A 447818-nucleotide genomic window follows, 5' to 3' on the forward strand; every position below is an offset into this window, starting at 1 on the left:
AAGAATGATATCTTTCCTTGATCGTTCGCAGTAACACGCGCGCACTGGGCGATAAAGTCGCCTCTTTTTTCCAAATCAAATGGACGTCCGAGACGACGGGAGGATCGAGGGGAAGAAAGATTAGATCGGAAGCGGTCGTATCGATGATGCCATCGATTGCTAGAGCGTGACCCACCCCTTGACGTACAAGTAAGGACGCATTGAACAACAAATTATATGTTCCGATGATCTGACAATCCTCAAGCGTTAAACCACTCTGTTCATGGAAATACGTGTCGAGCTGTGTCTGCTCGGATAGGAGCAAGGGAAGGGAGAGGAGCTGCTCCCGCGAAATCGTTTTAGACTGTGCGATCGAGGCATCACGACGTGTTAAGATCCCCCAACGGTCCTGACCGGGTAACGGTAAGGAATGAAATGTGGATAGATCGAACGGAGCAATGACAAGTCCGAAATCGAGCAATCCCTTTTCGAGCCGGTCGAGTACATCATTCCCATTGCCGCTGTACATACGAATCGTTACATCAGGATGAATGGTGTGTAAGTCTCTAAACGCTTGCAACACCGTCGTCAATTGTTGAGTTTCGCCACCACCGATATGAATTTCACCCGTCAATACTTCTTTTGTGTTCAAGTCGACCAATACCTTATCTGCTAGTGTAACCATCTCGCGTGCGCGCTCTTCAAAGAATCGTCCCTTTTCTGTTAAACGCAACCCCTGTTTCGAGCGTTCGAACAATTCGACCCCAATCGTCTCTTCTAGTTGTTGCAGCTGACGCGATAATGCCGGTTGCGACAAACGAAGGATCCGTGCCGCCTTTGTAATATTTTTTTCTTCGACTAAAGCTAAAAAATAGCGTAATTGTTGTAATTCCATCATTCCACCTCTATCCATGCAAAAAACGTATGGTTTATTACTTAAGATTAGCATTAGACATGAATGGTTGTCAGCCGTAAGATGAGACCAAGCGATCAAAAGAAAGGAGGATGTACAATGACTGAACTGCAAATCTATGTAAGAGAACATACGATTCTTCCAGCGGATCCGGTCCTTGAGCGCATTCATGCCATTCAAGATGAAATCGAACCGGAATTACAGCGATTGAATCAAGTGGTCTCACAAGAAGAGAGAAGACAGGCACTTGCCGTGATCACAGGGCAAGACATCGATTCGTCTGTTAGAGTCTTAACGCCTCTATTTACGGATTTTGGACGGCATCTATCCATCGGCAAGCACGTTTTTCTCAATCGAGGTGTCATGTTCACGGATCTTGGGTCGATTCGGTTAGACGATCATGTCTTGATTGGTCCATTCGCACGGTTGCTGACTGTCAACCATCCGGAAGCACCGACGAAAAGAGGCGGCGTTGAGACAGCACCGATTCATGTTGGTCGTAATGCTTGGATTGGCGCTGGGGCGACGATTTTGCCTGGCGTGACGATTGGTGAGGATGCGATCGTCGCAGCGAACGCGACGGTGACACGCGATGTTCCGCCCCGTACGATCGTTGCAGGCACTCCGGCGAGAATCATTCGAACGGTCGAGGTGTCGGATGAATAAATGGTACTGTTGTCTGCTTACATTTTTTCTGTTGAGTGGATGTACCGATACGAAAGAATCGTCACGACCGAGTGATTTAGAACAAAAGGAGCTGAAGTCCGTCTTGCTTCAAATCGATGAAACAACCGTCCCGATTCGTTTTGCGGACAATGAGACAGCGATGGCATTACAAAAAAGATTGCCGTTGACGATGCAGATGAAAGAGTTGAATGGAAATGAAAAGTATCATTACTTTCCGTTCTCGTTACCGACGAATCCAAAGAATATCGGAACGGTACAAGCGGGAGATCTCATGCTGTATGGATCAGATTGTCTCGTCCTGTTTTATGAGTCGTTTCAAACAGATATTCAATACACGCGAATTGGTTGGGTCGAACCGAATCGATTATCCGAACTATTATCAGCTGATACAGTACGTGTTCAATTGAGCACTGAACAATAAGAAAACAAGAGAGGAAGTCATCATCATGGCCATTCAAGGAAAAGTCATTATCATCACAGGAGCAAGTTCAGGTATTGGAGAAGCAACAGCACGCTTACTGGCAAGACAGGGAGCAAGGCTAGTGTTAGGATCACGTCGCAATGATCGACTGGCGAAACTCACGGAATCGATTCAAGCAGAAGGCGGGGAAGCAATATACCAAGAGACAGACGTCGTGAAACTGGAGGATAATCAACGTCTCATCGAAGCAGCATTGACGGCGTATGGTCGAATTGATGCGATATTCCTTAACGCGGGGCTGATGCCGAGTTCTCCACTATCTGCTTTACAAGTAGACGAGTGGAATCAAATGATCGACGTGAACCTAAAAGGTGTCTTGAACGGGATTGCAGCTGTCATGCCGACATTCACCTCCCAACGTGCGGGGCATATTCTGACGACCTCATCCGTAGCAGGTCTTAAGGCGTATCCGGGTGGAGCTGTATATGGCGCAACGAAATGGGCAGTACGTAACTTAATGGAAGTCTTACGGATGGAGTCGGCGCAAGAAGGAACGAACATCCGAACGGCAACGATTTATCCGGCAGCGATTCATACCGAATTGCTCGAGACGATCTCACACGGAGAGTCGCTTGAAGGAATGACGGCACTATATGACCAATACGGTATCTCACCAGAGAGTATCGCGCGGATCGTCGCCTTTGCGATCGATCAACCAGAGGATACGAACGTGAGCGAATTTACGGTCGGTCCAACGACTCAACCGTGGTAAAAAGGAGGAGTATTAATGTTTCCACGAGGCGAAAAGAACGAAGCGTATCAAGAGGTATTCACAGGTATCAGTTATTTAGCACCACTTGTCGACGAATCGTTACCCGTTTCCGTATCACATGTGACGTTCGAGCCGGAGACGCGGAATCATTGGCACATCCATGATGGGGGATATCAAATTCTACTCGTCACGGAAGGGGAAGGCTGGTATCAAGAAGAAGGGAGACCCGCTCGACATTTGCAAACAGGAGATGTCGTCGTCACGCATGATGGTGTGAAGCATTGGCACGGGGCAACACGGTCTTCCTGGTTTTCGCACATTGCGATCACTGCTGGGACACCACTCTGGCTCGAGGCAGTTTCGGACGAACAATATGAAGTAACGGAATGAATAGAAAGACCATCTGAACTTCGCTGTCAGATGGTCTTTTTGATCATAGTCCGTGCTCGCTTTTTAGTTGGTCGACGTATTGTTTTGCCTCGAGCAAAGACGATCCGAGAGTCTCTCGAACGCGTTTGACAGCTTCAACCGTCTTTCCTTCATGAAGCAACTGAACTAATTCGACTTGTAACGCTGCTTCTTCTAGTGACACCTCATTCAGACCGAGGTGCTCCTCGATCCGTTGTAGCTTCTTCAGAATCGTTTGTTGGCGGCGTTTCGCTTCGTCCGCTTTTTGTGATAAGGACATCCAGATGAAGAAAAAGACGATCAGTGGTGCGAACGTGACGACAGAATCCATAGTGAACACCTTCCTTTGTTTCACCGTACCATAGGATAGTCTCCATAACAAATAGTGGAAAATGAGGTGGAAATTGATTATGCTGATATAGTGGAAAATAAAGGGTTAATATGGAAAGGAGATAAATCTAGTGGACAATGTGTTAGTGACATTTTTACCATTCTTGATTCAAATCGGACTGATCATGGTGCTGTTCTTCTTCGGAACGTTTGGTCTGTTTTTCTTTGTAAAGCGCAGTTCGTATCACAGTAGTCGTTATTATCGTTTAACGCGCGAACCGTTTTTGCGGATCGTTCGTGATAAAGGAAAATGGGGTGAGTACTTGACGACACGTCAACTCGATCAAGTTTCCGGATACGGCACTTATGTCTTTAATACATACTTACCACGTGCGCGTGGAGAAGGAACGACGGAGATTGATGTGACGTTCATTCATGAAAGTGGCATCTATGTACTCGAATCGAAAAACTACAGCGGGTGGATTTTCGGACGCGAGCAAGACCGTCAGTGGACGCAGCAGTTCCAGAATCGCTTCAAACAACGGTTTTATAATCCGATCAAACAAAATGAAGGGCATCTCAAAAGCATGCAACGCTTCTTAGAAGGAACGGATCCCGCGCTCTTTCACTCCTTGATCGTTTTCAGCGAACGCTGTGAACTCAAAAAAATCACGGTCGATTCAGCGCATGTCCGTGTCTTGAAACGAAACGTCTTACGTAAGACGATCGAGAAACTCGCAACAGGAAAGCCATTGACACCAAGTCAAGTCGATACGATTGCAGGGAAACTCGGGGTTCATTCACAAGTCGATCGTGCCACGCAACAAGCGCATATCGATGGGATTCGTCAACGCCAGGCAAAATGAGACCGTTGACGGACTTGTTCTACTTCAGGTATAGTGAATAAATAATAAGTAGTGCAACTATATGGAGATGATGGGATGAAAGAATCGGAATGGTCGCTTGGAATGCAATTATCCCGTAGTTATTATGCGTTCAAACGTGCTGCTGCTAAACGGATGGAAGCGTTCGGTCTGACACCAGAGCAGTTTTCTGTCCTGAGCGAACTCGCTAAACAAGATGGTGTTTCGCAAAAGCAGCTGGCACTCGTGACAGAACGTGATCAAACGACGATTGGTAAGATTCTCGATAAGCTCGGTAAAAAAGAACTGATCGTTCGGACGCCGGACCCCCGGGACCGACGAGCGGTTCTGCTCTTGATGACACGAGAAGGACGTGATATCGTCGATCGCCTCGGACCAGAGCTCGATCAGCTACAACTCGAAGCGTTCCGTGGACTCTCGCGAGAGCAAATCGAGCAATTAAAGGAAACACTTGAGACCATTCACCGGAATGTGACGTGAATGGTTTTCCTTCGGGCATATAGTTGCACATGATATTATAAGTAATGCATATAAAAGGAGATTGTAATATGAAAGCATGGAAAGATGTCTGGTCAATGACACAAACGAAAGTGGGGCTCGTCTTCGCGATCGTCGTCCCGCTCTTGTTCCTCGTCGTCTGGATGACTGGTTACGAAGGAACGACGGAACGACTCGATCAATTGAACGTCGGTGTCGTTGGCGAAGTGAACGACCCGTTCGTCACATCACTAAAAGAAGCACCGTTCACGGTCCAAGCAGTTCCGACCGAAGCGAAAGGGTTGGAAGCACTCGATGCCAATGAAGTCGATCTCGTCCTACAAAAGGATGATGCCTCGCGTCAACTAACGGCGCACGTCAGCCAGACGAATGCCGAATTCGCGAATGCGATTCTCGAGCGGGCAACGGAAACGATCGGCAAACAGTTGAATGGTGAGCCAACGTTTACGACATCGATCGTCACGGAGCATGCCGTCTCGGATTTTGCATTATCGATGCTGCCACTCGTCCTCGGGTTCGTCATCTATATCGCGACGATGACGATGGGGATTCAATTCAATCTCGTCAGCACGATCTTAAGTAAGCGTCATTCAATCTGGTCACTATTTTGGAGTCGCCAACTATTACACGGAATCGTCCTTCTGGTCGTTCCATTGCTACTCGTTTCCGTGGCACATGTATTAACGGACATCACGACACCGTTCATCAAACTGTGGGCGTTCGAACTCCTTGTCGTCGCGACCTGTATCGCCGTCACGCAGATGAACTTTGCGATATTTGGACCGATTGCGCCACTCGTCAACGTCGCATTGATTCCGTTCCAGTTGATGACTGCCGGAAACATCGTGCCGGCGAAGATGCTGGCACCGTTTTATCAATCGCTTGGAACATTCCTGCCCGTTCCGAATGCAGTCCCCGGTTTCAGCCGTCTACTGTTCATGGATGGTTCAGTAGGTCCACATGTGCTTCATTTATCACTGATTGGCCTCGGTAGTTTTATCGTGACATGCTTAGTGGTGAGTTGGAGGGAGCAACGACAAGCACGACGTGTTGTTGCATGAAGAATATAAGAAGAATCGTCATCGAATGAGATGGCGATTTTTTTGTTTTAGATCGATTTATGAAAAAATCATTGCATAACAAAAACGTTATATAATAATATGGTTATGTGAAAAGCGAAATTGACATTTTAGCTCCTGTATCATGCATGGATTATACGTTTAAGAGAAAGGAGGACTCTTCATTGATCGAGACAGCAAAACGGGTAGAAGAGATGAGTCAGTTCTTAAAGCTACTGAGCGATGGAACACGTCTTGAAATTTTGCGAAGACTACACGTTCGGGAACATTGTGTCTGTGATTTCGTCGAGATGTTTGATATTTCGCAACCGGCAGTCAGTCGTCATCTAAAATTATTGCGTCAGTCCCAGCTCATCTTGGAACGACGGGAACGACAATGGATTTATTTTCGAATCAATCCAGATCACCCGCAATACAAGTTGTTATTGACGATTTTAGCAGAAATGGACACGCCGAACATCCCGGATAGAAGTTGCTAACACCATGGATGAAATGGATTAGCCCGAGTAAGGCAGGGGAATTAAAACGATATTCCATTCTGAATGACACGTTCAAGGATGACGAATCGTTAACAAAACCACTTGAAATTTAATACAGAAATGAAGTGAACGCATTGACCGGTACACATTTACTAGCGATCGGAATTTTTCTGATCACCTTATTCTTAATCATTAAACAACCGAAAGGACTCGGCATCGGTTACTCCGCGATGGGAATGGCACTCGTTGCGCTATTGACGGGAGTCGTCAATCTCGATGATGTTTCGACTGTCTGGGGCATCATCTGGAATGCGACCTTTACGTTCATCGCCCTGATCATCATCTCATTGATTCTTGATGAGATTGGGTTCTTCGAATGGGCGGCACTCCACATGGCACGCATCGCACGAGGTGGTGGTGTCAAACTATTCGTGTACATGACATTGCTCGGTGCTGTCGTTGCGGCTTTATTTGCGAACGATGGGGCAGCCTTGATTCTGACACCGATCGTCCTCGCGATGGTTCGTCACTTGAAACTTCCGGATTATGTCGTTCTAGCTTACGTCTTCGCTTCCGGATTCATTGCCGATACAGCCAGTTTACCGTTCGTCGTCTCGAACCTCGTCAACATCGTCTCAGCAGACTTCTTTAACATCGGGTTTACGGAGTATGCGTCACGAATGGTATTCGTCAATCTCTTTTCTGTCGTAGGCAGTCTGATCGTCTTGTATCTCTATTTCCGAAAAAGTATTCCGAAGAATTATGATGTCGCGCAACTCGTCGCACCCGCGACAGCGATCAAGGATCAACGGATGTTCAAGTTATCTTGGTTCGTGCTCCTCTTGCTTGTCGTCGGATACTTTACGAGTGACGTCATCGGCATTCCCGTCAGTCTTGTCGCTGGAATCATCGCCTTGTTCTTCTTATTGATGGCACGCCGTTCACCGAGCGTACCGACGAAAAAGGTCATCGGTGGTGCACCGTGGGCGATTGTCTTCTTCTCTCTTGGCATGTACATCGTCGTCTACGGACTGCAAAATGCCGGATTGACGCAAGTGCTCGCTGACATCATTGATGGCTTTGCGACGAATTTAGCAGCTGCAACATTTGGTATGGGCTTCTTGGCTGCCATCTTGTCGTCGATCATGAATAACATGCCGACCGTCATGATCGATGCCCTTGCGATCGACTTGAGCCAGGCAACTGGAACGATTCGAGAAGCGCTCATCTATGCGAATGTCATCGGATCTGATCTTGGACCGAAGATCACGCCGATTGGTAGTTTAGCGACGTTACTTTGGTTACACGTGCTTCGAACGAAGGGTGTAAAGATTGGTTGGGGACAATACGTTAAGATTGGAGCGATTCTAACGATCCCGACACTCGCGATCACATTGCTTGGCTTGTATATCAGCTTGATACTTTATTGATTTTCAAGGAGGAACGAGAGATGAAATTGATGATTATTGGTTCAGTTGCTGCGGGAACGTCCGTTGGAGCAAAAGCACGTCGTAACAGTGAAGAGTTGCAAATCACAATCTATGATCGGGATCAGGACATTTCGTATTCAGGTTGTGGAATTCCCTACTTCGTCGGTGGGGAGATCGCTGATATCGATGAGTTGACACCACGCGATGCCGCTTTCTTTAAAAAACGGTATAACATCGATATTCATACACAACACGAAGTTGAATCGATTGATCATGTGACAAAAACAGCTACCATTGTCAATCTCCTGACAGGGGATCGATTCACGGACACGTATGATACGTTAGTGCTGGCAACCGGTGCTTCTAGTATCGTTCCGCCGCTTTCAGGCGTTGAGCATGAGAATGTCTTTACGGTTCGAAATGTCCGCAATGCCGACGCGATTCGGTCCTACATCGACGCCCATGATCCGAAGACGGCAACGATCGTCGGTGGAGGATTCATCGGACTCGAGATGGCAGAGCAATTGACGTATCGGGGCATTCAAGTCACGCTCGTCGAACGTTTGCCCCAAGTCATGCCGCCACTTGATCGCGATATGGCAGAACGCGTAGCGGATCATTTGAAAGATAAAGGCGTATCGCTCTTGCTTGGCGAATCCGTGACAGCATTCAACGGAGAAGCACGTGTTTCTGAGGTCGCCCTTGAGAGCGGAAAAACGATCGAGACCGATCTCGTCATTTTATCGGTTGGCGTCAAGCCGAACACGGGTCTTGCGAAGCAGATCGGTGTAGAGCTTGGTAAAACAGGGGCGATTGCAGTCAACCGTCACATGCAGACGAATGTAGCCGATGTCTACGCAGTCGGTGACGTCGCGGAGAGTTTCTCCGTCATCACGGGTGAAGCACTTTATCGTCCGCTTGGTTCAACAGCGAACAAGATGGGACGGATTGCCGGCATGGTCATTACCGGAGAAGAAGCGGAGCACCGTGGTATTTTAGGGACAGGAATCTTTAAGGCGTTCGATTTGACTGTCGCTCAAACGGGGTTGACGGAAAAAGAAGCGCGTGAGTCAGGCTATGACATCGAAGTCTTGCATAACATCAAACCAGATCGTCCGGAATACATGGGCGGGAAAGAGATGACGATCAAAGCGATTGCCGATCGGGCAACAGGGCGAGTTCTCGGAGCCCAGATCGTAGGTCCGCAAGGTGTCGACAAACGGATTGATGTCCTGGCGACGGCGATCACCTTTAAAGCGAAGGCAGAGGATTTATTCCATCTCGACTTAGCTTACGCTCCACCGTTCGCGACGACGAAGGATCCCGTTCTCTATACGGGAATGGCACTCGATAATGCCATCAAAAAAACAGCGCGTTTGATGACGCCGAATGAATTGATCGACCAAGTCGCGGGTGGGAAGTCGTTCCAAATCATCGATACACGCTCAAAAGCACAATTCGAAAAAAATCATGTTGATGGAGCGATTCATATCCCGCTTGGTGAACTGCGAACACGCGCGAAGGAACTGGATCCGACGTTACCGACGATCGTCTACTGCAACAAAGGCGTGACGGGGAATGCTGCGCAAAACGTCTTGAAAAACCTTGGATTTACGGATGTATGCAACTTATCTGGTGGTAACAAGAACTATCAACATATTAAAAAATGCTTGTCATAAAATCGAACAATATAGCGTGATGATCCTATTCATTTAGGGATCGTCACGTTTTTTGTTGCCAAATCGTTAGAAATAGGATATATTTAGTATATCGGGAGACGATATAACGGAAGACGTAGTAAGGAAGTGGGAAAATGGCAAAAACAGTCCAGGAGACAGCATTAACAGAAGCTGTCTATTATATTTTACTGTCACTTCAACAACCCCGTCATGGTTATGGCATCATGCAATTCGTCCAGGAGTTGAGCAACGATCGTGTCAAATTAGCTGCTGGTACGTTGTACGGCGCACTCAGCAGTCTGGTCGATAAAGGATGGATTGAAGCGATCGAGCAAGAAACAGGGCGAAAGAAAGAGTACATCATAACGAATCAGGGGCGGGAGAGATTACAGGTAGAGCTGGATCGACTAAAAGAACTCGTGCGACATGGACAAGAAACGATGGGAGTGGATCAAGGTGAGCAGTAAAACGGTCTATCGCTTTTACGCTGATTATGCAAAAGAAGAAGTGTGGTTAAACGAGATGGCAAACAACGGCTGGTACTTACAGCAGTTTCGACTCGGACGTTATGTATTCATCAAAGGTGAACCTGGTATGTACACGTATCGAATCGAGTTATTAGAAAACATGCCAAAGCATCCGAAATCGCAGGACTACTTTGCGTTTTTGGAAGAGATGGACATCGAAGTCGTTGATACATCGTTCCGCTGGGTCTTCTTAAGAAAACGGACCTCGGACGAACCATTTCATTTGTACTCGGACTTTGATTCACAGATCCATCACGAACATCGGATTTTGCAACTCTATAAAGTCGTTTTTTTCGTGAACATCATTGCAGTACTCATTAATTTGTTTAATCCGATTACCGACACGATGATCTGGTTCAATCTCGCGATCGTGACGGGTCTCTCATTCGTGATGCAACGCCACGAACGTAAAATTCAAACGTTACGTGGATTGCGTGCCATTGCGGAGCAGGATTAAACATCGGAATCCGAGCTAGCGAGGAAACATTACGTGCTCTCATTCTCGACGATTGCTGAAACGATGTGAACGATGTATCTGCAACTTCACCAATGAGTGATTTCATCAAAAAAGCTCACGTCTCGGAAATGGAGACGTGAGCTTTTGTATTAAAATAACTCGTTGATCGGTGTGTCACCTTCGAGTAGTGTGACGACTTGCTTCGACGCCTTGTCGTGACCGATTGCAGCTAGAATGACGCGTGCGACATCCTCACGCGGAATTTTTTTAGTTGCTTGCTCGGACGGATCCGTCGTGACGTTTCCTGTGCCGACTTCATCGGATAGTCCGCCTGGGCGAAGAATCGTGTAGTTAAGTGACGATTCCTTCAGGACACGATCCGCGTAGCGTTTTGCAATGTAATACGGCTTCATGCTGTCAGACCATGTTTCCGGCGAATCGGCATTCAAGGCACTGACCATGATGAACTGTTTTGCATTGATTGCTTCCGCTGCTTCAATCGCTTTGACAGCACCGTCGAAATCGATCAGCATCGTCTTGTCCGCTCCTGTGTGACCGCCGGATCCTGCCGTAAAGATGACGACATCTGATCCTTGTAATGCATCCGTGATCGTCGCGACGTCCGCTTCCAGATCGAGATGGACCGGGGTATGACCTAATTTCTCAAAATCACTGAACTGGTCCTTGGAACGTAATCCTACTTTGACATCGTGTTCCGAATCCTGCAGTAAGCGAGCAGCGTGACGACCTACTTTACCATTTGCACCAATGATGAAAATCTGACTCATGTTCCATTCCTCCATTTCACGATTTGATGATTCTGTTTCAGTATGGAAAAGACGAAGGGATTCTGTAAAGAGAGACGACTTGTAGAACTGTAACCGTCATCAAAATATCTTTTTAACGCTTTTATGCATAAAATCATCAAATTATCTTGAAATCACGTGTAAGTGTGGTAGGATAATGACTATTACCCACACCGAAAATCATTTGGGTTAAATTGTAGCAATATTCGGTGAATGGGCAACGACGAAACAGAAAGGAGAGATACGATGAGAAAGAAACCATGGCTACTGGCAGGACTTGTTTTGACAGGCGTTGCCGCTTGGACGATTTGGAATCAACAGACGGATGCCAAAGCACATGACATCTTCGAAGACCACAAGCTGGTCGTCGGGACGACGGGGGATTATAAGCCCTTTACATACTGGAACGAGGAACGGAATCGTTATCAAGGCTTTGATATCGATGTCATCCAAGCGTTCGCCAAAGCAGCAAATCTTGATGTGACGTTCGTCAAGACGACATGGCCGACATTATCGGAGGATACGAAATCAGGAAAGTTTGATATCGCTGTCGGTGGCATCACGAAGAAAGTCGAGCGCGAGGTCGTCGGAGACTTTACATCGTCGTATTTCTCCTTTCAAAAAGCACCGCTCGTAAAGAAGAAAGATGTCGAACGCTTGAATTCGCTCGCTGCAATCAATGATCCAGCAGTCAAAATCGGTGTCAATCCGGGTGGCACGAACGAAGCGTTCGTGAAGAAGCATTTTTCGAAGGCAGATGTGACCGTCTTTGAGAACAACTTGGACATCCCGAAAGCCGTAAAAAGTGGACAAGTCGATGTCATGGTGACGGACGACATCGAGGCGTTGCATTACGCGACAGAACTCGATCTTGCGGTGCCGAAACTGACAGAGGCGTGGGAACCAGCCGAGATGGCGTATTTGATGAAACCGGATCAAAAACAGCTTGGAGACGTTTTCCGAGTCTGGATTGAAAGTGCAGAAGGGCAAAAACAGGTTGAACAACTAAAGAAAAAATGGAACATCGTCTCGACACGTGAGACGGTCGGAGCGAAAGGAGCGGGAGCACATGAGTAAATGGGGATGGATCGTCGTCGGAGGTGGCGTCCTGTTTGCGAGCTTATTGACGCTATGGCAAGCGGAGCAACCACGACGTGTACAAGCGAAGAATGTCTTTGCGACGAAAAAAATCGTCGTCGGAACGACTGGGGATTACAAACCATTCACGTACTTGAACCGGAAGACGAACGAGTACGAAGGATTCGATATCGAAGTGATCCGTTCTTTCGCGAAGACGACCGGTATCGATGTCGAGTTCGTTCCGACGACATGGCCGACGCTATCTGCTGATCTTGCTAGCGGGAAATTCGATATGGTCGTCGGGGGCGTAACGAAGAACATCGAGCGCGAGATCATCGGTGACTTCACGTCGAGTTATCTGTCGTTCCAAAAGACACCGCTCGTCCGTAAAGAAGATGCTAAACGCCTTGCTTCGATCGAACAAATCAATCGTCCGGACGTGACGATTGGTCTAAATCCAGGCGGAACGAATGAACAGTTCGTCCGTAAGACGTTTACGAAGGCGAATATCGTCATGTATGAACAAAACCTCGACATCCCGCATGCGGTTGCCTCAGGTGAAGTCGATGTCATGATCACCGATACGGTCGAGGCGATTCATTATGAAGCGCTCGACAAACGACTCGCGGCACCAAGAATTCAAGAAAAATGGATTCCAGCAGAGAAGAGCTATCTCGTTCGAGAGTCGGAAGGAGACGTTGTTGATGTCTTCAATCTCTGGATGCAATCGCACGAAGGTCAAGAAGAGATGGAGCAATTAAAAGAAAAATGGCAAGTGGCGTCTTAAGTGGATCGTGTCTCCTGACAGCAGGAGGCACGATTTTTTCGTAACAGGAATCTAGTGGGAAAGGACGAACAAGTATGTAGAAGCAAATTAGGAGGAATCAATATGTTAAAAAACGTGTCAACGAGACAATGGCTCATCATGACCGTTCTTTTTGCTGGTATCACTTACACATGGATTGTCATCGGAGAGTCATGGATTAATTCTACTTTGTTATTTAGAGGGGCGCTTATATTTACAAGTGGTGCAGTGCTCTCGTTTAGTCTCGCGTTGGCCCGAACTGTTCGATTAAAAGGAATCGGATTAACGATGATGCTGGTGTCAATCGTCACAACGCTCGTGGTATCTGCCAGCGTCTTGTATGGTGTGTATCAGATTGTTGCGTAATAGTTATAGAGTGAATCAAGGCACCGAATCAGGTGTCTTTTTTTTGATTCGAGAACAGAAAAAACGGGAAAATCTTGGACATGACTTTGAATTCAAGGAAAGAAGGAATGAAGATGATTCATGTCGAGAACTTGACGAAAACGTACGATGGGAAGGATGTCATCAAAGGTATCTCGTTCGACGTTCAGGCAGGGGAGATTTTTGCCTTTCTTGGACCGAACGGGGCAGGAAAGTCAACGACCGTCCAGATGCTGACGACGTTGATTCCGATTTCCGGTGGTCGGGCGACGATTCAAGAATTTGATGTCGTCAAACAGGAAAAACAGGTCCGTTTGCAAATCGGGGTCGCCTTGCAAGATACCGGCATCGATGAGGATTTAACCGGGCTTGAATTACTCGTCCTACAAGGAAAATTATTCGGATTAAGTCAGACGGAAGCAAAAATACGGGCAGAGGAATTACTACGACTCGTCGGACTCGATCAAGACGGCAAGCGTCGGTCAGGCACTTACTCCGGCGGGATGAAACGACGGCTTGACCTGGCTTTGACGCTCGTCCATCAACCGACTGTTTTGTTCCTTGACGAACCAACGACAGGACTCGACCCGGCGAGCCGTGTACAAATCTGGAACGAGGTCCGGCGACTGAACGAAGAGTTCGGAACGACGATCTTTTTGACGACACAGTACTTGGAAGAAGCCGATCAGCTAGCCGACCGGATCGCGATCATCAATGAAGGGCAACTGATTGCCGAAGGAACGGCAGCTGAGCTGAAAGCAGCAAACGGAGAAGAGCGGATCGAATTGACACTTGCGGAAAAAGAGAACGAACGAATCGTCTTAGAGATGTTTGCCGGTCGTCAGGAAAAGGATCGCCTCGTCATTCCTTCGCGGGGAACGGAGACACTGCGCGCGGTCGTCCGTTTTCTCGATGAACGGAAGATGGTTGCGACGTCACTGGTCGTCAAACAACCGTCACTTGATGATGTCTTCATTCGTTTGACCGGACAAGCTTATAAGGAGGAATCGTGACATGATACGGGAAACTTGGTTTTTGATGCGGCGGAGTCTACTCGTCACGTTACGTAATCCGTTTTCCTTCATTCCGAATTTGATCATCAGTGTCTTCTTCCTGCTCGTCTACACGAGTGGTTTGTCCGGAATCTCGAATTTACCGCAGTTCGACGGCGTCGATTATTTGAACTTCATTCTGCCGGTCTCAATCGTCTCGGGTGCTGTTGGTGGAGCCGGGGGAGCCGGTCAAGCACTCGTCAAGGATATCGAGAGTGGTTACTTCGCACGACTCTTATTGACACCCGTCTCGCGAACAGCGATCGTTCTCGGACCGATGCTTGCCGGGATGTTGCAATTATTCGTTCAAACGTTACTGATCTTCGGGATGGCCTTTTTGCTTGGTCTATCGATTCCAGTCGGTGTTAGTGGCTTTTTCTTGACAATCTTACTCGCGCTCGGTTTCGGTCTCGCATTTGCCGGTTACTCGGTCGGTGTCGCTTTGAAGACGCGTAACGCACAAGCTGCTCAAGCTGGAACGCTTCTGTTCTTCCCGTTGATTTTCCTGTCGACGACGTTTGTGCCGAAAGACTTGATTGAAGCCGAATGGCTCAAGATTGCTGCGACGATCAATCCGACGACCTATATCATGGAAGGGATGCGCAGTGTATTGACCCGTCCGGAAATCGATTGGTCGGTTTATTGGCAAGGTTTGATCGTCGCTGCTGTTCTTAGCATTGCGATGGTGATCTTTGCTGCGTTGAACGCACGTGGGGCATTGAAAAAATAGGATATTCTTATCCAATTTAAGGGTATATATTTGAGGATTCGACGATTAAAGAGGAGGGGTTCAATGAGGCGATATGCGTTGTCACTTTTATTATTAGTAGGTCTCTTGGCTACTGTTCTTGTCTTGTATCAGATGACGTTTGACATCACAACGTCGATCCTTCATTTCTTATTGGTTCCCGTATTGATCATTATGACGCTCTTGAATGGAAGAAAAAATTTCTTGATATTGATCAGCTATGTTCTTATCATGGGTTTTCTCTATCTCATTTTATCGTGGTATAACGAAGCATCAAACGAGCAACAGTTGTCCTACATCGGACAACATCTCTTATCCTCAGTCGGTGTCTTTTTATACTGGTTGTTCTTGCGGCAGTTACGGAGTGTATTCGAAGAGAATGCATCGCTTCAAAAGCGGGTTGCTTTGCTTGAGGGTTTCTCCGCTTCACCTCAATTGCTCTCTTACAGTGAATTTTTAGACCGAACGGATTTCTTGATTGCGGGTGCGAATCGTCGTCAAGAACAGAATATGTTGCTGCATATTCACATTCCATACGCTAGTTTAAACAAGAAAACAATCATGCAACAATTGACGGATGCTGGACTAAAGGTATTTCGCGCACATTATGACGTCATGTCGCAACGAAACCGTCAGGAATTCATCATCTTTCTGCAAAATACCGATCATGGTGGTGCGGAGATTGCGTGGCAACGTTATGAGGATGAACTCCGACAACGCTTTACGGTACTTGCGTTTCCGTTTCAGGTCGAAATTCTTCCTGTACGATCATCTGTGGAAGAGACGTTGAAGCAACGGAAGGTGGTAGATCAATGAACCTCGTCTTGAACGTCATCATGGCGATTTTTTGGTTACTATTACTGTATTATTCTTATCTGACGATTGCCGGCATTCTCGATCGATATGGGAAAAAACAACCGGTCACTTTAACGGAGTATCCATCTGTCGCTATTCTGATCCCCGCACATAATGAAGGTATCGTCATGCGTCAAACACTCGAGGCGATGATGGGGATCGAATATCCAGGAAAACTCGATGTATTTTTACTCGATGATCAGTCGCAAGATGAGACGCAAGAGATTGCTATGGAATTTACGACGATGTTCAGTCGAGTCCATTACATCCATGTCCCAAAAGGTGAACCAATCGGAAAATCACGTGTCCTGAACTATGGTCTATCGATCACGGATTCCGAATATTTCTTAATTTTTGACGCGGACAATCAACCGAAATCGGACACTGTGACACGACTCGTCGAACAAGCAATGACTCAAAAGAATGCTTGTGGAGCGGTTGGAATCGTCAAGACGATCAATGCAACGACGAACCTGCTAACGCGGATGATTGCGATCGAATTTCAAGTGTTTCAGCTGATCATGCAAAGCGGTCGTTGGAAAGCATTCAAGACGGGGTCATTAGCAGGGACGAACATGTTGTTGAAACGAGATGTCATCGAAGAATTAGGTGGATATGATCCGTATGCACTGGCAGAGGATGCGGAATTGACGATGCGGATCACGGCACTCGGTTACACACTTCCTGTCGTCTACGAGGCGGAGACATGGGAACAAGAGCCGGAAACGATGAAAGTATACATGAAGCAACGAACGCGTTGGATGCTTGGAAACATCTATTTATTAGAAAAATCACTACGTACACGAGATTTTTGGAAAGGAAGCACGCTCGTCCATTCCTTGCAGCATATCATGACGTACCTCCTCTTCATCTTCTTGTTGTTAATCTCTGATATCGTCTTGATTCTCGGATTGTTCGGTTATGCATTTGATGAGGCGACGACGCCACTCATCATGTTTTGGTTCATGACTTATCTTGTCTATACGATCCAAATCTTAGCGGCGCAAGAACTCGAAGGAACTGCTAGCCCGAAGAATGTCCTCGTCGGGTTGATCATGTATTTTACCTACGCCCAATTATTCGTCATTCTTTTATTCCGCGGAATGTATGCATATCTTAAAAGTAAGGTACGCAATGAGGTCATCGTCTGGGATAAGACGAAGCGCGTCAAGATTGAGTCATGAAAAAAGGACTAGGGATTGGTCTACTCATCATTTTGTTAGCAGGGGGAATTTGGTATTTCGTGCAAAAACAAGAGGATGATATTATTCAACAAGTAGAAGCGGACTATATGCAAGACGGTATCATTCGTGCTTATGATCGTTCGGATGCCCAACGTCTGTCTGAGAGTCTTGGTCAGTATATGCAATATGTATTATTGATTGATGATGAAGTGCGATTCAAAGAACAGGTACAGATACTAAAAGATCATTTTTTAGTTGAGCGCGGACCAGATGTATACATCAAATGGGAGTTGGGTGAGAATACGGCAACGAATGCATGGATTGACGACATTCGTATATCGGAAACGTTAATCCAAGCTAGCAAACAATTCAATGAACCGACCTATTCAAAGCTTGCGAGTCGAATCGAGACAACCTTACTCAAGCGGCAACGAATAAACGGTAAAATCGTTGACTTTTACGATTGGGATTTAAATCAGGCAACGGATGTACTCCACTTGAACTATTTAGAACCGCCGGCACTTAAGCGATTGAAGTTACTCGATTTTGCAAAAGAAAGAGTGGTTCAAGCGAAAAGAGAAGGTCCATTCACGGCAGAACTCTATTTTGCAAATCAAGACGAATCAAAGTGGGCAGATGACAAAGTCGTGAACATGATTGATCAAGTCTTGATTGAACGATTACGGGTAGGAGTGACGGATGAATCAGACGCGTCTTTTCGATCGTTCATCTCTAAAGAACTGAAGAACGGGAAAATATATGCGCGGTACGACCGTTCATCAGCGACACCGACGATGAAAGACGAATCAAGCTCCGTCTATGCTTTACTCGTACCTCTTTTGACTGGTAAAGAACGTTCTTTTGTACTCAATCGTCTGCAAGAGATTGAGACAACGAATGCTAAAGAGACGCACGTGTTTGACGTTCTAAATAAAGCAGTCATTTTAAAAGAATTTGAATAAGAAAAAGCTGGAACGGATTTTCCCGTTTCCAGCTTTTAGTTTGCTTGTGATTACTTGATTTCGCGTTTTTCTTGCTCTTCTTTCGACGATTTGCTTTTTGCGTCGAACTCTGAACGTGTCATGACATCTTCGACATGCATGTTGATTTCGACGACATCGAGTCCTGTCATATCATGGACTGATTTTTTGATTTTCGTTACAGCGTCTTGGAAGATGGACGGGATGTTTTTGCCGTACTCGACGATGACTTTTAAGTCGAGTGCGACTTGTCGTTCGCCGACTTCCGCGTCGATGCCTTTTGTGATATCTTCCGTGCTCCGGAAACGATCTGTCAATCCACTCATGAAGCCACCACTCATTGAGAGGATGCCTTTGACATCATTTGATGCGATACCGGCGATTTTTTTAATGACTTGATCTTCGAATGTGAGTTTGTTTTCGCGCACTACTTCGTTTTCGTTTTGTTTAGTGTTGATTTCGTTAGCCATGAGAAATCTCTCCTTTTAGTGTAAGTTGAATGATTTTTTATTCTCTGTATGCTCAATCCCGTTGAAAGAATTGAATCCATCCCTCGACATCTAGCGCATTATCCCGCCACTGACCAATCAAGTAACCGATTGTTGCGAATACGATGATCAACAACGTCGGTCCAAAACCGATCGTCAAGAACAAGGTGGCGAGGATCAGTCCGACTAGCCCGCCGAGTAGACGGTAGCGATACGGACGAAGTGCTTCGCTCGTTTTCATGATCTTCCTCCTCTCGTATCTTAGACGACGCGTTCAGACGTTTTCGTCTTCGTGTCACTAATCCGGACGCGTGTTTTTGTGACAGGTAGTTCGAGCAATGATTCGACCGCATTCTTGGCGCGTTCTTGAATGTCTTTTCCGATTGTCGGCAAGCCTTCTTGACCGAAGACGGAACAATCAACTTCAAGCGCGACGGTTTCTTTTTTCGAGTGAATGTCTGCGTTGACGCGTGGCGAACGTACGCCGTTGATACCGCGAATCGACTCGAGTGCCGTTCGTTCAATCGTTTGCTTAGAGATCGTGATATTCCCGTCACCCGTTTGAATCAGGAGACGTTGTCCTTTTGAACGACTGAGTAGTCCAGTGAATAATAGAATGACAAATACGAATGCTAGGAAGCCACCAAGTGATAAAATCGTGTAGCTATACCATTGTTGATCTTGCCACTGTTCAATCAAAGGACTGAGTCGTGGAACATCATAGACGCCAAGTACAAGAAGACCGACGCTGACTAAACCGAGAATGCCGATCAGGACGAGTAGGAAACGATTGAATCCGTTCATATTACATCTCTCCTTTCTGCCGTTAAATTGTTTTAACGTGATTGTTCTACACATGAAATATTATGTGTATGGTGAAAATATTCCCGCTCAAACGAACTCGAAACATGAAAATGCACTTAGAATAAAAAGACTATTTATTCTGAAAATTTATCTATTTATTAGAAAAATAGTAGATGAAATACGGCTTTACGCATTGAAATCAAGAATGTTACGACGTCTTAAGGGTTTAAGCGTTCGCGAAAAATATCTATCATGAATATTATTCAATGTCAATATAGAAAATCATCTCCATCAAAAAACTCCTCTCATGCGGTCATGAGAGGAGAGACAGACGTTTATTTTTCGATTTTCGGTACTTTTACGATGTAATAGACCGTACTTAAGATCAAGAAAGCGACTCCAATTAAGATCGAGACGCGTGTCTCATCGTTGAACAACATCCCGACGAGCACTGTCACCAGCGCAACGATCGACAGATAGTTCGTCACCGGCGCACCGGGCATCTTGAACGGATGTGAGGCTGTCCGTTCACTTTCAAGTTTACGATACCGAATATGACTGATTAAAATCGCAAACCACGGCACCATCCCTGGTAGTACCGAAGCACTGTAGACATACACGAAGATGTTCGTATCCTTCCCGAGAACGAGTGGCAAGGTGATATCGAGAATGACACCGAAGAAAATCCCGATTGAAATCGCGAAGACCGTGTAGAGTGGAATGCCGCGTTTGTTGACCTTTAAGAAGAAGGACGGCACTTGTCCTTTTTCAGCCAATGCATAAATCATCCGGCTTGCGCTGAAGATCCCGGAGTTACAACCGGATAAAGCGGCCGTGATGACGACGAAGTTGATGATCCCGGCAGCAATCGTGACACCAACCTTGGCGAATGTCGCAACGAACGGACTGCCGAGATCCGATAACTCATTCCACGGATACACCGTGACGATGATGAAGATCGATCCGACGTAGAAAATCAAAATGCGCCAGACGACACCATTGATTGCCTTCGTGATATTCTTCTCTGGATCTTTCGTTTCTCCAGCTGTCACGCCGATCAACTCGACACCGATGTAAGAGGCGAAGACGATCGAGAGCGCAAAGAAGAAGCCGGTGAAACCATTCGTGAAGAAGCCACCGTTCGCCCAAAGATTCGAGAAGCCGACCGGGTTTCCGTCATTCCCTAGACCAAAGAAGATGATGCCGAATCCGGCGACGATCATCAGAAGAATCGTTATTACCTTGATTGAGGCGAACCAAAATTCGAGCTCACCGAACATCTTGACGGAAGCAAGGTTCGCGAGCGTCAAGAGAATGATGACGACGACGCCTGGAATCCAAGTCGGTAGCTCCGGCCACCAAAAGCGCAAGTATGTCCCGACAGCGATGACTTCACTCATCCCGACGACGACCCAGTTGAAGATATTACTGCTTGCTGTCAAGAAACCAGCTGCTGGATGGATATAGTCGTTTGCGAACTTTGCGTACGAACCACTGTGAGGATGGGTGTAGACCATCTCACCAAGTGCCCGCATGATGAAAAAGATAAAGACTCCTGCTAGCATGTACGCGAGTAAGACGGATGGTCCCGTCCAAGCAATCGTACTCGATGCTCCAAGGAAAAGACCGACCCCGATCGTTCCTCCGAGTGCAATCATTTGTACCTGTCGTGCTGTTAAATCTCGTTTCAAATTCGAACTCATCATTTCCCCCAAAAAAATTCTGTGACGTCATAATGTTCAGACAATTTGTCCGAATAACTATAACGCTGAGTATACTATCCTCAGATAGAACTCGCTAGTCTTTTTGAAAATTTGGGCTAAAGGTTTTCAAAAGTAAAAAGATTATGAAACAACTGTGTAATGGCTTTCATTTGCCTGCTAAGAGAGAGACAAGTCGCTGACCGAGTCTCCCGAAATATAGGTGTTCCGAGGTCGCTAGTACGATCAAGTCATTACGCATTGTAAGGTCACCTGACAGGGTATTTCCCTGTTCTGTCATGAATCGAATCGAACGAACACTTTCAAAGAGCGTACCTTTCCGTTCGAGTAAATGTGATTCATCAGAATTTGCGGCAAGCAGAAAATCGTCGTACCGAGCGAACTGAGAAAAGGCGATCGTAGGTGCCTCACAGACGAGATCTTCCTCTTGATCGATACGAATGAAACGGTAATCAGAGTAGTAGAAGAACCAGATTTCTTTTGATGAACAGACGTTTAAGGCGTAACAATCATCAATCGGGTATTGACGGTTTTTATATTTTACTTCGCCCGTATCGTCAAAAGCGACGAGACCAAAGGCACCATTTGAACTGGTTACGGCGTCAGCATAGACACCTTCGTCAAAATAACTGACCCAAATCCACCCTCGTTCATCGATTTGCATGTTTTGAATCCCATCATCTAAACAAAATTGATTGACTAGATTTCCCTGAACATCATAAATAAAGGCATTCGGCAACCACGTTCCGTCTACGTCATCATCGCAACGGGAAGCGACGAGTAACAAACGTCCATCCGGAAATCGATCGACGAGCGAAAAATCAATTTCGCTTTTTTTAACGATCGTCGTCTTACGCCAATCATCCTTCAATTGATGAATGGAAAGGACGTGTTCATTGCGTGCTTCGTCGAGGGTTTCTTCGACGATTAAAATATGTCCGTCGACGGTGATCCCAGTCGCGACAGGATGACCCGACCGGTAGGATGCAGTCAAACGACGGAGTGGAAAATGGGCAAGCGGGGATGTGAGCATGGCAGGACCTCCTGTTTGTTTAAAAAAACAGTCCGTCGTCAGACAGACTGCTAGTTGTTCAAACCGTTCGTTGACGGCGTTTGTAGATGACATAGAAGATGATCAAGACGACGGCAGCGATTAGGACACCGTTCGTGTACGGTGCAGCCACTTCCTTGATCGAGCGCCAGTTCGTTCCGAGCGTTTCACCAAGATACAGGAACAAGATCGACCACGGAATGATCGCAAGCACCGTATAAAGAGAAAACTTCGTTTGATCCATCTTGGCAAGACCTGCCGGAATCGAGATGGCATGACGGACGACCGGGATGAAACGGGCTCCAAAGATGACGCCTTGTCCGTACTTTAAGAACCAACGCTCGGCTAGATCGAGATGATGTTCTGAAATCAAAACATACTTCCCGTATTTCAGGATAAGGGGACGACCGCCGTAGCGAGCGAACCAATATAAGAATAATTGCGAGAATAATCCACCGATGACGGCAGCGACGATAGCGAGCGGCCAGCCGATCGTTCCTTGGGAAATCATGAATCCTCCGTAAGAGAGGACGATTTCACTCGGTATGATTTCAATCATCAACCCGAGGGCGATGCCGAAATATCCGAGATCGGCAAGCGAAAGCAAAATCTGGTTGACGACTTGAGATAACACGTTAGACAACTCCTTTGTATCAGTTCATTCCTTTATTTTAGAGAACCGAGGACGAAATGAAAAGGAAAAAAACGGAGACAATTTAAAAGACGGATCCGCGATGACAGCGAATCCGTCTTGTTTTTATAATACGACCGCAGCGATCGTACCGAAGATGAGTAATGGAATATTGTAGTGCAGGAACGTCGGAATGACCGTTTCTCGCATGTGATCGTGCTGACCATCAGCATTCAAACCACTCGTTGGTCCGAGTGTCGAGTCAGACGCCGGGCTACCCGCGTCACCGAGAGCACCGGATGTACCGATGATGGCAATCGTCGCTTCTAAGCTGAATCCGTACTGGATACAAAGTGGAACGAAGATGGCAGCGATGATCGGAACCGTCGAGAAACTGGAGCCGATACCCATCGTGACGAGAAGACCAATCAAGAGCATGACGAAGGCGGCAACGAGTTGCGAATCGCCCATCAACGCTTTCGAGTTCTCGACGAGAGGCTCGATATCGCCCGTCTTACGCAAGACGTTTGAGAATCCGTTCGCTGAAATCATGACGAAACCGATGAATGACATCATGCGCATACCGCGTGTAATGACGTCATCTGCTTCACTGAAGCGAACAAGACGAAGCAACAAGAAGAGGATCAACCCCGTCGTCGCAGCGAGAATCATTGATCCGGTCTGTAGTTGTACGATCAAGGTCGCGATGACGACAACACCACTTAAGACAAGCTTTGTTTTCGTGATGACCGGAATTTCATAATCGTCTGGAGCGATGTCGCGAATCTCATACGTCCGCTCTTTCCGGTAGGTGTACAAACCGATCAAGAGACCAACGACCATTCCGAGTGCTGGAATCGCCATCGCTTCGATGACGGAAGCTCCAGCAGTATCGAGACCATTTGCCTTCAGGTTCTTCAGCAAAATCTGATTGAGGTAAATGTCTCCGAATCCAACCGGTAAGAACATGTACGGTGTCACAAGACCGAACGTCATGATGATTGCTATCCGGCGTCGATCGATCTTAAGCTGAGAAAAGAGACCAAGCAACGGCGGAATGATGATTGGAATGAATGCGATGTGGATCGGCAACACGTTTTGTGAACTGATCGCAAGCAAGAGAATCGCGAACAAGATGAATCCTTTTAATTTTTTGACGGATGCGGCACTTGCGTTACCACGCGAACGCGCAATCAAAGAGTGCGCAAGTGCATCCGGTAAACCTGTTTTCGAGAGGGCGACGGCAAATGCACCGAGCATCGCGTAGCTAAGGGCAATTTCTGCTCCGTCACCAAGACCACCGGAGAATGCTTTTGTCGTCGCAGTCAGGTCAAGACCACCGACGAGACCACCAGCAAACGAACTGATGACCATCGCGAGCACGATGTGGACGCGGAAGATCGCTAAAATAAATAGTAAAAAGACGGCAAACAATACGGCGTTTATCATTCAGTAAAACCACACTTTCTTTTGTTATCACTGTACTATACTAAAGTATCTTACAGCCATGTTGGAATGCTGTCAAGAGTAAAAGTCTGACCTCGTAATCGAAAGATGAATGATACGCTTTTTAGCTCTCCACAAGAAGTTACATTCTGTTATACCCCGAAGCATGAAGTGAGAAGCGTTTTGATCACTGAAAATGACTCATACGAAAAACGTGCCATCCTTCTCCGTTACGAGAAAATATGGCACGTTATTTTTAAATTAAGACGGAGTAGAATATCCGAATCTATTTGCGTTTCTTCTATAGAGAGTGATCAGCAATCGACGACGTCAAGTTTACCAGTTCCTGGATCGATGACGAGTCCGTGGACGTTCGTCCCAGGTGGTAGTAATGGGTGGTTCTTCACGAGGCTGACCGAGTGAGCGACGCTTTCTTGAACTGACGTGAAACCACGCAACCATTGATTCAAATCAACACCAGATACTTCGAGCGTGTGAAGAATCTGTTGGTCGATGCCCCGATCCTTCATTTCACTGATCATGTGTTTTGGATCAATCGTGCTCATGCCGCAGTCGTGGTGACCGATGACGACGACTTCTTCAGCACCAAGAGCATACAACGCGACGAGAATCGAGCGCATGACGGAACCAAATGGGTGCGATAGGATAGCACCGGCATTTTTGATGATCTTCGCATCCCCGTTCTTAAGACCAAGTGCGTGTGGGAGGAGTTCCGTCAAGCGGGCATCCATACACGTCAGGATGACGACCTTTTTGTCTGGGAACTTATCCGAGACGAACTGCTCATACTGTTTTTCGGCGACGAATCGCTCGTTGAAGGCTAGCATTTCCTGTACAACTGACATTCAAGTGTCCTCCTTTAGTGGTAGCTCTTAATATGTACCCCATATCAGAATACAAGATGATGAAACGGCTATCAAGTCACGAAAATGCGAGGTGTGACAAATCGCACACATCCATGTACATGAAGCAAAACGATAAAAAAGAGGATTTTACAACAGTTGTAAACGCTATCAAAGGTGTGAGGGAATTCACAGGATGGTCATGCACAAAACAGGAAAAAGGGGTTATGATTGATTTGTGAAGGAAAGCACAAACTATTGAAAAACAGCTTGGCATTCCTGACATAATGGTTGGCAAATCAAACTCAGATTCGTTCCACGACAGGGAGGAAACCACTCATGGCTGTGAAAGAAAAAACAAAATCGACGGCAACGCCGGTCGAACAAGCAGTTGGACAAATCGTTGAAAAAGGGCAACGTGCATTACAAGAATTACTGACATTCGATCAAGAAAAAATCGACACGATCGTCCGGGATATGGCACTTGCTGGACTCGAACGACACGTCGAACTCGCTCGTCTCGCAGCAGAAGAGACGGGACGCGGTGTCTTTGAAGATAAGATGATTAAAAATATGTTTGCGACAGAATACATCTACAACAGTCTACGTCATGAAAAAACAGTCGGGATTTTAGAAGAGGATGTCCAAAACGGCATCACCTATATCGCTGAACCGGTTGGTGTCGTCTGTGGTGTCACACCGGTCACGAACCCGACATCAACGACGATGTTCAAAGCATTGATTGCAATCAAGACACGCAACCCGATCGTCTTCGCGTTCCACCCATCGGCACAACGGTGTTCCGTCGAAGCAGCGAAAACACTCCGTGACGCAGCCATCAAAGCTGGGGCACCGAAAGACTGTATTCAATGGGTGGAAGAACCATCACTTGAAGCAACGAAAGTCTTGATGAACCATGAAAAAATCGCCATGGTCCTTGCGACAGGTGGAGCAGGAATGGTCAAATCAGCGTATTCAACAGGTAAACCGGCACTCGGTGTTGGACCAGGGAATGTTCCGTGTTACATCGAACAGTCTGCGAAAGTCAAACGGGCAGTCAGCGATCTGGTTCTCTCAAAAACGTTTGATAACGGGATGATTTGTGCGTCTGAGCAAGCCGTCATCGTCGACCAAGAGATTTATGCGACGGTTCGTGCGGAAATGGAAGCACTCGGTTGTTACTTCTGTACACCGGAAGAAAAACAACGCCTTGAATCACTCGTCATCAAAACCGATACGTGTGCCGTCAACGCGGACATCGTCGGGAAACCTGCGACATGGATCGCAGAAAAAGCCGGCATCGATGTTCCGGAAACGACGGTCATGCTCGTCGCAGAACTCGAGCACGTCGGAGCGGCAGAACCATTGTCTCATGAAAAACTCAGTCCCGTCCTCGGTGCGTATCGCGTGGCTTCGACCGAAGAAGCGTTCACGATTGCTGAACAAATGCTTGAAATCGGTGGTCTCGGTCATACAGCTGTCATTCATACGACGAACGATGACTTGATGACAGCGTTCGGACTCCGCATGAAAGCCTGCCGGATCCTCGTCAACAGCCCATCTGCTCATGGCGGAATTGGTGATCTGTACAACGAGTTGACACCATCTCTGACACTCGGTTGCGGATCATACGGGAAAAACTCTGTTTCTGAAAACGTGACAGCGAAACACTTACTCAACGTCAAAAAGGTGGCGAGACGACGCGTGAACATGCAATGGTTCAAGGTCCCTGAAAAAATCTACTTCGAAAAGAACTCTGTTCAGTACTTGCGGTCGATGACAGACGTCTCACGAGTTATGATCGTGACGGATCCAACGATGGTACAGTTCGGGTATGCCGATAAAGTAATTCAAAACTTGCCACAGTCCGTCAGTTACCGAATCTTTGACCAGGTTGAACCAGATCCATCGGTGACGACTGTTCAGACGGGTGCCCAAGCGATGCGTGACTTCAAACCTGACTTGATCATCGCTCTCGGTGGTGGTTCAGCGATGGATGCTGCAAAAGGAATGTGGCTCTTCTACGAACAACCGAACGAAACGTTCTCGAACTTACGTCAAAAATTCCTTGATATCCGCAAACGGGCGTATCAATTCCCGACACTTGGTCGTCAAGCGAAGTTCGTCGCGATTCCGACGACTTCTGGTACGGGTTCAGAAGTGACACCGTTCACCGTCATCACGGATAAAGAGAAAAACGTCAAATACCCGATTGCTGACTATGCATTGACGCCAGACGTCGCAATCGTTGATCCAGAATTCGTCATGACCGTCCCAGCTTCAATCACTGCTGATACCGGAATGGATGTCTTGACGCATGCGACAGAAGCATACGTCTCGGTGCTTGCGAACGACTACACGGATGGACTGGCACTCAAAGCAATCAAGATGATCTTCGACTACTTGCCACGAGCATATGCTAACGGATCAGACGCCGAAGCACGCGAAAAAGTGCATAATGCGTCAACGATGGCAGGGATGGCATTCGCGAACGCCTTCCTCGGCATCAACCACTCGATCGCACACAAAATCGGTGGCGAATTCCACACGCCACACGGACGGACGAACGCGATCCTGATGCCACACGTCATTCGCTATAACGCGTCACGTCCAACGAAACTAGCAGCATTCCCGAAATACGAATCATTCGTTGCGGATGAGCGGTATGCCGACATCGCACGCTACCTCGGTCTTCCGGCAGCAACGACGGAAGAAGGGGTCGAATCCCTCATCCAAGCCGTTGCTGATCTTGGACAACGTCTCAACATCAAAATGTCATTCAAGGCGCAAGGCATTCAAAAAGCAGACTTCGAGGCAAAACTCGATAAGATGGCAGTCGATGCCTTCGAGGATCAATGTACGACGGCGAATCCGAAGATGCCGCTTGTCGCTGAGTTACGGACGATCATGGAACAAGCATACGAAGGCATCTAATAGAGAAAAAATACCATGGCACCTGATCGTTCAACCGGCTTCTCACTGTGAGAAGCCGGTTTTTATTTTGGAAATCAGTGGAGACAGTCAGAGAAAAGGTGGGATATAATGGCTGTTGAATGAATTTGATGTTTTTGGTTTCGCTGTAGCAGGAATATTCAAACATCAGACATAAAAAGGAGGAAATGGGATGGAGTCAAGGCAAGAAAGGAAACAACGACGGTTTTCCGTCTGGGATGTCCTGTTTGGCGTCCTTATCGGTCTCATCTTTTTCGGTGTCATCTATGGCGTGATGGCATTTTTGACTTCACAAATCACTTCATCCTCAGACTATCAGGATCTCGTGACGCAGATGCAACAGGCGGATGTCTCCTGGAAAGATGCAGACATCACGGTATCATTGATGCTACTGTTCGTCGGTGGGCTGTCGATCACGATGCCGAGTGCGGTCCGGGAAGGGATCATCAATCAGGTACTCGACGCGAGTTCTGCTGGTGATGTCTTATCGTTGTTTGGGATCGACTTAAAACAGGTCCTCGCACCACTTACGTTCGATGTCTCTTACGGCACGTTACTTTATTCTGTCTTTGGCATCGGTTTAATCGTCCTGTTATTTTTAGTATTACGGATTAAGGCAAGTCGTCTTGGGTGGACGATTCGATCGGTTAGTTTCTTCTTAACCGTCGGGATCATCTGGTTCGTCCTTGCCGGACGCGGAAACGACGTGCCATTCCTCTCGTTACAAGACGGCTATGCGATGAGTGGCATCTTACCGCTTCTCGTCGTCAGTTTGCTTGGTTGGATGGCGTTCTTCCCGCAAAAGTTATCCGGTTTGACAGCTGCCGGTCGTGCCAGCTTGCTGATTTTAATGCTCGCAAGTACACTTCAACTCGTCTTTACGGTACAGGACGAAGCGGAATATGACGGCGATTCCTCACTACGGACGGCACTCACCGTCGCGAGTCTGAACGCCGGAAGTGGCGGGATGTACGACTGGATCCACGGCGGTCAGGTCTTGTATCAAGCAGACGTCCTTGGAGCGAATGCGGAAATCCCGGTCTCAATGTTGAACGGGGAGACCTCAACGGATCAGCTCAATGACTCGATCCAAAAAGTCGTCGATGGAATCGACACGGACCGGGTGACAGAACAATTGTTGACGTTACTCGGTGGAGAACGTCCGGATTTGTCAGCAACACAATTGAAGCTCGACCCTGTTGATTACGGCGTCGCGCGGCAGACGATCCAAGCGATTGATGCGGAATCGGCAGGAGCGACGCCACCGAATGTCTCCAGTGAGAGTGCTTACTGGGTGCTGTTGCTCGTAACGTTCGCGATCTACTTCGTCTGTAGTATCCGAAGCTTCAAGTCGATTATCGATCCGTTCGTCTTTGCGATCGCTATTGGTGTCATCAGCTTCATCGTCAGTCAAGCTTCATACGTTCAGTTCGCGATGAAATGGCGCAGTGACGTCTTATTCGAGTTCGCTCAACAGACGGCAGGCTGGACGGTACTATACGCCGCAGGACTTGCGTTGCTTGGTGGAATTCTTGGTTATGTCGTCCGACGGAAACCAGAGAAAACGGTGTAAGGGACGTGGAGTGATGAAGCTCCTCCACTAGGAGAGATACCCTGAATGGGGACGACGAACGTTACTGTCATCCTCGCTTTCCACAGACGAGAGGTAAGTCGCGTATCCTAAACTACGACCGGGTCTTACCAGGCCCTGACTTAAGCGAAAACCATGCTTTTTTTCCTGTAGGAGTCGAGAAGGAACAGTTACGTTCTACATCAAGCATAAACGATACGTTTTCAGGTTCATGACCTGAAATGTATCGTTTTTTTACGTGGTTTATCTCATTTGCATCATCTCCTTTTTTTACCATGTAAACTTGGTTTGTAAAGGGAAAATCAACAATGTTAAGCCAGTATTTGGAATTAGTTAAGTAGGTTAAATAAGACGGATGTCCGACCTATTTGAAAGGACTATTAGCTATAATCGAACCATGCTAAATTAATGAAGCAGTCAAAACATCCTGGGGGGAAAATCCATATGAAAAAAGCAACGAAACTCGTCATCGCGTCGACATTGATCGCACCGATGCTCGTACCAGTCGTTCAAGTCAAGACACTTGCTGCCGACAACAGTGTCGTCAAGTTACGCTTCTTAGAAACAACGGATTTACATACGAACTCAATGAACTACGATTACTTCAAGGATGCGCAGGACGAAACGATTGGTCTCGTCAAAGCGGCTACAGTCATCAAAAAGCAACAAGCTGAAGTGGGCGTTACGAATAGCTTCTTGTTCGATAACGGAGATACACTTCAAGGAACGCCATTCGGTGATTACGTCAAGAACCAGTACGACAAAGGAAACAAAGGCAAACATCCGATGTACGAATTGATGGAATACCTCGGTTATGATGCGGTCACGCTCGGAAACCATGAATTCAACTTCGGTCTTGATTTCCTTAAGTCAGCGATGAGTGCTTCGAGCGGTTCAATCAAGTTCGTCAACTCGAACGTATTGGATGCAGTCACGAAAAAGCCAATCGTCGCGGACTACAACAAAGATGGAAAAGACTATCAAATCATCGAACGTCAAGTCAAGGACCAGAACGGTGACATGAAAACAGTCAAGGTGGGTGTGTTCGGAGTCGTCACGCCACAAATCATGGCATGGGATGCGGGGAACCTGACGGGGAAAGTCACGGCTGAAGATATCATCCCGACTGCTAAAGCAACAGCGAAAAAATTAAAAGATGCTGGCGCAGACGTCGTCGTTGCACTCGCACACACAGGTATCGGGGATACTACGGATCAAAAAGATGGCGATGAGAACGTCGGCTACGCGTTGACGAAAGTCGCAGACATCGATGTCTTGATGACAGGTCATCAGCACGGGAAGTTCCCAGCAGCCGATTCAGCGTTCAACAAACTGCCGAACGTTGATGCAACGAACGGTCTGATCAATGGCAAGCCGGTCGTCATGGCAAACACACAAGGGAAAAACGTCGGTGTCATCGATCTTGAGTTGAAGCAAGTCGACGGGAAATGGGTCGTTGATACGTCAGGTGCGAAACTAGCGGACGTGACGAAAGACACGACAGCAGATGCCGGTGCTGTCAAATTGATCGAAAAAGCACATGAAGGAACGCTCGCTTACATTCGTCAAGAAGTCGGGACGATCAATGATGATATCCAGAGCTTCTTCGCTCTCGCGCAAGACGATGATTCAGTTCAGTTCGTAACGAACGCTCAGAAATGGTATGTCGAGAAACAACTCAAAGAAAATGCCGATCTTGCGAAATATAAAGATCTCCCGTTGTTGTCTGCTGGTGCACCATTCAAGACAGGTGGTCGTAACCAAGTCAACGCATCCGATTACACGTTGATCAAAAAAGGACCAATCGCACTCAAGAACGTCGCCGATCTCTATGTTTATCCGAATACACTCGAAGTCGTCAAAGTAACCGGTGCTGACGTCAAAGACTGGCTCGAAATGTCAGCTGGTCAGTTCAACCAAGTCGGCGGTGAGCAAACGAACTTGTTGAACAAAGAATTCCGTAGCTATAACTTTGATATCCTCGATGGATTGACGTATGAAATCGACATCACGAAACCAGCGAAGTTTGACTATAACGGTGTCGTTGTCAATAAAGACGCAAATCGCGTCCAAAATATCAAGTATCAAGGTAAAGCGATCGCAGACGATCAAGAATTCCTTGTCGCGACGAACAACTACCGCGCAGGCAGTGCGACGTTCCCAGGTCTTGGTGGCGGAAAGAATATCGTCTACAAATCAGCCTACGAAACACGTAATGTCATTTCGGACTTCATCAAAGCGAAACAACCGGTTGATTATAAAGCCGATGACAACTGGTCACTCGTCGCAAGTAAGCCGACGACGGTCAGCTTTGATTCAGCGGTTGCAGCTGCACCGTACGTCAAGCGGTATGAAGGCATCACGAACACAGGTGAAACACGTCCAGGTGAGACAGGTACGTTCCTTAAATTCAATATGAACGTTCCGATGAAAGACTTCACGGTCTCGGCAAAAGCAGTTAAACCGGGTGCAAAAGTCGTTACTGGTCAAGCCGTTCCAGGTGCGAAAGTCACAGTCAAACTTGGCGAAAAAGTCCTTGGAACAGCAACAGCAAACGAAGCGGGTCAATACGAAGTCGGAACACGTCCGCTCAAATTGCGTGACAAGTTGACGATCGTCTCTGAACTCAGCTTCATGAAGACAGAAACGAACGTCACAGTCGGCACAGGTGTCGTTGCGACACCAGCGATCGATAAAAAGTCAGCAGTCTACGGTTCAACGGTCCTCCGCGGTAAAGCAACGGAAGGTCTTGACGTGACGCTCTATAAAGGATCAACGAAGATCGCGAAAGCGAAAACGACGGCAAGCGGCTTCAAGATTGCTGTCAAGAACGGTCTAACGACAGGTACGTACACGGTCAAGTCGACAGACATCTCGAACAAGATCACGAAAAAGGCGTCGTTCACGATCAAGAACACGTATCCGGTCAAAAAATGGTCAGGCAAAAAGACGTTGACAGGTAAAGTCGAAAAAAGACAAATCGTCCGCCTCTACCAAAAAACAGAAACTGGTTATCAATTGATCGCTCAAGACGTGGCGGATCAGCACGGGAACTATGTCTTGAAGATGCGTAAGGCATTGACGAACGGCTCGTACAAACTCAACATCTATACAGCGAAAGATCATCTCGATCAGTCACGCTACTTCATCACGAAGTAATATGTCACACGGATGTCTGCATATGCAGGCATCCGTTTTCATGTGGTTAGATATGTGCGTTGTGAGAGCAGAAATCGTTTAATGCGTTCGTAGATGGTTGCTTGCTCGACTGTTAATTGATTCGTCGCGTGCGACATGTAGAGTCGTGACGTAATGGTAAACACATCGTCTGTGATGAAGGGAAGTCCCATCTCGCGACAGACGGAGACGGGAACGAAGCTGAAATACCGTTGCTGGCGTAAGGCGAGTTGCAGTGAGACGTCATCAATATAGTGCGAGGTATCGGCATAGATGTTTAGTTCCGCCATCTTCAATTGGATGAAGCGGTTGTAGTCCTTATTGTGGGAGGGAAACAAAAAGGCAGTTTCCGTTGCATCCGCATAGAGAGCCGTAATCGCTTCTTTCTCTGAATAGGAAGCAGGATAGGTGATGACAATCTCCTCTTCTACGATCGGTTCGCTCGTAATGAGCGGATGCTTGAGTTCCATAAAGCTAATCGAGAAATGGAATTCTTGATGAAGCAGACCGCTTAAAATGTCGCGGTTCGAGAGGATGTCCGAATTGAACAAGGGCGCCGTCTGCGGTAGGAGAAATTCTCGTAGAATCAATTGGATGAAGCGACCATGCGAACTGGCAAGACTAAGTGGCGTTTCGGTAGAGGCATCATTTCGCGCCATGCGTTCCTGGACCCGTGTTAGCTCGTGTTCGATTTTTTCGACCGACTGCAGCAGAAGTCGTCCATTGTCGGTCAAGCTGATCGTTCTGCCTTTTCGATGAAATAACGTCGTGTTCAATTCACGCTCCAGTTTTTTGATCGTCGTACTAAGGGCAGGCTGACTGATGAATAATCGTTCGGCAGCACGCGTCACGTTCAATTCCTCCGCGACGTGACGAAAATAATTCAAATGTAAGAGTTCCATGATATCCTCCCAACATAACCTATAGGTTATTAAAATATATAAATATATATATTTCTGTTTATGATAAAACCAGTATATCGTAAATACCAGAGGTGATAGATATGAAAATCGGAATTTACGGAGCAGGATCACTAGGAACCATCATGGGAGCTTATTTAAGTCAACAGTATGAGGATGTCGATTTGATTGATACGAATCGCGCACATATCGAAGCGCTGAACACAACAGGCGCGCATGTCATTGGACCAGATTTGACGCAAGCCGTCCAGGCGATGCATCCGGATGACATTACGGAGATGTACGATATCGTATTGTTGCTGACGAAACAGGTCTACAATGAACCGGTCCTAGCGAAAGTCCGGACGATCTTGAAGGAAGACGGTATTCTCGTCTCCTTGCAAAACGGTGTACCGGAAGAATTCATTCAACAACAGATTCCACGCGAACGTATCATCGCGGGATCCGTCGAGTTCGGAGCGACATACGTCGGACCAGGTGAGTCACGTCTGACATCGGATTACGAGCACTTTAAGACGTATGCGATGCAAATCGGTGAACTGGATGGCAAGAAAACGGACCGAATCGTCCAACTGAAGGGCATCCTTGATCACATCGGTGGGACGGAGATCTCTGATAATCTACCGGGAACGAAATGGTCAAAACTCGTCATCAATAGTACGTTCAGTGGATTATCCGCTGCGTGTAACGGTACGTATGGCGACGTTCTCGATCATCCGGTCTTGTTACGGGCAGCGATTCATACGATGCAGGAAGTCGTTGAAGTCGGTCACGCCCACGGCATCACATTCGCACCGATGAGTACGTTTGAGCCGGCAGCTTACGCAACACTAGACGATATCGATGAAAAACTGAGCACCGTACCACGATTGATGCACGGGTCGCGTGACTTAGAAGCGAGTATGTTGCAGGACTTACAAAAAGGGCAACCGACCGAAATTCGTTTCATTAATGGGATCGTCACGATGTATGGCAACACATACGATATCAAAACACCATTCAACTCACTCATTCAAGAAATCGTCGAAGAAGCGCAAGCAGCGAAGACGGTTCCAGATTTTGAAACAAGTGTCGCACGCTTTGCCGCATTGTTAAACGCATGAAGGAGGGATTCAGATGAGACAGGAAGATGTAAAAAATATCGTCGCGACGCCGATCAATGCACCGGTCTTTCCGGCGGTCGATATCTTCTTTCGAAATCGGGAATACTTGAACATCATCTATGAGACGGACATCGAAGCGTTACAAGCAGTCGTTCCGGAACCGCTCGAGGTGCTGAGTAATCAGATCAAGTTTGAGATTATTAATATGCCGGATAGCACAGGTCTTGGGAGTTATCTCGAGTGCGGGCAAGTCATTCCGGTTCGGTATCAAGAAGAGGTCGGTGAGTTTTATCTCTCGATGTATGTCAACAATCAGCCGGCGATCGCTTCTGGTCGTGAAGTGGCTGCGTTTCCGAAGAAGTATGGTTCACCCCGGCTTTATCTCGACAATGATGTACTCGTTGGAACGCTTGACTATCATTCGCTCCGCGTTGCCCAAGCGACGATGGGATACAAGTATGTTCCGATGGCGGTCGAAGAGGCACAATCGATTGTCGGTGCGCCGCAGTTCATGCTCAAACAGCATCGCGGTTATCAAGGCGAGTTGATCATCTCCGAACTGACGCGGAGTCAAATCACGGATCTTGAGATTAAAGAAGCATACCGTGGACCGGCGCGACTTCAGTTATTCGAACATGTCATGGCACCACTCGCTGACTTCCCTGTTCGGAAGATCGTCGATGCCCAGCATATCATCGCTGATCTTCGACTTGGTGGACCTGCGAAACTGTATGATTATTTAACGGATTAACGACTCTCTAACATTAACGACCTCCAAAATGGATGGTCGTTTTGTTTTACCCCAAAAACTGGCATACTGAATTGAGAGGGGGAAACGACCATGCGACAAGTCATTGTGTTACCGTATCAATCAGAATGGGCGAGTGAATACTCACGAGAAGCGGATCAGTTACGAGAGGTGTTCGGAGCACGTCTTAAGCAGATCCATCATATGGGAAGTACATCAGTTCCGGGACTCGCTGCAAAACCGATCATCGATATCTTACCCGTCGTCGATACACTCGAGGGAATTGAGCAGTTCGACGGACGGATGGAAGCGCTCGGTTACGAAGCGAAGGGTGAATTCGGGATGCCGGGGCGTCGGTACTATCGAAAAGGTGGAGACGAACGGACGCATCACATCCATCTCTATGCGGCAGGAAATCCAGAAATCATGCGTCATCTCGTCTTTCGGGATTACTTACGTACCCATCCAGAAGAAGCCGCTGCTTACGGAGCATTAAAGGAACAATTAGCAACGACATATCCGCTTGATATCGAAGCCTATATCGCCGGCAAGGATGCGTTCGTCAAGGAACTCGAACACCGCGCAATCGCTTGGAAGAATGCGCATGACTGACTGGGAACATGCCCTCATTCGCCATGTCGGTGTTGGTGTAAAGACGTCGAAAGCATTATTTGAGAAAATCGAGGTGCAGGATTGGGACGCGCGACCAATCCCCGGGAAACGGACCGTCGGTGAAGTCGCTGTCCATCTCGCTGTGTTACTTGAAGCCGATTTGATGCTAGCAGAAGGGGCGACGGCTGAAGCAATGCAGGCGTTTTATACGGAACCGGTCCCGCGCGATCAGTTAAATGAACGAATCAATCGTGCGTTTTCTATCTATCAGAAGAAAGTCACGACCGGATTTACGACGCGTCCGACGTACTGAGGCGTTACCGACTCGATGAACGGCTGGGTAATCGAAGCAGCCGTGCATCTCTATCATCATCGATCCCAGTTATTTGATTACTTGAACATCCTTGGGTACGAGCTAGAGATCTCGTTATTTGAATGAATGGAAGTAGGGGTAGTGTATGGAATATATCGTTGAAACATCAGCCGGTCGCTTTGATACCCGGCTGACAGGAAGTGGGGACGTCACATTCGTCCTCGACCACGGGATGATGTCGAACCGACACCAGTGGGGCTGGTTACGAACTGAATTATTGAAACGGGGGCGGGTCTTTGAATATTCGCGTCTCGGGTATGGTCGGTCGAGTCGTGGCAAAAACAAACGACTCTTTACGCATCAAGCGGATGAGCTCGCGGACGTCTTACGGATGCTTCGTGTCGAAGGACCGTACATCTTCATCGGGCACTCGCTCGGAGCCTATATCTCGCTCGCGAGTGGACGATTGTTTGCAGACGAGACACGCGGCATCGTCTTGCTCGATCCCTCGCATCCCGATGTCGACGAGGCATTACCGAACTGGTACGAACGAACACAAGAGGAGTGGAATCGATTCCTCTATTTCCTTAGTCACGTCCGACCGATCGCTTGGATGATTCCTGATCGTCTCGGCAAAAAGATGTTCAGTGTCTTACCGGAAGCCGATCAATTACCGATGTGGCGGCATTTTGCGGCACCCGGGCATTGGCGAGGGACGCTTGACGAATGGCAATCGGTCGAGGAGAACAATCAGCTGATTCTTTCGTTGCTTGAAGACGTGACACAGCCGGTCCTCGTCCTGTCCGCTTCGAACTGGGCGGGTGGTATGCCAGAAAGTTGGTTGAACCCGGCATTGACCGAACAAATCAATGCGGCTCACGCTGCGTTCGCCGATAGTTTACCGAACGGGATGTATCATGTGATTGCGGATACGAACCATTACACGATTGCCGGGTTTTCGCACGAGGCAGCAGAGCGGATCACGAATTTGATCGGGACAACATGGGATTTACCGATTCAAAGTCAGTAGTAAGGTTACGCTTTTTCGTTTCGCTCGAATCGTTTTCCTGGGACAAGCATCGCGCTGCTTTACTTCGTTGCAGGGTCGCTCATGCTTGTAGTTCCCTAAGAAGAGATTCCGAGCGAAAAAACGTTTTTTTCTTGTGCTTCGGAATATCTGACGGAGCTGACTCTAAAGCCAGTATCTACAAAAAATGACGCGTCACACGCCACTCCTACATGAAAAAGCGCATTATGCGCTGTCAGAGACAAACAAGACCCGCTTTCCTGCTTGAAGGAAGCAGGAAAGCTGGCTTGTGTCTCGCCTGAGGAAAGGGCGTGAGAAGATGCGTCATTTTTTTGGAGTCAGACCGGTCTACTCCTTGAGTCGATGCTTATCGGCTTTTTTTAGGGAACAAAATAAATCGAAATCATTACGATTGACGTCAGGTAAAAAGTCGGTTACTCTATAAAACGTAATGATTACGTTTTAGGAGATGAATGATGATGCAACCGATATCGATCACCGTTTTATCTGGATATCTTGGATCCGGTAAAACGACACTACTGAACCATTTACTACATAATCGCGAAGGGCGCCGCCTCGCGATCATCGTCAACGACATGAGTGAGGTCAACATTGACGCGGCATTGATTGAGCAAGGCGGGTTCTCGCGGACGGAAGAGTCGTTCGTCACACTTTCGAACGGGTGCATTTGCTGCACGTTACGTGACGATTTATTACTTGAAGTCAAACGCCTCGTCGACCGAGGCGATATTGACGGTATCGTCATCGAGTCGAGTGGTATCTCGGAACCGATTCCGGTCGCACAGACTTTTACGTACGAAGATCCGGACAGTGCCATCGACTTATCACAAGTCACGAAAATCAACGCGATGGTCACGGTCATCGATGGATATCGTTTTCTGAAGGACTTCGAGTCTGGTGAATCGTTGATTGAGCGGAAACAGGCAGTCGATGAAACAGACGTGCGCGAAGTCGTCGATCTACTCGTCGATCAAGTCGAGTTCGCGGACATCATCGTCTTGAATAAAGTCGATCGCCTGACACCGGAAGAGCGCCATACCGTCATCGGTTATCTAAAGGCATTAAATCCAGTTGCCCGTTTGATCGAGACGACGTATGGTCAAGTCGATCCGGCAGACATCTTAGATGTTGATCTATTTGATTTTGAACAAGCGGCAGCGAGTGCTGGTTGGATCCGTGAGTTGAATGCGGAAGAACATATTCCGGAAACGGAAGAGTATGGGATCAGCTCGTTCGTCTACAAGCGCGACGTGCCGTTCCATCCGGAGCGTTTGCTTGCCTTGATCGAAGACTGGCCGCAAGAAGTCGTCCGGGCGAAGGGATTCTTATTCCTTGCGACACGTCCCGAGATGGCATTGCTGTTCCATCAGGCAGGATATGCGTCGAACATGGAATACGCTGGTCGTTTTGCATCAGATGAGGATCGACGGACCGAACTCGTCTTGATCGGCATCGGACTAGAACAAGAGAAGCTCGAAGCGCTATTCGATGCGTGTCTCGTCCAAGCAGACGAAACGGACTGGGCGTCATTGAATGATCCAATTCCTGGTCGCGAGATGTACGAAGAAACATTTTTATAAGAGGTCAATCTTTCGAGAAACCGTATCTGCGGTTTCTCTTTTTTGTTATATTTTCATAGTGAATGGGGAAAGAATACTAGTGAAGGTATGTTAATTGAAGGAGGAAAATCTGTGCGCAACCGGATTTTACAATTCGCACTCGTATTTTTAGTCGCCGGTGGCATCATTTGGGGACTATATCAACTCGGCTATTTATTTTATGTCTTAACGATTTCAGCGACGGTCGTGCCGCTCGCCGTCATCATGATCATTTTCATCGAAAACCGGACAGCAGAATCAACGATCGCTTGGTTCCTCGTTCTGATTTTCTTACCAATTCTCGGAGTCATCATCTGGTTGATGTTCGGTCGGAATCCACGGCGTCGCCGTCGGAATCGTCGTTCGCATGACGAACGGAAATTGCTCAAGCAAGCGATTCGTCCAGTTCGGTCGCTTGCTGTCAGTGAGTTGCCACCGAATCACTTGAAGCTTGCGAACACGATTCGTAACTTCGGTGGCGGCGGGGTGGACGTTCATACAGCAAGTGAAATCCTGACGAACGGGGAAGAGACGTTCCCAGCGATTTTGGACGCGATTCGTCAAGCGCAGCATCATGTCCACATCCAGTACTACATTTATCGGAACGATGAGACAGGCAAGGCAATCCGTGAAGCGTTGATGGAACGACTCGAAGCCGGAGTAACGGTGCGGTTCATGTATGACGGACTCGGAAGCTATATGCTCGGTGAGAACTTCCTGCGCCCGCTACGCGACGCTGGAGCGCATATCGCAGCCTATGATCCAATCTCGAGTCCCTTGTTCATCTTCACGGCAAACTTCCGCAATCACCGAAAAATCGTCGTCGTTGATGGAAAAGTTGGCTTCACCGGCGGATTGAACGTAGGGGATGAGTACGACGGCAAGAGTAAGAAGTTCGGGTTTTGGCGTGATACGCATTTGCGGCTCGAAGGACGTGCCGTCAAAGAATTACAAGCGACGTTCCTCGACGACTGGATCTATGCCCAAATCGAATCGGATGACACATGGGAGACGTTTGCGGGGGGTGAGTCAATCCACCAGTACTTCCCGAAACATGATGTGGCGTCAGACGGGGCGATTCAAATCGTCACGAGCGGACCGACCTCAAAGGACCCCGCGATTCGCAATGCGTTGATTGCCGCGATCATCGCAGCGCAACGTTCGATCTGGATTGCGACACCGTACTTGATTCCGGACAATGAGACGATGACGCTACTCCGACTCGCGGCACGTGCCGGACTCGACGTCCGCATCCTGACGCCGGGGAAAGGCGACAGTTTTACGTCTTATTACGGGACCCGGTCCTACTTCGGACCACTTCTGAAGGACGGCGTCAAGATTTACACGTACAACCGTCACTTCATCCATGCCAAACTGTTTCTCGTCGACGGGAAAATCGGTGCCGTCGGGACGGCAAACATGGACATTCGCAGTTTTGTCCTCAATTATGAACTAATGGCGTTCCTGTATGACACAGAAAGTACGGAACAGCTCGAGCGTGACTTCATCGCTGATTTCGATGTCTCGATTCAGTTATCATCGAACGATTACGTCAAACGTCCGCTCCGCTTCCGCATTTTTGAGTCGCTCTCGCGCTTGATTTCACCCTTATTATGACGCAACGTTCTGCATCGATTTTCAGGTGCGGGACGTTTTTTTGGTTCATTCTTCCTTGAAGTGGGAACATGAACTCTTATACACTAGATGTGTAATCGGTTGCACACTACTTAGCCTGGAAGGAAGTGAAAGGGGCGTAAGTCCCGAACCCGTATGCGAACAATTGATGAATCCCATTTCTACACGCGCGACATGAAACCACAAGCACGACCAGACGCCATCATCCAAGGAGATGTCTACCGTTTCACGGTCTTGACGAGTCGCATGATTCGACTCGAGTACGCGGCGGATGGACAGTTCGAGGATCGACCGACCCAAACGGTCTTCAATCGTGATTTCCCGGTACCTGCTTACCGCATCGTCGAAAACGAGGAAGAATTGCAAATCATCACCGAGCACGTCCATCTGCATTATACGAAGGGACCGTTCGCTGCGAACACACTTTATATCGATGTCTTAGGGAACTTCAGTACCTACTACAGCCGCTATACGTTCGGCGGACCGCTCCGGACGTTAAAAGGAACGGCACGGACGCTTGATCATGCGGACGGCGTCATCCCACTTGAAGAAGGGATTCTTTCACGACAAGGTTACGCGGCGATCGACGACTCGAACGCCTTCGTCCTGACGGAAGACCACTTCGTCGAACCGCGACGCTCCGGTACGCATGACATCTATTACTTCGGATACGGTCACGACTACAAACAGGCACTGCGTGACTTCTACCACCTGACAGGACCGACGCCGATGTTACCACGTCAGGTACTCGGCAACTGGTGGAGTCGCTACTGGCGTTATAGTGAGAAGGAATACAAGGATTTGATGACGCGCTTCAAGACAGAAGACATTCCGTTCTCGGTCAGTGTCATCGATATGGACTGGCACGTCACCGATATCCCGGAACGGTACGGGAGCGGCTGGACGGGCTATACGTGGAACCGTGATCTATTCCCGGATCCACGCGGATTCTTACAATGGTTGAAGGATGACGACCGGATGGTAACGCTCAACTTGCACCCGGCGGACGGTGTGCGTGGGTTTGAAGAAGCCTACGAGGCGATGGCGGTCGCGATGGGCGTCGATCCCGAATCGGATGTCCGGATCCCATTTGATTTCTCGGACCGGACGTTCATCGAGAACTACTTCACGAAGCTTCATCACCCGCACGAGGCAGATGGCGTCGACTTCTGGTGGATCGACTGGCAGCAGGGCGCGAACTCGAAGATGAAAGGGCTTGATCCGCTCTGGATGCTCAATCATTATCACGCGCTCGATATCGCTCGCGATGGCAATCGACCGTTGATCTTCTCACGTTACGCGGGACCCGGAAGTCACCGCTATCCGGTTGGTTTCTCAGGCGATACGATCATCTCGTGGGCATCACTCCAATTCCAGCCGTACTTCACGGCGACAGCGTCGAACATCGGTTATGGATGGTGGAGCCATGATATCGGGGGACACCAGCGGGGAGAGAAAGATGACGAGTTATCGACACGTTGGCTCCAATACGGTGTCTTCAGTCCGATCATGCGCCTGCACAGTACGATGAGCATCTTCAACGGGAAAGAACCGTGGCGTTATTCGACCGATGCGGCGAACGTCATGAAGAAATATTTACGACTTCGGCACCAGCTCGTGCCGTACATCTACACGATGAATGCCCGTAATCACTTTGACGGCTTGCCACTCGTCTCACCGATGTATTATGAGCATCCGGAAGACGATCAAGCATACAACGTTCCGAATCAGTTCTACTTCGGAACGGAATTGATCGTCGCGCCGATGGTCACACCAATGCACCGGAAGCTGCACATGACGGCGACGACAGCGTGGTTGCCGGAAGGGGAATGGTTCGATTTCTTCAATGGGCACCGATACCGCGGCGGCAAGCAGATCCGTCTGTTCCGTTATCTCGAAGACCAAGGCGTACTCGCAAAAGCCGGTGCGATCGTTCCACTCGGTCGTCATCTCGAACAGTCGAATGCCCTGCATAATCCGGACGATCTCGAAGTCGTCGTCTTCCCGGGAGCATCGAACCGGTTTACGTTGTTCGAAGACGATAGCACAGGTGTCGCGCACCGCGACGGTGTCAACGTTGAGACGACGTTTGCGCTCGACTGGGAAGCACGTGAGTTGACGATCGCGGCACCAACCGGACACCGTGACTTGCTACCCGAAAACCGCTCGATTACGTTGATCTTACGTGGAGTCCGTGAAGGATACGTTCAGCGCGACGGAGAGAGTGTCACCGGCGTCTATGATCATGCGACGCAGTCCCTTCGCGTTGAACTGGGTGAAGTGACCGATACGATCACGTTGTCGCTCCAAGTCGAGATCTCGACGAACGAGAATAAGATGGACCGGTTGTATGCGTTCCTCGACCAAGCGGAAATCAGCTATGATTTGAAGGATCGTTTGTACCGTCTGCTGTCACAAAAGCTCGACCCGGTCAACATGATGCACCAGTTACAAGCACTCGAACTCGAGAAGGATCTCGTCGACTGTCTGCTTGAGTTGATGTTGTCTTAAACGATTGTATAGGCATGCGAAAAAGCCAGTATTCGTCATCCGTATGGACGAGGAATACTGGCTTTATGGTTTAGGTCATAACTCTTCGTCTATCTCTTCATCCATCCAAGATAGCAAGTCTTCTGCATCGAGATTGTCACCTTTACTGAGGATCAAGGTCGTGACGTCATCTCGTTTCTGTTCTAACAACTCCGGGTTGTTCGTCAAGACTTCCATGAGGTAATACGCATAAGAGTCGAGGAGATCAGGCTGGTCGTTTCGTTCGATCAGTGTCATGAACGCTTCGATGAGTTCTTCCTGTTCTTCATCGAGAATCATCCAGTGGGAGTAGGCGAGAAGTTTTTCGTTTTCGTCATCTCCACGGAGAATGTCCTTGATTTCAGGTAACGTCAGAAATACGACATCCGGCATGACGACTTCCGGAACATCGCTACTCAGCTTCGTTAACCACTCGTCATATGTCGCCGCGACGAAATGGGTCGTTTCATCCGAAATATCGAGGCACCAGACAGTCGGCTCAGCAGCCTCCATGAAGTGGAAGTACCAAAAATAGCTACCTTCTCCTTCCGCGAACATCATGACGTTTCCTTCGACATCCCATTCCCGGAGGATCGACAATTCGTCTAGATACCGTTCGAATGTCAATGACGACATGGAGCGGAGTGGGAGATGCAATCCAGTTTCTTCGTCCGACCATGTATTCTCGAATTCGACCATCACGGCCATGGCTTCCGGAGCACCGCCGTTTTGTTCCTGGATTTGTTCGAGGTAACGGACGGGGAGTCGACCGTTAACGGCTTGCTCGATTCGTTTAATGTCTGTTTCTTTGACTGAAATCATCGTTTCTTCCTGTAATTCTTCATCCCAAAATGGCATCGTATGACCTTCCTTGCTATGTAATATGTAGACCTTGATTATACGCGAAGTTGATGGAAAATGTTTCAAAAAAAGGACCCTTGCCGTTATGGAAGGGTCCATTGCGTCATTTACGACGCAATTTTTTCGCTTTTTGTTTCATGTCGTTATACGTGATCATCGGGCTATCGTCCATCGTCAAGCGTAGATGGTTCGGTTCGCCTTTGTTCGTGATGCCGGAGCAATAGAGGATGTCGGCATACTGCTCAAACAGTTCCTCATATGCCGGAAGGTGGTGCATCAGTCGACCAGGCGATCCCCAGCCACAGAGGACGACGCCATTTTTTGCTTTGACTTCAGCAAGTGTCTTCGCGACGAACTCATAGTTCGTCTCATCGAAGCTCGCTTGCGCGAACGGCAGATCCTCGCTGACGAGCAGGTCCGGCATCAAACTGATGATGTCATATTGTTTGACGGGGTCACTGACATACTTCTTCATCAAATTGTACGCACGTTGTGTCGTCGTTCCAGAGAGAAAGGCATCCGTCGTCCGTGGTGTGTAGATTAAAGCGGCGACGTGCGTCCCTTCTGCGATGTCGTCAAAGATGTAGCTTCGTAAATAGCGTTTCGTCTTGTCTCGATCAAACGTCGTCTGGACGCGGATCGACGATTCCTCAATCAAGAGTTCGGAAGAATCGGCTGGTGTCATGGGTGGTGCCTCCTTTTAATTGGTCAAACGTGAGCTGATGCGAAGGAAGAATGCGAGTGTTTTCTTCTTGAGGTCGAGGTCGTTCGCATCGATCGCCTCGACATGTTGCTGGTAACGATCATATTGGGCGAGCACGTCAGAAACATATTGTTCACTGCGATTGTATTCAAACAGTGCTGTCGCGAGCGTGTCTCGGTCTGATGTCTTCGTAACATCGTGTTGGTTCAGGTATTTCGCTGCCGTGTGGGCGCTGTCGACGAGACTCGTCGGATCGGCTTTCCCGTCGCCGTCCGCGTCCACTCCGAGACCACCATATTTCTCGATGGCTTCCGGATCCGTCACGTCGATGCCGTCATGCTCGATGTCACCGAGCGACGTGCCACCTTCGTATCCCCAACCGACCCATGTTTTCGGCATGAATTGGAACGGACCGATGGCGCCAACGGACGATTGCATCGCTGACGAGTTTGAGAAGATTGTCTCGACGCGATGGATGGAGGCGAGTAGCTTCCAGTCGATGCCGTAACGTGCCGCGGCTTGTTCGTAGATGTCGATGTTCTCGGCAGGTACGCCATGCTGTCCATAATACGTACGATACATTTCATTTTGAACACGTTCCCGATTTTGCCAGTAGATGAAACTACTGACGATGAGGGCGAACAGTACGAACAAGATGCTGATTCGAAAAACTTTTCGCATATTGTTCTCTCCTCTGTATAGGATTCCACTGAATGGTATCATATTTTAGTAGGGTCTAATAGCACTTTCTGTGACGGGAGTGTGGAATCAAAAAAGGAGTCGAAGTCATGTATCTCTTCGTAAATGGATTTTTACTCGGATTGCTCGTCGTCCTTTCAATCATCGCAGCGGTCCGACCGGTCGACTTGACGATCGTCCCACGCAAGGAATTCTACCCCTCGATGGTCCAGTCGAGCGGTATCTTATGTCTGTTGCTCGTCGGTGGAACGCTGGTCAGCGGTACGCTGTTACCGGAAATCGGCTTGACGTTTTTTGTCCCAAGTGGACCAATCTGGTACGCGACGATCGGACTGATCGTCTTTCTCTGTATCGTCTTGCTTTTGACAGCGACCGTTCCAGCGTTTCGCAAACGTTTGTTGCCGCTCTATCAAAGTGAGGCGGAACGACTGATTCTGCCGCGAACAAAAGAGGAGCGAACCGGGTTCCAAATGGTCGCGCTGATGGCAGGAGTGACGGAAGAGTTGATCTATCGCGGGTTTCTCTTTCATACGCTCGGATTATTTTTACCGTTTTCAGACGTTAGCTTTGTCTGGATCGGGGCCATCTTGTTCGGGGTCGCCCATCGTTATCAAGGGTGGTTCGCGATTCTCGTGACGGGGCTGATCGGGGCGGGGTTCGGCTACTTGTATCTAGCGCTCGAGACACTCTGGCCGCTGATCATCATCCATGTCTTGATTGATCTCGTTGCCGTCTACGTCTACAAGGACGATGTTAATTCCTGACATCGTCAAAAAGCGTTGAGTTTGATAGACTGAATGTCAAGCGAAGTTATCGTTTAAATTGGTCAAGTTGACGGTTGCAGAATAGGTCAAATGACAGGTAGAATGAGAAGGTAAACGCTTACACATCAAAAGGAGATGGATGAAACCATGCGAACGATCACTTCCACTGGCGAGCGAAAGAAGACGAGTTGGGCATTGAATATCGGCAATCAGCCACATTTGATGATGGATGGTGTGACAGAACAAACGCTTGATGCCGAGCAGCGTGTTGTCTATGACGAATTTTTAATTCCGACGACGGACACTTTGATTCATCGGTTCAAAGCCCGCTTCCCGAACCATCTCTGCGAGAACGGGTATGATGTGTATGGCGCTGCCGCTTTTGACGAACAGGTCGTCGAACTGATCTCGAATTGGTTTATCGAGCTGGTCACCGTCTTAACAGCGATGCAGCGGACGAAAGGCATTCAGCATGTCCAGATTGAAGGCGGTGTCGCAAAACGGACCGACTTCTTACCGACCGTGCGTCGGACATGCCGGGCACTGGAGTCGACGATTGATATTTATTGAAGTACCAGTCACGTGTTCAGAGGGGGTGTCCATCAGGGCGTCCTCTCTTTTTTGTTCATCTCGAATCGTTTTCCTAGAAAGCGTTTTTGAGTGAACAAAACGTCTCTTCTTTCATAAATTAAATAGCAAAAACGAAATCGAAATACTCGCAGAGTCGGACATGATTGTCCGGCTCTTTTTCATTTTCTGGATGATAGCAGGAAAAAACAGGTTGACGCTAGACTGTATGGCATGTACCATACAGTTAACAGATGTACTATTGTCTTAATACAATGGTCGTAATCAAGGAGGGAAGTCTAGTGCTTGAAGTGAAATGGCTACAAAAGCGATACGGACGAAAAAAGCACGTCTTACGTGACGTGACGTTCTCTGTCGGTCTAAACGAAGTGACATGTCTGATCGGCTTGAACGGGGAAGGGAAGTCAACGATCCTAAAAGCAATTCTCGGTTTGATTCCGGTGGATGCCGGGACGGTGACGGTCGACGGTAAAACGTCGCGTGACAAAATCGCATTCGTGCCTGATCTTCAGACGATGCCGAGCTACATGACGATCGGACAAGCGCTCACGTATATGGCGGATCATTATCCGGATTGGAATCAAGAGACAGCGGAACGGTTACTAGAGACGTTCCAGCTGTTTACGACGGATAAAATGGCGAACTTATCAAAAGGGAACAAGGCGAAGTTCAATCTCGTCTTAGGATTCGCGCTTGATCGACCGTACATATTACTCGACGAACCGCTCGCGGGAATCGATCTCTTCATGAAGGAACAGATTGCCTGGATTTTCTCAAGTGAGTTCATGGAAGGACGAAGCATCCTGATGACGACACACGAAATCGCTGAGGTCGAGCAGGTGATTGACCGAGTATTATTCTTACGGGACGGAAAGATCGTTGAAGTCAAAGAGACGGATGAGCTGCGCGGCCGTCATCATCAATCGGTCCAGGACCGGATGCGGGAGGTTTATCAAGGATGAAACGTTGGTTGTTATTAACGAATGAAGAACTGAAACGAAGTACGAAATTACTGGTTTTGTTGATTTCAGGATTGATTGTCGCAGAAATTGCGTCACTGCTCTATCAGATTTACGATTATCAGCACTCGGTTGAGGCAACGATGCGGATCGAACAGATATCAGAACTCGACGCCATCGAGCAGGGTGGTGGTCCGCTGTTATTTGCGCAAGCAACGAATTTTTACGATTCGATCATTGTATTAGCGATGGGGATGATTGTCCTGTTCGCGTTCTGGATTTGGTACCGCGACTGGATGGGCGAGACGAAGTACATCTACCGGCTACTATTGCTTCCTGGATCACGCCGGGCGATTGTTGCATCGAAGATGACGACACTCTTACTTGTCGTCGCTAGTCTGATCGGCATCCAGTGGGTCTTGTTGTTGCTTAGTCGCACTCTCTACTTATGGTTATTACCAGATGCTCAACAAGTCACAGCTAGCATCAACGAATACTCCTTCTACATGAAGTTGTTCTACACAATGTATCCGAGTGATATTTTATTCATCTTACTGATGACATTCATCGTCATCTCGTTCGTTTTCATGACAGTTTTACTTGAGCGATCGTTCCGAAAGAGCAAAGCGTTCTTCCTCGTCGGATTAACCGGGATTGCGCTGATTGCCGGGTGGATCGTGATAGGTGTGACGTTGTCAGCTATTTCGAACGATTTGAGTCAACTGCACATGCAATTTTATCTCGGGTACGTCGTGCTCTTGACGTTATATGTGTCGTACAAAAATCTGCGGTTAGTCCAGACGCGCCTATCCGTCTAAAGGAGAACTCTCATGAAACGATATCGTCAACTTTTGATCTATGGATTGATCATTCTCATGACAATTGGAAGCTACATCGGTTATACACTATCGATCCAAGGGGCGGACTTGTCGCTTGAGACCGTCAGTGGAAAGACTTCGCAAATCGAAAATTTTAATTTACGTCTTCAGACGAAAGGGATGCGCTCGACGATTTATGATGTCAACGCAAAGGGTGACATCGAAAAACAGTCAAACTCTTACGTCGGACAACTATTCCGTGAAGATAAAATGACGGATTTACCAGACAAATATTATGCATTCACGATGCAAATGGAAACAAATGTAAGTGGAGGTGAACAATCGGAGTATGCGATTCAGATTAAACACAATAAATTACGATTTAAGATGTTTACGTTCAAGACGGAGGAGATGTTTGAGAAAACATTTCAGTATGATACAAAACTTGAGACAGGGATTGACGTACAAGCCAGTGTCATCGATAAGCAGGCGATGAAAGTTTACATCCAACTTGATCGGATCGATCAGCCCACGAAAACGAAACTTCTTGTGCTCGATTTAACAGGCGACCGAGTCGAAGAAATCGTTCTTCAAAAACCAGTAGCGCCTAAAAACGCGCGTCAATTTTTAGCAATTCATCAAAATGAGATCGTCTACACGGAACAACCATTTGATGGCGACGAAGAGAACACGAAACATTCTTATTTCCTTGATGATGGGAAAAGCGTTCGGTCCATCGAGGAGTTAGATCAGCAACAAATCGGTTATACGCCTTATGCAAATGGTCGTTACCTGATTGGACTCCGTCTGCCAGAAGGAGAGACGAAACGCATCGAATGGTCGACGTTCGACTTGGAAACAAAACGATTATCCGAGCATAGTGTAAGTAGTCCGCTTGTTTTGAAAAAGATTGATTGGTTGGATTCTACGGACGAGATGCAGCTTTATCTCTCATCCGAGACGAACGCTGGCTTCCAAGTGTCCGTGATTGATTTGAAGCATGAGCAATTGATATATCAGGGAAAAATCAAGGATGCGAATCGCAAAAAAGGAACGAATATCTACGATTTTTCAGTTCAATGATCAACGAATACAAAAACGCTTCACACCGGAAAAGTTGTCCGGTGCGAAGCGTTATTTTTTCGTTTTGACTAGGAATCGATACGTGTTAAGGCGAAAGCATTAAGACGTGAAGTTTTTCTCTGCCGCTTTACAGGCACGCAATAAGGCATCCTTGAAGAAGCGATCTTCTTGCGAAGCAAGTTGTTGTGTCGCTTCTTCGTCACCACGCAGGGAGCGGGCGAGCATCTGGATGACCTTGACCCAGCGCCGGACGTGATCGAGCTGCGGGCGACCCATCGCGACGTAAACCGTGAACCAATCGTTCTGATCGCGACGGATCATCCGTTGGAACAGTGATTTTGCAAGGTCGACTTCTTCGGTCGTCGGGAGCTCGTTCGTCTCGAAATAGCGACGTAAAGCGGCGACGGCAGTCGCATACGCTGCCTTGACGTCTTCTGACGGCTGGTGTTTGCCGTAATCGGATGTCGACAAATGAAGTAAGGCAGGTTTCTTTTCGACACCCGTGATCCAGGCGGAAATCGTCTTGTTGCCTTTATAGGCTTGACGGTTCGCGACCGGGAGTTTCGCCGTGACGTTACCGACTTTTCCGATTAAGGTCACTTTGTTGTTGCGATCCTGAATTTCGGTCACTTTCATCTCGACTGTATCCCCCATTTCATGAGGAATGGCTTTTGGCTGGAGCTTTTCTCCTGCCGAGAGCGGTGAACGCTTGCGGATCATCCGCAGTGCTTCTTGTTCAATCCGGTCGTCAAGCGACCACAGATGTTCCGGTGGGACGTTGCGGAACCGGCGACGTCGGACCTTGATGTACTGGTCAAGCGCGTCAGCAGCTTGCTCCCGCGTCGATTCACCACGTGCGACGGGGCCGATGATGTCTCGGAGCGTAATGGATTCGAGACGTTCCATGATGCCTTCGAACGGGATGAGTTCCATTACGTAGAGACTACAGACGACGAGTTCGCATTCGCGAGGAGTGAGTGGGCGTTTGGCCATAAATTGACTTCCTTTCAGCTGGTTGATGTTTCTAGTATACCAAAAAAAAGCCATCGTCACGTAATCCCGTGACGATGGACTGAAAAAGCTTACAAGACGAATGCCGATTCCGAACTGTTTTGCAATTCGGCGGACGAGAGACGTGTGACACCGTTCATGAACGGGTCATGGGCGACGAACAAGTCACCGATTGCTTTGATCTCAGCCACGGTCGCATTCTCCTTTGCGCCAGCGATGCGTAAGCGATACGGCTTTTTCGTCACCGTATCGAACGTCAGGACGATCGTATGTTCCATCAATGGTCACTCCTTTCATGAAATGTAGAGGATGGGTTATGCCTTCAGTAAAGCGTAGTCACGGCTGATTTCCGTCAGCGCGTAGCGTCCGTCGAGTAAGCTGCCGATCGATTGCCCAATCGAAGCGACGACGTCTGCTGGAAGATTCGAACGTAAGCCGTTGTAGCGGCGGCGAGCGACGACGGCATCACCGTTTGCTGTCACCTTGTCCTTACGCTCGAAGACGATGACGAGACTCGTCTTGATCTCTTCTGCTTGTGTCATGTGTATCACCTCCTTCGCCCTTATTGACAGGGGAAGAGACCGGATTGTTCGAAAGGAATGAAAAAAACATGGTCTGGTTACGTTTTTTACGAAAAGTCTCGTTTCTACGGATGCGGACGCTCGGATATGCATCGTTGATCTTCGTCTTCGGTGTCGCGGGTATCATGTATGCGCTTGAGCCGGAGACGTTCGGGTCCTACTTCCGCGCTGTCTACTGGACGATGACGACCGTCGTCACGGTCGGATACGGTGACTTCTTCCCGAACTCGGATACCGGTCGCATTCTGACGATTTTCGTGTTCATCTTCGGGATCGGGATCGTCGGTGGATTGATCTCAAAACTGGTCGATGGTGTCCAGTTGATTCGTAATCAAAAGGAAAGAGGGTTGTTACAAGTGAAGGAAACAGGACATACGGTCGTCTTCGGATACAGTCGGCGTTCGAAGCACGTCATCGAGTCATTGCTCGAACATACGGATGTCGTCCTCGTCGACGACCTAGAGCGGGAGCCCTTCAGTCACCCTCGGTTCCATTACGTCTGTGGTGATCCGGCGCTGACGTCGACGCTCGAGCGAGCTCACATCGAAAAGGCGGTCCGTGCGATCGTTCTCGCGGATCATTCGATTCCCCCGGTCCATGCTGACGGACGGACACTGTTGATCGCTTCAAGCATCGAACGGGCGAATCCGAACATTTACACGATCGTCGAGATGATGCTCGAAGAACACCTCGACAGCTTTGAACAGGTCAAGGTCGATGAGGTGTTGCTTGGTGACGAGACGATTGCCCGGATGGCGATCCTCGCGTCCCATCATCCTGGCGTGACGAAGGTCGTGACGAATCTGTTGACGAAAGACGGTGAAGGGATGTTCTCGATTCCGACGCGACCGGAATGGGCGACATACCGCGATGCGTTTCATGCCTTGCTAGAAGAAGGGGTGACGATTCTGTCCGACGGGAAACGGCTTGATTTGAATCGGCGACTTGATGAAACGATTCCGAAAAACGGGACATTGATCGTCCTTTGCTCAGAAGAGACGGCGAATCGAATTGGAGCGATTTAGGGAAGAAAGGATTTAACTAATCTTTTTTCGGGTATAGTAAACAAATTTACTAGACGGAGGAAAAGGATTATGACACAACCACAACCAGAATGGATTCAAGAATTATTCGAGACGGTCGATCAAGGCGAAATTAAAAACGCACCAAAATTACTCTATATGGCATTAACGCTTGAACCAAATTATTTTACAAAAGCAGTTAGCCGTTTTAATCAGCGATTGGAAGTCGAACCATTAACGGACGTTTCGGAATTGCTGACGGTCTATCGTCAATTCTTCCTTTCAGCTAATCCATCGGAAGAATACTGGTCGCTTGCCTGGAACGAACTCATCCAGACCCTACAACATATGATCGATCGACCAGAAGCACAGCAATTACTTAAAGAACATGTCGATTTACTCGACTGGTGGTCAAGTGAATCGTTGCTGTCGCTCCCGAGTTGGTTAACGATTCTCGACGTTGCAGAACGCATCGATGCGCTTGATCAATTTAGCAGTTATCTTCCAGATATCTTCGAGAGCTACGCGCTCGAGACAGCAAAGGATGAGCCGTTCGCTCGACTTGCCTGGTACGCGCTCGCGAGCAATCAACAAGCGTTGCTTGCCCCGTACAGAGACCGGATTGAAGCCGGTTCGTCGAAGGAAATTCAGTCTCTTCGTCAAGCGGATCTCCTCGATCAAATTGAAACGACACGGGTCGTTATGTTAAAGTCGAAAGATAACGAGCCGATTGAATTAACATTTGATCGAAAATGGACATTATAAATTATCGAAGAAAAAATGACACCTAGAAGCCGCACGAATCCAATCCAAGGGGTGTAGGGATGATTCACGTCAATTTACCGAGTGGTGACTATGTCGTGTTAGTAGAAATAAATCGTGAAGTGCTGCTGTGTCATTCGATTGAAGAAGCGGAACAAGCACAACGCGACCGGTATGAACTGGTCGGACGGATGAGCGAACGCTTGCCGGCAGAAGTGATTGGACCCTCGATTGCGGACTTCGTCCGCTTTTCGACCGGGTTCATCGGCGAAGAAGTAACGTGGCATGAAGAAGAGGAAGCGTTCTTTTGCCAACAGTTCGAGACGTTCGACGGGTCCCCGTTAGGTGAAGATCTGACAGGCATCGATGCAACGCGTTGGCGTGCGGTCCTTGCACGCTATTATGCTTACGTGACGATCGGAAAAATCATTCCTTTTGAAGTCAGCGAAGAACCGGACGGTACGGTTCCGCTTTAGTCCAGACGATTCTTCGGTCGGCGCGTAAACAGAGAAGGGCAGGGTTCCCATGAAAAAGCAACTTGCACTACTCACGCTAGCGACAATCGTCGCCATGCCAACGTCTGCCTTTGCGCAGTCTCAATACGTACAATACGACCCAACTTTTACAGAACAACAAAAACAAAACTGGTTGGCGAATCAGGGGCTAAGCGAGATTCGTGCCTTGAAACAAAAAGGATTCTCTCTCGTCGAGCCACTTGCACATCTCGAAGAAGAGGATATCGATGCCGACTTGATTCCGATCACGGACGTCAAGAAAGCGACGGATTCTGCCCAGTTCCAGCAAACGTATCTCGATCAGTCACGGATCCCTACTTACTGGAAGTACAGCCGTGGTAAATCGGATATCCGCGTTGCAATCATTGATGACGCGATCGATACGAAACACCGCGAGTTCAAGGACGTCATTTATAAAACGACGACGATCTCGGGCATCCGTAAACCGGACGATCACGGAACGCACGTCGCTGGGATCGTCGGGGCACGGGAAGACGGGAAAGGGATCGTTGGTGTCGCATCCGGTGTTAAATTGATCGGAGCCGACGTATTCGATGGTGACTTTGCTGCGTCGATTGATATCGGTGACGGTATTTTGTATGCGATCGAGCAGGGAGCAGACGTCATCAACCTGTCGCTCGGACAATATGAATTCGATCCCTACATGGAAGAAGCAATCAAAAAAGCAGAAGCGAAGAACATCCTTGTCGTTGGAGCAGCGGGGAATGATGGACGCAATAAAGTGCTCTTCCCAGGTTCGATGAGTCAAGTCGTCGCCGTTGGAGCTGTTGGCACACTCGGTCGAGCGTCGACGTTCTCGAATTACGGCAAAGGACTTAACATCATGGCACCGGGTGAAGGGATTTATTCAACGATCGTTGGGAATAAGTATGGTTACTTAGACGGGACATCGATGGCAACACCGGTCGTCAGCGGGGTATTGGCGCTTGCGAAATCAAAGAATCCATTCGTCACGAATGAAGCGATGCGCAGTAAACTGTATGCTGCTGCGACCAAAAAAACAGGAGATACAAGTTCACATTACGGAGTCGGTCGCTTGAATGCCGGAATGTTAGCGGCGCTTCCAGCGCCAATTTCTAAAGTGTCGCTCCCTTCAACAGTCAAACCGAATCAACTATTCGCGTTTTACTTTGACGAATATTCGAATGCGAAAACGACGACCCGTCTTTATAAAGATGGGAAAGTCATTAAAACGTTCACCCAGTCGAAATTAAAAAATGGGACGCACAAGTTCACGTATCAATTGAAACAAAAAGGGTCCTATAAACTCGTATTCAAGACGAGTGGTGGACGCCATACGCGAACGGTTGAACGACTCCTGACCGTCAAATAAAAAAAGCGCCTCCCACCGAGTGGGAAACGCTGTACGAGACCTGAAGGTTACTTCGGGTCTTTTCCTTTTTTATAGACGGGCGTCGGAGGTGTTAATGCCTCTCCAGTCCACGTGATCATCGCTTCCATTTTGTATCCTGTGTCATCCTCATGGACGAACGACAGGCGACTGGAATCGATCAATTGGTATAAACCATAAGCGACCTGGTCGGCCCAAGAGCGTAACGTCATCGCATTATCATACAACGGGATTTGCTCAGGGAAACGTTCATTCATAAGCAAGATATCGTGTTGATCGAAATGATAGCTACGTTTTGAGAGTGCATCGGGCGCCTTGACGTTGAACGGCTCGAACGCGTGGATGAGCTCTCCTTGACGATAGAAGGCGAAGATGCCGTTTCGCAGATGAAGTGCCTTGATCTCATCGATCTCGATCAGGAACGTCAACTTGCGAACCGTTCGCCGGTTCGTACCAGAGCGTCGTTTTTTCATACTGCATGCCCCCTTCTGAACTCTTGTACTATACCGTGAAATGAGGCAGGGACGCAACTTTTTCGTTTATAAAACGAGAATTGCCTCTTGCAGGAAAGCGGCATCTACGCTACACTCATAAGCAGTGACTATGTTGGTTCGGACAATCGCGGGGCATTTCGGTGCTTTGAGGAAAGTCCATGCTCGCACAGCCTGCGATGGCTGTAGTGATCGTGCTACACAAAAAGATAAGTGTAGGCAGCGTCAAGCTGACGGCAGAAGGAACGCCTAAGTCTTCGGATAGGGCCGAAACTTCTTGAAGGTGCCACAGTGACGGAGCTTCATGGGAAACCATGAAGGTGGAACGAGGTAAACCCCACGAGCGAGAAACCCAAATTTGGTAGGGGAATTTCCGGAGCGGAATTGAACGCGAAGGAGAGCGTATGCAAATACGGAGATAGATGATTGTCGCCTGCGTGTGAGGGTCAAACCGTTTGAAACACTAAGGAACAGAACATGGCTTACAGGACCACATAGGCTGTTATTTTTAAGTTGAACGAGAGTCCAGGTCCACCCTGGGCTCTTTTTTTATTGCAATGAAACGATTCAGTGGAAGAAACAATAAAGGAGTGAACGCGATATGGCAAAACGCTTAGTCATCGCGACAGCGGCGATGGGAATCGAAGCGCTCGTCGCAAAAGAAGTCCGTGCGTTAGGATACGAATGTACGGTCGAGGACGGAAAGGTCTACATCGATTGTGAGATGGAGGACATTCCCCGTTTGAACATGTGGCTTCGGACAGCGGACCGGATCAAACTCGTCGTTGCTGAGTTCCGCGCGACGACATTCGAAAAATTGTTCGATCAAGTCAAGGCACTGCCGTGGCACGAATTGATGCCGTGGGATGCGAACTTCATCGTCAACGGTCGTTCGGTCAAGTCGAAGCTGTTCTCGATCCGTGACTGTCAGAAGATCACCGAGAAAGCAATCGTCTCGCACATGCAAGAACAGTACAACAAAGGAACGGAATGGTTGCCGAAGACAGGCGCAAGCTATCCGATTGAAGTTGCGTTGTTAAAAGATATCGCAACATTAACGATCGATACGTCAGGCGACGCATTACACAAACGCGGCTACCGTGAGTTCCACTCAGCAGCCCCACTCAAAGAAACGATGGCAGCAGCGATGCTGATGCTGACGAACTGGAAGCCGGATATGCCGCTCTACGACGTCTTCACCGGTTCAGGTACACTGGCGATCGAAGCAGCGATGATCGGGCGTAATATCGCACCAGGCATCAACCGCGAGTTCGTCTCACAGGAATGGAAATGCATTCCGAAGAAGGCATGGTTCGATGCGATCAACGAAGCGAACGAAAAAGCAGAGTGGGACAAACCGTTGAAGATCTACGCAAGCGATGTCGATCCAGAGATGGTCAAGCTCGCGAAAACGAACGCAGAACTCGCAGACGTCCGCGATGCGATCAACGTCATGCAACGCGACGCAGCAGACTTCAAACCAAAGGAAGACTTCGGTGTCATCATCGGGAACCCGCCTTACGGGGAGCGTTTGGAGGACGCACGTGAAGTCCATCAGCTCTACCGTAAGATTGGAACGGCGTACAAAGAATTCCCATACTACAGTGTCTATATGATCACGTCGTATGTTGAGTTCGAAAAAGCGTACGGTCGTCCAGCGACGAAGCGCCGGAAGCTCTATAACGGGAACATCGAAGTTCAGTTCTACCAATATTATGGTTTGCGTCGGAAAAGACCGCAGTCTTAAGCCATTTCTAGCACCTATAAAAATCTCATTGCACACTTATTGCACAGTTGATGTGAAAATCGGGATTTTTCTCACGAACCGCTCTGTTGAGCGGTTTTTTTGCGTTTCAAAAGCTGTTCGAATTGTTTCGCCGTATCCGATTGTAAAGTGTGCAATACGTGAGCATAGGTGTCCATTGTCAAAGTGGCGTCCGCATGACCCAGTCTTTCCTGGATTACCTTCGCGTGGACACCGATTTCCATCAAGAGTGAAGCATGCGTATGACGAAGACCGTGCAATGTGATCTTCGGGAGTGCAGCGGTCTTGAACGTCTCAATGTGACGCCGACGTAGCCCTGAATGCCATAGATAGGCGCCCGATACACCAAGGCAGACCAAGTCTTCTTCATTTCGCCAGCCCATACGCAAACTATCGTAGCGTTGTTCGACACGGATGCGACGAAGTTCTTCAGCGACATGCGGAGAGATGGTGACGACCCGGACCTTCTTACCTTTTGTGTTTGAGAATGAATAGCCTCCCTTGACCTCGATTGCCGTCCGTTTCACCATGATGACCATCCGTTCGAAGTCGACATCCGACCAGCGCAAAGCCGTCGCCTCACGAGCACGAAGACCGGTGTAGCTGATCAACATCACCGCAGCGTAGTTCCCCGTCGTCATCACATCACGTGCGGTGCGCAAGTAGCGGGAGAGTTGTTCTGCGGAATACGTCTGCATCTCCTTTAGCCCTTCGTTCAATTTCGTGACCGCTGAGAAGGGATTTGACCCTCTGTAATTGTTCATCCGAATCGCCCAACTGAACATGCCGACGAAGATGGCACGTCTAGAGTTGACCGTCGAAGCTTTGATTTGATCCCGGTGCCAATCCGCGAGCAGACGTTGCGCATGGATGGCTTCAACCCGATCGACCTTCAGCTTCATGAACCAATCTGGTATTTGTCGGACGATGGAGCGGTAGGAATGATAGGTGGTTGTGGCCTTGGTCAGTCGGACATGGTCCTCGAGCCACAGTTCGATGAGTTGTTCCATCGTTCTTACTTGAATGACTTTCTGGATCGTCCCATCTCTTCGCGCAGTCAGTTGCTCTGCGATCCAAAACTCAACCTCTTGTTTTCGTTTGTTGGAGTAGTAGTGCTGGATTCGTTTTCCTCGTTCATCTGTACCGAGTGAGAGTCGAACCCACCATAGTCCAGTCTTCGGATTCTTTTTGATATTTGCCATAGTCATGGCCCCCAGTTCATGCTTTTTAGAACGTACGTTCGATTTTGGAACTACAAAAAAGCACCAGAGAAGGTGCTTTGAGTATACTTGATTTTAAAAAAAGTGTCTTATTAAAATCAAGCGCTAATATGATTTTGTGAAAATCGAGTCCGGATTGTAGAATTGATTGAAGGTGTAGTTTTTACAAATTTAAACCGTCTCTTAAGTTCGCCAAATCCGATTTCTTCTTTTATTTTCACCAAAGAGCTATTGAGGAATGAAGATGAGATAGCATTCATATCCTCAAATGATAAATTAATAATGTCATGATCTTTCATGGCGGATTTAATGATGTCATATAGAAGGCCGCCATCATCATTGGTGAAACCTTCGGATACATGATCCTTAATTGTAATTGTCACCACTCGAAGTCCTCCTCTTCATCAGGGATATTTGGTATGTGCCTTGAATCAAGTATAACCTCGATATACGTTCCCGGATAGTGGTATTCTGCTTTAGAGAATTTTCTCTCGCCATTTTGGGTGCGCATTTCTGCATCGCCACTTTTGAATGCAACAACACCATTCAAGTTTGCTGTGCATTGCTGAATATGCGTGAGTCCAACTCCTCTATTTTTCGGAGTGCTACCACTTGAATTGTTCTTCTCAGAAGCCCACTTCAACGCTTGAGAATGAGTGAAAATATCTTTTTGGAATCTTCTAACGGTATGTCTAATACCTACCCCAAAATCTGCAATAACAATCCTTATTTTATTATCGTTAGGGAAGTACTGGGCAAAACCTCCAGCGACACCTTCGCATTGTGCATGATCATTGATGTTATTGAAAATTTCACTTATTGCTGATTCTAAATCATCGAAAGAACTTTTTGTGTTTCCAGTTTGTCTCTGTAACCAAGGAACCAATGTATTTGAAGACCATGATCGGAAATTAGACGCTTTAATTGACTGGATTTCTGTAGTTGTAGGACGTAGACGGGGTTTTAAGTCTAAATCGATTCCAAATTGTTTAAAGAATCCTGAATCGTCTAAGTATTTTACAGCTGGGCTACAATTATCTCTATTTATGCTGAGGTAAATTTTACACCCTCTAGAAATCAAGAATTGAAGTGTATTGTATAGAGTGACGAAGCCAGCGGGTTCTACGAAGTGAAGTCGAGAAAAATCAAAAATAATCTCTGGATATTTCATCTTTTTTTCACCTTCTAAAACTTCAATAGCAGAGTTAATAAAGCTAGAGACAGTAGCGCTGTTTAATTTTTTAGGAATGAAAATTCTTTCGGCAGTTTCCATGTTATGACCTCTTTCATATAAATAGTATGATTTTTAATTGCGTTCGCATGCAAAATTATCTTTGTCACGATCCATGTTTGAATCATATGCCGGATGTGAGCTAGGTACGCCATTCGGATATTCCGTTCTTAAATCATCACAGTTATCAAAACTAACTTGAGTCGTAGCAGCTTCATCTTCAGCTTGTTGAGCAGCTTCTTCTTGCGCCTTTCGTTCTGCTTCTTGTTGAGCTGCCAGTTTCGCGGCAGCCTTTTTCTTTGCCTTCTCTTGAGCGGCAATCTTCGCTTTCCTCTCAGCTTCCCGCTTTGCTTCAGCTTTTGCTTTTTCCTTAGCTAGTTGCTTTTTCTTTTCTTGTTCAGCCTTTTTCTTTTCTAAAGCAGCTTTCTTTTTCTCTTCAGCTTCTTTAGCTTTTTTAGCAGCAGCTAGTTCTTCAGCTTTCTTCTTCTTTGCGGCTTCAGAATCTGACTTCTTCGCTTCTTCTTCTGCCTCTGTCTGAACGACGGGTTGCTTCACGGCTTGTTTAGTATCATCTTCAACATCCTCTAAAGCACTGGCGAAAATCATTCCGAGGAAGAAGAAATAGAACATGGAAGCCATGACCATCTTCCAAGCGACCTGACTACGGTATCCAGGAATCTTTCGATACCAAGGGAACTTCATCCAAGGTAAAAGTTTCCGACGTCCCTCGATTAGTTCAGCTACCATTTTACCTTCTTTATCACCGACGAAAATCGTCAGTAATAATTCTTCTTTTGTACGATATGTCTTGTCTTTCTTATCCTTTCGGAGATATAGCGTATCCGGAACTTTTGCCCAAGGTAAGTGAAGATCCATGTCGAGCGATCCACGTCTGTTGACATAGAAGAAAAGCCCCTCTTTAGCAGTCGCAACGACGTAATAGGGAATACTGTAAGAATCACTTTGGTGCTGTCCGCTCGTTACGTACCCTTCAGGATGATTTGATTTCAGGATGCGGCGAATTTCTTTAGAATCCATAAATCTCATTCCTTTCACTGTTTTACTTCAGTATACATTTAATAGAAAAGATTCCCATAAATAAAAGAAATTATTAGATAATTAAGTAAAATAATGAAACTATTACAATACTAATCCGAATATATAAGGGAGAATAATGAATTGAAGGAGGATGAGCGAGATGAAGGATGAACAGGCGAAGAAAGTCGAAAAAACATCGATAGAACGTCTCAAAGAACAATATCCAGGTCTAAATATAGCGAGCGGACGTTATAAAAAGACAAGAATTGGTGTCGATTGGTATATCGTACAAGAAAGTGACGGACTTCGATTTGTCGAGGAGAAAGATGGTACATTCGTACTCGTTGAAAAGGTAAAATGGGATGCATTACCCGAGCAGATGTATTTAGATGAATTGTTCTTGAAGTCTTTTTATTACAGTGATGAAAAAGAAAAAGACATTGTTTTAACCATCGCGAGGGCATATGACGGTGATGAGATACGTAAGGAAATCCAGAAACAGAAGCAAATCATTCTTAAGAAGCGGAAGGCAATCCAAAAGGTGCTAGGTTTCCGCAGCGGATCCATCTGGAAGTCTGCGATTGCAATTAGTGTATATGCTCTTATGCTGTTATTCGTAGTCGGACTGTTCGTTGGGAATGAAGAGGAAGCAGTTGCGAAACCCGAAACGATTCAAAAAGAAAAAACAGAAATCAGTAACGACAAAGAAGTGTCGAAGCCTCAGAAACCAAAAAAGGAAGAGATGGAGATAAAGACACCGAAAAAGCAATCAATTACGTCATTCTATAAGAAAATCGGAAATGATTACATCTTCAAGACTCAAAAAGTAGAAAAGAACTTTTCTGCTCTAAATGAATCAAACCATACTATTATGTTGCGTGTTAAGCCTATTGGTGGATCTTTGGAACAAATCCATAGTCAATCCAAGCACTTAGCTGCTTCTGTTGTTAAAGAAGCGTTAGATAAAGATAAGAAACTAGATCAACTAGCTTTGTTTATCGATGATGAGAATGGAATCTTCATAGTAAAGTATGTATTTGATAAAAATTCTTTGATGGCGTTAAATGACTCCCGCACTTCAGATGGCTATATACTAAAGGACAACATCGAAAAATTAGCATCTTCGGTAACTCTCACAGAAGAATTGAGATGATTTGTAAAGGATGAGAAATCATCCTTTTTTTATTTCGACAAAAAACTGTACTATTTTTTATAATCTATTATGAAAAACAGAAAAAGAAAAATGCATGATTGTCGTTATGTGTCGAATTGATAACGTTGTAAAATACAGGGTATTGCTTGAAAATGGATTATGCGTCATGCATAATGATGGAAACGAATAGAACAAATGTTCTTGTTTAAAGGAGAGTTGTGATGGATTACTCTGGCAATGAAAAAATGATGTTGAAAACAAATGATGGTCTTATTCCGCTAAAAGGATGTTGGAGCGAGGAATTAGGCGCATACGTTCTCTTTGTGAATAGTGAGATTGAATCTGAGTTCTCTAAAACGAATTTATGGCACAGTTCACTAAAAAAACTGATTGACGCAGCTGAATAGTTGGCGTCAATCAGTTTTATTTTTTAGTCTTATCATTTATTCCGGTTGATATCGCTAAAGCGATTTGGTCTTTCATGTAACTTACAATCTTATCGATTTTTTCTTGATCAAGAGAGTTAAGTTCTTCTTCTGAAAAATGCATCCCGATCAGTTTGTTCGTTTTAGAGACATGTTCAATGTAGTTGTTCAAAGTATTTCTAGGATCTTCGACTCTGCCAAGTAAATAATCTACAGTGACATCAAATGTGTCCGCTAATAAAACCAAAGTCGATGGATCCGGTTGACGCTTCCCAGTCTCGAATCTTGATAACGTCGCAGGTGTTATACCTAACTTCAATGCAGTGTCATCCTGTGCCCATCCGCGATTCAGACGCAGTTCTTTAAGTCTATCCCCTCTAAAAGCTTTCTCCATTAGTATCAACTCCATATTAGTATCTCCTTTCAAATATATCATTTTTGCCAAAACGGAAAACTGTTTTTACCGAATTGGAAATAAAGTATTGACGATTACCTAAATGGTAATGTATATTGAGTTCATAAGTTACCGATATGGTAATAAGCAAGGAGGTGATTCATTTGCCGGAACCAAAAGTTGACCTTGAAAAATTAAGAAATGCTCGCAAGGAACGGAATCTTTCTTTAAAGGAAGTTGCTGATTTTACAGGTTACGAGTCAGCCGCAACGATTAGTAGGATTGAGGCTGGAAAGCGAGGAATCAAATCAACATTCTTGATGAAGCTCTCTAGATTGTATGGTAAGCCAATTGAATATTTTTTTGTTGACTAATTACCGAATCGGTAATTTATAACTGCAATAAAACTTTTCGTTTATTTTTACCCAATTTCTAAAAATGAAAATCATACGGAGGTTAATAATGAATCAGCTAACAAAAGTGTTCGAAGGAAACTCTATTCGCATGATCGGCGATAAAACAAATCCGCTATTTGTCGCTTCAGACGTAGCAAAGGCTCTTGGATATAAAGAACCGCATAAAGCTGTCAATCGGCATTGCAAAGGTGAGGGGATATTTCATCCCGTCATCGATAACTTAGGTAGATCACAGGAAACGAGAGTTATCCGAGAACCAGATGTCTATAGACTCGTCACGAACTCAAAGTTACCTGCAGCACAAAAATTCGAGAACTGGGTGATGGAAGACGTTCTTCCGTCGATCCGCCAGACCGGATCTTATGAAATGCCGAAGGGTATCCCGTTTGCAGAGTTGTTCGCCGCGACATCGCAAATGCTCGTCAAGCAAGAGGAGACGGAAGCAGCCATTACCGTGCTGACGGAGAAGATTGATGAGCGGATGACGCTCGACTATGGACAGCAACTTGCTATTGAACGAGCTAAGAAGAAACGTGCGGAGCATGTCTGGAAAGAGTTAGATGAGCGACCATCGGAACTGTATGACACGAAAGGGAAATTGTACGGTCGATTCGGTAGTGACATCAAGCGTGCGTTCGCCGTCGCCTCTTACCGCGACATTCGGCAGAACCAATTCGACGAAGCCTTGAAGTACGTCAGCAATTGGCGCCCGGCGCTTGTGTGAAGGAGGGAGTTCATTCATGGATGCGATAGAAATTATCACATTATCCAAGATTCAACTAGAACATCTACTGGAAGAGAGCGCAGACCGCGCAATCCGTAAGCTGAGTGACATACAACCTCAGTGGATGCAACGACAAGCAGCGGCGCATCATCTTGGGATTGATGCAGCGACCCTCGACAAATATACGATACGCGACGGTATTCCCTATCATACTCCGCAAAATTCGAAGCTCAAGCTTTACAACAGAGTGGATTTGGATGCATGGGGACGCGGAGAGGTCTGGAAATGATTTCACAAAGGGAGGAAGAAAAGACATGAAGCTCTATACCAATTTAGATGTATTAGCTAATACGCTCGTGGAGCGATTTTATGAGAATCCGACACTGTTGCCGCTCATCAATGTTGAGGACGTCGTATCGAACATTCTCGTCGATGTGACCCAGGAAATGGTAGAAGAAGGTCAGCCGGATGCGTTGGTCCAGTTCAAGCAGATGGTCAAGAATGACCCGATCATCGTGATCGACGCCGTGAACAAACAGTACGTCCTGCATCTGATGGAAGACACGTTCGACATGCATCTGCTTCAGATGGATCCTCCGAACAAACTGAAATGAACGCATACGTCATCTATGGATTCGGCTTGATCGCTTTCAGCATCGCCCTCGGTGGCGTCGGGTTCGACGTCCTGAAGAATCGCTTGGAAAGGAGGTGAACCAGTTGTCACCAGAGCTCATCTACATGGCGGGTGTCACTTGGCTCTTCGTCATGATCATCGCGCCACTTGCATTCGTCTTCCTCCGTTGGCTCGAACGTGAACCGGAAGACGCAAAAAATGCCATCACTCAAGAGAGCGATGACACACTTTAGCGTAGGAACTCTAGTGTATCACGCTCCGGACAGGAGGGAAACCATGAGAGTCATACAAGTTAGCCGCACACGAGCGGAGGATCCGCATGAGGTGATCCGACAGGAAGCAGAGACGATCCGTCATTTCATCGAACAACTAGACGTCCTCTTCCCGAACGCGGTACCGGAAGGGTCAGCCGCATGGAGCGCTTTGAACGCCATCCACACCGCGTCGACGCGGATCACGGAAGCAAATGAACGTACACGAAACGTGTCACAGAAAGCACTGGGGTGAATTACATGTCCATCATACGCATCAAGAAGGAAGACAACTATGTCGTTCTCGACAAGACGCTCTTGAACGAAAAGACATTGAGCTGGAAAGCAAAGGGACTGCACAGCTATCTCATGGGATTGCCGGACGACTGGAAGGTCCGGGAAACGGATCTTGTCAATCGTTCGAGTGACGGAAGAGCGAGCACTCGATCAGCCATCAAAGAACTGACGGACGCTGGTTACGTCAAGCGCGTCCCTGTCCGAGAGAAAGGCAAGTTCAAGGAATGGGAGTTCGTCGTCCATGAACGCCCGGTGTTCGCAAGCAATCCAGAAGAACCGGATACCGACGAGGGACGAAATGAAGAACCGGATGAACCGGAGGGAGAACCAAGCCCACCAGAATGCGAAAATCAGAAACTGGTCCCACCAGAATCCGATTTTCCAAAAGTGGAAAAACCAAAAGTGGAAAATCGAACACTACTAAGTATTGAAGGTACTAAAGAACCAAAAGAACTAAAAGATTTAGTAGTAGTAGACGCGGGCGCGGAAGACGCACTGACGAAACTGATCGACTTCTACCGAAAGAACATCGAACCACTCGCGCCACCGTTCACGATCGAGAAGATTGAGGACGACGTCAAGAGTTATGGCGCCGAGCTGGTCCAGTTCGCCATCGAGACGGCGACGCTCTCGAACGTCCGCAAGTACACCTATATCACCGGCATCCTGAAGACCTGGGCACAAGCAGGCGTCCAGACGGTCGAACAAGCGAAGGATCAAGCGAACCAGTTCCGTGAACGACAACGGACCCGTGGCGGAAGTCGACGTCATGCATCGTCCGGCATGAAGGAACCGGAATGGCTTGCGAAAGAGAAGGCGAAGCGGCAAGCGCACGAAGCGAAGCAGAAGGAGGCGTTCACATCAGACGTCCCTGACGACGAAGAGGTCGCGGCACTCCTTCGATCGCTCGAGACACCGGAAAGGAGTTGAGCATCCCGCACATCATCGAACGGCTGACGACTGAGCATCTTCGGAAGCTTCGATACGCGCTCGGTCTGAACAAACGGAAGAAGCCGTGGCGAAACTACTACGGATCGATTGGTGCGAACGCCGACTGGGAGCACCTTTGCACCCTCGGCATCGCCAGACGGTCTCCGAATGCTGAGAAGCACGTCATCTACACCGTGACTTTCGAAGCGGCGAAAGTGCTCTACGGCAAGCCGATGTCACGGAACTACTTCGACAATTGTCTAGACGAGACAGGAGGGAAAGGGCATGAACCTATTCGACGCCATGAAAGAAATCGTCGCCGGAAGCATCCGCTCAGCCGAACTGGATATCAAGGGCGGTACGATCCGGATCACACTTGAACCGGATGGATATCTGACGAAACACGTCCGTCATTACGGCAATGACAACTTCTATCGTGCAGCCTATCAAGGATTTTCACCGGAAGAATGCCAAGCAGATTGGAACGTCACTCGGAATTCATGATGTCTCGAGGAGGAACAGGATGCGAATCAAACTGACAGACACGGATGAAGCACGTCTGGACCGTCGCATCGCGGAGCATGAGAGCCGCGGTGCACGGTTCCTCGGTAAAGAACAGTATCTCCACAACAAGAAGGAGTTCGAGACCGAACACTACACCGGTCGCAAGCGATACGTCAGCAGTCACGGTAATACCCGACACACGGCATATATCGAGTTGCCGGACCGGAAGAAAAAAGGAGGGGTGACATGAAGACGCTCGTCTTCCGGAAACACACGCTCGAGCACGAGCAGATCCTGCTCATCTCGAACCAGATCCGTCGGCATACGCTGATCGACGGGAAGCTCGTCAAGGTCGAGGAAGGACTACGACCGATCACGACGGCGGTGATGCTATCGAACGAACGACGCGAGTGGACGCTCGAAGGGCATGCCCTCGAGGAACACGAGGTAACGGCACGATGGCCAAGCGTCGAGCACGCATAAAATACAGCGGATCAAGACCCCAATTGTTCGAGCGTCGCGAGAAGAGCCAGTACATAGTGCTGTACACCCCGGACGCACCACAACATGAGACGCAACGCTTGATCAAGGAAGGGTGGAGACCGCTGAGACTCTAACACGAAAGGGAAGGCGGCACAGGATGGAATTCATCGCACATAAGTTGACCAAAGCACAACGGACGTTGGTCGAGAACAAGCTGAGAAGCCTGTTCACGCTCCCGTCCCGCATCGAATCACTCAAGGCACGGAGCGCACCTTCCATCACGGCTGGGTATCAGGTAAGCGAAGTACAACGCAACACGAGACCGTCGAGCAACGTCGAGAAGGCGGTCATGCTACTCGAACAACTCCGGCAAGCAGAAGCAGAACACCGACTCTTGCTCCGGATTCGAGAGGAACTCGAGGAGACCGATCCAGACTTGAATCAAATCTGGGATCTCCGATTCCGTCCAAAGTTCAAGTACACGGATAACGTCGTCATCGAGATGATGCGCTACGGCAACCGCAACACCTACTACGAGGCGAAGGACAAGCTACTCGGAACCGTCGCCGACCATTTCGGTATCTGGGAGGACTGACATGATCATCGATTTCAAGCGTTATCGCTACGAACGACTGAAAGAGAAACGACCACGCAGCGTTTCCTTGTTCCTTGCGGACAAGACGCCGAACCCATTCTGGAAGGAGGATGCTAATGAGACACCATGCCAACCGCGGAAAACGGTTCGAGACAATGCTCGAGATGTCGAATCGTCACTACAGACTTAAGAAAGTCGCGCACGTCCGGAAGACCTTTCCGGAAGCGAAGGTCCAGCTCGACAAGGAAGGTAAGGTCCGCAAGTACTGGTTCGAAAAATCAGGCGGACTGGACTTCGCTGGGATGCATCAAGGGCGGTACCTCTCGTTCGACGCGAAATCGACGAAGAACGCGACCTCCTTCCCGCTCAAGAACATCGAGACGCATCAATTCGATGAACTCCGACGCATCGAGGATTTCGGTGGCATGGCATTCCTGCTGATCCACTTCGAGAAGCTAGGCAAGACGTTCTATCTCTCGAGCGGTGACGCACTGGACTGGGCGAACCAACGCGAACGCAAGTCGATCCCGTTGAGTTGGTTCGAGGAACAGACGAGCGAGGTCGTCTCGAGAGACGGCGTCCTGCTCGACTATCTGAGTATCGCAACGGAACACTACTAATCATGAAATGGGGCGAATGACATGGAACAAACAACACAACTAGCAGGGCAAGAAGAGAAGAAGGTGACGTTCAACACGCTCTACCGTCTCGTCGAGGACGAGTACCACATGCTCGGCACTGGCGGGAACGGACAACGCGTCATCCTGATCGACATGATGGGTAAGATGGACGCGCTTCGTCCAGAAGTCGAGACGGACGAGGAAGCGGTCGTCGGGATGATTCTAGAGGACTGGGAACGACGCTATGAGGAAATGCGCATCCCGCGCTTCCGTAGTGAGCAAGGCATGCTGTTGCGCTTGATCGATACCGCGAAGTCTGCGTCATGAAACGTAGACCACCGAAGTCACGGACCGGCTATTGTCCGGTCTGCGGACGTCGGCTCACGACGACGGAAAGTCAAAGGGAAGGCATCGGACCCGTCTGTAAGGAAAAATGGCTGCGGCGACAGACCGATACCGGCAACCAACTCCATCTGGAACTCGAAGGGAGCGATACACATGAATCCTGATCCAATGCTCGAACGCATCCTAGCCGACAAACGCTCGATGACGACGACACAAGTCGCGAAAGGATACGGCATGTCAGCAAGGAAGCTGAACGCTCTCCTCGAGCAAGCTGGTATCCAGCGGAAGGTCAACGGGAGCTGGGAACTCTGTACAGCACATTTGAAGCGCGGTCTCGTCACGATCAACGAATATCCGTTCATGCACCGTAACGGTAGCGCGGATTGCAAGACCACGATGACGTGGACGCCAATTGGTCGGCTCCAGATCCACGACATCATCCAATCACAATCAACCAATCGGAGGGAATCACATGCCACAACCTAAAATCAACCTCAACGAATTCGCGGAAGGCGCATTCGCAGAACGTGTCAACAATGCCTTAAGAGAAGTCTATGCGAATATCGCGGACCTCAACACGGATCCGACAAAGAAGCGGAAGGTGACGATCTCGATGACCTTGTCAGCGGATGAACAGCGTGACCTTGCGATGGTCGACATCAGCGTTAAGACGACGTTGACGCCAGCACGTGCTATCGGTTCGAAGATTATCATCGACGTCGATGGCGAAGGGAACGCAGTTGGTCAAGAACTCAAGTCGAGCATGCCAGGTCAAATGATGATCACGGAGAATGGCGATATCGCGAACGACGTCGGTGTCCCGATTGAAGAGAGTCCAGAATACCCGAACGAAGTCGTCATCGACTTGCGAGACGCACGTTCTTCACGCGCTTAATCCCAACACAACCCACCACAATCAAAGGAGCTGTTCATATGTCATTACTCAAAGACGCATTCAACTGGATCAAGGATCACGGTCAATTCCAAACTACTCAGGTACACGGTCGTATTGTCTCAGACCGCGAACTTTATGCTATCAAGGCACCAACTTCAAGCGCACTTCAGGTTCATACGCTGACGGCACTCGTCGAGTACATCCAAAGCGAGTTTGACACGAACGAACCGCTACTCATCCACATTAAAGATCCGGAGACGGTCACGGTCATGAGCAAACTCAACGATGATCAGAATCGGAATCACTACATCCAAGCTAGTGCCTACGTCCCGTCCTTCCGATTCGACTCGTACTATGATCCGGAAGACATCAATATCAAGCTGCAGTCGGTCTTCGTCCCGAACAAGGATCAAGCATTGATTCTGAAAATGGTCGGCAACCTCAAGGAAGACAATGTCCGAGGTGTTGGAGACGATGGCATCTCGCAAGCGGTGACAATGAAAACGGGCGTCGCGACTGTCGCAGACGTCAAGGTCGTCAATCCAGTGACACTCGCACCATACCGGACGTTCATCGAAGTCGATCAGCCGGAAAGCAAGTTCGTTCTCCGGATGCAAAACGGTCTGCGTGTCGCTCTATTCGAAGCAGATGGTGGTGCATGGAAGAACGAAGCCATTCGGAACATCGAAGATTACTTGATGGAAAAGCTATACGATCACAACGAAGCGGGTAAGCTTACGATTATCGCTTGAAAAATAATTAAAATAAAAAATGCCAAGCATATGCTTGGCATTTTTTATTTTAATTAAGATTGAATAATCATCATAATTATTTATCATTATAAATTTACTGTAGCCGCCAACAAAGAATAGAAAAAAATAAAAGGATTATAATGTAATTTATTCTATGATTTGTAGTATCCTTAAATAATTATCAAATTAAATTAAGGAGATTTATTAATGCAAATAACAGATTATTTCTCACTTATATTTTCATTCGTTGCAATAGTAGTGTCTGGTGTAACCCTTTACTATCAACACTTCAAAATTGAATTAGTTCCTTATGCTAAAAATGAAAACGGAATGTTTTTTTTGATTATAGAAAATAACAGTACAAATTTAGCAAAAGATTATACGATGAAAATTGAAGTCAAAGTTGCTAACGATGAGATAAAAGAATTCTTTACTACAATGCCATTAACTACTGGGCAGTCAAGATTTAATTTAGCTCCTAAAAAGAATTTAAAATTATTTGTTGATTCTCATATTGAAGCATATATGGATGACATTGAAAAATACCCAAGCTTTCTAATTACCTTTTATGACGCAAAAAGAAAAGAAAGAGGAAAATTTAATGTGGATTTTTCGATTATGATAAATAACCGATTTTTAGATAGTGAAAATGAGAAATTAATCAAAGCATTAAACAATCGATTAGGCGATCTTGATTCTACGATTAAAAATCTTAAAAATAATTGATTAAGGAAAACGAGGAGGCGTTTGAGGTTAACACAAAAACGAAATATTTTTTACTTACTTTACTAGCTTTAGGTGTTATTTTGGGTATTCCTTATTCTGTGGGGAGACTTATGGAGTGTTCTTTTTTAAATATAGGTTCATTGAAAGCAGATTCTTGGATGAGTTTTTGGGGTGGTTATTTAGGAGCCATACTAGGAATTATTGGTGCTATTACTATCACTACCATTCAGATAAGTAGTCAAACTAATCAAATCGTGTTGGCAGCTAAAGAGAATGATAAACTTGAAAGGAAGAGAATAAACTTAAATTTAAAAATAGAAAAAAATGTTGAGCTATTTAAGTATTTAGTTGAAATAAAAAGTACACTAATTAAATATGATCATTTGTTAAGCGTTATGTTAGATGAGCAAACGGAATTAATAGTTAACTATAGCGAGCATAATAAGATATCAAATAGGTATATTATTGGCAAATTCGAAAGAAATCCAAAATTAGACCAAAAAAATAACGAAGATTTAAAATGGATAGACCAAATTGTTAATAATCGAACTGAAAAAATAAATTTTTTAAAAAACGAATTAAACCAGTCAATTTCATCTTTACAAGCGCTATCGACTAACATATTAGCCAATAGAATTTTTATTAATAATAATAATTATTATTATAAGATTCTAGAAGTTTATATGGAAAAAATACAGAGAGAATTATTTTATATTAATATATACATTCAAATGGAGGAGATAAAGGATGTAGAGGTAAATATCGATATAAGAAAAAGTGAAACTAAAACTAATTTGAGTGAGATACATGAATTAGAACAACAAGCTGGAGTCGCTTATACAAAATATATGGAATTGTTAATTAGCCAAATAGAGAACTCAGAGAATAAAGATACTGATAAAATATGATACATTTTTAATACTCTTTTGATACAATCTTGATACAAAAACTTGCCAAATACGTGATATTCTTTCCATGTAGACGAAGCGGGTGCGACGACGGTTGCATTGTTCTACAGGACATAAGCATTACTCACATACCAAGCGTCTTGTAAAATACAGGGCGCTTTTTGTATGCAGAAATATCCGGATGAGTGAATTTGACCTCCCTTAGTCAGCCTATCGATCGGTTCCATGTCATTCCCCCAGATGCTTGCAATGATCGGTCTCATCCGGATGTTTGTACATATAAGGAGTGATTGCATGAAACGAAAACCATACGTGATTCATTGGAAAGTGAGTCCGCGTCGGAAGGATCGACGGACAGGCCCTGTCACGAAGATTCCTCAAAGTGACTGGTTGAAGTATCTCTGGAAACAGGAAATCAAACGCATGAAGTGATTCGCTTCTTGCCAACAACGTATGACGCAGCCAGAAAAAACGTGAAGCAAGCCATGAAGCGTGAGGGCGGAGTAGTCGTGCGTTGTTGATAGGATTTTTTGGATAGCGAAACAAATATCCCTTATAATGTAATTTAAGTAATTATAAGGAGTGGTTAAATGTCTGATAAAGATCCGTATAAAATGATTGCCTCTTTATCGATTGACCTTGATTCGCGTTACGCGGTGATGAGAAAGAGAGTTGATCAAGAGATGTACGATGCATTGAAGAATCAAGAGCAAGTGGCCAAGAATCTTATGGGTACGAGTACTAGAGCTACGTTTGACTTTGAGTCGATCCAACACTCGTTGAATGCCGGTAAACGTGAAGAATTAAGGCGACATAACGAGTTGGTGAGTGTAGGGAAAGAACAAGTCGAAACGTTAGAAGCATTGCTTCGAGATAGCCAAAATGCGATTGAACAAAGAAATGCATTGATTCGTTTTCTTGTTCAAGTGATGGTGGATATGGAAGCTTCTAATGGCGAGAAAAAAAGAACCTTAACAGAACTTTTAACGCGACTTTCCTCTATTGCGGCATTTGGCAACGACTTAAGTGATTTAGGCAAAATGATTACTGGAGCAATCGATGAATTAGCAAAAGAAAATTAATCACCAAGCATCCTTCGGGGTGCTTTTTTGTGCTTTGCAACGAGCGGACGGGAATCGACCTAGTCGGTTCGTTGGAAAGCATAAGAGAGGAGGTAGACATCATGACAGAGATGAATGTAGAAACGATTCGAGAGGCACTTAAAACAGTAGTGATAGATTTCGTCGAACGTGCATGGAACATGGTGAAAGAAATTCTACGAAGAGTCGGAGACAATCTCCGGAAGATGGTACGCACGACTCTAGTAGCGGATGCCCCTCAGCCTAGCTATACGGCACGTTACGAGCGGGACACGTCTTGGTATGTGAATCGCCTTATCGCATCAGGAACGAAGCGTCAGACGCATCGAATGATGAAAGAGCGGCATAAGCGAGGGCATCGGTCGTCCTGAAAAACAACACAATCCAGTAATTAGGAAGGCGGTGGGAGCGTGGCGAGACCAAGAGACCCCCGGCGGGATGAGGCTCGCGAGAAGTGGCGCATCGCCATCAAGCAGGATCCGACATATAAATTGGTCGACCTGGCGAAGGAGATGGATGTCTCCCCGAGCGCGATTCGCAAGTGGAAATCGACGGACCGCTGGGATGATGAAGAAACGGACGGCAAAGGGAGCGCTCCTAAACTGAAAGAGAGCGCTCCTAAACGACGCAAGAGTGGCGCACCGAAGGGGAACAAGAACGCCGCGGGTAACTGGGGCGGTGCTCCGGAAGGGAATAAGAACGCGCTGCTCCATGGTTTGTTCCGTCAGTACATACCGGAATCCATCCTCGAGATCATGCATGGCACGCAGGAACGGAATCCCGCTGATTTACTCTGGGACCAGATCCAGCTGATGCATGCGAACATCATCAATTCTCTGAATATCATGCATGTCAGCAATGCCGACGACATGTCGAAAGAATTGAGCGCAAGCGGGGAATCGAAGGACGAATGGGAAATCCGCTTCGCCTACGAGAAACAAGCGACGTTCATGTCTTCCCTTGCTACGGCGATGGGACGGCTCGACGCGATGATCCGCTCCTATGAGAAGTTGACCAAGGGAGACGAGGAACGCGTCCTGAAGCTAGAGAAGCTGAAACTCGAAGTCGAACAGCTGAAGAATACGGATACGGATGACGAGACGACAACCGATTGGAAAGACGGTATCCTTGCCGCTGCTGAACGACGTCGCAAGCGACAGGTGGAAGCGCCATGAAGCAGACGAAACCGTATAACGTACTCGCCAGTGTCATCGACGTCTACTGGGACGATCCCGCGGCATTCGCGGAAGACATCCTCGGTTTTTATCCGGACGAATGGCAGCGTGGCGTACTCGACGATCTATCGAAGAAGAACAAGGTCAGCGTCCGCTCCGGACAGGGTGTCGGGAAGACGGGGCTTGAAGCTGTCGTGACGCTCTGGTACCTGACATGCCGACCGAACCCGAAAGTCATCGCGACTGCTCCGACGAAGGATCAACTGTTCACCGTCCTCTGGGCAGAAATCGCCAAGTGGATGGAGAAATCCGAACTGTTGAAGCGGCTCCTGAAGTGGACGAAGACGAAAATCTACATGATCGGGAGTGAAGAACGGTGGTTCGCTACCGCTCGTACCGCGACGAAGCCGGAGAACATGCAGGGCTTTCACGAAGACTACATGCTGTTCATCGTCGATGAGGCATCCGGTGTCGCTGATCCGATCATGGAAGCCATCCTCGGGACATTGACCGGGGATGAGAATAAAATCTTGATGTGCGGAAACCCGACTCGAACGAGTGGGGTCTTTTTTGATTCCCATAACCGCGATAAGCATCTCTGGAGTACGCACAAGGTCAGCTCCCTCGATAGTCCGCGCACATCACGAGACACGATCGAGATGCTGAAGCAGAAGTATAACGAAGACTCGGACGTTTACCGTGTCCGCGTCCTAGGTGATTTCCCGAAAGCAGAGGCGGATGCCTATATCCCGCTCGAATTCACGGATCAAGCCATCAATGTCACCGTGACACCCGTCAAATACGCGGATATCCATATCGGGATCGACGTTGCCCGGTACGGGGATGATGAGACCGTCATGTATGCCCGTGTCGGGAACAAGGTCGTCGCACGACATACCCATAGCAAGAAAGGGACGACGGAGACGACGGGAGAAGCCATCCGCTTCGCTCGCAACACGCTCAATCGTTTCCCACAAGCACCTCGCGTCGTCTTCAAGGTCGATGATACCGGTGTCGGTGGTGGTGTCACGGATGGTATCGACGAATGGATCGATACCCATAACATGCAGAAGTTCGAAGTCCATGGCATCAACAATGGATCGAGAGCGGATGACCCAGATGTCTATGACAAGCTTGGCGATCAGTTGTGGGGTAACCTACGCGATCTGCTCGAGACGAACTTCAGACGCCGGATGCTAGGGGAGGAATCGACCCTCGAATTGCTTGAGGACGACAAGCTTGTCTCCCAGCTGACGACGCGGAAGTATCGGGTCCTCAGCAAAGGCGTCATCAAGGTCGAACCGAAGGACAAGATGAAGAAGCGCGGACTGGCATCTCCTGACCGCGCGGACGCCCTCGCCTTGTGCTTCTATGAGCCGGAGGGTGGCAAAGGCTTCAGCGCCTTCGAGCGGACATTTTAAGTGAGGTGAGAGACTATGTGGCGTTCATTCATCGAATGGCTACGTTCATTATTCAACAAGAAAGGAGGCGGTGGCGTGGAAGCGACGACGCTCACGCAAGAACTACAGAAGAACAAATGGGCAGGATTGAACCAATACATCGCACAACACGACATACTGCTAAAATCGATTGTCCTGCAGCAATCCTACTATGACGGAAAGCATGCCGTACTCGTCCGACAACCGAAACGAGCGGACGACCCGAACCATCGCCTCGTCATCAATTATGCGAAGTTGATCGTCAACCTCCCGACCGACTATATGGTCGGGAAGCCGGTCAGCGTCGAGGTACCGGATAGTGCAGCCAGTAAATACGGCGCGGATCTCGAACGACTGAAGGGATTCCGGCAGAAGCTCGAGGACGTCCGCGAGGATAACAGTGATCATCACATCGACTTCACGACCGTACGCAACGGATTGACGGCAGGTGGAGCAGGTGTCCTGTTCTACTTCGACCATCGTCTGGACATCCGCTATCGTGCCTACCCGCTGAACCGTCTCTTCCCGGTGACGAACGAATACGGCGACATCATCGGTGCGATTCATCGGTACACGAAAGAAGAGGTACGGAACGGGACGACAGAGACCGCTGAATACGTCGAGTGGTACGACGACACCCATGTCTATTACCTGAAGCGAGACGGTACCGATCTCGTCGAGGATCCACGAAAAGAAGTGAAAGTCGCCTATCACCAGTTCCCGATGGTGCCGATTGCGTGGTTCCGCGGGGATGAAGCACAGACACCACCGACGACGGATATTCCAATGGGTATGTCGGCCATCGACGACCCGAGCATCACGATCATCGATGAAATCAACCGGGCGCTGAGCGATAACGCGAACAAGATGGATGTCTTCAACGATCCATTCCTCAAGTTCATCGGCGAATTTCCAAAACCGGAAGAAATGGCGAAGATGCGGACTTCGCGTGCGGTCGGCTCCAAGAATCCGGAAGCCGTCATCGATTACCTCGCACCGCCTATTGACGAGAAACCAATCGTCGCGCACCTGAAGGAATTGACGGAGCGGCTCTTCGATGTCGCGCAACTCCCGAAAATCTTCAAGGATACGGCGAACGGTAATCTGTCGGGTGTCGCCATCCAACAGATGTATGCACCGCTCGAGATCGCGACGAATGCACGGGAGATTCATTTCGACGAGTATTACCGCCGGAAGAACATGCTCCTGACCTATGGCATCCAAGCGAAGGACTGGATGATTGAAGGGAAGGACACCATCACCGAGTGGCAGAACGTCGCGAAGTCGCAAGACACGTCGATGTTATACAACTGGCGCTGGATCTACTGGACCGTTCACCGGAACCTACCGATCAACGTTAGCGAATACGTCACGATGCTGACGGGCTTGAAGGACTTCATCTCGGATGAGACCATCCTGCAGTTGAATCCGCTCGTCGAGAATGCGACGGAAGAGAAGGAACGTCTTGAGCGACAAAAGGCAGACCGGAAACAAGTCGATCTCGAGAACATTGATGATTACATCGATGGTGCGGACAAGAAGATTAAGAACCGCTCGACGAAAGACGACGAGGAATAAGCCATGCTCTTGACAGCTGAACAACTCGATCAGATGGTCATCGACCAGCAGAAGCGACTGATCAAAATCAAGGACAAGGAAATCAAGGTCCTTCTCCGCGGCTACGCGGAACTCTTGCGTCAAATCAAAGGGGACATCGCTTCTCTTGCCATTGACGTATCGGGGGAAGACCAACTCGTTTGGGACTGGGGAAAGCTCAACAGTCAGCAAGCCCGTATTCAAACCTTGCTTGCGCAGACGAACGTCCACATCGAAGAACTCGCTCGTACGACTGTCGCGATGACAGACAGTATCCTACACGCCGTGGTGATGCAGGAGTATGCTTTCGCGGGTTACTTGTTGACGATGCAAGGAGAGGGCAGGTTCCCCGTCTTGCCATTGCTTGACAAGGAAAGCATCCAGTCGCTTGTCAATCGAGACTGGTCCGGAAAACGATTCTCGAATCGCATCTGGGACAATACGGCACGCCTAGGCAAGCAGCTCCAACAGGAATTGCTCTCGTCGATGATGCGCGGTGAATCGGTCGCGAAGACGACACGTCGTCTGAAAGAGATGCTCGAGACGGATGCCTATAAAGCAGAACGTCTGGTACGGTCTGAAATCATCGCTGCCGGAAACTCCGCGAAGAAGAAATCCGTTCAGGACTTCATACAGGATCATGGAGCGGACGGCATCGAAGGCATGCGTCGTCTCGAGACACTCGACCGGAAGACATGCGCGGTCTGTCGTGCTGCTGATGGTCGCATCTATAAGATGGACTCCATCGGTTCAGCGCCAGACATCGAGCATCCGAATTGCCGCGTCACCTATACGCCGGTCGTCAAAGGATTCAATCAAGTCAGCCGTCGGAATGTCCGGATCTATCTGAATGATGGCAGAACCTCGACCGGCATTGCACAAGACATCGACACCTTTGCTCAGTATCAACAGAAATTCAACATCCCGACGTACCAGGAGTATCGACGGATGTATGAAGCGGAACGTCAGGCACGTGCCGCGAACTAGGAGGACATTGCACATGGAAACAGCAAAACCGTTGAAACCAACCTATCGTCTGAAACTCCCGATTCAGTTCTTCGCGGATGACCCGCCAGCGGATCCGCCGAACGATCCACCAAATGATCCACCGGCTGACCCGCTAGTCGATCCGCCGAACAATCCACCAAATGATCCGCCACTCGATGAGAAGGATAAGTTGATTGAGAAACTTCGTCGGGAGAATGCACGACACCGTACCAATGCAAAGGAGAAGAGTGACGACAAAGATAAGTTAATCGCTGTTCTGAAGAAGGAACTCGGTATCGACGAGAACAGCGACGTCGCAGCGCAAATCAAGGCCGCGAACGACAAGGCGAACGAACGCATCATCAACGCGGAAGTCAAAGCCTTGGCAACGCAGATGAACTTCATCGATCCGGCAGATGCGAAAGCGTTCCTTGATCGCTCCGCTATCGAAGTGGACGACGAAGGGAACGTGAACGGACTCCAGGAAGCGCTCGAAGCCGTGAAGACCGCGAAGCCTCACCTCATCAAGTCCTCGACGACGCATCCACCGACGCCTCCAGGCGGTGGTAATCCGCCAGCACCGAAAGAGGGGTACGACCTCGGAAAGTCTCTAGCGGAGCGTTTGAACGGAAAGAATAAACAATAAGACTACGAAGCGAAAGGAAGATTCCTCATGAAACTAACACCCGTAACGAAGAATTACGCAGCCGGAAAAGAGATTCTAGCGGACACGGTCGGCTCAAAGACGATCAACGTGACGCTTGACTCAACGAAGTTCCCGGCAGGACGCCTAGAAGCAGGAGTGGCGTTGCTCGTCGTCACAGCGACGAAGAAAGCGGAGCCGTGGGATGACGCGAAAGCCGCTACTGGTAAAGCGGCCGTTCTTGGTCGTGAACTCGTCCTTGATGGAACGGACGTCGTCGGGATCGGCTACATCGGCGGATACCTCAACGAATCGAAGTGTACCGGCATCACGACAGGCTTCAAGACAGCCGCTAAGATGATTTCATTCCAGTAATCCATTTGAAAAATAGAAAGGGTTGAACTACATGCCAACATTCCTCACATTAGACGAATTCAAACCACAAGCCTTACTCGGACTAGTTGAGAACCGTAAAGTACCATTCACACCGATTCTCCGCTCGTTCTTGCCGCTCGAGGAATCCTTCTCGACGAACTTCATGTACGACATCATCGACCAGACGCGCGTTACTGCAGCGTCGCTCAGCGAGTTCGGTGCACCTGCGCCGTTCCGCGACAAAAAACAAGTGGCACGTGCCCTTGGTGAGGTCGCGAAGATCCAGCACCGTATCCGCTTCAGTGAGAAAGATCAGCTGGAGTACATGAACGGACGCAATGACCGGGAGAAGCAAGCGCTCATCGACCGTGCCTTGACGAACGTCGCGGATCTCCGGATCGGCATCGAGCACACGGAAGAGTTACTCCGAGCGGCAGCCGTCTATGAAGGGAAGCTTGTCTACGATCATGACGGCGTCAAACTCGACATCGACTTCGGTATCCCGCTCGCGAACAAGTTGAATGTGACAGGTGCCGATAAATGGGATCAAGCCGATACAGCGAATCCGCTCGAGGACTTGATCGAAGCGTCGCTCGTCTTCAAGGACAAGAACGCAGGTCAGATGCCGCTTGAGATCCACATGCCTTTCGCACAACTCCGCGAAATCATGAAGGCGAAGAGCACGATCAGCGCCATCAAGGGTGTAGCGGGCGGAAACGTCTTACCACGTGACATCGATGAGTACCTGCAGGCGAACATGTTGCCAGCGATTAAGGTCAATGACCAAGTCATCACGTTACCTGACGGTGCGACGACGAAACGCTACCTACCAGAGCGCCGGATCGTGTTGCTCGGAACGGCGATGGATCCACAACTCGGGTACACGGCACTCGGTCCGACGGTCGAACGCCAAGGGCAGCCAGGTATCTTCGTCAATCCATGGGAGAAGCTCGAGACGAAAGACGAGATCGTCGAAGTCGGTGAAGCGGCATTCCCGGCGCTCCAACGTCCGAACGCAGTCTTCCACATGAACGTCTGATGCATCGCAACTACCATCCATCGAAAGGAAGTGAATGATATGAAAGTCAAGGCTCTCACGCATATCAAGTACAAAGGAGCACTCCATAAGCCGGGTTCTCGCTTCGAAGTCACGAAAGCAGTCGCTGAACACTTGCTATCGCTTGGAGTGATCGAGCAGCTAGACGGAGGTGTCGAAGATGATTCAAATGACGACGACGGAAGCGGTGGAAAAGCTCCCGACCCTAAGTAACCTACCTGAAACAGAATTAGCCGCTGCTCTGACACGCTCGATCATCGAGGTCGAGCAGCGTTTTTTAGTGAAACAGATTCCTGTTCCATTACCAGTTCCGGAAGCGATAAAGCTAGCGGTCTGCTATCTCGTCATGGACGAGGCGGTCCCGAAGGTGAAGAGTGTCGAACGCTCGGATTACAAGGAGACGCTCGAGTCGACGAACCAATACCTGAACAAGGCATTGCTCTTCCTCGAACCGTATCTCAATCCACCACCTGAACCGGAACCAGAGTCGTCCGGCGTGGTATTCCTATGAACCCGTTCAATCCCTATGAGTCTCTCTTGTTCCAACGAGCGGATGTCTTCCGGATGGTCCAGTCGTCCGCGAAGTACAATGCGACCTCGACGCGGACGAAAGTCCTGCATGATGTCGCGGTCGGCTTAGCGGAGCAAGAGAACCGGCTCGGTGTGTCCTATCAGCAGAATGAACTGAATCGACGCTTCCTCGTCCATACGAAAGTACCGCTGTTAGCGGGTGACGAACTGCGGATCTACTCGAAAGACCGATCACATGCATACGGGACGTTCACATGCGGACGTCCTTATGCTGTCCATGATCGTCTAGGCATCCATCATTACGAGATTCCGGTCGAGGCAGTGGATAGCGCATGAGTGACTTCAAGTTCGAGTTGCATGATAACGGCATGTTCGACCGCTTCAATGCACAACGTGAACAACTCGATGAGGAGCTGGAGCGGATCGGGAAACTGACCGCTTTCGCGTTCTTAAATCGCGTCACGGCTGTCGCACCGGTCATGGATGGACGCTTGAGAAACTCGTTAGCAGCGGCATCAAGCGGAACGGATGGCGAAGACTCCATCTTCAAGATGCAGAAAATAAGAGGGATCAAACTGGTGTTCGGCACGAACGTCGAATATGCGGACTGGGTCGAGAATGGTCACCGGCAATCCCGGCGATTCGTACCCGGTGAATGGAAGAATGACAAGTTCGAATATCGTCCGGACCATGACGGCGGTATGTGGTTGAGACCGATGACCGTCATGGGAAAGCATTTCTTCAAGAACGCATGGCATTCATTCGAGAGCGACGGTCAGGATTTCATCAATCGTGAATTGGAGGCATTTTTCAATGAGCTACTTTGATAGTGATCAGTTAGGTGTCCAAGACGTACGATCCGTGCTTAAGTTCGTGCAGGACACCACCAACGTCCGCGGCTATGACCGCCCAGTCGAGCAAGGGGCAGAACGTCCCTTCTTCGTCTTGGCGCCACCGCGAGGTACACCTGAGATTTTCAGTGCCGGTTGGTACCGATACAAACCCATGATTCTCGGTACGCTTTTCGTAGATGAACCCGAGCAGATGCAAGAGTTCGTCTCGCGGATTGCGACCATGCTCATGGTGAACTGTCAAGAAATCCCGTTGATCAGCGTCACGGCTGAGGGAGACTGGGTTGAGACAGAAGGAAAACTGGATGAGTGCGAGTTTGCGAACAATCTCATCTCGGACGATGCGCTGAACTTCCAAGTCATCGGCCAACGGTACGTATCGGAACGAGAAGTCGAACTCCCGTCTCTCGATACGGCAGTATTTAACAAGGAGTTGAACACATATGGCACGTAAGCAAGTCAACGAAGCGGTCACGATCGTTTCAGATGAACCAGTCTACCCGGCGGAAGAACTGATCGCGGCGCATGCCTCCCTCGGTTATCCGCGGCATATCGTCGTCGGTGCCTTATTCGGGCAGGCGGAGATGTCACAAACGGATGCAATCGAACGCATCGAAGCATTCAAACAGAAAGAGGTGCAATGATCCATGGCAAAAGCAATGATTCCAGGTCGCCACGAGCGACAAGCGGACGTCTATGTCCGGTTCAACATCGCCACAACGTCAGGCGTCGAATCGTCAGCACGTGGCACGCTCCTGATGCCTGTCCGGGCAGACTGGGGTCCGATCAACCAGATCGTGACCGTCCGCTCGACGGATGAAGCGAAGACCGCGTTCGGAAGCGGACAATCCGCGTTCCTTTTACAGGATGCGTTCCTCAACAGCGCCTTCATCCGGGAAGACGGGACGAGCGTCGTATCCTTGAAGGAAATCAAGGTCTATCGTCTAGCAGCAAGTGCCGCGAAAGAAGCCTCGCTCGATTTGACGTCGATCAAGGTCAAGGCGCGGTACAAAGGTGCACGCGGGAACCAGTTCGCGGTGACGATCCGTCCGGTCATCGGCGACAACAACAAGAAGGAACTGCTCTTGACTGAGAATGCCCTGCAGCTCGAGAAGCTGACATTCGCATCGAACGACGATCTTGTCGCGCTTGCGGCGAACTCGAAGTACATCCGCGTCGAGAAGGTGACGGATGCCCTTCCAGCGAACGTCGTCGCGCAATTGTTGACGGCAGGACACTCAGGGGGAGCGGTGACGGCACTCGATTACGGGGAGTTCCTCGAAGTCGCGAAGACGGAATATGCGAATGCCATCATCCATGACGGTGTATCGGATAGCGCGATCCAAGCGATGTTCCTTGATTTCGTCCGGACGCAACGACCGAACGGTCAATTCGTCAAGACGGCACTCGGTGGACTCGCGTCAGCGGACGTCAATTACTATGGTGCCATCTCGACGATGCAGAAAGCGTATAAGGAGGGTGTCGAGTACTCCCCAGCGCAACAAGCCGTCCTCGCGTTAGCAGCGGCCATCTCGATTCCGGTCAACCGCTCACTCGCGGGTCATCTGACGATCTTCGACGATCTCGAGAAATTATCAGACGTCGATGCGAACCAGAAGATTGAAGAGGGTTACTTGTTGCTGAAGGCGGAAGGCAAGAACGTCGTCTACAACGCACCGGTCAACTCGATGACGGACTTCTCTCGACTCGATCCGCTCATCGGCATCGACGCGGATGCGGATCCGGATGCTGCCTTGCGTGACTTGCAACAAATCCAGACGATCAACGTCTTCGACTTGATCACGGAAGAGCAGGAGTTCGTCTTCAAGAAATACTTCCGCTCCCAGTCGAATAGTCCATCGAAGCGGGACGCTGTCGCGGAGAAGATCAAACAACTGGTCCTCGAACCCCTCGCGAGTTCGAACATCGAAGTCATCGAGCCGGTCTATGATTGTGTCCCAGATAGCCGCTATCATGGCGAGGGCGCGACGGAACAGGCGTACAAGACCGAAGCCTACTTCAAGACGGCGTTCACTGTCTACGGGACGGCTACGCAAATTTACGCAAACAATACGGCGTCCTAAGTCGCTGAAACGAAACAGGAGGGAATCAGATGCCACAATCCTATGATGATAAGTTACCGGTACTTGATCCGCGGAAAGTTCTCCGCGGGAAGTACGGGCAGGTCTATGACGAAACCGGACGTGCGATGGTCGAGGTCACTGAAGCAGAAGCAAAGGTCAAGTTCAATAAGAAGAAGGTCGAACGCGGGAATGCGAAAGCAGACGGCAACCGGACGATGGGTTCGGAGATCAGCGGGAAGATCAAGATGCACTGGACAGAAAAGATTGCGGAATTCCGTCGTAGTATCTTGGATGACCCGGATGCTCCGCGGACGCTCATCTTCGAATTACGTGATCCGGATCTTCGTGGAGAAAAGATTGCATTGATGGGCGTCACGTTCGACGAGGTCGATTTGGTCAACTTCAAGGTCAAAGATACGGGTGACACGGATCTAGCCTTCACGGCAGACGATTATAAATTCCTATAAGACGGACACAAAGGAGGCTTCGGTCTCCTTATTCATTTCAATTTCAGAGGAGGATACATATTCATGGAAACAGCAGACCGTTACGCACATGAAGTAGACGAAGCATCGCAGAACGAGGTGGTACAGGAGAAGCAATACGTCTCCTTTTCCGACCTGATGGACATCGACGTCTCGAATCGACGCGCAGGAAGCGTCAAGATGATGTCAATTGACGGAAAATGGTTCGAGATTCCGATTACTGCCCTCGACGCGGATGAAGAAAGCAAAATCCGGAAAGAAGCCATTAAAAAGAAGCATGGTCCACGTGGTCAGATTACGGAAGAACTCGATGAACTGAAATACAACAGCTTAATCGTAGACAAGGCACTCGATTCACGTCGGACGGAAATCTCATTCCGGAGTCCAGACCTTGCATCGAAGCTCGGTCTACCGGTTCCGCTGCCAGAATTGATCATCCCAAAACTGTTCGGAACAGTCAGTCTCGCGGATGCTTCACGGGAAGTCATCGCTTTGTCCGGACTCGATGAGCCAGACGGTGCGATGGGAAAGTAAAGGCGAGCATCCTCGAAGGTGAAGATGCAGAACTCCGCTGGGCGCATGTCCTTTGGCAACGGAAGCAAGTCAGACCGGAAGATTTCTGGAACGCACCCTACAACGTGAAGCTATTCTTAATGGCATCCGAACAGATCGTCATCGACGCGGAAGTGGAAGAACGGGAGGAATGATGAATGGCAAGTAATCAGACGTTAACGGCATCCATCATCCTGCGTGACATGTTCACGGAGGTCTCTGGACGCGTCAGCCGCTCGATGCGTAACATGCAAGAGGATGCGAGACAGACACAAACGACATTCGAACGCTTGCAAGGAGCATCCGGATCACTGACTGCAGTCGGTGGCGCCGCCTCACTCATGGGATTAAGCGTCGCCGCTGGATTAGGTATGGCAGTGAAGACTGGAGTCGATTTTGACGCACAGATGAGTCGTGTTGGTGCCATTGCGGGTGCATCGAGTGGTGAACTTGATCGTCTGAGACAATCCGCGCTTGATCTTGGTGCCGCTACTTCGAAGAGTGCGACAGAGGTAGCAGCTGGACAAGAATCGTTAGCCGCGCTCGGGATGACGACGAAAGAGATTCTTTCTGCGATGCCAGGAGTCATCAGTGCATCTGAAGCGGCGGGAGCAGATATGGCACAAACTGCTGAAGTTGTCGCATCCACACTTAACATTTGGGGGATGAAAGGAGCAGAAGCGAGTCGCGTATCTGATATCTTAGCAGAGACAGCTAATCGAACGGCTGCGGATATTACAGATATGCAGTACGCTCTAAAATATGCGGGTGTAACGGCTTCGAATTTAGGTATTAGTTTAGAGGAAACAGCGGCGGCTGTAGGTTTACTGACAAATTCAGGTATGAAAGGTGAGCAAGCCGGTACATCATTGAGAGCAGGTTTAGGTGCTCTCCTTAGCCCATCAAAAGAAGCAAGTAAAACAATAAATGAATTGGGCATTAATGTTTTGGATGCTTCAGGAAAATTTGTTGGAATCTCTGGTATGGTTAGTAACTTTAGAAGCTCGCTCCAAGGAATGACGAATGCTCAAAAACAATCTATTCTTCAGCAGTTAGTAGGAATAGACTCTGCGAATGCATTCCTATCACTAATTAAAGTGGGTCCGAGCGAAATCGATAAGATGACGAAGTCGTTAGAGAATAGTGCCGGCGCCTCGAAAGAAGCGGCAGACAAGATGAAGGATAACTTGAAAGGTGCGTTAGAAGAGATGACAGGTGCAGCGGAATCCGCTCAAATCGCGCTCGGGGATGGGCTGAAAGGTCCGATTCGATCCGCGGCGACGGTCATCACGAGTCTCGTCAATGCATTCAATCAACTGCCACAACCGATGAAGACGATGATTGCAACGAGTGCTGCCATTCTAGCGGGAGTCTTAGTACTCGGTGGAGGGATTGCGATCCTTGTCGGGTTACTCCCGATGATGGTCGAAGGATTCGCGCTCATGGCACCGTTCATTGCGCCAGTCGCCTTAGCAATTGGAGCGGTCGTCGGTACCATCGCACTACTAGTGGCCGGGTTTAAAGCGGCATGGACCTATTCCGACAAGTTTCGCGGTGGGATTCAAGGTCTGAAAGCCATGTTGTCAGGAGACTTCGTGAAGGCGCGGAAGATTATGATCAGCGCGCACTTCAATCATGAACAGATTGACTCCTTCCGGGATAAGATTTTGTTCTTGAAGGATGCAGCGAAGACCGTCGGTGAAAAATTCAAACAAGTCGGCACCTTGATCAAAGGTGTCTTTGCGTCGTTAGTCGGAAATGATGGAGCGGCAAAAAGTATCTTGAGTAGGCTAGGTCTTTCTAATGGCTCCATTGCACAAGTGCTTTCTATCACGGGCAAGATTCGTTCAGTACTCTCGAGCGCATTCACTGCCATCGTCAATCTAGTAAAGTCGGTCTTTACGAAAATCCGCGCCTTCTGGCAGAGTGACGGAGCACAACTGATGCAAGCGGTCAAAAACGTTTTCCAAGGCATCTGGAGTGTCATCCAGTTCATCATGCCGGCGGTACTCTTCATCATCAAAGGCATCTGGAGCAATATCAAAGGCGTCTTCCAAGGTGCATTGAACGTTATCCTCGGGGTCGTGAAGATTTTCTCCGGTCTCTTTACGGGCGACTTCAAGAAGATGTGGGAAGGTGTCAAACAAGCGTTCTTCGGCGCAATCCAGTTCATCTGGAACTATGTTAACTTACTGCTCGTCGGACGGGTTCTCGGTGGCTTCCGCTTGTTAGCGGCGAGTGGAAGAGGTATCATCTCCGGATTTTGGGGAGCGATTAAAGCGTTCTTCTCAGGCGGCATCGCCAGTATCAAAAACACGGTTTCTGGCGGATTTAATTTCGTGAAGACGAATATCTCTGGTGCTCTTTCGGCAGTTCGTGGCTTCATTTCGAATATGTGGAAAGGATATGTCTCCATCATCAAAGGCGCAATCAACTTAATCCTTGGTGCGGCACGCACTGGATTTAATGCAATCGGCAGCATCATTCGAACCATCATGAACGCGGCAAGTTCGTTGATCAGCAAGACATGGAGTGCCATCACGAGTACTTTCCGTACAGTGACGCAGACGATTTCCGGGATTGTCAAAGAAGTTTTCGGAAGCTTCGGGAAGACTGTTTCTTCTGCAATGAAAACTGTTAAGACGGCTATCGACGATGGCTGGAACGCTGCAGTCAAGTTCTTCAAGGACATTGACTTGAGTTCAATCGGGAAGGACATCATTCGTGGTCTCGTAGACGGACTCGCTAGCGGGTTCACATGGGTCTCGGACAAAGTATCTGAGTTAACGGACTTGATTCCATCCTGGTTCAGCAAAGGGCTCAAAATCAACTCGCCCGCTAGAACGATCATACCGATTGGTGCCTCTACCGTAGAAGGGCATGAGGTAGGGATGCAACAACGTATTCCCCTCCTCAAGAAAATGTCCGAAACGGTCATCGCTCAAGGTATCATGACGCCATTTAAGGCACAGTCTCGCCAGGCATTACCATCCGCGACAGGCAAACGCATCACGAATCAAGTCAACCAGTCGCAAAATACGCAAGCACAGAACGTCTTCCACCTCAACATCGGATCGGATGAACTCGGTGCATTGGGTGACGATGCCGTGAAGCTCGAGCAGACCGGCATGCGCTTGATGGCGTTCATCGCAGACAAGATGGAAGAACTGGACCGGAACCTACCGACACATAACTTGGAGGCGATGTTGTATTGATTACGATCAAGCATAGTAAAGGAACGCTCACGTTCCCTGTCACGCCTCCGGGTCTTGGATTATCCGGGGGAGACAAGAAGACAGAATCGCACGACGGGATTCGCGGAAAGACGTATTCCTTCATCACGGCGACCGGACTCCGGACGTTCTCTTTAGCGAGTCACTTTCCGGGAACGAAGCGAACGTATCAGACGGGCGCCTTCGTGCTACCACGAACGCTGGATGCATCCTTGCGTCGCATTAAAGGCAAACAAGAGGTCGTGACCCTCGCCATCACGGATACGAAGCAGACGATGCGCTGTCGCATCCTTTCCTATCGTTCCTGGCAGGATAAACCGAAGCTCGGACGATCGGCCAAACAAGCTGATCTCGAGTTCGAAATCAGCTTCGAGGAATACGCGTACCCGAAAGTCAGCAAGCTGAAGAAAAAAGGAAAAGGCTCGTCGAAGCGTGGTAAATCCACGAAGAAGAAAACGACGAAGAAGAGTTCGAAACCGAAGAAGTACGTCGTCAAGCGGAATGATTCACTGACGGTCATCGCTCAACGGCTGAAAATCAATTGGAGAACGCTCTACACCCGTAATAAGAAGACGATCGGCAAGAACCCGAACCGGCTCTATCCAGGGATGGTGTTGTACTATGGCTGATCTCCGCGTCTATATCGATTCCAAGTATGACGTCAGCGAATCCGTCATCATCCCGATCAAGCTCGAGGACAGCGTCTCGCAAGCGGCGGTCAAACTGTCCCTCGACTTGATGCGCGTGTCCGGGTTACCGGAACTGGATGGGGCACATATCTCCGTCCGGCAAGGAAAGCGACTCTGGTTCTTCGGTCACATCTTCGTCATCAAGCGGAAGGATCGCGTGATCAACATCACCGCGTACGATCCGCTGCTCTATCTCGTCAAGAACAAGGACGACTTCTATTTCAAGAAAGGCACGACGACGCGGAAGGCAATCGACACGATCTGCAGACGAGCCGGCATCAAACCAAAACTGCTGCCTGCAGGGAAGTATACGCATCGCCAGACACTCGACTACCGAGCGGACAAATACGACAGCTATTACTCCGTCCTTGCCTCGCTTCTGACGGAAGACAAGAAGAAGACGAAGAAGTCGTACTGGGTCCGCTACGATAAAGGACTGAAGATCTACGAGCGAAGTCGACCGAAGAACGTGCCTGTCCTCAGTGAAGGTATCACGGACGCGCAAGTCGAGAGTTCGAACGAGGACCGGAAGAACTATGTCCGGGCACGGAACCGTGAACGACGAGCGGACGGTATCGCCAAGAGCACGAAGAGCATCAAGAAATACGGACGACTCTCGACTTACATCAAGAGCGATGCGACGAACGATGCCGATGCACGGCGGGAAGCGAAGAAAACCCTCGATCGACAGGATCGGCCGAAAGTGACACGTACGATCCGTCATGTTGCGACGTCAGGGACGCAGCGTTTCTTCTCCGGTGATTACGCCTACATAAAGTCGAAGGATGACTTGATTGCACACGGCTACTACTTCGATAACGTGAAATACGAGATCTACCCGAATCATACTGTCATGGACGCGGACGCCGTCGTGAGCACGTCATTGCCGTCAATCAGCTATGAAAAGCCGGACGTCCAGAAGAAACAGGACGGTCTCGGCAATACCACAGAATCCATCAAAGGCATCCGCTTGAAGTTCAGCAAGGGCTGGGTCGCGACAGCATACAATCCCGCTCTAGGTGGCATCAATGGTACTGGGACGACCGCATCCGGCAACAAGTTCAAGACGAAGCGGAGTATCGCCGTTGATCCGAAGTTGATACCGATGGGTTCCGTCGTCTATATCAAGTGTCGGGCGAAACCGGAATACAGCGGTATCTATCTCGCGGAAGACGTTGGGGGTGCCATCAAAGGCAAACGGATTGACATGGGACTCCCGGCAAAGGAATGCATTCCATTCGGACGGCGGGACGTCGAGATCAGCATTCTCGAAAAAGGACTAGGTCGAGCGGATGCCCGGCAAAAAGCAGGCGAGTGGGATAAGATCCGTTCGCATTACAAGGTCCGGATTCAAAACGGGAAGACGACACCTTCGAAATCAAACAAGGCATTCGTCCGTCCGATGAGTGGTGGCTGGATGGGACGCAAGCAATTCAAGACACCAGCCGGTCATTTCGGGATCGACATCCTGATTGACCGCGCGAAGACCGGAAAGGTGCGTTTGCATCCGGTCGCGGACGGCACCGTGACACGGTCAGGTTGGTCGACATCGTATGGCTGGGTCGTCTACATCGTCCATTCGATCAACGGTCAGACATGGGAGAGTGTCTATGCCCATATCCACGCGAAGCCGAAGGTGAAGGTCGGACAAAAGGTGACGGTGAACACGACAATCGGCTATGTCGGGAACACCGGTTGGTCGGATTGGCCGCATCTTCATTTCGAACTCCACCGCGGTCGGTGGACTTATAGCAAGAGCCATGCGGTCAATCCGCATACGTACATCAATTTCTAGGAGGAACGAGCATGAAAGATCCAGCTACCCGTTTCAGTCAGCTGTTCCTGACACCAACGACATCACAAGAACATATCCTGATCGGAACGGTCGTCCAAGTCGAACCGCTCGTCGTCAACATTTCAGGTGTCGGCGAACGGGACGCGGATGCCTTCGTCATGGATGCGCACTTCTTCGTCAAAGGAGAGCTCGTCATTCTGCAGGCAATTAGCGATACCGGAGCAAGCGGCGCCCAGTGGGTGTTACAACCGGTGCGACAAGGTGGCTATGTCGGCGCTCGCTCTTCAACGGATTTCATGATCGATGAGAAGCGGGTGGCACGTGCAGACGTCTTCGATACGATGGTGACGGCAGCGGGAGACAACGTCTTGTTGATGCCAATCCGGAACCGGACAGAAAAATGGATGGTGGTGACAAAATGGCGGACGTAGAAGAACAAGAGGGACTATTACCGGAAGTCGACGTGGATGATGTCTATGCCGAAGAAGAGACGGAACAAGCGGGGGGCAAGTTGACCCCGCTATTTGATTTCGAGACAGGTGAGTTCGTGAAAGGATCAAATGATGAAATTCTTGTCGACGACGGCATCGAAGGACTCAAGAACGTCATCTCGAAGATGATCCTGACATCGCGGGATGCCTATCCGATCTATTCGGAGGATTACGGGTGCGAGGCGAAGGATGACATGCGTCTCGACGTCTCAGACGACGTCAAGCGCCTGTTCATCGCGGATAGCTTGATGGATACGATCGTTTATGACGATCGCATCGTCTCGGTCGACGAGGTCGATGTCATCAAAGTAGAACGGCGTTTCGAGGCGACGATCGATTTGAATACGATCGTCGGCGAAACGACGACGACAGAACAACTGAAGGAGGAAGGACCAGATGGCGAATCTATTGGATCTACCTGATCTCCCGGCACCACTGCAAGAGGACGAGGACGTCATCCTCGACCGGATGCTCAGCATGACCGACCCGAAGTGGGACCGGCGGGAAGGTTCATATATCTATGACGCCCAAGCGCCGGTAGCGAACCAACTCGCGATGCAGCGTCTCTACATGCAGAACATCATGCGGGCGTCCTTCGCGAGTACGGCAGAAGATGAGGACTTGGATCGTGTCGTCCTGAATCGGGTACCGACACTTTCTCGTATCGAGGCACAACCCGCTCGAGCAATCGTCGATATCGAAGGAGCACCGGGAAGCGTCATTCCAGCGGATACGACGTTCTCGACCGTCGTCCTTCGAGAGGACGAGGAGGCGATCGAGTTTGAAATCCTCGATCAGACTGAACGTATCATTCCGGAAAATGGTCGACTCTCGATCGAAGTCGTGGCGATCGAAGCGGGCGAAATCGGTCGGGTACCAGCTGGTGCGATTCAGCTCGCGTCAGACATCGGCATCAACACGGTGACGAATCCCGTCTCCGCTACGCTCGGTGCTGAGGAAGAGGACAACGACAGTTACCGTTCCCGTTACTTCGCATATGTCTCGGAAGAACGCGGCGGAGGGAATGACGGTGATTACGTGACGTGGGCACTTGGCGTCGACGGCGTCGGGAAGGTCAAGGTCATCCCGCTCTGGGCAGGACGCGGTACCGTGAAAGTCTTGATCACGACGATCACCTATGAGAAACCGACCGCTGACATCATTGCTGCCGTCAAAGAAAAGATTGACCCGGTAGCAGGAGAAGGACGCGGAAAAGGTGATGCGCCGATCGGTGCGACGGTCACGGTCGTCGGTTCAGAGGAATTACCGCTACAGGTGACAGCGACGTTGCAATTACAAGGCGTCTCGCTCGAATCCGTCCAGTCGCAGTTCGTAGAGAAGATGGCCGTGTACTTAGAAGAGTTGAACCAACGAGCATGGGAAACGAATGACGTGGTCGACTTCCGTGTCAACTATGCGAAGGTCGGTGCACTGTTGATCGATATCGATGGTGTGGTTGATTACACCGGATTGACGTTGAACGGTTCAGCGACGAACGTCGTCGTTCCGGGTGACCGCGTCGTGACACAAGGCGTGGTGAATCTCCATGAATGAAGAGGAATTGAAGGAACGCTTGTTTGAGCACGTCTATCCGGTCTATCGTCAATCGGCTGTCTGGCAATCCATCTATGGAGCGCAAGCGAAGGAATTGATGATCATCGAGACATTGCAAGAAGAGCTCGAAGCACAACTGGACCTCGAACGAGCAACCTGGGCGTTGTCTTTATGGGAGCGCGATTACCGAGTCAAGTCGTCAGACGGAACGGAAGAAGAGCGGCGGAAGCGTATCAAATCCAAGATAGGGCAGGGCGCGACACCGAATGAACGATTGATCGAAACAATTGTCGACAGCTATCTCGAAGCATTCATCTCGAGAGTCGAGCACATTCCGAACGAATACGCCTTCTGGATCAGCTTCCCGGTCGAAGCGATGAAGAACTTCGCCGACATGCGAGCCGCTATCCAGAAAGTAAAACCGTCACATCTCGAGATGGTCTTACGACTTTCCTCGGCGGAAAGTCTACGCATCGTGGACCTAGTCCGGATCACGGCGCGGACGTATCGGAAAGTAAACGAGTGGCGTGTCGGTCAGGCGGTACTCAAATCAGAGAACGAGGTGATTGTATGACCGTACAGACGACCTATCTATCACGAATCGCGGCAGACTTAGCAGAACGCATTCAGACAATCAAAATCAATGACGCCATCATCGTACAGAAGGATAGTATCGTAGCGGAAGGACCGTTTGTCACGGTCAAAGCACATAGCTTGAGCGGTATTTCACGGGTGACGTCCATCAAAGCGTATGACGAGAATCAGAATTTGATCAATGCGAAGTCGATTGATGTCATGATTGGCGCGGATCAGTTGATTGATTTCGTGTTCACTTGGGAGGTGAAGGCTTGAGTTACACAGCCAAAACAGATTGGAAAGGAAATGACCCTGTTACAGAAGGGGATATCAATCGGTGGGAAACTGGAATAGAGGTTGCTCATGAAGAACTGGAAAACAAAATAGACGATTCAGAATTAGGAGTTCCCGGTGGAGTTGCTACGTTAGGAACAGATGGAAAGGTAGATCCATCTCAACTAGAGGATGCAACTGTTGCGAAAAAAGGAAGAGTGCAACTCTCAAATGCGACAGATAGTACAAGTGAAGCTTTAGCAGCGACGCCAAAAGCGGTTAAAACTGTAGCGGATCAAGTTACGAAGAATACTTCACAGATAGGAACGTTGACTGATTTGACGGATGATTTGAAAGTCATCAAATCAAATAAAGACTCTAATGGAATTTTCACGACAGTTACGTACCGACGAAAAACGGATAATACATTGTTCGCGACATCCGTCCTCTCAGGCGGTACCAGTCCAAGTTATACGACGAGAACTATCACGTATTATGAGCCGAACGGCACGACAGTCCGCAAGACCGTCACCAACACGCTCTCGTATGATGCAGATGGTGCGCTCGTATCGGAGGTGTAAGCATGTTAGATATTCGAGATCATGGTGGGGATTATAGCGGAGGTTCGAAAGAACGGTGGATATATGACATGCCGAATCTAGGAACTATTCAATCAGATAACGTATTACTTAGTCCAGATTCCACTTTAGCAGCCGGTGTTCCTAGATTAGCTTACGCATTCCCGAGTTCCACACCACTGGCTTTTCTAGGGAATTATTATGGGGTGTTTGCTGATCAATCAAGCCCAACCAACTACTTCGTCGGGCGTTACACAAAGGCATTGCAACGAGTTCAAGAGATATATAGATATACTGCTACCATTCTTTTTGAGAAGGGTTTAAAAATTTTTAAGACACGAAATCGGATGGTGCTCGCAGGTATAAACGGGTCTAGTGCCAGTCTTCATATGTTTTCTATTGGAGCGGATGGAACCATCACGTCGATAGGAGCGGCATCGACATTTTCAGCCAATTCTAGTGGTGAATATGGATTGGCGTTTGATGAGGCACGAGATCGTATCTATCTTTACAAAGCTAGCACCAAACTACTATACGTGTATCCAATTAGCACTTTTCAGAACAACCAATCTCCATTGGCTGTGTTTACATTGACCAATTTCACCAACACGTCTTTTGGGATGTTCGATGTATTGGATGATGGGAAAATCCTACTCACGACAGGGACTCAGGCTTTTACGTACACTGTCTCACCTTCCTTGACGATGCATGGTTATGTGACAGTACCAACATTTCAAACTATGCTGCATTCAGACCTTACACACTATTATGTGGCAGATCAAGGCGTGAACATCCACAAGCTCGATAAAAACTTGAACCTGATTGGTTCTATTCCTTTATTCGGCGCTTATAGTTTCTTGACTATCCATGAATTAAAGGGAAAAGGATTCTTAATGATCAGGTATTATGACGCGTATATGCTTTATATGGTGAACACTAGAACGTTCACGTTAAGCACGATGATTTTTCCGAATGTACACACGGGAGCACTTTCATCGAACTTGCTTACCGCATACAGACACGATACTAATAAATCTTTCATCTTGGACGAAGACCGCAACAAATTGGTTTACGTAGGGAACTATCGAAGTATTCATAGCTCGCAGACGGTAATGTATTACAAAGTGTCCGAGTACAGTTTGAAATTTTAAGGAGGAACGAAGATGATTTATCTTAAACTGAACCAAAACGATGTTGAATCCATTCACTATATGCCATTCGATAAAGAATATGGTCTAGGTAAGACGAAAGAGGAACTGGAATCGGAAGGCGTTCTCATGAGTTCGATTCCAGAGCCAGAGAACCGGCAAGGCAAGTCAGCGATTCTCAAGTATTCTCAGGCTAGCGGACTGTATTACGAATATGCAGACCGTCCGTTAACAGCAGAGGAAGAACTTGACCAGTTAAAAAAGCAGCTGACGCTTATGCAATCTGCAATTGATGACATGTTGATGATGGGAGGAGGACTATAATGGGAGCGTATTTAGGACAGCGGATTATTGACAATGCATATACTTATGACTATGTCATTTCAAAACGACCAGACTTAAAAGTAAGCATTGATGCATATTTGATTCAGGAAAACCGTGGTGATTTAATTACAGGTTAAGTGCCAATTAATTTAATACTTAGTAGTTGATAGCGCCCAAACAAGGCGTTTTTTTTATCTGATAAAGGAGTTGATGGTATGAGAACGCATCATTTAATCGAAGGTGCATTTGCAGTACTAGGTACTGTAGTAACAGCATTATTTGGAGGATGGGACGCTGCATTGAAGATTCTAGTGTTTTTAATGATCGTGGACTATTTAACTGGATTCTTAGCAGCGTATAAACATAAGCGCGTGAATAGCGACGTCATGTTCTGGGGCGGTATCCGAAAGGGTATCGTCTTTATCGTTATTATTATCGCGGTTTTACTTGATGAGTTGATCAATGGCGGTTTACCAATCGTTCGGACGCTAGCACTTTATTATTACATCGCACGTGAAGGTTTATCCGTAACGGAGAACCTAGCGTTATTGAACGTACCAATGCCACAACAAATGGTTGATGCCTTAACGCAATTGCAAGGTGAAAAGGAACCAGGTGCCGTCGACTCGATCATCGAAACGGCAGCTACGCAAGAAGAACAAATAAAGCCGATTTCAAGCGAACTGAGTATCGCTGAGGTCAAGGATGATAAAGAACAAGACAAGGCATTATAAGGAGGACGTATACATGACATTGTCACTTCAATTTGTACAGGAAAAAGCAAACCGCAAACTCGACGACCCGGGACTCAACCCGGTCGTCCGCGAAATGGGGAAACAACTCGTCAAACTCGCATATGCCCAGGGCGTTCCCGTCTGTATCACGCAAGCGTACCGTTCGAAAGCAGAACAGGACGCCTTGTATGCACAAGGACGTACGAAAGCTGGGAAGGTTGTTACGAATGCACCAGGTGGTTACTCGAACCACAACTACGGACTTGCAATCGACTTCGCGCTCTATACGCCGAGCGGACTAGAAGTCACGTGGTCGGAATCTGCGGACTATGACCGGGACGGGGAAGCTGATTGGAAAGAAATCGTCCGGATTGCAAAGAAACTCGGATTCGAGTGGGGTGGGGATTGGCGGGGATTCCGCGATGCGCCGCACCTCGAGTACACATTTGGGCTGACTATCGCACAATTACGGGCAGGTAAAAAGCCAGCGAATACCAAAAATGGTACCGAAAAACCAGTAACAAGTGTTCCTGTTACTGGAAAGGCGTCCACGCATAAAATCGTCACCGGTGACACGTTGATCGGCATCGCGAAGAAATACGATGTCTCGGTCGATGAACTGCAAAAATGGAATAAGCTAAACGGTACGACGATCATCAAAGGAAATGAACTGATCGTCAAAAAACGGGCAGCTAAACCGGCAACTAAATCCGATACGAAAGAAGCGATCGTCGATTACCCAGGTGCTGCACTCTATCAAGGTGCGAAAGGGATGGAGACGAAAGACATCACACGGATTCAGAACGCGGTCAAGGTACCGGTCACTGGTCAATTCGATGCCGCTACGACGAAAGCCGTCCGTAACTATCAAAAGCGAAAAGGATTAGAAGTTGATGGAGTAGTTGGGCTCACAACATGGAACACCCTATTCTAATTTATGTAGTCGAAGAGCCCTCACTATTAAGGTGAGGGCTCATGAAGTAAATGAAATCTCGTTTAGAAAGAATTTATTGTTCATTTTTTTTAAAAGTTACTCCATATAAAGAAAGCAATGAATTGAAGAGATATACTAATTTCACATAGTCAAAACTTTCTAGCCGACTATAATCATGGCTACCATGGACTATAGAATTACGAGAAACTCTATTTTTTTTAGAACCATCATAAAATTTTATTACTCCATCCATAGCTTTCATCTCGAAGTAATGTTTGATTGTCAAACTTTTATTACCACTATCAGGGTGATCTTTTAATAGAGCTTCTAAATCTTTCTTATTCATTTGACTTCTTGAAGGATTCTTTAAATCAAACTCTCCATTGTGTTTATCATTGATCATCCAGTTTCCTACAAAGAATTCTAACGCTGGAATCATACCCAGAATTGCTAATTCATAGTCACCATTTTCATAGGCTGTATATGATTGATTTATTAATTTTTTATGTCTTGCCAAAAATTCTTTTTCTGAAAGATACTTAATTGTATCTTTAATATGATCATTCATCCATTTTATAGCCACCTCTCGATCTAGAAGTATGTGGATTTTATCAAATGAAATTGATTCAAAGTAATAAAAATTTAGATAGATTCGCTCTTCATTCAATTTATCAGAAAACTCAAGAATGTCTTTTTCAATCTGAGACATCCCTTCAAAAATTTCCGTCCAATTAATAGACGCGAAGAAACTTTCTACATCACTATATTTTTGTACAAAAGACTCGCTAAGACTTTGATATTCTCTTAGTTTTTGATCTGAGAATACTTTTTTTAACTGCTCTGTTGTTTTAACCATTGCTTCTCTTAGTGGTTCAGAATATTTATTGTAGTCATCTAACATTTTTCTTATCTGTTTTAAATCTTCATCAATGCTCATAATTAGCCTCCTTGAGTAGTTACGTCAACTTTAGATCATGCATTTATAGAGTTACGGACTATAGAAAACCTTTTAATATTAAAGGTTTGATTTATTTTTTAATTTTTTTTGTTCGATATATGTAAAATCAATCCACGCTTCAAACCTCGGATGATATGAGGCGCTCTCAAATTGCTTAGTGCTCAGTTCCATTAAATACTCATCTTGATGCCTTTTGTAGTATTGATCGTTGTATTTTATTACTAACTTAATTCTAGGTTTCTTCATTTTTAAAGGTTTTTCAGACAATGAATTAGCATAAAATTCTTTTAAATAAATATTACAAAGTACGACAAAGTAGCTTGGTACAAATATTTCTTCAATTTTATTACTCTCGATTAATGAAATATGTCTGAAGTGTGGAGCGATAACAAATGCTTCAGTGTTAGAATTAGTAAATTCTTTTTCATGATCGTAATCTGTGACAACGAAACTAAACATTTTAGGATTATAATCTTTTAGATTAGGAGAGACTAGTTTTAATTGAGAGAATGCCGAATGGAATTCATCTATTGATTTAATTCCGTCAACTAATTCAAGAGAATACGTAACATCAATCGCAAAAGATTTACCTGCATTAAGCATAGGAATTTTTACATTGCTAAAACGGGTAGGTAACTCTACAAATCTTAAATCTACTAATTCACCATCTTTTTTTTCCACTAGTCCATCCGCTGATTTTGGTTGTTTCCAGTCGCTTAATACCGAGATAGGATGTGGGATTACCAATTTGTTTAATGGAACTAATCGTGGCTTTTCAATACGTTCTTGTTCTTTCTTTTGTTCTTTTAGTTGTCTAGAACTTAAAGTGGCAGAGCGCCATGCAGCACCAGCTGCTATAGCGGAAAATACTATACCACCTGAGGATATCAATAAAGTAATTATATCCATCGTTTCTTTTTTCATTTCTTCACCTCATTAAAATTAATCCATGCTTAACATTAATTCAATATCCATTAAAATACAATTTTTATTCAAATGGGTATATAAGGTAAAAGGGTGTTATACTTAAATCTCCCACAAGGGATTCCAGGGGAAGGTCGGGCGAAGTCGCGAGGGTGTGGTGACTGGAATTCGCGAAAGGGGACCTCCCCTTTCCCATTTTAATCGAATACAAAAGTAACTTGTTCATTCGTGGTTGCTTCCTTTTTATTCGGAAGGACTACGTTTATTTTTTTCATGCATGCTGTTTTGAGCAATAGATCGACCTGGCTCCCTACAGTCAACGTTTCGATGACTCGATTGATTTCAGAGACTTCTCCCGTGATTGCTAATTGATTCTCTCCGAGTAGTAATATCTTCATCTGTAGATGACCTCCCGTTCCCATGACGAGCCGATACACACTATAAGATTATTGAGTATTTACCTCGTATTCATAGGAGAGAAACGCTTTATATTGCACAGTAAGGGATAAGAAAGCTCATTGCACACCCGATTGCACAGTTTCTTACAGACACTAGCCGAAGTGATAATTCATAAAGTCCTTCTCTGGTGACATATGAAAACATCTATCGACATAGTAAAAAAGTTTAATAGTTCTACCAATACTATGGTTTGCGTCGAAAACGTCCGCAGGCTTAAGCCATTTCTAGCACCTATAAAAATCTCATTGCACAGTTGATGTGAAAATCGGGATTTTTCTCACGAACCGCTCTGTTGAGCGGTTTTTTATTTTGAATTTCTACTTTCTTTTATGACTAAGGTACAAAGTTCCTGAATAAACATTTCATCTGACCTGTTTTCTTAGTTCTTTAAAACTATTTCGATAAATAAGTAGGGAAATTAGACTAGTCTATCGAAAGTTATCCTTAGAAAAAATCTAAGAGGATTAACTTCTTTAATGAAGACTTTGAAGTGGAGGGAACATGTTGGATAATTTTTTAATGATATCGTCAACGATTTCAGCTCCAATCGAGACCGTATGGCGTCTGTGGACAGAACCGCAGCACATGATGCAATGGTATCGATCGTCGAATGGCTGGTACACGACACATGTCGAGAACGAATTAATGGAACAGGGACATTTTAAAAGTCGAATGCAACGCGAAGGAAGTCCGACATATGTCGAATATTTGGGTACGTATCAGGAGGTCTCACCCTTAGAGCATTTGCGCTATCAATTAGAAGATGGACGACTTGTCGAAGTCATGTTCATTCCGTTGCGCCATCGAACGAAAGTGATTGAAATTTTTGAAGACGATCAAGTGAATGATCCGGATGCACAACGTGCTTCATGGCAAAGTATTCTGGATCGTTTTACGACTTATGTCGAAGCAGGTAACTATACTCTTGTTGATCAGTTAAATCCATAACACTCTAAAAAAAGAGAAATGTATCGTTTTGCATATTAAATCCCTTCTTACATGGACTTTAGTCTAAGAAGGGATTTTTTGTGAGTAAGGTATAGAAAGTAATGCTATTTAGTTTATAAAAAGATAAAAAATAAAAATATAAAATTTTTAATAATTGTTAAATGATGTTATTTAAAGTATAATATAAACATTTTATTTAGAGAGAATGATATGATGGAAGAAAGGAGGTCAAATTATGCTTAGAAAAGTATTGCTCGTGTTTTTAACAATGTGCTCCGCAGTGGCATTATTATTCATCGCATCAAAAAATGCAGTAGGAGATCACGTCATTTCGTTAGAGGAGCCGGTAGCCTTTCGTATTTCGGTGATCATGACCATCGTATTGTTCTTACCACCGCTCATTTTTTCGTTCTTTAACCGTCCACTAATCAATATCATCAATGTAGTCTATCAATCCTTTATTGTTCTAACATTTATCGGATTGATGCCAATTGGCTTCATGATTCCAAATGGGATGATAACCACATTATTTTCGTTCATTGGAACGATTTTAAGTGTTTTCAGCATCTGGAGTATTTATAAATACCGCTCAACACACGCTTGAAAAACGCGTCTTATTAAAGTAGATGAATGATACCAAAATTTTATGAGTGAAGTAGCATGATGCATACATAGTCTTGAAAAGCGTTCAAAACGAACGGTATTACACAACTAATTATCTTTGGAGGAAATGAAAGATGTGGATCATACTGGGTTTACTGGCGATTGGATTTACGGCACTGAATATCATCTTTTATTTGATCGGTAAGAACTATCGTTTCCTGATGGTGCTCGGACTGAGTTTTACGGCACTGACGCTGTGCGCCGAATACCGACTCGTCGCAGAATTCGTGGCGCGGGAGGACTGGGCAGCGTTACAAGATGTCGTAACGGGCATGGAGCGGGCACTGTGGGTATTGACGTTCATTTCGATCGGATTAAACGTATTGCCAATACTGTTAGACTACCGAAAGAATCGATCTCGTTGAGGAATCCAAGAGGAGCTGAATCTTGATGAGCTATACATTTTCACCGCTGACGCAACGACAGGCGGAACAGATCGCCTACGAGTGGCAATATGACGGGACGTTTGCATTTTATGATATGCCGAATGACGAAGAAGATTTAGCAGAATTTCTCGATCCAGCAAAGCGGACGGAACATTATTTTGCTGTGTTAGATCGGGAAGAATTGATTGGCTATTATGTATTTGAACCAAACGCAGACGTCGTTGACGTCGGGCTTGGCATGCGACCAGACTTGACGGGACGAGGAAATGGAGTGGCATTTTTAGAAGCAGGTCTTGCGTTCATCATGGACCGGTATGCACCTAAACAAATTGAATTAGCTGTCGCGACATTCAACGAGCGGGCGATTCGCTTGTATACGAAAAGTGGCTTCCTTCCAGTCGAACGCTTCCAACAGGCGACGAATGGTGGAAGTTATGAATTTTTGAAGATGCGTTTACAACCCGTCCACTCGACGGAACCTTTTCCAAACTCTATAAGTAGATAATAGAAAAGGAGATGATGTTATGGCACGCTGTATGAATTGTCAGTATAAGTTCAACACAAAAGAACTACTCGCTGTCAGTGTTGCAATACATGGGAAAGGCAAACCATGTCCGAACTGTGGCGTGAATCAATACATGTCCCGAAAGTCGCAATTTTATCTTTCACTCGGGAATATCAGTCTCTTGTTCGTCCTGTTCTTGCCGTTTCTGATTCGGTTGAGCGACCAGGAAGAATCGATGAGGTAAGATGTCGGTTACCTTCGATTTCATGAAACTTTTTCCTGAATCCACCAGTAGATAAGGAAGAAGGAGATGGTCAGATGGTACATTGTACGAATTGCCAGTATACGTTCAAAACAAAAGAAGTGCTTACTGTCGGATTTTCGAAACATGGGAAAGCATGTCCGAACTGTGGCGTGAAGCAATACATTTCGAAAGACTCGCAACATTACTTATCGCTCGGATATGTCAGTCTCTTGTTCGTTTTGATCCTACCGTTCGTCATCAAACTGAGCGACAAAGAAGAGACGATTTGGTAAAGCATTACGCGCATGCCTGAAAACGACAGGTTGCGCGTTTTGTCTTATACTCGGGGCAAAGGAGCTGGGAAACATGCAAACCGTATACGATGCAACCGTACAAAACGCAGCGGGCGAGACTGTTTCATTAGATGACTATGCGGGGCGTGTCCTCGTGATCGTCAACACGGCAAGCAAATGTGGGCTTGTTAAACAACTTGGCGAACTACAGGCATTGTACGATAAATATGACGAGCAAGGAGTCACGGTGCTTGGCTTTCCGTGCGATCAATTCAATCAGCAGGAGTTCGCGAGTCAGGAAGAGACGATGCAGTTCTGTCAGCTGAACTATGGCGTGACGTTTCCGATATTTCAGAAGATCGACGTCAATGGACCAAATGAGCATCCGCTTTATACATTCCTAAAACGCGAACGCTCCGGTCTGCTGTCGTCGAAGATTAAATGGAACTATACGAAGTTTTTAATCGATCGCCAAGGTCGTGTCGTACAGCGGTTCAGTCCGGTCGATTCCGTCCAGTCAGTTGAAAGAACGCTATCTTTGTATTTATAAACCAAATAACCGTCCGGCGCGAGTCGTTGGGCGGGACGAACGAATACCCTACCTTTGGCAAGGTAGGGCTTTTTTTATGTCATTCAACAATGAACGAATCAAAGGAATGCTTGACGATCGCATCGCTGCGCTTATGTCCGAGATCGGTCAGAACCGGTGGACGGGGAGACAAGACATGAAAATCCTGCTCGAACGCACGAAGCCAGTAATGAACCCAGTCTTTTGTAGGATCGAGTCCCATCATTTCACGTGCGAATGTCAGTAGCTTTGAATCGGTCAGCGTCAGAAGTGGAATCGAGTTGATCTCGACATCTTCTTTTAGTTCATAGAGGTCCGGTGAACGAAGCAGAATCGCATCCGCCTCGAAGGTCAATCGGAAGTAATTGCAGCTGTAGTGGCCGACGATGACCATCGTCTCCTCCGTATGCCCACGAAAATGAAAGATCAATCGGTTACCATTTGCGACATCCATCAAGAACTGATTAAGTCCGATGTGATAATCTTCGCGAAATTGTAGTTTCTCAAGCGTGATTTCTTGCATGATTTAGCCTCCAGTCCGAGTTTGCCGTTCTTCTGTCAAAACGGTTTGGCGCGCTGCTAGGTGAGACGAACCAATCAATAAGGCGATTCCGAGTAATAATAACGAGATTCCGAACCAAGCCGTACCACTTAATTCTTCACCGAGGACGAACACACCAAGCAAGGCGGCAGTCAGCGGCTCACCGAGCGAGAGCGTGACGGCAGTCGACGATGGTACGTTCGATAGTCCTTTCGCGAATAACCAGTAAGCGATTCCGGTCGCAACGACGCCGAGATGGAGGCTGATTCCGGCACCACGTGACGTGAACAACCAGGAGAGGTCGAATAAGAAGAGCAGAGGTGACAACAGTAAGGCGCTCGTCGTGAAAATGACGGCAACGACTGACAGCGGTGCGTGTGTCTTGACGAGGTTTCGACTGACGAACGTATACCCGGCAAACGATAGTCCGGCACCGAGTGCAAGGACGATTCCGATTGGATCAATCGCAACCGTTCCTTGATTGTTCAATAGCAACAGACAGCCGGTGATCGATAGTCCGGTCGATGCCCACCACAGCAGCGCTGGACGTTTCTTTAGGAACAGCCACTCGATACACCCGGAAAAAATTGGTGCGCTACCGATTGCGACGACGGTACCGACGGCGACACCGGTCATCAATACAGCGGAGAAGAACAGCGGTTGGTAAGCCGCCATGCTGACGGCAGCGAGTAAAATCGTCCGTGCCGGCCAGTCGCGTAACGTCAACGTTCCTTTGAAGAGAACGAGACAGAGTAAGAACAGTCCACCGACAGCCAGACGAACGGCACCAATTGCAATCGGGTGTGCATCTTCTGGCGCAAAGGCTTGTGAGGTCCCCGTCGTGCCCCAAAAGATCGCAGCGAGTAATATGAGCAACATCGATGATGATTTAGACATGAGTCACCTCTTCGAATGCAATTTTTTAAAATGATATTAGAACGAGAATACCACAGAACGCGTAAGATAGAATACACCAAATAATTGAAAAAATGGTATGATGTATAGGGTGAAGTCGTATCATTCACGAATACGAAAATGAAAAGGATGGGACCCATGAAAGAAATGAACCAAATCGAAGCGGTACTTGACGTCTTATCACAAAAAATCAGTCACGGGTCGACCTTCATTCAGCGGCGATACGATACAGGAGTCGCTCAATTCAATTTAAATGATCCGGTGACGGAACAGGCGATTCAGTCATTTGAAAAACAGTTCAAACTAACGTTACCAAGTGAATATAAGACATTCCTTCGTTTACATGACGGAGCGGAGTTGTTCATGATCCAAGGTCTTGGTATCGAACTCTATCCACTTGAAAAAGTCATTGAAATGACAATCCAGGCTAAAGAGGACGACCTGATCCATGAAGACTATGATCACTTCTTGATGATTGGCGAAATGAACGAAGGATATGTATTGATCCAGACGGAAGATGCAAAGACGGATGAGACACCGTATATGCACTGGATGTTTCATGAGTTATCGACAGAGGAGACTGACCCGATTGGACAGAACTTCGGCACGTTCCTCGAGTATGCAATCATTGCGCAAGGCGATATGTTCTGGGAGTTCAAGGACTTCTCGATTGCAACAGATGCTTATTATGTAGAGAATCACAATTCTGAAGAGGAAGTGAACAAACCACGACCGATTCGCTTCGTCGACTCGGTTCGCGTTGAAATCGAGTATCCGATTGCGAAAAGGGATGCGTATTTCTCGGTTAAGATTTTCGAAGGGAAACAAGAAAAAGAACGTCTTGGCAGTAGCTACGACTCGGATTCGCGCTTTGAACAAGTGATGCAATCGGTTCGAGAATATCTAATGGCAGAGCGATTCCAGTATTCGTCGATCATGGTTTTTCAAACGGAACATCGGTTTTGGCAGAACGAGGACGAGACAGGTGATCCGTTGATTCGTAACCATAATCCGCAGCGTCAAGGACTGAGCTTCGATGGATATCGTGCCTTCGTTGAAGAGCAACCACGACCACTTCCAGGGTGGGAATGATACAATCACTGTTTGAATTCGATGATTTTCACCATCGAAACTCAAAATAAAGTTTTATCTTGTATCCCCTCATCTTTCAAAAAAGAATTGACAATGAACTGGATGAATCTGTATGCTAATCAAAATTACATAATCAAGGCAATGACGAGAAGAGTAGGAAGAAATTGACGGTGCCAAGCGAGTCCGAGATGGTGAGAGCGGATGACCGGTTTTCTCTCTGAAAAAAGCCTCCGAGCTTCGTACGGATTCCGATATGGATGATGCTACGATGGGTTCTCCCATTATCGAGAGCATGTATGATTGTACATGTGAAGGTTCGTCTGGTGACAGGCGGACGAACAAAGGTGGTACCACGGGAAGCTGATTCTCGTCCTTTAGGCAACTAACGGGCGAAAATCAGCTTTTTGTCTACTACTGGAGGAATCATCATGCATTGGGCAGAACACACTGCAAGAACCATTATCGAGTGTCAGCCAGATAAAGAGACATACGTCTGTGCTGCCGGGATCAGTCCATCGGGTCCCGTTCATATCGGCAATTTCCGGGAAGTCGTCACGACGTACTTCGTTGCGCGTGCGCTGCAAGACCTCGGCAAAGACGTCCGCTTTTTGTTTTCATGGGACGATTACGATCGTTTTCGAAAAGTACCAGCGGATGTCGATCAAGCATTTACTCGATACATCGGGATGCCTTATAGCGCCGTTCCGGCACCGGATCGATCCGACATGAGTTACGCGACGTACTTTGAACAGCAATTCGAAACGATGCTGACAGCATTCGAGATCACACCAGACTACCGTTATCAACACGAAGCCTATACGTCTGGCATTTATGCTGAACAAATCATCCACGCGTTTCGCCATCGTCACGCGATTTATGACATCTTGATCGACCATAAGACAGCAGCAGGATCCGATGATGAGCGAGCAGCGTTTTACCCGGCGACCGTCTATTGTGCTGCTTGTGGAACCGACGCCACTACCATCGATTCGTTCGATGAAGCTGAAGCCACGTACCATTACAGCTGTCGATGTGGTCATATGGCAATGGTCGATATGCGGACGGAACATCGGATGAAATTGAACTGGAAAGTCGACTGGGCGATGCGCTGGGCACATGAAGGCGTCGATTTCGAGCCGGGTGGAAAGGATCATTCAGCAGCAAACGGAAGTTACACGGTTTCGTCCCGGATTGCGCAAGAAATTTTCCAACAGCCGGCACCGCTCTATCTCCCGTATGAATTCATTCGTCTAAAAGGGGAGTCGAAAAAAATGTCGAGTTCATGCGGTGGTGTCTTGACTCCGCAAGATCTACTCGCCGTCTATCCACCGAGCATTCTTCTGTTCTTATTTGCGAAACATCGTCCGAATCACGCCTTTCATATCGGGCTAGATGAAGATGTGTTACGCAATTACAGTGAGTTCGAGCGTTTTGTCGCACACTCATCGCGTCAATCCGAAGACATTCAGCAAAGTCTGCGTTGGAGTCATCGTGGAACTGCTCATCTCGTTTCGTTTACGCAGTTGACGATGATTGGTCCGATGGTTGGTTTTGAACCTGATTTGATTGAAAATGTGTTTTGCGCGAGCGTTCCGCCTGAACAGATTGACCGTGCTCGTACTTTCGTTACGCAATGGTGTCCGGAGCGGGAACTTCATATCAGTTCTGTTCCGAATTATGAACTACATGCGCAACTGACGGGAACGGAACAGGACTGGATCCAACAATTCGTCGTTGCTCTTCGAACGGATGAAGACATCCTCTCTGCCTTCTACCGTTTGACACGGCAAGCTGAAAAAAAGGAGACGCTTCGCCTGCAGAAACACTATGCGACGCTACTCTATCAACTGACGATCAATCAATCCTACGGACCACGCATCCCATTACTCGTCGCGACGATTGGACGGGAGCGAATGTCTGCGTTATTGGACTTTGCGAATAAGGAAATTACGACAAGCAGGAAATCAAGAGACCGAGCCTGAAAAAGAAGGACAAAACCTTATTTTTATATATCGAAATTTAATTTCAAAATTAAATAAATAATATTGAATTAAAATTTCTTAATTGTATAATAAAGGGAGGGAAGAGAAAGGGTGAAGCAGATGTTAGATCAATTAGCAACGGAACGTCGAAATGAACGGACGATGCAACTCGATGAGATGACAGTCGAAGATGTCTTACGGGTGATGAACGCTGAGGATCAAACGGTCGCGACGGTCATTCGGGAACAAATCCCCGTCATCGCGGAAGTCGTCAAACACGTCATTGCATCATTCAAAAACGGAGGACGCTTGATTTACATCGGTGCCGGTACGAGCGGACGGCTTGGGATTCTCGACGCGGCAGAATGTGTGCCGACGTTCGGGGTCTCACCAGACATGGTCGTCGGTTTGATTGCTGGCGGCGAACGCGCGTTGATCAAAGCGGTCGAGGGAGCAGAGGATAGTCGGACGCTTGCCGTCGACGATTTGAAAGGGCTCCAGCTAGAAGCTCGTGATACGGTCATCGGGATTGCAGCAAGCGGTCGGACGCCGTATGTCATCGGCGGGCTTGATTACGCGAAGGAAGTCGGAGCGGTGACGGCAGCGATTTCTTGCAACACGGATGCGGTCATCAGTGGGCACGCGCGTTATGCGATCGAAGTCGAAACAGGTCCGGAAGTCTTGACGGGGTCAACAAGACTAAAGGCTGGAACGGCACAAAAGCTCGTCTTGAACATGGTTTCGACAGCGGCGATGATCGGTGTCGGCAAGGTCTATCAAAACCTGATGGTCGACGTCCAGTCAACGAACGAAAAACTGGAGATTCGGGCGAAGCGGATGATCCGTGAGGCCACAGGAGTCGATGCCGTAACGGCGGAGCGTGTCTTCCATGAAGCACACGGGCACGTCAAGACGGCGATCGTCATGATTCTCGCGAATGTTCCGCATGCGGAAGCCGTCGAACGATTACAGCAAGCGAACGGATTTGTCCGAGACGCACTCTAAGGGGGAAACACGATGAAGAAGGAAGAAGTGCTGGCACACGCGATTCTCGAGCACGTCGGTGGAAAAGATAATCTCCGGCAGCTTGCGCACTGTATGACGCGGGTTCGTTTATCGCTAAAGGATCCGACGCAAGCCAATATCGATGCGTTAAAGCGGATTGATGGGGTCATGGGGGTCATCGATGACGAGACGTTACAAATCGTCGTCGGTCCGGGAACGGTCAATCGGGTAGCAGAACACTTAAGTCGCGAAACAGGACTCGCGATCGGGGAAGAGTCCGTTGATCCGAACTTGACGCCAGAAGAACGAGCTGCCGTCGAACGGCAAAAAGTAAAAGCAAAACAACAGTCACCGTTCAAACGCTTCTTGCGCCGAATCGGGAACATCTTCATTCCGCTCATTCCGGGTCTTGTTGCTTCCGGTATCATTAACGGTGGTGCGAACTTCGCAAAAAATGCGGGTGTCGATGAAACACAGACATGGATGCAGATTTTACTACTGATCGGTGGGACGGTCTTTTTATATCTCGCAATTCTCGTCGGGTGGAACACGGCGAAGGAGTTCGGCGGCACGCCGGTGCTCGGGGCAATCGCCGGTGGGATTCTATTCAACCCCGTGCTTGCGGACATCACGATTTACGGGGAACCGCTCGTTGCGGGCAGAGGCGGATTGTTTGGTGTCATCTTCGCCGCTTGGCTGATGACCTATCTTGAGAAACACATCCGTCGCTTCATGCTCGCATCGATTGATATCATCTTCACGCCATTGTTGACGGTGCTGATCGTTGGATTCGCCTCGCTCTATGCGATCATGCCGGTTGCTGGACTCTTGTCAGACGGTATCATGAAAGCAATCAATGCCGTACTTGAGGTCGGTGGACCACTCGCCGGGGCAGTACTGGCCGGCTTCTTCCTACCACTTGTCATGGTCGGTCTCCACCATGGACTGACACCAATCCATCTCGAGTTCTTGAACACGATTGGCAACACGCCACTCTTACCGATTCTTGCAATGGCAGGAGCGGGTCAAGTCGGGGCGGCAATGGCGATTTTCGTCAAGACGCGCAATCCGCGCCTGCGTAACATCATTAAAGGTGCGATTCCGGTCGGTTTCCTTGGAATCGGTGAACCGCTGTTATACGGTGTTACGTTGCCGCTCGGTCGTCCGTTCGTAACGGCATGTCTCGGCGCAGCAGTCGGTGGTGCCTTCCAAGCAACGATGAAGACGACGGCGCTTGGTGTCGGCGTATCCGGTTTATCATTGACTCCGTTGATCGACAACGGAATGTACTTGACGTACATCGGTGGTCTCGTCATCTCGTACGCGGCAGGATTCCTGTTCACGTACTGGTTCGGTTTCAAAGAAGAGATGGCAGACGGGATTTAAGGTGTGGACCAGCAGTTGAATCCTTCCCAAAAGAAGGAATCAGCTGCTTTTTCTCTAAGTAGAGAAGAGAAGGAGTGAGTCGATGAAAGGATTATCAATCTATTTAAGTGAACCGATCACAGACGAGACGAGCGAGTGGCTACAGCGGATGCGTGTTGTTGGCTTTACGTCGCTCTTTACATCGCTACATATTCCCGAGGACGATTCTTCACTGTACGTCGAACGCTTGCAAGCGCTCGGTCGTTTAGCACGTGAGCTCGGATTCGAACTCGTGGCGGACATCGCACCAGCGTCGCTCGCGACGCTCGGCAAGACATGGGAGACAGCAGCGACGTTAACGGACTGGGGCGTCACTGGACTGCGTCTTGATTACGGCATCAGCCCGCAGCAAATCGCGACGTTATCGAACCAAATGATGGTCGCGCTGAACGCTAGTACGTTAACAGCAGATGAATTAACGGAGATGAAGGCACAGGGTCTGCGAATCGATCACACGGAAGCGTGGCATAATTTTTATCCGCGACCGGAAACAGGACTCGACCGGACGTGGTTTGATGCAAAGAATGCTTGGTTGCAGGCGCAAGGATTACGGGTTCAAGCATTCATACCGGGTGACGAGACACTCCGTGGACCGTTGTTTGAGACGTTACCGACACTTGAAGAACACCGGCATGCGTCACCGTTCGCCAGTTATATCGATTTACAATCGACCGTCGATCGAATCCTCGTCGGAGATCCACGATTGACGGAGGCGACGATTCGGCAATTCGAAGCAGAGCAAGACGGAATCATCCTCCTCCGAGCCGTGGCGAACGGACGACAGATACAACGAGAGACGGAAACGAATCGGTTTGATCCGGCGCGGGATGTAATTCGGTCCGTCGAGTCGCGGATGAAGCCGTCGACGATCGATCTAACACCGCAAGATCCGTCTGCCCGTCCGCTTGGAACGATTACGATCGATAATGAAAAATACGGACGATACGCGGGCGAGGTTCAAATCACGAAACGTAATTTGTCGGCAGATGAGCGAGTCAACGTCCTCGGACGCGTCATTGAAGCCGATCAACCATTGATTGCACAGCTTGGTCCAGGAAGTAAGTTCCGGATCGAATGGGTGACGCCATGAAGCAGCTCGTTGCGGAACGACTCGCCTATCTGTACCGAGGAGAATTGTTCACGGTCGTCACGATTTTACCACTCAGCTGGTTTGGCAATCGTGTCTTTCCACGACTGCAGTTATTTGAACTCAGTGCCTTTTGGATGTCACTGTTTTTGTTTGAGCTGTTGTTGATTCAAGGAGCTTGGTATTGGTACAGCAAGTCAAGGCGTCTGAAGAAGGAAGGAACGTCGATCACCCCGGAACCCGTCGTCCGACGATTACGTCACTGTCGTGTCTTCAATCTGGCTTTGATCGTCCTGACAGCATATGCATTCGGACTCGATTGGATTCGCTCTCAATCCGATTTTCCAGTGTACGGGTTACGAATCACGTTGTTTTTGTATGTCTTTGCGATTCTTGAATACATTAATTATTTCCATATCCAACTGATGTACGATAACCGGTCGGATGTGCAATACTTAATACAGAATAGACGTTTGAAACGATCGGCTTTATATAAGGATATGCAACGACTTCGTCAAGTAGTCTAAGGGTTCATCGAAAATAGGAGGGATTGTATGCTCGATATGCTCATTCGTGGCTATCGAAAGTTACGGAAGTTAAGAGGGCGATAAAAAGGAGGGTGTTATGAATGAAATGGCTCAATCGACCGACACGGATCAAGGAGGAAACCCCATTACGCTTCGTGACGGATCCGGATACGGATTTTTGGCGCAATACCCATTATCAGTTTAACCGTCTGACAGGTCATGCGTTGTTACAGCATTCTCCGGACGGGGAATTCAAGTGCCGAATCGAATTAAAATTAAACCCGAATGCGACATATGATCAAGCGGGGATTTTGCTTTATGTGAACGACGATCACTGGGTGAAAGTGTCGGCTGAATTCATTCCGGATGGTCCGTCACATCTCGGTGCCGTCGTGACGAGCTTCGGTTACTCGGATTGGTCGTGTCGGGACGTCGATAATACGCTGTTTGATGCACCGCTGGTCTTTGAACTCCATTACCTCAATCAAGACGTCACGTTGTATCACGTAACAGGAGAGCACAAAGAGCAGCTTCGCATCGCACACTTACATGACGTGACGGATTTGAAGATTGGACCGTATGCGTGTAGTCCGGATGTAGAAGCGGCAGGGTGTGAAGTGGAAGTACTAGATTTCTCATTAGAGACAATCGTTAAATAAAACGCCATAGCAAATGGACCGATGTCAGGCATCGGTCCATTTTTTGATCGTATCTAGAGACTGATTAAAACTTAGCTGCTTGTTCCGGCATCTGTCCTGTATAGGACGATTGTGGTCTGAAGATCCGGTTATCTTGCGATTGTTCGAGGATGTGTGCCGTCCAGCCGATGATACGGCTAGAGGTGAACGTCGGTGTGAACAGTTCTTTCGGAATGTCGAGTCCTTTTAGGACGGCTGCCGCGAAGAATTCAACATTTGTATACAGTTTTCTACCCGGTTTGTATTCTTCGAGTAAATCGATCGCCGTTTGCTCCATTTGTGTAATCAGGTTGAACCAATCGCTCTCTTGCGCGAGATCTTTTGAGACGACTTTTAAGGCTTCTGAACGCGGATCGCGTGTTTTGTAGACCCGGTGACCAAAGCCCATCAGTTTTTCGCCTTTTTCTAACTTGTTTCGGATCCACGGTTCGATGTTGTCGATCGTTCCGATCTCATCAATCATCTCAATGACTTCTGACGGAGCGCCACCATGAAGCGGTCCTTTCATGGAACCAATCGCGGCACAGACGCCAGAAATCATTTCCGATTCCGTCGAGACGACGACACGGGAAGCGAATGTCGAAGCATTCATACCGTGTTCAATCGTTAGGATCAGATACGCCGTCAGCGCTTTAATCTCAACTTCACTCGGCAATTGTCCTTTAATCATATAGATGTAATTCGCGACGTGATCGAGTTCCGGATTCGGTTCGATGAAGTCAGCGCCTTGATTTTTTTGATATTTATAGGCGATGATCGATGGTAAGAGTGCTGTTACGTGCATCGCTTGATCAATTGTCGGTGGCCAAGCGAAAGCGGGTGTACCGAGTGCCGAGATCGCTGTTCGCATCGTACTCATGACATCCATCTCGTTCGGCAATGTATCGAGAATCGTCTTAATATAAGAAGGAAGTTCACGATAGCTCGTCATCTGTTCCTTGAATGTGACCAGTTCCGCTTCAGTCGGGAATTCACCATTCCAGATGAAATACGCGACTTCTTCAAACGAATAAGATAATGCGAGTTCCTTTGCCCAGTGTCCGCGATAAATAAGGTGACCTAACGTTCCATCGACTAAACCGATTTGTGTTTCAGCGGCAATGACGCCTTCGAGTCCTTTTTTGTATTCCATCTTTAACACTCCTTTTCTATTACCTACAGTCAGTATGACGTACGTTACCACTAAATCACCAGTAATTTGAATGCGTTTACAAAATTATTCTGAGGAGTGGTATAAACTAAGGTATGTGGGAGTCATCAGTTTATGCCGAATGTTCCATCTTTTTTCAATAAATCTAATATTTCTTAAGACACTTGGATTTTCTATAGTTTCTCATACCTTAACGTAACTATATGTGTATATACTATCTTTTATCAAAATGCATATCGCAATCCAAGGTATGTTTTAGATGTACTCATTAAAAAAGACTAGGACATCTACACAGTCCCAGTCTTTTTATATTAAATGTGAAGAGATCATCCTCCTAATTCATTATGCATGATCTCTTCGTTTAAATAGATAGATCAGTTGTAATCCATCGCTTGGAAATCCACTAAATAAACGAAGTGGTAATAGATTGAAAATGACGAATATAGCGGACATTCGTACGAAAGCTTGTAGAATGTAATGCATTGTTTCATTATGCAATAGAAAAAGGATCAGACTCCCGATCACAACACAAATGAAGTTAAACAATACACCACCTAGATAATAAAAAGATTTTTGCGTGCGATTTAACGTACTAATAGGGCCGTCCGGAGTATATAACCCTTCCCAAATGTACTTTCTAGAAATAAAGAAATGTCCCAGTTGAAAAAATGGTTTTCCTTTTCCTAATGCAATGGATTTAATCGGAATACCATAACATCGTGCAGCGAACGCATGACCATACTCATGAATAATCAAACAAGGGAAATAGAAGAGAAACATGATGAAGTTGTAGAGTAAAACATCCATATTCAGTCATCCTTTCATAAACTCATGTTACAAAATATGGATGATGGTTTCAAGAGGAGAGTATATACGAAAATGAGCAAAAGACACCACTGTGTGACGTTTGCTCATTGATTAAAAAGATATTAGGTACTCGCTATCAGCATCAATAGACGGCAATCGGACCGTATGGACCTTCGATGATCTCAAGTCGTGTCTCGAAAATCTCGGATAATAGCGCTTCATCCATGACTTCGGCGACCGTTCCGAAGGCGGCGATTTGTCCGTCCTTCATCGCACAAATGTGGTCGGCGTATTTCGCAGCAAAATTGATATCGTGCAAGACGGTGATGATCGTCCGTCCGAACGTATCAGCGACGTGTCGTAGATAACCCATCATCTGGACCGAGCGGGCGATATCAAGATTATTGAGGGGTTCGTCGAGTAGAATGTATTCCGTTTCCTGACAGAGTACCATCGCGACATATGCCCGTTGCCGCTGTCCGCCCGATAATTCGTCGAGGTAGCGGTTCTCAAGCGACGTCAACTCGAGAAAATCGATGTATTTCGAGATGATCGTCTCATCGTCAGCTGTCAAGCGACCTTTTGAGTAGGGGAAACGTCCGAAGCCGACGAGCTGGCGGACCGTCAGCCGGGTCACGAAATGATTTTCCTGTCGCAGGATGGTGATGATCTTCGCTAAGTCTTTCGATTTGCTACTCGTCACATCCATACCAGCGACTTCGATCTGTCCGTCATCGAGATCAAGCAAACGACCAATCATCATCAACGTCGTCGACTTACCGGCACCGTTTGGACCGATCAACGCCGTGAATCCGCCTTTAGGAATCGTTAAGTCGATTGGACCGATTCGGACCTCATCCGTATACGATTTTTTAACTTGTTCAAGTGATATCATAGGGACCTCTTTCTAAGCAACACGACAAGGAAAATCAGTCCGCCGAACAGTTCGATGATGACGGAGACGACGCTTGGCGTGTTGAAAATGTGATACATGAAGAAATAGGCAGTCGTCAAAACGAAGAAACCAATCGCGAATGCCATCGGGAAGACGTATTTATGATCGTACGTCGCAGCGACCTGATAACTGAGTGTCGCCACTAAAAAGCCGAAGAACGTCAACGGTCCAATCAATGCCGTCGACATCGACATCAGGAGTGAAATCAGAATCAAGAAGTAGATGACACTGCCACGATGGTTGACGCCGAACGATGTCGCGACCTCTTTACCGAGTGCGACGACGTTGAGTCGTCTTGACGAGAAGTAGAGCAACAGACCAACGATGAGGACGACTGGAATGACAATCGGGAAGTAGGACGCGTCGGCATTCGTGACCGAACCGAATAATCGTGCTTGTAAGATATCGAATTCGGACGGTGCAAGCATCTTTCGCATGAATGACGACAGCGAGTTCAGACCCGTACCGAGAATGATTCCGACGAGCAACATCAGCTGCAGGTTCGCGTACTTTCCGGACAACAACCATCCGTATAATAAGAGGCTCATCGCGAGCATGATTGCGACCTGTGTCAAAAAAGCGCTCGTGCCGGTAAAGCCGACGAGTGCTCCCGCACCGAAGAAGAAAATCATCGATGTCTGGATCGTCGAGTAGAGAGCATCAAAACCAAGCAGGGATGGTGTGATGATCCGGTTGCTCGTGACCGAATGAAAGGCGACGGTCGCGAGACTTTGGCAAATTGCCGCAATCGCCATCGTGATGACGGCCGTGATCCGGCGTTCGACGACCGGCCAAAAGGACGGAGAATCAAACGGGACCGGATTATTGTAGAGCAAGAGACCGATCGTACTGAGCACTCCGCCGCTGAGGAACAGAATGAGGAGAATCCAGTAGCGGCGCTCGAGTCGTTTCGACTGAAACGCAGATGCTCGGCGATTGGTTTCACGTGTAACGCTCGGTTGAATTCGTGTATGTTCTTGTTGTCTAATCGCGGTACTCATCTGACACCTCCAGTCTTCCGTCGACGTAACAGAATGATGATGAAGACGGCTGCCCCGACCGTTCCGAGAATCAAGGAGACCGGTAGCTCAAACGGACGGATGATCGTGCGTGAAATCAAATCACTGATTAAAATCGTCGCCATCCCAATCAGACAGACCCACGGCAGATTACTACGGAGATCGTCACCGCGAAACATCGAGACGATGTTCGGAACGATCAAGCCGAGGAAGGGCAGATTGCCGATGACGGTCGCGACGACACCGACGGATAGGGCAATCAGCCCGGTCGCGATCAGCATCAGTCGATTGTAGTTGACGCCAAGACTCGTCGCAATGTCTTCGCCGAGTCCGACGAGCGTCAAGCGACTCGCGAGAAAGAAGATACAGACCGTGACACCGATGATGATCCAGAGGTATTCGTAGCGACCGATCTGGACGGACGCGAACGAGCCGACGAACCAGCCTTCGATCGCTTGGCTGGCACGGAAGAACAACCCGAGAAACGTCGATATCGCGGAGATGACGGCTCCGAGCATCAGTCCGATGATTGGAACGATCAACGATGACCGCAATCGGACCGAACGGAGAAACCAGAAGAAGACCATCGTCCCGATGAACGCAAACACGATGGCTCCGCTCATCCGCATCATCAATGACGGTGCCGGAACGAGTAAGTAAACGGCTAACAATCCGAGTCCAGCCCATTCGATTGTTCCTGTCGTCGTCGGTTCAACGAGGCGGTTTTGCGTGATCAGTTGCATGACGAGTCCAGCCATCGCCATCGCAGCACCGGTCAGCATCAAGGCAAGTGTCCGTGGAACACGTGTGATCCAGAACATATCGAAATCGTTCGCGGCACTCCGTAGTTCGTAGACACCCGTGAAGAGAGACGCGGTTGCGAGCGCTAAGACGAGACATAAGGTCAAGACGAACGGCTTCGTCCAAACGACAGAAAAGGAAGGTCGAGCGGGTGGCTCAACTCTTCCATTCATTTGTTGCTGTGCGTGTGCCATTACTTCTCGAGCGCTTTCGCGATGTCAGTGAAGAATTCCGAGTACGTCTGAATCGATTCATTCAAGTACGTATCTTTCGGTGCGTAGACGATGTTGTCGTCTTTGATTGCTTTTGTTTTCTGCAGGGCAGGCGCACGGTCGATGACATCTTGCGCCGGTACGGCACCTTCTGCGTTTCCAAGTGGTGCGTCACGATCAAGGACGAGTAACCAGTCCGGGTTACTTTGAGCGATCGCTTCGACCGAGACTTCATCCCCTTGGTCGTTACCTGATTTTTGTTTGACTTCGAGGGCTGGTTTCCAGTCGAACAAATCATACATCGGTCCGAAGACACGTCCACTCATCGGAGCCGAGAAACCGATATCGCCACCTGAGACGATGACCGACATGATGCTGTCCTGTCCGTTATACGATTTTTTAACGTCTTTGATCGATTGCTCGAGCGTCGTCACGAGCTGGTCCGCTTCTTGTTTTTTATCGAAGATTTGTCCGAGTGTCTCAGTCGTATCTTCAAGTCCTTTGACGAGTAACTCACCTGGTGTACCGGAGTCTTCCGGTAAAGTGATGTCAAGGTCGATGACAGCAGCGTTCGGAACGAGTTTTTTGATGTCTTCATAATGATCAGCGAAACGTTGTCCGACGATGACGACGTCCGGATTAACACCAGCGATCGCTTCGAGATTCGGTTCGAAGTGCATGCCGACATCTACGATATCTTTATCTTTTGCATATGGTGATTCAGCCGGGAGCAGTCCGACTGGTGCTGCTGCGAGTTCGACGTTCCATGCGGCAAGCGTCTCGAATGTCCGGTTGTCGAGTGCGACGACCTTCTTCGGATCAACCGGGACGTTGACCGTTCCATGTGCGTCCTTGACTTTGACCGTTTTCGGTGCTTCCGCGTCCTTCTTTGTGTCTGCTTCTCCTGCGTTCCCGCATGCCGCCAGTAAAACAGCAAGCGAACTCACGACGAGTGGTGTTTTCCATTTCCCCATGATGATTCAGCTCCTCTTGTTTAATTTGATAACGCATGAATCACGGATTAAGTAGCAGATGGATTATGTAGTTCTATCTGAGTCATCTGTTCTCAATAAGTGATAATGATTATCATTGTCATGTTCACCGAGAATGATAGCAGACGATTTTAGAAGACGCAACGCTCATTTCCAGCCAAATGGCTGTCCGAATTTTTACCTTCTATAAACTATACGAAAATAAAAAAATGATAATCTTTCTCATTTAGGACTAGAATTAGGACCATCGAACGCTTTTTACAAAAACAGGTTTAAACGATAGTCAAAAGAGAAAGTGGTAATAAATGTAACCTTTTCGTTTTTCAAATCAGAGACGCTGCAGAAGATGACTTCGAAATGAGGTGCTGTATGAATCAACCATTTGAAGACTTGAAGATGTATCAAAATTTTGATGAATTGGCAGATGATGTCCTCGATTTTGCGAAAGAAATTCTACCCGAGCAGATGCTGTATTTATCAGCGATCGAAGCAGGACAACAACGGATGTTGAAGATTGCGAACGACAAAGCAGATATCCCGATGGTGGAAGGCATGCAGATTGAATTGAACCAATCGTTATGTAAGCTGATTGATTTTGAGACGAGACAGCCGGTCGTGCTCGAAGATATTCCGAACGCGGAACAACTCGGCGACTGGCGAAAGGGTTTGGAGGACGCTCACGTCCGGTCCTACTTAGGTATTCCAATCGTCTTGACGAGCGGAGAGACGTTCGGCACATTATGTGCGATCAATAATCGGGTCAGCTTGTATGAACAGAAGAATGTTCAGCTGTTGCAACGAATCGTTCGACTCTTCTTGTACTATTTGGAGCTTGAGCGCCATGCTTGGAAGGATGCGTTGACAGGACTTCACAATCGGCGGTACTTAACGAAGCAGTTCGAGGAGCATCCCGGGCAGACAGGAGCTGTCTTCTTCCTTGATCTCGATGGCTTTAAGCAGGTCAATGACGTCTATGGACACGAGACGGGGGACATCGTCCTGCAAGAGGTCGCACAACGCTTGCGACAGTTCGTCCGCGAACAAGACGACGCGATGGCCGTACGACTAGGCGGTGATGAATTCATCCTCCATTTCGGTCATTCGGATTCAAAGGCAGGGTGGGAACGACTCGCAGAGCGGATCGTCACTGCGTTAAGTGAGTGGGAAACGGACTACCGCGTGTCGACGAGTATCGGGATCGTGATGTATGACACTGCGTTTCGTCCAGAGTTGCAGGCCTTATTACAACAGGCGGATGTTGCGCTATATGCCGCTAAGTCGTCTGGGAAGAATACGTATCAGTTTTATGAGTTAGTAAAAGAGTGAAGACTATCAATCTGAAGAATATTTATTCGGTATAGAACAGGTTGTTTGGCTTATTATGGTAAAATACAAATAAAAATTAAATCGCTTGTAAAACACTCATGTGACGAATGAGTGTTTTTTTTGTTCTCAAGAATTAGAGACAGTTTTTTGTTAATAGCAAGAACAAACATCAATCGTAAACGCTTACAAAAAGATGGTGTTTTCGTTTTATACTGAATGCGTAGGAGGCCTCCACTTATGTTATTGAACGAAAAAAGTAAACGAATCCTTCATGTGATGCTTCATGAAGAAATCGTACAAATTCCATTTTTATTAACAATCTTACCGTATTCTAAACGAACTTTAGAGTATGAAATCGAACGTATTCAAGAATGGCTTGGATATCATCAATTACCGTTGATTGATGTGAATGGACCGATTTTGACGATTCCATCTGATAAGGGGATTGGAGAGAAATTAGAGAAAGCTGAATTAATCTTTTCGGAAGAAGAACGTGAGTTGTTGATCACATTCTATACGATGGTGGAAAAAGATTTTGTATCTTCCGTTCATTATCAGCAGTTGTTAAATGTATCGAAGTTTACAGTGCAAGAAAGTTTAAACGCTGTGAAAAAAGACGCGGTTCAATTTGGGATTACACTCAATTATTCTCGAAAAGATGGATATCACTTCTATGGGCATCTACAAACGATTTATTTGTATATGTACCGAGCGATTGAGCGATTAATTCGACTTTCTACGAAAAACGATTTGATGTCTATGATCATTGATGATTGGTCAGAGCGTTTAATTAAAGCGAAACAACACATTGAATCATATGAAGCAGAACAACAATTCCAATTTGTAGAAGAGCATCGAGAGAAACTATCTTATTTTTTGATGTTAGGTCGATCAATAGCTATCAAGGAAGTTGTACCCAGTGAAGAACCGCTGTTCGTGAAGAACATTGATTCAACTCTCATTTCTTATTTCGAAGAACGGACATTATTTGTTGATACGTTAGATCTCCTTATCCAAAGTGGTCCGAAGGTGGAAGAGGAAATTCAAAAAGATCTTCATGCTCGTCTTTTCAAAATCATGCATGAGGTGATTACTCATTTTGAGACGATTTCTTGCACTTTCATTATCGAAAAAGAGGCTCTTTGTGAAAAGTTAGTACTTCACTCGAAAGCTACGATGCAGCGCCTCTATTCAGGTTTGGAATCATCATCGGAATTAAAGCGGTATGTCATGGAAGAACACCAAGTATTACATGTTCTTGTATCGAAAGCGTTAGAACCATTCCGCAAGTTGATGAATCAAGACATACCAGATGTCGAAATCATGTATTATACGCTTCACTTTGCCACACATCTAAATCAGCAAGGAGAGCAATTGGATAAAAAGTTAAAAGCAATTGTTGTCTGTCCAAGTGGGATTAGTGTATCGCATATGCTTGATTACATTCTAAAAAATCAATTTCCTGAGATTGTATTTTTACCACCGGTATCACAACGTGAAGTGGGTCAATTCGTGGAAATTATCGATGTGATTTTTACGACAGTTCCGTTAGAAGAGAGTATTCATTTGCAGGCAGATGTCATGCTTGTACCTACCTTGCCGACACGTTTTGAGCAAATTACATTAAGACGGTCGGTGGAGCAGCGTTTTCTAAAACGAAACCAATCAGATGAAATTCAATTGGAGGATTTGATTGCTGTCATCAAACAACATGCAACAATCCAAAGTGAATCAGCGTTACGACAGGAATTAAATCAGCTGTTATATCCAAGACAACCAAAACTGCTACAAGGAGGGCAACCGGTGCTAAATGATTTAATCACAACAAACCAAATACAGATACACCAACGGGTAGAATCATGGATGGATGCCATTCGAGTGGCAGCAAGTCCTTTACTACTCGAGAAAAAGATTCAACCAGCGTATATCGAAACGATGATTCAAAACGTTGAGTCTCATGGTCCATATATTGTCTTAATGCCAGATGTGGCGATTCCACACGCACGACCGGAAGACGGTGTACTGCAACTAGGAATGAGTATTTTGAAATTAGAAGAACCTGTTTTATTTCCACAAGATAAAGAAGTACGTCTATTTTTTGTTCTTGCCGCCATTGATCAAACAACACATTTAAAAGCGCTAAGCCAACTGACGAATCTTTTAGGAAATCAAGCGGATGTCACACGTTTACTAGAGGCAAGCTCTGTAACAGAAATCGAAACAATCATCGAACCATATTCTGAGGAGGACTAAATCATGAAGAAAATTTTAGTAGTATGTGGAAACGGACTTGGATCAAGTTTCATTATGGAACTTAACGTTAAAAAGGCACTTGAACAAATGGGGAAAGAAGCAGATGTTTCTCATACAGATCTGTCGACTGCACAAACGGAACCGGCTGATATTTATTTAGGTGCAAAAGATATCATTATTTCGCTCGACAACGGTACTCGTGACATTGTTGCTCTTGAAAATGTCATGAATATCGAAGACATTAAGGCACAACTTAGTACGAGACTTTAAGTAACAACACATAACAGAAGGGGGACTGACCTTGCTTGATTTACTTATGCGAGATATTTTAGGAACGCCAGCAATCCTGCTCGGTATATTTGCTCTTGTTGGATTACTGTTGCAAAAGAAGGATATTGCAACAGTTGTTTCGGGGACACTGAAGACAATTATGGGCTTTATCATTATCGGAGCAGGAGCCGGTGTCATTATCGCAGCACTTGAAATCTTTAGTAAAATGTTCGATCAAGCATTCAGCATTCGGGGAATCATTCCAAATAACGAAGCAATCGTAGCAGTTGCTCAAGATGCATTTGGTGTAGAGACTGCAATGATCATGGTGTTTGGAATGGTCATGAACATTGTTTTGGCACGTTTTACACCATTCAAGTACATCTTCTTGACTGGACATCATACGTTATTCATGGCGAGTTTACTTGCAGCAATTCTCTCGGTATCTGGATTGAGTGGTGTTCTATTAGTTGTTGTAGGATCAGTTCTACTAGGATTATGTATGGTTCTTTTCCCGGCACTCTTGCAACCATTTGTTCGACAAATCACTGGTTCTGATGACTTTGCAGTCGGGCACTTCGGTTCTCTCGGATACTTCATCTCTGGAACGATTGGAAAATATGCGGGAAATAAAGAACACTCAACAGAGCAAATCAAGGTACCCAAACAATTAGGATTCCTAAGAGATACATCTGTTGCCGTCTCTTTGACGATGACGTTACTCTTTGTTGTTGTTGCTCTCTTTGCTGGACCGGGATTCATTGAAAAAGAATTATCGAGTGGGTCGAACTATATCGTTTTCTCTATCATTCAAGCTATTACGTTCGCGGCAGGAGTATACATCGTACTTGCCGGTGTTCGGATGTTAATTTCAGAAATCGTACCAGCGTTCAAAGGAATCGCGGATAAACTTGTACCGAATGCAAAACCTGCACTAGATTGTCCGACAGTATTTCCATTCGCACCAAACGCGGTCATCATCGGCTTCCTTTCCAGTTTTGTCGCTGGATTGATTTCAATGTTCTTCTTGCCTTTACTCGGATTATCAATCATCGTGCCTGGATTAGTACCACACTTCTTCACAGGTGCTGCTGCTGGCGTATTCGGTAATGCGACGGGTGGAAGACGAGGTGCAATACTTGGCTCATTTGCAAATGGTATTCTGATTAGCTTTTTACCGGCATTCCTCTTACCACTGCTCGGCAATCTCGGATTCGAAGGGACGACATTCGGGGATTCTGACTTTGCGTTCGTCGGTATTTTGATCAGTTGGATTGTTTCTCTATTCAGCTAAACGGGTTCCATTGCATCTTATTTCGTTATAAAAAGTTGTGCGTTTCATTTCTAGTTACACTAAAAGACCTGACGCTTCTGAATCTCCTCAGAAACGATCAGGTCTTTTTAGTTGCCATGAAGTCGATAGACGATCCGAATGATATCCTTTTTCGGAAGATCAGGGTACTTGAGACATAACGTCTCGACGCATGTCACGGGATCGACATCTTCTAATAAGCGGATGGCTTCCTTTACGACTGGATCATGTGGTTCGGTGACTTCGGAAGCTTTAACAGTTGAATCACTCGATTGATGAATTAGGTAAAACAATACCGTATGTACAGACACCAGCACGACTTTCGTCGCAAGCGAGATCGTGATGGACTCCACGTAGAGATCCATCCAAAGTAAGACGCTCAAACTGACGGAACCGTTCACGACAGCAAACAGTATGTTCGAGAAACGACGCTTAAACAGTCCGCCAAGCGCACGCATCATCCCGTCGAAGACGACGCTGACGACCAGGCTAGCGAGATAGAAACATACGAGAAACACTAGACAACCAACGAACGAATCGTAGGACACATCTCCGACGTATAAAATCAGTCCATCGATCATCAGTAAAGGGAGCACTAAGAGCAGACTGAGCAACACAAGCGAGACGGAGGAAACCAGTCGTGACATCCTATCATCCTTTCCGTGCAATTGATTTCGTTAGACAAGAAATGCAGCATACAAACTAGGATACCGTTTAACACAGTTGATTACAATTATTTACAAACAAGAGGCGTACACAGAATGTTACTCAGTTAAGCGTGGAAATCCTGTCAAAAAGCGCCTGTACGTCCAGTTAACATCTAGATTATCCATTGACAATCCTTCCCTTTCCCTCATACAATTGAAAATGATTATCAATACAAGTTGGGAGTTCTGCCTACCATGAACGTTAACCGTAAAAAATTACTGATTTCTACCGTCTCGATCCTGTCTTTGACATCTTTATTGATCGGCTGCTCGAACCCGGGCGAGTCGACAGGAGAGCGAAAAGATAAAGATACATTGACGCTCGCGTGGCCACGCGACGTCGGAACGATGAACCCGCACGTTTATAACCCATCACAACTGTTCGCACAGTCAATGATCTATGAACCACTCGTCCACTACGGAGAAGGTGGAAAGCTCGAGCCATACTTAGCCTCGTCTTGGAAGATTTCTGAAGACGGAAAAACGTATACGTTCACGCTCCGTGACGGTGTCAAGTTTTCGGACGGTTCGACATTCGACGCAGCGATCGTCAAAAAGAACTTTGACGCGATCCTCAAACAAAAAGCCTTACATAGCTGGCTTGGCTTCATCACGAAAATCGAGAAGACGGAAGCCGTCGATGCGAAGACGTTTCGCTTAACATTATCTGAAGCCTATTACCCGACGATTCAAGAGCTCGCGGTCGTCCGCCCGGTCCGTTTCCTCGGAGAAGCGGGATTCCCGGAAAACGGCGATACGTCGAAGGGTGTCAAAAAAGAAGTCGGAACAGGTCCATGGATGCTCGACGAATACAAACCGGATCAGTATGCGACGTTTAAGGTCAACAAGAACTACTGGGGTCCGAAACCGAACATCGATCACATCAAGGTCGACATCATCCCGGATGCAGAGACACGTGTCTTAGCACTCGAAAAAGGACAAGTTGATCTGATTTACGGTGAAGGGGCGATCAGCATCGATGCCTTCAATCAGTTGAAGACGGATAAATCCTACAAAACAGAGATGTCCGAACCAGTCGCGACGCGTCTCCTCGTCTTGAATACGAAAAATAAGCGTCTGTCTGACGAACGCGTCCGCCAGGCGCTCCAGCACGGGTTTGATAAAGCCGCTCTCGTCGAAGGGATCACATCGGGAATAGAAGCACCGGCTGACTACCTGTTGCCACCGAACATGCCGTACACGTCGAACCTGAAAGTGAAGCAACGGGATTATGACGTCAAGGAAGCAAATCGTCTCCTTGATGAAGCCGGTTGGAAACTGCCGAAGGGTGAAACGATCCGCGTCCAGGATGGTCAACCGCTGCAAATCGGGATGATGTATGATGCGGCCGAGCAGGTCCAAAAGGCGATGGCCGAAACACTCCAGTCGGAATGGTCGAAAATCGGCGTCGAGCTGAAGACGGAAGCCGTCGAACTGCCGGATCAAGTTCAGCGCTTCAAAGACAACCGATTTGACATCAACTTCTATAGTAACTTCGGTGCACCGTATGATCCGCATACGTTCGTGAACCTGATTGATACGGATGGCTTCGGCTTCAAGGAAGCGATTTCGGCTTATCCGAATAAAGAACAACTGTTGCAAGAAATCAAAGATGTTTTGAAGACGACGGACGAGACGAAACGTCAGAAGATGTACGCCGATATTCTGCCATCACTCCAAGATCAAGGGGCATTGATTCCGATTTCGTACTTGAAGAAGATGGCAATTTATCAGTCGGACGTGACGAACTTCCAGTTCCCGGCGAACCGGGATGAGAGTCCATTTGCTCGGATCGGCATTAAGTAAAGGAGGGATGACATGGGGGTCTTCCTCGTCAAACGCATATTATCCGTCATCCCGATCTTGTTACTGGCGGTCTTGATTCTGACAGGGTTGATTCATTTGTCACCGGTTGATCCGGCACAGGCCTATCTGTCCGCTGCCCATATCCAACCGACGGATGAACTGCTCGCTGCAAAACGAGCAGAATTCGGACTCGATCAACCGTTCTACAAACAATACTTCGATGCTGTCATCCGCTTGGCGCAGCTCGATTTCGGCACATCGTATCTTTCCGGCAAACCGGTCTTAGAAGATGTCTTGCTCCGCTTACCACCGACGGTCGAGCTGGCAGTGACGAGTCTGCTGCTCGCACTCGTCGTCAGTATCCCGCTCGGGTTCCTTGCTGGGATCAAGAAGAATGGCTTCTTTGACCATCTCAGTCGGGGGATCGCCTTCATCGGGGCTTCGATTCCGTCGTTTTGGCTCGGGTATCTGTTTATCTTCTTCTTTGCTGTCCAGCTGGATTGGTTTCCGGTCGGTGGGACGGGAAGTGTGATGCACTTGATCTTACCGGCATTGACACTCGCCTTTCCGTTGATTGCCTTGTATACACGATTGCTCCGTGGCAGTGTGATTGAAGCATTGAACGAACCGTACGTCTTGTTTGCTCGGACACGTGGCTTAAAGGAAGGACGGATTCTTGGGAAACACGTTCTTCGGATGGCGATTCCGCCGATGATCACGGGTCTTGGGATGAACCTTGGGAAGTTGCTGACGGGAACGATCATCGTCGAGACCGTCTTCTCGTGGCCAGGATTCGGTCGCTACTTCATTGAAGCAATCTTTGATCGGGATATGCCGGTCATCCAAGGCTACGTCTTTCTCGCGGCCCTCGTCTTCATCGGTAGCAGTTTGCTCGTCGACATCATTCAAGCCGTGCTCGATCCACGCCTAGCGAAAAAAGGAGGGACGGTATGAATACTCCACTTCCAGCAACGATGATCCGGTCGCGGTATACGCCGCTTCTTTATCTCTGTGCCCTCGTCTTAATCGGTATGGCAGGCATTGCGTTATTCGCGCCATGGATCGCGCCGAATGATCCGAACCTCGTCGACTTGACGCAAAAGCTCCATGGTCCGTCGTCAGCCTATCCGCTCGGAACCGACCAGCTCGGACGCTGTCTCTTATCGCGCTTGATTTACGGCGCGCGGATTTCACTCGGCTGTGCCGTGTTGATTTTCATCGCCTCGCTCGCAATCGGACTGTTCAACGGAACACTTGCCGGTTACCGTGGCGGCTGGGTCGACCAACTCTTGATGCGACTGTGTGACGGTGTGATGGCATTTCCGAGTTTGATTCTCGTCCTCGGGCTCGTCGGTATCTTCGGTCCAGGTCTTAAGCAAGTCATCATCGCCTTGATGCTCGTCCAGTGGGTCTACTACGCGCGGATGTTCCGCGGAATGGTCATGACGCTGAAGACGGAAGCGTTCATCGCTGCTGCTCGCGTCAACGGTTCGTCTTCGTGGAAAATCATCCGGACGCACATCCTGCCGAACATCTTACCACCGCTGCTCGTCATCGGAACGCTTGAGATGGGCTGGGCGATCATGGATATCTCGGCGATGTCGTTCCTCGGGCTTGGTGTTCAGTCACCAACTGCCGAGTGGGGAGCGATGATTCACGAAGGAAAATCGTACATCCGGACGAATCCGGAATTGATGATTTATCCGGGACTTGCGATCATGCTCGTCATCATCAGCTTTAACCTAGTAGGAGAACAGTTAGCAGAACGATTCGGTGTATCAAAAACGATGAAATGAGAGGAGGTACCCGTATCGAACCGATCTTAGCTGTCGACGGTCTGACCGTCCGTACGAAACAACAAGTAACATTGATCGAAGGGGTGACATTCTCAATTCAAGCTGGACAGATTCTTGGTCTTGTCGGAGAGAGTGGCTGTGGGAAAACGGTGACGAGTCTCGCTTTAATGCGTCTGATCAATCCACAGACAACAGACGTCACCGGCGATATTCGACTGAACGGAACATCAATTCAATCCTTATCAGAACGCGCTGTGCGAACGATTCGGGGCGGTGAGATTGCGTTCATCATGCAAAATCCGATGAGTGCCTTCACACCGGTCTACTCGATCGGGCACCAGATGATCGAGACGATTCAAACCCATACACGTTGCTCAAAACGTGAAGCAAAACAACAAGCGATGACGGCACTCGAAGAAGTCAATCTGACGGACGCCGCCCGGTTGCTCAAAGCTTATCCGTTCGAGCTGAGTGGAGGGATGTTGCAACGGATCATGATTGCCTTAGCCGTTGCCTTGCGCCCGAGCGTCTTGATTGCCGACGAACCGACGACGGCACTCGATGTTTTTAATCAAAAGACGGTTCTTGAATTACTCGAACGGATGCGGGCGACTTACGGAACGGCGATCTTACTCATTTCACACGATCTCGGTGTGATCGCCGAACTCGCAGACGATGTCCTCGTCATGCAGCAAGGACGAATCGTTGAGCAAGCAGATGTCTTTGATTTGTTTGATCGACCGCAACATCCGTATACACAGTCCCTTCTCGCACAGCATCTAGGAAGGGAGGCATTCGGATGAGTTTACTACAAATCGATCAAGTCTCACACGTCTACAAACGCCGGTTTCGACCAGCTCAGACCGTCTTACATGATGTGTCGTTGACGCTTGAAGCGGGACGCTGTCTCGGATTGCTCGGGTCGAGTGGTGCTGGGAAAAGTACGCTCGGACGATTGTTGCTCGGACTCGAACGCCCAACGACCGGAACGATTTGGTTCAATGGTGTCGATCGCCACGCGACAAAACGACCATTTCAAGGTGACGTCCAAGTCGTCTTCCAGGACTCGTTTGCTGCGGTCAATCCGAAGCTGACGGCTGCCGATATCATCGCCGAACCGCTTGATAATTTCATTCGTTTAAAGGGTGAAGCACGGCAACAGCGTCTCGTCACGCTAATTGAACAAGTCGGGCTCAAGGCGACGGATCTGACGAAATATCCGGCGCAGTTCAGTGGCGGGCAACTCCAGCGGATCGCGATTGCGCGAGCGATTGCTGCTGAACCACGTCTGATCGTTTTAGACGAAGCAGTCAGTAGCCTCGACATGGTCAACAAACGATTGATTCTTGCATTGTTAGCTGACTTGAAACGGCTACACGGTCTAACATATGTCTTCATCACCCATGACATTAAAGCTGCCGAACAACTGTGTGACAGCTTTGCGATTTTGGAGCAGGGACGTCTCGTCGGGCATTACCCGAGTTTAGCAGCGTTCGATGCTGCGACGGATCCTGCCGTTGAACGGATGCGCCAAGCAAAGCTTGCCGTGCATCCAAGGCAACGAACGATTCGAAAGACACAAGCAAACAAAGGATAACGGACGGCTGAACGGCTCCGTTATCCTTTTTGTGTTGTAGCGGTGGATCAATAAGCCGTTTTTCGGAATCGAAGTGCTGACCAGCCGAGTGTGAGAAGAATCCAAATGAGACAAGAAATGATTCCGATTAGATGGGACGAAGAAAAAAACGACGTGTGCGATGGGAGCGACAGTAGCGCGCCAGGCATAAAGAATAGAATGTCTGGCATTAATGAAGGAAGTGCAACAAGTAGTAAGGAAACGACGAGCGACAGGATACCAATCGGAACAGCACGTTGCAAGAAAGTGCTGATCAGTAGCGTCAGACTGACGACGAACAACGTCCAGAGACTAAAATCGAGAATGATGCGTAGCGCAAGCAGCGGCGAAAGGGATCCGAACCAATAGACGGTCAAACAGTAGGACGTGAGGGCGCCGATCAGCATCCCGAAGAGACTGATCATCCCGTGACTGAACCATTTCGACAGGAGATAGACATTCCGAGAGACAGGGCGCGTCAAAATGAAATCCTGCATGCCGGTTTGTCGGTCTGAAGCGAGCAGTCCCATGAAGCTCATGATCAGGACGATCAAGCCAAGCTGATTGAATTGCCCATGGATCGTTACGCTGAAGACGTCAAGCGGTTGCGGGGCAGGACGATTCGGATCAACGATGATTCCGTCCGCGTTTCCGACGTGTGCGAGCAAAACATCCATGTACATCAACAGCAATGGTTGGGTCGCGCCGAGGGCAATGAAGAACAGCGGTAGCCAGACGATCTTCCATTCTTTCCATGCTTCTAACCACTCGGTCAGCGTCAACGTATAAAACGTCCTCATACGTCTGCCACCATGTCGAGAAACCGTTCCTCGAGTCCGATCGGTTGATAGGCAATCGAGGAAATCGACCATCCCTGTTGAATCAGAGTGGTCGTTAACTGTGAGAGGTCAAGCGGCTGCTGTGCGGAGAACTGATAGCAGCATGGGTTGATTCGATCAATTTCGACTCGTGGAAATCGTGTCGCAGAAAACGACGGGGCAGCTGTAAGCGTCTCGACTTGAATCCGGTATTGATCCACGTTGCGCTGATTATCGAGCGGTCCCAGCAATTTTCCGTGTTTAATGACGAGGAAGCGGTCGCAACACGTCTTTGCGTCTTCTAACAGGTGCGTTGAGACGATGATCGTCATCCGTTTCTTTAAGCGGAGAATCAATTGATTGATATCATGTCGACCACTCGGATCTAGGGCGGAAGCCGGTTCATCTAGAATCAAAAATGTCGGTTCATGTAAGGTGGCTTGGGCGATTCCGAGACGTTGGCGCATGCCGCCGGACAGGCGTTCGATGACTTCTGTTTGTTGGTCGTGGAGTCCAACTTCATGTAGAACGGCTGGAATCCGCTTATTTAACGTTGCGCGATCAAGCCCCGACAAGCGTCCGAAGAAACGTAGTGATTGTTCGCACGTCATCCAAGACTTAAAGTCGGTCTGTTGTGATAAGTAGCCGATCGATTGCTGCTGTTGACGGATGGAGCGCGAAGACATCGTGATCGAACCACGGTCACTCTCGATCATGCCGCTCAGACATTTCAGGAGTGTCGTCTTTCCAGCACCATTCGGACCAATCAGTCCAAGACATTCATGTTCGTGAATCGTAAAGGAAATATCGTCTAAGATAAGACGTCGTTGAAGTGAAAGCTGGAGATGAGAAATCTGAATCATGCTGTCATCCTCCTTCCGAGGACGAAGTAGAGAATCGAGCCGATCGGCTGGACGAGGAGAATGATCAATAACCAAGTAGTCGGTGTCGCGATCCGGTCCTTCCGTCTAAACCAATCGATACAGGCGCAGCTGAGTAGAATCAGGTTGATGAAGATGTAAATCAATAATAGGGGCAGAAGTCGTTCCCAGTCGATTTGTGATAAGGCAGAGAAATCTGTGTTCATGAAAAACCCTCCTTTTCTATTACCATTATCAATAATGAAAATAGAAAAGTCAATGCCATAGACGAATCATCATTAGTTCTCAATCAGTTAGAGCTATGATAAACTTCTCTTATCAAAATTTTCCAAATGCGATTTGAATCAAATCGTTTAGATGAAAGGCGAACTATCAAACGAATCATGATGTCGAGGAGGATTATATGCAGATTTATCAATTCAAAAAAGAGGTGGGCAAGAAAATTACGAAATTCGATTCGAACTTTGTGATGTCACGGATCATGCAGACGGAAAAAGTGACACACATCGGATGCATCCATTTAGAAAAGGATGGCGTGGTCGGTTATCACCAGGCGATCGTGCCGCAACTCTTGTTAATTGTAGAGGGTGAAGGATGGGTAAGAGGGGAAACGGATGACTACATAAATGTTCAGCGTGGAGAAGCCGTGTTTTGGAATCAAGGAGAATGGCACGAAACGAAGACCGATACGGGGTTAACAGCGATTGTGATTGAAAGTGAAGAACTCGATACATCATCTCTCGTTTCCGTATGACGAAACTAAGCTTGATACATAAAGAGGCTGACTCAAAAAAAGAATGATTCGCTTCCTCATGCCCTTTTCTCAGGCGAGACACTAGCCAGTTTTCCTGCTTCATTCAATCAGGAAAGCGGGTCTTGTTTGTCTCTGACAGCGCAAAAATGCGCTTTTCCTGTAGGAGTGGCGTGTAAAGCATCATTCTTTTTATCTTTGTAGAGACTAAAGTTTACGTCAGCCTCTACTCTGATTCCGTACACCATTTTTCTAATTCTTCGAGGCATAGATGTAACCGAGCAGTGATCATTTCTCGATTTCCCATCTGTTGCGTTGTTTTATGAGTGAGATGAGGCTGATGTAGAATGTCGAAGTGCTCATACGCTTCTTGCAATATCCATAGTGTATACTCATCCAGTAATCGTCGAGTTTGCGTGGTGCGTTCGTCTCCAACCACGTTAAAGCAATATCCGCTTATAAATCCATCAGCTATGTTATTTAGAATATTACTTTTTTCTTGATACGCTTGATTTATGTATCGTGGAGCATTTGAGAAGGCTGGTAACAAAAATTTGTAACAAAAAACGAAGTAAGCCGCATATTTCAAATCAAAATCCAATCTTGGAAACGGATCAATGATTGCAATGTGTTCATCACTTAAAATTAAATTTTCTGGTGTTACATCTTGATTCACGAGCGAGATGTTTTGAACCTGAGTTCGTCTATTTTCAATTAAAGCATGAATATGCTGACTGACTTTTTCTTTATCAAAGCAAAGATTAGAGTGAATGAGAGCATTTAAGGCGGTTAAGACGTGTTCATTTTCTTCCAGCCATAATTCATCCTCGTTCCTTAAATCACTACCTTGTAAAGTTTCCCCTTGCCAGTGCAGTTCCCCGAAACCAACAATAGAGGTTTTCTGGTTGTGTATACGATGAAAAATTTGTCCTAATTTCGTACCGTAAGAATGGGCTTTATTCTGATCGAGTAACAATAAATCTGTTCCACGACCCATGAACGTTTCTACTGTAAATACTGTGTCATCTCTAATAAAATACTGATAAAAGTCAGGACAGACATTTTGGTCACTTGTATTGGCATGTAAATAGTAAGCTTTCGTTGACTCATACTCAGTAGTCAGCTCTTGTTTATCAATCTTTTGCAACTCCCCATAAGCCTCATTCTTTTTTAGTCGGATCACAAGGTCTTGATCCTCTGACCTAGTTACTCTATAAACAGAGTGCCAAGCTCCTTCACCAATCTTTAGAATCTGTTCTGCTTTTATATTCAACGTATCCAGTACAATTGCATCAAGATTTTCTTTGATCCGTTTCATGGGGTCTATTTTTTCTCCTTCGCAATGTTGTCTCGTTTCAGTTTGCTGAAAATAAGCTTTTGAAACGGAGCGTGTTTACGGCAAGATGACGAGTGAGACGGTCCGTTCAGTTGCCTGGTCTTCTGTCTCTAGGTGATGATATTTTTCGAGCAGTGCCCGCATGTCCTGTTGAAAATCATTGAAGGTTTCATCCGTCAGGTGCAATTTCGCGATCGAGAACGTCGAGTGGTCCTGACCTTGCGTTTGAACGGTCTGTTCGAAGTACATCTGGTACTGCTGCAAGACGTACATGAAGTAGAACGAGACGAAGTTCACTTTTTCATCGTACGTCGCACTGTTCCAGTCTGCTTCGCTGATTTGATAGCCGCTTGTGTTCAAGGCATAGATCTTCTCTTCGACTTTTCCAACACGCTGGACTGCGACGACCTTCAACAACTGATCGTCCATCATCGCATTGACTTGCCGGTATAAGGTCGACTGCGGTACATCCGTTAAGCGTTGATTCAGTTGCATGATTGATAAACCGTCTTCGCGATCAATTAATTCAAGTGCAATCTTAAACCGGACATGATTTTTGAATAAGTTAAAGTTCACGACGTGTTTCACTCCTTCGTTCAATCGATTCTAAAACTATCTTATCATGCTTTTGGAAACATTCTTAAAAATGATAATGTAAAAAGAGGGAATTTGATGTATTCCTTGAATGATTTAGATTAGAGTATGTGTTAGAAAGGAGTCGTCATATGAAAAATACAAGTTATCGCTATGGTACATATGCACTCATTACAAGCTTTTTCTTATTCTTCATCGTTCAGATGTTTCGTGCGTATGTTGAGTTATCACCAGAGTTTCTAGGAGAAAATCTTGGCGAATACTACTTAACATACTTCCCAATCGGTGCATTGATCCTTGGACTCGTATTACTGATCCACGGCTGGTGGACTGAAGATGAGAAAAAACAGCGTGAAAAGCTAGCTGCAAAAAATCAGCAAGAATCGAATGAATCGGTGTGACATCATACCGTTGATACAGAAGACCGACAACGCATTTTCGTTGCCGGTCTTTATCGTTTCATGTGTTCAATTGTTTAAATCGCTTAATCGCGAACGGTCCGATCGGTTCAGTCGTCGAACGTTCCATAATCAATTCACTAAGTACTTTTCCGACTAAGCTGCTGAACTTGAATCCGTGACCGGAAAAACCGGCGGCGATTGCGATATGCGGATAGTCCGGATGCAAATCGATGATGAAATCTTCGTCTGGCGTCATCGTATAGAGACACGCTTTGCCGTGAGCTAAAGTATCGATTGAGGGCATGAACGTATTCGTGAACTGTCGTAAATCAGCCAGATCACCCGTCTCTTGACCGAAAGGACGGCGTGGTTGATTCGGATCAACCGGGATGCCGCCGTCGTGGCGTCCGATTTTCAGACCGGCTTGAGCGATACTTGGAAAACCGTAATAATAACCGGCGGGTGTATCAAAGGCGAAGGCAGGGAACACCGCGTCATTGAATACCTCTTCCGCTGCTTCGAACCAGGCGAACGTCTTACGGACCGGGCGAAGCGGTAAGGAGAGACCAGTCTGTTCTAGCAACGGACCAGACCAGGCACCGACTGCGACAATCAATGCATCAGCTGAATAGGTGTCTGTTCCGACGGTCACGTCAACGCCATTGGCGTGGGCAGTAAGCGTCGTCACTTTCGCATTAGTCCGGATGTCGACACCGTTCGCGACAGCAAGATCACGGTATGCTTCAATACAATCCTCGCACTTCAACACACCGGACGTCGGTTCAAAACAACCGATATACTCGTCGGGCATCGTTAAGCCGGACCAGCGCGTTCTCATTTCTTCAGCCGTCAGGATCTCAAGCGGTAATTCATACTGCGCTGCACTCCTGATGATCGTCTGCATCGAACGGGACGAGCGGTGACCGGCATTCAAAACTCCGGTGTTCAGGAACAGACTCCGACCGCTGATCTGTTCCAACTCGTACCATAAGCGTTGCGCGGCTAACGCCAGCGGCACATAAGCTTCACCTTCTCCGTAGGCATGGCGAATGATCCGTGTCTCGCCATGATGGCTCGCTTGATCATGCGGTGGATTATGGGCGTCTAGTAGTAAGATGTTTTGATCGGTTCGTGAGAGATAGTAGCCGGCTGCCATCCCCATGGAACCGGCACCGACGATGATGACATCATAATGGGACATCTGGTTCGACTCCTTCATATGTAAGTTCACACCAGTATAGAGTGAGAACTAGAAAAGAACAAATGAAAGATTAAATCTCGAAGCGACGGGCTTCTTGTTCTAAGTGTTCTGTTCGTGCGTTTAAATCACCGACGAGCGTATGCAGCGTCGTGATCGTCGCGATCATTTGTTCAGACGCAGCGGCAACTTCCTCGTTACTCGCCGTATGTTCTTCCGCGACAGCGGCAATTTCCGTCAAGGCATTGCGAATGAATCGTTCTGCCTGCAAGACGTCTTCCATCTGTTGCGTCATCTGTTTTGTTGCCGTTGAGACGTGCGTGACTTGATCCGTTAATCGTTCGAACGTCGTATCTGTATCGAGAACGATCTGTTCACCGGCTGCTGTTGCCTCGACCGTCGTCTTAAAGCTATGTTGCATCTGCTGTGCACTGGCTTCGATTGACGTTACAATCGTTGCGATCTCACTGACACTGCTAGCGACATGGCTCGAAAGATTCTTGACCTCGGTCGCAACGACAGCGAATCCTTTGCCTTGTTCCCCCGCCCGTGCCGCTTCAATCGCGGCATTAAGGGCGAGTAGATTCGTCTGTTCGGAAATTCCGCGGATGATACCGACGAGCGTTTGGATATCTGATGATTGCTGTTTCAGTAGATCAATCTGTTCAGCAGATTGTGTGACGTGCTGATGAATGTGACGCATTTGTTCAACAGAAGTAGACATTTGCTCCCGTCCGACTCGTGTCAGTGTTGCCATCTGCTCCGTCGTTCCTTGAATTTCGACACCAGATTGATTCGTCGTCTCGATCAATGTTGCGAACCGATTCATCTCATCATTCAATGAAAGCGTGACTTGGGTCTGACTTTCGGTTCCGGTCGCGATTTCCGACATCGTATGAGCGATTTGCTCAGAACCGTCGAGTACTTCCGACGTACTTTGGTCGATCGATTGACTCGTCGTCGAGACGAGGGTAGCCGTCTGTTTGATGTCGACAATCATCGTCCGCAGCATCTCGTTCATATCACGAATCGAGATCGCAAGCGCATAGATTTCGTCTTTCGAAGAAATCGTCAAATTGGTCAACGTCTGTTTCGCCTGATCCAGTCGTCCCTCAGCAATCAAGGCAGCGACTTTCTGTAACGTTTCGAGCGGACGTAATTTACGACCGAGGGCGATGTAAAGCAAGATGAGTGTGGCCGTTAACAGAAGAAGTAAAAGTCCAATGAAAATCGGAGCATTTTGTTGCAGTAGATCCGTCGTCAGGGCATCGACTTCCTTCGCCGCGATATCGGTTCCAAGGATGCCGATGACGTTCCCAGTCGAATCTTTCAAGGGGACATAGACACTGATGTACTGTCCATAAATTGGATCATCAATCACGTCCGTCGTATGTGTTTTGCCCTTTAGGACGTCCTGCATATCGGCGATGGTTGCACCACTTGCCGGGGCATTGATTTTCGCAGCCTTATCTTTTGGTAAACCATCGATCAACAAGCGGACCTTGTTTTGATCGATCCGTGCTGTGTATGTATATAAGAGTCCGTTTTGTTTACGTAAGGTATCGAGTTCTGTTCGTAACGTTTCGTATTGTTCGGACGCGACAGGCGATTGTAGGAATTCAGTGTAAGCCACCGTATCGAATGTCTTGCTGATGCGTAAGGCATCTTTTTCAGCAGTCGCTTTCAATGTTGAGACAGCGGTTTGTTTCGTATTGAAATATAAAGCCAGACTATTAAAAACAAAAAAGGCAATCAAAATCAAACTGATCATTACTAAAAGACGTGTTCGGATGGAATGGTTCTTGGTTGTGTTTTTCACATGCAACCGTCCTTTCAACTCATATTTTCTATCTGTAATTCATTTATCGGTCGTTACAATACATATTAAACAGGACCTTTTAACGATTTTTTTATAAAAGGTCGTAAGAAAAACCGTTTTTTCTAAAAAAAGGATTTATCAAGAATAATTCAGGGCACATAATAGTTAGAAAAAAATATAAGTTGAGGGAAGAGGGATTGAGATGGAAAGTGAAGTCGACCATCGAATCAAGGCAAGACATGTATATGAGAATGAATTACGAAGACACGCGGTCAGCACGAAAAAAGCAACCTTTCGATTGATGACATGTCTACGTTGCCAATCGAAGATACTGTTGAAACAGGGACATCAAGATAGTCACCAATGTGACGTGAACGTATCTAGCTGACACGTATGAGAGGAGGAGTTGGATGAAACGAGAGCAACATGTCACGCCACATCCTAAAGGTGGCTATCAAGTGAAAGCTACTGGTGCGACTCGAGCAACTAAACGATTTGCTACACAAAAAGAAGCGATTGCAGAAGGGCGTCGGATTGCGAAAAAACAGAAGACAGAGCTTGTCATTCATAACAAAGAAGGGCAGATTCGCGAAAAAGATTCCTACGGACACGATCCATTTCCACCACGAGGTTGAGCCATCATATACGACACGTTCTGATGTGAACGTGTCTTTTTAATGATTTTCGTGTCAAATGTTTTTGACATGAGGATGGAATTTCATTACAGTAGAGATGTAAAAAGAATTTGACACGTCGTGGAGGAATGGACATGAGAAACCACATCAAAGAGCGACGTCTAGCGGCAAAATTATCGCAACAAGAACTGGCTGACCGTTGTCAGGTCAGTCGGCAGACGATCAATGCGATTGAAAACAACAAGTATGATCCGACTTTACAATTAGCGTTTAATATCGCCAAAGTATTGCAGACACAAGTCGATCATCTGTTCATTTCAGAACAGGAGGAATGGGATGTCTAAGAAAAAAACGGGTTTATTTTTAGTAACGCTCGTGATAGTGGCGAGTCTTACCATCATTAGTATGATCATCGAAAACAACGTAACGTTCTTCTCGATTGTTCAATTGGCGATTTTGTTGATCATGTTCTTCTCGTACTTTACGTGGGCACGATCAGGAGAAGACGAGCGTCCTGTACCAGAAGATGAACTCGGCAAAAAGATTACGACGGAAAGCGGTCTCGTTAGCTACAAAATCCTGATCGTCCTGATTTTTGGATTCATCTGTCTCGATTACTTTTTACATGAATCAGCGAATCTGTTATTGATTGTCTTGTTCGCGATCGGACTGACACTGTTGCCGATCATAGAATTTTTAAAAGCAAGATCTTATCGATAAAACGGTATAAAAGTCGTTTAGACGGATTTACCCATCTAAACGACTTTTGATATTTCACAGATTATCTTTTTAAGACGACCTATCACTCCGCAAGATTGAGTACATATACAGATCGTCGAACTGACCACGTGTTTTCTCATATTGACGAAGCAACCCTTCCCGCTGGAATCCGAGCCGTTCAAGCAATTGGTGTGATGCAGTATTTGCTGGTAAGACAAGTGCTTCGATACGATTTAAAGAGAGCTCCTCAAACCCATATGTGATGACTGCAAGTGCTGCTTCTTTCGCGATGCCTTGTCCCTGATAAGCTGGACTCAACTCAAAACCAAGTTCTGCCCGCTGATGGCGTGCCGACTGATTCAAGAATCCGCAACTGCCGATGATGACATCGTCTTCTTGTAACGCGATCCCGAACCGGATGCCCGTGCCATCGCGACGAATCGAAGCGTACCAGTCAATCTCTTCAAGCGCGTCTGCTTCTGATTGAAAGGGGTCGAGCCCCATCTGTTTGACGACTTGTTCGTCTGATAAATAGGCGAGGACACTCGTAGCATCTTCGGGTAACACTTCGCGTAAGACGAGACGGTTCGTTTTAAGCGTTGGGAAAGTATGTAACATTCAAAAAAACTCCTTTGCAAGAAAATGTATAAAGCTGTTGTGCAGTCTTTAAGTCATATGGTAAGATTCTCCACAACAAGAGCATATCATTTCGTTGACGAGAAAGAGTAATGATTGTCCCTCTGCCTTACAGAAAACCGGGATTGCTGAGAGCCGGTAGCCAGATCAATCATGAAGATCCTCTCTGAGAAGTCACGCTGAACCATTCAGTAAGCGTGACCGGGTGTCCACCGTTACATGGAATGCGCATGATAGTGTGCAACTAAGTGCTGTCGAGAACGAGTATTCTCGACGGAATATGGGTGGTATCGCGGTGAAGTCCGTCCCTGTCAAAGGGGGCGGACTTTTTTGTATTCTCTTAGTTACCGAAAAAGGAGCGAACAAGAGATGACGTCACAAAATCAAGCAGAAACCGTACAACAACGTGAAGCGCGTGTCCGCAACAGATGGAAACAAGACCAAGTCTTCGCACGATCGATTGAACAACGCACGGAAGCGGAATTCGTATTCTACGAAGGACCGCCGACCGCGAACGGCTTACCCCACGTCGGTCATGCATTCGGACGAACCGTCAAGGATACCGTCGCCCGCTATAAGACGATGCAAGGATTCCGGGTCGAACGAAAAGCAGGCTGGGATACACATGGACTGCCGGTCGAACTCGGGGTCGAGAAACAACTCGGCATCTCCGGCAAACAAGCGATCGAAGACCATGGTGTCGAAGCATTCATCGCACGCTGTAAGGAAAGTGTCTTCTCCTATGAAACACAGTGGCGCTCCTTCACGGAAAAACTCGGCTACTGGGTCGACATGGATGACCCTTACGTGACGATGGAGGACGAGTATATCGAAAGCGTCTGGCACATCCTCGGGACGATCCATGACAAGGGCTGGTTGACGAAGGGACATCGTGTATCACCGTATTGTCCGAGCTGTCAGACGTCACTCAGTTCCCATGAAGTCGCGCAAGGCTATCAGGACGTGACGGACTTATCGGCGACGGTCAAACTCCCGATCGTCGGCATGGAGCAGACGTTTCTACTTGCATGGACGACGACACCGTGGACGTTACCGGCAAACGTCGCGGTGGCGGTTCATCCGGAATTGACGTATGTCACAGTAGCGTTTAAAGGAGAGCGATTCATTGTCGCAAAAGCGTTAGTCGCTGAACTGTTCTCAGAATCCGTCGAGGTCGTATCCGAACAGCTCGGTGCGGAACTCGTCGGCTTGCGTTATGAACCACCGTTTGATTTCGTGACGCCAGAGAACGGCCACACGGTCGTCGAGGCGTCCTTCGTCCAAGCGACGAGCGGAACCGGACTTGTCCATCTTGCTCCAGCGTACGGGGAAGAAGATTACCGGGTCGTCCGGGAAAACGGACTGTCATTCGTTAATGTCGTCGATGCTGCTGGGTGTTACACGGATGCCGTTCCACCACTCATTGGTCGATTCGTCAAGGAGTCAGACGTCGTGATCATCCAGCTGCTCGCTGAACGGGGACGCTTGTTTGCGAAAAAACGCTATACGCACAGCTATCCGCATTGTTGGCGATGTGACTCACCACTGCTCTATTACGCACAAGACAACTGGTTCATCGAGACGACGACCGTCAAGGAACAACTCCTTGCGAACAATGCTTCTGTGACGTGGTACCCCGATCACGTCAAGGAAGGGCGGTTCGGAAAGTTCCTCGAGCAACTCGTCGACTGGAACATCAGTCGTAATCGCTACTGGGGTACACCACTGAACGTCTGGGAGTGTGAAGCGTGTGACACGACGTTCGTTCCAAAAAACAAGGCTGACTTGTTGCACCGGACGACGACATCGACGGAATCCGTCGAGTTGCATAAACCATACGTTGATGCGTTATCGCTCTCGTGTCCGACGTGTCAGGGAGTGATGCACCGGACACCCGAAGTCATCGATGTCTGGTTTGATAGCGGAGCGATGCCGTTCGCGCAACAGCATTACCCGTCACGGACGCAGACGCTTAACCGCTATCCAGCCGATGTCGTCATCGAAGGCATCGATCAGACGCGGGGCTGGTTCTACAGCTTGCAAGCGATCTCGACACTCTTCACGGGACAGTCTGCCTATAAGCGTGTCCTCGCACTCGGGCACGTCCTCGATGAGAACGGGCAGAAGATGTCGAAGAGTCGTGGAAATGCCCTCGATCCGGTGGCGTTAATCGAAGCATATGGTGCTGATAGCTTACGCTGGGCGCTACTCGTCGACAGCAGTCCGTGGAGTGCGAAACGGTTTGCTGAGCGGATCGTCCAAGAAGCAAAATCAAAACTAGTCGATACGCTAGATCATGCCGTCCAGTTTTATCTGACGTATGCCGAACTGGATGGATTTGATGGCTCACGTCCGCAAAAACGGACGCGTCTCGACGAATGGTTGCTCTCGCGTGTCCATCAGACGACGCAAGACGTGACGGATGCGATGGACGATTATCAATTGACTCAAGCAGCGCGGAGTCTTGCGCAACTCGTCGATGAGATCAGTAACTGGTACATCCGCCGTTCTCGGGAACGTTTCTGGCAAGCTGACTGGTCGCAAGAAAAACAAGCCGCGTATACGACACTCCACTTCGCACTTTCGACGACGGCACGACTACTCGCTCCGTTCACGCCGTACCTTGCCGATGATGTCTATCAACGATTGACAGGAATGAGCGTGCATGTAGCGGATTATCCGGTTGCCGATCGATCGATGCTCCGACCTGATCTGGAATACGAAATGGCACAGGTTGTCTCTGTCGTCGAGTTAGGACGACAGGTGCGTAATACGCACGCCTTAAAAGTCAAACAACCGCTTGCTAGCTTAAGCGTCCAATCGAGTGAAACCTTTTCGTGGTCGGACTATACGGCAATCATCCAAGAGGAACTGAATGTAAAAGACGTCCAAATCGTCCCGACGACGCAAGCGACGACACAGTTCCGTCTTAAACTGAACTTCCGCGTAGCCGGAGCGAAATTCGCACAGCAAGCGAACGCGATCCATCAATGGCTACAACAATTGTCTGCACAGGAGACTTCCGACTTGCTTGAGACAGGAAGATTAATCTATCAGACCGCTTCAGGCGATGAAGTCGAGGTGCGTCAAGCGGACGTCATCGTCGAACCAATCGTCCAGACGGGTTTTGCTGCTGCGACGAATGGTGGACTCACCGTGACGCTCGATACGCGGATCACGGAAGCACTGGAGCAGGAACGCTGGATGCGGGAGCTCGTCCGCTATATCCAGTCGGAACGAAAGGCACAAGCGTTATCGTGGGACGCCCGAATCGATCTCGTCTTGTCGGTCGATGCGACGTTCCAACCAATCGTCGAGACGTTTGAGCCTTTGTTATTCAAACACCTTTCCTTATCCTCCGTGCGAACTGAACCGCTACAAGGAGCAGGGGATGTTCAGCTAGGGGGACACGATGTCGGTGTCTCGTTCACACCAACGAAAGAATATTGTTAAGGAGAAGAGCATGATTGCATTAGAAGCATTAAAAGGTCGACTCGTCGACGGTTTGTTAGAGGTTCAAAAAGAAGAAGGATATGTTGCCCGAGAACGTTTCATCTTTAACCGAGGAGCGACGGTCGAACAGCTCGCGCTGTTACCTGCGTGGACGGCAGACGACTATCAGACGTTCTTACGTCAACATAACGGGGCGAAGCTGTTTCAGCAAGAATCGTTATCGCATAACGATGGATTCGAACTCTTTTCGATCGAGGATTGCCTGACGTATAGCGAGATTTGGGAATGTCCCGAAGACTTCTTAGCGATCGGCGCAGGACCAGACGGGGAGTGGATCGTCTATGAGATGAATCGACCGGCAGGAAATCGGATCTGGAGTGGGGAATTTCTTAATTTCGAGGAATGGGAAGAAGACGCAATGCCGTTCGGCTTCGAGCGATGGCTCGACTACTTGATCGTCGCGCAAGGCACACAATTTTGGGAGTGGTTCCGGTAAGAGAGGAAGAGGTTCAGTGGACATTCAATTAAAGACAGCGTCTCTTGCAGACGCTGCGAAGCTTCATACGCTTCAACTCGAGGCGTTTTCAGAGACGCTCGAGCGGTATCAAGATTTTGCAACGAATCCGGCGAACGAATCGATCGATCGTGTCATTCACCGGATCACGCATCCGAGCAGTACGTTTCATCAAATCATCGTCGACGATGTCGTCGTCGGCGGGATTTGTGTCGTTGCGAAAGCACCGAGTCGCTACGCGATCAGTCCGATGTTCTTAGATCCAGCCCGTCAAGGTGAAGGAATCGCCCAACGCGCATTACAGCTCGTTGAAGCAGCGTATCCGGCTGCAACGACATGGGAACTGCGGACGATTCGCGAAGAGACACGTAACTGTTATTTCTATGAGAAGATGGGTTACCGATTGACGGGTGTCAGTCAACCGCTCAATGAACGGGCGACACTCGTTTCCTATCAAAAATCAGTTTCGGAATGAGCGGGTTTTGTCGGAAGGAAGCACCACCACAGATTCGTCAAAAGAGCGGCAAGGACGGCAAAATTAAACAGATAAAGGCAAAAGAAGAAGAAGAACTCGCCGATGTCCTCAAGGTTAGCTAACGGATTATCGACCAGGTATGATTCGTGACTAACGCCGAAGAGGAACAAAGGAAAGAAGACATAGAAGTATCGTTTCCAAAAGAATGTCGCACGACCTGTTTGAGACATAAGAGCACCTCCTGAAGGAATGGCACGCTTCTTCTGACCGGAAGAAGCGTGTGTTCGTTTACGATAGAGAGGGTGTACCGACGACTTCGACGTGACGCGTGACCGTATCAAACAGACGTGTCCGCGTATCGTTATGAGACAACAGCAACGGTTCACCGGTCTCGTCATAGATGAAGGCAATCGGAATAGAAAAACCACAGTTGCGGTACGAACCATCAGCATGACTCGTTCCGATCATGAGCGCTTGTTGCGCCTGACTGATACTACGTGCTTCACCGGACCACTCAACGTACTGTTCCTCGCTGAACATGCCGACGCCTATCGGGTTGAAAATGAGATCAAGTCCGGATTCCTCGCGTAGTCCGTCTTTTCCTAAGAAGATTTCGCGACAGAGGACGTATCCATAGCGGAATGACCCGTCATTTGCTGTTGATGGTGTATAAAGTGGTCCAGCTTCTGGTGTTTTTGCGCGATCAAGGAGAATCGTCCCGGTCGCATCGATGATGACAGCGCGATCGAGATTCGCTTCATCTTTGTAACCGAGGACGATTGCTGTTTCGAACTGCTTGGCAAGATGTTTCGCGCGATCGAGTTCCGTGACCTTACAATAGCCTTCTGGGTAGACAATCAGATCGACTTCAGGATAAGCGGCGATTTCACGTTCGAATTGTTCGAGTCCGGTCTCGCGTTTTGGTTGAGCGATTAATAATTTCATCAAAACATCCTCTCAGGTATAAATATATCTGAAAAATCAGACTTTCCATTCGTCATGATTTTACCATTAGTGGTAAAATAAAGCATATCGCTTTTTGATAAATTTTACTGCAAATGAAGGAAGGTCATCAGCATGAACATTTCAAAAACCATTCTTGTGACACGTCATCTACAAGCAATGAAAGATTTTTACATAAATCAGATCGGATTCCCGCTCGTCTCGGAAACGAACGATTCGTTTACGATGCAAATCGGTACCGATCAGCTGACATATCGACAGACGGACGATGTTGATACGCAATACCATATGGCGTTCAACATTCCGGAAAACGTCTTCCAACAAGGAAAAGCGTGGCTCGTAGAACGGACATCACTCTTGATCGAAGACGGACAGGACGAGATTTATTTTGACTTCACGGATTCGCATTCCTGCTATTTTTATGATCCAGATGAAAATGTCTTGGAACTGATCGCGCGGCATCAAATCAATCCATCTAAAGCAGAACTGACGTTTGATGTATCCGACATCCTCGGGATTGGTGAGATGAGTCTGACGGTGAAAGATGTGCTTGAAGTGGGTGAGCAGTTAGCGGAGATCGGCGTTCTCGAACGACGGGAACGTCCGCTCAATGGCGCGTCTCTCAACTTCCTCGGACCAGTCGCGGATGGAACGCATATCTTGCTCGTCCCAGAAGGTCGGACATGGTTGTTCTCACCGAAGACGGCGAAGGTCAGTCCGATCGAGATGGAACTCGACGGCAGACATCGGGTCCGGCTTGATGCAGCGGGCGTATGGCATCAAAGTGCCGTTTCTTCATAATTCATTATTCTAAAAAGTGAGGGAAGTAAGATGAATAAAGCGGTGAATGCGAGTATCGCGTTCGGATTATTGTTGTTCGTATGTGGTTTCTTTTTTCTGTTTGGCTATTTGGCCCGGTCGATGCCGATTCAGCAAGGCGGTGACCCGGTCATCTTACCGGTCGCAGCACTCCTCGTTCTCCTACCGTTCGTCATCCGAGAAGGCATGCGCGTTTTGACGTATGTTACGTTGACACGACGACAGGTCGGCGTACTCATCTTATTTGCAATCAGTGGAATCATACTAAGTAGTTGGATTGAGGTGCAACAGAATGTTGCCGTAATCAATTTCCGTGCCCTCTTTACGATTCATACGTACGTACTGTTCGTTTCAGGCATCATCTTGTTGTGTCTCCTATTGACGGGACTCAAACGGATGCGCGTCCGAACGAGAGTGATTTAAATGGAAAAGGACTGAATGACATGGGATACATCACAGAATTACGCAAACTCGTCGGCACACGACCGCTCGTCATGGCAGGGGCATGCGTCATCGTCGTCAACGATAAACAAGAAGTCTTATTACAACTTCGGCAAGATAACGGATGCTGGGGACTCGCTGGTGGAGCGCTTGAGATCGGGGAGACGCTCGTAGAGACAGCAAAACGAGAATTAAGGGAAGAGACCGGTCTTGAAGCAGAGCATCTCGAATTATTGAACGTCTATTCGGGTGATGCGTTTTACTATAAGTATCCGCATGGGGATGAAGTCTATAATGTGATCTCGGCATTTCTGTGTACGGCGTATACCGGTGAAATCGTTCGGGATCCGTCAGAAGTCGCGGAATTACGCTTTTTCGCTATCGATCAGCTACCAGAAAACCTCAATCCACCGGAACGACCGATCTTGATGGAGTATGTTCAAAAACAACAGACAGCGCATCACGTCTCCATTTGAAGCAAAGGATAAAAAAACAAAAAATCTTGAATGAACTGTTCATTCAAGATTTTTTGTTGCACTGGGACGCGTTTCAGCCTGTAGCATCAAGAGGACACGAAAAGGGGGAAACGCGATGCGATGCTTTGCGATTGATTTAGATGGAACGTTATTGAATAAGGAACACAGAATTTCGGCGGGAAATCAGACAGCCATCAAGAAACGGCAGGATAAAGGAGATATCGTCATTATCGTCACCGGGCGAGCTGCCTTTGATGCGCGACGGATTCTAGCGCAACACGGACTGGATTGTCCGGTCATTGGTGCGAACGGGGCAGAAGTCGAGGTAGGACAAGGTAGACGGTATTTTTTGAACCGTTCCAGTAGTCGAACGATTTGGGAGATCGTACGATTTACAAACGTATTCATACATATTTATCTACAAGACAACATCCTGTTACCGCAGTTTTCGCTTGCTGCTCTTCAAGGCGGAGATCGTGCGTTTCAAGAAGCGATTCAGGCTCAATTAACGCAATACGGTGTTGAGGAAGTTGACGAAATCGCAATCGATCAACTGGACGTCATCAAATTCATGTTCGTCTCACCTGACAGATGGCAGCTCGAACACCTCGAGCAACAACTCCTTCAGCTGAAGATCTGTTCCGTGACGCGGTCAGGTGCCTATAACCTAGAAGTTATGGCAAACGGAGTGACAAAAGGGACTGCCCTTCAAGACATTGCGAGAGCGTACGGGATGACACCCGAGGACATCATTGCGATCGGTGACAATCAAAACGATCTACCGATGTTCGAAGTGGCGGGAACATCGATTGCCATGGGAAACGCTGAAACGTCTATCAAAGGAAGAGCGACATATCTCACCAGTGATCATGACGAGGACGGTGTAGCGGAGGCATTAAACGGCTTAGAACGATGGGAACAAACGAAGGAGGAACAGCATGGCGAACATCTCGGACATCGCTAAACAAGCGGGCGTCTCGAAGTCGACGGTATCCCGTGTCTTAAACGGTCATAAGCATGTATCAAAAGAAAAGCGACGGACCATCTTAGACGTGATGGAGCGACTGGAATATAGTCCGAACGGAAATGCGATCAACCTCTCACGCGGTAAGACGAATACGATTGGTGTCCTCGTGCCGCGTGTCGGTCATCCGTTTTTTCATCAATTAATCGAGGGGATCGGTCAAGTGTGCATGGAACGAAACCACACACTCCTTGTCATCCAGACGGAACATGATCCAGCAAAAGAAGAAGCGAGTACGCAATACCTTCGCGATAAGCGGATTGACGGATTGATCATTGGCGCCATCAGTCAGTCGCAATTACTTGAGACGATGCGTACGGTTGGACCAGTCGTTGCCTGCGAAGACCATCAGGATATCGTGCCGTCGCTCTCTTTTAATCATGAAAAAGCGATCACGATGTTACTGCAACATGTTGAAGAACGAGGAGCACAAACAGTCGGTCTCTGTCTTGGAAATCCAGATAGCGGAGTCGGAAGAGTCAGACGAGAGGCGTTCGACCAATATCTCAAGATGTCTACGCTCCGTCATAGCTATCAGTGGTACGCGGATCGGTGCTATTCTTTCAAGGACGGACAAGCACTGGCAGGCCAACTTCTAACGATAGACTTGCCAGACGCCATCATCGTCGGCAATGACGAAGTCGCAGCGGGTCTTATCGATCAATTTCGCAAGGATGGCATTCGGGTGCCAGAGGATATCGCCATTACGGGATTTGATGATGTACCAATTGCCAGAGCGCTTGAAATAACAACGATCCGACAACCGGTTGTAATGCTTGGCAGACTGGCAGCAGAACAATTATTGAGTGACGCGCTGAATCAGAGTGAAAGCGCTAGTTCTTTACTGGAACCTTCTTTGATGATTCGACAAACGACATAAGAGACTGGGGGTTATACAGATGAATAAGGAAAAAACCGGTGCGACCGCTACCGTGATGACGATCTCTGACGAACGAGTCCGTAAGTACTTTCAAGCATCGATTGAAATACAACGAATCATACAGGAATTTCGTATGCTCGAAGAACTTGAGCGGACGGTTGTCCCGACACCAGACGTATATGCCGTTGAATTAAAAGATTCGCCTTTCATTGAGATGCAGCGGGTCGACGGTAGCGAAATGTTAGAGTTGTTTGAACCGGAGCGAATAACAGATTTTCTGAACACGTTCGCGACATTACATCAACGGATTCATCAGCAACAATCGCGTGTAGCTCCAGAATGGTACGATGTCACCGAGCACAAAATACGTCATCTATCACTAGAGTTACGCTTGAAGGCGGAACGATTGCTAGAGAAGCTTCACATTCCCCAACAGCAAGGATTGCTCCACGGGGACTTTCATTTTCAGCACATCCTCGTAACAACGGATGAAACGTTCGTCGTCATTGATTGGCATGATGCGACGACAGGTCCACCGATCGCGGATGTCGCGCGGACGTTGCTCTTGTTGCGGACAGCAGGTGAAACAACAGTACCGGACGAGGTGCGACGATACGTCTGTCGCGAATATCTTGACCGTTATCAAGCTGTTTCGTCAATCCAGCTATCGAATCTTTCAGACTGGTTACGACTCATGGCCATTCTTAGGACGCTTGAGCAAATCCCGAGTGCAGAACAAAGGCAGTTAAAGGAATTGATCAGTCATCCAGACCTAGGCACTTATTTTTTTAATACTTAAAGTATATACAAGTAGGAGGAACACCATTCATGAGAACCATCCTCTCGATCCAAGGCGGCATGGCATCAGGGAAGACGACATTAGCGCGAGCACTTGAAGACGCTTACCCGGAGTTGCATGTCTATTATGAAAATCCATATCCGATCGTTCAAAAACGAAAAGAGCTCGGTTTAGACATCCGTACCGAAGACGGATTCGTTGAGAATCAGCGCTTGTTCATTAAAGCGGAAACCGAACGATTTCGCCATTTTCCCGATGGACACATCATATTAGATCGTGGTCCGGAAGATCTTGAATTCTACACGCTTCATTATCCACAGATACATGGGCATGACTGGGATATGGAATTTCGTTTAAAGACGGAACTAGAGGCATTAAGGACGTGTCGGTCCGACCAGATTCTTTATTTACAGGCACCAGACCATCTCTTACAAGAGCGGCGCGACGCTGATCAAGAAAGAACTCGTCAATCTTTTGAACAACATCAACCGCTTTGGGCGCTCGAAGAGAAATGGTATGAACAATTTTCGGTATATCCGATTGATACGACAGCAAAAACGTCGGAACAAGTCCGACAAGCAGCGATGCAGTTACTTGCGTTTGGAAAATTCATATAAAAAAATTTGTTCACTAGGTAAAATCATCTTGGCGCTGCTCAAGATGGTTTTTTCGCTTTCCTGAAGCCGGTTGTTGTAAAATGAACTAACGACAGAGTTGATAAAGGGGCGAACCGACATGGGGAAGCGATCCATTCAAGATGCAGCCTTTCTAGGGAAGAAGAAGCAGGTCATGCGCTGTATCGAACGAGGGGATGATCTGAATGAGTGGGATGAAGAAGGATTCGCGGCACTACACTGGGCAATCCAGGAAGGACACATCGCGATCGTCGCATTGTTGCTCGACCACGGAGCAGACATCAATCTACCCAATCAAGATGGAATGACGCCGCTACACATCGCATTGTATGACCGGAAATCTGAGATTGCTTTGTTATTAATGAAGCGCGGCGCATATTTAGATTTAACAGGTGATGGATTTACAGCACTACATCTAATATCAGGTCGGTCTGGCAATAAAAAAATCCTGCGTCAATTGGCTCAGGATATGGAATTATTACACGAACGAACTGAAGAGGGTGAGGGAATGACGCCTCTACACATTGCCGCTCAGGCAGGGAAAGCAAAAAAAGTCACCTTATTGCTTGAAGCGGGAGCGGAAATCGAGGCAGAGGGTCCAGAGGGCATCACACCACTGTATGTAGCAGTTGAAAATAATCATCCGAAAGCCGTTAAGGCGTTACTCAAAGCAGGAGCAGATCATGAGATGAGTCCATCAGAGGACGGGGAGACGGTATTGACGCTAGCTAGCGCGAAGGGATACGAACGCATCGTCCGAATATTACTTTCTTATGGAGCAAATCCGCTTCACCGCGACGCTGCAGGGAGTTCCGCACGCGATCTAGCTCTTGCGAACGAGCATCATCAAATTGCGGAGATTTTACGCCAAAAAGAGATCGATGCGTTGTCTGAGGAAAAGAATAAGTGAACGATGGACGATTAAACAGGAAACATCTGAGGATGCTTCCTGTTTTTATTTTTAAAGGATTTTCAAATTGCTTTGTCAAAATAGAGATTAAGAGAACACTTATTCGTCATTGAAAGGAAGGATGTATCATGAACACAATCGATTGGACAGTATGGAATTTAAACGAAGTGAGAAGAAGAAGCGTCAAAGTCTGGCAGTCGATTCCTGAAGATAAACTGAACTGGAAACCGGATGAGAATGCCATGACGTGTTTCGAGATGATCCGTCATGTGTTAGATAGCGAGTATTATTATTACTTAGCGTTACAGAATCGAGGCAGTTTATCGTCGTATGAGTCCCCGTATGAAGCACGCGACTTCGTATCCGTGCAAGCGGAATTAGACTTTGCGGCGGTCTATCGTGAGGAATTCATGACATATGTCGAGCAACTACCGGAATCAGATTTAGCGACGGTTCAGATCAACCGTTCCGAATCGGGATATGTGCGTTCGCTTGGAGATATGTTGCTACGAATTGCTTATCATGAAGCGGTACATACGGGACAGTTACTCGATTACCTGAGAACAGCAGATATCGAGCGTGTACGAGTATGGGATTGATATGGATGGATACGAAAATAATGTTTCTGATAAAAAATAGAGGAGAACAATGAAATGATTGGAATCAGTATCGCAACCAAATGGGAGTTCGACGCAACACTTGCGTATTTTCGTGTCTCGCCCGAAGAAAGAATTGCCTATCCGTATGGTGAATATTTCACGCGAGAGATGAATGGAAAAACGCTCTTATTTTATAGCACAGGCGTTCGAAAAGTAAACGGTATCGGTGCGAATCAATATATGATCCTCCGCTTTCCATTGACGAAGGTCATCGTTGCTGGAACGTGTGCCGGGATTGATCCGAGGTACGACGTACTTGATATCATCGTTCCAGATCGTGCTGTTCAATATGATTGCACGGTTAAAGAGATTGAACCACTGATCAAACCCTCGTTCGTCGTCAATCTCGATGTATCGAAGTATGGTAACGACTTTTATCTCGGAACGATCGGAACGGCAGATCGGGCTGTCGTCATGTGGCGCGACTATATCGAACTGCGGGATAACGGATTGACGATTGCCGATACGGAAGCGGGGGCAATCGCGTACATCTGTCAGAAAAACGGAATCGAATGTATCATCATCAAAGGGATCTCCGATTTTCCGACCGAAGAGAAGGAAGAAAATGCTGTTGAGGCAAACGTTGAACAGATGCGGATTTACATCGCGAATACGCCGAAAGTCATGACAAAAATTTTTTCCGATTATATGGCACGATTCATCTAAAAAAACGCAGATTATCTGTTCGATGACGAACGAATAATCTGCGTTTTCACATGTAATGCTTTCGTTTGTACAGCTTATGTTTGATCCAAGTCCAAATACGAGTTGCTAAATAGAGATCAGCAATTGCACCGATTACCATTGTGATCAACGTGAGGATGCCACTCGTATCAAAAGTAAGTAAGGGTTCGAAATGCGTAAAGATGACAACTAACACAAGTGGGATCGTGATACCGATTCAGATGGAAGAAAATAAGAGTCCCTACCACATCCGAATGATCCTTTCTTACAATGATTTGTTTAAGTATATTAAATAATGAGTAGGAAAAATGGAGATATAGAATAGAAAATGGAATGGATTGATGGGATTCGGAACAAAACGACGTTCATAAATCCGGATATACAGCTAATCGACTATTTTTTTCCGCCACCTAATCCAATAAAGGTAATAAACAAACCAACTGTGAGAGCGATAGCAAGTACGATGTTTTGATATAGACCAGCTGGAAAAAAATCAACGATGAAGAGTAGTAAAAATAGTGATGCAACAATCAGTCGCGCATCGCGCACGGAAGAATCTAACGTACGCCATTTGATGAAAAGTAAGATGTACGCTAAAGGTGCAAATAAGTAAGAAATAATAAAGAAGGGGATTCTTCTTAGATAATAAGGTGATTTTTCTTCCTTACCTTCCATTTTTATCACTCCAAAAACGTATTTTTTTGACTTAACTATATAATAGATCAATTAAAAGTCATGCAACGGAACGCTGCAGACTACTTGCATCGGTTTCTAACGTAATCTTTCATCGGCGTACTTCTTTTCCATATTTTCTAATCTTCTTGTGACAGTGTAGTTCGATGACATCGTATTTTTGAAAAAGGGTCGATGATTCTCTTCTTTGAGGAGAGTCATCGACTCTTTTTGATATAAACAATTAAAAATTGGGCTAGTCTGATGAAAGTTACTTGATTCCAATGTTCTCAAGGTATTTTTTTTCAGAGTCATCGATTTTACGGCTGATTTGTTTCGTGTATGTCTTCCGCGCGTAAGTTGATCCGTCTTTCTGATAAATGGCTCTTTCTCCTCCCGCTGATTGGTCGTAATAGATTTCAATGAGGCCTTGATCCTCATAAACGATGACACCCGTGTCACCGGTGTTTCGCTTTAGTTGTCGATCAACCTGTTGCTTCTTCAAGTACTGATTTTCAGATTTGAAGACTTGATTGATAGCTGCATCATATTTCTGTTTTGCTTTCTCGCTAGTCGTATTACCGTCTTGATCGTAATCACTACATCCTGCTAGGAAGACGATCGAAAAAAGGAGGAAAGCTAAACGTTTCATTTTCAAGTGCGAACACCTCCGAAGTACACGTTTTTGTATTACCGATAGTGTACATCAAGGAAACACTTCATATGTAGCGCACTTGAGAAATAGGGAAGTGCCTTAGGACGGGCACATTATAGTTCGATCGCTTCGATGATTTCTTCAGGATACGCCTAGACGTTTCCTTCGATGATCCATTAATGGTGGTAGTTCGAGCAAGCGACTTCCAAAGAGAAGTCATACTACATTTTAACGCCTAAGCGCCGCTCCTCAAACGATATACTATGTAAATCTTCGATGAGAATCTCATCCTTGAATCTCGAATCACCCATAAAGAAAGAATAAGTACCGAATAGAGCGTAATAACGCTGACATAAAAGATCTTGAATTTTGAATTGTAATCAAAATAGAATATATCAACTGCATTTGATTTAAATTAATAGCGATTACGCTGATAAGAATTAATTAGAAAGAAGAGGAGTTTAATGATAAATAAAAATTCCCATAAATGGTTATGACTTTTATAATGAAGTAGAGAAATTGATTTTTAAGAAAACAGCTATTTAGGAGAAATTATAAATTTCATCGACTTATTACATAAAGGATTATGTGACAATATGCAACTCATCAAACAAATGAACGGTCAGAATCATTTTTGGCTGTTTGAAAAGGATGGACGGACACTCTACACGTTTCACGGCATCATGGGAGAGAGATTGAAAGAACCAATGAGCGAGCAGAAGTTCTCGCGCTTTTTTAATCTGGATGCCTATATCCGAGAACTTGTTGCAGAGAAAGAAAAAGACGGATATTCTGTCGTTCAAGAATCGGATTACCACGAAGTTGTCGTCGAGATCTTTTGTCAGGATTCAGAGTATGACTTTATCTTTGAGCATCGTTCGAGCATTGAAGAAGACCTCAATGTATTTCTTTTTGAAATCGGCAACGGGTATTTTGTTGAAGATGAATATGGTCCAGAAGCGATTGAATTCGTCCTTCATATCTTGGAGCCGTCTTATATCGTTGAACCCGTCATTGATTATTTCAAGGACCAGTTTAATCTGAAGAAAATCCGAATGGGGCAGGCAAAAGTTCATTATGGCAGACAATTGACCGGGCTTTATCCCACAGGCAAGAACTTTAACCGAAAAAATTAAACACAAAATGTATAAGGAGGAGTCATATAGATGGCATATCAAATCGGTTTACCAGGCGTCACAGAAGAGAGATTACAAGAGGTAGAAGCAGAACTCGGCTTCGAGCTTCCGAAAGAACTACGAAGTAGGTACAAGCGCGAAAACAAGTTCAATGTCGGTGAATGGGAGTTTCATCCGATCAAGGACGAGCAGTACATTAAGCGAACATGGGACGACCTTGTTCGTGTCAATTTGACAGATGCAGAAGAGTATCCAGAAGGGTTCTTGCGGATTGCGGCGGACGGAACAGGTGACGAACTCGGATATCAGTTACCGGACACAGAGACGATCGTCTTGTGGGACCACGAAGAACAAGAGCTGTTTCCGATAGCACCGACGTTGAATGCGTTCGTTGAAAAGGAACAACAAATGGAACAGAGTGCGGAACAAGCAGAACTTTTCTTAGAGACGGTTCTTGAAACGGGAGCTGTCTATGGTCTATCAAAATTTGAACAGTCGGGCTGGGCCTATTGTCCGTCGAATCAAGACGAGACAGACGTGCTGTTATTCTTTTCGACGGAAGCAGCGGCGAAGGCGTTACAGACGAAGGAATGGACGAATTATCATCTAATTCGATTGGATTTAGACTTGTTTATTAACGGTTGGTTACCGAACATGATTAACGACGATCTGTATTGTGGCTTGGATTGGGGACCGGAGCTCGTCGGACTTGAGCTGGATCCAGAAGATGTCCTAGCAGATCTGGAGGGTTAACATGATTCGGACGCTTCGTAAACAAGTCGATGGAATGACAGCCGTTTGGCTCATCTATCGCGATGGACGAAAATTGTATACGTATCACGGTGTCATGAACGAAATTCATCAGGACGATATGAAACAAGCGATGGAAGAGCGCTACTTGTTCCGATATCAAGCGAAACGTCGGATGGATACGTGGATTTCGGAAAAACAGGCAGAAGGATACATATTCGAGGACGTATTCGGACTGACACCGAACCGCAAGAAAAGACAGACGTTCAAGCGTCGAATGATAGGACTCGCGTCTCTGCTGATTAGTGTCGGTTTGTTTCTGGTAGTGATGCCTTTTCTCGTCTCTCCAATTATCATCGCAGTGCTTGCGCTACTTCAAATGGGAATGGTCGTTTTCAGTAAAGACTATTTACCGGGCTGGCTACGCACGGTTTGTTTCATCAGTTGCTGTGTCATGAACGTTGAATACCGAGAGGGGTTATACGCCGGTTTCGCGATTGGAACGGGTACAATCCTGTTGTTTTATGTCCAAAACAGATACAATCAAACGGATTTTCTGGCGGAACAGCCGAACCATGCTTCTATTTAAAAACTGCTACAGAAGACCAATTCAATTGATAAGGATGATAATTAAATGATTGTCACGCTCAGTAAACAAGTGGATGGCATCATCTATTTCTGGTTCATGTACCGGGATGGTCGAACAATCCAGATGTATCACGGTGTCACCGAACAATGGAAACTCGATCAGGATGTCAGTGATTCAATTGAAGAACGATATACATTTCGGCGTCAAGCTAAACGACGACTGAAGGAATTGATTGCTGAGAAACAGGCTGAAGGATACAGGCAGGATGATATTTACGGGATGCAACCCGGACGTAAAGAGCGTGAGAAATTTCACCGCCGGACGTCCTGGCTCGCTTATCTTCTTCTGGGTCTCGGTCTGTTCCAGTTCGTGACACCGTTCACTATATTACCGTTTGTTGTATTAGGTATCGGTATCACTCTGATGTTCTTAGCGTTTCTTAGTAAAGATCAGTTTCCGATGTGGCTACGTGTCATCTGTTTCGTCGATTATTTCTTAATGCATGTCAGTTTTCGGCAAGAGCAGTATATCCCGCATCTATTTCCGGTTCTGTCGATTGGAACGGGTTTACTCCTCAGGTTTCATCTTCGAAAAACGAGACAACAAATGAAAGTGGAGCAATGACATTTTAGAAGGAAATGAAAGATGTCGCTTCTAGATAAGTTACTACAAGAACCTGCCGTTTCTGAGGTACCACGTTTACATAGTGCTCTTCTTGCGAAAGAACGAGGCTTGCGCAAAGCGTGGTTGTTACATATGGAGGGGTTCATTGAAGAAGCGGATACATGATACTTCGAACGACAGCGGACGTTTGTGAGTTGGTTATTGACTACCTGTGAAGGAGAGACAGACGCTTCGGTCATCTTGATTCATCCGCTAAAAGAACGCTTCCTAAAACCAATCTTGAATCAATGGATGAAAGAGTTGCCGGATGACGTCCGAGCGGATTGCTGGTATGGTCTTTTCTTTGATGAAGATGACCGTTTCATCTACTTACAAGAGGCGATTACACGTGGAGGAAGACGGGAGCAGTTAGTGATCGAGACGATGATTGATCATCACTTGTATGGACTTTGGTATTCTTTCCACCATCTCGATGAAGATTTGTATTTGGGAGAAATAGAAGAGGATGCAGCAACCTTAACAGAGGCTTGGTTACTAATCGAGCAACTCGAAGATGCGGTTTTGAAATCGGAATGTATTAACGAATGGTAGAAGATGAATCTAACCTTAACGTATTGGACTCGTTTCCGACAAGAGGAAACCACCGGATTCATGGATTGGCGGATGCAACAAGAATCAAAGGGTTAAGTTTGATTAATCCAATGGCATTAGCAAGTTGGAAATGTCCTCTCCGTTATATTTAAGAAAGAGGTATACACCATGAAAAAACTAGGCACGTTTACAAGTCACAAAGGGAATCTGATTGTCTCGGATCCGGCTTTCCTTGAGCCGGATTTAGAATACAACGTGACAATTCCAGTTGAACAAGGTTCGATTTGGACGGTGTTCTATGACGAAGATGAGTTCGAATCAATCAATTTGCTTTACCTAACAATGAATGAAGAAACGAAGATGGATCCATCCGATTTCGAGCCGTTATCCGATCTAGTCGTCGTCGATTCAGCGCAGCTCGTCGTCATGAACACAGCGGATTACGGGAGACGGGAAGCCATCGATTGGGAGATTCGAAATACGCTAGAGTTCGACGACGAGATCGACCCGTTCTATATCGCAATCTCAGACGAAATGATGGAAGACGAGATCTTCCTGTTTCCGTTCGGTGTCGCCGTTCAGTTAATGGGGGACGGACACTATGAAGTCCTCGTCCGACGAGAAGACGGTAACGCGACAGGTATCGCAATCGTCCTCGGGGAACATGAGGCTTTTGAAGAACACGATGACGAGGAAGACGTGTCACTAGAAGACGTTGAAGTTCCACGACTGAATCATTAGAACACTGCTTTACCAGACGATGTCTTTCTTACGAATATCCTTCAGGCGATGCGACTATTTTATGTGAACGATCAAAAATCCTTGAAATACAGTATTCCAATCGAAGGTGAGAAGGTGGAGCACAAGCTGTATTTGTATGATTATTCATCCTCCATCCAAAACTATCAAGTGTCCGTGGAGAGTCCTTGTCCAGAAGCCCGCATCCAAGCATTCGAGATCGATCATTTTGCGATTCCGGAGTGGTATAAAGGTATTTTGAAGGTATGTAACGGTGTACGTTTTACCGAAGAGTTGAACTTATACGGTATACCGCTAACGAGCTGGAACGGGTTATCGCATGAGATCCAAGACAATCTCTCGGTTAGTCTTGATGAATACGCGTTAACCGAGTTCGATGCGATCCGTGACAAGTATTTCTTTTTTGGCTTGTCGTTTAAACAGGACGAATACTATGCGGTATTGAAAGAGCGTCCAGACGAAGCCGTCTATCGCTTCGATTATAGAACGTTGAAACTCAAACCGAAGGCAACGACTTTCCAAGATATCGTCCGTGATGCATGGCGCGCGTGTAATTTGAAAGCACTCCATAAAAGAATGTGAGGATGATTTCATGAAAATAATCTATTCCCATGAAGACTTACTCGCACTCGAAGATCCTTTTGAATATGAAGTAGGTCTGCCGATTCGCATCAGAGAACTGCCGACTTCCGTCATCGAAGAGGAGCTTCCGGATAGCCGCGAACAATTAGATCGTCTTCTAAAAGAGGGCTATACATTGGTCATTCAAAAACCGCGAATTCCCAACCCTCCCGTATTCGCAAGGTTATCCGTGATAGTGGAGAACACGGTCATGAAATTATATATCTACGAAGCGAATCATTGTGAGGATGCGTTATGGGATGTTCTGTCCGAGAATGAATACAATCAGCACTGGTCATATTTTTTATTGAAAAAAATCGAAGGTGTCAGATTCGAATTGCCTTACACGAATGAAGCTCAAATTGCGCTGAAACTGTCTAATCTCAAAATAAATGAACTCGTACATCTACGATTTGAAACCAATCAAAGCGTAACGTGTCAATGGGAATGAAAAAGGAGATACTTCATGAAAACGTATCTTGAAGAGCATAGCGATGCGACACGCATCTTTCCATGGCTTGCGGATGCGAGTTCATCAATTCGCTGTCTATGTGTGGTCGGTGAGATGCTTTTGTTTCCAGAAGACATCGTCCAATTCAAACAAATCAGTAGTGAGATGTTCCGTGATGAGCTAAAGCAAAAGCATGCGTTGAGTACCTATCGCTTTTATGTAGTAGTGTGTGTCGGAAATGAGTTTCAGTCCAAAAGAATCTTTGATTATTACAAGCTGTGGCGTCTACTCGAACGAGAAGAGATGCTCGAGGGCTTCACCTCCCGAATGGAAGTAGCGGTTAAAGTGGGCAAAGAACCGTACTACGTTGGGATTGCTGAATTTGGTAACAAACAGCTCACAACAGCCGTTGAGATGATTAGTGATTCTCCAGCTATGTATACCATTATTTGTGGGAATCATGATCGACCGCCACACTGTCAGAGCTACTTGATCAGGTACTCGACATCGGCTTAACAGAGAGTGGAGGTTTGCCAGTCGTCGAGATGGTCACGACATTGACCGCACAAGGTTATTCCATCTGCACGTGGGGAAGTTCAAGTGAAGAACAGGAACTACAGTGTTTTTATACGGCAGCCTTCTTATAACAATGTAGAAAGAAGGAATTCAATGAGTCTGCGTGGTGTGTCATTTGAAATCCCGAATGAACCGGGGCGTGTCTTGCTCGACATATTAAGTGCGATCGAGATGAAAGCGTATGACTGGTTTCTTCGTAACTTTGATTTTCCGATCCAAACCATGGACGGGGACTTGTATGACAGTTTAGAAGAGTTTTCAATCGATCAGAAAGCGACAGGACATGAACTAGCGAAATGGCTAAGGGGACCAAGCAATTACCTGATCTTTGCTGAATTGTTTGCATTTCAACGTGGTCAGACTGAAGAAGTAGGAACAAGTTATGAGTGGTTTCAGGAAAGCAATTGTCAAATCGCGATTTTGGTGTATGACTGCACATACGTCGATATCTATTGTAAGGAGCAGCACGTATCTGAAGCGTTTTACGAGAATGCGATGAAACGTGGGTATACCGGAATCAAGTGGGTGACCGATGACAATGATCCTCGGACTCGTTTGTCGGTATGGGCTGAATAAGACACTGTTTAGACGAACAGATGTAAAAGCTAAACGTTCAAGATAAGAGACATGAACTACGAACTGTTGATAAAAGGAGAGAAAAATCATGAATCAAGAGATGGAAGAGTTTGTTCAAGCGGTCCATCGGACGGTCGTTCAGGACGGTATGGCAGATTATAAGGACATCTATGAAGAAGAAGTCGATCCAAACGTCAATGACTATACGGCCTGCATCGCGTTTTACCAACATTCGAGCGAAGCGGATCAAAAACGAATGAGACAGATGATTGAACAGACGATCATCGATACGATTTCCCATGTATTTAGTATCATCGATGGGAGTTCAGGACTAAATGGATCTGCGCTTGAAGCGAAACTTGCACTTGTCCGAGTCGACGAAGCAGGAGATCCGGTCGATACCGTAGAGACAGATGGTGCATTGCAAGATACGTTTTTAGGCTACATAGAAAATCGTGACTTGAACGCATTGTGATGGAGGGAGCGGAAACCACTCATGATCCAACTGACAAAACAAAACGGCTCGGATACGCTCTACCAAACAATCTATACGGAGGAACGCCTCATCGTTCAACATCAAGGAATCGTTGGAGAATGGGTAAGAGCGGAAGACGTGAGAGAGATACGCGTCTCGCGCTTCAAACGATTAGGTGTACAGATTTTGCAGCTGATCGAGAAGTTTGAACGTCAAGGCTATCGCGAGCTGAACGAGACAGATTACCGGGAATTAATCGTCCAGTTTTCTTATGAAAAGGATCAGGAAGAAACAGCGCTCGAGCGACGTTACATGATGGAAGAAGTAATCAATGATTGTTTGCTTCATACGGGGAACGGCTACTGCGAAGGGGGAGATATCGGTAGCGGTACGACGAATATCTTTTACCATGTCCTTGATGTCGAGGCAGCCATTGCACTAATTTTTGAAGAGACGAAAGCACGCGATGTACAAGACGAACCAAAAATTGCAGTACAAGAAGGAGCAGCGTACACCGTTCTATATCCTCAAGGAGCGACGTTCGATTTGATTGGTGAAGGTAAACCATGGAGCTGGATTCCGATGACGCAAGCGGAGGACGAGAAGATATGGCACGTCATTGATCAACAATTTCAATTCGCACCCAGTACGACAGTTTTCCCCTCATACCATGCCCCAAGTCCGTTCATTACATACGAAGTGGATTATGAGAAACGCGAAGAGATCGAGCAAACGTTAAAGCGTATTCTGACCGAGCTGACCGTTGAAGGGGAACGCGTCATGGCACTCGATTGGAATCATCAAGGATACTGGATCGACCCAAGGCGCCAGTTTCTTCGAAATGAAGAAGGAGACTGGATGATTCCAGCAGTTCCAGATGGCGATTACTCCTTTTTCATCGCTCGTGATTTTCGCTGGGGGTACCTCGGTCACCCGTGGGAGGGTAGCATCACGTTATTTGGAGAAGATCTGATTTCTGCGTTCCAAGGGACAGAGAGTTTTACGAATGAAATCCGAAAAGGGTGAGTAAGATGAAAATGACATTTCGACGAAACGACTGGATCGATGTGTTCCGGGAATTGCTACCACGCGACGATTGGCAAGACCTCGTCCGTCTTCAAGTGAGTCAGTATTCGTATCCGGTTGAAGTAAAGTTTCTGGAACGACCACTCAAGCAGAATCCACACATCGACGATTTTTCAGATTGGACGGTCCGATCTCACATGATTATGACCGACGACTCACAGCTTGAAAGATTTCTCGAACACCTTGTCATCGAACAGCAGGAAATGGCGACTGAAGCAGAAGTGACGCTTATCATCAAAAACAAGGACAAGGAATCGTCCGAGTCACGAACGATTGTGTCTCGATGTATGGAGTCGCGTATGAGGAGCTTGATGACATTGGAACAGAGTATGAGAACTTTTTCGATGCAGTTTTACCGAATGCCTCGTTTCCAGTCGAGGTCGTCTTTTGTGGTCGGGATGTTCTAGATAATGACGATTCGATTCACGTGTTGACGTTGCACGACTCCAATTGGCAAGCGGTATTGGAAGAGCAATTATTGCATTTACTGAATCGAGGAGAAATAACGACAGGATTATTTTCGAAATATGCACGTCCCGCGCGGAAAACGCTTGAGGACTTCATGTCTGAATTTTCGTTATTGATGGCCTATAACTTCATCGTGACCCGCGATGCAACGGATCGATTTGGCATGCTCGATCACTTTTGTACGAATGGAAAGATCGCGCATTTTGGAAAGATGGACGATCGAAAGACGTTTTTCAACTAACGATGGAAACATCACACATAAGGAGGAAGCATAATGAGCTTAGCGTCATATATTTGTATGGAGAGACAAATTCCTGAACAGTATCTCAATTTACATGAAGAAGATGAGACCGTTCCTTTATACATCGGTCCCTGTTTTGCGGATGAAGACTATCTGTATGAAGTAAAAACGAAACATTTTCATAATTGGTATGTATATGAAATTTCGAGTAACTGGGGCATCGAGATCGTTGAACCTTTTGATTCCGAAATTGCACTGGAATCGAAAGAAAAGCTACGTTATCTGTTTACGTTCATGAATGACTTCTTAGACGAGGGTGAATCGTTTGAATTGTATACATGTTGGATTGGGGAAGAATCCGATCCGCAAGTGAAAAATATGACGTAATCATTGGCACTTGATCAGTTAGAAGACATTGAGATTCCTGAAAGAACGTATATTTTGATCACGAAACAGAGTGAAAACTAAAAAGCCGCTGCTCCACAGCGGCTTCAGTTTATTTGGTTCACTCTTGTGCATAGACGATGTCTGCGATGGCATGGACCTGAGCAAGCGTCATCTCGGAATAGAATTCGATCGACAAAGGATGATCCGTCGGCTCGAGTTCAAAGAAAGGAAGTTGACCGGTTCCTTCATCATGGACCATCACTTTTAAGTTGACGGTATCCGGGTAAGCGGGTAGATCGCTTGAAAACCAGCCGAACATCGGCTCCTCGATGCGAGGACGTTTCTTCTCGATGAAGCGAGCGAAGTTTTCAGGGCTCAGGCTCACCCATGTAATCCACCAGAAGGGTTCGTCTTGTCCAGCAATCGGGAGTTCAAGAATGCCCTTCACGAAATAATGCGGACCGTCCAGTTCTAAGACACACCACGTATCATGCATCTCGCTTTTCGTTTCTTGCTCTTTCTCAGACATTTGTTCGTAGTAGACCGGTCCGAGTGTTTCATATTCAGTCGGGAGTTCGTCGTGGCGTTCGCCACAGATGGCGCAAGGCAGAAGTTTTTTCATTGGAATCACCTCTAAGTTGAGTTATGTATGTCTCGTTGTCGAACGTTAGAAGAGAGCATACTTGTAGTGTAACACCCGTTGGTAGAGAATCCTGATGGAGACCGTGACAATCCAGCGAAAGTGAGGGGATTAACGTGCAGATTTACATTGAAGAACATCAAAATCATGCGAAGACGATTAAAGAATATCATCTGACACTAAAAGGACAAGACCGAATCGAATCCATTTTTTCATTCGAATATTATAATGATGACTCAAAGGAAGATGAAGTCATTTCGGACGAAGAAGTGTTAACCCAATTATTCACACGGTTGAATCGTTTTCCAATCTATCTCTCCTTTGGATTCCATGAACTGACGGATTTAGAAAAAGAAGATTTGCTGTCTACGGTTAAGCACAAACAATTACTGTATACAGAGACCTCAATCACTAAGCGTGAAAGATATATGACCGTCGAAGTGAATCAACCGACTGACTTATTGCAAATACTAGCGAAGACCATTTCAGTGGCTAGGAACAACGGCTACTATTTGATTGCTTTCACTGATGTATTGAAGTTTGAAACGAGGAGAGTAAGACGGTGGCTGATCAAAAAAGAGAGAGTAGTGCCAGTAATCGATATGACAAAACCGACGACATTTTTTAAAACCGGCTTTGATTTCGAGAATGTGCTGATCTTTTCGAATGAAACAGATTTCGATGCATTAGAAAAAATAGAAGCACTCTTTCCAGAAGATGAAATCGATCGGTAGTAGAGAGATTAAGAGGGGAGAGAGAACATGTTGGATGTCTATTTTGAGAAGCGTATGGATCACGCACAAGTGTTTAAGGACAGATACTTGTACGTTGATCGACCAGAACGTATCGACTTCATCTATTCGATGGGTTGTCTACCGGATATGGAAACTAAAAGCGACTATCAAGGCGATTCAAATCGAGTCTTGAAACAATTTTTGACGCGTCTCAATCGGTTCCCGATTTTCATCACGTTCGGTGGGAGTTTTACGGACGAGGAGGTCGAGCTCTTCTTTCAAAAGCACAATCTATCGTATACAAAGGTTCGACCAAACAAGAACCTATACTATCACGTTCAAGTGCATGATGCGACCGAACTTGAGTTGTTGCTAGATGAGACCTATTGGTATGGGGCTGTAAACGAAGACTTTTTTATATCCTTTACGAATCTCTTGACGTTTGAGCGGAGAATAATTAAGGGATGGTTTTTCAAAAAAGAACGTATCGTTCCCGTCATTCATGTGACGAAAGAGATGTCGTTCATCACGATGGAACATGATTTCATGGGCTATTATCTGTTTTCGAATGAACCCTGTTTTAATACCGAGGACAAGGTGAAAGCCATCTTTCCTGACGACGGTACCATTGAATTCTATTGATGAAACAAGCAGTTGGATGATGTAGATGGATCAAGCAGAATACGTGGAGGGATTTCCATGTTATACATCGATCTCGAAGAACATACGAATCATGCAAAAGTGATCAAAGACCGTTATCTCGATATTGATCAACCAGATGCTATTAAGTCGATTTATTTGATGGGATGTCTTCCGAATGACGAGGAACGCGACTATCGACATGACTCCAATGAAGTACTGAAGTATTTTTTGACGCGTCTGAATCGCTTTCCGCTATTCGTCACGTTCGGCGGTGGTTTTACCAATGAAGAAGTGGAACCGTTTTTTCAGAAGGAAAACCTATGCTATACAAAGGTTCAACCAGATAAGAGCAGTCCTTTTTATAGCCTTCAAGTGAACGATGCGAGCGAACTTGAGCGTCTGCTGGACGAAACGTATTGGTATGCGGCAGTAAACGATTTTTATTTCATATCTTTTACGAATCTCCTGACGTTTGAGCGGAAAATGGTCAAAGGATGGTTTTTCAAAAAAGAACGTATCGTTCCAGTCATTCGTGCGACGATAGAGATGTCGTTCATCACAATGGAGCATGATTTCATGGGCTATTATCTGTTTTCAAATGAAGCCTGTTTTGATAGTGAAGACAAGGTAAAAGCGTTTCTTCCTAAAGGAGAAGGCATCGACTACTATGATTGATATTCGCACGGATGATGTAAAGGAGGACGATCATGTTTGGGATCAGTATGAGTCTAAAAGAAGTGCCAGAAAACGAAAAAGAGATTCTCCCATTTCCGAGTAACGTCCAACGCTTTTTAAGAGAAGAATTCGCAAGTACCTCCAGTCGCTGTGACCTCTTGATTGATCTCGATCCTTACGGCGATAAGTTGTTCTTAGCAAGAGAAGTGAACGAGTTGATTGGAATTTGCGAGCTGCTTATTCAACGCTATTGCACACCGAAGGAAGCGTGGATGATGAATCAAGCGAATCATTATGCGAATGAGCCGTGGATGATGCATCAGTCAGATAAACGAATCATGGAACTACATCAATTTTTAGAATTATTGAAGCGGATGTGCATCGCGTCCGTCTATCAGAATACGTTGGTTTGTTTTTGGGGCGACTAAACGATTGAATATTAAAGAATATATGTAAAAATTGGAGTTTTGAAAAGTGAGAAAAAAGCTGAAGATCACGGGAATCATAGCAGGTGTAAGTCTTTCGATATATGTCGTGTGGACGATCTACCGACTATTTTTCTTGGTTGATATCAATGTTGTACCAAAAGAAGAGTATATCTCGAAAAGTAGCTCGCCCGATCAGGCGCACACGATTCGCTTTTACCGCGCGAATGGTGGCGCGACGGTGGATTATGCGATGCTCGGCATTATGGAGAACAAGGACGGAGAAAAGCGCAGAATGTACTGGGAGTATCCTTGTCGCGAAATAAAAGAAGTGAAGTGGACGAAGGATACGGTGACGATCAATGGCACTAAGATCAAGATATGGAGTCAAGTGTATGACTTCAGAGAGGGCATATACGAAGCAAATTAAGAGGAACATGAGGATGATGGTATGGATTCAGCAAATCTTGGCGTGCGATCATGACGTAGTTGTCAGAAACCAAGCATGCAAGGATGATGATTACCGATTGCTTGGTTTCTTCAACAAATAGCGAGGTGGTGGACCGAAAGATTGCTCCGCTTCGAAATACGCCAACTCGCCTGGAATACAAGAAATGATCGAGGCGAATCCAAAGCCGATGGCGTGTTCGAGTGCCTCACGGAGAGGTAACGTTTTCCCGCTAATCAGCTCGTTTTCTGATAGACAATAGCACGTATCCGGTGCACCATATTGTTTCAACAAATCATACGTATCGTCTGGCCATGAATTAGGTGGTTTGATTTCAATCAAATAATCATTCTTCAGCATGCTTAAATACCGGTGATCTAACCGCTGAAGCGCCATATCTCGTTTTTTTGGCGTGAACAATTCATGTAGAACGCGCTCTTGAACGCGCTTGACAAAAAATGATTGGACGAGCACTCTTTCTTGTTCTTTATCCATGTTTTCATTTCCTTTCTACTCAATTTAGCGAATCAAATCCATTACATACACTCATTGAATTCATTTTACATAAAAAGGAGCCAATTTATGAGCTACCTATCTGCGGGATATTATCTTATTCTGCCAACTCCTCGAAAAGAATACATGGACAAGGCTGTTGTTCATGAGTCCGTTCTATCCGTAAGTGAATGCATCTGTACACACTATCCTGACATCAGTATCTTATGGGGAAACTCGGAATTAAAGAAAGACCGTTATATGGATCAACTCGGTCTCTCACTTACCACCTTTCAGTTACTCGAACAATGGATAGAAGAACATCGGAAGACAGGAGATATGTTGTTTCCTCAAGTGTTCTCTAACTTAAATGCTGCGCAAACGTTCGTAGATCGTTTTTTGAATCATCTTCCTGACATACGTATCATCAGCATCGGTTTGCCTGAACAGTTTAAAGTAGATTTTCTGGAAGATGTAGCGGCTTTTAGTAGTCAAAACCCTGAACCTTATGGAGTAGAAAAAATGGTATCACAACATCTCAGCCCTGACACGGACGGTGCCAAAAAAATCGGGTACGAAGTGTTAGGATTTGATTCGGGATCATTTCATTCGTATTTGTGTAACGGACTGGAACGCGATTTTTATCATCATTTCAACACTTTACTAAACAGCCATGGTTTGATCCATACGTTCGAAGAAGCGGATCGTTACTCAGATTATTGTAATGAATTAGGCAAGGCGACAGAAGCAGTTTTATGGCTGCCGTGGGCGATTTTTGAATATGAACGCAGTAATTAGAAGTAAAGATGCTGCTAATCAAGTAACAATCTTTAGCGTAATGGATCAGGAGGATAAAAAACAATGGAATCGACCGAACAATTAGAACAGCATGTAAATCAATTAAGAAATACACTTTATGAATTCGAAAAGAAGATGGAACGCAAATTTTCGATTGAGGAATGGCGGTACCTTCTGGAGAACGGATTAAATAGTCTTTTGAGCACACGTGAAGACACACAGCAAATGATTTCAAAGCTCTCCATTCGAACGAAAAAAAGGCCTATTCGTTGGAAGCTAACATCTGGAGTTGTCTATGCCATTCCGTTACCTCGACTTGGAGGATACGGATATGCAGAGATGAGAATTTCGCAAGATGAGAATCATGAGACTGGAAAGATAGAGTCTATGGATTACATCCAATACTATAATCTTAGAACAGAAAGAATTCTTTCGCTCCAGGAGTTAGACCAAAAGAATCCTGAGACTTGTATCATCATAGATACGGGGTATTACGGGATTACAGAAGGAGAATGGATCGTACTTGGAAAACGGCATCGAGAAAAAGAAACGTTTGAGACGCCATTACTATTTGGTAGTGTACCTAGTTTAAATTCTGATGGGGAAAACTACTATGTTACTCGAGGTATCAATGGAGAAAGAATGTTTGTGGAAGAAGAAAAGGCACGAGAGGTGATAAATCCTTCTGCAACCTGTGGTGATTTATCTGCTGTATACAAATATGAAGAACGATTAAAAATAATGAATGATTTTAAGAATTCATAATAAGTTAACGGGGATACAAAACATTGAAAAATAAAGAGCAATTAGAACTGTATGTAAATCAATTGAGAAGTACACTTCAAGAATTCGAAAAGAGAGTGGATCACGAATTTTTGATTGAGGAATGGCGATACCTGCTGGAGCATGCATTGGATAGCCTTTTGAGTACACGAGAAGATGAGGAAAAAGATATTTCGACCCTTTCCATTCGAACCAAAAAAAAGCCTGTACGTTGGAACCTATCATCAGGAATTGTCTATGCGATTCCGTTACCCCGACTAGAAGGATACGGATATGCAGAAATAGGAGTCTCTAAAGATAAAAACTTTGAGAGTGGAGAAATAAATTCTATGAAATACGTTCAATACTACAACCTTAGAACAGAAACGATTCTTTCCCTTTACGAGTTAGATCAAAAAAAGCCTGAGACTTGTATCATCATGGATACAGGACAACAGGGAATAAGAGAAGAGGAATGGAAAACGATCGGAAAAAGGCATCGGGAAGAAACTTTTGAGACGCCATTACTATTTGGTAGTGTACCTAGCTTAGATTCTGATGAAGAATACTACTACATTACTCGAGGTATTTATGGAGAAAGAGTGTATGTGGAAGAGGAAAAGGCACGAGCGGTAATCAATCCCTCAGGAACGTGGGGTGATCGAGCAGCTGTATACGAATTCGAAGATCGATTAAAAGAAATCAATGACAATTTGAAATGACTATTTATGTTGGGATCACAGATTGGTTTAGAAGTATTAAAACGATACTCAAACGGAGGTTGATTTAATGAATTATCTTGATCATTTAGAACAGCATTGCGGAGAATTCACGGAAGCATTTCCAATCGAGGAACTTGAACAAAAGAACGTCCAAATCTTGAAATTCAAAGATGCACCATTTAAGGAAACCTATACGATTGCATCCCTTGGATTACTTTTTCATCCACTCCAAACGGAAGATGATTCACTGATGCATCAAGAAATAATGATGTCAGCGGAACAACCAGACGTTCAGGACGAGATCATTTATTTACTCTGGCAATTGGCTGAGTACGCTATGAGAACAGGACATGCATTTGATGCAGCAGAGTATTATCCACTCCCTGAAGGAATATTTGAAAAGTATCAGTTCTCTTCTGTTTATGTCACAAGTCCTGTGTACTTTGATGAATCCTTCTTCCTATTTGAAACAGATTCTAATGTTGGGAATGAGCCAGATACCGTATTGCCAGTCTGGTTCGTACCGATTTTTAATCTGAGGAGAAATATATTGAAAAACACGGAGCGTATCAATTTGAAGATCTTTTGTTTGAGACAGATGAGTTAGTAGATTTTAACCGTAAATCTTTAATCTAACAATAGTAAATATGCAAAAAACACCTCCGATATTAGTACTTTTAAAAGTGTACCACTCAGGAGATGTTTTATAAATTCCTATAAATTTTGTTTACTTCACTTTCAAATAAATGAGCTTCCCTTACTTTAGATATTGGCAATGTTAAAGTCTGATATTAAAATTGATTGCCTTCAAAATATAGTGGTTATGATAGGCTCGAATATTCTTATCTGAAGGATTCAAGGATTAGTAATGTATTTAGTATTTAATAAAACGTATCTATAGATTATCGTATGCTGGTAAAGAGTGAGTGTTTCTTTGAGAAAAATACTAAGTTGAAACTTCTTCAACAGTTGAAGAAGTTAATTTAATTGATGAAATGCGAAAATTTCCAAACGTCACTTTGAGAGCTCCATCATTATTTCTCAGGTTTTGTTTTATAGAACAGATAAATACTAATTCCTATCATAATAATTGAAACGAGTACGACCATCGTATTATTAAGACCAAATATCTCTAATGTATTTCTGTTATCTGAAGTATTTGACAACAGTCCTCTTACTAAATGTTGCACTGGCAATACCAATAATATCATTGCTAAAATTCGTAAAAATGATCTCATATCTATTCCTCCAAATAATTATAATTTTGTTGCTGATTCAAAAATAGTTTTAACTTCTCTAATTGCCTCATCTACATTGTCGATTTCATTTTTTGCGATTGAAACACTAACAGAATCTATGACATTCCTTACACATTTTGCCATGAATTCAGGAGGGAAATTTCTATATACTTTTTCAACTTCTTGACCATATTTGAATATTTCAATTAGAGGTTGATATATGCTTGTATCGTCTCCTTGAAAAAGGAGTTCCCCGTCTTTATTACGACAGTTTAAAACAATATCTACTATAGTTATTGTTTGTTTCTTGTTTTCGTATGAAAAATATAGGCAGGATTCAATATAACTAGATAAAGTGTCCATAGCACCTTTATCTATCCGAAGGTGTTGTTCCATATATTTAGCAGCATTCTCATAATAATCCATTACAACAGATTGTAATAAAAGTTCTTTTGATGGAAAGTGGTATGAAATAACTCCTTTGCTTACATTAATTCTATTTGCTATTTTTCCTATTGAGAAATTTAAAAATCCTAATTCATTAATTAACTCAATCGTAGCCTCAATAATAAGTTTTTTCTTTTCCATTTTTTGTTCCTTTCATTTATTAGTACGATCGTCCTTGTAAGTAATTATAGTACGACCGTACTAATGAGTCAATTTGAAAAACTAAAAAAATACAAGAAATTAAGTTAAATCGAAAAAAGACTAGTTTCACTTAATTAATAGATCAAAAAATCTTTCTGACAGCTAAAAGAAACTTGATTTATCCTTTCATTCATATTGAATAATTAGAAGAAGTGAAAATTTCTTCCGTGAGAGAAAAAGTAGGAATGCCCATAGCACAAGGCGATTAGATTCTACTTGATCCGGAATCGGAAGCAATCATTGAGACTGAGGCTCCATATGACCTTTATTTTGTCTGCTTGTAAAAAAATTGAGTGGCATTGAGAAAACATAAAACATTTTGATGAACAGATAGATGAAATTTGAAGTAAAGAAAGACAACAAAAATAAAGATGTATACGTTTCAATATTGAAACGTATACATCTTTATTTTTTAATGACAAATGCTATGGAGTGCATGAATAATCTGTGAACAGATTACCAATTGCTATATACAAAGTGATTAATAAACAATTGAATTCACATTTGTATTCAGATGCGACACTTAATTCTTATTTATATACTATGACTATGTGTCTCAACGTGATGACCATCATCATTTTATTCTCCATCCCGAGAGTAATACTCAGGACTTACTTAAACGAAATGTTTTCAACGTCAAGATTTCGTTTGAGAGATGGACCTCCTGACAAAATCGATCTTCTTAACACAGGAATCGAAAGGACCGTTCATAGCCGTTACCATGATGCTGTCCTCGCTGAGAATAGCGTCATTTAACGAACTCTCGACTGTCTTATAGATCAATTTTTCTATATCCTCGAACTTGAAATGATGTTCCTCAAATAACTATTTGAAATTTCATTAACAACTACTTATGTTGTAAAACAGGACGTTATCAAAATATCGATTTAGTTTTTCTTAGGCGTAGCTTTACGTTGTTTTATTTTGTTGCCTCTGCTTCATACTTTTCTAAAAATTCATCAACAGAGACCTTTTCATTTACTTCACTCGTTGATTTACTCGAGGAAATGGTGTGGGACGGTCCTTTTAAATCATCTGGACTTGATTGGATTTCGAGCACCAATGTATCACCTAAACCCGTTTCAAGCCCACTTCCGAAGTTAAAAGTTCGTGTTACATAAGCTTCAGCATAATTTCGTTGATTTTCAGAGTACACTTTTACGTTAGAAATCTTATAACTAAATGAATGTAGCTGTTGTTTATCCACTTTTGTACTAGATAGAAAAATTAATACAGCCTCGTCGCGAGAAGATAATCTCGATTGATTGGTGTGTGCCAACGGCGTATTGTTTAAAAAATCCGCTTTTTGTTGTTCCAGGACTTTCGTGAAAAAAGTGAAGGCTTGCTCCTTTGAAATCGTGCTTTCATATTTTTCCTGTGAAATATTAGAAGTCGCTATTGCGTTACTGATCAAAAAACCAGAAGATAGAAGTACACCTAAAGAGAGTGATAATAAAATAGTTTTCTTCAATATCAAAACCTCTTTCTGTTGTATGGATAATGTTACTATATAACAAAAAAAGCCAATAAAGGAAAGGTTGAAAAAGATGGGTAAATCGAATTCTAAGAAAAAGAACAGAAAGAAAATAGTCCTGATCTGTTTCGGAACGCTAGCCATCATCGTACTACTCATGCCGATCCTATCACCGGTTCTGTTTACGGATGCTTCGCCGAGAGGTGCTCTAAGACACGAACTTTATAAAGAAGGCTATTTCTATCAAAGTTACTTTGCAATCATTACGGAACAAGATCCACAAGCGGAGCGTTACCATATGTTTTGGTACCATTGGAAAAGTGAAACAGGCGGAACTCCTTTTGTCTGTTATTCGAAGAAGGTGAGTGAAGAAAAGTATGCGGTCTCTTGTGGTACAGGTCCATGACCCTATTTTTCGGAGAAAAATCTTAAATAAGAAAAGTAGATACATCATGCGAAATAGGAGTGCGGACTGGTGCGATGGAAGCGTACATAGTGCTGCACTCCTTTTGTAAAAAAGAAGATATAAAAGAAAAAATCATACATAGAAAATTTTTCAATGAAACTTATTAAAGGAAAATATCGTAATTAATAGTTGTATAATAACTTCATGAAATAAACATATTCAAAGAATACATATGTCGGAGGAGACGTCGATGGTGGTACCGTTTCTTGGTCTTGGTGTCGGGATATTCTTGTTGACGTTAGGCATCTATTTTATCCGCTCAAAGCATGCGAAAAAGACACCGCTAGCGGGACACGGGGATAGCGTCGACACGGTGGATTCATTCGTACTCAGTATCATTTTGTCAATTGGCGTCATCTTATTTTGTTCGTTGACCGTCAGACATTATGGTTATGTCTGTGTCTTAGGTGGACTGTTCATACTATACGTGGTCAGCGCGGCATGGTGAGACCTATAGGAATGTAGAAAGTAAGATAAAGGGAGCACAAATCATGATTCAATTAGTAAAACAAATCGACGATCGTGTGCATCACATCGTCTTTCACCAAGAGGGGCGCACTTTATTCTGCCGGGAAGGTGTTGCCCGAAAAGAGCAGGCAATCGATAGCGGGGATACGATGGAAAGGAATGAAGAGTCCGCAACGAAGCGGATTGTTTTCAAAAATCCGTTCCTCGCGTATCGTCAGAAAAAAACGTGGGTCCGTGAAAAGTTAGACGATGGATACATCCGGTCACCTTTTGCTCTGTCTGAAGCGATGGATTTTCGAGCCGACCGACGCATCATAAAGTTGCGTATTTTAAGCGCTTTATTGATCTTGTTCAGTGGATTACTGACGCTGACTGGTATCTTGCCGATTCCAGGATACATAACACTCGTCGTTCTGATGATTTTCTGGCCGATGCATCTCGAAGGAAAATCTGCACGTACTCGCATGTATCGCTGGTCAGGAGCACTTTTCATGTTCGCCTTAGCGGGCTCATCGAAAAACTATTTATCACCAATCAATCTATCGATTAACGGAGCGATCTGTCTCATCTCAGGATTCATTCTCCTGTTGTATGCGTCAGAACAATTACAGGAACTTGCGACGAAAGGAATCACATATCATGACGAATCAACAAACGAAGGTGATTGAACTCAAACGCGACAATGGTCAAACGACTGACTATTGGGTCAGTTACCGAATGGGGCGCACGCTGTATCACGTATCCGTGCAAGAACAAGCGGATGGTCAGACGGATGAAGGGGAGGTCGTCAAAGAACGTTTTCCGTTTTATTTCGGGATGAAGACACGAATGCTTGAGTTAGCGGAAGCGAAAGAAGCCCTTGGTTTTCGACCATTGACCGAAGCGGAGAAAGCAGCGCCCGTCATCGAGGAAGAGGAAGCGCAGCTCGATCCTGCTTTCTTTAAGCCCGCTATTCGATACGCTTGGTTGATGCTTGGTCTCGGCATTCTTCTCTTCCTCCTTCCTTCGCCGATCCTGAACGGACTCGCGTTCGGACTTGGCTTATACATTTGGTATGAGACGTTCGGACAGCCAGGAATACCGCGCAACTATCAAAGGTATTTTCACGGGATGCTTGCGGGATTGACAATCTTACAGGTGCTATCGGCGGAGCGATTTACACAACCATATTATGCGACAATTTGTGTGCTATCTGCGATCGTATTGGTGTTGCTCGTCGTTCAGCACCGTTTGAAAGAAACCGATCAAATCGGTCAGGAGGAAAGTATTCGGGTTAGGAAAATGAAAGACTATTCTGATTTGGATCTTTAAAAACTTATTTGCTTAACTTTCATAAGGCTAGAAGAGTTTGTATTGCTGTAAAATATAGGTATCAATCGCATTCAATCAGCCTATTGAAAAGGAGAGTAAATCATGGATGTACAATGGAACGATAAGACTATCCTTGAACTCATACTCGTCGTCTGGATGATCGGTGCCATCATCATCATCGTGAGCCAGGCGCGGAGTAAGAAAAGTTTGAAAGCTAGTCTGATTAGTGGAACAATCATCAATCTTCTTTATACGACGGGCATTTCATTACTGTGGTTTTACACGATTGCTGTCGATGGGATTAGTCAGGTGTTAGTCGTCTATTTCTTCGTCGGCATCTTTACAATCCTTGAGTTTCTATTCGTGATCGTTTTGTTGATCGTCAAACGCAAAAAAACAACGATCTCTTGAAAAGTAAAGAAAGGATAATTAACACTTAAAAAAAAGATTTAGTTTACATAATGAAGTAGAAGGAGGCATGTCTCTTCTTCTACTTTTTTTGTAATTATGCAATCGATTGCATTCGTATGCTAATTCAACATCCAGTAAAAGGAATTATATTTCTTGCAAAAAACTAGTTTTTATTTCACACGATTTATGCAAGAATAGAACACAACAAACTGCGAGAATTTTTAGAAAAGTGAATGACTAGACTATTCATCCTTTTGAGTAGAAGAGAGAAGTCATCGTTTTTCGAATTCTAAATAACTTATTTTTTGTAAGCCTGGAGGGGAACGTATGAAAGTGTTGAAGATGTGGAACCAAATCAGTTTAGTGAAACAAATCGCGATTGGCTTGATCGTGGGTATTATTTTAGCCGTCACGATTCCTGAAGCGGCGAAATCCTTGACCATTTTTGGGACTTTATTTATTTCTTCCCTGAAGGCAGTCGCGCCGATTTTAGTCTTTTTCTTAGTTATGGCATCAATCGTGCAGCATAAAAAAGGACAGCAGACGAATATGAAATCGATCATTTTCTTGTATCTGCTTGGGACGTTCCTAGCGGGAGCCATTGCGGTCATCGTTAGTTTCCTTTTCCCAGTGAACATTCGATTAACAGAAGGTGCGGAACAATTGGCTGCTCCGGGGAACACGGTTGAAGTTCTTCAGAAACTCGTCTTAAATATGGTTGATAATCCAGTCAATGCGCTCATCCAAGCGAACTACATTGGCATTCTGACTTGGGCGATCGTGTTAGGAATCGCTTTAAAAAATGCGTCCGATACGACGAAGACATTCATCTCGAATTTCTCTGACGCCATTGCGAAAATGGTCGGATGGGTCATCAAATTGGCTCCTCTTGGTATCATGGGAATCGTCATTGGCTCTGTTACGGAAAACGGTCTTTCTTCATTGCTCGATTACGGGAATTTATTATTGGTATTGATTGGCACGATGCTTGTCGTAGCACTCATTGTTAATCCTCTCATCGTGTTCATCAACGTTCGTCAGAATCCATACCCACTCGTCTTCAAATGTATCCGGGAGAGTGGAATTACCGCTTTCTTCACACGAAGCTCAGCTGCAAACATTCCGGTCAACATGGAATTATGTAAGAAACTTGACCTCGATAAAGAGACGTACGGGATCTCGATTCCGCTCGGTGCCACAATCAATATGGCGGGAGCGGCCATCACGATTTCCGTCTTAACGTTAGCAGCGGTTCATACGCTTGGTATCCCAGTCGACCTTCCGACAGCCATCATCTTGAGTGTTCTCGCTGCTGTTTGTGCATGTGGCGCATCCGGTGTCGCTGGCGGTTCGCTCCTCTTGATTCCGCTCGCATGTAGCTTATTCGGGATTCCGAATGACATCGCGATGCAAGTCGTAGCAGCGGGTGTTCTAGTCAGTGTGTTACAAGATTCGTTTGAGACAGCACTCAACTCGTCAACAGATGTCTTATTCACGGCGACAGCAGAATATCGAAAACGACTTAAAGAGGGAGAAACGCTCTCGATCAATCGTCAGTCGATGAATGAAGATGTATCTGAAAAAGTCGTCAACGGCTGATTAGCTTCTCTATTATCAGCATGATCTAAATAAGAAAAGGCATCCTTAGCTGAGGATGCCTTTTCTTATAGACAAATTAACCTTCTCCTAAAGCAACGTACTTTTTAAATTTCCCATTGAAACTCACTAGCAAAATGTCTTCTCTTTCTTTAGTAGAGTATAGGACGGTACCCTTATAGAGTTTCGTAGCAGTCCCATTATCAAAAGCGTCTTTATCCGAACTTTTTCTTTTAATTTCTCCAACTTTTTCATTCTGAGTGACTTTGGTTTTTTCTGCCCATGCTACGTCTGATTTGTAGATCGTATCATTGAATTGAAAAATGTCTGCTTTAGCATCTTCGCTCAATACTTCGGATGCCGTCGGTTTTTCACTAGTACTTTGCATTATCTCTTCATTATTACAACCAACTAATATCCATACCGTCATAATCGAGAAAGCGAATGATAAAACGACTTTTTTCATGATATAACCTCTTTCCCGTTTTGTAAGTTATTCCATGCCGATACACGTTAACGTCAACTGCTCTTCACGGTTGCCATCCCATTTGATTCGGACATGGTACGTGTCAGTATCTTTAAAGATTTGTAAGGCGGCACTCGTCTCAAAGGTGGCGCCATCTCTTTCGGTTCCAATGAAGCTTTGGAAATGGCTAGAGTGTTTAGCATATCGACCATCTGACAACTGACTACCGACAAACCAGGTCACAGGTTTCTGTTGGTGCTCCACTCGTTTTAGATCCTGTCCGATATATGTTAGGGCGTAGCCTTCGCTTACCCGGTAAGATAAAGGACGTTCTTTGACTTGCCGTACATGAATCACGGCGTTCCAGGATTCGCCTTTTGCCTGAAAGATGAGGTGTTCGGGTTCAGATATCGCTGAAGCGCGGTGTATACCATAGAGCGTGAAAAACGTGAGGAAAAGTAAGCATGCAAGCAGTAAGGTTCGCCTGAATAAGCGTTTGGACATGAAGGTCACCTCTGAACAGCAGTTTCCTTTAGTCTAGCAAATTCAAATGTTTTTCTTAGTCAGAAATCTTAAAAAAAGGGAATCCATTTTTACGGGATCCAGCGTCCGATCTGCTCCCCCATCTTGACGCTACGTTCGATGTCTGGGGCGAGTTCGACCGTGTCCGGTGGCAAGACGAGGATGACAGTCGAACCGAACGAGAAGTAAACGAACTCTGCACCACGCTCCAGCAGTCGTCCTTGATGTGTCTGAACGATCGTATTGACGTTCAGCGCACCGACCATGACGTGCTCGATCGTGCGGTGATCGACTTGCAGACGGGTGACGCGGCGATAATTACGTGTCAGCGGACGTTTGCTGAATCGTAGCCCCATGTCATTGACGGGTGCCGATTCTCGCCCCAGTGTATAACTCGTCGTGATTTCGCCCGTGACTGGCGAATGAACACGGTGATAGTCGGTCGGACTCAAATAGAAAATCAAGGCGACACCGTTCGCGTAATCCTCGGCGCGTTCACTCGAGCCGATCAGCTCTGCAATCGTATAGTCCTGTCCTTTAATTGTAAACCGACTATCTTGCGTTAATGCTGGGACAATGGAAAGGACAGCGTCACTCGGACTGACGAAGGCATCCGGCGCGGTTGCGATTGGTCGCATACCGGGACGTAACTCGCGTACGAAACAATCGTGCAGCGAGGTGAACGAATCGACGGACTTCAGCGCTTGATCCGTCTGAATGTGATAGGTGCGAATGAAAGGTCGGATGAGTGGTTTACTAAAGCGACTCATTGCAAACCGTTTTAGTGTGTTCGCGACAACTGGTCGAGCATTTAAGTGGACGATCGTATCAAAGATGGCTTTCTTCATGAGGTAAAAACTCCTTTAAATTGTAATCTACCTCTTAGGATACGATCGAATTCTGTTGATAGACGGAGTCGCTTTCTTAAGTTTACCTTAAGAAAAACACGTACCGAAGATGCGGCACGTGTCAGAACGTCATGATTTTCGAGTCAACAAATAAAGTAGGGGTCCGAACGCACCAATCGCGAGGGTGATGATTGCCCAAAGCGGAAAGCTTCGTCCGGTACGACGTGTATCATGGCGGAGCCAAACGATGATGAAGAGGGCGCAGAGAATCAGGTCGACGAAAATCTGGAGCGTCGCCGTGTTTTGTGTCGCTTCCGTAAAGATTCCAAGTACACCAAAGTCAATGATCGAAAAGGCAGTTAAAACAGCGAAAGCGATCGTAATGACGAGCAATAAAGGTTTCGGGATGCTGTCTACAAATGAAGCTTGAGATTCTTTCATGAAGGATCCTCCTTGAAATGTAGTGATTACTACAAATTAATGTAGCATGTACTACATTCATGCGTCAATCTACTTAGATGTTGTATGATGAAAAAGGAGAAGGGAGAATCAATCATAATGGATAAGTTTGAACAGAAGCGACAGGATTATACGCATCAGATTGCAAAAGCGACGTTAGCATCAAGCATCAAGGAAATGAGTTTGAAGAAGATGGCGACCGCTGCCGGGACGAGTGACCGGATGCTGATGCATTATTTCAAGGATAAACAAGACATCGAGACCGCGGTGTTGACCTCGATCAGCCAAGAACTGATCGATTTACTGCAGCAACCAGATTTAAAACTCGAGTTCACGGCATTCGTCCGTTTTCTGCGACAAGCAATCGATGAGCCACGAATCAAGCCATATTTGAATCTTTGGTTCGAGATCACCCATCTCGCAACGAGTCAGGGGGAACCGTATACGTCGATCACGCGGACAATCGGGGAATCGTTCGACGATTGGATTAAACAGATCTATGTACCAACAGAGGGGGAAAATGTCGAACAGCAAACAGCGTTGCTCTTTGTCTTTACTGAGGGGCTCGTCGTCTTGAATAAAATTGGCTTACAAGAGCGGATGGACGCGGCAGTGGAAGCAATGATTGCATTAAAAAAGGACAACATGCCTCGCAACTGAGGTGTGTTGTCCTTTTTCTGCATTTCACTGAAAAATCGTCACAGCTGAATAAAGGAGTAAACCACACATAATGACGCGAAACGCGACATCGTATCTTTGAAATAACGAACGAAACAGGGAGCCGCTTCCTGCCCAAAGCAATAAGGCGATCCAACCGAGAATGATGGCATACGACGTGTATTGAACGATTTCTACAGTAGACGTGCTATGCGGCAGAATGAACGTCGATAAAGCAGTTAAGAAAAAGAGGATACTCTTGACGTTGATGAGTTGGAACAACAGACCGGATAAAAATGTCGCTGGCACGGTATCGATCTGACTTGCTGTCTGTTTCGGGAAACCAATCTTATAGGCAAGGTAGACGAGGTATGCGGCACCGAGCCATTGAAGAATCGGTTCAATCATAGGCAACGTCGCTTGTAATACTGTCGTCCCTAACGCGCTGACCAACCCGAGCATCATGAACCCCAGTAAGATACCGGTATTAAATCGCCAAGCACCACGAAAACCGAAGTGACTCGATTCATGCATGACTAACAGATTACTTGGTCCTGGTGTGATGGACGTAATGATGACATAAGATAAAAAAGCAACAACATTCATGAGAAAACTCCTTTTTCATTCTATCGATTACTTGAATTCTAGTGTAAGATGACAAGAACGATAAATAAAATTGAAATAAAAAATCATTCCATCATTTTTTTCGATGGAATAATGAAAGGAGAGTATCAGAATGGAAATTCGCCATTTGATCAGCTTCTTGAAGATCATTGAGACAGGGAGTTATACAGCAGCTGCGAGTGACCTCGGCTATACGCAATCGACGATCACGTCCCATATGCAACTGCTCGAGCAAGAAGTAGGCGGTGCTTTGTTTTTCTATGCCAATCGTACGCTTCAGCTTACACCGCTAGGTCAGGAAATCATCCCGCTTGCTGAAGATTTACTAGCGACACACGAGAAAATCAAGTCGATTCAACAACAGGATCCCTTTGAAGGCGTCTTGAAAGTCGCAGCGCCAGAGTCACTGACGATCTCTCGTCTTGGTTCCGTCTTGCAAACGTTCATGACAGCATATCCGAATGTCAACATCATCTTATCGAATGGGACATGTAAGGAAAATCAAGACGAACTCTTACATGGACGGGTCGATGTCGCCTTGATGCTGTATCCGATGTTTTCCGCCGAACGTTGTTCGCATGATGTTTTGACAGAAGAGAAGATCGTCATCCTTGGTCATCCGACGATGCCGGATCATTTTGACGCGATTCGATCTTCCGCGGACGCATACGTCTATCTGACGAATGAAGACGGGTGCAGTTACCGAACGATGTTTGAGGCGTGCGTCAAAAACCAAGACATCTCGTTTCAGACGCAAGAATTGTGGAGTATCGGGGCAATCAAGAAGATGGTGATGAACGGTCTGGGTTTTGCTGTGTTACCGCATGTGACGGTAGCAGATGAAGTGGAAGCAGGTGCGATAAAAATCATTCAACATGATGAGACGTTCGAACCGATGTATGCCCATCTGCTTACGAAACAGTCGAAGTGGGGTTCACCCGTAACACGCGCGTTTCAGGAAATCGTCCTGGACCAATTCACGAAGTCAAAGTGAATCGAGTATCTCGACCCAGACTTGATAATATACTTCTTCATCGAGGTGAACCGTTGCCGACCGTACGCGATAGTCTGGGTTTTCCGCTAAATAAAAAGCAAGAATCGTCGCGACTTTAAAGTCAGGGGTGCAATATCCGGTGATTGGACGACCATGAATCTCATTCGTGATCGAGTCTGCCCAAACTTCGGCTTCACGAAATGTCTCGAACTGAATCATCTCTTCCTTCCAACGAATCGCCATCTTCATATCCTCCTCTACTGTAGTTAATGTTAGTATATGGAAGAAATAGTGTGTTACTCAAGGGGGAACGTTAGACATGAGTCGTTTTGGAATACATCAGGAAGTAATCAATCCGCCGCTCGGTGCCGCCTTCATCGGTTATCACCGAGAAGAAGGTGTCGCGAGCATACACGATTCGCTATATGTCACAGCGAGCATCTTTGAAAGTGAGCAGACGACATCGGTTTTCGTCAGCATCGATAACATCGGTTTGCTCGTCGCAGATACCGATACCATCCGTGAAGGAATCGCCGACCGGCTAGACGTCTCGAAGGAACAGATCATGGTCGTCTATACGCATACACATTCAGGTCCAGCGACAGCGGGAACTGAACCGTTGACCGTCGCCTATAAAACGATCTTGACGCAACAAGCGATCGTATCTGCCGTCAAAGCAAGCGAAGCGATGCAGTCGGTCGAGATGGGTTGGGGTGTGACGCAGGGGAAACTCGGCGTCAACCGTCGGGAGAAAAGGAATGGTCATGCGGTGATGGGAACGGATCCGCTTGGGGTGACGGATGACCGAATCGGGACGCTGTTGGTTCGACGTGCCGATAATGCGTGTCTCGTCGGAGCCTTCGTTTTCTGTACAGCGCATCCGAACGTCTTGAAATCAGACAGTGTTGTTTTATCCGGTGATTATCCGGGTGTCACTCGAACGATCCTCGAACAGGCACTCGGCTGTCCAGTCGTGATCGTCTAAGGGGCGACGGGGAATATCAATGCGAAATATCGCGGGGATCTAGAAAGCCTACAGAAGATGGCGCTTGCTTTAAGTGGACACGTCTTAACGACGATCCCAGACATGTCGTATCAACCGTTAACGCATCACCGGATTCAGTCGGTGATCTATCCGATGAGCTTAACAGAAATACCGACGATAAACCAATTACAAGACATGGCAACTTACGCTGAACAGACTTGGGGCGTCAGCGCAGCACGCTGGTTAACGTACGTTCAAGAGCAATCGGGAACAACACTCACCATCCCGGTCGAAGTTCAATTGTTTGAACTAAATGAGGGTTCGTTCTCAGGCATCCCGATGGAGCCGTTCTGTGAGACAGCGCTACAGATAAAGCGGATGCGTCAAACGGAACTCGCCTTTTTCGGAGGCTATACGAACGGTTACATCGGTTATTTGCCGACAGCGGAAGAACATCCGTATGGTGGGTACGAGGTGGCAATCAATCCCGTCGTCTACGGTCCAGTAACGGGGCTTTGGATGCCACCTGTACCGGAAACGGCAAACGACATCGTGCATCGCATCCGACAACTCTATGAAACGAACAACAACCCGGCTTCTCTCGTCTGAGAGACCGGGTTGTCGTAGTTACGATTTGATTTTTCTGATGAACCGGCGTATCGCAAAAACAAATCCGCATGTCAGCAGGGCGAATAAAAGAAGCGTAACTAGTAGGTAGGCAGATAGATTTAACATCAAAGACCTCCGTAAATAGGTATAGCTGGATTTTCGAACTTTCGAATAATAATAGAGTAACATAGTAATTAACATTATATAGGGAAATGACTTGTGGTTTTATATATTTTTTAAATGATTTACTTTTTATATGAATGAATAGTTGCTTTATTCCATTTTGAAAAAGAGAGGGATATCATGATTATCAAAAGATTTATTTTTAGTGCCATCATTACTTATTTATTCCTCAGTTTGCTTTTATCCTTCAGCATCGGATATACGATTGATTGGATTCCGGAAGCAACTTTGGCTCAAAAGATAAAAGGGTACGCTTTTGAAGGGTTCACTCGGTTTAATTTTATTAAAGTTTTGATTGCTGTAGGTGTAGGTACTTTGTACAGCCTACTCTACTTAAAACTAAGATCACCGAGTTCTTCAAAGCGTTGATTTCCTTTATTTCGAAACTTTTCTTTGTTTGGTTCGTTTATTAGGATGAGAACGAGTCAACGTATTGGGGGAAATAAACATGGAAAAGACAGTTGGTGCAATCGCCTTAGCGAGCGGCATGCTAATACTCAGTGGTTGCGGAACAGCCGCAACACAAACCGATGTATTTAAGCAACAAGGTACATATCTAGGAGATAACAGCAAAGTACGAGACATCGTCCAACAGCTACCGCATGGGGATCAGTTGAAGAAAATGGAACTGTCGACGAAGGATAAACCGTATCAACTCACGTTACGTTATGCTGGATATGAAGAAGGACAGGTCGAACAAAAAAGCAATCGTACGGCAATCTACAATGCAACAGCACTGTTCACATTGATTCCGAATGTCGACCACGTCAACATGACGATCGAGGATGCTTCGTATCACTTTACGAAACAACAACTGCGCGATTGGTATGGAAAAGACTTTACGTCTTACGATAATGAGAAAGCACTTAAGGCGTTCACGAAGCCTTTTATTGAAGATTCGAAGAAAGTAAACGACTTATTGAATTGAACCGACCAAGCACGCTCTTGAAAAGGAGCGTGCTTTTTGTCGATTCATTCCCATAAGTTGTAAAAAGTACTTTGCATTACAGAGTAATTCGGTTTATCGTTAAGTTACGGATAAAACCAAATATAGGAAGAGGTTGAACGGGATGGAAATTGACAAAGAACTGTTAAAGGGGCACGTCGACACGATCATCTTGTCGTTGCTGAACGAACAAGACCGATACGGGTACGAAATCGCGAAGACGATCCGGCAAACGTCAGACGATCAGTTCGAACTGAAAGAGGCGACACTCTATTTGTCACTCAAACGACTTGAGAAAAAAGGATTCGTCACATCCTATTGGAGTGACGAAGCAGCGGGCGGCGGGCGACGTAAATATTATACGCTGACGACTGAAGGAAAAATCCTTCTTGCGAAAAAACGACGCGAATGGCGTTTTCTGAAGCAACTACTCCCGAAGTTTCTTGAAGAGGGAGACGGTGCGCTTGAATAAACTCAATCATTTCGTCTGTGACTTGTATCAAGATGCGGATGTGACGGATCCGGAAATCATTGACGTCATGTAAGAGACGCGAAGTCATCTCGAACAATCGGTGCGAGACTTGATGATTCAAGGTTATTCGGAAGAAGAAGCGACGAAGCTTGCCATGTATCGCTATGGTAGCAAGGAACATGTCGATCAGCTCTTGACGTGGGTCTATCGAAAAGAGCGGACGTTCGCTTCGTGGTTGCTCCGCATCGGAATCAGCATCGCCGCTGCGACGATATTGTTCTTTATCGGCACGATGATATTGAGCCAGCATCAGTCGCTCACCTATGCGGATGCCTTTTATGGCAATGAACGCTCAATCGAAGCGTATGAACGTAGTTTAGAAGATCATCTGTTGCTGGTATCGATTTCCGGACAAGACGCGGCGTCATCACGTGATTTCACCATTCATAAATCGATATGGTTACCGGAGTTGTTCATTTCACACGGCATGTATCTGATTGACGAACAGCACCTGACGACGACAGAAAGCTTTGACGTCACGAAATTCGGTGCCGTGCTCGCGCTGATCGGCATGACGATCTATCTCGTGACATCGGTCATTTGGAGCATCATCAAGCTCCATCATGCAGGACGATTGCATCTATTAAGTATCGTCTCAGTCGTATTCTTTAACGTCCTGGGTTATTGGTTTTGGGCATTACGAAAATAGGAGGGGTCATATGTTGCAGCAAATCAAGCTCATTTGGTCGCAAGCATTCACGGTGAAACGATGCGTGTTATATCTTCTGATCATTCTCGGGTTACCGGTGCTTCAATTCAGTTTCATTTATGAAGGCTATCAGTTCTTCTTACCGATCGAAGTGTTCGAGGAGACGCTATCAGGAACGATCCCGATGCTGTTTCCGGTACTAGCGGTCTTAATTTTCTTGCCAATCTTCATCGCTGAATACAAGGATAACTATCTTACATATGTCCGAACGCGTGCGAGTCTAAAGGATTATCTTCTTGCGGTCGGTTTCGTCAATGCGATGCTGACAGGAATCGTATTCTTTTTAATGACAATCGTGACGTTCGTTCTCATTCATTATGTCGAACCAATCATCGGTCTCGTTGACTATTGGTCTCTCAGCGAAAAGACGTATGAGACCTCAAATGCATTTTCGTTCTTGGCGGACATTCATCCGTTACTCTATGCCGTCCTCTATGCTGCTTGGATTGGACTCAACGGAGCCGCGTATGCGACGCTGGCTTATCTGTTGATTTTGGCGCTCGAACAAGTCTATCTCGCAATTTCGTTACCATTCGTCGCTTATCATATCTTCAATTTTGTCGCGGGTATCATGCAAGCACCACAGTTCTCCCCTGTCAGTACGGTCTTTCCGTTCAATATCACGGAACAACCGCTTTGGACGGTGTTCGTGCCGTTTGCTATTTTGGTTGTCGTTAACATTACGCTCTATCTGACGATGATTCGACCGAAACCGGAGTGGATCTTCCAATCATGAAGAGGACACGAAACATTTCGATTGTACTGAATAGTCTATTCATCCTCGTGATCAGCTACGTCGCATGGTATAGACGACAAGTAGTTCTGTCCGAGGCACAAGAATTCGGCAAAGACGTCAACGCGTGGGACATCACATTTGCGATTCAAAATAATATGTACCTAATACTCTTTTTCCTGATGCCATTACTGCTGTTCCTCTCGTTTCGAACGATTGAACAGCAGTATGAACCGACGATTTTGATTCGGGTTGGCTCATTTCGGAACTGGGTGTACTACTCGACAAAACGGTATGTACGCGCTGTCCTGACACTGTTCGGATTCGTCTTGTTGCTGAGTCTTCTTAGTGCCGTTGATCAACCGTTTACGTTGCAGTGGAGTCCATACAGTCAACTTGCAACGAGTGGTAACAACAGTCATCATCTCATTGCGACTTTCCATTCACCCCTGTCAGTGATTTTATTACAACCGATTCTGTGGTTGCTTGTGAGCATTGTCCTACATGGATTGATGTGTCTTATGTTTCTGTTGCACGAAAAGCGTAATGGCTTGTTGCTTCAGGCGGCAGGGGTAGTGATTTGGTGTATCTTTAGTTTTAAATCATCGTTTGGAGTAGGGGAGTTCTTTTCACCCGCCACGTATTTCTCTGTTGGGTCTATATCCTTCAGAATGCAACCCTGGGTGGCACTCGTTGGTCTCAGTCTTGCGATCGCGCTGATCTATCTACTAACACAATGGATTCAATCGCTCCGTCAACTATTGACTTCGCGAAAGGAATTATTACCGTATCTCGTCTATGCGATGCTTGCTAGTCTGTACATCTTCCTCAGTAGTAGTCGAGCGTCAACTGAGCTGCAAACGATTGGTGATCTGTTCGTCGTCGTGTTTTACGGTGTCAGTGCGGAGGACAGTTCGTTTCTGCAACTCGTGTCACATCTGATACTTTTCTTCGGACTCGCTTACTTAAGTCAATTGCGTCTGCAGGAACAAATGACGGCAATCGGACCATACACGTGGATGCGTTACCAACGACTCGAAAAATGGGCACTCCATGTCTTCGTAAAAGAAGGGCGTTTTTATCTACTTGCTCTCTCACTTCTGATCCTCGGAACGATGGTAATCGGAATGCTGCAAGGCGTATCGCTATCGCTTTCGACTAGCCTTTTATCGATTTCACCGATGCAATTATTGCTGCAACTGTTTGGCATCTCGATGCTACAATTAATGCTTTATTCTCTTTTCAGCTTCATCTTGCTGTGGCAATTCCCAGATGGATACGCGATGCTCGGTTTGTTCGGCGTCTTATCGGTTTTCTTACTGCCCAACTTCAATCGGTATGGCATCTTTCCTTCCGGATTGAATGGATTCGCCCAGTTGCAGTCGTTTAGTCTGATGCATCTCATGATCGTTTTGTTAATTTATGTTGGGCTTTCACTTGTCTGGTTATATGTTCTGTTTCAAAAAAGCATACGAATATAAGGAGGACGTATCATGGAAATGCTCAAGCTCGAGCAGGTCACGAAAGGGTATCAAGGCAATCCGTTATTCGCAGACGTCGATTTGACGATTCAAAAAGGAGACATCGTCGGCATCACGGGACCGAATGGTTCAGGAAAGTCCGTCTTATTCAAGATGATTTGCGGCTTCATCCATCCGGACGCGGGAACGATCACCGTCCGGAATGAACAGCTTGGTCCGACACGACGCTTTCCGGAAAACGTCGGCGTCATCATTGATCGACCGGGTTATATCGCCCATAAATCAGGGTTTGAGAACTTAAAGCAACTCGCAGCAATCCGAAAAGTGATCACAGATGCTGACATCGAACAAGCGATGCGGACCGTCGGCTTACAGCCTGGCAATCGTCAGAAGGTCAAACAATATTCGCTCGGAATGAAACAAAAGCTCGCAATCGCGCAAGCCATCATGGAACAGCAGGACATTTTAATCTTGGATGAGGCATTCAACGCACTCGATCACGATAGTGTCTTGCGTCTGCGGGAACTTTTGTTGTCGTTCAAAAAAGAAGGGAAGACGATCATCTTGACGAGTCACAATCAACAGGACATCGACGCACTTTGTGACTCTGTCTACCGAATCAATCAAGGTCGGCTCGAACAGGTCGGCTAACACAAACAGGGAGTGGATCAACGGATCCACTCCCTGTTGCATTACGATCGATTATTTTCCTGGCTTTGTCTTGTAGAAGCTGTAGAAGACGCTAATCAAGATGACGAGGACGATCGTACCGAGCGACATCCAGATTGGCATTTTGTAGACATCACCGAGAATCATCTTCGCTCCGATAAAGACGAGCATGAAGCTGAGACCGTGTTTCAAATAGTAGAAACGATCAATCAAGTTCGCGAGGACGAAGTAGAGACTCCGGAGTCCGAGGATCGCCATGATGTTCGCATAGAAGATGATGAACGGATCACGCGAGTACGCGAAGCTTGCTGCAACGGAGTCGACGGCGAAGACGATATCCGATACTTCAATGAAGAGTAGAGCAATCAAGAGCGGCGTGAAGAACAGTTTCCCATCAATTCGTTTTGCGAACTTACCAGACGAGATGTCTTGCGTGATCGGTAAACGTTTCTCTAACCAACGAATCGTTTTGTTCTCTTCGAGCGACGTCTCTTGACCGATGTTTTTATACATCATCCAACCCGTGTAGACGAGGAACGCTCCGAAGATGTAGTAGACCCAAGCGAAATTCTCAAGCAACGAAACACCAGCGACGATGAAGATGACGCGGAAGAAGATTGCACCAAGAATACCCCAGAATAAGACTTTGTGCTGGTACTTCAATGGAATCGCGAAGTATGCGAAGACGAGTGAGAAGACGAAGACGTTATCAATCGCGAGAGCCTTCTCGATGAAATAAACGCTCGTATATTCGATCGCAGCGGAACTTCCTTGATCGAAGTAGAGCCAGCCACCGAAGGCGACGGCAATCGCGATCCAGACGAACGTCCACGTCCAGGCCTCCCGAAGCGAAACTTCATGTGCCTTACGATGGAAGACTCCAAGGTCAAGGGCGAGCATGATGAAAACGATGGCTAGAAAAGCAATGAGTAGTGTCAACAGCGCTTCCTCCTTTAAGGTAATTGTTATCTTGAATTTATTATAAGGTCATAAGAACTCAAAAGTAAAGAGATAAATGTTCGGAATGTGCAATTGGTTAAAAAACAATGCCCGAAAGTGGACGAATGTATTCGACGTGATGTGCAAAGAAACGACATAAAACCCAGTTCCGAAAAGGGACTGGGTTTCATGCAAATTATAAAGTGATTTGTAAGGCATTATGATAAGGGAGGGAAATGCGGCACGACGTACGTTCCGAGTTCATCGATGACATCTTCCGCTGATCGCTCACCGTCGAATAGGGCGAAGAACAGATGATTGACGCCAAGCTCACGATACAATTCCAGCAACTCGATCAGTCGATTGCGTCCGATCCGAAAACCGAGTCGAATCGGTGTCGCTTCTTCATTTGGATCAGCGGATAAATCAAGATGCATCGGCATCGAAAACGGACGAAACGTTGTATTACCGGCTGCTTGACTCGCTGCACGCCATTGTTCGATGGCACGTGCTTGTTCGAACGGTCCTTGCGGATAATACATCCAGCCGTCGCCGTTTTTTGCGAGCCAGTCCATATCCTGCTGTGCGAAACCAGTGATCATCGTTGGGATTTTTTTCTTTGGTCGTGGCACGAGTGTCGCACCACGGACTTCCCCGTACGTCGAATTGATTTGCGAATAATCTTCATATAAAGCTTGCTCCATCACTTGCAGTGCTTCCTTGAACTGAGCACCACGGCTCGGATGATCGACACCAAGTCCATGGAAGTCGGCTTGCCGGTCACCGGACGAGACACCGAGAATCAAACGTTCCGGGAACAGCGCATTAATCGTCGCGACTTCTTTCGCAGAGCGTAACGGGTGACGGAGTGGCAGGACAAGTGCTGACGTCCCGAGGGCGATCTGTTTCGTCTGACTGAGGAGGTGCGTCCCGTATATCAGCATGTCATGAATCTGTCCGACAGCCGGATCAAGAAAATAAGGATCCTTCAATAAGACGTCGCGTAACCAGAGGGTCGTAAAACCATAGTTCTCTGCTTTTTGTGCGAGCTCGACTTGATTGGCAAGCGTCGGTGTTCGCATCTTGAAATTTTCAAGCGGGACGTGGAGACCGAGCGTGAGCTCGCCCTCCCGGTACATCCGCTGATAACTTGCATGATCGTTCAACATAGTAGTCCTCCTTATTGATGTTCGAGACGACGCGAGACACCAGTCAAGATGACGGCAAGGATAACCATGATCCCGCCGACCCATGGTGTGTGGACGAGACCGATCGTATCGGTGACGAGACCACCAATCGTTGCTCCGAGTGCGATCCCGATGTTGAAGGCTGCGATATTCAAAGCAGACGCAACATCGACTGCAGCTGGGACATATTTTTCAGCCAACTGAACGATATAGAGCTGGAGTCCAGGGACGTTCATGAACGCAAGGAGTCCCATTAAGATGATACCGATGATACCGGCAACCTTGAACGGAATCATGAACGAGAGGGCGATCATGACGATGGCATGGATGATGAACATATAGAACAACGCTTTGATCGGATTACCGTTCGCGAGTTTTCCGCCGACCGTGTTCCCAATCGCAACCGCGATTCCGTAGACGAGCAGAATGATACTGATCAAGCTCGGGCTGATTTTCGTGACGTCCTGCATGATTGGTGTCAAGTACGTAAAGGCGACGAACGTTCCACCGTAACCGAGGGCAGTGATCAAGAAGCCGAGCATCAAGCGTCCGTTCGTCAACAATTTGAACATGTCGGAGAACTTAGCAGGTGGTGATTGTTTCAAGTCTTTTGGAATCAAGAAGAAGCTTGCGATGATCGCAATGATACCGAGTGCAGCAACCGCGAAGAACGTCGCGCGCCAGCCGAACGATTGACCGATGAATGTTCCAAGTGGTACACCTGTGACCGTTGCGACTGTCAGACCTGTGAACATCAAGGCGATGGCACTCGCTTTTTTATGCTCCGGTACGAGCTGGACGGCAATCGTCGCACCGATCGAGAAGAAGACACCGTGTGAGAAAGCAGTGATGAAACGGGCGACGATCAACAATTCAAACGTCGGTGAAATCGCTGAGACGAGGTTACCAGCGATGAAGACGACCATTAATGCCATCAGTAACGTTTTCCGATTCATTCGGTTCGTTAGTGCTGTCAAGATCGGAGCACCGACAGCGACACCGATCGCGTAACCAGAGATGATGAGACCAGCGAGTGTGATCCCGATATTTAAGTCACCAGCGATCGCTGCGAGCAGTCCGACGGGAACGAATTCCGTCGTACCGATCCCAAAGGCGCTGATTGCTAAGGCAAGTAGGGCAAGTCCGCCGTTTCTTGGGAACTGTTCCTCCTGGATCTGTGAGTTTAATTGATTCATGGGGATTCCTCCTAAAAATGATTTCAGTAGGGATCGTGTTCAGTGGGCCCGACCGAACATGATCCGATTGACATGACCCCAGCATAACCGGGGTGTTTCATTTCGGGAAGTACGTACTTTAAAGTGCGATAGGCACTAAAAAGTACCCTACTCCTTCATTTAGATGCAAGGTCTAAAAGGAGGTTGTACTTTCCGTTGACAATTGCTATCATATAGCCAGCTAATCTGCTTGGGAAGTACGCACTTTCAAGTACGATAGGCACTAAAAAGTACCTATGCCCTTAACGGAATCACGAAAGGATGGAACATATATGCCATACAATATCCCGGTCGAAGCAACACTTGAAGTCATCGGTGGAAAGTGGAAGGTCGTCATCATGTGTCATTTGATTAAAGGCGAGCGTCGGACGAGTGAGCTCCGCAAGCTGATGCCGACAATCACTCAAAAAATGCTGACGCAACAATTGCGCGAGTTAGAAGAAGACGGCGTCATCATCCGGACGGTCTTTGAACAAGTCCCACCGAAAGTCGTCTATTCGTTATCCGAGTACGGCTGGTCGCTGAAGCCGATTCTTGACGCGATGTGCGCATGGGGAGAAGGACATATCGATTTGACGGGTGGAGAAGTCGTCTCGTCATGACGAACAAAAGTGAGTCTCGCTCGAGGCTCACTTTTTTGAATACATATACAAGGTGGGGAAAAAAGATGGAGCAATCAATCGTTCAGTTCGATTCGATTACCGTTAGTTTTGAGGATAAAGCAGGTAGACGCCAGTCAATCGAGGAGTTTGCACAAGGATTCGAGCATGGCATCTTATTTTTCGGTCATCCGCCGGAAACCAATGATATCAAAGTCGTCCTTGATTTGAAGACGAACTTTGGTGAACGGACGTTTCGGTTTAACTTTTGCCGAATGGACCGGGCAATCGGCCATTATCTAATCGATGGGTTGGTCTGGAAATGGGTCATCTTGTGGGAATGGTATTACCAGGAGAGTTATCAAACGGGTAAGTCCTACCATATCAATCGTCCAAAGGAAGGACTTCGTGATTTTTATCGACAAATCGATGTACAAAATGAGACCTGTTCGAATGATTATTTAGAGTCAGGCATTCACGAGGAGGACGTATCGTGTACGGATAGTTATACAAATTTTGAGAACCTAGATTGGGTTACCGAAGGAGATCCGATTAATACATTAGAACGGATGCGGAACCAAGGTGTCTTTTTCGAGTATTATTTTAAAACCTGGATTGATTTAGAGCATTCATTGCCCGCGATTCGACGCGTCATGGATGAATTGGATGTACATACACCTGAATAACATTTGAATGAAACGAGCACCGCTCCCTCTGTCGTCGACAGAAGGAGCGGTGCTTTGGTTAGAACGCTTTACGTTGACCTTTTAGAATCGTCTGTTGCAGAGGTCCAAAGTCCCCTGGAACCGTCCGTTCCATGAACAGGTACGGTTTTCCATCGACGATGAATTTTCGATCTCCAAGATACTCGAAGTGGCGACCGTCATCCTTTAATCTTCGCTTAACAGCTTGAATATGGTCTTCATGATGGATGAACCGCTCGTTAAACGTCATGACGATATTTCCTTTTTTGAATCCGAGTAAGAAGACATAGTAGAACCAATAGCCAACGAGACAAATACCAACGGCCAATAACAAATCATACATGTGTGTCGAGCTCCTTTCGTGTATACAGATTTTTACGAATATTTCTGTAAAAAGATTCAATCAATTTCAATTAAAAGTAAAAAAGTATTCATCCGAAGATGAATACTCGTTATTTTTGAGCGATATATCTCTTTTGATCGAAATCATATTTAAATTCAACGATCATCCAATCATCACCCGTTGGATTCCGATACGAGTAAAAGAGCGATGTCTGTTTTTCTGGATACACGACTGTACTGTCATCAAAAGCTTTTCCAATCTTAGAGTAATCTTCTGTGCGGTGAGCCGTCATGACACCTAGCCCCTTACCAGAAAGAATATGATCGAATTCAGCTATCGTCATGCCTGGTTTAAATTTCTTTCCTGGCAAGAGTCGTTTTTTCGAAGGCGTTTTAGGGGTGTATTCCTTTTGCGCAAGATATAACGTGTGACCTTCTTGTATCGTTTTGAAGATCAGATGCATGCGCTGTAAAGACCAATGATCGTTTTTTTCATCGTACGGATAAAATGAGAAAGCGTATAAAGCATAGTCGTCTTTGATTTCATTCAATACTACATCATGATTGAGTGTCGTGACGCCATGTTCTTTTTTTATGTATTTCTTATATGATTTTCCGTAGAGCGACTTTGCGACGTCTGTCGCGGTCATGCCGAGTTTTAGCTTTTTGTAAGATGTATACTCCTTAGTCGCTGCATCGACAGAATGAGGTGCGAAAACAGCACCAATCATCGAGAGCGTGATCAGAAGCGCGAAGAGTACCTTCAACTGAATAAGGTGTAATTTTTTCGTACGTGCCATCATGATTGTGTCTCCTTTGACAAACTTATTAAAAACCGTGCGATTCTTTTCGTTTGAGATACCAGAGTAGTCCTAGGGTAATACAAAAACCAATCGCACCTATGATTCCGATGAAAAACAAACCGGTGATTTCATCACCATAACTTCTTTGAAAAAAATAGGATGAACCGAAGATGAGGCTCATGCTCATGAAAATATTGCGTAGATGGCGGAGTACTGGAACAATCATGGATAATCCCTCTTTCTTATTTTTTCGTTCGACGGATCTCGGTCGCGACAATCGAGTCCTTTGCAAATGTCACTTGAATCGTGTCACCCGTCTGAATGGCAGACGTGTTATCCGTTTTGCCATACACGATCGTGTCCGTTGTGACGCGAATCTCTGTCAATGCATACTGCTCGTCCGGATGTTGTTCACTTGAAGCAACGAATAACGTATCCCCTGTAACTTTCTCGACGATACGTGCATCATTCTCGTGTGTACAGGCACTAAGCGGTATACAAAGGAATAGAATAAAAGCAAAAAGCCAACGACGTGTCGGCATGAACCAAGCACCTGCTTTCGTCAGTTAATAGGGTTAGATGAAATCGTATTATTATATAAATTTTACCAGTTGTGATACTGATTGATGCGAATTTAAAAAACTTTCTTACTCCAAAACAACAGGAATTCAGATTGAAATCGGCGTATGATTAAAGGAATACCATCATCTCGATCAGAGGAGGAAATACGATGAAGGCAGCCATCTGTACCCGCTACGGACCCCCTGACGTCTTGCACATCACAGAGGTACCACGCCCGGTTCCAAAATCAAACGATCTACTCATTAAAGTACATGCATCTGCCGTCCATTCCGGAGATCGTCGCATGCGTTCGCTCGATGTTCCACTGTTGGGGAAGCTTCCAATGCGTCTGGCTGTCGGCTTCAAGCGACCGAGACAACCGATCCTTGGCGTCGTTCTTGCCGGTGAAGTCGTCGAAGTCGGTCAGGACGTCAAGCAGTTTCAAGTCGGAGACCGCATTCATGCCTTGACCGGATTTGGCTTCGGTGGATACGCCGAATATGCGTGCGTGTCTGAGAAACGTTGCATTGCAAAAATACCGCAGCACGCATCGTACACGGAAGCGGTCTGTCTCCCGTTCGGTGGTACGACGTCGCTTCATTTCTTCCGGAAACTCCAAATCGATCAGATGAAGACAATCTTGATTTACGGTGCGTCGGGCGCTGTCGGGACGGCTGCCGTTCAGATCGCCAAAGCAAAAGGGCTGCAGGTGACGGCTGTCTGTAGTGGACGAAACGCGGAGCGGGTCAAAGCGCTCGGTGCCGATCACGTCATCGATTATACAAAGGACGGCTACGATGGATTGTTGCTGAAGTACGATGCCGTCTTCGATGCGTCCGGAAAGATCAATAAGACGCAAGCGAAACGGCACGTCAAACAAAACGGTGCCTTTGTATCTGTCGCGGGGCAAGGTGTGGCGAGAGAACGGAAAGAGGATCTACACTATTTGAATGAACTGTTTGAAGCGGGACGATTTAAAGCCGTTATCGACCATATCTATTCCCTTGATGAGATCGTCGAAGCCCATCGTTACGTTGACTCCGGACAAAAATTTGGTAACGTCGTCGTGTTAATAGCAAACGAATGATTCATCGAACCACCTGGGTCAGGTGGTTTTTTTATGTTTATCCAATATATGTTAAAATGAAATCGTATTTTTTTGATGGAGGGTGATAGAGAACATGAAACAACTGTTTGCGTTTGAGACAAAAACGGACTATGACAAATACGAAGCGGTCACGCATCGCTTTCAAGCACGGTTAGACGAGTATCAAACAATCTTACAAGAGAAGTATCAACTGATCGACGTGCCGAAAGGAATCATTTGGACGTCAGCGGAACTCGCGACGACCGTCTTCTCGGACATTCCGATTCCAGCATTTACGAATAAGGACTTGATCTACATATCACCAGACGTTGCAGAGTGGCGAACGTTATTTTTGTCTCAACTCGACGGGAAGGACGTACCGCATATTCGAGCGTTCTACGAAACACTCGCGGAAGATCACGTCTTGTCGATTGCTGGTCATGAACTGACGCATCACTTGGATTTGTTCGTTGATGAATTCGACGATGAGAGAGCAGACGGGATCTGGTTCGAAGAGGGAATGTGTGAGTACCTGCCCCGAAAGCATTTGTTGTCGGACGAAGCATTCAAGCGAATTACGACAATTGAGACAGAATTGGTCGAGCTCTTTCAGGAGGAGTATGGAGCGCGCTCGATTGATCAATTTGGGAGTGCCTCCTATACCGGTAGTCTGTCGAGTATCATGTTTGATTATTGGCGGAGCTTTCTCGCGATCCACCATCTTATCGAGGAACGGTATGACGGGGACGTCTTACGTGTTTTTGAAGCATATCGGAACTGGCATGAACAGGGGCGGATCGTGCCGCTATCGGAATACTTCAATCTTCAGACGGTAAGACGCTAAGCTGTGTTTGTAGTGGAGGAGGGCTTATGAATCGTTACAGTATTTTTTCGTTAGCTGCATTCATCTGTTTTTGTTTCTTATTTTTCCTGATGAAGAGCGGAGTCAGTCTGAAAGGGTTTGGAACTGTCTATATCCTGCTTCTGTTTATCGTTCCGTTAGTCGGCGTATACACAGGGTACAAAACGAAGCATCGAATACTCAAGTGGGGATTCGTCGGCATCCATCTCATTACGTTCTGTATGATGTCATATTTACTGTTACTGGCTTACGGTATTTCGGAGTCATAAAACAGATTAAATAAAAAAGTCAGCTGATTCCATCTAAAAAAGGAATCAGCTGACTTTTCATGTTATGTAGTGAGAAACAAGTTATCATCGCGAACTCTAGTTTCGCTTCGGCAAACTAGTCGTCGTGCCCATCTCGACGACTCGGTCGTCTTGAAGACGATATAGCAAGTATTCCTCTTTTTGGAGCCCTTGCCCCTGTACTTTTACGGCAATCTTATAGCGTTTTTCCTTATCGCGGTGTTTGTCGTCGTAAGCAGAGTGGAGTGAGACGACACGAGCTGGACCGTATTTTTTCTCGACATAAGTCTCAACCTTAGTGCTGACGTGCTGCTCGAATCGTTCATCGTATCGGACTTCTAAGTAAAATAGCAGTCCTCCTAATAAGAGTGAGACAATTAAAACGTTCATTCCGACTTTTTTCAATTCATCACTTCCGATCGTTCCACAGCATTAAACCTAGAAAAGCTGTTACAGATGATCGAAAGACGATGCATCATAACAGCGATTGAATCATTAATTTGAAAATCTACATCATTTGAGTGATTGCTTTAGAGATCTACTCCAACTAATTTAAGAATGATGACGATCGTGATAGCTGAGAGCGCAAAAGAACCGGCAAAAGCAAGTTGTTTTTTCAAATAGATCTCCTCCTTATGAAAAGGTTACCATTATTATGCCATTAAATAATGTGTCTGTAAAATTAATTCCAAATAATAACGTAATTACTTAGCACAATGTTTCATTTAAAAATGACAACATCCCTACTTCCTTGGTTCGACAAGGAAGTAGGGATGTTGTTTTCATGTCCACCAATCCGGTGGAGTATATCTCGTTAAAAAATCTTTCTCGACGAGTCGCTGATTCACATAAGACGTGACGCTTGGAAGTAGCGCATCCATGTTGGCAGGGTGCACCATGACCTCAACAGATGAACCGGGTGTGATTGAATCAAGTGTTGCATACGAAACGCCCTCTCCATAAAACCGATCATCAAAGCGATTTGTTAGCCAGAGATCCTGGTGTTTCGCGTTCCCCGTAGCACGAAATGTTGTTTGATATTCTTTTGCGAGCTCGATGATGACAGAGTTGATCGCGGACCAGCCGTGGATATGATGATGACTGTCTAGATGGTGCAGCGGCAGACCTGTAGCGAGAAAAGCCTCGATCTGGGCTTTCCATTCCAGGTAGACGTCTTCAGGATCCGGTGGCACTTCCTTCAAAAAGCGACTTGTGAAACGGAATGTTCCATCCTCCTTCGTTAACGACTGACTTGTCGACGCGAGCGGTTTTCCCCAAGAGAGCACGAGATGTACGCCGACATGTAGGTTGGGGTGTTGCTGAGAAAGTCGAACGGCGTCTTCGACCGCATGTCCGTTCATCATCAGCGTCGTCGAATGGACGGGACCGTTGAGATGACTCTCGATGATGCCTTGGTTAATACCCGTCGTCAAACCGAAATCGTCCGCATTGACGATTACACGCGTTTTAGGCATGTGCCGTGCCGGTCAGCGAGAGTGCTTGATCAAGCACTTGATCGCCCTTCATCAACCCGTATGCCATGTTGTCAATCACAGCAACCGGCACGTTAACTGCTGAACGGATTTTATTCTCGAGGTAGCGGACTTGTGGACCGATCAAGATGACGTCCATCGTCGTATGTTCTTTTAGTCGCGATTCGGGTACTGCTTCGATTGTTGCGTCAAGCCCTCGTGCTATAGCTTCCGTGCGCATTTTTTCTACTAAGATCGAAGTGGACATGCCCGCTGAGCAGACGAGTAAGATGTTCATGTTGTTTCCTCCAGTCGGTTGATTTTCGTGATCATGTCGATCATCTCAGTCGCCAGTTCCTTGACCGTCATCGCTGTCATCAGGTGATCTTGAGCGTGGACGAGTAGGACGCTCATCTCCTTGCTCGTTCCTCGTGCTTCTTCTTGCAAAAGTTCTGTCTGAAGTTTGTGTGCCTCAAGAAACGAAGTCTCAGCTTCCTCGAGTTTCGCTTGGACAAGTGCTTCGTCACTGCGTTTGGCAGCAGCAATCGCCTCAAAAGCACTCGAGCGTGCATTTCCGGCATGTAAGATGATCATGAACGATAGTTGTTGGATTGATTCTGTCTTCAACTGATTTTCTCTCCTTCGTGGATGCTGTCTTTGTTTCGATTGATTTCGGCAGTCATGGCGCGAGCTCCTGCTACGACGAACGGGATGTAAATGAGCGTCGCGAGCGTCAAGTTGAACACCTGAAGCAGGACACCGCGGATGCTGCCACCGGTGACAAGATACCCGCTGATGATCGGTGGTGTCGTCCATGGTACGATGGCGACCGTCTTTGGAACCATTCCGGTTGATAGTGCAACATATGAGACGACCGTCAAGACGACCGGTGCAAGAATGAATGGAATCAACATGACCGGGTTGAGCACGATCGGCATGCCGAAGATGACCGGTTCGTTGATGTTGAACAGACCAGCTGGAGCGGATAGCTTAGCGACTTGATGATAGGGATGATTGCGCTGTTTCCTTATGACGATGAAGATCGCAAGTAGAAGTGACAATGTCGTACCAGAGCCACCCATGAAGACGAACGCATCGAGAAACGGTTTCGTTACCGTGTACGGGACGTCATAGGCGGAGGCGCCAGCTTGAAATGCAGCTAAGTTCTGTTCGATCAGCGGCAGGTAGATCGGCTCGATGACCGAACCGATGATGTTCGTGCCGTGTAATCCGAAGAACCAGAGGACATGGTTCAATAGGGCGATGATCAGACCAGCGGCAAGCGAATCACCGAAGCCTTGAAGCGGTTGCTGGATCGCCTTGAAGATGACTTCGAAAATGCTGAGTTCGAGTTTTATTTGAATGAACAACTGGATTGCAGCAACGATCGTCAAGATGATCATTGAAGGAATCAATGCTTGGAACGATCGGGTGACACCACCGGGCACACCGTCCGGCATCCGGATCGTCAGCTTCGTATGGATGAGAAGGCGGAACGCTTCCGTCACGAGGAGCGAGACGATGATGGCAACGAATAAGCCTTGTGCGCCGAGCCAAGCGAAGCTAAGTCCCCAGTCCTTCGTGACCGGAACAAGCATGACGTAAGACGCGATCGACAGGATACCAGCGGCAAGACCGTCGATATCGTAGGACCGTGCCAAGTTATAGGCAATCGAGAAAGCGACCAATAAGCCGAGGATCGCGAAGGAGGCATTCCAGATGTTGCCACCGAGCCGTTGCCAACTGCCTTCACCAAAAGCGTTGTTCATCGAGCCGACGAAGTCGAGCGACCAGCTGCCGAGCTGGATGGCAGGGAAGTTATTGATCAGGATCGCGAGCGAACCGACGATGATGAGCGGCATGACGGAGACGAACCCGTCACGGATGGCGACGAGATGGCGCTGGGAACCGATCCGTCCGGCGATTTCAATGAACTTGTTCATGAGAGAACCTCCTTAAGTTGGAATTGGGGTAAGTACAGGTGATGCGCGCGAAACAGCTCTTCAAGTAAAGCGTCGATTCGTTTTTCGTCTTGGATCAATGGGTTCATCAGGGCAGCGAGGTAAGCATCCTCGTACTTCCCGGATACGGCGGCTTGAATCGTCAGTTGCTCGAATGTCTTTAAGTTCGTGATCAGTCCACGCACGTGGAGTGGTAAGCTACCGATCGACAGAGGTCGCGGTCCGGCTTTTGTGATGACGGCGTTGACCTCGATGACCGCCTCTTCCGGTAAGTCACGGATCGTCCCTTGATTCAGCGTATTGATGGTTTGGATATCACCACGGTCGTTATAGAGCGAGTCCATTAAGTTACACGCTGCATCCGAGTAGTAGGCTCCACCGCGTTGCTCAAGCTCCTTCGGTTTTACATCGAGCGATACGTCTTGGTATTGCTCGAACAGTCGGCGCTCGACTTCTTGGACGACTTCAGCGCGTGTCCCATTCTCTTCGTAAGCCTGTAAATCTTTAGCGAGCACGTCACGCGTTTGGAAATAATACTGATGGTACGGGTTCGGCAACATTTTAATTGAATTCAGGAACGACTCCGACCAGCCGAGTCCGACGATATTCGCTGGTGAGTAGTCATTCCCTTGATTCAATGCAGCAAGAACGTCTGCCGTCCGGTCCACACCATTCACTAAGACTTGTCGACCGAAGATGAAGTGATTCAATCCGATGAATTCGATCGAGACGTGCTCGACGGGGGCGTGCAGGATTTCAGCAACGGAGTTCCGCATGTTGAACGGGATGTTACAGACACCGATCACCTTCTGATGCTTGGAATGTTTCAATAGTGCTTCGGTCACGATTCCTGCAGGATTGGTGAAATTGATTAACCAGGCGTTGGGGCAAAGTTCCGCCATCTCGTCAGCGAGCTCAAGTAAGACGGGAATCGTCCGGAACGCCTTGAACATACCGCCAGCGCCATTCGTCTCTTGCCCGATGAAGCCATGCTTCAGTGGGATGCGCTCGTCAAGCGCACGTGCCGCAAGACCCCCGACCCGAATTTGCGTCGAAACGAAGTCGGCTCCGCGGAGCGCTTCTCTTCGATCGAGTGTCCAACGAAGTGCGATCTTCACGTTAGACTTGTCAATCATCCGTTGTGCGAGTTTGCCAACGGTTTCGAGCTTCTCTTTTCCTTCTTCGATATCGACAAGTACGACCTCGTCGACCGGAAAGGAATGGTGACGCAAGATGAAACCTTCGATGATTTCCGGTGTATAGCTGGAGCCTCCACCGATGATGACAACCTTGAGTGGCATGTTGTGAATTCCTCCTCATGAAAGCGATTTCTTTTTGTTGTAACAAATGTAACAAATAATACAACTTAGGGCAATATAAAAATACAAATAAAACAAATTATGATTTGTATTTGCATTTGTATGGTGTCTGTATCACAATAAAGGCACAAAGGACTAGAGGAAGAGGTGGGGGTATGTCGCAATCGACGTTACAGACGGCAATCAAGGAAGAGTTACTGTCGCGAATCAAGAGAGGCTATTACGAAGAAGGGAAGAAGTTCCCGACCGAGTATGTACTTTGTGAGGAATTTGATGTCAGTAGGACGACCGTTCGAGGTGCGTTGAACCAGTTGACGCTTGAAGGGTATCTGATTCGACAGCAAGGGCGTGGGACGTTCGTCGCCGGTAAAAAAGTGCGGCAGACATTGTCGCATACACCGAACAACTACGCCGCTCAGTTAGCGGTGCAGGGAAAGCGGGGCGAGGTGTCGTTGATACAATTATCCGTCGTCTCAGCGACCGACGTCTTGACGGAAGTCTTCCCTGTAAAAGAACAAGCACCCATCCAGAAAATTGAACGGATTCGTCATGCTGACGGTGAACCGACACAATATGAGATCTCATATATCCCGTGGTCGATTGCTCCAGGGATCACAAAGGAACAAGCAGAACATTCGTTGTTTGATACGCTATCGAAGGTCTTCAATATCCAAGTGGCGAAAACGACGGAGTCACTCGAAATCGTCCTTGCGGATGAATCCATCAGTAGTCATCTCAAATGTCCGATCAATGCGCCATGTTTTTATATCGAGACGGTGACAGAGGATCAGGAAGGTCGGATCATTGAATATTCACGATCTTACTTCCGCGGGGATAAGACGAACTTCGTAATTGAACGTTCGTATCGATAAATTCATAAGTTGACAAAAACATATATATTTACAATCTATTTGTTTCGAGTGGAAGATTTAAAAAATGAAAAAAGATGTCGTCAACTCTTTCATACCAAGAGGATGACGGCATCTTTTCATGTAGAGAACGGTTACACGGGATGAATTAAGAGTCGTGGAGTCGCTAACGATGAAGCGTCCTGTACGTAGCAATATCGTGTTAATGATGCATCATGGATTCGACAAAGTGTAAGCTGACGCTTTTGAAAATCGATCTCCTCGATATACACGTGTTCCGATATAGGTTCGGCATCTTCTGTTGTCTGCAAATACAATGGAATCCGTTCGCGCAACACGATAAACAGGACGATTTCGATTTGGTTAGTACTGGGTGTAGAGGACGTGTCGTGAAAGAAAAGGAGTTCGTTCATCGAAAGACTGAGGGTTGAGTATAACGTGTGTTGAGAAATTGAATATGTCGGGTTGGTATGAAGGTGCTGCATGATGGACCTCCTCATAATAAGAACGTATGTTCATATTATGAGGGATGGAATGAATTTTCGCAATCTTATTTAAAGCGGATATGAGAGACCTCGTAAATAGTAGAAGGAACAACCACCTAAATAATGGTATGATTAAAAAGGAGAATTATGCTAAAGATGAAGGGGTTGACTGTATGTTTTCTGCGCTTGAAAAACAGATTCAGGAAGAACTGGTCTCTCAATCCATTCCCGGGTTTTCAATGGCGATCGTCCGAGGACGGGAAGTCGTCTACGCCAACGGCTTCGGTGTAACGAACAAGGAGGAGGGTGGCGTTCCTGTCACGGCAAACACGCTCTTTCGAATTGGATCGTTAAGTAAACCGTTGACGGCGACCGCAATCATGAGACTCGTTGATTTAGGAAAATTGAATATAGATGTTCCAATCCAATCGTATGTTCCATTTTTTACGTTACAAGACGCGGCAGCTGCTCAGACTATCACGTTAAGAATGCTCCTAAGTCATACCGCCGGGCTACCGGATGGTACGGACATGGTCGGCAGTCGTGACTTGGATGCTTTGGAACAGTACATCAAACAAGATGTGCCACAGCTAACATTAATTGCTCCACCAGGACTGATTTTTTCCTACAGCAATCATGGATATAACATCGCAGGGTATGTTGCCGAATACGTGACGAAAACGTATTTCCCGGATTTGATGCAGGAAATCTTGTTTAAGCCGTTAGGCATGTTGCGGACGTTCTATGATCCGCTGATGGCGATGACATTTCCTTTGGCATTAGGTCATGAGCGAACAGAATCAAGCGAAGTCGTCGTCAGACCCTTCTATGACAATGCAGCGAACTATCCCTCTTGGTTTGCGATGTCTACAGCGGTAGACTATGCGAAGTTTTTGTTGCTACATCTGCAAGCGGGACGAATAGACGATCAGCCAATACTTACTGCCTCTGCCATTGACGAGATGCAGACGTCACAAGTGAGTCGATATAACCTGCAACAACTCGGATGTGGATTATCGTTCATCACGGAACGATACAAGGGAATACAAACGATTCGTCATGGCGGAGCGATCGGTACATATACGAGTTTCATGTTGGCTGCACCTGAGCAGGACCTTGCGATCGTCACGATGTCGAGTCAGGATTACGGTATCGATTTAGCATACGATATCCTGGATCAGTTACTCGAAACTGAATCGAGCCAAGAGATACTGCCAAAGAAGACGCCAAATCGCTCGAAATGGAAGTCCTACACCGGTCATTACTTAGGAAATCTGAACGGATTAGCGGAGATCTTCGCGGACGGTCATCATCTCAAGATACGTCTGAATGGAACTGAACTGATGTTACATGCTTTTGACGAAAATCTTTACTTTACACAGAATGCAGACGGGGAACCAGATATGACAGTTGGTTTTGTAATCGACGAGGAAGAGGAGACTCCGTTCATCGTACTGAACGGTCAGACCTGTAAACGGATGGACTCCGAACAGCTGATGCAACCTCGAATAAACGTCTCTTCTTTTGAAGGAGTGTATTCGAACGGAGCGATTTCGTTTGGTCTGACAGTCAAAGGAGATCAGCTACTTCTGCTGGATGAAGATCAAGAGTATTACTGTCAGCCGTTATTTGGTCACTTCTTCTATACGAATGAACAGGGACTACTGGAAGTCCGAGAAATCGAGCGTCAGAGAACACTCATCATTCAAGGAAGTTGGTCGTTTGAGGCGGTTGAGTCAAGTAAGGTACAAAGATGAAAAATGAATGGAACGGCGCATGACGGCCGCTCCATTCATTTTTATGTTTCAGCAGACGAGATTACTTCGCTACTTTTACGCGATGGTACGTCGTTTTTGTTCCATTCATGATGCTATACGCTAGTACACCGTCATGGTAAAGAGGAATGGAAACCAACTCTTCAAAGTCCGTCAGAGGAGCGACGGTCTTCGCTTTTAAGTCCGCATACATCAACTGATGGATGCCTTCGCGGAAGATGACTTGTGTATTTGAGAGGAACTGAATGCCGTCGATCGTCGTCTGGGCGCTCGAAGCAGAATAGTTCAGCGCCTGTTCGTCCAATCCGATGGGTTGGAACATGGCGTCGCCTTCTGTTCCAAGAGCGAGATAGGTACCGTTGCGACTGAAATCAATTAATCCGGATATCTCTTTTTTGTAGGCACCATCCAGCGTCTCAAGCACACGGACGTTCTTTCCGTTGTTAAAGTGAGACGTGAATAAAGTAACCCCGTCATCGCTATCGCGGTGCTCGTATGTGAATAGACCGTCTCGTGCCTTTCCTGTTTTTAAGATAAAGGACTGGAGTGGTGTGATCTTTCCGGTTTTTAACGAATACGACTTTAATGTGGAAACCGTTTTTTGTGCAGTCGCTTCTTGCGTGATCCAGGACGCGCGAGTTGACGTGACATCGATTCTCGGAGGAGATGTATCGAAGCGACTTTTTCCAGTATCCAGCGTCGTCACCTGATTCGTCGTAATGTTCAATTGACGAATCGACCATTTGACTCCGGTTTTTGTCGGCTGTTCTGTTTCGACCCATAGTAAAAACGCACCTGTACCCGTCATCATCGGGATTGCATTCTTCGTCGCATGGACGATTTTGTTGTGCTGTCGTTTCGTATCGTATGTATAGATGACACTCTTGTTTTCTTGTAGGTCAAAGTAGAAGATCTGGTTTTGATAGAAATACTGCGGATCAATCGAGACACGGTGTTTGCTTAATAAGGAAGAAAGGTCGTACGTTTTCGTTTGACCTAACGTGACGCGCTCCGTTTGCTTTTCTAATTCGATTGCTTGTTGGTTCTTGGAGTCGGTCGTTGCTTTCTTCAAGGAAGTGTTCACTTGTTCAGGTGATGCGACATTTTTTTGTGCTACATGCGGTGTTGCTTGTTCTTCCATCATGGTACAACCCGCTGTCGTCCAAACGATGGTCGACAGACAAAAAACGGATGCGAATCGATGTAATTTCATATCGGATAGCTCCTTTAAAGGTTTTCAGAAATGTAGTTCATTGCTGTACCTCATGTGAAGAGGGACTCGGACGACGGGTGTGAAGAAACACGAGATACCACCACTTTAATGTGTAGGCGAACAAGAAGACACACATCCATGCCCACGGTCGCAGTGTCGTCAATCCTTCGTAAAAATGTCTGAACTCTGTAATGTCAAGACGGTACAAAGAGTTCCAAATGAATAGTGCATACAGAAAAAGCATGGCTACCATCGCTCGGATCGACGCTTTTCTCAAGGCTGGATGCTTGATCGCGACGAAGATTGCACTGATAAGCGTGATGAAAAAGAAAGCATAGAATAATACCCACACCCACATGTCATTGGTTGGTCCCATATGTATTTTCCTCCTCAGTTAATCATGGATGCGTCTAGACGATCTTCTAAACAAAACAGAAAGAATGACATCAATCAGTAACCCGATCAAGAACCAACTGATCAAGGTCAGGATGTAGATCAGGAACAGCGGGACATGGAAGGAATCTAGCCATGTTCCAAGAAAAGATTGTGATTCAAGAAGCCAGAAAAAAGGGCTCGTCAGAAACAACAAGATATTTTTGTCGTCGTAGTCGAAGGCATTGAACAGACAGACGGCAAGTGAGAGCAAGGGAAGCCAGAGTCGAAAACCTTTACGCATTATTATTCATCTCCCGTTTGAGTGGGTGGGTTTCATCGGACTTGAATCAAAAAGGCGGATAGACCGTCACCATGTTCGTTCCATCGCGCAATGACCTCATAGGTATACGTACCTTGAGCAGAAGGTGCGATAAGAATGTCGTTTTTTAATGAAACCTGTTCACTTTTCGTTTTCGAATCCCAGCGTACGACTTCGAGCGTATCGGGTTTACGATCAAACGAGAGATGAATTTTGTCAGAGGGTGAGACGATGATGGGTTTACTTTTTTCAGTCATGTGTAAAGCATCCACATAGATCATGTCCGCACATTGAGCACTGAATAAACTAGACCAGCAATAAGAACCTTGGACAGTCGGAATTGGTTTACCGTTTACTTCGACGTCGGGGTCGTAGGGTTCAATACGGAATGGCTCAAAATAGATAAAAAAAGCAATCACGGCAAGTAGTGAGCCAATCAAAATGAATTTAAGGATACCAGCTCCTCCTTTATTGAATAAATAATAGTGTTAAATCGGAAATTAAAATCAATCAAGTCATATATCATGCAAAAGAATCTTCATATAGAATCATTTTCCACAATAAACTATCAAATCCCTTCAAATGGATGAAGGGATTATGAATGAGGCACACGTGTCTCTTTGAGACGACTAGGTTTTGAGGAAGTCATTTTCCTTTTACGAAGAATGGAGGAATCAATGCTTCTCCCAGTGGGCTTGATAATCGAGAATATATTGACTTAGGGGAATCGGCTCGGTACCAGTCACCTCGCGGAACTGACTGTTCGTTCGTTTCGTGAGTCCAAGACTAATCGGGAGGTGTAACATGATGACTTCATTGACGTAGCTTTTCGGATATCCTTTTTGAACCATCTTCATTTGGAAGAATGGAATCGAAGGGTTCGTGTAACGGATCGTCTTTCCTAGGAGTAGCGTCATCAGACTTGCGACCTCATGGAAACCGAAAACTTCCTCGCCATGCAACGTATAGACACGATTGAAATGGGGAGCAGGATGTTCGAGGCAATGGATGACGAACGTCGCGATATCGCGGATGTCGATCATGCTTGTCTTCCCAAGACCAGCTGGCGTAACGATTTGCTCGTGAAAACGGATGTCATCACGCATGAAGAGATTCAAATTTTGCATGTAGTATCCGGGACGGATGATCGTAAACGGGATGCCGGTCTCTTGAATGATCTTTTCGATTGTATGGTGAGGTGTCAGCGGAAAGACTGGAACATCTTTGAACGAGAGATAAACAATGTGCCGGACTGAGGTGAAGCGCAAATAGCGCAGAAAGAGATGGAACTGTCGTGTTGATACTTGGGACGGATACATCAAAAAGAGTTGATCGACGCCTTTTAACGCTTGTGAAAACGTTAAGATATCGGCGTAGTCCAGGTGACGATAGTGAAAAGCATTGCCGAATTTCTCTGAAGCAGCTGCTGGATCGATGACAGCCGCATGAAAGGGAATATGTCGCTTCATCATTGCATGACCGACGGCTAGTCCAACGTTTCCTGTGAATCCTGTTACTAAAATCGTCATGTGTAACGTCCTTCCTGTACACTTGACTGAACTGCTGTTTGATGAGAAGTAAATCATGATATGTCTAAGAAAAAGTGAGGTGGTAAATCGTCCGCTAATTGCTTTATCGTAACTTGATTGAGCGTATTAAAGAACGAAATCAGTGCAACATCTAATAGTTGATCTAACGCACGTACCTGATAACGCGTTCCCGGGAAAAGCGGACGTTCGAATAACGCGACGACATCTCCGACCCGGACAGTATGACTCAATGGGAGAAGTTGAACACCGCCTTCTCGTCCAGCATGGGTTCGTAAAAGACCTGCTTTTCCTAAAATTGAAATGATTTTCGTGAGATGCTCGTACGAGATGTTACATTGAAGCGAAATGTCTCTCGTCTTTACGTATTCTCCTCTTCGTGTCATCGATTTTGAGGTGTGTTCCAAAAAAAGTAATGTCAGTAAGCCGTGTTCCGTAGCACGTTTCAACCGCACGACCGCATCTCCTTTCAATTTTGACTGACGATGATATTAGACAATCAAAAGACAATATCGCGTCATGGAGGAAAAGGGCGCTTTCGTCATGTAAACATGCGTGTAGGAATCATCGAAAGTGATTAAAGCAGAAATGAGGTGTGCGCGAATGTACCGACAGGAGAGGCTTCGCCGTTGAGGCGTAATCAGTTCATCTCTTCGAGAATCGAAGTCGAGCAACAATTGCAATGGGTACTCTGTGAATATTGTCACCTGACAATGAATGCCGAGCCGGTGATAATAATCGACGATGCATTGACGAACGAACAGCGCTCGTTCATGAGTAATCATATGCTTTGCCCTCCTCTTCATTTACCCAATCGGATAGGTGGTCTTTTATATATTGGCGAAGGGTGATCGGGCGTTCACCAATCAGTTCTAAAAAGTGGTTATCCGTCTCATCCGCTAGACCTAATAAGATCGGCACATGAAGTTTGATGATTTCATTGGTTTCTTCGTAAGACAATCCATGTTGCATCATAAAGGACCGGAAAAAATCAATCGACGGGTTCGTATACATGATCTCTGTTTCAAGTTCTTCTCCGAGAAGCCGGGCGACTTCGTAAAAATTGTAAGCCGCTTCACCGCTGATCGTATAGATTTTATTGAAGTGAGTGGCTGGGTTTTCAAGACACGTCATCACGACGGTCGCTACGTCACGGGCATCAATCATGCACGTCTTACCAATTCCTGCCGGTGCGAAGAGGTGTGCATGATCTCGTAACATATCTCGCATGAACATGTTTAAATGCTGCATGTAGTAGCTAGGACGAATGATCGTGTAGGGAATGTCGGTTTGGCGAATGACGACTTCAATACGATGATGTGGCGTGAACGGGAGGGATAGAGCGTCTTTGGCTGAGAGGTAGACGATGTGTTGCAGGGCAGTCTGTCTGAGATAATGAATAAAATATTCGAATGTTTCCAAGTCCGCGTTTGCAGGAAATTCGAGAAAGATTTGATCGCATCCTGCGAGTGCTTCTACGAACGTCGAGGCATCCTGGACATCGAATCGACGAAAGTCAAAATGCTCTCCATATAATTCGGAAGCGGCTTGTGGATCGGATACCCCGATGCAAAAAGGCTGTTCTTCCGTGCGCATACGTTGGCTGACGAGCTGCCCGATCGGTGAAGAAAAGTCCGTAATGAAAATCATGGGAAAATTCCTTTCCTCTCTTAGATGAGCGAGGCATCACTGATGTTGGAAAGTGGTAAATAAAATACTTGTATTAGTTATATAATACCCTAATTATCCTTCAAATACCGGATAGATGATAGTTCCTGCTAAAAACATAATTAAGTAATCCATTTATTCAATATATGAACCTTAATATTCAAAAAAATTAATTATTAATACTTATGTTTACATATCTAGGTTTATTATGAATATTACCCGACGTACTTGTCGTGAAAGCTATTGTAAAGTTCCGCGTATGTTTCCTTGAGTGACTTAATCGCAGTCGCATCGCCAATGATATCCACTACATCAGTCGACACATACAAAAGAAAAACTGAGTCATAGAAGACGATGTAAGCTGGCGTGTACCCTCTATAGACTTTTGTGCAATAAGAAATGATTTCATTGAGCTCTATATCTTTCACATGCGCATATACGACACCCGTATGAGCTCCTTCATCTTCCACGATATACTCTTTCCAGTTTCGAATCGTGATCGATGATCCTACTCGAGCCTTTGCTAAGTAGCGCCGATGATGATGGATGTATGCAGCAACGAATAGAAGATGGATGGATCTGTCTTCTTGAAAAATCGTCTGAAGAATTTCTTTTAACTGCGAAGCAGTTAGGTCTTCCATTAAAAAGCGGATACGGCGTTCTGGTGTTGACTGAAAATAGGGTGTTGGCTTCCTGATATCAAGTTCGATCTGGAACTGAGATAAATCAAGCATATAGAAGTCTCCGCATTCTATTAAAGTTTTGGTGACGAATAGGGAATGTGACGGATGAAGGCATCCAGCTGAATGTCGAAGTACGCTTCAAGATCGAATCGCAGTTGCCTTTCTAAATCAGACAAGCATGTCACTAAGGTGTCGAGAGGAAAAACAGTGTTCATCCGTTCATCGCTCCAAATCGATTGAATATTTCCTTGATCAGCAGAAGGGGCCATCGATACGATTGCCCCTTCTTCATCATGGTCAAACTCCACCGAATAATAATAAAAGGCAGGAATACATGAAGGCGTCACCAATCTTTTCCACCGATACAACGATTCATAAAACTCGAAGATGGCTAACGATGTTTCAAGATATAGTGCATGATTAATGATGTTTTTGACATTCGCTTCAATCGACAGAATCGTGGGGATATCCTTTGCTGAAGCATTTGAAATAGCGTTCGGTGAATTTAAAAAATCATACGTATATCTGATTTGAGAAGACACGTTCATCACTCCGGTTCATGAATTGACATTAGCTGAATACTTTATTTCGTTGCCGAAACGGACGAATCCCTAGAGCAATCGAAGCCCCGATGCAACTAAATAGACACCCGATGATTAAAGGAAGAGATAGCGTCGATTCACCGATCAATACTGAAGCAACACCGCCAATTAGCGGAAATAGTGCTACCATATAGCCGCTCTTCGCACCACCGATCCGTTCGACGAGTTTCAAATAAAACAGCCAGGCAAGAAACGATGCAATCACAGTTAAATACAGTAAGGCAGAAAGATAGGTAACTGTTGTCGGGAGCGTAAGCGGTGTTCCTTGAATCATGACGATTGCGCCCATCACTAAACTCGCGACAGTGAATCCGATCGCATTGGCATGAACCGGATTGATTCGTTGCTTGGCGTTCCGCGCTGAACTGGCGTCACCTACTGACGTCAATAGCGTGCCGACTAGAGCAATCAAGACACCTTTTAAATCGGTCAGTCCATGGATGCTACCTAGACTCGGAACAATCAGGACACCGACGCCGATGATACCAAAACATCCCCCAATCCAAACGCGCGCATGGAGGGTCTCTTTTAAAAACAAGCGCAGAGCGATTGGTGTCAGAATGACCTTGAGTGAGAAAATCAATGTCACGATCGCAGCAGAGCTTAACATCGTCGCGTAATAGAGACATAAGTAACTCAGAGCGAAGTTACAGACACCGAATACGACGATGAAAGGCATGTCCGTCGCGGTAGGTTTGTTCGTTCGTTTAACGAATAACGCGAATAGAATGAAAAGAACAGCGGTCATCGCTAATCGATAGGTCAGGGATACTTCCAAGGCGACAGGTGTTCCTTGGATTTTGACAGCAATGAAATTCAGTCCCCAGACGATTAAACAAAATAAATACATGAAATATGTCATGGTTAATCCTCGTTTACGTATTTTCATTTCCAAATCTTTTCCTGTCTATCATCTTAACAAATATGAACGTCTAGAAAGAAGATTCCGTGAAAATCTTATTCTGGCACAAAAAAATCACTGATCGTCTGCAGGCAGTCAGTGATGGGAAACGCTAAATCGAAAAATACAATAAATTAGAAAATAATCACTTATCGTCAGCTTCGACGATTGATTTTAAAGCAAAGAGTTAATTCCATTTCCGCATAACAATCTCATCAAACGAAATCCCTTGATAGGGTACAGTATCAGGAATCGTTTCTACGATGTGAAAGCCAACTTTTTTATACGCAGCGATGGCTCGCTCATTATGTGAAAACACTTCAAGTTCAAGTTGATGAAGTCGAAGTTCCTCGAAACAAAATTGGAAGATGCAGGAGATCGCCTCTGTCCCGTAACCTTGACTGGTCCAGGGGAGGGCACGCATCGAAATACGAAACCCCGCTTGTTTCAAGTCTGCATCAATGTCTAAAATGGAACACTCACCGATTATTTCACCGGAGTTCAAACAGAGGGCGAAATCGAAGCGCGATGGATCAGCTTGAATCGAAAGAATGTGCTGTTCGATCTGTTCAATCGAAAACGTTGCTGTCGTACCAGTCAAATAACGTAATGTCTCATCCTGGGTTTGTTCGAATAAGACGTGTGCATCGGTCACGTCAATCGGACGGAGGAAAATTCGTTTTGCGGTCAGGTTCATGAATACCTTCCTTTCTCATGACGAAAGCTTGATTGTCTCGTCCGTTTCCGTCGTAAAATAATGCCGTTTCGTTCGATCCTGGACGATCCAAGCAATCCATCCACCGATGAACAGAAAGCTGACTGCAGCGACGGTATACGTCAAGCGGATTGAGGTCTCCGCATAGAAACCAATCAACGCCGTCAAGAGAATGACACCAGCTGACTGGACGGCGTGGATGCTACTGAGAAATCGTCCCATCGTTTCGACCGGAATGTGCGTTTGAGCGAACGTCATGAAGCCGGTGTTCGCAAAAGCAAGGGCGAACGTCAGCAAGAAAAAGCCGATTGCTGCCGTCAGGAACGATGTCGCTGTGGCAAAGATCAAATATCCGATCGGTGTCATCAGTGCTCCAAATTGAATCAAGAAGCGGAGCGACAAGCGACGTGTGAAGGTCGCATTGACGGCAGAACCACAGATGATACCGATTCCGGCGATACTGACGAGAAATCCATACGTACTCTCATCCAGCTGCAGAACAATCGTCGCAAACGAGGCTTCGAGCGAATCGAGTCCGCTCATCAGGACGATCATCAGCGCATAGAAGGCGTAGACGAGCGTGATATAGCGCCGCGTCCGTGCAAACTGAAGCGTCTCTTTCCAGTCCGCGAGAATCACTTTGAGTGAGAAGGTGGTCGCTGGAGTCATCGCCTGGCGGACGTCGGGCAAGACGAATAGTAAGGCAGCAGAACACAACAGCGCTCCCGCATTCAGGACGATTGCCGTCTCCGGAGAACCAATCAAAAATAAGAATCCAGCAATCGACGGTCCGAGAATAAAACCTGCTGACTGAATGAAATTCTTTAACGCATTGAACCGTTGGCGGCTGTTCTCCGGGACGAGCTTCGTCATGTAGATCAACGACGATGTCTCAAACAGCGTGTTGCCGATGTTCAGGATAAAGACAAGCGCATAGAGGACATACAACGAATCGATCAGTGTCAGTGAAAAGACGAGCGCGGCACGCGCGACGTCAAGCATGACGAGCAAGCGGCGCTGATTGATGCGATCAACGACACTACCAGACCAGAGGCTCGTCAACAGTGCAGAGATTGGCAACAGAATATAGAGAACGGAGACGGCGAACGCTGATCCCGTTCGTTCAAAGACAATTAAATTCAAGGCGATGAAGTAGACCCATGCGCCGATGTTCGAGACACCGACACCAAGTAATAGCAATCCAGGGTATTTCCAATTCGACATATGACACACTCCTTTTTATTGTTTTTTAAGCCAATAAAAAAATCCCACCTCCAAGACGTTGGTCTTGGGGACGAGACTGTGCGTGTCGTGGTGCCACCCCTGTTCGCGAGACCGTCACCGGTATCGCCTTCATCGGTACGACCGTTTTCAAACGGCAAATACCTGAGCTCGATAACGGGAGCACCCGTCACGATATCCCCGATTCGGTTCCACCGTGCTGCTCAGAGGCTTGGTTCGGTCAATGGCTGATGCTCCTTCCCACCAATCGGAGCTCTCTAGGAAAAGCCGAGATGACGTACTGTTCTCTTCGACGCGTTTGAATCATGTAATTTTTACCATCCTATCATGAGTTTCCTGAACCTGTAAATAAGAACATGAAATGAATCAGTTGACAACGGAAAGCAAGGATTGTAAATTAGGAGCATGAATTTAAATGTTTAAACGTTTAAACGGAGGCGCTATGAGAAAAAATGAACAGGATGTACAAGCTCTAGACGCAGCGGTAGGGTATTTTCAAGATGCGATTCCGATCTTTCAAGTCTTATCGGATGTCAATCGTCAAGCGATCATCATTGAATTGGCACGGTACGATCGTTTGAACGTCAGTCAATTGGATGAAAAAATTTCGTTATCTCGACCAGCGATTTCGCATCACCTGAAAGTATTGCGGGCAGCAGGAATCGTCGCTTCTGAGAAAGTCGGTACGGAGAACTACTATTATCTGACTTTACAAGAAGCGGTCAACGTCTTGAAAACATTGACGGCAGCCATCGAAGAAGATTGTATCCTACGCTGACCGAGGCTCTTTTCTCACACATGAGAAGAGAGTTTGATTTTACACTAAACGTTTAAATGTTTAAACGAAAGAACATAAAGAAAGTGAGCGATGAATGATGCAACACTTAACCATGATTTTACAAGATCAAGCCGTAACCGAAGAAGTTTATAGTGGGAAACGTGCATTTTTTGATGCAGGGAAGACGAAGACGATCGATTTTCGATTACAACAGCTCGAACGGCTGGAACAGTTAATCCGATCGAACGAAGAACGGATTCTCGTAGCATTAGCAAAGGATTTAGGAAAACCGACATTTGAAGCTTACACGTCAGAAATCGGCGTGCTCTATCAAGAGCTACGTGAAGCGAAAAAACAGTTAGCGCGCTGGATGGAGCCGAAGCGAGTCGCAACACCACTCGTCCTGCAGCCGTCAAAGAGCTTCATCCGACACGATCCGCTCGGCGTCGTCTTGATCATCGGACCATGGAATTACCCGTTCCAGTTGTTGCTTGCACCCGTCATCGGGGCAATCGCAGCCGGGAATTGCATCGTCTTGAAACCGTCGGATTTGACACCGCATACGTCGGGCTTGATTGCAGAGCTCATCGCAACGACGTTCGATCCAGACTATATCAGTGTCGTTCTCGGCGATGGGGCAGTCGTCGGTGACCAATTACTCGATCGATTCCGTTTCGACCATGTCTTCTTTACGGGAAGCCCGGGTGTCGGACGACATATCGCCATGAAGACGGCTGCCAAACTGGTACCGACGACACTTGAGCTTGGCGGGAAGAGTCCCGTCATCGTCGATAAGAGTGCCAATCTGCAGATAACAGCGAAACGGATCGTCTGGTCGAAATTTTTCAATGCTGGTCAAACGTGTGTCTGTCCGGATTATCTGCTCGTTGAAGAGACGGTCAAGGATGCGTTGATCCAGTTGCTAAAAGCAGAAATCAGACGTGCTTTCGGAGCGGATCCACAAATGAGTGAAAGTTATGGACGCATCATCAATGAGCGCCGCGTACACGCTCTGCAACGTCTGATGCAACAAGGCACGATCGTTCACGGAGGACGAATCGATTTAGCGGATCGCTACGTGGAGCCAACATTGCTTGACGCTGTATCGCTTGAGGACGACATCATGAAAGAAGAAATCTTCGGTCCGTTACTTCCGATCGTATCGTTCAGCTCACCGGAACAAGCTGTCTCGATCATTCGCCGCAACCGTTATCCACTCGCCTTATATCTCTATACGGAATCACTGGAGATGGAATCCTACTTCTTGGAGCACGTCGAGTTCGGAGGAGGATGTATCAACAATGGCATGGTGCATCTGATGAACGCTGAACTGCCGTTTGGTGGAGTCGGTAGTAGCGGGATGGGGGCGTATCACGGCAGACACACCTTTGAGACGTTCTCGCATGCGAAGAGCATCGTCAAAACTTCGACGAAACTTGATCCATCGTTACGCTACGCGCCGTACACATCGAAAAAAATGACCATCGCAAAACGTTATTTTGCACGCTAAGTCAAACTACAAAGGAGAATTCACAATGAAACAAAAGAAAACGATCGTCATCACGGGAGCATCTAGCGGAATCGGACGGGCAACCGTCGAACGGTTCAGTCAGGAAGGATGGCAAGTCGCAGCAAAGATGCGAAAGCCGGAGACGTCAAGTGACCTCGCCTCATTACCAGGTGTTCGCTTGTATGCACTGGATGTCACGGACGAGAGGAGCATTCGTCTAGCCTTTGAAGCTATCACGAACGATTTCGGTACGATCGACGTCCTGTTGAACAATGCAGGGTACGGTGCGGTCGGCATCTTCGAGGAGGCGACACCGGAGCAAATCAAGCGTCAATTCGATACGAACGTCTTCGGCGTCATGAACGTGACGCGTCAGGCATTGCCGCTCTTTCGAAAACAGCGAAAGGGGAAGATCGTGACCGTGACATCCGTCGGGGGACAAGTCACGTTTCCAATCTATAGCCTGTACCACAGCTCGAAATGGGCTGTCGAGGGATTCATGGAATCGTTGCATTATGAGCTTGCTCCGCTCGGGATCGCCGTCAAACTGATCGAACCAGGACCGATCAAGACCGACTTCTACGGACGGTCGCAAGATCTCGTGCAAACGGACATCGCGGATTACGCCACCTATATGAAAACGGCACTCAAAAATTCGAACGCAGCAGGAGAAGAAGCCGAAGGACCGGAAGTCGTCGCGGGTGCGATTCACCGTGCCGTGATGGATGACTCGAAAAAGATGCGTTATCCTGTCGGTAAGAACGCAGCGAACTTAATTCGATTGAAACGATTTTTGCCGCACGCGGTCTTTTTCCGGATCGTCCGTCGTGTCATCGAAAAAGCATGATTAGTCGAGACTGACGCAAAAAGAATGCGGTAAGGGTGGCAGATCATCATTCTGCCATCCTTATTTTTATAGAGACTGACTTTTGAATTAGCCTCGTTAACCGATTGATCCGTTGACAAGCGATCGGTCGCTTCATATAGTTTAGTTAACTTAACTATAAGGAAAGGGAGTCTGATTCATGGCAGTGCTGAGGAATCAACGCTTTGTCTTCATGTGGTTGTCCGGTATGACATTAACGCTCGGTTTTGCAATCTTCTTCTTGAGTGTGTCGTGGTTGACGATTGATGTCTTGCGACAGCCCGCTTTGCTTGGTCTGATATTAACTGCCGTGTCGTTGCCCCGAGTCATCATGATGGTGTTTGGTGGCGTGTTCGCGGATCGATTCCAAAAAAGCCGTCTTCTCTTTTGGACGAATCTCGGACAGGCGTTCTTGATGCTCGGTGTCGTTCTTTTACATTACGCTGATGCGTACTCGGTCGGGACACTCTTGTTGATTTCTGTCGTGTTTGGCATTTTGGATGGCATGTCTTATCCTGCTTTATCGTCCTTGTTGCCGTCTCTGGTTCCTGCGTCGCAATTACAGCGGGCGAATTCCTTATTTCAAGGATCACTCGAATTGATGTTCGTCTTCGGTCCGTTTCTCGCAGGACTTCTGCTAACGCAAGGGGGATTTGGACTGAGCTTCGGGACAGCGATGATCTTAATCTTTATTGCAGCCGTACTGGTCCTGCCGCGGCTAATTCGCGATCCTATTCCTGATACCTCCGTCCTCTCGATACGTCAGGTCTTACGCGACTTGCGTGAAGGGATTCGATATGTCAAAGAGACGCCCGTCTTACGTGCCGGTACGTTGTCGATTGCCATCGTCAATCTATTCGTCATGGGACCGTTGATCATGAGCATCCCGATTCTCGTCGGCGCAGCGAAAGGGTCAGCAGCGGATCTCAGTCTCATCGAAGGTGGTCTTGCTGTCGGGACATTTGTTGCCAGTGTCGTCGTGTTGTTTCTAAGGTCGATTCATCGCGGTCGGTTCGTCTTTCGTGCGCTGTTTTTGACGTTAGGTGCTTTCTTGCTGTACACCCAGGTGGCATCGATTCCGTTACTTGCTTTCACGGCGGCGATGAGTGGATTTTTGTTGATGCTCGTCTATCTGCCGACCGTGACGATTTTACAGGAGCGGAGTGATCCGGATAAGATCGGACGCGTCATGAGCATCATGGCGCTTGCCGCTTCCGGTCTAGAACCGATTGCGTTCGCGGTCTTATCGCTGCTAGTCGCGATCGAAATTCCTATCCAGTTCCTACTGATTGCGTTCGCAGTGATTGGTGTCGTCTGTGGTCTGTTACTCTATCGCAGAAGTCGAGATTTTCGGAACATTTCATGACAGGAGGAAAACAATGGAAGGATCAAAAAAACAGGACATCTTGACGATGTATCGGCGTATCGATGAACTAGATCTTCAGCTGGCGAAGTTTTTCGCAGCGTTGAATCCGTTTGCTTTGAGTCAACAACAGGAACAGCTACTGCTATTGTTCAAACGAAAAGACTCCTGGACGTCGACGGAAATCGCACGAACGATGGGAATCTCGAAGAGTGCGGTCAGTCAAGTACTCAAGATTTTGGAAGAACGTACATTCATCAAGCGTCGAAAGAATCCAGCAAACTTAAGGGAAAGTTTCATCCAACTCGATACGAATGGGGTAGCCTATTTGCGAAAGATGGATGAGATTGAAGAGCAATTGGCGGAGGAGATGACGACGATTCTTGACGAAATGGAACTGGATATCATCAATCGTTCCCTTGTGCTCATGATTGATCGATTTCAGGAACTCCATCGATCGTAAGTAAACGGATTTTCATAATCAGAACGAATCAAATGGGAAAATCCTGGAATGATTTGTATGATACGCTAAGTCATAAGTGATTCAGAAACACCTTTTATATTGATTCACTGAAAGGAGAATGACAGTGAAATTCTTTATACTTAGCGTATTGCCACTACTTGTCGTACTCAGCACGCCACTCTTCTCGATGACGGAGCCAATCTCACAAACGCTCTACTTTTTGGTAGTGTTCTTACTGACATGTCTGTCGGCGATGATGCTCGTTGAGCGACAACGTTTTTTCAAGCGTCTGAATACAGTACGACCGCTATACGGTATCGTGATCGGAATTCTTGGGCTTGCTAGTTTTATTGGGATACTGATTTGGCTCTCGCCATTTTTGTTGCAGACTGGTCTTGGAGGTCGCATCCTGACGTTCATATTGATGTATCTTGGAATCTTGATTCTTGGTTTCATCACCGGTTGTTTCTTCGAAGGCATTACGCGCCAACCGAAGGATCAATTGATTCGCCCGGTCTTTCTGTTCATCGGGACAGGGTATATAATCTTGACTGTCTTTGGCATTTTGCAACTTTATCACCAAGCAGGATGAAATAACCCCCTTGACGTCATCGTACGTCAAGGGGGTTATTGTTTCACTGCACTTTCAGTAAGAATCCGAATTGTCCGTCTCCTTGTTTCCAGCGCGAGTTTAGTTCGTACGTATAGAGACCAGGTTCTGTCGGGACGTTGAATTGGTCATCTTTCAATACAACAGGAGATTTCTTTTTCTGTTCGTCCCATTGTGTTAGCTTAACTTCTTCTGGATTGCCTGATAATTTGACGCGAACGGATGCGCCGGCAGAAACATTAACTGCTTTTTGTCCATTTGCCATATCGAGTCCATCGCGGTAAATTTTATCACCGCATCGACTGCGAAGTAAGCTATCCCAGCAGAAAGACCCTTGGACGGTCGGAACATCCTTTCCGTTTGCCTCGACTTCGGGATTCGGTGGCGCACCACGGAACGGTTCGAAAACGATGATGCAGACGACAAGGATCAGTAGGACGGTTAACGTAAAAGCACGTTTCATGAGGCACCTCCAGTTGGTTTGCTTTATTTTACCAAAAATAGAGCGAACCGAGTGAAGAGGTTTTTTAAGGAAAGACTATTTATTTCTTACACTTTACGAGTGCACTTGTCATCTTTTTTCAGAGAACAGTTGTAGTCGCTTGTTCAACAACTCCGCGACATAAATCGTTCCATCCGAACCGACCGCGATGTCGTGCGCGATCCGGAGTTGTCCCGCTTCTTTGCCCCATGTACCGAATCGTTTCTCGATCTTTCCTTGTTTGTTCAAGATGACGATTTGGCTTTGCGCGTTCTTTTTTTGTCCATTAAGATAGTTTCCACCATCGGCGACGTAGACTTTACCGTTCGCACCGACTTCGATCCCGTACGGTCGACCGAGTTCTTTTGACGACCACGTATCGATGTGTTTGCCGTTTTGATTAAAGATTTGGACCCGGGCGTTGTCCCGGTCCGCCACATAGAGATTCATCTCATCGTCGCTACTGATCCCATGCGGAAGATTGAACTGTCCGTCTTGTTTGCCGAGTTCATTGACTTCCCATTTGACTGTTCCTTTTGGATCGAACATGACGATGCGACTATTCCGATAGCCGTCAGATACGGCGAACGAGCCGTCCTTGAAAACGGTGACGTCTGTCGGACGAGCGAACGTCTTTTCATCTAGCTGTAGCGGGATGCTTGGCAAGACGTTTCGGATACGCAGACCGACTTCCGTGAACGGACCATATGCGTTTCCGAACGTTTGCAAGACTTTACCGGACGCATCGAGCTTGAAGACTTGGTTCAGACTGATGTCGGTAATCCAGATATTGTTTTGGTCATCGACTTCGAGACCGTGCGGTGACTTGAATAGTCCTGCACCTAACCGCTTCTTCACCTGCATCGTCTTTCCGTCGAGCACGATCAATGTCGGTTCTGTGATGTAGGTGTCATCCCCGTATGAATTACTACCTCGGTGTAAATAGTAGACGTCATCGTTCGGAGCAACAGCGACGCCGCTTGCTTCACCGGCAATCGAACGATCGCGCGTTTCTAGTGGCCAAGCGACCTGTCCGCGATACGTCGTATCTTTTGGGATGGGTGGATAGTTGTCTTTCATGACGGGATCTGCGCCACCTCTCGACCAGGAAATACCCAGTACCGTGATGGTTGCTAAAGTCCCTATAAAGATCAATCGTTTTTTCATGCATCGTTCCTCCAGACGTGAATTCGTATCCATATTATATCTAGATATTAAACGAGGACGAATCGTTCTATAGGAGGAGACAGCGGGTTACGGAAGCAGGATATTAAAATCAGGATGAAGGGGTAAAGAAGAGAGATACCATATGGAAGAAAGAAAGTGAGGCAAAAACATGAAGGCAGTCACCGTAACGGGGCATGGTGGGCTTGAGCAGCTCGCCTATATCGATCAAGAGACACCACAACCGAAACAAGGCGAGGTACTGATTGAAATCAAAGCTTGCGCCTTGAATAATACAGAAATTTGGATGCGGGAAGGCGCATATGGTGCGGAGAGTGAATCAGGCTGGAAAGCAGAAGGGGTCAAGTTCCCCCGGATTCCCGGTTCAGACATCAGCGGACGGATCGTCGCGGTCGGAGACGGTGTCGCCGAGACGGAAATCGGACGCGACGTCGTCTTGTTCCCGTTCACGGCGAGTGGAGAAATCGCTGACGAACAGAGTGCCGAGGACTTATCGTTCATCGGTTCCGAGTACGACGGCGGATACGCGGAGTATGTCTGCTGGCCGCTCGAACTCTGTTACGACATGCCGCTTGCTTCCTATACGGACAGTGCGGTCTTCTCGGTCAGTGGATTGACGGCGTGGCACATGGTCGAACAACTTGACTTACAACAAGGACAGACGTTACTTGTAACAGGTGCCAGTGGTGGTGTCGGCTCACTCAACGTCCAGATTGCGAAACAGGTCTTCGGCGCCCGTGTCGTCGCACTCGTCGGTGACTTGAAGCTGACGGATCAATTGCAAGAACTCGGGGCGGACCTGGTCGTTTCCTACCGTGAGCCGGACTGGGATCAGCAGGTCATGCAAGAAGTCGGTCCGGTCGATGCGATTCTCGACGTCGTCGGCGATGCCGTGTTCAAACAAGGACTGGATCTGCTAAAGCGCGGCGGAACGTACTGTATATCCGGATCGTCCGGGGGACAGGTGACTTCGCTCGATTTTCGGACGCTTTACTTGAAGCATATCCGTCTACAAGGATCTGTCCTTGGCAATCGCCATGATTATGAGAAATTACTGGAGGCCGTTCGGACGCAGACGATTCATCCCGTCATCGACCGGACGTTCCCGCTCGCTGAAGCGCGAGAAGCCCAAGCGTACTTCAAACGAGCTGGCAAATTCGGCAAGGTCGTCTTGCTACCATAAGAGAAACCGAACAAAACGAGCTATCCTCTTCCTGTGATGGAAAGGATAGCTCGTTTTCGTATCGTTAACGATTTGGCAAGATGTAAAAAAGCGTGACGGTCGAGCTGACAGGCTCCTCTTCCGTATAATCGATGAATTCCTCCTGTGATTCATGAATCGTATACCGGTTGCCCGGCAAGAGTTCGGTTACCCAGGTCGGAACGTGTGAAGCGAGAGGGAACGACTGAATCCGCTCAAGTGGGAATGGGGTTCCGTCCGGATTCGTCGAGTGGACATGTAGTGCGTCTTGTGAAGCATCCTCGAGGACAATCGTTATGTAAAGCTGATGTTCAATCTGTTTTTCCGCTAGTTTTTGTTGCATGTCCTGCATAGCGCTCAATGCAATCCGAAGATGTGCTTTACGAATACGCAGACTCGCGTTGCCATGTCCATAAAAGTCAGGATGCTCGTGCCAGTCGTTAAACCAAACGTCTGAATCAATATAGGCTGGAGAAGAAAAACTGTTGAATTCAAGCTCGAGATTTTTAAAGTAACGGCGTTTGCCGCGGAATTTTTTCATGAGCAATGTATCTTTCAGTTAAGGGATTTTTATTTTTCATATGGGAAATAAGGCGAACACACTAAAAACGGGTAAATAAAAACCAATGACTTAAATGTTGTGACTCGTTTTTAAGTGACGAACTGATTGCGCGGACGTTCCCGGTGTCGTAATCGCCACCGCCTTGTTGACAATGGTCTATACGATTGATTACGCCATTATGAATCAGAACATGACCTACGCGCTCGGTGCAGATATCTGTTTCTGATCAACTGTAGTTTTATTTTGATCGCGACGTTGATCGGTGTCAAATAGCTCCTACGGACGGATTAAAGTTTACAGATCCAGTCATCAAAACGAATCGATTATTTCCTGATCTCTGACTTGAATCAACTTGATCCTGACCAACTAGAGAAATTGTTCAATGAACGTGTGCCGTAATGACGGAACTGAGGAGGAGAGAGCATGCTGGCGTTCTTTATTTTGATCCGAAATTTTTTTCATGTCATTCGTATCTTATTCAAGCAAGAAGAACAGAAGGCATTGATGATCATGGTCGGGGCACTTTTTTTGATTGGAACGGTCTTCTATCACAATGTCGAACAGTTCAGTATTCTGGACGCCTTTTATTTCTCCGTCATGACGCTCGCGACGGTCGGATACGGGGATCTCGTCCCACAGACAGCGTTCGGTAAATTGTTTTCGATCGTGTATGTCATGCTTGGCGTCGGTGTTCTCAGTGCCGTCATCGTGAACGTCAATATGGCATTAAAACAATATCACCGGGAGAAGAAAAAGAAAGAAGAGCAGAAATGAAATCAGATTTGACGCTTTTCTTGCAATGATCCGCGGAGCAATCGTTGAGTTCTAAATAGAGAAACTTCTAACGAAGCATTATGGAAATCCTCTGTCATTATCCGATAAATAAATTTATGACTTACTAAATTATTCGTTATTTGTCTTATAGATTGAATGAATCTATACTTTTTAAGAAGACCAAGCAAAAGGAGAAACCACATGATTGATTTTGAATGGTATCGCAGTTTCATTCATGTTTACCAACAGCGTTCCGTCTCGGCAGCGGCAAGAATTCGTTTTTTGACGCAACCGGCGGTCAGCCAGCATATCGCGGCACTAGAAGCAGAACTGGAGACATCCTTGTTCATCCGTGCGCCACGGCAAATGATTCCGACGGACGCGGGAACAGCCCTCTATACACAAGTCGTCGGATTGATTGATCGGCTCGAGGAATTATCACTTGAGATGAAGTACGAAGCAGGGGAACAACCTCGTCCGGTCTTGAAATTCGGGGGACCTACGGAATTCGTCACGCATGGGATCGTGCCGAAGCTACCGCTCGATGTCGCACAGTTCACGGCAGTCTTTGATTTGACGGCTCCTCTTTTGCAACGCTTGCTTGCGAATGAGCTCGACTTCATCATCGCAACGAAGCGGATCGATGAGCCGGGCGTCCAGTACGTCCCGATTGCTGACGAACGCTTTCATTTGATCGCCCCGATTGGCTACGATGCTCCGGAAGCGGATCTAAAGGAGTGGATGGACCGTCAGCGCTGGATTAGCTACGGACTTGAGCTGCCGATCATTCGTCGGTACTATCAGACGCAGTTCGGAGAACGACCTGGGATCCGTCCGGAAATGATCTTACCGAACGTCGATGCGATACTAAAAGCGATCGAAGCAGGACACGGGATTAGCGTTTTGCCCGATTATCTCGTCGAGGCAGCGGTCAGTGCTGGACGAGTACAGCGGATTGCGCCGGAACGATTCGCGACGAATCAGTTATATGTCGCCTATCGAACGGACTCGCGCCACAATCCGGTTTTGCAACAGGTGATTAAGGCGTTAGGTTGAATCGTATGAAAAAAGTCCAATCCACAAGCAAATGCTGAGAGGATTGGACTTTTTTGTATGAAATATACATTACTTTGATACGTCATCTAAGAACGTCACGTTTCGATCAACGACGAGATTGGCACTGTCTGCTCGATAGGCTTGATAGTGCGGTGATGCGACATGCTGATCGAAAGCGTCTTGATCACGCCATTGTTCATAAAAGTAGAAGACGTTCGGATTGTCGATGGCGCGATGTGTCTGATACGTCAGGCACCCTTCTTCTGCACGCGAAGGTACGATCACACCTTCGATGATAGAAGCGAGCTGTTCGCCTTGATTCGGATGCGCTTCGATTCGGGCAATCAGTTGAATCATCGATAGAACCTCCTATGAAAAGAGATCCTTCATCCAAAGGATCCCTTGTTTTGATTAGTTGAGTGTATTGATGACGGCTTTCGCGACCGCAATCGTAGATTGTGGATTTTGACCCGTGACAAGGTTTCCGTCGACTTGGACGTTTTCCGTGAAGTTGTCAGCCGTGATGATATTCGCACCGAGTTCACGAAGACGTGTCTCGAGCAAGAATGGCATGTAGACGTCAAGACCTGTCGCGCGTTCTTCTTCATCCGTGAACGTTGCGATCGTCTTTCCAGCGACGAGTGGTGTTCCGTCTGAGAGTGTCGCACTGACGAGTCCAGCGGGTCCGTGGCAGACCGCAGCGACCGTCTTATTCGCTTCAAACAATGTCCGAAGAGCGTTGTTCAAGGCATCACTTTGTGGCAAGTCGAACATCGTACCGTGTCCACCTGGCATGAAGATTGCATCGAATGCTGAGAAATCCTGGATTGCTTTTAAATCAAGTGTCTCTTTCAAGAGTGGAGCTGTCGCTTGAATCTCAGCTGGGACTTCGTCTTCAAGGCTCCGAGCGTCGATTGGTGATTCGCCGCCGTTCGGGCTTGCGACCGTTACCGTATATCCTGCGTTCTTGAATTCGATGTACGCTTCCGCGAACTCAGACAACCAAAGTCCAGTTGCGTGACCTTCCTTCATTTCTTTTGCGTTCGTGACGACCATTAAGATGTGTTTACTCATGATATGTTCCTCCTTTTTCGTTTGCCGATTGGCTACGTGATTAGAATACGCCCGCATGAATCAAAAAACAAATTAATAAAAATGAGCTTATCGATAAATAAATTTATACATAAAATAACCAGATGATTAGCACCATCTGGTTGATCATGTTTCGGACGAGGGACGTAAAAGTGTCGTCCAATAATACATCCCCTGAAAGAGGATTAGAAGTAAGGTCAGGAGCATCACGAGTAGCAACAAGAGGGGAGGGAGAATGAAGAAACTTCCGATGAGTAGGCATGTCAGCAAGAGACGGAGTTGGAGGAAGCGTCTCGTCATTCGAACAGACACGGTATCTTTTTGGCCAGTCAATCCGATACCACCGGTCGTCCAAATGAACAGCAGAGTCGCGCTGAAAAAGAGCAGAACAGCATCCGGATCAGTTGCGACATAACCTGAAAAAGCGCTACGGACGAGCAATAAAGATATCACGATACCAAGGTTCCACATTCCCCACCAATAGACGTGCCAGGCGGTCGGATGATACAGGCGGTAGATGACTTGATCGTAGTAGATCCAAAAACAGCAGACGAGATAGAGGAAGAGTAAGAACGGGAACAATAAATCTTCTCCTGCTGCCAGCAAGTCGATCACGCCAAGGACACCTTCTCCAAGGACAAGCATCGTAAACAAGCCAAACCGCTCAGGCAAGTGATTGCGTGTCAACTCGGGAAGTTGTTCGTGAGCACGTAACGTCCACAGCGTCTGAAATAACTCAATGAGTAAAGCAAGCAGGACGAGCGGTAAAAATGCAACCCAATAACTGAATGTGACGAGGAGCATCGCCGTGCCATGTCCGAGCAATAAAATACGGAAGGTTCTTCTTTGTGCCTCTTCCGTCATTCGGACAGTACCCCACATGAATAAGAGCCAAAGACGTGAGAGGATAAAGCTTAGGACGAACCAGCCGACATGTCCTTCGACGACATGGTGAATAGAGTAAGCGAACAAGCCAATCGGCATCATCAAGGCGATCAAGAGAAGACGATGGCGGCTTGTATTTTCCTCATAGCGATCGGAATAGAACGTCGTACTCCGCCAGACGATCCAAGGTGCGATGAAAAATACCAAGAAGAGTAGAAGCGTCGACATGATGCCTTCGGATAGATGCGCTTCAACGAAATGAATCGCTTCGACGAGAGAAGCGATGAAAAAAGATCAAAGAACAGTTCAATCCACGACGCCTGTCGGTGCCCAGTCGTCGTATGAATCGTTGGTCGTGACCATTCGTGCATGTTCAGACCCCCTTATGCTTCAAGCAATTCGATGACACGCATTGCGACTTCCTGTCCCGATTCTTGCTGTTGCCCGGTGATGAGATGTCCATCGACGACTGAAAACGGTGTCCACGGGGAGGCGGAGACGAACACCGCACCAAGACGCTTCGCTTCCTCCTCGATGCGAAACGGCATGACACGCATGCCTGTTGCTTGATCAGCTAGAGCTTCTTCCGCGTTCGTAAAGCCGGTCATGCGTTTGTCTTTGACGAACGGGCGCGCGCCATCCTTTAGATAAAGTAATAGACTCGTACCGTGACATAGTGCCGCTGATGGTTTTCCTGCACCATAAAAGGCGAGAAAGGCTTCATGGAGTGAAGTGGCTTGTTCAAACGTAAACATCGGGGCTTGACCACCAGCGACGAGAATGGCATCAAATCCGGTGAGGTCCAGATCATCGATGCGCGGTGTCGTTGACAGGCGTGTCAAAAATTCAGGGTTATCCCGATACGACAGTGAGAGCTGATCATGAGCCGAGTATCCGCTTGGATCAGTAGGATCACTGAGTGCATCCCAGTCAACTTTACCGCCATCTGGACTTGCAATCGTTACGTGATACCCGTGTTTTTGAAACGTTTCCAGCGGATGGGTCAACTCTGATAACCAAAACCCGACCGGCCATTGTGTTGTCGATGAGACGGTTGTATTCGAGACGACGAGTAAGATCGTTTTCATGAAAAAATCCTCCTGTTCGTGGTGTGATGGATGACTTAATGTCATCGTATCAAACACGTTCAGAAGGACAAGTACGCACATTAAGGTGAGTGGGGTGCTTTATACTGCATTCCCCATTGTTGCAAGGCACGTAGAATCGGCTCGAGGTCACGTCCCTGATCCGTCAGACCGTATTCGACGTGCGGTGGGTTCTCATGATAGTCGTGACGGAAGATGAATCGTTCCTCTTCAAGCACCTTTAACGTATCCGATAAGACTTTATGGCTTATGCCGGGAACGAGACGTTTCAATTCACCATACCGACGATTTTTTAAGAACAGTTGCCATAAGACTAACACTTTCCACTTGCCCATCAAGACGGTCATGCTGAGCTGGACCGGACAGTCGAATTCACGTGTCTGGTAGAGAAAACGTGCCATGTGAGACCTCACTTTCGGATGGGAACTTGAAGTGTCTGTTCGATGAGAGATGCCGTTGCCTTTGCTAATGCTTCATCGGATAAGGTGCGGACGCCGGACAAAATGTACGGGGGTAAAAACGTCATCCCCGTCAAATTCGCCATCGCTTGAAACGGTGTCGTCAATTGATCAAACGTGAAGCGATTTAAACCCGACGGTTGGTAAGCTTCCGCTGGACCGCCCGTTGAAAAAGCGAGTAACAGTTCCTTCCCATGCAATCGTGTACCAGCTTGACCATAAGCCCAGCCGTAAGCAAGTACCTCGTCTTGCCATAGTTTCAGTAAAGCGGGGCTGCTATACCAAAAGAACGGAAACTGGAGTACGATCCGGTCGTGTGCCATCAATAACTCTTGTTCCCGTTTTACATCAATCTTAAAATCGGGATAGGCGGCGTACAAATCATGAACCATCACGTTTTCTTGCTGTTGAAACGCGTGCATCCACGTTCGATTGATACGAGAGTTTGTTAGATCCGGCTGGGCGACGATAACGAGTGTCTTCATTGTTGTTCCTCCTTGTAAATGCGTTCGATAGCTCGATCTTGACGAAGCTCATGTAAGGCTTGCGCGATATGCTGTGGTGCAAAGTAGGTTCCTTCTTTGACGAAACCGGCGATCGTCAACGTTCCGACATGGATCGATTGTTCCTTCAACTCGTCATGCAAGCTATACGCTAGATTTCGGAGTGCCGCTTTACCGAGCGATAAAGAAGCGACTTCGGCAATAGGTGAGAGCCCAAGTCCACCACCTGTCAGGAGGATCGATGCGTCAGGTGATAAGTACGGGAGTGCTGCATTGACGCTGTTGAGTGCACCGATGACATTGACTTCGAAGTCCGCGCGTAAATTTTCTGCGCGTAACACTGTTGGACGACCTGGCGTGTTAGCTAGCGCATTATAAAGCAGGACATCAATCGAGCCATGAATCTGTTTAATGACTTCAAATTGCGCCGCAAGCGAGACGGTAGTTCGTACATCCGCGACATGAGCGGTCGCATCGTATCCTTGATCTGTCAGGCGAGTGACGAGTGATTGAAGACGTTGTTCATCCCGCGCCATCAGTGCGATGCGATAGCCGTCCTGTGCGAAACGAAGTGCCGTATGATATCCGATTCCGGGACCGGCGCCAATGATTACTATGGTCTGTTGTGTAGTCATGAAAACACTCCTCAATAGTTGTATATACAAACGTTAGGGCAAAAAAACTCAAGCACGCTCAAGTTTTTCATTTGCATCCCGAAGTGATTTGCTCAGTTGCTTACTCTCGTCCTTGCCAAGAATCGCCGCATAATCAGCGAATAACTGCTTCAACGATTGACGAAACGAGCCGTAAACTTCTTCCCCCTCTGTCGTCAAGCGGACGTGAGATTGTTTCCCGCGTGACGTACGATGAATCCATCCTAGTGCTTCGAGTTTGTCTAAGAACCGTGTGCTCGTTGAGGGTGCGAGTGATAAGCGCTGACTCAATTCCTTTTGTGTGATGTCTGGATGGAAATGGACGACGAGCATCATGTAGTAATAAGAGGGTGCGAGCTCACCATCGATGGCTTGATCAGCCAATTTTGCGATATTACGGGCAAAGCGGCTCGATGTGAAATAGAGACAGTAGGTCAATAAGTCTTCCTCTTCCTGAATCAATGACATGAATCATGCTCCTTCCATAACGTTTGTATATACAACTTAAAACGATAAAAGCAGGATGTCAAGAGAGACATCCTGCTCAGGTAGTCGATTCACTTTAAGACAGGTTGGAACGTCGTACTCCGCGTAGCGACGATGACACTAGCAAGACTTGCGACTGTTCCAAGGACAGCGACGATGATCGTCGAGGATCCATTCGGAATCAAGAAGCTGACGGGCATCAGTCCGACGAAACTGAAGACGATCAAGGATTGATAGACGACATTGATGATCTTCAGGACAGGATGTTCGAAAAATGATAGGACGAGCAGTGGTAAGAATAAGAAGACAATTAGTCCAATCGCGAGGTAAACCGATAATGGCTCTTCAAACGAAATGGTGTTTCCAGTTGAGTGGCGTGCTGCGACAAGGGTAGCGACGATCGCGACGCATAAGGTCACACAATCGAACGTTAACCGTTTTAACATATGAACCCCTTCTTTTTACTCTTATTCCATAATAAACTATTTTTTCGAATGGAAGACAATATTTTTCCGGACGTCCAGTAGTGACGAATCGCTTTGATGATTATGTCAGGACGATCCCAGTGTAATAGATGTCCTGTCTCCGGAACGAAATGGACCGTTGCTTGCGTCATCTCATGTAATCGGTTCGTTGCCTGCTGACGGATCGATGCTTGATCCGTCGGTAACGTTGCGACGTACAACTGAATGTCCGCTGGTGGAACGTCCGGGAGGAAATCAAGAACATCCTCGTGGTGAAGCGCGCGTACGATCGCAGCAGCCGTCTCTCCTCGCGCATGCCAGTGGAATCGTCCTTCCTCCATCCGAAGGAGATCGGCACCAGCTAAATCGAGGGAGTGCGAGCGACGTGCATCCGGAGCATAGACAGCAACGTCTAAAAATTCGTCCCATGTCGAAACGGAATCCTCGAAATCTTGTTCATAAAAGACGACTTCTTCCTCTACGGAAAGACCGTAAAGCCGTTTACTATGATAGCCGCCGTCAATCAGAATCGTGCCGAGCACACGATCCGCATGTTCAATCAAATAATACAGTGACAGAACACTTCCCCATGAGTGCGACAAGGCATAGAACCGCTTGATATCAAGGATGTGTAAGACTTCGTCGATCCAGTCCGTAAAGGGTTTCATGCGATAGTGTAGAGGATCTAAGAAAGCTGGTGTTTTGCCGTGACCGGGTAAATCAATCGCAATCAGACGGAATTCATCAGCGAGCGCTTCGGCGATTTCGATGAAGCTGAGACTCGTACTGCCGAGTCCATGAAAGCAGACAATCGTCGGAAGCTGTTCGGTTCCCCATTCCGTAATGTGGACGGATTGTTGCTGACAGGTGATCGTATAACGTTTCATTTGCCGTCTCCTTTTTTCTTTTACTGTACCATGAGGAGAATGTTGGGAATTGAAAAATAAGGAAAATTTCTTTAAGGAGTAGCGTAGAGTAAGATAACACGTCATTTACATAGAGGAGAATTCACATGGAAACCATCTTCACGATGCTCTTAACAGCCGTTACCTTATATGGACTCGGTGTCCTTGTCACGAAAGTAAAACAACGCTTGCGTTAATCAAAAATATGTCCAAAGGAGTCCGTCATGTTTCCAATCGTAAAACAAGAATTCACGAGCAGCTTCAAAAGCATCAAAGCGATTCTATTGATTCTTTTTCTGACGATCACGTCCGTCTTCACAGCATCGTATTTGACGAGGCATCCGGAACTGCTTGCTGGCGTTAATCAACCGTCTGCCTATACTTCAAGCATTAAGTTCTTCATCCTGTTCTTCGGTTTTCTGTTCGTGGCTGCGTTATCACACGACATCATCAATCGTGAAATCGAGACACGGACGATTCGTTTACTGGTCACGAAGACGTCGCGTCTGCGAATCGTTTTGGAGAAGTTTCTCGGATCATTGTTATTCTGGTGCGCGACGCTTACGATCAATTTCCTGATTGTCTCGCTCTACGCGCAGCAATGGTTCTGGATCGATTATCTGACGGTTCTGATCGTCATCCTATACATCACCAGTTTCAACATCTTTTTATCTACGATGATTGCGAAGCCTGGTTTGACGATGTTTCTCGGTATATTTCTCGGGATTGTCGTCCCGATCATCGGTCTCTGGTCAGCGTTCTCGGAAAAATGGTACCTGGTACCGTTTCAATACATCTTGCCGTACCACGCTGTCATAATGTCTGGGACGTTATTACTGTTACCTGTTTTATGGAGTGGGTTGTTTTTGACAGTCTCCTATCTCACGTTAAAGCGAAAGGATTTGTAATATGAGTGCGATTGAAGTAAATGGGTTGAAGAAATCGTTCGGTGCGAAGGAAGTCTTACGAGAAGTGAATTTGACGGTCGAACGAGGAGAAATCTTTGGTTTTTTAGGTCGTAATGGTGCTGGGAAATCGACGTTCATTCAGATTATGACCGGAATCACACAAGCGACAGGCGGAACCGTCGCACTTCTCGGTGAATCCGCTGATCGTCTGGATGCCATCAAACAACGGATCGGGGTCATGCCGGATACATCGAATCTGTATCATGATATGACGGCACGTGCGTTTCTTAACTATATGTCAGGATTATCAGGAGTTCGCATCACGAAGCAAGAAGTTAGAAGATTGCTTGAACAAGTCGGATTAAGCGGGACGGAGCGACAAAAAATCGGGAGCTTCTCGTTCGGGATGAAGAAAAAGATCAGTATCGCACAAGCGCTCACCGGAAATCCGGAATTACTCTTTTTAGATGAACCGACGTCCGGTCTTGATCCAGAATCGGCGATCGAGATCCAGCGATTGTTGCTTGCATTAAAAGCGGACGGAAAAACGATTTTCTTAACCTCGCATAACTTGAATGAGATCGAAAAGATGTGTGACCGTGTCGCCATCATGACGGAGGGAAGAATCGTCCGCTGTGGAACCGTTGCGTCCTTACAAGAAGCAATGAGGCAGGAGATTCAAATCCGTATTCGGACTTTTCCGCGATTAGCGCCATCGCATCTGCCAGCATACGCTCGGCTTTTGTCGCAAACCGATGATTGTACACGGCTTGATTTATCGACGGAAGAGGATATTCCAGAGTTACTCGTCATGCTTGCGGAACAAGACGTCAAAGTCTACGAGGTGCAGATCGAACGTCAATCGTTAGAAGAGATTTTCTTAGCGGTCTGACCGACTAGCCTCTGATTCCGTCTCCGGAACATCTTCGAGTAAAAGACGACCCCCGTCATTCCACTGACCGTACATCTGATTCCGTTTCGTTTTTTCAATCAACGTCTGCAGACGTTTTTCATAGAGAACGGGATCCTTGCGTACACTTTGAATCGTATCGATCCGGATGCGTCGATAGAGCTCCGGGAAGTCATTAAACTGTTCATAGACGACCGGGTCTTCTTGTAGGCGCGCTTGGATCGTGTCATCAATGACGAACGCATCAGCACACATGTCTGGTAGAACCTGTCGTCCGGACGGTTGCATCAAGCCGAGGCGCTCTAAGCGACGGACTCGTTCCTTGTTCAGTTCGGTCCAGTTGCTGTTTTTTCGACGCGGGGTGAATCGTTGCGCCAGTTCGCCGTCTTCGGTCTTCTTTGCAATTCCATCAATCCAGCCGAAGCAAAGTGCCTCTTCGACGGCATCGAGATAAAGTAAACCGTCCCCGATTTGTTTTCGACTGAGAATCACCCAACAGAAGGTCGCGCGATTCGCGTGTTTCGTCAGCCACTGTCGAAAGCCATCGCGATCGGTAAAGCGTAAGACATTCGTGATTTCCACGTTCGTTCCTCCATTTCAGATAGCAGTGCCCCCTCCACGTCACGCGAGGGGGCACTTTTCGTATTCATCGCAACGGGTCATGATGAAAGACACAATTCCGACCACTCTTCTTCGCTTGATAGAGGGCAGCGTCTGCCTGCTGGATCGTCTGCAGAAAATTATGGGTCTCAGACGGTTGATGAGTTTGGCGAGACACCCCAATCGATAACGTCACTTGCAACGGTTCCGTCGCTGATAACTCATACGTCCGTTTGGCACTGGCTTCACAGATTTGTTCCGCGAGTCGACGCGTCTCCGGCAACGAATGCTCCGGCAACAGCATCATGAACTCTTCACCGCCGAATCGTCCGAGCACACAAGTTGGGGGACAATACGATGCTAGCAAAGAGCTGATTTGCCGTAAAATATGATCGCCGCGGTCATGACCGTAAGTATCATTGACCTGTTTGAAATGATCGACATCGATGATCATGATTGAAAAGTCCGTCTGTTGTGATTTGTAACGTAGGACGGTCTCTTCTAAACGACGTCGATTATCAAGCCCTGTCAACGTATCCGTCAAGGCAAGACGCCGATGCATCCGGACTTGAGTGAAGTGCCAGCGGACTTGATGCAAGATGCTGTGCAAGAGGAGACCGGCGCAACCATTCCCGACGAGAAAGATCGTCATCGCTGTCACGTCATTCGGTTGAACATGTTGAACGTATGGTAAACAGAGAATGAGTGCAATGCCGAAAATGATTGGAAACGAGATGAATCGATCCGGTGCTTCATTTTGTAAGTACAAGACAACGATGCTGACAATCAGATACGTACCGATCAGCCAATAGGCATGAGCGGAATCAAAAACGAACGTTTGAAGGGAAGCGAAGACGAGGGTCGTGATGAAGCCGCTACTAATACCTCCATAAATGAAGGCGACGACAATCAAGGTAATCGATAAATCGAATTGAAATCCCTCATAGGTGATGGCATTATGGATGACCCAGTAGCCGGCACCTGTCGCAAGAATCAGTACTAACAGATTTTTCTTCAGCCAACTGTCGAGCGTGTTTCGAAACTGAAATCGTTTAAAAAAGAACAGGGAGATGAGCACGAAGAAAAAGGTCAGAGCGACGTTGAGGATAAGATGGTTCAGTGTATTCCACATGTTCGTGTTCCTCTCAAATGAGTTCTGAAAAATAACTACAAAAAAATGCTTCATTCAGTGAATATTTATTCTTTATAGCCAATCATACCCTAAAGATGTATGAGAATATCTTGATTTCCGTATCTTTTAAAAAAGATCAAATTTCTTTTTCAAAATCAATAATACTCTGAGATTTTCTCACGTGAAGACTCGACGAGATAATCAAGTGAGACGAAATTACGAATGAATGCATACGAGCCAATTTCCTCGATGGATACGCCTAATCTCTCTGCCTGGTGGCTGCGGTCGTCTTCTTGCGATTGCAGCATCTCGAAGCCTGCTGCTTGCATCCGCTCTCCGTCGAATTCGAGCGTAACGACATCTCCATCCTGCCAATCATTTTTTAATTGATGAAAGTGCGTTTGATACGCTGCGCTTGGAGGATCGACTTCAAAGGCGATCCAGCCTGTTGGTGCATCGATTTGAAATGTCGGTGACAATCCACCGCGCGTCACGATTGATTTCATGTGATGCCGATGTGTCATATGGCGTAATAGCATGGTCAGACCACTCCTTTTTTTATCTATTATTACGCGACAGCGTCAGAATATCGAGAAAAATTTTCAAAAGAGATGGAAGACTCTTGGATTTTTCTGGTATACTACGTTTTCGGAAAGCGTTTGCACAAAAGGGGGAGAATACATGCAACCATATGCCGTCAAAGCAACAGGACTGACGAAACACTATCAAATCCTAGAACGGGAACCGGGACTACGCGGAGCGATCAAAGCGTTATTTCACCGGACGTACCGGACGAAAGAGGCGGTCAAAGCGATTGATTTGACGATCGCGCCAGGAGAACGGGTCGGCTATATCGGTTTCAACGGTGCCGGGAAATCGACGACGATCAAGATGCTCGCTGGTGTCCTGCGTCCGGACGCGGGGAACGTCCGGGTATTCGGACTTGATCCACATGCCGACCGCGTCAAGAACGCGTCACAAATCGGAGCCGTCTTCGGTCAGCGGACACAACTGTTCTGGGACATTCCGGTCCAAGAATCGTTTGAGCTGTTAAAGGAAATCTATCAAGTGCCGACGTCCGAGTTTGCCGAGACGCTCGCGTGGTTTCGGGAGAAGCTTGATCTGGCACCGCTCTTAGACGTACCAGTCCGACAACTGTCGCTCGGACAAAAGATGCGCTGTGAACTAGCCGCAGCCTTCCTGCATCGACCAAAAGTCGTCTATCTCGACGAACCGACGATCGGGCTTGATATCGAGATCAAGGAGACGATCCGTCATTTCATCCGCGAGATGAGTGATCGCTGGGGGACGACCGTCATCTTGACGACGCACGACATGCAGGATATCGAGGAAGTCTGTGACCGGGTGATCGTCCTAGACGACGGTAAAATCATCTATGACGATACGATCGATCAGTTGAAGGCATCCTTCAGTCACGAGCGGACACTTCGAATCACGCTCGAAGAACCGGTGCCGTTCGCTTTACCGACAGCGTTGATCAATCGTGTGATTGTGTTTGAGACGGATGAACTAACGTATGAGCTCGCCTTCGACGACCGAGAACTGTCAAGCGGTCAAGTCATCAAGGAAATCGTTTCGCTGTACGCCGTTCGGGACGTCTCCGTGTCCGTCCCGAAGATGGAGACGTTAATCCGTAAGCTCTACCAAGCGGGGATCAGCGCATGAGAATCCGTAAATATACCGCATTGATGCGGTCCCAAATCAAGGTTGATCTCGCCTACACGGCCTGGTACTGGGCAAGCATGTTCAGCGTGACGATGCGCTTGTTCATCCTCTATTTCTTCTGGCAAGCCGTGTATGCCAATAAGACCGATGTCTCCGGTATCTCACTGTCGACGATGCTGACGTATGCGGTGCTTGCGACGATGATCGATCAGTTCCGCGGGGGTGCCGGACGTGATCTCGCCCGGATGATCAAACAAGGGGCAATCGCAGTCGAGTTACTCCGTCCGTATCACTTGCTTGATAAACTACTCGCTCAAGATATCGGCTCAAAAGTCTCGGTCTTGTTCCGCTCGATTCTGCCACTCGTCCTCGTCTCGATCTTGTTCATCGGCGTGGATCGACCACAGTCGTGGTTGGCTGGCATCGCCTTCGTTGGTAGTGTCCTTTGTGCCGTGTTGCTCGCGACATTGATTGACTTGCTCGTCGGCATCTTCGCGTTCTATACCGTCAACATTTGGGGACTATCCGTCTTACAGGACGCCGTCATCACGATCATGTCCGGTGCGATCGTTCCGTTGACGCTGTTCCCGGACTGGTTTCAGACGATTAGTCTATACTTACCATTCGCTTCACTCGTCTACGTCCCGGTTGCGATCTATACGGGAGAGATCGGCGCAAGCGGCATCCTGCAAGCGTTACTGATTCAAATCGGCTGGTTGATTGGATTCTTTGTCATCTTGCGAATCACGTTCGCGCTCGCGATCCGGAAAGTGACGGTGTTCGGTGGATGAAACGATACATAAAACTCTACTGGCTATATGCCAAAAGTCATTTTAAGGTCATGATGGAATACCGAATTGACTTCCTGATCGGTGTCTTGTCGGTCTTCGGTCAACAGTTCGCCTCACTCTTTTTCCTGTCGGTCGTCTTTCAGCATATCGAGACGTTAAACGGCTGGGACTTTTACGAGATTCTATTCATTTACGGGATCGCTTTTTTAGGACGAGCCTTACACCATATCTTCTTTGATAACTTGTGGACGATCGGCTGGCAGTACATTCGGACCGGGAATCTGGATCGGTTGTTGATGCGACCAGTCAATCCGTTGTTTCAAATCATCGCGGAGCGTGTCCAGCAAGACGGGTTCGGTCAACTGTTGATTGGTGGTGGGGTGCTCTATGTTGCTTCCGATCACCTCGACATGATCTGGAGCTTCGGTGATGTCTTGATGCTGATCGTACTTGTTCTTTCGAGCGGAATGCTCTATATCGCGATCAATCTGTTTTTTGCGACGTTCTCGTTTTGGATGGTCGACAGTTTACCGATCGTCTCAGCAGTTTTCAGTTTGAGTGATTTCGCTCGTTACCCGATGACGATCTACTCGAAGGTGTTGATGTTCGTCTTGACTTACATCATCCCGTTCGGCTTCACTGCCTTTTATCCGGCGATGTATTTCTTTGACGGAAGAGGCTATGGCGTAATGGCGATTGCGACACCACTTGTCGCGATCATCGCCTGTTTGATTGCTTATCGGTTCTGGTTGTTTGGACTGAAGGCATTCGCGAGTACGGGATCATGAAAGAAGGAGAACCTTGAAGTGTTGCGACGCTTCAAGGTTCTTTTTGTTTCTAATCAATTTAGATATGGATTTCTTTATGTAAAATATGAAACTTTTGTTATTAAATGACAGTATGAAATATTGAGACATGAATCTGAGGGAGGGGTTATATTGAAAAAAGGATGGCTCGTATTACTCTGTTTGATATTGCTTACCTTATCGGGGTGTACCGTTTGGGAAAGGGCAGAAAACTTCTTTTCACAAAACGACGAAACGATTAAAAATAAGACGATCAAGATTGGTCAAGATGATCAGGTCAAGATCGTTCCGCTCTATACGCAATACAATCAGTACTTAGAAGAAGCGATGCAGACAGGGAACTCAGACGACAACACGAACAGTTACCTAAAACATGTCTTAGGTTACATCGATGAAATTGGTGAGCAACAGAATCTTGATCTAACATATATGAAAAGTTACTTTATGCTACAAGCAACTGAGTATAAAGAACAATTACTAAGTCGGACGAAAGAGCTGATGAAACAAGATACAGAGATCAAAACAATCATTGAAAAAAGTTACACTGCTTCACATCGGGCATTACCAAAGCAAACGAATACGATATTCATCGTGCCTGTTAACACGGAATTCATGGAGCGTATGGATGTCATGGGAGGTGTCGCAGGACTGGCAACTAGAGATTGCTTCATGCTATTCCTTACCGCTGACTACGATCAGAAAATGTTAGATTATGCGGTAGCCCATGAATATCATCATACTGCTTTGTATGATCGGATGAAGCTAGATACATCCTTAGAAGATGAAGCTAGTCCACTGATCCATTCACTCCTTCTTGAAGGAAAAGCGGATCAGTTCGCGAAACACGTGGTTAAAGGAGTGACACCAGCTTGGGTCGAGCCATTAGAAGAAGAGACGAAACAGCGTGTTCTACGTTTAATGAAAAATGGTGAGTTAACGCAAGATGATATCATGGACGGCAATAAGGAACAGGATATACCTATGTGGAGTATGTACCGATTAGGTAAAGATATCATGGACGCATATCTTGAAAAACATCCTTCAGAATCGATAGCAGATTGGACGATTAAAGACGCGGAAACAATCTTGAAGGATTACAAATATAAAAACGATCTTTTTTGATTCAAAATAATGTAAAAAATGGTATTATGTATAGGGAAGCAACCTATCACTAACAGGAATATTATTTCTTTCAAAACTGTAATGAAGTATTCTTTTGAAGTGGATTCATCTTAAACGCAATACGTCCGGATTTCCTATGACTTAGGACATCCGGACGTATTTTTTAGAAGACATCATTTAAGCGAGTGAACGGATCGCGTTTGACATGGCAGGGGAGACAGGATGAATCTGTTCGATGTAATCGAGGATCACTAGTGCAGCCGTTTTATTATGCGAATAGCCTGGCATCATCTCTGAGAATCGGTTGACCATTTCTGGGAAACGTTGCTCAATCCGACGTTCCGGAGCAAACGGATCAACAGATGTCGCTTCCTCTTTTTCAAATGAGGACAGAACGTGTAACAATTGACCAACGGCAAATTGTTGAATCAAACGGAAAGCTGATAAGGTTTCACCACGTGCTTCGCGACAGAGCCCGACATATAGGTTCGTCAGTGCTTCATGGATGGCGTAATCGACGGATGGATGTTCGCTCGAACTGTTACGTGGTTGTGGGACTAAGCGTTCAAACGCGTCGAAGGAAGGATCGCACCACACGATACGACCAGCGGAAAATGCAATTTCAGAAAGTTCATCTAGTTCGAAGATCGCGAATTCGGCGTAGATACCGTCGTCAAACATGACTTTATGTCCATCCTGCGTATTTTGAAATTGAAAGTGTAAAGGGTATGTGTTTTCTAACCAGTCGAGTTGCTCGATGAATCGAGCCTTTTTACCGGGCTTTGCGATGACGAAAAAGTCTAAGTCCGAATAGTCATCGAGTCGTTCAAGTTCTTGACCGACTGAACCTAGTCCGAGCAGGACAAGCGCATCATCTGTTTGTGCAATCGTTTGCCCGATTGCGTCTAATCGTTCCAATAATACGTCTCTATGTGTCATCTCTGTTACTCCCTTGTTTTAGTGTCTCTATGTAAAAAACGCGGACGCCTCGATAGAAAAGAGTCCGCGGTTATCGGAAGTACGATCAAAAATGATCGCTTTGCATCTTATGGAGCAATTGGTCGAACGTCTCGTGGTCCTTTGATGTAAAGGCACGGAAATAACGATCATCAATCTCTTCGATCTCGGGAGCTGACGTTTGAATCAGCGCTGCACCATCTTCCGTCAAGAGAATCCGTTTTTCCCGGTTGATTCGTTTTCGGATGACGAGGTGTTCCGCGAGTAACTTCTTTACCGTTTGCGAAATGGCACCGCTTGAGAGTTCGAGCGTGCGTTCAAGTGATTTTTGTGTCGCACTCTCTTGATGATACAAGGTCATCAATAAATCGAATTGGGATTTTGAGAGTCCTTTTGGTTTCAATACATCGTTGACTTCTTTCGAATAACGAGAATGGATCCGCTGAATGGCGTTCCAATGTTGCATTGAAGATTCGAATGTGAAGGTCATGATTTTTCCTCCTCTTCTGTCACGCAGGATTGAGCTTATCGAAGAAACGGATTAATTCTTCCTGTTGTCGAGCCGTCAAAGCGGCGAATTGTTCCTGTTGAAAACGTTCATAGGCAGGCAACACTTCTTGCAGAATGGCTGTTCCTTTTTCCGTCAAGAGCAAATAGTTCGTCTTCCATTTGCGCTTACGGGTGATAAGTTGCCGATCGAATAAGCGTTTGATTCCGTGTGAAATCGTGCCATCGGTCACTTGGATCCGTTCCGCGATTTCCTTCTGGCTCGTGCATGAGGTTGTCTGTAGGCAACGCAATACTTCAAGATTCGTATGGGAGAGATCCCATTGTTTCAAGAACGCATTGACGTGCTTGATTTGTTGGTTGTGATACGTCGAAATCGTCTGCCAGCATGTCATGGGGTATGTCTCTGTCATTATTGTCATGAGGAACCTCTTAAATGTAGAATGTACTGCTGATGAATTACTTTTACCATACCATATTAAAAATATGTAGTGCTACTAGTTTGAACGCAAACCCATCACTTCCCATCATTACCTAGGAACTGTACAAAAAAAGACCTGAACGTGTCAGGTCGGTTCAGGAAGGAATCCCATTCGAAAGCGTGAGATAGGAATCCGTTAACTGGAATCCATATTTCGTAAAACATTGATCTGAGACGCGTCCTTGTAAGGTGATTGTCGCATAATCGCCACGAATCGCGTAATGAGTGTACTTTTTTTCGATGTCATGAATCAACGACTCAAGTAACAGACCACGCTCGCCGAGTCCTTCTTCCCGAACGTTGATCTCAAGTAAACAGAATGTACCGTATTCGGTGAGGGATGTGCGCTTCGTTCGTTCATGAAGCACGGTTAAGAACGAACGTTTTGAAATAAGGGATCGACTATGGGGTGGTTCTAGAATCGTGACGTAATAACTGAGAGCTGGTGGACGTAAATTACGCGTGACTTCGACGACTTGCCGCTGATTGTTGTACGCGAGACCAACGAATTGTTCCTGCGGATGATGCGGCACGGTCAGTCCTTCTTGCTCACAAACGGTTTGCCACTCGGCTTCTGGAATCCAGACAGCCTCTTCGGTTTTCGCTAAAGCTTTAAAGAACTTCACGTTAAACGGATGACCTCCTATAGGGTATGTAAAATGACTATTCCTATCATGCCTGATGGCCAGACAAAAAACGAGTTACAATCTGACGACAAATGCTCTTCCTTTGCTATAAGTATACCGTGAAATTTCATTTTAAAACAGACTACACCTGAATGAATTGACTGTCTATACTGAATGTATCCAGTCAGGAGGCGAGCATATGAAACCAGTCGAAGGTCCGTTTTTCCATGGCACGAAAGCCACGTTGCAAATCGGTGACAAATTGAAACCAGGGCATGCATCGAATTTTCGTGAACGACCGCTCCAGCACGTCTATTTCACGGCAACACTTGATGCAGCGAAGTGGGGCGCGGAGCTCGCACAATCTGATGCTCCGGAACGTATCTACCTCGTTGAGCCACTCGGAGCGTATGAGGATGATCCGAACTTGACGAACCAGCGTATCCAAGGCAATCCGACCCGGTCGTATCGTTCGACGGAACCCGTGAAGATCATCGCTGAACTCGGAACGTGGGAACGACATACCGATGAAGAGATTGAGACGATGAAAGCATCCCTGCAGCGGTTACGCGCAGAAGGGAAGGATACAATCATCGACTAAACGAACGGGGGAGAAGACTTGCCTGTATATGATTTTAAATCGATCCAACCGACGAACGTGAACGTCATTGATCAATTATTAGTTAATCACTTACATGCCATCCGCCTGAATCAAGACGACGAGCGATGGATCACGATCCTCGAAGATCCATTCGTTCCACCCATTGAAACGATTGTTGGAGTCTATTGTGTCTACCGAAAATCAATTCTTGATCTGTTGCAAGGTAGGATTGCCTCCATCGAATCGTATGACTTTCAGAATGCATCTGCGAACGACAAACTCATGACAGTAGAAGGCGTCGATGGAGTGCTTGATATGGCGACATTCGTCGTCATCGCATCAGAAGACGATACCTATATGTCTCACTACTTCATCGGCAGTGAGGCAGAGAAACTTAATTCGATCTTAAATGTATGCTTTGGTCATCCGAATTTGATTGACGATCAATCGACGGAACGTTCCATCAAACGCTTCGAGCAGGATGTTTTGATCGCTGAAAAGATGGGGTTCATGAAATTGCTTCGAAATGAATAGAGAAACGAATTGAATGTAAGATAAGCACTACCACGGATTCTTTTTGACAAAATGTACTGCAAGGTGAATATAGAATGGTACAATATGTAAAAAGGGGGTCGTTTATATGTCTCGCTTCAAACATGAAAAGAAACAATCACTCGATCATCTCCGCGATGGTGTCGATCAAGGTCTCGGTAGTGCCGTACCCCGTGGGCAAAACGACGGAATGCGTGGTCTAGAGATGCTCGCGGTGCTTGTCGTCCTCGGTGGAGGATATCTACTGTATCAATGGTTCATGTAATGTAAAACGCATCATCCTGTATAGGACGATGCGTTTCATTATGTATTCATGTATTATTGAAGTTCTTTCTTGATTTTTCGAAGTGAGATACGAGATAAGACCCATTCAACCAACTGCATTGCTAGGAAAGCACAACAAAACTTAACAGGGATCTCCATCCATCCCATTAGATCATGTGGCAAACCATCATGAACCGTCGTGATGATCGATAAGAATAAGCTGATCATTAAATGTTCTAACGTGTGTTTTCTCATTTTCTTCTTAAAGGATGTCTCATCATAAATATCTTGATCGTATACTCCAGCGAACGCCATTCGAATGATGCCATACACAAGATATGCTCCTATTATGAAAAAGCTAAACCCCCACTCAGCCATCGGACGATCTAACACCATCCCGCGTACGATGATATCGAGTATCGCTATGCAGAAGACGAAGATTCCTGCTTCGAAAAACACTTTTGTCCCCTGTTGTTGAACCCGTTCATCCGTTTCTTTTTTGATACCAAAGAATTCTAACCACTTACTCATGCTGTTCCTCCCAAAATAATGTATTTAAATCCGTTTCTAAGGCGTGTGCGATATCTAAACAAAGTCTAAGACTCGGATTGAACTTATTCGCTTCAATCAAGGCGATCGTTTGTCGCGTGACGTGTACTTTCTCTGCTAGTTGACCTTGTGTTAAGCCTTGCTGCATGCGAAGTTGTTTCATCGGACTCAACGATGTAGACATACCTATCCACTCCTTTACAAATATTCCCTCAGTTAGTATGTCATATATAGATGACATATGCAATGTATATATGACAAAAAAACATCGCCCTTATGAGGACGATGCTTCTTTTTGTTCGATTTCACTGACGATATCATCTAGAGTGACGTGAGCGAGTACCTTTTCAAGCGCGGATTGTGCGAGCTCAAAGATTGGTGTGACCGTCGATTGGATGTTTCGTCCGACTGGGCAATCTGGATTCGGTGCAGCATGGACGCCGAACAGTTCCTTATCCGGAACGACAGCAACGGCGTGATAGACGTCAAGCAGCGTAATGCGAGACAACGGGCGGGCGAGTCGCGCACCAGCGACACCCGGACGGACCTCAATCAAATCAGCTTTTTTCAACATGCTCATGATTTTACGGATGACGACCGGATTCGTATTGACGCTGCCAGCAATCAAGTCGGATGTCATCTTCTCGTCGGTTGCGATCAACGAGAGAATATGGATGCCGACGGAAAAACGAGTACTGATGGCCAACGGATGACCCTCCTTCTTAAAAACTTTGTTCTCTCATTATACGCTGTATCGTTCATTTGGCAAGAAACGGGGAATAGGAACAACACTGTTGACAAATAAAGTGTTTGTAACTATATTGGTTACATGTAATCAATATAGTTACATATCAAAAGGAGGAATCATCATGAACATCGGAATCATCGGCGCAACAGGAAAAGCAGGGCAGTTGATTTTACAAGAAGCAATCAAACGCGGACATGACGTCACGGCAATCGTCCGTAACGCGGCAAAAGTGACCGCAGACGTCACGATTCTCGAGCGTGATGTGCTTGCGCTGACGAAAGACGATCTGAACGGATTTGACGCCATCGTCAATGCGTTTAACGCAGCACCGGGTGAGGAAACGAAACATATCGAAGTCGGACGTCATTTAATCAACGTGTTAGCAGGAAGTAAGACACGACTATTCGTTGTCGGTGGTGCGGGAAGCCTATTCGTTGATGCCGAGCATACAGTACGTGTCATGGAAACACCGGATTTCCCGGAAGCGTATTATCCGACAGCTTCGAACATGGGGAAAAACTTGATCGAACTGCAAGGGCAACACGACGTGACGTGGACGTATCTCAGCCCCGCTGGATTCTTTGATCCGAGCGGTCAACGAACAGGAACGTATACGATCGGCGGCGAGCAGATGATTCTAAACGCAAAAGGGGAAAGCTACATCAGTTACGCGGATTACGCCATCGCTGTAGTCGATGAGCTAGAAAACGCGCAACATCTCAACGAGCGGTTCTCGGTCGTTGGCGAACAAGGGTGATGGTGTAAGACCGACTTACGTAGTCGGTCTTTTTTAATGGGCGGAGCGAGAGATACAGCGGAGGACGGATGGCATAATAGCATAGTTTGTTTAATATGAGGATAGAAACGACTAAAGGAGTATAAATCATGATGCGACGAGTTTTTAGTATCATCAGTCTGTTAGCTGTCTTGATCGTCTGTACGACGTCGACGCAACCGTCCCGGTTCGAACGTTCGAAACCGGTCGCGACGATCGAGGATCATTACGAGGGACAAATCAATTGGCCGAGTGAAAGTGATCCGTTGCTGGAGCTTAACGCCAAACCGTGATCTACATATTTTGCCGACCAAAGCCCGTCTCCTTGAAGAAGACGGGCTTTTTGGTGACGTTAGATGACAGTCATTGCGTTCAAGAAGACGAAGAAGAACATGATGCCGCTCGTCAAAATCAAAAAGGGGAGGACGATCAATAATTCAAGATGCGGACGAACGCCATGGTAGAACAGAAAGAACAGTGACAAACAGGCGGTCGTGATCGTCAGCGCAAGTGAAACGATCAATTGGTGAAGGGGTTCGATGAATGGAATGAGAGACGAACCTGTGACCGTATCGAAGGCGAAACCGAAGGACAAGAAAATGAGTAAGTACAAAATTGATTTTTGACGAAACATGCGGCATGTCTCCTTTACTGAACGATACATTCAGTATAGTGCCTAGCCTGTCATTCTTACCTAACAAAAATGTAAGAATGTGGCTGATTTCAAACAGCTGAATCGTTTTTGTATAGTAATGTCAAACGTGTCATCAAAAAATAGAGAAAAGCGGCGCTACTCGCAATTGCCTGAAAATAGAGCGGTTGAAACAGACCATTGAAGACGATTAATAAGATGCCACCAATAAGTAAGGCGATGCCTTGATTCAGGAAGAGATGTGATGTAAAGGAAAGTAGACGCGTTCGGAAGCGGAAGTAACGAATTGCGTCAGTCAGGATGCCGCCAACCGTGATGACAATCATAAACGATAGTAATGTCTCAAAAACACCTGAATAATACCCAGCGTCCGTCTCGGGCATAAGCCGCGGTGACGACGGGAGATGTTGATACAGCATCAAAAAAATCCAATTAGTCATCAGTAGTCGAAATGACAGACGGATCATGGTGTTCCTCCTTCCCGGTTTTCATGACGATGAATAGACGGGTGACCATTACATATAAAATGGCAGCGACTACGTTTCCGGTAAAACATACTGCAGGAAGCGAAGTGAACAAAATGAATGCGCCAGCAAACACGAAGACCGTACCTTGATGAACGAGGAGATGCGTAGTCCACGGTAGCGAACGTTTCGTAAAACGAACAGCTAACAGCAAGTCAGCCATCGCGATGCTGCTGAAGAACAGTAGCATGACAGCGTCCAACTGTTCATTGACCAACTGCTCCGTGTAGGACAAAAACGGCACCATCATCGTCATCGAACCAAACAAGTGGAGAAATAAAAAGAAGCTGAGGACGGTCCGAGCAAGCCACCCGAATAGATAGGGGAGGAATGCCGGATACTTCCGTGCTGATTCGGAGACAAGAAGATACACCAATGCTACTCCAGAACAGAACAAGACAAAATAGAACGAAAATGGATTGGGTTGCACAAGTAGATAGAGGACGATACTTGCGAACAACGCGACGACTTGATTGAGGATGATCCGTTGTGCGAATGAGATAGTAGAACGGAATAACAGGCGCGGCAGCCCTTCTGTTAAGAGTGCGCCGATTAGGATGACTGGACCGGCAAACAGTAGACCAATCAGGAAGAAGTCGGTAAAGGACGTGCCGTATAGTGCTGGATTCCCCATCTCAAGCCCAGCAATCAGTGCGTACAAGAAAGCAAACAATATCGCAGAAATGAAACTGCTCTTTACGATCGATACCATGAGATAAGTCCTTTCCGTTTGTTGCTCAAAATAGTTTGTACCAATACAGCGTCAGATTGATGTCTGGATTGGCGAATTGTTTTAGGCTATCGACTCCACCAAGCACGAAGCCTTCCCGCTCGTAAAACCGGCAAGCCATCAGATTATCGTCCTGTGCTTCAAGGGATAGACCGATCAACTCACGTTGCTGTGCCCACTTCGTCGCAGCGGCGAGCAGTTGGTGTCCAACGCCTAGTTTACGAAACGTTTGTTTGACGGCGATATTCTCGATGTAGGCGAAACGGTTCCAGTCACGAACGAGACGAATCTGACCGATACAAGAAGTGCCGGAGAAGGCGAGGAGGACGATACGATCTTGATGATCAATATAAGTAGACCAATCGAGACGATCGTCTGGGAAATGCGTTTCAGTAGCTGTTTCATAAAGTTCTTCCGTATAGGACCAGGCGGTACCGGAAAACTGTGGAACGATGCGTCCGATGATCGGAAACGCGTCGTTGGCTTCATTGACGAGTGGAATGCTCTCGGGCGAGAGCGGGCGAATCGTCAGCTGTTTCGTCTCTTTCATCGTTATTCTCCTTTATGTCTATTGAGATATCCTTCACTCTCTTCATCATCTCCTAAATACTGAGAACTGTCACGAGGAGAGATACGAGAACAGGTCAATTTTTAGCTGAAAACGGGTTTTAATTTTTCTAAAAAAGGAATTGCATGAACAGGAACGAATACATAGTCAGAAGACGATGAAACATTACAGAGAGACAGCAGTAGAGGACGTGACAACATGAACATGGATACGGTCAACCAGTATCTCGATGCCTATGGATATGGCGTTATTTTCATCTTTTTATTTTTTGGCATCGTCGGGATTCCGGCACCGGAAGAATCGCTACTCGTCCTGATTGGAATCTTAAGTGGTCAGAACGAAGAACGTTTGATTTATTCAATGTTAACGGCATACGCCGGGACGTTCGTCGGTATGTTGACGGCATATAGCGCGGGGCGCTTCTTCGGACCGACCGTCTTACGATACGGTCGTTTCATCGGATTGACGAGAGAACGCTGGGAGCGGGTGTCGAACGGCTACATGGGACGGATTAATCGGACGATCATCGCCGGTCTTTATATTCCGGGCGTGCGGCAAATCAATCCGTATTTTGCAGGCATGAAGCGAATTCCGTTCGGTCGGTATTTCTGGGTGTCGGCACTTGGTTCCGCGCTATGGGTCGTTCCTTTCGTCTTACTCGGTCACTTTGCCGGAAAGACGTTTCATATCAAGCCGGAAGTCGTACCGTATTTCGGACTTGCCTTACTCGTATTGTTCCTGCTCGGTGTACTCGTCAAATGGATTAAGCGTAAACGGCTCGAAAAACGCGTCGTTTCAGGGAAAAACCAAGCGGGAAAAGAAGACTAAGCGATACTTCTTTTTAAAGGATTTTTGCGGATAGTTTGAAGGAGTGGACATACGATGCAAAAAATAGTGATCTTTCCTTTTTTAAGGATGCGATCCGGTCATCATCTCGTCGCGGAAGCCATCGCCGAACGATTGCAGGGACCAGATGTTGAAGTCAAGGAAGTAGAGTTACTCAGTACAATCAGCCCGTTCGCGGAATGGGTGACATCGAAGTTTTATCTGAACTGGATCCGACATTTCTCAAACGGTTATAGTCGTTTTTATCATCGGCATATTGCCGGGCGTTCGAGTAACGCGCGCTCGACCGGATGGACGTCGCATTATTTCCAACAACAGATGTTACGAATCATCCGAACGGAACAACCGGATGTCATCATCTGTACGCATGCGTTTCCATCTTATCTCTTGAATCAATTGAAGGAACGAAACCTTTGTGATGTACCCGTCATCAATGCCTATACCGATCTATTCGTCAGTCGCGTCTGGGGAAAGACGCACATCGAGTATCACTTGTTGCCGAATCGTGAGGCGAGGCGGGAATTACACGCGCATCATGCCGTACCAGAAGAGCGGTTGTTCGTGACGGGAATTCCTGTCCATCCAGCCATTTTTGGTGGTTCGATCATTCGTTCGACGCAGTCACGCAAACAAATTCTGGTTGCGGGCGGAAACGGTGGACTCGGTCAACTCGAGACGTTGCTGACGCAAATCGAACAGTGTGCAGAAGCTGATTTTCATGTCTTGTGCGGGAACAATCAGACGCTCTATAAACGGTTAGCTTCGCGACGTCATCCACATATTCATCCACTCGCCTATATCGATTCACGAGATGAGATGAATCAACTGTATGAACGGATGGATGCGATCGTCACGAAGCCGGGAGGCGTGACGGTCAGCGAAGCATTCGAAAAACGTGTTCCGCTGTTCATTCAACACGTCCTACCGGGGCAAGAAGAGATCAATCGTACGTATTTGATGGAGAAAGGGCTTGCGTTCTCCTTTAATCAAACGGATTCACTCGCGGATGTCATCCGTCGGACGCTTGAGAATCCGGACGTCATGCATGCTTGGCAACAGGCGGTCACGCAGTATCAAAATGATTGCGTCATGGCCGATCAGCGGTTTTTCGCGGAACGAATTGCGGGTTGCCTGCAAGATCGTCGTCAAAAAGTAAATGGATAATAAGGGAGTTAGTTTACATGCGTTCACGTCTTGTCACAGCGGGAGTTCTCGCGACACTTGCTTATACGGTCGTTCCGTATATGGCGTCACGCGTCTTCGGATGGCGCGTGACGAAATCACTGGACTCACGATCCATCGCCTTGACGTTCGATGACGGTCCAGATCCTGTCTATACGACAGAACTGCTGGATCTCTTACAACAAGAAGGCATTCACGCGACGTTTTTCGTCGTGGGTCATAAAGCAGAAGCACATCCGGACCTCATTCACCGGATGCACGAAGAAGGGCATCAACTCGGGATCCACAATTATGTCCATCGACCGAACTGGTCGATGCGACCGTCGACAGTCCGGACAGGCATCGAACGGACAGCAGCAATCATTGAACGGATCACGGGCGAACGTCCGACGGTCTACCGTCCACCGTGGGGCGCACTCAATGCTGGAGATGTCCTCTGTCCTCCTTCTTACGAAATGATTCTCTGGTCGAAGATGGCGGAGGACTGGAAGCTAGAGGGCGGGAAGGCGAAAATCAAACGGCTGCTATCAAATGTGTCAGAAGGAGACATCATCTTGCTCCATGATAATGGGGATACGTTCGGTGCGGATCCACAAGCACCCATGCAGACGATCGCGGCGCTGAAAGAACTCTTACCGGAGTGGAAAGCACGTGGCTTACAGTTTCGGCGAATCGATCAAGCGTAAAGAAAGAGGACTTACCGGTTTCATGGTAAGTCCTCTTTTGCATGGATGAAGCATTGCGTGACATGTCGTCCTCGTCTGCATGACGATGATGGAGGATCTGTTTTTGCATCATCCAGCGCAGTCTACTCAATAATCGAATGCGTATGATAAAGATTAAGAACGGACCGGTTCACGGTCTTGCGTCGTCATCGCCGCCTCAGCATCGACCTCGTACAGAATGACACGGTTCCGCCCTTGTTCCTTGGCGGCATATAACGCTTCGTCGGCAAGGATATTCATCCGCTGAGCAGCGACGTGTTTCCCATGGGAGATGCCAACGGACGCTGTGATCGAGATGGCGGGAAAGCCGTCGAGCTGAAAGCGCGTGTTCGCGATCCGCTCCCGGATTCGGTTGGCGACCTTCGCGACTTTCGAAGGCGTCAAATCATAGATGAGGACCATGAATTCCTCTCCCCCGATGCGCGCCGTGATATCATGCGGACGCGTTTCTTCCTGTAAGATCCGTGCGAACTGTTGCAAGACGAGATCCCCGTTTGCATGCCCGTATGTATCGTTGACATGCTTGAAGTGGTCGATGTCGAGTGCGAGCACATTGTAGACACGTCCTTCTTCTTCGAGCAACGCCGTCCGTTCGTCCCAAACCCGGCGATTGTACAGTCCCGTCAAATGATCGAGTTCCGCTGATTGTTTGTAGCGCTGCACTTGTTCGTTGAGCAACTGAAAATCAATCGTCAATAGACTCGATAACAGTCCGACCGCCAGTCCGATCGTCCATGTCGAAGCGAGCAAACGAAGAGCGGCGTCACTAAAGCCGAGATTGATCGAGACGGCAATCGTAATCATGAACAACGCCCAGACGTTCATGATGAGATTTTGCAAGAATGGTCGGTGGAGCAACCGTTTATGGATGAAGTACATCCCGGTGCTGATACCAAGGACTGCAAGAAACGCGACGATCGCTTGTGGTGTCCAGCCGAAGTAGAACCGGGAGCAGCCGATGATCAGCGTTGCGATGATCAGAGGCGAACGGACGCCATAAAAAGCGAGCAGGACGAGCGGTAAATGACGCAAATCCATCCGTAACGACTCGTTGACGGCGATCCCCTTAAACATCAATAGCACCCCGAGCAGCCCGGTCGCAAGACCGACGATGAGGGATTTCAAGCTACTTGACGCGAGACGTTGACTATAAATGATTTTGGCGATCAAATAAAAGCCGGTGAAGGCGATGCAAGCATTCAATAACAACTCGGCAATGAACATCGGTTCCACATCCTTGAGTATGATACTTTCACGATAGCAGTTTGTTAAAGGATGTCAACGAGAGAGTCTCAAAATTTTAAAGATTCAGGTAAAGACTTGCTCAAACAAATTTATTTGGTAAAATTAGAGAGCTTTAGGGAAGGAGTGGGGTGAGAATGGAACTACAGCATGTCACGATGGAAGCGCGAAAATTTGATGGACGTCCGCACTATTCATGGGACGGCTATGTCCTTGAACAGACGGAAGCGTATCTGCTCGTCGCGAATACGCCCGGGCGGACTCTTTTGCATCATCGTCGCGAAGCGGTTTATACATATGACAATTATAGTCTCGAATTCTATCCGCTTGATGCGGATTTTACGGTCGGTCTCGATTTAGAGCGGACGGGAGAGGTGACGTACTACTGTAACATTTGCTTACCGCCAGTTCTTCAAGGAAATACCTTATCGTTCATTGATCTGGATCTCGATCTCGTCCATCGCGAGGAAGTGTGGACGGTCGTCGACGAGGACGAATTTTTAGAGAACCAACAATTGTACGATTATCCGACTGATGTGATTGAACGAGCCCGTGCATCGTTACTGAACCTCCAAGAACGAATCGCGCAGCAACAGTTTCCGTTTGACGGCTTTTTGGATTCATTCATCCCGACCGTCCTACAACAGATGAAGAGAAGGGGGAATGACACATGAAGACGATTCGTTGCCACCGGGCATTTGGTGTCTATGGATTATTGATGAAGGAGGATGCCTTACTCGTCATCGACAAGAATGGTGGACCGTATATCAATCGCTATGACTTACCAGGGGGAAGCCTCGAAGAAGGAGAGACGCTCGCTACGGCGATGCGCCGGGAATTCACGGAAGAGACAGGGCTCGAAGTGGCACTCGAACGACAGATCGGCGTCGCGGACTTCAAGCTTCCGTGGGATTGGCGCGAGTTCGAAGAAGTCCATCACATCGCTGTCTTTTATCTCGTCCGACAGACGGGTGGTGTGCTTAGTATCCCCGAACAATTCGTCGGACAAGACTCACTCGGTGCGCGCTGGGTCAATGCGAGTGACGTCTCGATTGATAACGCGTCACCGCTCGTACTCGAAGCGTTTCGCTGGATCGAGGAACAGCAACTCGATCTCGAGGCACGACACTTCTCGAATTGGGACGTCTTAAAATGAACAGGAGCGCTCTTCGTTGACGGAGAGCGCTTTTTCTTATGAGTGATTCGCTAACGCAGCATCAAGCCGTCGTTTTTGATGGCGATGGTGGGCGAGATGATACGTGACGAGAGCATACCACTCGGCGGCATTCAACCATCCCATCCCACCGTGGTGCGTCTTTTGGTCAGGGGCTGTCGACTGGGCGACCATGGCAAGTGATGCGTGACGATCGGTCAACTCAAGCCAACGCGTCCGCAATCGGTCGACGTGAGCCGTCTCGTCCGGTGGTGCGTTCATCGCATCCGGTAATCGAATCGGTGTCGCCGGAAACGCACCGACAGCAAACAGCCTTTCGCCAAACGGTGACTTTCCGGACGTAGTCACGGGTGCGAACTGGCACGACTCGACCTCATCTAAATACTCATGACTGACGACGATCAGATGGTCGTACATCTGGCTGATCGACCATGTGTCATGATCCAGATGATAGATCAAAGCATTCGGCTGATAGTGATCAAGCTCCTGTAGATAATAGGTGAATAGTTCGTCCATCCTGTCACTCCTCTCAAAAAACATCTCCCTATTCTTTTCGAACAATCATCGACTTCTTCCTGTCATATGTCCTAGAAAGGAGGAATCACCATGCAAGCCCCATATCTTCCGGTTCCCCATACGCTCTTACGGAGCGGGACGGCATTTGCGTCCGTCCATGAAAAGATGATTTACCTGATTCTTGAGAGCTTCAGCGGTCAGGATGGTCAAGCGTTCCCGTCCTATCAGACGATCGCCGACGCTGTTCCGTGCAGTAAATCGACGGTCAAGTCGTGTATCCAGTCCTTGATTGCAAGCGGTCGGATCGAGAAAGTCGAACGCTTCACGAAACACGGGGGACAGACCTCGAATGCTTACCGTGTCCTGCCCCGTGTCGAGACACCTTCCCCGGCGAGTCACGAGACGACTGCCCCCGAGGTTTCTGCTGACTCCGAAGAAGAAGTCTTGAAGAAAACGACTTTAAAAAAGGAACTGGTGCAGCAGTACGAGACGAATCTCGGCAAGGCGACACCACGAATCGAGCAAGAATTGCTACAGCTGGCAACAGACCATCCGATCGATCGCATCCTGTATGCAATCGAAGAAGCGGCGCGAGCGAACAGTCGTCATTTTGGCTACATCGAGCAAGTCGTCAAGCGTCTTGCGACTGGATTACCGGCTGAACGGCGGAAACGAATAACCAAACGTTCAAGAAGAGACACTTCATTATTTCAATTACCGAATTGGATGGAACGAGAAAAAGCAGCGCAACGAGCATATGAAGCACACCATAAAGAGAAACAGACCATACCTGACGACGTCGAAATTGCTGAACTATTACAAGGACTGGCAAGGGAGGGAGCCTGATGCAACTGGAAGAATTACTCCGACGTGCCAATCAAAAACTATCCGTTCCTGGCATGCATCCGTCTGTCGTCCGGATCGCGCGTGACGCGATTCGAGAGCTGTATCCGCATGGGATCAAACTCGGTATAGCACAAAGCTTTCGAAGCATCGCGGAACAGAATGCGTTGTATGCAAAAGGACGGACGACACCAGGACCCATCGTGACGCAAGCCCGCGGAGGACAATCAAACCATAATTTCGGTGTCGCAATCGACGTCTTTCTATATCAGGATGGAGCATTGTTCCTTTCTCCGCCAGACGCGCGACTCCGGCGGATCGTTGCAGCGATGAAACGACGCGGAATGGACTGGGGAGGGGATTGGTCTCGTTTTCCCGACTACCCACACTTTGAACTGTACGATCATGTCAGTCTAGCGCGTCATCACGTTCCAAAACAAGGACGCTATCTCCGGGAAAAAATCCAAGCACCGGAACTCGTCCGAGCCCTTGAAAAACGCTTGGGACTTGTGGTGACGGGAGTCTTTGATGCCCGATTGACGCACGCCGTTCGAACGTTCCAACAGACGTGTCGTCTAGTCGCTGACGGGATCGTTGGTCCGCAAACATGGCGTCGTCTCTTTCCGGTGTCCCCATGATTCGTCTTCAGGCGTGGATCCGCCTCTTGATTCCTCTCTATGTTTTTCTTGAGTTACTCTTACCGACGCTCGGTTTTACAGCATTGCCAGTATCGTCAAGTGACGTCGAACGGTTCGTGACGGGTCTGATCGGACTGGTCGGTCTACTCGTCGCTTGGTGGAAGAACAATGATGTGACAGAACGAGCACTGAGACGAAGGCAGTCACAGGAACAGCTGGAAAACACATCCCTGACCGATTAAGAAGGCTGGAAGCGTTTGGAATGTGCTAGCAACGGGCATTATTTCATACAAACGACTAACAGTTTGATTTCAAGACACCGATAGAAGGGATAGACTTTAGTCAATTAGAAAGAGAAAGAAAGGTCGGTCTTTTTGTGAAATGGTCAACGTTGCAGCGCTATTTGTTTTTGGCACTCTGTGCGCTATTGTTTACAAGCGTCTGGAGTTATCAAGCTTTCCTGAAAATCGAACGAGAAAATGCACGCATCTTAAACGAGGCGATTCCGATCTCGACGGAAGCAGCGGAGTTGTTTCCGGCGTTACTAAATCTTGAACTGGTCGTTCGCAGTTACATCCTCTCACCGAACGAGGCGGATCTAGCGCAGTATGATCGGACGATTGATCGGCTAGATCAAACGGTCGAACGACTCAATCAACTCGATGAGAATCATCCGATCATGCGAAAGCTCGTCCGAACGGAAGCGATTCCCCGGATCGAGACAGCCATCCGATTTTATGATGCCCAACTGGCACTCGTTCGAAACGGGGATCAAGCAGCCGCTGAGGCAAAGCGTTATCAAGGGATGCAGTTCATCGAGACGTTTCGCCCGATTGATGCCCGTCTACGGACGGACGTCAACCGAATCATCGCCGAAGCAACGAATCGTTCCGAGCAAGCATCGAGTGCTGCGAAATGGGTCATCGTCGTTGTCGCAAGCATTGCCGTTCTTGTCTTGATTGCCTTCATCCAGACGTTTCGGATGGAACGCAGTAAACGAGCCTTGATTCATCGTTCGCTTCACGACGCCTTGACCGGTATCCCGAATCGGCGGGCGTTCGATGAACGATTAGAACATCTTCTCGAAGAAGCCAAACAACAGCAGACACCACTCTCCCTGATTTTGATCGATGTCGATGCCTTTAAATCGTATAATGATACGTATGGTCATTTAAAAGGGGATGAATGTTTAAAGGAAGTCGCCCGCGTCTTGAAGCGTCAAGCACGGCATGGGCAAGTCGCACGGTACGGTGGGGAGGAGTTCACGGTCCTGTTGTCGCGTGGAGCAGAAGAAACCCGGCACATTGCAGAACGAATTCGTCAGGACATTCTCGATTTGAATATCGTACATGAACGGTATGAACCACTTTGCCGGGTCAGTGTCAGTCTTGGCTTGACGTCGCTCGTACCTGGAGCAGAGACGACGGAAAAAGAGGTGATCGACCAAGCCGATCAAGCGTTGTATCGGGCGAAAGAGAACGGTCGAAACCAAATCGGTGACATGGCAGGGTAATGCATAATCAGATGGGAATGAAGAATGGTGATACAGGTAGGATTTGTTTTTGAAAAAACGGAAAACATGGAAAACGCTGCTCGAACGGTCTTGGATGCATTTCATTCAGACATACGAGTTCTCGGATACAGTTACGCGACGGATATTGATGGATCACATTGGGGCGAGGAAAAAGGTCTTCCGAAAGACTGGCGTCCATTGCTGAGTCATCATTACGGGAATGCCTCGCTCGTTTTCTTTGCGTATCATGGTTTAACGACAATACCTGTTCGAATGACGATTGAAAAAGAACCAGACTGTTTCGGTTTTCAATTCGGTTTTCAAGAAGAGAATTTAACTGCGTGGTCACTCGATCAGCAGGAGACGATTTTCATGGAAGATATGCAGAGGATTGCCAATCGATCGAATGCTTTATATGCCTTTTGTGATTTTGATGCAGAAATCGAGCATTTGATAACAGAACGGGAACGCATCAATCAAGAATATGCGATTGTCTATTGGTCCAAGGAGCAGACTTTTTTAAAGAACGCATGGAAAATCGATGGTTTTACAGACCGATGAACACAAAAATACCCCGCGTGAGAGTTTGCTTCTCATACGGGGTATTTTAAAGTTCATTGTAAGATGACGCAATACGATCGATCGGAAATGAGAGGAGCCGATATGATGTAGACCGTTTTGACGGGAACACCCCCGACACGTGCATCGAGTTGTGTGAGCTGAGACCGAATCTTGCGGCTTAAACCATAGCGAATTTCAGTACTAAGTTCATCGACATCTTCTTGTACGTGTAAGAGAAGTTGGAACGGTTCAAGCGAAAAGATTGAAAAATCACAGGAAATCCGCGGATCTACAAATTTCTCATTCAATTCGTTCTTAATGTAATAGGCTTCTTGGGCACTGATCATCTTCTCTCACCTCACTCTCCTAATTGAAAAATTTTTCTCTACTATAGTCTATATTACCCAGTTTTCTGGCAACTAATCGTCTGATTTTGAAAAAAAGTCAATTCAGTCTGTAAAGTCCTCTAAAATCTTTTTTCAAGAGCAATCACATCTGTAAACACAAAAAAACCGCCAAGCTTCAATGCGCAAGGCGACTAGATTCAAGAAATTGATGACTGGACTTGGCAGTTCCGAAGATATCGCTCCATCGCTTGAACGAAGAAGGTCAATTGATGTGTCGAGATGACCGGCATTTTCCCATATCGCACTTCAAAGTAGAGCGGATCAACAGGAGATGGAAACGCAATCCGGTCGAACCATTCTGTTACTGTCTCGTGGGTCCGGCGTCGCAAGGAAAGCGGCAATTGTGCATTAAAGTGAGCGAGTTGTTTTCGAATCGAGTCAGCAGGCAGGTCTTTTGTCTCATAAATGAAGATTGGAAATCGTGGCGGAAGCACATACCCTGATGGATCGATACGCGGTCGACGCAACCACTGGAGATATTGCCAGAAAAACCAGCTACAAAACAGGAGAACGAGACATAGTACGAGAAGATAAGGAGGTGTCGTCACCGAAGAATCGAACCCTGTCCGGAACCATGGAGCTGGTGGATCGACTTCGCTCATCGTGACCGTGCTTTCACCATAAGACGTTCCTTCTTCGATCGTATCGAAGATCGATTCCTTTGGACCGCAACGGTCGACGCAATATGTATTCGTTGCTGAATCAATTCGTCCAAGAAGTGACGTATAGAGCGACGGGACGAATTGTTGCACGGTAAGTAGTAGTAGACAGACAAGTGGAATAAGAAGTAATAGGCGAGTGCGAAGCGTTTTCACGATAGGGACACCTCCTTTGACGAGTACGTTTAACAGACTTTCGCTACACAGTATAGCAAAAGTGGAGAGGGAATATTTTGATTTTTTCAAAAAATAGTCATTGATTTAGAAGGGAATGAAAGAGATGGATTTACGAACGAGTTACCAAGAAACGACGAAACGTTTAGATGGACATGGTAGTCGGACGGTCGGCGTGTTACAAGAAGCGTTGCAGGGCGTTGCTGCCGATCAAATGAGCGATATCTATGGTAACGGCGAATTAATCAAGACGTTTGAGCGCAAGATGGTAGACTTACTCGGACACGACGATGCGGTCTTTTTCCCGAGTGGCACGATGGCGCAACAGATTGCGCTACGTATCTGGTCGGATGAACAGAACAATCGTAAGGTCGCTTATCACCCGCTCTGTCACCTTGAGATTCATGAACAGGACGGCTTAAAGAAATTGCACGGGATAGAACCAATACTAGTCGGAGAAGCCGATCGGATGATGACGATAGACGACGTCAAAGCTTTGCCGGACGTCAGCTGTCTGTTACTCGAACTACCACAACGCGAACTCGGCGGATTGCTTCCGTCGCGTGAAGAACTCGAAGTGATTTGTGCGTATGCCCGCAAACAGAATATCCGTCTTCACTTGGACGGTGCCCGTTTACTTGAGGTCTTACCGTATTATGAGGCAGAAGCTAAGGACATCGCGCAACTGTTTGACAGTGTCTATATCTCTTTTTATAAGGGACTCGGCGGTGTCGCAGGAGCAATCTTAGCTGGACCAGAACCGTTTTGCCAAGAGGCACGGATCTGGAAACGTCGCTACGGCGGTGACTTGATCAGTCTATATCCGTATATTCTGTCTGCCGATTTTTATTATGAACAACGAAAAGACCGCATGGCAGAGTACCATGCAGCCGCAAAGGAGCTTGCGAGCAGATTGAATGCGATTTCGGGCATCTCGACTCGTCCCCAAGAGCCAGTCTCGAACATGTTTCATCTCTACTTCAAGGTAGAAAAAGCAGTCGTCGAGGAAAAATTGGTTGAAATCCAGTCGCACGGAAAAGTAGGTATCGCTGGTTATCTAGTTGAGAAAGAGAGCGGCTGCGCGACGGAAGTCAACATCGGCGATAGTTTTCTTACGTTGACGCCTGACGAACGTGAAACAGTCTATCGTCAATTGACGGAGGCGTTCTCCGAGGATTGAACAACATCAGGAGCGGGAATTGTAGGATGGAGGCGACGATAGGTGTCGACTTTTTCTGCAATCATTCGCTCCGTTTCTTGTAATGCTGCCAGTTGTGCTAAGACGTTCGCATGGTGGGCTTCAAGCAACGCGAGCCGTTCTTGTGTCGTATCCTGCTCGCCGTGAGCAAGGAACAGCGTCACGTAAGAACGGATTTGCTCGATTGGCATATGCGTTTCGCGCAAGCGGAGGACGAACCGAAGCCACGTCACATCTGGGTCGTCGTATCGACGTTGACCGTTCTGGCGCTTCGGAAACAGTAGCCCTTCTTTTTCGTAATAGCGGATCGTATGGGCACTCGTATCGGTCAATCGACTGATTTCAGAAATCGTATACATACATCTCACCTTTCTGCTTGACTTAGAGTTCACTCTAAGGATTAGACTCTCACTATACCAAATCAAAAAGGGGATATGCTACATGAAGTACACGGTCATTACAGGAGCAAGTTCAGGAATTGGATATGAGACAGCAAAACTACTCGCAGGAAAAGGAAAATCACTCGTCCTCGTCGCACGGCGGACGTCTGAGCTCGAAAAACTTCGGGATGAAGTCAAACAAATCTCACCAGATAGTGATGTCATCCTCAAGTCGGTCGATCTCGCAGATAACCAAAATGTCCATGATTTATATGAGGGACTAAAGGAACTCGACATCGAGACGTGGATCAACAATGCTGGATTCGGCGATTTTGATCTCGTCCAGGACATTGAGCTCGGGAAAATCGAGAAAATGCTCCGCTTGAACATCGAGGCGCTGACGATTCTATCGAGTCTGTTCGTCCGCGATCATCATGACATCGAAGGAACGACACTCGTCAATATCTCGTCAGCAGGTGGCTACCGGATCGTTCCGAACGCGGTCACGTATTGCGCGACGAAGTTCTATGTCAGTGCCTATACGGAAGGGCTAGCGCAAGAACTGCAAAAAGGCGGGGCAAAACTCCGGGCGAAAGTACTGGCACCAGCTGCGACTGAGACAGAGTTTGCGGATCGTTCGCGCGGCGAAGCAGGGTTCGACTACAGCAAGAACGTCAAAAAGTACCATACGGCGGCTGAGATGGCAGGCTTCTTGCATCAGTTGATCGAAAGTGACGCGATCGTCGGCATCGTCGACGGTGAGACGTATGAGTTCGAATTGCGTGGTCCGTTGTTCAACTACGCAGGATAAAATAGAACAAGGTCCCTTTTTCGAATGAGAAAGGGACCTTGTTTATGTAAGCATAATTGATACGAATTTCAGCAATGAATCAAAAAGGGACATCCATCATTTATTTTTTAAAGAGTTTTTTCCTAATTTCCATACGACATAGACGACTGCGCCAATGATCAGAAGATTCATCAAGGCGCCGAAAATCATGAATTGCCCCACGAGTTAACCACCTTTACGTACTTTTTTTAGAGCGATAAGCATCCTATTTACGTTTTCGCTTTGAAAATCTCAAGCTGATAAAAAATAACGCCATCAGCACGATAGCGATGTTCACGGCTAACGTTAATCGCTCATTTTCAATCATTCGACCATTCAAGAGATTCAAGATGATAACAAGTAACATAAATGACAATAAAAAGTATTTTATGGATTTTTTTATCATAAATAACTTCCTTTTTTTGTGATCTTATATTAGTTTATACATATCTAGTTTTTAAAACAAGGGGAATGGAATCTGGAAATACGATATTTTTCTTATTTCTACTCGGGAGTGATGGTATGAAACGAATTTATGTATGGATTACGATAGTGATGATTCTAGGAGTGGGCATCATCGGTGCTTCTGCCTATAAATCGTTTTACTATGATGAAAAACAAGAAGTCACTCAGGCAATCGATCATTATCTGAAGCAACAGGATTATATGACATATGTGAAGAACAAGGAAATTCGATACGATACGAGCACGGGTGAATTCATTGCGCAGGTCGTGTTCCAAGATGAACCGGAAAATGAATATGAGATTTATCGATCGGGATCTCATCGCTTTAAAGTCACGGGATTCAAAGACGGCGAACAAATTACGAACAAACAAGAAGGACGGTATATTTCAGAGTATTGACAGCAAGGAGTCAAGAATGGAAGTGAGATGACAAAATGAAAAACATGATCTTTTTAGGAAGCGTCGTTGCGCTACTCATGGTACTCTTTTCACTTCATTACGGATTTCACGTAACCAGTGATACAACGCTTAAAATATCTTTATTGGCTTCTCTGATCGTTGTATTGATCGCGCGGAACAAATGGAAGATTTCGTTTTAATGGGAGATTGAATCGGATGACAAAAGATTGTTTGGAGGAAAAGATAAGTGAACGTCAGTGAATTTTTTGACTGGAAAATCAACTTAGATGATGAACTGTATGCTGTCATTGATGAGAAGGCGAGAAAAATGGTAGTGATGGGGGACTTCATCGAACTGACTGCGGTCTTGTGGTTGGATCGAAATGATGTCCTTCAGTTAAAGCCGACATGGGATTGTGTCATATCCATCGATGATGCTACAAAACAAATTACGATTCGCTCGGCAGAATCACTGAACATGAAAGAAGAATGTTAAGAGGTACATAAATCGAGTTCATTCGTGCGATTGCTGAATGGGCTCGATTGTTATTTAAAATACGATATCTATTTTAATTCATGTTGAACGGAGCCAATCACTTCAACATGATGCTGGTCGTATACAGTCGTCAGTACATGATCTTCAACGATTTCATAGTTGTATGTATAGTCTGGTTCATTCGTGTATTTGATTTCCGACACGTATCTTCCGGTCTTCGACTCAAAGATCGTTTCTTTTTTTGAAATATCTTGGTCGTATCCTGATTCAACTAACATTCGTTCAATCTTGATTTCAGTCATCGTTTTAGAAACGAAGAGGTAAGTCGGATAGGCAGTTATCAAGATGACGAGAACGATAAGTGTATAGATGAGTGGACGTACTTCTTTTTTCATACAATCATATCCGTTTCGATGAAATGAATAGAGAAGCTAGGTTTTCTATATTGAAGATGAGGAGAGATATGTGATGGGAAAAAACAAAGACGAGATACCGTACTATATGAGGAACGTTCCGTTCTTCTTCCTAACGGCACTCCTCGCACCCGTCGCGGTACTACTTGTACTGCTCAATTGGGATAAGCTCTCTACACAAATGAGAAATAACCATTTAACGTTTTCAATCCTAATGACTATGTTATATATCTCAAAAATACTGCCTGACGGCTTATTTAAAATCATATTCGCGGTTTTTACGTGGATGTTGATTCTTTTTGTGACATACATCTACTTCGGTGGCGGAAGAAAAGGAGGGAAACCATGAGTAAGTATCATTTATCAAGCATTCGGTTAGTACTTATCGTCGTCATTACGTCGTCGATCTTATATTTCGGCTTCGACTGGGAACTCGGGTATGGCATTATCTGGTTGATTGGTTTAGTAGGATTTACGATTTATCGCAACTTTGAGGCTGCTCGGAACGAAAAAATCGAAGCGCAAACGAAGAACGATTGATTTCATATGAAGTCCATCGTTCTTTTTAAATATGACCCCACCGAACTAAATCTTCAAGGTAATCACGATACGATTCCTCGACTTCTACTTCCGTCAATTCTCGCGCACGAATGACGAGGTCTCTTACGTCAGAATCGGCAAAATATGCACCGCCGACGAGAGCATATAAGTAAGAGCCGATTACTTCGGATTGATTCCGGACTAAAAAACCGGTGATGTGTGTACCATCGAGACTCTCTAAGACGATATCAATCCGGCGTCCTTCCATCTCATCGAGAATCAATTGATTATAATCTGCTTCTTTCTGAGTAGCATATCGGTATCGTCGGTTTCTCCTTTTGTTATCTTGAATCTCCCACTCGAAATCCTCTAATTCCTTAGGCGTGAAAAGCGAATCCAAGATAGCAGCGTCATCAATCTTCAAGCAGCAAAAGATGGCATCGTATTCGAGTTGATCATCATTCACTAAATCCGAGATGTCGTCTTTCGGGATTTCGATTGCATTATAACGCCGGCATACGCGCTCGATGACCGTTTCTTTTTTTAACGTCAACTGTTGCTTTCGGTGTTGGAACTTGTGAGATGCTTTTTCATAATCCATGCTGGTCACCTCCGATGATAGTCTGTTCTTCTCCAATATATTTGTGTTCGACTGTATTTTAACACAAATAGACCGTTGGATTAGTCCGACGGTCTACGCTCGTTATTTGTCGTCCTGTAGAACACATTTCATCGCCTCAGATCATTTTATATCCCATTCGCCTCGCCTCGATGAAAGCAGAAGCAAGAAAGGCGAATACTCCCCAAAGAATCCATGCTGCCCCACGTCCGACGAGTAAGGGATCCGTTCCATATAGCGATGTGCCCCACGTTAGAACGATTCCGTCTAAGAACGTAGCCACTAACAGTCCGAGACTGACACCTGGCACCATCTGTTCAGCATTCAAGCATGCAACTTTTTTTATGATGATGACGGAAATCCACGAAACCGGTAAACCAATCAGGAAGGCAATCACGTTTCCAACATTTTCGAACATGCCGATTCCAGATCCGAATCTGACTGACAGGGCACCGACGAACCAAAATGCTGCACCAAGTACGACCAAGACGATAGATTGTCCTTTCGAGAATAGAGGGGGCTTATCATGTGTCATTTGTATTTCCTCCTTAAATATGTAGTATTTACTACATAAATAAATGTAGCATCTGCTACGCTTTTTGACAATGCCATGGTGTATCGATTGTAACTGTCACAATATTTTTATCGAAGTGATTTCGTTTTCGTGAAAAACAACTTGAATAATCGCCGATTCAGCTATAAAAAAGGTCAATCGATGACGATAGATAGGTACAGATTGTTCTTTTGAAAAACTGTCTTAGTACATGAACGATACATAGAAGGAGTTAATGACACCATGAATGAAACCTTACCGAGACCGCTACGCTCACCAGCGATTTTGTCGAGCCTTGAAGCAAACGTCGCGATGATCTGTTTTGATCGCCAACGACGCGTCGTCGACGTCAATGACTTGTTTGCGAAAACGATGAAATATAAACGAGACGAGATGATTGGCTTACAGCACCATACGTTTTGCACACCAGAATTCGCGAACAGCCGTGAGTATCAGGACTTTTGGACACGTCTGTTTTCGGGCTTCAGTACAGCGGATAAAATCAAACGAGTCGATGCCCGGGGCGACATCTTGTGGCTTGAAGCAACCTACATGCCGATTTTTGAAGGAGAAGAGGTCGTCGGTGTCGTCAAGATTGCGAGTAACATTACGGACCGGATCGACCGCGTGCAAGGATATGCGAAAAGCTTCCAGACGCTTGCTGAAGGACTGAATTTGCAATCGGTTCAAGGATCGAAAGAGGGCAACCAGCTTCAAGAGACGATGACTACGATCGCGAGTGAAACGGCAGAAAACCAACAGACGTTCGAAACACTGTATGACCAAGCCATCGAGATCACGAAGATTGCTGATACGATCAAGGAGATTGCGGCCCGGACGAATTTATTGTCTTTGAATGCGGCAATCGAAGCGGCACGGGCTGGGGAACACGGTAAAGGCTTTACCGTCGTTGCCAGTGAAGTCAAAAACTTATCGGATTTAGTCGGCAGTGCAGTCGTCGAAGTACGCACGAATACGGAAACGATGAACCGTCAAATCATGGCGATGATGAAAAAGATTGAAGCGTCCCATCTCGAAGTTGCGTCGAGCCTTGTGACGGTAAAAGAAACGATGCAACGCTTTACTGCGATCGAAGAGGTCGCACGACAACTCGAGCAGCAAACAGAGGATTTTCGGTCGTTTATTTGAAATGGATATGGAAAAAGCGATGGTAATGAGCCATCGTTTTTTTGTTTAGTCAGATGAGTCGTTTTAGAAGAGTAAAGGCGTGGGATATAACAGATGAGCCCGTTGACCACAGAACGGAGGCACGTTATAATTCAAATATACGTTTGAATGTAAGGTAAAAGGAGGCAACGTCATGGCACATGATCATCACCACCACCATCATCATACCGACAATAAAAAGGTACTGCTCTTATCGTTCCTGATCATCACCGCGTTCCTGATCGTCGAAGTCATCGGCGGGATTTGGACGAATAGTCTCGCGTTGTTATCGGACGCAGGGCACATGTTAAGTGATTCGATTTCACTCGCGATCGCCCTGTTAGCCTTCCAGTTCTCGAGTCAAGCACCGGATGCGAGTAAGACATTCGGTTCAAAACGCTTTGAAATCTTAGCCGCTATCATAAATGGTGTGACGCTGATCGTCATCGCCCTTTATATTTTCATTGAAGCCATCCAGCGCTTCATCGATCCACCCGCTGTCGCAACGACCGGGATGCTGATCATCAGTGTCCTCGGGTTGCTCGTCAACATTCTCGTTGCCTGGATCATGACGCGCGGCGGTGGACATGAACACAACCTCAACATGCGCGGTGCGTATCTACATGTGTTAAGTGACATGCTCGGATCGGTCGGTGCGATTGCAGCTGCTCTTCTGATCATGTTCTTCGGTTGGGGATGGGCGGATCCACTGGCAAGTGTCATCGTTGCGATCCTCGTCTTACGGAGCGGCTATTACGTGACGAAGGCATCCGTTCACGTCTTGATGGAAGGAACGCCGAGCGACGTCGATATCGATGAGGTCGTTTCGACGATTCAGACGAACGAAGCCGTCCTCGGATTACATGATCTACACATCTGGTCGATCACGAGTGGGTATAACGCATTATCGTGTCACGTCGTCGTCAAGGAGGACATGACCGTCCGGGAATCGGAGTCGATTCGCGAACAGATTGATCACGATTTAAAACACGTCGGGATTAACCATGCAACGATCCAGGTCGAAACGGATCAGCATGCTCACGGGAATACGTTGTATTGTGACGGTAAACACGAATCGCATACGCATTAAAAAAAACGAGCACGCGTCCAAGTCGGACGTGTGCTCGTTTGCTTATGCTCAAATGATCGGCACCGTTGGTAGAAACAGCGTCGCGAACAGACTGATACTCAAAAACATCGAGTATCCGAAAAAGGTCGTTTTGGCATTTCCAGCAGCTCGGTTACCTAAGTACATGAAAAAGACGATGGATAAGAACGTCAAACCCGTCAATACGGACGAGTGGTGTTGATCCGGCGAAGGAGCAAGCGACTGGACAAGATGCGCGAGACCAAGCGGCAGGACGATCAAAAGAAAGTAGTAGCCTAGACGTGCCTCGGATGGGACGTCGACCTGTTCCTGTTCGGTTTCATAGTCATAACGCGTTTGCGTTTTCATGGATCTTCACCTCCCTATGCGTTTTAGTATAGCGAATGAACATGTCGGCTCTGTTACAGACGGGTAAGAATGCCTTAACAGACGATGACGATGTGATGACGAAAAAAGAATGGGCAGCAATTGAGAAAAATTGTAAGATGGACAAGAAGTCGTTTTAGGAAAGGAATAAAGCATCATGTCACGTGCGTTTCGTTTTATGTATGTCTCGGATTTGTTATCGACCGTCGGGACGAGTTTCGTCTATATCGCGATCTACTGGTTGAGTGCGGAACAGATCAGTGCTTCTGGCGTTGCCTTGCTTGCGACCGGTGTCTTTTTAATTCGTTTTCTTGTCTCAACGTTCGTCGGACCATGGATCGACCGATTCGTCAGTGCATCGTTGTACCAAACGTCGCTACTCATTCGCTTGCTTGCACATGGGATCACGTTAGCGGGAATCGGTCTGACGGACGTCGTCCTACCGTGGTTACTCGGCTTACTCGTCGTGCAGACGATTCTGCAAATCATTGGTGGCAATGCTGTCTTCACGTGGGTCGTTGATCTAGTCGAAGATGACCAATTGCCGCAAGCGAATGCTTATCTTGCAACGATTGAGCGGATTGGTACGTTGAGCGGATTCTTGCTCGGTGGGATGATAGTCGCTCATTTCTCGATCGCGAGTATCTTATGGCTTGACCTTGGATTGCATCTCGTCGCCTGGTTACTCGTTCGACATATGACAGGGCAAGTCGCAGAAGGGGCGCGTCAAGGATCGTACCGCGAAGCGTTGCTCGAAGGGATTCATCACGTTGTCCATGACGGTCGCCTGAAATGGATCCTCGGTTGTGCGATCCTCGCCAACTGGATGATCACACCAATGAATACTTTACTTGCGCCATATGCCAAGAATGTCTTATCGGGAAATGCCCAGACGTTTTCTGCACTCGAACTATCGACGGTGATCGGGGGAATCGCGATGTCGCTCCTTTACGGAAAATGGGTCGCCTCCGTACGACAGGATAAGCTGTTTCGTTTTGCCGTCGTCTTGCAAGGTCTCGCGATTGCGATCGTCGCTTATGTCTCATTCGTCCCAGTGGCTGTTGGCGGTTTCGTCTTGCTCGGGATGGCGCTGACGTTATTCGGGATTCCGTTTGCGACCTTGTTGCAGCGCTCGACGCCTGCGCATTTGCTCGGCCGGGTCCGGACGGCGATGGTCGCAGCATCAACGGCGTGTTCCGCGCTCTGTTACGGATTGTCGTCGTACTTGACATCGTTCTTTAGCATCTCATTCGTTTTCCTGTTCTTTGCCTTAAGTGGTCTTGTGATGACCAGTGTCTGGTTACTTCTTCATCGTACCGTTTCCTTTACTGAGGTACGACAGGACAAGGTCGGATGAAATATCCGCCTTGAGGTGGAGGTAAGCGGTTTCGCGCTTATGTACACTAGAGATAGAAATGAACGATGAGGAGTGGAGTCGATGGAGAGTTTATGGATCACAGCGTTATTGTTTTTGATTCCGATTAGTGGGATGACGGTCTTTTTGAATGTACTGTGGCGCCGAATGGAAACGGAAGGCGTTTCGGAGTAAGGATGAACTAACTAAACAGTGCGTCTGCTTACCAATTTTAGATTGGACAGCGGACGTTTTTTTCATTTGAGGCATAAATGGTCGTAGAAGAATGACCTCAGATTCGTTAAATCAACACTTCCCGTGTAAACTGATGTAGTAAGTAGTTTTATGATGTTTCGATTGAACATAAGGGGGATGAATCACCATGAAAGCGATCACTACAGGTATGAATGGAACAGTAGCACCCGTCGTTGCGGACGTCTTAGCAAAGCACGACATCAAGACAGTCGCCTGGGACCGGACGAAAGTCTCGACGACTGACGAATCTCAGATGCGAACGTTTTTTGAATCGGAACGACCAGATTATTTCTTACATATCGGGATGGGATCCGTCAGTTGGACGGAAGCGCTCGTTCGCTTGTGCCAGGAATACAAGATTCCGTTTTTCTTCACGAGTACGGTGTCTGTTTTCTCGGACGACGTGCCGGCACCGATTGACAAGGACGCTGTTCCGGATGCGACCGATGAATATGGTGCTTATAAGATTGCTTGCGAACAAGCGATTCAAGCGCTCGATCCACAAGCGAAGATCGTCCGGATCGGCTGGCAGATCGGAACGGAAGCTGGTTCGAACAATATGGTCGATTTCTTCACGAACGAGATGAACCAGCACGGCGTCATTCGGGCGAGTCAAAACTGGTATCCGTCGAGTTCAGTGCTTGAAGATACGGCAGAAGCGCTCGTTACGATTTTACTTGAACAGGAAGCGGGGCTCTATCAGTTGAACGGTAACGAGCGTTATTCGATGTACGACTTAGCGCGTGCCTTGAATACGCTTCATGCGAAAAACTGGACGATTGAACCGGTCGATGAACCACGCCGTGATAACCGAATGGCGACGGACGTCGTCTTGGTCCGTCCATTGTCAGAACGATTGCCCCTCTAATCAAACATCCCGCTCTCCTTGACGTGTGTCAAAGAGAGCGGGATGTTTTTTATTGTGCAACTGGAGTTTCTGCTGCAAAAGCAAGCGTTGGTCCAAAGATTTCGTAATGCAGTTTGTCGGGTGACGCCGTGAAGTGTTCGATCACATATTGAATCATTGCTTCCGGACCACAGACGTATGTCGAATCCGTGATACCTGCGATAACGTCTTTCGGCAGGCGACCCGCTTGATCCATTGCCTGGTGTTCTGCGTAACGAATGACGCGTGCGCCACGTTGCTCAAGCAAGGCAAGTTGCTCGTTAAATGGACGATTGCGTTCGTCTTGGACAGCGTGATGTAACGTGACCTGTCGACCAGCAGCTAACGCTTCGTCAGCCATCGCAAGCATCGCTGTGATCCCGATCCCACCGGCAATCAGCACGACTGGTTCGTCTGACGCATCGAGTGTAAAAGCACCCGCCGGCGCACTAATGAACACCGTGTCACCGACTTGCGCTGCATGTAAATAGTCCGAGACGATGCCTTCTCGTTTGACACCAATCGTATATGTCTCCGTGTTCGATGCCGTCGTCAGACTGTATTGACGATTGTGCCATAAGCCATCTTTGTCTTGAATCCGCACCGTGATGTATTGTCCGGCTCGATAAGCGGGGAGTGGACCGTCCGTGCGGAAGGTCAAGGCGCGAATCCCATCCGCTTGCTCCTCGACATCCGAAATCTCGACTGTCTGATATCCGGAAAATCCTTTTGCTTGTTCATCCTGTGCGTAAAGTTCGGCTTCAAGCGTGATGAACAGATTGGCAATCTCCCCATATGCTTCTCCCCACGCGCGCAAGATGTCTGGCGTTGCGGCTTCTCCTAAGACATCTTGCATCGCCCCGAGTAATTCGTGCCCGACGATGGGATACATCTCCGGTTTGATTTGTAGACTGCGGTGTTTATGGAGCACAGGTAATAAGACCGGCTTTAACGTCTCGAGTTGATCGATGTGAGCAGCAGCGGCATACACGGCGGTCGCGAGTGCTTGCGATTGACGGTCGCTTCGTTGATTCGATTGATTGAAGACGTGTTTCAGTTCCGGATGAGCCTGAAACAAGCGCTGATAAAAGACTTTCGTGATCGCGGCACCGTGCGACGCGAGGACTGGAACAGTCGATTGAACGATTTGAATGGTAGAGGTTGATAACATAAGACCACTTCCTTTTCTCTAAGTAATGAAGACAGTCTTAGTATTTCGCAGCCTCACCTTTAATACAACATTTAAAATACTAGATTAAAGGATACCGTGCGTTTTGTCACAAGCAGGTCAAGATTTCGTCAACGATTCGTCACGATTGGTTGGAGATCCAGAGCTTCGAGAAATCAAAGTAACCGAACGAGTCAATCGTGATGTTTTGCAATTCGATCGGATACGGAATCAGTCGTGTATCGTGATAGAACGGGATGAAGTACGATTCGTCGATCAAGTAACGCTCGATCGTTTGATGGATCGGAAGCCAGTCTTCGAACGGTGTCGCGTCATATTGTTCGATCGATTTCAACATCTCTGGTATCTGCTGAAACAGTCGGATCGGTGGTGAGAACGTGTTCGTCATGAACTGATAAAAGGCGTACTGGATATTTCGCTCGAACACTTCGGCATGGATGGCGAGATCGATCGTATCGTAGGCATGAAAATCCGTGATGCTCTCTTCAAATCCGACCTCGACGAACTCATACGGAATCCCGTCTTGATCAAATCGCTGACAGAGCCAGCGTGTTACCTTGTCCGTAAAGTCAGTCAGCTTGATTCGGATCGGTTGCGTGAAAAAGACGGCAGGACCATCCGGGACAGTATACGGTTGACTATAGGACTCAAGAAAACCACAGTCGTTCGGTTGTGCCCGTTCATGGAAGTCATGAATGCCACCACGGACTTCCGCGACGAGCCGGTGGATATAATGACGCGCGGCTTTTGATTCAAACGGACCACCGGCGCGTGGATGGAGCAAGACAAGACCAAACCCGGATTGCGTTGCGATCGTATCAATCGGACTAGAATCAGAAGCCGATGTCCGGTAGACCGGGTCATATTGCTCCGGCATCTGGATGAACTCAATCCGGTCGAGCAGGGCACGGATGCCAAAGTAATTCGGGAACGCTGTCAGAACGGTCTTCTTGTCGTCATGTTGCGTCAGTTGGAACGGTCCCGTCCCAATGCCGTCCTTGATGATACTCGTATGTATCGAGGCAAGTTGCGGCAAAATTGAACTCCGACGCTGATCGAGTGTGAGGTCGACCCGGTACGGACCGTTCGAGACGATGTGTTTTACGTGCCGGTAGGAATAAGCGTAAGCCGGATAGGCAATCAAAGCACGCAGGCTCTTCGTCACTTCCTTACTCGTCAGGAGCGAGCCGTCATGAAAGCGGACGTCCTTCCGTAAGAAGAGACTGAGCGTCGTCCCGTTCCAAATATAATGATGGGCGAGTTCACCCTGGATGTTGCCGTCAACATCGATCGTAAACAGCCGGTTGAAGACGTTCTGGACGAGGTGGGCACTATGGATATCGGCTGCTTCTAACGGGTGTGTCGTCAGGAAGTTCCGTTTTCGCGGAATCAATAACGCATCAGCCGTCGTCTGTGTATAGCCGAATTTTCGTTCCAGTTGCCGCATGAAGCGTCCTGCTTGCGCCGGCGACCAGTCCCACGTCAATTCCTCCGTCACCGACTCGATCGAGTCGCGATCGATCCGTTCGAGCATCCGTTTCGCATACTCTCGTTCGACGTGGCGTAACCAGACGAGTTCACTTAAGTTGCCCCGTCCGCGACCACTCGTGTAACCAATCCAACCGTCTTCCTGCCATTTATTGAGATATCGTTTCGTTTGTTTAGGACTGAGATGGATGGCGTCGGCAAGCGTCGCAATCGAGTAGTGTCCATTTCGGCAAGTCTTCCATAACATAAAAAGATAAGCATCCATCGTCCTTCTCCTCCTTAAAAGGGGACATCTTTTTTGAATGACGTCCATTTTTCCTGTGTCTTGTCTTGTTTATGATACAGGTAGAGAATGGAAGGTGACAATATGAAATGGAAAGAAATACCGAAACCAATTAAAGTACGTCTTATCACATCGTTTTTCAACCGGGCTGTCTCGTTCTCCATCATGCCGTTCATGGCCCTCTTGTTCGTCCAGGCATTCAACGAAGTCATCGCCGGTGCATTTTTGATCGCGATGGTCTTCGTCAGCTTCATCACGAATCTACTCGGCGGATATCTTGCCGACCGCTTTTCCCGCAAACGTCTGCTCGTCACGACTTCTGCGCTCACAGCGCTGACGTTCATCACGATGACGATCTCATTGACACTCGACTGGATGCTGTTGTTCATGGTCATTTACGCTGTCTTCTCGGTGACAAGTAATCTTGGTCGGCCGGCAATGGGGGCGATTATCATCGATGCAACGACGAAGGAAAACCGCCAAGCGGTTTATGCGCTCGACTACTGGCTGATCAATCTCTCGATCGCCATCGGTACGGCGCTCGGGGGCTGGCTCTACGTCAGTAACCAACTGCTGTTGTTCGGGATATTAAGCTTCACGTCGTCCGTTTTACCGATTGCCTATTATCTGTTTCTTGACGACACACCACGGACGTGGCAGCGTCAAAAACTACGTGGTGTCCTCACGGATATCTTCACGAGCTATCAACTCGCTTGGCGGGATCGTCCGTTCGTCAAGGTCGTTTTCGGTTCGATGTGTATCTTAGCGGCTGAGTTTTCGATGGGCAGTTACGTCGCCGTCCGACTCGCCGATTCGTTCGAACCGCTATCATTTGCCGGGTGGTCGATCAACGGGGTCCGGATGATGAGTATCATCAACATCGAAAATACGTTGCTCGTCGTCACGTTGACGTTCATCGTCCAGCGATTAGCGAAGCGTTTGTCTCCGCGCCGGACGCTCGCTGCGGGTCTCATGCTGTACACGATCGGCTACGTCGTCGTGACGAGTGCCAACAGCATGACGGCACTGATGGTCTTCATCTTCATCGCAACGATCGGCGAGTTGCTCTACTCTCCGGTCTTGAACACACAAAAAGCGAACATGATGCCAGCCGATCAACGTGGGGCGTACTCAGCGTTCGCGGGAACGTCGTTTGCTGGAGCGGATTTACTTTCTCGGTCGACGATTCTCGTCGGGACCTTCTTGATTCCGTCGATGATGAGTGTATACCTCGGATTGATCCTCCTAACGGGCTTTGGATTAGTTTATACGAGTCTGTTCGTGAAGGAATCTGTCGAGCGAGAGCGAAACGTATCTTAATAAGGGGGAATATAGATGAACTTACCAGATACTATTGAAACGCCACGGCACCTGTTACGCCGTTGGCAAGACGACGATGCAGAAGCATTGTATGCTTACGCGAAGGATCCAAATGTTGGACCAAAAGCAGGCTGGGCGCCGCACGCGTCACTTGACGAAAGCCAAGAAGTGATCGGCATTTTCCAAGCGTCACCTGGCGAATATGCAGTGACCGATAAGGAAACTGGTGAAGTGATCGGTAGCTTCGGTTTTCACTTCAATCGTCGTCCGGACGATTCAATCACCCATGACCGTCAAGTTGAGATCGGCTATGTCCTCGCGCCTGATTACTGGGGAGAAGGGCGGATGCCGGAAATCGTCGAAGCAATACTTGATTTCATCTTCCGGGAACTGCCGATCGATGTCGTCTGGTGCGGGCACTTTGATTTTAATGACCAATCACGCCGTGTCGTTGAGAAACTCGGTTTTACCCCTGTTCTTGACCGACCATTCGTCTTAGAACGAATCGACGGTCGGACCGTGACGAGTCATGTCTACAACTGGACGCGTGAGCGGTATGAAGCAAAGCGTGAAATAACGAACACGTAATTGAAACCGACACAAGTAATCAGCGAACTTCTCTTAATCTGAGAATTTCGCTTTTTATTTGATTTGATGTGTAAAAAAAACTTTACTTTAAGTCAAAAAAACTTTACTGTTTATTTATGGTAATAAATATAGTGTGATGAAAGGAGAGATGGTTTGGGCATCAAGAGTGATGGATTCATTAAGAATCGATTAGCGGTTTTAAGAGCTGAAAAAGGATGGTCGCAAAAAGAATTGGCAGAGAAGGTCGGAGTCAGTAGACAAACCATTATTTCTTTAGAAGGAAGTCGCTACAGCCCTTCGTTGATTCTGGCGTTTGAAATTGCATATTTATTTGATAAGGATATTAACGAATTATTTCAATATGAACGAGAAGGTGAGGGAAAAGGGTGATTATAAACATAATAGTAATACCGATTTTTCTATTGAGCTTATTCGTATCGCTACCGTTTATTTTCGGTGAGGAAGGAAAAGATGAGCGGGGAAGACGAATTGTTTCAAGCGCATATACGTATACTTTTCCGATTTTTCCGATTGGTTGGTTACTGTTAGAAACCTATCATCGTAATTACGCTGACCTGACGTTTGTCGATTATCGAAATATATTAGGATTACTTATTCCTCTAACGTTCATTGTTTTAGGTGGTGTGATTTTTACATTAAAAAGACGAGTGTAAATCATTGATCCACTCAAATAACTCAAGATGTGAAAGGTGTGAAAAGTCATAAGACAAAGCAGCGACGTTTTCAAGGTGAGAGAACGTCGCTGCTTTGTCTAATTTTCTACTTAATGATTAAGTGATTAATCTGCCTGACTGTTCTTAGATGAACAGATAAAAGTAACTGCAATCGTAATCGAGGTCAAAACATAACTCACGAGGACGGCGGTAATCTCTGACAAATTAAATACAAACAAAAGCAGCAGTTGAGGCACGAAAAAGACGAACACTGCAATCGGTAAAATCCATGTCTTCGTCTTCCATGCCGTGACGAGAATCCAGGCAATTAGAAGGGCACCAATTAACCAACCAACGCTCGGAGATAACGTGATTTTGGGCGAATCAATGAGTCCGTTGACGATCAACAGTCCGACGATCAGAAGAAGATGAACACTCCCATGAATCCCGTAACGCAGGAGGCGTGGTCGAGCAGTATCGCGTAAGGCGTCTTTGCGGAACAACAATGCAAGTGTCGTCAAATAAACAGCGCTTATCAGTAAGAAGCCACCGACGAGCAGGATACTGTAAGTCATCGTGCCATTCAAGAGATTTTGTAAGTATAGAAAGCTGGAAGCACCAAGATACACTTGCATGATCGTCCAAAAGGCTTGTTTTGAATCAAATGCCATCTCGTGTGAGATCGACTGGATGTAGGCAGCAGGACTGTCACCCGTGATGGAACGAACCGATTTGCCATCCGCTTCCGCTTCAATCAGATGGTCTTCGAGTTCAAGGACGATCTCGTTCGTCGCTTGTTCATTTTTTCCCGAAGCAAGCAGGTAGACCTTCAAGTCTTCCAAAAATCGGGTTGATTCCGTTGATAGGGTCATCTCAATCATCCTCCTTTAAAATACTTTCAACACTTGTCGAAAGGTGTTGCCATCTTTCCTTGAATGCGGTGAGTTCTTCTGCACCGCTCGTCGTGATCGAATAATACTTCCGTTTCGGACCGGACGGAGAGACGCGTGAAGTCGCTTCGATCCAGCCCAGTTTTTGCATCCGGATCAACAATGGATAGATCGTTCCTTCGCTGATGTCAGAGAAACCGTATGCTTTCAGTTTCGTCGCTAGTTCATAACCATAAATCTCTTCTTCCGCGATCAGTGCAAGTAAACAACCGTCGAGAATCCCCTTTAACATTTGCGTCGATGACATCCACATCATCCTTTCGCTACTTGGTATTACAAGGTAATGATATACCAAGCTATTTTGTATTACAAGGTAGCTGGAGGAAAAAGATTCATTTCCCTGAAAAAAAGGTAAACAAATCATAAAGTAGATACGTCGCTTGTTTAGAAAAGGGAGGTATTGATCGTGGATAAGCGGAATACTGTCGTCTCGGCGACCGTCGTCTTCATCATCATGGGTATCGTCATGGCTGTCTCTGCGTTTGGTTTCGGCATTCGTTATGGTGAACCGGAGTTGTTACGTATCGCGATCTTCGGTGAAGTCGTTACAGCGATTTTTCTCGTCTGGTACATTCGTCGACATGCCACGTTTGCTGCCATCGGGTTTTCGAAACTGCAGTCGCGGGGTCTGATCTGGTACATTCCGTTACTGCTGATCGTTATCGTTCAAGTCGGATTGATCGTCAATGCGATGCTCACGACCTCGATTTCATCATCGGCACTCCAACTTGTCGGAATCGTCTTCCTGACGACCTTATTCGTTGGTTTCAATGAGGAAGTCTTGTTTCGAGGCATCATCTTACGTTACCTTCGACCGAACGAACATCCGTATCGTGCCGTCCTCATCAGTGCGCTCCTATTCTCATCTTTCCACTTGCTTAATTTGATCGCCTTGATTCCCCCAGCAGCGATGTTGTTCCAACTTGCGAATACATTCGTCTTTGGTGTGTTCTTAGCGATCATCGCACTCAAGCTGAATACTCTTTGGCCATTGATCATTTTTCATGCGTTATGGGATTTCGCGAGCATCGCAGCGGATGTCGTGAACGTCAATTTAGGCATCACTCCTCTTTTGACACAAGCTTATCTACTCGTCGCGATTGTCATTCAATTGATCTTGTTGAAACGGCACGATCTCAGTCACCTGAATGGACCGATGAATCCACGTAACGTTTGAATAGTTGACTCCTCGTTGTTTGACGGGGAGTTTTTTTGAATAAAGCTAGTATCAATGATTAATATGTAATATATTACTTGTATGAAACCTACAGATGATTTAGCCATTGCACGACTTCCTCTCAGTGAGGAAGTATATCGACGCTTACAGCATCACATCATCACTTTACGCCTCGCCCCAGGTGAGAAGGTGAACGATCAAGCGCTCGCGGAAATGTTCGGTGTCAGCCGGACGCCGGTTCGCGAAGCCTTGAAACGACTCGAGGAGGAGGGATTGATTTTTGCGAAACGGGGCTCGCGGACGATCGTGACGGAGCTTGATGCTGAACAAGCACAGCAAACCTATCCAATCATCGCGACGCTGCACGGGCTGGCAGCGCGTCTAGCCGGACCGCAATTGACGGAAGACGACTTGATGGAACTTCAGACGATCCATCAACAGTTCACGACGGCAATCGATCAACAGGAGACGGAGACAGCACTGACGTTAGACGATGCCTTTCACGATGTCTTTGTGTTGCGCAGTCAGAACGCTCAGCTACGAGAAACGATTCGCCGATTAACACCGCTGATCCACCGGCTTGAATACGCCCAGTTCGATCGACTCGGACGCCAATCGATTGCCGATCATGCGGCGATTTTGATCGCGTGCCAACAACGGGATATCGAACAGCTCGTCCAAGCGACGGAACACAACTGGAACGGACTCGGACGTCTACTCGTCTCGACCCTAAAGGAGGAGCGCTGATGCGACCGATCATGTATGGCATCCTAGCGGCGATGTTCTTTGCCGTCACCTTCATCTTGAATCAATCGATGCAAGGAGCAGGGGGGCACTGGATTTACAGTGCGTCGCTTCGCTTCTTCTTGATGTTGCCGTTCTTTATCGTCATCGTCTTGATGCGCCGAGGCATCGGGCGCGTCATACAAGCACTGCGAGCAGACATCGGCTTTTGGTTACTATACGGAACGATAGGTTTCGGATTGTTTTACGGTAGCATCTGTCTTGCTTCCGATCATGCGCCAGGCTGGTTGATTGCCGGAACGTGGCAATTGACGATCCTAGCCGGACCGCTCCTTGCACCGTTGTTCAAGCAACGGATTCCGTGGTCGGCCCTTAAGTATTCCGTCTTGATCGTCCTTGGCGTCGTCGTCATGCAGTTATCCGTCGCAGGAAGTCTATCGCTACAATCCTTACTGTTCGGTGCCTTGCCGGTGCTCGTCGCTGCGATTGCCTATCCGCTCGGGAACCGGAAGATGATGGAACGGTATGGTAACGAGCTCGACGTGTTTGAACGGATCCTTGGGATGACGATCGCGAGTCTACCGTTTTGGATCGTGCTCTCCGTAATTGCTTACATACAAGTCGGATTACCAAGTGTCAGTCAAGTGACCCAGTCCGGCTTCGTCGCCTTATTCTCAGGCGTCATCGCGACATCGCTCTTCTTCTACGCGACGTCACTCGTCCGGACGGAACCGGTCCGGTTAGCCGCGATCGAGGCGACCCAGTCGTTTGAGATCGTCTTCACCGTTCTCGGGGAGATTTTGTTTCTCCATGCGGCACTACCGACGGGACTCGCGACATTCGGGATCATCCTCGTCATGCTCGGGATGACGTTGCATAGCTTGAATCAGGTGGAGCGGACGGTCGTCCGTCCTGCGAAACGAAAAATCAATTGAGAAAGTAGGCTGTCAGATGGTTTTAACAGGTACACTCGTCAATACCGTCCTGATCATCGTCGGGACGTTGCTCGGATTGATGTTCCACCGGATTCCGGAACGGATGAAGGAGACGGTCTTGCAAGCGATTGGTCTAGCCGTCGTCGTCCTCGGGATCCAGATGGGAATGAAAAGCACGAACTTTTTGATCGTCATCGGTAGTCTCGTTCTCGGAGGTACGATCGGGGAATGGTTCCGTCTCGATGAGAAGCTCGACCGGATGGGGGCATGGCTCGAACGTAAAATCAGTCGCGGTCGACCATCGAATATCGCCGAAGGCTTCGTTACCGCGACGTTGATTTTCGTCATTGGAGCGATGGGTGTTCTCGGTGCGCTCGACGGTGGACTACGTCAGGATCACGACGTCCTCTATACGAAGGGATTGATTGACGGCTTCACGGCGCTCGTCCTCAGTTCAACGCTCGGGATCGGCGTCATGTTCTCAGCGATTCCCGTCTTTCTGTATCAAGGAGCGATCGCACTGAGTGCCGTTGCGATCACGAAGTTCATTCCCGACGCCGCCTTGCAAGAATTCATCTTGGAGATGACGGCGACCGGTGGAGTGATGATTGCAGCGATCGGTCTTAATCTCGCCGGAATCACGAAGATCCGCGTCGCGAACTTGTTACCGGGCATCGTCATCGTCGCTGTCATCGTGACGGGCTTACATTTATTCTAACGAAACATCCCCGCCTGTCCGAAAGGACGAGCGGGGATGTTGTGTTATGTCTCAATTAATTCATGTGTCTCGTATGCCGTGATCGTATGGGCATCGTAATGGAAGTCATGCAGTAACGGGTGTTCGGTCGACAGAGCAATCGGTAGGTAGTGCCGGAGGTTGCTGATGATACCCATGTTATCGTCGCTTAAAATCCAGTCGAGTGATTTCCAATCGAGGATTCCTTCAACTGTCATGACCGGTGTCGGAAATGGACGATTTTCTAAATCAGCCAGGTAGAGGTACATGCCAGAAGTCTCTTCCCCATGTAAGCGGACGATGCCTTTTGATGTCACTGAGGTGAGCGTGATACCTGTCTCTTCAAACGTCTCGCGGATGACGGCAGCTTCCGGTGTCTCGCCCGGTTCGATCTTACCACCGACACCATTCCACATGCCCATCGCCGGACGTTTTTGCCGATTGACGAGTAAAAAGTGGTCCGCATGGCGGATTAAACAAAGCGTATAACGATCCATGATTTACGACTCCCGTCCTAAAAAGTGTGTATTGTACAGCATGTCGAATTGGGCGGGACCTGCGACCGGTAACTCGGTCGTCGTCGTTTCTTCAATCCGTAACGTCCGCTCAGTCAACGTCTTTTGTCCGCGCGGCGTCCGCATCGCGACGAGGCGACCTTTATTGAATGGCGAAGCGTCGCTCTGCTGGATGATCTGTTCCATCTTCGATAAGTCATCTGTTGTAATGGATGTCTCGCGGTCGAACCGGTAGCCAGTCACAAACTCCGCTTGTCCCGTTCGCTTCATCACAAGTGTGTCATTATTGATGATCCGGTAACTGCCGCTAGCGGAATGAACGGTCTCCCCATTCAACGGAACAGGAACGAGCGGTAAATTGACGCCGAAGCCGGTATCGAGCAAGTGCGTTTCATTCCAAATGATCGCAACATGGGTCGGTCCGGTCGCTGACCAGGCGTCCGACTTCGTATCGTAAACAGTCGCTTGAACGAGTCGAACGGGACAATTCAGTTCCTGCAGGACCCGGTGCAGCAGTCCGTTCAGGTCGTAACAGACACCACCGCGTCGCTCCGTCAAGAATGTTTCGATGAAGCGCTCGTCGCTAAACGGACGGATGCGTTTCTCAAGGACGGTCGTATTCTCGAACGGTAACTGGTAGGCGAAGGCTTCGAGTAAGTCAGGTAATTGATCAAACGTGATTGCATCGAGCGGAAACTCAATTCGCTGTCCTAAGTCTTTCATCCAATCCATCTCTGATCCCTCCTTTATTCACTACCTGATTATCCCATATTGCTTCAGAAAATGTGGATTTCAGTCTATATTATCTGAAAATAAGGATTTCCCTTTTGTTCGATGGAAATCTTTGATATGCTGAGACAGGATTAATTAAGAATGATTCTCAATGTCGAATCACGAATCAAAGGAGGTCTCACCATGAGACGGAAAACTTGGATGACAGCGTTGACGCTCCTCGTGTTGAGCAGTTTGATGCTTGCGGCTTGTTCTAGTCAAGCAGAGCAATCGAACGAAAAGACGCGGACGATCACGCACGAAGCAGGAAAAACGAAAGTACCGGAAAAGCCGAAGAAGGTCGTCGCGCTCGAATTCTCGTTCGTTGATGCATTAGATGAACTCGGCATCACACCAGTCGGGATTGCACAAGAAAACAAGACCGATGTCTCCGGATTACTCGGAAAAGACATCTCGTTCACGGAAGTCGGTACACGCCAACAACCGAATCTTGAAGTGATCAGTTCCTTGCAACCGGACTTGATCATCGGCGACTTCAATCGTCATAAAGGGATTTACAAGCAATTACAAGAAATTGCACCGACGATCATCTTGAAGAGTCGCAATGCAACATATGAAGAGAACATCGATTCGTTCAAGACGATTGCTGAAGCGGTCGGCAAAACGAAACAGATGGACGATCGCCTTGCGCTTCATGAAGAGCGCTTGCAGGCAGCGAAGAAGAAGGTTGATCCAAAAGATGACCGGAAAGTCATGGTCGGTGTCTTCCGCGCCGATTCACTGACAGCACACGGTGAGACGTCGTTTGACGGTGAGTTGCTCGAGAAGATTGGTATCGAGAATGCCGTTACGAAAACAGCGGAACCGACCGTGACGATCACGTTAGAGCAGATGGTCAAGTGGGATCCGGATGTCATCTTCATGGCGGAAGCCGATCCGAAGTTACTGAAAGAGTGGAAGGATAATCCGCTCTGGAATCAGATCACAGCGGTCAAAAACGGAGAAGTCTATGAAGTCAATCGTGACCTCTGGACACGTTACCGTGGTCTGGACGCTGCTGAACAAATCGTTGACGAAGCAATTCAATTGCTCAAACAGAAATAACGAACGACAAAAAGCCGGAGCAATCTGGCTTTTCGTCTTGATGAAAGGGGAAAGATCCGGTGCAGCGGAAACGTCTGATTTTCGTACTTATCTTACTCAGTGGCTTGGCCGTTTATAGTAGCTTGTTCTTTGGTATCACACAGATGAATCCGGTCCACTTAGTGCAGGAGTGGATCAGTGGCACGACCTCTAAAGCGGGACTCGTCCTGACGAATCTGCGCCTGCCGCGTCTCTTACTCGGATTGTTGCTCGGAGCAAACCTTGCTGTCGCTGGAGCGATCATGCAAGCTGTGACACGGAATCCGCTCGCTTCACCACAAGTCTTTGGGGTCAATGCTGGTGCGTCGTTTCTCGTCGTCTTAAGCCTACTCATCTTTCCGTCACTCGGAACGGCGAACTTGCTTTACTTCGCTTTTGCCGGTGCCTTACTCGGTGGCGTGCTCGTCTTTTCATTCGCTTCGATTCGCGGAATGACGGCGTTAAAACTTGCCCTCGTTGGGATGGCGATCCATCTCTTATTGACGTCGCTAACGAAAGGCTTGATCTTGTTCAACGATCGAATTACGAACGTGTTGTATTGGTTGTCCGGTTCGCTCAGTGAAGCAAGCTGGCTCGAACTCCGGATCGTCTTACCGTGGTCGCTCGCCGGTTTGATTCTTGCGGCAAGTCTTGCGAAGTCGCTCGCCGTTTTCCAACTCGGGCAAGACGTCGCGGTCGGACTCGGACAAAAAGTGACGCGGATCCGTCTGCTTGCCGGCATCAGTGTCGTGTTACTCGCAGGGGTGACGGTTGCCGTCGCCGGAGCAATCGGCTTCATCGGTTTGATGGTGCCGCATATTACGCGTCGCCTCGTTGGTGAGGACTACCGGATCGTCTTACCCGTCTCTGCCGTCATCGGTGGTCTGTTGTTGACGTACGCCGATGTCCTCGCGCGCTTCATTGCCTATCCGTATGAATCACCGGTCGGCATCGTGACGTCATTACTCGGAGCACCCTTCTTCCTTCTGCTGGCACGCCGTCAGATGAAAGGGGGATTACGATGAGAGAGATGCGTCGGATTCTACTTGTCGCAGTAATCGTTTTCGTCACAAGCTTCGCCTTACTGTCGGTCGGTTCGATTCAGTTGTCGGTAACGGAACTCTGGCAGTCGTTCTTCGGTGGAAAGGATGCCTTCATCGTCCAAAATTACCGCTTGCCGCGAACGGTCCTTGCCTTTTTAGCAGGTGCGAGTTTCGCTCTTGCTGGAGTCATCTTACAAAGTGTCATCCGCAATCCATTGATCTCACCGGACGTGATTGGGGTGACGAATGGAGCGTCTCTGTTCGCTGTTTTGACGATTGCCCTCGTGCCGGACGGTCCGCTCTTGTTGACACCGCTCGCCGCCTTTATCGGAGCAGCACTCGTCATGTTAGCGTTGATGATGCTTGAGCGGGGTGGAAACGTCTCACGCAGTTCGTTTGCGTTACTTGGTATCGCCGTTAGTGCGATCTGTGCTTCAGGAACAGAATACCTGTTGATTAAATTTCCACTCCAGACGAACGATTCACTCGTCTGGCTTGCTGGAAGTCTGTTCGGGAAAGGGTGGCAGGAAGTGTTGATCTTAGCGCCGGTGCTCGTCGTGATTGGTGCGATCCTCTTCTATCGCCATCATCAACTCGATGTCTTATCACTTAGTGAGGAAGTCAGCATTGGTCTCGGGTTACCGATTCAGCGGACGCGGCACGTCTTCTTAGCGCTCGCTGTTGTTCTAGCGGGTGTTGCCGTCGCGACGGTCGGTGCAATCGGCTTCATCGGTCTGATTGCTCCACATATGGCACGGCGTCTCGTCGGACATAAACATCTCGCCGTTTTACCGATGGCGCTGTTACTCGGCGGTGGGCTGCTCGTCGTCGCCGATGCGCTCGGTCGCGGGATTCATCCGCCGCTTGAAGTACCAGCCGGATTGATCACAGCAATCATCGGTGTACCGTACTTCCTGTATCTCTTACGAAGAGAGCGGGCTTCATGAACAGATAGCAGAAAATAAAAATAATCCCCCTCATTTCATAAGTGGAATGGGGGGGATGTTGTATAAAAGTTTTTGTTTGATTCATCATGAGGCAAGTTATTCACTTTATGCCGAGCGAATTTCTGAACCTAAATTCAAGAAGATCTCTTCCAACGACGCTTCCTCGACTTCGAGTCGATACACGTTAACGTGTTGCGAGACGAGGTAGCTATTGATCGTAGCAATATCGTGTTCACTTTGGACGATGAACGTCGAGTGAGTAGAGGAGACGATGACGTCTTTCGCAAGTGTCGACAACTTGGTCTGCAGATGTTGTTGTGTATCATTGTCGAGCGGTGCATGTTTTACGTGAACGGTGATGTTCTTCTCATGTTGTTCCCGTAACTCCTCCATCGTGCCTTGCGTCTGAATCGTTCCGTCCTGCATGATCGCGATCTCCGTACACAGTTTTTCGACCTCGTCTAAGTTATGAGACGTTAAGAAAATCGTCGTTCCGTCTGCTGCGATCTTGCGAATCAAAGTATGAATCCCGAGAATCGAGTTGGCATCAACGCCAGACGTCGGTTCATCTAAAAATAGGATTTCCGGTCGATTAATCAGGGCTTGGGCGATCCCGAGCTTTTTTTTCATCCCAAAGGAGTAGTTCTTCGTTTTCACATCGATGGCGTCTTCAAGTTGGACATCACGGAGGAGTTGTTTTAATTCGTCCGTCGTCGTCTTCAGACCGAGGACTTTACTGAAATACTTCAAGTGATCGTGCGCCGTGAAGTTTTCGTAAAAGGTCGAGTAATCCGGCAGGACGCCGATTCGGGTCCGGACGTCCTTCAAGGAATCATTCGGTGCTCCGAGTAACTCGAACGTTCCGGATGTCGGACGGACAAGACCTGTGATCATGTTGATGAATGTTGATTTACCGGCGCCATTTTGACCAAGGAAGCCGAAGATGGCCCCTTGTTTGATTTCGAGATTCAACTGGTTGACGACGGTCTTATTGCCGTACTGTTTCGTTAGATTGGTTGCGCGAAGGGCTAGCATCATAAATCTCTCCTTTTAAAGATCATCAAGCTCGCGATGACGAAGACGGCGATATGGATCAAGACAAGATAAGTGTATGCAGTGTTTTCTTGCGTATAGTAATAATAGGGCGTCAAGTAAGACAACGTATCAACGATGACATTCTTCGAAATAAGACTCCACATCCCAATGACCGGAAGCGCGATCGAGATGAAGATGCCGACGAACATCGTCATTGCAGAGCTGTTGACGACTGTCGAAAGAAACAGCGACAGACCGATGAAGTAAGAGACGAAGATGATGCTTTGGATCAAATCGACGATCGAGAACGATTTTGAAAACGGAACGATTAACAAGAGGGCAACTGTCAGACAGAGGACCCAAAACGAGACGTTGCCTAAAAACTTTCCAAAAATGATGTTCTCACGAGATGTTTTCGTCGCAAGAAAACGAATCGTCTTCGATTCAATCTCTTTGTTGACGCTACTATGAGAAATACTCGTCACGAATAAAGGAGATGCTAAGAACAAAAGCAGCATCAAACCGATGATATAGGCGTTGTCACCTAGACCGAGATCACTGAGTTGTTCTTTGAACTGGCTGACAAGCTTAGCTGAACCAATCGACACACCGAACAAGACGACGATGATCAGGATGGCTCGAATACTTTGGAAAAGCGATTTAAATTCTCGAAGTGTAATCGCGAACATATCGACACACCTTTCTGTTTGAGTTTAGTATTGCCGTGCTATCTTTTTATTCTTCGTGACGTTAGTGATACCGGCGATCAAATAAGCGATTGAACCAAAGACACCGGCGAGTAATGTGAAGATCCCACCGAGAATTGCAGTAATGATCAACATCTTTCCTGCTGAACCGTTTTTGCGAATCCGGACGATCGAGACGATTCCGCCTATCGTACATAAGAGAGAGACGGCACCAAGGTATAAGAAGAATTGTTGGAAGGATGTGAGGATTTGGGTAGACGTGACATCCGTAATGTTCTCATCTTGAATGAATTGATCGACCAACTCCCTCATGCCAGCGTGATCCGCAATCGATCCAGACAATAGAAACCCACCTAAACATAATGATCCAAACAAGACGATACCGATGACAGCAAATATGTATTCCGTTGTTCTTTTCAAGTAAAACACTCCTTTTCCTTATTTTTCCGATTTTACAAACCTAAACTACCATGACTTGAATCACTATGACAAGCGAAATAATGAATATATTTTAATGATTTATTGGTTAAATGTTTAATTAATATCAAAAATACTTTAACTTTATTTAAATGAATGCTATTGTAGTGACATGGGAGGGAAATGGGAAATGAAAAAAGATGATGTTCCAGATTGGGTTTTATCTCTAGAATTGGAAGAGATGGAATTCGTTAAATAATTCATCGTAAGCTCGGGTTCTTTGAAGGAACTGGCGAAACATTATGATGTCTCCTATCCCACAGTTCGGATTCGCGTCGATCGGATCATTCAGAAAATCGAAGTGAATGAGAAAATCGAGAATGAACCGTTCATCGCATACATTAAACAAATGGCCATTGAAGATCGCATTACGATTGAGGATGCCAAAAAAATCATCGAAAAATATCGACTTGAGAGGGGTAACAACGAATGAACTTTATCATTTCTGCTTTATTCATCACCGTTGGATTAGGATTACAGCAACTATTAGCGAGTCGAAATAATCCGTATCTTGGCGTCATTATGCCGCTTCTATTGACAATCGTCATGACATGGCGATACCTCAATGGTGGGTACAATAGTTTTCTAGCTTATGCATTAATTTTAGGATTCGGTTGGATTGTACTTTCAGTTGAATGGTCGAATGGCCGGAAATCTTTTAAAAAGAACCAAGAAAAAGAACTAGAACGGATGCGCGTCCACGATACACTATGATGGAAAGCGTACATCTTTTCTAAAGGAAGACGATCTCAAAAGAGGTCGTTTTTTTAATGACCAGAAAAGAGAGGTACTGCAGTTCATTTCGTACATCAATATAAAGCAATGATTGGCAAAAGGAGCAAATGACTTTAACTTCCTCATCACAGAATCTGTGAATAAATAATGGTCTAAGTCACATCACGCTGAATTCATAAATTTCAATTCGAAAATAACTATAAAATTGAAGTGTGATTAAGAATAGAAAAACAGACGGTGAAAGTATAGGAAAAGAACAAATAACGTGATAATTTGAGAATATATTACATAATCTAAAAAAAGTGAGTGGAAAAAATGAAGCGTAAAACGATGACGTTCTTAACAGCATTGAGTGTTACCTTAACTAGCTCCTTTATGTACGAGGCATTTGCAGAGGGAAAACAAAAGGCACTGACTCCACAACAAAAAAACCAATATTATCAGCAGTATGCGGTTATTCTTCGTACTATTAATTCGCATCATCCAGATACAGATTTAGAACTCGTCGATCAAAAATCCTTTAAGGAAAAGGATTGGGTGACGCCGAACCGTTTTCGAAAGATAGCGGAAGATCGAGTCAAAGTAAAGTTCGCATCGACGTTCGATTTCTCAAAGAAAGAATCCACATCTAAATCAAAAACGATTCATGCGAAGGGGACAACATTTGCCATTTCGATCACTGGTACATTTGATACCGCACTTCGTGAGGAGGCAGAAAGGCAAGTCTTTAAAACTATCACGTCTATGACGTCAACCGCTTCATCGAGTAAGGGGACATGGAGACAGCTTGGATATACCGCTACTTTGATGGATGGCGGAAGAACATACGATGTGACGGTCGGTGGAGAATTCATTCAACATGGTATTTCTTCCACACACAACATTCCTCTGGAGTTTTATTGTAGTGCAGAAGGTGTGATTAATTAGTTCAAAGTAGCAGGGGAAGAGACATTGATATGTATCCTATAAAGCAGTAAAAAAGAAGCTTACATGATGTGTAAGTGTCTTTTTACTGCTTTTGTACGTGGAGGAGAAGATTCAATCGACACGTGACTTCGACATTTTTTCACAAAAATCATACGTATGATATACTAATTTATGTAAAATTGTAAAAGAGGTGAATGACATGGATGATAAAACACAAAAGATCTTACGGATATGGCTGAGTATTCCTAGATGCATGCGTATTTTCGTTCCGGTTCTCCTATCTTTACTTGTTGTACTCGGTGCCATTTTTAAAGGGATAGAGATGCTGATTCATCCTACTTCACTCTCGATCTCACTCTCGGATCTACTGATTTGTTTCATCCCGTCCATTGTTTTAGCTGTAGTGATTATTAAAAATACGAAGTAATCGACAGAACACTCATATGTATAAAGGAGATGAGACGATGGATCCGCGTAAGAAAAAAGTATATTTTGTTGGATATATTCTCTTTTTAATCGTGCTATTGATAGATTATTTGTTCGTCCCGAATACAGCATTTTATTCTGTCTTGTGGGTACTGCTTGGTCTTTTTTTGGTATTTAACATTTTTCTGTTCTTCCTTAAACCCAAAACGGATTGAGAACGAGCTGAAGTCATTTTTAGCAATTCGCTGCTCTAAAAAATAGCTATATTCGAATAGATAGGATGTATACAAAGAGGGTGATCCATTTCAATAACGGAATGGATCACCCTCTTTGCTTTGATTAAATAAGGTAAGTGATGTGTTGCTTACTCTACTTCATCTAGAGCAGCAGCTCCGATGACGCCTGCCTGTCCTTTCAATTCGGCAAGACGGATATCGACCTTTGAACGAAGGGAAGGATATACGAGTTCGCGAACACGTTCCTGTAACGCTTCCCAGTATAAATCAGCAGATCCCGTAACACCTCCTCCAACGACGATGACTTCCGGATCAATCGTGTGAATGATGTTTGCAAGTCCAGTTGCTAAATGATTAGTAAAACGATCCCTCTCTTGCGGATGGGCGAGTAATCGCTCGATGGACGAGGCGTGTCGTTCGTTAGCTCGTGACTGTAGTGCTGTACCACTGGCATATCCTTCGAGAGAACCTTTGTTCAACACAGGATGCAGTGGACCCGATGAGTCGATAATCGTATTGCCAATCTCACCAGCGTATCCATTTGCTCCACGGATTAGTTGTTTCATATAGACATAACCTCCACCGATTCCTGTACTGACGGTCACATAGTAGACAGATGATGAGTGACGTCCCGCGCCGTATAACGCTTCACCGAGAGCCGCGGCATTGGCATCGTTCTCGAGAAAGACGGGTAAGTCGAATGCGGAGGAAAGTGGGGTAACCAAGTCGACTTCATCCCATCCTGGTAAATTTGGTGGAGATAACAGAAGTCCAGTCTTCGTATCGAGTGGACCAGGCGCGGCAATTCCGATGTTCGACAGGTGAAATTCCTCTGAAAAAACTTGAATGGCGTACTCGATATTTGAAAGCGTCTGGGATGGACCTGCTTTAGGATTGGTCGGAAACGACAATTGTTTAACGATTTTATGTTGATTGATCACAGCGACACGTGTTTGCGTTCCACCGAGGTCGATACCGATTCGATGAGGCGTTGTCATTTTAAGAGAAGGACCAGTGATCAAGACGAGACCGTTTCCTTTGATGAGAAAGGTGCTATTTGCCGGAAGAATCGCAGTCGCTCCGACAGACAGGAGGACGTGGTCCAATTCAATCGTACCTTCGATGACCGTGATGACGCGAAACAGACGGCTTACCTCTAAGATATGTGTCTGCCTGATCGACCACTCTTCGACAAAGAAGTCGGGTGTTTGTGTCAATCTTTTACGAAAAGGAGTGAGCGTGACGGCAGGTTCCGTGTACTGGAAATGAGGAAAACGAATGATACGACGGGCTTGTTCAAGATGAAGCGGGCGTACCTTTCCCGTCACCGGATCAGACCGGTCGTAATCAAATAGTCGATAGGTCGTATCTGAATTTTGTTGAATTTCAAGGACGACACATCCTTTTGTTAACGCGTGTACTGTGCCAGCAGGTACATAGATAAAATCACCTTTAGCGATTGGCACATGCTGAAGAGACTGCAATAAAGTACCCTGATGAATGGTCTCATCAAAGTTGTTTAAGGAGGTTAACGAATGACCATAGATAAGGACGGCGTCTTCTGGACAATCTAAGATGTACCAGCATTCATTTTTACCAAATGGCTGCTTTTCAAAACGATTGGCATCCTTGTCGTTTGGATGGACTTGAACGGATAAATCCTCCGAGGCATCGATCCATTTTACCAATAGTGGAAAATCAGAGTCGGTCTCCATACCAAAAATTTCAGGGTGATTTGACCATAGTTTTTCTAAGGTGAGTCCCGTCATTGGTCCAGTCTGGACGCGTGACATGCCGTTTGGATGACTTGCTACTGTCCAGACTTCTCCCGTCCGTTGTTCTTTAGGTATCGAAAATCCATACTCTTGAAGCTTCTGTCCGCCCCAAATTCGTTCTTTTGAAAGGGGAGTAAGATAAATCGGTTTTGTCATACAAATTCCTCCTTCATCTTATTTTCAATAACAACTCTACACTTTTATAAAATAAAAATAAACAAATTAATTATCAAGTATAGACATGAATGAATTAATCCGTATAATCAAATGTGTAAGCGATTACAAATGAGGAGGGAATTGTAGATGAGAAAAATCATGTTGGCGTGTAGTTCAGGAATGTCGACGAGCATTTTGGTGTCGAAGATGCAAGAACATGCGAAGGGACTCGGAGAAGAAGCTAAAATTTGGGCAGTCGGACAAGATCAGGCGATGAAGGAGATGTCTGGTGCAGATGTCATCTTGATTGGACCACAAATGCGATTTCTATTATCAAAATTTCAGCAAGCGACAGACAAACCGGTCGAAGTCATCGATATGATGGCGTATGGAATGGCAGACGGAAAAGCAGCTTACGAACAAGCTGTGAAGTTGATGGGGTGATCGATATGCAGACGAATGAACAGACGATGGAGCAAATTGCTTTCACGATGATCTTACACAGTGGAAATGCGAGAAGTACGATTCGTGAAGCGATCGAAGTGTATAAAGATGGCACGTTTGAAGACTTCGACCAATTATTATCAAATGCAAGATCGCAATTACAAGAAGCGCATCAAGTTCACTTTAGTCAGGTCCAAAAGGAAGCAAACGGTGAGCCAACGACGCTCTCCTTATTGTTATTACATGCAGAAGATCACCTGATGTCGACGCAGACGATGCTTGATTTAACGACCGGACTCATCGAACTCATGGAACATAAGTTTTCCCAAAAATGATAAGGAGTGTTTAAGATGACTGAGAATAGTAAGTGGTTTGATTTGCTAAGTCGTTTTTTGATGCCGATGGCGGCATTTTTAAACAATAGTCGATATTTGCAGACATTACGTGATGCATTCATGCTTGCTTTTCCGATTACGATGTTTGGTTCCTTAATTGTCGTCGTCGCGAATTTACCGTTCCTTGATAAGTTCATGTCTCCGGGTGTACTAGATGCCTTTAAGACATCACTTGGAAACGCTCCATCCGCCACAATGGGCATCATGTCATTGTTCGTCGTATTCGGTATCGGTTATTATCTGTCTAAAAGTTATGAGGTCGAAGCTGTTTTCGGTGGCGTCATCGCACTTGTTTCGTTTTTATTACTTACTCCTTTCTTTGTTTCAGTCGAAAATGTCGCCGATCCAGTCGGCAATGTCATTCCACTCGACCGTCTCGGCGCAAAAGGCATGTTCCTAGCCATGATCACGGGATTCATAGCAGGAGAGATCTATCGCTTCATCGTTCAAAAAAACTGGACGATCAAAATGCCTGCCGGTGTGCCGACAGCTGTCGCCAAATCATTCTCAGCACTCGTCCCGGCATTACTTACGCTCACCGTATTCCTTGGCATTAACATTGCCGTCACTTCACTGTTAGATACGAACTTACACGATCTCATTTTCAATCTTGTTCAAAAACCACTTGTTAATCTAGGGAACGGACTCTTCCCGACGTTAATCGCCATCTTCTTCGTGCAACTATTCTGGTTTTTTGGACTGCACGGACAAGTCATCGTCAACTCGGTCATGGACCCGATTTGGAACACACTCTCTCTTGAAAACTTGAATGCGTACACGTCGAACGGAGAAATCCCGAACATCATCAGTAAACAATTCATCGAGATCTATACGGTTGGGATCGGGGGTTCCGGTTCAACACTCGCTGTCGTTGTTGCCATCTTGTTATTCATGCGATCGAAACAAATGAAACAAATCGGAAAACTGTCAATTGGACCTGGTATTTTCAACGTTAATGAACCCATGATCTTTGGACTTCCTATCGTCATGAACCCATTGATCATGATTCCATGGATCGTCGCACCGCTGATTACGGTGACCGTGACGTACTTCGCGATGTCAACGGGGATCGTCCCACCTCCGACCGGTGTTGCGGTACCGTGGACTGTCCCGATGTTCATCAGTGGAATGATGGCAACCAATTCGTTAGCTGGTGGATTGCTACAATTAGTCAACTTTGCAATCATCATGGCAGTCTGGTTCCCGTTCCTCGTCTTCATTGACCGTTTGAATTTGAAGAAAGAACGGGAAGAAGCGAATACTACTCAAGAGAAAAATCAACAGATCGGATAAAGTATACCGGATGAGTGAAAAATGAGAGATAGGATGTGCTAATGATGAATCAGATAGAGAACAAGACGACTACGATTAAAAAGTATGATTTTCCGACGGATTTCTGGTGGGGGACAGCTGCCTCTGCGACACAAACGGAAGGAGCCGCCTATGAAGGTGGAAAAGGTCCGAACATTTGGGATCACTGGTACGAGGTCGAACCGAACCGCTTCTTTGATGGTGTCAGTGCTTCAGTAGCATCTGACTTTTACTATCAATACAAACAAGACATTGCCTTGATGAAAGAGCTCGGGCACAATTCGTTTCGACTATCGATTTCTTGGTCGCGTCTATTTCCAACGGGAGAAGGAACCATCAATCCGGAAGCGGTCGATTTCTACAATCGTGTCATTGACGCGTTGATTGAAGCTGGGATCGAACCGTTCGTTAATTTATATCATTTTGATATGCCGCTTGCCTTACAAGAAAAGGGAGGATGGGAGAGCAGGGAAGTCGTGATGCATTATGTTGCGTATGCCAAAACCTGCTTTGAACTGTTCGGTGACCGTGTCGGCAAATGGTTCACCCATAACGAACCAATCGTCCCGGTCGAGGGGGGATACTTGTACGATTTTCATTATCCGAACGTCGTAGATTTTAAACGAGCGGTCCAGGTCGCCTATCATTCGATTCTATCAAGTGCCCTTGCAATCGAAGCATACAGAGATACACGACAAACAGGAAAAATCGGAATTATTCTCAACCTGACTCCCTCTTATCCGAGAAGTCAAAATGAAGCGGATCGACAAGCAGCGTATCTAGCGGACATCTTGTTCAATCGTTCTTTCCTCGATCCGTCCGTTTTAGGTACTTTCCCTGCTGAATTAATCGAACTGTTAAAAGAGCAGGATGCCCTCCCGGCGATGGGTGAAACGGACCGAAAAAAAATCGAGACGTACACCGTTGATATCCTCGGCATCAACTACTATCAGCCGAGACGTATCAAAGTAAAAGAACATCTTCCGAATCCGAAAGCACCGTTCATGCCAGAGCATCTTTTCGATTATTATGAAATGCCGGGACGCAAGATGAATCGACATCGTGGTTGGGAAATTTACGAAAAGGGTGTGTATGACATCCTGACGAACTTACGTGAGAATTATGGAAACATCGAGTGCTTCATTTCAGAAAACGGGATGGGAGTGGAAGGAGAAGAACGCTACCGAGACACGGACGGTAGTATCCAGGATGATTACCGGATTGACTTCATCGCGGAACATTTGAAATGGGTGCATCATGCATTAGAGGAAGGATCGAACGTCAAAGGATATCACCTTTGGACGTTCATGGACAATTGGTCGTGGAGTAATGCCTATAAGAACCGATATGGTTTCGTCGGTGTCGATTTGACGAATCAAACGCGTACAGTAAAAAAGAGTGGTTACTGGTTCAAGCATCTCATCGAAGAAAATGGATTCGAAGGATAAGAAGAAAGGATCGGGGTATATCTAGCCCTGATCCTTATTTTTTGTTATATTATATGTATATGTCTATACATGGGGTGTTGTCATGTCTAATAAAAAGAAACCAAAGTATGAAAAAATTGCAGATGAATTACGAGAACGGATTCTTCATGGCGGATACAATGTGGAAGAAGCGATGCCAGACGAGATTCAACTAGCAGAAGAGTTTGAGGTCAGCCGGATGACCATGAAACGTGCTCTAGAAATCCTCGTACTCGAGGGGATCATCTATCGACAACGAGGACAAGGGACGTTCATTTTACCGTCAAGCTTTTCCCAAGGAAGAATCAATGTATTAAACAAAGAGTCACAAGGGTTGACAAAGCTGCTCGGAGAGCGGGCTGTCAGAAGTGAAGTTCTTCAGTTCGAGGTTCGTTTTCCGGAAGCCGAGGTCGCACGCCATCTGATGATCGAGAAGACCGATCCCGTTTATGAGATACGGCGTGTTCGATATGTTGACGACGAACCATACGTGATCGAACACACGTTTATGCCGTCTTCATTAATTACCGGAGTAACGCGAGAAGTTCTTGATAGTTCGATTTACCGGTATATCCAAGAAGAACTCGGTTATACGATCACGAGCTCGCATAAGATGATTCGGGCAGACAAGCCGAATCAATGGGATCATGAATATCTCGGGAACGAGGAGACCGATCCTGTCATCGAAGTAGAGCAAGTCGTATTCCTTGGTAACGGAAAACCGTTCGAGTATTCGTTTTCACGCCATCGTTATGATAAGTTCGTCTTTACGTCTGTCCATATCGGCAGATGATAAGATTTAATCTGTTTGAGATTAAAGCGATACGTGATCATGTCAATCATTCAAAAGATATGTTACTTTTTCATCAGGAACAAAATGGTTTATATCGATTTGATGATCAGCTAACGTTAATGGATTATAAACTGAAACAAGTGCTCGATCGTGACGGTCATTCACGGGAGATCATGCAATTTGTTCTTGGATCAGCTACGATTATGAAGCATGATCAGTTCGAGTCGGAACGTCATTTGAAGAGTAGTGTAATAATTGAAGATTCGCTTGAAAATTTAAAAATATGGCTCTTCAAGATACGTCGACAAGAGATGAGTCGATTTCAAGTCAAACAAATAAAGGTCAGAAAACAATCAGAAGCGATTAAAGTATATGCATGAAAGAGAGCGGCAGGAATATGCGAAGTATATGGACGATCTGAACTATTTGAAGCGAGTCACGTGTATAAATTTTCGGATGGTGACCCTGATCATACTGAACATGTCGTAGCAATTTGTCCGCACTGTCATGCTCGCATTCATCGCTGAATAGATGGTAGTACGTATAATCAGAAATTAATAAAAAAATTGATGCAAAGGAAAATTCTTTTCGATTCAGACGAATTTATTAAGATAATTTTATACGAAAGGAATAAACTGATGGGCATCTAAATTTCATCAAAAAAGTCTGCATCTGTACAAGATGTAGACTTTTTTGATGAACGTTATATTAGTTTTTCAATACGTAACACGTGTTTAAGTGTATGCCATGTTTCTTCTAACTCAGGTTTTTCAAAAATATAAATAATTAATCCATCTCGATTTCTCGTCAAAATGACACGATAGGCATCATTTGGAATGGAATGCTGTAAGGCTTGCGAAAACTGATGTTGATCGATCTGTAAAAAATCTTGAATCGTACCACTCCATCCAACTGACATGTTTAACACTCCAAACGATGAGAATTTTAGAAAAACAAATGTATACGTAGATAACGTTATAGGTTCTTAAAAATGGTCTATGAACAAACTGAAACTTACTTTTTTATGGATAGATGGAAAATAAATCTATATAATTATTTTATAAGCGTTATACGATACAATCATTTCAACAATAAGGTGGTAAATAATTTTGAGAATACGTCTAGCGTTCTTTTTATCAATACTCATTTGTTGTGTATCAGGATGTACATCCCAACCGACGCAGTCGACTGAGAAACCCAAGTCCACTATTCGAGAAGTTGAACTAGCAAAAGACCAGCATGCAAAAATCATTACATTGTACCCAGCCTATATCGACTACTTCACAAAAGTTCAGAAAAAGATGAAGGACACAAACGTCACGGACGAGGACCTACAGCGAATCTTCGATAAAACCGTCCGTCGGGAACTGGATCGCATTCAGAAAGAGCAGGATATCTTTCTTGATTTCAAGGGGTTCAATGACGTTTTTTCCGCCACTTCTTATTTGAACGATTTAAAAAGATTGACGAAACGTTTGATGCATGAAGAGAAAGAAAATATGAAAGCTGTTCATGAGGCACTCCGAAAATCAGCTGACCACCTTCCTGGTAAAGATAAGATTATCCTGATGCTACCCTTATCGGAAGAGCATCGATACGCCGCAAAGGCGACGAGCGGGCTGATTGGTTTTACGATGAGCGATGGTAGTATGGTGATTATGTTAGGTGAAGAGTATACGCATGAGATACTGGAGTACGTTGTTGCGCATGAGTATAATCATTCCGTAGTGAACGAACATCCTGAAATCAGACAACCAAGTTCCATCGACTATCTCATATTCGAAGGTAAAGCGGAGGTGTTTGCGAAGGAACTTTATCCTAAAGCGCCCCCTATAGAAACAGAAAAGATGGCTTTCAACGATAAAAAGAAGATACTCGAACAGGTTAAGAACAACTCCTTAAGCTACGAAGAACTTAGCACTGGAAGTGAAGCGAAGGATGTCCCTCGATTAACTGTTTACAGTTTAGGAACGGAGTTAATGTCAGATTTCCGACAAAAAAAATCTGAGCAGACACTGCAAGAGTTTTCATTAACACCAGTTTCAGATGTCATTCATGAAGGAAAGTTTAAATTGATTCTTGAGTAAAGAGGAGAAGGTGCATAAAAAACACTGACGTTTGAAGCGAAAAAGTAAATACTTTCAATCTAGAAGGTCAAAACGCCAAAAGCAACCGAAGATATAATAGAGAATGTGAAGAGCATACTCTCAGATAAAGTTATGCTGAAATGACTGCGTGACGATCTATTGGATATATAAGAATGTTTTCTCTCTTACATATACTCTGAGGGAGCGTTCTTATTGGACTGTCACATCTTTGTAAGAGCTTAGACATTCGTTATCCAATTCGATCGATTCGATTTTATGCGAAAATCCCTAAAAAATTCAAGACAGATAGTACAAATAAAATTAAAAGAACCATCATTAAAATAAAAGCTAACATTTTGCCTATACCTCGATTACTAAAGATAGCAGCTAATAAAGCAAGGACCAGACCACCAATGAGGATGGCGTCGCCCCAAAATCCATTAATCGGGAATGTAAAAAGTACCAAGAAAGTAAGAACCATTAATCCGATAGAAATCCAGCCAAGTTTTGCTCTCAAGAGAAGACCCCCTTTTATTTGTATAAATTTCATTATCAGTATACAAAAAATGGGATGTTATTCAAGCAATTAGAGGTGTACGTCTCTCTTCTAAACGCCTGTCATCCTATCTCACTTACTTAATGATAACTATGAATCATCCTCTTATACGTATCGTAAATTTTGATTAGGTTAGTTTTTTTATTAGGTTAGTTTTTTTATATTGATAAGCATTTTTGGTGAAAATCCTTAAAGTAAACTTACTTTTTAGTACAAATATAAGGTCGTATGGTAGAGTGATGATTGTCAACTATTAGCTATGAATAAAGGAGATTTGAAGATGTTATCTTGGCTCGGTATACATAAAGTAGAGAAACAAAGACATCAATTTTTTGGGAATATCGAAAAGCGGACTATAACTTTAGTTTTACTGACGTCCGTGTTGGTTTCATATGGAATCAAGATGTTGTTTACGTATGTAATTCCATTCGCATATTTGAAGGATCCCATCGTTGCTGTTTTGCCGGGAATAATTGGAGTATTGTTTGCTGTAATATACGTATTAGTTCTAGAGAGACGACTTCAAGAGAAACACGATGAAAACATGAAGCAAGGCTGACGAATTAATAACATAAATTGATAGATTCATGCTTGGAGGTACTTATCATGTTTACAGTCGAAAACTATATTGATTCAATTAAGATCCATCTTGAAAAGCAGTCAGGTTTAGTGGAGGACCAACTCCAGAAAATCTTTTCTTATCCGTTCTCTAAGGACATCGAAGTACTGGACTTCACAGCATTCATTGAACCGACTAGATTCGAACTTTCGGTCATCATGTTCTCAATGGATAAAGAAGCAAATGAAGTATTTAACGAAGGAAACGATTCAACTGTTTTTGCTGGGAGCGAAGATGTATTACAAGAAGTCGAATATCATCAAATGAACGACAGTCAACTCGAGGTTTTTTTTGAGTTTCATGAGCAAAATGAAGAAAAGTTAATTCCACAAGAACAAAGCGTTTTTGCACAATGGTTCAGATTGTGCTGGGAAAAAGCTGGTGGAGCGTCACTAAATCTTCCATCGTACTTTACGATACACGATAGTGATGATTCTCTTGATTTAAAAAACAATTGTTGGATGGATGCTGAAGAAAAATGGTCTTGATGAAATAAGAATGGTAAGCTTCCTAAAAAAGTAGACAGCTTTGATATTTCAACTGTCTACTTTTTTAGGAAGCTTTTACTATAGCTACATCTAGATTTTGATAGGTCAAAAACAATACATCATTTTCGTCACGATGGGTGAGGATGGAATTAAGTCAATCGCCTCGCTCTTCGAGTTTTCAGTCACGCCCTTGAATAGTTGAAGGACAAAATATCGCATGGGAGTATTCTCTACATTTGATAATCGAACAAAGTGGACACGCTAACCAGAAGAACTAAGGATGAAAGCTTTACATGCGGTTCTGACTCAAAAGCAATCGCTCTCTAGCGCTAAAGTATTTTTGGTAGGAATCATATAGTAGAACGATGTTCAGCTCACTATCTTGGTTGATCACTGCGGTCTTTGCTCTTACTTGATCACTTGAGTGTTATTCCTTACACGCAGATAGAATCAATAAAGGGATACAGATAATGGGTACGATTAAGAGTTTCAACATACGATTGTTCTTTCGGTCATTTACTAAATCAACATATTACTGTGGTAGTGTACTTATGATATTTTATGAAACGCAGACTGCTTATAGAACGTAAATGGATAAATAACATGATATCTATTAAAACAGGAGAAAGGAGCAACGACCTTGAACGATTCCATCGTGTATGTCGTGATTTTAATCCCCATGCTAGTGTTTGCGATCGTTTTATCAAGAGGAAAGGGTGCCTCATTGCTTGCAGGATATAATACGATGTCAGAGAGTAAAAAGGAAACATATGACGAAGTCGCCCTGTGTAAATTCATGGGAAAGATCATGTATGGGATTAGCTTTAGCCTATTATTGATCGCATTCAGTGAGATATCTGGATATTCGTTTTTATTCGTAGTAGGCTTCGTTCTACTCGTGTTTTTTATAATTTTTGCAGGCGTCTATACGAATACGAAGAATCGATTTAAAAAAGGACTGTAAATTCGTCTAAGTCAGTATGTCCTTAGTCGTTTAAATCATAATTTAATTTAGAGAAAGGGCGACTAATCTTAAAATCGAAGTCAATCAACGTCTGTATATCATTTTTTTGACGATAAAGTTCTCTCATGAATTGTAAGAAGATGTAGCGACATGTGTATAAATCGTCTCCTGTATCTTCTCGCATCGCTCCGTAATTAATCTCCTCACCAAGCGAATCATACACGATCGTCTCAAACTCCAGATTCGTATGCCACATGAAATCTAAAAACCCATGCAGGACTGCTTTTTTATAGGTCTCTAGTGAAAAAGTAGCCAAGAGTTGATTTTGATAATGAAATTCTACTTGTTTTTTTCGATAGAAAAATCGAATCATGAACTGGTTAGAAATTTCTTCGTTTTCATATGGAAGTGACCAATCGAACTTTTCGATGTCATGCAAATCATTCGTGGTCACACTTTTTATTAACGCATGCCAAAATTGGAATAGCTCGCTCACGTGTGCGTTAAAAGGGAGAGGCATTCCCTCTATACAAAAGACGACTTTTCCAGCAGGATAGCCGCCAGCTCGACCAAAAGCATAGTTAAAGATATCGTTGTCGATCGTATGGGTCATCTCTACGAATCCTGGATAAGTGTGATTCACATCATGCTCTTCTTTTTCAGGCGGAATTTCAAGATAGCTTTTAATTTCGAGATTCATAAAAACGTCCTTTCTGTTATCTCATAAGAGTAAAGCTTTAATAGTTGCTGTTGTCGCTCACTAGAACGAATGAAGCGTCATCAATATTATAAGCGAAAATATACATGGGTGAATTCGTCGTCTCAATCGCCTCAACTAAAGTCCATCCTAATTTTTTATAATATGCTGAAGCGTTTTCTGTTTTTAAATAGATTGTTGTGATCTGTCGTGATTTGGCGTAAACGATTAATTGATTGATCAGTTGCTGCGCGATCCCTTGATTCCGATAGACTTTTTCAACGAATAAAGAAGCGAGCCAAGGCGTATAGGCTGGTCGTTCCTTCAAGTCATTTTCAAAGAGAGAGACGGTTCCGATACACGTGACATCATCTAAGGCAATCAACGTCACAGGATACGACTCATCTGATTTTTTGTCCAAAAAGGCTTTTATTTGTTCATAGGGTGTCGTTCCTTTTTTCTTTTGAACGAATTCGGTATGAATCATTGTGGCAACTACTTCTAATTGTTCAGGATGATTCGATAATGTATCAATGATCATCTTTTCATCCTCCTTTCTACAATTGTTATATCGATCCGTCCTGCAACAGTTATTTAAAACAATACATCTGTCCTCATCAGAATAAAGGAGTTTTAAAATGAACTTAGAACAATACTTGCAACAACATTTTGGGAAGGTGAACTTATTTGATCGTTCCTTTGTCAAGAAGGATTTAGTATTCCACGTAGATTTAGTGAAGGATCTTTATCAGCTAAAGGATAATTTAGATGAAATCAATGAAGAATACTTCAAACAGGTATACAAAAAATCAAACGAACTGTTTGAAGATGTATTCCGAGAAGAGGAGTCCCTTTATTTAATTGTGCATGTGAGAAGTGAGCGCGGTAAGTATCAACAGTCAGCGACGAAAGTATTCCGTCACTTAAAAAGAAGAGAAGATCAATACAACATAAAGTTTGTAGAGAAAGTGATGGATGAGGAAGAGCAAGTGATCGAATATGCCGTGTTATTACCGAACAAAAACGCATTAGATTACAAGCGTTTAATCAAAGCGATTTGCCATCAGGATTTCCCACCGCTGCAACCAAGATTTCGTCAAACATATACATACTATCCGGAAGTCTTTTTCGTGAACGTAGATCGAAAAATCGTCATGAATATCTATGATGATCGCGGTTGTTTCCTACTGTTCGGTGATTCAGCAACGTATGACGTGTTCAAGAAGAAATATCGTAATGATATCAGCTAATCGAATGTAATCGCTTCTAGAAATACTTAAGCTAGTGCCAAGAAGCCGATCACTGAAAAAATAAAAAGCACCAATAGAGAAGTGAGTAATGTTAACGCAATGATTTTCCCCGTATTTCTTAGACTTATGATGGCGCACACTAGCGCAAGCAATAGTCCAGCTAACATATAGTTCGTACCCCAAAAACCATTGAACGGTAAGAGCTTAACAGTGAGGAAAGTGAAAACCACAATACCGATTGAGATCCATCCTAGGTGCTTTCGCATACACGAGTCTCCTTTAATAAGCAGAATATATAGCCATAATTTGGCTTGAATTAATCATATCATTACAAATATTGGGATATAAAGAGTTTTCAATAGATGCTTGAATATAGGACGCATTACATTCTTATCATGCAAAGGTTTAACGAAATAATCCTTAATTTCAAATCAACTGATGCATTACATGATTTGTTAATTGCAGTGGTGTCAATGTTTTACAAAACTATACGTTATGTTAAGATAGGTGAATCGAAGGATAAAGACAGTAGGAACCTCAGTTCATAGAGGCTTTTACTGTCTTTTACTATTTTCGAAAGGGGTAGGCATCTATGAAAAAGCAAGTATTGCAAAAAATGAAGGCAATTCTGTTGATGAGTCTTCATTTTGGATTCATCTATTTATTGATGAATCCAGTGAACCTCGGGAGTGTTGAAGAAAATCTGTTCATGACGATCTTCGTTCTGATCGAGGTTTATGTCGTAACGGTCTTTTATACGAGTTTGATTTTTTTAGGGATCGGGACACCGTTATCATTAGGGATTGAATATATCGTGAGTCAGCAAAAGCATAAGCGTAGATGGTCGATTGTCCTGCACCTGCTGTTAGGAGGAGTTCTGTCGTTAATAATTCTTCTTCTATTTGGCATTTTGCCACCATTTTCAGCGTGGATGGATACGGAGATTCTATTGAAAGTTGTCTTCTTATTGTTCTATCCAGTAGGGTCTCTTTTCGTATTTGAACGATTGATCGATCGTCGGAAATCAACTCGTCACGAAACATACCAACAAGCAGGAAACCATTGAGCATTCATCGAGCAACAAACAATCCCTCACTCTAATCAGAATGAGGGATTGTTTCGTTTCATCCTTAGATTGTCAACTCGATCACATTACCTTCCGGGTCTGCGACCGTACTTTCGTAATACCCGTCACCCGTCGTCCGGGGACCGTCAAGATGTTGTACACCTGCGTTCTGTAACCGAGCCGTCCAGTCGTCGACCGCTTGTTTGCTGCCGAGCGAAAAGGCGAAGTGGGCATACCCGAGCGCATTCATCGTCCGTTCCGTGATATCCGTCCGTTGCATCAACTCAAGACGCGCACCACTCGAGAACGTCAGGAAATACGACATGAACCCTTTCGCCGGATTATGATACCGCTCGCCTGCCGTTGCATCAAAGTGTGTTTCGTAGAATTGACGCATCCCGTCAAGGTCTGCCACCCAGAGGGCGATATGTTCAATCTTCATCTCCATTCCTCCTTTTTTCAAGACGCTTTTGCCAATCGCTGTCTGAACAACATCCGGTTCAACCCTTCCGTAGCGACCAGCATCAAGAAGATGAGACTGATCGTAAACCAATGGAACAACGATAAGGAATAGGACGTCGCCAGCCATCCGAACAATGGCGGCATGAAGGTACTACCGGTATAGGCGAATGCCATTTGTACCCCCATCAGCCGTTGCGCCGCAGCTTCTCCGAAGCGAACCGGCGTCTCATGGAGCATTGCCGGATAAATCGGTGCGAGACCAAGCCCGACAAGTACGAAACCAAGCGGCATCCAGGCAGCGGGTGCGAGGATGAAACAGGCGGCTCCGACGAATGCCGTCCATTGACCGACACGAATCAAACGACGATTCGACCAGCGCAGCGACAGAAAACCACTGATGAATCGACCCACGGTGATACTTCCGTAGTAGACGGAAATCCACGTCGCTGCTGATGTTACGGAAAAGGACCGGACTTGGACAAGATAACTACTGCCCCACAGCCCGACGACGGCCTCGACGCCGCAATATAAGCAAAACGCTGCGAGAGCGGCAATCAATCCACGTGGTTTTCCAGAAGACGTATTCACGGTCTGAACCTGTTCGGACACCTGTTTCGGAGCCCGCTTCCAGAGTGGTAAGCTGACGATCAAGATGATCATCAAAACGAGTTGCAATACGCCGACGACGAGGTAACCAACACGCCAACCGGAATCGAGCAATACGCCAGCCATGATGAGTGGACCAGCTGTCGCACCAATGCCCCAGAAGCAATGGAGCCAGTTCATATGATGCGCTTGATAATGGGTGGCAACAAAATGATTCAACGCCGCGTCGACGACTCCAGCACCCAGTCCAAGCGGGATCGCAAGGACGAAGAGCCAAATCAAGGACGGAGCAACGTAAAAACCAATCAATGCCAGTGCCGTCAAACCGGCAGAAGCTGCCGTGATCGGACCCGTTGAATAACGTTCGATCAGACGACCGCTAAACAGACTCGAGACGATCGTTCCGGCAGCAATCGTCATGAAGAGCCAACCTGCCATGTCGAGCGGTGCGTCGAGATCGAGCCGCATCACGGGCCACGCCGTACCGAGTAACGCATCCGGCAGACCGAGACTGATAAAAGCGAGATAAATCAAAGGTAATAGTAGACGGGTCATCGGGCTAGACCTCCTAACGGAATTTGTTCAATGAATGACTGGATGCTCAGTTGCATCAAACCATCTAAATAATCGGTTTCCCAGTCGCCTTGCCGCAACTGAGGTAATTTGTCGAGCGGAAAGCGCTTGGCGCATCGTTCCGTCAGCCGAGCTAATCCGTCATCCGAGACATCGGACGACGTAAATAAGATGGCATCCGGATTCAAGGTGACGCTAAACGAGAGGATGATCCGACTTAACGCTTCATACCAGTCGTCAGAGTGTGGTGTAGTCGTCGCGAGGACTTGTCCGACATTTCGCTTGTCGTCAAACGGGATGAACGAGATCTCTCCAGCGAAGTGATGCGCTCCGCGGATGACATGACCGGAAACGGCGACGCCGGCTCCCGGTCCGTTCGTTCCGAGATACACATAGACAGTCGTCTCGTTATCAGAAGCTTGGGCACGAACCGCAGCGTTCATATCATTTTCGATGACGACGGGTCGCCCGAACCGTTCCGTCAGTTCTTGTTGCAAGGGGCGACCGTCTAGCGTCGGATAATCCGGGGCGAACAGGATCGTGCCGGTGGTATCAACGGCACCGGCAACACCAATCGCAAGCGTTTGAACATCTGGATGATCGTCGAGTAATGTTGATAGCGTTTTCAATAAATGAGATCCATGATCCGTCGAATCGAAGTTCAGGCGATCCGTTGCGATCAGATGACCACCGACGTCGTGGATGCGATACTGCAGATACGTGCGTTCGAGATAAAGAGCGAGTCCGTGGAAGTGATCCGCGCGATAGCGATACCGTTTTGCCGGACGCCCTCCGCGAACCAATTCAAGTGGTGTCTCTTCAATTTCCTGTGCAGCGATCATCTGATCGATCTGTTTGCTCGCAGTCGGAAAACTGACATCCAAAACGTGACGAATCGCAGGGATCGTATCGAGATGGTCAACTAAAAAAGCGTGACGTGTACGTGAAATGAGTTCAGTCAAACAAAGACCTCCAAACTAGTTTACTTATTAAAAAAGTTTAATAAGTTTTGATTTGAGTATATCAGGTTGGGAACAAAAGACAAGTTTAAAAAAGAGGTGTAGGATATGAATATTTAGAAAAATCACGTTTCATTCCATCGCTGTCTGGCTATATGTAAAGAAGATAAAAAAATTTTAGTCATATATCTTTAATTCATACTATTCCGATTTGTAATATCTTGGATAGCCTGCAACGGGAGGTAGATGACGAGAGGAGTTTGTAATCATGACCACCCAACTTTCAACCAACCTAGGATCCCAAGATATTTTAGCCTCCCTGCAAGATAATGTCGCAATGATTCGATTCGACCGGCAACGTCGTGTCGTCGACGTCAATGGTTTATTCGCAAAGACGATGAAATATAAACGAGAAGAGATGATCGGGATGCAACATCACCTCTTCTGCACGACGGAGTTTGCAATGAGTGACAGTTACCAAGCATTTTGGCAGAAGCTGTTTAGTGGCTTCAGTACGGCAGATAAAATTGAACGCATCGATGCGCATGGTCAATCGATTTGGCTAGAAGCAACCTATATGCCGATTTACGATGGAACGGAAGTGACCGGTGTCTTGAAGATTGCTTCCGATATTACTGATCGTCAGCAGACGATTCAAAAGTTCGCGACTTCGTTTGACACGATTGCTAGTGATTTGAATACTCGGTCGACGCATGGCGAGCAGGAAAGCGAAGCGTTACGGCGAACGATCGAACAGATGGCCGAGACGACTCGTGATAACCATCAGACGATTGAACGGCTGCAACGCCAGGCGCAGGACATCGCTCAAGTGACGGAGACGATCAAAACAATTGCGTCACAGACGAATCTCTTGTCACTCAATGCATCGATCGAGGCAGCGCGAGCCGGAGAACACGGCAAAGGATTCAATGTCGTCGCGACTGAAGTCCGAAATCTCTCAAAGCTCGTCGAACAAGCCGTCGTCGACGTCCGACAGACGACGCAGCGAATGAATGATGAACTGCAGCGGATTGCCCGTGCGATGACGCAAGCAACGTCGGATGCACAAGCAAGCGTCACGGTCGTCGCAGAAACGGTCGATCGCTTCCATGACGTTCAGAGTGCGGCATCGACGTTAACGGAGACAGCGCGAGACTTTACAAAAGCAATTTAAGTGAGAGACGGCATTCCGGTAACGGAGTGCCTTTTTGTATAAAAAAGTATCTCTACACTTTGGAATAATATGTTAATATACTACAAAACGGAAAGGGAGCGAACTACTGATGAATATCCGCACTGCTCGACCTGACGATTTTCAGGCATTGATTCCATTGTTCCAGCAAATCCACGATCAACACGTCGCCATACGACCTGATCATTACCGTCCGCACGAGATGCCGGTTTCGGAAGACTTATTTCTGTCGCAACTCGAGAATCCGGATTATGCATTACTCGTTGCGGAACAAGATGGGCTTGCCGGTGTGATCGTCCTAAAGGAAGACATCGTCGAAGGAAGCGGCTTCGTCTTCGATAAGCATTACTTACGCGTCATCAGTCTCGTCGTTGCGGATACGCATCAAAAACAAGGCGTCGGGAGACGATTGATGCAAGCCGCTTACGCGCACGCGGAAACGATCGGCTGTGACAAAATCGAACTCGGCGTCGATGACGCCAATCAGGAAGCGATCGCCTTTTACGAGGCACTCGGAATGGCTGTCCGCTCGAGACGAATGGAATGGAACGTGACGTCAAGCAGGGAAACGACGACGTGATGTCAAACAACAGGTACTAGAAAGGGGAGAGGTCATGTTCAGATTACAAGTATCCGATCACGTATCGCTTCAATTGATCGAACGGCACCATGCGGAAGGATTGTTCGCCCTCGTCGATGCCAATCGCCCCCATCTCCGCGAATGGCTCGGTTGGGTCGATGGTGCAACAGAGGCAAGTACATATCAGGAGAGCGTCATTCCAGCATGGCTGCAACAGTTCGCCGATGGTAACGGCTTTACATGCGGCATCTATCTTGAGGACGAGCTCATTGGAACGATCAGTTTACATGAAATTAATCGGCATCTCGGGCAAACGTCGATCGGCTATTATCTAGGAGAAAAGGGCCTACGAAAAGGTGTCATGACGGACGTCGTCCGGTTCGTCACGAACTATTGTTTCGAGACACTCGGCTTAAACCGTGTCGTCATTGAGTGTGCGACTGGAAACGTCCGGAGCAGACGAATCCCGGAACGACTCGGCTTCACGGAAGAAGGCGTCTTACGGGACGCTGAGAAATTATACGGGACGTATCACGACATCCAGGTCTATGCGATGTTACGACGGGACTGGACGAAAACGCAGGAGGTGGCAGCATGCGCATCGAGCCAATGAATCAAGCGACCTATGAGTCGTATCTACCGGTAGCAATCGAGGAATATGCGGCAGATAAGTGTCGCGCTGGTACGTGGTCAGAGAACGAGTCGCTTGAGAAGGCGACTGAAGAGTTCGCGGCGCTGTTGCCAGAAGGTCTGAAAACGAAGGATCATTATTTGTTTACGTTTCGTGATGAGACAGATAGCGACATCGGGATGGTTTGGGTCCATGTGACGGAAGAATCACGCGGACGTTCCGCCTTCATCTTCGACGTCAAGATTACGTCCGACAAGCAGAACCAAGGCTACGGCAAGAAAGCGCTCCGATCACTAGAAGTGATATTAAAACGGATGAACGTCAAGAAAATCTCCTTACATGTCTTCGCGCATAACGAACGGGCGATTCATGTGTATGACTCGCTTGGGTACGAGAAGACGGATTATCATATGTCGAAACGTCTCGATGTCAGCCATTAAAAAGCTTCCTCTTGCGCAAGCAGGAGGAAGCTTTTTCGTTTAACGCCACGTCTGTAATGTATTCGCGAACTGAATGTTCGTCTCCAGTTCACCTGTGATCTCGCTTGCTGTGAAGTCATTGCCAGCGAGCCAGTCGGCAAAGTCGAATGTGACCGGTTCCTGATCACCACCGAGCGCAAACCAGACCTTCAACTCTTCCGGAAAGTAGGCAGACGTATGAATCGTTCCCGCCCACTGGGCATATAAATCAGCGAAGACGCCTTTATCGGTATCGTTGAGTAGTCGGAAAGCGGACTCCGCATCTTGAATCATGTGTTGATGGGTCTTCAACTCCATCATCCGACGTTTCGAGTCATCCAGATGATAGCGGTTTTCGTGTTGCAGCAAATCGAAGTGATTGGTGCACATGTTCGATTCCCGCACTTGGACGTCGCGTGCCGTCGCCTCGATGACGAACGAACGCGCCGATTTATCGTGGACGACGTACGTGAACGATCCGCGATGCGGAATTTCCTTGACGAGTGAAATCGCGTCGTCGACCGACGTGCACATCTCGAGGATGATCCGCCCGATCATGAAACTGACGAACCCATCGCCCGGACGGCGACGGTTGATAAAGTTATAGCCCATTGCAAGCCCATGTTCATTCATCCCGTCCATCCGACCGGTCACCCGCGATGCGGGACCGATGATTGCTGAGCCACCATCATTCGGTTGAAAGACGGAAAATCGACCATCATATGTCATCGGATGGTAATCATAGTTACGGACGAGGAAATTATCACCGGTCATGATCGAACAACCACTTTTCGGTCCTTCGACCCGGTAATGCCCGAAATGGAGTAACGTATCCGGAAGCGACAGTTCAAGTTCGTCCTGGAGTCCAAGTAACTCGTCCCAAATATGCGGGGCGTACCGGAGAAACATCTCCTTCGTCTCGACCGGATCGACTTGAAAGCGCGGAACACGGATCTTCCAGTTGTCCTCCCGGTTATGGAGCAACTGGTTTCGTTTGACGTAACGCCCTTGTTCGCGACCGAACTCATAATGACTGCCGCGGAATTGTGTGATCTCATTGGCTACACGTTGCATGGAATCCATCCTTTCTTCACCTGCTGTATGCTGATTATATCGAACACGAGAGAGAAAGTCGTACGGCAGGGCTTTGCTTGAGCACATCAAAATATAGGAATATTGAAAAATCAATCAACTATTTTAATCCTGAACCGATAAAAAAACGGGAGGGGATGGAATGAAACACATGTCAGTCAGACGGAAGATTCAAGTATTGATTGCGACAGCAATCATCTCAATGCTCTTAATCGCAGGAGCAGGACTCTATTTCTTGAATCAGATGTCGAATGCTTCACGCACGATGTATCAAGAAAATCTGATACCAATTCAAGAGGTGGCACAGATCCGAATCGATACACGGGCACTCGATTCCTTTTTAGTCGAGATGATTTTGACGAAGGACGAGACTCGAATCGGTGAACTGCAGGCGGATATCGATACGCGACAAGCGCAAATCCGTTCATCGCTCAATAAGGTAGAAGATACAGGACGATTTACCGCACAGTCAAAAAAACAATTAGAAGACTTAAAGGATAACGTCCTAGCCTATGATAACGGGATGAGCCTCGTCCAAGATGCCGCGACGCGAAATGAGAACGAAGAGGCTTATAAAGCCTACTCGGATAGTTTGGAGCAAGTCCGGGACAATGTTGCCAGTTCAGCGAAGTCGTTGATGGCTTCGATGACGAGACAGGCGAAGGATCTGAACGCTCAAAATCAGTCAGAAAAACAGACCGCCTTTTACTTAATGCTCGGGATTATCTTGTTAGGTGTCGTCCTATTCGTGGGACTTGCTTTATACATCACGCGTCTGATTACCCGTCCGATTCGTCGATTACAAGGCTGGATGGACCAATCGGGTAACGGTGATTTGACGGTTCGTGGCGATTATGATTCTAAAGACGAACTCGGTCAATTGACGACGTCCTTTAATGAGATGATCGCGTCACAACAACAAGTCGTTTTAGAATTGACGGGAACAGCAGAGCGTGTCGCTGTTGCTTCAGATGAACTCAGCGTCAACGCAGAGTCGACGACGAAAGCAACCGAGATGGTCGCTGTGACGATGGAAGAGATGGCAAGTGGTGCGAGTCAGCAGCTGCACCAAGTGTCCGATGCTTCACGGACGATCGAAGAGTTAACGACGTCGGTCCGTTACGTCGCTGGCAATGCGCAGCAGATGACGGAACGCACGGCAGAGGCGATGGAAAAAGTTTCGCTCGGTGGTCAGGTCGTCGGAACACTCGGGACACAGATGGGACGGATTCAGGAAGACGTCTCGCGTCTCAGCCACGTCATCGATGGTCTCGGTAACCGATCGCAGGAAATCGGACAAATTACGGATTCGATCAAAGGTGTCGCGGCGCAGACGAACTTACTCGCGTTAAACGCAGCAATCGAAGCAGCGCGCGCCGGTGAACAAGGACGCGGATTCGCCGTTGTCGCAGCGGAAGTCAAAACGCTCGCTGAGCAGTCGGCAGTCTCGGCAAAACAGATCGAGTCGTTGATTCGTGTCATCCAACAAGAGACGGAAGCATCGGTTGTCTCGATGGAAAAAGTCTCAACCGAGATGACGAGTGGAATCGCTGTCGTCGATCGGGCAGGTGCCTCATTCTCAGAAATTGAGACAGCCATCACCGACGTGACAGGGCACGTCGAGGAGGTATCCGGTGCCGTTCAGGAAATGGCGGCGGCGAGTGAACAGATCGCATCTGTCATGCGGACGATTCAAGCAGTGACGGAAGGAACTGCTGCCGGAACGCAAAACATCTCCGCTTCAACCGAGGAACAGATGGCGTCGATGGAAGAGATTGCATCCGCGTCCCAATCACTCGCAACGATGGCGGATGATTTGAAACACGTTACCGGACGATTTACCGTATAAGATTAAAAACGACCTCGATGGAGACATGATCGAGGTCGTTTTTATGTAGGGATAAATGGGAAAAGAAGGTGATTCATGGAGACGCGTCGTATGTATCTGAATACTATATTTTAGGAGGCATACATATGAACTTTCAATCGTTATCGACAAATAGGCTGGATTTGATTCGCGTTACGGAAAGTCACGTCAATGATTTCTATACGATCTTATCTGATTCACGCGTGACTCAATATTATGGCATTGATCCGCTCACGTCTCTTGAGGAAGCAAGTCAGATCATCCATTCATTTGATCAAACGTTTTCTATGAAACGGGGAATCCGATGGGGCATGATCGACCGTTCGACAGGGCGGTTCATTGGAACGGTCGGACTCAATAACTGGAGTCCATATGCGAAAAAAGCCGAACTTGGATTCGAATTACATCCAGATTTTTGGCGACGAGGCTATGTATCGGAAGCTGTTCAAGAAGTCATCCGGTTTTCGTTCAAAGAATTGGCGCTTCATCGGTTAGGTGCGGTGACATTTCTTGAGAACGAAGCATCCTATCGCTTACTCGAAAAACTCGGATTTACGTTTGAAGGCGTCTTACGCGGCTATCTCTATCAAGGCGAAAGGTCGCATGATGCACGGATGTACGGTCGGTTACGAACGGACGTTATCACGCCTCAGGTAAAGATTGAAGAAACTGTTTGACAGCACGACGGGACGTCAAATGAATGATTTGTTTATTGGACGTCGCTTTAAGCGTTGAGAGGATACTCGGTCGTTTATCGATCGGGAACCGCCAAATCCATTTCAAAAAATCAAACGATAGTTTCTCCGGACAGTCTGCTGCCATATCCGGTCGACCGGTCTTGCGGTAGCGCCACGTCCGTTTCAGTGCTCGGTACAGACAGATCGTCCGCGGTAGATCAAGGAAGATGATCGTATCTGCGGCTTTGATTCGTAAATCAAGCGTTCCACCGTAGTTGCCGTCGATGATCCACGTGTCGCGCGACGTGAGCATGTGTTGAATCTGGCGTTGCTCCTCACGCGAAACCGCCTCCCAGTTCGGACGCCATAATAAGGTGTCGAGATGATCGACGGGATAACCGAGTTTTTTGCCCATCGCACGAGCAAGCGTCGATTTACCGGATCCACCGGAACCGATCAGGATGATTTTTCGCATCATAGACCTCCTATTTTTTGTCATAGGAATTGATCATACCACGGTTTTCTAGTCGAGGATAGAACGAAAGGAGTGGATAAGATGGTACCGAATTTCATAATCGAAGGGATGACGATTGCTTTTCTATTACTCGTACTGGGATGTGGTGTGATTTGTCTTCCGAAACGGTGGAAGCGCTATGGCTTGATTTTACTTGGTTTGGTGGCGATCGGGTGCAGTTCCTTTTGGTACATCCGACCGACGCTCGTCAATCAACAGATTGCTGAGAATGAGAAATTGCTTAAGATGGAACTAGCACGTCAATTCCCTGATGAAGTATACACTACAAAAACAAAAATTTTCGTATGAGTCTTCGGCGAATCCGGCTTCAATCGAAGTCGAATTTGCAAATGAACCTAACGTAACTTATTTTCTAGATATGGATGGGAAAAGGATTAGGCTGTCAAGTTTTATCTTTAAAAACGGAGGATTTCCACAGGATTTACAGCATGAATTCAAATAAAGACCGGATGCTCAAAACATCCGGTCTTTTGATTAAGTCGATTTTAAATTTTTCGTAGCAGACATCGTTTTGACGGCAAAGAAGGCAATCAGACCGAATCCGACCTTGTTGATCAAGTCAGCGAAGTTATAGATCAATTCGCGGACGAGTTGCACCTCGATACCGGGTGCAAACAAGGTGACCGCGTAACCGACCGGATAGATCGCCCATCCAATCAAGATGAACAAGCGCATCTGCAGCAAGGCTTTACGAATCGGTGCAGGCTTATCTTCAGCGGCTTTCGTGACGTTCGTGAACAGCAGATAAATGATATAAAACCATGCGACACAACCAACGACGTATGCCCAAAGACCGAGTTGTGTGAAGCCACCCGCTAGATTGATCGACGACTCGCCGATATACCCACCGATGATCATGATGATGTCGGCGATAACGAGTTTCGTCAGAAGGGAACGCCCTTTCCCCCCCTTTAAACCGAGTAACAGCGGAAACTTAATCAGCAAGAGAGGCGTCGTCACAAGCCAATCGATGTAGCGGATTTCAGTCGGAAAGCCATCAATCTCCGACAACAAACCTGATTCCCCGACAGCTTGCTTCATGAAATAGTAATGAATCGCAGCGACGAACGTGACGAGAGCAGCGACTGTTGCGGTCGAGCGGTATTCCGGGGCGAGGGAATTTCGTTCGACGAGAAAATAGAGCGTACCGGCGGCCATTCCGACGAATCCGACCCAGAACATGTACTGGGTCGCAAGAACGAGAAGGTTGACGTCTTCCATGTTGTTTCGACTCCTTTTCGTAAGTGGACACGACCTTTCATACTTTTATTTTACTGACGATACAAACTTCAGACACCACGTCGAAACGCTCTTGATGTGCGGTCTATCAACGGTTTGACAACATTTCGACACACTTGAGGAGGAGTGACGGATGCCGAGTAAACGAATGGATCATATCAGTCTGAACGTCGTGAACCTAGAAGAAGCGATTCACTTTTTTTCGCTTTGTGGCCTCGAAGTACGCGGACGATGGGAGATGAAAGGAGAGTTACTCGATCGTTTATTAAATTTAGAGGGAGCGGAGACGGAGTGTGTTGCACTCGGATTACCAGGTGAAGCAATCTGGCTTGAACTCGTTCGATTTAAACACCCGCGTGACACGGCTTCCGTGATCCAATCCGTCCACGCAGGTGGATTGCGTCATCTCTGTTTTGAAGTAACGGCACTCGCCGCGCTCGTCGAACGTTTAGCGGACAATGGATATCAGTCGATTGGCGACGTCGCGAATTACGAAAATGAATATCGCCTATGTTACGTAAGAGGACCAGAAGGCGTGATCATTGAGTTGGCAGAAAAAATCGGACCTGTCTAAGACTGGTCCGATGTATATTGTTAAGAACAACAGGAAGTCGATGATTGTGGCAGGGAAACGTTGCACACACCCGTCTCTGGTAATGATAACTTGACCTGCTTCGCACGTGCCTCGTCTCCGACAAGAAAAGCAACGATTGATCGAACTTGTTCATAACCGGTCGCAAGCAGGAAGGTCGGAGCACGACCGTAACTTTTTGCACCGACCAAATAAAGTCCAAGATCTGGATGACGTAACTCCGCTTCTCCATGTGGACGGACAGTTCCGCAGCTATGAAGGTTCGGATCAATCAGAGGAGCAAGTATTCGACTACTCTCGGTGACAGGGTCGATATCAAGCCGTACTTCCTCGAGGAACGAAAAGTCGGGTCGACTTCCTGCATTGACGATCAGCTGATCGATCTGATGAAGGGACCGACCATCTTGAGCAGTGATGTCAAACGACTTTCCTTTCGATTCAATGGATTGGGTCTTGAAGCTGGAGTGAACCCTAATCTGATCTCGTTCAACGAGCTGACGGAGACGCGAACCGAGTGCTCCGCGACCTTCCAGTGCATCCTTTTCTTCTCCGCCGTAGGCTTGAACCGGGTCCGATTTGCGAAGGATCCAATGAATCTCCGTTTCAGGGTGGTGCGCTTTAATAGAAACGAGTTCAAGGAGCGAGTTCAAAGCAGAGTGCCCGCTACCGATGACAGCGACGGATTGATTCGCGAAAACAACAGTATCACGTTTCGCATCTACGATCGAATACCGGACAGGTAAGTTCTGCTCGATTTCGACTCGATGACCAGAACTGATTGCAGGATTTGGTCGCCCGAGGACGCCAGACGCATCGATGACCGCGCGAGCGAGAATATGTTTACGTCCGTTCGGCGTGTCTATGACTAATTCGAACGGTGTTACATCACGTGAGGCATTCGTCATCTTGTCTAGACCTGCCCGTGAGATCGAGAGAATCTCATGTTGGAAATATAGAGAGGGAGCAATTTCCGGTAATGCAGCAAGTGGGGCAAGGTATTGTTTGATCAATTCAGTTCCGGTCGGCACAGTATCGTTTGCTGGTGCAATCCAGTCCGTCAGCTCGAGCAAGTGACGTGCTGCGTCACTAATATTGTATTGCCACGTCGAAAACATCCGAACGTGTTCCCATTGTTTGATATGGTGGGCAATCGAAGGACCTTTCTCAAATAGTAAAAACGATTGACCTTCCACTACAAGTTGAGCTGCAGCCGCAAGACCGATCGGACCGGCACCGATGATGACGATGGGGTGGGAAGAACCGTATGACATGAATAAAACCTCCTTTTATTTGTAAAATGCAAGTATTAGAGACATGGTTTACAGCAGACGTCACTCTCGCCCATCTTCGTGTTTAGCAAGTCGATTGCCTGGAGGACATGTGCTTTTTCGAAGGAAGTCATTGATGAGAAGATCGAATCAAGATACGTGTTCATCTCTTCGTCAATGGCTTGAGCAACACGTAATCCTTTCTCGGACAGGCGAAGTAGGTGAATTCGCCGATCGTTGATCGCGGGACGCTTTACGAGTAGGTCCCGCTTAATCAATGTTTGTACTTGTCTGCTGAACGTAGTGATATCAAGAGCGAGTTGGTCCGCAATTTCTTGCATTGCGGAGTCAGGATGTTTGGCAACCTGATACAGCAGATGACTTTGAACGAGAGATATCTCTTCATCTAGGACGGCACAACAATTCTTATTCAATAATCCGAAGCGCCGAGTGAACGTTTGAAATAATTCACGCGTTTCATTCATGTATAGCTCTCCCTTCTCTATTTTGCTTATGAATCAGTTATACGATACAAACTTGCAAATTGCAAATAATCAATATATGATTTTCTCATATTCAATTGTAAATAAGGAAAGGGGGGAAATTGGATGCTTGTTCGTTCGATGGAAGAGAAAGATCGTAGCACTGTGTTAGCCATCTATCGTCAAGGAGTAGAAGAAGGGAACGCGACGTTCGAGACGATGATTCATGAGCAAGAGTGGTGGAGAACGCTGACGCAATCTGAACGATTCGTTCTAGCGCAAGGTGGAAAAGTGATTGGCTGGGCTAAACTGGGACGTATTTCTGAACGTCATGTCTATCGTGGCGTTCGAGAAATCAGTATATATCTAGAGCGTTCCGCTCGAGGACTCGGCGGTGGACGATTCTTAATGGAGGCATTGATCACCTATGCGGACGCCAACGGGATCTGGACGCTTCAATCACACATGTTCCCAGAAAACATCGCAAGCAGACGGCTGCATGAGCGACTTGGATTCGAATTAGTCGGTCGACGACGTGCCATCGCACAGCATCATGGTGTCTGGCGAGACACGTTGTTATTTGAGCGACGAAATGACCTTAGGTAATGAAGTGATCTTTACACGCTTGATTTTTCAATTCAATTCTTCTACAATGATCTGCCTTCGCTGAAGCGAAGGTTTTTTAGTTTATCCGTCGATGGAAGAAGGGAAGTATTAAAGACGAATGATACTACCTAAAATGACAGAGGAGGATGGACGGATGTTGCATGCCTTATTCTTGAACTGCACCTTAAAAGCATCACGTGAACCATCGAATACGGAGGCGCTGATCCGTGACGTGATTGCATATTGGAAACAGGAGGACGTCACTTCAGAAATTGTCCGCATCGTCGATCACCAAGTGGCGTTCGGCGTCACGGAAGACGAAGGCAACGGGGATGAATGGCCCGTGATTTTCGAAAAGGTGAAACGAGCCGACATCGTCGTCATCGGAACACCGCTCTGGCTGGGGGAAAAAAGTAGTGTTGCGACGCAAGTCATTGAACGATTATACGGAGGAAGCGGCTTGACGAACGAGCTTGGACAAGCGATCTACTACAACAAGGTCGGTGGCGTCATCGTCACGGGGAATGAAGATGGAGCTAAACATGCGTCCGCTTCCATCTTGTACGGTCTGTCGCACATTGGCTTTACGATTCCGCCGAACGTCGATGCTTACTGGGTCGGTGAAGCGGGACCAGGACCATCGTACATCGAAGCAGGACGGAACAACGACTTTACGAAGCGACACGCACAGTTTTTAGCTGCCAACCTATACCATTTTGCGAAGATGTTACATGAACATCCGATTCCAGCAGAAGGGAATGTGATGGAATGAAAAAACAACGTTTAACAGGATACGGTGTCGCCACATTGTTCGCGATGAGTTTAGTGCTTGCGGGTTGCGGAAACGACGAAGCGTCGACGGACAAGGTTGAAGAAGGATCAACGAATTCGAACACGACCGACGACACGATGCAGGACAAGGATACGGTAACGAAAAATGCCGACACGGATTATGGCTTCAACAGTCTGTCGATTGAAGCGGACGTTGAAGGGAATAACGATGCCATTGATATCAGCTATGATCGGGATAATGACGGAACGGAAGCGGAATATCGCTATAAAGGGGAGCAAAAGCAAGGAGACGACGCGATGGCGGAACTCGACGCGAAGTTCAAGAACTTAAAGATTGATGCGGATACATCTGAAAATGAGGTCATCAGTGAGGTTGAGCGTGTGTTTGCGATTCAAGATGCTTCCCGCTTAGAGGTTGAAATCGAATTCTCGGACGGAACTGAAAAAGAATATAAAAAATAAACAATAGGTCTGCGCCCGTAACGGGTGTAGACCTGTTGTCTTAGTGTAGCGTCACATGAGCGAGGACACCGTAATGATCGCTCGGTATAAGGTGATGCGGCAGTCGATGTTCGCCGATCAGCTGAACGTGCTGTAAGGTCACAGGTAGAGGCGAACGCTGACAGAGTAACCAATCGTACCGGGAAGGTGTCGTGACGCCGTCATTCTTCTTGGCATAAGGGTTTGTCACGGGATTTAAAGTCGTTGCAGCAAGTTGACCGGTTCGCGTCGCGTAACTGTCAGCAAGATCGACCCACTCCTTAAGCGCAGCTTGATGCAAAACAGAGTTTGGACCATCATTAAAGTCGCCGCCTAAGAACTCGATCGTCGTATCATCCGTCTGTGAGGCAATCCATTCGTTGACGAATCGAAGTTGATCGAGTCTAATGTCTGAAGCACGCCAATTGAAATGAATGTTCGTCATGGCAAAACGAATACCGTCAATCGAAAACGGGATCCGAATCGCACAGTGGTGGTTGATGTTTGCTGTCGTAGCGGCACTCGAATCCGTTCGTTCAAACGGCAATTTCGTCAGGATGGCAAGTCCTTCATCCGGTGAATCCATATAAGGATCCATCATCATATACGGATAACCGGTCGCCTCTGCGAGGTGCTCGGCGATCGAAATAAATGGTTCATCCGGATGAAATGTCGACATGACTTCTTGTAGGAGGAGAATGTCCGGTTGGTGTTGCTTGATCTCCGCGCACAACGCCTCGAACCGTTCTTGTCGTTTGTGCGGATGATGCCAAATGTTATATGTCGCAATCGATAACGAAAGACTCATAGCTGTAAGCCCATCAGAACCGTATCGTAAAAGCAACCGTCCGATAGTAACCGGTCATGACGCAGTCGTCCTTCTTCTTGAAATCCATGTCGCTGATAGAGGCGAATGGCGCCGAGGTTCGTCTCGACGACCTCGAGCTGAATTTTTTGCAGGGATTGCGCTTTTGCCCAAGCAATCATTCGTTCCAGCAGTTGGGTACCGATTCCTTGCCCCCAGTCGGATTGAAGTACACCGAGTCCAAATGATGCCTTGTGCGCGAAACGTTTTAAATGATAACCACGAGATCGGGCGTAGGCGATGAGTCGTCCATCGCGCTCGACGACGAGGATACGATCCGGAACCGAGGAATCGCGCAACTGATCTGCGAAATCCGTCGCGGTCATCACGTCCTCACCAGGCATTCGGTCGAAGTATTCCGTTTCCGCATCGAGTATTTGGCGGAGTTCAGCGAGGGCTTCAGCGTCACTGAGTCGAGCCGGTCGAATCTGGTACCGTTGTGTATCGAACGAGTGGTGCATCGTCTGCATATGTAATCCTCCGTTCTAGATGGAATATGCTATCATTATGGCAGGGATGGTATCATTTGTAAATTTAAGGAGAGAAGAAATGAAAATTCAAACTGGAACGAAGGAAGATAGGACATTCATCCGCGAGCAATTGATTGCCTACAATCGGCAACATGTTCCTAAAGCCTTATATGAACAATCGGAAGAACTTTGTTTTACAGCATCTAACGAGAAGGGCGAATGCATCGGAGGAATTACCGCGTCTTACGGTTGGCAACATATTCATGTCCAGTTCCTTTGGGTGAGCGATACAGCACGACAGGCAGGTGTCGGAACCCGCCTGCTGCAAGCTATCGAAGGATATGCGAAGGAAGCAAGGTGTACGAAAGTCCTTTTGGACACGTTTGATTTTCAAGCACCAGACTTTTACCGCAAGCATGGTTATGAAGAGTATGGACGACTGACCGATCATCCATCGATTGGACAATCTCAATACTTCTTCGTCAAGCGACTTTAACGCCGGACGTGCACAATCCAAGCCGACATGTACGTAAGTGTTCCGATCGATAAGACAAGAGCAATCGCATAGAACGGAAACGCTGGATACAGTTGAAGTAACGGTTGCTCGAACAAAAAGGCAATCATTAGGACGGGAAGGCTGATCATGAAAGCAACATACGCTGCACGAGTTGCTTTACCGGTGATCAGTGCCTCACGTTCATCGGAGTCGGAAAATTCTGCTGTTGCGAACGAACGCGAACGCTCTTCTCGTAAGAAATAGCTGACAATCGAGAGGACTATCGCAATCACTAGCACTGGAAGGACACCCATTACATCTAATTTCAGCGACAATCCCGTACCGGATACAGGATCATCTTGAAATAACTGCAGATTAGCATGAATGGCACTAATGAGATAAGCAGCTAAAAAGTAGAGACAACAATTAAGTAAAGATTGAGTGACGACACGTTTCATCAGGATTCCTCCTCTAATTGAAATAGTTCCTCGATCGGGCAATCAAAGACGCGAGCAATCTGCATCGCGAGTAAGAGCGACGGCGTATAGCTTCCTTTTTCAAGTGAGATGACAGTTTGTCGTGTCACACCGATTCGTTCAGCGAACTGCTCTTGTGTCCACTTGTGCTGTTGACGATAGAGGCGGACATGGTTCGTCAGTTTCATCTGACGACCTCCTTTCCAGTTGTTTACATTGTAAAGTTGGGTTTACATTTTGTAAAGTAGACTTTACGTCATATATGTAAAAAATGGAGCTGACTCAAAAGTCAACTCCTCAGACTGAAGACAAAGCGTAATTTTTCTTTTAACAAAAAGGATTGCGCTTTTTTTTGTTCATCTCGAATCGTTTTCCTGGGACAAGCATCGCGCCGCTTCGCTTCGCTGCAGGGTCGCTCCTGCTTGTTTTTCCCTAGGAAGCGATGTCGAGTGAACAAAACGCTTCTCTGATCCTTCTTCCGGATATAAAAAAATGACGCATTACACGCCACTCCTACAGGAAAAAGCGCGATTTTGCGCTGTCAGAGACAAACAAGACCCGTTTTCCTGCTCGAACGGAGCGGGAAAACTGACTTGTGTCTCGCTTGAGGAAAGGGCGTGAAAAGACGCGTCATTTTTTGGGATCAGTCATTTGAAGCCTACGTGAACATTAAAATACGTAAGGTGTCAAAATGACAGCCATGAGACAGACGAACGTCGTCCATCCCTGATGATGACGTAAGGATAAGAAAAGCGTGACCAGCCCAGTGATCATCATACCGGATAAAATCCATCCTAGCCAAAAATCCGTGCTATTCGAAGCAATCGGGATGCTTAATATGTAAGCTGTCGTGTGCGGAAAGAAGCCGATGGCATCTAAAATGATACCGCCAAAGACACCAGTTAGCAACAAGCCGATCGACAGACGAAATAGTGCGTTATGTTTAATCATATGCATACTCCTATTCTGTTTGGTTGACGCAAGAAATCCTATTGTTGCACCTATTCAATATGTTTCTACAAAAAGCGATGAATTCCTTTCTGTTATCTATCCCTGAACTTTATCAAAAATCCTCGCTTCTGCACATCAATCGGAATATTCAGATAGTTATGGGGTATTCTGTTGAAAACGCCATCGCCGATTCAGTGGAAAGGAGAAGAGAAGATGATGCCTGAACTGATACCGGATGACCGGGAGCTCGAACGAAGGATTCGGATCGTCCATCTGTTGCGAAAACTGGGGAAGACGGACGAAGCGATTGCCCGATCCTTGTATGTTCCGATCGAATGGGTTCAATCAATTGGTGAAGAAGACGACTGGCAGCAAATGCAATCATCCTAAGGCAAGGACGTCACGTCCTTGTTTTTTCGCGTGTTCCGGTATACTAAAACAAGCATCTCAAATCGAGAGGATGAAGTAAAATGAACGTTGCCATCATTGGAGCAGGAATCAGTGGTTTATATCTCGCGACGCGTATGCAGGAGCTTGGACACGACGTGACGATCTATGAAGCACGCGACCGAATCGGTGGGAGAATTGAGACGGTCGATTTCGACCTAGCCGGACAAGCATATGCGTTTGATCTTGGACCGACTTGGTTTTGGCCGGACAGTGAACCACTGATGGTTGATTTGATCCATCGATTCGATTTACCGACACTGGAACAATACACGACGGGTGCGCTTCGACTCGAACGGGCTGACGGAATCGAGTCGCATGTGGTTGCGAATCAACCGACGGCGCTTCGCCTTCGTGACGGAATCCGCTCTGTTCCTACGGCACTTGCTGCACGACTCAGACCGGGAACGATTCGACTCAAGTCTCCGATCAGTCAGATTGATGTCACGAACCGGAGGGTCATCAGTTCAGGAAGGAAGAGTCAACCGTTCGATGAGATCGTTCTCGCACTCCCACCACGTTTAGCGGCAAGACTATCGTATGTGCCAGCTTTACCTGAAGCAGTCCTGGATGAACTCGAAGCATTACCGACCTGGATGGCGCAGCAAGCAAAATGTCTTGTTCTTTACGAAAGACCGTTTTGGCGTGATTCGGGCTGGTCCGGTCAGGCAATCAGCTGGACTGGGATGGTGCAGGAGATTCATGACGCTTCCCCACAAGATGGATCAGGAGCGTTGTTCGGTTTTTTCCGGACACCGGCACGTGAACGACAGTTATTGACCGAGGCGGAAATCAAGGAAACGGTACTCGCGCAGCTGGTTCGTCTGTTCGGTGAACAAGCGCGTCAGTCGATTGGTTGGGCGTATAAAGACTGGTCGACGGATAGTTGGACAGCAACACGAGCTGATGCAGCACCGCTCGTGGATTTCCCGGCATATCATGCTATCAATCTCGGAGTGGAGCATGCAGCGATTTCACTGATTGGGACAGAGACCGATCCGAGTCATGGTGGACACTTAGAAGGGGCCATACGATCCGTTGAACGCTATTTAGAAAAGAGAGGAGTAAAAAAATGATCGAGACGCTACATTATGATGTGTTCACGACGACGCCAGGAAGCGGTAATCCAGCTGGGGTCGTCTTAGACGCCGATCAATTGACTGAGTCGGAAATGCAACGAATCGCGCGTACGAATGGCTTTACCGAGACGACGTTCGTCTTGTCATCCGAGCAAGCGGACTACCGCATGCGCTACTTTGCACCGGAACGGGAAATGGACTTATGCGGACATGGTACGATTGCCGCATTGACGGCACTTGATTCAAAGATCCGTTTATCTACGGCATGTCAGATCGAGACAAAGTCAGGCATCTTGCCCGTGATGCGTTTAGCGAACGGAATGTTTCGCTTGCAACAGGGACAACCACAATTACATCAGTTTGACGGTGACATAAAGCACGTTCTAGCCGCGATTGGTCTCGAATTGACACATCTCGATGACCGATGGCCAATCGTATACGGCAGTACTGGGAACTGGACACTGCTCCTCCCGATTCGTCGACTTGAGGACTTTCACCGGATGGTGCCGGATAACCAACGCTTTACCACCGTGTTGACCGACTTCCCACAAGCCTCGATTCATCCGATTTGTCTCGATACATATGACCGACAAGCGACGATGCACGGACGTCACTTCTCAGCAACGGGGGCAGGTAGCGTCGAAGATCCGGTTACGGGAACGGCGAGTGGTGTGATGGGTGTCTATTATCGAAAATTCATCCAGCCACTTGAAACGGAAACAGCGATCATCGTCGAACAAGGACACGAGATGGGTCGTCCCGGGCAGGTCGGAATCCGTATTTCTGGCGAAGGTCTTGATCATAGCAAATGGAAAGTCGAGATGGACGGGCAAGCCGTCTTTGTCGGCGTCAAGAGAGTGGGAGAGGAAGAGGCAGATGTTGAAACATTTCATTTGGGATTTTGACGGCACCTTGTTTGATACGTATCCGGTGTTAGTCGATGTGTTCGTGGAATTACTCGAGCGTGAGGGGCGAACGGTCGAACGCGAGCAAGTAGCAGAGCTGATGGCGATTTCAGCAAAAACGACGTATGAGGCGTTTGGTGTGTCCGAAGCGTTCATTGCGAACTACAAACAACAAAAGATGAACATCGAACAAAAACAGTCTGAACCGTTTCCCGGAATCCGTGAACTGTTAGAGGCGTTATCGACGAGAGGTGCGACGCATCATATCGTCACCCATCGCGGAACATCGATTCATGCGTTGCTTGCAAAACACGAGTTGACGCATCATTTTCAAGACGTGTTGACGGCACCGGATGGATTCGCCCGAAAACCGGATCCGGAAGCTGTCACGTACTTGATCGATCGGCACCAGATGGCACGAGACGAGACGATCATGATTGGAGACCGGGAACTCGATGTCTTAGCCGGACATCGTGCCGGTATCAAGACGTGTTTGATAAGCGAACATGCGAGTCAGACCGTTGCGACGTATACCATAACGTCGCCCGGTCGATTAAAGGAATTGTTACTGACATAACGACAGCCCCGCTTCCAGTGATGGAAACGGGGCTGTTTTTTAAGAAGACAACCGATCTGCTTCGGTTGCTTCAGCGCGTGGTGCACGCCAGAAATACGTCAGGAAAATACCGACTGCGAGCATGGCTGTCGCAAAATAGAACGGATAGTTCAAATTGACGTCAAAGAGTAGTCCACCAACGATCGGTCCGAGAATGTTGCCGATGCTCGTAAACATCGAGTTCATTCCGCCGACGAATCCCTGTTCATTTCCGGCAATCTTCGAAAGATAGGTCGTGACAGCGGGGCGCATCAAGTCGAAACCGACGAAGACGACCATCGTCACGAGAATGATCGAGAGATAGTTCGTCACGAACGTCATCAAGACGACGAGCAGTGTCGAACCGATCAAGCTGTAACGAATCAAGCGAATCTCACCGAACCAGCGTGTCAAACGGTCGAACAGTCCTACTTGGACGATGACGCCGACGATCGCACCGAGAGAAATCGCAAGCGCGATATCCTTCGCTGTGAAGCCGAACTTCCGGTCGACGAACAAGGCGAACAACGACTCGAATGAGGCGAGACCGAACGATGAGATCAATAGGACAAGAAAAGCGATGAAATAGAGCGGACTGAAGACTTTCCGGAAACCCGTCTGTTGTTTGACCGTCGTTGTCTCGTAGTGACGTTCCGGTTCCTTAAGCGTAAAGACGGATAACACCATCGCTGTTAAACCGAACGCAGCAGCAAAAAAGAACGGTGTCCGCGAGCCGAGGTCAGCGAGGAACCCACCAATCCCCGGTCCGATGATGAAACCGGTCGAGATGGCAGCAGACATATATCCGAGCGCTTTCGGACGAGTTTCGTTCGTCGTGATATCAGCGATGAATGCCGTGACGGCTGGCATGATGAAAGCAGCGCTGACACCACCGAGAATCCGTGACGCGAACAGGACTTCGACGCTTTGACCGAGACCGAATAAGAGCTCGGACATGCTGAAGATGAATAAACCGATGATAATCATCGGTTTACGTCCGTACTTGTCAACGGCACGTCCCGCGAGTGGTGAAAGAATTAGTTGCGCAAAGGCGAAGGCGGAAACCATGTAACCGACTGTCGCCCCGGAGATGTTCAACTCGTTCATGATTGTCGGTGTGACGGGAATGACGAGTCCGATACCTAAAAAGGCAATGAATAAGTTGAGCAGGAGTGTACTTAAAATCAATGTATTGTTTTGCATAGTTCACCTCAATAGAATTAAATCGTTTTTGACATACCGCGCCAGACGATCGGCCAGACAGCTTGCTGTCGAGCGTGAAACGCGTCGACACCGTTGTAGACGAGTTCCGTCAGCGTACCTTCAGCAACCGTCAGATAGGCGAGAGCGGCACTTTTGTAATCCGTCGAATAGAGAATCTGTTCCGTTCGGTCTCGTTCGCGTAGTAATCGCGTTAATAGATCGTGCAGTGAATCGAAAAACGGATTGAAGCGGTCCGTCATTTCTTGTTCGAGCTTCTCCGGTGGAAAATAGGCAGCCCGAAGGATGAATCGCATCAGGATATCGTCTTGCTGTTCCGAAATGAACCAATCGAAGAAGCCGTGCAGCGATTGCTCGAGCGGCTGCTGCCGCGTACTCGTGAAATACGTCGCAAAGCGGCGCTTTTGTTCTTGCAAGGCGTACGTCGTCGCTTGCAGGAACAGGTCGTCCTTCCCTTTATAGTGCGCATAGATCGATGGCTTTTTTATGCCAACCTCTGTCGCGATCTCTTGCAACGATGCCCCTTCATAGCCGTGCGCAGCAAAATGATGGATGCTCGTCTGTAACAATTGTTGGGCTTTCAGATGAATCACCTTCCTAACGGTCGTTAGGTAACACTGTAACAGCAAATTTCAAATGTAGTCAATCAGATTGTCTTACCGCACAAAAAAACTGACTCCGCGAAGGCGGAATCAGTTAAGGAAGAATCATTATTTATTCATGACACGACCGCGTGTTGCGACGCGTGAGCCGACGATTCCTGCGAATGACGTGAAGATAAGAGTCAGAAGCAGTCCGACGAACGCCCAGATCGAAACTTTTGACGCCGTTTGTGTCGCTTGTTCCGTTTGCTCGCGGACATCTTGGACTGTTTTCTTCAAGTCAGCGGATGTCTCATCAAGCGTTTGTTTGGCGTTTTCGATTTGTTGCGTCGTTTCTTTTGTTGCCGTGTTGAGACCATCGACGATATTTTGTGTCGCTTCTTCCGCTTCAGCACCTGTCAAATCGGTGTTTTTCGCGACTGCATCAGCGATTTTGTCTTCATCGACTGATTTCTCGATTTTTTCAGCTCGTGCTGTCAACGAATCACCAAGATCCTGGACGATCGTATCGAAGTTTTCTGGTTTCGTGATCGCTTCCTTACCAGCAGCCGTGACGTCTTCTTGAACAGCGTCAAGTTCGTTCTGCAAGTAACCTGGTTGCAATTCTTTGATGTCCGTATCTTTTAAGATTTCGTCGACGTTCCCTTCAAGTTCTTTCGTATCAACTTGTGACACGTTTTTCGTAATCGAATCGAATCCTTTCGTCGCAGCGTCTTGCGCCGTCGAAGCAACGGATCCGATACCGTTACCAGCCGCACCACCGACCGTACCGAGTAGTGAGCCGACCGATTGTAACGTATTGACCGTCGTGAACGTCAAGAGAGCGAACAAGAGGATGACGCTCGTCGACCATGTCAAGAAACCGTGGACGAGACCGGCAAGTGCCGACGTCACACCGGAGACGAATCCAGCAACGAACAGCGAGATGAGCAATGAAAGGATTGCCCAGATGATCAAGCCAGTTCCAACACCATCGAACGGGTTATTTGACGTGACGTCCGTGACGCCGAGACCGATCGCTGAACCGATTAAACTAAATAAGATCAATAAAGATAGAAATGATACCACACCTGCAAAAATCGAGCTCCATGAGATGTTACGACCTGCTCCGTCCGCTTCCGCTCGGAAATGCGACGAAAAGCCTCTGTTTGTCTTTTCCATAATAAGCACTACCTCTCCCCAAATTGGTCTTTCAAGTTCGAGATGTTCATGAATGTAAAAGCTTCATCTCAAGTTTCTTACGCGCATAGCTCTTATATAACCGGTAACTAAATAAGAGAAACCTAGTATTACAGGTACATGATTAATGGTCGCCTGAACTTCAACGAAGTGATATTGGTTGCGTTTGAAGAAAAAGCATCGTACACTCTTATCAAGTGTCACGTTATACTGTACAGTTTAAAATCAAAAGGAGGTGATCCCCCACTTTTAGGGGGATACAAGTTGGACATCGTCTTAACACTGAATTTGTTGTTGCTCGTCGTATTGATTGGTTTGACCGCGTTTTTCGTCGGTTCGGAATTTGCTGTCGTTAAAGTCCGGATGTCACGTCTCGACCAGATGGTGCAAGAAGGAAAAAAGGGAGCAGTACTTGCGAAGAAGGTCGCAGGAGATCTCGATTATTACTTGTCGGCCTGTCAGCTCGGTATCACGATCACTGCACTTGGTCTGGGTGCACTCGGGAAACCGACCGTCGAGAAATTGTTGACACCGGTCTTTGATGAACTTGGTGTCGCCGTTGCGCTGTCAACGATTCTCTCATACAGTATCGCTTTCATCTTCGTGACGTTTCTCCACGTCGTCATCGGAGAACTTGCACCGAAGACGCTCGCGATCCAGTATGCGGAACGGATGACGTTACTGCTAGCTCCTTCACTCTATGTATTCGGAAAAGTCATGTATCCGTTCATCTGGATCATGAACGGTTCGGCCCGTGTCCTCTTGCGGATGTTCGGTGTGAAACCTGCCGGTCACGAACAAGCCCATTCCGAAGAAGAGTTGAAGATCATCATGGCACAAAGTTTTCAAAGTGGTGAGATCAATCAATCGGAACTCGCCTTGATGCAAAACGTCTTTGCGTTTGATGAGCGTGTCACGCGCGACATCATGGTGCCACGGATGAACATGATGGTCATTTCGGACGAGATGAGTTGGGAAAATCTATTACAGACGATGTCTGATAATCCGTATACACGTTACCCGGTCAGTGAAGGAACGGATAAGGATCGGATTAGTGGTTATATCAACGTCAAGGAAGTGCTCGCCCATCACGCGGTACAAGACGAACGAGAACTTGCATCGTTCCTTAAACCGTTGCCGGTCGTTTCGGAATTGACACCGCTGCAAGAAACACTCTTGAAGATGAAGCAGACACGGTCACACATCGCTCTCGTCATCGACGAGTATGGTGGGACATCCGGTTTGATCACGATGGAGGATATTTTGGAGGAAATCGTCGGTGATATCCGTGATGAATTCGATGAAGCGGAGCAAGCCGAAATCGAACAGTTACTGGACGGCTCGTACCGCTTAGCGGGTACTGTCCTATTAGTTGAAATTGAAGAACGATTTGGTCTTCGGTTCACTGAAGCAGAGGCGGTCGACACGATCGGTGGATATATCCAATCACGGACGGCTGCTTTTGAAGAGGGAACGATCGTCACAGATGAGGCGTTTACGCTTGAGATCTTGCGTTCTGCCCAATATCAGATTCAGGATGTCAAGTTGACCTTGCCGTCAAGCTAACAGAAAGACCCGTTTTACTTAGTAGTTCAATCTACTAAGCAGGCGGGTCTTGTTTAATGGACCGAGGACTTATCGCGTTCATCAAAAAAGTAAAAAAGTGTCATTTGATCAATGATGAACATGGTGATAATTCTGACCGACGAGATCACGAATCGATAAGATATGGCGATAAGCTAACGTATATCTACTAGATGTTAGGGAAAAAGGCTAACTTCAATCAATAAAACAATCTAGATCAACCATAATTATTGTGATTTTCCATTCAATTGTCAGAGAATCTAGACGATATAAGGAACGAAGTTCACAAATGAATGAGGGAGAGAAGCATATGAAATGGTTCGCGAAATCAGCATCACCGTCCTTCGATGCGCGCATCGAAGACGAACGCGCTCATGTCGTGTTGAACGTTCCGACATCCTTACATGAACAATTACGTTTAATCGGTCTAGAAGCAGTCGATTTACAAATTGTCCGGGTCATCCGCGAAGATGTATCCCGTTGGATGCCGAGCATGGTCGACGCGTTCTACGAGGAGCTGGTTCGTGTTCCATCTCTCCGGCATTTGATTGAACAGCATTCGACGCTCGAACGATTGAAAGGCACTCTCGCTCGGCACATCCTACAAATGTTCGATGGTCAGGTGACGATGGACTACATCGAAGCCCGGCGCCGGATTGCTGAACGGCATGTTCAAATTGGGTTGCATAATAAATGGTATATTGCTGCCTTTCAAAAAGTCTGGAACGTCCTCAGTGAACAGATTGACGGCAGTGATTGGCCGGAAGTAGAACGTGTCCGGATCATGCGGGCAGCGGGGAAACTCTTCAACCTCGAGCAACAGATCGTCATGACGATGTATGAGGATCAAATCGATGAGGAACGCCAAGCGATCGCGACAGCCAAACGGCACGTCGGAGATGGCGTACAAAAATCAACGGAAGAACTTGCTGCGATGAGTGAAGAGTCGTCAGCGAACTTCCAGGAGATTGAACGGCACGCCAAACACGTCTCGACGACGACAGACGCAATTTCGATCCAGTTGACGGAAGCGGTCGGTGAAGCAGAAGCAGGTGTCGTCCTCGTCGAAGAGGAGACACGTCGCTTTGAACATGTCGTTGCAGATTTATCACGGACGACCGAACAAGTCGCTGAACTGTCTCGTCTGTCGCAGGAAATCGAGCGAATCGCCGGGATGGTGACGACGATTTCTGATCAGACGAACCTTCTCAGCTTGAACGCCTCAATCGAAGCGGCGCGTGCCGGGGAGATGGGGCGCGGGTTTACCGTCGTTGCGCAAGAAATTCGGAAACTCGCTGAAGAGAGTAAACAGTCGGCAGCCGAGACGTCGCGGATCGCCCAAGAAATCACGCAAAAGATGCTCGTCGTCTCAGAGCGGATGGGAACGACGGAGACAGCGGTTGTCCGAACGACGACGGAGATGCAACAAGTCGTCCGTGCCTTTTCACGGATTTCGGAACAGACGGATGCGGTCTCGCGGCAAATTCATGAACTATCGACCGATACGAAGGATGTCGCCGGAACGATCGAAGGTATGCGTAAGATTGCAGAAGCGATTGCTGAGACAGCGGATGACTTACAAGAAGTCGCAGCAACTCTATAAGTGATCCCTCCTTTCTACGTGAAAGGAGGATTTTTTGTCGCTTTATGGAAAAATGAAAGTGGAGGTGTGAATGGTTTATGGTTCAGAGTATAATACTGATTGTCTTATGCTTTTTCGCTTTGATTGGACATTATTTGATGACAGGGGAACTCGCTCCACGTGAGTTGTACGGATTACTCGGTTTAACGGGCGTCGCTTTCGTGATCGGTGGAGTCGAATGGTGGCAAATCCGTTGCGATTTACGTTATCGAGGAGTAGAAGAGGGAGTATCCGTTCGATTAGCGGACAGGGCGAGCCGAAAGATGAATACGGTCTTTCTCGCGCATGAACGATGGCTAACGTTCTCACGTCGATACGCCACATGGTGGCAGGCAATCCTTGCGCGCTTCGAAAAGTTCGAATCATTTTTCCTCGACGTGACGTTCGAAGGAGACGGGGAACAATTACAAATTAAAGAGACGAAGACGGAGTGGCTTCGCAATACGACACATTTTGCGATTCGTAAAGACGGACGCGATGTCGGAACGATTCGCACGGATGCGGCACTTCGTCAGCAACTGCAGCTGAAAGAAGTCTTACTCGTCTCGTATGCCGGTCAGGAGTATCAGATTCGGTCCTCGACAGTCACGAGAAAAATCGGCGTTTATCAAAACGGCGATTGCATCGCAACAGGGTCACGGCACGGGGCGCAACTCGTCTTTGACTGTGACACGAAGGAACGTCTCTTAGCCGTCGCCAGTATGATCGTCTTTCGACTTGTTTATTCGAAGTGACTTTATTTCACCGACCGTATAAATGATTTTAATGTTTACAGACCAAAAATCACTAAGACAGGTCATTTGCCTATTAGATTCTATGGCTACATACAAAAAGCGCGCTGATTCTCTTTTATAGAGATCCAGCGCGCTTTTTCGTTAACCGGTCTTTCGGATCGATTCGAATAATCGTCCCTTATAGACGTCGGCAATCGTATTGAGGAACGTCTCGCTCAACTTTTTCGGGAAGAACGGTTTTGCATACACATAATGATACGCCTTCTTCAAATCATCCCATTGTGTACACGGTTCCGTTTGACGGAACCGAGCGACGTCGATGATCCGTGTTCCGTTAGCGGTCAAAAGGATATTGCGTAAATGGATGTCTGATGGGTTCAAACCGACGGATCGTGCTTGTGCTAAAGCCGTATCGACTGTCGTTAAGACGGATTCTGGGATGAACGTCCCGCTGACGAGACATTCGAATAACGTTTGACCTTCAATGTATTCAAGCACGATATAATCGGCACCGTATTCGTAGACTTGCGCATACGTCGGAAAATCAGTCAACTGTGCGTAGATGCTCCCTTCGAGATCAGCGAGCGTTCGAAACGACGGGTAAAATTTCTTGATGACGCGATCTGTTCCGCGGATGCGAAAGACGAACGCACTTCGTCCTGTCCCGATTAAGTCAAGTTCACTCGGAAGATGCTCGATCGTACAAACGAAGCCTGTTTCTTTCAATTGGATCAATTGCGCTAACTCAGCGTCAGTTTTCAATGGTGTCACTTCCTTTCCTCCTTCATTTCTTATACCCATTATACGCTCATCTGACAGGAAAAGTTTCAAAAATCACTTGTGTGTGAAAGTTTTGAACATTATGTGATATGCTAAAAATGTTACACTGTTACATACTTCAAGGGGGTTTTTAATCATGTCAACGACACAACAATGGCGCGACCATTTCGATGGTCTTCGCGCATACGAAGAAGCCGTCGCATTACTTTACTGGGACATGCGGACATACATGCCGGATCAAGGCGCAGCAAACCGTTCCGCGTCGATCGGATTCCTCTCGACAGAGAGCTTCCGTCGCCGGACAGGCGAAACATACCAACAATTACTAGCAGCAATGGAGCAAGAGACGCTGACGGGCATCGAAGCGATCTCGTTCGCAAAAGCAAAAGAGGCATTCGATCGCGACTCGAAGATTCCAGAAGCCGAGTACCAAACGTTCATCACGTTGATCTCTGAGGCAGAGAGCGTCTGGGAAAAGGCGAAGGACGCAAACGATTGGTCGATGTTCGAACCATACCTCGAGAAAATCGTCGCGATGGAGCGCCAGTTCGTCGAGTACTGGGGCTATGACGCGCACCCATATGACGCATTGCTCCATGATTATGAGCCGGGGATGACGGTCGCGACACTTGATCCGTTGTTCGCAGAACTTCGTCAAGCAATCATTGGTTTGCTCGGTCAGCTCGAAGGAAAAGACTTCCCGACGCTTGATTGGTCAGCGGACCGCGAGACACAGATCGCCTTGAACCAAGAGTGGCTCCGCGATATCGGCTATGACTTCACGTCTGGTCGCTTGGATGAGACGGTTCATCCGTTCCAGACGACGATCAACCGGAAGGACGCACGTATCACGACGAAATACGATGAGAACGACTACCGGAACTCTGTCTTCGGCACGATGCACGAAGCCGGACACGCGACGTATGAGCAAGGGATCGAACCGGAACTCGATTCACTCGGTCTTGGTGACGGGGCTTCGATGGGGATTCACGAATCACAATCACTGTTCTTTGAGAACTTCATCGGACGCAACCAAGGTTTCCTCGACGCACGTTATCATGGCTTACAACAAGCGATTCCGTCACTGGCTGACGTTCCGTTCGAACGCTTCTATGCCGCGGTCAATGAAGTCAAACCGTCACTGATTCGGATCGAAGCCGATGAATTGACGTATGCGCTTCATATCATCATCCGCTATGAGCTGGAAAAACGCTTGATGACGAAAGAGCTCGAAGTCAAGGATCTTCCGCAAGAATGGAACCGCCTCTATAAAGAGTATCTCGGTGTGGATGTGCCGAGTGACGCAAAAGGCGTCTTACAGGACGTCCATTGGTCAGGTGGCTCGTTCGGTTACTTCCCAAGTTACGCGCTCGGTCTCGTCTATGCGGCACAGCTCAACGAAGCGCTTCGTCGTGACGTCGATAACGTCGATGGTCTGATCGCGGCGGGAACACTCGCTCCAATCAAAGGCTGGCTGAAAGAGAACATTCACCGTCACGGGAAATCGAAGACACCGGCTGAACTGATCGAAGCAGCAACGGGGCAATCGATCTCTGTCGCACCACTCGTCAACTACTTGACGAAGAAATACACGCGTGTCGTCGAGGCACTCTGATGTTGTGGTTTGCACACCGCGGCGTCAGTGACCGTTTTCCGGAGAACACGCTCGAAGCCATCGCTGCTGCGATTGAAGACGACGTCGATGGGGTCGAATTCGATGTCCATTTCTCAAAGGACGGTGTCGGTGTCATTATTCACGATGAGACCGTCAACCGGACGACGAACGGGACAGGACGTGTCATCGACATGACGGTTGCTGAACTGCAGGCTCTGGATGCTGGAGCACGATTCAAAGGGGAACCGATCAAGACGAAGATTCCGACGCTTGACGAAGTCCTCGCAATCCTTGCACCAGTGACCCTGCGGCTCAACATCGAGCTGAAGACGGATACGATCCGCTATGACGGGCTTGAAGCGTATGTCCTTGAACGCTGTGCAGCACACGGCATCGCGACCGACCGATTGTTATTCAGTTCGTTCAACCATTATTCGGTTGCCTTGATCCAAAAGCTCGACCCACGCGTTGAGACAGCGATTCTCTATCCGTATCCGATCTATCATCCGGAAGAACAAGCCCTCCGAATTGGTGCGACCGGTATCCATCCCGATTATCGACGGGTGACGGAAGCGGACGTTGCGTTCGCTCACGCGCAAGACGTCACGGTCCGGGTTTACACTCCGAAGACGGTCGAGGATGTCCGGCAGATGCAGCGGATCGGTGTCGACGCCGTCATCGTCAATGATCCAAAAGGGATGCGCGACACATTCGAAGGATGAGGAGGAGGAAGGGATGCGCAAGGAATACGTATTCGTCATCAGTTTGTCGCTCGTCGCTTTATTCGTCGGACTTCAGCTTGGCTTTGCCCGCTTGCCGGAACCAAAACCGAAGCAAGTGACGACGACACCGATGCGCCCTGCGGATTATCAGGCAGGACTTGCGTCAGCGAAACGGGAACTGAAGCAGATTCAGCGCTTCACCTTGAAAAGCACCCTTCCTGCGGATGGAACGACGGTGACCTGGATTTATGAGACCCCATCCGATGAACGAATTGCGGTCGATTGGTATTACGTCGAGAGTTATCCGGAAGAACAAGTCCAGATGACACGAAACGAGACATCCCGGATCATCTCGTATGAACGCTATTTAATCGTCATTCGACCGATTTACGGAACGGTCGTCGATAGTGAACTCGAACAGTTCGCTCTTCGCTTTACAGGTTACTTCACGACACAACAACAGGGGGAAAACGATGTCAGGTAAAATCATTCTCTTGATTGGTGGATCGGGCAGCGGAAAGTCCTCCCTGATCAAACGTCTGCGAACGGAATACGCGCACGTCCGGTTCATCCCGTCGGTGACGACCCGACCGAAACGACCGACAGAGATTGATGGAGCAAGCTATCATTTCGTCGACGTCAAGACGTTCCAACAATTGATCCAAGACGACGGCTTCATCGAATACGCCCACGTCCACCGGGCGTGGTACGGGACACCGCGTCAAGCGTATGTCGATGTCCTCGAACAGGATCAAATCGTCATCAAGGACATTGATCCGAAAGGGGCGGCGAACTTCAAGCGTTTGTTTGGCGACCAAGTGATCACGATTTTCGTCTCGGTCCCACCCGACTTGATGAAGGAACGACTGTTGATGCGCGGGGATACACCGGAGTTTGAAGCGCGACTCGTCGATTACGAGGAAGCGTGGAAAGAACGCGATCATTATGATTATATGATTGAAAACATCGATTTTGAGACAGCGTATGCCGATCTGCTTGAGATCATTGCTGGCTACATTCCACAGGCATGACGAAGAGGACGCAAGATGCGTCCTCTTTTTAATGTCAGAAAGGAGTCTTCATGTTACCTTTGCATCCCTTACTCACGCACGTTGTAAGCAAAAGACAGTTATCTGGTCGATCGCGCCAAGCCGTCTGGTCCGTCAAGACGGCAACAGCGCACTACATCGTCAAGGTCGTGACGGATCCGTCTAGTCGTCAATTTGAACGAGAAGCCGCTGTCGCGATCCCAAAACAAGAGGGAATCTCTCATGCCTTACCGCTAGCGACCGGACGGACCGCAACGACCGCTTACGGTATCTATCCCTACCTCCCCGGACAAACCGTTCGAAGCGTACTCAAGGAGACACCGGAATTAGCACCCCGACTCGGTCAGGAGACAGGGCAAGCGTTGAGACGCATTCATGACGTCACTGCACCGAGCGAAATGACGTCTTGGAGCGAACGTTGCCAGACGAAACATGACCGCTACCGCGCAGCGATTGACGGGTTGCTTGAGCCAACGTGGATCGAGCGTCTTGATCGATTCATTAGCGAGCGGATTCCGTTACTTCAGACACGTCCGAACCAGTTGCAACATGATGACGTTCATCTCGATAATCTCCTTGTCGAGGATGGGCATCTTTCCGCATTCCTTGATTACGGGAATCATGATTATGGCGATCCGTGGCATGATTTCGTCAAATGTGGTCTGTTTCAGGTCGAGACGAGTCCGGTATTTGCCCGTCACTTGATCGAGGGGTATTTCGAGACCGAAGTACCATCCGACTTTTGGCGAATGTATAGTCTTTACATGGCGATGGTCGTCTTTTCAGCACTCGTCTGGACGAAGCGGTTCGATGCAGACGGAATGCAAGCAATGCAAAAACGCGTTCAGCGAATCATTCAGGATCATGCTGGTTTTCAGCGAGACATCCCGCTTTGGTATGAGACTTGAACAGCAAGGACAATAAAAACATGATGCGTTCGTCTCTCTTGACTGAGAAACGAACGCATCATGTTTGGTCTGAATCATATATTCGAAGCGATACTTACCACTCGAAGCCTTCTTCACTATACTTGCCGTTTGAATTGAAGAATCGTTCTTCTGTTTTACCGTTTACCGTACTCGTATAAATGACGTAGACGTCGAGATGATCATTCTGATCCGCCATCTTTTTAGCAGCTTTCTTAGCATCGGCTTCATTCGTATATGTCTCTGACTTGCTTGCCTTGCCGTGTTTTTCTTGCCCTTGTTCTTCATAACCTTCTACTGTCCATACTTTTTTTGATGACATCCTTAACTTCCTTTCCTGCCAAAAGCGAGTCCGCTTGGCTGTTACATTATGCTGTGCAAAACGAGCACTCGTCAACCGTTGCCGTTCATTCTTTGACGATCTCGTCCAAATGATCGGCATAATAACGGATTGCTCGGTCAAATGTCTGGATCGAGGCGTCCGACGACGTCGTAGCAAGACTCTTCAGCAACCGACCGACTGCCTGATCGGCTTGACCGAGATTGTATTCCGTCATCGCGAGGAAGGCTTGCAGGGCATGGGCGTCCGGAAACTCACGGAGCGCACGATGGAACACGTCTGACGCAACTTCGAACTGACCGATGACACGATATGTACTGCCGAGTCCGATATATGCCTGCAGACGGTCCTCACCTGTAAGACCGAGCGCTAGTGCTTGTTCATAATAGGGAACTGCAGCCTGTTCCTCACCGAGACTATCATGACACCACGCCATCTGATAGAGGACGATCGGGTCGTTAGGTGCCGTCTCGACATACTGACGGACGACTGCCTTCGCTTTTTCATATTGTCCCGTCTGTCGTAACTGTTGCACCGATTCGAAATCAAACATCGTGTTTCCTCCTCCTTAATTTACTAAAAAACGGATCCGGTCGTCCTGACCGGATCCGTTCGATTGAACAGCTTAGATTGTTTTTTCAAGCTTCGTCAAGAGCGTCCGGAACAGTTCGAGTTCCTGATCCGAGAAGTCCTCGAAGACGTCTGCGAGGTAATCCATCTTCATCGATTCGAGTTTTTCATAGAGCTCGATGCCTTTTGGAGTGGCGCGAAGTTCGACGACACGACGATCGAGTTCGCTTCGTTCACGCGAGATCAACTCTTTTTTCGTCAATTCGTCTGCTAATGCCGTGATCATGCTCGCTGAGAATTGGAACTCCTGCGAGAGGGCAGAGGCGATTTGCGGACTGTTCGCACAAAGGGACTTCAAGATGAAGAATTCATTGCGTGTCAAGTACGTCGTGAACATGCTACGCACGTCCTTCTTGATCGCGCGGTAGTTCATCCGTAATCCTTTTTCTGTATCAACGATCAACTGATCGCGTTGTGCTACTTCTAGTGTAGTTGCCATGTATCGTTCACTCTTTCTATACCGTAGTTTCTTTCACTCGTGATTTAGTATAGTGAAAAATTTTAGTTTAATCAATATTTTTCTCTTGAATCATCTGTTTCGACGACGCGGGCGACTTGGGCGACGATCTCTTCGACGTTGCGCAGTTCTGGATAGAAGCGACGGAAGAAGTAGTCGATCCGGTGTGTATCTTCGCCAGCAATTGTCAGCGCCATGCAGATATAGGCGATGCCGATTCCTTGACGAGGCAGGAACGGATTCGGCATGACCTTCGCACAGCGTAAGGTGAGCGGACTGTGCGTCGTCACGGCTTCAATCAACTCTCCGTACGTCCGGATATCGACATAATGGAACATCCGAATCAGTTCGTTGATCAGTTGTTGATCGGAATCGAGCATCATTTGCGATGTAACGAGTCGTTTATCGAGCTCGTTGATGACCGGGGAGTGATCGATGAAGTAGTTCAAGTTATCTGCAGTGATCCGGACTTGATGGGGATCAGACAAGATTTGTTGAACGGTCTCGTCTTCAAATTGTTTCAACTGTTTCTTGATGTTGACGAACTCCTGATCGGCGATTTCGAGTAATCCTGCCACCCGACTGAAGCTGCGCCGGACTTCTGCTGGGACACTGTTCGGATTTTTATATCCGAGATCATGTTCGATCTCCGCCCACGCGTGTTGCAGGATCGAGCGGATTTGGATCTCAGCCGTGTAGTCCTTAAAACGTCCATACTCGCTCAGAGCAAGCCGCTGATCGCTCAGTGAAGCGACGAAGTGGACCGAAAGATAACCGAATTCCGTTGTATCGAGCAACGTTGACTTATCGACCGATTGATCGCGATCGATCGCGAACTCATTCTCGATGATGCGTGCCGCTTCCCGGACATCGTCATGGAAATAAGTGACGATCCGGATCCCGGTCAAGTCATGGACGTCCTTAAGTGAACGGTATTTGTTCGGTTGCCGTAAGACTTTTTGATACAGACTCTCGGAGTCCTTCGTCCGGGCGACGATCGAGTGGTATTTGATGCCTGCCGCGTCGAGCAACTCGGACAAGAGCATCTTCAACTTGTCGGCGTAGGCATCGTATTCTTCCTTATCGTTGACATATTCGAGCATCATCGTATTTAAATCTTGTGATTGCACCGTTTCGCACCTTCCTCATCCTGTAGTCATCTAGCCATATTGTAGCACTCTGCTTCGTTAAACGCACAGCAAGACCCTGTTTGAAGCAGTACGATTCGTGGGAAAAAGACAAGTAGTACGTGTCCGGGAGGAGATTAATCATGGAAATAGTGGATGCCCGTGCTTTACCCGCCGATCATATGGATGTCTTGCATGTCACACCATCGTCGATCTATTTTCGACGTCGTCTCGATGACGCCCGTTACCACATCAGCCGGTATGATCTTGAAGATCAAGAACAGGTCGATCTAACGCCAGAAGCCTTGACGGATCACGGACCAACCCGACCGTTCGTGCGGCACGGAAGAGTCTATTGTTTGAATGAACATACGCAAGAGCAGGGCGGGGAGACGGAAGTGCTCGTCATCGATCTCTTGTCCGGTAAACGGGAGCAGATTGCGTCGTTTTATGTCGAAGGGGATTTGACGCTCTACTGGGTGCTCAATGAGAACTATCTCGTATTCTTACAAACGACGGATACGACGTCTGCGTTTTTGTATGACGTTAAGGATGAAACGCGGCAGACGATTCGTGATCCACGGCTCTACGGGATGACGGAGAATTACCGGGAACTCTATTTCTTTCTCGTCACGCTCGAAGAGAAGGAGTATATCGTCTGTAATGCCCGGCTCGATGAGTTCTCGTTCTATGATGCCCTTGAAAGTGGTGTCATCTCACCAGAAGATCCGATCGACCACTCGGAAAGTCTGTTGATTGCCCCACTACCGACCTTGATCGAGGAGATCGAACGTGGTGTTGAGCACTTATCGTTCGCAACCTTGTTGAAGTTAGAAGGGGAAGGGGATACCGTTCAGTATCTCGGAGAACAGGAAGGGCATCTGATCTTCAGTGCCTATACCGATCGTTTGAACGAAGAAATCTTTTACCGGATTGATACGGAAGCGAGTGTCGAAGAGGTTGCCCGGATTCAGTGGAGTGACTATGAACCGCTCGACTTCACGTACGATGACGTCGAGTCGACGATCTTCATCGTCAATGACCGGTCCGAGCACCATCATGAAGTGATCAACTTACGCAACGGTGCCCGATTCCTCGATAAGGAGCCGTTCGAACGTGTCTTACGTGGACGCTTTTATCTACACGAAGCGATCGGAGACGACGCGGAACCAATGGTCACGGTCTATGACGCAGAACACAATGAACGCTATCGGTTCGAGGATGCCTATTATGTCACCGTATCCGGGGAACTCGTCATCTTATCGGTCCATCAACTATGAAAAAAGAGCGGTTGTTCTTTTCGTGAGAGCAACCGTTCATCATCAAGAATGCAATTATTTCAACTACCGAATTCATTATAAAAACAAAAAACCAGCCGAGAGTGAACCTCGGGCTGGCTAGAAATGCTACACTTATTCTGCGTCAGTCGTACGTGTGTAGACGTCGACTTGGATGTTTCCAGCAGTTGCACGTGAGTAAGGGCAGACCGTATGCGCGACTTTCGCAAGTTCAGCCGCCGCTTCTTCCGAGATCCCACGGACGAGAACATCGAGTTCGACGGAAAGCATGAATCCGTCAGCTGCTTCGTTTAATGTCACGTGTGCTGTGACTTCACTGCCATCGTGTTTGATCCCTTGTTTGCGAGCGACCATGTTCAAGGCAGAGTCGAAGCAAGCAGAATATCCTGCAGCAAAGAGTTGTTCTGGGTTCGTTGCTTGTTTTTTCGATCCTGGTACCGGCATTGCGAGGGCGACGTCAAGAATACCGTCCTCCGATACGACGCGTCCGTCGCGACCTCCGACAGCTGTTGCAGATGATGTGAACATTGGTTTCATGTGTGTAACTCCCTTTCGTTGTTAGATTCAAATAAGTAGCTTACAATTAGATTGTATACAATTTAAATCGAAATGCAACTCGTTTGCTCACGATAGGAGGAATTTTTTATGAACCCGTTAGCTTTAGATGAACAACTCTGTTTTCCGTTTTATGCGATTTCGCGTGAGATCACGCGTCGTTATCGTCCGTTACTTGAACCACTTGGTCTGACGTATCCGCAATATCTCGTCATGCTCGTCGTCTGGGAAGAGGAGGGACAATCACTCAAAGCCATCGGTGAACGGCTCCATCTTGATTCGGGAACGTTGACGCCGTTACTGAAGAAACTCGAAGCGGCAGATCTGTTGCGACGCGTCCGTAAGCCGGAAGACGAACGGCACATCCAGATCTTTTTAACGGATGCTGGTCGTGCGTTACGGAAACAAGCAGAGACTGTTCCGCTTGATCTCGTCCAGACACTCGACGTCGACGAAGAAGACTTACGCGTCGTCAAAGCGGCACTGAATCGTCTCGTCATGAAAATGAGCGACCCGGATTAACCGGATCGCTCATTGTCTTATTTACGGCGGAAACCTTCTTCTTCAAGATAGTTCGCTGCTTCCTTATACGAGTTGAATGCACCGTCTAAAAGATCACCAGCGTAGACGAGCCACGTGTCGATGTCTTCATTGAGCAACGTTAATTCGAACTGGTTATCGTTGACCCATGTTTCTTCGAGTGTTTCGACCGATTGGACCGTCGAGAGTGCTTTGATTGCATCTTCTAATAAGAGAATTAGAGCAGGCTCTGAAAATTCACGGATATTGACGAATCCTTTTTCGTCCGTTTCATAACCTGGTAGACCAGCGGCATAGACGAAGCCGTTTCCGTTCGGATGCAAATGATAGACGAGATTCTTCTTCTCATACTGACTGTCCGGGAATTGGAAATTGACGCGTTTTAGCGAGACATCTTTGCGGACGAGCTGTGGGAAAGTCTCGATAATTCGTAGTTTTTCTTCAAAAGTTAACATGGTTCCTCCTTGGTGTTACAGTTCTTCACTTCTATATATGCGATGAAATCAAACAAAATGTCAACCGCTGTCTGAAACCAAGCGACGTTTTTAACCGTAAATGGAAACGAAAGGAAGTGTTTTTTTGATGTCTACTGTACAATGGCATACGCTGCCAGAACGATCGATTCGAGCAGAACGGCTCGGATTGTTGCCGTTACACGGCTTGATCGCCGTCATTTTGATCGGAACGACGATTACCCAAGTCATGTGGCTCGACCTGACACCTTGGTGGATGGGCATCGCCGGTCTGCTTTGGCTGATCTATTTCATTCCCCGTATCGTCTACATACCCGTTCTTCGCTTGAAGTATATGCGTTATCGCATCGATGAGGAATTTCTCGTCGTCCGCAACGGCATCTTCTTCCGCCGCGAAGTCACCGTGCCGCTCGTCAAGGTGCAATTGATCGATAGCCAAACGGGACCGATCCTGCGTCGCTATGATTTGATCACACTTGATATTCGAACGGCATCCGGCTTCGTCACGTTGTCACGACTCGATCGTGCGCAAGGAGACGCGCTACGCACACAAGTCGAACGCTTTGCGAAACTCGAGGAACGGGAGGAGGAATCGTTATGACCCGGCGCGTCCACCCGCTGTTCATCGTGATGTCGAGTATCTCGATCATCCGCTCGCTCCTGATTCCGTTCGCCGCCTTGATTTTAAATGCGATCCGCAAAGGCGAGATCAACACCTATACGTGGATCGGGATCAGTGTTGGGATTGTGTTCGTCCTCTTATATGGGATCGCCTCCTGGTATTTCTATACGTTCACGATTGATGCCGAGACGATTCGGGTCCGCAAAGGAATTCTCCAAAAAAGTGAACGGACGACGCAACGTAAACGGATCGAGTCGATCGGCATTCAGCAAAACGTCATCGAACGACTGCTGCGTCTTGCGACGTTGACCGTCGAGACGTCGTCTGAGAGCGGAACACCAGAAGTCGAACTAAAAGGGATCCGTCTTGATTTTGCGAAAGAACTAAAGTCTTCGATCAAAAACGAGGGGCAACTCGTCGTCGAAGAACAGCAGGCGGAAGTCGCCTATACGATCCCTGTCCGCGATTTGGTATTAGCTGGTGCCTTGTCGGGACGCGTCGGACTAGCGCTCGTCGGGATCGGGACCGCCTATCAATTCATCGATCAGTTCATTGAACGTTATGTCGATCGACTGTTCTCGGAACTCGCTCATTTATCGTTGTTCGTCTTGACGGGACTTGGCGTCCTCGTCTTACTCGTCATCTATATCGGCTCGATCATCGTCTATATCTTGAAATACGGTTCGTACCGTGCCGTCTTGCAACACAACCGATTATTGATCGGGTACGGAATGTTGAACCGGACCGAGGTCGCGTTTCATGCTGATAAGATTCAAGCCCTCGTCATTCAGGAAAGCTGGATTCAGCGGTTGATTGGACGGGCTAGCCTGTCCTTGCACATCATCTCGGCGACTGGAGAAAAGGAGCGACTGTTGCTCCATCCATTCATCCGGACGAACGAGATTGATCCGTTCCTAGCGACATATCTGCCGCGCTTTCGTCAGTTCAGTCCGCAGCATGAAGTCGCACCGATTGGCTTTCGCTACCGGGTTCGTTGGCCGTTACTCGGTTATGCGCTGTTGTTTACGGCACTAAGCAGTGTCGTCATCATCGTCCTTGATTCCTCATGGCGCTTCTTGATCTTGCTTCTGTTCATCTGGTTACCGTTCTATTACTTCGCTGTGCGCAGCGGTTACCGAAAGACCCGTTTCGGAACCGGTCACGATCTCTTGATGTTACGCAAACAATGGGTCCAAAAAGAGACCGTCTATACGCCACGACTGAAAATTGAGGAATTGACCTGGTCCGTTTCTCGCTGGCTCGAAGCAAAGGAGATTGCCCGGATTGAGATTCAACTACGGGGCAATACTGCTTTTAACGCGCTTTATTTTGAACGAACGGATATCGATACCTTACAGCGCTGGTATAAACAATCGTTCCTTTCGACCCCGTTAGCAGGGGAAGTGAAAACCGACGACGAATAAGGAAAGACTCACTGTCGGAAAGGAAGCGAAGCACATGCGCAAATGGGGAATCGGCATCGTGTTGCTCGTCACGTGTCTGCTATTGTTCATCGTCTATGATGGATACCGGATGCAAGAAACATTGATCGGTCAGTCGGACGCTTCTCCGATTCTGAAGACGACAAGAAACGGACAAGTGACGAACGACGAGACATGGTTCAAACAAACGAGCGAGACGCAGCAATGGTCGAAGGACGGGATCGTCCGCTTCGGACGTTATCTACCGGTTGACGGTAGCAAACAGACGGTCCTCCTCGTTCCGGATGAGATGATGTTTTCACAGACCGGTGTTTATGCGCTTGCCCGTTATTACCATGAGGCTAATTTCAATGTCTTACTCATCGAACGGCGTGGGCAGGATCGAAGCGGTGGCGTCCGGAATTACGGTTGGCTCGATCGACTGGATGTCTTGGAATGGACGAAACGCCTGCTTGCTGAAAACGAAGACGATACACGAATCGTCTATCACGGACTCGGTGTCGGCGCAGCGACCGTCTTACTCGCTTCTGGCGAGACCGTACCAACCCAAGTCCGGGCGATCGTCGCTGAAGGAGCTTACGCCCGACTCGACGACTGGCTCAGTCTACTTGCGGACGAACAGATCCGTTACCCGGCACTTCCGTCTCTGACGATCGCGAGCATGTGGAACAAGGGCGAGCAAGATTTCTTTTATGGTGACGTCTCGGTGACCCGTCAAGCAACGAAGAGTCGGGTTCCGACGATGTTCATTCATGGAATGAAGGACGAACTCGTTCCGGTTCGGATGATGTACGAACTGTATCAAGCAAAAACGGGATTAAAACAATTGTATCCAGTTCGCGATGCCGGTCATGACGAGACGTACACGATGGACCCGGATAACTACGAAAAACGATTACGCTTATTCTTGCAACCGTACTTGCGGGAGATGTAAAGAAGGGAAGACTGATGCATGCAGACGACACATCCATCCTACTTCTGGGTCGGATCCGACGAACCTTTCGTCGACACGAAGCAGATTGACCAGATTGGTCGAGTGACGCTCGGACGATTCGGAGGCTGCTCAAGAAGCGGTCAATATAAAAACGAAGACGGGGCTGCCATCTTAATCGGCGACGATTGGGAGATGACCGTCGTCTTAGACGCTCATAAGACAGCGGATAGTGCGGCACTTGTCTTACAGCAGTTAGCACAACACGAGTCGCGCATTCGGACTGATCTTGATGCCCCACTTACGGACGCATTCCAACGAATCGAGACGACCGTGCTGGATCTATTTCAAGATCCGGACTTTTTAGCGGCGTGTGCGACGTTGCAAGGAGAAACCGCTTGTTTGATTGCCGTCCGGAAAGGGCGCTTCATCTGGTGGTTCTCGGTCGGTGACGTCGTCTTGTATCTGTTTCACCCGGAGCTGATGAAGATGGGACAAGCCGCCTTGAACCAGCGTCAATTCTATGAATGGATCGGACGCGCGAACACGTTTGCGTTACCGGTCCCGAGTTACGCGCGAGGGATCCGCGAATTGCGCCAAGGCGAGAATCAGTTGTTCGTGACGACGGATGGTTTGCTTGAGTGCCCGGGAACCCCATATGCTGACGCGATGCAGATCGAGGAAACTTTACGATCAGGTGGTGTCAAAGAACTTCTCTCGACAATCGAGGCACAGGGTGTTCGTGACAGTACGACGGTCGTTACATGGACCGTCACGATTGACGAACGCGTCACCCAACCTAGTGATACATGAAATAACCCGCGCTCCTGCTTGAGCGCGGGTTATTGTTATTCTGTTTCAGGCGTTTGTTCCTGTTGCTGATCGAGTTCGACCGGTTCTTGGTCTACGGGTGGCTTCGCTTCAGCCAACGGGAAGGCGATGCCCGCACTTGTCAGCAAGGTGATCAAGGCGGCGCTCGTCAATGTTTGACGCATGATCCGACACGTCCTTTCTGTCTGATTCCGACACTATATTTTAATAATTCTGAACATTCTTCATCGTTTCGTCAAGCAATCTTTTACTTCCACTACGTATTTTTCCCAAAAACCCAGTATACTTAAACATGAAAAAGGGGGAAATCGATTGAAATTAACGAAAGCCAACACACGTCTATTAGAAACCGTTTTACCACGCTTGAACCTGAATGTCGCAGAACCGGACCGGACGGAGATTGAAGACCGTCTGCGGGCAGATATCTATGAAGCCCAGCGGAAACAGCGTCCATTCGAAGAGATTCACGGACTATCGGTCGAAGCACGCCTCGATCAGATGATTGCTGAATTACCACAACGACACCGGATGGAGACACAAAAACGCTGGACGCGAAACTATGTCTCGTCGATCCTGATGTTCATCTTCATCGAAGGGATCGATGGATTGTTCCAATTCGCTTTGATTGACTACTTATTCTTCTCGATCATCGCTCTATTCTTGATCGACGCGATGTCACAAGTCATCACGGCACCGAAGCTTAAACAAGTCAAACCGCGGGTGTGGATTCAATTCGTCATCAGCTTCATTTTATTTTCAACCTACAAGGCACTGCTCGTGACGGTCTTCCCGGCACCAGACGTCTTAATTCAAGTCAGCGGAACGCCGTCTTATCTCATCGGCATCGCGGGACTCGTTGGTCTCTACATCTACTGGTCAAAGAATCCGTTACGAAAGCGCGGCGCATAATTCGCGAGAGGAGAGGATTGCGTGGAGTTCACACATTGGAAACGACGGCTGCAAGATCATTTCGAACGAATGGGCTTTTCCCTACTGACGGAACGATTAGCATCGCAGGACATGGTCAAGCTCGAAGCGACACATGGTGCCTTCCTGTTCTTTCCGGTGACGATCCATCTGTATGAGCGTTCCGGCTGGAAGATGGTCGCCTTCGAGGCAAAGACGGAGGAGGAGCCGCAACTCGTCGAGCAGCAGATCGCCTCGTTATTCCAACTCTTAATGGTGACGTTCCAAGAAGAAGAGCGCGAGTTCCTACTCGGATTTCATGCGAATACCGGTCGTTACCTGACGGACCGTAATGCACCCGTCGGACGGCTCGTCCGTCTGATCGAAGAGTGTTGGTATGACGGTGACGTCCTGCGAGTCGACACATTCGATCCGTTTCCGGGACTGTTCGTCGCGCCACCTTTTGCCCATCAAAGTTATGCCTTCATGCCGGAAGATCGGACGTGGCGCTTATCCGTCGGGCGTACTGGACGTCCGGCGAACGATTATCGATTCGACGGAACGATCTTGTCCCTACACCGCTTACCGGAATCGGAATTATTCACCGTGACACCAAAGACGGTCCCGTTAGAGGATGAAGAGGCGATCCGGACCTTACTGGAAACAGAACGACAGACGATCGCTAAGTTCCATGATCGCGCCATGGCGACGATTCGGGCGTACGATCCATCATTTGGTTTTGCTTGGCGCGGGACGCAGACATTTTTCCACGGTGTTCCGGTCAATCCATTCGCACAGCGCTTGTGGCTCGAGAACGGCGTGACGCGATACCGGATTCTACAACAAGGATCGACGCGATTGCTTGCTTCCGGTGAGACGTGTGACGCTGTCATCGAAATGCTCGATGATGCCGTCAGCAGTGAAGAACCGGATGGTCAATCCGTCAGTCCGATTGGTCAACTGATTCTCGGGATTTGGCAACAGATCGAGTCGGACGAAGCGACGTATATCACGAACGTCGATTGCCGCGGCATCTCGCGTACACAAGCCGATAACCGGATCCGCCACGCGCTAGCAAGGCAAGAGACGATCGAGTGGGTGCACCGGGCACCGAACGAAGATGATATTTGTCGCTTTGCCGGTCTGACGTTGACCTTCCCGCATCGTCCACCGGGTGTCATCACGATTGAACGAACGGAAGCAGAATAACACGAACAGGCACGTCCGCGAGTAAGCAGACGTGCCTGTTCGTTTTTTTAGTGCGCGTGCTGTGACAATCGATTAAAGACGACGGACAGACTGTAATAGATCATTGCTGTCAGAGTAGCGATCGTAAAAGAAAGCGGCAGGTCAAATTCGTCCTTCGTCGTCAAGAGAATCAGGAGACTCGCAATCACGATGCCGTACATCCCATAACCAACGACTGTCGGCACATACGCTAGTGTCGTTGAAGAACGATTAATGATCATGCCGATGATAAAGTCGAGTAAAAAGCCGGACAGCAAGATGATTGGCAAGGCGAATAAGACGTATGACAAAAATGTTGAACCGAATGAATCATACATCGTATTCGCTTCCCTCTCTGTAATCGGTGTATAGGATATGTACGTCAGCACAGTGCAAACGAGACCGGTTGTCATAATAACGGCAAGCAATCGCTTCAACATGAATTTTCCTCCTTTATTTTCCTTATTGAGTATACCAATCCACACCAAAAAACACACCCTACTGGAGGATGTGTAAAGAACGACCTATAACCCGAGCGACACGATTAGCCGTCGAACATCCTGATCCGCTTGTTTAGGTGTCAAAATCAACAGTTGATCGTCTACGAGGACACGTGTCTGACCACGCGGCGTCAGAATTTCATCTTCACGAATGATTGCAACGACGAGCACATCCTGGGGCATCTCGATATCCTGTAGCGTTTTTCCGGCAATCACACTGTTTGTCGAGACCCTGACCTCGATGATCTCCGCTTGTGGATGGGTGACGGTCATGAATTTCAGGAACGGTTCGACCGTCGTGTCGTGCTGTGTCTCAAGCCCCATTCGCCGGACGATCCACGGCAAGGCCGTTCCTTGCAAGAGAGCAGACGTCATGACGGTGAAGAAAACGATATTGAAAAGAAGCGGCGCTTCCGCGAGACCACTGGAAAGCGGATAGGTCGCGAGAATGATCGGAACGGCGCCCCGTAATCCGGCTGCCGTGATGACACTCTGTTCTTTGACCGTGTATCGAAACGGCAGCAACGACAAGACGACGGCAAGTGGACGAGCAAGCAGGATCAAGGTCAGAACGATGACGGCCGAGACGAACAAGGTCCGAGGATCGAGTAATTGTTTTGGAAAGACGAGCAGTCCGAGCATGATGAACATGCCGATCTCTGCTAAATGCGACAAGCTGCCACTGAATCGTTTGAGCGTCTCGCGGTAGATCATGTCATGATTGTTGATCCAGATCCCGGTCAAATAGACGGCGAGAAACCCACTGGCGTGCAAAATCGTCGCGAGACCATACGAGAAGAGCGCCCCACTGAACAGAAGCGTCGGATAAAGGGCGGACGATGGCAACTCGATCCGGTTCAGCAGTTGTGTGACGAGATACCCGATCGCAAGACCAACTAGCGTCCCGAGTCCCATCTCGTAGATGAAGGAAAGAATACCCGCACCGATCGAGAACGATTCCGGCGCTAACGCAAACGATGTGAACAAGATTGTCAGGAAGACGGCCATCGGATCATTCGTTCCGGACTCCGCTTCGAGCGTATGTTTGACTTTGGCATCGACCGGTCGTCCACTGAGCAGGGAAAAAACAGCAGCCGCATCAGTCGAGCCGACGAGCGCGCCGATCAATAGCGCGACCGGCCAAGAAAAATCAAGTAATAGATACGCAACGATGGCAATGATCCCGGTCGTTGCCAGGACCCCGACGGTCGCAAGCGACAGGGCAGCGGGGAGAATTTTCCGGAAGTGTGTCCACTTCGTATGCAAGCCACCGTCAAACAGAATCAGCACGAGCGCCATCGTCCCAAAGAGACGAGCTTGCTCGAAATCACCAAAGTTGATGATTCCTGTGACATCTGACCCTGCCACAATCCCGACGACGACGAACAGGATCAACGTCGGTACATTTAACCGGACGGCAAACTTCGTCGTGATGATCGCAATCAATAGTAACGTTCCTGCGACGAATAAGATCGTCCCTTCTTCCATCCGACCACCTCTTTCGTGATAACATGTTCTCCTTTTAGTATACGTTACTTTTTGAAAATTTCGAAAAATAACGTCAAAACAAGGTGTACAAACGAAAAGAAAAAGGAAAACTAGAAACAGAACTAGTTGCGTTCAATACGGAACACAAGGAGGAAAAGGGATGAACATCTGTATCGTCACGGGTGCCAACTCCGGCATGGGGATGGTCACGATTCAAGAATTATTGGAACGAGGAGATCGGGTCATCGCTACCGTCCGTTCGCAGAAAAAAGCGACGGCACTCGTGCAACTACTGCGGGAACATGGTGTATCGCATACGCACCTGGAAATCGAGATCGTCCAACTCGATCAACTGGACTCCGTCCGTCGCTTCGCGGATCGTCTGTTTGATTTAGTGGGTCGCATCGACCGCTTGATTTTAAACGCCGGTGTCATGGTACCGCCGTATCATGTCACGAAGGACGGCTTCGAATCACAATTCCAGGTCAACTACTTGAGTCATTTCTATTTGATTGAGCGCTTATTGCCGTTACTTGAGAAAGGGAACGACCCGCGCGTCATCTCGATTTCGTCGCTCGCAGGTGAAGGTGGCTTGATTCGGACCGACGTCGAACTCGAGGCGATCGCCCACGTCAAAAAAGAACACTATAGCCCGATGCGTTCTTATCGCGAATCGAAGCTCCTGCAAATGATTCATATGCGTGAACTGGCTGAAAAACACGGTGACCGGATCACGTTCGTCAGCGTCCACCCAGGGATCGTCAATACGGATCTATTCTATCGCGGCAAGTACGGCAAAGTGATGAAGACGTTACTCAAACCGGTCGCGCAAGTCGGGTACTGGACCGGAAAACTCTATACGCCGGAATACGGCGCAAAGACGGCACTCTATCTCGCAACAACCGACGATCCGCTTGACAACGGCGGCTACTATGCGGATTCCGCTCCACGACTCAGCAATCCGATCGTCGAAGACGACGAGTACCGGGCACAAGCACGGAATCTGTCGCGCCGCTGGGTCGAACTCGCCTGAATGACAAAAAAAACGACCGGCTCGTGGGAAGCCGGTCGTTTACCGTTGTGACGACTGGGGGTCAGATCACTCCTAAAGGATACGTTACATTGAAATAAAATTGTGGAATATGAAAAAAATCACAAAATAATGGGGAACGATGAAATCTTGAAGCAAAAAGGTTTTCTTCTCGCTGTACATTCGTTAGGATAGAGAAGAATTTTTTTGTAACAGGAGGAATAACATGATACGACAAGCTACATCAAAAGACGTTCGAAACATCGCAACCCTACTTGAGCAAAAAGCGCTCTCCCTCAAAGCCAGTGGCAGTAGCCAGTGGTCTGCTTATCTGGAGCAAGACATCGAACAACTCGTCGCGCGAGATTTAGAAGCCGGCCGCCTGTATGTCTTTGAGGATCAGAACGAGCTGCTTGGTTCCGTTGCCCTGCTTCCTTCGCTCGAATGGGATCAATCCTTGTGGGATGATGTAGAAGGTCTGTATATCCATCGAATCGTCGTCAGCGACCGCGCAAAAGGACGTGGTGTCGGTCGAAAACTACTGGAACACGCGATTGCAGTGACAGAGGATGAAGGAGAAATCCTACGACTCGACTGTGTCGCTTCAAACGAGTTTCTCAACGCGTATTACACGTCTTTCGGATTCGTCCATCAAGGAACACGGGACGGCTTCTCGATTTATGAGTATGAACGCATCGAAGCGACGGCTTGAAGCGGTTCAATCAAGACAACGGTCGTTTCGTTTGGTATGGTAATAGAAAAAGAACGGTTCAAGGAGTGATCGGATGCGATTGAATATCGGCTTCATCGGCTTTGGCAAAAGTACGACCCGTTACCATTTACCGTACGTGATGATCGAGGACAACTATCACGTCACCTGGATTTACAATCGGAAGGAAAAACCGGAGCTGTTCGCATCCTATCAGGATCGACTGCCGGATGCCCGTTTTACGACGGATCTGTCCGAAATGCTCGCTGACCCGGCACTTGATGTCGTCGTCATCAATACACCACCGGCGACACATTTCGAATACGCGTTGCTCGCGCTGCAACATCAAAAGCACGTTCTCGTCGAAAAGCCATTTACGGTGACGGAAGAGGAGACGAAGCGTCTATTTGCAGAAGCACATGCGCAAGGCGTCAAGATTCTCGCCTATCAAAACCGACGTTACGACAGCGACTTCCAAGTCGTCGCGCAAATCATCCGGTCCGGGAAACTTGGTCGTCTCGTCGAGGTCGTCTCGCAATTTGATCTATTCCGCCCAGAAGCGGCGTCAGCTGATGCGCGTCACGAAAACGGTGCGCTTTACGGACTCGGCGTCCATACGCTCGATCAAATCATCGCTTTGTTCGGAAAACCGGACAAGGTCGCCTTTGACGTGCGCAGTGTTCGACTGCCGCATAATCCAGACGACGCGTTTGCGATTGATCTCTATTATCCGGAGCTCAAGGTCAGCGTCCGGACGAGTCATGTCGCACTTGCCCCGGCACCCCGGTGGATGTTGCACGGCACGAACGGCACGTTCATCAAACAACACGTCGACCGGCAAGAGCTCGACCTGAAAGCGAACTACTTCCCGGGAGAAGAGGGGTTCGGTGAGGATTCAGAAGACGATTATGGGCGTTTGATCTATCACGACGAACACGGTCATCTGCAAGACGTCCGGATTCCAAGTCCTGTTGGCGATTACGGTAAAATGTATCGCGCCTTTTACCGTAGTATCGTCGAGGACGCGCCGCTACCAGTCAAGGAAGAGGATACCTTGTTCGTCGCTCATCTGCTCGAACAAGCATTTGCGCAACCATCACCATATATTTTAACGATTAAAAATTAAATTTTATTTTGATTTCAGAAAGATGACAACTCGACTGTGCCCGTAGGCATGATCGAGTTTTTTTGATATAACGAACAAGGACGTTCCTTATTTTTCAGATTTTTCTAAAGAAATGTTGATTATTTTTTCAAAAAGTTGGGAAAAGGGGAACGAGTCACCAAATTACACCATAGGGGGTCTATCATGAAACGTTTTTTCTCCGTACTGCTGATTGCAGTCATCTTCGTTGGCGTACTCAGTCCTTCGCTCATTGCTGAAGCAGCAACGAAATTAACCGTGACGACGGATGTTTTGCGCGTTCGCGAAAAACCGTCGACATCGAGTAAGATTCTCGGTAACGTCTACAAAGGGAATGTCTACACATCAAAGGGAACGTCCGGCAGCTGGTATAAAATCAGCTACAAATCCCGCACAGGCTACATACACAAAAACTACGTCAAATCGTCCTCGTCGAAATACACGTCGACGGGTACGAAGTATACGACGGTCGGCACGCTCAACGTCCGGACGGGTGCCGGAACGAAGTATAAGGTCGTAGGGCAGCTGAATAAAGGGGTTGCCGTCGCGACATACGGCACGTCAGGGAGCTGGACACGGATTCTCTATAAGGGAAGCTACCGCTATATCTCGACGCAATACGTCTCGAAGTCGAAACCATCGACGACGACGAAGAAGCTAAACGTCCCGTACTACAACCAATATTCACTCGGGTATCCATCTGGCTGTGAGTTCGTCTCGTTGAAGATGGCACTCGAATACAAGAAAAAAGCCGTCTCTGCTGCGTCACTCTATAAGCAAATGCCAAAAAGTATGAAGAACGCGACGTATAAGAACGGGAAGTATTACTGGGCAGATCCAGAAAAAATGTTCACGGGGAATCCAGCCGGAACGCTCGATTACTACAAGAACTGGGGCATCTACCCGAAAGGGATCCTACCACTCGCGAAAAAATACCGCAGTGGTGCCGTTGATATCTCGAAACAAGGCGTCTCGAAAATTGAGAGTGAGATTCGTAGCGGTAACCCGGTCATCGTCTGGGCAACGGTCGATTTCAAGAATCCATATGGCTACTTCTCTTGGATCAAACCGGACGGTAAAACATTCACAGGTTACCGGAACTATCACGTCATGCTAGTGACAGGTGTCTCAAGCGGTTCGTTCTACGTCTCGGACCCATACCGCGGCAAGTACAGTGTCAGTCGCTCGCAGTTCACATCCGTTTTCAATCAAACGGGACAATATGCGTTATCTGTTCGTTAAACCCTCATCCGGTCGCTCCCACGCGACCGGATTTTTGTCATTTTCAGGCATATCGATACGAAATCTACTGTAAAATGAAGGAGTTCACCTGCTAGGTGTGTAAAAGAATGACAATGTATTCATGAAAGGAAGTGAAGAGATGGAAGATCCACGGATCACGCGTCTCGAGCAGGAGGTCGCGGCGTTACGACAACGAGTAGCTGCCCTTGAAGGACAGCACACTTCGCCTGTCGCACCTGAACCGAGCGAACCAGAAGTGAGTACGGTCGCTCGCCCAGCCCCGCGCCCTGCTTATACGAAACGAAAACCGGTTGTTCCTCAACCAACATTTAAGGAAAAACGCTCCCGCGAAGAATGGGAACAGGTCATCGCGACCGTCTGGTTACCCCGGATTGGAGCGATATTCGCTGCACTCGGGGCCTTGTTCCTGTTCTCCTACGCCTCGGTTGCCGGTCTGATCAGTCCGCCTGTCCGCATCGGAAGTGGGGTATTGATCGGTCTACTCGTCATCGCCCTTGGAGAATACCAGTATGAGAAGAAACGACGCGAGCTCGGGGTCGGACTCGTCGCGACCGGTACGATCGTCGCCTTGGCGGCACTGTTCGCCGGGATGGCCTTATATCAATTCTATCCACCGTCTTTAGCTTTCTTACTTGAGCTCGTCGTCGTCTTCATCGCGTACGGTTTGATGCTCTGGATGCGATCGCAAGCCTTGCTCGTCCTCGTATCCATCACCGGTTTCTTATTACCGTATCTACAATTATCAGACGAGCCGAACTTGCCGCTCTTCTTATTGTACGAAGTCGTCTTGTTCGCAGTGATCTTCTTTGCCGTTGACCGACTGAAGGCAAAAAAGGCGTTCGTCTTCGCTTGGATGATCTTTACGATCGCACTCGCGTTCGGTCTACTCTCGTTAGAGCTCTACTGGCTTGATGAACAGGTACCACGACTTGATGAGTGGTCGGTCTTACTTGCAGCACTCTTTGGTTACGGTGCGACGTCGTTCGTCGGCCGACGCATCCAGTTTCAGCCAAACGTCCCAAGCTGGCTTGCCGGAATTGTCGTCTTACTGACGTTACTGATCCTTGATTGGTCGTTCGGAATGCTAGTAGCGATTCTGTTCGCCGGAATTGCCTACGTGCTTGCGGAACGATTAAAGGATCCCGCTCAAAACGGCGTCGGTCACGTTGCCTTACTCGTCGCCGTCCTCTTGATTCCGGCAGATGCCCTCAGCTGGACGTATCAACTACGCTACTTCTTGATTGCCGGATTGATCGCCGCATTTTGGTTCGTTCCGCGGGCGCGCATGCCGCATCAACGGTTGTTTAACGTCGGCTTGTATGTCGTCTTTAACTTTTCAGCCGTCGTTGATTATGAATCCTATCAAAACATAGGTTTGTCCTACGCTTTGACTGTTCTCGCGATGGTCGTCGCTTCAACGGCATTCGTCTTGCTCCTCGTTCAGACACATCGTGATCCGCTCTGGAAAGGGTCATGGCAACTTGTCCTCGTTTTAGCCGCAATCGGGGTTTTTACGACCTACACGTTGATCATCATGGAGTTACCATTCTACCGCGGTCTTGAAGAGACGGCGCGTAGTACGACGTTGTCCGCTGCCTATATTGTCCTCGCACTCGTCCTTGTCGCGATCGGTCGGATGCGGACGTCGTCGACGTGGCGATTGTCCGGATTGTTGCTACTGACCATCAGTGCCGTCAAGCTCTTACTGTTCGATTTGTCGTTCCTGAGCTTATTCCAAAAAGCGTTCGTCTTCATTGGCTTCGGGATTGTCACGTTCATCATTTCACGGACGTACTTCAAAAAACGCAAAGAACAAGCCTGATAGAGCGCTTGAATCGGTTGAAATAAACCGGTTCAAGCTTTTTTTTATTGCAAAAAATTTTTATTGATAACGATTATCATTGTCGTCTATACTATTTAAGGAACTGACTTAATTAGTAACAGGGGGAACCATACATGAAACAAGCATTATTGATGACAGGGGCGCTCGCCGTCGTTTTAGCAGGTTGCAGTGAAGCGAAACAGGCGGAGACACCAGCACCGAAAAAAGAGAATTTTGACCAGGTCGTTGAGGATTACCGGACGTATGCGATTAACGAAATCGATACGTTCGTCCGCGAGACGGAAAAATTCACCGATGCCGTACAGGCTGGCAAGCTTGAAGAAGCGAAAGCATTGTACGCACCAACACGGATGTATTACGAACGCGCAGAACCAATCGCGGAAGTGTTCGGTGACCTTGATCCGAAGATCGATGCGCGAGCAGGCGACGTGAAAGCGTCGGAATGGGGTGGTTACCACCGGATCGAGCAAGGGTTATTTGAAAAAGGAACGACAAAAGGTTATGAAGCGTACGCGAAACAATTGATGAAGGACGTCCACTTACTTCGGGCAAAGGTCGAGACGGTCGAGGTGACACCAGAATTACTCGTCACGGGGGCGACTGATTTATTGAACGAGGTCTCGACGTCAAAAGTGACAGGGGAAGAAGACCGTTATTCGCATACTGATTTATATGACTTCGCGGCAAACGTCGAAGGGGCTGAAAAAATTTACGAACTATTGAACCCGGCGCTGAAAAAACAAGATGCGGCGTTATCAAAAGAGATTGCGGCTCGCTTCAAGGATGTCCATGCGTTACTCGACGCGAAGAAAAAGGGCGATGGCTATGTCCTTTATACGAGTCTCTCGAAACAAGATGTCAAACAGATGAGTGTCGCCATCAATGAACTCGCGGAACCGCTCTCGAAGATGGGCATCGTACTGGAGGGATAAGCATGAAACCAATCCAAGAAGGTGTCACGCGGCGTGACGTTCTTAAGGTCGCGGGCTTGACGAGTCTCGGTGCTGCCCTGTATGCCAGTGGTCTTGAAAAGTTTCTTCCGCGGACATTGACTGTTGAAGCCAGTGATCAAGAGCCGTTCTACGGTACGTATCAAGCGGGAATTCTGACTCCACCACAAAATCACGTCCAAGTCGTAGCGTTTGATATCAAGACGGACCGACGCGACGAACTCGTTGATTTACTAAAGCGTTGGACGCGATTATGCGCCAGACTTGCGGCCGGGTTACCATATGGCGACTCTGAGTCCCGTTATGTTCCACCGGAAGATACGGGGGAAGCGGATGGATTATCTGCCGGACACTTGACGTTTACGTTCGGGTGCGGTCCAAGTCTATTTGACGGTCGCTTCGGCATCCGTCATAAACGACCGGATGCCCTTAAACCGTTGCCGACGTTCGATCTCGATCGTCTGGACGAAAAATGGAGCGGTGGCGACCTCGTCGTCCAAGTGTGTGGTGATGATGCCCAAGTCGTCTTCCATGCGATCCGTAACCTCGTCCGTGTCGGGCGTGGGACGGTCGCGATGCGTTGGTCGCAAGCTGGTTTCCAGCGCAGTAAAGCAGCAGATGCCTCTGGTGGGACGCCGCGTAATCTGTTCGGCTTCAAGGACGGCACGGGGAATCCTGACGTCTCGAAGAAGCAGGTCCGGAAAGACTCTCTCTTTTGTCAGTGGCAAGACGGGACACCATGGTTGACGAACGGCTCGTTCCTTGTCGTCCGTCGCATCCAGATGCATCTTGAAGTCTGGGACCGGACGATTCTAAAAGAGCAAGAACGGACCTTCGGACGCGAACGTGCTTCCGGGGCTCCGCTTGGCTCAACAGACGAGTTCGCTTCCGTCACACCAGCGAAACGACAGGCTCGTGGCGAAGCCGCCTTACCGGTTGACTCGCATACCGCTGTCGCACACGGGGACGGGAAGACAGCGATCTTACGCCGTTCCTACTCGTATCAAGACGGCATCGATGAAAAGACGGGTGCCCTTGATGCCGGACTGCTGTTTTTATCGTATCAGCGTTCACCGAAACAATTCATCGAGATTCAGCGTCGTCTTGCCGCACAGGACCGATTGAATGAATACATCACGCACCGTGGAAGTGCCATCTTCGCTTGCTTCGGTGGAATCTCGAAAGGAGGCTACATCGGTGATGCGTTATTTGCGTAATCTCGTCCTTGTATTTGTACTCCTTATAGCCGGTCAACACGCGGTGCCCGTCCATGCTGCATCGACGGATGATCTCTATGTCGCAATCGGACAAGCCCTGTCTGCCGTCGCAAGTGAAGATCGCGCGGCACTGAATCAAGCGATTGATGAACTGAATCAAGCATCCAAAGACTTACCTGATCAACAAGCGGCAATCACGAAAGCCGTCAAACAGGTCGATGCGAAACGATCGGCAGCGTTTCCGGAAGTCCGCGAGCAACTGACAGCTCTCTCTGCTGCCGTCCGGAAGCAGGAAGAAGCAACGAAACCGAAGACAGACCCAGTTGCGAAGTCAAAAGTAAAACAATTGCTTTCGTTGACGAAAGAGATGCGGCAGGTCAAGGCGAGCGACCGTCCGGCAGCGGAGCAACGATTGTTGACCGCATGGGCGACGCACGAGAGTCTTGTTCGCAATGACAGTGTCGGTCACTATGGCAACATCGAGATGGCGCTCGCGTCGATCCGGATCGCGGCGGCGCGTGATTCCGCGGATACGAAGGAATGGCAAGCCGCACTTGATCAGTTCGATACGGCCGTTCAGTCTTTCCTCGACGGAGAGAAAGTCCAGGCGAAGAAAACGGGACTGCAGTCGCTGCTGACGCCACTCGAGGAGGCGCAAACCGCACTAGCTGCAAATGATTTACCGAAAGCGAAACAAGCACTCGAATCGTTTCTGAAGACTTGGCCACGTGCGGAAGGCGAGGTCCGGACACGTAATGAAGGTCTCTATTCCCAGCTTGAATCAGATGTACCACTGTTACTTGCCCGCCTGACGCCGGAAACGCGGGAAAAGACGGCACAAGAACTCCAGTCGTTTGAGAATGCTATCGCACAATTACAAACGAAGACGCATTATACGTTTGTTGATGCAATGCTCGTCATGCTGCGGGAAGGTCTCGAAGCGTTACTGATCGTCAGTGCGCTCGTTGCTTTCGCACGGAAAAGTCGTTCAAAACAAGAAGGGAAGGTCTGGGCAGGCGCTGGGCTTGGTCTGATCGCAAGCGGTCTGTTAGCGCTCATCCTCCAGACGGTCTTTCAGGCCTCGTTCGCGGCGACGGGTCGGGAACAAATTGAAGGCTACACGGGCATCGTTGCAGTCGTCGTCATGTTGTTCGTCGGCTATTGGTTGCACTCGAAAAGCGCCGTTGCGAAACGAAAACACTTTTTATCAACGCTTTCGACGACGTCCTTGTTCTTCGTCAGCTTCTTGACGATCTTCCGAGAAGGCGCCGAGACGTTGTTATTTTATATCGGAATGGCACCAGCGATGACGAAAACTGCCTTATTATCTGGAATCGGTCTCGCGATCATCATCATCGGTCTCGTCTCGTATGCGGTCATCCAGATTGGTGTCCGTTTACCGATCCATCGTCTGTTCCAAGTCGCGTCGTGGTTAATCTATCTAATGGCGTTCAAGATTCTTGGTACGAGTCTGCACGCGTTGCAGCTGACGAACGTCTTACCGATTCATCCGATCAATGGACTCGGAACTGCCGGGTGGATTGGTTTCTACCCAACGCTCGAGACGCTTATCCCACAAGTCGTCCTGATGATTCTGATTGCCTTGTTTACGATCTGGCAAAAGCGGCGTGCGTCTTCAATCCAGACTGCTGCTTGATCCATTTTTCAATTTCAGGTTTCAACTATTATGTTCCGGGTATAACTTCTTATCAGCAGCTTGCTGCATGAAAGAGAGGGATTTTTATGCTTGAAACACGCATCGTACGAAACATGACCGCTGTCGACGCAGAAGTGACGAGCCTCAAATCAAGTGGCTATTCGAATAAACAGATTTACATCTTTGCCAAAGACGAAGAACTCGCGGAACGGATCGCGAATGACACACAGACGTTACCATACCGCGTGACGAAGAAGTCGTTCTTTGAGACGTTATTATCAGCCGTCCGGAGTAACCGAAATGACCGGATTGCTCAGTTGTCCGAGCTTGGCATGACGAAGGATGTCGCTGAGGATCTAGAAGATGAAGTCCGACACGGGCGGATCGTCATCGTCGGTTCGAAGTCCGATTTACTGAATCCAGCGTTCGCGGCGTCTTACGTGACGGATGAAGCAACCGATTATGGTGCTGGAGTTCCGAAACTTGAAGACGAGGAAACGACGACGACGTTACCAGCCGATCAAAACGTCAAGTTAAAAGATGAATGATACATAAGCCTCCTGTTTCTCAGCGTAGAGACAAGAGGCTTTTGTTTAGCCTTCTCATGGAAGGGAATGGGAAAATTGAGAGGAGGAAAGACAATGCAATTCTTATACGTTGGTTATTATGATGCAGACCGAATGGATGTTTTATCGAAGGAAGAGATCGATGCTTTGATGTCGCGTTGTGATGCGTTGATGAACACCTTCAATGAACAAGTCGATGTCCTATCAGACTGGCACCCGGGTCTTACGACACAAGCATTTTACTGGCAAGATGGGGTCGTACAGAAGAAAGTAGAGCCGGATCGAGCGCATGGAGAGCAGATTGGCAGTTTGATTGTCTTTGAAGCACGTGATTTGGATCATGCGATGGAACTGGCTTCCCTTCATCCGACGACTCAAGTCGCAGAAGGGGAATCTTACGGTTGGCGCGCAGAAGTCCGTCCATTATCAGGTACCTCTTGATGTATGGATTATGGACGACATTTACGACTCAAACCGGACAACGCGACCACGTCATCGCCCTGTTACTTGAAGCTGCGGCTTCTTTAGAGACTCATCCGAGTTGTCTGCACTACATCATCAGTATTTCTGACGAACCGGATGTGCTACATGTCCGTGAAATCTGGACGGATGCCGCTGCACACCTCGCGTCTTTAGAGTTACCGGTGACGCGGCGTTTGATTACGCAAGCGCGTCCATTGCTCGAGCATGTTGAACGCGTGCTCGAAGACCACCCGCTCGGTGGCAAAGGACTCATGTAAACCAAAAACCCCTCCTCTAGTCGAGAAGGGGTTACATGCTGTTAGGTTGTCGTCCACTGGATATCGATGACGTCCGACGATCGCACCATCCGGCGCATACCTGTCGATGTGACGAGTTCAATCGTTCCGCGGTCATGAAAAATCGCTTGGATCGAACCGGATACCGTATCGAGTTGTTTTAATCGGACGTGGACCGTCTGTCCGGTCCGGACTGCACGTTCCATGATGTGTTGTAAGGAGAGGCGATCACGAACGATCGTCTCTTCGCGTGATTGATACAGATGTTCAAGATGAAGGATATGCTGGCGTGAAGTCAGTTGTTTCCACTTGCGATTCGATCGTTTTTTAGATGCGAACATGGCTGACCACCTCCTGAATTGAGTCGTACGCTAGATAGTCGTGCGCTCTGCTTCAGTTATTTCCCTTCACGAACAGTGCTTAAACACGTGCTCCTGACATTTTTTCACGAAACGCCTCGATTGCGGCAATCGCCTCTTGATCGTGCTCGACCTCACCTGGTGCATTCCCTTCGGCAAGAATCGCTGTCTCAAGCGTTGCGCCAAGGAACGATGCGATATGCTCGAACTGCGTGACGAGTGCTTGTCCTTTGACGCGTGGATTATCTCCTCCGACCGCAATCAAGTGGAATCGTTTCCCTGCCATCCGACGTTTGAATTCAAGTTCTTCATCGCGCAGTGACTCGCTGAATCGGTCAATGAATAATTTCATCTTCGTCGACATCGAGTACCAGTAAATCGGAGTGATGAACAGGATGTCATCGTGTTCAAGCATCTCTTTGACGATCCGGCGATAGTCATCGCCAATCGGCAAAAAGCCTCCGTGATGACGGCGGTCTTCAATCGGCTGAATCGAGACGTTCGCCAAATCGACAGCAACATGAGGGATTCCTTTCAATGCTTGTTCCCCGAGCCATTCACTGTTTCCTTTACGTGAGCTACCAAAAATCGTATACATATCGTGCATCTCCTTTTGAATTCGATTGTTCTATTCTATTCCAAACTGCACTGTCAATACACCGATATGCTCACAATTGGTTTTGAATAAGGGTTTTGCGGAAAAAGACAAGAAGACGAAAAACAAATAGGGGAGGAACAGTCGAATGGAGAGAAGCACGCTCATTGCGCTAGAAAAACACTTATATGCCATCCACCTCGAGATGGATGGACTGGCGCGCCTCATTACGAAACAATTAATTCATTTGAGCCAAGTGGCTGCATCCGTCGAACATTTTCGACGGATGAGCTTTGATATCTATAAAAATCGGACGTCACTCGAGCAGATTCCGTCACAAGTCTTGTATGAGACGGCACTCGACTACGAAGACTGGCTCGAGGAAGAGTTTGATGAGATTCCTGCTAGCTGGCAGCTGGCAACGAAAGAAGAAGAGGCACTCGAGCAGCTTTGGTGGTTCGAATTCTCACGAATTCAAGCGGAGCTTGAAGAATGGCTCAGTCTCTATCTGATTCGCCGGATTCGAGAAGACGTTCGTTACATGCCACCGGTGATCGAGAAAAATGCCTATGCTTTATCAGAGGATGCCCGCCATGTCTTTTGGCGCCTCTTACAACGCTCCGTCGCGAAGCCTTCATCAAAGATTAAGGCGAACCAACTGTCATGTCGGATGGGCATCGCTGAGATTGCCCGCTGTGCCCGACTTAATCAAGACCGGACGCGTCGTGCGATTGGTGAACTGACGCGTCGTGGTCTGATTGCGATCGAGGAAGATGATGAGAAGCTAAAAATGCGGCTCCGCCTTCAAGTTATCTGATTGAAGGCGATGAATCGTTCGATCATCCGTTCATCTCGACGTGCGGATGGACCAATCCAAATCAGGTGACCGGGACTTTTCGATTCAATGAACTGCGCGTGAGGAATACTCCGTCGTGCGTGTTCGGCATGCTCGAACGGAACAGCACGGTCTGACTTCGAATGGACGATCAAGACGGGACACGTGACGGCTTCAAGCCGTTCTCGTTCGATGTCTTGTGTGATATCAAACAAGACACCTCGCCCAGGACCATTTTGAAGACCAACTTCATATAATAACGACGCATCCGTCTCACTAATGTGGGTACGGATTGTTTCGCGTGGTAACAGACTCGTCATCTCGACCATCCGAACTGCTGCTTCTTCAGGAAACTTGCGTATCTTATCCTTCACATACGTCCAAAGCCCCCACTGGATGAACTGTAAAGGACGTTGTAAGACCGGTTGGATCAGAAGACGATGGTACGGCAGGGAAATCCGGTGCGTCATCGCACACGCTAAGACAAGGGCATGGACGCCTGGATCCATTCCAGCAAGCGCGATTGCCGTCGGTCCGCCGGCAGAGATGCCATAAACGGTGTACTGTTTAATCTGACGGGAAGCTAGCCACTTAGAATAGAATGTTGCGAGCGCCTCTGGACTATCAGCGAGCTGAAGTGGGGTTTGTCCGTACCCGGGGCGTGACGGTACGATGACGCGATATCCTGCCGCGATTAACTTCTCGACATGGTAGACTTCTCGGTAATCAGATTGTGTACCATGAATTAATAAAATGACGGGACCACTCCCGCTATCCCGGTATTCAAAACGCTGACCGTTCCATTCTGCGATATAATGCATCCCAATTCTCCTATCTCTTAATTTTTACCATTTTATTGTTAATCTCGTGTTTATTTTCATGTATACTGTAAAGTATAACCAAACCATTGTGACTTAGGAAATGAGGATGCGTAGTGTCTAACGAAAAATTAACGAACCGTGACCGCTTACTTGCTGTACGAGAAATCTTCGAACGTCAGTCGGATGAAGACCATACGTTGACGCTTGAGCAATTGAGCACGGAACTCTCGAAACGAGGACTGATCGAGAAGCTATCCCGAAAATCGTTGAAGGATGATATTGCGGCACTTGCCAAATCAGGTTTTGACGTCGTGGCGGAAGAGACGAAGAATGGACTTGCCATTCCGTATCATCTCGTCAGTCGTCCCTTTGAGCATCATCAACTCCGATTGCTGGTCGATGCCATCGCCAGTGCGAAGTTTATCTCGGAAAGTGAGACGACGTCGCTCGTTCAGACGATTCAGTCGTTGACGAGTGATAAGATGGCGGAGTCTCTCCAGCCGGTACTACATACTGTCAAAAAACCAAAAGGAATGACGTCGCGCTCGATTGATACGATCCAGAAAGCTATCAGTGATGAGTTCGTCATCAGTTTCCAGTACCAAGGAAAGTTTAACGAACGGACGCGAAAGTTCGAGTTACGGAAAGATGGCGAGCATTACCTCGTTTCTCCGGCTCACCTGTTGATGGATAACGGAAATTACTATTTGATTGGACGTGATGAGCGGATCAAAGAGATTCGGACGTACCGGGTCGACCGAATCGTCAATTGTAAAGCGTTTGAACCGATGGAAGAACCGGTCCATGTCGAGCCGAGTTACTTAAGTAACATGTTCAACATGTATGGGGGAGAGAACGAGCAATTGACGCTTAAATTTCAGGAAAGTCTAATGCCGACCGTCGTCGACCGGTTCGGAACGGATATCCGCTGCCGTCGTCTCGATGACCTCTGGTTCGAAGTCAAGGTCGATGCGCTCTTTTCCGACGGGTTCATGATGTGGCTGATTCAATTCGGCAATCAGGCGGAAATCATTGCGCCTGTCGAACGCCGGGAGACATTCAAGAACAAGGTGGCAGGTCTTGCGACGATGTATCAAGTCGAAACACCTGCTCTTTAAGAGTTGAAGCAAGGTTCACTTGACCGTGGATCTTGCTTTTTTTAATTGTCGAGAAAAAAACTTTTTGTCGTTTTTTGTCGGATATTCATATTTGAATATTTTAAGCGAATAGTTCCAGTTACTATTAAGGATATCTGATACTTATGTAGGAGGAACGACATGCAACAGATGGAAAAAAGCCAATCAAACGGGATGCGGAAACTAGCTACTTTCCTCTTCTTCGTTTGTCTATCCTATACATCGTGGTACTTATTCTCACTTTTTGTCTTTCATCTCGTGTTTCCAGAAGATGTCGTGACATCCTTAGATATCGTCGTATTCGGATTCAGTCCGGTCGTCGCTCTTGTCGTCACCATCGGCTCGTTACGCTTGATCGAACGACGCATGAAACCTAAATTCACACCGCTTTTATTGATCGGATACATCCTTTCGACAAGTGTGCTGATTTATTACTCACTTGCTAACGAACTTCTGCCCCGACTGTGACTTGCAACTCCCTAACAATTGGCATATGCTACGCTTATAGCTTGCTAGGTAAGGGGGGATACGATGAACGCACAGTATATCCTCGACTGGATGCCGCTCGTGATTCCTGTCGGTGCCATCGTCTTTATTGTCGTCATTGCGCGTAAGGCTTCAAAAATCGATGCTGAAAAGTAAGGAGACTCCATTCAGGGAGTCTTTTTTTATTGGATCCTGTTGGTACTTTATTCGGCACGATTTCCCTATTGTGCAAAAACATAATGTCACCCATTTCTATGGTATAAAGGAACTAAGCGAAAGACCTAATATTAGGAAATCATGGAGGGACAGATGAGACAAAGAACCGTCATGACTTTACTTGCACTCAGTTTACTGCTTACCGTATGTATGATGAAAAAAACAACGTTGACGCCAAAGGCCAGTACCATCAATCTCACCATCGCTGTCGTCGGAACGGCTCCAGTACTTACGCAATCCCCGAACTTCCACTCGATTGATCTGCAAGAAATCAAAGGGGATTTACGACGATACGATGCCGTCATGATCATGCCGGAGTACTTACATCAGGCATCGGGACGTGACTATGCCACCGTCTACCGGAAAGCACAGATTCCGTTTTTCTTCATCGGCTCTCAAAAATCCGTCGAACCGTTTCTTGATCCGAGTCTCTCCTATGAGGAAAGCATCTCGGTGCCGAATCCGACGTTTGCGGCTGGTATGCTCTATGACGATACACAAGAGACGACCTGGTTGTTCGGTGAGGGGATCGAACGACCGAATCGTTCAGAGCAACTCCAAATCTATCGATCAATCTTTCAAACGATTGAACAGAGTCACCTAATAAAGTAACGCTTACATGAAAATAGACCGAAGCGCTCGGAAGTACATCCATTTCCGAGCGCTTCGGTCTATTATTCGTCAATCGACTTGTTTCGTCGGGGCTAAGACGATTTCTCGAATATTGACGTGTTGTGGTTGCTCGAAGGCGAATAAGACGGTGTCCGCGACGATTTGCGGATCGAGACCACCGTCAATCGACTGTTTCCATTCGTTGTAGCCGCCCTTAATCGCGTCACTTGTCGTATGACCGAGTAATTCCGTCTCGACGACTCCTGGTGCGATCGTCATGACGCGTACACCGTGAGAGGCGACTTCACCCCGGACGTTCTCACTCATCGAGTGGACGGCGAATTTCGTGCCGACGTATGCGGCATGGTCGGCGAACGTCTTTTTACCGGCAATCGAACTGATATTGATGATCGTACCGGTCTTGCGCTCTACCATCGAGGGAAGGACGGCTTGCATCCCGTGTAAGACACCGAGCGCATTGACGTCAAACATCTCTTCCCATTCTTCCGCTCCTTGCGTCTCGATTTGACCGAGTAACATCCGTCCTGCATTGTTGATGATCGCTTCGACCGGTCCGAACGCTTCCGTCGCGTCTGCTAAAGCAGCATCGAGGGCAACTCGGTCGGTGGCTGCGACTTGGCGAATTAAGACATCGTCTGAAGCAAGGCTCGCCAGACGATCAATTCGTCGTCCGAGCAATAAGACACGGTATCCTTTCTGAATGAATGTTTGAGCAGTCGCATGCCCGATTCCTGACGTGGCACCTGTGATGGCAATGAATCCTGTTTTCATGATATCGTCTCCTTATTTGATATGATAGATTGAAGATAACAGAGGGAAACTGTTCCGAGAAGTACGCACTTTTAGGTCAGTCGGTTACCTTTTGGTAAGGGAGGGAACGGTATGCCATATCTAAATGAGTTCGATGCGACGATGCGTCAGATTCAAGGCAAGTGGAAAGTTATGATCTTGTACGAGCTGCACGAAGAAGGGACAGTACGTTTTAATACACTGGAGCGTTATATCCAGGACGTCTCACCAAAGACGCTGACGCAACAGTTGAAACAACTCGAACAAGATGGCTTGATTACACGGACCGTTTACCCGGAGATTCCACCCCGCGTCGAATATGCCTTGAGCGAAAAAGGAATCTCTTTGATTCCCTTACTTGATGCGATTTGCGACTGGGGTCTTGCGACGACACCACGCAACCAATTGATGCGCACGTTATGCGACGAGGAAGCCCCCGCTCCATGAGCAGGGGCTTTTTGTTAACGTTCGATTTGTTCCCGTACTTGACGGCGGAACGTCTGGATGTCGTAAGCTGGTTCACTTGGACTGAACTCGATTCCGTCAATCAGACGCGCGTTTGGTGACGCATCCGGGAACTCGATCCGTGTCAGCCATTCAAGCGTCGTCTCTTCATGGCGTCTTGGGAAGGCTTGCTCGAGTTGAGAGGCAATCTTCAGAAGCGGATGATGACTATGCCGCTTTGGCGCATGCGCCCGTACCTGCTTGGAGTGCTTGACGGTTTGTTCTCTTTCGATTGCTATGACTTTTCGCTTCCGGATGACATAAAGCGTAACCGCAACTAAGATCACGGTCAGAAGCGTCGTTGCGATCCAAATCCAATCCGGTGTTCCTGCCTGGACGGCAGCTTGATCCACGTCTTGAACACCTTTGATATTCTTTAGCCCCATTGCCCGGTTCGTCATCGTGTCCGCTTCTCGACCAAGTGGTTCCGTCCAAAGGAATAATGAACCGAATGCTTCAAATAGCGGACGAATCGCACTCGTGACGGATCCGACGAGCGCTTCTTTCGTGAGCCGGAAGACGACAGCGATGATCAGCCCCGCGCTGAGGACTAACGCGATCGTCGGTAAGATACGCCGCCATTCTGTCATGTACGTGACGACGAATGGATACGCAATGACGAAGACCAAAATTAAAAATGCGCCAATCGGTGGTGTCACTCCTGGGAACAATACCATCACGACGCCGATGACCATCGCACTCGTAGCGTATCGCCACGGCGAATCGACCGTATCAAGAAACGCGGTCCAGGCGACGAAGACGAGCGCTAAGACGCTAGCTACGGGAGAGAGGAAATATAAGGACCCCGCTACGAGTAGCTGTAATCCGATGCGAAGCGAACGATGCGGCACGAAGGCAAGTGCCGGAAGAGCGAGCGCGAGATAGAACGGAACCGGTAACAGACTCGCAAGGAATATCCACCAGAGAATCATGCGCTCACTCCTTTCTGCCGGTGACCGAGATGGATCTCCGCCGTCGTCGACGGTACACTACGTTGCAATCGTTTCGTGAAGTACCGGCGTTCGAGCGGTAGATCGTATTCGGAAATCCGAGCAAGGCATTCCATCGTCCGTAGGAATTGATGTTTTCCCATACCAGACGGAACATGGTACCACTGCCCGGATCGGTTGACCATCGAAATCCAGAGGCTGTAGGAAGCCCCTTGTTTCTCGAGTTCACGGATGATCGTCGCGGCACGCGATAATAGTTTCTCGAAGTCCGAGCGGAGAGCGAGTCCGTCTGCGGACAAGCCATCGACGATGACGGCATAATCATGGTTACGTTTCCGGTCATATTGATACGAGTACAGTTCATTCGTCTTCGCATAAGCGGACCAGTAGATCGACTTCGCATCTCCGGAGTAGGGAACGACGGAGTGGAAACTCGAGCGATCGGTGAACGGACTCGAGCGATCAATCGTCTCACCGGGAATCATCCGTTCATTCCACTCGACCGACGCTGGTGCAAAGTCAGGGAAGACGTGACCCAGCTCTTGGATATTAAGCGTCACATAGATTGTGATCAAATGAAACGGATCCGAGATCATGACGTCAAACGACTGAATTCGAATCGTTCCCCGGTGAGCGGCAACGACATCGATTGAAAACGGCACAATCGTCTGTTTGCTGACATATAAGTGTTGACGCCAAAATTGACTACTCGCATCAGGAAGCTTGATCTGATCCCCGAGCAAGCCAGAAATCGTGATGCGACCGAGTGGTAACTTCGTTGGGTTCGATAACTCGAACGGTATCTGGATCGTTTCCTCTCGAAAAGCGCGAACGGTCTCAAGGAGGCGGACGCGAATCCGCTTCGCAACGTATTCGAGATAATACGGCATCACCCAGCCATATAATGTATAGGCGAGTAATAAAGCCGCAATCCAGACAGGACCATAGAGACCGACGATGACGCCGCTTGCACCTGTCATCGTAAGAATGATGAGGTTAAAGCCTTTTGGTATGATCAATTGCATGATTACACCTCAGTTGGAACAGTGAGTGAATCGAGGACTTGCTCGACGAGACGTTCGTTCGATAGCTTCAGCGTCGCTTCGAGCGTCAAGACGAGACGGTGGGCAAGCAATGGCGTCGCCAAGTGCTTGACGTCCTCTGGTGTGACGTACGTCCGCTCCTGCATCCAGGCCCGTGCTTTCGCGGCTTTTAAGAGTGCGAGCGTCGCTCGTGGACTCGGTCCAATCTCTACGTCACGATGGGCGCGGAGTGCGTCACAGACATCGAGTAAGTAGTTTTCGACGCTATCTTCGATCGAGACGGCGATGACTTCCTCTTTCCAGTCATTGAGTTGTTCGAGCGGAATCTGTAGTTCGGCTGCTGTTAAGTGTGCTCCACGTAATAATGCCTTCTCCGCCTGACGTGTCAGCGGAGCGAACGACAACTTGAACAAGAAACGGTCGAGTTGGGCATGCGGCAGTGGGAATGTGCCGTGTCCATCGAATGGATTTTGTGTCGCGATGACAAGAAAGTGTTGCGGTAACGTATAGGAGGTATCCCCGATCGTCACTTGTCCTTCCGCCATTGCCTCGAGCAATGCTGACTGTGTCCGTGGCGTCGTCCGGTTAATCTCATCGACGAGGACGATGTTCGCAAACAGCGGACCAAACCGTTGTTCGAACGATCCTGTCAGCGGGTTGAACAGCTCCATCCCAAGTAGATCGGTCGGTAACGTATCCGCTGTACATTGAATACGTGAGAACTTCGCTTCGAGTGTCTGCGCTAGTGCTTTTGCTAGTGTCGTCTTACCGGTCCCCGGACGGTCTTCGAGCAACACATGACCTTCTGCGAGCAAGCCCATCAATAAATGATCAATCACATCGTCCTGACCAAGGACAGATTGTTTGAGTGATGTACGTAACGTTTGAAACATAGATGATTCCCCCTTTAAGATGCATCGTATTTCTAAAGTGTACGAAAATTCAGAAAAAACTGCTAGTGATTTTCCAGGAATCACGCATAAAGAAATACGTCTATCTTTTATACTACCAGTTTCATCCAAAAGTTTCGTGAAATATCAAAAAAATTGAAACAGGATTATGAAGTTACTTAGCGAATAGATATAGAAGGATATAGTCATTAAATCATTAGAATAGGGGGGATGGACAGATGAAACTACATACTACCGAATCGAACTCTACTCTAAACCAGCAACAGGACGTTGCTCACAGTCCTATCGACGAGTATCAACGGATTGTTGCTGGAGGACCTCCGAATCGCCGAGCCTTTGCCGCGATTCGTCGGCTCCCATTCGCATTACGTTTGCTGACGTATACGATCGGTTCCTTATTCACAGCAGGCATCCTCGCTGGACTCGTCATCAGTCTACTCGGTTAAAAAAGACTCCCTCAGCATTCCGAGGGAGTCTCATCATTCTTCAAAGAGATCATCCATCAACTCGGAGATCTCTTTTTTACGTGCGTTCGTCTCATCGCGTAAGATCCGAATCGAACGTCCGGTCCAGTCAAGTCGGTCGCCGATCGTTGCCTGGCGCGGTAAACGACTTTTCGGTAACGTGATTGTCTCGCGTTCGTCGGTTTCGCAAATCGCTAGATCGTCTTCAAAATCTGCTAGGGTCAATCGCATCTGATGCACCTCCACGTCTCGTTATTCCGGTCGTAAATCGGTCCGGTTCGATTCCTTGATGCCGTCACCGGTCGAAATATACTGAATCGTTCCACTTTGATCGGTCCGGTCAATCGTAATCCGTTCTGCTTTCAGTTCCTGTAAAACGGAGGGACGTGGGTGACGATAAGCATTATCCTGCCCGGCTGAGATCAAGGCTCGCTTCGGATCAACGGCTTGTAGGAAGGGCAGGGAGGACGATGTGTCTGCTCCGTGATGCCCAAGCTTCAAGACATCGGCGCTAAGATCGGCATCCGACTCGAGCAATTGTCGTTCCGTCCGGATCGGAGCGTCACCCATGAAGAGGAACCGGTCCTGTCCATGTTCGACCCGCAGAACGGCACTCCAACTGTTGAGATCCTGCGTTCCGTCCGTTAGAGGCGCAAGGAACGTAAAGCGTGCGGCTTCACTCGGTATCTTAAGACCCGCTTTGACGGCTTTAATTGTCACCCCTTCGCGTTTGACGGCTAGAAGGAAATCGCGGTATGTCTCTGTCGTATGCGTGACACGCGGGGCATAGACGCTATCGACTGGAAAGGCATCGAGGACGGTATCGAGTCCACCGATATGATCGGCGTCCGGATGTGTCGCGATGACTGCTGTTAAGCGTTTGACACCCAATTCTTGCAGGTAGCGGACGACATCCTCACCTTTGCCGTTATTCCCGCCGTCAATCAAGATTGCGTCTTCCTTCGTCCGGATGAACGTGCTATCTCCTTGACCGACGTCAAAACCGTAGACCTCCATTTGTCCCTCTGTTGGGGCAGGGGGCTCTTCGTCCCGTGTCGTATAGAAGATGACGATCAGGCAGAGTGCTAACAGAATCGTTGATCCCCATTTCAACATGTCGGTTCCTCTTTCTCGAACAGATAGAGCATGCCGTTACGCGGATGACCGAACCGTGGCCCCCGGTAACCGCGCCGTTTCAAGGCAGCACGCATCAAAATCATCATACCGCCATGCCCGACGAGTAAGACCCGTTCATCATCCTCGAACATCAGTTGATTCAACAGGACCTCAATCCGTTCATTCGCTTCCTTGATCTCCGCTTGAATCCGTTTGCTGAACGGGGCTGCGAGTCGACCGAGGACCGCCCAGCCAAGAAACGGTAACCGTAGATTCGACTGAATCGTCGGAAACGGTACTTCCCGTAGTAGATCCGTCACGATGATCTCTTTATCGTAGACACTCTTCGCCGTCTGGACGGCGCGTGGCATGCTACTGGCATAACAGACCGTCCAGTCGATCTGACCGAGCTCGACCGGTTGAATATCGATGTCTGACGTATCATACCGTTCAATCCATTTTTCAATATCGCTGGCGCTGATCCAGCCTTTCGTCGGGTATCCTTCCGTCACCCGGTGATGTCTCACTAATCCAATTTGTTTCATACTTCGTGCGACGGTCAAGACCGTCTCCCTCACTTTCATTCATCGTTTAGAGTGCGACGCGAATCGCGAGTCCGCATAAAATCGCACCTAAGATACTGAGCAAGCTCCCGATGATGTAATATTCCGCAAAGCGGCGATCTTCAAACTGTTTAAAACGGGCCAGTGCCTTCAAAGCAATGATGAAGCCAATCGCTCCGGTTGCGTTCGTGACGACGAGCAGGGTAATGATCGCACGTTCGACGAGACCGATATAACGCCCGATTCCGTTTAATTCCGTCGTATAACTGCGCGCAGAATCTTCGACTTCATGTGTGACGGTCCGCGAAACGCCGTCGAGTTGCTCCTTACGTGTCACTTTTCGCTCGAAATGCGCTTCGATCAAGCGCGGAGCAAATGGTGCGAGCATTAAAGCAATCCCGTGACCGAGTAACTCCGTCGTCACTAAACTAAAGCACAGAATCCAGAGGACCTGCTCGGGTCGCGCGAACGACAATGACCAATCAATCGGAACGAACACCCATGTCAAGGCAATGATGGCAGCGATATGTAACGCTTGATCGATCCAGTACGCCGCCGCTTGCTTGACGCGACGTTTGAGCGGGGAAGCATCGAGTAGGGCGTGAAACACGAGAATGCTCCCTCCTAGCCATCCGGCGATGTCGAGGGTCAACTGCCCTCGGATGACGAAGAACGCGAGGACAAGTAGCATCAGAGACGCATGGACGGCAAGATGTTGGAACAAGATGCGTCGGTGTCGATGTTTCAGTTGCGCCATCCGTCTCGTCTGTAATGGAAAATCAGCAAGTAAGTGGACAAGGATAAGGCTAAGTAAGACAGTCACCGAATCGCCTCCCAGACTTGGAATTGCTCCAGTGCCTGTGCCAAGGCAGCTTCAAGTCGCTTGCGTTGCTTACGCTGCGAGCGAGAGACGAGTTTTGCGACATTCGCGCGAGCATCTTGTTCCTTAAAGCCCATCTTCAGACCGATCTCTTCATACGTATCATCCGGATATTGATCCATCAACCGGTGCAACTCAATCTGACGGTCCGTCTTCCCGAAATACGCCGGATAGAGCATCTCAAGATAACCATTCAGCAGGGCGGTCGGTAAGTAGGGCGGTCCAACAAAGGCGATCCGTGACGGAAGCGTCTTCGCCAATTCCTGTGCTTCAAAGGCATGAATGATCGCACTGCCATTGGCTTCTTCAGCTTGGGTCGTCGAAATCGTCTCATATTGACCAAATCCGATCCCGATGTAACCTGGTAATTCTTGATTCAATAAGTGCAGCATGACCGGATAACTGACCGGATAATCCGCAAATACCGCCAGTAAGCTATCACCGGATTTGATTTGGAACGGAACGATACTCGTAGGAAATGCCGTATTCAGATCGTTCGCGAGTTCTCGGAGCGCTTGAAGTAATGCTTCTTTGCTCGGATAATCGCGGGAGCCTTTGACATCAAACGACAAGGCAACAGCTTGCATGACGATTCCTCCTGTTCATTTGTTGCCACAATCATGGAAACATTTGATTTGTTACCGTTAAAAAGGTAACATTCGCAGTGTTACTGTTATTAGAGTAACAAAGAATGAAGAAGAAGACCAACAGGACGATAGACCGATTTTTAGATGACAGGGGGGATGAATGAATCTGACCAGAAAATCATTTTTTTATTTAAGTTAACATAACATATATTATCAATAGTTATAAGATTTTGTCTCATAATCAGGGTAAACTTAAGATAGTGAGACAAAACAAAAAAACACGGAATTAACCGTGTTTTCGACAATCATACGGACGTGTCCGTTCCAATCGATGAATCAAACGATCCAGGAATATATGATGGCGGCGTTCAAGTTGCGTGATCCGATCAAGTGGCAACCACGCGAAATCAAAGAAATCACCGCAATCCTGACCGTCACCAGCCACACAATGCGTCCAGCGGTTCTCTTGGCATTCGATGTGCGCATGGTAGAAATACGTGTAATGCACCCGCATTCGCTCCGGATAGCGCATCTCTTCTTCGCCGATGTACTGGACGGATGCTAACGAGAGACCACTTTCCTCAAGCGTCTCACGGACAGCCGCTTCTTTTGCGATTTCAGCATCTTCGATCGTACCTGCGGGGATCTGCCAATCACTCTCAGGAGCCGATTGTGGATGAAAAACAAGTAGTTCCCATCCGTTAGGTTTTTCCCGAGTGATATAGATTGCTACTTTTTCGCGACGTCTGAATTTCATCTTCATCACCTCTCCAAGGTCGGCAGATTGCACAACAAGCAGCTAAAGGGACGGTCCCGTAGCTGCTTGATCAATTGACGCTATAAGCAAAGCTGCGGAGACGCGTGACCCGACGCTTGTTCGTGACGAATCGTGACCTGACTATTTCTTCTATTGTAGCCGTTATTGATCAGTGTTTCAATTTGTAAACGATATTTATAGCGATAAATCTCAAAATTCCGAGCATTCGTCTCAAAATTCCCCCTCTCCTGCCCCGCTAAATCTAAAAAAGCTCCCCCGTTATCCGGAGGAGCCTCGTCTTATCGTGTATACCAGTCGAGTAAGGGACCGAATTTCTCTTCATCGTAGGCAAATGAACCGTTCGATAAGCGGTCGAGGAACGATAACGAACCGATTTGGATCGTTTTTTCCTGCTCTTTTCCGCTGAGGACCAATTCTTTCGCTTGTGTGACGTCGATCAATGCTGCGACTTGGTGTGGTTTCGATTTCAAGTCACGGAGCAACTGTAAGCCACGGAGCGCACGGCTCGAGACTTGGAACTGATCCGCGAGGCGCATCTTCTTCAAGGCACCCCGTTGCGTCAAGAGGACGATCTGTGGTGCTTCCTTGAAGCCAATTGCACCCGCGACGACATCCTGATCCTTCAGGTTGATCGCTTTAACACCAGCAGCCCGGACACCGACGACTGGAACGTCGTCTTCTGTGAACCAGAGACCGAAACCGTTCTGTGTTGCAAGGAACAGCTCCGTTTGACCCGTTGAGACCTGAGCATACAAGACTTCGTCGTCTGCCTTCAAACGGACACCTTGAAGTGGTTTTGACTTCCGCTGGGCGTTGTAGTCACTCAGTTTCGAGCGTTTGACCATCCCTTGACGAGTCACGAACAAGCAATGCTGTGCTTCGTCGAACGAGCGGACGAGATCCGCTGAGAGAACCCGGTCACCCGGTTCAAGTGGGACGAGGTTCGCGACGTGTTGACCGCCATCCTTCCATTTCGTATCCGGTAATTGGTGGACCGGAATCAGCAAGTAATTCCCGCGAACGGTCCAGACGATCAAGTGGTCGGTCGTCATCGCTTGCCCTTGGAGCAACGGACGATCCTGTTCCTTCAAGTCCGGTAAGTCGTTCGAGGCACCGAATGAACGGAGCGACGAACGTTTGACGTAACCGTTTTTCGATAGGAAGACCATCGTTTCTTCGACAGCGATCATGACTTCCGTCTTCAGCTTCAGTTCTTCAACTTCCGCTTCGATCGTCGAGCGACGTTTGTCCGCGACTTGTTCCTTCAAGACTGTCAATTCCTTGATGATCAGACGATTCCGTGTCTTTTCATCGTTGAGGATCTTCTCGAGACGAGCGATCTCCTTCTCGAGTTTCGCTGCTTCTTCCTGCAACTCAACGATATCGGTGTTCGTTAACCGGTAAAGTTGAAGCATAACGACGGCTTCCGCTTGACGGTCCGTAAAGTTGAAGCGCGCGATCAGCTTGTCTTTCGCGTCCGCTTTGTTCGACGCAGAACGGATCAAGGCAAGCGTCTCATCGAGAACAGAGATTGCTGTCATCAAGGCAGAAACGACTTCCTGACGGCGTTTCGCTTGTTCGAGGTCAAACGCTGTCCGGCGGATGACGACTTCTTTGACGTGTGCGAGATAGGCATCGAGGAGTGTCAAGACGCCCATTTGCCGCGGTGTCCGCTCATGGATCGCGACCATATTGTAGTTATAAGCAATTTGTAAGTCAGTCTGTTTGAGGTAGAAGTGTAAGACACCTTCTGCGTCCGCTTCCTTCTTCAACTCGATGACGACGCGTAAGCCGTCGCGGTCGGTCTCATCACGAACTTCCGCAACCCCTTCAACCTTTTTGTCGAGACGGAGTTCTTCCATCCGTTTGACGAGATTCGCTTTATTGACCTCATACGGGAGCTCCGTGATGACGATTTGCTGACGACCGCCCCGCAGTGTCTCAATCGTTGAGCGCGAGCGGATGATGACTTTCCCGCGTCCTGTCTCGAACGCCTTCTTGATGCCGTCAAGCCCTTGGACGACACCACCAGTCGGGAAATCTGGACCTTGCATGTGCGTCAACAAGTCATCGACGTTCTGGACCGTACCGGAAATACGACCGATTGCAGCATCGAGGACTTCTCCCGCGTGGTGCGGTGGAATCTCGGTTGCGTAACCGGCGGAAATCCCCGTCGAACCGTTCATCAGCAAGTTCGGCAGGAGTGACGGTAAGACGAGTGGTTCTTCCGTCGTATCATCGAAGTTCAGCGTGTAATCGACGGTTTGTTTGTTGATCCCGTCGAGAATCAGACTCGAAACTTTTGATAAACGGGCTTCCGTATACCGCATCGCTGCCGCGCTATCGCCGTCGATTGACCCATTATTACCTTGCATATCGATCAGCGGGTAACGGAGTTTCCACTCTTGGCTCAAGCGGACCATTGCTTCATAGACCGATGAATCACCGTGCGGGTGATAGTTACCGATGACGACACCGACCGTCTTCGCTGATTTCCGGTAAGCCCGGTCGAACAGGTTCCCTTCCGTATGCATCGCATACAAGATTCGGCGTTGAACTGGTTTGAGACCATCCCGGGCATCCGGTAAGGCACGATCTTGGATGATATATTTCGAATAACGACCAAACCGGTCGCCGACAACTTGCTCGAGCGACAGGTTCAGGATGTTTTGTAGATTAGACATGTTCGTTCACACTCTCTTTCGTCACGTGCTCATTCTCGATGATCGAGAGGTCTTCCGCGAGACCGAAGGCGACATTGTCCTCGATCCATGTCCGGCGGTGCCCGACATTATCGCCCATGAGGACTGAAACGCGCTTTTCGGCAACAGCAGCATCGTCGATCGTGACCCGAATCAACGTCCGTGTCTCAGGATCCATCGTCGTTTCCCAGAGCTGTGGTGCATTCATCTCTCCAAGTCCTTTGTAACGCTGGATCATATAACCTTTACCGAACTTCTTCGTCGTTTTCTTGAGCGTCTCTTCGTCCCAGACATATTCGAACTTCTCCGATTTGCCTTTCCCTTTGGAGACACGATAGAGCGGTGGTAAGGCAACGAAAACCTTCCCAGCGTCGATCAACGGGCGCATGTAGCGGAAGAAGAACGTCAACAGCAAGACTTGGATGTGCGCGCCATCGGTATCGGCATCGGTCATGATGATGACTTTATCGAAATTACAATCCGACAAGTCAAAATCGGCTCCGACACCGCCACCAATCGCATGAATGATCGTATTGATCTCTTCATTTTTCATGATGTCAGCGAGTTTCGCTTTTTCCGTGTTCAAGACCTTACCACGGAGTGGAAGAATCGCTTGGAACGTCCGGTTTCGTCCTTGTTTCGCAGAACCACCGGCAGAATCACCCTCGACGAGGAACAATTCATTCTTGTCTGCGTTTTTCGAAGCAGCAGGTGTCAGTTTTCCGTTCAAGATGCTCGAACGTTTCTTTTTTTTCCCATTTCGTGCTTCTTCGCGGGCTTTACGTGCTGCTTCACGCGCTTGCGCTGCGCGGATCGCTTTTTTGATCAACAGCGTCGCCGTTTGCGGGTTCTCTTCCAAGTACGTCGAGAGACGACGACTGATGACAGCGTCACAGCTCGTCCGCGCTTCCGGTGAACCGAGTTTCGACTTCGTTTGTCCTTCGAACTGAAGGAATTCTTCCGGAATTCGGATCGAGACGATCATGGTCAACCCTTCGCGGATATCATTTCCGTCAAGGTTCTTATCCTTTTCCTTCAAGAGCGTGTTTTTTCGGGCATATTCATTCATGACCCGTGTCATCGCCGTCTTCGCACCAACTTCGTGTGTTCCACCGTCGCGTGTCCGGACGTTGTTGACGAACGACAGGACGTTTTCCGAGTACGCATCCGTGAACTGGAAGGCGATATCGACTTCGATCTCGTTTTCCGTGCCTTCGAACGCGACCGTCGGATGCAGTGTATCTTTATCATCATTCAAGTACTGGACGAATTCGCTGACACCGTCTTGGTACTGGAAGATATCTTGTTTATCAGACCGTTCGTCCGTCAGCGTAATCTTCAGACCTTTCAGCAAGAAAGCGGATTCGCGTAAGCGTTCCGCGAGCGTATCGTAGTTGTATGTCAACGTACTGAAGATCGAGCCATCTGGTTTAAAGTAAACGCTCGTTCCTTTTTGACGCGTCGTACCCGTTTCAAGCAACGTCGTCTTCGGCATCCCACCGTTTTCAAACGTTTGCTCATATTGTTTCCCGTCACGGAAGATCGTCACTTTCAGATCCGTTGACAAGGCGTTAACGACCGACGCCCCGACGCCGTGTAAGCCACCAGACGTCTTATAGCCACCTTGACCGAACTTACCACCAGCGTGAAGGACTGTGAAGATGACTTCAGCAGTCGGTTTTCCAGACGCATGCATCCCCGTTGGCATCCCACGTCCATGGTCACGGACGGTGATTGCATTATCTTTATGGATCGTAACGTCAATTTGTTCCCCGAACCCTGCGAGTGCCTCATCGATCGCGTTATCGACGATCTCGTAGACGAGATGGTGAAGTCCACGGTGATCGGTTGAACCGATATACATACCTGGGCGCTTCCGGACTGCTTCGAGTCCTTCGAGCACCTGTATGGCATCATCATTGTAGTTATTTAAGTCTGTCGCCATTCATTTCACCTCAAAATTCGAAAGTACGACGTCGTTTTTACAAACGTTCGTTCGTTATTTCGAGTAGTCTGTCTCTAATTGTAGGCATCTTCTTGCTTCCTGACAAGCATAACCTGTAAAGCGCATGAAAAAAGACACCTTCACGAACGGGTGAAGATGCCTGAAATCGTACGATGACTCACAGATATTGATGCTCGATTTTGATGCAACGATTCTCAATATATGGAATACCAGCACCAAGTGCGAGACTTTCTGCTTCGACACTCGAGAGACCAAGCTGATTCCAAATCATCCCGACGTCACCGTGAGCAACAGCATCTTTGGCGACATCCGCTAAAAACTCAGACCGACGGAAGACATCGACGATATCGATGTGTCCTGGAATACTTGCGACGCTCGGATAGACTTTTTGACCGTTCCACTCGTTTAATGTCGGATTGACTGGAATGACTTCGTATCCGTGTTGGACTAAGTAGTCAGCAATCCAGTTCGCGGTCTTTCCGGAATCACTCGAGACGCCGACGACGGCAATGCGTTTCGCATCCTTCAAATATTGACGTGCTTGTTGATCGGTAATCATCTAGAACTCCCCCTTATGAAAATAACTCTTACCTAACACTCTATACCCGAACCGAGATGAAGTATGCGAAATCGAGCACGTTTTCGACGTTTTTCAGAAATCGTCTTGAAATCAAATGAGTCGACCGATGACCCGTCGAACGACTTCTCGATGCAACTGAGAGCGAAATTGAATATTCATTCTTTTTTGTTGATTTAGGTGACATAATACTATTATTGTCATTAAAGAGAATGTTGTAGCTCAAAAACCATAAAATTAGGCTAAATCCTCACATGCATCGAGTTGACCAACGACCCGTCTGGTGCGTTGTCGATGCAACTGAGCGCTCCCTGTCTGACAATTTAACGTTGCGTGAAATAACTATTTCACGCAAACAAGTGTCTGCTGTATCAACGTTTGGTATACTACCACTAGAGGGGTGATTGTCGGATGAGTTTATTTAAAAACCTAGGAAAAACGATACATAAAACGACCGTTTCGGCTACAGTACCAGCGATTCCCGGTTATGAGCGGATGCCACGCTTCATTCAGTCCTATTTGGATCAGTTAGCAGCAAAACATTTCTCGTTAGCGACGATGCGTCGCTACGTTTACGACTACGAAGCGTTCTTTCAATTTGTTGCTACAGCGTCCGGAGAAGAAGTAACAGCACGGGATATTCCACTCGAAGCATTTGTCGAGATCGATGCAGCAGGAATTGAAGCTTACGCTGAATACCTTGCCTTAACGAAACAAAATGCACCAAGCGTCATCAACCGGAAATTATCAGCATTACAGTCGTTATTCCGTTATTTGGTCGATACAGGTCAGCTGTCGGAAAATCCAGTTGCAAAAGTCAATCGACCAAAACAAGCAAAACGGGAACCGATTTACCTGACGAAACGCGAATGGGATGAATTGATTCAGTTGTTACCATCAAACGTTGAGATGAATGCCCGAGAAGCATCACATTATGAACGAGACCGCGTCCGCGACGTGACGTTGTTCCAACTGCTCGGTTATAGCGGGATGCGCCTCAGTGAGATGACCCAACTCGTCTGGAACGATGTTGATTTTCACGAAAACACGCTTCGCGTCATCGGGAAAGGTAACAAAGAACGACTGATTCCACTCGCGAAACCAGCTCGGATTGCATTGCGCAAATACGCGATTCATTATCAGATGCCAACGAGCGGCGCCGTGCCTGTCTTCCAAAAACACGGAAAACCACTCAGTCCACGGGCAGTCCAGCATATTTTGCAGCGGCACACGGAACGATTGAAACCAGTCCTGCCCTTTTTAGAGCGCAAAAAAATTACACCGCATAAATTGCGGCATACGTTTGCGACACGTCTTGCGACCGGTGGGGTCGACGTCCTGACGATCCAGCAGTTACTTGGTCACGAATCCGTCGCGACAACACAAGTCTATGCCCATATCGGTGATTCCGAGAAAAAACGCGCCGTCGATTTATTCGATGGTGAACGATAATAACATTATGTCAACTAAAGGAGGAATAGCATGAATTATGGGCTCAGTGAACGCAAAATCAAACAAATGTCTGATGCCTATGCCTTTCGACGGGGAAAGAAGTATGTCGCCGCCCGCAAGGTCACGTTGCACAATTACCGAATGGGCGACGAGCTGATCGAAGCGAGTGTCGACGGTGAGGAACGATTCACGGTGACGGTTCGCGTCAAGGCGCACGGTGTCGACGCCGGCTGTAATTGTCCGTCGCTTGCGATGGATACGTCATTTTGCGGACATATCGTCGCCGTTTTACTAGCGATGCATCATGTTCAGGCGCATGGTACACCGACACCGCTATCGCCGCAGATCCGTCCGTTCACGGCGATCCAAGTCGATGACGCTGGCGCGCGCCATTATTTACGCAGTCTCACACCGGATCGTCGGGTAGCGATTCATTTCGAACTGACCGGACCCGTCGTGACGCTCAAACGACTGACGGACAAGCAACAGCATCAACTGTCCCTGCCCTACTTCGATCGTCTGCTTGGACAGACAGAGTATTTGCAGCAAGTCGCCGATGTTTCGTTCAGTCCTGATTTGCAAGAACGAATCGTTTCCGGGACACCAATCGTCAAACTCCATCTCGACCGAACGGCTCAAGAAGTCGAAGTCCGCGTGTCGTTTGATTATCAAGGGATTCAGCTGAATCCGCTCGACGAGACGATTTACGCTGGTCGCGATCAAGTAACGGAGCAAAGTGTCTTACGCTTCTTACGTGAATTCCAAGCAACGCCACGTGACACGCGCTACATCATTACGCGTGACGCCGCGCAATATGCCTTTCTGCGGAGCCTGCTTGACGAACGGATTGCGCTCGGTCAACTGGAGTTATTTGCAACACAAGCGATCCGGACGACGTTACCAAAAGGACCGTTTCATCCGCGGATCGAAGTCGACGTGACGGACCGCCTCGACTGGCTCATCTTTAACTTTTCAATGGACGGGATTCCAGAAGATGAGCTGAAACGTGTCCTGAAGTCGCTCGTCTTACAAAAACGGTACCACCGCTTGAAATCTGGACAGTTCGTTTCTTTAGAAACAAGGGCTTTTCAGCAGTTACAACGGGTCCTCGCTCAGATGGAAGCAAGTGAACGCGACTTACGCGATGGACGAATCGTCTTACCTGCCGTCCGGAACATGAAGCATCTGATCGGCGCCTCCGTCCTCCATCTTCACGCTGATTTGCTCGAGAAATGGCTTGAATTAAAATCCGGACAAGGATTCCGGCTCGACTTGCCGAATTCGTTAGAGTCACGACTCTATCCGTATCAACGGACGGGCATCCAGTTTCTGAAGAATTTGGACGCACAAGGATGTCACGGGATCCTAGCCGATGAGATGGGGCTCGGGAAGACGATTCAAGCGATTGGTTATATCGCGACGATTCCTGACCGTCGTGCGCTCATCGTCGCGCCGGCGTCACTGCTCCGCAACTGGGAAGCAGAACTGAAACGCTTTTTACCCAATCGACCGGTTCATGTCGTCACTGGTTCTCAAACTAGCCGACTCCGCGAACTGGAGCACTTACCTGACGATACGGTGACGATCGTCTCCTATACGACGCTTCGGACCGACGTCCGTCGCCACCCTGTATATGACGTCGTCTTCTTTGATGAAGCACAGCACTTGAAGAATCCGCAGTCGCAAACAGTCAGTCAACTACGGCATCTGCAAGCAAAACGCCGTTTCGCCTTAACGGGAACACCGCTCGAGAATCGACCGCGTGATATCTGGTCGATCTTCCATGTCTTGTTTCCAGAGCTACTGCCGGATCTAATGACGTTTGAGAAATGGTCGTTTGACGATATGCAACGGTTCATCCAACCGTTCTTATTACGGCGTGAGAAACAAGATGTCTTACAGGATTTACCGAAGAAACAGATCGAACATCATTATGTCGAGCTCGGTCCGAACCAAAAACGCTTATATGCGTCGTATCTTGCCAAATTGCAATTCGAGACGCTGCAACACTTAGACGAGATGAAACGCGAAGATCGTTTGAAGTTACTGGCTGGGTTAACGCGTTTGCGGCAAATTTGCAACGATCCGGGATTATTCGTCGAGGGATACAGAGGAGAAGCAACAAAACGAACGCGTCTGCTCTCATTGATTGCCGAAAAACGGGCAGCCGGAAAGCGGATCTTGATTTTCTCGCAGTATACACAAATGCTCGAGCGTATTCGCTCGGATCTCGCGCAACGTCACCTCCCCCACTTCCTGTTGACGGGTGAGACACCACTCGAAGACCGGGTGGCGTTATGCGATCGGTTCAATGACGGTGAAGTCGATCTCTTCTTGATTTCCCTGAAAGCCGGCGGAACGGGACTGAATCTCGCGTCTGCTGATACCGTCATCCTCTTTGACAGCTGGTGGAATCCCGCAGTCGAACAGCAAGCTGCCGATCGTGCCCACCGGCTTGGACAACAATCCGACGTGACGGTCATCAAATTGCTGACACGCGGGACGATCGAAGAAAAGATGACGGAATTACAAGATCGAAAAGCCCAGATGGTCGATGCCGTCCTGACGGCTCCAGACAGTGATGCCTTGACCGTCAAAGAACTCGTTCATCTCGTAGAAACAAAGGAGGAACATCGGTGATCCTTGATCTTCTGCTTGGTTACCTTATCGGCAGTATTCTGGGCGGTACGCTCTGGAAGTACGTCAGTCGAACCGATTTGGCTCAGGTCGGTTCCGGAAACATCGGTGCTCGCAACGCCCATCGTGCCGGTGGGCTCCCGGCCTTTTTATTCGTGTATCTGTTTGATGCCGCGAAGACCGTTCTTGCACTACAGATCACAGACGCATTTTATCCCGTTGCTCTTGCCGTGCTCATCGGTCACTTGTTTCCGTTGTTTCATCCGCGACGCGGCGGTAAAGGGTATGCCGTATTTTCCGGAATTGTCTTCGCCATCACGCCGTGGGCATATCTTGCCGGACTAGGCATACTCGGTCTGTCTTATCTCGTAACGAAAGATAGCGTCAAAGCAGGGCTGATTCCGGTTGTTCTGCTCCCGTTACTCCCCGTCTACTTTGACGCAGGACCCATCAATATCTTGTGTACCGTTGCCGTAAGTCTACTTGTCCTGTGGGCTCATGATGCACTTCACAAGCTAGTCATTACATAAGGAGGACATCTCATGATCGACTTTTCCATTGCCACCGCTTCGGACGCGGAAGCAATCCATGAACTGAACTACCTCACCTTCACGGAAGAGATTCCGCAACATCAACCGAACACCGAACGGAAACGGATTGACCGGTTTCATGATCAAAATACTTATCTGATCGGCAAGGAAGACGATCGACTCGTCGCGATGATTGCTATTCGGAAGCATCGCCCTTTTTCACTTGAGGAAAAAGGCGTGACGTTAGATGAGACATTGACGGACCCAGCGGAAATCCGTTTACTCAGCGTTCGTCCCGAATACCGCAATAGTCGTACGTTCATGCAATTGATGCGCTTTTTGATGGTCTACTTGGAACGGGAAACGATTGATCATGTCTATATCAGTGGTACGACACGGGAAGCTAAACTATATGCGCGGTTCGGCTTCACACCAATCGCAGCGACGCTCGGTAGTGGTGACGCCCAGTTCGTACCGATGTTGTTGTCGCGCGCGACATACGAACGATCCGTCATCGCGGACGTTTTACGTCCTCTGCATTTTCTAGCCGGTCCGGTCGAAGTCGCTCCGACGGTCCGTCAAGCGGCGCAACAAGCACCGCGCCCGCATCGGACGGCATCGATGCGTCAGCTCGATCAAAATTTACGGGACCGAATGTGTCAGTTGCTGGATTTGCCACATGTCTCGATGGCTGTCGGCAGTGGTACGCTCGCCAACGATATCGTCGCACAACAACTGAGTGGACATGGGTTGATCCTAAACGGTGGTGAGTTCGGTCAACGCTTGATCGATCACGCAGCACGAGCAGGAAAGTCCTTTGATGTCCACTCGCTTCCATCCGGTCACCCGATCGACTTGGAACAACTCGCGAGTCAACTGCATCAAACGGAATACGACTGGATCTGGTTGACGCATTGTGAGACGTCAACGGGCGTCCTCTACGATCTCGATGCGGTAAAAGCGCTGTTAGAACAACGAATCGCACTCATCGTCGATGCGATCAGCGCCGTCGGAACCGGGCGTTTCTCGTATGCCGGCTGCAGATTCGTCACGACCGTCTCCGGAAAAGCAATTGGGGGTTTACCGGGTCTTGCGTTCATCGGTCACGTAGATCGCGTCCTACCTTCTCCACGTATTCCACGTTATCTAGATCTCGGACTCTATGCGGAAGGCGTCGCCTTTTCCGGTTCCTCGAACTTGTTGCTGGCTTGTCAGGCAGCGCTCGATGCCCTTGATCTCGATCAAGCCGCTATCAAGATGACCTATCTCGAACAGGCCGTTCGCGCGAATGGTTTTAACCTGCTTGCGACGCAAGAAGCACAAGCGCCGGGAATTCTGACGATCGTCCATCCGTCGGCAACCGCTTTAGGAGACGCTCTCCGGATCCAAGGCTATCATGTTCAATATGAAAGCGACTATCTCGTCCATAATCAATGGCTCCAAATCTCAACGATGGGACAGACGACGATGCGGCACATCGAACGTCTCGTCCGCGTGCTGGTTCGTGAAAACCAACGCATCACCATAAAAAATGAAAAAAACGAAAGACCTCTCAACCCTTGATTTCAAGCGGTTTGGAGGTCTTTCGACTTTAAAAAATAAAAAATAGAGGTTTAAGGATTTAAAACATAGGGGTATAAACTCACTAGCACCGCATCAAACGGTGACTTACTCACACATGTTTCTCAATATCAGCGTAATGACCTGGGAGAGAAATGCAAAGTCACGAAAGCGTCAGATTCAAAAGAGTCTGAAACCGATTGTCTTAGCATATTTAAATTGTTCAGGACTTGTCCTGCTCCTACATTCATTACCTTTTGAGGGCTATACCAAATTCAAGGGGGAAATGAACATGTCAGTTAAATTAACAGCCGAAAAACGCGAGGTACGTCCACGCTCACTCCGTAAACAATTACGTCATGAAGGAAAAGCTCTTGGTGTCGTGTATGGTTACAAAGTGGAAAGTACACCAATCGCATTCGAAGAAAAAGAATTGCTTAAAATCGTTCGAGAAAACGGTGAGAACGTCTTGATTTCACTGAAACTCGACGGTAAAAATATTAACGTCTTGATCAACCGTCGTGATATGGATGTCTTCACACCAACTGTCGATCACGTTGAATTCATCGCTGTTAAAATGGATGAAGAGACAGAAGTCGAAGCAGACGTCGTACTCGTCGGCGAAGCAGCTGGCGCTAAAGTCGGCGGATTCCTGTCACAGACACTCTTTAAAGTAACAGTCGCAGCAACACCAGATAAATTGCCAGAGAACGTCGAAGTCGACGTCACGAACCTCGAAATCGGCGATTCGATCTCTGTAGCTGATCTTCCGGAACAAAAAGATTTCCGTATCGTCACTGAAGGCGACATTCAAGTCGCAGCTGTCGTCGAATCAACGCTTGAACAAGAGCTTGAGGAAATCGAAGAAGCAGAAGCTGAGGCACAAGCGGAAGCTGGTGAAGACAACGAAGCGGAAGCTACGGAAGAGTCTTCAGAAGAAGCAAAAGAAGAGAACGAAGACAACAAATAAGTCGTTTGACGATACGCCCTTCGTGGCGTATCGTTTTTTTGTGTCTTGACAATAGACAGAAGATTGCCTAAAGTGAACAGCGTATCACCTATTACCATATCCACTAGGGGAGCCCATTTGGCTGAGACGATTCACTTCGGACCCTTCGAACCTGATCTAGTTCATACTAGCGTAGGAAAGTGGAGCGATCACATCCAATGACTCCTGCTGCGCGCAGTTTTTCTGAGGACCGCTCTCTTTTTTACGGAGGGCGGTCTTTTTTGGCGTCTCCCCCATTCTAAGGAGGACGTACCTAATGCAAAACTGGAAAATGAAAGAAATCATGGTCATGATGATGCTCGCCGTCGCTTGCGGGGTCATCTATCTTGGTTGGTCAACACTCTGGTTACCGATGTCTGCGATCTTCGGACCTGTCGGTGCCAACTGGATGTTTGGGATCTGGATCATCGCGAGCCCGCTCGTCGCAGCAATCATTCAAAAACCAGGTGCCGCTCTCATCGCGGAAATCGTCGCGGCAGCCGTCGAGCTGTTCACGGGTAGTCACTTTGGTTTATCGGCTCTTCTAATCGGGGTATGCCAAGGGCTTGGTGCGGAACTCGTCTTTGCGATGACGCGTTATCGCCGTTATGACACCTGGACATTGATGTTATCGGGTGTTGGAGCCGCGATTGGTAGCATTGTCTATAGTCTGATCGCGAACGGATTCGGTTACTACACGACGACGACGTTGCTTGCGACAACTGGCTTACAATTAATTAGTGGCGCATTACTGGGCGGCTTGCTTGCAGCGATTCTCGTCCGTCGCCTTGTTGCGACCGGTGTCTTGAACGGGTTTGCGGCAGGACGTGCGAAACGGGAAGTCGCATGATTACTGTCGACGACCTCAGCATCCGCTACCCCGGTCAGATGAAGTCGGTGCTCGATCATGTATCGCTGACGATCGAGCAAGGAACGACCCTTCTGCTCGGACGAAGCGGGAGTGGCAAGACGACACTGCTTCATGCCCTAGCCGGACTGACACCAGAGACGATTGAAGTCGAACAGACGGGAACCGTTACCCGGTCCGGTTCGGTCGGAGTGCTATTCCAAAACCCAGAAGAACAGTTCTGCATGGAAACGATCGGACGCGAAATCGCTTTTAGCTTAGAAAACCGGTCGATTCCACGCGAAGAGATGGAGGAACGAATTGAACGCTTACTCGCACTCGTTGGTCTCCCTCTCCCCTTCTCGACACCAATCGCGAGTCTATCCGGGGGGATGAAACAACGCCTCGCGCTCGCTGCGGTCCTGGCACTTGAGCCGACGATCTTATTACTCGATGAACCAACGGCTCAGATTGACCCGATCGGGCAACACGAGCTGATGGCGTTGATCTTTCAGATTCAGAAAGAACATGATTTAACGATCGTCTTGATCGAACACCAACTCGATGTCTGTTTACCTTACATCGACAAAATCGTCTTACTTGAGGACGGATCGGTGACTGCAACGGCGCATCCGCAGGATTTGTTCCCGCAGGCGTATACGGATCTTCAATCGAAAGGGATCGCTGTTCCCTCTTTGTATCCGTACACGTTAGAGACGTTACCCATAGATGGACCACAAGCAGCGCGACTTCATGTGCTTCCTCCAGTCGCTACTGCAGGCATTCCCTTGTTACACGTCGCTGCATTATCGACGAAAGCACCTTACCCGCTGACCGATGCGACATTTTCCCTGAAGACGGGAGAATGGGTGATGCTGCTCGGGGCAAACGGCTCCGGGAAAAGTACGTTGCTTGCAACACTCGGTCGGTTGCTCTCGCATCGTGGAACATACCGGTTCCAGGAACGTTCGGCTCAGCGTTACTCCCGGCGACGCTTTTATGAGCACGTTGGTTATGTCTTTCAACAACCGGATCTGCAGTTTCTCAAACTGACAGTCGAAGCGGAAATCGACTGGAGTCACCGGGCAGCGACGAGTGATGAGCGCACAGCGTTGCTCGAACGACTGGAACTCGCATCTGTCAAACAGCAGTCACCGCTTGCGCTTAGTACGGGGCAACAACGACGGCTCAGCGTCGCGACGATGCTCGGGCAGACGAAGGATTTATTGTTGCTCGATGAACCGACGTTCGGACAGGATGGATTGACGACACGGCGGCTCATGGAACAGTTGTTGACGGAACAACAAAACGGAACGACGCTCGTCATGGCAACACACGATATGGAACTCGTTGCCCGATACGCGGATCGTGTCCTCGTCATGGAGCAAGGCCGGATTGCCTTTGACGGACGTCCGAGCGAATTATTCGCTGACGTTCCGTTACTCGAACGCTGTCAGCTACAACGTCCACTTTCGTACCAATTCCAGGAGGTGAAGCGCAATGCAGACGAACGCGTCACCGTTCGCTAAACTCAATCCTGTCATCAAAGGTAGCGGATTGGTTTTGATCATGTTTGCCTTGATTGCAACGAACGACTGGGTCAAGACGTTGGTGTTCCTGAGTTTTGCTATCGCGCTGCTACTCCTCTCCGGGTGGGGTCCTCACGATTTCTTGAAACGACTCGCACCTTACAGTCTATTATTCTTATTGACGTTCTGGATGATGGCAGCCTTCGGCAAAGGAACGAATCCTCTATGGTCGTTTGGTTGGTTTCATGTCACGTCGGAAAGTGTCATGCACGGCTGGTTACTTGCCTTACGGATGGCAACGTTCGTCTGCTTAAGTTTCGCTTTCGTCACGACGACCGATGCGACCCGGTTCGTGATGAGCTTGATTCACCAAGCAAAGGTGTCGCCTCGCTTCGCGTACGGATTTCTTGCCGGGATCCGCTTTCTTCCACATTTGATCGAAGAAGTTCGCGTCTTACGGCAAGTTCGGATGATTCGGAACGTTCACAGTCGCTTTCCTGGTGATGCGTTCCTATCAATCGGCTTACCGCTCTTCTCGCGATCGATCCAGCGGGCAGAACGGATGGCGATCGCTTTCGAAGCCCGTCATTTTTCAGCGGAACGGACATATTATGAAGTGCCAGTCGTTCAGCGCCAGGATGTTATCTATCTCATGGTCATCCTCCTGTTCATCAGTCTTGTCTTTTGGCTATGATTACCGCCACCCGTATCCGGGTACATTCTAGCAAGACAGATTGAAGGAGAACGACATGAAACGAATCCTCTTGATTGGTGCAGGACACGCTCACCTGCATTGCATTACCAATGGACCAACAGAAGACGTCGAGTGGCTGATTTTAAATGCCTCGACGTACCAATATTACTCGGGCATGTACTCCGGACTTGCTGACGGAACGTACGATATCGATGAGATCCGTATCGACGTCGCCGCACTGTGTCGCGCCAATGATAAACAGTTCATCGAAGAGACCGTCATCAAAATCGACCCCGATGAAAAGCTCGTCTTCGGTGCATCCGGCAGACGCTACACCTATGACGTCGTCTCGACGAATATTGGCTCGTTCGATTGGGCGGAAGATACGACACGATTATCGATTAAACCGAACTACCGGTTACCCGATACATTAAAGCGTCTGCAACAAGCAAAGCGTCCAGTCTTGATTGGAAGTGGTGCAGCGGCCGTCGAGATGGCGGCGTCCTTAAAAGCAGCGGGTGTACCGATCACACTGATCACGGATCCAGAGTTACTTTCAGGACACCCCGCAGCGGAAGCGATTGCGAGACGGTTAAAAGAACTCGATGTATATTGGATCCGGGAACGTCCAATAGATGACGAACCACCACTCCGCTTCAAGCATCACCCTCCAATCGAGTCGGATGCGATCATCCGCTTAACGGGTGCGAAAGCACCGGCATTGTTTGCAGACAGCAAGCTCTATACGGAAGACGGGTTCCTACTCGTCAATGAACAGTTGCAAGCGCTCGATCATCCGAGTCTGTTTGCTGCGGGTGACGCGGCGACCCTCGTCGCTTATCCCGATATTCCAAAGAATGGCGTCACAGCTGTCCGGCAAGCACCGATCTTACTGGCAAACCTCTTACGGTACGTCCAGGAAGAGACACTGCAAACCTATCGTCCGCAAACGAACTATTTGACGATTTTATCGATGGGATCGCGTCATGCGATTTCCCTGTATGGCAATCAGTATTCGACTCACCCGTTCGGTTGGTACCTGAAGCGCTGGATTGATCAACGGTTCATGCGGAAGTATCGCCCTTAAAAGTGTGCGCCGGCGCACACTTTTTTTTGTACACAAAAACAAGCCATGGACGGGTGTCCATGGCTTGTTGGATTAGACGGTTTGATTTCCTTTAACGTACGAGAGTAACGTTTCGTTGAACTTCTCTTGTTCATCAAGCAACATACCGTGCCCACTCTCTTCGAAGACTTCAAGTCGTGCATGTGGAATTTCCTTTTGCATTTCTTCCGCGAACTCGAACGGACAGACTTGGTCTTTTTTACCGTGGATAATTAACGTATCGACTTTGATGTCTCCGAGTTTCCCACGTAAGTCTTCGTCACGTAAGGCGATCGCTGACTGAATCGTACCGTGGGACGAAGCGGCGATACTAAGTCCATGGAACCATTGTTGAAGTGGTTCTGGATGTTCTTTCGCAAAGAAGATTTCCCCGAATCCTTTAAGCATCGACGGACGATCTTGTTTCGTATCGGCAATCAACGCATCGACTTCTTCTTTTGTCATTCCGTATGGATAGCCGTCTCGCTGTGTAAAGACAGGTGCTGCAGCTCCTGCGAGAACGAGCTTACTGACTTTTGAATCCCCGTATTGCAAGAGATAGGACAAGGCGATTCCTCCTCCCATCGAGAAGCCAAGCAACGTGACGTTCGATAATTTCAGCTGTTCGATGACTTCATTGATATCGGACGCCATCGTCTTATAATCGTATCCCGTTGCCGGCGCATCTGATTTGCCATAACCGCGATAATCGATCCCGACGTAACGGTACCCTTCTTCGACGAGCAGGTTCTTTTGATACTCGAACATATTGTTGTTTGCTGGCCAGCCGTGTAGAAAGACGACTGGTTGACCCGATCCGACATCCTCGACATAAATCTTCGTGCCATCAACTGCTTGAATGAATGTACCCATCATAAAACCCCCATAGTAATAGATTGACCGTGCATGCATCTATTATTCCCGACTCAAGAGATGTCAAACATCTTGATGTTAAAGTGTTATAGAAAATTCTGTCTATTCTTGAAATTATGGTAAAATATAGTCATTAGGATGAAGGAGGGTTTTCATGAGACGCTATATACATACCGGTATTCTCGCAGGCGCAGTCCTACTTGCCGGATGCGGTAAAGAACAATACTTAGACCTTACATATGATGCCAATTACTGGGGCGGTATTTCGACTACTTTTGATGGGCAAGAGATACCGGATCTCCCGAAAAAACAAACCGCTGCTTTGTTGAAGGTTTGTCAGCAAAAACCTGATATGAAGCACTTACCTGATCGATATGTGCAACACGAAGGATTTGACTTATACTTCCTGCCCCGGAGTGTTCAAGGACGCGAGTTCCAACACGTCCGTTTCCTGTCAGACGAAAAAAAGGACTATCTGGCCTGTCAGCCGATTCGCCATGCGGATTATACGGTTCATCAGATCAAGCGAAGTGATTATCCATTCGTCGATTGGTCAAAACAACCGGTTAAAGCTAAATCGACGATTGTCCGCTTTAAACCTGTACCAAAAAAAGTAATGGATCAGCAAAAACAGGAAAATGAAGAAAGTAAGCAATCGAAAGAGATGGGACATTACCTCTTCCCGTCCTACCAGCTGTCCTTACCACCGGAAGGTCAATTCGTTCTTTTCATGAAAGACAAAAGTAAGGACGACGAACAAACACTCTTTGAGACGACCGAATCCCTATCCGGTTCCGAATTGAATTTAGCTTTTCGTGTCATTCCGAATAGTGGTTTGCAACATACATCAATCGAACTAATGACCAGTGGTGATCGTATCGGAATTCCATCCGTCATTCAAGATCATGTGATGGGGCAATCGTATCAAATCGAACGAAAACAACTTCCTGATACACTTTCAGTGGGACAGACGGTTCCTTTTGCGACTGTTCGGAAGAAAGAAGAAGGCAAAATCATTCAGGAAACATCGATTTATATGCGTCTCAATCCGACTTACGAAAAACCCGCGAATTACAAATACGTATTCTTTGATACATCGCCAACCAGCTATGTCGGTTTTATCCATCAATCACCGAAACAGCTCGTCGAGAGCGATTATAAGTTTGTCTCGGCAATACCGGATAAATTAGCGAAAAAAATCGCTCAGGAATTAAAAGAGACCGATGTCATGGAGCCACAGGGCACGAAACTAAATCAGAAAAAATTAACATTGATGCGCCAAGGAAAAAGCCAAACGTTCGAGCTATTTGAACGCAAACGCGCCAAAAAGCTTGAAATCTATGTCGTCAAAAAGGGAACAAAGAACGGTGCTAAGCTGTCGGGTACGACAAGTGAAGCACTCAGTGAGGTGCTTAACAAATGAACAAACGTTACTGGATCGGACTCACACTTGCAGCAACGCTCGCGTTAAGCGGTTGTCAAAGTGATGCGCCGAATTTCAAATGGGATTACTTATCGAAATTGTATGATGGAGCGCGGTTTAAAGGCAAAGAACCTCCGAAGATGTTATCGGAAAAGGAAATGAGTGTCATCATGGAGGAGTGTCGATCAAAAGCGGTAAAAGCTCCAAAAAATTATTCTTACGGTGACACGTTCTCCGTCGTGATGACGGCACCATTTGAAGATTACTTAGGACAAATGGCTCGTTATGTCCAGTCCGGAGAACAAACATATCTGTATTGTCAGAATATGGCTGACAGCGAGTATCACCTGTTATCAACCAAACAAGATGTCTTCGCGAAAACGAAGCTGGTTGAACATCCGAACGAGTTAGAAGTCCATCCAGACACCATTAAAAAAGAGGACTGGTTCTCACGTGATGATAACATCATAAACGGTTCTGTTCGAAAATTAGCGCTACCTGGATCAGGTTACCTGGTGATGAAAGCGACTGATGTAACGAAAAAAGACGAACGAAAGACATTCGTCGTCTATGCAGAAGCCCTTACTCCCTTTACTGAAGATACGAAGCTTTATCTGACGTACAATGAGAAATATAATGAGAATGACGATATATCGTATAACTCCTTTGTACGCATACCGCAATTGATCAGTGGACAGCAGATGGAGACGTCGATCCATGCGATGAAACAGCCCGGAAAAGTCCGCTTCATTCCTGGTGACGGCACACCGGAACATTACGGCACGCTTATCGCAACAGAAAAAAACGGACACCAATTCCGCTACGAATTGTCGATTCAGCACACGATGGAACGTCCGTCTGAGCTTGCTCGACAGGACTTATCGGAAGAAGATGTTCTATCCACTATCAATGACATAACACTCTTCCATCAAAAGCAGTTCAAGCATTATCTTTATGATCAAAGCGATTCTTCTAAAGATCGTCTTAAAGTCGAGGATACGATCATGATGACGAGTGATGAGTCCGGGAAATTGCAAAAAGCAATCAAGACAAGTGAACAGGCTGACGTACGAGGAAAACGGGCGAAGTGGAAATACTTGACGTTCCGAAAAGGAGTGAAAGGACAACAATACGAAGTTTATCTCGACAAGCGTGTCAAAAAGACCGATATTTACTTGAAGGATCCGAAACGTGACGTGTCGATTCACTTATCAGCATCAGGTCGTGACATCATCCTTTCCTTATTTGAGCTATACGAAAAATGACTCACACCATAAAGATGAGATGTTGGAGCAAATAAATCAAGGAACACCAGAAGATAAAGGCAATCCCCTCGCGTAACCACTCTTTACGCGTCAACGGTTCACGTAAAAAGGACACGCAAGCGAATAGTAAGACGAAGAAGTAGAGATAAATGAAGCTACCGCTCGTCAAGAAACCAAAGAGCAGGATCATACCACCGAGGACGGACAGGCTAGAGACGACAGGTTTACGATAGACCATGCGGTGTCACCTCGTTTCATCTAGTTTGTTAGAATATACCCAGATTACGGGAAAACATTCTAATCTATCATTACAAACAACACCCCTGAGAGAAGTCTTCTCAGGGGTGTTAGTGTTTAGTCCACGACGGCACTGTGATCAGCGACGATCGCATATTCCGTGACGGTATTCGACGTCACGAGCGGTTTGACTTCCGACGTTCCGTTATCCCGCTTATGGTGCACGCCTTTGTACGCTTGACTCTCTTGCCATGCATGGAATGCCGCTTGATTCAACCATGTCGTCATGATCGTGACGATGTCTTCTTCTGCCTGACTGATATCGACGAGGACTTGCATCCGGTGGAACCCTTCCATTCGTTCAATTCCTTTCGTCGTCTTAAAACGCGCTGCGACCTGATCTGCTGCACCTTTGACGACGTGTAACTGGTTCATGACGATCCACATGTTCTTCTCCCCCTTTTTTCGTCTTCAGTATACTAAAAGTCATTCCGGGTTGAAAACGCGGATGCGTTATCGCTTGGTAACGTCAATCGTTGGATCGTCTCTTTTCCGTCTACGCTCGTCGCGATCATCTCGAAATAGAGCGAATGCGGGAAGGCATCCGGTAACGGTTGGACAGTATGGAAACGTTCCTGATCTGCTACCGACAATGAGCGTTGCATCGGACGAAGCGGCGCTTCGCCATCAGCCGTCGTCTTATACGGCTCGAACCGGATCGATTTCATTTGTTTCGAACCGTTCATGCCGTAGGCGACAAGGTATCGACCTTCGTCCGTCGTCAACAAACGACCTTCAAACCAATCCGACTCCCTCGTCTGTTTCGAACGAATGATTCGGTCGATTCGTTGTGACTCATCGGTTTGTTGCAGGAGCAAAAACAAGCGGTCGTGCTTCGCTTCAAGATACGCGACGGCGTAATGGTCAGACAGTCGTTCGACGAAGTAGACGTCGCGCGCTTCAATCGGCGTGTTCGTCATCTGTGTATATAACTGGGCGACTTGCTTCGCCGTAAAGGAAACGGTCTCTTGACGTGGCTGTATCCCCGTCAGCGTTCCGAGCACGAGACCGAACAATAAGATGAGGAAAAGACGCCGTTTCATCAGTCAACCTGTTTGACGAGCAGATGATAGCTCATCCCTGGTGGATAGTCATCGATTCGTCCGACTTCGACGAATCCCTGCCGCTCATAAAACGGAAGCGCTTGAAACGAGAACGTCTCGACGCGGATTCGCTGAACACCCGCTGTTCGTGCCCATTCCTCCAGTTGACGGAATAACTGAGTACCGAGCCCACTTCCCCGTTCTTCTTCGGCAACGAAGAACCATTCAATATGTAACCAGCCCCAGTACATTTCCCCTGAAATGCCGCCAATCGGTTGATCACTACGCGTCGCAAGTAATGTGACGGCTTGTGTTCCCTCGGAGCGTTTCGTCGCATGAAGCGGTGAACGTTCGACATTATATTGACGCACTTGCTGCCTAAGCCAGTCCTGTCCGTCCTCATTTTCATTAAGTTGAAATTGCAGCATGTCCAAACTCCTTTCTTGTTATAGTAGTAGTGGAGGTGAATCCGATGGAGCCTACGTTCCAGATTGATTGTACGAAGTGTTTTGGTTTATGTTGTACCGCACTCGCTTTTTCGAAATCCAGTGATTTTGGTCATGACAAACCGGAAGCAACACCGTGTCGTAATCTTGACGCCGATTACAGCTGCCGCATTCATGACCGGTTACGCGATAACGGCTACAAAGGCTGCACCGTTTATGATTGTTTTGGTGCCGGACAACATCTATCACAGCGGACATTCGAAGGCGATGATGCACCTAAGCGACGCCAAGCGATCTATGCTGCCTTCCCGAAGATGGTTCATTTGTTTGAAATGATGTGGTACATAACCGACGGGAAACGTGATGTCACGCGTGACATCCACGATCAACTCGATGAGACGCTTGCCGCACTGACTCGGTACGCGGCATTACCAGCCGATCAATTTGAACGACTTGACTTGATACCGGTTCGTCAAACCGTCCGACCACTCCTTGAAATGATTGCATCGCGTGTTCAAGCTCAGTATAGCGGAAGACGCGACCAGACACCACGCGACTGGGTCGGAAAACAGTTACCAAGACGTGATTTCTCAGGTGCCAGTGTTCAGAACCAGTGGTTGCTCGCGACGAACTTATCGCACAGTAACCTGCGCGGAGTCAACTTTCTCGGGGCGGATTTGCGAGACTGTAACGTCAAAGACGCCGATCTGACGGATGCACTCTTTTTGACACAGGCACAAATCAATGCGGCAATCGGCAATGCAGCGACGCAGTTACCGCGTCGCTTACTCCGTCCGTCCCATTGGCGTTAAACAGAAGCGAACGATAAGGAGGCACGTTTTCGGTCGATTGATCCGAAAGCGTACCTCCTTTTGCTTGTTATCGTTTACCGAGCGTAAAGCCGTCAAAATAACGCCCGCCGAATGGTGCGAGATAATCATCGACTAACGCGACGACCTCTCGTCGGTCATCCGATTGATAATACAACTCGAATGCCAGCGTATGTCGACTAGCATAGTCTTCGTCAAACTCCGCAAGAGCACGAATCGCCCACTTTCCTTGTCCGATGAAGCGACGATTGGCACGAAGAACGAACTCGATGCTCTGTTCATATAAACGTGACGCAATCGCTAAACCTTCCGCGCGGTTCGTTACACTCTCGAAATCGTCGAGCACATCACTTAAAAAATACCGTGCGCGCTCTTGTTCCGAAGTCGTCCACACAACAGGTCCGTCCGCCAATTGTTGAACGGCTTCCTGACGGATAGATGCAAGGTCTGGATGGTCCTCGATCGTCCAACTGTCAGCAATCATTCGTTGCAGGGACGGGCGACCACGTTCCCGGTCACTCTCGAAAAACGACTGAATCGTCTCAAAGGAATGGACGAATGCTTCGACCGGGACACCATCATGAACGAACGATTCCCGGTACGCCTGACCTCGACTCACTTCAAAGATGATCACATCGACATCTGATTGTGCGGTCGCTTGCCCACGCGTATGACTGCCGGCAAGTAAAACAGCACAGTGATTCGGATACCGTGACGCAACGAGCGGCATGATCCAGTCGCACCACTCCATGCGTGTCCACTTAGTCTTCAACTTGTTCACCGATGCCGGAGAAGACGGCCAGTTCGTCACCCGGTACGGCAACGATCGTCGCGTCGGCTCGGTGTGGCGCGAGACCGATACCGATCGCCCACGATTCATAATATGTATCCGATCCGTTCAGGACGAGCGTTTGTCCGTTGCTAAACGTTAGGAATAAGTGGGGTGCCGTCTTTCCGATCCGGACACCGGTGATGCGTTCCGCGTGAAGCGAGACGATCAAGTGTAACATCTCTTCCTTCGTCGCATGGCGGACGACCCAGTCCTGTGTCGTCTCGACATCGCCATAAAACAGACGATCCGTCTCGATCCGAAGTCGTAGTTCAGGCGCAGTCGTATCGAACAAATTGATGAATTCGAGCGTGACGTAGCCTGCGACATGGACCGTGGCTAATTGTGTACCGATGAAATAGGTCGTCAAAAGCTGACGGGCGAGTTGATGATCTTCTTTGTTCATGATGAGCACCTCATTTAAAAAGAATGAATGGTATCGGGATGAGTCCGAGAAACTTACTTCCACTCAATTTACCACAAATTAGTCGATACGAACATGAGAAGAAAGGCTTGTTTTCGGTTTTCTGCGGCACGGAGGTGAGAATACGGTATACTGATGAGGAACTGACGTCGATCGTGATCGACAGAGAGGAGCTCCATCCATGCAATATTTCTACATGAGACCCTATCCGGATGATCCAGACTGTTCTACGCAACAAGCGGAAGCCGACAAGATGAATGTGACGACACGTGTCATCGAGACGCATGATTCAGCGAAACGACGGACGGAATTAGAACAGATGCTCGAGACCCTTCAGACGGGAGACGAAGTCATCGTCACGCATCTCTACATCTTAGCAGACTCGACGCGGCACTTGATCGAGATGCTCGAGCACATGGAGACACGCGGTGCGACGCTGTGGTCACTCCGCGAACAGATTCGGACGAGCGAGCGTGCTTCCTTGTCGTTTCTTGAAACGGCACGCCACCTGGTCCAGCTGCAAAGTGACGTCATCAGCATGTCGACGCGTGCCGGACTCTCAAAAGCAAAAGAACAAGGAAAGCAGACCGGTCGACCGCGGAAGCCGGATGAAAATGTCCGCCGCGCGATCGCGATGTATCAAAGTAAAAACTATTCGCTCGCTGATATCCGAGAACAGACCGGTATTAGTAAAAGTACGTTGTACCGATATCTCGAAAGCGAGACAATCGATACAGATAAAGGCTGACTCCATCATGGAATCAGCCTTTTTTTTAGCTATTTTGCTTTAAGGTGTTGCCGAGCCATTTTTGGAGGGCTTTTCCGCCTTCATAGAACGAGCTGTCTCGTAATTCATACGTATGACCGCCTTGTTCGATCAAGTCGAGGAACGTATTCCCGACGTCCCGGTTTTCCCATTTCCGCTGATCCGTCAAATACTTGAAACCGAAGTTACATTCGACGTTGAAGATGATATGGAACGGTTCCTTGAACGATTGGACGGCGCGAATCATCTCGATCAAGATCATCCGTTTCGGTGATGACGCTTCGAACGTATCGAACAGCGTTGTCCGGCGTCCGTGAAACTCGATGACGCGGATCGCGCGACCGGTATCCGCTTTAAAATCATAACTCGTCCGGATCGAGACGATGATCTCGCGTTGGTCTGGTTGTACTGGCATGGTGTATCGCTTCCTTTCTCTCGGTCGATTATAGCATGGAGCTGCTTGAATTTAATAGATGTCAACGACTCGGTCTTAAGAAGGATTGTCGTAACCCAAAATTTGTCTTATACTAAAATTACCAAATACATAAAGGAGCGTTTTCGTGAAACATCTATTTTCGATACTCCTCTCGGCGAGTCTTTTGTTCACGGGTTGCTACTGCACCCTCGACGAACGGACGGACGAGCCACACTTCAAATCGCGTGCCCGCTCCATCTCCTCGTACCATACCTTCGACATCGAATATGCGAAAGGATTACGGAAGGAGCAAGTCTCAAACCGAACAGTCACCGTGACGGATTCGAACGGTGAGCGGATGCAAACGGAGATTGAAGTCCTTGACGGCAAAGAGATCCGAATTAAACCGCCACGTACGGGATATAAAAAAGGACGTCGCTACATCATCCACATTCGGGATTCGATCGACGCCCGCAAACAAGTTCATACGAATACGATTCGGGAACGAACCTTCACTGTCGACCGCTGACAGACAAGGTTCGTTTTTTTATTTGGATCGAGCCGGAAAGACCGTATAACTCATCGAGATGACCCCATCGATCACGAGGACGAGTCCCCACAATTGTAACGTCCGTAAGAGACTCTCCGTCTGCTTCGCATCTCCCAGCCACAGAATCATCGCACCGAGTAACGCTCCACCAATCAAAAAGGCCAGCACGTGCCGATAGAACCCGTTTCGCTCTTTACGTGCCTTTGAAATGCGCTCCCGTGATACTTGTTCTCTCAGGATGAACCGGCGATACATCCCGTCCGCCCAGGCAATCATCTGTTTTCCAAAGGCGAGTGAGACGCCGATATAGATCGCAGCAAGTCCGTGCGCGATCGTCGCTGTGCTGCCGCGACTTAAGTCAAACACCGTTAAGACCAGTAAGACAATATCAATGACCGGTGACATCGCCATCAATCGAAAACCAAGCTTCTCTCGTCTGAATCCATAACGCACGATTAGTCCAGCGACGATGAATACCCAAAATAGAATCTCACAACAGACGATTGCCCACGCGACAAGTTGCATATCAATCCTCTCCTTTTTAATACGACTGTATCATAAAGATAACACCTCTTTTGTAGCTTGACTAGTCTTTTTAATACATTCGTGCTAAAAAGATGATATAATCGAGGTATGCCAAAACAAGTCAATCACGAAGAACGCAAACGCCTCATCGCGGAAGCGACGTGGCGCACGATTTCTCAAGTCGGTATTGAACAAGCCAGTGTCCGGACGATCGCCAAGGAAGCGGGACTCTCACTGGGTGCCTTGCGATATTACTTCACGACCCAGGACGAGTTGCTCCGCTTCTCGATGGACCTCGTCCAAGAACGGGTCCAAGCACGCATCACAACCATTTTCGAGAAAGGAGGAACCCCGGAAGAAACGTTATGTGACGTCTTACTTGAGGTCTTACCTTATGCACCCGAGCATCAGCTCGAGATGCAGGTCTGGTTTCAATTCATGATGTCCGCGTATACGTCGCATGCGACAGAAAATCCGGATGATATCTACCATATGGTCCAGGTACTGTTGACACAGATTCCGGACGGTACACTCCGCGCGGGCTTAGACATTGAGCTTGAGAGTGAACGGCTCGCAGCACTCGTTGACGGGTTAGCCTTTCATGCTCTGTTTCGACCAGAACGATTACCAAAAGAACGCCTGCGTCATGTGCTCGTCCATCACTTGAACACCCTCTTCGTCCGTCCTTTAGCGATCGACGACAAATAACCCGCTGTTCCCTTCACGCACGAGGGAAACAGCGGGTTTTCATCGTCTTGCTTCTACGAGAATCAACGATAAGGAACGAATCAAGAAGAACGTCAAAAACGCTGCCCAGACACCCTGATTTTCAAAAGCCGGTGTCAGCAGGATGACGACCGCAAAACCAATGCCTGCTTGAATCATCGAATTTCGGACGGGTGTTGCTTCAACTCGCCCGGCAAAGATGCCTTCATAAATCATCGCCCAACCGGCGAGAAGCGGTAGGATGATGATCCAGAAGTAATAATCGCGCGCTGCGTCTAAGATTGCCTCTTCTGAAGTGAACAATTGAAGGAGCGGTGTCTCAAGGAAGAGAAGCACTAGTGACCAGAAGACGACCGAGTAGAATCCGAACGTCCGTGCCAAACGGACACTCGTCCGGTATCCTGCCTGATCTTGATGCCCTCTCGCCCGACCGACGAGAACCGTTGACGCATGACCGAGTCCACCGAACCAGTACGAAATCAGATACTGGATTTGTAGCAGGATCGCGTTGGCTGCGAGGACATCCGGTCCGAATTGTCCTCCAGCACGTGTGAACCAGCCGGTGACGAGTAGAAGGAAAATCGTGCGAATGAACAAGTCACGATTGACTTGAAAGAATTGACGGTACGCCTGCCATGCCGTCAAGGCACGCCATTCATCACGCGTCATCGTCAAATGACCACGGATCAGGTACAGAGCACAGACGACGATGCTGATCTCCGCGATGACGGTCGCAACCGCAATTCCAGCAACACCGGCATCCAATCCGTAGACGAATCCGATATCGAGAACGACATTGACTCCTGTACTGAACAATTGGACGAACAAGGCATGCTTGACCTGACCGGTACCAATCAACCAGCCGAGTAACGCATAACCCATCAACACGAACGGTGCGCCAATCATCCGGTATGAGATATACGTCTTGACCGCACCGAGCAAGTCAGCGGGTGGTGCCAGTAAGTACAGTCCGATTTGCTCGAGCGGCTGTCGAAACAACAGGATAAGCAGACCGATACAAGCTGCTAGAAACAGCGGTCGGTAAAGTGACGTCCGTAAAGCATGTACGTCATTCGCCCCACTTGCTTGGGCGCTGAATCCTGTCGTACTGACTTTTAAGAAACCAAACAACCAGTAAATCGTATTGAAGAAGACGGCTCCGACGGCGATGCCGCCGATCGCCCGCGGATCACCGGATTGACCGATGACGACGGTATCGGTTACACCAAGTAAGGGTGTTGCAATACTTGAGAGAATCAGCGGATAAGCGAGTAACCAGTACGTTTTGTGGGTCGGTTGTGCGTTCACCATGTTCCGGCCTCGACGAATCGTTGGGTATACGCGCTACCTGATTCCAATCGATCAATCAAATCAACAGCGCGACCGTCACGTAAGACAAGTGTTTTTGAACAGAGACGCCGGATGAAGTCGATATCGTGCGAGATCAATACAAGACTGACACCGAGTGTCTGCTGCAGGCGTTCTAGTAGTTCGATGATCTGTGCGCGAGAGACGACATCAAGTCCCGTCGTCGGCTCATCCATCACGATGATGTCGGGTTCAATCGAAATCGCGCGGGCAATCGCGGCACGCTGTATTTGTCCCCCACTCAATTGATGGGGCAATTGATCGAATAACCGTTCCTCGACCCCGACAGCAAACGCGAGAGCTGTAATAAGATCCTCTTCTGACGTCGCTGGGAAATGCTGCAAAATCGGACGATGCTGACGAAACGGTTCAAGAATCGATTCCCGCACCGTCCATTCTGGATTAAAGGAAGCGAGAGGATGTTGAAAGACGGCTTGAATAGCTCGTCGCTCGTTTCGTTGCCCACTCGGAAATACCTTTCCATGTAAGGAAATCAAACCATGTGTAGGTTTAAGCAGACCGAGGATCAATCGTCCGAGTGTCGTCTTGCCACTCCCACTTTCCCCGATGATGCCAAGTGACGCCTTTTTCGTTACGTGAAAGGAGATATTCGACAAGAGGGACTGATCCTTTATCTGATAAGTAAGATCTGTTACGGATAAGACTGGTGGCATGAACTCTTCCTTTCTTCCAGTGACGTACGATGTGCTTGCATCAAGCTAGTCGTGAACGGATGACGACTTTGCTCGATCATCTGTGGTGTTCCTGTCTCGACGATTCGTCCATCCTGCATTAAGATGAGTTGCTCCCCGTAATGTAAAGCAGGTCCTAATTCGTGGGTGACGAACACAATCGTTGCCCCGTACTGGTGTTGGTACTCGGTCAACCAGTCGAGTAAACGACGTGTCAAGACGGGATCGAGTGCTGTCGTTAATTCATCCGCTAAAATCAACCGTGGTTTTAAGGCAACGGCAAACAGGATCGCAAACCGTTGTAATTGCCCACCGCTCAACTCTCCTGGATACCGATCCAACCAGGTCGGGTCCAACTCAAGTGTTCGCAAGACGTCATCGATATAAGGATGATCAATCTTGCGCCCATGTGCGCGATACGTATCCCGTAACATCTGACGCATCGTTAAAAACGGAAGAAACGCATCGGTATACTGCTGTGGTATGTAACCAATATCGAGACCACGCCGAAGAGCTTCGTCCGAGATGACTTCTCCGCTCGACGACATCCCGTCCGGCAATCGATCCAGTAATCGTTTAAGCAAGAGCGTCTTACCGCTCCCGCTCGCTCCGACGAGACAGATGAATCGATGAGCTGGTAACGATAGATTCATGTCATGCAGAAGGACGTGTTTCGCCCGAACGTGTAAGTTCCGAATCTGAATCATTTACTTGTCCTCCTTTTTTCTTCATCCACCGTGTCCATCCCATCGTCACAACGACGGTCAAGACGATGCACGCACCTGGCAAAAGCATGAGCCGGGGTGCGGAACTGAAATAAGGACGTCCTTCGTTCAACATTGCTCCCCACTCTGGCAGTGGTGCTTGGACACCAAGCCCGATATAAGAGAATGCCGATAAGAATAAGATGACTTTGCCGACATCCAAACTCATTAACACGACGACTTGTCGGATGATGGGCGGCAAGATATGGCGTCGTAAGATCATACTGTCTGTTAACCCGTTGATGCGTGCCATGCTGATGTATGGCTTTTGCATCGTCTCGGTCACGAGTGTCTCGCTTAATAGCGCGTAGGAAATCCATTTGATGAGTAAAATCGCAAAGATCAAACTTTGAGGACTGGCACCAAATAATCCGGCGATGACAAGTGCTAGAACGGTGTCAGGGAAAATCACGAGACCATCTTCTAATCGATGAATCAAGTGCTTGAGTCGTCCATCATAAAAACCGGCTAGACAACCAAGACAGGTACCGATGCACGCTGTGAGCAACACCGTAAGCAGGCTGAAACCTAAGGATATCAAACCAGCTAAAAAAAGACGAGCTGCGAAATCTCGTCCTAAACCGTCTGTTCCGAGCCAATGTTCGAATGAAGCAGGCTCAAGTCTTTTCGCTACGCTTGTATCAAATGGATTAACGTATACGGTATATGAAATAAATAGTAGGAGACATCCTCCGAAAATGAGCCATCTTTTTTTCATGTGTGTGTTCCCTTCTGCCAATCTGGTCGTAACGCCCGGTTTAGCGACCGGATACCTTGATGCAAGACAAGAATGATGCCTGTCGTCAGCAAGATGTAGCCTTGAATCAGTGGATAATCGCGTTGCAAAATCGCATCGACCATTAACTTTCCGACACCGGGATACGCGAACAGGACTTCGAGGACGACGACACCCCCGGCAAGACTGCCGAGCGTCAGACCGAACACGGACAGGACCGGTGGCAAACTGCCGCGTAACGCATAACGCCAAAGAATCGTCCGCTCGGATATACCACGCATCCGTGCCAACTCAATGTACGGTTGGTTCAATTCACGGCGTAGATTCAGTCGAATCAATGGAATATAAACGCTCGCAAGTGGAAAGCCGAGCGATAGAGCCGGGAGGACAAGTGACGTCATCCCCTCCCGTCCCATCACAGGTAACCATCCGAGACGGACGGCAAACAGGTCGACGAGCAACAGACCGATCCAAAAACCAGGCACGGTCGCTCCGCTCATGCTGACAAGGTGCGCAAGACGGACGACGCTTCGGCGCGTCATCAAGGCGCTACCGATTCCTAGGGGTAAGGCGATCAATAAGGCAATCAAAATACCGCCAAGTGCCAGCTCCGCTGTCACGAGATAACTCTCTAACAACATCTCGATGACCGGTCGCCCCGTCTGTAACGAGTTTCCGAGACGTAAGGTGAGGATGTCTTGCAGCCAACGGACGTACTGGACGAGCAACGGCTGATCGTATCCTAATTCACGGCGCGCGGCCTCGATTTGTTCGGGCGTTGCTGATAATTCATCGATATTCAATAACGTCAAGACCGGATCACCCGGCAGTAACCGTAACAAGACAAAACAACTGAACGTGATGAGTAGAGTGAATAGACTCAGCGATAGCAGTCGTTTGACGATCGAATGCATCAATCGGTCACCTGCAACGTGATCGTGATCATGTAGTATTCACTCTTTTCCGTTTTCCATCCTTTGACGCGTTTGCTGTCATAGGCGACGAGTGTTGAAGGATGGAGCAAGAAGCTATTGTAGCGTTTCTCGTCGACATATCGCGCGATCTGCTCCGCAAGCCGTGATCGCTCCTCGATCTGAATCGTTTCATTTAACGTCTCGATCTGTTTCGTCAACTTCGGATCCGCGACACGACTGAAGTTCAGTCCCCCGTTCGGATGATAGGTCGCGTTCAAATAATATCCAGCATCCCCACGCGGAGCTGTCAGATTGCTGTACGTCGCGATATCCCAGTCCCGGTTACTTGCCATGTATTCTTCTGGGACATCGATTTGTTTAATCGTGATCGCGACACCAATCTTTTTCGCGTCATCTTGAATGACTTGAGCGATCAACGGCAGGTCTGGTCGAGCCGCATACGTCAATAACGTCAGCTTTAAAGGACGACCGTCCTTTTGCATCCGTCCGTTTTGTTTTGTATAACCGGCTTGTTTGAGCCATTCCTCAGGCGTCTTCTGCACTTGTTGCGGATAGTTCGGAGCAAATGGGAATGACGATAGGAACGGACCACGTGCTGGCACCGCATATCCTTGGAGGACGTGATCGACGAGTTGCTTTCGATTGATTAAAGCATCCATTGCCTGTCGGACTTCAAGCGATTGCATCGGACCGTTCGCGACATTCATTGTCAACTGATGGACACGGAAAGTATCCGTCGCTTGGACTGTTAATCCTTCAGACTTCAACTGCTTGACACTCTCGATTTCCGGTCGATAGACGATATCCGCCTGTCCGGCACGCAAAGCGTTCGTCCGTGCGCCAGCATCTTCGTTGAAGACAAAATCAACGGAATCAAGTTTCGCTTGTTCTTGCCAATAGGACTTGAAACGTTTTAACTCGACTTTTGTTCCCGGAGCGAACCGCTCGACTTGGAACGGACCGGTTCCCATCGGTTCCTTCGTTACCCCGCTCGCTTTCGTGTCGATGATTGCTGTGTTCGGATTGACGAGTTCCGAGATGAACTCTGGATATGTCGTCTTCGTTTGAATGAGCAAATCGGGTCCGTCCGTTTTGATCGTCTCGATATTCAAGGCATTCTTGACACCTGGATTTTCGTCGATTGAGCGTTCGAGAGACGATTTGACGGCTGCCGCATCAAGTTGTTTCCCATTATGGAACGTCACGTCTTCCTGTAAGACGATCCGCCATGTTCGCTTTCCTTCGTAGGACCATTTTTTCGCAAGCCACGGCTCGACCGTCAATCGTTCGTCATCAAGACGGACGAGCGTCTCCGTCACCCCTGCGCGAAGCGGAACATAACTGCTGTCGCGATGCGGATCGAGCGATTGTGTCGCGAAGTTATAGACGAACGTCAAATGGTTTTGCTCTTGTGGCTTATCAGAAGCAGCACAACCGGCAAGTGTCAAACCGAGGAAGACACTACCGATAAGGCTAGCAGTTTTATATGTAGACATTGTTCTCCACCTTTAATTCGGAATAATTACGTTTTACATCATATCGTAACGATTCCGATTTAACAAGCGTCTTTTCTATTTCTCTATATTGAATTTGCCATCAAAAAAAATACCGAATCAACTACAAGCGAACAGCTCGTGTGATTCGGTAGCGGTGTATTTCTTATAAGACGTCGACGAATTGTTTTGCCTGACGCTCGAGTTGTTTCGCTGAATCAGCCAATTGATCGAACTCACTGACCGTATGTTCGAGTTGCCCCGTACTGTCCTTGACCTTAGACGAAATCCGCTCGATGCTGTGTGAAACATCTTCAATCCGCTCAACGATCCCTTCAATGTTGTTCTTGATTTCTCCGATTGAGTGCGACACTTTGTTCGACAGGTTTCGGACTTCGGTCGCGACGACATCGAACCCACGTCCATGTTCACCAGCACGTGCCGCCTCGATCGCCGCATTCAAGGCGAGCAGATTCGTCTGCGCTGCAATATCACGGATCGTCTTGACGATGTCGGTGATCGAGTTCGCATCCTTTCGTAAGGCAACAAGGCTCGACAGATTCTCGACGGATTCCGCCTCGACTTGTTGGACGGTCGCCAGCACGTTCAGACCATCCTGACGACCACTCTCCGATTTGACCGTCAAGAACGCGGATGTCTCGTTGAGTTCAGCCGCCATCCGTAAGACGTCCTGTTGGCGAATCGTAATGTCCGATGCAATTTTTGAGACACCGACGACCCGGCGCCCGTCATCCGAATAGATCGGCATATAGGTCGCTTCGAGCCATTTCTGTTGCCCATCAGCAGCCCGGCGTTCAATCTTGTCCTGATAGGTGATGCCTTGCATCAATTTGCGCCAAAACAACTCATAATCCGGACTGTTGACGTACGCTGGAAAGCAAAGATCACGGTGGTATTTACCGATTAGCTCTTCCACTTCATACCCCATCGTCCGGGCAAACAACTCGTTGACATATGCGACTTTCCGTCGATCGTCGAAGCGAATGATTGCCAGATTTTGCTCGATTGCTCGAATGACTTGTGTGTCGGTGACGTGTGCTGCTTGTTCCTGCATCGACATGCCGATTCCTCCCTGGATTCAAACTCAAGGTCATAATGCTCCTATTGTCATATTATCCCTTATATCGACAGGTTCCTGCCATTTTAAACTGTAATCTAGTAAATAATATACGATTTTTAATACGCACTCCATCCACCATCGGCGACGACGATTGCCCCGTTAACAAAACTCGCCTCGTCAGACACGAGGAACATTGCCAATTTTGCGACCTCATCCGGCTGACCGGCACGTGGATTGAGTCCCATGCCGAGCATCGCCCGTCCCATTCCGAATTCATTCAGGTTCGTCATCGATTGCCCGATGTTCGTCTCGACGGCTCCAGGAGCGATGCCGTTACAGCGGATCCCCTCTCCGGCGTAAAAGAAGGCGGTATTCTTCGTCAAACCAATGACGGCATGTTTGGAAGCGGTATAGGCTGCTCCTGCTCGGGCACCGTTCAGACCGCCAATCGAGATGTTATTCAAAATGACACCACCTTTTACTTCCTTGAAATGCTTGACCGCTTCGCGCATCAGACGCATCGTTCCCGTCGTATTGACGGCGAGAACATGATCCCAGCGTTCATCGGAGATGTCTTCCACTCCCTCCATTCCGTCCATGATTCCCGCATTGTTGACGAGAACGTCCAGTTTGCCGTAAGCCTCAAGCGCTTGTTGGACGAGTTCTGTTGCTGCCTTTGGTTTGGCGATATCACTCGCAACAGCGATCGCTTCTCCCCCTGCTTCCTTGATGTCAGAGACGACCCGTTCCACGGTTTCCAACCGAATGTCCGCTGCGACGATCCGTGCGCCTTCTTGTGCAAACAATTTGACCATGGCTTCACCCATTCCTGAGCCAGCTCCCGTGACGATGATCGTTTTACCTGTTAGTCGCATCATGAATCATCCTTTCGTTTATCGTGATACTAATCTATTCCCGAAAAAGGCTCTAGTTTAGTCAAACGTCGTGTCAATTCCATGAAAAAAAGACCCGACGATTTTCGTCAGGTCCTGCAGTTAATGCGTTGCAATTGTTTCAATGCGACATCAACGTTGAGCCGTTTTCCGGATTTCTCCGATTCTCGGAACTTGCTCGGATCAAATAATTTAAATTGATGATTGATCCAGTTTTGTCGATAGATTTCGTGTGCTTGTTTTATGATTTCTTCGTCTGACAACTGTTTCATGTCTATTTCCACGCAGTCGAAATCATTTACACCGAACTCAAAACCACAGCATGGACAAATTTCGTTACTCCCCGCAAAGTGTTCATAATATGGTGGATCTTCAAGTTTATCGCACCCACACACAGGACAGATATAATACGGATCGTTTGGTTTCAAAGATACGATGCCTCCTTAGCTAATGATCATTCTTATATCTATCGTACCCTATCTAATCGTTACTTTTGAGATGGAGTCATGTTATGACCACATAAAAAAGACCCGACGAGTTCGTCGGATCTTTGGACTTGCTTATTGCAGTTCGCGGCTCTTTTCTTCTTGTTCGTTGTTCGATTTATTTTTTGCTTCAAATTCAGCGCGTGTCATAACGTCCTCGACGTGCATGTTGACTTCGACGACTTCAAGTCCTGTCATGTCGCTGATCGATTTTTTAATTTTAGCGACCGTCTCTTGGAAGATTGACGGAATGTTTTTACCGTATTCGACGATGACTTTCAAATCGAGTGCGACTTGGCGTTCGCCGACTTCCGCACCGATTCCTTTCGTGATGTCTTCCGAACTCCGGAGACGATCCGTCAGTCCACTCATGAATCCACCACTCATTGACAAGATGCCTGTCACTTCATTCGACGCGATCCCTGCGATTTTTTTGATGACTTGATCTTCGAACGTCAATTTATTCTCGCGTACCACTTCGTTTTCAGTTGTTGTGTTTACTTCGTTTGCCATTTGAAATCTCTCCTTTTGAATGTGTAGTTAAATATATATGAATCAGTCCCGTTGAAAGAACTGAATCCACCCTTCGATATCGAGCGCACCATCGCGCCACTTCCCAAGCAAGAATCCGATCGCTGCGAAGGCAACGATGAGAATTGTCGGACCAAAGCCAATCGTCAAGAATAAGATGGCGAGGATTAGACCGACAAGTCCTCCGATCAGTCGGAACCGATACGGGTAAAGTGCTTCCCTTGTCTTCATGTTCCCTCTCCTCTCTTAGACGACACGTTCCGATGTTTTTGTTTTCGTGTCACTGATTGTGACCTTCGTACTCGTTACCGGCAACTCGAGTAAGGATTCGACGGCTTGTTTAGCGCGTTCTTGAATATCCTTCGCGATCGTCGGCAGTCCTTCTTGTCCGAAGACCGAGCAGTCGACTTTTAAAGCAACCGTCTCTTTTTTCGAATGGATGTCGGCATGGACACGCGGTGTCCGTACGCCACCAATCCCACGAATCGACTCCAGTGCCGTCCGTTCGATCGTTTCCTTCGAAATCGTGATCGTTCCGTCACCCGTTTGAATCAACAGACGTTGACCTTTTGAGCGGCTGAACAATCCTGTGAATAATAGAATGACGAATACGAATGCTAAAAAACCTCCGATGGATAGAACGGTATAGCTATACCATTGCTGATCCTGCCACTGCTCGATTAACGAACTGAGCCGTGGAACATCATACACACCGAGCACAAGCAGCCCGACACTGACGAGTCCGAGTATGCCTATGATGACGAGTAAGAATCGATTGAACCCATTCATCTGCACCTCTCCTTTACGATTGTTAACTTCTTTCACCTAGGTGATTCAACACATGAACTATTATGTGTATGGTGCTTTTATTCCCGTTCATTCGAACCCGAAACATTTACATACACTTTTGTTAAAATGTTCATATATTCTGATTTTTCAGACTATAGTTAGTGAAACAAGTGGATTATTTACTATATTTAACGGAAATAGACCTCTTTCAACTAAAAAGAGGTCAACAATCTAATCCATTTATCATTTCCCGTATACTTCGTCAATACGTTTTTTTAAAATGATCATTCCACTTCGATTGGAATGGCAAAATAACCGTTTCCTTCTTCCCACCCTGCTCTAATCTGATAGACATATTTTCCATGGGTCGTTGGCAAAGTGATATTTTCTGCGTCCTGAAACGTTCTAAGCTTTTTTCCATTTGTAACGGACCATAACTCAACGGTAACAGTTTTTGGATGCGGACCATCTCGAAAAAGAATCGACATCTGTTCTTCCGGTGCAACGCGTTCACCTTGTTTCTTTTTTACTTGTTCAACTGGTCCAACCTTTGCATCAGCCGTCTCTCCTAAAAAGAGACCCGACCACGTATAGGTTCCTAAGTACACCTTTGCTTCACGATTTTCAATCGTCACGTCGGGTGCTGGTGGTTGATGGCGGAAAGGATCCAGCGAGAAGAGTAACCCTAAACTAATCAGCACTATACCAATAAACGTTTGTTGTTTCACGAGGCAACCTCCTACACAATGTTTTCAAATCAATAAAAGCGGCAATACCTTTCAAGGAGTACGTTATTCAAAAGGAGGAGTTCAGATGATTCAGGATAAAGTCGTCATCATTACAGGAGCATCAAGCGGGATTGGGGAAGCAACCGCAAAGGAACTTGCGAAACAAGGAGCAAAACTCGTTCTTGCTGCACGCCGGGAAGATCGTTTGCAAGAACTCGTCAAAGCCGTTGAAGCAGAAGGTGGTCAAGCCGTCTACCAAGTGACGGACGTGACGGATCGCGAGCAAGTCGATGCACTCGCTAAGCTTGCAAAAGACAAGTTTGGCTCAGTTGATGTCATCGTCAATAACGCGGGATTGATGCCACTGTCACACCTCCATAAGAATCAACAGGATGAATGGAACACGATGGTCGACGTCAACATCAAAGGTGTTCTCCATGGAATCGGAGCCGTCTTGCCGTACATGCGCGAACAAAAAAGCGGACATGTCATCAACATCTCGTCCGTAGCAGGTCACGAAGTCATGCCGTCGAGCGCCGTCTATAGCGGTACGAAATTCGCCGTTCGCGCGATTACGGAAGGTCTCCGCAAGGAAGAATCGGTCGACAATCACATCCGTGCAACGATCATCTCACCGGGAGCGGTCGATACAGAATTGAAGGACCATATCTCGGATGACGAGATCAAACAAGGGATCGGTGACTTGAAAGCGATCGATGCGAGCGCGATTGCGCGTGCCATCGCATATGCCGTCAACGAACCAGAGGATGTCGCGATCAACGAGATCTTGATTCGTCCAACCGCTCAACGTTAATTATTTGTAGATTTGTAGACAGGACCCCTCATTTGCCAAACAGCTAACGAGGGGTCCTGTTCTGTTTAGAGTAGTCGTTCCGCGATGAGCTGGTACGACTGCAATCGTTTTTCTTGATCAAAGGCATTGTTGATTAGTAAAAATTGATCCGTTTGATAACGGGTTGCTAATACCTCTAGTTCACGCTCAACCACATCCGGTGTTCCGACAATCGCTCGTCGGCGATCTTTGCGAATCCGTTCTACTTGCACGTCATTCCAGACCTTTGATTCTGTCGTCTTAAATGACGGAACGATTGAATTCCCGAGTCGGACACCTTGAATCCAGGCATCCTGTGTTCGAGCGAGACGTTCTGCTTCTTCTTGTGTCGGAGCACAGATAACGAAAACACAGACGATGACGTTCTTCCCGCCCGCCTCGCGATATGTCGAGAGCGTCTCTTCCCAACGATCCGGATTGATGAAGTGACCAAACACGAGACCACGGTCTTGTTCAGCTGCAATCCGCGCGCTACGTGGTGACAGACCTAGGATCGAAATCGGTGACGGTTTCCGGTCACGTGGTGTCGTCTTGACGATCCGGTACGGGTGTCGATTCGATAGACTGTCTGTTAAAAAGCCCGCCGTCTCATCGACGAGTCGACTAAACTCCGCCGCCCGGTTTTCTTCTCCATCCGTCAACGCAAGTCGTGTCCGTTCGCTCCCGCCCGGCGAATTACCGATCCCGAGTTCGATTCGTCCCGGATAAAACGCATCGAGCGTCGCAAAGCTCTCGGCGACTTTCAGCGGATGATACTGCGGCAACAACACGCCACCTGAACCAAGCTTGATTTTTGACGTCTTCGCACCCATTCGGGCGATGAACAGTTCCGGTGCCGCACTGAGCAACCCGTTCGTATTATGATGTTCGGCGAACCAGTACCGTTCGTAACCGAGTCGCTCGGCTTCTAAGACGAGTCGTTCCGTCGCTTCCATCGTCGCTTCGACCGTATCGCCCTCGTGTAACGGCACTTGATCCAGTATTCCTAGTCGCATCACGCATTCCTCCTCTACCCTTTCAGTGTAAAGCGTGGAGGAACGGAGTTCAAAAACGAGGCTCAGACACGCACGAGACGATCTTCGATGATGACGCCATCTCGCATCTCGATCGTTCGGTTCGCCCGTTCGGCGAGTGCCGGATCGTGGGTGACGAACAAGACGCCGCAGCCTTTCTCTTCGTTTAATGACCGTAAGAGATTGAAGATGATTTCTCCCGTATCCGTATCGAGGTTCCCTGTCGGCTCATCGGCAAGCAACCATTTCGGTTCATGAACAAGTGCTCGGGCAACGGCGACCCGTTGCTGTTGTCCACCGGAAAGTTGCGACGGCAAACTGCCTGCTTTATCGGCGAGACCGACTTGCGCGAGTAACTGCTCAGCGCGTTCTTTTTTATCGTATGGTACTTTTCGACCGAACAAAGGCGCCATGACATTCTCAAGCGCTGTCAGCGTTGGAATCAAATGAAACTGCTGGAAGATGAAGCCGATGTTCTCGAACCGGAAGTCGGATAGTTCTTTGCTATTTAGTTTGTTGATTGGTTTTCCGTCGTAATGCAACTCTCCGCTCGTCGGACGATCGAGCGTTCCGATTAGACTGAGTAACGTCGACTTTCCAGAACCTGATGGTCCGATGATTGAGATGAAGTCACCTGCTTCAAGCGTCACTTCGATGTCTTGTAACGCATGTGTCTCGACACCGTCTCCCGAAAATGATTTTCCCATCTGTTTGCATTGAAATGTTCCTTCCATATGTAACCCTCCAAAATTCGTGATAACGTATAATTCAAGAATTTATTGGGAATTCCTTCTAAATGAAAGGAAATAAAAAACAGCACTCTTGAGGAACAAGAATACTGTCAAGAAACACGTGGTTGAATGGAAACGAAATTTTTACGATAGACGATCTCATACGGTAAAACGAATAATAGACAAGCAAGAGCCGTGAACTGAATCATGCTTCCGGTTGGTGGTAGCGGAGACAGCGATGCATCATGCCACGCTTCATATAAACCAATGAAAAGAAACAGAACGACACTACTCGTCGTCACGTAAATGAGTAAACGAAGGGTCAATGGATAATGGCGGACGATCCATAACATCGGTAAACCAAAGATAAAATAGGATAACGTCATCGCAAACGTTCCGAACTGATAGACGATCTCAAAGTCGATCGTCGTCAAGAACGAATATGCTGTGAACGCTAAGAACGAAAGAATCGTCACAACAGCCGCATAACTGATCCAGCGCATACGGTTGGGCTCCTCTCCTAAATGTCGTTCCTGTACGCGCGATCGCAACAGAAACCGTATATGTACAATTAGTGTAGGCAGTCCGATTTCATTTGTCAATTGTCTTCAGATTGACTTATTCAGTCACTAAACGATTGCACTGGAAGCGTATTCATAGAATAATGGAAAAAATGGACTAGGAAAGTGAGGTTTTACCGATGGAGGACCAATTCACGAATTTTCGTGATCGTTTTGAAGCTACTCCTGATCGCCACGAGGGTCTTTCGTATGACGAGGTCGAGTCTCGCCTGACGTCATCCAAACGAACAGCCCTCGCTTGGATGGAACAAACAGGCGGCGATCCGAATGTCGTAGCTCTTAATGGACGACTCGTCATCGTCGACACTGCCAAAGAGAGTCCAGCTGGTCGTCGAAGTGTCTGTTTTGATGAATCTGCTCGACTTAGTCGCAAGAAAAATGCGCCCGCAGCAAGTGTCGAATCGATGATTGAGATGCTAGAGGTGCACCTCTTAACACCAGAACAGTATCAAGAACTACAGACGCAGTTTTCGTTTGACGAAAAAACCTCCAGCTGGCTTAAGACGCCAGACCTGATCCGTCAAAAAGGTGGCGCTTTGTTCGGAGATCGTCGTTATGAGACGACGTTCATCTATCACAACGGAGCGGATTCCTATTATGCGAGCCGAGGATTTCGTGTCTGCATTGAGCTTGATTAATCCAAAAACACTTTACGATTGAAGTAGAGTGTTTTTTGTAAATTATAGGTAATAAAACCCAATTATGATATGATGGTCGATGAGTAGAGGAGGTGGACGTCATATTTGTATTGGGATTGATTGTAGGTGGTCTTATCATGTTGATCAGTTTCCGGTTATTCCGCCAGCAACAGCCGGATACGATCGCATTGTGTAAAGATATCTTCTACGTGTTCGAAGTGCAGCCGGAATATCGGTTTCGTTATATCAGTCCTTCCCTCGATGACCATATGGGGAAAGGCGTGGCAGCAGCCAGCTACATGGATCCGGACGAGTGTTTCGCGCGGATTCATCCGGAAGACATCGAAGTCTTGATGTCGAAGATTTCGGGCGATTGTGATTACGATCAGCCGTTTCGGCAACGCTGGCGGACCAATGACGGAACGTACGTCTGGTTTGAAGAATATGCGACACCCATTTGCGAAAATGGGCAGATCGTCGCCATCCAAGGGGTGATCCGTAACATTGACGAACAGTTGAAATCACAACAGGCATTGCTCGATCAATACCGGATCGATGCCTTGACTGGTCTAGGGAATCGCCATGCCTTCAACGAGGCTGTCCACACACTCGATCAAGAGAAGACGGCGTATGGGGTGATTCTGCTTGACTTGAATGAACTAAAAGAGCTCAACGACCGGTTCGGTCACGCGGTCGGTGATGCCTTGCTTGAACAAACAGGACTTTGCATCCGCCGCTTGACAGACCATGGCTACCGGATCGGTGGTGATGAATTCGTCTTGATCGATGAGAGTCCGTCGATTGAGCTGTTTGAGGGATTCGTCGAACACGTCCGCTCGACGTTCGCGACACACGAAATCGGGCTCGCAATCGGCGCCGTACATACGACAACAGGACGCCGTGTCGACGACGTCCTGCATGAGGCAGATGAGCAGATGTATCAAGAAAAGATGAATGATCGCTTAAGTCGTCAGCATGGATTGATGCGCTTGAAGCAATAAGGTGTTGAAGCGTTCCGGTTGATCGAGATTCGCCGTATGCCCGGCTCCCTCGACCGGTAAGACGATGACGTTCGGCACGTGTTCCGCAACGAACGCGGTTGCGTCGACTTCGTATGTTTCATTCGTTCCGTTTAGGATGACGACCGGTAAGGTGATCGACTGCAGCATCGTTTCCGTTAATGCCGGAAAACGGAACGTCATCAAATCGAGGACTGCCCGCGCCGTCGTTTTCCAGGCAGGACCATGCAACTGTTCGAACTGGTCGGCAATTTCCGGTGCTTGTTGTTCGAGGTCGAGGAAGAACTCTCGTTGCTTGCGCATCAGCGGCTCCATCGCTTTAGGAATGAATGGTGAAAAACCCGTGATACATACCCCTTCGAGTTCGTCCGGTGGATCGAGTGCCAGTTGCATCGCAAGCGTTGCGCCAAGCGACAACCCGAGAATCCATCCTGGACCTTCCTGTGCCATCCGTTCGCGGATGGCACGTGTTGCTTGTGATAAGTAATCTTCCGTTGCCGGTCCCGTCGTCATTCCGTGACCAGGCAGATCAATCGGAATGAACGTAAAATCATCCGCTAAAGCGGATAGCTGTGGTGCAAAGTGTGTTGCTGCCGTTCCCATTAAACCATGTAGTACATACATACGTGTCATACGGTAAACTCCTTAAATTGATGTAGTGTCAATATCGCGTCTACGATGACGTCCGGACGATCGCGATGCATCAGGTGTGATGTTCCCGGAACGAACGTCACGTTCGCCTGATCGGATAGATTCGCCTGTCGCTGAATCAATTCCTGCCATTTTCCTTCCATCTGCTCCAGTTCGTCTTTTGGAAAACCAGCAGCGCTCATCGTTTCGATCGACTGCGCTTTGTCCCGTCCAAGAACGGTCAACGGAACACCGAGATCGCGCATGCGTGGTTGAAGATCTTTCGCATCAGCTTTCCACTGCGAGATGATCGCATGCATCGACCGGTAATACGCCGGGTTCCAATCCGTGCGGTCATCCCCGTCCGGGAAACGGTCACGTAAATCAGTTGCTTTTGATAGTTCTTCGAACCGATCGATCCAGACGGCGTCATCCCCTTCCCGGTCGAGCATCGGTGTATCCAGCTGATCGAGTTCTGCTAAATCAACGGACGTCGCATCCACGAGAACGAGACCGGCGACACGTTCTGGATGATGTAGAGCAAAAGCTTGCGCAACAAGACCACCGTAGGAATGACCGACGAGTGTGACCGGAGTCGCAATATTCGTCGCGTTAAGAAACTGATTGATTTGCCGTAAGATGCCGGTCGTCCCGTCGATGTAATCCTCCGACCATTCGTGCGGATGAAAGCTGACGACCCGGTAGTCCGGTGTCAGTTTCGTCAGAATGTCCGCCCAGTCCTGATACGTCCCACCGAGCGAGGGGAGGAGTAACAACGGTCGACCTTTCGAACCGTCGTCATAATACGTCACTTGTTTTCCCTGATGTTGCATAATTCGTTCCATTATAATCACTCCTCTAAACTTTGAAAGATGGTGTTTACCTTGATTCGTGCCCTATTGTTTGATTTAGACGAGACGTTACATGACCGGTCCGGTTCTCTTCCCTATTTCCTTCGGGATCAGCATCAACGTTTTCGTGAAGTTGCGCATGTTCCGATCGACGACTACATCACGACGTTCTTGGCGCTTGATCAAGAAGGACGCGTCTGGAAGGACGTCGTCTATACGGAAATGATTCGTCGCTTCCAGTTGTCGCTTTCTGTTGAAGTACTGCTACACGACTACGTGACGCGTTATCCGATCTTCGCACGGAGCTTTCCGGGAGTCGACGCCTTTTTTGCGCAATTACCGCCTGAGCTACCCATCGGCTTACTGTCGAACGGTCGGACGACGTTTCAACGTGCTGTCTGTGACTTAATCGGACTGTCTCCCTCTTTTACGCAGATCGGGATTTCGGAACAAGAAGGCGTCCGTAAACCGGATCCGGCATTTTTCTTGCGCTTAACGGACCGTTTAGGTGTTCGCCCGGACGAAGTCCTTTATGTCGGCGACAATTACGACCACGACATCTTACCGGCGCGCGCCCTCGGCATGCAGGCGATTTGGAAGCGCACAGGCGATGTTCCATTGACCGACACGCAATTTTCGGACTGGTGCCAGTTACCTGCTCCACTCCAAGACCTGATACGAAAGGAGAACCAGCCATGACGGAACAGATTCGCCGTTTCCAGCCTGACGATTTTGAGCAGATTCATCGATTGAACGCATTAGAAGGATGGCAGGATCTCGTCGCTGATCAAGAGCGGACTCGCAACGCGTGGATGAATGCAAATGCCGCTTTCGTCCTTGAGTCTGACGGAGAAATCCTTGCCTATGTCCGCGCTTTAACGGACGGTTCAGTGACGACGTTCGTCTGTGAGCTCCTCGTCAGCCGAAACGCACGCAAGCGTGGGTACGGACAACAGTTACTCGATCACTTGCAACTTACCTATCCGACGCGGATCGATCTCCTGGCAACCCGTCAAGCTGCTTCTTTTTATGAACAACAAGGATTTCGTGCTTTCCATGGTTTCCGTAAATCACGATGAAGCGAGTGATTTCGAATAACTCGTGCTCGTCACGCTGTAGCCCATCGATTGATAAAAGTGATGGGCTGCTTCGCGTTCCGGTCGATTACCACTGTTCAGCAAGACGGCAGTTGCTCCTCTTGCGTGCGCCCAGTCTTCCGCTGCTCGGATCAAGCGGCGTCCGATTCCCTGCCGACGATATTTCGCGTTGACGACGAACGCGACGATTCGGACATAGGTCGTATCGTGCTCAAACGCTTGCGCCTGAAACAGACCGACGCAGCCGAGAAGCATATCGTCGTCTTCTAACACAAGCAATTCATAATCCGGATGACGGGTGACCCGTGTAAACCGTTCGCGTAACACATTCTCGCTTGCCGGATACCCGAGCTGCGTCATCAAACCGACCAATTGCGGTAGATCGTCTGTTGTCCAAGACCGGATGTTCATCTCCCTTTCCCCCTTCTACTGTTCTGGTGACAGAATCATCACCCGTTCTCTTCCCTCTTCCTGACCAACGACCAGCACGTGCTCAGATACCGGATCATCCTTGATTTGATAGACGGTAAACGCATCGAGGTTCGACGCAAAATCAGATGTGTCCTGTTCCAGTTGCGTATCGGTCAAGACATCATCCGTGACGCCGAGTCGCTTCCCTTTCAGCTGTTGCCAGTCTAAATTCGTCATCTCTTTTGATACTTTGTAAAACTGTTCATCATAATACATGCCGACCCTCATCGATTGCGATGATTGTTCGGGAACGGTCTCATGCAAGGAACTAAAGCCGATGATCGTCAGACCTGCAGCAAGGCAAACAGCTTGTACCGAGCGCCGGCGCCGTTTCGCTTTGCGGATACCTTGGATTGTCCGTTGCCTGACAGATGACGGTACATCGATCAAGATTTTTGGCTCGTGATTCATAGACTCATCCCCTTCTGTCGTCGTACTTTCTCGAGTGCGCGGTACAACGTGCTTTTGATCGTACTCAGTGGCACATTGAATGCTTGCGCAATCTCTTGCAATGACAAATCTTCTTCATACCGGAAGTAGACGATTGATCGCTCGGTCGGCTCGAGGACATCCAGTAAATCGTCCAAGTACAAGCGATCGACGAGACGCTCTTCAAACGAAGTCGTTTGACTCGGTTCGATCGCGAGCGGCTGAAACGACGCTCGATGTTGCTGGAAAGCGCAATTCATCGTGATGCGCGTCAACCACGTCTTAAAATACGAAGCATCCCGTAAACTCTTTCGCCCACGCCATGCCCGGTACGCGACCTCTTGGACGTTCTCAAGCGCTGCCGCCTCCTCTTTCAGATAAATGAAGGAAATACGGTACACATAGTCTTCTTCTGCGAATAAAGCTGCTTCAAAAGCAGCGTCGGATAATGCTGCACCTGACTTTCGAAACACATCGGCATCCTCCTTTTTGGCAATCACTCCCCTATTAGATACGCGACACGTTTAAAAAGTTTCATTTTTTTCAAATTTTTCTTATAATTCCCTTTTCTTACATGAATGAATTCGATAGGATGGGAAACAGAGAGGATGATGAACGTGTACAAGAAACTCATTGCTTTACCGGAGCTTATGCATCTCGAAGGGGCGGTCTCCATCCACCAGCAAGGTGAACAAATCTTTAGTCATGCTAACGGATTCGCACATCAGGGCTACCGTGTATTGAATAAAGAAACGACGCGATTCGGAATTGCCTCTGGTGCAAAACTTTTCACGGCGGTCGCTATCTTACGGTTAGTCGAGGCAGGAAAGGTTGCACTCGACGAACGCGTCGCGACGATTCTACCGGACATAGGAATCGATCTAGACAGCGTGACCATACATCATCTGTTAACTCATACGTCAGGCATCGGTGATTATTTTGACGAAGCGACGATGACCGATTTCGAGGAGGTCTTTCAAGATCTCCCAATGTACCGTTTGCGTCGTCCCATCGATTTTTTACCGTTGTTTCAGGACCAAAAAAGACAGTTCACTGCGGGCGAACGTTTTCATTACAACAATGCGGGATACATCCTGCTCGGTCTCGTGATCGAACAATTGACGAAACAACCCTTCTCGGATTACGTGACGAACGAATTATTCGCTCATGCGCAAATGACACAGTCTGGTTACTTCCGACTCGACTCGCTACCGGCGGATACAGCCACAGGCCACATCGAGAATGAAGACGGAACGTGGCGAACGAATCACTATGCGTTACCGATCATTGGTGGACCAGATGGCGGTGCCTTCCTCACAGCATCAGACATGGAACGTTTCTGGCGAAGCCTTCTGACGCATCAGTTGCTGTCCGAATCGATGACCACGCAACTGTTTCATCCCCACGTCAAAGTCAACGATGTTGCGTCTTATGGTTACGGCGTCTGGCTGAAACGACTCGATGCCACACACGAGAAGTGGCACATCATGGGTTACGACCCGGGTGTCAGCTTTCATTCCGCCTATTATCCACAATCGGAAACGATCGTCACCGTCTTATCGAATACGTCTGACGGAGCCTACGCGCTCGTTCAGGCCATCGAACTACTTTTACTTGAGAAAGGAATCCATACATGAACCTTTATATCGCTTCTCGCTTTGATCACACGTTGACCGTCCGCTGGCTCCGCGATGAACTCCGCTTGCGTGGACACGATGTAACATACGACTGGACGATGAATGATCGGGCAGAGGATCCTGAAGCATTACGAAAGATTGGTCTTGCTGAATTCGAAGCCGTACAACAAGCGGACGCCTTCGTCCTCGTGTTACCAGCAGGAAAAAGTAGTCACGTCGAACTCGGGATTGCGCTCGCGACGAATCGCCCGATTTACTTATGTATGCCGGATGCGACCTACTTCACCGGACCATTGGCCAGTACGTTTTATCATATCGGACAGACGACCTCTTGCTTCGGAACGAAAGAAGATTGGCTCGCGCAGATTCTCGCTGATCGCTTACCGGAAGAACAACTGACGTCATGAGGACCGTCCTGTTGACGATCGGACCGACCCATGCCGGGAAAACGACGTTCGCACGACAGCTTGCTCAACGTCTACCAGCAAGCCTTGTCATCGATCAGGATCTTCAAGCACGCTTTTTGCTCGAACATTATCCGGACCTCGTTCCAACAGAAGGACCGAATCAGATCAAACATGACTTGACGGGATGGTTGATCGAACAGGCAATCACGTCTTCCGTCGAGACGATCATCTTATGTAACGCCAACACCACGCGGATTGGTCGGAAACAATTATTAGATCCATTCTCCCGATCGACGTTCCGCTCGATCCTCGTCTGGTTCGATTTACCCGAAGCCACTTTTTTAAATCGACTGACTCACTCCAAACGCGATGGACGAGAGATTCGTGGCGACTCGTCGTACTACGACATCTATCAGCGGCAACGAATCGAGTCGCCAGTTACAGGTGAAGCGGACAAAATCGTTCGTCTTCGTTCGACGGAAGACGTTGACACATTCCTCGATCATGTCACGAATCCGACGCTTGACGCTCTCTTCGATGCGGTGTCGACTGATTGAAGAACATGACAATCGTGCATAAAGCACCCGCTTCTTCATCAACGAATGCAAAAAGACCAACCGATATGTAACCGATTACATAAAGAAAGAAGGAACACTCATGTCTGAAGAACAACGATTGACAGGCGGAAATGTCTCCGCTGTCTATCAAAAAGGTGAGCATGTCTATCGCTCACAAAAAGAGAACAGCAACAACGTCCAACGGTTATTATGCCACTTAGAAGCGAAACGCCTATCCGGTGTTCCGCGTTTCGTCGGCATCGACGAACAAAATCGAGAGATCCTGACCTTCCTCCCTGGTGAAACGGCCGATTATCCGCTAAAAGCATACATGTGGCATGACGACGTATTGGACGATGTCGCACGTCTGATGCGCCAGTATCATGACGCGACAGTCGACTTCGACGTCTCACCGGACTGGGCACCGTTGCTCAATACCCCGACTCCACACGAAGTCATCTGCCACAACGATTTTGCCGTCTACAATACGATTTTTCAGGATCAAAAACTGAGTGGCGTGATTGACTTTGACCTCGCAGCACCCGGTCCACGTGCTTGGGATATCGTCTATGCTCTCTATACGTTCGTTCCGCTTAGCAGCAGACGACAAGCACCTGACGGATCCGTTCTTGCTTATTCACCAGAGCAAGATGACACACGTTTCGCCAAGCGAGTGAGTCGGTTCCTTGATGCGTATGGCTATGAAGGACCGCGTTCCGAACTCCTATCCATGTTATTGTTACGCGTCGAAGCCCTCTATCTGTTGATTGATCAAAGAGCTGCGGACGGTGATGCTGCCTTCATCAAGATGAAAGAAGAGGGTCACGACACACATTACCGCGCGGAATACCGTTTCATCACGGAACATGGGGAGAAGTGGTTCATCGATAAATCTTCGATAACATAATGTTCGACGACATCGATCATCACAAAGGAGTGATTTTTTTGAAGATTATTGATCTCGATTTTTTACTGACGACTGAAGAATACGATGTCGTTAAAGGCAAACGACCATTACGCGATTGATTTCTATTTTTATGGCGCTGACGAAACATTCAAGCTTTTGATTGACGATCCTTCGCGCGATTACTTTTTGATGCGTTTCGAAAAGTACGCCGTTTTCCTAGGAACGTTGCAATAGCATGGCATCATCGACGACAGACTCCGGAATCCTTATCCAGTCGTGAGGTCAAAAGAATCGATCTTGGGAGAGTTCGCTGCGAAGTATATGAAAACGAAGGAAATTTATACGGAACGGGGAGACTTGCACTTATTTGCCATCAGGACACATGAACAGGATTTTTACATTTTATCCTACAGTGATCCAATCATCATTGATCATATGGCGAAAGAGGATTAATTGAACAGCAGATGTTGTTACACCCTAAAAAAGAGGGGGATGAACGTATCTTGAAAAAATTACTGATATTTTTTTTAACTGCTCCCTTTCTGCTTTTATCCGCTTGTACAGAAGAGCAAAAGACATCACAGCCTACTACTCAACTGATGTCAAAGAGTGAAAAAATACAATCCGAATCTATAAAAATTGATGACGAAAGTAAATTGAACATTGTTTTTCTCTATGAACCGTACAAAAAATATCTACAAGCGTCTTTAAAAAACAATGATCCTGAAATAGATAAAAAGAATTATGCGAAGTATGTCTTGAACTATATCGACAAAGTCGGGGAAAAGGAGGAGTTCGCGACAGGCGACTTGAAAGGTTTCCTGATGTTGCAATCAACCGTATACGAACAAGAGCTACTCGATAAAGTCGAGAACTTGATGAAACAGCAGGACAACATTAAAAAAATTATCCAAAAAAATTACATCGCTTCACATAAGATTCTTCCCAAAAAGAAAAGTACCATTTTTATCGCTCCCATTAATCCTGAATCCTCTTTCGATATCCAGCCGATGAAAGGTGTTACAGGAGCCGCCTATAAAGACGCATTCGTTCTCTACCTGGATCCAAACTACGATCAAGACGTCTTAGCATATACGACGGCACATGAATATCATCACTTAGTCCTCATGGATACACCCGATTTTAGTTTAAATACGACTCTTAATTCCGTCATTGTCGAAGGAAAGGCAGATGCCTTTGCCGAGCGAATCGTCAAAGACGTTTCCATTCCTTGGAATGTTGATATGGATGAAGCAACAAAGAAACATGTCGTGCATCTCGTCAACAGCCATGAAGTATCACAACTCGACTTCGTTGTAGGTAACGAACAAAAAGAGATTCCTCGCTGGAGTAACTACATGTTAGGGCGTGATATCCTCAATCATTATTTTGAATTGCATCCAGATCAGTCCATTGCTGACTGGACCTATACGAATCAAACAGATATCTTAAAAGGATACAAGTATCAAAAGATTCTTGAGCAATGAGGTGTTTTCATGAAATACACATGTCCCGTCTATGGATATAACCGAATGGACGACGTTGCTTATTATGAAAATGGTGACGCCTCGTTCGAACTTTGTTCTTGTTGTGGCTTTCAGTTCGGAGTAGACGATGATGTCGAAATCGAGGATGGTATCTTCTTATCAAGAAGTGAAGCACACGACTTGTATCGTGCGAACTGGCTTAAGGACGGTGCTAAAATCTTTAGTGGTTATGCCTTTGAGCGTGGGCAAGCAAAAGGTGAACCTTTAGCGCGAACAGTTTTGGAAAGTCAATTACAAAATCTACAAGTCATACGAAAGAATCAAACACAAAAATAATGGTAGTTAAGAGGGATATGTGATGTTGATTCAAATAATCGGTATCTTTTCAATCATCTTTATACTTGGCTTAATTTTTACAAACCAACCATTGAAAAGAATCATTGTCGTTTTATTCGCAAGTTCTATCATCATTTTCGTTGCACGTATTTTAACGACACAACAATCGATTGCAGAAGCGTTTTTTAATTCGTTTGGCTTTTTAACGATTTTAGCATTCGTAATAGTCATTATTCAGTTTTATAAGAAGCAGTCTACCAAAAAAAGTAACCCATAACTCGAAATCGACACCCTTAACGACTACATGCTAAAAACAACTTAAAAGAGCGCGGACTTTCACGATGACACCTTGAAAGTCTGCGCTCCTTTTCGTCTGTCATCATTCACGCGTCTCGTGCGCCGTTAACGTAACGGTCACGATTGCGCCTTGCTCCGAATGGTTCTTAATCGTTAACTCACCGTCATGTAAATCGATGATTCGTTTAACGATCGATAATCCAAGACCATGTCCTTCATTCGCTCGTGACTGTTCGCCCTGATAAAAGCGATCGAACACATACGGTAAGTCCTGTTCTGCGATTCCCGGTCCTTCATCGCGGATCGTGACGCGAAAGTTCTCTCCTTCACTTAAGGTCACTTCTAACACTCCCGATTCCGGCGAAAACCGAATCGCGTTCTCAAGCAGATTGAGCCAGACGTGCTGCATCAGTTCCTCTTCCCACTCGACGGACACTTCTGGTAAATCAAGCTCCAGTCGAAGTGATTTCTCCGTCCACTGTCGCTCCAGCAACAACAGGCACGTCCGAAGTTGTTCATCAAGGCGATACCGTTTCCGCTCGATGATCGTCTGATGATCAAGCCGCGATAAGCGGACGAGATTTGACGTCAAGCGTGATAGACGGGTGCTCTCTTGCTCCATGATCGTCAAGTACTGCTGCCGTTTATCCGAGTTTTCTTCTGTCTGTAACAACCTAGAAAATCCTTGAATCGAAGCAATCGGTGTCTTCAGCTCATGCGAAATCGAGGCGACGAGATCCTTTGCGAGATGGTCGTTTCGTCGCAGCGCTTCGGTCATGTGGTTGAAGTTTTCAACGAGGAGTGCGACCTCATCATTTCCACCTTCCTTGATCGAGACATCATAGTTCCCGTTCGTCACTTCAATCGCCGCTTCACTGATGCTACGAATCCGTCGTGTCACGAGCGTGACAGCGAGCCAGGTCAGGATGAAGGCGACGCCGATCGTGATGACGATACCGATTCCAGCTGACGTTCGTAATCCGTCAAGGATGCGTTGTCCGGCAATCGGTGTCGAGACGAGATATCCTGTCTCCGTCTGGCGAATGTATTGCGACGGTTCGAGCCACGTCCCATCGATCGTAATTTCTCCTTTTTGCTGTAATTGGTCACGTTCTGACGATGACAATGATTGTACTTGATTGAGCGACGTGTATTGTGTCGTTTGAATCAAAGACTGATCCATGTACTGACTCGCCTCAGCGAACGACAGATTTTGGTCTTGCATTAATCGTTCAATCTGATCCGTTCGTTGTTGCAATTGATTATTTAGGTCTTGATCGACTTCTTGGAACTGGAACCAGATCGTCATGATGAATGGTAACAGCAGTGGTAGTAACAATAAACCGAAGAGGATGACGAAAAAGCGACCAGAGATCGAGCGGACGAAGCGTTTCACTGAATCACTCCCTTATAACCGAGTCCCCAGACCGTCTCGATCGTAAAATCATCATAGGCGCTGAACTTGTCACGCAACCGCTTGATGTGGACATCGACCGTCCGACTGTCGCTCTCGACATCATATCCCCAAATTTCGTCCATCAACTGCTGACGCGTAAAAATCTGCTTCGGATGTGCGAGCAAGCGATAGAGCAGTTGAAACTCCTTTTGTGGTAACGGTATCTCACCATGAGGCGTTACGACCGTCGCGTCCGTCATCCGTAGTTGCAGGGCGCCCACGATTAATTCTTGCGCTGCTACGATCTTTGACCGTCGTAACAGCGCTCGGATCCGAAGTAACAGTTCGTCCAAATCAACCGGCTTGACCATATAATCATCAGCACCGGTCGTGAACCCGGCTTCCTTATCCTGAAAGGAATCCAGCACTGTCAACATCAAGACAGGTTGTTCATATCCTGATTCACGCAGCAGCTCAACCAGTTCGATTCCTGAAACGTGCGGCATCATCACATCCGTTACGACGAGATCGACGTGTTGTTGATCCAGTTGGTCGAGTGCGTCTTTCCCGTCTCTCGATTCAATCACCGTAAAGCCGGCGGACCGGAGTGTCTCGCCTAATAGTAGACGGACATTCCGGTCATCTTCGGCAATCAAAATCGTTACCATCGTCCTCCTCCTTCACTTAAACATTTCGTAAGGCTTCGATCGGATTCAAACGAGATGCCTTTCGCGCTGGCATGTAACCGAACAAGACACCGACACCGATCGAGAATCCGGCGGCAAGCAGAATCGTGCTCACGGAGAGTGTGAACGGTGTACTAATCATCAGACTGACGCCAAATGCGAGCATCGCTCCGACAAGAATGCCGATCACTCCACCCATCAAGGACAGCAGAATCGATTCCAAGAGGAACTGAAGGCGAATCGTACGTGGTTTCGCACCGAGTGCTTTTCGTAAGCCAATCTCCGTCGTTCGTTCCGTGACCGAGACGAGCATCATGTTCATGATGCCGATCCCACCGACGATCAAGGAAATCGACGCAATACCCGTCAACAAGAGCGAGAGCATCGTATTGATTTGGTCAATCGAATCGAGTGCTTCATCCAAGCTGACGACGTCATACGTATCGTCGCGTCCGTTATAGAACTGGTACAGCTTTGCCGTGACATCCCGTTTGACGGTCGCGACGTCAGCTGCGTCCGTCTTGAAGATATCCACTTGCTTAACGGCTGTCACCCCAAGCGTCCGCAGGGCCGTCGTATAGGGAATGACGATTTGATCGCCATCCGCGTCACTGACACCGACGATCCGGTAATTGAGTCCATCGAGCTTGATCGTCTTACCGATTGCGACCTGACCCGGATAGAGTGTTCGGGCGACGGATGGACTGACGACGGCGACATGCGTCTGTTGTTTTACATCACTGATGACGATGCCACGTCCTTGCGGGACATCTTCAGATTCCCGGTAATAGATGTGATTTCGCCCTTCGATCGTCACTTGGTCAAGTGAATGATTTTCGACACGGATGTCCCGGACAGTCGAGACGGTCGGTGAGACACCGCGTGTTCCTTTAATCGTGTTTAATTCTTCCAGTTGTGCAGGTGATAATCCTTCTTTCAACGGCGTCTCTGTCGTTTGGACCGTTAATTTATTGGCACCGAACGACGCGACCTCTTCATTGATTGAGGCTGTCGCGCCGTTGACGATTGAAATCAAGGCGATGATCGATGCGACACCGATGATGACACCAAGCGTCGTCAAGAACGACCGCATCTTATGATGCCAGATATTCGACCATGCCATCCGTAACGTTTCGCGAATCATGTCGTCACCTCCGTCACCTGACCATCTTCGATTCGGATAATCCGGCGAGCTTGCTTAGCAATATTGACATCGTGTGTGATCATGATGATCGTCTTCCCTTCCTCTGAGAGGCTCTCGAACAACTCCATGATTTGTTTCCCTGTCTTTTGATCGAGCGCTCCGGTCGGCTCATCGGCGAGTAAGATCGTCGGTCGCGTCACGAGCGCCCGCGCAATCGCAACCCGTTGTTGTTGACCACCGGACAATTGACTCGGTAAGGCATCGGCTTTATCTGTCAATCCGACACGTTCCAGGAGCTCAAGCGATCGTGCGCGGCGCTCTTTGCGCGAGACGCCGGCATAGATGAGCGGTAATTCGACGTTTTGTAAGACGCTCATGCGCGGTAGCAACTGGAACTGTTGAAAGATGAAGCCAATTTCTTCGTTGCGAATCGTCGCTAGCTGATCCTCGGATAGATCGTGGACGAGCTGCTCCTGCAAACGATAGACGCCGTTTGAAGCGACATCGAGGCAACCGATGATGTTCATCAGCGTTGATTTTCCTGAACCCGAAGGTCCGAGGATCGTCACATATTCACCAGCCTCGATCGTCAGCGATACTCGATCGAGGACGATGTGACGATTGGTTCCTTCGCCGTAAGTTTTTTGGATTTCTTGCAAGTCAACGACCGGCATCAGGACGCACCTCCTGGTGGAGTCGGAAGAAGACCGGAACCACCGTCTTCACTCGGCAGGAAGACTTCGTCTCCGGCGGACAATCCGTCCTTGATTTCAATATCCTGTCCGTCCGTCACCCCCGTCTCGATGTATTGACGAGTCGTTTCCCCGTCTTTTTTCACATATACATACGGACGATCCGACTTCGAATACGAAATGACATCGAGCGATAAGACAGGTACATCTTGTGCGAGTTGATATGGTAAACGTCCCTCGACCGTCATGCCGTGTAACCAGTTTGACGAGCTCGGTACCGATACCTTTGCATTGAAATACGTACTTCCATTTTCCGTCACAGCTTCCGGACTAATCGATTCGACCTTCCCTTTGATGGTTTTATCAGATGCATCCGTCTGTAATTCAATCGTATCTTCAACTTCAATCCGTTCGATATCTTGCTCATCAATTTTCAGACGAGCGATCAATTCTTTGTTGTCTGCAACAACGAAGAGGACGGTATTCGGGGCATAAACTTCGCCTTCCGTGACGTCAAGACGAACGAGTTGTCCAGAGCGAGGTGCCTTGAAATCTTCTCCTCCTTCGACGCTGACGATCGTTTGACCCGACTTAACGGTATCTCCTTCTTCAAAGCGAACGTCGGTGACACGGACATCACGATCACTGATGACCGTCTGTCGATCTTTCGCTTCAAGCGTGCCCGAGAAGTAGAAGAATGTTTTTAATGTCTTTGACTCGACGACCTCCTTCGTTCCTTGTGCCTCTCCTCGTCCTAAAAAGAGCGTGGAACCGATTAACAGGAGTACCAGGATGATCCCTCCACTGATCCATAACCATTTCTTGCGTGTTCGTTTCATGTTAAATGCCTCCCTTGATTGGTGTTAATCCGATCATAGGGAGAAGTTATGAACCAACTATGAACAAATATTAAAAAAGTGATTGGATCAGAAATAAAAACGCAATAGACAAAATTTTCTAAAAATAATACACTGAACATAACCAAATTATGTAAAAGGAGTGGTCATATGGATATTACCTTTCAAGATATTTCGCATACATTCGAACGAAGCGGTGTCCGGACCGATGTCTTGCATCAACTAAACGGTCAGTTTTCGCAAAGTGAGGTGACGGCACTCGTCGGTCCATCCGGTTCTGGAAAATCAACGTTCCTGAGTCTCCTTGGTTCGCTTGATCGTCCGACGTCCGGTCAAATCCTCTATGACGGGCAGGACATCACGTCTTGGAAGAACAAACGGTTATCGCAATTCCGCTCGCAAGAGATCGGCTTCATCTTCCAGCAGTTTCACTTATTACCGGCACTGACGGTGTCTGAGAACTTAAAGGTCGCCTTATTAAAGCAAAAGACCTCCTTCAATCAAGAGGAGCGGATTCTCGAGCTGCTCGAACGGGTTGGACTCGACGATAAACGGAATGCTTTACCGGCTCAATTATCCGGTGGACAACAACAACGGGTCGCGATCGCCCGTGCCCTGCTTCACCATCCGCAATGGATTCTCGCGGACGAGCCGACCGGTAATCTCGATTCCGTGACCGGTGACGCAATCTTCGAGTTGTTACTAGAGCTGCATCGTGAAGCTAAGTGTGGCGTTTTATTTGTCACACACGACCTAGAACTCGCCGAACGTGCTGACCGGATTCTCTTCATGCAGGATGGACGAATCGTTGAAGACCGCCGGAAGCGTACGGTGCAAAGTGTCTAAGTATTGTTAATGAGGAGGTGTCTCGCGTTGCACACGTTTCGTGCCAAATTAATCACGAGCTTTATCGGCTCACTTGTCGTTTTTCTGTTGCTGTCGGTATCGACGCAATCCGCGTATGAAGCGTTTCAAAATGCTGACTTCTCGGAACAGGAGACGACGATCGTACGAGATTGTAATCATGATGACTTATCAAAACTTATTTTCAAAAAAAACAGTTGTACACTCGATAACACAATCGACGAAAATTCTGAAGGTGAAATTTTAGGTATAAGTACAGGTAAAACGGAAAAAGTGGATGGAACAGCACGTGGAAAAGCCAATGCTACCAAGTCGCCAGGCTTTTTGGAATCAGCAGAAGAAAAGGCAGGCTCTAGTTTTTCGATTATCCTTCTCTTGTTGCTTCTTGTCGGAAGTTTCATCATTTATTTTGTAATCAAAAAACGAAAGCGACTCACAGGAAAACATACTTTAGAGAGTGCGGAGGATACGCAAGATCAATCAAACTTTTCTTTCAAGAATAAAACTTCTTCTACAATCACTCAGTCGATACCTACTCCTCCTATCGAATCACTGCGCCTGATGTTGTTTGATTTTAATCAACGATTACCACGTGCCCTCAAACGGCGAAGTCATGAATCGTTGACAGACTGGACAGAGCGCATTCATCTGGTGACGCCACTCTCTCCTTACTTCGTCACCCGCTACGCAGCGCAAGCAGAAGTAGAAGCACTCGATGCACAAGCGATTCACCATTTCGAACAAGATCTTACACATTATTTAAAGACGCAAATCTCCCAATAACAAGCAAAGGAGACTACATATGCTTCGTTTCGTCATCAATCAATGGCGCCGGCAGCGCGGGAAATTCATCCTGACGCTCGTCGGTGCGCTCATCATCAGCGCTGGACTCAGTCTGATGTTCAACTTGACCGATTCGAGTCAGGGAACGGTCGAACAAACATTACAAAAGAAATGGTCGTCTGCGTATGACATCGTCGTACGACCGAAAGGCAGTCAGCTTGCAAGTGAGTCGAACGATTTACTGGAACCGAACTATTTGAATGGAATCGATGGTGGGATTTCCTTCAAACAATACGAAACCATCAAGAAAATGAAGGACATTGAAATTGCAGCTCCGGTTGCTGTTATGGGATATGTAAACTCTGTTACTTCGTTTAAAAATGTATTGAAGTTTCCAAGCGAACCCGGTATGTATCGTCTAACAGAAACGAATTTTATCGAAAATGGTTTTTCGAGAGAACGTCAATCGCATAGCGTCATCCATATCTCTCAAGGTACGAAAGTAAATGTTCCGAAAAATGCTTCTTTTTTCAATGAACCCATTGAAACGTTTAAAAATGCAATTGCAAGAAACCCAGTATTGATTGTTGGAATCGACCCTGTCGAGGAAGCTCGACTTGTCGGATTAGATAAAAGTGTTCGCTTAAATAAAAAGTCTCGATATTTCAACAGCACAGATCAACATCAATCCGGTAATTATTCGGACGAACATATTATACCCGTCATAATCAATCCGAACTCCTTTAACAAAGGAAGCTATGAATACACAATCGAAAAATTAGATGCCCCCTTTAAAACAGAGCAGGATCAACAGAAGTTGATTGATGGTCTAGTAAAAAAACAACCGAAGCGTTCAGTTCTTCATTCAGCGTTAACTACGTATCCTGCAAAAAAAATACAGCACCTTGAAATTCCAGCATCTAAAGTGGAAGAAAACTATCTTCAAACACTTATAGAAAAGACAAATTCTACGTATGTTGATATGACAAGCGCTGAAGGAGCCCAACTACTTTATAAATCTGGACAACTCTCGTTTAAGCCAGCCAATAGTCCATATCCAAGTCGCTGGAAGACTGCCTATGAAGTATCGGCTTCGCCAACTAAGATCAAAAATTGGACATTTGGAAAACAATTTTTACCTACAAAAGGTTTCCGTTCCCTTGAATCCGCCGGACGTAAGGTCAAAAAGCCAAAACCAGGAGAGTTGGATACGGTCTTCCCATACCTTGCATTCAAGGTCGTCGGCTTATATGATCCGAATAACATCAAGGTCTCAAAGGACCCGCTAAACGAGTTACCGATGGAAACTTATCGTCCCTCGTCTGCAGATCTTGTTTTAGATGCAAAGGGCGAACCCGTCAACCCTGCAAAATCAATTGATACATCTGGTAATCCTGTTGGTCTTTTGACAAGTTCACCAAATATCTTAACGACGATCGATAGTGCACGGGCAATCAATGGCGAACAAGCTATTTCTTCGATTCGTCTGAAAGTCAAAGGTGCAACGACCGTCAGTGAAGAGTCAGAACAACTGCTTCAAGATGTGAAACAACAAATTGAACAAGAAACTGGATTGATCGCCACCATTACAAAAGGTTCATCTCCTCAACCCGTCGTCACGAAAGTCGTCGATGACGGCAAAACACTCGGTTGGATCGAACAACCATGGATCCACATCGGTGCCGCGATGACGATCTTCCGCGAGACGAGCGTCGGGTTCTCCGGTGTCATCTTCGCGATGCTCGCTGTCGCGATCGTCTATGTCCTCGCGACGAGTTATGTCTCGATGCTCGCCCGCCGGAAAGAGTTCGCCGTCTTACTCGCACTCGGCTGGCGGACGAAGGATCTCTACAAAATCGTCTTGATCGAGGCGTCGATCCTCGCCGGATTCGTCTCAACAGTCGCCTTGATCGTCGAAGGGATCTTCTCGCTCGTTCGGAGCGAAGCGATGAACGGCTGGAGTCTCGTCTGGATCGCACTGTTCAGTCTCGTCATTTACCTCGCTGGCGCCGCTTGGTCAGCGTGGACGATTCGCCGCATCTCACCGTACGAAGCGATTAAGACCGGCGAATACGCGAAAGCCGCTCGTGTCGGGCTGAAGCTTCGTTCGACCGCGACACTCGCACTAAAGGAACTGATCGGGAAATGGAAGCGCAATAGCCTGTCCGTCCTCTCGATTGCTTTACCAACAGCTCTCTTGACCTTCTTCCTGTTCGTGACGTTCCATTTACAGGGTGTCCTTTACACGTCGTGGCTTGGTCAGTTCGTTGCCCTGCAAGTCGGTCCAATGCATTACGTGACGATGGGTGTTGCGATCACGATCGCCATTTTGACGACGGGGGAAATCATGTGGCAAAACGTCACCGATCGTCGCGCTTCACTCGCTGTCTTAAAAGCACTCGGCTGGACGAACGGCGCGATCCGTCAGCTAATTGTCCTTGAAGGATTCCTGGTCGGCCTAATTTCCGGAGTCATTGGACTGATTGTTGCTTACACGACGATTTATGTCTTGTACGATCTCGTACCTTGGAATGAACCGTTGTTGATTGGCGTATCGCTCGCCTTACCGATTCTATTCGGTGTTATCGCGGCGTTCATCCCAGCACAACTGGCCGCTCGTGTTCAACCGTACCAAGAACTGAAAGATGCATCTTAATATTTGGCGGAGGGGCAACATACGTTGTCCCTCTCTTCACAGGAGGAAGTCTATGTTACCGACATCGATTTATTCGTTATCAGCAGGAGCGGTCGTCTTGAATGACCAAAACGAGATTCTTTTGATCCAAGGACCGGATCGTGGCTGGGAGTTTCCGGGCGGCATCGTCGAGCCTGGGGAAAGTGCAGCTGACGGTATCATTCGCGAAGTCAAAGAAGAGTCTGGAATTGAAATTGAAATCGTGAAATTTTGCGGCATCTATCAAAACCTCGATGCGAATGTCTGTGCGACCTGTTGGCTTGCAAAAGCGATTGGTGGTCAACCGCAGACGAGCAGTGAAAGTTTAGCAGTCGGTTTTTTCCCGCTCGAAGAAGTGTTACGACGCGTAACGTGGTCGAACTTCAGCGAACGAATCTTACATATCTTAGATGAACAGTCTCATCCATTTTTCGTAGCCTTTACCCCATAAAAGGAGGAATGACGATGTTCCGTTTTGTCTTAAATCAATGGCGCCGGCAGCGCGGGAAATTCATCCTGACGCTTGTCGGTGCACTGATCATCAGTGCCGGGCTCAGTTTAATGTTCAACTTGACGGACTCCAGTCAAGGAACGGTCGAACAGACGTTACAAAAGAAATGGTCGTCTGCGTATGATATCGTCGTGCGACCGAAAGGCAGTCAGATGACGACGGAATCAAATAAGTTACTCGAACCGAATTATCTCAATGGAATCAATGGTGGGATTTCGTATAAACAATATCAACAAATCAAACAAATGGATGCGATTGATATCGCAGCCCCTGTGGCTGTCATGGGATACGCTAATATCGGCATCTCGATTCCAAATCAAATCCACTTTCCGGACGATCCTGGTATTTATCGACTGAGTAATTCACATTATGGTGCTGGTGGATTTTCGAAAGAACTCATTGCACAGGATGGTGCCTACTTTTCAACTATGGAAGAGCCGCTCGTTCCTCCGAATACACGATTGATCCATCTTCAAGATCCGAAAGGTTTTTCATCCATACAACCCTTTACCTATAGTCTTATCGTCGGAATCGATCCGGAGGCGGAAGCGCAACTCGTCGGTTTGGATAAGAGCATCCTGAATCAAAAGAAGTTTCGTTACTTCAACCAGAAGGATGTCCCCTCAGCCAGCAAGAAGAGTTCCAATGAATTCAATATCCCGGTATTGATTAATCCAAAATCCTTCAATACGGGATATAGTCAATTTAAGTTAGAACAAGTTAACGTCGATCTGAAAACGAAACAAGCACGCGACACATTTTATCAACGACTAGCTCAATCGAACGCTCCTCAACCTCTCGATCAAGAAAAACGAAAGATCATCCAAGACATTAAAGTCGATGCCTCTAAAGTCGAGAGCGCTTTTTTTGATTCCCTACTCGGTCAAAAAACTAAGGTACTTCCGCATTCGGAAGCAAATACTAACGCTCAACTCGTCGCCCAGACAGGCTCATTGACTTATCAAACGGTGAAGAGTCCGTTCCCTACACGATGGGAGAATGCTTATGAAGTACACACAGCACCTACTGCATTCAAAAATGCTATATTACCATCCTCTTATCTTCCGAAGCGTGGCTTCCGGACGGTAGATTCTTATGAAATAAAAATGAAAAAATCGGATGGATCTGCTTTTAAGTCAATGAATCCTTATCTGACGTTTAATGTCGTCGGTTTGTATGATCCGAACAAGATCAATGTCTCCAAAGATCCATTAAACGAATTACCGATGGAGACCTATCGACCCTCGGCTGCGAGTATCGTACTTGACTCAAAAAATGAACCGGTCAATCCTTCCCAACCGATCAACACGACCGGGAATCCAATTGGTCTGTTGACGAACTCTCCAAACGTTCTTACGACAGTCGATAGTGTCCAAAAGGTGATGGGCGATCAATCGATTTCATCGATCCGGTTAAAAGTAAAGGGTGCTTCTTCTGTCGGTGAACAATCAGATAAAACCTTACAACGTATCAAGTCGGAAATCGAACGAGAGACTGGTCTTATCGCTACGATCACCAAAGGTTCCTCTCCTCAACCCGTCGTTACGAAGGTTGTCGATGACGGGAAGACGCTCGGTTGGATCGAACAACCATGGATCCACATTGGTGCTGCGATCACGATCTTCCGTGAGACGAGCGTCGGGTTCTCAGGTGTCATCTTTGCGATGCTCGCCGTCGCCATCGTCTATGTCCTCGCGACGAGTTATGTCTCGATGCTCGCCCGCCGGAAAGAGTTCGCTGTTTTACTGGCACTTGGCTGGCGGACGAAGGACCTCTACAAAATCGTCTTGATCGAAGCGGTGATCCTCGCCGGATTCGTCTCAACGATTGCATTGATTGTCGAAAGCATCTTCTCATATGTCCGTAATGAAGCGATGAACGGCTGGAGTCTTCTTTGGATCGCGCTGTTCAGCCTCTTCATCTACCTGGCTGGTGCAATCTGGTCAGCGTGGACGATTCGCCGGATCTCGCCGTATGAAGCAATCAAGACCGGTGAATACGCGAAAGCAGCTCGTGTCGGGCTGAAACTTCGTTCGACGGTGACACTCGCACTGAAGGAATTGATTGGGAAATGGAAACGAAACAGTTTGTCGGTCCTCTCGATTGCTCTACCGACGGCACTGCTGACGTTCTTCTTATTCGTGACGTTCCATTTACAGGGTGTTCTTTACACATCGTGGCTCGGTCAATTCGTTGCCTTGCAAGTCGGTCCGATGCATTACGTGACGATGGGTGTTGCGATCACGATCGCTATTTTGACGACCGGAGAGATTATGTGGCAAAACGTCACCGATCGCCGCGCCTCACTCGCCGTCTTAAAAGCACTCGGCTGGACGAACGGCGCGATCCGTCAATTGATCGTCCTTGAAGGTTTCTTTATCGGTTTCTTTTCCGGTATCGGCGGACTTTTAATCGCTTACACGACAATTTATACACTATACGATCTTGTTCCGTGGAATGAACCGTTATTGATAGCCGTATCGCTTGCCCTACCGATTCTGTTCGGTGTCATCGCAGCTTTCATGCCAGCACAACTAGCAGCACGTGTGCAACCATACCAAGAACTAAAAGATGCTTCCTAAACTAAGGAGTTGTACACATGGATTCTATTCAAGCAATATTTCTTGACCGAGACGGAACGATTGGCGGAGATGCCACCGTCCACTACCCTGGAACGTTTGCGTTATTTCCTTACGTTCCTTCGCTAATCGAACGCTTACGTTATCATGGGATTTTACTGATTGCGTTTACGAATCAACCTGGTATCTCAAAAGGATTCGCGCGTGAAGAAGATTTTCAAACAGAATTACAGGGCTTCGGCTTTGATGATACGCTGATTTGTCCGCATGCAGCGGAAGATCACTGCACCTGTCGCAAACCATCACCAAATTTATTATGGCAAGCACAAGTAAAACACAATCTCCGACTCGATCAATGTGTCGTCATCGGGGACCGATGGAGTGATATGGTGGCAGCTGCGCACGCCGGGTGTATCAAAATCTTAGTCCGAACCGGTGCCGGGGAGAGCTCCATTCGTGATTACGCTGACCGGGTGGAACAAGCAAACGTCGACTATATTGCCGACGACTTGACGGACGCGATCGCTTGGCTCGATACGCAAAACTAAACAAACAAAAAGGCGCGCTTCCACAATCGGAAGTAGCGCCTTTGTTATTTCTTCGAACGTTTTGGTTGAGAAGATGCGTAGACACTAACCGATAACACAAATAAGATTGCAAACCATGTCCAAAATGACATGTTATCGCCTCCTTTAAATAATGCGTAGGTACTTTAACTATCTTCTTTTTATTACCAATAAATCCCTGCAATCATTTATTAGCAATTTTTCGTAATAGATAAAGCGCGTAGATGATCTATGGAACAGCCATCGCTATGAAGATGATATGGACACTTCCGAATAACACGTTCATAGCTAGATTAAAATCTGACAATTTTGTTTCCTCCTATATTTCAATAGTTCTCTGTATTTATTCTACTATAATAATGCATTCACTATATTTTGAACTCTTACAATTATGTAATAATTTTCAATTACCCTTCCTTATGAAGGGATTCACGTTACACTGAACGTACGAAACAGAGGTGAACATGTTGCAATTAACATTTGAGTACATGCCTTATCATTACGATGATGATCTTCAATTGATTCTAAATGATTTTTCAGACCCTGATAATCTGCGCTTCGTCATCGAACAAGACTACATGTCAGCTTTTAGCATCTTTACGAATCCAGACGATGAATCCTCCTCGTTTGAAAGTTCATTTCTTGAGCAGTGGTTTCATCGATTACAAGCTTTCCCACTATTCGTCTGTGTAGAGGTGAATCGTTATGACGAAGAAGAGTTTGAAGCGTTATGTCGCTTTTGTTCGATTACATATAATGATTTAACACCACTTGCGGACAAACGTTTCATCGTCGTTGAGCTGCAGCATGTTACCGATTTTCAACACCTGTATTCTTACTTACATTCCCACGTGAGTTGGAATGATCTTGTCATCTGGTCGACCAAACCAAATGTCTTCCGGATTGAATACCGAACGCACTACTACTCCGGGAGACCAGAAAAAACGGTCATCGTCTCCATGCAGGAAAACATGTCTATCTTTGCGTTCAGCTACGATGCAGATGTCGTGAATGTTGTTTCAAATCAACCGTTTTTCGAGACAGCCGATCGCTTATTCCAAACCTTACCTGACTTCGTCATTCCAACCTTAGTTGACGACACGGAGGACATACAAAAAAAGGAGTGAACGGCTTGCATGCCCTAACAAAACAGCTAACTGAATACATGCTCGAGAAATATCGGTTAACCAATTATATACTCCATGAATCGTACTACGATCGACACAAACTGAACGACCAAACCGTTTACTCTTTTGAAACGTTTTGGATTCCCTCTGGTACATCGATCATCGAGGAAGAGGATGGCGTGATGCTTCCTAAAGGAACCGTGCAGATTACAATTGAACCTGTCACGAAACGAACGACGACGTTATCCTTACACGGTCCGACCTATCTCCATTCCGTGCCTGACGATTTACGTGATCCAACCACTCGGATCGCTTGGCTCGAATCAGAGACCGACATGATCCATGGTACGCATTTTATGCTCGAAGAAGAAAACGACACTTTTTTCAGTTATGTGAGTTGTCACGAAGGGATTCGGCTGTCTCCCGGTTGTTTCATTCATCTGACGTTAACGGAAAACGGTCAGCTCGATGAGTTGTTCCTATATGGTCCTCATCCGCTTGATCATCGTGTGAATCAGGAACCTTTCACTTTAACGCTCGAGGACATCGACTCGCTAGCTAAACAACAAATAAAGTGGTTCTCCTATACAAAACCAGGACATCAATACGCGCATACTGTCGTCGAGACGATCGTGACGCAAGAAGGATCAAGCCTTGTGCCTAGTAAACTGGATTTCACGTCGTCTATCGAAGTGAATGATGTGTTATCTTGGACAGGTTTACCGTCAAAGATGCATGAACGGTATCCGTATCAGTCTGGAGAAACCGTGACGGCAAATGACGTGATCACGCAGACCGAACATCCTGATTTTCGTCCAATCCAGCAAGAGACGGTGAACGCTTGTCGCATCGTGATTAAAGACATCATTCAAAGCGAGTACCCTGCCGATTCAGGACAATGGATGATTCGTCACATCTACCGGCAACATCCCTACCTTGCTGTCACATTGTCACGCGCGCATCCGACGTCCTATGTTGATCAGCATCGGCGCGTCACGATTTTCCTTGACGAAAAGACGCTTCACTGGATTAGCTTGACCGACGATCAGGAACTCCATACCGTGTTCGATTCCGTTAGCGCACCGGAGCTCGAGGATGAGCAGCAAGACATCATCTTCAACGCATTACGTCCGTACCTTTTACTCACGCCGCGTTATGTGTTTGCCGCTTCAAAAGGTCAATACGTTCTTTGTGGCTTGCTTGATTCAAATCATGCTTACTTACCGGCAACAAATGAAGTCGTTTTATTGCGCAATCTATAAAGTGAAGATAGATACGAAGGAGTGAACGAGTTGCATCCATTAACGAAAGATTTAATCTCCCATATTCAAGATAAATATCAACTGAACGATTATGTTTTACATGAATCCTTCTATCACCGCGAAAAATTTCATGGTGAAACGCAGTATTCGTTTGAGACATGTTGGTTCCCCATCAATCACGGTCCATGGTCTGAAGACGAGAGTTATCCAGACGGTACGATTGAGATCCAAGTCGATACAGTTACACGACGAACGACATCAATCAACAAACATGGTGATGTCACAATTTATTCTCTTCCAGAGGACTTGCGTGATTCAGACACACAGACTTCCTGGCTAGAGCAAGAGTTAGGAATGACGTTCGACCAGGAGTTCATGTTACTGAAGCACCAAGATTCGCTGTATCAGTATGTCAGCTGCCAAAACGGAATTCGCCTCTTCCCTGGTTTTTTCATTTCGCTTGAATTGACGGACGACGGAGCGCTTGATTTTTTCAGTGTGTATGGAACCCCCGCCCTGAGCAACAAGTATCCGACTGAATCGTTTTCACTGGCACCTGTTCAAATCACACCGATCATTACAGAACAGATACGGTTCTTTTCAGCTCCTGGTGATCAACAACGAATACAGGCGCATACAATCGAGGAAATCTTTGTTTCTCAAAACGACTCGCTCACGTATCCCTTTAGTGATCCAGACACTTCGTCCGTTGCCATGAACGAGATCGTGACATGAGACAAACCATCTACGTTCTCCTACACGCGCAAATTGATTAAGCGGAGAGACGCCGTCACGGCACGCGATGCCGAAGCTCAAACGCCACACCCGGATTACCGACCGTTGACCGATGGGACATTGATGACTTGTAAGTCAATTGCTGTAGACCTCATCGCTGCAGAGTATCCTAAGGAGTCAGGAGCGTGGACGATTCAGGAAATCTATCGGGATTTTCCATTCATTAACGTGAAAGTACGCCGGACTCATGACGACCCAAATCTCGCTCATAAACGTCGTTTGACGATTCTCCTGATTGAAGAAACTTATGAAGTCAGCCTAATCGTTGATAACGAGTCGATTATCGCGCTCTACCATGACTCGTTACAACCGTTGCCTAATAGCGTGCCCAAAGAAGCCATACGTGACGCACTCATGCCTTATCTAACATTAAAGCCATATTATGTCTTCGACCAGGCGCTCGATCAGTACGTCCTCTGCGGACTACTCGACTCCGTTCATGCTTACTTACCGGCAACGAACGAAGTCGTTTTATTGCGCGACTTATGAGTTAGTTCAGCCATTGATCTATCCGATTCCTTATTGCTTTTGGAAGAACGATTCGTCTCAGCTGTTCCAGTCGCTCATGGTCCACTTCCTGTTTCGTGAGATACTGTTCAATCATCGCGACCTTTTGTTCCCGTCCCGGAATCAGATGATAGATGACGTACCAATCGATGAGTGCCATGAACGGACGTCCAGTTGAATCGATTGATTGTTCATCAAACGGATAGATGAACACGCCCTCACCATGACGAATCTGCAGTCCGCTCATCAAATCGATATCGATTCCTTCGATGATAAATTCCTGGAACACTTCCGTCGCATAAAGTGACGTCTTGTCTTGTTCGACGACAGTCCCCATGTCCGCCAACAGTTGGACTGCTCGTTCGGCGTCCGCTAATGCGACGACGAGATCAATGTCGAGAGGAGTGACAGGCAGTCCATGGTGGTGTAACAATAATGAACCACCGATCCCAAACTGAATCCGTTCTTGCTGCAAACACGCGACGACTTTTTCTAAGACTTGCTCAAGACTCATCGCCGGAACCCCGCTGCTCGAAACGGTCCTTCCATCGAAATCGTAAAGATGATTCGAGCAATTTCATCCGGTGATGTCTCGTTTGGGTGGCTCAACCAGGATTCGATGACACCGAGATGGGCGGCTGAGAGATAGGCAATGAGATAATTTTCTGGAACAAGGCGTTCTCCTTGTTCCGGTAGTCCCGAGAACAGAATCTGTTGCATGTAATCACGGACCTGCTTCCGAAACATCCCGTCACTCGTCGGACTGAGTAAGATCCGCATCAGCGTCCGGTGTTCATAAAGAAACGTTAGAAACGGGATGATTCGTCGGTATGGTGAGTCCTCCGTTTTGTTGATCAGGACGAATGGAATCTCGCGTTCGAACGTCGCTTCGATCTTTTCAAAAACCTCATTCGTCATCCGCTCGAGCAGTTCGTATTTATCCGCGTAATGATGGTAGAACGTCCCGCGATTGACTTCCGCCCGTTCCGTCAACAACTTAATTGTCACGGCGTCAAATCCAACTTCGTCGATCAGCTGAAGGAACGTCTCGCGTATCCTCCGGTCGGTCCGGATAACGCGTAAATCCTGTTTTTTCATCGAAATCGCCTCTTTCTTCAACATTTTATCGAGATGTGTCGCTTAAGCGACAGATGAACGTTAACTGGTCATTGCTCCCAGTTTCTCTCCCTTTTATAATGAAATTAATCAACACGTTGTTCAATAATTATTTCATAAAAGGAGGGAGAATACGATGGATCTACGATTACAAGGTGTATCAAAATCATTTCATCAACAGAACGTCCTCCAACAGATTGATCTTTTGATTCCGTCCGGTGAAATTTGTGGTTTGCTCGGTCCGTCAGGTTCCGGAAAGACGACATTGATTCGTTTAATGATTGGTGCAATCCAAGCAGACGCAGGTTCGATTCAGATTGGCGACACTTCGATACCAAATTTCAAGATGTTATCGCAGATTGGTTTCATGCCACAAAACGATGCCTTATACGAGGATTTATCTGGCCTTGCGAACCTGCAATTTTTCGGTTCCTTATACAATATGTCCCGTCAGGATTTAGCAAAACGAATCGACGAGGTCTTGACACTCGTCGATTTAACGAATGATCGAAAAAAGCTCGTTCGCCATTATTCCGGCGGGATGAAGAAACGATTGTCCCTCGCCATTTCGATCCTGCATCGCCCTAGCGTCCTATTTCTGGATGAGCCGACCGTCGGGATCGATCCCGTGTTACGTCGCCAGATTTGGAATCAATTCCAAGCGATCCGTACGCAAGGAACGACGATCGTCGTTTCGACCCACGTCATGGATGAAATCAACGAATGCGACCGGGCAGCACTGATCTATAACGGTCGGATCATCGCCTACGATCCGCTCGACCGTTTACTTGCGCAGACTGAAAACGGTCAAATCGAGGAACTGTTCCTGCTCGCTGGAAAGGACGTGACGTAATGTGGCAACTCGCACGACGGGTCATCCGTCAAACGTTGAACGATAAACGAAGCGTCGGACTGATTTTGCTTGCTCCATTACTAATCTTCACCTTGATCTATTTCCTACTTGGAAACGATGATTACACGCCTGTCGTCGCTATCAGTCAAGATGTACCGGCTCCAGTCTCTCAAGCGATCGAAAAACAGGATTTGTCGATCAAAACGTATAATGGCAGCGATGCTGACGCCTATCTCAAGAATCATGAAACGGTCGACGTCGTCTTAGAGATGAGCGACAATCAGCTGTCCTTAAGTCTCCGCGAACCATCGACGAAAAGTTCGAAAGCACTACGAGAAATCCAAACTGGATTGGCATCGCTGCAACCGACGATGCAACTCGAGACGAACTATCTGTACGGAGATGTTGATCAATCGACCTTTGATGCGCTTGGCTTCGTCTTTTTATCGCTGTTCTCATTCTTCTTCGTCTTTATCTTGTCAGCAATGGCTCTCGTCAAGGAACGCAGTGGTGGAACGCTCGAGCGGTTGATGATGACACCGATTCGCCAAACCGACGTCATCTTCGGCTATACGCTCGGTTATAGCGTCTTCGCCTCCATCCAGGCAATTCTTGTCGTCCTGTACGCGACAACCGTTCTTGACTTACCGTCTGAAGGTTCGATCATCTGGGTCTTCCTGACGATGCTTGGACTTGCCGTCGTCGCGGTCTTGTTCGGCGCAACAATTTCGATCTTTGCCCAGTCTGAATTACAAGTCGTCCAATTGATTCCTTTTACGATCATTCCGCAGATTTTCTTCTCGGGTTTGATTCCGCTCGATCTAATCCCGTACGGACTCGGTAACATCGGATATATCACCCCAATTTTCTACGGAGCGAGTGCGATCAAAGAGGTGCTCGTCTACGGCAATGGGTGGTCAAGTATCTGGCCGTACTGGCTCGGACTATTCCTTTATGGAGCAGCACTGTTCCTCTTAAACATGCTCGCCCTTAACAAGTATCGCGGACACCAAAAAAGACACGGCTGATTACACAAGCCGTGTCTGAGTTTGCTCAAGCTGTTCAAGGAAAACAGTCCGTCGAGAGGAATCGAGTGTCTGCTCCGGAATATCAGCATACCGAACGAGCTGATACATCTCTTGCGGAACCGAGACCTCTAAACGTATAAACCACTCCGTCAGCGTCTCATATGTCCGCCGTTGTTGCGCTGGAGTAAGTGACCGATTGAAAGCGCGCACCGCTTCACGAATTTTTGAATCAAGAATGCGTTCTTCTGATGAGGACTGGACTTCAGGCGTAAGCGGAAGCGATAGAGCAGTTCGCTTCGGTCGATGACTTGATGAGAATAACCACTGCATGCGGTTGAATCGTTGTCGACGATTCAGGTAGAAGATGATCACTAAAGCGACCATCCAAGGAGCTATACGTGCAATTTGATTAATCGTATCTGTCAAGAAACCTTTCCCAAGCTCAATCGGTTTTTTCTTTTTAGGTTCTTTCCGATATCCTTCGTGCCCGCTTTTGGAAGAATCCGGTTGTTTGATGATGTGTTCTTCTTTCACATAGATGACTTTTTTAGTCGATAAAATCTTGCCCGGAATATATACCCAGTTTCCTGTCGATTGATCAATCGGCGGATCGATCAATGCTTGATACGATAATTTTACACCCATGACGCCTAAAAATAGGACTAGGCACGTCAAAAAAGTCATTCCAATGATTCGACGTCTCATTTCATACTGCACCTCCAAACCGACTTAAAATCCTTGACACAAGACCTTTTCCCATATGTTACCATGAAAGGAGGCGATTCAGATGAGTTACGAAAAAGTATTTCAAATGCCGATGCAGCAGCTGTATCAGGTATACCGTCAAAAAGTCGAGCGCAAACAACGGACGCAAGACGAGCTTGATGACGTGCTGTTCTGGTTGACCGGACACACGCAATCAACTCTTGAACAAGCCATACAAACCCAAACTGTCGCAGCCTTTTTCGAGCACGCACCCGACCTGAACGAACGCCGATTTTTAGTCACTGGCGTCATCTGCGGGATTCGTGTGGAACATCTAACGGATCCGCACATTCGTAACATCCGGATTCTCGACAAACTCGTCGATGAGTTGGCGAAAGGAAAAGCGTTAGCTAAAATCTTACGATAAGGAGGAATGCTGATGTCTACTTTACTCAGTACACTGGCGATCCTCGTCATGGTGACCAGTGTGACCTATTTCATCGTCTATCAAGTCAAACGAAATAAAGGAACCCATCGTTCACCCGTCTATCGACTTGCTTTTAGTGGTCTGTTGGTCGGCTTGATGGTCAGTTATTTTTTGTTGACGTGAGTCGTGATTTTTAGTTTTTGATTTAAACAATAAAATCATCAATACAGTATTTGAAATAATGAAGGGGGTATACGCTTGAAACTTCGAAAATGGATTCTTCCACTTTTATTGCTCACCTGTCTCGCATCACCGAATGCTGCGACGTCGTATGTAAAATGGACGGTCGCTCCAACGGGTCACTATCTCGAACGTCTTCAAGCGGCTGACATTCCTTATAAAGTCCGCCAACACACGCTTTACATTCAAGAAAAGGATCTGCGCCGCGTCACGTCGTGTTGTACGTAACAGCCATCCAAAAACCCCTCATTTCGAGATGAAATGAGGGGTTTTTATAGTAACTAATTAGCGGATTGTTTTTAACGCCGTTGCCCACGGAATGACTTGATCGAGCATTTGGTTGACCGATGTTTCTTGAACGGCTGCCGCTTTTAAGACCGATCCGTTCTCGAAATCCGTGAACAAGGATAACGCCGGATGCACCCGGACATCAGCAATCAATAATTCACCGAGGATACCGCGCAGGTGTTCTGCTGCCCGCGCTCCACCGACGGAACCGTAAGAGACGATCCCTGCCGCTTTATTGTTCCATTCGACTCGTAAATAATCGAGCGCATTCTTGAGTGACGCTGCGATTGAGTGGTTGTATTCCTGGACGATGAAGACGAATCCGTCTTGTGCCGCGACATCCTTCGACCAATCAGCAGCACCAGACGCATCCCCGTCCTTTTCACCTAGGAGCGGTAATTTGTAGTCGGCGATATCAAGAATCGTATAGTTCGCATCCCCCCGTTGATCCGCGAGTTGTTTGACCCAGTTCCCGACTTGTGGGCTGAGGCGTCCTTCACGTGTGGATCCTAAGATGATACCAATGTTTAATTTCTCCATTTTCATTTCCTCCTCTTGTTTAGATGCGGTTAGTTACGTTATCGTAATGTTCTCTTATAGGTATTCTTTTTCGATCTTGCGCGTACTCCGGACCGTATCGATCGGACGGACCATTTGTTCGATCTGTGCCCGTTGTGGCTCGAGGAACGGTGGTAACGACAATTTCTCCCCGACCGTTTCGTATGGCTCATCACCCATGAAACCAGGACCATCTGTTGCCCATTCGAACAAAACACCGCGCGCGACACGAGCGTAGAGCGATTCGAAGAAAAAGCGATCGACGTAACCGGACGTGTTGAAGCGTAGCTGTTGCATCCGCTCGATCCATTCTTGTAAGGCAGCCGTATCTTCAACGCGGAAGGCGACGTGGTGCACCGTTCCGAATCCTTGACGTCCGCTTGGTAGAACGACGTTATGCTCAACGATGACTTGGGCACCATTTCCGCCTTCACCCATCTCGAACAAGTGCAGGGAACCCGCTTGATCGACTTCGCGCATCAACATCGCTTGTTCAAGTACCGCTTTTAAATTGTCGAATTCCGCGATCCGGATGTGAATTGGACCGAGTCCCGTGATCGCGAACTCGAGGGGTACCGGACCGTTTTGCCACGGTGTGCCGGAAGCGACACCTTGATTATGCTCGTCAGAGATCAACATGTATTGTTGCTCATCGAAATCGACGAACGAGAGCGTCTGCTTGCCGAATTGTTCTTTGATACCACGGTGCTTGACGTCGTATTTGTCAAAGCG

General features: G+C 47.4%; 552 protein-coding genes, 1 other RNA gene, 2 pseudogenes, 1 riboswitch and 3 other annotated features (2 of these 559 only partly in view). Of the genes and pseudogenes, 340 read left to right on the forward strand and 215 right to left on the reverse strand.

What is annotated here, in order from left to right; translation table 11 throughout:
• Positions 1-877, reverse strand: the 5' portion of a protein-coding gene (locus U719_RS06080; protein WP_158408686.1) for a LysR family transcriptional regulator. The gene continues 2 nt to the left of window position 1, outside the view; the window shows 877 of its 879 coding nt (coding positions 1-877); its start codon is at positions 875-877; the stop codon is cut by the window's left edge — 1 of its three bases falls inside, at position 1.
• A 114-nt stretch (positions 878-991) separates the two neighbouring features.
• On the opposite strand from U719_RS06080, the gene U719_RS06085 reads away from it, so the two are divergent.
• Genes U719_RS06085 through U719_RS06100 form a run of 4 tightly spaced genes read left to right on the forward strand, consistent with a single transcriptional unit; the run spans position 992 to position 3162 of the window.
• The gene (locus tag U719_RS06085) at positions 992-1558 is read left to right on the forward strand and encodes a DapH/DapD/GlmU-related protein (protein WP_023467867.1); all 567 of its coding nucleotides are present in this window, start codon (positions 992-994) and stop codon (positions 1556-1558) included.
• Entirely contained in the window at positions 1551-2000 is a 450-nt protein-coding gene (locus U719_RS06090; RefSeq protein ID WP_023467868.1) for a cyclophilin-like fold protein, read from the forward strand. The genes U719_RS06085 and U719_RS06090 overlap by 8 nt, the downstream gene beginning before the upstream one ends.
• A 25-nt stretch (positions 2001-2025) precedes the next feature.
• Complete coding sequence (locus U719_RS06095) at positions 2026-2772, forward strand: SDR family oxidoreductase (protein WP_023467869.1); 747 nt, start codon at positions 2026-2028, stop codon at positions 2770-2772.
• A gap of 15 nt (positions 2773-2787) precedes the next feature.
• Positions 2788-3162 carry a cupin domain-containing protein gene (locus U719_RS06100; RefSeq protein WP_023467870.1) on the forward strand — a complete coding sequence of 125 codons (375 nt, stop codon included), beginning with the start codon at positions 2788-2790 and terminating at the stop codon, positions 3160-3162.
• A gap of 43 nt (positions 3163-3205) precedes the next feature.
• On the opposite strand, the gene U719_RS06105 is transcribed toward U719_RS06100, so the two are convergent.
• Positions 3206-3511: a hypothetical protein gene (locus U719_RS06105; protein WP_023467871.1), complete on the reverse strand. Its 306-nt coding sequence runs from the start codon at positions 3509-3511 to the stop codon at positions 3206-3208.
• 139 nt (positions 3512-3650) lie between these two features.
• Here U719_RS06105 and U719_RS06110 point away from each other — a divergent pair, with 139 nt between their 5' ends.
• The 8 genes from U719_RS06110 (at position 3651) to U719_RS06145 (ending at position 10543) form a co-directional block, all read left to right on the forward strand.
• Positions 3651-4376, forward strand: coding sequence for a nuclease-related domain-containing protein (locus U719_RS06110; RefSeq protein ID WP_235147635.1), 726 nt, complete (start codon positions 3651-3653; stop codon positions 4374-4376).
• 75 nt (positions 4377-4451) lie between these two features.
• Positions 4452-4874 (forward strand): MarR family winged helix-turn-helix transcriptional regulator, encoded by a 423-nt coding sequence (locus tag U719_RS06115; RefSeq protein ID WP_023467873.1) that lies wholly within the window; start codon positions 4452-4454, stop codon positions 4872-4874.
• Between the two features lie 68 nt (positions 4875-4942).
• A complete protein-coding gene (locus U719_RS06120) occupies positions 4943-5953 on the forward strand; it encodes a hypothetical protein (protein WP_023467874.1) in 1011 nt (336 codons plus the stop codon).
• Positions 5954-6135: 182 nt separating this feature from the next.
• A complete protein-coding gene (locus U719_RS06125; protein WP_023467875.1) occupies positions 6136-6450 on the forward strand; it encodes a helix-turn-helix transcriptional regulator in 315 nt (104 codons plus the stop codon).
• Between the two features lie 125 nt (positions 6451-6575).
• A complete protein-coding gene (locus U719_RS06130) occupies positions 6576-7880 on the forward strand; it encodes an arsenic transporter (protein WP_023467876.1) in 1305 nt (434 codons plus the stop codon).
• Between the two features lie 20 nt (positions 7881-7900).
• On the forward strand, positions 7901-9559 hold the full coding sequence (locus U719_RS06135; RefSeq protein WP_023467877.1) for an FAD-dependent oxidoreductase: 1659 nt from the start codon (positions 7901-7903) through the stop codon (positions 9557-9559).
• A gap of 134 nt (positions 9560-9693) precedes the next feature.
• Positions 9694-10026: a PadR family transcriptional regulator gene (locus U719_RS06140; RefSeq protein WP_023467878.1), complete on the forward strand. Its 333-nt coding sequence runs from the start codon at positions 9694-9696 to the stop codon at positions 10024-10026.
• Positions 10016-10543, forward strand: a complete 528-nt coding sequence (locus tag U719_RS06145) for a DUF2812 domain-containing protein (protein WP_023467879.1) — start codon at positions 10016-10018, stop codon at positions 10541-10543. The genes U719_RS06140 and U719_RS06145 overlap by 11 nt, the downstream gene beginning before the upstream one ends.
• Positions 10544-10692: 149 nt before the next feature.
• Here the strand turns inward: U719_RS06145 and U719_RS06150 are convergent, their stop codons facing one another.
• Complete coding sequence (locus U719_RS06150; RefSeq protein ID WP_023467880.1) at positions 10693-11331, reverse strand: SDR family oxidoreductase; 639 nt, start codon at positions 11329-11331, stop codon at positions 10693-10695.
• Positions 11332-11595: 264 nt separating this feature from the next.
• Here U719_RS06150 and U719_RS06155 point away from each other — a divergent pair, with 264 nt between their 5' ends.
• The 8 genes from U719_RS06155 (at position 11596) to U719_RS06190 (ending at position 18419) form a co-directional block, all read left to right on the forward strand.
• On the forward strand, positions 11596-12426 hold the full coding sequence (locus tag U719_RS06155) for a transporter substrate-binding domain-containing protein (RefSeq protein ID WP_023467881.1): 831 nt from the start codon (positions 11596-11598) through the stop codon (positions 12424-12426).
• Complete coding sequence (locus tag U719_RS06160; protein ID WP_023467882.1) at positions 12419-13216, forward strand: transporter substrate-binding domain-containing protein; 798 nt, start codon at positions 12419-12421, stop codon at positions 13214-13216. The genes U719_RS06155 and U719_RS06160 overlap by 8 nt, the downstream gene beginning before the upstream one ends.
• Positions 13217-13318: 102 nt before the next feature.
• The gene (locus tag U719_RS06165) at positions 13319-13600 is read left to right on the forward strand and encodes a hypothetical protein (RefSeq protein WP_023467883.1); all 282 of its coding nucleotides are present in this window, start codon (positions 13319-13321) and stop codon (positions 13598-13600) included.
• A gap of 113 nt (positions 13601-13713) precedes the next feature.
• The gene (locus U719_RS06170; RefSeq protein WP_023467884.1) at positions 13714-14631 is read left to right on the forward strand and encodes a daunorubicin resistance protein DrrA family ABC transporter ATP-binding protein; all 918 of its coding nucleotides are present in this window, start codon (positions 13714-13716) and stop codon (positions 14629-14631) included.
• Between the two features lies 1 nt (position 14632).
• Positions 14633-15400 (forward strand): ABC transporter permease, encoded by a 768-nt coding sequence (locus U719_RS06175; protein WP_023467885.1) that lies wholly within the window; start codon positions 14633-14635, stop codon positions 15398-15400.
• Between the two features lie 63 nt (positions 15401-15463).
• Positions 15464-16234 carry a hypothetical protein gene (locus U719_RS06180; protein WP_023467886.1) on the forward strand — a complete coding sequence of 257 codons (771 nt, stop codon included), beginning with the start codon at positions 15464-15466 and terminating at the stop codon, positions 16232-16234.
• The gene (locus U719_RS06185; protein WP_023467887.1) at positions 16231-17457 is read left to right on the forward strand and encodes a glycosyltransferase; all 1227 of its coding nucleotides are present in this window, start codon (positions 16231-16233) and stop codon (positions 17455-17457) included. The genes U719_RS06180 and U719_RS06185 overlap by 4 nt, the downstream gene beginning before the upstream one ends.
• Entirely contained in the window at positions 17454-18419 is a 966-nt protein-coding gene (locus U719_RS06190; protein WP_023467888.1) for a hypothetical protein, read from the forward strand. Before U719_RS06185 ends, U719_RS06190 begins: the two co-directional genes overlap by 4 nt.
• A 50-nt stretch (positions 18420-18469) precedes the next feature.
• On the opposite strand, the gene U719_RS06195 is transcribed toward U719_RS06190, so the two are convergent.
• The 8 genes from U719_RS06195 to U719_RS06230 form a co-directional block, all read right to left on the reverse strand.
• Positions 18470-18907, reverse strand: coding sequence for an Asp23/Gls24 family envelope stress response protein (locus U719_RS06195; protein ID WP_023467889.1), 438 nt, complete (start codon positions 18905-18907; stop codon positions 18470-18472).
• Positions 18908-18959: 52 nt separating this feature from the next.
• Positions 18960-19166: a DUF2273 domain-containing protein gene (locus U719_RS06200; RefSeq protein ID WP_023467890.1), complete on the reverse strand. Its 207-nt coding sequence runs from the start codon at positions 19164-19166 to the stop codon at positions 18960-18962.
• 20 nt (positions 19167-19186) lie between these two features.
• A complete protein-coding gene (gene amaP, locus U719_RS06205) occupies positions 19187-19729 on the reverse strand; it encodes an alkaline shock response membrane anchor protein AmaP (RefSeq protein WP_023467891.1) in 543 nt (180 codons plus the stop codon).
• A 335-nt stretch (positions 19730-20064) separates the two neighbouring features.
• Positions 20065-21435 carry an amino acid permease gene (locus U719_RS06210; RefSeq protein ID WP_041255059.1) on the reverse strand — a complete coding sequence of 457 codons (1371 nt, stop codon included), beginning with the start codon at positions 21433-21435 and terminating at the stop codon, positions 20065-20067.
• A 163-nt stretch (positions 21436-21598) separates the two neighbouring features.
• Complete coding sequence (locus tag U719_RS16415) at positions 21599-22483, reverse strand: hypothetical protein (RefSeq protein ID WP_023467893.1); 885 nt, start codon at positions 22481-22483, stop codon at positions 21599-21601.
• Positions 22484-22541: 58 nt separating this feature from the next.
• On the reverse strand, positions 22542-23135 hold the full coding sequence (locus tag U719_RS06220; protein WP_023467894.1) for a DedA family protein: 594 nt from the start codon (positions 23133-23135) through the stop codon (positions 22542-22544).
• 123 nt (positions 23136-23258) lie between these two features.
• Positions 23259-24578 (reverse strand): Na+/H+ antiporter family protein, encoded by a 1320-nt coding sequence (locus U719_RS06225; protein ID WP_035398635.1) that lies wholly within the window; start codon positions 24576-24578, stop codon positions 23259-23261.
• A gap of 314 nt (positions 24579-24892) precedes the next feature.
• Positions 24893-25444: a carbonic anhydrase gene (locus U719_RS06230; protein WP_023467896.1), complete on the reverse strand. Its 552-nt coding sequence runs from the start codon at positions 25442-25444 to the stop codon at positions 24893-24895.
• A 336-nt stretch (positions 25445-25780) separates the two neighbouring features.
• On the opposite strand from U719_RS06230, the gene adhE reads away from it, so the two are divergent.
• The 3 genes from adhE to U719_RS06250 all read left to right on the forward strand — a co-directional run bounded on the left by adhE (position 25781) and on the right by U719_RS06250 (position 33143).
• On the forward strand, positions 25781-28375 hold the full coding sequence (gene adhE, locus U719_RS06240) for a bifunctional acetaldehyde-CoA/alcohol dehydrogenase (protein WP_023467898.1): 2595 nt from the start codon (positions 25781-25783) through the stop codon (positions 28373-28375).
• A 190-nt stretch (positions 28376-28565) separates the two neighbouring features.
• Positions 28566-29966: a hypothetical protein gene (locus tag U719_RS06245; protein ID WP_023467899.1), complete on the forward strand. Its 1401-nt coding sequence runs from the start codon at positions 28566-28568 to the stop codon at positions 29964-29966.
• A 462-nt stretch (positions 29967-30428) separates the two neighbouring features.
• Positions 30429-33143 carry a bifunctional 2',3'-cyclic-nucleotide 2'-phosphodiesterase/3'-nucleotidase gene (locus U719_RS06250; protein WP_023467900.1) on the forward strand — a complete coding sequence of 905 codons (2715 nt, stop codon included), beginning with the start codon at positions 30429-30431 and terminating at the stop codon, positions 33141-33143.
• A gap of 38 nt (positions 33144-33181) precedes the next feature.
• Here the strand turns inward: U719_RS06250 and U719_RS06255 are convergent, their stop codons facing one another.
• Positions 33182-34063: a LysR family transcriptional regulator gene (locus tag U719_RS06255; RefSeq protein WP_023467901.1), complete on the reverse strand. Its 882-nt coding sequence runs from the start codon at positions 34061-34063 to the stop codon at positions 33182-33184.
• A 101-nt stretch (positions 34064-34164) separates the two neighbouring features.
• Here U719_RS06255 and U719_RS06260 point away from each other — a divergent pair, with 101 nt between their 5' ends.
• The 8 genes from U719_RS06260 (at position 34165) to U719_RS06295 (ending at position 43649) form a co-directional block, all read left to right on the forward strand.
• A complete protein-coding gene (locus U719_RS06260) occupies positions 34165-35184 on the forward strand; it encodes a ketopantoate reductase family protein (protein ID WP_023467902.1) in 1020 nt (339 codons plus the stop codon).
• A 13-nt stretch (positions 35185-35197) separates the two neighbouring features.
• The gene (locus U719_RS06265) at positions 35198-35935 is read left to right on the forward strand and encodes an acetoacetate decarboxylase (RefSeq protein WP_023467903.1); all 738 of its coding nucleotides are present in this window, start codon (positions 35198-35200) and stop codon (positions 35933-35935) included.
• Positions 35936-36025: 90 nt separating this feature from the next.
• Positions 36026-36544, forward strand: coding sequence for a GrpB family protein (locus tag U719_RS06270; RefSeq protein WP_023467904.1), 519 nt, complete (start codon positions 36026-36028; stop codon positions 36542-36544).
• A complete protein-coding gene (locus U719_RS06275) occupies positions 36537-36857 on the forward strand; it encodes a DinB family protein (protein WP_235147639.1) in 321 nt (106 codons plus the stop codon). Before U719_RS06270 ends, U719_RS06275 begins: the two co-directional genes overlap by 8 nt.
• Before the next feature lie 145 nt (positions 36858-37002).
• Positions 37003-37887 (forward strand): alpha/beta fold hydrolase, encoded by an 885-nt coding sequence (locus U719_RS06280; RefSeq protein ID WP_023467905.1) that lies wholly within the window; start codon positions 37003-37005, stop codon positions 37885-37887.
• Between the two features lie 476 nt (positions 37888-38363).
• Entirely contained in the window at positions 38364-39485 is a 1122-nt protein-coding gene (locus tag U719_RS06285) for a GTP-binding protein (RefSeq protein ID WP_041255367.1), read from the forward strand.
• A gap of 111 nt (positions 39486-39596) precedes the next feature.
• Positions 39597-41120 carry a cardiolipin synthase gene (locus U719_RS06290; RefSeq protein WP_023467907.1) on the forward strand — a complete coding sequence of 508 codons (1524 nt, stop codon included), beginning with the start codon at positions 39597-39599 and terminating at the stop codon, positions 41118-41120.
• 153 nt (positions 41121-41273) lie between these two features.
• Complete coding sequence (locus U719_RS06295) at positions 41274-43649, forward strand: glycoside hydrolase family 31 protein (protein ID WP_023467908.1); 2376 nt, start codon at positions 41274-41276, stop codon at positions 43647-43649.
• Positions 43650-43724: 75 nt separating this feature from the next.
• Here the strand turns inward: U719_RS06295 and U719_RS06300 are convergent, their stop codons facing one another.
• From U719_RS06300 to U719_RS06310, 3 genes are all read right to left on the reverse strand, one after another.
• On the reverse strand, positions 43725-44525 hold the full coding sequence (locus U719_RS06300) for an SMI1/KNR4 family protein (protein ID WP_023467909.1): 801 nt from the start codon (positions 44523-44525) through the stop codon (positions 43725-43727).
• Positions 44526-44631: 106 nt separating this feature from the next.
• Entirely contained in the window at positions 44632-45213 is a 582-nt protein-coding gene (locus tag U719_RS06305) for a DUF1643 domain-containing protein (protein WP_023467910.1), read from the reverse strand.
• A gap of 15 nt (positions 45214-45228) precedes the next feature.
• Positions 45229-45912 carry a lytic transglycosylase domain-containing protein gene (locus U719_RS06310; protein WP_023467911.1) on the reverse strand — a complete coding sequence of 228 codons (684 nt, stop codon included), beginning with the start codon at positions 45910-45912 and terminating at the stop codon, positions 45229-45231.
• Positions 45913-46019: 107 nt separating this feature from the next.
• On the opposite strand from U719_RS06310, the gene U719_RS16420 reads away from it, so the two are divergent.
• The 5 genes from U719_RS16420 (at position 46020) to U719_RS06335 (ending at position 50142) form a co-directional block, all read left to right on the forward strand.
• The gene (locus U719_RS16420) at positions 46020-46694 is read left to right on the forward strand and encodes a CPBP family intramembrane glutamic endopeptidase (RefSeq protein ID WP_023467912.1); all 675 of its coding nucleotides are present in this window, start codon (positions 46020-46022) and stop codon (positions 46692-46694) included.
• 135 nt (positions 46695-46829) lie between these two features.
• A complete protein-coding gene (locus tag U719_RS06320) occupies positions 46830-47264 on the forward strand; it encodes a hypothetical protein (RefSeq protein WP_235147640.1) in 435 nt (144 codons plus the stop codon).
• A gap of 299 nt (positions 47265-47563) precedes the next feature.
• Positions 47564-48244 (forward strand): ABC transporter ATP-binding protein, encoded by a 681-nt coding sequence (locus U719_RS06325; RefSeq protein ID WP_023467914.1) that lies wholly within the window; start codon positions 47564-47566, stop codon positions 48242-48244.
• A complete protein-coding gene (locus U719_RS06330; protein WP_023467915.1) occupies positions 48241-49059 on the forward strand; it encodes a hypothetical protein in 819 nt (272 codons plus the stop codon). Before U719_RS06325 ends, U719_RS06330 begins: the two co-directional genes overlap by 4 nt.
• A 12-nt stretch (positions 49060-49071) precedes the next feature.
• Complete coding sequence (locus U719_RS06335; protein WP_023467916.1) at positions 49072-50142, forward strand: hypothetical protein; 1071 nt, start codon at positions 49072-49074, stop codon at positions 50140-50142.
• Between the two features lie 99 nt (positions 50143-50241).
• On the opposite strand, the gene U719_RS06340 is transcribed toward U719_RS06335, so the two are convergent.
• The 3 genes from U719_RS06340 to U719_RS06350 form a co-directional block, all read right to left on the reverse strand.
• Entirely contained in the window at positions 50242-51135 is an 894-nt protein-coding gene (locus U719_RS06340) for a hypothetical protein (RefSeq protein WP_023467917.1), read from the reverse strand.
• A gap of 89 nt (positions 51136-51224) precedes the next feature.
• Positions 51225-51431 carry a DUF2922 family protein gene (locus U719_RS06345; protein WP_023467918.1) on the reverse strand — a complete coding sequence of 69 codons (207 nt, stop codon included), beginning with the start codon at positions 51429-51431 and terminating at the stop codon, positions 51225-51227.
• A gap of 36 nt (positions 51432-51467) precedes the next feature.
• Positions 51468-51695: a hypothetical protein gene (locus U719_RS06350; RefSeq protein ID WP_023467919.1), complete on the reverse strand. Its 228-nt coding sequence runs from the start codon at positions 51693-51695 to the stop codon at positions 51468-51470.
• Positions 51696-51763: 68 nt separating this feature from the next.
• On the opposite strand from U719_RS06350, the gene U719_RS06355 reads away from it, so the two are divergent.
• The 4 genes from U719_RS06355 to U719_RS06370 all read left to right on the forward strand — a co-directional run bounded on the left by U719_RS06355 (position 51764) and on the right by U719_RS06370 (position 55387).
• Entirely contained in the window at positions 51764-52759 is a 996-nt protein-coding gene (locus U719_RS06355) for a TrkA family potassium uptake protein (RefSeq protein ID WP_235147642.1), read from the forward strand.
• Between the two features lie 69 nt (positions 52760-52828).
• Positions 52829-53521: a hypothetical protein gene (locus tag U719_RS06360; RefSeq protein ID WP_023467921.1), complete on the forward strand. Its 693-nt coding sequence runs from the start codon at positions 52829-52831 to the stop codon at positions 53519-53521.
• Between the two features lie 59 nt (positions 53522-53580).
• The gene (locus U719_RS06365; protein ID WP_023467922.1) at positions 53581-53994 is read left to right on the forward strand and encodes a hypothetical protein; all 414 of its coding nucleotides are present in this window, start codon (positions 53581-53583) and stop codon (positions 53992-53994) included.
• Positions 53995-54043: 49 nt separating this feature from the next.
• Positions 54044-55387, forward strand: coding sequence for a S8 family peptidase (locus U719_RS06370; protein WP_023467923.1), 1344 nt, complete (start codon positions 54044-54046; stop codon positions 55385-55387).
• Positions 55388-55434: 47 nt separating this feature from the next.
• Here the strand turns inward: U719_RS06370 and U719_RS06375 are convergent, their stop codons facing one another.
• Positions 55435-55878, reverse strand: a complete 444-nt coding sequence (locus tag U719_RS06375; protein ID WP_041255063.1) for a hypothetical protein — start codon at positions 55876-55878, stop codon at positions 55435-55437.
• A 134-nt stretch (positions 55879-56012) separates the two neighbouring features.
• Between U719_RS06375 and rnpB the strand changes: the two genes are divergently transcribed.
• Together rnpB and U719_RS06380 are read left to right on the forward strand one after the other, a co-directional pair.
• Positions 56013-56386: RNase P RNA component class B (gene rnpB / locus U719_RS16585), an RNA gene on the forward strand.
• 111 nt (positions 56387-56497) lie between these two features.
• Positions 56498-57643 (forward strand): class I SAM-dependent RNA methyltransferase, encoded by a 1146-nt coding sequence (locus U719_RS06380; protein WP_023467925.1) that lies wholly within the window; start codon positions 56498-56500, stop codon positions 57641-57643.
• A gap of 71 nt (positions 57644-57714) precedes the next feature.
• Here the strand turns inward: U719_RS06380 and U719_RS06385 are convergent, their stop codons facing one another.
• The 4 genes from U719_RS06385 to U719_RS17105 form a co-directional block, all read right to left on the reverse strand.
• Positions 57715-58863 (reverse strand): site-specific integrase, encoded by a 1149-nt coding sequence (locus tag U719_RS06385; protein ID WP_023467926.1) that lies wholly within the window; start codon positions 58861-58863, stop codon positions 57715-57717.
• 116 nt (positions 58864-58979) lie between these two features.
• Complete coding sequence (locus U719_RS06390) at positions 58980-59267, reverse strand: STAS-like domain-containing protein (protein ID WP_023467927.1); 288 nt, start codon at positions 59265-59267, stop codon at positions 58980-58982.
• Positions 59261-60154 carry an STAS domain-containing protein gene (locus tag U719_RS06395; RefSeq protein WP_023467928.1) on the reverse strand — a complete coding sequence of 298 codons (894 nt, stop codon included), beginning with the start codon at positions 60152-60154 and terminating at the stop codon, positions 59261-59263. Before U719_RS06395 ends, U719_RS06390 begins: the two co-directional genes overlap by 7 nt.
• A 33-nt stretch (positions 60155-60187) precedes the next feature.
• Complete coding sequence (locus U719_RS17105) at positions 60188-61159, reverse strand: excalibur calcium-binding domain-containing protein (RefSeq protein ID WP_304413037.1); 972 nt, start codon at positions 61157-61159, stop codon at positions 60188-60190.
• A gap of 151 nt (positions 61160-61310) precedes the next feature.
• On the opposite strand from U719_RS17105, the gene U719_RS06405 reads away from it, so the two are divergent.
• Positions 61311-62303 (forward strand): hypothetical protein, encoded by a 993-nt coding sequence (locus U719_RS06405; RefSeq protein WP_023467930.1) that lies wholly within the window; start codon positions 61311-61313, stop codon positions 62301-62303.
• Positions 62304-62726: 423 nt separating this feature from the next.
• Here the strand turns inward: U719_RS06405 and U719_RS16425 are convergent, their stop codons facing one another.
• Positions 62727-63137 (reverse strand): helix-turn-helix domain-containing protein, encoded by a 411-nt coding sequence (locus U719_RS16425; protein WP_023467932.1) that lies wholly within the window; start codon positions 63135-63137, stop codon positions 62727-62729.
• A gap of 149 nt (positions 63138-63286) precedes the next feature.
• Between U719_RS16425 and U719_RS06420 the strand changes: the two genes are divergently transcribed.
• The 53 genes from U719_RS06420 (at position 63287) to U719_RS16455 (ending at position 97406) form a co-directional block, all read left to right on the forward strand.
• Positions 63287-63496: a helix-turn-helix domain-containing protein gene (locus U719_RS06420; protein ID WP_023467933.1), complete on the forward strand. Its 210-nt coding sequence runs from the start codon at positions 63287-63289 to the stop codon at positions 63494-63496.
• A gap of 88 nt (positions 63497-63584) precedes the next feature.
• A complete protein-coding gene (locus U719_RS16805; protein ID WP_051353603.1) occupies positions 63585-64262 on the forward strand; it encodes a BRO family protein in 678 nt (225 codons plus the stop codon).
• Between the two features lie 16 nt (positions 64263-64278).
• The gene (locus tag U719_RS06430) at positions 64279-64551 is read left to right on the forward strand and encodes a hypothetical protein (RefSeq protein WP_023467935.1); all 273 of its coding nucleotides are present in this window, start codon (positions 64279-64281) and stop codon (positions 64549-64551) included.
• 25 nt (positions 64552-64576) lie between these two features.
• Positions 64577-64876 (forward strand): hypothetical protein, encoded by a 300-nt coding sequence (locus U719_RS06435; protein WP_023467936.1) that lies wholly within the window; start codon positions 64577-64579, stop codon positions 64874-64876.
• A 103-nt stretch (positions 64877-64979) separates the two neighbouring features.
• Entirely contained in the window at positions 64980-65129 is a 150-nt protein-coding gene (locus U719_RS16810) for a hypothetical protein (RefSeq protein ID WP_023467937.1), read from the forward strand.
• A gap of 43 nt (positions 65130-65172) precedes the next feature.
• Positions 65173-65403, forward strand: a complete 231-nt coding sequence (locus U719_RS06440; protein WP_023467938.1) for a hypothetical protein — start codon at positions 65173-65175, stop codon at positions 65401-65403.
• A gap of 5 nt (positions 65404-65408) precedes the next feature.
• On the forward strand, positions 65409-66374 hold the full coding sequence (locus U719_RS06445) for a DnaD domain-containing protein (protein ID WP_023467939.1): 966 nt from the start codon (positions 65409-65411) through the stop codon (positions 66372-66374).
• Between the two features lie 285 nt (positions 66375-66659).
• Entirely contained in the window at positions 66660-66878 is a 219-nt protein-coding gene (locus U719_RS16435; RefSeq protein WP_023467940.1) for a hypothetical protein, read from the forward strand.
• Positions 66879-66897: 19 nt separating this feature from the next.
• Positions 66898-67128, forward strand: a complete 231-nt coding sequence (locus U719_RS06455) for a hypothetical protein (RefSeq protein WP_023467941.1) — start codon at positions 66898-66900, stop codon at positions 67126-67128.
• The gene (locus tag U719_RS06460; protein WP_023467942.1) at positions 67125-67361 is read left to right on the forward strand and encodes a hypothetical protein; all 237 of its coding nucleotides are present in this window, start codon (positions 67125-67127) and stop codon (positions 67359-67361) included. The genes U719_RS06455 and U719_RS06460 overlap by 4 nt, the downstream gene beginning before the upstream one ends.
• A 157-nt stretch (positions 67362-67518) precedes the next feature.
• Entirely contained in the window at positions 67519-67956 is a 438-nt protein-coding gene (locus U719_RS06465) for a hypothetical protein (protein ID WP_023467943.1), read from the forward strand.
• Between the two features lies 1 nt (position 67957).
• A complete protein-coding gene (locus tag U719_RS16735; RefSeq protein ID WP_144080693.1) occupies positions 67958-68146 on the forward strand; it encodes a hypothetical protein in 189 nt (62 codons plus the stop codon).
• A complete protein-coding gene (locus U719_RS06470; RefSeq protein ID WP_023467944.1) occupies positions 68073-68576 on the forward strand; it encodes a Holliday junction resolvase RecU in 504 nt (167 codons plus the stop codon). Before U719_RS16735 ends, U719_RS06470 begins: the two co-directional genes overlap by 74 nt.
• Positions 68577-68597: 21 nt before the next feature.
• Positions 68598-68903, forward strand: a complete 306-nt coding sequence (locus tag U719_RS06475) for a hypothetical protein (RefSeq protein ID WP_023467945.1) — start codon at positions 68598-68600, stop codon at positions 68901-68903.
• Positions 68900-69085: a DUF6011 domain-containing protein gene (locus U719_RS16740; RefSeq protein ID WP_144080694.1), complete on the forward strand. Its 186-nt coding sequence runs from the start codon at positions 68900-68902 to the stop codon at positions 69083-69085. Before U719_RS06475 ends, U719_RS16740 begins: the two co-directional genes overlap by 4 nt.
• Entirely contained in the window at positions 69075-69407 is a 333-nt protein-coding gene (locus U719_RS06480; protein WP_023467946.1) for a phage antirepressor KilAC domain-containing protein, read from the forward strand. Before U719_RS16740 ends, U719_RS06480 begins: the two co-directional genes overlap by 11 nt.
• Positions 69394-69816, forward strand: coding sequence for a hypothetical protein (locus tag U719_RS06485; protein ID WP_023467947.1), 423 nt, complete (start codon positions 69394-69396; stop codon positions 69814-69816). The genes U719_RS06480 and U719_RS06485 overlap by 14 nt, the downstream gene beginning before the upstream one ends.
• Positions 69817-69854: 38 nt before the next feature.
• A complete protein-coding gene (locus tag U719_RS06490; protein ID WP_023467948.1) occupies positions 69855-70568 on the forward strand; it encodes a hypothetical protein in 714 nt (237 codons plus the stop codon).
• A 207-nt stretch (positions 70569-70775) separates the two neighbouring features.
• Positions 70776-71294: a hypothetical protein gene (locus U719_RS06495; protein WP_023467949.1), complete on the forward strand. Its 519-nt coding sequence runs from the start codon at positions 70776-70778 to the stop codon at positions 71292-71294.
• Positions 71291-72202: a hypothetical protein gene (locus tag U719_RS06500; protein ID WP_023467950.1), complete on the forward strand. Its 912-nt coding sequence runs from the start codon at positions 71291-71293 to the stop codon at positions 72200-72202. The genes U719_RS06495 and U719_RS06500 overlap by 4 nt, the downstream gene beginning before the upstream one ends.
• Before the next feature lie 294 nt (positions 72203-72496).
• Positions 72497-72634, forward strand: a complete 138-nt coding sequence (locus U719_RS16815) for a hypothetical protein (protein WP_023467951.1) — start codon at positions 72497-72499, stop codon at positions 72632-72634.
• Between the two features lie 158 nt (positions 72635-72792).
• Entirely contained in the window at positions 72793-73284 is a 492-nt protein-coding gene (locus tag U719_RS06505; RefSeq protein WP_023467952.1) for a hypothetical protein, read from the forward strand.
• Between the two features lie 101 nt (positions 73285-73385).
• On the forward strand, positions 73386-73673 hold the full coding sequence (locus tag U719_RS06510; protein ID WP_023467953.1) for a hypothetical protein: 288 nt from the start codon (positions 73386-73388) through the stop codon (positions 73671-73673).
• A 39-nt stretch (positions 73674-73712) separates the two neighbouring features.
• Positions 73713-74477, forward strand: coding sequence for a phage terminase small subunit (gene terS / locus U719_RS06515; protein ID WP_023467954.1), 765 nt, complete (start codon positions 73713-73715; stop codon positions 74475-74477).
• A complete protein-coding gene (locus U719_RS06520; protein ID WP_023467955.1) occupies positions 74474-75898 on the forward strand; it encodes a DEAD/DEAH box helicase family protein in 1425 nt (474 codons plus the stop codon). Before terS ends, U719_RS06520 begins: the two co-directional genes overlap by 4 nt.
• Positions 75899-75913: 15 nt before the next feature.
• A complete protein-coding gene (locus U719_RS06525) occupies positions 75914-77494 on the forward strand; it encodes a phage portal protein (protein WP_023467956.1) in 1581 nt (526 codons plus the stop codon).
• A 3-nt stretch (positions 77495-77497) separates the two neighbouring features.
• A complete protein-coding gene (locus tag U719_RS06530) occupies positions 77498-78499 on the forward strand; it encodes a minor capsid protein (protein ID WP_023467957.1) in 1002 nt (333 codons plus the stop codon).
• A gap of 13 nt (positions 78500-78512) precedes the next feature.
• A complete protein-coding gene (locus U719_RS16820; protein ID WP_023467958.1) occupies positions 78513-79145 on the forward strand; it encodes a hypothetical protein in 633 nt (210 codons plus the stop codon).
• Positions 79146-79172: 27 nt separating this feature from the next.
• On the forward strand, positions 79173-79517 hold the full coding sequence (locus tag U719_RS06540; RefSeq protein ID WP_023467959.1) for a hypothetical protein: 345 nt from the start codon (positions 79173-79175) through the stop codon (positions 79515-79517).
• A gap of 31 nt (positions 79518-79548) precedes the next feature.
• A complete protein-coding gene (locus U719_RS06545; protein WP_023467960.1) occupies positions 79549-80556 on the forward strand; it encodes a major capsid protein in 1008 nt (335 codons plus the stop codon).
• A 39-nt stretch (positions 80557-80595) separates the two neighbouring features.
• The gene (locus U719_RS06550) at positions 80596-80787 is read left to right on the forward strand and encodes a hypothetical protein (RefSeq protein WP_023467961.1); all 192 of its coding nucleotides are present in this window, start codon (positions 80596-80598) and stop codon (positions 80785-80787) included.
• Positions 80735-81085, forward strand: coding sequence for a hypothetical protein (locus U719_RS06555; RefSeq protein WP_023467962.1), 351 nt, complete (start codon positions 80735-80737; stop codon positions 81083-81085). The genes U719_RS06550 and U719_RS06555 overlap by 53 nt, the downstream gene beginning before the upstream one ends.
• Complete coding sequence (locus U719_RS06560; protein ID WP_023467963.1) at positions 81082-81441, forward strand: hypothetical protein; 360 nt, start codon at positions 81082-81084, stop codon at positions 81439-81441. The genes U719_RS06555 and U719_RS06560 overlap by 4 nt, the downstream gene beginning before the upstream one ends.
• Positions 81438-81932, forward strand: a complete 495-nt coding sequence (locus U719_RS16440; protein ID WP_023467964.1) for an HK97 gp10 family phage protein — start codon at positions 81438-81440, stop codon at positions 81930-81932. Before U719_RS06560 ends, U719_RS16440 begins: the two co-directional genes overlap by 4 nt.
• Positions 81919-82410, forward strand: a complete 492-nt coding sequence (locus tag U719_RS06570; protein WP_023467965.1) for a hypothetical protein — start codon at positions 81919-81921, stop codon at positions 82408-82410. The genes U719_RS16440 and U719_RS06570 overlap by 14 nt, the downstream gene beginning before the upstream one ends.
• Positions 82400-82600, forward strand: coding sequence for a hypothetical protein (locus U719_RS06575; RefSeq protein ID WP_023467966.1), 201 nt, complete (start codon positions 82400-82402; stop codon positions 82598-82600). The genes U719_RS06570 and U719_RS06575 overlap by 11 nt, the downstream gene beginning before the upstream one ends.
• A gap of 3 nt (positions 82601-82603) precedes the next feature.
• Positions 82604-84040: a hypothetical protein gene (locus tag U719_RS06580; RefSeq protein WP_023467967.1), complete on the forward strand. Its 1437-nt coding sequence runs from the start codon at positions 82604-82606 to the stop codon at positions 84038-84040.
• Between the two features lie 29 nt (positions 84041-84069).
• Positions 84070-84507 carry a phage tail tube protein gene (locus U719_RS06585; protein ID WP_023467968.1) on the forward strand — a complete coding sequence of 146 codons (438 nt, stop codon included), beginning with the start codon at positions 84070-84072 and terminating at the stop codon, positions 84505-84507.
• Between the two features lie 63 nt (positions 84508-84570).
• Entirely contained in the window at positions 84571-85059 is a 489-nt protein-coding gene (locus U719_RS06590; RefSeq protein WP_023467969.1) for a hypothetical protein, read from the forward strand.
• Positions 85060-85235: 176 nt separating this feature from the next.
• Positions 85236-88292 carry a phage tail tape measure protein gene (locus tag U719_RS06595; RefSeq protein WP_023467970.1) on the forward strand — a complete coding sequence of 1019 codons (3057 nt, stop codon included), beginning with the start codon at positions 85236-85238 and terminating at the stop codon, positions 88290-88292.
• Positions 88289-88939, forward strand: a complete 651-nt coding sequence (locus U719_RS16445; RefSeq protein ID WP_023467971.1) for a LysM peptidoglycan-binding domain-containing protein — start codon at positions 88289-88291, stop codon at positions 88937-88939. The genes U719_RS06595 and U719_RS16445 overlap by 4 nt, the downstream gene beginning before the upstream one ends.
• Positions 88932-90794 carry a peptidoglycan DD-metalloendopeptidase family protein gene (locus U719_RS16450; RefSeq protein ID WP_023467972.1) on the forward strand — a complete coding sequence of 621 codons (1863 nt, stop codon included), beginning with the start codon at positions 88932-88934 and terminating at the stop codon, positions 90792-90794. The genes U719_RS16445 and U719_RS16450 overlap by 8 nt, the downstream gene beginning before the upstream one ends.
• An 11-nt stretch (positions 90795-90805) precedes the next feature.
• Positions 90806-91225 carry a DUF2577 family protein gene (locus U719_RS06610; protein ID WP_023467973.1) on the forward strand — a complete coding sequence of 140 codons (420 nt, stop codon included), beginning with the start codon at positions 90806-90808 and terminating at the stop codon, positions 91223-91225.
• Positions 91213-91707 carry a DUF2634 domain-containing protein gene (locus U719_RS06615; protein WP_023467974.1) on the forward strand — a complete coding sequence of 165 codons (495 nt, stop codon included), beginning with the start codon at positions 91213-91215 and terminating at the stop codon, positions 91705-91707. Before U719_RS06610 ends, U719_RS06615 begins: the two co-directional genes overlap by 13 nt.
• The gene (locus U719_RS06620) at positions 91682-92839 is read left to right on the forward strand and encodes a baseplate J/gp47 family protein (protein ID WP_023467975.1); all 1158 of its coding nucleotides are present in this window, start codon (positions 91682-91684) and stop codon (positions 92837-92839) included. Before U719_RS06615 ends, U719_RS06620 begins: the two co-directional genes overlap by 26 nt.
• The gene (locus tag U719_RS06625; RefSeq protein WP_023467976.1) at positions 92832-93413 is read left to right on the forward strand and encodes a putative phage tail protein; all 582 of its coding nucleotides are present in this window, start codon (positions 92832-92834) and stop codon (positions 93411-93413) included. Before U719_RS06620 ends, U719_RS06625 begins: the two co-directional genes overlap by 8 nt.
• A complete protein-coding gene (locus U719_RS06630) occupies positions 93410-93691 on the forward strand; it encodes a hypothetical protein (protein ID WP_023467977.1) in 282 nt (93 codons plus the stop codon). Before U719_RS06625 ends, U719_RS06630 begins: the two co-directional genes overlap by 4 nt.
• Positions 93688-94269 (forward strand): phage tail protein, encoded by a 582-nt coding sequence (locus U719_RS16930; RefSeq protein WP_023467978.1) that lies wholly within the window; start codon positions 93688-93690, stop codon positions 94267-94269. The genes U719_RS06630 and U719_RS16930 overlap by 4 nt, the downstream gene beginning before the upstream one ends.
• A 2-nt stretch (positions 94270-94271) precedes the next feature.
• The gene (locus U719_RS06640; RefSeq protein WP_023467979.1) at positions 94272-95417 is read left to right on the forward strand and encodes a hypothetical protein; all 1146 of its coding nucleotides are present in this window, start codon (positions 94272-94274) and stop codon (positions 95415-95417) included.
• A 12-nt stretch (positions 95418-95429) separates the two neighbouring features.
• The gene (locus tag U719_RS06645) at positions 95430-95738 is read left to right on the forward strand and encodes a hypothetical protein (protein ID WP_023467980.1); all 309 of its coding nucleotides are present in this window, start codon (positions 95430-95432) and stop codon (positions 95736-95738) included.
• Positions 95738-95875: a hypothetical protein gene (locus tag U719_RS16935; RefSeq protein WP_023467981.1), complete on the forward strand. Its 138-nt coding sequence runs from the start codon at positions 95738-95740 to the stop codon at positions 95873-95875. The genes U719_RS06645 and U719_RS16935 overlap by 1 nt, the downstream gene beginning before the upstream one ends.
• A 78-nt stretch (positions 95876-95953) precedes the next feature.
• Positions 95954-96472, forward strand: coding sequence for a holin family protein (locus tag U719_RS06650; RefSeq protein WP_023467982.1), 519 nt, complete (start codon positions 95954-95956; stop codon positions 96470-96472).
• 13 nt (positions 96473-96485) lie between these two features.
• Complete coding sequence (locus tag U719_RS16455) at positions 96486-97406, forward strand: M15 family metallopeptidase (RefSeq protein ID WP_023467983.1); 921 nt, start codon at positions 96486-96488, stop codon at positions 97404-97406.
• Positions 97407-97479: 73 nt separating this feature from the next.
• Here U719_RS16455 and U719_RS06660 read toward each other — a convergent pair whose 3' ends face one another.
• The 3 genes from U719_RS06660 to U719_RS06670 form a co-directional block, all read right to left on the reverse strand.
• A complete protein-coding gene (locus U719_RS06660; protein WP_023467984.1) occupies positions 97480-98343 on the reverse strand; it encodes a hypothetical protein in 864 nt (287 codons plus the stop codon).
• A 78-nt stretch (positions 98344-98421) separates the two neighbouring features.
• Complete coding sequence (locus U719_RS06665) at positions 98422-99288, reverse strand: hypothetical protein (protein WP_023467985.1); 867 nt, start codon at positions 99286-99288, stop codon at positions 98422-98424.
• Between the two features lie 197 nt (positions 99289-99485).
• Positions 99486-99686 carry a hypothetical protein gene (locus U719_RS06670; protein ID WP_023467986.1) on the reverse strand — a complete coding sequence of 67 codons (201 nt, stop codon included), beginning with the start codon at positions 99684-99686 and terminating at the stop codon, positions 99486-99488.
• 580 nt (positions 99687-100266) lie between these two features.
• Here U719_RS06670 and U719_RS06675 point away from each other — a divergent pair.
• The 7 genes from U719_RS06675 (at position 100267) to U719_RS06705 (ending at position 103336) form a co-directional block, all read left to right on the forward strand.
• Entirely contained in the window at positions 100267-100695 is a 429-nt protein-coding gene (locus U719_RS06675; protein WP_158408688.1) for an SRPBCC domain-containing protein, read from the forward strand.
• 235 nt (positions 100696-100930) lie between these two features.
• On the forward strand, positions 100931-101299 hold the full coding sequence (locus U719_RS06680; RefSeq protein ID WP_023467988.1) for a hypothetical protein: 369 nt from the start codon (positions 100931-100933) through the stop codon (positions 101297-101299).
• A 133-nt stretch (positions 101300-101432) separates the two neighbouring features.
• A complete protein-coding gene (locus tag U719_RS06685) occupies positions 101433-101723 on the forward strand; it encodes a hypothetical protein (protein WP_023467989.1) in 291 nt (96 codons plus the stop codon).
• Positions 101724-101748: 25 nt separating this feature from the next.
• The gene (locus U719_RS06690; RefSeq protein ID WP_023467990.1) at positions 101749-102249 is read left to right on the forward strand and encodes a GNAT family N-acetyltransferase; all 501 of its coding nucleotides are present in this window, start codon (positions 101749-101751) and stop codon (positions 102247-102249) included.
• 19 nt (positions 102250-102268) lie between these two features.
• Complete coding sequence (locus tag U719_RS06695; protein ID WP_023467991.1) at positions 102269-102493, forward strand: hypothetical protein; 225 nt, start codon at positions 102269-102271, stop codon at positions 102491-102493.
• Positions 102494-102567: 74 nt separating this feature from the next.
• A complete protein-coding gene (locus U719_RS06700; protein WP_023467992.1) occupies positions 102568-102786 on the forward strand; it encodes a hypothetical protein in 219 nt (72 codons plus the stop codon).
• A 73-nt stretch (positions 102787-102859) separates the two neighbouring features.
• Positions 102860-103336: a glutathione peroxidase gene (locus tag U719_RS06705; RefSeq protein WP_023467993.1), complete on the forward strand. Its 477-nt coding sequence runs from the start codon at positions 102860-102862 to the stop codon at positions 103334-103336.
• 79 nt (positions 103337-103415) lie between these two features.
• Here the strand turns inward: U719_RS06705 and U719_RS06710 are convergent, their stop codons facing one another.
• On the reverse strand, positions 103416-103877 hold the full coding sequence (locus U719_RS06710) for a hypothetical protein (protein ID WP_023467994.1): 462 nt from the start codon (positions 103875-103877) through the stop codon (positions 103416-103418).
• A gap of 3 nt (positions 103878-103880) precedes the next feature.
• A complete protein-coding gene (locus tag U719_RS06715; RefSeq protein ID WP_023467995.1) occupies positions 103881-104792 on the reverse strand; it encodes an EamA family transporter in 912 nt (303 codons plus the stop codon).
• A gap of 156 nt (positions 104793-104948) precedes the next feature.
• Here U719_RS06715 and U719_RS06720 point away from each other — a divergent pair, with 156 nt between their 5' ends.
• From U719_RS06720 to U719_RS06750, 7 genes are all read left to right on the forward strand, one after another.
• On the forward strand, positions 104949-105902 hold the full coding sequence (locus tag U719_RS06720; protein ID WP_023467996.1) for an SMI1/KNR4 family protein: 954 nt from the start codon (positions 104949-104951) through the stop codon (positions 105900-105902).
• A gap of 132 nt (positions 105903-106034) precedes the next feature.
• Positions 106035-106280 (forward strand) — a binding site (T-box leader).
• 50 nt (positions 106281-106330) lie between these two features.
• Complete coding sequence (lysS, locus tag U719_RS06725) at positions 106331-107884, forward strand: lysine--tRNA ligase (RefSeq protein ID WP_023467997.1); 1554 nt, start codon at positions 106331-106333, stop codon at positions 107882-107884.
• A 120-nt stretch (positions 107885-108004) separates the two neighbouring features.
• Entirely contained in the window at positions 108005-108889 is an 885-nt protein-coding gene (gene murQ / locus U719_RS06730; RefSeq protein WP_023467998.1) for an N-acetylmuramic acid 6-phosphate etherase, read from the forward strand.
• Between the two features lie 12 nt (positions 108890-108901).
• Entirely contained in the window at positions 108902-110275 is a 1374-nt protein-coding gene (locus U719_RS06735) for a PTS transporter subunit EIIC (protein WP_023467999.1), read from the forward strand.
• Positions 110276-110357: 82 nt separating this feature from the next.
• Positions 110358-111404 carry a DUF871 domain-containing protein gene (locus U719_RS06740; protein WP_023468000.1) on the forward strand — a complete coding sequence of 349 codons (1047 nt, stop codon included), beginning with the start codon at positions 110358-110360 and terminating at the stop codon, positions 111402-111404.
• Entirely contained in the window at positions 111401-111928 is a 528-nt protein-coding gene (locus U719_RS06745; RefSeq protein WP_041255395.1) for a hypothetical protein, read from the forward strand. The genes U719_RS06740 and U719_RS06745 overlap by 4 nt, the downstream gene beginning before the upstream one ends.
• A gap of 101 nt (positions 111929-112029) precedes the next feature.
• Entirely contained in the window at positions 112030-112587 is a 558-nt protein-coding gene (locus tag U719_RS06750) for a DUF1349 domain-containing protein (RefSeq protein WP_023468002.1), read from the forward strand.
• Between the two features lie 64 nt (positions 112588-112651).
• Here the strand turns inward: U719_RS06750 and U719_RS06755 are convergent, their stop codons facing one another.
• The 6 genes from U719_RS06755 to U719_RS06780 all read right to left on the reverse strand — a co-directional run bounded on the left by U719_RS06755 (position 112652) and on the right by U719_RS06780 (position 118544).
• A complete protein-coding gene (locus U719_RS06755) occupies positions 112652-113758 on the reverse strand; it encodes a citrate synthase/methylcitrate synthase (RefSeq protein WP_023468003.1) in 1107 nt (368 codons plus the stop codon).
• Between the two features lie 360 nt (positions 113759-114118).
• The gene (locus U719_RS17115) at positions 114119-114583 is read right to left on the reverse strand and encodes a site-2 protease family protein (protein ID WP_023468004.1); all 465 of its coding nucleotides are present in this window, start codon (positions 114581-114583) and stop codon (positions 114119-114121) included.
• Positions 114584-114725: 142 nt separating this feature from the next.
• A complete protein-coding gene (locus U719_RS06765; RefSeq protein WP_023468005.1) occupies positions 114726-115478 on the reverse strand; it encodes an ABC transporter ATP-binding protein in 753 nt (250 codons plus the stop codon).
• Complete coding sequence (locus tag U719_RS06770) at positions 115475-116539, reverse strand: iron chelate uptake ABC transporter family permease subunit (RefSeq protein ID WP_023468006.1); 1065 nt, start codon at positions 116537-116539, stop codon at positions 115475-115477. Before U719_RS06770 ends, U719_RS06765 begins: the two co-directional genes overlap by 4 nt.
• Positions 116536-117531, reverse strand: coding sequence for an ABC transporter permease (locus tag U719_RS06775; RefSeq protein ID WP_041255397.1), 996 nt, complete (start codon positions 117529-117531; stop codon positions 116536-116538). Before U719_RS06775 ends, U719_RS06770 begins: the two co-directional genes overlap by 4 nt.
• A 20-nt stretch (positions 117532-117551) precedes the next feature.
• Positions 117552-118544 carry a siderophore ABC transporter substrate-binding protein gene (locus U719_RS06780; RefSeq protein WP_023468008.1) on the reverse strand — a complete coding sequence of 331 codons (993 nt, stop codon included), beginning with the start codon at positions 118542-118544 and terminating at the stop codon, positions 117552-117554.
• A gap of 387 nt (positions 118545-118931) precedes the next feature.
• Here U719_RS06780 and U719_RS06785 point away from each other — a divergent pair, with 387 nt between their 5' ends.
• The 4 genes from U719_RS06785 (at position 118932) to U719_RS06800 (ending at position 123705) form a co-directional block, all read left to right on the forward strand.
• Entirely contained in the window at positions 118932-119888 is a 957-nt protein-coding gene (locus U719_RS06785) for a diguanylate cyclase domain-containing protein (RefSeq protein WP_023468009.1), read from the forward strand.
• A gap of 237 nt (positions 119889-120125) precedes the next feature.
• Positions 120126-122141: a PTS sugar transporter subunit IIA gene (locus tag U719_RS06790; RefSeq protein WP_023468010.1), complete on the forward strand. Its 2016-nt coding sequence runs from the start codon at positions 120126-120128 to the stop codon at positions 122139-122141.
• Between the two features lie 3 nt (positions 122142-122144).
• Entirely contained in the window at positions 122145-122411 is a 267-nt protein-coding gene (locus U719_RS06795) for a PTS sugar transporter subunit IIB (RefSeq protein ID WP_023468011.1), read from the forward strand.
• Between the two features lie 31 nt (positions 122412-122442).
• Positions 122443-123705 carry a PTS ascorbate transporter subunit IIC gene (locus U719_RS06800; protein WP_023468012.1) on the forward strand — a complete coding sequence of 421 codons (1263 nt, stop codon included), beginning with the start codon at positions 122443-122445 and terminating at the stop codon, positions 123703-123705.
• A 107-nt stretch (positions 123706-123812) separates the two neighbouring features.
• Here the strand turns inward: U719_RS06800 and U719_RS06805 are convergent, their stop codons facing one another.
• On the reverse strand, positions 123813-124370 hold the full coding sequence (locus U719_RS06805) for a hypothetical protein (RefSeq protein WP_023468013.1): 558 nt from the start codon (positions 124368-124370) through the stop codon (positions 123813-123815).
• Positions 124371-124625: 255 nt separating this feature from the next.
• Here U719_RS06805 and nikA (U719_RS06810) point away from each other — a divergent pair, with 255 nt between their 5' ends.
• The 5 genes from nikA (U719_RS06810) to U719_RS06830 are packed head-to-tail and all read left to right on the forward strand — an operon-like array spanning position 124626 to position 129629.
• Complete coding sequence (gene nikA / locus U719_RS06810) at positions 124626-126236, forward strand: nickel ABC transporter substrate-binding protein (protein ID WP_023468014.1); 1611 nt, start codon at positions 124626-124628, stop codon at positions 126234-126236.
• 12 nt (positions 126237-126248) lie between these two features.
• Positions 126249-127190 carry a nickel ABC transporter permease gene (gene nikB / locus U719_RS06815; RefSeq protein ID WP_023468015.1) on the forward strand — a complete coding sequence of 314 codons (942 nt, stop codon included), beginning with the start codon at positions 126249-126251 and terminating at the stop codon, positions 127188-127190.
• Positions 127187-128032, forward strand: coding sequence for a nickel ABC transporter permease subunit NikC (gene nikC, locus U719_RS06820; RefSeq protein WP_023468016.1), 846 nt, complete (start codon positions 127187-127189; stop codon positions 128030-128032). The genes nikB and nikC overlap by 4 nt, the downstream gene beginning before the upstream one ends.
• Complete coding sequence (locus U719_RS06825) at positions 128029-128835, forward strand: ABC transporter ATP-binding protein (protein WP_023468017.1); 807 nt, start codon at positions 128029-128031, stop codon at positions 128833-128835. The genes nikC and U719_RS06825 overlap by 4 nt, the downstream gene beginning before the upstream one ends.
• Positions 128832-129629 (forward strand): ABC transporter ATP-binding protein, encoded by a 798-nt coding sequence (locus U719_RS06830; RefSeq protein ID WP_023468018.1) that lies wholly within the window; start codon positions 128832-128834, stop codon positions 129627-129629. The genes U719_RS06825 and U719_RS06830 overlap by 4 nt, the downstream gene beginning before the upstream one ends.
• A gap of 47 nt (positions 129630-129676) precedes the next feature.
• Here U719_RS06830 and U719_RS06835 read toward each other — a convergent pair whose 3' ends face one another.
• The 3 genes from U719_RS06835 to U719_RS06845 are packed head-to-tail and all read right to left on the reverse strand — an operon-like array spanning position 129677 to position 131552.
• On the reverse strand, positions 129677-130447 hold the full coding sequence (locus U719_RS06835) for an ABC transporter permease (protein WP_023468019.1): 771 nt from the start codon (positions 130445-130447) through the stop codon (positions 129677-129679).
• Positions 130444-131328 (reverse strand): ABC transporter ATP-binding protein, encoded by an 885-nt coding sequence (locus U719_RS06840; protein ID WP_023468020.1) that lies wholly within the window; start codon positions 131326-131328, stop codon positions 130444-130446. The genes U719_RS06835 and U719_RS06840 overlap by 4 nt, the downstream gene beginning before the upstream one ends.
• On the reverse strand, positions 131325-131552 hold the full coding sequence (locus tag U719_RS06845) for a PLDc N-terminal domain-containing protein (RefSeq protein WP_023468021.1): 228 nt from the start codon (positions 131550-131552) through the stop codon (positions 131325-131327). Before U719_RS06845 ends, U719_RS06840 begins: the two co-directional genes overlap by 4 nt.
• Positions 131553-131749: 197 nt before the next feature.
• Between U719_RS06845 and U719_RS06850 the strand changes: the two genes are divergently transcribed.
• A complete protein-coding gene (locus tag U719_RS06850; protein ID WP_023468022.1) occupies positions 131750-132100 on the forward strand; it encodes a hypothetical protein in 351 nt (116 codons plus the stop codon).
• A 223-nt stretch (positions 132101-132323) separates the two neighbouring features.
• Here U719_RS06850 and U719_RS06855 read toward each other — a convergent pair whose 3' ends face one another.
• Positions 132324-133415: a hypothetical protein gene (locus tag U719_RS06855; protein WP_023468023.1), complete on the reverse strand. Its 1092-nt coding sequence runs from the start codon at positions 133413-133415 to the stop codon at positions 132324-132326.
• Between the two features lie 75 nt (positions 133416-133490).
• Positions 133491-134009, reverse strand: a complete 519-nt coding sequence (locus tag U719_RS06860) for a hypothetical protein (RefSeq protein WP_023468024.1) — start codon at positions 134007-134009, stop codon at positions 133491-133493.
• 149 nt (positions 134010-134158) lie between these two features.
• On the opposite strand from U719_RS06860, the gene U719_RS06865 reads away from it, so the two are divergent.
• Complete coding sequence (locus U719_RS06865; RefSeq protein ID WP_023468025.1) at positions 134159-134428, forward strand: hypothetical protein; 270 nt, start codon at positions 134159-134161, stop codon at positions 134426-134428.
• A gap of 58 nt (positions 134429-134486) precedes the next feature.
• On the opposite strand, the gene solA is transcribed toward U719_RS06865, so the two are convergent.
• Positions 134487-135629, reverse strand: coding sequence for an N-methyl-L-tryptophan oxidase (solA, locus tag U719_RS06870; protein ID WP_023468026.1), 1143 nt, complete (start codon positions 135627-135629; stop codon positions 134487-134489).
• Positions 135630-135699: 70 nt separating this feature from the next.
• On the reverse strand, positions 135700-137445 hold the full coding sequence (locus tag U719_RS06875) for a methyl-accepting chemotaxis protein (protein WP_041255073.1): 1746 nt from the start codon (positions 137443-137445) through the stop codon (positions 135700-135702).
• A gap of 410 nt (positions 137446-137855) precedes the next feature.
• Here U719_RS06875 and U719_RS06880 point away from each other — a divergent pair, with 410 nt between their 5' ends.
• From U719_RS06880 to U719_RS06890, 3 genes are all read left to right on the forward strand, one after another.
• Positions 137856-138080 (forward strand): DUF2188 domain-containing protein, encoded by a 225-nt coding sequence (locus tag U719_RS06880; RefSeq protein WP_023468027.1) that lies wholly within the window; start codon positions 137856-137858, stop codon positions 138078-138080.
• A 134-nt stretch (positions 138081-138214) separates the two neighbouring features.
• The gene (locus tag U719_RS06885; RefSeq protein ID WP_023468028.1) at positions 138215-138424 is read left to right on the forward strand and encodes a helix-turn-helix transcriptional regulator; all 210 of its coding nucleotides are present in this window, start codon (positions 138215-138217) and stop codon (positions 138422-138424) included.
• Positions 138417-138800: a hypothetical protein gene (locus tag U719_RS06890; protein ID WP_023468029.1), complete on the forward strand. Its 384-nt coding sequence runs from the start codon at positions 138417-138419 to the stop codon at positions 138798-138800. Before U719_RS06885 ends, U719_RS06890 begins: the two co-directional genes overlap by 8 nt.
• A gap of 69 nt (positions 138801-138869) precedes the next feature.
• Here U719_RS06890 and U719_RS06895 read toward each other — a convergent pair whose 3' ends face one another.
• The gene (locus tag U719_RS06895; RefSeq protein WP_023468030.1) at positions 138870-139418 is read right to left on the reverse strand and encodes a GNAT family N-acetyltransferase; all 549 of its coding nucleotides are present in this window, start codon (positions 139416-139418) and stop codon (positions 138870-138872) included.
• An 85-nt stretch (positions 139419-139503) separates the two neighbouring features.
• Positions 139504-139749: a binding site (T-box leader), on the forward strand.
• A 56-nt stretch (positions 139750-139805) separates the two neighbouring features.
• Between U719_RS06895 and ileS the strand changes: the two genes are divergently transcribed.
• The 3 genes from ileS to U719_RS06910 are packed head-to-tail and all read left to right on the forward strand — an operon-like array spanning position 139806 to position 143878.
• Positions 139806-142889 (forward strand): isoleucine--tRNA ligase, encoded by a 3084-nt coding sequence (gene ileS / locus U719_RS06900; RefSeq protein ID WP_023468031.1) that lies wholly within the window; start codon positions 139806-139808, stop codon positions 142887-142889.
• A 10-nt stretch (positions 142890-142899) separates the two neighbouring features.
• Positions 142900-143385, forward strand: coding sequence for an SMI1/KNR4 family protein (locus tag U719_RS06905; RefSeq protein ID WP_023468032.1), 486 nt, complete (start codon positions 142900-142902; stop codon positions 143383-143385).
• A gap of 16 nt (positions 143386-143401) precedes the next feature.
• Entirely contained in the window at positions 143402-143878 is a 477-nt protein-coding gene (locus U719_RS06910; RefSeq protein WP_023468033.1) for a GNAT family N-acetyltransferase, read from the forward strand.
• Here the strand turns inward: U719_RS06910 and U719_RS06915 are convergent.
• The gene (locus U719_RS06915; protein WP_023468034.1) at positions 143857-144108 is read right to left on the reverse strand and encodes a hypothetical protein; all 252 of its coding nucleotides are present in this window, start codon (positions 144106-144108) and stop codon (positions 143857-143859) included. The two genes, U719_RS06910 and U719_RS06915, sit on opposite strands and share 22 nt — an antisense overlap.
• A 58-nt stretch (positions 144109-144166) precedes the next feature.
• A complete protein-coding gene (locus U719_RS06920) occupies positions 144167-144823 on the reverse strand; it encodes a hypothetical protein (protein WP_023468035.1) in 657 nt (218 codons plus the stop codon).
• Positions 144824-144955: 132 nt separating this feature from the next.
• On the opposite strand from U719_RS06920, the gene U719_RS06925 reads away from it, so the two are divergent.
• The 10 genes from U719_RS06925 (at position 144956) to U719_RS06970 (ending at position 152150) form a co-directional block, all read left to right on the forward strand.
• Positions 144956-145642, forward strand: coding sequence for a glyoxalase (locus tag U719_RS06925; RefSeq protein WP_023468036.1), 687 nt, complete (start codon positions 144956-144958; stop codon positions 145640-145642).
• Positions 145643-145672: 30 nt separating this feature from the next.
• Positions 145673-146083 (forward strand): hypothetical protein, encoded by a 411-nt coding sequence (locus U719_RS06930; protein WP_023468037.1) that lies wholly within the window; start codon positions 145673-145675, stop codon positions 146081-146083.
• A gap of 20 nt (positions 146084-146103) precedes the next feature.
• On the forward strand, positions 146104-146577 hold the full coding sequence (locus U719_RS06935) for an NUDIX hydrolase (RefSeq protein ID WP_023468038.1): 474 nt from the start codon (positions 146104-146106) through the stop codon (positions 146575-146577).
• Positions 146578-146692: 115 nt separating this feature from the next.
• Complete coding sequence (locus U719_RS06940) at positions 146693-147541, forward strand: Cof-type HAD-IIB family hydrolase (protein WP_023468039.1); 849 nt, start codon at positions 146693-146695, stop codon at positions 147539-147541.
• A complete protein-coding gene (locus U719_RS06945; protein ID WP_023468040.1) occupies positions 147516-148481 on the forward strand; it encodes a LacI family DNA-binding transcriptional regulator in 966 nt (321 codons plus the stop codon). Before U719_RS06940 ends, U719_RS06945 begins: the two co-directional genes overlap by 26 nt.
• A 19-nt stretch (positions 148482-148500) precedes the next feature.
• On the forward strand, positions 148501-149280 hold the full coding sequence (locus U719_RS06950; protein WP_023468041.1) for a phosphotransferase family protein: 780 nt from the start codon (positions 148501-148503) through the stop codon (positions 149278-149280).
• Between the two features lie 29 nt (positions 149281-149309).
• A complete protein-coding gene (locus U719_RS06955) occupies positions 149310-149897 on the forward strand; it encodes an AAA family ATPase (RefSeq protein ID WP_023468042.1) in 588 nt (195 codons plus the stop codon).
• Positions 149898-150015: 118 nt separating this feature from the next.
• On the forward strand, positions 150016-150825 hold the full coding sequence (locus U719_RS06960) for an ankyrin repeat domain-containing protein (protein WP_023468043.1): 810 nt from the start codon (positions 150016-150018) through the stop codon (positions 150823-150825).
• A gap of 128 nt (positions 150826-150953) precedes the next feature.
• The gene (locus U719_RS06965) at positions 150954-151424 is read left to right on the forward strand and encodes a DinB family protein (protein ID WP_023468044.1); all 471 of its coding nucleotides are present in this window, start codon (positions 150954-150956) and stop codon (positions 151422-151424) included.
• A gap of 54 nt (positions 151425-151478) precedes the next feature.
• Positions 151479-152150, forward strand: a complete 672-nt coding sequence (locus U719_RS06970) for a permease (RefSeq protein WP_023468045.1) — start codon at positions 151479-151481, stop codon at positions 152148-152150.
• Positions 152151-152561: 411 nt separating this feature from the next.
• Here the strand turns inward: U719_RS06970 and U719_RS06975 are convergent, their stop codons facing one another.
• Both U719_RS06975 and U719_RS06980 read right to left on the reverse strand, forming a co-directional pair.
• Positions 152562-152843, reverse strand: a complete 282-nt coding sequence (locus U719_RS06975) for a hypothetical protein (RefSeq protein WP_023468046.1) — start codon at positions 152841-152843, stop codon at positions 152562-152564.
• Positions 152844-153111: 268 nt separating this feature from the next.
• Positions 153112-153498, reverse strand: a complete 387-nt coding sequence (locus tag U719_RS06980) for a hypothetical protein (RefSeq protein WP_023468047.1) — start codon at positions 153496-153498, stop codon at positions 153112-153114.
• A 593-nt stretch (positions 153499-154091) separates the two neighbouring features.
• Here U719_RS06980 and U719_RS06985 point away from each other — a divergent pair.
• The 15 genes from U719_RS06985 (at position 154092) to U719_RS07050 (ending at position 162825) form a co-directional block, all read left to right on the forward strand.
• A complete protein-coding gene (locus tag U719_RS06985) occupies positions 154092-154631 on the forward strand; it encodes a hypothetical protein (protein WP_023468048.1) in 540 nt (179 codons plus the stop codon).
• Positions 154632-154661: 30 nt separating this feature from the next.
• Positions 154662-155384 carry a DUF2750 domain-containing protein gene (locus U719_RS16610; RefSeq protein WP_023468049.1) on the forward strand — a complete coding sequence of 241 codons (723 nt, stop codon included), beginning with the start codon at positions 154662-154664 and terminating at the stop codon, positions 155382-155384.
• Between the two features lies 1 nt (position 155385).
• Positions 155386-155970, forward strand: a complete 585-nt coding sequence (locus tag U719_RS06995; protein WP_023468050.1) for a hypothetical protein — start codon at positions 155386-155388, stop codon at positions 155968-155970.
• Positions 155971-156015: 45 nt separating this feature from the next.
• Positions 156016-156594 (forward strand): hypothetical protein, encoded by a 579-nt coding sequence (locus U719_RS07000; RefSeq protein ID WP_023468051.1) that lies wholly within the window; start codon positions 156016-156018, stop codon positions 156592-156594.
• A 21-nt stretch (positions 156595-156615) separates the two neighbouring features.
• Complete coding sequence (locus U719_RS16825; RefSeq protein WP_158408689.1) at positions 156616-156759, forward strand: hypothetical protein; 144 nt, start codon at positions 156616-156618, stop codon at positions 156757-156759.
• Positions 156760-156783: 24 nt separating this feature from the next.
• Positions 156784-157185 carry a hypothetical protein gene (locus U719_RS16460; protein ID WP_144080696.1) on the forward strand — a complete coding sequence of 134 codons (402 nt, stop codon included), beginning with the start codon at positions 156784-156786 and terminating at the stop codon, positions 157183-157185.
• 168 nt (positions 157186-157353) lie between these two features.
• A complete protein-coding gene (locus U719_RS07010) occupies positions 157354-157926 on the forward strand; it encodes a hypothetical protein (RefSeq protein WP_023468052.1) in 573 nt (190 codons plus the stop codon).
• Positions 157927-157974: 48 nt separating this feature from the next.
• Positions 157975-158526, forward strand: coding sequence for an SMI1/KNR4 family protein (locus U719_RS07015; RefSeq protein ID WP_023468053.1), 552 nt, complete (start codon positions 157975-157977; stop codon positions 158524-158526).
• A 10-nt stretch (positions 158527-158536) separates the two neighbouring features.
• Entirely contained in the window at positions 158537-159016 is a 480-nt protein-coding gene (locus U719_RS07020) for a hypothetical protein (RefSeq protein WP_023468054.1), read from the forward strand.
• Between the two features lie 15 nt (positions 159017-159031).
• Complete coding sequence (locus U719_RS07025; RefSeq protein WP_023468055.1) at positions 159032-159532, forward strand: hypothetical protein; 501 nt, start codon at positions 159032-159034, stop codon at positions 159530-159532.
• A gap of 168 nt (positions 159533-159700) precedes the next feature.
• Positions 159701-160168: a DUF2691 family protein gene (locus tag U719_RS07030; protein WP_158408690.1), complete on the forward strand. Its 468-nt coding sequence runs from the start codon at positions 159701-159703 to the stop codon at positions 160166-160168.
• A gap of 88 nt (positions 160169-160256) precedes the next feature.
• On the forward strand, positions 160257-160643 hold the full coding sequence (locus U719_RS07035; RefSeq protein ID WP_023468057.1) for a hypothetical protein: 387 nt from the start codon (positions 160257-160259) through the stop codon (positions 160641-160643).
• Positions 160644-160664: 21 nt separating this feature from the next.
• Positions 160665-161669 (forward strand): DUF2716 domain-containing protein, encoded by a 1005-nt coding sequence (locus tag U719_RS17015; RefSeq protein ID WP_023468058.1) that lies wholly within the window; start codon positions 160665-160667, stop codon positions 161667-161669.
• A gap of 343 nt (positions 161670-162012) precedes the next feature.
• Complete coding sequence (locus U719_RS07045) at positions 162013-162438, forward strand: hypothetical protein (protein WP_041255077.1); 426 nt, start codon at positions 162013-162015, stop codon at positions 162436-162438.
• 57 nt (positions 162439-162495) lie between these two features.
• Positions 162496-162825: a hypothetical protein gene (locus U719_RS07050; RefSeq protein WP_235147645.1), complete on the forward strand. Its 330-nt coding sequence runs from the start codon at positions 162496-162498 to the stop codon at positions 162823-162825.
• Between the two features lie 118 nt (positions 162826-162943).
• Here the strand turns inward: U719_RS07050 and U719_RS07055 are convergent, their stop codons facing one another.
• Positions 162944-163447 carry a DUF2199 domain-containing protein gene (locus tag U719_RS07055; RefSeq protein ID WP_023468059.1) on the reverse strand — a complete coding sequence of 168 codons (504 nt, stop codon included), beginning with the start codon at positions 163445-163447 and terminating at the stop codon, positions 162944-162946.
• Between the two features lie 134 nt (positions 163448-163581).
• Between U719_RS07055 and U719_RS07060 the strand changes: the two genes are divergently transcribed.
• Genes U719_RS07060 through U719_RS07080 form a run of 5 tightly spaced genes read left to right on the forward strand, consistent with a single transcriptional unit; the run spans position 163582 to position 166371 of the window.
• Positions 163582-164199 carry a hypothetical protein gene (locus U719_RS07060; protein ID WP_023468060.1) on the forward strand — a complete coding sequence of 206 codons (618 nt, stop codon included), beginning with the start codon at positions 163582-163584 and terminating at the stop codon, positions 164197-164199.
• Positions 164200-164226: 27 nt separating this feature from the next.
• Entirely contained in the window at positions 164227-164841 is a 615-nt protein-coding gene (locus U719_RS07065) for a hypothetical protein (RefSeq protein ID WP_023468061.1), read from the forward strand.
• Between the two features lie 57 nt (positions 164842-164898).
• Positions 164899-165516 (forward strand): hypothetical protein, encoded by a 618-nt coding sequence (locus U719_RS07070; protein WP_023468062.1) that lies wholly within the window; start codon positions 164899-164901, stop codon positions 165514-165516.
• A 32-nt stretch (positions 165517-165548) separates the two neighbouring features.
• Positions 165549-165944, forward strand: coding sequence for a hypothetical protein (locus tag U719_RS07075; protein ID WP_023468063.1), 396 nt, complete (start codon positions 165549-165551; stop codon positions 165942-165944).
• 46 nt (positions 165945-165990) lie between these two features.
• On the forward strand, positions 165991-166371 hold the full coding sequence (locus U719_RS07080) for a DUF5412 family protein (protein ID WP_023468064.1): 381 nt from the start codon (positions 165991-165993) through the stop codon (positions 166369-166371).
• Between the two features lie 90 nt (positions 166372-166461).
• On the opposite strand, the gene U719_RS07085 is transcribed toward U719_RS07080, so the two are convergent.
• Complete coding sequence (locus U719_RS07085; protein ID WP_023468065.1) at positions 166462-166884, reverse strand: hypothetical protein; 423 nt, start codon at positions 166882-166884, stop codon at positions 166462-166464.
• Positions 166885-166971: 87 nt separating this feature from the next.
• Here U719_RS07085 and U719_RS07090 point away from each other — a divergent pair, with 87 nt between their 5' ends.
• The 4 genes from U719_RS07090 (at position 166972) to U719_RS07105 (ending at position 169770) form a co-directional block, all read left to right on the forward strand.
• Positions 166972-167679 carry a hypothetical protein gene (locus tag U719_RS07090; protein WP_023468066.1) on the forward strand — a complete coding sequence of 236 codons (708 nt, stop codon included), beginning with the start codon at positions 166972-166974 and terminating at the stop codon, positions 167677-167679.
• Between the two features lie 63 nt (positions 167680-167742).
• Complete coding sequence (locus U719_RS07095) at positions 167743-168444, forward strand: hypothetical protein (protein WP_023468067.1); 702 nt, start codon at positions 167743-167745, stop codon at positions 168442-168444.
• Positions 168445-168467: 23 nt separating this feature from the next.
• A complete protein-coding gene (locus U719_RS07100; RefSeq protein ID WP_023468068.1) occupies positions 168468-169163 on the forward strand; it encodes an Imm26 family immunity protein in 696 nt (231 codons plus the stop codon).
• Positions 169164-169230: 67 nt separating this feature from the next.
• Complete coding sequence (locus tag U719_RS07105) at positions 169231-169770, forward strand: suppressor of fused domain protein (RefSeq protein WP_023468069.1); 540 nt, start codon at positions 169231-169233, stop codon at positions 169768-169770.
• Between the two features lie 649 nt (positions 169771-170419).
• Here the strand turns inward: U719_RS07105 and U719_RS07115 are convergent.
• Both U719_RS07115 and U719_RS07120 read right to left on the reverse strand, forming a co-directional pair.
• Entirely contained in the window at positions 170420-170989 is a 570-nt protein-coding gene (locus U719_RS07115) for a TetR/AcrR family transcriptional regulator (protein WP_023468071.1), read from the reverse strand.
• A gap of 979 nt (positions 170990-171968) precedes the next feature.
• Positions 171969-172520, reverse strand: coding sequence for a hypothetical protein (locus tag U719_RS07120; protein ID WP_023468072.1), 552 nt, complete (start codon positions 172518-172520; stop codon positions 171969-171971).
• Positions 172521-172596: 76 nt separating this feature from the next.
• Between U719_RS07120 and U719_RS07125 the strand changes: the two genes are divergently transcribed.
• The 6 genes from U719_RS07125 (at position 172597) to sstT (ending at position 176778) form a co-directional block, all read left to right on the forward strand.
• Positions 172597-172929 (forward strand): hypothetical protein, encoded by a 333-nt coding sequence (locus U719_RS07125; protein WP_023468073.1) that lies wholly within the window; start codon positions 172597-172599, stop codon positions 172927-172929.
• A 250-nt stretch (positions 172930-173179) separates the two neighbouring features.
• Complete coding sequence (locus tag U719_RS07130) at positions 173180-173437, forward strand: hypothetical protein (RefSeq protein ID WP_023468074.1); 258 nt, start codon at positions 173180-173182, stop codon at positions 173435-173437.
• 43 nt (positions 173438-173480) lie between these two features.
• The gene (locus tag U719_RS07135; RefSeq protein ID WP_023468075.1) at positions 173481-174125 is read left to right on the forward strand and encodes a hypothetical protein; all 645 of its coding nucleotides are present in this window, start codon (positions 173481-173483) and stop codon (positions 174123-174125) included.
• Entirely contained in the window at positions 174097-174768 is a 672-nt protein-coding gene (locus tag U719_RS07140; RefSeq protein WP_023468076.1) for a hypothetical protein, read from the forward strand. The genes U719_RS07135 and U719_RS07140 overlap by 29 nt, the downstream gene beginning before the upstream one ends.
• Positions 174769-174870: 102 nt before the next feature.
• A complete protein-coding gene (locus tag U719_RS07145; protein ID WP_023468077.1) occupies positions 174871-175179 on the forward strand; it encodes a hypothetical protein in 309 nt (102 codons plus the stop codon).
• A 327-nt stretch (positions 175180-175506) separates the two neighbouring features.
• Entirely contained in the window at positions 175507-176778 is a 1272-nt protein-coding gene (gene sstT, locus U719_RS07150) for a serine/threonine transporter SstT (RefSeq protein WP_023468078.1), read from the forward strand.
• A 76-nt stretch (positions 176779-176854) separates the two neighbouring features.
• Here the strand turns inward: sstT and U719_RS07155 are convergent, their stop codons facing one another.
• The 4 genes from U719_RS07155 to U719_RS07170 form a co-directional block, all read right to left on the reverse strand.
• A complete protein-coding gene (locus U719_RS07155; RefSeq protein WP_023468079.1) occupies positions 176855-177241 on the reverse strand; it encodes a hypothetical protein in 387 nt (128 codons plus the stop codon).
• A gap of 27 nt (positions 177242-177268) precedes the next feature.
• A complete protein-coding gene (locus tag U719_RS16745; protein WP_158408691.1) occupies positions 177269-177598 on the reverse strand; it encodes a hypothetical protein in 330 nt (109 codons plus the stop codon).
• 236 nt (positions 177599-177834) lie between these two features.
• The gene (locus U719_RS07165; RefSeq protein ID WP_023468081.1) at positions 177835-178611 is read right to left on the reverse strand and encodes a phosphatidylserine decarboxylase; all 777 of its coding nucleotides are present in this window, start codon (positions 178609-178611) and stop codon (positions 177835-177837) included.
• A 129-nt stretch (positions 178612-178740) separates the two neighbouring features.
• Positions 178741-179052, reverse strand: coding sequence for a DUF2834 domain-containing protein (locus U719_RS07170; RefSeq protein ID WP_041255079.1), 312 nt, complete (start codon positions 179050-179052; stop codon positions 178741-178743).
• A 117-nt stretch (positions 179053-179169) separates the two neighbouring features.
• On the opposite strand from U719_RS07170, the gene U719_RS07175 reads away from it, so the two are divergent.
• Positions 179170-179730, forward strand: coding sequence for a TetR/AcrR family transcriptional regulator (locus U719_RS07175; protein ID WP_023468082.1), 561 nt, complete (start codon positions 179170-179172; stop codon positions 179728-179730).
• A gap of 24 nt (positions 179731-179754) precedes the next feature.
• Here U719_RS07175 and U719_RS07180 read toward each other — a convergent pair whose 3' ends face one another.
• The gene (locus U719_RS07180) at positions 179755-180333 is read right to left on the reverse strand and encodes a LysE family transporter (RefSeq protein WP_023468083.1); all 579 of its coding nucleotides are present in this window, start codon (positions 180331-180333) and stop codon (positions 179755-179757) included.
• A gap of 130 nt (positions 180334-180463) precedes the next feature.
• Here U719_RS07180 and U719_RS07185 point away from each other — a divergent pair, with 130 nt between their 5' ends.
• Positions 180464-181345 (forward strand): LysR family transcriptional regulator, encoded by an 882-nt coding sequence (locus U719_RS07185; protein ID WP_023468084.1) that lies wholly within the window; start codon positions 180464-180466, stop codon positions 181343-181345.
• Here the strand turns inward: U719_RS07185 and U719_RS07190 are convergent.
• The gene (locus U719_RS07190; protein ID WP_023468085.1) at positions 181337-181588 is read right to left on the reverse strand and encodes a hypothetical protein; all 252 of its coding nucleotides are present in this window, start codon (positions 181586-181588) and stop codon (positions 181337-181339) included. The genes U719_RS07185 and U719_RS07190 overlap by 9 nt on opposite strands.
• A 76-nt stretch (positions 181589-181664) precedes the next feature.
• Here U719_RS07190 and U719_RS07195 point away from each other — a divergent pair.
• The 8 genes and pseudogenes from U719_RS07195 to U719_RS07230 all read left to right on the forward strand — a co-directional run bounded on the left by U719_RS07195 (position 181665) and on the right by U719_RS07230 (position 188174).
• Positions 181665-182939, forward strand: a pseudogene (locus tag U719_RS07195) (alkaline ceramidase).
• 303 nt (positions 182940-183242) lie between these two features.
• Entirely contained in the window at positions 183243-183491 is a 249-nt protein-coding gene (locus U719_RS07200; RefSeq protein WP_023468086.1) for a hypothetical protein, read from the forward strand.
• A gap of 79 nt (positions 183492-183570) precedes the next feature.
• On the forward strand, positions 183571-184050 hold the full coding sequence (locus tag U719_RS07205) for a DUF4825 domain-containing protein (RefSeq protein ID WP_023468087.1): 480 nt from the start codon (positions 183571-183573) through the stop codon (positions 184048-184050).
• A 142-nt stretch (positions 184051-184192) separates the two neighbouring features.
• Complete coding sequence (locus U719_RS07210) at positions 184193-184540, forward strand: PadR family transcriptional regulator (protein ID WP_023468088.1); 348 nt, start codon at positions 184193-184195, stop codon at positions 184538-184540.
• Between the two features lie 112 nt (positions 184541-184652).
• Positions 184653-185249 carry a hypothetical protein gene (locus U719_RS07215; protein ID WP_144080698.1) on the forward strand — a complete coding sequence of 199 codons (597 nt, stop codon included), beginning with the start codon at positions 184653-184655 and terminating at the stop codon, positions 185247-185249.
• Positions 185250-185259: 10 nt separating this feature from the next.
• Positions 185260-186045 (forward strand): hypothetical protein, encoded by a 786-nt coding sequence (locus tag U719_RS07220; RefSeq protein ID WP_023468090.1) that lies wholly within the window; start codon positions 185260-185262, stop codon positions 186043-186045.
• Positions 186042-187523, forward strand: a complete 1482-nt coding sequence (locus U719_RS07225) for a hypothetical protein (RefSeq protein ID WP_023468091.1) — start codon at positions 186042-186044, stop codon at positions 187521-187523. The genes U719_RS07220 and U719_RS07225 overlap by 4 nt, the downstream gene beginning before the upstream one ends.
• A gap of 12 nt (positions 187524-187535) precedes the next feature.
• Positions 187536-188174: an ATP-binding cassette domain-containing protein gene (locus tag U719_RS07230; protein ID WP_023468092.1), complete on the forward strand. Its 639-nt coding sequence runs from the start codon at positions 187536-187538 to the stop codon at positions 188172-188174.
• Positions 188175-188225: 51 nt separating this feature from the next.
• Here U719_RS07230 and U719_RS07235 read toward each other — a convergent pair whose 3' ends face one another.
• The 3 genes from U719_RS07235 to U719_RS07245 form a co-directional block, all read right to left on the reverse strand.
• Positions 188226-189131 carry a TerC family protein gene (locus U719_RS07235; RefSeq protein WP_023468093.1) on the reverse strand — a complete coding sequence of 302 codons (906 nt, stop codon included), beginning with the start codon at positions 189129-189131 and terminating at the stop codon, positions 188226-188228.
• A gap of 218 nt (positions 189132-189349) precedes the next feature.
• Positions 189350-190300: a TIGR03571 family LLM class oxidoreductase gene (locus tag U719_RS07240; RefSeq protein WP_023468094.1), complete on the reverse strand. Its 951-nt coding sequence runs from the start codon at positions 190298-190300 to the stop codon at positions 189350-189352.
• Between the two features lie 11 nt (positions 190301-190311).
• A complete protein-coding gene (locus U719_RS07245) occupies positions 190312-191514 on the reverse strand; it encodes an MFS transporter (RefSeq protein ID WP_023468095.1) in 1203 nt (400 codons plus the stop codon).
• A gap of 311 nt (positions 191515-191825) precedes the next feature.
• On the opposite strand from U719_RS07245, the gene U719_RS07250 reads away from it, so the two are divergent.
• Positions 191826-192155, forward strand: a complete 330-nt coding sequence (locus U719_RS07250) for a helix-turn-helix domain-containing protein (RefSeq protein ID WP_023468096.1) — start codon at positions 191826-191828, stop codon at positions 192153-192155.
• A gap of 65 nt (positions 192156-192220) precedes the next feature.
• Positions 192221-192838 carry a hypothetical protein gene (locus tag U719_RS07255; RefSeq protein WP_023468097.1) on the forward strand — a complete coding sequence of 206 codons (618 nt, stop codon included), beginning with the start codon at positions 192221-192223 and terminating at the stop codon, positions 192836-192838.
• Between the two features lie 58 nt (positions 192839-192896).
• Here U719_RS07255 and U719_RS07260 read toward each other — a convergent pair whose 3' ends face one another.
• The 4 genes from U719_RS07260 to U719_RS07275 all read right to left on the reverse strand — a co-directional run bounded on the left by U719_RS07260 (position 192897) and on the right by U719_RS07275 (position 194543).
• Positions 192897-193199: a hypothetical protein gene (locus U719_RS07260; RefSeq protein ID WP_023468098.1), complete on the reverse strand. Its 303-nt coding sequence runs from the start codon at positions 193197-193199 to the stop codon at positions 192897-192899.
• A 109-nt stretch (positions 193200-193308) separates the two neighbouring features.
• On the reverse strand, positions 193309-194001 hold the full coding sequence (locus tag U719_RS07265) for a hypothetical protein (RefSeq protein ID WP_023468099.1): 693 nt from the start codon (positions 193999-194001) through the stop codon (positions 193309-193311).
• Between the two features lie 25 nt (positions 194002-194026).
• The gene (locus U719_RS07270) at positions 194027-194227 is read right to left on the reverse strand and encodes a hypothetical protein (RefSeq protein ID WP_023468100.1); all 201 of its coding nucleotides are present in this window, start codon (positions 194225-194227) and stop codon (positions 194027-194029) included.
• 16 nt (positions 194228-194243) lie between these two features.
• Positions 194244-194543 (reverse strand): hypothetical protein, encoded by a 300-nt coding sequence (locus U719_RS07275; protein WP_023468101.1) that lies wholly within the window; start codon positions 194541-194543, stop codon positions 194244-194246.
• Positions 194544-194731: 188 nt separating this feature from the next.
• Here U719_RS07275 and U719_RS07280 point away from each other — a divergent pair, with 188 nt between their 5' ends.
• The 3 genes from U719_RS07280 to U719_RS07290 all read left to right on the forward strand — a co-directional run bounded on the left by U719_RS07280 (position 194732) and on the right by U719_RS07290 (position 196780).
• On the forward strand, positions 194732-195649 hold the full coding sequence (locus tag U719_RS07280; RefSeq protein ID WP_023468102.1) for an NAD(P)-dependent alcohol dehydrogenase: 918 nt from the start codon (positions 194732-194734) through the stop codon (positions 195647-195649).
• 94 nt (positions 195650-195743) lie between these two features.
• Positions 195744-196493, forward strand: a complete 750-nt coding sequence (locus U719_RS07285) for a collagenase (protein ID WP_023468103.1) — start codon at positions 195744-195746, stop codon at positions 196491-196493.
• A gap of 26 nt (positions 196494-196519) precedes the next feature.
• Positions 196520-196780, forward strand: coding sequence for a hypothetical protein (locus tag U719_RS07290; RefSeq protein WP_023468104.1), 261 nt, complete (start codon positions 196520-196522; stop codon positions 196778-196780).
• Between the two features lie 96 nt (positions 196781-196876).
• On the opposite strand, the gene U719_RS07295 is transcribed toward U719_RS07290, so the two are convergent.
• From U719_RS07295 to U719_RS07320, 6 genes are all read right to left on the reverse strand, one after another.
• The gene (locus U719_RS07295; RefSeq protein WP_158408692.1) at positions 196877-197188 is read right to left on the reverse strand and encodes a hypothetical protein; all 312 of its coding nucleotides are present in this window, start codon (positions 197186-197188) and stop codon (positions 196877-196879) included.
• A 392-nt stretch (positions 197189-197580) separates the two neighbouring features.
• Entirely contained in the window at positions 197581-198273 is a 693-nt protein-coding gene (gene chbG, locus U719_RS07300) for a chitin disaccharide deacetylase (RefSeq protein ID WP_023468107.1), read from the reverse strand.
• Positions 198266-198568, reverse strand: coding sequence for a PTS sugar transporter subunit IIB (locus U719_RS07305; RefSeq protein WP_023468108.1), 303 nt, complete (start codon positions 198566-198568; stop codon positions 198266-198268). The genes chbG and U719_RS07305 overlap by 8 nt, the downstream gene beginning before the upstream one ends.
• Positions 198565-198864: a PTS lactose/cellobiose transporter subunit IIA gene (locus U719_RS07310; RefSeq protein ID WP_041255418.1), complete on the reverse strand. Its 300-nt coding sequence runs from the start codon at positions 198862-198864 to the stop codon at positions 198565-198567. Before U719_RS07310 ends, U719_RS07305 begins: the two co-directional genes overlap by 4 nt.
• A gap of 29 nt (positions 198865-198893) precedes the next feature.
• A complete protein-coding gene (gene celB / locus U719_RS07315) occupies positions 198894-200213 on the reverse strand; it encodes a PTS cellobiose transporter subunit IIC (RefSeq protein WP_023468110.1) in 1320 nt (439 codons plus the stop codon).
• Positions 200210-201532 (reverse strand): 6-phospho-beta-glucosidase, encoded by a 1323-nt coding sequence (locus U719_RS07320; RefSeq protein WP_023468111.1) that lies wholly within the window; start codon positions 201530-201532, stop codon positions 200210-200212. The genes celB (U719_RS07315) and U719_RS07320 overlap by 4 nt, the downstream gene beginning before the upstream one ends.
• Positions 201533-201705: 173 nt before the next feature.
• Here U719_RS07320 and U719_RS07325 point away from each other — a divergent pair, with 173 nt between their 5' ends.
• Positions 201706-202422, forward strand: coding sequence for a GntR family transcriptional regulator (locus U719_RS07325; RefSeq protein ID WP_023468112.1), 717 nt, complete (start codon positions 201706-201708; stop codon positions 202420-202422).
• Between the two features lie 655 nt (positions 202423-203077).
• Positions 203078-204661, forward strand: coding sequence for a serine hydrolase (locus U719_RS07335; protein WP_023468114.1), 1584 nt, complete (start codon positions 203078-203080; stop codon positions 204659-204661).
• A gap of 61 nt (positions 204662-204722) precedes the next feature.
• On the opposite strand, the gene U719_RS07340 is transcribed toward U719_RS07335, so the two are convergent.
• The 12 genes from U719_RS07340 to U719_RS07400 all read right to left on the reverse strand — a co-directional run bounded on the left by U719_RS07340 (position 204723) and on the right by U719_RS07400 (position 213926).
• Positions 204723-205892, reverse strand: coding sequence for a hypothetical protein (locus tag U719_RS07340; RefSeq protein WP_023468115.1), 1170 nt, complete (start codon positions 205890-205892; stop codon positions 204723-204725).
• Positions 205893-205929: 37 nt separating this feature from the next.
• Positions 205930-206268, reverse strand: a complete 339-nt coding sequence (locus tag U719_RS07345; RefSeq protein ID WP_023468116.1) for a hypothetical protein — start codon at positions 206266-206268, stop codon at positions 205930-205932.
• Between the two features lie 18 nt (positions 206269-206286).
• Positions 206287-206568, reverse strand: a complete 282-nt coding sequence (locus U719_RS07350; protein WP_023468117.1) for a hypothetical protein — start codon at positions 206566-206568, stop codon at positions 206287-206289.
• A gap of 32 nt (positions 206569-206600) precedes the next feature.
• Entirely contained in the window at positions 206601-207026 is a 426-nt protein-coding gene (locus tag U719_RS07355; protein WP_023468118.1) for a hypothetical protein, read from the reverse strand.
• A gap of 234 nt (positions 207027-207260) precedes the next feature.
• Positions 207261-208115 carry an NmrA family NAD(P)-binding protein gene (locus U719_RS07360; protein WP_023468119.1) on the reverse strand — a complete coding sequence of 285 codons (855 nt, stop codon included), beginning with the start codon at positions 208113-208115 and terminating at the stop codon, positions 207261-207263.
• A 53-nt stretch (positions 208116-208168) separates the two neighbouring features.
• The gene (locus tag U719_RS16470; protein WP_023468120.1) at positions 208169-208588 is read right to left on the reverse strand and encodes an Rrf2 family transcriptional regulator; all 420 of its coding nucleotides are present in this window, start codon (positions 208586-208588) and stop codon (positions 208169-208171) included.
• A gap of 316 nt (positions 208589-208904) precedes the next feature.
• Positions 208905-209783: an NAD(P)H-binding protein gene (locus U719_RS07375; protein WP_023468122.1), complete on the reverse strand. Its 879-nt coding sequence runs from the start codon at positions 209781-209783 to the stop codon at positions 208905-208907.
• A gap of 233 nt (positions 209784-210016) precedes the next feature.
• Positions 210017-210535 (reverse strand): hypothetical protein, encoded by a 519-nt coding sequence (locus U719_RS07380; protein ID WP_023468123.1) that lies wholly within the window; start codon positions 210533-210535, stop codon positions 210017-210019.
• Between the two features lie 20 nt (positions 210536-210555).
• Positions 210556-211026: a hypothetical protein gene (locus tag U719_RS07385; RefSeq protein WP_023468124.1), complete on the reverse strand. Its 471-nt coding sequence runs from the start codon at positions 211024-211026 to the stop codon at positions 210556-210558.
• Positions 211027-211054: 28 nt separating this feature from the next.
• Positions 211055-211948, reverse strand: coding sequence for a DMT family transporter (locus U719_RS07390; RefSeq protein WP_023468125.1), 894 nt, complete (start codon positions 211946-211948; stop codon positions 211055-211057).
• Between the two features lie 226 nt (positions 211949-212174).
• A complete protein-coding gene (locus U719_RS07395; RefSeq protein ID WP_023468126.1) occupies positions 212175-212684 on the reverse strand; it encodes a GNAT family N-acetyltransferase in 510 nt (169 codons plus the stop codon).
• 15 nt (positions 212685-212699) lie between these two features.
• Positions 212700-213926 (reverse strand): MFS transporter, encoded by a 1227-nt coding sequence (locus U719_RS07400; RefSeq protein ID WP_023468127.1) that lies wholly within the window; start codon positions 213924-213926, stop codon positions 212700-212702.
• A 63-nt stretch (positions 213927-213989) separates the two neighbouring features.
• Positions 213990-214246 (reverse strand) — a binding site (T-box leader).
• Positions 214247-214359: 113 nt separating this feature from the next.
• Between U719_RS07400 and U719_RS07405 the strand changes: the two genes are divergently transcribed.
• From U719_RS07405 to U719_RS07430, 6 genes are all read left to right on the forward strand, one after another.
• On the forward strand, positions 214360-214722 hold the full coding sequence (locus tag U719_RS07405) for a helix-turn-helix transcriptional regulator (RefSeq protein ID WP_023468128.1): 363 nt from the start codon (positions 214360-214362) through the stop codon (positions 214720-214722).
• 112 nt (positions 214723-214834) lie between these two features.
• A complete protein-coding gene (locus U719_RS07410; RefSeq protein WP_041255424.1) occupies positions 214835-216232 on the forward strand; it encodes an aldehyde dehydrogenase in 1398 nt (465 codons plus the stop codon).
• A gap of 25 nt (positions 216233-216257) precedes the next feature.
• On the forward strand, positions 216258-217079 hold the full coding sequence (locus tag U719_RS07415; RefSeq protein WP_023468130.1) for an SDR family oxidoreductase: 822 nt from the start codon (positions 216258-216260) through the stop codon (positions 217077-217079).
• Between the two features lie 178 nt (positions 217080-217257).
• Positions 217258-218463, forward strand: a complete 1206-nt coding sequence (locus U719_RS07420; protein ID WP_023468131.1) for an MFS transporter — start codon at positions 217258-217260, stop codon at positions 218461-218463.
• A 13-nt stretch (positions 218464-218476) separates the two neighbouring features.
• Positions 218477-218923 (forward strand): MarR family winged helix-turn-helix transcriptional regulator, encoded by a 447-nt coding sequence (locus U719_RS07425; RefSeq protein WP_023468132.1) that lies wholly within the window; start codon positions 218477-218479, stop codon positions 218921-218923.
• 124 nt (positions 218924-219047) lie between these two features.
• A complete protein-coding gene (locus tag U719_RS07430) occupies positions 219048-219515 on the forward strand; it encodes a hypothetical protein (protein WP_023468133.1) in 468 nt (155 codons plus the stop codon).
• 43 nt (positions 219516-219558) lie between these two features.
• Here U719_RS07430 and U719_RS07435 read toward each other — a convergent pair whose 3' ends face one another.
• Positions 219559-219996 carry a hypothetical protein gene (locus U719_RS07435; protein WP_023468134.1) on the reverse strand — a complete coding sequence of 146 codons (438 nt, stop codon included), beginning with the start codon at positions 219994-219996 and terminating at the stop codon, positions 219559-219561.
• A 108-nt stretch (positions 219997-220104) separates the two neighbouring features.
• The gene (locus U719_RS07440; protein WP_023468135.1) at positions 220105-221181 is read right to left on the reverse strand and encodes a peptidyl-alpha-hydroxyglycine alpha-amidating lyase family protein; all 1077 of its coding nucleotides are present in this window, start codon (positions 221179-221181) and stop codon (positions 220105-220107) included.
• A gap of 169 nt (positions 221182-221350) precedes the next feature.
• Between U719_RS07440 and U719_RS07445 the strand changes: the two genes are divergently transcribed.
• A complete protein-coding gene (locus tag U719_RS07445; RefSeq protein WP_023468136.1) occupies positions 221351-222382 on the forward strand; it encodes a zinc-binding dehydrogenase in 1032 nt (343 codons plus the stop codon).
• A 64-nt stretch (positions 222383-222446) separates the two neighbouring features.
• Here the strand turns inward: U719_RS07445 and U719_RS07450 are convergent, their stop codons facing one another.
• On the reverse strand, positions 222447-222941 hold the full coding sequence (locus tag U719_RS07450) for a hypothetical protein (protein ID WP_023468137.1): 495 nt from the start codon (positions 222939-222941) through the stop codon (positions 222447-222449).
• A 444-nt stretch (positions 222942-223385) separates the two neighbouring features.
• Here U719_RS07450 and U719_RS07455 point away from each other — a divergent pair, with 444 nt between their 5' ends.
• Positions 223386-223736, forward strand: coding sequence for a potassium channel family protein (locus tag U719_RS07455; RefSeq protein WP_023468138.1), 351 nt, complete (start codon positions 223386-223388; stop codon positions 223734-223736).
• Between the two features lie 201 nt (positions 223737-223937).
• Entirely contained in the window at positions 223938-224792 is an 855-nt protein-coding gene (locus U719_RS07460; protein WP_023468139.1) for a LysR family transcriptional regulator, read from the forward strand.
• A gap of 69 nt (positions 224793-224861) precedes the next feature.
• On the opposite strand, the gene U719_RS07465 is transcribed toward U719_RS07460, so the two are convergent.
• From U719_RS07465 to U719_RS07510, 10 genes are all read right to left on the reverse strand, one after another.
• Complete coding sequence (locus tag U719_RS07465; protein ID WP_023468140.1) at positions 224862-225149, reverse strand: putative quinol monooxygenase; 288 nt, start codon at positions 225147-225149, stop codon at positions 224862-224864.
• A 54-nt stretch (positions 225150-225203) separates the two neighbouring features.
• Positions 225204-225866: a type 1 glutamine amidotransferase domain-containing protein gene (locus U719_RS07470; RefSeq protein ID WP_023468141.1), complete on the reverse strand. Its 663-nt coding sequence runs from the start codon at positions 225864-225866 to the stop codon at positions 225204-225206.
• A gap of 144 nt (positions 225867-226010) precedes the next feature.
• The gene (locus U719_RS07475; RefSeq protein ID WP_369792084.1) at positions 226011-227054 is read right to left on the reverse strand and encodes a low temperature requirement protein A; all 1044 of its coding nucleotides are present in this window, start codon (positions 227052-227054) and stop codon (positions 226011-226013) included.
• Positions 227055-227152: 98 nt separating this feature from the next.
• Positions 227153-227857: a type 1 glutamine amidotransferase domain-containing protein gene (locus U719_RS07480; protein WP_023468143.1), complete on the reverse strand. Its 705-nt coding sequence runs from the start codon at positions 227855-227857 to the stop codon at positions 227153-227155.
• Between the two features lie 80 nt (positions 227858-227937).
• Positions 227938-228276 carry a helix-turn-helix domain-containing protein gene (locus U719_RS07485; RefSeq protein ID WP_023468144.1) on the reverse strand — a complete coding sequence of 113 codons (339 nt, stop codon included), beginning with the start codon at positions 228274-228276 and terminating at the stop codon, positions 227938-227940.
• 8 nt (positions 228277-228284) lie between these two features.
• Positions 228285-228818 (reverse strand): NAD(P)H-dependent oxidoreductase, encoded by a 534-nt coding sequence (locus U719_RS07490; protein WP_023468145.1) that lies wholly within the window; start codon positions 228816-228818, stop codon positions 228285-228287.
• Complete coding sequence (locus U719_RS07495; protein ID WP_023468146.1) at positions 228815-229471, reverse strand: SDR family oxidoreductase; 657 nt, start codon at positions 229469-229471, stop codon at positions 228815-228817. The genes U719_RS07490 and U719_RS07495 overlap by 4 nt, the downstream gene beginning before the upstream one ends.
• Before the next feature lie 48 nt (positions 229472-229519).
• Positions 229520-229957, reverse strand: coding sequence for a MarR family winged helix-turn-helix transcriptional regulator (locus tag U719_RS07500; RefSeq protein ID WP_023468147.1), 438 nt, complete (start codon positions 229955-229957; stop codon positions 229520-229522).
• Between the two features lie 89 nt (positions 229958-230046).
• On the reverse strand, positions 230047-230421 hold the full coding sequence (locus U719_RS07505) for a hypothetical protein (protein ID WP_023468148.1): 375 nt from the start codon (positions 230419-230421) through the stop codon (positions 230047-230049).
• The gene (locus U719_RS07510; RefSeq protein ID WP_023468149.1) at positions 230415-231326 is read right to left on the reverse strand and encodes an alpha/beta fold hydrolase; all 912 of its coding nucleotides are present in this window, start codon (positions 231324-231326) and stop codon (positions 230415-230417) included. The genes U719_RS07505 and U719_RS07510 overlap by 7 nt, the downstream gene beginning before the upstream one ends.
• Before the next feature lie 242 nt (positions 231327-231568).
• Here U719_RS07510 and U719_RS07515 point away from each other — a divergent pair, with 242 nt between their 5' ends.
• Positions 231569-232252, forward strand: coding sequence for an ABC transporter permease (locus U719_RS07515; protein ID WP_023468151.1), 684 nt, complete (start codon positions 231569-231571; stop codon positions 232250-232252).
• 1 nt (position 232253) lies between these two features.
• On the forward strand, positions 232254-233144 hold the full coding sequence (locus U719_RS07520; RefSeq protein ID WP_023468152.1) for an ABC transporter ATP-binding protein: 891 nt from the start codon (positions 232254-232256) through the stop codon (positions 233142-233144).
• Here the strand turns inward: U719_RS07520 and U719_RS07525 are convergent.
• The 3 genes from U719_RS07525 to U719_RS07535 form a co-directional block, all read right to left on the reverse strand.
• Positions 233133-233744: a YdeI family protein gene (locus tag U719_RS07525; RefSeq protein ID WP_023468153.1), complete on the reverse strand. Its 612-nt coding sequence runs from the start codon at positions 233742-233744 to the stop codon at positions 233133-233135. The genes U719_RS07520 and U719_RS07525 overlap by 12 nt on opposite strands.
• Positions 233745-233808: 64 nt before the next feature.
• On the reverse strand, positions 233809-234894 hold the full coding sequence (locus tag U719_RS07530) for a GGDEF domain-containing protein (protein ID WP_023468154.1): 1086 nt from the start codon (positions 234892-234894) through the stop codon (positions 233809-233811).
• A 155-nt stretch (positions 234895-235049) separates the two neighbouring features.
• A complete protein-coding gene (locus U719_RS07535) occupies positions 235050-235433 on the reverse strand; it encodes a hypothetical protein (protein ID WP_023468155.1) in 384 nt (127 codons plus the stop codon).
• 142 nt (positions 235434-235575) lie between these two features.
• Between U719_RS07535 and U719_RS07540 the strand changes: the two genes are divergently transcribed.
• From U719_RS07540 to U719_RS07555, 4 genes are all read left to right on the forward strand, one after another.
• The gene (locus U719_RS07540; RefSeq protein WP_023468156.1) at positions 235576-236580 is read left to right on the forward strand and encodes an ATP-binding cassette domain-containing protein; all 1005 of its coding nucleotides are present in this window, start codon (positions 235576-235578) and stop codon (positions 236578-236580) included.
• Positions 236577-237371: an ABC-2 family transporter protein gene (locus U719_RS07545; protein ID WP_023468157.1), complete on the forward strand. Its 795-nt coding sequence runs from the start codon at positions 236577-236579 to the stop codon at positions 237369-237371. Before U719_RS07540 ends, U719_RS07545 begins: the two co-directional genes overlap by 4 nt.
• Positions 237368-238159: an ABC transporter permease gene (locus U719_RS07550; RefSeq protein ID WP_023468158.1), complete on the forward strand. Its 792-nt coding sequence runs from the start codon at positions 237368-237370 to the stop codon at positions 238157-238159. Before U719_RS07545 ends, U719_RS07550 begins: the two co-directional genes overlap by 4 nt.
• Before the next feature lie 150 nt (positions 238160-238309).
• On the forward strand, positions 238310-239299 hold the full coding sequence (locus U719_RS07555) for a DUF2268 domain-containing protein (protein WP_023468159.1): 990 nt from the start codon (positions 238310-238312) through the stop codon (positions 239297-239299).
• A 177-nt stretch (positions 239300-239476) separates the two neighbouring features.
• Here U719_RS07555 and U719_RS07560 read toward each other — a convergent pair whose 3' ends face one another.
• The 4 genes from U719_RS07560 to U719_RS07575 all read right to left on the reverse strand — a co-directional run bounded on the left by U719_RS07560 (position 239477) and on the right by U719_RS07575 (position 241870).
• Complete coding sequence (locus U719_RS07560) at positions 239477-240238, reverse strand: hypothetical protein (RefSeq protein WP_041255089.1); 762 nt, start codon at positions 240236-240238, stop codon at positions 239477-239479.
• An 85-nt stretch (positions 240239-240323) separates the two neighbouring features.
• Entirely contained in the window at positions 240324-240722 is a 399-nt protein-coding gene (locus U719_RS07565) for a MarR family winged helix-turn-helix transcriptional regulator (protein ID WP_158408693.1), read from the reverse strand.
• A gap of 43 nt (positions 240723-240765) precedes the next feature.
• Complete coding sequence (locus tag U719_RS07570; protein WP_023468161.1) at positions 240766-241185, reverse strand: MarR family winged helix-turn-helix transcriptional regulator; 420 nt, start codon at positions 241183-241185, stop codon at positions 240766-240768.
• Positions 241186-241339: 154 nt separating this feature from the next.
• The gene (locus U719_RS07575; protein ID WP_023468162.1) at positions 241340-241870 is read right to left on the reverse strand and encodes a hypothetical protein; all 531 of its coding nucleotides are present in this window, start codon (positions 241868-241870) and stop codon (positions 241340-241342) included.
• 199 nt (positions 241871-242069) lie between these two features.
• Between U719_RS07575 and arr the strand changes: the two genes are divergently transcribed.
• The 3 genes from arr (at position 242070) to U719_RS16830 (ending at position 243288) form a co-directional block, all read left to right on the forward strand.
• A complete protein-coding gene (arr, locus tag U719_RS07580; RefSeq protein ID WP_023468163.1) occupies positions 242070-242471 on the forward strand; it encodes an NAD(+)--rifampin ADP-ribosyltransferase in 402 nt (133 codons plus the stop codon).
• An 18-nt stretch (positions 242472-242489) separates the two neighbouring features.
• On the forward strand, positions 242490-243005 hold the full coding sequence (locus tag U719_RS07585; protein ID WP_023468164.1) for a hypothetical protein: 516 nt from the start codon (positions 242490-242492) through the stop codon (positions 243003-243005).
• A 106-nt stretch (positions 243006-243111) separates the two neighbouring features.
• The gene (locus U719_RS16830; RefSeq protein ID WP_023468165.1) at positions 243112-243288 is read left to right on the forward strand and encodes a hypothetical protein; all 177 of its coding nucleotides are present in this window, start codon (positions 243112-243114) and stop codon (positions 243286-243288) included.
• Between the two features lie 53 nt (positions 243289-243341).
• Here the strand turns inward: U719_RS16830 and U719_RS07590 are convergent, their stop codons facing one another.
• The 3 genes from U719_RS07590 to U719_RS07600 all read right to left on the reverse strand — a co-directional run bounded on the left by U719_RS07590 (position 243342) and on the right by U719_RS07600 (position 244542).
• Positions 243342-243818 (reverse strand): DUF6773 family protein, encoded by a 477-nt coding sequence (locus tag U719_RS07590; protein ID WP_023468166.1) that lies wholly within the window; start codon positions 243816-243818, stop codon positions 243342-243344.
• Positions 243811-244020: a helix-turn-helix transcriptional regulator gene (locus tag U719_RS07595; RefSeq protein ID WP_023468167.1), complete on the reverse strand. Its 210-nt coding sequence runs from the start codon at positions 244018-244020 to the stop codon at positions 243811-243813. The genes U719_RS07590 and U719_RS07595 overlap by 8 nt, the downstream gene beginning before the upstream one ends.
• Before the next feature lie 90 nt (positions 244021-244110).
• A complete protein-coding gene (locus U719_RS07600; RefSeq protein ID WP_023468168.1) occupies positions 244111-244542 on the reverse strand; it encodes an Rrf2 family transcriptional regulator in 432 nt (143 codons plus the stop codon).
• A gap of 163 nt (positions 244543-244705) precedes the next feature.
• Between U719_RS07600 and U719_RS07605 the strand changes: the two genes are divergently transcribed.
• Positions 244706-245341 (forward strand): NAD(P)-dependent oxidoreductase, encoded by a 636-nt coding sequence (locus U719_RS07605; protein ID WP_023468169.1) that lies wholly within the window; start codon positions 244706-244708, stop codon positions 245339-245341.
• A gap of 128 nt (positions 245342-245469) precedes the next feature.
• Positions 245470-245652 carry a hypothetical protein gene (locus U719_RS07610; RefSeq protein WP_023468170.1) on the forward strand — a complete coding sequence of 61 codons (183 nt, stop codon included), beginning with the start codon at positions 245470-245472 and terminating at the stop codon, positions 245650-245652.
• 59 nt (positions 245653-245711) lie between these two features.
• Here U719_RS07610 and U719_RS07615 read toward each other — a convergent pair whose 3' ends face one another.
• From U719_RS07615 to U719_RS07630, 4 genes are all read right to left on the reverse strand, one after another.
• The gene (locus U719_RS07615) at positions 245712-245993 is read right to left on the reverse strand and encodes a hypothetical protein (RefSeq protein ID WP_023468171.1); all 282 of its coding nucleotides are present in this window, start codon (positions 245991-245993) and stop codon (positions 245712-245714) included.
• Between the two features lie 89 nt (positions 245994-246082).
• Positions 246083-246451, reverse strand: a complete 369-nt coding sequence (locus tag U719_RS07620) for a hypothetical protein (protein WP_158408694.1) — start codon at positions 246449-246451, stop codon at positions 246083-246085.
• Positions 246444-247247 carry a hypothetical protein gene (locus tag U719_RS07625; protein WP_023468173.1) on the reverse strand — a complete coding sequence of 268 codons (804 nt, stop codon included), beginning with the start codon at positions 247245-247247 and terminating at the stop codon, positions 246444-246446. The genes U719_RS07620 and U719_RS07625 overlap by 8 nt, the downstream gene beginning before the upstream one ends.
• A gap of 25 nt (positions 247248-247272) precedes the next feature.
• Positions 247273-247815: a GNAT family N-acetyltransferase gene (locus U719_RS07630; protein ID WP_023468174.1), complete on the reverse strand. Its 543-nt coding sequence runs from the start codon at positions 247813-247815 to the stop codon at positions 247273-247275.
• 216 nt (positions 247816-248031) lie between these two features.
• Between U719_RS07630 and U719_RS07635 the strand changes: the two genes are divergently transcribed.
• The 3 genes from U719_RS07635 to U719_RS07645 are packed head-to-tail and all read left to right on the forward strand — an operon-like array spanning position 248032 to position 250547.
• Positions 248032-248661 carry a DedA family protein gene (locus U719_RS07635; protein ID WP_023468175.1) on the forward strand — a complete coding sequence of 210 codons (630 nt, stop codon included), beginning with the start codon at positions 248032-248034 and terminating at the stop codon, positions 248659-248661.
• A gap of 54 nt (positions 248662-248715) precedes the next feature.
• On the forward strand, positions 248716-249843 hold the full coding sequence (locus U719_RS07640; protein WP_023468176.1) for a glycosyltransferase: 1128 nt from the start codon (positions 248716-248718) through the stop codon (positions 249841-249843).
• 17 nt (positions 249844-249860) lie between these two features.
• Entirely contained in the window at positions 249861-250547 is a 687-nt protein-coding gene (locus tag U719_RS07645; RefSeq protein ID WP_023468177.1) for a polysaccharide deacetylase family protein, read from the forward strand.
• A 153-nt stretch (positions 250548-250700) separates the two neighbouring features.
• Here the strand turns inward: U719_RS07645 and U719_RS07650 are convergent, their stop codons facing one another.
• Positions 250701-251810 carry a GGDEF domain-containing protein gene (locus U719_RS07650; RefSeq protein ID WP_041255093.1) on the reverse strand — a complete coding sequence of 370 codons (1110 nt, stop codon included), beginning with the start codon at positions 251808-251810 and terminating at the stop codon, positions 250701-250703.
• A 155-nt stretch (positions 251811-251965) separates the two neighbouring features.
• On the opposite strand from U719_RS07650, the gene U719_RS07655 reads away from it, so the two are divergent.
• Both U719_RS07655 and U719_RS07660 read left to right on the forward strand, forming a co-directional pair.
• Complete coding sequence (locus tag U719_RS07655; RefSeq protein ID WP_023468179.1) at positions 251966-252502, forward strand: DUF402 domain-containing protein; 537 nt, start codon at positions 251966-251968, stop codon at positions 252500-252502.
• Complete coding sequence (locus U719_RS07660) at positions 252499-252984, forward strand: NUDIX hydrolase (RefSeq protein WP_023468180.1); 486 nt, start codon at positions 252499-252501, stop codon at positions 252982-252984. Before U719_RS07655 ends, U719_RS07660 begins: the two co-directional genes overlap by 4 nt.
• 36 nt (positions 252985-253020) lie before the next feature.
• On the opposite strand, the gene U719_RS07665 is transcribed toward U719_RS07660, so the two are convergent.
• Entirely contained in the window at positions 253021-253518 is a 498-nt protein-coding gene (locus U719_RS07665; protein ID WP_023468181.1) for a DinB family protein, read from the reverse strand.
• A 90-nt stretch (positions 253519-253608) separates the two neighbouring features.
• Here U719_RS07665 and U719_RS07670 point away from each other — a divergent pair, with 90 nt between their 5' ends.
• The 5 genes from U719_RS07670 to U719_RS07690 all read left to right on the forward strand — a co-directional run bounded on the left by U719_RS07670 (position 253609) and on the right by U719_RS07690 (position 257073).
• Positions 253609-254364, forward strand: coding sequence for a helix-turn-helix domain-containing protein (locus tag U719_RS07670; RefSeq protein WP_023468182.1), 756 nt, complete (start codon positions 253609-253611; stop codon positions 254362-254364).
• A complete protein-coding gene (locus U719_RS07675; protein WP_023468183.1) occupies positions 254364-254999 on the forward strand; it encodes a M15 family metallopeptidase in 636 nt (211 codons plus the stop codon). The genes U719_RS07670 and U719_RS07675 overlap by 1 nt, the downstream gene beginning before the upstream one ends.
• The gene (locus U719_RS07680; protein ID WP_023468184.1) at positions 254996-255241 is read left to right on the forward strand and encodes a phage holin; all 246 of its coding nucleotides are present in this window, start codon (positions 254996-254998) and stop codon (positions 255239-255241) included. The genes U719_RS07675 and U719_RS07680 overlap by 4 nt, the downstream gene beginning before the upstream one ends.
• A 134-nt stretch (positions 255242-255375) precedes the next feature.
• Positions 255376-256512, forward strand: coding sequence for a diguanylate cyclase (locus tag U719_RS07685; protein ID WP_023468185.1), 1137 nt, complete (start codon positions 255376-255378; stop codon positions 256510-256512).
• Positions 256513-256578: 66 nt separating this feature from the next.
• A complete protein-coding gene (locus tag U719_RS07690; RefSeq protein ID WP_158408695.1) occupies positions 256579-257073 on the forward strand; it encodes an Imm64 family immunity protein in 495 nt (164 codons plus the stop codon).
• Positions 257074-257126: 53 nt separating this feature from the next.
• Here U719_RS07690 and U719_RS07695 read toward each other — a convergent pair whose 3' ends face one another.
• Both U719_RS07695 and U719_RS07700 read right to left on the reverse strand, forming a co-directional pair.
• Positions 257127-257420, reverse strand: a complete 294-nt coding sequence (locus U719_RS07695) for a hypothetical protein (protein ID WP_023468187.1) — start codon at positions 257418-257420, stop codon at positions 257127-257129.
• A gap of 197 nt (positions 257421-257617) precedes the next feature.
• The gene (locus U719_RS07700) at positions 257618-258295 is read right to left on the reverse strand and encodes a hypothetical protein (RefSeq protein WP_023468188.1); all 678 of its coding nucleotides are present in this window, start codon (positions 258293-258295) and stop codon (positions 257618-257620) included.
• A gap of 124 nt (positions 258296-258419) precedes the next feature.
• On the opposite strand from U719_RS07700, the gene U719_RS07705 reads away from it, so the two are divergent.
• Positions 258420-259493 (forward strand): low specificity L-threonine aldolase, encoded by a 1074-nt coding sequence (locus U719_RS07705; protein ID WP_023468189.1) that lies wholly within the window; start codon positions 258420-258422, stop codon positions 259491-259493.
• Here the strand turns inward: U719_RS07705 and U719_RS07710 are convergent.
• Positions 259463-259870 (reverse strand): MerR family transcriptional regulator, encoded by a 408-nt coding sequence (locus U719_RS07710; protein WP_023468190.1) that lies wholly within the window; start codon positions 259868-259870, stop codon positions 259463-259465. The two genes, U719_RS07705 and U719_RS07710, sit on opposite strands and share 31 nt — an antisense overlap.
• 82 nt (positions 259871-259952) lie before the next feature.
• On the opposite strand from U719_RS07710, the gene U719_RS07715 reads away from it, so the two are divergent.
• From U719_RS07715 to U719_RS07730, 3 genes are all read left to right on the forward strand, one after another.
• Positions 259953-260702 carry an SDR family oxidoreductase gene (locus tag U719_RS07715; RefSeq protein WP_023468191.1) on the forward strand — a complete coding sequence of 250 codons (750 nt, stop codon included), beginning with the start codon at positions 259953-259955 and terminating at the stop codon, positions 260700-260702.
• Between the two features lie 540 nt (positions 260703-261242).
• On the forward strand, positions 261243-261584 hold the full coding sequence (locus U719_RS07725; protein WP_074668477.1) for a DUF3139 domain-containing protein: 342 nt from the start codon (positions 261243-261245) through the stop codon (positions 261582-261584).
• A 247-nt stretch (positions 261585-261831) separates the two neighbouring features.
• Positions 261832-262080, forward strand: coding sequence for a hypothetical protein (locus tag U719_RS07730; protein WP_023468196.1), 249 nt, complete (start codon positions 261832-261834; stop codon positions 262078-262080).
• Between the two features lie 68 nt (positions 262081-262148).
• Here the strand turns inward: U719_RS07730 and U719_RS07735 are convergent, their stop codons facing one another.
• Positions 262149-262475: a DUF3139 domain-containing protein gene (locus tag U719_RS07735; protein WP_023468197.1), complete on the reverse strand. Its 327-nt coding sequence runs from the start codon at positions 262473-262475 to the stop codon at positions 262149-262151.
• Positions 262476-262838: 363 nt separating this feature from the next.
• Between U719_RS07735 and U719_RS07745 the strand changes: the two genes are divergently transcribed.
• A complete protein-coding gene (locus tag U719_RS07745; protein ID WP_023468199.1) occupies positions 262839-263033 on the forward strand; it encodes a hypothetical protein in 195 nt (64 codons plus the stop codon).
• Between the two features lie 25 nt (positions 263034-263058).
• On the opposite strand, the gene U719_RS16475 is transcribed toward U719_RS07745, so the two are convergent.
• On the reverse strand, positions 263059-263634 hold the full coding sequence (locus tag U719_RS16475) for a hypothetical protein (RefSeq protein ID WP_023468200.1): 576 nt from the start codon (positions 263632-263634) through the stop codon (positions 263059-263061).
• 136 nt (positions 263635-263770) lie between these two features.
• Positions 263771-264187 carry a hypothetical protein gene (locus tag U719_RS07755; RefSeq protein WP_023468201.1) on the reverse strand — a complete coding sequence of 139 codons (417 nt, stop codon included), beginning with the start codon at positions 264185-264187 and terminating at the stop codon, positions 263771-263773.
• 261 nt (positions 264188-264448) lie between these two features.
• Here U719_RS07755 and U719_RS17110 point away from each other — a divergent pair, with 261 nt between their 5' ends.
• Positions 264449-265354 carry a methyl-accepting chemotaxis protein gene (locus U719_RS17110; protein ID WP_023468202.1) on the forward strand — a complete coding sequence of 302 codons (906 nt, stop codon included), beginning with the start codon at positions 264449-264451 and terminating at the stop codon, positions 265352-265354.
• A 172-nt stretch (positions 265355-265526) separates the two neighbouring features.
• Positions 265527-266462 carry a cation diffusion facilitator family transporter gene (locus tag U719_RS07765; RefSeq protein WP_023468203.1) on the forward strand — a complete coding sequence of 312 codons (936 nt, stop codon included), beginning with the start codon at positions 265527-265529 and terminating at the stop codon, positions 266460-266462.
• A 48-nt stretch (positions 266463-266510) separates the two neighbouring features.
• Here U719_RS07765 and U719_RS07770 read toward each other — a convergent pair whose 3' ends face one another.
• Positions 266511-266828, reverse strand: a complete 318-nt coding sequence (locus tag U719_RS07770) for a hypothetical protein (protein ID WP_023468204.1) — start codon at positions 266826-266828, stop codon at positions 266511-266513.
• 175 nt (positions 266829-267003) lie between these two features.
• Here U719_RS07770 and U719_RS07775 point away from each other — a divergent pair, with 175 nt between their 5' ends.
• Both U719_RS07775 and U719_RS07780 read left to right on the forward strand, forming a co-directional pair.
• Complete coding sequence (locus tag U719_RS07775) at positions 267004-268203, forward strand: MFS transporter (RefSeq protein ID WP_023468205.1); 1200 nt, start codon at positions 267004-267006, stop codon at positions 268201-268203.
• A 379-nt stretch (positions 268204-268582) separates the two neighbouring features.
• Positions 268583-269323 (forward strand): sugar nucleotide-binding protein, encoded by a 741-nt coding sequence (locus U719_RS07780; protein WP_023468207.1) that lies wholly within the window; start codon positions 268583-268585, stop codon positions 269321-269323.
• A gap of 49 nt (positions 269324-269372) precedes the next feature.
• On the opposite strand, the gene U719_RS07785 is transcribed toward U719_RS07780, so the two are convergent.
• Both U719_RS07785 and U719_RS07790 read right to left on the reverse strand, forming a co-directional pair.
• A complete protein-coding gene (locus tag U719_RS07785) occupies positions 269373-270512 on the reverse strand; it encodes a globin domain-containing protein (RefSeq protein ID WP_023468208.1) in 1140 nt (379 codons plus the stop codon).
• Positions 270513-270651: 139 nt separating this feature from the next.
• Positions 270652-272265, reverse strand: coding sequence for an ABC transporter substrate-binding protein (locus U719_RS07790; RefSeq protein WP_214745690.1), 1614 nt, complete (start codon positions 272263-272265; stop codon positions 270652-270654).
• Positions 272266-272385: 120 nt separating this feature from the next.
• On the opposite strand from U719_RS07790, the gene U719_RS07795 reads away from it, so the two are divergent.
• From U719_RS07795 to U719_RS07805, 3 genes are all read left to right on the forward strand, one after another.
• Positions 272386-273621: an MFS transporter gene (locus U719_RS07795; protein ID WP_023468210.1), complete on the forward strand. Its 1236-nt coding sequence runs from the start codon at positions 272386-272388 to the stop codon at positions 273619-273621.
• Between the two features lie 15 nt (positions 273622-273636).
• The gene (locus U719_RS07800; protein ID WP_023468211.1) at positions 273637-274209 is read left to right on the forward strand and encodes a GNAT family N-acetyltransferase; all 573 of its coding nucleotides are present in this window, start codon (positions 273637-273639) and stop codon (positions 274207-274209) included.
• Positions 274210-274368: 159 nt separating this feature from the next.
• Positions 274369-274599 (forward strand): helix-turn-helix transcriptional regulator, encoded by a 231-nt coding sequence (locus tag U719_RS07805; RefSeq protein WP_041255440.1) that lies wholly within the window; start codon positions 274369-274371, stop codon positions 274597-274599.
• A gap of 409 nt (positions 274600-275008) precedes the next feature.
• Here U719_RS07805 and U719_RS07810 read toward each other — a convergent pair whose 3' ends face one another.
• Both U719_RS07810 and U719_RS07815 read right to left on the reverse strand, forming a co-directional pair.
• Positions 275009-275755 (reverse strand): hypothetical protein, encoded by a 747-nt coding sequence (locus U719_RS07810; RefSeq protein ID WP_023468213.1) that lies wholly within the window; start codon positions 275753-275755, stop codon positions 275009-275011.
• Between the two features lies 1 nt (position 275756).
• Entirely contained in the window at positions 275757-276080 is a 324-nt protein-coding gene (locus U719_RS07815) for a PadR family transcriptional regulator (RefSeq protein WP_023468214.1), read from the reverse strand.
• A gap of 159 nt (positions 276081-276239) precedes the next feature.
• Here U719_RS07815 and U719_RS07820 point away from each other — a divergent pair, with 159 nt between their 5' ends.
• From U719_RS07820 to U719_RS07835, 4 genes are all read left to right on the forward strand, one after another.
• Positions 276240-277010 carry a CPBP family intramembrane glutamic endopeptidase gene (locus tag U719_RS07820; protein WP_023468215.1) on the forward strand — a complete coding sequence of 257 codons (771 nt, stop codon included), beginning with the start codon at positions 276240-276242 and terminating at the stop codon, positions 277008-277010.
• Positions 277011-277091: 81 nt separating this feature from the next.
• Positions 277092-277757: a GntR family transcriptional regulator gene (locus U719_RS07825; protein WP_041255097.1), complete on the forward strand. Its 666-nt coding sequence runs from the start codon at positions 277092-277094 to the stop codon at positions 277755-277757.
• Positions 277757-278689, forward strand: coding sequence for a multidrug resistance efflux transporter family protein (locus U719_RS07830; RefSeq protein WP_041255099.1), 933 nt, complete (start codon positions 277757-277759; stop codon positions 278687-278689). The genes U719_RS07825 and U719_RS07830 overlap by 1 nt, the downstream gene beginning before the upstream one ends.
• A gap of 16 nt (positions 278690-278705) precedes the next feature.
• Positions 278706-279407 (forward strand): DUF554 domain-containing protein, encoded by a 702-nt coding sequence (locus tag U719_RS07835; protein ID WP_023468217.1) that lies wholly within the window; start codon positions 278706-278708, stop codon positions 279405-279407.
• A gap of 44 nt (positions 279408-279451) precedes the next feature.
• Here the strand turns inward: U719_RS07835 and U719_RS07840 are convergent, their stop codons facing one another.
• Entirely contained in the window at positions 279452-279922 is a 471-nt protein-coding gene (locus U719_RS07840; protein ID WP_023468218.1) for an 8-oxo-dGTP diphosphatase, read from the reverse strand.
• Positions 279923-279925: 3 nt separating this feature from the next.
• Positions 279926-280672, reverse strand: a complete 747-nt coding sequence (locus U719_RS07845; protein ID WP_023468219.1) for an arylamine N-acetyltransferase — start codon at positions 280670-280672, stop codon at positions 279926-279928.
• 237 nt (positions 280673-280909) lie between these two features.
• Here U719_RS07845 and U719_RS07850 point away from each other — a divergent pair, with 237 nt between their 5' ends.
• Genes U719_RS07850 through U719_RS07860 form a run of 3 tightly spaced genes read left to right on the forward strand, consistent with a single transcriptional unit; the run spans position 280910 to position 283784 of the window.
• Positions 280910-281776, forward strand: coding sequence for a Fe(3+) dicitrate ABC transporter substrate-binding protein (locus U719_RS07850; RefSeq protein WP_369792085.1), 867 nt, complete (start codon positions 280910-280912; stop codon positions 281774-281776).
• 59 nt (positions 281777-281835) lie between these two features.
• A complete protein-coding gene (locus U719_RS07855) occupies positions 281836-282819 on the forward strand; it encodes an iron ABC transporter permease (RefSeq protein WP_023468221.1) in 984 nt (327 codons plus the stop codon).
• Positions 282816-283784 (forward strand): iron ABC transporter permease, encoded by a 969-nt coding sequence (locus tag U719_RS07860; protein ID WP_023468222.1) that lies wholly within the window; start codon positions 282816-282818, stop codon positions 283782-283784. Before U719_RS07855 ends, U719_RS07860 begins: the two co-directional genes overlap by 4 nt.
• A 105-nt stretch (positions 283785-283889) precedes the next feature.
• Here the strand turns inward: U719_RS07860 and U719_RS07865 are convergent, their stop codons facing one another.
• The 3 genes from U719_RS07865 to U719_RS07875 are packed head-to-tail and all read right to left on the reverse strand — an operon-like array spanning position 283890 to position 285946.
• Complete coding sequence (locus tag U719_RS07865; protein WP_369792082.1) at positions 283890-284822, reverse strand: ATP-binding cassette domain-containing protein; 933 nt, start codon at positions 284820-284822, stop codon at positions 283890-283892.
• Entirely contained in the window at positions 284819-285508 is a 690-nt protein-coding gene (locus U719_RS07870) for an ABC transporter permease (protein ID WP_023468224.1), read from the reverse strand. The genes U719_RS07865 and U719_RS07870 overlap by 4 nt, the downstream gene beginning before the upstream one ends.
• Before the next feature lie 24 nt (positions 285509-285532).
• Positions 285533-285946 carry a DUF4064 domain-containing protein gene (locus U719_RS07875; RefSeq protein WP_023468225.1) on the reverse strand — a complete coding sequence of 138 codons (414 nt, stop codon included), beginning with the start codon at positions 285944-285946 and terminating at the stop codon, positions 285533-285535.
• A 187-nt stretch (positions 285947-286133) separates the two neighbouring features.
• On the opposite strand from U719_RS07875, the pseudogene U719_RS07880 reads away from it, so the two are divergent.
• The 3 genes and pseudogenes from U719_RS07880 (at position 286134) to U719_RS16480 (ending at position 287665) form a co-directional block, all read left to right on the forward strand.
• Positions 286134-286436: pseudogene (locus tag U719_RS07880) on the forward strand (DUF2089 family protein).
• Entirely contained in the window at positions 286433-286717 is a 285-nt protein-coding gene (locus tag U719_RS07885) for a hypothetical protein (RefSeq protein ID WP_023468226.1), read from the forward strand. Before U719_RS07880 ends, U719_RS07885 begins: the two are co-directional and overlap by 4 nt.
• Before the next feature lie 336 nt (positions 286718-287053).
• Positions 287054-287665 carry a hypothetical protein gene (locus U719_RS16480; protein WP_144080700.1) on the forward strand — a complete coding sequence of 204 codons (612 nt, stop codon included), beginning with the start codon at positions 287054-287056 and terminating at the stop codon, positions 287663-287665.
• Between the two features lie 790 nt (positions 287666-288455).
• Here the strand turns inward: U719_RS16480 and U719_RS16485 are convergent.
• On the reverse strand, positions 288456-290258 hold the full coding sequence (locus U719_RS16485; protein WP_051353605.1) for a type I phosphomannose isomerase catalytic subunit: 1803 nt from the start codon (positions 290256-290258) through the stop codon (positions 288456-288458).
• 147 nt (positions 290259-290405) lie between these two features.
• Here U719_RS16485 and U719_RS07910 point away from each other — a divergent pair, with 147 nt between their 5' ends.
• The 7 genes from U719_RS07910 to U719_RS17120 all read left to right on the forward strand — a co-directional run bounded on the left by U719_RS07910 (position 290406) and on the right by U719_RS17120 (position 295194).
• Positions 290406-290702 (forward strand): PTS sugar transporter subunit IIB, encoded by a 297-nt coding sequence (locus U719_RS07910; protein ID WP_023468230.1) that lies wholly within the window; start codon positions 290406-290408, stop codon positions 290700-290702.
• Between the two features lie 5 nt (positions 290703-290707).
• The gene (locus U719_RS07915; protein ID WP_041255102.1) at positions 290708-291037 is read left to right on the forward strand and encodes a PTS lactose/cellobiose transporter subunit IIA; all 330 of its coding nucleotides are present in this window, start codon (positions 290708-290710) and stop codon (positions 291035-291037) included.
• Positions 291038-291052: 15 nt separating this feature from the next.
• A complete protein-coding gene (celB, locus tag U719_RS07920) occupies positions 291053-292390 on the forward strand; it encodes a PTS cellobiose transporter subunit IIC (protein WP_023468232.1) in 1338 nt (445 codons plus the stop codon).
• Between the two features lie 41 nt (positions 292391-292431).
• On the forward strand, positions 292432-293856 hold the full coding sequence (locus U719_RS07925) for a glycoside hydrolase family 1 protein (protein WP_369792083.1): 1425 nt from the start codon (positions 292432-292434) through the stop codon (positions 293854-293856).
• A gap of 82 nt (positions 293857-293938) precedes the next feature.
• Complete coding sequence (locus U719_RS07930) at positions 293939-294667, forward strand: GntR family transcriptional regulator (RefSeq protein WP_023468234.1); 729 nt, start codon at positions 293939-293941, stop codon at positions 294665-294667.
• 59 nt (positions 294668-294726) lie between these two features.
• Entirely contained in the window at positions 294727-295047 is a 321-nt protein-coding gene (locus U719_RS16835; protein ID WP_023468235.1) for a hypothetical protein, read from the forward strand.
• Positions 295048-295062: 15 nt separating this feature from the next.
• Positions 295063-295194 carry an HNH endonuclease gene (locus tag U719_RS17120; protein ID WP_353047611.1) on the forward strand — a complete coding sequence of 44 codons (132 nt, stop codon included), beginning with the start codon at positions 295063-295065 and terminating at the stop codon, positions 295192-295194.
• Positions 295195-295370: 176 nt separating this feature from the next.
• Here U719_RS17120 and U719_RS07940 read toward each other — a convergent pair whose 3' ends face one another.
• Positions 295371-295586: a hypothetical protein gene (locus U719_RS07940; protein WP_023468236.1), complete on the reverse strand. Its 216-nt coding sequence runs from the start codon at positions 295584-295586 to the stop codon at positions 295371-295373.
• A gap of 382 nt (positions 295587-295968) precedes the next feature.
• Between U719_RS07940 and U719_RS07945 the strand changes: the two genes are divergently transcribed.
• Complete coding sequence (locus tag U719_RS07945; RefSeq protein ID WP_156357193.1) at positions 295969-296754, forward strand: DUF2268 domain-containing protein; 786 nt, start codon at positions 295969-295971, stop codon at positions 296752-296754.
• 274 nt (positions 296755-297028) lie between these two features.
• On the opposite strand, the gene U719_RS07950 is transcribed toward U719_RS07945, so the two are convergent.
• Complete coding sequence (locus U719_RS07950) at positions 297029-297271, reverse strand: hypothetical protein (RefSeq protein ID WP_023468238.1); 243 nt, start codon at positions 297269-297271, stop codon at positions 297029-297031.
• Positions 297272-297916: 645 nt separating this feature from the next.
• Between U719_RS07950 and U719_RS07960 the strand changes: the two genes are divergently transcribed.
• Together U719_RS07960 and U719_RS07965 are read left to right on the forward strand one after the other, a co-directional pair.
• Entirely contained in the window at positions 297917-298417 is a 501-nt protein-coding gene (locus U719_RS07960) for a hypothetical protein (RefSeq protein WP_023468240.1), read from the forward strand.
• 679 nt (positions 298418-299096) lie between these two features.
• Positions 299097-299381: a DUF3784 domain-containing protein gene (locus tag U719_RS07965; RefSeq protein ID WP_051353626.1), complete on the forward strand. Its 285-nt coding sequence runs from the start codon at positions 299097-299099 to the stop codon at positions 299379-299381.
• Positions 299382-299403: 22 nt separating this feature from the next.
• Here U719_RS07965 and U719_RS07970 read toward each other — a convergent pair whose 3' ends face one another.
• Both U719_RS07970 and U719_RS07975 read right to left on the reverse strand, forming a co-directional pair.
• Positions 299404-300081 carry a hypothetical protein gene (locus U719_RS07970; protein WP_023468242.1) on the reverse strand — a complete coding sequence of 226 codons (678 nt, stop codon included), beginning with the start codon at positions 300079-300081 and terminating at the stop codon, positions 299404-299406.
• A gap of 37 nt (positions 300082-300118) precedes the next feature.
• Positions 300119-300619, reverse strand: a complete 501-nt coding sequence (locus U719_RS07975; RefSeq protein WP_023468243.1) for a GNAT family N-acetyltransferase — start codon at positions 300617-300619, stop codon at positions 300119-300121.
• A 97-nt stretch (positions 300620-300716) separates the two neighbouring features.
• Between U719_RS07975 and U719_RS07980 the strand changes: the two genes are divergently transcribed.
• Positions 300717-301328: a hypothetical protein gene (locus U719_RS07980; RefSeq protein WP_023468244.1), complete on the forward strand. Its 612-nt coding sequence runs from the start codon at positions 300717-300719 to the stop codon at positions 301326-301328.
• A gap of 592 nt (positions 301329-301920) precedes the next feature.
• Complete coding sequence (locus U719_RS07995) at positions 301921-302394, forward strand: hypothetical protein (RefSeq protein WP_023468247.1); 474 nt, start codon at positions 301921-301923, stop codon at positions 302392-302394.
• 64 nt (positions 302395-302458) lie between these two features.
• Here U719_RS07995 and U719_RS08000 read toward each other — a convergent pair whose 3' ends face one another.
• Genes U719_RS08000 through U719_RS08010 form a run of 3 tightly spaced genes read right to left on the reverse strand, consistent with a single transcriptional unit; the run spans position 302459 to position 304997 of the window.
• The gene (locus U719_RS08000) at positions 302459-302836 is read right to left on the reverse strand and encodes a VOC family protein (RefSeq protein WP_023468248.1); all 378 of its coding nucleotides are present in this window, start codon (positions 302834-302836) and stop codon (positions 302459-302461) included.
• 17 nt (positions 302837-302853) lie between these two features.
• Positions 302854-304017: a sugar MFS transporter gene (locus U719_RS08005; RefSeq protein WP_023468249.1), complete on the reverse strand. Its 1164-nt coding sequence runs from the start codon at positions 304015-304017 to the stop codon at positions 302854-302856.
• Positions 304014-304997, reverse strand: a complete 984-nt coding sequence (locus tag U719_RS08010; RefSeq protein ID WP_023468250.1) for an ROK family protein — start codon at positions 304995-304997, stop codon at positions 304014-304016. The genes U719_RS08005 and U719_RS08010 overlap by 4 nt, the downstream gene beginning before the upstream one ends.
• A 265-nt stretch (positions 304998-305262) precedes the next feature.
• On the opposite strand from U719_RS08010, the gene U719_RS08015 reads away from it, so the two are divergent.
• The 4 genes from U719_RS08015 (at position 305263) to U719_RS08030 (ending at position 307837) form a co-directional block, all read left to right on the forward strand.
• A complete protein-coding gene (locus U719_RS08015) occupies positions 305263-306168 on the forward strand; it encodes a methyl-accepting chemotaxis protein (protein WP_023468251.1) in 906 nt (301 codons plus the stop codon).
• A 109-nt stretch (positions 306169-306277) separates the two neighbouring features.
• Positions 306278-306766: a GNAT family N-acetyltransferase gene (locus U719_RS08020; RefSeq protein WP_023468252.1), complete on the forward strand. Its 489-nt coding sequence runs from the start codon at positions 306278-306280 to the stop codon at positions 306764-306766.
• Between the two features lie 34 nt (positions 306767-306800).
• Positions 306801-307379 (forward strand): GNAT family N-acetyltransferase, encoded by a 579-nt coding sequence (locus tag U719_RS08025; RefSeq protein WP_023468253.1) that lies wholly within the window; start codon positions 306801-306803, stop codon positions 307377-307379.
• Positions 307361-307837, forward strand: coding sequence for an N-acetyltransferase (locus U719_RS08030; protein WP_023468254.1), 477 nt, complete (start codon positions 307361-307363; stop codon positions 307835-307837). Before U719_RS08025 ends, U719_RS08030 begins: the two co-directional genes overlap by 19 nt.
• A gap of 39 nt (positions 307838-307876) precedes the next feature.
• Here the strand turns inward: U719_RS08030 and U719_RS08035 are convergent, their stop codons facing one another.
• Positions 307877-308929, reverse strand: a complete 1053-nt coding sequence (locus U719_RS08035; protein WP_023468255.1) for a C45 family peptidase — start codon at positions 308927-308929, stop codon at positions 307877-307879.
• A 160-nt stretch (positions 308930-309089) separates the two neighbouring features.
• Here U719_RS08035 and U719_RS08040 point away from each other — a divergent pair, with 160 nt between their 5' ends.
• Together U719_RS08040 and U719_RS08045 are read left to right on the forward strand one after the other, a co-directional pair.
• The gene (locus U719_RS08040) at positions 309090-310796 is read left to right on the forward strand and encodes a methyl-accepting chemotaxis protein (RefSeq protein WP_023468256.1); all 1707 of its coding nucleotides are present in this window, start codon (positions 309090-309092) and stop codon (positions 310794-310796) included.
• A gap of 125 nt (positions 310797-310921) precedes the next feature.
• A complete protein-coding gene (locus U719_RS08045; RefSeq protein WP_023468257.1) occupies positions 310922-311491 on the forward strand; it encodes a GNAT family N-acetyltransferase in 570 nt (189 codons plus the stop codon).
• Here U719_RS08045 and U719_RS08050 read toward each other — a convergent pair.
• Positions 311457-311966 (reverse strand): DNA topology modulation protein, encoded by a 510-nt coding sequence (locus U719_RS08050; protein WP_023468258.1) that lies wholly within the window; start codon positions 311964-311966, stop codon positions 311457-311459. The genes U719_RS08045 and U719_RS08050 overlap by 35 nt on opposite strands.
• An 81-nt stretch (positions 311967-312047) precedes the next feature.
• On the opposite strand from U719_RS08050, the gene U719_RS08055 reads away from it, so the two are divergent.
• Positions 312048-312314, forward strand: coding sequence for a hypothetical protein (locus U719_RS08055; RefSeq protein WP_023468259.1), 267 nt, complete (start codon positions 312048-312050; stop codon positions 312312-312314).
• Positions 312315-312500: 186 nt separating this feature from the next.
• Here U719_RS08055 and U719_RS08060 read toward each other — a convergent pair whose 3' ends face one another.
• Positions 312501-313247: a bacteriorhodopsin gene (locus tag U719_RS08060; RefSeq protein WP_023468260.1), complete on the reverse strand. Its 747-nt coding sequence runs from the start codon at positions 313245-313247 to the stop codon at positions 312501-312503.
• Between the two features lie 151 nt (positions 313248-313398).
• On the opposite strand from U719_RS08060, the gene U719_RS08065 reads away from it, so the two are divergent.
• On the forward strand, positions 313399-313839 hold the full coding sequence (locus U719_RS08065; protein ID WP_023468261.1) for a VOC family protein: 441 nt from the start codon (positions 313399-313401) through the stop codon (positions 313837-313839).
• Positions 313840-313859: 20 nt separating this feature from the next.
• Here the strand turns inward: U719_RS08065 and U719_RS08070 are convergent, their stop codons facing one another.
• Together U719_RS08070 and U719_RS08075 are read right to left on the reverse strand one after the other, a co-directional pair.
• Positions 313860-315128 carry an NAD(P)-binding domain-containing protein gene (locus tag U719_RS08070; protein ID WP_041255107.1) on the reverse strand — a complete coding sequence of 423 codons (1269 nt, stop codon included), beginning with the start codon at positions 315126-315128 and terminating at the stop codon, positions 313860-313862.
• Positions 315129-315163: 35 nt separating this feature from the next.
• Positions 315164-315610: a MarR family winged helix-turn-helix transcriptional regulator gene (locus tag U719_RS08075; RefSeq protein WP_023468262.1), complete on the reverse strand. Its 447-nt coding sequence runs from the start codon at positions 315608-315610 to the stop codon at positions 315164-315166.
• A gap of 123 nt (positions 315611-315733) precedes the next feature.
• Here U719_RS08075 and U719_RS08080 point away from each other — a divergent pair, with 123 nt between their 5' ends.
• The 3 genes from U719_RS08080 (at position 315734) to U719_RS08090 (ending at position 317467) form a co-directional block, all read left to right on the forward strand.
• Positions 315734-316213: a GNAT family N-acetyltransferase gene (locus U719_RS08080; protein WP_023468263.1), complete on the forward strand. Its 480-nt coding sequence runs from the start codon at positions 315734-315736 to the stop codon at positions 316211-316213.
• Between the two features lie 118 nt (positions 316214-316331).
• Positions 316332-316985 carry a flavodoxin family protein gene (locus tag U719_RS08085; RefSeq protein ID WP_304413036.1) on the forward strand — a complete coding sequence of 218 codons (654 nt, stop codon included), beginning with the start codon at positions 316332-316334 and terminating at the stop codon, positions 316983-316985.
• Positions 316982-317467, forward strand: coding sequence for a YusW family protein (locus U719_RS08090; RefSeq protein WP_023468265.1), 486 nt, complete (start codon positions 316982-316984; stop codon positions 317465-317467). The genes U719_RS08085 and U719_RS08090 overlap by 4 nt, the downstream gene beginning before the upstream one ends.
• A 40-nt stretch (positions 317468-317507) precedes the next feature.
• Here the strand turns inward: U719_RS08090 and U719_RS08095 are convergent, their stop codons facing one another.
• Entirely contained in the window at positions 317508-318293 is a 786-nt protein-coding gene (locus tag U719_RS08095; protein ID WP_023468266.1) for an endonuclease/exonuclease/phosphatase family protein, read from the reverse strand.
• Positions 318290-318820, reverse strand: a complete 531-nt coding sequence (locus U719_RS08100) for a GNAT family N-acetyltransferase (protein ID WP_023468267.1) — start codon at positions 318818-318820, stop codon at positions 318290-318292. The genes U719_RS08095 and U719_RS08100 overlap by 4 nt, the downstream gene beginning before the upstream one ends.
• A 79-nt stretch (positions 318821-318899) precedes the next feature.
• Here U719_RS08100 and U719_RS08105 point away from each other — a divergent pair, with 79 nt between their 5' ends.
• Positions 318900-319316, forward strand: coding sequence for a GNAT family N-acetyltransferase (locus U719_RS08105; protein ID WP_023468268.1), 417 nt, complete (start codon positions 318900-318902; stop codon positions 319314-319316).
• On the opposite strand, the gene U719_RS08110 is transcribed toward U719_RS08105, so the two are convergent.
• The 3 genes from U719_RS08110 to U719_RS08120 all read right to left on the reverse strand — a co-directional run bounded on the left by U719_RS08110 (position 319313) and on the right by U719_RS08120 (position 320743).
• Entirely contained in the window at positions 319313-319774 is a 462-nt protein-coding gene (locus U719_RS08110; protein ID WP_023468269.1) for a hypothetical protein, read from the reverse strand. The two genes, U719_RS08105 and U719_RS08110, sit on opposite strands and share 4 nt — an antisense overlap.
• The gene (locus U719_RS08115; protein ID WP_023468270.1) at positions 319774-319980 is read right to left on the reverse strand and encodes a helix-turn-helix transcriptional regulator; all 207 of its coding nucleotides are present in this window, start codon (positions 319978-319980) and stop codon (positions 319774-319776) included. The genes U719_RS08110 and U719_RS08115 overlap by 1 nt, the downstream gene beginning before the upstream one ends.
• Positions 319981-320461: 481 nt before the next feature.
• Positions 320462-320743, reverse strand: a complete 282-nt coding sequence (locus tag U719_RS08120; protein WP_023468271.1) for a hypothetical protein — start codon at positions 320741-320743, stop codon at positions 320462-320464.
• A 171-nt stretch (positions 320744-320914) separates the two neighbouring features.
• On the opposite strand from U719_RS08120, the gene U719_RS16750 reads away from it, so the two are divergent.
• The 4 genes from U719_RS16750 to U719_RS08135 all read left to right on the forward strand — a co-directional run bounded on the left by U719_RS16750 (position 320915) and on the right by U719_RS08135 (position 323751).
• Positions 320915-321133: a hypothetical protein gene (locus U719_RS16750; RefSeq protein WP_143013646.1), complete on the forward strand. Its 219-nt coding sequence runs from the start codon at positions 320915-320917 to the stop codon at positions 321131-321133.
• An 80-nt stretch (positions 321134-321213) separates the two neighbouring features.
• Positions 321214-322266 (forward strand): FAD-dependent oxidoreductase, encoded by a 1053-nt coding sequence (locus U719_RS08125; protein WP_023468273.1) that lies wholly within the window; start codon positions 321214-321216, stop codon positions 322264-322266.
• On the forward strand, positions 322263-323174 hold the full coding sequence (locus tag U719_RS08130; protein ID WP_023468274.1) for a PhzF family phenazine biosynthesis protein: 912 nt from the start codon (positions 322263-322265) through the stop codon (positions 323172-323174). The genes U719_RS08125 and U719_RS08130 overlap by 4 nt, the downstream gene beginning before the upstream one ends.
• A complete protein-coding gene (locus tag U719_RS08135) occupies positions 323146-323751 on the forward strand; it encodes an HAD-IA family hydrolase (RefSeq protein ID WP_023468275.1) in 606 nt (201 codons plus the stop codon). The genes U719_RS08130 and U719_RS08135 overlap by 29 nt, the downstream gene beginning before the upstream one ends.
• A 39-nt stretch (positions 323752-323790) precedes the next feature.
• Here the strand turns inward: U719_RS08135 and U719_RS08140 are convergent, their stop codons facing one another.
• The 3 genes from U719_RS08140 to U719_RS08150 form a co-directional block, all read right to left on the reverse strand.
• Positions 323791-324972, reverse strand: coding sequence for an MFS transporter (locus tag U719_RS08140; RefSeq protein WP_023468276.1), 1182 nt, complete (start codon positions 324970-324972; stop codon positions 323791-323793).
• A 17-nt stretch (positions 324973-324989) separates the two neighbouring features.
• Positions 324990-325583 (reverse strand): TetR/AcrR family transcriptional regulator, encoded by a 594-nt coding sequence (locus tag U719_RS08145; protein WP_023468277.1) that lies wholly within the window; start codon positions 325581-325583, stop codon positions 324990-324992.
• Positions 325584-325700: 117 nt separating this feature from the next.
• Entirely contained in the window at positions 325701-326753 is a 1053-nt protein-coding gene (locus U719_RS08150) for a hypothetical protein (RefSeq protein WP_023468278.1), read from the reverse strand.
• Positions 326754-327035: 282 nt separating this feature from the next.
• Here U719_RS08150 and U719_RS08155 point away from each other — a divergent pair, with 282 nt between their 5' ends.
• The 3 genes from U719_RS08155 (at position 327036) to U719_RS08165 (ending at position 330731) form a co-directional block, all read left to right on the forward strand.
• Positions 327036-328337, forward strand: coding sequence for a hemolysin family protein (locus U719_RS08155; protein ID WP_023468279.1), 1302 nt, complete (start codon positions 327036-327038; stop codon positions 328335-328337).
• Between the two features lie 328 nt (positions 328338-328665).
• The gene (locus U719_RS08160) at positions 328666-329958 is read left to right on the forward strand and encodes a globin-coupled sensor protein (protein WP_023468280.1); all 1293 of its coding nucleotides are present in this window, start codon (positions 328666-328668) and stop codon (positions 329956-329958) included.
• Positions 329959-330035: 77 nt separating this feature from the next.
• Entirely contained in the window at positions 330036-330731 is a 696-nt protein-coding gene (locus U719_RS08165; protein WP_023468281.1) for a hypothetical protein, read from the forward strand.
• Between the two features lie 141 nt (positions 330732-330872).
• Here U719_RS08165 and U719_RS08170 read toward each other — a convergent pair whose 3' ends face one another.
• Entirely contained in the window at positions 330873-331502 is a 630-nt protein-coding gene (locus U719_RS08170) for a Lipopolysaccharide core heptose (II) kinase (protein WP_023468282.1), read from the reverse strand.
• 145 nt (positions 331503-331647) lie between these two features.
• Here U719_RS08170 and U719_RS08175 point away from each other — a divergent pair, with 145 nt between their 5' ends.
• From U719_RS08175 to U719_RS08195, 5 genes are read left to right on the forward strand one after another with little or no spacing between them, the layout of a single operon-like run.
• Entirely contained in the window at positions 331648-333126 is a 1479-nt protein-coding gene (locus tag U719_RS08175; RefSeq protein ID WP_023468283.1) for a carboxypeptidase M32, read from the forward strand.
• Positions 333126-333848: a glycerophosphodiester phosphodiesterase gene (locus tag U719_RS08180; RefSeq protein WP_023468284.1), complete on the forward strand. Its 723-nt coding sequence runs from the start codon at positions 333126-333128 to the stop codon at positions 333846-333848. Before U719_RS08175 ends, U719_RS08180 begins: the two co-directional genes overlap by 1 nt.
• Positions 333849-333861: 13 nt before the next feature.
• Entirely contained in the window at positions 333862-334332 is a 471-nt protein-coding gene (locus U719_RS08185) for a hypothetical protein (protein WP_023468285.1), read from the forward strand.
• Entirely contained in the window at positions 334322-334879 is a 558-nt protein-coding gene (locus U719_RS08190; RefSeq protein ID WP_023468286.1) for a guanylate kinase, read from the forward strand. The genes U719_RS08185 and U719_RS08190 overlap by 11 nt, the downstream gene beginning before the upstream one ends.
• Before the next feature lie 50 nt (positions 334880-334929).
• Positions 334930-335805, forward strand: a complete 876-nt coding sequence (locus U719_RS08195) for an aminoglycoside phosphotransferase family protein (protein ID WP_023468287.1) — start codon at positions 334930-334932, stop codon at positions 335803-335805.
• 94 nt (positions 335806-335899) lie between these two features.
• Here the strand turns inward: U719_RS08195 and U719_RS08200 are convergent, their stop codons facing one another.
• From U719_RS08200 to U719_RS08215, 4 genes are all read right to left on the reverse strand, one after another.
• Positions 335900-336145, reverse strand: a complete 246-nt coding sequence (locus U719_RS08200) for a hypothetical protein (protein ID WP_023468288.1) — start codon at positions 336143-336145, stop codon at positions 335900-335902.
• An 85-nt stretch (positions 336146-336230) separates the two neighbouring features.
• Positions 336231-336716: a tetratricopeptide repeat protein gene (locus U719_RS08205; protein ID WP_023468289.1), complete on the reverse strand. Its 486-nt coding sequence runs from the start codon at positions 336714-336716 to the stop codon at positions 336231-336233.
• Positions 336717-336788: 72 nt separating this feature from the next.
• Entirely contained in the window at positions 336789-337232 is a 444-nt protein-coding gene (locus tag U719_RS08210; protein ID WP_023468290.1) for a MarR family winged helix-turn-helix transcriptional regulator, read from the reverse strand.
• A 71-nt stretch (positions 337233-337303) separates the two neighbouring features.
• Positions 337304-338380, reverse strand: coding sequence for a GTP pyrophosphokinase family protein (locus U719_RS08215; protein ID WP_235147649.1), 1077 nt, complete (start codon positions 338378-338380; stop codon positions 337304-337306).
• A 140-nt stretch (positions 338381-338520) separates the two neighbouring features.
• Between U719_RS08215 and U719_RS08220 the strand changes: the two genes are divergently transcribed.
• Positions 338521-339657: a hypothetical protein gene (locus tag U719_RS08220; protein ID WP_023468291.1), complete on the forward strand. Its 1137-nt coding sequence runs from the start codon at positions 338521-338523 to the stop codon at positions 339655-339657.
• Between the two features lie 132 nt (positions 339658-339789).
• Here the strand turns inward: U719_RS08220 and U719_RS08225 are convergent, their stop codons facing one another.
• On the reverse strand, positions 339790-340212 hold the full coding sequence (locus U719_RS08225; protein WP_023468292.1) for an organic hydroperoxide resistance protein: 423 nt from the start codon (positions 340210-340212) through the stop codon (positions 339790-339792).
• A 108-nt stretch (positions 340213-340320) separates the two neighbouring features.
• On the opposite strand from U719_RS08225, the gene U719_RS08230 reads away from it, so the two are divergent.
• On the forward strand, positions 340321-340752 hold the full coding sequence (locus U719_RS08230; RefSeq protein WP_023468293.1) for a MarR family winged helix-turn-helix transcriptional regulator: 432 nt from the start codon (positions 340321-340323) through the stop codon (positions 340750-340752).
• Between the two features lie 17 nt (positions 340753-340769).
• Here U719_RS08230 and U719_RS08235 read toward each other — a convergent pair whose 3' ends face one another.
• Positions 340770-341225, reverse strand: a complete 456-nt coding sequence (locus U719_RS08235; RefSeq protein ID WP_023468294.1) for a hypothetical protein — start codon at positions 341223-341225, stop codon at positions 340770-340772.
• A gap of 127 nt (positions 341226-341352) precedes the next feature.
• On the opposite strand from U719_RS08235, the gene U719_RS08240 reads away from it, so the two are divergent.
• The 4 genes from U719_RS08240 to U719_RS08255 are packed head-to-tail and all read left to right on the forward strand — an operon-like array spanning position 341353 to position 345051.
• Positions 341353-341844: a PH domain-containing protein gene (locus tag U719_RS08240; RefSeq protein ID WP_023468295.1), complete on the forward strand. Its 492-nt coding sequence runs from the start codon at positions 341353-341355 to the stop codon at positions 341842-341844.
• Entirely contained in the window at positions 341841-343289 is a 1449-nt protein-coding gene (locus U719_RS08245; protein ID WP_023468296.1) for a PH domain-containing protein, read from the forward strand. Before U719_RS08240 ends, U719_RS08245 begins: the two co-directional genes overlap by 4 nt.
• A 34-nt stretch (positions 343290-343323) precedes the next feature.
• Positions 343324-344241 carry an alpha/beta hydrolase gene (locus tag U719_RS08250; protein ID WP_023468297.1) on the forward strand — a complete coding sequence of 306 codons (918 nt, stop codon included), beginning with the start codon at positions 343324-343326 and terminating at the stop codon, positions 344239-344241.
• Positions 344242-344259: 18 nt separating this feature from the next.
• A complete protein-coding gene (locus U719_RS08255; protein WP_023468298.1) occupies positions 344260-345051 on the forward strand; it encodes a protein phosphatase 2C domain-containing protein in 792 nt (263 codons plus the stop codon).
• 35 nt (positions 345052-345086) lie between these two features.
• Here the strand turns inward: U719_RS08255 and U719_RS16840 are convergent, their stop codons facing one another.
• Complete coding sequence (locus tag U719_RS16840; RefSeq protein WP_023468299.1) at positions 345087-345233, reverse strand: hypothetical protein; 147 nt, start codon at positions 345231-345233, stop codon at positions 345087-345089.
• 148 nt (positions 345234-345381) lie between these two features.
• On the opposite strand from U719_RS16840, the gene U719_RS08260 reads away from it, so the two are divergent.
• Positions 345382-345978 carry a hypothetical protein gene (locus U719_RS08260; RefSeq protein ID WP_023468300.1) on the forward strand — a complete coding sequence of 199 codons (597 nt, stop codon included), beginning with the start codon at positions 345382-345384 and terminating at the stop codon, positions 345976-345978.
• A 21-nt stretch (positions 345979-345999) separates the two neighbouring features.
• A complete protein-coding gene (locus tag U719_RS08265) occupies positions 346000-347184 on the forward strand; it encodes a hypothetical protein (RefSeq protein WP_023468301.1) in 1185 nt (394 codons plus the stop codon).
• A gap of 47 nt (positions 347185-347231) precedes the next feature.
• Here the strand turns inward: U719_RS08265 and U719_RS08270 are convergent, their stop codons facing one another.
• Together U719_RS08270 and U719_RS08275 are read right to left on the reverse strand one after the other, a co-directional pair.
• Positions 347232-347642: a hypothetical protein gene (locus tag U719_RS08270; protein WP_023468302.1), complete on the reverse strand. Its 411-nt coding sequence runs from the start codon at positions 347640-347642 to the stop codon at positions 347232-347234.
• An 84-nt stretch (positions 347643-347726) separates the two neighbouring features.
• Positions 347727-349190: a potassium/proton antiporter gene (locus U719_RS08275; RefSeq protein ID WP_023468303.1), complete on the reverse strand. Its 1464-nt coding sequence runs from the start codon at positions 349188-349190 to the stop codon at positions 347727-347729.
• Between the two features lie 160 nt (positions 349191-349350).
• Between U719_RS08275 and U719_RS08280 the strand changes: the two genes are divergently transcribed.
• The 11 genes from U719_RS08280 to U719_RS08330 all read left to right on the forward strand — a co-directional run bounded on the left by U719_RS08280 (position 349351) and on the right by U719_RS08330 (position 360309).
• On the forward strand, positions 349351-350223 hold the full coding sequence (locus U719_RS08280) for an SDR family NAD(P)-dependent oxidoreductase (RefSeq protein WP_023468304.1): 873 nt from the start codon (positions 349351-349353) through the stop codon (positions 350221-350223).
• Between the two features lie 223 nt (positions 350224-350446).
• Positions 350447-350932, forward strand: coding sequence for a GNAT family N-acetyltransferase (locus U719_RS08285; protein WP_023468305.1), 486 nt, complete (start codon positions 350447-350449; stop codon positions 350930-350932).
• Between the two features lie 73 nt (positions 350933-351005).
• Entirely contained in the window at positions 351006-352055 is a 1050-nt protein-coding gene (locus U719_RS08290) for an oxidoreductase (protein ID WP_023468306.1), read from the forward strand.
• A 183-nt stretch (positions 352056-352238) separates the two neighbouring features.
• Complete coding sequence (locus U719_RS08295) at positions 352239-353315, forward strand: C39 family peptidase (protein ID WP_023468307.1); 1077 nt, start codon at positions 352239-352241, stop codon at positions 353313-353315.
• A gap of 121 nt (positions 353316-353436) precedes the next feature.
• On the forward strand, positions 353437-355158 hold the full coding sequence (locus U719_RS08300; RefSeq protein ID WP_235147650.1) for a DUF2339 domain-containing protein: 1722 nt from the start codon (positions 353437-353439) through the stop codon (positions 355156-355158).
• A 134-nt stretch (positions 355159-355292) separates the two neighbouring features.
• The gene (gene efeO, locus U719_RS08305) at positions 355293-356111 is read left to right on the forward strand and encodes an iron uptake system protein EfeO (RefSeq protein ID WP_023468309.1); all 819 of its coding nucleotides are present in this window, start codon (positions 355293-355295) and stop codon (positions 356109-356111) included.
• Positions 356112-356113: 2 nt separating this feature from the next.
• Positions 356114-357346, forward strand: a complete 1233-nt coding sequence (efeB, locus tag U719_RS08310; protein ID WP_023468310.1) for an iron uptake transporter deferrochelatase/peroxidase subunit — start codon at positions 356114-356116, stop codon at positions 357344-357346.
• Positions 357330-359003 carry an FTR1 family protein gene (locus U719_RS08315; RefSeq protein WP_023468311.1) on the forward strand — a complete coding sequence of 558 codons (1674 nt, stop codon included), beginning with the start codon at positions 357330-357332 and terminating at the stop codon, positions 359001-359003. The genes efeB and U719_RS08315 overlap by 17 nt, the downstream gene beginning before the upstream one ends.
• 86 nt (positions 359004-359089) lie before the next feature.
• A complete protein-coding gene (locus U719_RS08320) occupies positions 359090-359551 on the forward strand; it encodes a general stress protein (RefSeq protein ID WP_023468312.1) in 462 nt (153 codons plus the stop codon).
• Positions 359552-359644: 93 nt separating this feature from the next.
• A complete protein-coding gene (locus U719_RS08325) occupies positions 359645-360010 on the forward strand; it encodes a YciI family protein (RefSeq protein WP_023468313.1) in 366 nt (121 codons plus the stop codon).
• On the forward strand, positions 360010-360309 hold the full coding sequence (locus U719_RS08330; protein ID WP_041255111.1) for a putative quinol monooxygenase: 300 nt from the start codon (positions 360010-360012) through the stop codon (positions 360307-360309). Before U719_RS08325 ends, U719_RS08330 begins: the two co-directional genes overlap by 1 nt.
• Before the next feature lie 41 nt (positions 360310-360350).
• On the opposite strand, the gene U719_RS08335 is transcribed toward U719_RS08330, so the two are convergent.
• Both U719_RS08335 and U719_RS08340 read right to left on the reverse strand, forming a co-directional pair.
• On the reverse strand, positions 360351-360668 hold the full coding sequence (locus U719_RS08335) for a hypothetical protein (RefSeq protein WP_023468315.1): 318 nt from the start codon (positions 360666-360668) through the stop codon (positions 360351-360353).
• Between the two features lie 79 nt (positions 360669-360747).
• Positions 360748-361284 (reverse strand): flavodoxin family protein, encoded by a 537-nt coding sequence (locus U719_RS08340; protein WP_023468316.1) that lies wholly within the window; start codon positions 361282-361284, stop codon positions 360748-360750.
• 145 nt (positions 361285-361429) lie between these two features.
• On the opposite strand from U719_RS08340, the gene U719_RS08345 reads away from it, so the two are divergent.
• Entirely contained in the window at positions 361430-362098 is a 669-nt protein-coding gene (locus U719_RS08345) for a hypothetical protein (protein ID WP_023468317.1), read from the forward strand.
• Here U719_RS08345 and U719_RS08350 read toward each other — a convergent pair.
• Positions 362086-362937 (reverse strand): alpha/beta fold hydrolase, encoded by an 852-nt coding sequence (locus U719_RS08350; RefSeq protein ID WP_023468318.1) that lies wholly within the window; start codon positions 362935-362937, stop codon positions 362086-362088. The genes U719_RS08345 and U719_RS08350 overlap by 13 nt on opposite strands.
• Before the next feature lie 113 nt (positions 362938-363050).
• Between U719_RS08350 and U719_RS08355 the strand changes: the two genes are divergently transcribed.
• The 3 genes from U719_RS08355 to U719_RS08365 all read left to right on the forward strand — a co-directional run bounded on the left by U719_RS08355 (position 363051) and on the right by U719_RS08365 (position 365387).
• Positions 363051-364055 carry a YafY family protein gene (locus U719_RS08355; protein ID WP_035397361.1) on the forward strand — a complete coding sequence of 335 codons (1005 nt, stop codon included), beginning with the start codon at positions 363051-363053 and terminating at the stop codon, positions 364053-364055.
• A 159-nt stretch (positions 364056-364214) separates the two neighbouring features.
• Positions 364215-364541 carry a hypothetical protein gene (locus tag U719_RS08360; protein WP_023468319.1) on the forward strand — a complete coding sequence of 109 codons (327 nt, stop codon included), beginning with the start codon at positions 364215-364217 and terminating at the stop codon, positions 364539-364541.
• Between the two features lie 327 nt (positions 364542-364868).
• The gene (locus U719_RS08365) at positions 364869-365387 is read left to right on the forward strand and encodes a hypothetical protein (RefSeq protein WP_023468321.1); all 519 of its coding nucleotides are present in this window, start codon (positions 364869-364871) and stop codon (positions 365385-365387) included.
• A 69-nt stretch (positions 365388-365456) separates the two neighbouring features.
• Here the strand turns inward: U719_RS08365 and U719_RS08370 are convergent, their stop codons facing one another.
• Positions 365457-366179 (reverse strand): SDR family oxidoreductase, encoded by a 723-nt coding sequence (locus tag U719_RS08370; RefSeq protein ID WP_023468322.1) that lies wholly within the window; start codon positions 366177-366179, stop codon positions 365457-365459.
• Positions 366180-366290: 111 nt separating this feature from the next.
• Here U719_RS08370 and U719_RS08375 point away from each other — a divergent pair, with 111 nt between their 5' ends.
• Positions 366291-366644, forward strand: coding sequence for a helix-turn-helix domain-containing protein (locus U719_RS08375; protein ID WP_023468323.1), 354 nt, complete (start codon positions 366291-366293; stop codon positions 366642-366644).
• A gap of 14 nt (positions 366645-366658) precedes the next feature.
• On the opposite strand, the gene U719_RS08380 is transcribed toward U719_RS08375, so the two are convergent.
• From U719_RS08380 to U719_RS08390, 3 genes are read right to left on the reverse strand one after another with little or no spacing between them, the layout of a single operon-like run.
• A complete protein-coding gene (locus U719_RS08380; RefSeq protein WP_023468324.1) occupies positions 366659-367633 on the reverse strand; it encodes a hypothetical protein in 975 nt (324 codons plus the stop codon).
• Positions 367630-368676 (reverse strand): DUF58 domain-containing protein, encoded by a 1047-nt coding sequence (locus U719_RS08385; RefSeq protein ID WP_023468325.1) that lies wholly within the window; start codon positions 368674-368676, stop codon positions 367630-367632. Before U719_RS08385 ends, U719_RS08380 begins: the two co-directional genes overlap by 4 nt.
• A 2-nt stretch (positions 368677-368678) precedes the next feature.
• Positions 368679-369587: a MoxR family ATPase gene (locus U719_RS08390; protein ID WP_023468326.1), complete on the reverse strand. Its 909-nt coding sequence runs from the start codon at positions 369585-369587 to the stop codon at positions 368679-368681.
• Between the two features lie 236 nt (positions 369588-369823).
• Between U719_RS08390 and U719_RS08395 the strand changes: the two genes are divergently transcribed.
• On the forward strand, positions 369824-370051 hold the full coding sequence (locus U719_RS08395) for a hypothetical protein (protein ID WP_023468327.1): 228 nt from the start codon (positions 369824-369826) through the stop codon (positions 370049-370051).
• Positions 370052-370084: 33 nt separating this feature from the next.
• Here the strand turns inward: U719_RS08395 and U719_RS08400 are convergent, their stop codons facing one another.
• From U719_RS08400 to U719_RS08440, 9 genes are all read right to left on the reverse strand, one after another.
• Complete coding sequence (locus U719_RS08400) at positions 370085-370300, reverse strand: DUF3006 domain-containing protein (protein ID WP_023468328.1); 216 nt, start codon at positions 370298-370300, stop codon at positions 370085-370087.
• 21 nt (positions 370301-370321) lie between these two features.
• The gene (locus tag U719_RS08405) at positions 370322-371185 is read right to left on the reverse strand and encodes a ComEC/Rec2 family competence protein (RefSeq protein ID WP_023468329.1); all 864 of its coding nucleotides are present in this window, start codon (positions 371183-371185) and stop codon (positions 370322-370324) included.
• On the reverse strand, positions 371179-371763 hold the full coding sequence (locus U719_RS08410; RefSeq protein WP_235147651.1) for a histidine phosphatase family protein: 585 nt from the start codon (positions 371761-371763) through the stop codon (positions 371179-371181). The genes U719_RS08405 and U719_RS08410 overlap by 7 nt, the downstream gene beginning before the upstream one ends.
• Before the next feature lie 13 nt (positions 371764-371776).
• Complete coding sequence (locus tag U719_RS08415; RefSeq protein ID WP_023468331.1) at positions 371777-372571, reverse strand: DUF3307 domain-containing protein; 795 nt, start codon at positions 372569-372571, stop codon at positions 371777-371779.
• The gene (locus tag U719_RS08420; RefSeq protein ID WP_023468332.1) at positions 372568-373215 is read right to left on the reverse strand and encodes a hypothetical protein; all 648 of its coding nucleotides are present in this window, start codon (positions 373213-373215) and stop codon (positions 372568-372570) included. Before U719_RS08420 ends, U719_RS08415 begins: the two co-directional genes overlap by 4 nt.
• Positions 373216-373501: 286 nt before the next feature.
• Positions 373502-373972, reverse strand: a complete 471-nt coding sequence (locus U719_RS08425; RefSeq protein WP_231681758.1) for an NUDIX domain-containing protein — start codon at positions 373970-373972, stop codon at positions 373502-373504.
• A gap of 299 nt (positions 373973-374271) precedes the next feature.
• Positions 374272-376677, reverse strand: a complete 2406-nt coding sequence (gene parC, locus U719_RS08430) for a DNA topoisomerase IV subunit A (protein ID WP_023468334.1) — start codon at positions 376675-376677, stop codon at positions 374272-374274.
• Entirely contained in the window at positions 376670-378640 is a 1971-nt protein-coding gene (gene parE / locus U719_RS08435; protein WP_023468335.1) for a DNA topoisomerase IV subunit B, read from the reverse strand. The genes parC and parE overlap by 8 nt, the downstream gene beginning before the upstream one ends.
• A gap of 178 nt (positions 378641-378818) precedes the next feature.
• Positions 378819-379220 carry a CoA-binding protein gene (locus U719_RS08440; RefSeq protein WP_023468336.1) on the reverse strand — a complete coding sequence of 134 codons (402 nt, stop codon included), beginning with the start codon at positions 379218-379220 and terminating at the stop codon, positions 378819-378821.
• A gap of 429 nt (positions 379221-379649) precedes the next feature.
• Between U719_RS08440 and U719_RS08445 the strand changes: the two genes are divergently transcribed.
• The 9 genes from U719_RS08445 to U719_RS08485 all read left to right on the forward strand — a co-directional run bounded on the left by U719_RS08445 (position 379650) and on the right by U719_RS08485 (position 390562).
• The gene (locus U719_RS08445) at positions 379650-380690 is read left to right on the forward strand and encodes a tyrosine-type recombinase/integrase (RefSeq protein WP_023468337.1); all 1041 of its coding nucleotides are present in this window, start codon (positions 379650-379652) and stop codon (positions 380688-380690) included.
• A gap of 30 nt (positions 380691-380720) precedes the next feature.
• A complete protein-coding gene (locus tag U719_RS08450) occupies positions 380721-383330 on the forward strand; it encodes a DEAD/DEAH box helicase (RefSeq protein WP_023468338.1) in 2610 nt (869 codons plus the stop codon).
• Entirely contained in the window at positions 383327-383857 is a 531-nt protein-coding gene (locus U719_RS08455; RefSeq protein ID WP_023468339.1) for a glycerol-3-phosphate acyltransferase, read from the forward strand. The genes U719_RS08450 and U719_RS08455 overlap by 4 nt, the downstream gene beginning before the upstream one ends.
• 12 nt (positions 383858-383869) lie before the next feature.
• A complete protein-coding gene (locus U719_RS08460; protein WP_023468340.1) occupies positions 383870-385420 on the forward strand; it encodes a GNAT family N-acetyltransferase in 1551 nt (516 codons plus the stop codon).
• A gap of 289 nt (positions 385421-385709) precedes the next feature.
• The gene (locus tag U719_RS08465) at positions 385710-386387 is read left to right on the forward strand and encodes a 50S ribosomal protein L25/general stress protein Ctc (RefSeq protein WP_023468341.1); all 678 of its coding nucleotides are present in this window, start codon (positions 385710-385712) and stop codon (positions 386385-386387) included.
• A 95-nt stretch (positions 386388-386482) separates the two neighbouring features.
• A riboswitch (TPP riboswitch) is annotated at positions 386483-386582 on the forward strand.
• 100 nt (positions 386583-386682) lie between these two features.
• A complete protein-coding gene (locus U719_RS08470) occupies positions 386683-387255 on the forward strand; it encodes an ECF transporter S component (RefSeq protein WP_023468342.1) in 573 nt (190 codons plus the stop codon).
• Entirely contained in the window at positions 387252-388781 is a 1530-nt protein-coding gene (locus U719_RS08475) for an ABC transporter ATP-binding protein (protein WP_023468343.1), read from the forward strand. The genes U719_RS08470 and U719_RS08475 overlap by 4 nt, the downstream gene beginning before the upstream one ends.
• Entirely contained in the window at positions 388753-389475 is a 723-nt protein-coding gene (locus U719_RS08480; protein ID WP_023468344.1) for an energy-coupling factor transporter transmembrane protein EcfT, read from the forward strand. The genes U719_RS08475 and U719_RS08480 overlap by 29 nt, the downstream gene beginning before the upstream one ends.
• Positions 389476-389530: 55 nt before the next feature.
• A complete protein-coding gene (locus U719_RS08485; RefSeq protein ID WP_023468345.1) occupies positions 389531-390562 on the forward strand; it encodes an NAD(P)/FAD-dependent oxidoreductase in 1032 nt (343 codons plus the stop codon).
• 72 nt (positions 390563-390634) lie between these two features.
• Here the strand turns inward: U719_RS08485 and U719_RS08490 are convergent, their stop codons facing one another.
• Positions 390635-391453, reverse strand: coding sequence for an alpha/beta fold hydrolase (locus U719_RS08490; RefSeq protein ID WP_023468346.1), 819 nt, complete (start codon positions 391451-391453; stop codon positions 390635-390637).
• A 154-nt stretch (positions 391454-391607) separates the two neighbouring features.
• Here U719_RS08490 and U719_RS08495 point away from each other — a divergent pair, with 154 nt between their 5' ends.
• Positions 391608-392876, forward strand: coding sequence for a hypothetical protein (locus U719_RS08495; RefSeq protein WP_023468347.1), 1269 nt, complete (start codon positions 391608-391610; stop codon positions 392874-392876).
• Positions 392873-394141, forward strand: coding sequence for a hypothetical protein (locus U719_RS08500; protein ID WP_023468348.1), 1269 nt, complete (start codon positions 392873-392875; stop codon positions 394139-394141). The genes U719_RS08495 and U719_RS08500 overlap by 4 nt, the downstream gene beginning before the upstream one ends.
• A 1-nt stretch (position 394142) precedes the next feature.
• Here U719_RS08500 and U719_RS08505 read toward each other — a convergent pair whose 3' ends face one another.
• The 4 genes from U719_RS08505 to U719_RS08520 form a co-directional block, all read right to left on the reverse strand.
• Complete coding sequence (locus U719_RS08505) at positions 394143-394379, reverse strand: hypothetical protein (protein WP_023468349.1); 237 nt, start codon at positions 394377-394379, stop codon at positions 394143-394145.
• A 116-nt stretch (positions 394380-394495) separates the two neighbouring features.
• Positions 394496-394825, reverse strand: coding sequence for an antibiotic biosynthesis monooxygenase (locus U719_RS08510; protein ID WP_023468350.1), 330 nt, complete (start codon positions 394823-394825; stop codon positions 394496-394498).
• Between the two features lie 32 nt (positions 394826-394857).
• Entirely contained in the window at positions 394858-395481 is a 624-nt protein-coding gene (locus U719_RS08515; protein ID WP_023468351.1) for a hypothetical protein, read from the reverse strand.
• Positions 395481-395909, reverse strand: a complete 429-nt coding sequence (locus U719_RS08520; protein ID WP_023468352.1) for a GNAT family N-acetyltransferase — start codon at positions 395907-395909, stop codon at positions 395481-395483. The genes U719_RS08515 and U719_RS08520 overlap by 1 nt, the downstream gene beginning before the upstream one ends.
• Before the next feature lie 44 nt (positions 395910-395953).
• Here U719_RS08520 and U719_RS08525 point away from each other — a divergent pair, with 44 nt between their 5' ends.
• A complete protein-coding gene (locus U719_RS08525; protein WP_023468353.1) occupies positions 395954-396739 on the forward strand; it encodes a pentapeptide repeat-containing protein in 786 nt (261 codons plus the stop codon).
• A 67-nt stretch (positions 396740-396806) separates the two neighbouring features.
• On the opposite strand, the gene U719_RS08530 is transcribed toward U719_RS08525, so the two are convergent.
• Entirely contained in the window at positions 396807-397637 is an 831-nt protein-coding gene (locus tag U719_RS08530) for a nucleotidyltransferase domain-containing protein (RefSeq protein WP_235147577.1), read from the reverse strand.
• The gene (locus tag U719_RS08535; RefSeq protein ID WP_023468355.1) at positions 397519-397992 is read right to left on the reverse strand and encodes a hypothetical protein; all 474 of its coding nucleotides are present in this window, start codon (positions 397990-397992) and stop codon (positions 397519-397521) included. Before U719_RS08535 ends, U719_RS08530 begins: the two co-directional genes overlap by 119 nt.
• A gap of 199 nt (positions 397993-398191) precedes the next feature.
• Between U719_RS08535 and U719_RS08540 the strand changes: the two genes are divergently transcribed.
• The gene (locus U719_RS08540) at positions 398192-398758 is read left to right on the forward strand and encodes a recombinase family protein (RefSeq protein ID WP_023468356.1); all 567 of its coding nucleotides are present in this window, start codon (positions 398192-398194) and stop codon (positions 398756-398758) included.
• A gap of 25 nt (positions 398759-398783) precedes the next feature.
• Here U719_RS08540 and U719_RS08545 read toward each other — a convergent pair whose 3' ends face one another.
• The gene (locus U719_RS08545) at positions 398784-399191 is read right to left on the reverse strand and encodes a hypothetical protein (protein WP_023468357.1); all 408 of its coding nucleotides are present in this window, start codon (positions 399189-399191) and stop codon (positions 398784-398786) included.
• A gap of 145 nt (positions 399192-399336) precedes the next feature.
• Between U719_RS08545 and U719_RS08550 the strand changes: the two genes are divergently transcribed.
• Positions 399337-399720, forward strand: coding sequence for a hypothetical protein (locus U719_RS08550; RefSeq protein WP_023468358.1), 384 nt, complete (start codon positions 399337-399339; stop codon positions 399718-399720).
• Between the two features lie 18 nt (positions 399721-399738).
• Here U719_RS08550 and U719_RS08555 read toward each other — a convergent pair whose 3' ends face one another.
• Entirely contained in the window at positions 399739-400266 is a 528-nt protein-coding gene (locus tag U719_RS08555) for a hypothetical protein (protein ID WP_023468359.1), read from the reverse strand.
• A 108-nt stretch (positions 400267-400374) separates the two neighbouring features.
• On the opposite strand from U719_RS08555, the gene U719_RS08560 reads away from it, so the two are divergent.
• Positions 400375-400974 (forward strand): TetR/AcrR family transcriptional regulator, encoded by a 600-nt coding sequence (locus U719_RS08560; RefSeq protein ID WP_023468360.1) that lies wholly within the window; start codon positions 400375-400377, stop codon positions 400972-400974.
• A 39-nt stretch (positions 400975-401013) separates the two neighbouring features.
• Here U719_RS08560 and U719_RS08565 read toward each other — a convergent pair whose 3' ends face one another.
• The 13 genes from U719_RS08565 to U719_RS08625 all read right to left on the reverse strand — a co-directional run bounded on the left by U719_RS08565 (position 401014) and on the right by U719_RS08625 (position 411487).
• Positions 401014-402303: an MATE family efflux transporter gene (locus U719_RS08565; RefSeq protein WP_023468361.1), complete on the reverse strand. Its 1290-nt coding sequence runs from the start codon at positions 402301-402303 to the stop codon at positions 401014-401016.
• The gene (locus U719_RS08570; protein ID WP_023468362.1) at positions 402297-403034 is read right to left on the reverse strand and encodes an ABC transporter ATP-binding protein; all 738 of its coding nucleotides are present in this window, start codon (positions 403032-403034) and stop codon (positions 402297-402299) included. Before U719_RS08570 ends, U719_RS08565 begins: the two co-directional genes overlap by 7 nt.
• A complete protein-coding gene (locus U719_RS08575; protein ID WP_023468363.1) occupies positions 403013-403759 on the reverse strand; it encodes an ATP-binding cassette domain-containing protein in 747 nt (248 codons plus the stop codon). Before U719_RS08575 ends, U719_RS08570 begins: the two co-directional genes overlap by 22 nt.
• Positions 403707-404357, reverse strand: a complete 651-nt coding sequence (locus U719_RS08580; protein ID WP_158408696.1) for an ABC transporter permease — start codon at positions 404355-404357, stop codon at positions 403707-403709. The genes U719_RS08575 and U719_RS08580 overlap by 53 nt, the downstream gene beginning before the upstream one ends.
• Before the next feature lie 173 nt (positions 404358-404530).
• Complete coding sequence (locus U719_RS08585; protein ID WP_023468365.1) at positions 404531-405466, reverse strand: ABC transporter permease; 936 nt, start codon at positions 405464-405466, stop codon at positions 404531-404533.
• Entirely contained in the window at positions 405466-406983 is a 1518-nt protein-coding gene (nikA, locus tag U719_RS08590) for a nickel ABC transporter substrate-binding protein (protein ID WP_023468366.1), read from the reverse strand. The genes U719_RS08585 and nikA (U719_RS08590) overlap by 1 nt, the downstream gene beginning before the upstream one ends.
• A gap of 163 nt (positions 406984-407146) precedes the next feature.
• On the reverse strand, positions 407147-408061 hold the full coding sequence (locus U719_RS08595; RefSeq protein WP_023468367.1) for a methyl-accepting chemotaxis protein: 915 nt from the start codon (positions 408059-408061) through the stop codon (positions 407147-407149).
• 116 nt (positions 408062-408177) lie between these two features.
• On the reverse strand, positions 408178-408936 hold the full coding sequence (locus U719_RS08600) for a glucose 1-dehydrogenase (RefSeq protein WP_023468368.1): 759 nt from the start codon (positions 408934-408936) through the stop codon (positions 408178-408180).
• 107 nt (positions 408937-409043) lie between these two features.
• Complete coding sequence (locus U719_RS16755) at positions 409044-409226, reverse strand: hypothetical protein (protein ID WP_143013614.1); 183 nt, start codon at positions 409224-409226, stop codon at positions 409044-409046.
• A gap of 288 nt (positions 409227-409514) precedes the next feature.
• Positions 409515-409952, reverse strand: coding sequence for an Asp23/Gls24 family envelope stress response protein (locus U719_RS08610; protein ID WP_023468370.1), 438 nt, complete (start codon positions 409950-409952; stop codon positions 409515-409517).
• Between the two features lie 42 nt (positions 409953-409994).
• On the reverse strand, positions 409995-410201 hold the full coding sequence (locus U719_RS08615) for a DUF2273 domain-containing protein (protein ID WP_023468371.1): 207 nt from the start codon (positions 410199-410201) through the stop codon (positions 409995-409997).
• 15 nt (positions 410202-410216) lie between these two features.
• A complete protein-coding gene (gene amaP / locus U719_RS08620) occupies positions 410217-410759 on the reverse strand; it encodes an alkaline shock response membrane anchor protein AmaP (protein WP_023468372.1) in 543 nt (180 codons plus the stop codon).
• Between the two features lie 284 nt (positions 410760-411043).
• A complete protein-coding gene (locus U719_RS08625; RefSeq protein WP_023468373.1) occupies positions 411044-411487 on the reverse strand; it encodes a hypothetical protein in 444 nt (147 codons plus the stop codon).
• A gap of 85 nt (positions 411488-411572) precedes the next feature.
• Between U719_RS08625 and U719_RS08630 the strand changes: the two genes are divergently transcribed.
• Positions 411573-412301 carry an SDR family oxidoreductase gene (locus U719_RS08630; RefSeq protein ID WP_023468374.1) on the forward strand — a complete coding sequence of 243 codons (729 nt, stop codon included), beginning with the start codon at positions 411573-411575 and terminating at the stop codon, positions 412299-412301.
• Positions 412302-412366: 65 nt separating this feature from the next.
• On the opposite strand, the gene U719_RS08635 is transcribed toward U719_RS08630, so the two are convergent.
• The 3 genes from U719_RS08635 to U719_RS08645 form a co-directional block, all read right to left on the reverse strand.
• Positions 412367-413335 (reverse strand): LLM class flavin-dependent oxidoreductase, encoded by a 969-nt coding sequence (locus U719_RS08635; protein ID WP_023468375.1) that lies wholly within the window; start codon positions 413333-413335, stop codon positions 412367-412369.
• Positions 413336-413397: 62 nt separating this feature from the next.
• Positions 413398-414087 carry an ABC transporter ATP-binding protein gene (locus U719_RS08640; protein WP_023468376.1) on the reverse strand — a complete coding sequence of 230 codons (690 nt, stop codon included), beginning with the start codon at positions 414085-414087 and terminating at the stop codon, positions 413398-413400.
• A gap of 107 nt (positions 414088-414194) precedes the next feature.
• Entirely contained in the window at positions 414195-414587 is a 393-nt protein-coding gene (locus U719_RS08645; RefSeq protein ID WP_023468377.1) for a hypothetical protein, read from the reverse strand.
• A gap of 197 nt (positions 414588-414784) precedes the next feature.
• Here U719_RS08645 and U719_RS08650 point away from each other — a divergent pair, with 197 nt between their 5' ends.
• Complete coding sequence (locus U719_RS08650; RefSeq protein WP_041255118.1) at positions 414785-415303, forward strand: DUF4256 domain-containing protein; 519 nt, start codon at positions 414785-414787, stop codon at positions 415301-415303.
• Between the two features lie 137 nt (positions 415304-415440).
• Positions 415441-416304: a sensor domain-containing diguanylate cyclase gene (locus U719_RS08655; protein ID WP_023468378.1), complete on the forward strand. Its 864-nt coding sequence runs from the start codon at positions 415441-415443 to the stop codon at positions 416302-416304.
• Here U719_RS08655 and U719_RS08660 read toward each other — a convergent pair.
• Both U719_RS08660 and U719_RS08665 read right to left on the reverse strand, forming a co-directional pair.
• The gene (locus U719_RS08660; RefSeq protein WP_023468379.1) at positions 416266-416955 is read right to left on the reverse strand and encodes an alpha/beta fold hydrolase; all 690 of its coding nucleotides are present in this window, start codon (positions 416953-416955) and stop codon (positions 416266-416268) included. The genes U719_RS08655 and U719_RS08660 overlap by 39 nt on opposite strands.
• Positions 416952-417797, reverse strand: coding sequence for an alpha/beta fold hydrolase (locus tag U719_RS08665; protein ID WP_023468380.1), 846 nt, complete (start codon positions 417795-417797; stop codon positions 416952-416954). Before U719_RS08665 ends, U719_RS08660 begins: the two co-directional genes overlap by 4 nt.
• Positions 417798-417836: 39 nt before the next feature.
• On the opposite strand from U719_RS08665, the gene U719_RS08670 reads away from it, so the two are divergent.
• Together U719_RS08670 and U719_RS08675 are read left to right on the forward strand one after the other, a co-directional pair.
• The gene (locus U719_RS08670) at positions 417837-418502 is read left to right on the forward strand and encodes an HAD family hydrolase (protein ID WP_023468381.1); all 666 of its coding nucleotides are present in this window, start codon (positions 417837-417839) and stop codon (positions 418500-418502) included.
• Positions 418499-418882: a GNAT family N-acetyltransferase gene (locus U719_RS08675; RefSeq protein ID WP_023468382.1), complete on the forward strand. Its 384-nt coding sequence runs from the start codon at positions 418499-418501 to the stop codon at positions 418880-418882. Before U719_RS08670 ends, U719_RS08675 begins: the two co-directional genes overlap by 4 nt.
• On the opposite strand, the gene U719_RS08680 is transcribed toward U719_RS08675, so the two are convergent.
• From U719_RS08680 to U719_RS08690, 3 genes are read right to left on the reverse strand one after another with little or no spacing between them, the layout of a single operon-like run.
• The gene (locus U719_RS08680) at positions 418874-419311 is read right to left on the reverse strand and encodes a GNAT family N-acetyltransferase (RefSeq protein WP_023468383.1); all 438 of its coding nucleotides are present in this window, start codon (positions 419309-419311) and stop codon (positions 418874-418876) included. The genes U719_RS08675 and U719_RS08680 overlap by 9 nt on opposite strands.
• Positions 419312-419326: 15 nt before the next feature.
• Positions 419327-419782, reverse strand: coding sequence for a hypothetical protein (locus U719_RS08685; protein ID WP_023468384.1), 456 nt, complete (start codon positions 419780-419782; stop codon positions 419327-419329).
• Positions 419779-420273 carry a sigma-70 family RNA polymerase sigma factor gene (locus U719_RS08690; RefSeq protein ID WP_023468385.1) on the reverse strand — a complete coding sequence of 165 codons (495 nt, stop codon included), beginning with the start codon at positions 420271-420273 and terminating at the stop codon, positions 419779-419781. Before U719_RS08690 ends, U719_RS08685 begins: the two co-directional genes overlap by 4 nt.
• A gap of 138 nt (positions 420274-420411) precedes the next feature.
• On the opposite strand from U719_RS08690, the gene U719_RS08695 reads away from it, so the two are divergent.
• The 8 genes from U719_RS08695 to U719_RS08725 all read left to right on the forward strand — a co-directional run bounded on the left by U719_RS08695 (position 420412) and on the right by U719_RS08725 (position 425408).
• Complete coding sequence (locus U719_RS08695) at positions 420412-421437, forward strand: serine hydrolase (protein ID WP_235147666.1); 1026 nt, start codon at positions 420412-420414, stop codon at positions 421435-421437.
• On the forward strand, positions 421434-421844 hold the full coding sequence (locus U719_RS08700) for a hypothetical protein (RefSeq protein WP_023468387.1): 411 nt from the start codon (positions 421434-421436) through the stop codon (positions 421842-421844). The genes U719_RS08695 and U719_RS08700 overlap by 4 nt, the downstream gene beginning before the upstream one ends.
• Positions 421841-422401: an AAA family ATPase gene (locus tag U719_RS08705; RefSeq protein WP_023468388.1), complete on the forward strand. Its 561-nt coding sequence runs from the start codon at positions 421841-421843 to the stop codon at positions 422399-422401. Before U719_RS08700 ends, U719_RS08705 begins: the two co-directional genes overlap by 4 nt.
• 100 nt (positions 422402-422501) lie before the next feature.
• Positions 422502-423308 carry a phosphotransferase gene (locus U719_RS08710; RefSeq protein WP_023468389.1) on the forward strand — a complete coding sequence of 269 codons (807 nt, stop codon included), beginning with the start codon at positions 422502-422504 and terminating at the stop codon, positions 423306-423308.
• A gap of 321 nt (positions 423309-423629) precedes the next feature.
• On the forward strand, positions 423630-423761 hold the full coding sequence (locus tag U719_RS17070) for a hypothetical protein (protein ID WP_255343753.1): 132 nt from the start codon (positions 423630-423632) through the stop codon (positions 423759-423761).
• A gap of 50 nt (positions 423762-423811) precedes the next feature.
• Positions 423812-424795 (forward strand): DUF2268 domain-containing protein, encoded by a 984-nt coding sequence (locus U719_RS08715; protein ID WP_041255482.1) that lies wholly within the window; start codon positions 423812-423814, stop codon positions 424793-424795.
• Positions 424796-424804: 9 nt separating this feature from the next.
• On the forward strand, positions 424805-425131 hold the full coding sequence (locus U719_RS08720; protein ID WP_023468393.1) for a hypothetical protein: 327 nt from the start codon (positions 424805-424807) through the stop codon (positions 425129-425131).
• Positions 425132-425153: 22 nt separating this feature from the next.
• Positions 425154-425408: a hypothetical protein gene (locus U719_RS08725; RefSeq protein WP_023468394.1), complete on the forward strand. Its 255-nt coding sequence runs from the start codon at positions 425154-425156 to the stop codon at positions 425406-425408.
• A gap of 102 nt (positions 425409-425510) precedes the next feature.
• Here U719_RS08725 and U719_RS08730 read toward each other — a convergent pair whose 3' ends face one another.
• The 5 genes from U719_RS08730 to U719_RS08750 are packed head-to-tail and all read right to left on the reverse strand — an operon-like array spanning position 425511 to position 430185.
• Positions 425511-426824: an ATP-binding protein gene (locus U719_RS08730; RefSeq protein ID WP_023468395.1), complete on the reverse strand. Its 1314-nt coding sequence runs from the start codon at positions 426822-426824 to the stop codon at positions 425511-425513.
• Complete coding sequence (locus tag U719_RS08735) at positions 426821-427492, reverse strand: response regulator transcription factor (protein WP_023468396.1); 672 nt, start codon at positions 427490-427492, stop codon at positions 426821-426823. The genes U719_RS08730 and U719_RS08735 overlap by 4 nt, the downstream gene beginning before the upstream one ends.
• Before the next feature lie 16 nt (positions 427493-427508).
• Positions 427509-428654, reverse strand: a complete 1146-nt coding sequence (locus tag U719_RS08740; RefSeq protein WP_023468397.1) for an ABC transporter permease — start codon at positions 428652-428654, stop codon at positions 427509-427511.
• Positions 428651-429328, reverse strand: coding sequence for an ABC transporter ATP-binding protein (locus U719_RS08745; protein ID WP_023468398.1), 678 nt, complete (start codon positions 429326-429328; stop codon positions 428651-428653). The genes U719_RS08740 and U719_RS08745 overlap by 4 nt, the downstream gene beginning before the upstream one ends.
• Complete coding sequence (locus tag U719_RS08750) at positions 429328-430185, reverse strand: efflux RND transporter periplasmic adaptor subunit (protein ID WP_023468399.1); 858 nt, start codon at positions 430183-430185, stop codon at positions 429328-429330. The genes U719_RS08745 and U719_RS08750 overlap by 1 nt, the downstream gene beginning before the upstream one ends.
• 168 nt (positions 430186-430353) lie before the next feature.
• On the opposite strand from U719_RS08750, the gene U719_RS08755 reads away from it, so the two are divergent.
• From U719_RS08755 to U719_RS08800, 10 genes are all read left to right on the forward strand, one after another.
• On the forward strand, positions 430354-431049 hold the full coding sequence (locus U719_RS08755) for an ABC transporter ATP-binding protein (protein ID WP_023468400.1): 696 nt from the start codon (positions 430354-430356) through the stop codon (positions 431047-431049).
• 27 nt (positions 431050-431076) lie between these two features.
• A complete protein-coding gene (locus U719_RS08760; RefSeq protein ID WP_023468401.1) occupies positions 431077-431850 on the forward strand; it encodes a hypothetical protein in 774 nt (257 codons plus the stop codon).
• A 19-nt stretch (positions 431851-431869) separates the two neighbouring features.
• On the forward strand, positions 431870-434506 hold the full coding sequence (locus U719_RS08765) for an ABC transporter permease (protein ID WP_023468402.1): 2637 nt from the start codon (positions 431870-431872) through the stop codon (positions 434504-434506).
• Positions 434507-434558: 52 nt separating this feature from the next.
• Entirely contained in the window at positions 434559-434975 is a 417-nt protein-coding gene (locus U719_RS08770; RefSeq protein WP_023468403.1) for an NUDIX hydrolase, read from the forward strand.
• A gap of 14 nt (positions 434976-434989) precedes the next feature.
• Positions 434990-437617 (forward strand): ABC transporter permease, encoded by a 2628-nt coding sequence (locus U719_RS08775; RefSeq protein WP_023468404.1) that lies wholly within the window; start codon positions 434990-434992, stop codon positions 437615-437617.
• A 17-nt stretch (positions 437618-437634) separates the two neighbouring features.
• A complete protein-coding gene (locus tag U719_RS08780) occupies positions 437635-438162 on the forward strand; it encodes an HAD-IIIA family hydrolase (RefSeq protein WP_023468405.1) in 528 nt (175 codons plus the stop codon).
• A 482-nt stretch (positions 438163-438644) separates the two neighbouring features.
• Complete coding sequence (locus U719_RS08785; RefSeq protein WP_023468406.1) at positions 438645-439307, forward strand: hypothetical protein; 663 nt, start codon at positions 438645-438647, stop codon at positions 439305-439307.
• Between the two features lie 5 nt (positions 439308-439312).
• The gene (locus U719_RS08790; protein ID WP_023468407.1) at positions 439313-440569 is read left to right on the forward strand and encodes a hypothetical protein; all 1257 of its coding nucleotides are present in this window, start codon (positions 439313-439315) and stop codon (positions 440567-440569) included.
• A gap of 30 nt (positions 440570-440599) precedes the next feature.
• Entirely contained in the window at positions 440600-441304 is a 705-nt protein-coding gene (locus U719_RS08795; protein WP_023468408.1) for a hypothetical protein, read from the forward strand.
• 33 nt (positions 441305-441337) lie between these two features.
• A complete protein-coding gene (locus U719_RS08800; RefSeq protein WP_023468409.1) occupies positions 441338-441853 on the forward strand; it encodes a hypothetical protein in 516 nt (171 codons plus the stop codon).
• A gap of 1 nt (position 441854) precedes the next feature.
• Here U719_RS08800 and U719_RS08805 read toward each other — a convergent pair whose 3' ends face one another.
• The gene (locus U719_RS08805) at positions 441855-442385 is read right to left on the reverse strand and encodes a hypothetical protein (protein ID WP_023468410.1); all 531 of its coding nucleotides are present in this window, start codon (positions 442383-442385) and stop codon (positions 441855-441857) included.
• Positions 442382-442969, reverse strand: coding sequence for a TetR/AcrR family transcriptional regulator (locus U719_RS08810; RefSeq protein WP_023468411.1), 588 nt, complete (start codon positions 442967-442969; stop codon positions 442382-442384). Before U719_RS08810 ends, U719_RS08805 begins: the two co-directional genes overlap by 4 nt.
• A 154-nt stretch (positions 442970-443123) precedes the next feature.
• Here U719_RS08810 and U719_RS08815 point away from each other — a divergent pair, with 154 nt between their 5' ends.
• Both U719_RS08815 and U719_RS08820 read left to right on the forward strand, forming a co-directional pair.
• Positions 443124-443840: an ABC transporter ATP-binding protein gene (locus U719_RS08815; protein WP_023468412.1), complete on the forward strand. Its 717-nt coding sequence runs from the start codon at positions 443124-443126 to the stop codon at positions 443838-443840.
• The gene (locus tag U719_RS08820) at positions 443840-444868 is read left to right on the forward strand and encodes an ABC transporter permease (RefSeq protein WP_023468413.1); all 1029 of its coding nucleotides are present in this window, start codon (positions 443840-443842) and stop codon (positions 444866-444868) included. Before U719_RS08815 ends, U719_RS08820 begins: the two co-directional genes overlap by 1 nt.
• Here U719_RS08820 and U719_RS08825 read toward each other — a convergent pair whose 3' ends face one another.
• Positions 444869-445573 (reverse strand): hypothetical protein, encoded by a 705-nt coding sequence (locus tag U719_RS08825; protein ID WP_023468414.1) that lies wholly within the window; start codon positions 445571-445573, stop codon positions 444869-444871.
• An 82-nt stretch (positions 445574-445655) separates the two neighbouring features.
• On the opposite strand from U719_RS08825, the gene U719_RS08830 reads away from it, so the two are divergent.
• The 3 genes from U719_RS08830 (at position 445656) to U719_RS08835 (ending at position 446468) form a co-directional block, all read left to right on the forward strand.
• Entirely contained in the window at positions 445656-446000 is a 345-nt protein-coding gene (locus U719_RS08830) for a DUF2200 domain-containing protein (protein ID WP_023468415.1), read from the forward strand.
• A 12-nt stretch (positions 446001-446012) separates the two neighbouring features.
• Entirely contained in the window at positions 446013-446183 is a 171-nt protein-coding gene (locus U719_RS16845; RefSeq protein WP_023468416.1) for a hypothetical protein, read from the forward strand.
• Between the two features lie 75 nt (positions 446184-446258).
• The gene (locus tag U719_RS08835; protein ID WP_023468417.1) at positions 446259-446468 is read left to right on the forward strand and encodes a hypothetical protein; all 210 of its coding nucleotides are present in this window, start codon (positions 446259-446261) and stop codon (positions 446466-446468) included.
• 57 nt (positions 446469-446525) lie between these two features.
• Here U719_RS08835 and U719_RS08840 read toward each other — a convergent pair whose 3' ends face one another.
• Together U719_RS08840 and U719_RS08845 are read right to left on the reverse strand one after the other, a co-directional pair.
• A complete protein-coding gene (locus U719_RS08840; RefSeq protein WP_023468418.1) occupies positions 446526-447068 on the reverse strand; it encodes an NADPH-dependent FMN reductase in 543 nt (180 codons plus the stop codon).
• A gap of 54 nt (positions 447069-447122) precedes the next feature.
• Positions 447123-447818: the 3' portion of a ring-cleaving dioxygenase gene (locus U719_RS08845; protein WP_023468419.1), read on the reverse strand. It continues 288 nt past the right edge of the window; only the last 696 of its 984 coding nucleotides appear in the window; its start codon lies off the right edge, out of view — the gene reads right to left on this strand; the stop codon is at positions 447123-447125.

The sequence above is a fragment of the Exiguobacterium sp. MH3 genome (assembly GCF_000496635.1).
Lineage (GTDB): Bacteria > Bacillota > Bacilli > Exiguobacteriales > Exiguobacteriaceae > Exiguobacterium_A > Exiguobacterium_A indicum.

Bases quoted from the DNA above. Each gene is read 5' to 3' on its own strand.
- U719_RS16815 (WP_023467951.1), top strand. From the start codon at position 72,497: ATGAAACGAAAACCATACGTGATTCATTGGAAAGTGAGTCCGCGTCGG.
- U719_RS08815 (WP_023468412.1), top strand. From the start codon at position 443,124: ATGGATCTACGATTACAAGGTGTATCAAAATCATTTCATCAACAGAAC.
- U719_RS07435 (WP_023468134.1), bottom strand. From the start codon at position 219,996: ATGAAACGTGCTTTTACGTTAACCGTCCTACTGATCCTTGTCGTCTGC.
- U719_RS08275 (WP_023468303.1), bottom strand. From the start codon at position 349,190: ATGGAAGAAGGGACGATCTTATTCGTCGCAGGAACGTTACTATTGATT.
- U719_RS06255 (WP_023467901.1), bottom strand. From the start codon at position 34,063: ATGGAACTCTTACATTTGAATTATTTTCGTCACGTCGCGGAGGAATTG.
- U719_RS06485 (WP_023467947.1), top strand. From the start codon at position 69,394: ATGCCACAACCTAAAATCAACCTCAACGAATTCGCGGAAGGCGCATTC.
- U719_RS06480 (WP_023467946.1), top strand. From the start codon at position 69,075: ATGAATCCTGATCCAATGCTCGAACGCATCCTAGCCGACAAACGCTCG.
- U719_RS07970 (WP_023468242.1), bottom strand. From the start codon at position 300,081: ATGAATCTCGAAATTAAAAGCTATCTTGAAATTCCGCCTGAAAAAGAA.
- U719_RS07865 (WP_369792082.1), bottom strand. From the start codon at position 284,822: ATGATGCTAGCCCTTCGCGCAACCAATCTAACGAAACAGTACGGCAAT.
- lysS (WP_023467997.1), top strand. From the start codon at position 106,331: ATGCATTGGGCAGAACACACTGCAAGAACCATTATCGAGTGTCAGCCA.
- U719_RS07185 (WP_023468084.1), top strand. From the start codon at position 180,464: ATGGAAATTCGCCATTTGATCAGCTTCTTGAAGATCATTGAGACAGGG.
- U719_RS07835 (WP_023468217.1), top strand. From the start codon at position 278,706: ATGGTTTTAACAGGTACACTCGTCAATACCGTCCTGATCATCGTCGGG.
- U719_RS08320 (WP_023468312.1), top strand. From the start codon at position 359,090: ATGCTTGAAACACGCATCGTACGAAACATGACCGCTGTCGACGCAGAA.
- U719_RS08165 (WP_023468281.1), top strand. From the start codon at position 330,036: ATGGTTCAGAGTATAATACTGATTGTCTTATGCTTTTTCGCTTTGATT.
- U719_RS07915 (WP_041255102.1), top strand. From the start codon at position 290,708: ATGCAGACGAATGAACAGACGATGGAGCAAATTGCTTTCACGATGATC.
- U719_RS06520 (WP_023467955.1), top strand. From the start codon at position 74,474: ATGAAGCAGACGAAACCGTATAACGTACTCGCCAGTGTCATCGACGTC.
- U719_RS06200 (WP_023467890.1), bottom strand. From the start codon at position 19,166: ATGAAAACGAGCGAAGCACTTCGTCCGTATCGCTACCGTCTACTCGGC.
- U719_RS08335 (WP_023468315.1), bottom strand. From the start codon at position 360,668: ATGTTCGCATCTAAAAAACGATCGAATCGCAAGTGGAAACAACTGACT.
- U719_RS08770 (WP_023468403.1), top strand. From the start codon at position 434,559: ATGTTACCGACATCGATTTATTCGTTATCAGCAGGAGCGGTCGTCTTG.
- U719_RS08290 (WP_023468306.1), top strand. From the start codon at position 351,006: ATGCGATTGAATATCGGCTTCATCGGCTTTGGCAAAAGTACGACCCGT.
- U719_RS06335 (WP_023467916.1), top strand. From the start codon at position 49,072: ATGAAACGATATCGTCAACTTTTGATCTATGGATTGATCATTCTCATG.
- U719_RS08615 (WP_023468371.1), bottom strand. From the start codon at position 410,201: ATGAAGACAAGGGAAGCACTTTACCCGTATCGGTTCCGACTGATCGGA.
- U719_RS16485 (WP_051353605.1), bottom strand. From the start codon at position 290,258: ATGACAAAACCGATTTATCTTACTCCCCTTTCAAAAGAACGAATTTGG.
- U719_RS07125 (WP_023468073.1), top strand. From the start codon at position 172,597: ATGGGTAAATCGAATTCTAAGAAAAAGAACAGAAAGAAAATAGTCCTG.
- U719_RS06790 (WP_023468010.1), top strand. From the start codon at position 120,126: ATGTTATTGAACGAAAAAAGTAAACGAATCCTTCATGTGATGCTTCAT.
- U719_RS08150 (WP_023468278.1), bottom strand. From the start codon at position 326,753: ATGGAAAAGACAAACAGAGGCTTTTCGTCGCATTTCCGAGCGGAAGCG.
- U719_RS16820 (WP_023467958.1), top strand. From the start codon at position 78,513: ATGGAAACAGCAAAACCGTTGAAACCAACCTATCGTCTGAAACTCCCG.
- U719_RS07625 (WP_023468173.1), bottom strand. From the start codon at position 247,247: ATGGTATCGATCGTAAAGAGCAGTTTCATTTCTGCGATATTGTTTGCT.
- U719_RS07725 (WP_074668477.1), top strand. From the start codon at position 261,243: ATGAAACGAATTTATGTATGGATTACGATAGTGATGATTCTAGGAGTG.
- U719_RS07690 (WP_158408695.1), top strand. From the start codon at position 256,579: ATGGAAAACGCTGCTCGAACGGTCTTGGATGCATTTCATTCAGACATA.
- efeO (WP_023468309.1), top strand. From the start codon at position 355,293: ATGAAACAAGCATTATTGATGACAGGGGCGCTCGCCGTCGTTTTAGCA.
- U719_RS07945 (WP_156357193.1), top strand. From the start codon at position 295,969: ATGAAGGACACAAACGTCACGGACGAGGACCTACAGCGAATCTTCGAT.
- U719_RS07680 (WP_023468184.1), top strand. From the start codon at position 254,996: ATGATTCGTCTTCAGGCGTGGATCCGCCTCTTGATTCCTCTCTATGTT.
- U719_RS08825 (WP_023468414.1), bottom strand. From the start codon at position 445,573: ATGAGACGTCGAATCATTGGAATGACTTTTTTGACGTGCCTAGTCCTA.
- U719_RS07790 (WP_214745690.1), bottom strand. From the start codon at position 272,265: ATGTTATGGAAGACTTGCCGAAATGGACACTACTCGATTGCGACGCTT.
- U719_RS08680 (WP_023468383.1), bottom strand. From the start codon at position 419,311: ATGAACATCCGGTCTTGGACAACAGACGATCTACCGCAATTGGTCGGT.
- solA (WP_023468026.1), bottom strand. From the start codon at position 135,629: ATGTCCCATTATGATGTCATCATCGTCGGTGCCGGTTCCATGGGGATG.
- U719_RS08515 (WP_023468351.1), bottom strand. From the start codon at position 395,481: ATGAAACGGCGTCTTTTCCTCATCTTATTGTTCGGTCTCGTGCTCGGA.
- U719_RS06085 (WP_023467867.1), top strand. From the start codon at position 992: ATGACTGAACTGCAAATCTATGTAAGAGAACATACGATTCTTCCAGCG.
- U719_RS06300 (WP_023467909.1), bottom strand. From the start codon at position 44,525: ATGCCATTTTGGGATGAAGAATTACAGGAAGAAACGATGATTTCAGTC.
- U719_RS07490 (WP_023468145.1), bottom strand. From the start codon at position 228,818: ATGAAGACACTCGTTATCGTCGCCCAGCCGGATCTAACAAACTCTCGT.
- U719_RS08545 (WP_023468357.1), bottom strand. From the start codon at position 399,191: ATGCCAGTACAACCAGACCAACGCGAGATCATCGTCTCGATCCGGACG.
- U719_RS06895 (WP_023468030.1), bottom strand. From the start codon at position 139,418: ATGTTACATACTTTCCCAACGCTTAAAACGAACCGTCTCGTCTTACGC.
- U719_RS07510 (WP_023468149.1), bottom strand. From the start codon at position 231,326: ATGAAACGTTATACGATCACCTGTCAGCAACAATCCGTCCACATTACG.
- U719_RS08805 (WP_023468410.1), bottom strand. From the start codon at position 442,385: ATGAGTCTTGAGCAAGTCTTAGAAAAAGTCGTCGCGTGTTTGCAGCAA.
- U719_RS06295 (WP_023467908.1), top strand. From the start codon at position 41,274: ATGCGAACAATTGATGAATCCCATTTCTACACGCGCGACATGAAACCA.
- U719_RS08460 (WP_023468340.1), top strand. From the start codon at position 383,870: ATGATCGACTTTTCCATTGCCACCGCTTCGGACGCGGAAGCAATCCAT.
- U719_RS07145 (WP_023468077.1), top strand. From the start codon at position 174,871: ATGGATGTACAATGGAACGATAAGACTATCCTTGAACTCATACTCGTC.
- U719_RS07085 (WP_023468065.1), bottom strand. From the start codon at position 166,884: ATGGATAAAGAACAAGAAAGAGTGCTCGTCCAATCATTTTTTGTCAAG.
- U719_RS08650 (WP_041255118.1), top strand. From the start codon at position 414,785: ATGGAGGACCAATTCACGAATTTTCGTGATCGTTTTGAAGCTACTCCT.
- U719_RS06915 (WP_023468034.1), bottom strand. From the start codon at position 144,108: ATGTCTCAAACAGGTCGTGCGACATTCTTTTGGAAACGATACTTCTAT.
- U719_RS06785 (WP_023468009.1), top strand. From the start codon at position 118,932: ATGAATCAACCATTTGAAGACTTGAAGATGTATCAAAATTTTGATGAA.
- U719_RS06945 (WP_023468040.1), top strand. From the start codon at position 147,516: ATGGCGAACATCTCGGACATCGCTAAACAAGCGGGCGTCTCGAAGTCG.
- U719_RS06105 (WP_023467871.1), bottom strand. From the start codon at position 3,511: ATGGATTCTGTCGTCACGTTCGCACCACTGATCGTCTTTTTCTTCATC.
- U719_RS06345 (WP_023467918.1), bottom strand. From the start codon at position 51,431: ATGGAACATACGATCGTCCTGACGTTCGATACGGTGACGAAAAAGCCG.
- U719_RS08510 (WP_023468350.1), bottom strand. From the start codon at position 394,825: ATGTGGATCGTCATGAACCAGTTACACGTCGTCAAAGGTGCAGCAGAT.
- U719_RS07540 (WP_023468156.1), top strand. From the start codon at position 235,576: ATGCAACCATATGCCGTCAAAGCAACAGGACTGACGAAACACTATCAA.
- U719_RS08840 (WP_023468418.1), bottom strand. From the start codon at position 447,068: ATGGAGAAATTAAACATTGGTATCATCTTAGGATCCACACGTGAAGGA.
- U719_RS08445 (WP_023468337.1), top strand. From the start codon at position 379,650: ATGAGTTTATTTAAAAACCTAGGAAAAACGATACATAAAACGACCGTT.
- U719_RS07610 (WP_023468170.1), top strand. From the start codon at position 245,470: ATGATGCGACGAGTTTTTAGTATCATCAGTCTGTTAGCTGTCTTGATC.
- U719_RS08185 (WP_023468285.1), top strand. From the start codon at position 333,862: ATGCGCAAGGAATACGTATTCGTCATCAGTTTGTCGCTCGTCGCTTTA.
- U719_RS07255 (WP_023468097.1), top strand. From the start codon at position 192,221: ATGGAGCAATCAATCGTTCAGTTCGATTCGATTACCGTTAGTTTTGAG.
- U719_RS08585 (WP_023468365.1), bottom strand. From the start codon at position 405,466: ATGCATTCGATCGTCAAACGACTGCTATCGCTGAGTCTATTCACTCTA.
- U719_RS08725 (WP_023468394.1), top strand. From the start codon at position 425,154: ATGTTGATTCAAATAATCGGTATCTTTTCAATCATCTTTATACTTGGC.
- U719_RS07335 (WP_023468114.1), top strand. From the start codon at position 203,078: ATGTTTTCTGCGCTTGAAAAACAGATTCAGGAAGAACTGGTCTCTCAA.
- U719_RS06710 (WP_023467994.1), bottom strand. From the start codon at position 103,877: ATGCAAGAAATCACGCTTGAGAAACTACAATTTCGCGAAGATTATCAC.
- U719_RS07135 (WP_023468075.1), top strand. From the start codon at position 173,481: ATGATTCAATTAGTAAAACAAATCGACGATCGTGTGCATCACATCGTC.
- U719_RS07765 (WP_023468203.1), top strand. From the start codon at position 265,527: ATGGCACATGATCATCACCACCACCATCATCATACCGACAATAAAAAG.
- U719_RS06115 (WP_023467873.1), top strand. From the start codon at position 4,452: ATGAAAGAATCGGAATGGTCGCTTGGAATGCAATTATCCCGTAGTTAT.
- U719_RS08200 (WP_023468288.1), bottom strand. From the start codon at position 336,145: ATGTCATCAAAAAAAGTATGGACAGTAGAAGGTTATGAAGAACAAGGG.
- U719_RS16735 (WP_144080693.1), top strand. From the start codon at position 67,958: ATGATCATCGATTTCAAGCGTTATCGCTACGAACGACTGAAAGAGAAA.
- U719_RS08315 (WP_023468311.1), top strand. From the start codon at position 357,330: ATGCGTTATTTGCGTAATCTCGTCCTTGTATTTGTACTCCTTATAGCC.
- U719_RS08385 (WP_023468325.1), bottom strand. From the start codon at position 368,676: ATGCAATTGATCATACCAAAAGGCTTTAACCTCATCATTCTTACGATG.
- U719_RS08195 (WP_023468287.1), top strand. From the start codon at position 334,930: ATGTTACCTTTGCATCCCTTACTCACGCACGTTGTAAGCAAAAGACAG.
- U719_RS07590 (WP_023468166.1), bottom strand. From the start codon at position 243,818: ATGAGTAAGTGGTTAGAATTCTTTGGTATCAAAAAAGAAACGGATGAA.
- U719_RS06360 (WP_023467921.1), top strand. From the start codon at position 52,829: ATGACACAACCACAACCAGAATGGATTCAAGAATTATTCGAGACGGTC.
- U719_RS06540 (WP_023467959.1), top strand. From the start codon at position 79,173: ATGAAACTAACACCCGTAACGAAGAATTACGCAGCCGGAAAAGAGATT.
- U719_RS07000 (WP_023468051.1), top strand. From the start codon at position 156,016: ATGATTGTCACGCTCAGTAAACAAGTGGATGGCATCATCTATTTCTGG.
- U719_RS07025 (WP_023468055.1), top strand. From the start codon at position 159,032: ATGAAAACGTATCTTGAAGAGCATAGCGATGCGACACGCATCTTTCCA.
- U719_RS07815 (WP_023468214.1), bottom strand. From the start codon at position 276,080: ATGTCATCGACGCAAATGTTAAAGGGGATTCTCGACGGTTGTTTACTT.
- U719_RS16755 (WP_143013614.1), bottom strand. From the start codon at position 409,226: ATGAAACAGTTGTCAGACGAAGAAATCATAAAACAAGCACACGAAATC.
- U719_RS06265 (WP_023467903.1), top strand. From the start codon at position 35,198: ATGAGACAGGAAGATGTAAAAAATATCGTCGCGACGCCGATCAATGCA.
- U719_RS16805 (WP_051353603.1), top strand. From the start codon at position 63,585: ATGAATCAGCTAACAAAAGTGTTCGAAGGAAACTCTATTCGCATGATC.
- U719_RS08755 (WP_023468400.1), top strand. From the start codon at position 430,354: ATGGATATTACCTTTCAAGATATTTCGCATACATTCGAACGAAGCGGT.
- U719_RS06920 (WP_023468035.1), bottom strand. From the start codon at position 144,823: ATGAAATTATTAATCGCTCAACCAAAACGCGAGACCGGACTCGAACAA.
- U719_RS06440 (WP_023467938.1), top strand. From the start codon at position 65,173: ATGAGAGTCATACAAGTTAGCCGCACACGAGCGGAGGATCCGCATGAG.
- U719_RS06580 (WP_023467967.1), top strand. From the start codon at position 82,604: ATGGCAAAAGCAATGATTCCAGGTCGCCACGAGCGACAAGCGGACGTC.
- U719_RS06775 (WP_041255397.1), bottom strand. From the start codon at position 117,531: ATGAATGGAAGAGTTGAGCCACCCGCTCGACCTTCCTTTTCTGTCGTT.
- U719_RS07995 (WP_023468247.1), top strand. From the start codon at position 301,921: ATGAAAAAGCAAGTATTGCAAAAAATGAAGGCAATTCTGTTGATGAGT.
- U719_RS06715 (WP_023467995.1), bottom strand. From the start codon at position 104,792: ATGTCTAAATCATCATCGATGTTGCTCATATTACTCGCTGCGATCTTT.
- U719_RS08045 (WP_023468257.1), top strand. From the start codon at position 310,922: ATGAACTTTCAATCGTTATCGACAAATAGGCTGGATTTGATTCGCGTT.
- U719_RS06695 (WP_023467991.1), top strand. From the start codon at position 102,269: ATGGCACGCTGTATGAATTGTCAGTATAAGTTCAACACAAAAGAACTA.
- U719_RS06630 (WP_023467977.1), top strand. From the start codon at position 93,410: ATGACCGTACAGACGACCTATCTATCACGAATCGCGGCAGACTTAGCA.
- U719_RS06950 (WP_023468041.1), top strand. From the start codon at position 148,501: ATGAATAAGGAAAAAACCGGTGCGACCGCTACCGTGATGACGATCTCT.
- U719_RS07115 (WP_023468071.1), bottom strand. From the start codon at position 170,989: ATGGAAAAGAAAAAACTTATTATTGAGGCTACGATTGAGTTAATTAAT.
- U719_RS08040 (WP_023468256.1), top strand. From the start codon at position 309,090: ATGAAACACATGTCAGTCAGACGGAAGATTCAAGTATTGATTGCGACA.
- U719_RS06180 (WP_023467886.1), top strand. From the start codon at position 15,464: ATGAGGCGATATGCGTTGTCACTTTTATTATTAGTAGGTCTCTTGGCT.
- U719_RS08130 (WP_023468274.1), top strand. From the start codon at position 322,263: ATGATCGAGACGCTACATTATGATGTGTTCACGACGACGCCAGGAAGC.
- U719_RS07395 (WP_023468126.1), bottom strand. From the start codon at position 212,684: ATGAACCTGACCGCAAAACGAATTTTCCTCCGTCCGATTGACGTGACC.
- U719_RS06830 (WP_023468018.1), top strand. From the start codon at position 128,832: ATGAGTTTACTACAAATCGATCAAGTCTCACACGTCTACAAACGCCGG.
- U719_RS06470 (WP_023467944.1), top strand. From the start codon at position 68,073: ATGAGACACCATGCCAACCGCGGAAAACGGTTCGAGACAATGCTCGAG.
- U719_RS07010 (WP_023468052.1), top strand. From the start codon at position 157,354: ATGAAAAAACTAGGCACGTTTACAAGTCACAAAGGGAATCTGATTGTC.
- U719_RS07485 (WP_023468144.1), bottom strand. From the start codon at position 228,276: ATGGCACGTTTTCTCTACCAGACACGTGAATTCGACTGTCCGGTCCAG.
- amaP (WP_023468372.1), bottom strand. From the start codon at position 410,759: ATGAATGGGTTCAATCGATTCTTACTCGTCATCATAGGCATACTCGGA.
- U719_RS08370 (WP_023468322.1), bottom strand. From the start codon at position 366,179: ATGAAAACAGGATTCATTGCCATCACAGGTGCCACGTCAGGAATCGGG.
- U719_RS16610 (WP_023468049.1), top strand. From the start codon at position 154,662: ATGGCATATCAAATCGGTTTACCAGGCGTCACAGAAGAGAGATTACAA.
- U719_RS07980 (WP_023468244.1), top strand. From the start codon at position 300,717: ATGAACTTAGAACAATACTTGCAACAACATTTTGGGAAGGTGAACTTA.
- U719_RS07470 (WP_023468141.1), bottom strand. From the start codon at position 225,866: ATGAGTAAACACATCTTAATGGTCGTCACGAACGCAAAAGAAATGAAG.
- U719_RS08345 (WP_023468317.1), top strand. From the start codon at position 361,430: ATGGAGAGAAGCACGCTCATTGCGCTAGAAAAACACTTATATGCCATC.
- U719_RS07860 (WP_023468222.1), top strand. From the start codon at position 282,816: ATGAGAGAGATGCGTCGGATTCTACTTGTCGCAGTAATCGTTTTCGTC.
- U719_RS08740 (WP_023468397.1), bottom strand. From the start codon at position 428,654: ATGATTCGCGAAACGTTACGGATGGCATGGTCGAATATCTGGCATCAT.
- U719_RS08245 (WP_023468296.1), top strand. From the start codon at position 341,841: ATGACCCGGCGCGTCCACCCGCTGTTCATCGTGATGTCGAGTATCTCG.
- U719_RS16740 (WP_144080694.1), top strand. From the start codon at position 68,900: ATGAAACGTAGACCACCGAAGTCACGGACCGGCTATTGTCCGGTCTGC.
- U719_RS07035 (WP_023468057.1), top strand. From the start codon at position 160,257: ATGAATCAAGAGATGGAAGAGTTTGTTCAAGCGGTCCATCGGACGGTC.
- U719_RS06555 (WP_023467962.1), top strand. From the start codon at position 80,735: ATGATTCAAATGACGACGACGGAAGCGGTGGAAAAGCTCCCGACCCTA.
- U719_RS07975 (WP_023468243.1), bottom strand. From the start codon at position 300,619: ATGATCATTGATACATTATCGAATCATCCTGAACAATTAGAAGTAGTT.
- U719_RS08220 (WP_023468291.1), top strand. From the start codon at position 338,521: ATGGAAATAGTGGATGCCCGTGCTTTACCCGCCGATCATATGGATGTC.
- U719_RS06975 (WP_023468046.1), bottom strand. From the start codon at position 152,843: ATGGAAGGTAAGGAAGAAAAATCACCTTATTATCTAAGAAGAATCCCC.
- U719_RS07340 (WP_023468115.1), bottom strand. From the start codon at position 205,892: ATGAAATTACATCGATTCGCATCCGTTTTTTGTCTGTCGACCATCGTT.
- U719_RS06640 (WP_023467979.1), top strand. From the start codon at position 94,272: ATGTTAGATATTCGAGATCATGGTGGGGATTATAGCGGAGGTTCGAAA.
- U719_RS07075 (WP_023468063.1), top strand. From the start codon at position 165,549: ATGTTTGGGATCAGTATGAGTCTAAAAGAAGTGCCAGAAAACGAAAAA.
- U719_RS07630 (WP_023468174.1), bottom strand. From the start codon at position 247,815: ATGAAAGAGACGAAACAGCTGACGATTCGCCCGCTCTCGCCCGAGAGC.
- U719_RS07650 (WP_041255093.1), bottom strand. From the start codon at position 251,810: ATGTTCATTGCCGAGTTGTTATTGAATGCTTGCATCGCCTTCACCGGC.
- U719_RS08115 (WP_023468270.1), bottom strand. From the start codon at position 319,980: ATGAAACTGACGAACCATGTCCGCCTCTATCGTCAACAGCACAAGTGG.
- nikC (WP_023468016.1), top strand. From the start codon at position 127,187: ATGAATACTCCACTTCCAGCAACGATGATCCGGTCGCGGTATACGCCG.
- U719_RS06550 (WP_023467961.1), top strand. From the start codon at position 80,596: ATGAAAGTCAAGGCTCTCACGCATATCAAGTACAAAGGAGCACTCCAT.
- U719_RS06090 (WP_023467868.1), top strand. From the start codon at position 1,551: ATGAATAAATGGTACTGTTGTCTGCTTACATTTTTTCTGTTGAGTGGA.
- U719_RS06905 (WP_023468032.1), top strand. From the start codon at position 142,900: ATGATTGCATTAGAAGCATTAAAAGGTCGACTCGTCGACGGTTTGTTA.
- U719_RS06675 (WP_158408688.1), top strand. From the start codon at position 100,267: ATGATATCGTCAACGATTTCAGCTCCAATCGAGACCGTATGGCGTCTG.
- U719_RS07265 (WP_023468099.1), bottom strand. From the start codon at position 194,001: ATGATGGCACGTACGAAAAAATTACACCTTATTCAGTTGAAGGTACTC.
- U719_RS07450 (WP_023468137.1), bottom strand. From the start codon at position 222,941: ATGAAAAAATTCCGCGGCAAACGCCGTTACTTTAAAAATCTCGAGCTT.
- U719_RS08210 (WP_023468290.1), bottom strand. From the start codon at position 337,232: ATGGCAACTACACTAGAAGTAGCACAACGCGATCAGTTGATCGTTGAT.
- U719_RS07795 (WP_023468210.1), top strand. From the start codon at position 272,386: ATGAAATGGAAAGAAATACCGAAACCAATTAAAGTACGTCTTATCACA.
- U719_RS17070 (WP_255343753.1), top strand. From the start codon at position 423,630: ATGAAAACGAAGGAAATTTATACGGAACGGGGAGACTTGCACTTATTT.
- U719_RS07550 (WP_023468158.1), top strand. From the start codon at position 237,368: ATGAAACGATACATAAAACTCTACTGGCTATATGCCAAAAGTCATTTT.
- U719_RS08420 (WP_023468332.1), bottom strand. From the start codon at position 373,215: ATGCAAGCTGTTGCCTTGTCGTTTGATGTCAAAGGCTCCCGCGATTAT.
- U719_RS07605 (WP_023468169.1), top strand. From the start codon at position 244,706: ATGAACATCGGAATCATCGGCGCAACAGGAAAAGCAGGGCAGTTGATT.
- U719_RS16825 (WP_158408689.1), top strand. From the start codon at position 156,616: ATGTCGCTTCTAGATAAGTTACTACAAGAACCTGCCGTTTCTGAGGTA.
- U719_RS08390 (WP_023468326.1), bottom strand. From the start codon at position 369,587: ATGTTTCAAACGTTACGTACATCACTCAAACAATCTGTCCTTGGTCAG.
- U719_RS07015 (WP_023468053.1), top strand. From the start codon at position 157,975: ATGCGACTATTTTATGTGAACGATCAAAAATCCTTGAAATACAGTATT.
- U719_RS08685 (WP_023468384.1), bottom strand. From the start codon at position 419,782: ATGAATCACGAGCCAAAAATCTTGATCGATGTACCGTCATCTGTCAGG.
- U719_RS06170 (WP_023467884.1), top strand. From the start codon at position 13,714: ATGATTCATGTCGAGAACTTGACGAAAACGTACGATGGGAAGGATGTC.
- U719_RS06285 (WP_041255367.1), top strand. From the start codon at position 38,364: ATGCAACCGATATCGATCACCGTTTTATCTGGATATCTTGGATCCGGT.
- U719_RS06795 (WP_023468011.1), top strand. From the start codon at position 122,145: ATGAAGAAAATTTTAGTAGTATGTGGAAACGGACTTGGATCAAGTTTC.
- U719_RS06955 (WP_023468042.1), top strand. From the start codon at position 149,310: ATGAGAACCATCCTCTCGATCCAAGGCGGCATGGCATCAGGGAAGACG.
- U719_RS16420 (WP_023467912.1), top strand. From the start codon at position 46,020: ATGTATCTCTTCGTAAATGGATTTTTACTCGGATTGCTCGTCGTCCTT.
- U719_RS06475 (WP_023467945.1), top strand. From the start codon at position 68,598: ATGGAACAAACAACACAACTAGCAGGGCAAGAAGAGAAGAAGGTGACG.
- U719_RS06720 (WP_023467996.1), top strand. From the start codon at position 104,949: ATGAAAGAAATGAACCAAATCGAAGCGGTACTTGACGTCTTATCACAA.
- U719_RS07660 (WP_023468180.1), top strand. From the start codon at position 252,499: ATGAAGACGATTCGTTGCCACCGGGCATTTGGTGTCTATGGATTATTG.
- U719_RS07215 (WP_144080698.1), top strand. From the start codon at position 184,653: ATGATTCAAGGTTATTCGGAAGAAGAAGCGACGAAGCTTGCCATGTAT.
- U719_RS08645 (WP_023468377.1), bottom strand. From the start codon at position 414,587: ATGCGCTGGATCAGTTATGCGGCTGTTGTGACGATTCTTTCGTTCTTA.
- U719_RS06745 (WP_041255395.1), top strand. From the start codon at position 111,401: ATGAAGCAGCTCGTTGCGGAACGACTCGCCTATCTGTACCGAGGAGAA.
- U719_RS06560 (WP_023467963.1), top strand. From the start codon at position 81,082: ATGAACCCGTTCAATCCCTATGAGTCTCTCTTGTTCCAACGAGCGGAT.
- U719_RS07270 (WP_023468100.1), bottom strand. From the start codon at position 194,227: ATGATTGTTCCAGTACTCCGCCATCTACGCAATATTTTCATGAGCATG.
- U719_RS06445 (WP_023467939.1), top strand. From the start codon at position 65,409: ATGTCCATCATACGCATCAAGAAGGAAGACAACTATGTCGTTCTCGAC.
- U719_RS07535 (WP_023468155.1), bottom strand. From the start codon at position 235,433: ATGCTATTACGCCATATGACACATCGGCATCACATGAAATCAATCGTG.
- U719_RS16835 (WP_023468235.1), top strand. From the start codon at position 294,727: ATGTTACTTTTTCATCAGGAACAAAATGGTTTATATCGATTTGATGAT.
- U719_RS07710 (WP_023468190.1), bottom strand. From the start codon at position 259,870: ATGTATACGATTTCTGAAATCAGTCGATTGACCGATACGAGTGCCCAT.
- U719_RS07640 (WP_023468176.1), top strand. From the start codon at position 248,716: ATGCAAAAAATAGTGATCTTTCCTTTTTTAAGGATGCGATCCGGTCAT.
- U719_RS07705 (WP_023468189.1), top strand. From the start codon at position 258,420: ATGGATTTACGAACGAGTTACCAAGAAACGACGAAACGTTTAGATGGA.
- U719_RS07545 (WP_023468157.1), top strand. From the start codon at position 236,577: ATGAGAATCCGTAAATATACCGCATTGATGCGGTCCCAAATCAAGGTT.
- U719_RS07020 (WP_023468054.1), top strand. From the start codon at position 158,537: ATGAAAATAATCTATTCCCATGAAGACTTACTCGCACTCGAAGATCCT.
- U719_RS06645 (WP_023467980.1), top strand. From the start codon at position 95,430: ATGATTTATCTTAAACTGAACCAAAACGATGTTGAATCCATTCACTAT.
- U719_RS08105 (WP_023468268.1), top strand. From the start codon at position 318,900: ATGAAAATTCAAACTGGAACGAAGGAAGATAGGACATTCATCCGCGAG.
- U719_RS06355 (WP_235147642.1), top strand. From the start codon at position 51,764: ATGGTCTGGTTACGTTTTTTACGAAAAGTCTCGTTTCTACGGATGCGG.
- U719_RS08270 (WP_023468302.1), bottom strand. From the start codon at position 347,642: ATGTTGAAGCGATTGCTTGCCGTTATTATGACAACCGGTCTCGTTTGC.
- U719_RS07375 (WP_023468122.1), bottom strand. From the start codon at position 209,783: ATGATTTTCATTACGGACTTTTCTTCACCGATCGGGCAGCTCGTCAGC.
- U719_RS08020 (WP_023468252.1), top strand. From the start codon at position 306,278: ATGAATATCCGCACTGCTCGACCTGACGATTTTCAGGCATTGATTCCA.
- U719_RS08665 (WP_023468380.1), bottom strand. From the start codon at position 417,797: ATGGAACGAATTATGCAACATCAGGGAAAACAAGTGACGTATTATGAC.
- U719_RS07840 (WP_023468218.1), bottom strand. From the start codon at position 279,922: ATGGATCGTTATACGCTTTGTTTAATCCGCCATGCGGACCACTTTTTA.
- U719_RS07780 (WP_023468207.1), top strand. From the start codon at position 268,583: ATGAAAGCGATCACTACAGGTATGAATGGAACAGTAGCACCCGTCGTT.
- U719_RS07360 (WP_023468119.1), bottom strand. From the start codon at position 208,115: ATGACGATTTTAGTAACAGGATTCACAGGAAACGTTGGACTAGCCGTC.
- U719_RS08035 (WP_023468255.1), bottom strand. From the start codon at position 308,929: ATGCAACGTGTAGCCAATGAGATCACACAATTCCGCGGCAGTCATTAT.
- U719_RS07170 (WP_041255079.1), bottom strand. From the start codon at position 179,052: ATGAAAGAATCTCAAGCTTCATTTGTAGACAGCATCCCGAAACCTTTA.
- U719_RS06960 (WP_023468043.1), top strand. From the start codon at position 150,016: ATGGGGAAGCGATCCATTCAAGATGCAGCCTTTCTAGGGAAGAAGAAG.
- U719_RS08565 (WP_023468361.1), bottom strand. From the start codon at position 402,303: ATGGTGAACGCACAACCGACCCACAAAACGTACTGGTTACTCGCTTAT.
- U719_RS08350 (WP_023468318.1), bottom strand. From the start codon at position 362,937: ATGCATTATATCGCAGAATGGAACGGTCAGCGTTTTGAATACCGGGAT.
- U719_RS08610 (WP_023468370.1), bottom strand. From the start codon at position 409,952: ATGGCAAACGAAGTAAACACAACAACTGAAAACGAAGTGGTACGCGAG.
- U719_RS06650 (WP_023467982.1), top strand. From the start codon at position 95,954: ATGAGAACGCATCATTTAATCGAAGGTGCATTTGCAGTACTAGGTACT.
- U719_RS08400 (WP_023468328.1), bottom strand. From the start codon at position 370,300: ATGCGATTGACCCTAGCAGATTTTGAAGACGATCTAGCGATTTGCGAA.
- U719_RS06890 (WP_023468029.1), top strand. From the start codon at position 138,417: ATGTCTAAGAAAAAAACGGGTTTATTTTTAGTAACGCTCGTGATAGTG.
- U719_RS07735 (WP_023468197.1), bottom strand. From the start codon at position 262,475: ATGAAAAAAGAAGTACGTCCACTCATCTATACACTTATCGTTCTCGTC.
- U719_RS08140 (WP_023468276.1), bottom strand. From the start codon at position 324,972: ATGCAAAACAATACATTGATTTTAAGTACACTCCTGCTCAACTTATTC.
- sstT (WP_023468078.1), top strand. From the start codon at position 175,507: ATGAAAGTGTTGAAGATGTGGAACCAAATCAGTTTAGTGAAACAAATC.
- U719_RS06970 (WP_023468045.1), top strand. From the start codon at position 151,479: ATGATTGGAATCAGTATCGCAACCAAATGGGAGTTCGACGCAACACTT.
- U719_RS08175 (WP_023468283.1), top strand. From the start codon at position 331,648: ATGTCAACGACACAACAATGGCGCGACCATTTCGATGGTCTTCGCGCA.
- U719_RS07245 (WP_023468095.1), bottom strand. From the start codon at position 191,514: ATGAATCAATTAAACTCACAGATCCAGGAGGAACAGTTCCCAAGAAAC.
- U719_RS07745 (WP_023468199.1), top strand. From the start codon at position 262,839: ATGAGTAAGTATCATTTATCAAGCATTCGGTTAGTACTTATCGTCGTC.
- U719_RS07465 (WP_023468140.1), bottom strand. From the start codon at position 225,149: ATGATTCAACTGATTGCCCGAATCGAAGCGCATCCGAATCAAGGCGAA.
- U719_RS08810 (WP_023468411.1), bottom strand. From the start codon at position 442,969: ATGAAAAAACAGGATTTACGCGTTATCCGGACCGACCGGAGGATACGC.
- U719_RS07810 (WP_023468213.1), bottom strand. From the start codon at position 275,755: ATGACCCTATCAACGGAATCAACCCGATTTTTGGAAGACTTGAAGGTC.
- U719_RS06430 (WP_023467935.1), top strand. From the start codon at position 64,279: ATGGATGCGATAGAAATTATCACATTATCCAAGATTCAACTAGAACAT.
- U719_RS17115 (WP_023468004.1), bottom strand. From the start codon at position 114,583: ATGGATGTTTTACTCTACAACTTCATCATGTTTCTCTTCTATTTCCCT.
- U719_RS07260 (WP_023468098.1), bottom strand. From the start codon at position 193,199: ATGTATGATTTGTTATTGGCCGTTGGTATTTGTCTCGTTGGCTATTGG.
- arr (WP_023468163.1), top strand. From the start codon at position 242,070: ATGAAACCAGTCGAAGGTCCGTTTTTCCATGGCACGAAAGCCACGTTG.
- U719_RS06395 (WP_023467928.1), bottom strand. From the start codon at position 60,154: ATGGAAACTGCCGAAAGAATTTTCATTCCTAAAAAATTAAACAGCGCT.
- U719_RS06880 (WP_023468027.1), top strand. From the start codon at position 137,856: ATGAAACGAGAGCAACATGTCACGCCACATCCTAAAGGTGGCTATCAA.
- U719_RS08705 (WP_023468388.1), top strand. From the start codon at position 421,841: ATGAGGACCGTCCTGTTGACGATCGGACCGACCCATGCCGGGAAAACG.
- U719_RS07175 (WP_023468082.1), top strand. From the start codon at position 179,170: ATGGATAAGTTTGAACAGAAGCGACAGGATTATACGCATCAGATTGCA.
- U719_RS06665 (WP_023467985.1), bottom strand. From the start codon at position 99,288: ATGAAAAAAGAAACGATGGATATAATTACTTTATTGATATCCTCAGGT.
- U719_RS06375 (WP_041255063.1), bottom strand. From the start codon at position 55,878: ATGAAAAAACGACGCTCTGGTACGAACCGGCGAACGGTTCGCAAGTTG.
- U719_RS07695 (WP_023468187.1), bottom strand. From the start codon at position 257,420: ATGATCAGTGCCCAAGAAGCCTATTACATTAAGAACGAATTGAATGAG.
- U719_RS06590 (WP_023467969.1), top strand. From the start codon at position 84,571: ATGGAAACAGCAGACCGTTACGCACATGAAGTAGACGAAGCATCGCAG.
- U719_RS07295 (WP_158408692.1), bottom strand. From the start codon at position 197,188: ATGAACGTTTTAATTGTCTCACTCTTATTAGGAGGACTGCTATTTTAC.
- U719_RS08090 (WP_023468265.1), top strand. From the start codon at position 316,982: ATGAAAAAACAACGTTTAACAGGATACGGTGTCGCCACATTGTTCGCG.
- U719_RS06765 (WP_023468005.1), bottom strand. From the start codon at position 115,478: ATGATATCACTTGAACAAGTTAAAAAATCGTATACGGATGAGGTCCGA.
- U719_RS08225 (WP_023468292.1), bottom strand. From the start codon at position 340,212: ATGAAACCAATGTTCACATCATCTGCAACAGCTGTCGGAGGTCGCGAC.
- U719_RS06570 (WP_023467965.1), top strand. From the start codon at position 81,919: ATGAGCTACTTTGATAGTGATCAGTTAGGTGTCCAAGACGTACGATCC.
- U719_RS07425 (WP_023468132.1), top strand. From the start codon at position 218,477: ATGGAAGGATCAAAAAAACAGGACATCTTGACGATGTATCGGCGTATC.
- U719_RS06750 (WP_023468002.1), top strand. From the start codon at position 112,030: ATGAAATGGCTCAATCGACCGACACGGATCAAGGAGGAAACCCCATTA.
- U719_RS06270 (WP_023467904.1), top strand. From the start codon at position 36,026: ATGCGACAAGTCATTGTGTTACCGTATCAATCAGAATGGGCGAGTGAA.
- U719_RS08655 (WP_023468378.1), top strand. From the start codon at position 415,441: ATGTTGATCAGTTTCCGGTTATTCCGCCAGCAACAGCCGGATACGATC.
- U719_RS07410 (WP_041255424.1), top strand. From the start codon at position 214,835: ATGATTTTACAAGATCAAGCCGTAACCGAAGAAGTTTATAGTGGGAAA.
- U719_RS06965 (WP_023468044.1), top strand. From the start codon at position 150,954: ATGAACACAATCGATTGGACAGTATGGAATTTAAACGAAGTGAGAAGA.
- U719_RS06370 (WP_023467923.1), top strand. From the start codon at position 54,044: ATGAAAAAGCAACTTGCACTACTCACGCTAGCGACAATCGTCGCCATG.
- U719_RS06495 (WP_023467949.1), top strand. From the start codon at position 70,776: ATGCAAATAACAGATTATTTCTCACTTATATTTTCATTCGTTGCAATA.
- U719_RS06310 (WP_023467911.1), bottom strand. From the start codon at position 45,912: ATGCGAAAAGTTTTTCGAATCAGCATCTTGTTCGTACTGTTCGCCCTC.
- U719_RS08630 (WP_023468374.1), top strand. From the start codon at position 411,573: ATGATTCAGGATAAAGTCGTCATCATTACAGGAGCATCAAGCGGGATT.
- U719_RS06525 (WP_023467956.1), top strand. From the start codon at position 75,914: ATGTGGCGTTCATTCATCGAATGGCTACGTTCATTATTCAACAAGAAA.
- U719_RS06380 (WP_023467925.1), top strand. From the start codon at position 56,498: ATGGCAAAACGCTTAGTCATCGCGACAGCGGCGATGGGAATCGAAGCG.
- U719_RS06845 (WP_023468021.1), bottom strand. From the start codon at position 131,552: ATGAACACAGATTTCTCTGCCTTATCACAAATCGACTGGGAACGACTT.
- U719_RS06855 (WP_023468023.1), bottom strand. From the start codon at position 133,415: ATGAAACGGATCAAAGAAAATCTTGATGCAATTGTACTGGATACGTTG.
- U719_RS06930 (WP_023468037.1), top strand. From the start codon at position 145,673: ATGAATAAAGCGGTGAATGCGAGTATCGCGTTCGGATTATTGTTGTTC.
- U719_RS07845 (WP_023468219.1), bottom strand. From the start codon at position 280,672: ATGGATTGGATGAAAGACTTAGGACAGCGAATTGAGTTTCCGCTCGAT.
- U719_RS08180 (WP_023468284.1), top strand. From the start codon at position 333,126: ATGTTGTGGTTTGCACACCGCGGCGTCAGTGACCGTTTTCCGGAGAAC.
- U719_RS08340 (WP_023468316.1), bottom strand. From the start codon at position 361,284: ATGTATACGATTTTTGGTAGCTCACGTAAAGGAAACAGTGAATGGCTC.
- U719_RS06185 (WP_023467887.1), top strand. From the start codon at position 16,231: ATGAACCTCGTCTTGAACGTCATCATGGCGATTTTTTGGTTACTATTA.
- U719_RS08080 (WP_023468263.1), top strand. From the start codon at position 315,734: ATGCTTGTTCGTTCGATGGAAGAGAAAGATCGTAGCACTGTGTTAGCC.
- U719_RS06455 (WP_023467941.1), top strand. From the start codon at position 66,898: ATGCGAATCAAACTGACAGACACGGATGAAGCACGTCTGGACCGTCGC.
- U719_RS07505 (WP_023468148.1), bottom strand. From the start codon at position 230,421: ATGTTAAAACGGTTAACGTTCGATTGTGTGACCTTATGCGTCGCGATC.
- U719_RS06100 (WP_023467870.1), top strand. From the start codon at position 2,788: ATGTTTCCACGAGGCGAAAAGAACGAAGCGTATCAAGAGGTATTCACA.
- U719_RS06280 (WP_023467905.1), top strand. From the start codon at position 37,003: ATGGAATATATCGTTGAAACATCAGCCGGTCGCTTTGATACCCGGCTG.
- U719_RS07800 (WP_023468211.1), top strand. From the start codon at position 273,637: ATGAACTTACCAGATACTATTGAAACGCCACGGCACCTGTTACGCCGT.
- U719_RS06610 (WP_023467973.1), top strand. From the start codon at position 90,806: ATGAAAGATCCAGCTACCCGTTTCAGTCAGCTGTTCCTGACACCAACG.
- U719_RS06260 (WP_023467902.1), top strand. From the start codon at position 34,165: ATGAAAATCGGAATTTACGGAGCAGGATCACTAGGAACCATCATGGGA.
- U719_RS07930 (WP_023468234.1), top strand. From the start codon at position 293,939: ATGTCTAATAAAAAGAAACCAAAGTATGAAAAAATTGCAGATGAATTA.
- U719_RS08095 (WP_023468266.1), bottom strand. From the start codon at position 318,293: ATGAGTCTTTCGTTATCGATTGCGACATATAACATTTGGCATCATCCG.
- U719_RS16845 (WP_023468416.1), top strand. From the start codon at position 446,013: ATGTCTACTTTACTCAGTACACTGGCGATCCTCGTCATGGTGACCAGT.
- U719_RS08780 (WP_023468405.1), top strand. From the start codon at position 437,635: ATGGATTCTATTCAAGCAATATTTCTTGACCGAGACGGAACGATTGGC.
- U719_RS08525 (WP_023468353.1), top strand. From the start codon at position 395,954: ATGGAGCCTACGTTCCAGATTGATTGTACGAAGTGTTTTGGTTTATGT.
- U719_RS07240 (WP_023468094.1), bottom strand. From the start codon at position 190,300: ATGTTGAACGATCATGCAAGTTATCAGCGGATGTACCGGGAGGGCGAG.
- U719_RS08560 (WP_023468360.1), top strand. From the start codon at position 400,375: ATGCCAAAACAAGTCAATCACGAAGAACGCAAACGCCTCATCGCGGAA.
- nikA (WP_023468366.1), bottom strand. From the start codon at position 406,983: ATGTCTACATATAAAACTGCTAGCCTTATCGGTAGTGTCTTCCTCGGT.
- U719_RS08325 (WP_023468313.1), top strand. From the start codon at position 359,645: ATGCAATTCTTATACGTTGGTTATTATGATGCAGACCGAATGGATGTT.
- U719_RS06615 (WP_023467974.1), top strand. From the start codon at position 91,213: ATGGCGGACGTAGAAGAACAAGAGGGACTATTACCGGAAGTCGACGTG.
- U719_RS07200 (WP_023468086.1), top strand. From the start codon at position 183,243: ATGATTATCAAAAGATTTATTTTTAGTGCCATCATTACTTATTTATTC.
- U719_RS07230 (WP_023468092.1), top strand. From the start codon at position 187,536: ATGGAAATGCTCAAGCTCGAGCAGGTCACGAAAGGGTATCAAGGCAAT.
- U719_RS07305 (WP_023468108.1), bottom strand. From the start codon at position 198,568: ATGAACATCTTACTCGTCTGCTCAGCGGGCATGTCCACTTCGATCTTA.
- ileS (WP_023468031.1), top strand. From the start codon at position 139,806: ATGACGTCACAAAATCAAGCAGAAACCGTACAACAACGTGAAGCGCGT.
- nikB (WP_023468015.1), top strand. From the start codon at position 126,249: ATGGGGGTCTTCCTCGTCAAACGCATATTATCCGTCATCCCGATCTTG.
- U719_RS08085 (WP_304413036.1), top strand. From the start codon at position 316,332: ATGATACTACCTAAAATGACAGAGGAGGATGGACGGATGTTGCATGCC.
- U719_RS07455 (WP_023468138.1), top strand. From the start codon at position 223,386: ATGCTGGCGTTCTTTATTTTGATCCGAAATTTTTTTCATGTCATTCGT.
- U719_RS06340 (WP_023467917.1), bottom strand. From the start codon at position 51,135: ATGGCCAAACGCCCACTCACTCCTCGCGAATGCGAACTCGTCGTCTGT.
- U719_RS16415 (WP_023467893.1), bottom strand. From the start codon at position 22,483: ATGCTCACATCCCCGCTTGCCCATTTTCCACTCCGTCGTTTGACTGCA.
- U719_RS07130 (WP_023468074.1), top strand. From the start codon at position 173,180: ATGGTGGTACCGTTTCTTGGTCTTGGTGTCGGGATATTCTTGTTGACG.
- U719_RS07825 (WP_041255097.1), top strand. From the start codon at position 277,092: ATGAAACCTACAGATGATTTAGCCATTGCACGACTTCCTCTCAGTGAG.
- U719_RS08750 (WP_023468399.1), bottom strand. From the start codon at position 430,185: ATGAAACGAACACGCAAGAAATGGTTATGGATCAGTGGAGGGATCATC.
- U719_RS07620 (WP_158408694.1), bottom strand. From the start codon at position 246,451: ATGACTAATTGGATTTTTTTGATGCTGTATCAACATCTCCCGTCGTCA.
- U719_RS08330 (WP_041255111.1), top strand. From the start codon at position 360,010: ATGTATGGATTATGGACGACATTTACGACTCAAACCGGACAACGCGAC.
- celB (WP_023468232.1), top strand. From the start codon at position 291,053: ATGACTGAGAATAGTAAGTGGTTTGATTTGCTAAGTCGTTTTTTGATG.
- U719_RS08405 (WP_023468329.1), bottom strand. From the start codon at position 371,185: ATGTTGAAATGGGGATCAACGATTCTGTTAGCACTCTGCCTGATCGTC.
- U719_RS08530 (WP_235147577.1), bottom strand. From the start codon at position 397,637: ATGAATCGTGGGCGATCGGTATCGGTCTCGCGCCACACCGAGCCGACG.
- U719_RS08675 (WP_023468382.1), top strand. From the start codon at position 418,499: ATGACGGAACAGATTCGCCGTTTCCAGCCTGACGATTTTGAGCAGATT.
- U719_RS06940 (WP_023468039.1), top strand. From the start codon at position 146,693: ATGCGATGCTTTGCGATTGATTTAGATGGAACGTTATTGAATAAGGAA.
- U719_RS08775 (WP_023468404.1), top strand. From the start codon at position 434,990: ATGTTCCGTTTTGTCTTAAATCAATGGCGCCGGCAGCGCGGGAAATTC.
- U719_RS06330 (WP_023467915.1), top strand. From the start codon at position 48,241: ATGAAACGTTGGTTGTTATTAACGAATGAAGAACTGAAACGAAGTACG.
- U719_RS07390 (WP_023468125.1), bottom strand. From the start codon at position 211,948: ATGACATATTTCATGTATTTATTTTGTTTAATCGTCTGGGGACTGAAT.
- U719_RS07180 (WP_023468083.1), bottom strand. From the start codon at position 180,333: ATGAATGTTGTTGCTTTTTTATCTTATGTCATCATTACGTCCATCACA.
- U719_RS06460 (WP_023467942.1), top strand. From the start codon at position 67,125: ATGAAGACGCTCGTCTTCCGGAAACACACGCTCGAGCACGAGCAGATC.
- U719_RS06120 (WP_023467874.1), top strand. From the start codon at position 4,943: ATGAAAGCATGGAAAGATGTCTGGTCAATGACACAAACGAAAGTGGGG.
- U719_RS06245 (WP_023467899.1), top strand. From the start codon at position 28,566: ATGGAGTCAAGGCAAGAAAGGAAACAACGACGGTTTTCCGTCTGGGAT.
- U719_RS08595 (WP_023468367.1), bottom strand. From the start codon at position 408,061: ATGTCGATGCAGGAACAAGCAGCACACGTCACCGACACACAAGTCATT.
- U719_RS08520 (WP_023468352.1), bottom strand. From the start codon at position 395,909: ATGCTGCAATTTCAACTTAATGAAAATGAGGACGGACAGGACTGGCTT.
- U719_RS07565 (WP_158408693.1), bottom strand. From the start codon at position 240,722: ATGCAACATTGGAACGCCATTCAGCGGATCCATTCTCGTTATTCGAAA.
- U719_RS08030 (WP_023468254.1), top strand. From the start codon at position 307,361: ATGCGCATCGAGCCAATGAATCAAGCGACCTATGAGTCGTATCTACCG.
- U719_RS08255 (WP_023468298.1), top strand. From the start codon at position 344,260: ATGCAGACGACACATCCATCCTACTTCTGGGTCGGATCCGACGAACCT.
- U719_RS08465 (WP_023468341.1), top strand. From the start codon at position 385,710: ATGTCAGTTAAATTAACAGCCGAAAAACGCGAGGTACGTCCACGCTCA.
- U719_RS06250 (WP_023467900.1), top strand. From the start codon at position 30,429: ATGAAAAAAGCAACGAAACTCGTCATCGCGTCGACATTGATCGCACCG.
- U719_RS07460 (WP_023468139.1), top strand. From the start codon at position 223,938: ATGATTGATTTTGAATGGTATCGCAGTTTCATTCATGTTTACCAACAG.
- U719_RS08440 (WP_023468336.1), bottom strand. From the start codon at position 379,220: ATGATTACCGATCAACAAGCACGTCAATATTTGAAGGATGCGAAACGC.
- U719_RS08700 (WP_023468387.1), top strand. From the start codon at position 421,434: ATGAACCTTTATATCGCTTCTCGCTTTGATCACACGTTGACCGTCCGC.
- U719_RS08830 (WP_023468415.1), top strand. From the start codon at position 445,656: ATGAGTTACGAAAAAGTATTTCAAATGCCGATGCAGCAGCTGTATCAG.
- U719_RS08375 (WP_023468323.1), top strand. From the start codon at position 366,291: ATGCCATATCTAAATGAGTTCGATGCGACGATGCGTCAGATTCAAGGC.
- U719_RS16840 (WP_023468299.1), bottom strand. From the start codon at position 345,233: ATGCGTCAAACATTGACGAGCGCCGCCTTGATCACCTTGCTGACAAGT.
- U719_RS08120 (WP_023468271.1), bottom strand. From the start codon at position 320,743: ATGATTAAACATAACGCACTATTTCGTCTGTCGATCGGCTTGTTGCTA.
- U719_RS06770 (WP_023468006.1), bottom strand. From the start codon at position 116,539: ATGAGTACCGCGATTAGACAACAAGAACATACACGAATTCAACCGAGC.
- U719_RS07280 (WP_023468102.1), top strand. From the start codon at position 194,732: ATGAAGGCAGCCATCTGTACCCGCTACGGACCCCCTGACGTCTTGCAC.
- U719_RS08785 (WP_023468406.1), top strand. From the start codon at position 438,645: ATGTTGCAATTAACATTTGAGTACATGCCTTATCATTACGATGATGAT.
- U719_RS08360 (WP_023468319.1), top strand. From the start codon at position 364,215: ATGCAACAGATGGAAAAAAGCCAATCAAACGGGATGCGGAAACTAGCT.
- U719_RS06755 (WP_023468003.1), bottom strand. From the start codon at position 113,758: ATGGAATACAAAAAAGGACTCGAAGGCGTCATTGCCGCTGAAACACAA.
- U719_RS06365 (WP_023467922.1), top strand. From the start codon at position 53,581: ATGATTCACGTCAATTTACCGAGTGGTGACTATGTCGTGTTAGTAGAA.
- U719_RS06925 (WP_023468036.1), top strand. From the start codon at position 144,956: ATGAACATTTCAAAAACCATTCTTGTGACACGTCATCTACAAGCAATG.
- U719_RS07320 (WP_023468111.1), bottom strand. From the start codon at position 201,532: ATGCCACTCAAGGTTGTCATCATCGGTGGAGGCTCCAGCTATACACCG.
- U719_RS07350 (WP_023468117.1), bottom strand. From the start codon at position 206,568: ATGCGTAAAGGTTTTCGACTCTGGCTTCCCTTGCTCTCACTTGCCGTC.
- U719_RS08495 (WP_023468347.1), top strand. From the start codon at position 391,608: ATGAGACGCTATATACATACCGGTATTCTCGCAGGCGCAGTCCTACTT.
- U719_RS06670 (WP_023467986.1), bottom strand. From the start codon at position 99,686: ATGAAGATATTACTACTCGGAGAGAATCAATTAGCAATCACGGGAGAA.
- U719_RS07380 (WP_023468123.1), bottom strand. From the start codon at position 210,535: ATGCTTGATTTATCTCAGTTCCAGATCGAACTTGATATCAGGAAGCCA.
- parE (WP_023468335.1), bottom strand. From the start codon at position 378,640: ATGGCGACAGACTTAAATAACTACAATGATGATGCCATACAGGTGCTC.
- U719_RS07065 (WP_023468061.1), top strand. From the start codon at position 164,227: ATGTTGGATGTCTATTTTGAGAAGCGTATGGATCACGCACAAGTGTTT.
- U719_RS07965 (WP_051353626.1), top strand. From the start codon at position 299,097: ATGCTAGTGTTTGCGATCGTTTTATCAAGAGGAAAGGGTGCCTCATTG.
- U719_RS08070 (WP_041255107.1), bottom strand. From the start codon at position 315,128: ATGTCATACGGTTCTTCCCACCCCATCGTCATCATCGGTGCCGGTCCG.
- U719_RS08500 (WP_023468348.1), top strand. From the start codon at position 392,873: ATGAACAAACGTTACTGGATCGGACTCACACTTGCAGCAACGCTCGCG.
- U719_RS07250 (WP_023468096.1), top strand. From the start codon at position 191,826: ATGCCATACAATATCCCGGTCGAAGCAACACTTGAAGTCATCGGTGGA.
- U719_RS07500 (WP_023468147.1), bottom strand. From the start codon at position 229,957: ATGTCATTGATTCAGGAAGAGGAAGACTTATTGACCTACTGTCTCTAT.
- U719_RS08025 (WP_023468253.1), top strand. From the start codon at position 306,801: ATGTTCAGATTACAAGTATCCGATCACGTATCGCTTCAATTGATCGAA.
- U719_RS06195 (WP_023467889.1), bottom strand. From the start codon at position 18,907: ATGGCTAACGAAATCAACACTAAACAAAACGAAAACGAAGTAGTGCGC.
- U719_RS07415 (WP_023468130.1), top strand. From the start codon at position 216,258: ATGAAACAAAAGAAAACGATCGTCATCACGGGAGCATCTAGCGGAATC.
- U719_RS06490 (WP_023467948.1), top strand. From the start codon at position 69,855: ATGTCATTACTCAAAGACGCATTCAACTGGATCAAGGATCACGGTCAA.
- U719_RS08820 (WP_023468413.1), top strand. From the start codon at position 443,840: ATGTGGCAACTCGCACGACGGGTCATCCGTCAAACGTTGAACGATAAA.
- U719_RS07715 (WP_023468191.1), top strand. From the start codon at position 259,953: ATGAAGTACACGGTCATTACAGGAGCAAGTTCAGGAATTGGATATGAG.
- U719_RS07310 (WP_041255418.1), bottom strand. From the start codon at position 198,864: ATGATCATCTTACATGCCGGAAATGCACGCTCGAGTGCTTTTGAGGCG.
- U719_RS16455 (WP_023467983.1), top strand. From the start codon at position 96,486: ATGACATTGTCACTTCAATTTGTACAGGAAAAAGCAAACCGCAAACTC.
- U719_RS16480 (WP_144080700.1), top strand. From the start codon at position 287,054: ATGAAGCGTAAAACGATGACGTTCTTAACAGCATTGAGTGTTACCTTA.
- U719_RS08005 (WP_023468249.1), bottom strand. From the start codon at position 304,017: ATGACCCGTCTACTATTACCTTTGATTTATCTCGCTTTTATCAGTCTC.
- U719_RS06465 (WP_023467943.1), top strand. From the start codon at position 67,519: ATGGAATTCATCGCACATAAGTTGACCAAAGCACAACGGACGTTGGTC.
- U719_RS07615 (WP_023468171.1), bottom strand. From the start codon at position 245,993: ATGTTTCGTCAAAAATCAATTTTGTACTTACTCATTTTCTTGTCCTTC.
- U719_RS08695 (WP_235147666.1), top strand. From the start codon at position 420,412: ATGAACGTGTACAAGAAACTCATTGCTTTACCGGAGCTTATGCATCTC.
- U719_RS17105 (WP_304413037.1), bottom strand. From the start codon at position 61,159: ATGAGATTTATGGATTCTAAAGAAATTCGCCGCATCCTGAAATCAAAT.
- U719_RS06835 (WP_023468019.1), bottom strand. From the start codon at position 130,447: ATGAGGACGTTTTATACGTTGACGCTGACCGAGTGGTTAGAAGCATGG.
- U719_RS06705 (WP_023467993.1), top strand. From the start codon at position 102,860: ATGCAAACCGTATACGATGCAACCGTACAAAACGCAGCGGGCGAGACT.
- U719_RS08660 (WP_023468379.1), bottom strand. From the start codon at position 416,955: ATGACACGTATGTATGTACTACATGGTTTAATGGGAACGGCAGCAACA.
- U719_RS06320 (WP_235147640.1), top strand. From the start codon at position 46,830: ATGGATGAAACCATGCGAACGATCACTTCCACTGGCGAGCGAAAGAAG.
- U719_RS08570 (WP_023468362.1), bottom strand. From the start codon at position 403,034: ATGCCACCAGTCTTATCCGTAACAGATCTTACTTATCAGATAAAGGAT.
- U719_RS08535 (WP_023468355.1), bottom strand. From the start codon at position 397,992: ATGAACAAAGAAGATCATCAACTCGCCCGTCAGCTTTTGACGACCTAT.
- U719_RS08240 (WP_023468295.1), top strand. From the start codon at position 341,353: ATGTCTACTGTACAATGGCATACGCTGCCAGAACGATCGATTCGAGCA.
- U719_RS07220 (WP_023468090.1), top strand. From the start codon at position 185,260: ATGTTGCAGCAAATCAAGCTCATTTGGTCGCAAGCATTCACGGTGAAA.
- U719_RS08295 (WP_023468307.1), top strand. From the start codon at position 352,239: ATGAAACGTTTTTTCTCCGTACTGCTGATTGCAGTCATCTTCGTTGGC.
- U719_RS07870 (WP_023468224.1), bottom strand. From the start codon at position 285,508: ATGTTCGCGATTACACTTCGAGAATTTAAATCGCTTTTCCAAAGTATT.
- U719_RS07090 (WP_023468066.1), top strand. From the start codon at position 166,972: ATGAGCTACCTATCTGCGGGATATTATCTTATTCTGCCAACTCCTCGA.
- U719_RS08015 (WP_023468251.1), top strand. From the start codon at position 305,263: ATGACCACCCAACTTTCAACCAACCTAGGATCCCAAGATATTTTAGCC.
- U719_RS06190 (WP_023467888.1), top strand. From the start codon at position 17,454: ATGAAAAAAGGACTAGGGATTGGTCTACTCATCATTTTGTTAGCAGGG.
- U719_RS07210 (WP_023468088.1), top strand. From the start codon at position 184,193: ATGGAAATTGACAAAGAACTGTTAAAGGGGCACGTCGACACGATCATC.
- U719_RS07190 (WP_023468085.1), bottom strand. From the start codon at position 181,588: ATGGCGATTCGTTGGAAGGAAGAGATGATTCAGTTCGAGACATTTCGT.
- U719_RS08765 (WP_023468402.1), top strand. From the start codon at position 431,870: ATGCTTCGTTTCGTCATCAATCAATGGCGCCGGCAGCGCGGGAAATTC.
- U719_RS08365 (WP_023468321.1), top strand. From the start codon at position 364,869: ATGAGACAAAGAACCGTCATGACTTTACTTGCACTCAGTTTACTGCTT.
- U719_RS07595 (WP_023468167.1), bottom strand. From the start codon at position 244,020: ATGTCTACATCGTTGAGTCCGATGAAACAACTTCGCATGCAGCAAGGC.
- U719_RS06510 (WP_023467953.1), top strand. From the start codon at position 73,386: ATGACAGAGATGAATGTAGAAACGATTCGAGAGGCACTTAAAACAGTA.
- U719_RS07775 (WP_023468205.1), top strand. From the start codon at position 267,004: ATGTCACGTGCGTTTCGTTTTATGTATGTCTCGGATTTGTTATCGACC.
- U719_RS07095 (WP_023468067.1), top strand. From the start codon at position 167,743: ATGGAATCGACCGAACAATTAGAACAGCATGTAAATCAATTAAGAAAT.
- U719_RS07140 (WP_023468076.1), top strand. From the start codon at position 174,097: ATGACGAATCAACAAACGAAGGTGATTGAACTCAAACGCGACAATGGT.
- U719_RS06530 (WP_023467957.1), top strand. From the start codon at position 77,498: ATGCTCTTGACAGCTGAACAACTCGATCAGATGGTCATCGACCAGCAG.
- celB (WP_023468110.1), bottom strand. From the start codon at position 200,213: ATGAACAAGTTCATTGAAATCGCCGGACGGATCGGTTCCCAGCGCCAT.
- U719_RS08480 (WP_023468344.1), top strand. From the start codon at position 388,753: ATGCAGACGAACGCGTCACCGTTCGCTAAACTCAATCCTGTCATCAAA.
- U719_RS16935 (WP_023467981.1), top strand. From the start codon at position 95,738: ATGGGAGCGTATTTAGGACAGCGGATTATTGACAATGCATATACTTAT.
- U719_RS07400 (WP_023468127.1), bottom strand. From the start codon at position 213,926: ATGTCGAATTGGAAATACCCTGGATTGCTATTACTTGGTGTCGGTGTC.
- U719_RS08125 (WP_023468273.1), top strand. From the start codon at position 321,214: ATGAACGTTGCCATCATTGGAGCAGGAATCAGTGGTTTATATCTCGCG.
- U719_RS07105 (WP_023468069.1), top strand. From the start codon at position 169,231: ATGAATTATCTTGATCATTTAGAACAGCATTGCGGAGAATTCACGGAA.
- U719_RS07165 (WP_023468081.1), bottom strand. From the start codon at position 178,611: ATGAAGAAAGCCATCTTTGATACGATCGTCCACTTAAATGCTCGACCA.
- U719_RS07560 (WP_041255089.1), bottom strand. From the start codon at position 240,238: ATGACACATAGAGACGTATTATTGGAACGATTAGACGCAATCGGGCAA.
- U719_RS07830 (WP_041255099.1), top strand. From the start codon at position 277,757: ATGCGACCGATCATGTATGGCATCCTAGCGGCGATGTTCTTTGCCGTC.
- U719_RS06305 (WP_023467910.1), bottom strand. From the start codon at position 45,213: ATGACACCAGCCGATTCTTCCGAACTCTTGATTGAGGAATCGTCGATC.
- U719_RS06140 (WP_023467878.1), top strand. From the start codon at position 9,694: ATGGCAAAAACAGTCCAGGAGACAGCATTAACAGAAGCTGTCTATTAT.
- U719_RS06740 (WP_023468000.1), top strand. From the start codon at position 110,358: ATGAAAGGATTATCAATCTATTTAAGTGAACCGATCACAGACGAGACG.
- U719_RS06135 (WP_023467877.1), top strand. From the start codon at position 7,901: ATGAAATTGATGATTATTGGTTCAGTTGCTGCGGGAACGTCCGTTGGA.
- U719_RS07285 (WP_023468103.1), top strand. From the start codon at position 195,744: ATGAAACAACTGTTTGCGTTTGAGACAAAAACGGACTATGACAAATAC.
- U719_RS17110 (WP_023468202.1), top strand. From the start codon at position 264,449: ATGAATGAAACCTTACCGAGACCGCTACGCTCACCAGCGATTTTGTCG.
- U719_RS07070 (WP_023468062.1), top strand. From the start codon at position 164,899: ATGTTATACATCGATCTCGAAGAACATACGAATCATGCAAAAGTGATC.
- U719_RS07420 (WP_023468131.1), top strand. From the start codon at position 217,258: ATGGCAGTGCTGAGGAATCAACGCTTTGTCTTCATGTGGTTGTCCGGT.
- U719_RS07570 (WP_023468161.1), bottom strand. From the start codon at position 241,185: ATGACAATAATGACAGAGACATACCCCATGACATGCTGGCAGACGATT.
- U719_RS06685 (WP_023467989.1), top strand. From the start codon at position 101,433: ATGTGGATCATACTGGGTTTACTGGCGATTGGATTTACGGCACTGAAT.
- U719_RS06995 (WP_023468050.1), top strand. From the start codon at position 155,386: ATGATTCGGACGCTTCGTAAACAAGTCGATGGAATGACAGCCGTTTGG.
- U719_RS06985 (WP_023468048.1), top strand. From the start codon at position 154,092: ATGCAACTCATCAAACAAATGAACGGTCAGAATCATTTTTGGCTGTTT.
- U719_RS07445 (WP_023468136.1), top strand. From the start codon at position 221,351: ATGAAGGCAGTCACCGTAACGGGGCATGGTGGGCTTGAGCAGCTCGCC.
- U719_RS06625 (WP_023467976.1), top strand. From the start codon at position 92,832: ATGAATGAAGAGGAATTGAAGGAACGCTTGTTTGAGCACGTCTATCCG.
- U719_RS07960 (WP_023468240.1), top strand. From the start codon at position 297,917: ATGTTTACAGTCGAAAACTATATTGATTCAATTAAGATCCATCTTGAA.
- U719_RS07225 (WP_023468091.1), top strand. From the start codon at position 186,042: ATGAAGAGGACACGAAACATTTCGATTGTACTGAATAGTCTATTCATC.
- U719_RS08050 (WP_023468258.1), bottom strand. From the start codon at position 311,966: ATGCGAAAAATCATCCTGATCGGTTCCGGTGGATCCGGTAAATCGACG.
- U719_RS16425 (WP_023467932.1), bottom strand. From the start codon at position 63,137: ATGGAGTTGATACTAATGGAGAAAGCTTTTAGAGGGGATAGACTTAAA.
- U719_RS16435 (WP_023467940.1), top strand. From the start codon at position 66,660: ATGAACCTATTCGACGCCATGAAAGAAATCGTCGCCGGAAGCATCCGC.
- U719_RS07495 (WP_023468146.1), bottom strand. From the start codon at position 229,471: ATGACTACACAACAGACCATAGTAATCATTGGCGCCGGTCCCGGAATC.
- amaP (WP_023467891.1), bottom strand. From the start codon at position 19,729: ATGAACGGATTCAATCGTTTCCTACTCGTCCTGATCGGCATTCTCGGT.
- U719_RS08285 (WP_023468305.1), top strand. From the start codon at position 350,447: ATGATACGACAAGCTACATCAAAAGACGTTCGAAACATCGCAACCCTA.
- U719_RS07665 (WP_023468181.1), bottom strand. From the start codon at position 253,518: ATGGACGAACTATTCACCTATTATCTACAGGAGCTTGATCACTATCAG.
- U719_RS07675 (WP_023468183.1), top strand. From the start codon at position 254,364: ATGCAACTGGAAGAATTACTCCGACGTGCCAATCAAAAACTATCCGTT.
- U719_RS08555 (WP_023468359.1), bottom strand. From the start codon at position 400,266: ATGCAACTTGTCGCGTGGGCAATCGTCTGTTGTGAGATTCTATTTTGG.
- U719_RS08470 (WP_023468342.1), top strand. From the start codon at position 386,683: ATGCAAAACTGGAAAATGAAAGAAATCATGGTCATGATGATGCTCGCC.
- U719_RS16830 (WP_023468165.1), top strand. From the start codon at position 243,112: ATGTCTCGCTTCAAACATGAAAAGAAACAATCACTCGATCATCTCCGC.
- U719_RS06275 (WP_235147639.1), top strand. From the start codon at position 36,537: ATGACTGACTGGGAACATGCCCTCATTCGCCATGTCGGTGTTGGTGTA.
- U719_RS07205 (WP_023468087.1), top strand. From the start codon at position 183,571: ATGGAAAAGACAGTTGGTGCAATCGCCTTAGCGAGCGGCATGCTAATA.
- U719_RS08230 (WP_023468293.1), top strand. From the start codon at position 340,321: ATGAACCCGTTAGCTTTAGATGAACAACTCTGTTTTCCGTTTTATGCG.
- chbG (WP_023468107.1), bottom strand. From the start codon at position 198,273: ATGCCTAAAACGCGTGTAATCGTCAATGCGGACGATTTCGGTTTGACG.
- U719_RS07885 (WP_023468226.1), top strand. From the start codon at position 286,433: ATGAACTTTATCATTTCTGCTTTATTCATCACCGTTGGATTAGGATTA.
- U719_RS08745 (WP_023468398.1), bottom strand. From the start codon at position 429,328: ATGCCGGTCGTTGACTTGCAAGAAATCCAAAAAACTTACGGCGAAGGA.
- U719_RS07645 (WP_023468177.1), top strand. From the start codon at position 249,861: ATGCGTTCACGTCTTGTCACAGCGGGAGTTCTCGCGACACTTGCTTAT.
- U719_RS06150 (WP_023467880.1), bottom strand. From the start codon at position 11,331: ATGAGTCAGATTTTCATCATTGGTGCAAATGGTAAAGTAGGTCGTCAC.
- U719_RS07530 (WP_023468154.1), bottom strand. From the start codon at position 234,894: ATGTGGAATACACTGAACCATCTTATCCTCAACGTCGCTCTGACCTTT.
- U719_RS07290 (WP_023468104.1), top strand. From the start codon at position 196,520: ATGAATCGTTACAGTATTTTTTCGTTAGCTGCATTCATCTGTTTTTGT.
- U719_RS08205 (WP_023468289.1), bottom strand. From the start codon at position 336,716: ATGTTTGATTTCGAATCGGTGCAACAGTTACGACAGACGGGACAATAT.
- U719_RS06155 (WP_023467881.1), top strand. From the start codon at position 11,596: ATGAGAAAGAAACCATGGCTACTGGCAGGACTTGTTTTGACAGGCGTT.
- U719_RS06680 (WP_023467988.1), top strand. From the start codon at position 100,931: ATGCTTAGAAAAGTATTGCTCGTGTTTTTAACAATGTGCTCCGCAGTG.
- U719_RS16440 (WP_023467964.1), top strand. From the start codon at position 81,438: ATGAGTGACTTCAAGTTCGAGTTGCATGATAACGGCATGTTCGACCGC.
- adhE (WP_023467898.1), top strand. From the start codon at position 25,781: ATGGCTGTGAAAGAAAAAACAAAATCGACGGCAACGCCGGTCGAACAA.
- U719_RS06435 (WP_023467936.1), top strand. From the start codon at position 64,577: ATGAAGCTCTATACCAATTTAGATGTATTAGCTAATACGCTCGTGGAG.
- U719_RS06575 (WP_023467966.1), top strand. From the start codon at position 82,400: ATGGCACGTAAGCAAGTCAACGAAGCGGTCACGATCGTTTCAGATGAA.
- U719_RS08490 (WP_023468346.1), bottom strand. From the start codon at position 391,453: ATGGGTACATTCATTCAAGCAGTTGATGGCACGAAGATTTATGTCGAG.
- U719_RS07940 (WP_023468236.1), bottom strand. From the start codon at position 295,586: ATGTCAGTTGGATGGAGTGGTACGATTCAAGATTTTTTACAGATCGAT.
- U719_RS06175 (WP_023467885.1), top strand. From the start codon at position 14,633: ATGATACGGGAAACTTGGTTTTTGATGCGGCGGAGTCTACTCGTCACG.
- U719_RS07480 (WP_023468143.1), bottom strand. From the start codon at position 227,857: ATGAAAACGATCTTACTCGTCGTCTCGAATACAACCGTCTCATCGACA.
- U719_RS08640 (WP_023468376.1), bottom strand. From the start codon at position 414,087: ATGGAAGGAACATTTCAATGCAAACAGATGGGAAAATCATTTTCGGGA.
- U719_RS07345 (WP_023468116.1), bottom strand. From the start codon at position 206,268: ATGGGACCAACCAATGACATGTGGGTGTGGGTATTATTCTATGCTTTC.
- U719_RS06385 (WP_023467926.1), bottom strand. From the start codon at position 58,863: ATGGCAAATATCAAAAAGAATCCGAAGACTGGACTATGGTGGGTTCGA.
- U719_RS16475 (WP_023468200.1), bottom strand. From the start codon at position 263,634: ATGGATTATGAAAAAGCATCTCACAAGTTCCAACACCGAAAGCAACAG.
- U719_RS06850 (WP_023468022.1), top strand. From the start codon at position 131,750: ATGCAGATTTATCAATTCAAAAAAGAGGTGGGCAAGAAAATTACGAAA.
- U719_RS06935 (WP_023468038.1), top strand. From the start codon at position 146,104: ATGGGATACATCACAGAATTACGCAAACTCGTCGGCACACGACCGCTC.
- U719_RS06160 (WP_023467882.1), top strand. From the start codon at position 12,419: ATGAGTAAATGGGGATGGATCGTCGTCGGAGGTGGCGTCCTGTTTGCG.
- U719_RS08135 (WP_023468275.1), top strand. From the start codon at position 323,146: ATGTTGAAACATTTCATTTGGGATTTTGACGGCACCTTGTTTGATACG.
- U719_RS06230 (WP_023467896.1), bottom strand. From the start codon at position 25,444: ATGTCAGTTGTACAGGAAATGCTAGCCTTCAACGAGCGATTCGTCGCC.
- U719_RS07755 (WP_023468201.1), bottom strand. From the start codon at position 264,187: ATGACACATGATAAGCCCCCTCTATTCTCGAAAGGACAATCTATCGTC.
- U719_RS07155 (WP_023468079.1), bottom strand. From the start codon at position 177,241: ATGAAAAAAGTCGTTTTATCATTCGCTTTCTCGATTATGACGGTATGG.
- U719_RS08485 (WP_023468345.1), top strand. From the start codon at position 389,531: ATGAAACGAATCCTCTTGATTGGTGCAGGACACGCTCACCTGCATTGC.
- U719_RS07925 (WP_369792083.1), top strand. From the start codon at position 292,432: ATGATGAATCAGATAGAGAACAAGACGACTACGATTAAAAAGTATGAT.
- U719_RS07325 (WP_023468112.1), top strand. From the start codon at position 201,706: ATGTCGCAATCGACGTTACAGACGGCAATCAAGGAAGAGTTACTGTCG.
- U719_RS08190 (WP_023468286.1), top strand. From the start codon at position 334,322: ATGTCAGGTAAAATCATTCTCTTGATTGGTGGATCGGGCAGCGGAAAG.
- U719_RS06660 (WP_023467984.1), bottom strand. From the start codon at position 98,343: ATGAGCATTGATGAAGATTTAAAACAGATAAGAAAAATGTTAGATGAC.
- U719_RS08235 (WP_023468294.1), bottom strand. From the start codon at position 341,225: ATGTTAACTTTTGAAGAAAAACTACGAATTATCGAGACTTTCCCACAG.
- U719_RS08060 (WP_023468260.1), bottom strand. From the start codon at position 313,247: ATGGAAGACGTCAACCTTCTCGTTCTTGCGACCCAGTACATGTTCTGG.
- efeB (WP_023468310.1), top strand. From the start codon at position 356,114: ATGAAACCAATCCAAGAAGGTGTCACGCGGCGTGACGTTCTTAAGGTC.
- U719_RS08065 (WP_023468261.1), top strand. From the start codon at position 313,399: ATGCCGAGTAAACGAATGGATCATATCAGTCTGAACGTCGTGAACCTA.
- U719_RS06825 (WP_023468017.1), top strand. From the start codon at position 128,029: ATGAGAGGAGGTACCCGTATCGAACCGATCTTAGCTGTCGACGGTCTG.
- U719_RS08720 (WP_023468393.1), top strand. From the start codon at position 424,805: ATGAAATACACATGTCCCGTCTATGGATATAACCGAATGGACGACGTT.
- U719_RS08380 (WP_023468324.1), bottom strand. From the start codon at position 367,633: ATGATTCTCTGGTGGATATTCCTTGCGAGTCTGTTACCGGTTCCGTTC.
- U719_RS08395 (WP_023468327.1), top strand. From the start codon at position 369,824: ATGAAACTACATACTACCGAATCGAACTCTACTCTAAACCAGCAACAG.
- U719_RS06780 (WP_023468008.1), bottom strand. From the start codon at position 118,544: ATGGGGAAATGGAAAACACCACTCGTCGTGAGTTCGCTTGCTGTTTTA.
- nikA (WP_023468014.1), top strand. From the start codon at position 124,626: ATGAACGTTAACCGTAAAAAATTACTGATTTCTACCGTCTCGATCCTG.
- U719_RS08000 (WP_023468248.1), bottom strand. From the start codon at position 302,836: ATGAAGATTGAACATATCGCCCTCTGGGTGGCAGACCTTGACGGGATG.
- U719_RS06690 (WP_023467990.1), top strand. From the start codon at position 101,749: ATGAGCTATACATTTTCACCGCTGACGCAACGACAGGCGGAACAGATC.
- U719_RS07670 (WP_023468182.1), top strand. From the start codon at position 253,609: ATGCAAGCCCCATATCTTCCGGTTCCCCATACGCTCTTACGGAGCGGG.
- U719_RS06350 (WP_023467919.1), bottom strand. From the start codon at position 51,695: ATGACACAAGCAGAAGAGATCAAGACGAGTCTCGTCATCGTCTTCGAG.
- U719_RS06585 (WP_023467968.1), top strand. From the start codon at position 84,070: ATGCCACAATCCTATGATGATAAGTTACCGGTACTTGATCCGCGGAAA.
- U719_RS06545 (WP_023467960.1), top strand. From the start codon at position 79,549: ATGCCAACATTCCTCACATTAGACGAATTCAAACCACAAGCCTTACTC.
- U719_RS08735 (WP_023468396.1), bottom strand. From the start codon at position 427,492: ATGGTAACGATTTTGATTGCCGAAGATGACCGGAATGTCCGTCTACTA.
- U719_RS06840 (WP_023468020.1), bottom strand. From the start codon at position 131,328: ATGATTCAGATTTCTCATCTCCAGCTTTCACTTCAACGACGTCTTATC.
- U719_RS07405 (WP_023468128.1), top strand. From the start codon at position 214,360: ATGTTTAAACGTTTAAACGGAGGCGCTATGAGAAAAAATGAACAGGAT.
- U719_RS07275 (WP_023468101.1), bottom strand. From the start codon at position 194,543: ATGCCGACACGTCGTTGGCTTTTTGCTTTTATTCTATTCCTTTGTATA.
- U719_RS07515 (WP_023468151.1), top strand. From the start codon at position 231,569: ATGTTTCCAATCGTAAAACAAGAATTCACGAGCAGCTTCAAAAGCATC.
- U719_RS08250 (WP_023468297.1), top strand. From the start codon at position 343,324: ATGCGCAAATGGGGAATCGGCATCGTGTTGCTCGTCACGTGTCTGCTA.
- U719_RS16450 (WP_023467972.1), top strand. From the start codon at position 88,932: ATGGCTGATCTCCGCGTCTATATCGATTCCAAGTATGACGTCAGCGAA.
- U719_RS08540 (WP_023468356.1), top strand. From the start codon at position 398,192: ATGCAATATTTCTACATGAGACCCTATCCGGATGATCCAGACTGTTCT.
- U719_RS08710 (WP_023468389.1), top strand. From the start codon at position 422,502: ATGTCTGAAGAACAACGATTGACAGGCGGAAATGTCTCCGCTGTCTAT.
- U719_RS06735 (WP_023467999.1), top strand. From the start codon at position 108,902: ATGAAGAAGGAAGAAGTGCTGGCACACGCGATTCTCGAGCACGTCGGT.
- U719_RS06700 (WP_023467992.1), top strand. From the start codon at position 102,568: ATGGTACATTGTACGAATTGCCAGTATACGTTCAAAACAAAAGAAGTG.
- U719_RS06595 (WP_023467970.1), top strand. From the start codon at position 85,236: ATGGCAAGTAATCAGACGTTAACGGCATCCATCATCCTGCGTGACATG.
- U719_RS06405 (WP_023467930.1), top strand. From the start codon at position 61,311: ATGAAGGATGAACAGGCGAAGAAAGTCGAAAAAACATCGATAGAACGT.
- U719_RS08055 (WP_023468259.1), top strand. From the start codon at position 312,048: ATGGTACCGAATTTCATAATCGAAGGGATGACGATTGCTTTTCTATTA.
- U719_RS06805 (WP_023468013.1), bottom strand. From the start codon at position 124,370: ATGTCACGACTGGTTTCCTCCGTCTCGCTTGTGTTGCTCAGTCTGCTC.
- U719_RS08110 (WP_023468269.1), bottom strand. From the start codon at position 319,774: ATGAAACGTGTCGTCACTCAATCTTTACTTAATTGTTGTCTCTACTTT.
- U719_RS08280 (WP_023468304.1), top strand. From the start codon at position 349,351: ATGAACATCTGTATCGTCACGGGTGCCAACTCCGGCATGGGGATGGTC.
- U719_RS06165 (WP_023467883.1), top strand. From the start codon at position 13,319: ATGTTAAAAAACGTGTCAACGAGACAATGGCTCATCATGACCGTTCTT.
- U719_RS08575 (WP_023468363.1), bottom strand. From the start codon at position 403,759: ATGATTCAGATTCGGAACTTACACGTTCGGGCGAAACACGTCCTTCTG.
- U719_RS06620 (WP_023467975.1), top strand. From the start codon at position 91,682: ATGGCGAATCTATTGGATCTACCTGATCTCCCGGCACCACTGCAAGAG.
- U719_RS08475 (WP_023468343.1), top strand. From the start codon at position 387,252: ATGATTACTGTCGACGACCTCAGCATCCGCTACCCCGGTCAGATGAAG.
- U719_RS08505 (WP_023468349.1), bottom strand. From the start codon at position 394,379: ATGGTCTATCGTAAACCTGTCGTCTCTAGCCTGTCCGTCCTCGGTGGT.
- U719_RS06505 (WP_023467952.1), top strand. From the start codon at position 72,793: ATGTCTGATAAAGATCCGTATAAAATGATTGCCTCTTTATCGATTGAC.
- U719_RS07050 (WP_235147645.1), top strand. From the start codon at position 162,496: ATGGAGAGACAAATTCCTGAACAGTATCTCAATTTACATGAAGAAGAT.
- U719_RS07635 (WP_023468175.1), top strand. From the start codon at position 248,032: ATGAACATGGATACGGTCAACCAGTATCTCGATGCCTATGGATATGGC.
- U719_RS07850 (WP_369792085.1), top strand. From the start codon at position 280,910: ATGCTTGCGGCTTGTTCTAGTCAAGCAGAGCAATCGAACGAAAAGACG.
- U719_RS06210 (WP_041255059.1), bottom strand. From the start codon at position 21,435: ATGATGAGTTCGAATTTGAAACGAGATTTAACAGCACGACAGGTACAA.
- U719_RS08635 (WP_023468375.1), bottom strand. From the start codon at position 413,335: ATGCGACTAGGAATACTGGATCAAGTGCCGTTACACGAGGGCGATACG.
- parC (WP_023468334.1), bottom strand. From the start codon at position 376,677: ATGTCTAATCTACAAAACATCCTGAACCTGTCGCTCGAGCAAGTTGTC.
- U719_RS08100 (WP_023468267.1), bottom strand. From the start codon at position 318,820: ATGCAGACGATGCACCACTCGTTCGATACACAACGGTACCAGATTCGA.
- U719_RS07440 (WP_023468135.1), bottom strand. From the start codon at position 221,181: ATGAAAAAACGATTGATCTTTATAGGGACTTTAGCAACCATCACGGTA.
- U719_RS08600 (WP_023468368.1), bottom strand. From the start codon at position 408,936: ATGCGACTAACAGGTAAAACGATCATCGTCACGGGAGCTGGCTCAGGA.
- U719_RS07785 (WP_023468208.1), bottom strand. From the start codon at position 270,512: ATGTTATCAACCTCTACCATTCAAATCGTTCAATCGACTGTTCCAGTC.
- U719_RS17015 (WP_023468058.1), top strand. From the start codon at position 160,665: ATGATCCAACTGACAAAACAAAACGGCTCGGATACGCTCTACCAAACA.
- U719_RS08300 (WP_235147650.1), top strand. From the start codon at position 353,437: ATGAAAGGAAGTGAAGAGATGGAAGATCCACGGATCACGCGTCTCGAG.
- U719_RS07520 (WP_023468152.1), top strand. From the start codon at position 232,254: ATGAGTGCGATTGAAGTAAATGGGTTGAAGAAATCGTTCGGTGCGAAG.
- U719_RS06095 (WP_023467869.1), top strand. From the start codon at position 2,026: ATGGCCATTCAAGGAAAAGTCATTATCATCACAGGAGCAAGTTCAGGT.
- U719_RS08450 (WP_023468338.1), top strand. From the start codon at position 380,721: ATGAATTATGGGCTCAGTGAACGCAAAATCAAACAAATGTCTGATGCC.
- U719_RS07655 (WP_023468179.1), top strand. From the start codon at position 251,966: ATGGAACTACAGCATGTCACGATGGAAGCGCGAAAATTTGATGGACGT.
- U719_RS08425 (WP_231681758.1), bottom strand. From the start codon at position 373,972: ATGAAATTCAGACGTCGCGAAAAAGTAGCAATCTATATCACTCGGGAA.
- U719_RS07055 (WP_023468059.1), bottom strand. From the start codon at position 163,447: ATGAAAAAACTTCTGCCTTGCGCCATCTGTGGCGAACGCCACGACGAA.
- U719_RS08075 (WP_023468262.1), bottom strand. From the start codon at position 315,610: ATGAATGAAACGCGTGAATTATTTCAAACGTTCACTCGGCGCTTCGGA.
- U719_RS06865 (WP_023468025.1), top strand. From the start codon at position 134,159: ATGAAAAATACAAGTTATCGCTATGGTACATATGCACTCATTACAAGC.
- U719_RS06885 (WP_023468028.1), top strand. From the start codon at position 138,215: ATGAGAAACCACATCAAAGAGCGACGTCTAGCGGCAAAATTATCGCAA.
- murQ (WP_023467998.1), top strand. From the start codon at position 108,005: ATGTTAGATCAATTAGCAACGGAACGTCGAAATGAACGGACGATGCAA.
- U719_RS07770 (WP_023468204.1), bottom strand. From the start codon at position 266,828: ATGAAAACGCAAACGCGTTATGACTATGAAACCGAACAGGAACAGGTC.
- U719_RS08160 (WP_023468280.1), top strand. From the start codon at position 328,666: ATGAAATGGTTCGCGAAATCAGCATCACCGTCCTTCGATGCGCGCATC.
- U719_RS07045 (WP_041255077.1), top strand. From the start codon at position 162,013: ATGTATGGAGTCGCGTATGAGGAGCTTGATGACATTGGAACAGAGTAT.
- U719_RS07910 (WP_023468230.1), top strand. From the start codon at position 290,406: ATGAGAAAAATCATGTTGGCGTGTAGTTCAGGAATGTCGACGAGCATT.